This window comes from Lawsonibacter sp. JLR.KK007 (genome assembly GCF_036941135.1).
Lineage (GTDB): Bacteria > Bacillota > Clostridia > Oscillospirales > Oscillospiraceae > Lawsonibacter.
In genome coordinates this window covers 959,133-1,415,932 of the sequence record NZ_JAYWSY010000001.1, presented here as the reverse complement: position 1 = coordinate 1,415,932, position 456,800 = coordinate 959,133, and the positions used below count along the sequence as shown (strand labels likewise).

The 456,800-nt window shown below is 55.6% G+C and carries 478 protein-coding genes, 1 tRNA gene, 10 pseudogenes, 1 CRISPR repeat array and 1 riboswitch (1 of these 491 only partly in view); of the genes and pseudogenes, 212 read left to right on the top strand and 277 right to left on the bottom strand.

What is annotated here, in order from left to right; translation table 11 throughout:
* Positions 1-386: 386 nt before the first annotated feature.
* Positions 387-965: a hypothetical protein gene (locus VV088_RS07835; protein ID WP_334600156.1), complete on the top strand. Its 579-nt coding sequence runs from the start codon at positions 387-389 to the stop codon at positions 963-965.
* A gap of 83 nt (positions 966-1,048) precedes the next feature.
* Here VV088_RS07835 and VV088_RS07830 read toward each other — a convergent pair whose 3' ends face one another.
* Both VV088_RS07830 and VV088_RS07825 read right to left on the bottom strand, forming a co-directional pair.
* Complete coding sequence (locus tag VV088_RS07830) at positions 1,049-1,213, bottom strand: hypothetical protein (RefSeq protein WP_334600472.1); 165 nt, start codon at positions 1,211-1,213, stop codon at positions 1,049-1,051.
* Positions 1,214-1,233: 20 nt separating this feature from the next.
* Positions 1,234-1,713 (bottom strand): hypothetical protein, encoded by a 480-nt coding sequence (locus VV088_RS07825; RefSeq protein WP_289424209.1) that lies wholly within the window; start codon positions 1,711-1,713, stop codon positions 1,234-1,236.
* A gap of 195 nt (positions 1,714-1,908) precedes the next feature.
* Here VV088_RS07825 and VV088_RS07820 point away from each other — a divergent pair, with 195 nt between their 5' ends.
* Positions 1,909-2,505 carry a hypothetical protein gene (locus tag VV088_RS07820; protein ID WP_289424210.1) on the top strand — a complete coding sequence of 199 codons (597 nt, stop codon included), beginning with the start codon at positions 1,909-1,911 and terminating at the stop codon, positions 2,503-2,505.
* A gap of 182 nt (positions 2,506-2,687) precedes the next feature.
* Here VV088_RS07820 and VV088_RS07815 read toward each other — a convergent pair whose 3' ends face one another.
* The 11 genes from VV088_RS07815 to VV088_RS07765 all read right to left on the bottom strand — a co-directional run bounded on the left by VV088_RS07815 (position 2,688) and on the right by VV088_RS07765 (position 12,035).
* Positions 2,688-3,044, bottom strand: coding sequence for a hypothetical protein (locus VV088_RS07815; protein WP_289424211.1), 357 nt, complete (start codon positions 3,042-3,044; stop codon positions 2,688-2,690).
* Positions 3,045-3,333: 289 nt separating this feature from the next.
* Positions 3,334-3,780, bottom strand: a complete 447-nt coding sequence (locus VV088_RS07810) for a hypothetical protein (protein WP_289424212.1) — start codon at positions 3,778-3,780, stop codon at positions 3,334-3,336.
* A 13-nt stretch (positions 3,781-3,793) separates the two neighbouring features.
* Positions 3,794-5,107, bottom strand: a complete 1,314-nt coding sequence (locus tag VV088_RS07805; RefSeq protein ID WP_334600155.1) for a hypothetical protein — start codon at positions 5,105-5,107, stop codon at positions 3,794-3,796.
* A gap of 250 nt (positions 5,108-5,357) precedes the next feature.
* Positions 5,358-6,977 carry a recombinase family protein gene (locus VV088_RS07800; protein ID WP_103242498.1) on the bottom strand — a complete coding sequence of 540 codons (1,620 nt, stop codon included), beginning with the start codon at positions 6,975-6,977 and terminating at the stop codon, positions 5,358-5,360.
* Between the two features lie 133 nt (positions 6,978-7,110).
* On the bottom strand, positions 7,111-7,308 hold the full coding sequence (locus VV088_RS07795; protein ID WP_016227620.1) for a transposon-encoded TnpW family protein: 198 nt from the start codon (positions 7,306-7,308) through the stop codon (positions 7,111-7,113).
* A complete protein-coding gene (locus VV088_RS07790; RefSeq protein WP_016227619.1) occupies positions 7,305-8,156 on the bottom strand; it encodes an ATP-binding protein in 852 nt (283 codons plus the stop codon). The genes VV088_RS07795 and VV088_RS07790 overlap by 4 nt, the downstream gene beginning before the upstream one ends.
* A gap of 63 nt (positions 8,157-8,219) precedes the next feature.
* Positions 8,220-8,984 (bottom strand): phage replisome organizer N-terminal domain-containing protein, encoded by a 765-nt coding sequence (locus tag VV088_RS07785; protein ID WP_289696120.1) that lies wholly within the window; start codon positions 8,982-8,984, stop codon positions 8,220-8,222.
* A gap of 114 nt (positions 8,985-9,098) precedes the next feature.
* The gene (locus tag VV088_RS07780; protein ID WP_016227617.1) at positions 9,099-9,485 is read right to left on the bottom strand and encodes a cysteine-rich VLP domain-containing protein; all 387 of its coding nucleotides are present in this window, start codon (positions 9,483-9,485) and stop codon (positions 9,099-9,101) included.
* Between the two features lie 4 nt (positions 9,486-9,489).
* Complete coding sequence (locus VV088_RS07775) at positions 9,490-10,053, bottom strand: DUF5720 family protein (RefSeq protein ID WP_334600154.1); 564 nt, start codon at positions 10,051-10,053, stop codon at positions 9,490-9,492.
* A complete protein-coding gene (locus VV088_RS07770) occupies positions 10,037-11,668 on the bottom strand; it encodes a relaxase/mobilization nuclease domain-containing protein (protein WP_103242757.1) in 1,632 nt (543 codons plus the stop codon). The genes VV088_RS07775 and VV088_RS07770 overlap by 17 nt, the downstream gene beginning before the upstream one ends.
* Entirely contained in the window at positions 11,640-12,035 is a 396-nt protein-coding gene (locus VV088_RS07765; RefSeq protein WP_334346494.1) for a plasmid mobilization protein, read from the bottom strand. Before VV088_RS07765 ends, VV088_RS07770 begins: the two co-directional genes overlap by 29 nt.
* A gap of 419 nt (positions 12,036-12,454) precedes the next feature.
* Between VV088_RS07765 and istA (VV088_RS07760) the strand changes: the two genes are divergently transcribed.
* From istA (VV088_RS07760) to VV088_RS07750, 3 genes are read left to right on the top strand one after another with little or no spacing between them, the layout of a single operon-like run.
* Complete coding sequence (gene istA, locus VV088_RS07760; protein WP_161845261.1) at positions 12,455-14,005, top strand: IS21 family transposase; 1,551 nt, start codon at positions 12,455-12,457, stop codon at positions 14,003-14,005.
* On the top strand, positions 14,005-14,790 hold the full coding sequence (locus VV088_RS07755; protein ID WP_334598923.1) for an ATP-binding protein: 786 nt from the start codon (positions 14,005-14,007) through the stop codon (positions 14,788-14,790). Before istA (VV088_RS07760) ends, VV088_RS07755 begins: the two co-directional genes overlap by 1 nt.
* Positions 14,783-14,983 (top strand): hypothetical protein, encoded by a 201-nt coding sequence (locus VV088_RS07750; RefSeq protein ID WP_334598924.1) that lies wholly within the window; start codon positions 14,783-14,785, stop codon positions 14,981-14,983. Before VV088_RS07755 ends, VV088_RS07750 begins: the two co-directional genes overlap by 8 nt.
* A 334-nt stretch (positions 14,984-15,317) precedes the next feature.
* Here VV088_RS07750 and VV088_RS07745 read toward each other — a convergent pair whose 3' ends face one another.
* The 36 genes from VV088_RS07745 to VV088_RS07570 form a co-directional block, all read right to left on the bottom strand.
* Positions 15,318-15,542 carry a helix-turn-helix domain-containing protein gene (locus VV088_RS07745; protein ID WP_302129212.1) on the bottom strand — a complete coding sequence of 75 codons (225 nt, stop codon included), beginning with the start codon at positions 15,540-15,542 and terminating at the stop codon, positions 15,318-15,320.
* Positions 15,514-15,972 (bottom strand): RNA polymerase sigma factor, encoded by a 459-nt coding sequence (locus VV088_RS07740; protein ID WP_103242755.1) that lies wholly within the window; start codon positions 15,970-15,972, stop codon positions 15,514-15,516. Before VV088_RS07740 ends, VV088_RS07745 begins: the two co-directional genes overlap by 29 nt.
* Before the next feature lie 63 nt (positions 15,973-16,035).
* Positions 16,036-16,593 carry a DUF1700 domain-containing protein gene (locus VV088_RS07735; RefSeq protein WP_016227611.1) on the bottom strand — a complete coding sequence of 186 codons (558 nt, stop codon included), beginning with the start codon at positions 16,591-16,593 and terminating at the stop codon, positions 16,036-16,038.
* 4 nt (positions 16,594-16,597) lie between these two features.
* Positions 16,598-16,930, bottom strand: coding sequence for a PadR family transcriptional regulator (locus tag VV088_RS07730; RefSeq protein ID WP_016227610.1), 333 nt, complete (start codon positions 16,928-16,930; stop codon positions 16,598-16,600).
* A gap of 348 nt (positions 16,931-17,278) precedes the next feature.
* The gene (locus VV088_RS07725) at positions 17,279-18,334 is read right to left on the bottom strand and encodes a hypothetical protein (RefSeq protein WP_334600153.1); all 1,056 of its coding nucleotides are present in this window, start codon (positions 18,332-18,334) and stop codon (positions 17,279-17,281) included.
* Positions 18,335-18,363: 29 nt separating this feature from the next.
* The gene (locus VV088_RS07720; RefSeq protein WP_334600152.1) at positions 18,364-19,002 is read right to left on the bottom strand and encodes a hypothetical protein; all 639 of its coding nucleotides are present in this window, start codon (positions 19,000-19,002) and stop codon (positions 18,364-18,366) included.
* On the bottom strand, positions 18,995-21,565 hold the full coding sequence (locus VV088_RS07715) for a PAAR-like protein (protein ID WP_289424215.1): 2,571 nt from the start codon (positions 21,563-21,565) through the stop codon (positions 18,995-18,997). Before VV088_RS07715 ends, VV088_RS07720 begins: the two co-directional genes overlap by 8 nt.
* On the bottom strand, positions 21,562-22,185 hold the full coding sequence (locus VV088_RS07710) for a hypothetical protein (RefSeq protein ID WP_289424216.1): 624 nt from the start codon (positions 22,183-22,185) through the stop codon (positions 21,562-21,564). Before VV088_RS07710 ends, VV088_RS07715 begins: the two co-directional genes overlap by 4 nt.
* A 55-nt stretch (positions 22,186-22,240) precedes the next feature.
* Complete coding sequence (locus VV088_RS07705) at positions 22,241-22,777, bottom strand: hypothetical protein (protein WP_334600151.1); 537 nt, start codon at positions 22,775-22,777, stop codon at positions 22,241-22,243.
* Positions 22,778-22,779: 2 nt separating this feature from the next.
* Positions 22,780-23,376 (bottom strand): hypothetical protein, encoded by a 597-nt coding sequence (locus VV088_RS07700; protein ID WP_289424219.1) that lies wholly within the window; start codon positions 23,374-23,376, stop codon positions 22,780-22,782.
* A 13-nt stretch (positions 23,377-23,389) separates the two neighbouring features.
* Positions 23,390-24,793 (bottom strand): contractile injection system protein, VgrG/Pvc8 family, encoded by a 1,404-nt coding sequence (locus VV088_RS07695; RefSeq protein WP_289424221.1) that lies wholly within the window; start codon positions 24,791-24,793, stop codon positions 23,390-23,392.
* On the bottom strand, positions 24,790-25,377 hold the full coding sequence (locus VV088_RS07690) for a hypothetical protein (RefSeq protein WP_289424222.1): 588 nt from the start codon (positions 25,375-25,377) through the stop codon (positions 24,790-24,792). Before VV088_RS07690 ends, VV088_RS07695 begins: the two co-directional genes overlap by 4 nt.
* Positions 25,378-25,523: 146 nt before the next feature.
* The gene (locus VV088_RS07685) at positions 25,524-26,522 is read right to left on the bottom strand and encodes a hypothetical protein (protein WP_289424223.1); all 999 of its coding nucleotides are present in this window, start codon (positions 26,520-26,522) and stop codon (positions 25,524-25,526) included.
* 113 nt (positions 26,523-26,635) lie between these two features.
* Positions 26,636-34,243: an RHS repeat-associated core domain-containing protein gene (locus tag VV088_RS07680; protein ID WP_289424224.1), complete on the bottom strand. Its 7,608-nt coding sequence runs from the start codon at positions 34,241-34,243 to the stop codon at positions 26,636-26,638.
* The gene (locus tag VV088_RS07675; protein ID WP_289424226.1) at positions 34,236-34,991 is read right to left on the bottom strand and encodes a hypothetical protein; all 756 of its coding nucleotides are present in this window, start codon (positions 34,989-34,991) and stop codon (positions 34,236-34,238) included. Before VV088_RS07675 ends, VV088_RS07680 begins: the two co-directional genes overlap by 8 nt.
* Positions 34,992-35,019: 28 nt before the next feature.
* A complete protein-coding gene (locus VV088_RS07670) occupies positions 35,020-35,346 on the bottom strand; it encodes a hypothetical protein (RefSeq protein ID WP_289424227.1) in 327 nt (108 codons plus the stop codon).
* 56 nt (positions 35,347-35,402) lie between these two features.
* Positions 35,403-35,939 (bottom strand): hypothetical protein, encoded by a 537-nt coding sequence (locus tag VV088_RS07665; protein WP_289424228.1) that lies wholly within the window; start codon positions 35,937-35,939, stop codon positions 35,403-35,405.
* A 3-nt stretch (positions 35,940-35,942) separates the two neighbouring features.
* Positions 35,943-37,013, bottom strand: coding sequence for a pentapeptide repeat-containing protein (locus VV088_RS07660; protein ID WP_334600148.1), 1,071 nt, complete (start codon positions 37,011-37,013; stop codon positions 35,943-35,945).
* A gap of 31 nt (positions 37,014-37,044) precedes the next feature.
* The gene (locus tag VV088_RS07655) at positions 37,045-38,202 is read right to left on the bottom strand and encodes a hypothetical protein (protein WP_334600147.1); all 1,158 of its coding nucleotides are present in this window, start codon (positions 38,200-38,202) and stop codon (positions 37,045-37,047) included.
* Positions 38,203-38,207: 5 nt separating this feature from the next.
* On the bottom strand, positions 38,208-38,435 hold the full coding sequence (locus VV088_RS07650) for a hypothetical protein (protein WP_334600146.1): 228 nt from the start codon (positions 38,433-38,435) through the stop codon (positions 38,208-38,210).
* Complete coding sequence (locus VV088_RS07645; protein WP_289424232.1) at positions 38,432-39,058, bottom strand: hypothetical protein; 627 nt, start codon at positions 39,056-39,058, stop codon at positions 38,432-38,434. Before VV088_RS07645 ends, VV088_RS07650 begins: the two co-directional genes overlap by 4 nt.
* Position 39,059: 1 nt before the next feature.
* Positions 39,060-40,340, bottom strand: coding sequence for a PAAR-like protein (locus VV088_RS07640; protein WP_289424233.1), 1,281 nt, complete (start codon positions 40,338-40,340; stop codon positions 39,060-39,062).
* An 11-nt stretch (positions 40,341-40,351) separates the two neighbouring features.
* Complete coding sequence (locus VV088_RS07635) at positions 40,352-41,134, bottom strand: hypothetical protein (protein ID WP_289424234.1); 783 nt, start codon at positions 41,132-41,134, stop codon at positions 40,352-40,354.
* A gap of 21 nt (positions 41,135-41,155) precedes the next feature.
* Positions 41,156-43,774, bottom strand: coding sequence for a hypothetical protein (locus VV088_RS07630; RefSeq protein ID WP_289424235.1), 2,619 nt, complete (start codon positions 43,772-43,774; stop codon positions 41,156-41,158).
* A gap of 20 nt (positions 43,775-43,794) precedes the next feature.
* Positions 43,795-44,487 carry a hypothetical protein gene (locus tag VV088_RS07625; RefSeq protein WP_289424236.1) on the bottom strand — a complete coding sequence of 231 codons (693 nt, stop codon included), beginning with the start codon at positions 44,485-44,487 and terminating at the stop codon, positions 43,795-43,797.
* 10 nt (positions 44,488-44,497) lie between these two features.
* The gene (locus tag VV088_RS07620; protein WP_289424237.1) at positions 44,498-45,799 is read right to left on the bottom strand and encodes a hypothetical protein; all 1,302 of its coding nucleotides are present in this window, start codon (positions 45,797-45,799) and stop codon (positions 44,498-44,500) included.
* Positions 45,800-45,958: 159 nt separating this feature from the next.
* Positions 45,959-47,848 (bottom strand): hypothetical protein, encoded by a 1,890-nt coding sequence (locus VV088_RS07615; protein WP_334600144.1) that lies wholly within the window; start codon positions 47,846-47,848, stop codon positions 45,959-45,961.
* A complete protein-coding gene (locus tag VV088_RS07610) occupies positions 47,845-48,684 on the bottom strand; it encodes a PP2C family protein-serine/threonine phosphatase (protein ID WP_289424240.1) in 840 nt (279 codons plus the stop codon). The genes VV088_RS07615 and VV088_RS07610 overlap by 4 nt, the downstream gene beginning before the upstream one ends.
* A gap of 25 nt (positions 48,685-48,709) precedes the next feature.
* Complete coding sequence (locus tag VV088_RS07605) at positions 48,710-49,222, bottom strand: FHA domain-containing protein (RefSeq protein ID WP_120396145.1); 513 nt, start codon at positions 49,220-49,222, stop codon at positions 48,710-48,712.
* 32 nt (positions 49,223-49,254) lie between these two features.
* Entirely contained in the window at positions 49,255-49,806 is a 552-nt protein-coding gene (locus VV088_RS07600; protein ID WP_289424241.1) for an FHA domain-containing protein, read from the bottom strand.
* A complete protein-coding gene (locus tag VV088_RS07595; RefSeq protein ID WP_334600143.1) occupies positions 49,806-50,381 on the bottom strand; it encodes a hypothetical protein in 576 nt (191 codons plus the stop codon). Before VV088_RS07595 ends, VV088_RS07600 begins: the two co-directional genes overlap by 1 nt.
* A gap of 69 nt (positions 50,382-50,450) precedes the next feature.
* Positions 50,451-50,891, bottom strand: coding sequence for a J domain-containing protein (locus VV088_RS22735; protein ID WP_289424243.1), 441 nt, complete (start codon positions 50,889-50,891; stop codon positions 50,451-50,453).
* A 183-nt stretch (positions 50,892-51,074) separates the two neighbouring features.
* Positions 51,075-51,503: a hypothetical protein gene (locus VV088_RS07585; protein ID WP_289424244.1), complete on the bottom strand. Its 429-nt coding sequence runs from the start codon at positions 51,501-51,503 to the stop codon at positions 51,075-51,077.
* A 20-nt stretch (positions 51,504-51,523) separates the two neighbouring features.
* Complete coding sequence (locus tag VV088_RS07580; protein ID WP_289424245.1) at positions 51,524-51,952, bottom strand: hypothetical protein; 429 nt, start codon at positions 51,950-51,952, stop codon at positions 51,524-51,526.
* Positions 51,953-51,974: 22 nt separating this feature from the next.
* Positions 51,975-54,158 carry a hypothetical protein gene (locus tag VV088_RS07575; RefSeq protein WP_289424247.1) on the bottom strand — a complete coding sequence of 728 codons (2,184 nt, stop codon included), beginning with the start codon at positions 54,156-54,158 and terminating at the stop codon, positions 51,975-51,977.
* A gap of 51 nt (positions 54,159-54,209) precedes the next feature.
* Entirely contained in the window at positions 54,210-56,075 is a 1,866-nt protein-coding gene (locus tag VV088_RS07570; RefSeq protein ID WP_334600142.1) for a vWA domain-containing protein, read from the bottom strand.
* Between the two features lie 268 nt (positions 56,076-56,343).
* Here VV088_RS07570 and VV088_RS07565 point away from each other — a divergent pair, with 268 nt between their 5' ends.
* The 42 genes from VV088_RS07565 to VV088_RS07360 all read left to right on the top strand — a co-directional run bounded on the left by VV088_RS07565 (position 56,344) and on the right by VV088_RS07360 (position 86,211).
* Complete coding sequence (locus VV088_RS07565) at positions 56,344-57,639, top strand: ISL3 family transposase (RefSeq protein ID WP_334600141.1); 1,296 nt, start codon at positions 56,344-56,346, stop codon at positions 57,637-57,639.
* A gap of 1,243 nt (positions 57,640-58,882) precedes the next feature.
* On the top strand, positions 58,883-59,215 hold the full coding sequence (locus VV088_RS07560) for a hypothetical protein (protein WP_334600140.1): 333 nt from the start codon (positions 58,883-58,885) through the stop codon (positions 59,213-59,215).
* On the top strand, positions 59,167-59,409 hold the full coding sequence (locus VV088_RS07555; RefSeq protein WP_334600139.1) for a hypothetical protein: 243 nt from the start codon (positions 59,167-59,169) through the stop codon (positions 59,407-59,409). The genes VV088_RS07560 and VV088_RS07555 overlap by 49 nt, the downstream gene beginning before the upstream one ends.
* 236 nt (positions 59,410-59,645) lie before the next feature.
* Positions 59,646-59,921, top strand: coding sequence for a hypothetical protein (locus VV088_RS07550; RefSeq protein WP_289424250.1), 276 nt, complete (start codon positions 59,646-59,648; stop codon positions 59,919-59,921).
* Positions 59,922-59,930: 9 nt separating this feature from the next.
* The gene (locus tag VV088_RS07545) at positions 59,931-60,332 is read left to right on the top strand and encodes a putative toxin-antitoxin system toxin component, PIN family (protein ID WP_289424252.1); all 402 of its coding nucleotides are present in this window, start codon (positions 59,931-59,933) and stop codon (positions 60,330-60,332) included.
* A gap of 226 nt (positions 60,333-60,558) precedes the next feature.
* Positions 60,559-61,326, top strand: a complete 768-nt coding sequence (locus VV088_RS07540) for a hypothetical protein (RefSeq protein ID WP_289424254.1) — start codon at positions 60,559-60,561, stop codon at positions 61,324-61,326.
* Positions 61,327-61,339: 13 nt separating this feature from the next.
* Positions 61,340-61,687 (top strand): hypothetical protein, encoded by a 348-nt coding sequence (locus VV088_RS07535; protein WP_289424903.1) that lies wholly within the window; start codon positions 61,340-61,342, stop codon positions 61,685-61,687.
* Positions 61,688-61,699: 12 nt separating this feature from the next.
* The gene (locus VV088_RS07530; RefSeq protein WP_289424904.1) at positions 61,700-62,242 is read left to right on the top strand and encodes a hypothetical protein; all 543 of its coding nucleotides are present in this window, start codon (positions 61,700-61,702) and stop codon (positions 62,240-62,242) included.
* A gap of 13 nt (positions 62,243-62,255) precedes the next feature.
* A complete protein-coding gene (locus VV088_RS07525) occupies positions 62,256-62,510 on the top strand; it encodes a hypothetical protein (RefSeq protein WP_289424906.1) in 255 nt (84 codons plus the stop codon).
* Positions 62,511-62,578: 68 nt separating this feature from the next.
* Positions 62,579-63,529 carry a hypothetical protein gene (locus VV088_RS07520; protein WP_289424907.1) on the top strand — a complete coding sequence of 317 codons (951 nt, stop codon included), beginning with the start codon at positions 62,579-62,581 and terminating at the stop codon, positions 63,527-63,529.
* Positions 63,522-63,746: a hypothetical protein gene (locus VV088_RS07515; RefSeq protein ID WP_289424908.1), complete on the top strand. Its 225-nt coding sequence runs from the start codon at positions 63,522-63,524 to the stop codon at positions 63,744-63,746. Before VV088_RS07520 ends, VV088_RS07515 begins: the two co-directional genes overlap by 8 nt.
* Positions 63,743-64,939 (top strand): hypothetical protein, encoded by a 1,197-nt coding sequence (locus VV088_RS07510; RefSeq protein WP_334600138.1) that lies wholly within the window; start codon positions 63,743-63,745, stop codon positions 64,937-64,939. The genes VV088_RS07515 and VV088_RS07510 overlap by 4 nt, the downstream gene beginning before the upstream one ends.
* 133 nt (positions 64,940-65,072) lie before the next feature.
* Positions 65,073-66,038, top strand: a complete 966-nt coding sequence (locus VV088_RS07505; protein WP_334600137.1) for a hypothetical protein — start codon at positions 65,073-65,075, stop codon at positions 66,036-66,038.
* Positions 66,039-66,175: 137 nt separating this feature from the next.
* Positions 66,176-67,016 (top strand): IS5 family transposase gene (locus VV088_RS07500; RefSeq protein WP_334600136.1). Its coding sequence is split into 2 segments (ribosomal slippage): positions 66,176-66,586 and positions 66,588-67,016, totalling 840 coding nucleotides; the frame shifts between segments, so codons are not numbered across the junction.
* A gap of 161 nt (positions 67,017-67,177) precedes the next feature.
* Positions 67,178-67,588, top strand: coding sequence for a hypothetical protein (locus VV088_RS07495; protein ID WP_334600135.1), 411 nt, complete (start codon positions 67,178-67,180; stop codon positions 67,586-67,588).
* Positions 67,589-67,909: 321 nt separating this feature from the next.
* Positions 67,910-68,053: a hypothetical protein gene (locus tag VV088_RS07490; RefSeq protein WP_334600134.1), complete on the top strand. Its 144-nt coding sequence runs from the start codon at positions 67,910-67,912 to the stop codon at positions 68,051-68,053.
* Between the two features lie 120 nt (positions 68,054-68,173).
* Positions 68,174-69,340, top strand: a complete 1,167-nt coding sequence (locus VV088_RS07485; RefSeq protein ID WP_334600133.1) for a cysteine desulfurase family protein — start codon at positions 68,174-68,176, stop codon at positions 69,338-69,340.
* 751 nt (positions 69,341-70,091) lie between these two features.
* Complete coding sequence (locus tag VV088_RS07480; protein ID WP_334600131.1) at positions 70,092-70,847, top strand: hypothetical protein; 756 nt, start codon at positions 70,092-70,094, stop codon at positions 70,845-70,847.
* A gap of 15 nt (positions 70,848-70,862) precedes the next feature.
* The gene (locus tag VV088_RS07475; RefSeq protein WP_334600130.1) at positions 70,863-71,945 is read left to right on the top strand and encodes a DUF932 domain-containing protein; all 1,083 of its coding nucleotides are present in this window, start codon (positions 70,863-70,865) and stop codon (positions 71,943-71,945) included.
* 37 nt (positions 71,946-71,982) lie between these two features.
* A complete protein-coding gene (locus VV088_RS07470; RefSeq protein ID WP_334600129.1) occupies positions 71,983-72,819 on the top strand; it encodes a hypothetical protein in 837 nt (278 codons plus the stop codon).
* 1 nt (position 72,820) lies between these two features.
* A complete protein-coding gene (locus VV088_RS07465; RefSeq protein ID WP_334600128.1) occupies positions 72,821-73,330 on the top strand; it encodes an RNA polymerase sigma factor in 510 nt (169 codons plus the stop codon).
* Positions 73,331-73,346: 16 nt separating this feature from the next.
* Positions 73,347-73,577, top strand: a complete 231-nt coding sequence (locus tag VV088_RS07460) for a hypothetical protein (RefSeq protein ID WP_334600127.1) — start codon at positions 73,347-73,349, stop codon at positions 73,575-73,577.
* 74 nt (positions 73,578-73,651) lie between these two features.
* Positions 73,652-74,320 (top strand): YkgJ family cysteine cluster protein, encoded by a 669-nt coding sequence (locus tag VV088_RS07455; RefSeq protein WP_334600126.1) that lies wholly within the window; start codon positions 73,652-73,654, stop codon positions 74,318-74,320.
* Positions 74,321-74,323: 3 nt separating this feature from the next.
* Positions 74,324-74,506, top strand: a complete 183-nt coding sequence (locus tag VV088_RS07450; RefSeq protein ID WP_334600125.1) for a hypothetical protein — start codon at positions 74,324-74,326, stop codon at positions 74,504-74,506.
* Between the two features lie 17 nt (positions 74,507-74,523).
* Positions 74,524-74,937, top strand: coding sequence for a hypothetical protein (locus VV088_RS07445; RefSeq protein WP_334600124.1), 414 nt, complete (start codon positions 74,524-74,526; stop codon positions 74,935-74,937).
* Positions 74,937-75,494: a hypothetical protein gene (locus tag VV088_RS07440; RefSeq protein ID WP_334600123.1), complete on the top strand. Its 558-nt coding sequence runs from the start codon at positions 74,937-74,939 to the stop codon at positions 75,492-75,494. Before VV088_RS07445 ends, VV088_RS07440 begins: the two co-directional genes overlap by 1 nt.
* Positions 75,495-75,534: 40 nt before the next feature.
* Complete coding sequence (locus VV088_RS07435) at positions 75,535-76,008, top strand: hypothetical protein (RefSeq protein WP_334600122.1); 474 nt, start codon at positions 75,535-75,537, stop codon at positions 76,006-76,008.
* A 39-nt stretch (positions 76,009-76,047) separates the two neighbouring features.
* Positions 76,048-76,623, top strand: coding sequence for a hypothetical protein (locus VV088_RS07430; protein WP_334600121.1), 576 nt, complete (start codon positions 76,048-76,050; stop codon positions 76,621-76,623).
* On the top strand, positions 76,620-76,898 hold the full coding sequence (locus VV088_RS07425; RefSeq protein WP_334600120.1) for a hypothetical protein: 279 nt from the start codon (positions 76,620-76,622) through the stop codon (positions 76,896-76,898). Before VV088_RS07430 ends, VV088_RS07425 begins: the two co-directional genes overlap by 4 nt.
* An 84-nt stretch (positions 76,899-76,982) precedes the next feature.
* The gene (locus VV088_RS07420) at positions 76,983-77,297 is read left to right on the top strand and encodes a hypothetical protein (protein WP_334600119.1); all 315 of its coding nucleotides are present in this window, start codon (positions 76,983-76,985) and stop codon (positions 77,295-77,297) included.
* Between the two features lie 49 nt (positions 77,298-77,346).
* Positions 77,347-77,748 carry a hypothetical protein gene (locus VV088_RS07415; RefSeq protein ID WP_334600118.1) on the top strand — a complete coding sequence of 134 codons (402 nt, stop codon included), beginning with the start codon at positions 77,347-77,349 and terminating at the stop codon, positions 77,746-77,748.
* 147 nt (positions 77,749-77,895) lie between these two features.
* Positions 77,896-78,729, top strand: coding sequence for an XF1762 family protein (locus VV088_RS07410; RefSeq protein WP_334600117.1), 834 nt, complete (start codon positions 77,896-77,898; stop codon positions 78,727-78,729).
* An 89-nt stretch (positions 78,730-78,818) separates the two neighbouring features.
* The gene (locus VV088_RS07405; RefSeq protein WP_334600116.1) at positions 78,819-79,574 is read left to right on the top strand and encodes a hypothetical protein; all 756 of its coding nucleotides are present in this window, start codon (positions 78,819-78,821) and stop codon (positions 79,572-79,574) included.
* Between the two features lie 54 nt (positions 79,575-79,628).
* Positions 79,629-79,835, top strand: coding sequence for a hypothetical protein (locus tag VV088_RS07400; protein WP_334600114.1), 207 nt, complete (start codon positions 79,629-79,631; stop codon positions 79,833-79,835).
* 1 nt (position 79,836) lies between these two features.
* A complete protein-coding gene (locus VV088_RS07395) occupies positions 79,837-80,067 on the top strand; it encodes a hypothetical protein (protein ID WP_334600113.1) in 231 nt (76 codons plus the stop codon).
* A 27-nt stretch (positions 80,068-80,094) separates the two neighbouring features.
* Entirely contained in the window at positions 80,095-80,439 is a 345-nt protein-coding gene (locus tag VV088_RS07390; protein WP_334600112.1) for a hypothetical protein, read from the top strand.
* Positions 80,436-80,927 (top strand): hypothetical protein, encoded by a 492-nt coding sequence (locus tag VV088_RS07385; protein ID WP_334600111.1) that lies wholly within the window; start codon positions 80,436-80,438, stop codon positions 80,925-80,927. The genes VV088_RS07390 and VV088_RS07385 overlap by 4 nt, the downstream gene beginning before the upstream one ends.
* A 2-nt stretch (positions 80,928-80,929) precedes the next feature.
* Positions 80,930-81,367, top strand: coding sequence for a hypothetical protein (locus tag VV088_RS07380; RefSeq protein ID WP_334600110.1), 438 nt, complete (start codon positions 80,930-80,932; stop codon positions 81,365-81,367).
* Positions 81,368-81,393: 26 nt separating this feature from the next.
* Positions 81,394-81,720 carry a DUF3848 domain-containing protein gene (locus tag VV088_RS07375; RefSeq protein ID WP_442913120.1) on the top strand — a complete coding sequence of 109 codons (327 nt, stop codon included), beginning with the start codon at positions 81,394-81,396 and terminating at the stop codon, positions 81,718-81,720.
* A 106-nt stretch (positions 81,721-81,826) separates the two neighbouring features.
* Positions 81,827-82,720, top strand: coding sequence for a hypothetical protein (locus VV088_RS07370; RefSeq protein WP_334600109.1), 894 nt, complete (start codon positions 81,827-81,829; stop codon positions 82,718-82,720).
* 60 nt (positions 82,721-82,780) lie between these two features.
* Positions 82,781-85,774: an N-6 DNA methylase gene (locus VV088_RS07365; RefSeq protein ID WP_334600108.1), complete on the top strand. Its 2,994-nt coding sequence runs from the start codon at positions 82,781-82,783 to the stop codon at positions 85,772-85,774.
* Between the two features lie 104 nt (positions 85,775-85,878).
* A complete protein-coding gene (locus VV088_RS07360) occupies positions 85,879-86,211 on the top strand; it encodes a hypothetical protein (protein ID WP_334600107.1) in 333 nt (110 codons plus the stop codon).
* Positions 86,212-86,278: 67 nt separating this feature from the next.
* Here VV088_RS07360 and VV088_RS07355 read toward each other — a convergent pair whose 3' ends face one another.
* The 31 genes from VV088_RS07355 to VV088_RS07205 form a co-directional block, all read right to left on the bottom strand.
* Entirely contained in the window at positions 86,279-86,644 is a 366-nt protein-coding gene (locus tag VV088_RS07355) for a hypothetical protein (protein WP_334600106.1), read from the bottom strand.
* Positions 86,645-86,649: 5 nt separating this feature from the next.
* A complete protein-coding gene (locus VV088_RS07350; protein WP_334600105.1) occupies positions 86,650-87,564 on the bottom strand; it encodes a ParM/StbA family protein in 915 nt (304 codons plus the stop codon).
* A gap of 130 nt (positions 87,565-87,694) precedes the next feature.
* Entirely contained in the window at positions 87,695-88,096 is a 402-nt protein-coding gene (locus tag VV088_RS07345) for a putative toxin-antitoxin system toxin component, PIN family (protein WP_334600104.1), read from the bottom strand.
* Positions 88,093-88,365 (bottom strand): AbrB/MazE/SpoVT family DNA-binding domain-containing protein, encoded by a 273-nt coding sequence (locus VV088_RS07340; protein ID WP_334600103.1) that lies wholly within the window; start codon positions 88,363-88,365, stop codon positions 88,093-88,095. The genes VV088_RS07345 and VV088_RS07340 overlap by 4 nt, the downstream gene beginning before the upstream one ends.
* A 169-nt stretch (positions 88,366-88,534) precedes the next feature.
* Positions 88,535-89,083 carry a hypothetical protein gene (locus tag VV088_RS07335; protein WP_334600102.1) on the bottom strand — a complete coding sequence of 183 codons (549 nt, stop codon included), beginning with the start codon at positions 89,081-89,083 and terminating at the stop codon, positions 88,535-88,537.
* 14 nt (positions 89,084-89,097) lie between these two features.
* Positions 89,098-89,727 carry a hypothetical protein gene (locus VV088_RS07330; RefSeq protein WP_334600100.1) on the bottom strand — a complete coding sequence of 210 codons (630 nt, stop codon included), beginning with the start codon at positions 89,725-89,727 and terminating at the stop codon, positions 89,098-89,100.
* Between the two features lie 14 nt (positions 89,728-89,741).
* A complete protein-coding gene (locus VV088_RS07325) occupies positions 89,742-90,362 on the bottom strand; it encodes a hypothetical protein (RefSeq protein WP_334600099.1) in 621 nt (206 codons plus the stop codon).
* A complete protein-coding gene (locus tag VV088_RS07320) occupies positions 90,359-90,763 on the bottom strand; it encodes a hypothetical protein (RefSeq protein ID WP_334600098.1) in 405 nt (134 codons plus the stop codon). Before VV088_RS07320 ends, VV088_RS07325 begins: the two co-directional genes overlap by 4 nt.
* The gene (locus tag VV088_RS07315) at positions 90,760-91,635 is read right to left on the bottom strand and encodes a DUF4240 domain-containing protein (protein WP_334600097.1); all 876 of its coding nucleotides are present in this window, start codon (positions 91,633-91,635) and stop codon (positions 90,760-90,762) included. Before VV088_RS07315 ends, VV088_RS07320 begins: the two co-directional genes overlap by 4 nt.
* A 68-nt stretch (positions 91,636-91,703) precedes the next feature.
* Positions 91,704-92,069: a resolvase gene (locus tag VV088_RS07310; RefSeq protein ID WP_334600094.1), complete on the bottom strand. Its 366-nt coding sequence runs from the start codon at positions 92,067-92,069 to the stop codon at positions 91,704-91,706.
* Positions 92,070-92,072: 3 nt separating this feature from the next.
* Complete coding sequence (locus tag VV088_RS07305) at positions 92,073-92,627, bottom strand: DUF4240 domain-containing protein (protein ID WP_334600093.1); 555 nt, start codon at positions 92,625-92,627, stop codon at positions 92,073-92,075.
* A 13-nt stretch (positions 92,628-92,640) separates the two neighbouring features.
* A complete protein-coding gene (locus VV088_RS07300; RefSeq protein ID WP_334600092.1) occupies positions 92,641-92,874 on the bottom strand; it encodes a hypothetical protein in 234 nt (77 codons plus the stop codon).
* 12 nt (positions 92,875-92,886) lie between these two features.
* Positions 92,887-93,546 (bottom strand): hypothetical protein, encoded by a 660-nt coding sequence (locus VV088_RS07295; RefSeq protein ID WP_334600091.1) that lies wholly within the window; start codon positions 93,544-93,546, stop codon positions 92,887-92,889.
* A 69-nt stretch (positions 93,547-93,615) separates the two neighbouring features.
* On the bottom strand, positions 93,616-94,716 hold the full coding sequence (locus tag VV088_RS07290) for a hypothetical protein (RefSeq protein ID WP_334600090.1): 1,101 nt from the start codon (positions 94,714-94,716) through the stop codon (positions 93,616-93,618).
* Positions 94,717-94,734: 18 nt separating this feature from the next.
* Entirely contained in the window at positions 94,735-95,037 is a 303-nt protein-coding gene (locus tag VV088_RS07285; RefSeq protein WP_334600089.1) for a hypothetical protein, read from the bottom strand.
* Positions 95,038-95,096: 59 nt separating this feature from the next.
* Positions 95,097-97,094, bottom strand: a complete 1,998-nt coding sequence (gene ligA, locus VV088_RS07280) for an NAD-dependent DNA ligase LigA (RefSeq protein WP_334600088.1) — start codon at positions 97,092-97,094, stop codon at positions 95,097-95,099.
* The gene (locus VV088_RS07275) at positions 97,094-97,414 is read right to left on the bottom strand and encodes a hypothetical protein (RefSeq protein WP_334600087.1); all 321 of its coding nucleotides are present in this window, start codon (positions 97,412-97,414) and stop codon (positions 97,094-97,096) included. Before VV088_RS07275 ends, ligA (VV088_RS07280) begins: the two co-directional genes overlap by 1 nt.
* A gap of 3 nt (positions 97,415-97,417) precedes the next feature.
* On the bottom strand, positions 97,418-97,621 hold the full coding sequence (locus VV088_RS07270) for a hypothetical protein (RefSeq protein ID WP_334600086.1): 204 nt from the start codon (positions 97,619-97,621) through the stop codon (positions 97,418-97,420).
* Between the two features lie 68 nt (positions 97,622-97,689).
* Positions 97,690-97,941 (bottom strand): hypothetical protein, encoded by a 252-nt coding sequence (locus VV088_RS07265; RefSeq protein ID WP_334600085.1) that lies wholly within the window; start codon positions 97,939-97,941, stop codon positions 97,690-97,692.
* A gap of 120 nt (positions 97,942-98,061) precedes the next feature.
* Positions 98,062-98,409 carry a hypothetical protein gene (locus tag VV088_RS07260; protein ID WP_334600084.1) on the bottom strand — a complete coding sequence of 116 codons (348 nt, stop codon included), beginning with the start codon at positions 98,407-98,409 and terminating at the stop codon, positions 98,062-98,064.
* Between the two features lie 71 nt (positions 98,410-98,480).
* Positions 98,481-100,658 carry a PcfJ domain-containing protein gene (locus tag VV088_RS07255; RefSeq protein ID WP_334600471.1) on the bottom strand — a complete coding sequence of 726 codons (2,178 nt, stop codon included), beginning with the start codon at positions 100,656-100,658 and terminating at the stop codon, positions 98,481-98,483.
* Between the two features lie 2 nt (positions 100,659-100,660).
* Entirely contained in the window at positions 100,661-101,203 is a 543-nt protein-coding gene (locus VV088_RS07250; RefSeq protein WP_334600083.1) for a DUF7666 domain-containing protein, read from the bottom strand.
* Entirely contained in the window at positions 101,200-102,039 is an 840-nt protein-coding gene (locus tag VV088_RS07245) for a PcfK-like family protein (protein WP_334600082.1), read from the bottom strand. Before VV088_RS07245 ends, VV088_RS07250 begins: the two co-directional genes overlap by 4 nt.
* A 27-nt stretch (positions 102,040-102,066) precedes the next feature.
* Positions 102,067-102,276, bottom strand: a complete 210-nt coding sequence (locus VV088_RS07240) for a hypothetical protein (RefSeq protein ID WP_334600081.1) — start codon at positions 102,274-102,276, stop codon at positions 102,067-102,069.
* 39 nt (positions 102,277-102,315) lie between these two features.
* Positions 102,316-102,525: a hypothetical protein gene (locus VV088_RS07235; RefSeq protein ID WP_334600080.1), complete on the bottom strand. Its 210-nt coding sequence runs from the start codon at positions 102,523-102,525 to the stop codon at positions 102,316-102,318.
* An 18-nt stretch (positions 102,526-102,543) separates the two neighbouring features.
* Positions 102,544-104,208, bottom strand: coding sequence for a YodL domain-containing protein (locus VV088_RS07230; RefSeq protein ID WP_334600079.1), 1,665 nt, complete (start codon positions 104,206-104,208; stop codon positions 102,544-102,546).
* Between the two features lie 69 nt (positions 104,209-104,277).
* A complete protein-coding gene (locus VV088_RS07225) occupies positions 104,278-105,396 on the bottom strand; it encodes a hypothetical protein (RefSeq protein ID WP_334600078.1) in 1,119 nt (372 codons plus the stop codon).
* Positions 105,397-105,508: 112 nt separating this feature from the next.
* Positions 105,509-107,782 (bottom strand): SF1B family DNA helicase RecD2, encoded by a 2,274-nt coding sequence (gene recD2 / locus VV088_RS07220; RefSeq protein WP_334600077.1) that lies wholly within the window; start codon positions 107,780-107,782, stop codon positions 105,509-105,511.
* Between the two features lie 14 nt (positions 107,783-107,796).
* The gene (locus tag VV088_RS07215; protein ID WP_334600076.1) at positions 107,797-108,837 is read right to left on the bottom strand and encodes a YqaJ viral recombinase family nuclease; all 1,041 of its coding nucleotides are present in this window, start codon (positions 108,835-108,837) and stop codon (positions 107,797-107,799) included.
* Entirely contained in the window at positions 108,776-108,979 is a 204-nt protein-coding gene (locus VV088_RS07210; protein ID WP_334600075.1) for a hypothetical protein, read from the bottom strand. The genes VV088_RS07215 and VV088_RS07210 overlap by 62 nt, the downstream gene beginning before the upstream one ends.
* 484 nt (positions 108,980-109,463) lie before the next feature.
* Positions 109,464-109,802 (bottom strand): helix-turn-helix domain-containing protein, encoded by a 339-nt coding sequence (locus VV088_RS07205; protein ID WP_334600074.1) that lies wholly within the window; start codon positions 109,800-109,802, stop codon positions 109,464-109,466.
* 148 nt (positions 109,803-109,950) lie between these two features.
* On the opposite strand from VV088_RS07205, the gene VV088_RS07200 reads away from it, so the two are divergent.
* From VV088_RS07200 to VV088_RS07095, 21 genes and pseudogenes are all read left to right on the top strand, one after another.
* Positions 109,951-110,292, top strand: coding sequence for a hypothetical protein (locus VV088_RS07200; RefSeq protein WP_334600073.1), 342 nt, complete (start codon positions 109,951-109,953; stop codon positions 110,290-110,292).
* A gap of 234 nt (positions 110,293-110,526) precedes the next feature.
* A complete protein-coding gene (locus tag VV088_RS07195) occupies positions 110,527-111,450 on the top strand; it encodes a DUF6017 domain-containing protein (RefSeq protein WP_334599527.1) in 924 nt (307 codons plus the stop codon).
* 14 nt (positions 111,451-111,464) lie between these two features.
* Complete coding sequence (locus VV088_RS07190) at positions 111,465-111,677, top strand: DUF5348 domain-containing protein (RefSeq protein ID WP_160238785.1); 213 nt, start codon at positions 111,465-111,467, stop codon at positions 111,675-111,677.
* 113 nt (positions 111,678-111,790) lie between these two features.
* Positions 111,791-112,273, top strand: a complete 483-nt coding sequence (locus VV088_RS07185; RefSeq protein ID WP_066537568.1) for a PcfB family protein — start codon at positions 111,791-111,793, stop codon at positions 112,271-112,273.
* The gene (locus tag VV088_RS07180; RefSeq protein ID WP_334599528.1) at positions 112,270-114,117 is read left to right on the top strand and encodes a VirD4-like conjugal transfer protein, CD1115 family; all 1,848 of its coding nucleotides are present in this window, start codon (positions 112,270-112,272) and stop codon (positions 114,115-114,117) included. The genes VV088_RS07185 and VV088_RS07180 overlap by 4 nt, the downstream gene beginning before the upstream one ends.
* Positions 114,110-114,385, top strand: coding sequence for a hypothetical protein (locus VV088_RS07175; protein ID WP_160234883.1), 276 nt, complete (start codon positions 114,110-114,112; stop codon positions 114,383-114,385). The genes VV088_RS07180 and VV088_RS07175 overlap by 8 nt, the downstream gene beginning before the upstream one ends.
* A gap of 213 nt (positions 114,386-114,598) precedes the next feature.
* Positions 114,599-114,814 carry a Maff2 family mobile element protein gene (locus VV088_RS07170; protein ID WP_005928550.1) on the top strand — a complete coding sequence of 72 codons (216 nt, stop codon included), beginning with the start codon at positions 114,599-114,601 and terminating at the stop codon, positions 114,812-114,814.
* A gap of 18 nt (positions 114,815-114,832) precedes the next feature.
* Positions 114,833-115,702 (top strand): VirB6/TrbL-like conjugal transfer protein, CD1112 family, encoded by an 870-nt coding sequence (locus VV088_RS07165; RefSeq protein WP_160234885.1) that lies wholly within the window; start codon positions 114,833-114,835, stop codon positions 115,700-115,702.
* Between the two features lie 21 nt (positions 115,703-115,723).
* Positions 115,724-116,119 (top strand): PrgI family protein, encoded by a 396-nt coding sequence (locus tag VV088_RS07160; RefSeq protein ID WP_334599529.1) that lies wholly within the window; start codon positions 115,724-115,726, stop codon positions 116,117-116,119.
* Positions 116,076-118,484 (top strand): VirB4-like conjugal transfer ATPase, CD1110 family, encoded by a 2,409-nt coding sequence (locus tag VV088_RS07155; RefSeq protein WP_442913106.1) that lies wholly within the window; start codon positions 116,076-116,078, stop codon positions 118,482-118,484. The genes VV088_RS07160 and VV088_RS07155 overlap by 44 nt, the downstream gene beginning before the upstream one ends.
* A complete protein-coding gene (locus VV088_RS07150) occupies positions 118,481-119,431 on the top strand; it encodes a DNA-methyltransferase (RefSeq protein WP_334599530.1) in 951 nt (316 codons plus the stop codon). The genes VV088_RS07155 and VV088_RS07150 overlap by 4 nt, the downstream gene beginning before the upstream one ends.
* Before the next feature lie 35 nt (positions 119,432-119,466).
* Positions 119,467-121,518, top strand: coding sequence for a C40 family peptidase (locus VV088_RS07145; protein ID WP_334599531.1), 2,052 nt, complete (start codon positions 119,467-119,469; stop codon positions 121,516-121,518).
* A 15-nt stretch (positions 121,519-121,533) separates the two neighbouring features.
* On the top strand, positions 121,534-121,989 hold the full coding sequence (locus tag VV088_RS07140; RefSeq protein ID WP_334599532.1) for an XF1762 family protein: 456 nt from the start codon (positions 121,534-121,536) through the stop codon (positions 121,987-121,989).
* Positions 121,990-122,712, top strand: coding sequence for a phosphoadenosine phosphosulfate reductase domain-containing protein (locus tag VV088_RS07135; RefSeq protein ID WP_334600461.1), 723 nt, complete (start codon positions 121,990-121,992; stop codon positions 122,710-122,712).
* A gap of 7 nt (positions 122,713-122,719) precedes the next feature.
* Complete coding sequence (locus VV088_RS07130; RefSeq protein ID WP_334599533.1) at positions 122,720-122,974, top strand: DUF4315 family protein; 255 nt, start codon at positions 122,720-122,722, stop codon at positions 122,972-122,974.
* Positions 122,964-123,653, top strand: a complete 690-nt coding sequence (locus VV088_RS07125) for a DUF4366 domain-containing protein (protein WP_334599534.1) — start codon at positions 122,964-122,966, stop codon at positions 123,651-123,653. The genes VV088_RS07130 and VV088_RS07125 overlap by 11 nt, the downstream gene beginning before the upstream one ends.
* The gene (locus tag VV088_RS07120) at positions 123,650-125,764 is read left to right on the top strand and encodes a DNA topoisomerase 3 (RefSeq protein ID WP_334599535.1); all 2,115 of its coding nucleotides are present in this window, start codon (positions 123,650-123,652) and stop codon (positions 125,762-125,764) included. The genes VV088_RS07125 and VV088_RS07120 overlap by 4 nt, the downstream gene beginning before the upstream one ends.
* A gap of 122 nt (positions 125,765-125,886) precedes the next feature.
* Positions 125,887-130,926: pseudogene (locus VV088_RS22730) on the top strand (YodL domain-containing protein); the annotation flags it as partial.
* Between the two features lie 3 nt (positions 130,927-130,929).
* Positions 130,930-131,874 (top strand): hypothetical protein, encoded by a 945-nt coding sequence (locus VV088_RS07105; protein ID WP_334600072.1) that lies wholly within the window; start codon positions 130,930-130,932, stop codon positions 131,872-131,874.
* A gap of 2 nt (positions 131,875-131,876) precedes the next feature.
* Positions 131,877-132,083, top strand: a complete 207-nt coding sequence (locus VV088_RS07100) for a transposon-transfer assisting family protein (protein ID WP_334599538.1) — start codon at positions 131,877-131,879, stop codon at positions 132,081-132,083.
* Positions 132,080-132,445 carry a cysteine-rich VLP domain-containing protein gene (locus tag VV088_RS07095; protein ID WP_334599539.1) on the top strand — a complete coding sequence of 122 codons (366 nt, stop codon included), beginning with the start codon at positions 132,080-132,082 and terminating at the stop codon, positions 132,443-132,445. The genes VV088_RS07100 and VV088_RS07095 overlap by 4 nt, the downstream gene beginning before the upstream one ends.
* A gap of 173 nt (positions 132,446-132,618) precedes the next feature.
* Here the strand turns inward: VV088_RS07095 and VV088_RS07090 are convergent, their stop codons facing one another.
* The 7 genes and pseudogenes from VV088_RS07090 to VV088_RS07060 all read right to left on the bottom strand — a co-directional run.
* A complete protein-coding gene (locus VV088_RS07090; protein WP_334599540.1) occupies positions 132,619-133,032 on the bottom strand; it encodes a GNAT family N-acetyltransferase in 414 nt (137 codons plus the stop codon).
* A gap of 128 nt (positions 133,033-133,160) precedes the next feature.
* Positions 133,161-133,394 (bottom strand): helix-turn-helix domain-containing protein, encoded by a 234-nt coding sequence (locus VV088_RS07085; protein WP_334599541.1) that lies wholly within the window; start codon positions 133,392-133,394, stop codon positions 133,161-133,163.
* Between the two features lie 74 nt (positions 133,395-133,468).
* Positions 133,469-134,410: pseudogene (locus VV088_RS07080) on the bottom strand (relaxase/mobilization nuclease domain-containing protein); the annotation flags it as partial.
* Between the two features lie 76 nt (positions 134,411-134,486).
* A pseudogene (gene istB / locus VV088_RS07075) lies at positions 134,487-135,340 on the bottom strand (IS21-like element helper ATPase IstB).
* Positions 135,333-135,992: a Mu transposase domain-containing protein gene (locus tag VV088_RS07070; RefSeq protein WP_334600071.1), complete on the bottom strand. Its 660-nt coding sequence runs from the start codon at positions 135,990-135,992 to the stop codon at positions 135,333-135,335. Before VV088_RS07070 ends, istB (VV088_RS07075) begins: the two are co-directional and overlap by 8 nt.
* Before the next feature lies 1 nt (position 135,993).
* Positions 135,994-136,458: a hypothetical protein gene (locus tag VV088_RS07065; protein ID WP_334600070.1), complete on the bottom strand. Its 465-nt coding sequence runs from the start codon at positions 136,456-136,458 to the stop codon at positions 135,994-135,996.
* A 280-nt stretch (positions 136,459-136,738) separates the two neighbouring features.
* Positions 136,739-137,084, bottom strand: a pseudogene (locus VV088_RS07060) (helix-turn-helix domain-containing protein); the annotation flags it as partial.
* Between the two features lie 456 nt (positions 137,085-137,540).
* On the opposite strand from VV088_RS07060, the gene VV088_RS07055 reads away from it, so the two are divergent.
* Together VV088_RS07055 and VV088_RS07050 are read left to right on the top strand one after the other, a co-directional pair.
* On the top strand, positions 137,541-137,963 hold the full coding sequence (locus VV088_RS07055; protein WP_334600069.1) for a hypothetical protein: 423 nt from the start codon (positions 137,541-137,543) through the stop codon (positions 137,961-137,963).
* A gap of 84 nt (positions 137,964-138,047) precedes the next feature.
* On the top strand, positions 138,048-139,694 hold the full coding sequence (locus VV088_RS07050) for an RNA-binding domain-containing protein (RefSeq protein WP_334600068.1): 1,647 nt from the start codon (positions 138,048-138,050) through the stop codon (positions 139,692-139,694).
* A gap of 243 nt (positions 139,695-139,937) precedes the next feature.
* Here the strand turns inward: VV088_RS07050 and VV088_RS07045 are convergent, their stop codons facing one another.
* From VV088_RS07045 to VV088_RS07000, 10 genes and pseudogenes are all read right to left on the bottom strand, one after another.
* On the bottom strand, positions 139,938-141,551 hold the full coding sequence (locus VV088_RS07045; protein ID WP_334600067.1) for a recombinase family protein: 1,614 nt from the start codon (positions 141,549-141,551) through the stop codon (positions 139,938-139,940).
* Positions 141,552-141,646: 95 nt separating this feature from the next.
* Positions 141,647-141,838, bottom strand: coding sequence for a hypothetical protein (locus VV088_RS07040; RefSeq protein ID WP_334600066.1), 192 nt, complete (start codon positions 141,836-141,838; stop codon positions 141,647-141,649).
* A gap of 116 nt (positions 141,839-141,954) precedes the next feature.
* The gene (locus VV088_RS07035; protein WP_334600065.1) at positions 141,955-142,770 is read right to left on the bottom strand and encodes a rolling circle replication-associated protein; all 816 of its coding nucleotides are present in this window, start codon (positions 142,768-142,770) and stop codon (positions 141,955-141,957) included.
* 84 nt (positions 142,771-142,854) lie between these two features.
* Positions 142,855-144,351, bottom strand: a complete 1,497-nt coding sequence (locus VV088_RS07030; protein WP_334600064.1) for a hypothetical protein — start codon at positions 144,349-144,351, stop codon at positions 142,855-142,857.
* Between the two features lie 128 nt (positions 144,352-144,479).
* A pseudogene (istB, locus tag VV088_RS07025) lies at positions 144,480-145,333 on the bottom strand (IS21-like element helper ATPase IstB).
* Positions 145,326-145,961 (bottom strand): Mu transposase domain-containing protein, encoded by a 636-nt coding sequence (locus VV088_RS22725; RefSeq protein ID WP_442913119.1) that lies wholly within the window; start codon positions 145,959-145,961, stop codon positions 145,326-145,328. The pseudogene istB (VV088_RS07025) and the gene VV088_RS22725 overlap by 8 nt, the downstream one beginning before the upstream one ends.
* Positions 145,962-145,993: 32 nt before the next feature.
* Complete coding sequence (istA, locus tag VV088_RS07015; RefSeq protein ID WP_334598916.1) at positions 145,994-146,605, bottom strand: IS21 family transposase; 612 nt, start codon at positions 146,603-146,605, stop codon at positions 145,994-145,996.
* Between the two features lie 124 nt (positions 146,606-146,729).
* Positions 146,730-147,146 (bottom strand): annotated as a pseudogene (locus VV088_RS07010) (relaxase/mobilization nuclease domain-containing protein); the annotation flags it as partial.
* Positions 147,107-147,436, bottom strand: a complete 330-nt coding sequence (locus VV088_RS07005) for a MobC family plasmid mobilization relaxosome protein (protein WP_160234915.1) — start codon at positions 147,434-147,436, stop codon at positions 147,107-147,109. The pseudogene VV088_RS07010 and the gene VV088_RS07005, both read right to left, overlap by 40 nt.
* A gap of 233 nt (positions 147,437-147,669) precedes the next feature.
* On the bottom strand, positions 147,670-148,023 hold the full coding sequence (locus VV088_RS07000) for a helix-turn-helix transcriptional regulator (protein WP_326210262.1): 354 nt from the start codon (positions 148,021-148,023) through the stop codon (positions 147,670-147,672).
* Between the two features lie 381 nt (positions 148,024-148,404).
* On the opposite strand from VV088_RS07000, the gene VV088_RS06990 reads away from it, so the two are divergent.
* The 28 genes from VV088_RS06990 (at position 148,405) to gltA (ending at position 183,268) form a co-directional block, all read left to right on the top strand.
* A complete protein-coding gene (locus VV088_RS06990) occupies positions 148,405-149,076 on the top strand; it encodes a response regulator transcription factor (RefSeq protein ID WP_334599544.1) in 672 nt (223 codons plus the stop codon).
* Positions 149,060-150,463: a sensor histidine kinase gene (locus VV088_RS06985; RefSeq protein ID WP_334599545.1), complete on the top strand. Its 1,404-nt coding sequence runs from the start codon at positions 149,060-149,062 to the stop codon at positions 150,461-150,463. The genes VV088_RS06990 and VV088_RS06985 overlap by 17 nt, the downstream gene beginning before the upstream one ends.
* Positions 150,464-150,612: 149 nt before the next feature.
* Positions 150,613-151,956, top strand: a complete 1,344-nt coding sequence (locus VV088_RS06980) for an LptM family lipoprotein (RefSeq protein ID WP_334599546.1) — start codon at positions 150,613-150,615, stop codon at positions 151,954-151,956.
* Positions 151,957-152,453: 497 nt separating this feature from the next.
* On the top strand, positions 152,454-152,897 hold the full coding sequence (locus VV088_RS06975; RefSeq protein WP_160238217.1) for an RNA polymerase sigma factor: 444 nt from the start codon (positions 152,454-152,456) through the stop codon (positions 152,895-152,897).
* The gene (locus VV088_RS06970) at positions 152,878-153,129 is read left to right on the top strand and encodes a helix-turn-helix domain-containing protein (protein WP_160238216.1); all 252 of its coding nucleotides are present in this window, start codon (positions 152,878-152,880) and stop codon (positions 153,127-153,129) included. The genes VV088_RS06975 and VV088_RS06970 overlap by 20 nt, the downstream gene beginning before the upstream one ends.
* 417 nt (positions 153,130-153,546) lie before the next feature.
* Positions 153,547-153,750, top strand: coding sequence for an excisionase (locus VV088_RS06965; protein WP_334599547.1), 204 nt, complete (start codon positions 153,547-153,549; stop codon positions 153,748-153,750).
* 89 nt (positions 153,751-153,839) lie between these two features.
* Complete coding sequence (locus VV088_RS06960; RefSeq protein ID WP_334599549.1) at positions 153,840-155,033, top strand: tyrosine-type recombinase/integrase; 1,194 nt, start codon at positions 153,840-153,842, stop codon at positions 155,031-155,033.
* A 164-nt stretch (positions 155,034-155,197) separates the two neighbouring features.
* A complete protein-coding gene (locus tag VV088_RS06955) occupies positions 155,198-155,503 on the top strand; it encodes an SLOG family protein (RefSeq protein WP_334600063.1) in 306 nt (101 codons plus the stop codon).
* A gap of 158 nt (positions 155,504-155,661) precedes the next feature.
* Positions 155,662-158,484 (top strand): exodeoxyribonuclease III, encoded by a 2,823-nt coding sequence (locus VV088_RS06950; protein WP_334600062.1) that lies wholly within the window; start codon positions 155,662-155,664, stop codon positions 158,482-158,484.
* 101 nt (positions 158,485-158,585) lie between these two features.
* Positions 158,586-159,443, top strand: a complete 858-nt coding sequence (locus tag VV088_RS06945; protein WP_334600061.1) for a tyrosine-type recombinase/integrase — start codon at positions 158,586-158,588, stop codon at positions 159,441-159,443.
* 1,035 nt (positions 159,444-160,478) lie between these two features.
* Positions 160,479-161,513, top strand: a complete 1,035-nt coding sequence (locus tag VV088_RS06940) for a ParB N-terminal domain-containing protein (RefSeq protein WP_334600060.1) — start codon at positions 160,479-160,481, stop codon at positions 161,511-161,513.
* 122 nt (positions 161,514-161,635) lie between these two features.
* Positions 161,636-163,075, top strand: a complete 1,440-nt coding sequence (locus VV088_RS06935; protein ID WP_334600059.1) for an IS5 family transposase — start codon at positions 161,636-161,638, stop codon at positions 163,073-163,075.
* Between the two features lie 215 nt (positions 163,076-163,290).
* The gene (locus tag VV088_RS06930; RefSeq protein ID WP_334600058.1) at positions 163,291-163,557 is read left to right on the top strand and encodes a DUF6870 family protein; all 267 of its coding nucleotides are present in this window, start codon (positions 163,291-163,293) and stop codon (positions 163,555-163,557) included.
* A gap of 117 nt (positions 163,558-163,674) precedes the next feature.
* On the top strand, positions 163,675-165,318 hold the full coding sequence (locus tag VV088_RS06925; RefSeq protein ID WP_334600057.1) for a recombinase family protein: 1,644 nt from the start codon (positions 163,675-163,677) through the stop codon (positions 165,316-165,318).
* 1 nt (position 165,319) lies between these two features.
* Positions 165,320-167,026, top strand: coding sequence for a recombinase family protein (locus VV088_RS06920; RefSeq protein WP_334600056.1), 1,707 nt, complete (start codon positions 165,320-165,322; stop codon positions 167,024-167,026).
* Positions 167,023-168,678, top strand: a complete 1,656-nt coding sequence (locus VV088_RS06915) for a recombinase family protein (RefSeq protein ID WP_304954560.1) — start codon at positions 167,023-167,025, stop codon at positions 168,676-168,678. Before VV088_RS06920 ends, VV088_RS06915 begins: the two co-directional genes overlap by 4 nt.
* Positions 168,632-169,006 carry a recombinase family protein gene (locus VV088_RS06910; RefSeq protein WP_304954559.1) on the top strand — a complete coding sequence of 125 codons (375 nt, stop codon included), beginning with the start codon at positions 168,632-168,634 and terminating at the stop codon, positions 169,004-169,006. Before VV088_RS06915 ends, VV088_RS06910 begins: the two co-directional genes overlap by 47 nt.
* 398 nt (positions 169,007-169,404) lie before the next feature.
* On the top strand, positions 169,405-169,839 hold the full coding sequence (locus tag VV088_RS06905; RefSeq protein WP_334600055.1) for a hypothetical protein: 435 nt from the start codon (positions 169,405-169,407) through the stop codon (positions 169,837-169,839).
* Between the two features lie 20 nt (positions 169,840-169,859).
* The gene (locus tag VV088_RS06900; RefSeq protein WP_334600054.1) at positions 169,860-171,443 is read left to right on the top strand and encodes a recombinase family protein; all 1,584 of its coding nucleotides are present in this window, start codon (positions 169,860-169,862) and stop codon (positions 171,441-171,443) included.
* A gap of 101 nt (positions 171,444-171,544) precedes the next feature.
* On the top strand, positions 171,545-171,685 hold the full coding sequence (locus VV088_RS06895) for a hypothetical protein (RefSeq protein WP_325214214.1): 141 nt from the start codon (positions 171,545-171,547) through the stop codon (positions 171,683-171,685).
* A 39-nt stretch (positions 171,686-171,724) separates the two neighbouring features.
* Positions 171,725-173,302 carry a recombinase family protein gene (locus tag VV088_RS06890; RefSeq protein ID WP_334600053.1) on the top strand — a complete coding sequence of 526 codons (1,578 nt, stop codon included), beginning with the start codon at positions 171,725-171,727 and terminating at the stop codon, positions 173,300-173,302.
* A gap of 337 nt (positions 173,303-173,639) precedes the next feature.
* Complete coding sequence (locus VV088_RS06885) at positions 173,640-174,713, top strand: TAXI family TRAP transporter solute-binding subunit (RefSeq protein WP_334600050.1); 1,074 nt, start codon at positions 173,640-173,642, stop codon at positions 174,711-174,713.
* 187 nt (positions 174,714-174,900) lie between these two features.
* Entirely contained in the window at positions 174,901-176,913 is a 2,013-nt protein-coding gene (locus VV088_RS06880) for a TRAP transporter permease (protein ID WP_334600048.1), read from the top strand.
* Positions 176,914-177,097: 184 nt separating this feature from the next.
* Positions 177,098-177,955 (top strand): glucose-1-phosphate thymidylyltransferase RfbA, encoded by an 858-nt coding sequence (rfbA, locus tag VV088_RS06875; RefSeq protein ID WP_334600045.1) that lies wholly within the window; start codon positions 177,098-177,100, stop codon positions 177,953-177,955.
* 10 nt (positions 177,956-177,965) lie between these two features.
* Positions 177,966-178,967: an asparaginase gene (locus VV088_RS06870; protein WP_334600044.1), complete on the top strand. Its 1,002-nt coding sequence runs from the start codon at positions 177,966-177,968 to the stop codon at positions 178,965-178,967.
* A 17-nt stretch (positions 178,968-178,984) separates the two neighbouring features.
* Positions 178,985-180,967, top strand: coding sequence for a bifunctional metallophosphatase/5'-nucleotidase (locus tag VV088_RS06865; RefSeq protein ID WP_334600043.1), 1,983 nt, complete (start codon positions 178,985-178,987; stop codon positions 180,965-180,967).
* 68 nt (positions 180,968-181,035) lie between these two features.
* Positions 181,036-181,884: a sulfide/dihydroorotate dehydrogenase-like FAD/NAD-binding protein gene (locus tag VV088_RS06860; protein ID WP_334600042.1), complete on the top strand. Its 849-nt coding sequence runs from the start codon at positions 181,036-181,038 to the stop codon at positions 181,882-181,884.
* Positions 181,877-183,268, top strand: a complete 1,392-nt coding sequence (gene gltA / locus VV088_RS06855; RefSeq protein WP_334600040.1) for an NADPH-dependent glutamate synthase — start codon at positions 181,877-181,879, stop codon at positions 183,266-183,268. Before VV088_RS06860 ends, gltA begins: the two co-directional genes overlap by 8 nt.
* Positions 183,269-183,306: 38 nt before the next feature.
* Here gltA and VV088_RS06850 read toward each other — a convergent pair whose 3' ends face one another.
* The 4 genes from VV088_RS06850 to VV088_RS06835 all read right to left on the bottom strand — a co-directional run bounded on the left by VV088_RS06850 (position 183,307) and on the right by VV088_RS06835 (position 186,826).
* A complete protein-coding gene (locus VV088_RS06850; protein WP_334600039.1) occupies positions 183,307-183,969 on the bottom strand; it encodes a hypothetical protein in 663 nt (220 codons plus the stop codon).
* A gap of 89 nt (positions 183,970-184,058) precedes the next feature.
* Positions 184,059-185,867 carry an Rqc2 family fibronectin-binding protein gene (locus tag VV088_RS06845; RefSeq protein ID WP_334600038.1) on the bottom strand — a complete coding sequence of 603 codons (1,809 nt, stop codon included), beginning with the start codon at positions 185,865-185,867 and terminating at the stop codon, positions 184,059-184,061.
* Between the two features lie 20 nt (positions 185,868-185,887).
* Complete coding sequence (locus VV088_RS06840) at positions 185,888-186,421, bottom strand: SMI1/KNR4 family protein (RefSeq protein WP_334600037.1); 534 nt, start codon at positions 186,419-186,421, stop codon at positions 185,888-185,890.
* Between the two features lie 3 nt (positions 186,422-186,424).
* Positions 186,425-186,826, bottom strand: a complete 402-nt coding sequence (locus tag VV088_RS06835; protein WP_334600036.1) for a Mini-ribonuclease 3 — start codon at positions 186,824-186,826, stop codon at positions 186,425-186,427.
* Positions 186,827-186,981: 155 nt separating this feature from the next.
* Here VV088_RS06835 and VV088_RS06830 point away from each other — a divergent pair, with 155 nt between their 5' ends.
* From VV088_RS06830 to VV088_RS06820, 3 genes are all read left to right on the top strand, one after another.
* Positions 186,982-189,294, top strand: coding sequence for a DNA internalization-related competence protein ComEC/Rec2 (locus tag VV088_RS06830; protein WP_334600035.1), 2,313 nt, complete (start codon positions 186,982-186,984; stop codon positions 189,292-189,294).
* Between the two features lies 1 nt (position 189,295).
* Positions 189,296-190,342: a DNA polymerase III subunit delta gene (gene holA / locus VV088_RS06825; RefSeq protein ID WP_334600034.1), complete on the top strand. Its 1,047-nt coding sequence runs from the start codon at positions 189,296-189,298 to the stop codon at positions 190,340-190,342.
* A 70-nt stretch (positions 190,343-190,412) separates the two neighbouring features.
* Entirely contained in the window at positions 190,413-191,003 is a 591-nt protein-coding gene (locus VV088_RS06820; RefSeq protein WP_334600033.1) for a toprim domain-containing protein, read from the top strand.
* Between the two features lie 44 nt (positions 191,004-191,047).
* Here the strand turns inward: VV088_RS06820 and VV088_RS06815 are convergent, their stop codons facing one another.
* The 3 genes from VV088_RS06815 to VV088_RS06805 are packed head-to-tail and all read right to left on the bottom strand — an operon-like array spanning position 191,048 to position 192,641.
* Positions 191,048-192,214: a DUF2812 domain-containing protein gene (locus tag VV088_RS06815; protein WP_334600032.1), complete on the bottom strand. Its 1,167-nt coding sequence runs from the start codon at positions 192,212-192,214 to the stop codon at positions 191,048-191,050.
* Positions 192,211-192,333, bottom strand: coding sequence for a hypothetical protein (locus VV088_RS06810; RefSeq protein WP_334600031.1), 123 nt, complete (start codon positions 192,331-192,333; stop codon positions 192,211-192,213). Before VV088_RS06810 ends, VV088_RS06815 begins: the two co-directional genes overlap by 4 nt.
* Entirely contained in the window at positions 192,330-192,641 is a 312-nt protein-coding gene (locus VV088_RS06805; RefSeq protein ID WP_334600030.1) for a PadR family transcriptional regulator, read from the bottom strand. The genes VV088_RS06810 and VV088_RS06805 overlap by 4 nt, the downstream gene beginning before the upstream one ends.
* 175 nt (positions 192,642-192,816) lie before the next feature.
* Between VV088_RS06805 and VV088_RS06800 the strand changes: the two genes are divergently transcribed.
* Complete coding sequence (locus tag VV088_RS06800) at positions 192,817-193,692, top strand: sigma-E processing peptidase SpoIIGA (RefSeq protein ID WP_334600029.1); 876 nt, start codon at positions 192,817-192,819, stop codon at positions 193,690-193,692.
* Position 193,693: 1 nt separating this feature from the next.
* The gene (gene sigE, locus VV088_RS06795; protein WP_334600028.1) at positions 193,694-194,416 is read left to right on the top strand and encodes an RNA polymerase sporulation sigma factor SigE; all 723 of its coding nucleotides are present in this window, start codon (positions 193,694-193,696) and stop codon (positions 194,414-194,416) included.
* 37 nt (positions 194,417-194,453) lie between these two features.
* Here sigE and VV088_RS06790 read toward each other — a convergent pair whose 3' ends face one another.
* Positions 194,454-194,609: a hypothetical protein gene (locus VV088_RS06790; RefSeq protein WP_334600027.1), complete on the bottom strand. Its 156-nt coding sequence runs from the start codon at positions 194,607-194,609 to the stop codon at positions 194,454-194,456.
* 149 nt (positions 194,610-194,758) lie between these two features.
* On the opposite strand from VV088_RS06790, the gene VV088_RS06785 reads away from it, so the two are divergent.
* The 11 genes from VV088_RS06785 to VV088_RS06735 all read left to right on the top strand — a co-directional run bounded on the left by VV088_RS06785 (position 194,759) and on the right by VV088_RS06735 (position 202,463).
* Positions 194,759-194,986 carry a helix-turn-helix transcriptional regulator gene (locus VV088_RS06785; RefSeq protein WP_334600025.1) on the top strand — a complete coding sequence of 76 codons (228 nt, stop codon included), beginning with the start codon at positions 194,759-194,761 and terminating at the stop codon, positions 194,984-194,986.
* 114 nt (positions 194,987-195,100) lie between these two features.
* Positions 195,101-195,232: a hypothetical protein gene (locus tag VV088_RS06780; RefSeq protein WP_334600023.1), complete on the top strand. Its 132-nt coding sequence runs from the start codon at positions 195,101-195,103 to the stop codon at positions 195,230-195,232.
* Between the two features lie 10 nt (positions 195,233-195,242).
* Entirely contained in the window at positions 195,243-195,896 is a 654-nt protein-coding gene (locus tag VV088_RS06775) for a redox-sensing transcriptional repressor Rex (RefSeq protein ID WP_334600022.1), read from the top strand.
* Complete coding sequence (locus tag VV088_RS06770) at positions 195,893-196,978, top strand: S-layer homology domain-containing protein (protein ID WP_334600021.1); 1,086 nt, start codon at positions 195,893-195,895, stop codon at positions 196,976-196,978. Before VV088_RS06775 ends, VV088_RS06770 begins: the two co-directional genes overlap by 4 nt.
* Positions 196,979-197,072: 94 nt before the next feature.
* Positions 197,073-197,216, top strand: a complete 144-nt coding sequence (locus VV088_RS06765; RefSeq protein ID WP_334600020.1) for a hypothetical protein — start codon at positions 197,073-197,075, stop codon at positions 197,214-197,216.
* 325 nt (positions 197,217-197,541) lie between these two features.
* Entirely contained in the window at positions 197,542-198,849 is a 1,308-nt protein-coding gene (rsxC, locus tag VV088_RS06760; RefSeq protein ID WP_334600019.1) for an electron transport complex subunit RsxC, read from the top strand.
* The gene (locus tag VV088_RS06755; protein ID WP_334600018.1) at positions 198,849-199,796 is read left to right on the top strand and encodes an RnfABCDGE type electron transport complex subunit D; all 948 of its coding nucleotides are present in this window, start codon (positions 198,849-198,851) and stop codon (positions 199,794-199,796) included. The genes rsxC and VV088_RS06755 overlap by 1 nt, the downstream gene beginning before the upstream one ends.
* The gene (locus VV088_RS06750) at positions 199,793-200,335 is read left to right on the top strand and encodes an RnfABCDGE type electron transport complex subunit G (RefSeq protein ID WP_334600017.1); all 543 of its coding nucleotides are present in this window, start codon (positions 199,793-199,795) and stop codon (positions 200,333-200,335) included. The genes VV088_RS06755 and VV088_RS06750 overlap by 4 nt, the downstream gene beginning before the upstream one ends.
* 17 nt (positions 200,336-200,352) lie before the next feature.
* Positions 200,353-201,030 (top strand): electron transport complex subunit E, encoded by a 678-nt coding sequence (locus VV088_RS06745; protein ID WP_334600016.1) that lies wholly within the window; start codon positions 200,353-200,355, stop codon positions 201,028-201,030.
* A complete protein-coding gene (locus tag VV088_RS06740) occupies positions 201,030-201,644 on the top strand; it encodes an electron transport complex protein RnfA (RefSeq protein WP_334600015.1) in 615 nt (204 codons plus the stop codon). Before VV088_RS06745 ends, VV088_RS06740 begins: the two co-directional genes overlap by 1 nt.
* An 18-nt stretch (positions 201,645-201,662) precedes the next feature.
* Positions 201,663-202,463, top strand: coding sequence for an RnfABCDGE type electron transport complex subunit B (locus VV088_RS06735; protein ID WP_334600014.1), 801 nt, complete (start codon positions 201,663-201,665; stop codon positions 202,461-202,463).
* A 46-nt stretch (positions 202,464-202,509) separates the two neighbouring features.
* Here the strand turns inward: VV088_RS06735 and VV088_RS06730 are convergent, their stop codons facing one another.
* On the bottom strand, positions 202,510-202,728 hold the full coding sequence (locus tag VV088_RS06730; RefSeq protein ID WP_334600013.1) for a helix-turn-helix domain-containing protein: 219 nt from the start codon (positions 202,726-202,728) through the stop codon (positions 202,510-202,512).
* A 79-nt stretch (positions 202,729-202,807) separates the two neighbouring features.
* Between VV088_RS06730 and VV088_RS06725 the strand changes: the two genes are divergently transcribed.
* Positions 202,808-202,990 carry a hypothetical protein gene (locus VV088_RS06725; protein WP_334600011.1) on the top strand — a complete coding sequence of 61 codons (183 nt, stop codon included), beginning with the start codon at positions 202,808-202,810 and terminating at the stop codon, positions 202,988-202,990.
* Here VV088_RS06725 and VV088_RS06720 read toward each other — a convergent pair.
* Positions 202,987-204,192: an FtsW/RodA/SpoVE family cell cycle protein gene (locus VV088_RS06720; protein ID WP_334600010.1), complete on the bottom strand. Its 1,206-nt coding sequence runs from the start codon at positions 204,190-204,192 to the stop codon at positions 202,987-202,989. The genes VV088_RS06725 and VV088_RS06720 overlap by 4 nt on opposite strands.
* Before the next feature lie 150 nt (positions 204,193-204,342).
* Between VV088_RS06720 and tsaE the strand changes: the two genes are divergently transcribed.
* The 5 genes from tsaE to VV088_RS06695 all read left to right on the top strand — a co-directional run bounded on the left by tsaE (position 204,343) and on the right by VV088_RS06695 (position 208,112).
* Positions 204,343-204,768, top strand: a complete 426-nt coding sequence (gene tsaE, locus VV088_RS06715; protein ID WP_334600009.1) for a tRNA (adenosine(37)-N6)-threonylcarbamoyltransferase complex ATPase subunit type 1 TsaE — start codon at positions 204,343-204,345, stop codon at positions 204,766-204,768.
* On the top strand, positions 204,765-205,502 hold the full coding sequence (gene tsaB / locus VV088_RS06710; protein WP_334600008.1) for a tRNA (adenosine(37)-N6)-threonylcarbamoyltransferase complex dimerization subunit type 1 TsaB: 738 nt from the start codon (positions 204,765-204,767) through the stop codon (positions 205,500-205,502). Before tsaE ends, tsaB begins: the two co-directional genes overlap by 4 nt.
* Positions 205,495-206,130, top strand: coding sequence for a uracil phosphoribosyltransferase (upp, locus tag VV088_RS06705; protein WP_334600007.1), 636 nt, complete (start codon positions 205,495-205,497; stop codon positions 206,128-206,130). The genes tsaB and upp overlap by 8 nt, the downstream gene beginning before the upstream one ends.
* Before the next feature lie 498 nt (positions 206,131-206,628).
* Positions 206,629-207,750, top strand: coding sequence for an ATP-binding cassette domain-containing protein (locus VV088_RS06700; RefSeq protein WP_334600006.1), 1,122 nt, complete (start codon positions 206,629-206,631; stop codon positions 207,748-207,750).
* Positions 207,693-208,112 carry an ATP-binding cassette domain-containing protein gene (locus tag VV088_RS06695; RefSeq protein WP_334600004.1) on the top strand — a complete coding sequence of 140 codons (420 nt, stop codon included), beginning with the start codon at positions 207,693-207,695 and terminating at the stop codon, positions 208,110-208,112. Before VV088_RS06700 ends, VV088_RS06695 begins: the two co-directional genes overlap by 58 nt.
* A 38-nt stretch (positions 208,113-208,150) precedes the next feature.
* On the opposite strand, the gene VV088_RS06690 is transcribed toward VV088_RS06695, so the two are convergent.
* Genes VV088_RS06690 through VV088_RS06675 form a run of 4 tightly spaced genes read right to left on the bottom strand, consistent with a single transcriptional unit; the run spans position 208,151 to position 211,116 of the window.
* A complete protein-coding gene (locus VV088_RS06690) occupies positions 208,151-208,627 on the bottom strand; it encodes a YbaK/EbsC family protein (protein ID WP_334600003.1) in 477 nt (158 codons plus the stop codon).
* A gap of 3 nt (positions 208,628-208,630) precedes the next feature.
* Positions 208,631-209,023, bottom strand: a complete 393-nt coding sequence (locus VV088_RS06685) for a thioesterase family protein (protein WP_334600002.1) — start codon at positions 209,021-209,023, stop codon at positions 208,631-208,633.
* Between the two features lie 60 nt (positions 209,024-209,083).
* The gene (locus VV088_RS06680) at positions 209,084-210,361 is read right to left on the bottom strand and encodes a LysM peptidoglycan-binding domain-containing protein (protein WP_334600001.1); all 1,278 of its coding nucleotides are present in this window, start codon (positions 210,359-210,361) and stop codon (positions 209,084-209,086) included.
* A gap of 14 nt (positions 210,362-210,375) precedes the next feature.
* Entirely contained in the window at positions 210,376-211,116 is a 741-nt protein-coding gene (locus tag VV088_RS06675) for an SH3 domain-containing protein (RefSeq protein WP_334600000.1), read from the bottom strand.
* Positions 211,117-211,232: 116 nt separating this feature from the next.
* Here VV088_RS06675 and VV088_RS06670 point away from each other — a divergent pair, with 116 nt between their 5' ends.
* The 23 genes from VV088_RS06670 (at position 211,233) to VV088_RS06560 (ending at position 235,387) form a co-directional block, all read left to right on the top strand.
* Positions 211,233-212,207, top strand: coding sequence for a DUF4349 domain-containing protein (locus VV088_RS06670; RefSeq protein WP_334599999.1), 975 nt, complete (start codon positions 211,233-211,235; stop codon positions 212,205-212,207).
* Positions 212,188-212,631 (top strand): hypothetical protein, encoded by a 444-nt coding sequence (locus VV088_RS06665; RefSeq protein WP_334599998.1) that lies wholly within the window; start codon positions 212,188-212,190, stop codon positions 212,629-212,631. The genes VV088_RS06670 and VV088_RS06665 overlap by 20 nt, the downstream gene beginning before the upstream one ends.
* 319 nt (positions 212,632-212,950) lie before the next feature.
* Positions 212,951-213,709: a MerR family transcriptional regulator gene (locus VV088_RS06660; RefSeq protein ID WP_334599997.1), complete on the top strand. Its 759-nt coding sequence runs from the start codon at positions 212,951-212,953 to the stop codon at positions 213,707-213,709.
* Between the two features lie 200 nt (positions 213,710-213,909).
* Positions 213,910-214,740 (top strand): F0F1 ATP synthase subunit A, encoded by an 831-nt coding sequence (locus VV088_RS06655; RefSeq protein WP_334599996.1) that lies wholly within the window; start codon positions 213,910-213,912, stop codon positions 214,738-214,740.
* Between the two features lie 18 nt (positions 214,741-214,758).
* Entirely contained in the window at positions 214,759-215,118 is a 360-nt protein-coding gene (locus VV088_RS06650) for an ATP synthase F0 subunit C (RefSeq protein ID WP_334599995.1), read from the top strand.
* A 14-nt stretch (positions 215,119-215,132) separates the two neighbouring features.
* On the top strand, positions 215,133-215,615 hold the full coding sequence (locus VV088_RS06645) for an ATP synthase F0 subunit B (RefSeq protein ID WP_334599994.1): 483 nt from the start codon (positions 215,133-215,135) through the stop codon (positions 215,613-215,615).
* Entirely contained in the window at positions 215,605-217,365 is a 1,761-nt protein-coding gene (gene atpA / locus VV088_RS06640) for a F0F1 ATP synthase subunit alpha (protein ID WP_334599993.1), read from the top strand. Before VV088_RS06645 ends, atpA begins: the two co-directional genes overlap by 11 nt.
* Position 217,366: 1 nt before the next feature.
* Entirely contained in the window at positions 217,367-218,257 is an 891-nt protein-coding gene (gene atpG / locus VV088_RS06635; protein WP_334599992.1) for an ATP synthase F1 subunit gamma, read from the top strand.
* A 7-nt stretch (positions 218,258-218,264) separates the two neighbouring features.
* Positions 218,265-219,668, top strand: a complete 1,404-nt coding sequence (gene atpD / locus VV088_RS06630) for a F0F1 ATP synthase subunit beta (RefSeq protein WP_334599991.1) — start codon at positions 218,265-218,267, stop codon at positions 219,666-219,668.
* A complete protein-coding gene (gene atpC / locus VV088_RS06625) occupies positions 219,668-220,081 on the top strand; it encodes an ATP synthase F1 subunit epsilon (RefSeq protein WP_334599990.1) in 414 nt (137 codons plus the stop codon). The genes atpD and atpC overlap by 1 nt, the downstream gene beginning before the upstream one ends.
* A 15-nt stretch (positions 220,082-220,096) precedes the next feature.
* Positions 220,097-220,924: a DUF2971 domain-containing protein gene (locus tag VV088_RS06620; RefSeq protein WP_334599989.1), complete on the top strand. Its 828-nt coding sequence runs from the start codon at positions 220,097-220,099 to the stop codon at positions 220,922-220,924.
* A 110-nt stretch (positions 220,925-221,034) separates the two neighbouring features.
* Entirely contained in the window at positions 221,035-222,384 is a 1,350-nt protein-coding gene (gene rpoN / locus VV088_RS06615) for an RNA polymerase factor sigma-54 (RefSeq protein WP_334599988.1), read from the top strand.
* A gap of 17 nt (positions 222,385-222,401) precedes the next feature.
* Positions 222,402-223,505, top strand: coding sequence for an ROK family transcriptional regulator (locus tag VV088_RS06610; RefSeq protein ID WP_334599987.1), 1,104 nt, complete (start codon positions 222,402-222,404; stop codon positions 223,503-223,505).
* Between the two features lie 210 nt (positions 223,506-223,715).
* Complete coding sequence (locus VV088_RS06605) at positions 223,716-224,399, top strand: response regulator transcription factor (RefSeq protein ID WP_334599986.1); 684 nt, start codon at positions 223,716-223,718, stop codon at positions 224,397-224,399.
* A gap of 68 nt (positions 224,400-224,467) precedes the next feature.
* Positions 224,468-225,427 (top strand): sensor histidine kinase, encoded by a 960-nt coding sequence (locus VV088_RS06600; protein WP_442913137.1) that lies wholly within the window; start codon positions 224,468-224,470, stop codon positions 225,425-225,427.
* Between the two features lie 36 nt (positions 225,428-225,463).
* On the top strand, positions 225,464-225,973 hold the full coding sequence (locus VV088_RS06595; RefSeq protein WP_334599984.1) for a GNAT family N-acetyltransferase: 510 nt from the start codon (positions 225,464-225,466) through the stop codon (positions 225,971-225,973).
* A gap of 72 nt (positions 225,974-226,045) precedes the next feature.
* Positions 226,046-226,750, top strand: coding sequence for a hypothetical protein (locus VV088_RS06590; RefSeq protein ID WP_334599983.1), 705 nt, complete (start codon positions 226,046-226,048; stop codon positions 226,748-226,750).
* Positions 226,751-226,827: 77 nt separating this feature from the next.
* Positions 226,828-227,514, top strand: coding sequence for an ABC transporter ATP-binding protein (locus VV088_RS06585; RefSeq protein ID WP_334599982.1), 687 nt, complete (start codon positions 226,828-226,830; stop codon positions 227,512-227,514).
* Positions 227,507-230,077, top strand: a complete 2,571-nt coding sequence (locus VV088_RS06580; RefSeq protein ID WP_334599981.1) for an ABC transporter permease — start codon at positions 227,507-227,509, stop codon at positions 230,075-230,077. Before VV088_RS06585 ends, VV088_RS06580 begins: the two co-directional genes overlap by 8 nt.
* Positions 230,078-230,130: 53 nt before the next feature.
* The gene (locus tag VV088_RS06575) at positions 230,131-230,976 is read left to right on the top strand and encodes a hypothetical protein (protein WP_334599980.1); all 846 of its coding nucleotides are present in this window, start codon (positions 230,131-230,133) and stop codon (positions 230,974-230,976) included.
* Between the two features lie 930 nt (positions 230,977-231,906).
* Entirely contained in the window at positions 231,907-232,527 is a 621-nt protein-coding gene (locus VV088_RS06570) for a TetR/AcrR family transcriptional regulator (RefSeq protein WP_334599979.1), read from the top strand.
* 235 nt (positions 232,528-232,762) lie between these two features.
* A complete protein-coding gene (locus VV088_RS06565) occupies positions 232,763-233,248 on the top strand; it encodes a hypothetical protein (protein ID WP_334599978.1) in 486 nt (161 codons plus the stop codon).
* 381 nt (positions 233,249-233,629) lie between these two features.
* Positions 233,630-235,387: a hypothetical protein gene (locus VV088_RS06560; protein ID WP_334599977.1), complete on the top strand. Its 1,758-nt coding sequence runs from the start codon at positions 233,630-233,632 to the stop codon at positions 235,385-235,387.
* A gap of 169 nt (positions 235,388-235,556) precedes the next feature.
* Here VV088_RS06560 and yaaA read toward each other — a convergent pair whose 3' ends face one another.
* Positions 235,557-236,321, bottom strand: a complete 765-nt coding sequence (gene yaaA / locus VV088_RS06555; protein WP_334599975.1) for a peroxide stress protein YaaA — start codon at positions 236,319-236,321, stop codon at positions 235,557-235,559.
* Positions 236,322-236,696: 375 nt separating this feature from the next.
* Between yaaA and VV088_RS06550 the strand changes: the two genes are divergently transcribed.
* Positions 236,697-239,306, top strand: coding sequence for an InlB B-repeat-containing protein (locus VV088_RS06550; RefSeq protein ID WP_334599974.1), 2,610 nt, complete (start codon positions 236,697-236,699; stop codon positions 239,304-239,306).
* A 63-nt stretch (positions 239,307-239,369) separates the two neighbouring features.
* The gene (locus VV088_RS06545; RefSeq protein ID WP_334599973.1) at positions 239,370-241,304 is read left to right on the top strand and encodes an S-layer homology domain-containing protein; all 1,935 of its coding nucleotides are present in this window, start codon (positions 239,370-239,372) and stop codon (positions 241,302-241,304) included.
* A 328-nt stretch (positions 241,305-241,632) separates the two neighbouring features.
* Here VV088_RS06545 and rpsI read toward each other — a convergent pair whose 3' ends face one another.
* Both rpsI and rplM read right to left on the bottom strand, forming a co-directional pair.
* Positions 241,633-242,037 carry a 30S ribosomal protein S9 gene (gene rpsI, locus VV088_RS06540; protein ID WP_334599972.1) on the bottom strand — a complete coding sequence of 135 codons (405 nt, stop codon included), beginning with the start codon at positions 242,035-242,037 and terminating at the stop codon, positions 241,633-241,635.
* A gap of 14 nt (positions 242,038-242,051) precedes the next feature.
* Positions 242,052-242,483 carry a 50S ribosomal protein L13 gene (rplM, locus tag VV088_RS06535; RefSeq protein ID WP_334599971.1) on the bottom strand — a complete coding sequence of 144 codons (432 nt, stop codon included), beginning with the start codon at positions 242,481-242,483 and terminating at the stop codon, positions 242,052-242,054.
* Positions 242,484-242,760: 277 nt separating this feature from the next.
* Here rplM and VV088_RS06530 point away from each other — a divergent pair, with 277 nt between their 5' ends.
* Positions 242,761-243,525: a tRNA 2-thiocytidine biosynthesis TtcA family protein gene (locus tag VV088_RS06530; protein ID WP_334599970.1), complete on the top strand. Its 765-nt coding sequence runs from the start codon at positions 242,761-242,763 to the stop codon at positions 243,523-243,525.
* A gap of 3 nt (positions 243,526-243,528) precedes the next feature.
* Positions 243,529-244,581, top strand: coding sequence for a ComEC/Rec2 family competence protein (locus VV088_RS06525; protein ID WP_334599969.1), 1,053 nt, complete (start codon positions 243,529-243,531; stop codon positions 244,579-244,581).
* Between the two features lie 36 nt (positions 244,582-244,617).
* Here VV088_RS06525 and VV088_RS06520 read toward each other — a convergent pair whose 3' ends face one another.
* The 17 genes from VV088_RS06520 to VV088_RS06440 form a co-directional block, all read right to left on the bottom strand.
* Positions 244,618-245,844, bottom strand: coding sequence for an AGE family epimerase/isomerase (locus tag VV088_RS06520; protein ID WP_334599968.1), 1,227 nt, complete (start codon positions 245,842-245,844; stop codon positions 244,618-244,620).
* A gap of 35 nt (positions 245,845-245,879) precedes the next feature.
* Positions 245,880-247,502, bottom strand: coding sequence for a M15 family metallopeptidase (locus VV088_RS06515; RefSeq protein ID WP_334599967.1), 1,623 nt, complete (start codon positions 247,500-247,502; stop codon positions 245,880-245,882).
* A gap of 13 nt (positions 247,503-247,515) precedes the next feature.
* Entirely contained in the window at positions 247,516-248,151 is a 636-nt protein-coding gene (locus tag VV088_RS06510) for a hypothetical protein (protein WP_334599966.1), read from the bottom strand.
* Between the two features lie 23 nt (positions 248,152-248,174).
* Positions 248,175-249,554 carry an alginate O-acetyltransferase AlgX-related protein gene (locus tag VV088_RS06505; RefSeq protein ID WP_334599965.1) on the bottom strand — a complete coding sequence of 460 codons (1,380 nt, stop codon included), beginning with the start codon at positions 249,552-249,554 and terminating at the stop codon, positions 248,175-248,177.
* A gap of 11 nt (positions 249,555-249,565) precedes the next feature.
* Entirely contained in the window at positions 249,566-250,969 is a 1,404-nt protein-coding gene (locus VV088_RS06500) for an MBOAT family O-acyltransferase (protein WP_334599964.1), read from the bottom strand.
* A 36-nt stretch (positions 250,970-251,005) separates the two neighbouring features.
* Entirely contained in the window at positions 251,006-252,628 is a 1,623-nt protein-coding gene (locus VV088_RS06495) for an S-layer homology domain-containing protein (protein WP_334599963.1), read from the bottom strand.
* Positions 252,629-252,801: 173 nt separating this feature from the next.
* Positions 252,802-253,254, bottom strand: a complete 453-nt coding sequence (locus tag VV088_RS06490) for a hypothetical protein (RefSeq protein ID WP_334599962.1) — start codon at positions 253,252-253,254, stop codon at positions 252,802-252,804.
* 39 nt (positions 253,255-253,293) lie between these two features.
* A complete protein-coding gene (locus tag VV088_RS06485; protein ID WP_334599961.1) occupies positions 253,294-254,907 on the bottom strand; it encodes a recombinase family protein in 1,614 nt (537 codons plus the stop codon).
* A gap of 126 nt (positions 254,908-255,033) precedes the next feature.
* Entirely contained in the window at positions 255,034-255,273 is a 240-nt protein-coding gene (locus VV088_RS06480) for a hypothetical protein (RefSeq protein ID WP_334600483.1), read from the bottom strand.
* A 64-nt stretch (positions 255,274-255,337) separates the two neighbouring features.
* Entirely contained in the window at positions 255,338-255,808 is a 471-nt protein-coding gene (locus VV088_RS06475; RefSeq protein WP_334599960.1) for a hypothetical protein, read from the bottom strand.
* Between the two features lie 23 nt (positions 255,809-255,831).
* A complete protein-coding gene (locus tag VV088_RS06470) occupies positions 255,832-256,692 on the bottom strand; it encodes a hypothetical protein (protein WP_334599959.1) in 861 nt (286 codons plus the stop codon).
* A 610-nt stretch (positions 256,693-257,302) separates the two neighbouring features.
* Positions 257,303-257,893: a hypothetical protein gene (locus VV088_RS06465; protein WP_334599958.1), complete on the bottom strand. Its 591-nt coding sequence runs from the start codon at positions 257,891-257,893 to the stop codon at positions 257,303-257,305.
* A 68-nt stretch (positions 257,894-257,961) separates the two neighbouring features.
* On the bottom strand, positions 257,962-258,318 hold the full coding sequence (locus VV088_RS06460) for a hypothetical protein (RefSeq protein ID WP_334599957.1): 357 nt from the start codon (positions 258,316-258,318) through the stop codon (positions 257,962-257,964).
* A 206-nt stretch (positions 258,319-258,524) separates the two neighbouring features.
* Positions 258,525-259,844, bottom strand: a complete 1,320-nt coding sequence (locus tag VV088_RS06455; RefSeq protein WP_334599956.1) for a hypothetical protein — start codon at positions 259,842-259,844, stop codon at positions 258,525-258,527.
* A gap of 368 nt (positions 259,845-260,212) precedes the next feature.
* Positions 260,213-260,542 (bottom strand): hypothetical protein, encoded by a 330-nt coding sequence (locus VV088_RS06450; RefSeq protein ID WP_334599955.1) that lies wholly within the window; start codon positions 260,540-260,542, stop codon positions 260,213-260,215.
* 46 nt (positions 260,543-260,588) lie between these two features.
* The gene (locus VV088_RS06445; RefSeq protein ID WP_334599954.1) at positions 260,589-261,341 is read right to left on the bottom strand and encodes an SH3 domain-containing protein; all 753 of its coding nucleotides are present in this window, start codon (positions 261,339-261,341) and stop codon (positions 260,589-260,591) included.
* Between the two features lie 712 nt (positions 261,342-262,053).
* Entirely contained in the window at positions 262,054-262,191 is a 138-nt protein-coding gene (locus VV088_RS06440) for a helix-turn-helix domain-containing protein (protein WP_334599953.1), read from the bottom strand.
* Between the two features lie 131 nt (positions 262,192-262,322).
* Here VV088_RS06440 and VV088_RS06435 point away from each other — a divergent pair, with 131 nt between their 5' ends.
* The 10 genes from VV088_RS06435 to sigG all read left to right on the top strand — a co-directional run bounded on the left by VV088_RS06435 (position 262,323) and on the right by sigG (position 271,894).
* Positions 262,323-263,015, top strand: coding sequence for a ClpP family protease (locus VV088_RS06435; protein WP_334599952.1), 693 nt, complete (start codon positions 262,323-262,325; stop codon positions 263,013-263,015).
* 147 nt (positions 263,016-263,162) lie between these two features.
* Positions 263,163-264,020 carry an undecaprenyl-diphosphate phosphatase gene (locus VV088_RS06430; protein ID WP_334599951.1) on the top strand — a complete coding sequence of 286 codons (858 nt, stop codon included), beginning with the start codon at positions 263,163-263,165 and terminating at the stop codon, positions 264,018-264,020.
* 36 nt (positions 264,021-264,056) lie between these two features.
* Positions 264,057-266,888, top strand: a complete 2,832-nt coding sequence (locus tag VV088_RS06425) for an FtsK/SpoIIIE family DNA translocase (protein ID WP_334599950.1) — start codon at positions 264,057-264,059, stop codon at positions 266,886-266,888.
* Entirely contained in the window at positions 266,888-267,391 is a 504-nt protein-coding gene (locus VV088_RS06420; RefSeq protein WP_442913136.1) for a DUF6985 domain-containing protein, read from the top strand. Before VV088_RS06425 ends, VV088_RS06420 begins: the two co-directional genes overlap by 1 nt.
* 29 nt (positions 267,392-267,420) lie before the next feature.
* Positions 267,421-268,617: an MFS transporter gene (locus VV088_RS06415; RefSeq protein WP_334599948.1), complete on the top strand. Its 1,197-nt coding sequence runs from the start codon at positions 267,421-267,423 to the stop codon at positions 268,615-268,617.
* Positions 268,618-268,743: 126 nt separating this feature from the next.
* A complete protein-coding gene (locus VV088_RS06410; protein ID WP_334599947.1) occupies positions 268,744-268,995 on the top strand; it encodes an IreB family regulatory phosphoprotein in 252 nt (83 codons plus the stop codon).
* A 214-nt stretch (positions 268,996-269,209) separates the two neighbouring features.
* Positions 269,210-269,653: a DUF523 domain-containing protein gene (locus VV088_RS06405; protein ID WP_334599946.1), complete on the top strand. Its 444-nt coding sequence runs from the start codon at positions 269,210-269,212 to the stop codon at positions 269,651-269,653.
* Positions 269,643-270,491 (top strand): AraC family transcriptional regulator, encoded by an 849-nt coding sequence (locus tag VV088_RS06400; protein WP_334599945.1) that lies wholly within the window; start codon positions 269,643-269,645, stop codon positions 270,489-270,491. Before VV088_RS06405 ends, VV088_RS06400 begins: the two co-directional genes overlap by 11 nt.
* Positions 270,492-270,530: 39 nt before the next feature.
* Positions 270,531-270,995, top strand: a complete 465-nt coding sequence (locus VV088_RS06395) for a VOC family protein (RefSeq protein WP_334599944.1) — start codon at positions 270,531-270,533, stop codon at positions 270,993-270,995.
* Positions 270,996-271,123: 128 nt separating this feature from the next.
* Positions 271,124-271,894, top strand: coding sequence for an RNA polymerase sporulation sigma factor SigG (sigG, locus tag VV088_RS06390; RefSeq protein WP_334599943.1), 771 nt, complete (start codon positions 271,124-271,126; stop codon positions 271,892-271,894).
* Between the two features lie 2 nt (positions 271,895-271,896).
* On the opposite strand, the gene VV088_RS06385 is transcribed toward sigG, so the two are convergent.
* The 5 genes from VV088_RS06385 to dinB form a co-directional block, all read right to left on the bottom strand.
* Positions 271,897-272,649, bottom strand: coding sequence for a TatD family hydrolase (locus VV088_RS06385; RefSeq protein ID WP_334599942.1), 753 nt, complete (start codon positions 272,647-272,649; stop codon positions 271,897-271,899).
* Positions 272,646-273,233: an energy-coupled thiamine transporter ThiT gene (locus VV088_RS06380; RefSeq protein WP_334599941.1), complete on the bottom strand. Its 588-nt coding sequence runs from the start codon at positions 273,231-273,233 to the stop codon at positions 272,646-272,648. Before VV088_RS06380 ends, VV088_RS06385 begins: the two co-directional genes overlap by 4 nt.
* Positions 273,234-273,327: 94 nt before the next feature.
* A riboswitch (TPP riboswitch) is annotated at positions 273,328-273,438 on the bottom strand.
* Positions 273,439-273,518: 80 nt separating this feature from the next.
* Positions 273,519-274,250, bottom strand: coding sequence for a ZIP family metal transporter (locus VV088_RS06375; RefSeq protein ID WP_334600469.1), 732 nt, complete (start codon positions 274,248-274,250; stop codon positions 273,519-273,521).
* Between the two features lie 113 nt (positions 274,251-274,363).
* Positions 274,364-275,392 carry an inorganic phosphate transporter gene (locus tag VV088_RS06370; RefSeq protein ID WP_334599939.1) on the bottom strand — a complete coding sequence of 343 codons (1,029 nt, stop codon included), beginning with the start codon at positions 275,390-275,392 and terminating at the stop codon, positions 274,364-274,366.
* A 140-nt stretch (positions 275,393-275,532) separates the two neighbouring features.
* A complete protein-coding gene (gene dinB, locus VV088_RS06365; RefSeq protein ID WP_334599938.1) occupies positions 275,533-276,768 on the bottom strand; it encodes a DNA polymerase IV in 1,236 nt (411 codons plus the stop codon).
* Positions 276,769-276,890: 122 nt separating this feature from the next.
* On the opposite strand from dinB, the gene VV088_RS06360 reads away from it, so the two are divergent.
* Entirely contained in the window at positions 276,891-277,775 is an 885-nt protein-coding gene (locus VV088_RS06360) for an SPL family radical SAM protein (RefSeq protein ID WP_334599937.1), read from the top strand.
* Between the two features lie 276 nt (positions 277,776-278,051).
* Here the strand turns inward: VV088_RS06360 and VV088_RS06355 are convergent, their stop codons facing one another.
* Both VV088_RS06355 and VV088_RS06350 read right to left on the bottom strand, forming a co-directional pair.
* The gene (locus VV088_RS06355; protein WP_334599936.1) at positions 278,052-278,483 is read right to left on the bottom strand and encodes an AraC family transcriptional regulator; all 432 of its coding nucleotides are present in this window, start codon (positions 278,481-278,483) and stop codon (positions 278,052-278,054) included.
* A gap of 132 nt (positions 278,484-278,615) precedes the next feature.
* Positions 278,616-279,857 (bottom strand): 6-phosphofructokinase, encoded by a 1,242-nt coding sequence (locus VV088_RS06350; RefSeq protein ID WP_334599935.1) that lies wholly within the window; start codon positions 279,855-279,857, stop codon positions 278,616-278,618.
* A 244-nt stretch (positions 279,858-280,101) separates the two neighbouring features.
* Here VV088_RS06350 and VV088_RS06345 point away from each other — a divergent pair, with 244 nt between their 5' ends.
* The 4 genes from VV088_RS06345 (at position 280,102) to VV088_RS06330 (ending at position 283,261) form a co-directional block, all read left to right on the top strand.
* A complete protein-coding gene (locus VV088_RS06345) occupies positions 280,102-280,503 on the top strand; it encodes a hypothetical protein (RefSeq protein ID WP_334599934.1) in 402 nt (133 codons plus the stop codon).
* A gap of 171 nt (positions 280,504-280,674) precedes the next feature.
* Entirely contained in the window at positions 280,675-281,643 is a 969-nt protein-coding gene (gene fba / locus VV088_RS06340; protein WP_334599933.1) for a class II fructose-1,6-bisphosphate aldolase, read from the top strand.
* 239 nt (positions 281,644-281,882) lie between these two features.
* Positions 281,883-282,881: a tyrosine recombinase XerC gene (locus VV088_RS06335; RefSeq protein WP_334600468.1), complete on the top strand. Its 999-nt coding sequence runs from the start codon at positions 281,883-281,885 to the stop codon at positions 282,879-282,881.
* Between the two features lie 26 nt (positions 282,882-282,907).
* On the top strand, positions 282,908-283,261 hold the full coding sequence (locus VV088_RS06330; RefSeq protein ID WP_334599932.1) for an SdpI family protein: 354 nt from the start codon (positions 282,908-282,910) through the stop codon (positions 283,259-283,261).
* 127 nt (positions 283,262-283,388) lie between these two features.
* Here the strand turns inward: VV088_RS06330 and VV088_RS06325 are convergent, their stop codons facing one another.
* From VV088_RS06325 to VV088_RS06230, 20 genes are all read right to left on the bottom strand, one after another.
* Positions 283,389-284,519, bottom strand: a complete 1,131-nt coding sequence (locus VV088_RS06325) for a DUF362 domain-containing protein (RefSeq protein WP_334599931.1) — start codon at positions 284,517-284,519, stop codon at positions 283,389-283,391.
* 72 nt (positions 284,520-284,591) lie between these two features.
* On the bottom strand, positions 284,592-285,533 hold the full coding sequence (locus VV088_RS06320) for a DMT family transporter (RefSeq protein WP_334599930.1): 942 nt from the start codon (positions 285,531-285,533) through the stop codon (positions 284,592-284,594).
* A 20-nt stretch (positions 285,534-285,553) separates the two neighbouring features.
* Positions 285,554-287,527, bottom strand: a complete 1,974-nt coding sequence (gene ligA / locus VV088_RS06315) for an NAD-dependent DNA ligase LigA (protein ID WP_334599929.1) — start codon at positions 287,525-287,527, stop codon at positions 285,554-285,556.
* A complete protein-coding gene (locus VV088_RS06310; protein ID WP_334599928.1) occupies positions 287,520-288,182 on the bottom strand; it encodes a VanZ family protein in 663 nt (220 codons plus the stop codon). Before VV088_RS06310 ends, ligA (VV088_RS06315) begins: the two co-directional genes overlap by 8 nt.
* Positions 288,183-288,198: 16 nt before the next feature.
* Positions 288,199-288,912 carry a sporulation protein YunB gene (yunB, locus tag VV088_RS06305; RefSeq protein ID WP_334599927.1) on the bottom strand — a complete coding sequence of 238 codons (714 nt, stop codon included), beginning with the start codon at positions 288,910-288,912 and terminating at the stop codon, positions 288,199-288,201.
* Positions 288,913-288,987: 75 nt separating this feature from the next.
* Positions 288,988-290,238 (bottom strand): methionine gamma-lyase family protein, encoded by a 1,251-nt coding sequence (locus VV088_RS06300; protein ID WP_334599926.1) that lies wholly within the window; start codon positions 290,236-290,238, stop codon positions 288,988-288,990.
* Between the two features lie 34 nt (positions 290,239-290,272).
* Positions 290,273-291,658: a UDP-N-acetylmuramoyl-L-alanine--D-glutamate ligase gene (gene murD, locus VV088_RS06295; protein ID WP_334599925.1), complete on the bottom strand. Its 1,386-nt coding sequence runs from the start codon at positions 291,656-291,658 to the stop codon at positions 290,273-290,275.
* 127 nt (positions 291,659-291,785) lie between these two features.
* Entirely contained in the window at positions 291,786-292,154 is a 369-nt protein-coding gene (locus VV088_RS06290) for a hypothetical protein (RefSeq protein ID WP_334599924.1), read from the bottom strand.
* A 19-nt stretch (positions 292,155-292,173) separates the two neighbouring features.
* The gene (gene xerD, locus VV088_RS06285) at positions 292,174-293,055 is read right to left on the bottom strand and encodes a site-specific tyrosine recombinase XerD (RefSeq protein ID WP_334599923.1); all 882 of its coding nucleotides are present in this window, start codon (positions 293,053-293,055) and stop codon (positions 292,174-292,176) included.
* Between the two features lie 24 nt (positions 293,056-293,079).
* Positions 293,080-293,694 (bottom strand): stage II sporulation protein M, encoded by a 615-nt coding sequence (locus VV088_RS06280; RefSeq protein WP_334599922.1) that lies wholly within the window; start codon positions 293,692-293,694, stop codon positions 293,080-293,082.
* 290 nt (positions 293,695-293,984) lie between these two features.
* Positions 293,985-295,403 carry a thioether cross-link-forming SCIFF peptide maturase gene (gene scfB, locus VV088_RS06275; protein ID WP_334600467.1) on the bottom strand — a complete coding sequence of 473 codons (1,419 nt, stop codon included), beginning with the start codon at positions 295,401-295,403 and terminating at the stop codon, positions 293,985-293,987.
* 23 nt (positions 295,404-295,426) lie between these two features.
* Positions 295,427-296,014, bottom strand: coding sequence for an SMI1/KNR4 family protein (locus VV088_RS06270; RefSeq protein ID WP_334599921.1), 588 nt, complete (start codon positions 296,012-296,014; stop codon positions 295,427-295,429).
* A 211-nt stretch (positions 296,015-296,225) separates the two neighbouring features.
* The gene (gene scfA / locus VV088_RS06265) at positions 296,226-296,366 is read right to left on the bottom strand and encodes a six-cysteine ranthipeptide SCIFF (RefSeq protein WP_087393998.1); all 141 of its coding nucleotides are present in this window, start codon (positions 296,364-296,366) and stop codon (positions 296,226-296,228) included.
* Between the two features lie 82 nt (positions 296,367-296,448).
* Positions 296,449-296,877 (bottom strand): TIGR04086 family membrane protein, encoded by a 429-nt coding sequence (locus VV088_RS06260; protein WP_334599920.1) that lies wholly within the window; start codon positions 296,875-296,877, stop codon positions 296,449-296,451.
* A gap of 66 nt (positions 296,878-296,943) precedes the next feature.
* Entirely contained in the window at positions 296,944-297,222 is a 279-nt protein-coding gene (gene yajC / locus VV088_RS06255) for a preprotein translocase subunit YajC (protein ID WP_334599919.1), read from the bottom strand.
* Positions 297,223-297,369: 147 nt separating this feature from the next.
* Positions 297,370-298,140 carry an SDR family NAD(P)-dependent oxidoreductase gene (locus tag VV088_RS06250; protein ID WP_334599918.1) on the bottom strand — a complete coding sequence of 257 codons (771 nt, stop codon included), beginning with the start codon at positions 298,138-298,140 and terminating at the stop codon, positions 297,370-297,372.
* A 20-nt stretch (positions 298,141-298,160) separates the two neighbouring features.
* On the bottom strand, positions 298,161-299,300 hold the full coding sequence (gene tgt, locus VV088_RS06245; protein ID WP_334599917.1) for a tRNA guanosine(34) transglycosylase Tgt: 1,140 nt from the start codon (positions 299,298-299,300) through the stop codon (positions 298,161-298,163).
* 13 nt (positions 299,301-299,313) lie between these two features.
* Positions 299,314-299,814, bottom strand: coding sequence for a hypothetical protein (locus tag VV088_RS06240; RefSeq protein ID WP_334599916.1), 501 nt, complete (start codon positions 299,812-299,814; stop codon positions 299,314-299,316).
* A 21-nt stretch (positions 299,815-299,835) separates the two neighbouring features.
* Positions 299,836-300,858 carry a tRNA preQ1(34) S-adenosylmethionine ribosyltransferase-isomerase QueA gene (queA, locus tag VV088_RS06235; protein ID WP_334599915.1) on the bottom strand — a complete coding sequence of 341 codons (1,023 nt, stop codon included), beginning with the start codon at positions 300,856-300,858 and terminating at the stop codon, positions 299,836-299,838.
* A 25-nt stretch (positions 300,859-300,883) separates the two neighbouring features.
* The gene (locus VV088_RS06230; RefSeq protein ID WP_334599914.1) at positions 300,884-302,653 is read right to left on the bottom strand and encodes a SpoIID/LytB domain-containing protein; all 1,770 of its coding nucleotides are present in this window, start codon (positions 302,651-302,653) and stop codon (positions 300,884-300,886) included.
* Positions 302,654-302,906: 253 nt separating this feature from the next.
* Between VV088_RS06230 and asd the strand changes: the two genes are divergently transcribed.
* The 6 genes from asd (at position 302,907) to VV088_RS06200 (ending at position 307,786) form a co-directional block, all read left to right on the top strand.
* Positions 302,907-304,004 carry an aspartate-semialdehyde dehydrogenase gene (asd, locus tag VV088_RS06225; RefSeq protein WP_334599913.1) on the top strand — a complete coding sequence of 366 codons (1,098 nt, stop codon included), beginning with the start codon at positions 302,907-302,909 and terminating at the stop codon, positions 304,002-304,004.
* Positions 304,005-304,022: 18 nt separating this feature from the next.
* The gene (dapA, locus tag VV088_RS06220; protein ID WP_334599912.1) at positions 304,023-304,913 is read left to right on the top strand and encodes a 4-hydroxy-tetrahydrodipicolinate synthase; all 891 of its coding nucleotides are present in this window, start codon (positions 304,023-304,025) and stop codon (positions 304,911-304,913) included.
* A gap of 12 nt (positions 304,914-304,925) precedes the next feature.
* A complete protein-coding gene (dapB, locus tag VV088_RS06215) occupies positions 304,926-305,681 on the top strand; it encodes a 4-hydroxy-tetrahydrodipicolinate reductase (protein ID WP_334599911.1) in 756 nt (251 codons plus the stop codon).
* Between the two features lie 268 nt (positions 305,682-305,949).
* Positions 305,950-306,378, top strand: coding sequence for a hypothetical protein (locus tag VV088_RS06210; protein WP_334599910.1), 429 nt, complete (start codon positions 305,950-305,952; stop codon positions 306,376-306,378).
* Positions 306,379-306,448: 70 nt separating this feature from the next.
* On the top strand, positions 306,449-307,033 hold the full coding sequence (locus VV088_RS06205; protein ID WP_334599909.1) for a helix-turn-helix domain-containing protein: 585 nt from the start codon (positions 306,449-306,451) through the stop codon (positions 307,031-307,033).
* Between the two features lie 12 nt (positions 307,034-307,045).
* Positions 307,046-307,786 (top strand): tRNA threonylcarbamoyladenosine dehydratase, encoded by a 741-nt coding sequence (locus tag VV088_RS06200; protein ID WP_334599908.1) that lies wholly within the window; start codon positions 307,046-307,048, stop codon positions 307,784-307,786.
* A gap of 216 nt (positions 307,787-308,002) precedes the next feature.
* Here the strand turns inward: VV088_RS06200 and radA are convergent, their stop codons facing one another.
* Both radA and VV088_RS06190 read right to left on the bottom strand, forming a co-directional pair.
* Complete coding sequence (radA, locus tag VV088_RS06195; protein ID WP_334599907.1) at positions 308,003-309,373, bottom strand: DNA repair protein RadA; 1,371 nt, start codon at positions 309,371-309,373, stop codon at positions 308,003-308,005.
* A 111-nt stretch (positions 309,374-309,484) separates the two neighbouring features.
* Entirely contained in the window at positions 309,485-310,195 is a 711-nt protein-coding gene (locus VV088_RS06190) for an N-acetylmuramoyl-L-alanine amidase (RefSeq protein WP_334599906.1), read from the bottom strand.
* A gap of 146 nt (positions 310,196-310,341) precedes the next feature.
* Between VV088_RS06190 and VV088_RS06185 the strand changes: the two genes are divergently transcribed.
* On the top strand, positions 310,342-310,839 hold the full coding sequence (locus VV088_RS06185; RefSeq protein ID WP_334599905.1) for a spore coat protein CotJB: 498 nt from the start codon (positions 310,342-310,344) through the stop codon (positions 310,837-310,839).
* A 1-nt stretch (position 310,840) separates the two neighbouring features.
* Positions 310,841-311,371, top strand: a pseudogene (locus VV088_RS06180) (manganese catalase family protein); the annotation flags it as partial.
* 112 nt (positions 311,372-311,483) lie between these two features.
* On the opposite strand, the gene VV088_RS06175 reads toward VV088_RS06180, so the two are convergent.
* The 10 genes from VV088_RS06175 to VV088_RS06135 form a co-directional block, all read right to left on the bottom strand.
* Positions 311,484-311,765, bottom strand: coding sequence for a type II toxin-antitoxin system YafQ family toxin (locus VV088_RS06175; protein WP_334599904.1), 282 nt, complete (start codon positions 311,763-311,765; stop codon positions 311,484-311,486).
* Positions 311,762-312,037, bottom strand: a complete 276-nt coding sequence (locus tag VV088_RS06170; RefSeq protein WP_334599903.1) for a type II toxin-antitoxin system RelB/DinJ family antitoxin — start codon at positions 312,035-312,037, stop codon at positions 311,762-311,764. Before VV088_RS06170 ends, VV088_RS06175 begins: the two co-directional genes overlap by 4 nt.
* A gap of 151 nt (positions 312,038-312,188) precedes the next feature.
* Positions 312,189-312,632 (bottom strand): hypothetical protein, encoded by a 444-nt coding sequence (locus tag VV088_RS06165; RefSeq protein ID WP_334599902.1) that lies wholly within the window; start codon positions 312,630-312,632, stop codon positions 312,189-312,191.
* Between the two features lie 128 nt (positions 312,633-312,760).
* Positions 312,761-312,973 carry a DUF7695 domain-containing protein gene (locus VV088_RS22720; RefSeq protein WP_442913116.1) on the bottom strand — a complete coding sequence of 71 codons (213 nt, stop codon included), beginning with the start codon at positions 312,971-312,973 and terminating at the stop codon, positions 312,761-312,763.
* A 144-nt stretch (positions 312,974-313,117) separates the two neighbouring features.
* Positions 313,118-314,647, bottom strand: a complete 1,530-nt coding sequence (locus tag VV088_RS06160; protein WP_334599901.1) for a recombinase family protein — start codon at positions 314,645-314,647, stop codon at positions 313,118-313,120.
* Between the two features lie 43 nt (positions 314,648-314,690).
* A complete protein-coding gene (locus VV088_RS06155) occupies positions 314,691-314,846 on the bottom strand; it encodes a hypothetical protein (RefSeq protein WP_334599900.1) in 156 nt (51 codons plus the stop codon).
* An 11-nt stretch (positions 314,847-314,857) separates the two neighbouring features.
* Positions 314,858-315,559 carry a hypothetical protein gene (locus tag VV088_RS06150; RefSeq protein ID WP_334599899.1) on the bottom strand — a complete coding sequence of 234 codons (702 nt, stop codon included), beginning with the start codon at positions 315,557-315,559 and terminating at the stop codon, positions 314,858-314,860.
* 53 nt (positions 315,560-315,612) lie between these two features.
* Positions 315,613-316,383: a MobA/MobL family protein gene (locus VV088_RS06145; RefSeq protein ID WP_334599898.1), complete on the bottom strand. Its 771-nt coding sequence runs from the start codon at positions 316,381-316,383 to the stop codon at positions 315,613-315,615.
* 81 nt (positions 316,384-316,464) lie between these two features.
* Positions 316,465-318,375, bottom strand: coding sequence for a type IV secretory system conjugative DNA transfer family protein (locus VV088_RS06140; RefSeq protein ID WP_334599896.1), 1,911 nt, complete (start codon positions 318,373-318,375; stop codon positions 316,465-316,467).
* 69 nt (positions 318,376-318,444) lie between these two features.
* Positions 318,445-319,104, bottom strand: coding sequence for a DUF3102 domain-containing protein (locus VV088_RS06135; RefSeq protein WP_334599895.1), 660 nt, complete (start codon positions 319,102-319,104; stop codon positions 318,445-318,447).
* A gap of 145 nt (positions 319,105-319,249) precedes the next feature.
* Between VV088_RS06135 and VV088_RS06130 the strand changes: the two genes are divergently transcribed.
* Complete coding sequence (locus tag VV088_RS06130) at positions 319,250-320,920, top strand: ATP-binding protein (RefSeq protein WP_334599894.1); 1,671 nt, start codon at positions 319,250-319,252, stop codon at positions 320,918-320,920.
* A gap of 177 nt (positions 320,921-321,097) precedes the next feature.
* On the opposite strand, the gene VV088_RS06125 is transcribed toward VV088_RS06130, so the two are convergent.
* From VV088_RS06125 to VV088_RS06030, 20 genes are all read right to left on the bottom strand, one after another.
* Positions 321,098-323,290, bottom strand: coding sequence for a DUF262 domain-containing protein (locus VV088_RS06125; protein WP_334599893.1), 2,193 nt, complete (start codon positions 323,288-323,290; stop codon positions 321,098-321,100).
* 1 nt (position 323,291) lies between these two features.
* On the bottom strand, positions 323,292-325,007 hold the full coding sequence (locus tag VV088_RS06120; protein ID WP_334599892.1) for a DUF262 domain-containing protein: 1,716 nt from the start codon (positions 325,005-325,007) through the stop codon (positions 323,292-323,294).
* A gap of 414 nt (positions 325,008-325,421) precedes the next feature.
* A complete protein-coding gene (locus tag VV088_RS06115) occupies positions 325,422-325,610 on the bottom strand; it encodes a hypothetical protein (RefSeq protein ID WP_334599891.1) in 189 nt (62 codons plus the stop codon).
* A gap of 14 nt (positions 325,611-325,624) precedes the next feature.
* Positions 325,625-326,086 carry a hypothetical protein gene (locus tag VV088_RS06110; protein ID WP_334599890.1) on the bottom strand — a complete coding sequence of 154 codons (462 nt, stop codon included), beginning with the start codon at positions 326,084-326,086 and terminating at the stop codon, positions 325,625-325,627.
* Positions 326,083-326,442 (bottom strand): hypothetical protein, encoded by a 360-nt coding sequence (locus VV088_RS06105; protein ID WP_334599889.1) that lies wholly within the window; start codon positions 326,440-326,442, stop codon positions 326,083-326,085. Before VV088_RS06105 ends, VV088_RS06110 begins: the two co-directional genes overlap by 4 nt.
* Before the next feature lie 106 nt (positions 326,443-326,548).
* Positions 326,549-328,582: an NAD-dependent DNA ligase LigA gene (gene ligA, locus VV088_RS06100; RefSeq protein ID WP_334599888.1), complete on the bottom strand. Its 2,034-nt coding sequence runs from the start codon at positions 328,580-328,582 to the stop codon at positions 326,549-326,551.
* A gap of 17 nt (positions 328,583-328,599) precedes the next feature.
* A complete protein-coding gene (locus tag VV088_RS06095) occupies positions 328,600-328,812 on the bottom strand; it encodes a hypothetical protein (RefSeq protein WP_334599887.1) in 213 nt (70 codons plus the stop codon).
* Between the two features lie 163 nt (positions 328,813-328,975).
* Positions 328,976-329,359, bottom strand: a complete 384-nt coding sequence (locus tag VV088_RS06090) for a hypothetical protein (RefSeq protein ID WP_334599886.1) — start codon at positions 329,357-329,359, stop codon at positions 328,976-328,978.
* Positions 329,340-329,741, bottom strand: a complete 402-nt coding sequence (locus tag VV088_RS06085) for a DUF3846 domain-containing protein (RefSeq protein WP_334599884.1) — start codon at positions 329,739-329,741, stop codon at positions 329,340-329,342. The genes VV088_RS06090 and VV088_RS06085 overlap by 20 nt, the downstream gene beginning before the upstream one ends.
* A gap of 2 nt (positions 329,742-329,743) precedes the next feature.
* Positions 329,744-330,286 (bottom strand): hypothetical protein, encoded by a 543-nt coding sequence (locus VV088_RS06080; protein ID WP_334599883.1) that lies wholly within the window; start codon positions 330,284-330,286, stop codon positions 329,744-329,746.
* A 78-nt stretch (positions 330,287-330,364) separates the two neighbouring features.
* A complete protein-coding gene (locus tag VV088_RS06075) occupies positions 330,365-331,153 on the bottom strand; it encodes a hypothetical protein (protein ID WP_334599882.1) in 789 nt (262 codons plus the stop codon).
* A 15-nt stretch (positions 331,154-331,168) separates the two neighbouring features.
* Complete coding sequence (locus VV088_RS06070; protein WP_334599881.1) at positions 331,169-332,113, bottom strand: YqaJ viral recombinase family nuclease; 945 nt, start codon at positions 332,111-332,113, stop codon at positions 331,169-331,171.
* A 78-nt stretch (positions 332,114-332,191) separates the two neighbouring features.
* Positions 332,192-333,127, bottom strand: a complete 936-nt coding sequence (locus VV088_RS06065; RefSeq protein ID WP_334599880.1) for a DUF932 domain-containing protein — start codon at positions 333,125-333,127, stop codon at positions 332,192-332,194.
* Positions 333,128-333,213: 86 nt separating this feature from the next.
* A complete protein-coding gene (locus VV088_RS06060; RefSeq protein WP_334599878.1) occupies positions 333,214-333,342 on the bottom strand; it encodes a hypothetical protein in 129 nt (42 codons plus the stop codon).
* Between the two features lie 256 nt (positions 333,343-333,598).
* Positions 333,599-333,790, bottom strand: a complete 192-nt coding sequence (locus tag VV088_RS06055; RefSeq protein WP_334599877.1) for a hypothetical protein — start codon at positions 333,788-333,790, stop codon at positions 333,599-333,601.
* A 489-nt stretch (positions 333,791-334,279) separates the two neighbouring features.
* Positions 334,280-334,480, bottom strand: a complete 201-nt coding sequence (locus VV088_RS06050) for a hypothetical protein (protein ID WP_334598924.1) — start codon at positions 334,478-334,480, stop codon at positions 334,280-334,282.
* Positions 334,473-335,258, bottom strand: coding sequence for an ATP-binding protein (locus VV088_RS06045; RefSeq protein ID WP_334598923.1), 786 nt, complete (start codon positions 335,256-335,258; stop codon positions 334,473-334,475). The genes VV088_RS06050 and VV088_RS06045 overlap by 8 nt, the downstream gene beginning before the upstream one ends.
* The gene (gene istA, locus VV088_RS06040) at positions 335,258-336,808 is read right to left on the bottom strand and encodes an IS21 family transposase (protein WP_161845261.1); all 1,551 of its coding nucleotides are present in this window, start codon (positions 336,806-336,808) and stop codon (positions 335,258-335,260) included. Before istA (VV088_RS06040) ends, VV088_RS06045 begins: the two co-directional genes overlap by 1 nt.
* Positions 336,809-337,134: 326 nt before the next feature.
* On the bottom strand, positions 337,135-339,402 hold the full coding sequence (locus VV088_RS06035; protein ID WP_334599876.1) for a DEAD/DEAH box helicase: 2,268 nt from the start codon (positions 339,400-339,402) through the stop codon (positions 337,135-337,137).
* A gap of 10 nt (positions 339,403-339,412) precedes the next feature.
* Complete coding sequence (locus VV088_RS06030) at positions 339,413-339,790, bottom strand: nucleoside triphosphate pyrophosphohydrolase (protein ID WP_334599875.1); 378 nt, start codon at positions 339,788-339,790, stop codon at positions 339,413-339,415.
* 819 nt (positions 339,791-340,609) lie between these two features.
* Between VV088_RS06030 and VV088_RS06025 the strand changes: the two genes are divergently transcribed.
* The 19 genes and pseudogenes from VV088_RS06025 to VV088_RS05935 all read left to right on the top strand — a co-directional run bounded on the left by VV088_RS06025 (position 340,610) and on the right by VV088_RS05935 (position 353,154).
* On the top strand, positions 340,610-341,785 hold the full coding sequence (locus tag VV088_RS06025; protein WP_334599874.1) for an ATP-binding protein: 1,176 nt from the start codon (positions 340,610-340,612) through the stop codon (positions 341,783-341,785).
* Positions 341,786-341,937: 152 nt separating this feature from the next.
* Positions 341,938-342,189, top strand: coding sequence for a type II toxin-antitoxin system RelB/DinJ family antitoxin (locus VV088_RS06020; protein WP_334599873.1), 252 nt, complete (start codon positions 341,938-341,940; stop codon positions 342,187-342,189).
* Positions 342,186-342,563, top strand: a complete 378-nt coding sequence (locus VV088_RS06015; RefSeq protein WP_334599872.1) for a type II toxin-antitoxin system death-on-curing family toxin — start codon at positions 342,186-342,188, stop codon at positions 342,561-342,563. The genes VV088_RS06020 and VV088_RS06015 overlap by 4 nt, the downstream gene beginning before the upstream one ends.
* Positions 342,564-342,726: 163 nt before the next feature.
* Positions 342,727-344,019: an ATP-binding protein gene (locus tag VV088_RS06010; RefSeq protein ID WP_334599871.1), complete on the top strand. Its 1,293-nt coding sequence runs from the start codon at positions 342,727-342,729 to the stop codon at positions 344,017-344,019.
* Between the two features lie 40 nt (positions 344,020-344,059).
* A pseudogene (locus VV088_RS06005) lies at positions 344,060-344,404 on the top strand (DUF2200 domain-containing protein); the annotation flags it as partial.
* Positions 344,405-344,422: 18 nt separating this feature from the next.
* Positions 344,423-344,831: pseudogene (locus VV088_RS06000) on the top strand (iron chaperone).
* Positions 344,832-345,075: 244 nt separating this feature from the next.
* Entirely contained in the window at positions 345,076-345,714 is a 639-nt protein-coding gene (locus VV088_RS05995; RefSeq protein WP_334599870.1) for a hypothetical protein, read from the top strand.
* Between the two features lies 1 nt (position 345,715).
* Entirely contained in the window at positions 345,716-347,065 is a 1,350-nt protein-coding gene (locus VV088_RS05990; RefSeq protein WP_334599869.1) for an MBL fold metallo-hydrolase, read from the top strand.
* Positions 347,066-347,198: 133 nt separating this feature from the next.
* Positions 347,199-347,627, top strand: coding sequence for a hypothetical protein (locus VV088_RS05985; protein WP_334599868.1), 429 nt, complete (start codon positions 347,199-347,201; stop codon positions 347,625-347,627).
* A complete protein-coding gene (locus VV088_RS05980) occupies positions 347,624-348,139 on the top strand; it encodes an HTH domain-containing protein (RefSeq protein WP_300822720.1) in 516 nt (171 codons plus the stop codon). Before VV088_RS05985 ends, VV088_RS05980 begins: the two co-directional genes overlap by 4 nt.
* A gap of 1 nt (position 348,140) precedes the next feature.
* Positions 348,141-348,578, top strand: a complete 438-nt coding sequence (locus VV088_RS05975; RefSeq protein WP_300770161.1) for a hypothetical protein — start codon at positions 348,141-348,143, stop codon at positions 348,576-348,578.
* A gap of 19 nt (positions 348,579-348,597) precedes the next feature.
* The gene (locus VV088_RS05970; RefSeq protein ID WP_334599867.1) at positions 348,598-348,819 is read left to right on the top strand and encodes a hypothetical protein; all 222 of its coding nucleotides are present in this window, start codon (positions 348,598-348,600) and stop codon (positions 348,817-348,819) included.
* A gap of 59 nt (positions 348,820-348,878) precedes the next feature.
* Positions 348,879-349,223, top strand: coding sequence for a hypothetical protein (locus tag VV088_RS05965; RefSeq protein ID WP_334599866.1), 345 nt, complete (start codon positions 348,879-348,881; stop codon positions 349,221-349,223).
* Entirely contained in the window at positions 349,213-349,440 is a 228-nt protein-coding gene (locus VV088_RS05960; RefSeq protein ID WP_334599865.1) for an ADP-ribosylglycohydrolase family protein, read from the top strand. Before VV088_RS05965 ends, VV088_RS05960 begins: the two co-directional genes overlap by 11 nt.
* 35 nt (positions 349,441-349,475) lie before the next feature.
* Entirely contained in the window at positions 349,476-350,171 is a 696-nt protein-coding gene (locus tag VV088_RS05955) for an ADP-ribosylglycohydrolase family protein (RefSeq protein ID WP_334599864.1), read from the top strand.
* Positions 350,165-350,941, top strand: a complete 777-nt coding sequence (locus VV088_RS05950) for a FliG C-terminal domain-containing protein (protein WP_334599863.1) — start codon at positions 350,165-350,167, stop codon at positions 350,939-350,941. The genes VV088_RS05955 and VV088_RS05950 overlap by 7 nt, the downstream gene beginning before the upstream one ends.
* Positions 350,942-350,963: 22 nt before the next feature.
* Entirely contained in the window at positions 350,964-351,392 is a 429-nt protein-coding gene (locus VV088_RS05945; protein WP_334599862.1) for a hypothetical protein, read from the top strand.
* Between the two features lie 30 nt (positions 351,393-351,422).
* Complete coding sequence (locus VV088_RS05940; RefSeq protein ID WP_334599861.1) at positions 351,423-352,115, top strand: metallophosphoesterase; 693 nt, start codon at positions 351,423-351,425, stop codon at positions 352,113-352,115.
* Positions 352,108-353,154 (top strand): hypothetical protein, encoded by a 1,047-nt coding sequence (locus VV088_RS05935; protein WP_334599860.1) that lies wholly within the window; start codon positions 352,108-352,110, stop codon positions 353,152-353,154. Before VV088_RS05940 ends, VV088_RS05935 begins: the two co-directional genes overlap by 8 nt.
* Before the next feature lie 202 nt (positions 353,155-353,356).
* On the opposite strand, the gene VV088_RS05930 is transcribed toward VV088_RS05935, so the two are convergent.
* Entirely contained in the window at positions 353,357-354,751 is a 1,395-nt protein-coding gene (locus tag VV088_RS05930; RefSeq protein ID WP_334599763.1) for an IS5 family transposase, read from the bottom strand.
* Between the two features lie 436 nt (positions 354,752-355,187).
* Here VV088_RS05930 and VV088_RS05925 point away from each other — a divergent pair, with 436 nt between their 5' ends.
* Both VV088_RS05925 and VV088_RS05920 read left to right on the top strand, forming a co-directional pair.
* A complete protein-coding gene (locus tag VV088_RS05925; protein ID WP_334599859.1) occupies positions 355,188-355,433 on the top strand; it encodes a DUF6718 family protein in 246 nt (81 codons plus the stop codon).
* A gap of 237 nt (positions 355,434-355,670) precedes the next feature.
* Entirely contained in the window at positions 355,671-357,077 is a 1,407-nt protein-coding gene (locus VV088_RS05920; RefSeq protein ID WP_334599857.1) for an IS5 family transposase, read from the top strand.
* Positions 357,078-357,119: 42 nt separating this feature from the next.
* Here VV088_RS05920 and VV088_RS05915 read toward each other — a convergent pair whose 3' ends face one another.
* The 16 genes from VV088_RS05915 to VV088_RS05845 form a co-directional block, all read right to left on the bottom strand.
* On the bottom strand, positions 357,120-358,628 hold the full coding sequence (locus VV088_RS05915; RefSeq protein ID WP_334599856.1) for a recombinase family protein: 1,509 nt from the start codon (positions 358,626-358,628) through the stop codon (positions 357,120-357,122).
* A gap of 597 nt (positions 358,629-359,225) precedes the next feature.
* Positions 359,226-360,620, bottom strand: coding sequence for an IS5 family transposase (locus VV088_RS05910; RefSeq protein ID WP_334599763.1), 1,395 nt, complete (start codon positions 360,618-360,620; stop codon positions 359,226-359,228).
* A 301-nt stretch (positions 360,621-360,921) separates the two neighbouring features.
* Complete coding sequence (locus VV088_RS05905) at positions 360,922-361,800, bottom strand: TraX family protein (protein WP_334599855.1); 879 nt, start codon at positions 361,798-361,800, stop codon at positions 360,922-360,924.
* 23 nt (positions 361,801-361,823) lie between these two features.
* A complete protein-coding gene (locus VV088_RS22715) occupies positions 361,824-362,045 on the bottom strand; it encodes a TraX family protein (protein WP_442913135.1) in 222 nt (73 codons plus the stop codon).
* A gap of 169 nt (positions 362,046-362,214) precedes the next feature.
* A CRISPR array of direct repeats spans positions 362,215-369,641; the repeat unit is 33 nt; unit sequence ATTTCAATCCACGCCCCCCTCGCGGGGGGCGAC.
* Positions 369,642-369,809: 168 nt separating this feature from the next.
* Positions 369,810-370,100 carry a CRISPR-associated endonuclease Cas2 gene (cas2, locus tag VV088_RS05900; protein ID WP_334599854.1) on the bottom strand — a complete coding sequence of 97 codons (291 nt, stop codon included), beginning with the start codon at positions 370,098-370,100 and terminating at the stop codon, positions 369,810-369,812.
* A gap of 4 nt (positions 370,101-370,104) precedes the next feature.
* Positions 370,105-371,136 (bottom strand): type I-C CRISPR-associated endonuclease Cas1c, encoded by a 1,032-nt coding sequence (gene cas1c, locus VV088_RS05895; RefSeq protein ID WP_334599853.1) that lies wholly within the window; start codon positions 371,134-371,136, stop codon positions 370,105-370,107.
* Positions 371,133-371,795, bottom strand: coding sequence for a CRISPR-associated protein Cas4 (gene cas4 / locus VV088_RS05890; RefSeq protein WP_334599852.1), 663 nt, complete (start codon positions 371,793-371,795; stop codon positions 371,133-371,135). Before cas4 ends, cas1c begins: the two co-directional genes overlap by 4 nt.
* Entirely contained in the window at positions 371,792-372,688 is an 897-nt protein-coding gene (gene cas7c / locus VV088_RS05885; protein WP_334599851.1) for a type I-C CRISPR-associated protein Cas7/Csd2, read from the bottom strand. Before cas7c ends, cas4 begins: the two co-directional genes overlap by 4 nt.
* Positions 372,681-374,429: a type I-C CRISPR-associated protein Cas8c/Csd1 gene (gene cas8c, locus VV088_RS05880; protein WP_334599850.1), complete on the bottom strand. Its 1,749-nt coding sequence runs from the start codon at positions 374,427-374,429 to the stop codon at positions 372,681-372,683. The genes cas7c and cas8c overlap by 8 nt, the downstream gene beginning before the upstream one ends.
* Complete coding sequence (cas5c, locus tag VV088_RS05875) at positions 374,426-375,088, bottom strand: type I-C CRISPR-associated protein Cas5c (RefSeq protein WP_334599849.1); 663 nt, start codon at positions 375,086-375,088, stop codon at positions 374,426-374,428. The genes cas8c and cas5c overlap by 4 nt, the downstream gene beginning before the upstream one ends.
* Positions 375,089-375,163: 75 nt before the next feature.
* Positions 375,164-377,296, bottom strand: coding sequence for a CRISPR-associated helicase Cas3' (cas3, locus tag VV088_RS05870; protein ID WP_334599848.1), 2,133 nt, complete (start codon positions 377,294-377,296; stop codon positions 375,164-375,166).
* A gap of 312 nt (positions 377,297-377,608) precedes the next feature.
* Positions 377,609-379,741 (bottom strand): flagellin N-terminal helical domain-containing protein, encoded by a 2,133-nt coding sequence (locus VV088_RS05865; protein WP_334599846.1) that lies wholly within the window; start codon positions 379,739-379,741, stop codon positions 377,609-377,611.
* 367 nt (positions 379,742-380,108) lie between these two features.
* Entirely contained in the window at positions 380,109-380,960 is an 852-nt protein-coding gene (locus VV088_RS05860) for a radical SAM/SPASM domain-containing protein (RefSeq protein WP_334599845.1), read from the bottom strand.
* A 57-nt stretch (positions 380,961-381,017) separates the two neighbouring features.
* A complete protein-coding gene (locus VV088_RS05855) occupies positions 381,018-381,515 on the bottom strand; it encodes an amidase domain-containing protein (RefSeq protein ID WP_334599844.1) in 498 nt (165 codons plus the stop codon).
* Positions 381,516-381,571: 56 nt separating this feature from the next.
* On the bottom strand, positions 381,572-382,354 hold the full coding sequence (locus VV088_RS05850) for a helix-turn-helix domain-containing protein (protein WP_334599843.1): 783 nt from the start codon (positions 382,352-382,354) through the stop codon (positions 381,572-381,574).
* A 141-nt stretch (positions 382,355-382,495) separates the two neighbouring features.
* The gene (locus VV088_RS05845; RefSeq protein ID WP_334599842.1) at positions 382,496-382,987 is read right to left on the bottom strand and encodes an adenylate kinase; all 492 of its coding nucleotides are present in this window, start codon (positions 382,985-382,987) and stop codon (positions 382,496-382,498) included.
* Positions 382,988-383,069: 82 nt separating this feature from the next.
* On the opposite strand from VV088_RS05845, the gene VV088_RS05840 reads away from it, so the two are divergent.
* Together VV088_RS05840 and VV088_RS05835 are read left to right on the top strand one after the other, a co-directional pair.
* Positions 383,070-383,891, top strand: a complete 822-nt coding sequence (locus tag VV088_RS05840) for an AraC family transcriptional regulator (RefSeq protein WP_334599841.1) — start codon at positions 383,070-383,072, stop codon at positions 383,889-383,891.
* 9 nt (positions 383,892-383,900) lie between these two features.
* On the top strand, positions 383,901-384,323 hold the full coding sequence (locus VV088_RS05835; RefSeq protein WP_334599840.1) for a DUF2000 domain-containing protein: 423 nt from the start codon (positions 383,901-383,903) through the stop codon (positions 384,321-384,323).
* Between the two features lie 44 nt (positions 384,324-384,367).
* On the opposite strand, the gene tyrS is transcribed toward VV088_RS05835, so the two are convergent.
* From tyrS to VV088_RS05805, 6 genes are all read right to left on the bottom strand, one after another.
* Positions 384,368-385,591, bottom strand: a complete 1,224-nt coding sequence (gene tyrS, locus VV088_RS05830; RefSeq protein WP_334599839.1) for a tyrosine--tRNA ligase — start codon at positions 385,589-385,591, stop codon at positions 384,368-384,370.
* A gap of 28 nt (positions 385,592-385,619) precedes the next feature.
* Positions 385,620-386,063: a DUF4240 domain-containing protein gene (locus VV088_RS05825; protein ID WP_334599838.1), complete on the bottom strand. Its 444-nt coding sequence runs from the start codon at positions 386,061-386,063 to the stop codon at positions 385,620-385,622.
* Positions 386,060-386,920, bottom strand: coding sequence for a DMT family transporter (locus VV088_RS05820; RefSeq protein WP_334599837.1), 861 nt, complete (start codon positions 386,918-386,920; stop codon positions 386,060-386,062). Before VV088_RS05820 ends, VV088_RS05825 begins: the two co-directional genes overlap by 4 nt.
* A 340-nt stretch (positions 386,921-387,260) precedes the next feature.
* On the bottom strand, positions 387,261-387,905 hold the full coding sequence (locus VV088_RS05815; RefSeq protein WP_334599836.1) for a hypothetical protein: 645 nt from the start codon (positions 387,903-387,905) through the stop codon (positions 387,261-387,263).
* On the bottom strand, positions 387,892-388,422 hold the full coding sequence (locus VV088_RS05810) for a dihydrofolate reductase family protein (RefSeq protein WP_334599835.1): 531 nt from the start codon (positions 388,420-388,422) through the stop codon (positions 387,892-387,894). The genes VV088_RS05815 and VV088_RS05810 overlap by 14 nt, the downstream gene beginning before the upstream one ends.
* 12 nt (positions 388,423-388,434) lie before the next feature.
* Positions 388,435-389,607, bottom strand: coding sequence for an NAD(P)-dependent malic enzyme (locus tag VV088_RS05805; protein ID WP_334599834.1), 1,173 nt, complete (start codon positions 389,605-389,607; stop codon positions 388,435-388,437).
* A 241-nt stretch (positions 389,608-389,848) separates the two neighbouring features.
* Between VV088_RS05805 and VV088_RS05800 the strand changes: the two genes are divergently transcribed.
* Positions 389,849-391,276 (top strand): sodium-dependent transporter, encoded by a 1,428-nt coding sequence (locus VV088_RS05800; RefSeq protein ID WP_334599833.1) that lies wholly within the window; start codon positions 389,849-389,851, stop codon positions 391,274-391,276.
* A gap of 46 nt (positions 391,277-391,322) precedes the next feature.
* Here the strand turns inward: VV088_RS05800 and VV088_RS05795 are convergent, their stop codons facing one another.
* The 16 genes from VV088_RS05795 to VV088_RS05720 all read right to left on the bottom strand — a co-directional run bounded on the left by VV088_RS05795 (position 391,323) and on the right by VV088_RS05720 (position 405,656).
* Positions 391,323-391,823, bottom strand: a complete 501-nt coding sequence (locus VV088_RS05795; RefSeq protein ID WP_334599831.1) for a pyridoxamine 5'-phosphate oxidase family protein — start codon at positions 391,821-391,823, stop codon at positions 391,323-391,325.
* A gap of 30 nt (positions 391,824-391,853) precedes the next feature.
* Positions 391,854-393,539: a DNA repair protein RecN gene (recN, locus tag VV088_RS05790; RefSeq protein WP_334599830.1), complete on the bottom strand. Its 1,686-nt coding sequence runs from the start codon at positions 393,537-393,539 to the stop codon at positions 391,854-391,856.
* A 29-nt stretch (positions 393,540-393,568) separates the two neighbouring features.
* Complete coding sequence (locus tag VV088_RS05785) at positions 393,569-394,021, bottom strand: arginine repressor (protein ID WP_334599829.1); 453 nt, start codon at positions 394,019-394,021, stop codon at positions 393,569-393,571.
* Complete coding sequence (locus tag VV088_RS05780; RefSeq protein WP_334599828.1) at positions 394,018-394,890, bottom strand: NAD(+)/NADH kinase; 873 nt, start codon at positions 394,888-394,890, stop codon at positions 394,018-394,020. Before VV088_RS05780 ends, VV088_RS05785 begins: the two co-directional genes overlap by 4 nt.
* On the bottom strand, positions 394,887-395,699 hold the full coding sequence (locus tag VV088_RS05775; RefSeq protein ID WP_334599827.1) for a TlyA family RNA methyltransferase: 813 nt from the start codon (positions 395,697-395,699) through the stop codon (positions 394,887-394,889). Before VV088_RS05775 ends, VV088_RS05780 begins: the two co-directional genes overlap by 4 nt.
* Entirely contained in the window at positions 395,692-397,548 is a 1,857-nt protein-coding gene (gene dxs / locus VV088_RS05770) for a 1-deoxy-D-xylulose-5-phosphate synthase (RefSeq protein ID WP_334599826.1), read from the bottom strand. The genes VV088_RS05775 and dxs overlap by 8 nt, the downstream gene beginning before the upstream one ends.
* 18 nt (positions 397,549-397,566) lie before the next feature.
* A complete protein-coding gene (locus tag VV088_RS05765; protein ID WP_442913134.1) occupies positions 397,567-398,403 on the bottom strand; it encodes a polyprenyl synthetase family protein in 837 nt (278 codons plus the stop codon).
* Positions 398,404-398,458: 55 nt separating this feature from the next.
* Positions 398,459-398,683 (bottom strand): exodeoxyribonuclease VII small subunit, encoded by a 225-nt coding sequence (gene xseB, locus VV088_RS05760; RefSeq protein ID WP_334599824.1) that lies wholly within the window; start codon positions 398,681-398,683, stop codon positions 398,459-398,461.
* A gap of 14 nt (positions 398,684-398,697) precedes the next feature.
* Positions 398,698-399,963, bottom strand: a complete 1,266-nt coding sequence (gene xseA / locus VV088_RS05755; RefSeq protein WP_334599823.1) for an exodeoxyribonuclease VII large subunit — start codon at positions 399,961-399,963, stop codon at positions 398,698-398,700.
* Positions 399,960-400,892, bottom strand: coding sequence for a DNA-binding protein (locus VV088_RS05750; protein ID WP_334599822.1), 933 nt, complete (start codon positions 400,890-400,892; stop codon positions 399,960-399,962). The genes xseA and VV088_RS05750 overlap by 4 nt, the downstream gene beginning before the upstream one ends.
* Entirely contained in the window at positions 400,892-401,392 is a 501-nt protein-coding gene (gene nusB / locus VV088_RS05745) for a transcription antitermination factor NusB (protein ID WP_334599821.1), read from the bottom strand. The genes VV088_RS05750 and nusB overlap by 1 nt, the downstream gene beginning before the upstream one ends.
* A gap of 233 nt (positions 401,393-401,625) precedes the next feature.
* Positions 401,626-402,639, bottom strand: coding sequence for a cell wall hydrolase (locus VV088_RS05740; RefSeq protein ID WP_334599820.1), 1,014 nt, complete (start codon positions 402,637-402,639; stop codon positions 401,626-401,628).
* Between the two features lie 305 nt (positions 402,640-402,944).
* Positions 402,945-403,832 carry a B12-binding domain-containing radical SAM protein gene (locus VV088_RS05735; protein WP_334599818.1) on the bottom strand — a complete coding sequence of 296 codons (888 nt, stop codon included), beginning with the start codon at positions 403,830-403,832 and terminating at the stop codon, positions 402,945-402,947.
* A 19-nt stretch (positions 403,833-403,851) separates the two neighbouring features.
* Positions 403,852-404,052 (bottom strand): DUF951 domain-containing protein, encoded by a 201-nt coding sequence (locus VV088_RS05730; RefSeq protein ID WP_334599817.1) that lies wholly within the window; start codon positions 404,050-404,052, stop codon positions 403,852-403,854.
* A 46-nt stretch (positions 404,053-404,098) separates the two neighbouring features.
* Positions 404,099-404,341 (bottom strand): hypothetical protein, encoded by a 243-nt coding sequence (locus VV088_RS05725; RefSeq protein ID WP_334599816.1) that lies wholly within the window; start codon positions 404,339-404,341, stop codon positions 404,099-404,101.
* A gap of 121 nt (positions 404,342-404,462) precedes the next feature.
* Positions 404,463-405,656: an acetate/propionate family kinase gene (locus VV088_RS05720; protein WP_334599815.1), complete on the bottom strand. Its 1,194-nt coding sequence runs from the start codon at positions 405,654-405,656 to the stop codon at positions 404,463-404,465.
* 162 nt (positions 405,657-405,818) lie between these two features.
* On the opposite strand from VV088_RS05720, the gene VV088_RS05715 reads away from it, so the two are divergent.
* Positions 405,819-407,039, top strand: coding sequence for a tRNA(Met) cytidine acetate ligase (locus VV088_RS05715; protein ID WP_334599814.1), 1,221 nt, complete (start codon positions 405,819-405,821; stop codon positions 407,037-407,039).
* The gene (locus VV088_RS05710) at positions 407,036-408,139 is read left to right on the top strand and encodes a DUF3810 domain-containing protein (protein ID WP_334599812.1); all 1,104 of its coding nucleotides are present in this window, start codon (positions 407,036-407,038) and stop codon (positions 408,137-408,139) included. Before VV088_RS05715 ends, VV088_RS05710 begins: the two co-directional genes overlap by 4 nt.
* Positions 408,140-408,164: 25 nt before the next feature.
* Here VV088_RS05710 and VV088_RS05705 read toward each other — a convergent pair whose 3' ends face one another.
* Genes VV088_RS05705 through VV088_RS05685 form a run of 5 tightly spaced genes read right to left on the bottom strand, consistent with a single transcriptional unit; the run spans position 408,165 to position 412,514 of the window.
* A complete protein-coding gene (locus tag VV088_RS05705; RefSeq protein ID WP_334599811.1) occupies positions 408,165-408,938 on the bottom strand; it encodes a sulfite exporter TauE/SafE family protein in 774 nt (257 codons plus the stop codon).
* Positions 408,920-410,215, bottom strand: coding sequence for a replication-associated recombination protein A (locus VV088_RS05700; protein WP_334599810.1), 1,296 nt, complete (start codon positions 410,213-410,215; stop codon positions 408,920-408,922). Before VV088_RS05700 ends, VV088_RS05705 begins: the two co-directional genes overlap by 19 nt.
* A gap of 6 nt (positions 410,216-410,221) precedes the next feature.
* Entirely contained in the window at positions 410,222-410,890 is a 669-nt protein-coding gene (locus tag VV088_RS05695; RefSeq protein ID WP_334599809.1) for a YczE/YyaS/YitT family protein, read from the bottom strand.
* Entirely contained in the window at positions 410,887-411,489 is a 603-nt protein-coding gene (locus VV088_RS05690) for a M48 family metallopeptidase (protein ID WP_334599807.1), read from the bottom strand. The genes VV088_RS05695 and VV088_RS05690 overlap by 4 nt, the downstream gene beginning before the upstream one ends.
* On the bottom strand, positions 411,483-412,514 hold the full coding sequence (locus VV088_RS05685) for a DUF2804 domain-containing protein (protein WP_334599806.1): 1,032 nt from the start codon (positions 412,512-412,514) through the stop codon (positions 411,483-411,485). Before VV088_RS05685 ends, VV088_RS05690 begins: the two co-directional genes overlap by 7 nt.
* A gap of 150 nt (positions 412,515-412,664) precedes the next feature.
* Between VV088_RS05685 and VV088_RS05680 the strand changes: the two genes are divergently transcribed.
* Positions 412,665-413,846, top strand: coding sequence for a nucleoside recognition domain-containing protein (locus tag VV088_RS05680; protein WP_334599805.1), 1,182 nt, complete (start codon positions 412,665-412,667; stop codon positions 413,844-413,846).
* A gap of 587 nt (positions 413,847-414,433) precedes the next feature.
* Entirely contained in the window at positions 414,434-414,700 is a 267-nt protein-coding gene (locus tag VV088_RS05675) for a DUF6514 family protein (RefSeq protein ID WP_334599804.1), read from the top strand.
* 26 nt (positions 414,701-414,726) lie between these two features.
* On the opposite strand, the gene VV088_RS05670 is transcribed toward VV088_RS05675, so the two are convergent.
* The 8 genes from VV088_RS05670 to VV088_RS05635 form a co-directional block, all read right to left on the bottom strand.
* Positions 414,727-414,849 carry a sodium pump decarboxylase gamma subunit gene (locus tag VV088_RS05670; RefSeq protein ID WP_334599803.1) on the bottom strand — a complete coding sequence of 41 codons (123 nt, stop codon included), beginning with the start codon at positions 414,847-414,849 and terminating at the stop codon, positions 414,727-414,729.
* A 17-nt stretch (positions 414,850-414,866) separates the two neighbouring features.
* Positions 414,867-416,009 (bottom strand): sodium ion-translocating decarboxylase subunit beta, encoded by a 1,143-nt coding sequence (locus VV088_RS05665; RefSeq protein WP_334599802.1) that lies wholly within the window; start codon positions 416,007-416,009, stop codon positions 414,867-414,869.
* A 237-nt stretch (positions 416,010-416,246) separates the two neighbouring features.
* On the bottom strand, positions 416,247-416,612 hold the full coding sequence (locus VV088_RS05660; protein ID WP_334599801.1) for a thioesterase family protein: 366 nt from the start codon (positions 416,610-416,612) through the stop codon (positions 416,247-416,249).
* Positions 416,613-416,615: 3 nt separating this feature from the next.
* Entirely contained in the window at positions 416,616-416,801 is a 186-nt protein-coding gene (locus VV088_RS05655; RefSeq protein ID WP_334599800.1) for a DUF4177 domain-containing protein, read from the bottom strand.
* 18 nt (positions 416,802-416,819) lie between these two features.
* Positions 416,820-417,485: a TIGR03936 family radical SAM-associated protein gene (locus tag VV088_RS05650; protein ID WP_334599799.1), complete on the bottom strand. Its 666-nt coding sequence runs from the start codon at positions 417,483-417,485 to the stop codon at positions 416,820-416,822.
* Positions 417,478-419,322: a TIGR03960 family B12-binding radical SAM protein gene (locus tag VV088_RS05645; RefSeq protein WP_334599798.1), complete on the bottom strand. Its 1,845-nt coding sequence runs from the start codon at positions 419,320-419,322 to the stop codon at positions 417,478-417,480. Before VV088_RS05645 ends, VV088_RS05650 begins: the two co-directional genes overlap by 8 nt.
* A gap of 34 nt (positions 419,323-419,356) precedes the next feature.
* Entirely contained in the window at positions 419,357-419,971 is a 615-nt protein-coding gene (locus VV088_RS05640) for a peptidase M50 (protein ID WP_334599797.1), read from the bottom strand.
* Positions 419,971-421,005, bottom strand: coding sequence for a M23 family metallopeptidase (locus VV088_RS05635; RefSeq protein ID WP_334599795.1), 1,035 nt, complete (start codon positions 421,003-421,005; stop codon positions 419,971-419,973). The genes VV088_RS05640 and VV088_RS05635 overlap by 1 nt, the downstream gene beginning before the upstream one ends.
* Before the next feature lie 105 nt (positions 421,006-421,110).
* Here VV088_RS05635 and VV088_RS05630 point away from each other — a divergent pair.
* Positions 421,111-421,187: transfer RNA gene (locus VV088_RS05630), tRNA-Pro, on the top strand.
* A gap of 141 nt (positions 421,188-421,328) precedes the next feature.
* On the top strand, positions 421,329-421,556 hold the full coding sequence (locus VV088_RS22710; RefSeq protein ID WP_442913115.1) for a hypothetical protein: 228 nt from the start codon (positions 421,329-421,331) through the stop codon (positions 421,554-421,556).
* Here VV088_RS22710 and VV088_RS05625 read toward each other — a convergent pair.
* The 9 genes from VV088_RS05625 to VV088_RS05585 are packed head-to-tail and all read right to left on the bottom strand — an operon-like array spanning position 421,478 to position 426,278.
* Positions 421,478-422,458 (bottom strand): PhoH family protein, encoded by a 981-nt coding sequence (locus VV088_RS05625; protein ID WP_334599794.1) that lies wholly within the window; start codon positions 422,456-422,458, stop codon positions 421,478-421,480. The genes VV088_RS22710 and VV088_RS05625 overlap by 79 nt on opposite strands.
* Before the next feature lie 16 nt (positions 422,459-422,474).
* The gene (locus VV088_RS05620) at positions 422,475-423,692 is read right to left on the bottom strand and encodes a sporulation protein YqfD (protein WP_334599793.1); all 1,218 of its coding nucleotides are present in this window, start codon (positions 423,690-423,692) and stop codon (positions 422,475-422,477) included.
* A 9-nt stretch (positions 423,693-423,701) separates the two neighbouring features.
* Positions 423,702-423,977: a YabP/YqfC family sporulation protein gene (locus VV088_RS05615; protein ID WP_334599792.1), complete on the bottom strand. Its 276-nt coding sequence runs from the start codon at positions 423,975-423,977 to the stop codon at positions 423,702-423,704.
* Positions 423,978-424,032: 55 nt separating this feature from the next.
* Positions 424,033-424,596 (bottom strand): hypothetical protein, encoded by a 564-nt coding sequence (locus VV088_RS05610; RefSeq protein WP_334599790.1) that lies wholly within the window; start codon positions 424,594-424,596, stop codon positions 424,033-424,035.
* Positions 424,589-424,951, bottom strand: coding sequence for a hypothetical protein (locus tag VV088_RS05605; protein ID WP_334599789.1), 363 nt, complete (start codon positions 424,949-424,951; stop codon positions 424,589-424,591). Before VV088_RS05605 ends, VV088_RS05610 begins: the two co-directional genes overlap by 8 nt.
* A 19-nt stretch (positions 424,952-424,970) precedes the next feature.
* Entirely contained in the window at positions 424,971-425,537 is a 567-nt protein-coding gene (locus VV088_RS05600; protein WP_334599788.1) for a hypothetical protein, read from the bottom strand.
* Positions 425,534-425,671 carry a hypothetical protein gene (locus VV088_RS05595; protein WP_334599787.1) on the bottom strand — a complete coding sequence of 46 codons (138 nt, stop codon included), beginning with the start codon at positions 425,669-425,671 and terminating at the stop codon, positions 425,534-425,536. Before VV088_RS05595 ends, VV088_RS05600 begins: the two co-directional genes overlap by 4 nt.
* Positions 425,668-425,889, bottom strand: a complete 222-nt coding sequence (locus VV088_RS05590; RefSeq protein WP_334599786.1) for a helix-turn-helix domain-containing protein — start codon at positions 425,887-425,889, stop codon at positions 425,668-425,670. Before VV088_RS05590 ends, VV088_RS05595 begins: the two co-directional genes overlap by 4 nt.
* Positions 425,890-425,900: 11 nt before the next feature.
* Positions 425,901-426,278 (bottom strand): DUF2975 domain-containing protein, encoded by a 378-nt coding sequence (locus VV088_RS05585; protein ID WP_334599785.1) that lies wholly within the window; start codon positions 426,276-426,278, stop codon positions 425,901-425,903.
* 374 nt (positions 426,279-426,652) lie between these two features.
* Here VV088_RS05585 and VV088_RS05580 point away from each other — a divergent pair, with 374 nt between their 5' ends.
* A complete protein-coding gene (locus VV088_RS05580; protein ID WP_334599784.1) occupies positions 426,653-426,796 on the top strand; it encodes a hypothetical protein in 144 nt (47 codons plus the stop codon).
* A 22-nt stretch (positions 426,797-426,818) separates the two neighbouring features.
* Here VV088_RS05580 and nth read toward each other — a convergent pair whose 3' ends face one another.
* Positions 426,819-427,463: an endonuclease III gene (gene nth, locus VV088_RS05575; RefSeq protein WP_334599783.1), complete on the bottom strand. Its 645-nt coding sequence runs from the start codon at positions 427,461-427,463 to the stop codon at positions 426,819-426,821.
* 128 nt (positions 427,464-427,591) lie between these two features.
* Here nth and VV088_RS05570 point away from each other — a divergent pair, with 128 nt between their 5' ends.
* Complete coding sequence (locus VV088_RS05570) at positions 427,592-428,422, top strand: putative RNA methyltransferase (protein ID WP_334599782.1); 831 nt, start codon at positions 427,592-427,594, stop codon at positions 428,420-428,422.
* 31 nt (positions 428,423-428,453) lie between these two features.
* Here the strand turns inward: VV088_RS05570 and gltX are convergent, their stop codons facing one another.
* A complete protein-coding gene (gltX, locus tag VV088_RS05565; RefSeq protein ID WP_334599779.1) occupies positions 428,454-429,938 on the bottom strand; it encodes a glutamate--tRNA ligase in 1,485 nt (494 codons plus the stop codon).
* A 177-nt stretch (positions 429,939-430,115) separates the two neighbouring features.
* Here gltX and VV088_RS05560 point away from each other — a divergent pair, with 177 nt between their 5' ends.
* On the top strand, positions 430,116-431,849 hold the full coding sequence (locus VV088_RS05560; protein ID WP_334599778.1) for a CvpA family protein: 1,734 nt from the start codon (positions 430,116-430,118) through the stop codon (positions 431,847-431,849).
* Positions 431,850-431,898: 49 nt separating this feature from the next.
* On the opposite strand, the gene VV088_RS05555 is transcribed toward VV088_RS05560, so the two are convergent.
* Positions 431,899-432,138, bottom strand: a complete 240-nt coding sequence (locus tag VV088_RS05555) for a GIY-YIG nuclease family protein (RefSeq protein WP_334599777.1) — start codon at positions 432,136-432,138, stop codon at positions 431,899-431,901.
* Between the two features lie 175 nt (positions 432,139-432,313).
* On the opposite strand from VV088_RS05555, the gene trpS reads away from it, so the two are divergent.
* From trpS to VV088_RS05535, 4 genes are read left to right on the top strand one after another with little or no spacing between them, the layout of a single operon-like run.
* Entirely contained in the window at positions 432,314-433,312 is a 999-nt protein-coding gene (trpS, locus tag VV088_RS05550) for a tryptophan--tRNA ligase (protein WP_334599776.1), read from the top strand.
* A gap of 26 nt (positions 433,313-433,338) precedes the next feature.
* Positions 433,339-434,487, top strand: coding sequence for an MraY family glycosyltransferase (locus tag VV088_RS05545; RefSeq protein ID WP_334599775.1), 1,149 nt, complete (start codon positions 433,339-433,341; stop codon positions 434,485-434,487).
* The gene (gene wecB / locus VV088_RS05540; RefSeq protein ID WP_334599774.1) at positions 434,484-435,635 is read left to right on the top strand and encodes a non-hydrolyzing UDP-N-acetylglucosamine 2-epimerase; all 1,152 of its coding nucleotides are present in this window, start codon (positions 434,484-434,486) and stop codon (positions 435,633-435,635) included. Before VV088_RS05545 ends, wecB begins: the two co-directional genes overlap by 4 nt.
* Positions 435,636-435,667: 32 nt before the next feature.
* Entirely contained in the window at positions 435,668-436,429 is a 762-nt protein-coding gene (locus VV088_RS05535) for a hypothetical protein (protein WP_334599771.1), read from the top strand.
* On the opposite strand, the gene VV088_RS05530 is transcribed toward VV088_RS05535, so the two are convergent.
* Genes VV088_RS05530 through VV088_RS05520 form a run of 3 tightly spaced genes read right to left on the bottom strand, consistent with a single transcriptional unit; the run spans position 436,386 to position 437,447 of the window.
* Positions 436,386-436,742, bottom strand: a complete 357-nt coding sequence (locus tag VV088_RS05530; RefSeq protein ID WP_334599770.1) for a hypothetical protein — start codon at positions 436,740-436,742, stop codon at positions 436,386-436,388. The two genes, VV088_RS05535 and VV088_RS05530, sit on opposite strands and share 44 nt — an antisense overlap.
* Entirely contained in the window at positions 436,735-437,154 is a 420-nt protein-coding gene (locus VV088_RS05525) for a hypothetical protein (RefSeq protein WP_334599769.1), read from the bottom strand. Before VV088_RS05525 ends, VV088_RS05530 begins: the two co-directional genes overlap by 8 nt.
* Before the next feature lie 53 nt (positions 437,155-437,207).
* Positions 437,208-437,447, bottom strand: coding sequence for a hypothetical protein (locus VV088_RS05520; protein WP_334599768.1), 240 nt, complete (start codon positions 437,445-437,447; stop codon positions 437,208-437,210).
* Between the two features lie 88 nt (positions 437,448-437,535).
* Between VV088_RS05520 and VV088_RS05515 the strand changes: the two genes are divergently transcribed.
* Both VV088_RS05515 and cls read left to right on the top strand, forming a co-directional pair.
* The gene (locus tag VV088_RS05515; RefSeq protein WP_334599767.1) at positions 437,536-437,994 is read left to right on the top strand and encodes a metallophosphoesterase family protein; all 459 of its coding nucleotides are present in this window, start codon (positions 437,536-437,538) and stop codon (positions 437,992-437,994) included.
* 20 nt (positions 437,995-438,014) lie between these two features.
* A complete protein-coding gene (gene cls, locus VV088_RS05510; protein WP_334599766.1) occupies positions 438,015-439,541 on the top strand; it encodes a cardiolipin synthase in 1,527 nt (508 codons plus the stop codon).
* Between the two features lie 101 nt (positions 439,542-439,642).
* On the opposite strand, the gene VV088_RS05505 is transcribed toward cls, so the two are convergent.
* The 3 genes from VV088_RS05505 to VV088_RS05495 all read right to left on the bottom strand — a co-directional run bounded on the left by VV088_RS05505 (position 439,643) and on the right by VV088_RS05495 (position 442,297).
* On the bottom strand, positions 439,643-440,329 hold the full coding sequence (locus VV088_RS05505; RefSeq protein ID WP_334599765.1) for a hypothetical protein: 687 nt from the start codon (positions 440,327-440,329) through the stop codon (positions 439,643-439,645).
* Between the two features lie 229 nt (positions 440,330-440,558).
* Complete coding sequence (locus VV088_RS05500; RefSeq protein ID WP_334599764.1) at positions 440,559-440,843, bottom strand: hypothetical protein; 285 nt, start codon at positions 440,841-440,843, stop codon at positions 440,559-440,561.
* Between the two features lie 59 nt (positions 440,844-440,902).
* Positions 440,903-442,297, bottom strand: coding sequence for an IS5 family transposase (locus VV088_RS05495; protein WP_334599763.1), 1,395 nt, complete (start codon positions 442,295-442,297; stop codon positions 440,903-440,905).
* Positions 442,298-442,697: 400 nt separating this feature from the next.
* Between VV088_RS05495 and VV088_RS05490 the strand changes: the two are divergent.
* Positions 442,698-443,457, top strand: a pseudogene (locus VV088_RS05490) (IS5 family transposase).
* Between the two features lie 401 nt (positions 443,458-443,858).
* Here VV088_RS05490 and VV088_RS05485 read toward each other — a convergent pair.
* The 17 genes from VV088_RS05485 to VV088_RS05405 all read right to left on the bottom strand — a co-directional run bounded on the left by VV088_RS05485 (position 443,859) and on the right by VV088_RS05405 (position 455,485).
* Positions 443,859-444,616 (bottom strand): IS5 family transposase gene (locus VV088_RS05485; protein ID WP_334599762.1). Its coding sequence is split into 2 segments (ribosomal slippage): positions 443,859-444,298 and positions 444,298-444,616, totalling 759 coding nucleotides; the frame shifts between segments, so codons are not numbered across the junction.
* Between the two features lie 7 nt (positions 444,617-444,623).
* The gene (locus tag VV088_RS05480; RefSeq protein ID WP_334599761.1) at positions 444,624-444,902 is read right to left on the bottom strand and encodes a hypothetical protein; all 279 of its coding nucleotides are present in this window, start codon (positions 444,900-444,902) and stop codon (positions 444,624-444,626) included.
* 161 nt (positions 444,903-445,063) lie between these two features.
* Complete coding sequence (locus VV088_RS05475) at positions 445,064-445,870, bottom strand: C39 family peptidase (protein WP_334599760.1); 807 nt, start codon at positions 445,868-445,870, stop codon at positions 445,064-445,066.
* Entirely contained in the window at positions 445,863-446,072 is a 210-nt protein-coding gene (locus VV088_RS05470; protein WP_334599758.1) for a hypothetical protein, read from the bottom strand. Before VV088_RS05470 ends, VV088_RS05475 begins: the two co-directional genes overlap by 8 nt.
* 16 nt (positions 446,073-446,088) lie before the next feature.
* Positions 446,089-446,334: a hypothetical protein gene (locus VV088_RS05465; protein ID WP_334599757.1), complete on the bottom strand. Its 246-nt coding sequence runs from the start codon at positions 446,332-446,334 to the stop codon at positions 446,089-446,091.
* A gap of 14 nt (positions 446,335-446,348) precedes the next feature.
* Complete coding sequence (locus tag VV088_RS05460) at positions 446,349-447,890, bottom strand: BspA family leucine-rich repeat surface protein (RefSeq protein WP_334599756.1); 1,542 nt, start codon at positions 447,888-447,890, stop codon at positions 446,349-446,351.
* Positions 447,890-448,267 carry a hypothetical protein gene (locus VV088_RS05455; protein ID WP_334599755.1) on the bottom strand — a complete coding sequence of 126 codons (378 nt, stop codon included), beginning with the start codon at positions 448,265-448,267 and terminating at the stop codon, positions 447,890-447,892. The genes VV088_RS05460 and VV088_RS05455 overlap by 1 nt, the downstream gene beginning before the upstream one ends.
* 24 nt (positions 448,268-448,291) lie before the next feature.
* Positions 448,292-448,822 (bottom strand): hypothetical protein, encoded by a 531-nt coding sequence (locus VV088_RS05450; RefSeq protein ID WP_334599754.1) that lies wholly within the window; start codon positions 448,820-448,822, stop codon positions 448,292-448,294.
* 13 nt (positions 448,823-448,835) lie between these two features.
* Positions 448,836-449,000, bottom strand: a complete 165-nt coding sequence (locus VV088_RS05445; RefSeq protein WP_334599753.1) for a hypothetical protein — start codon at positions 448,998-449,000, stop codon at positions 448,836-448,838.
* A gap of 12 nt (positions 449,001-449,012) precedes the next feature.
* Positions 449,013-451,256 (bottom strand): hypothetical protein, encoded by a 2,244-nt coding sequence (locus tag VV088_RS05440; protein ID WP_334599752.1) that lies wholly within the window; start codon positions 451,254-451,256, stop codon positions 449,013-449,015.
* Complete coding sequence (locus VV088_RS05435; RefSeq protein ID WP_334599751.1) at positions 451,253-451,657, bottom strand: hypothetical protein; 405 nt, start codon at positions 451,655-451,657, stop codon at positions 451,253-451,255. Before VV088_RS05435 ends, VV088_RS05440 begins: the two co-directional genes overlap by 4 nt.
* A 14-nt stretch (positions 451,658-451,671) precedes the next feature.
* Positions 451,672-453,324 (bottom strand): hypothetical protein, encoded by a 1,653-nt coding sequence (locus tag VV088_RS05430; RefSeq protein WP_334599750.1) that lies wholly within the window; start codon positions 453,322-453,324, stop codon positions 451,672-451,674.
* Between the two features lie 107 nt (positions 453,325-453,431).
* Positions 453,432-453,863 (bottom strand): hypothetical protein, encoded by a 432-nt coding sequence (locus tag VV088_RS05425; RefSeq protein ID WP_334599749.1) that lies wholly within the window; start codon positions 453,861-453,863, stop codon positions 453,432-453,434.
* A gap of 3 nt (positions 453,864-453,866) precedes the next feature.
* Entirely contained in the window at positions 453,867-454,436 is a 570-nt protein-coding gene (locus VV088_RS05420) for a major tail protein (RefSeq protein ID WP_334599748.1), read from the bottom strand.
* 2 nt (positions 454,437-454,438) lie between these two features.
* Entirely contained in the window at positions 454,439-454,750 is a 312-nt protein-coding gene (locus tag VV088_RS05415) for a hypothetical protein (RefSeq protein WP_334599747.1), read from the bottom strand.
* Entirely contained in the window at positions 454,747-455,151 is a 405-nt protein-coding gene (locus VV088_RS05410; RefSeq protein WP_334599746.1) for an HK97 gp10 family phage protein, read from the bottom strand. Before VV088_RS05410 ends, VV088_RS05415 begins: the two co-directional genes overlap by 4 nt.
* Entirely contained in the window at positions 455,135-455,485 is a 351-nt protein-coding gene (locus VV088_RS05405) for a hypothetical protein (protein WP_334599745.1), read from the bottom strand. The genes VV088_RS05410 and VV088_RS05405 overlap by 17 nt, the downstream gene beginning before the upstream one ends.
* 233 nt (positions 455,486-455,718) lie before the next feature.
* Between VV088_RS05405 and istA (VV088_RS05400) the strand changes: the two genes are divergently transcribed.
* Positions 455,719-456,800: the 5' portion of an IS21 family transposase gene (gene istA, locus VV088_RS05400; protein ID WP_334599537.1), read on the top strand. Its footprint extends 142 nt past the window's final position; only the first 1,082 of its 1,224 coding nucleotides appear in the window; it begins with the start codon at positions 455,719-455,721; the stop codon falls past the right edge of the window.

Below are 456,800 nucleotides of genomic sequence, written 5' to 3'. Positions count from 1 at the left end.
CCTATGGCTTAATATTTTACCTGCCATAGCGTAAAAAATACATCGGTCATGGATGGAATTTCTTATCCATAGCATATATAATGAGAGTGCCCAGTAGAATTTCCTGCGATACATTGCCTTAACCCGCCATCCTGGTTGTCCAGCCAAGTTTATGCCTGTCGGGCTTGACATGATTGGTGTCAATCACTGTCATTACAAAAGCAATGTGCTTGGGATTTGCTGTGCCCACATTGAGAAAAGGACTGCCGCATCTACTCACATAGATACGGCAGTCCTATCAGGCAACTAACAATTTTATGAAGAAAGGTTTATGGTGTGTAATGGTACAGCAAATAAAACGGCTAAGGTTTTGGCTCTGCAAGTCCTGCTCCAAGCTGAGCATATTTTTGATAAAGCATTCACCTCAGTATAGGAAGAAAATCGACGCACAGATCGCCGCATTCGATAGCATGGAAGTATCGGAGGATCTCCGGCAACTGGCAGTGGAAGCGGTGGATGAGTATGAGGAGCATATGAACTCCGAACCAGTTTTGGTCCCGCAAGAAACGATCCTCTTTACCAGTGGATGCCACAGCCGCCGCTGCAACTTTTTGACTGCCAGGCGCTATCGCGCATATATCCGCAAGACCTGCATCTGGGCAAGGGAACAGGGCATCACCACCTTCATCGCCGACTATACTACCCCTTTTGGGCTGTTGGCCTTTGAAATACTCCTTGAACTTCGCAGCGCCGGTGCAAACTTCACGCTATACGCTGTCAGCAGCAGGCATATTGGCCGGAGACGGAGTTACCGCCTGGTTAAGGAGACCGACCTGGAGCTTGCCTGGAACTTGGCCAAGTGCGACTATCGCTATCAATGCCTCTACTCAGTTGATACCTTGTATAATATCTATTCAAACTCAGGTACACACTGCACTGAAGATGGCATCCGGCAGAAACGGCAGATGCCCAGGCCCTGCACCTGACAGAACCTGGACACCTGCGCCGTCCAGAATATAGCGAGCAGTAGCAACCCTGCGGCCCACCTCAATAGGGCGGCCAACACGCCTTATTGATGGAGATTATTATAAAATTCCCGCAGCTCCCTTATGTCATTTGTCCGATTGGAGATAGGGAGGGCATTCCACACGACATCACAGTATGGTTTCGGGTTGGAGTCCTTCAGACGCGGGTCAATGATAGATATGATCCCGGTATCCGTAAAATTACGGATTAGCCTGCCTACACCTTGTTTTAATTTCGCAAGAGACTTATTGCCGTAAGCAGCTCCATAGCGGTATCGCTATTCCGAAAGAAAAACCGGTCGGCATATTTCATGTCCTGAACCGACTCGATGATCTGCTGCTGTACCTGTTCCCCAAGCAGCCGGTAAAAGGCCCTGACCGCTGCTTCCGCCGGGCCCAAGCTTCTTTGCACATACTGCCGGTCCGTAGCGGAGACCTCTCTGACTGCGGATCGGATCGTGTTCATAATCACGCACTGGCTGAGATAGACCGTGGTTGCGTTGCGAACCTTGTTCTCCAAATTGTGTGCCTCATCTACAACAACGAGATCCACCCGCTCCGAGAGCAACCCGCGTTGCATCCGACTCATCTTCTGCAGGTGCGAAGTCAAGAAGTCCTGGTTGCACAGGATGATGCCGTCTATATACTGGAGCCGGTCACGGATATGGTAGTAGAGGCATTTGTCCGGGCAGGAAGCGCAAGCGTGCATACTAAACCGCGAGACATTGATTTTCTCCCAGATTTTCTGAGGGATCGAAAACCCGAAGTTTTTCCGCTCCTGGGCGCCAGACTTCAGGCCTGACTCTATCTCTTCGCACAGCGGGACCGCAGGATCCGCTATGTACTGGCTGGCCCGCTTGCCGCAGACATAGTGCGTCTGTCCCTTGGCTAGGATAACCTCAACGTGTGTTTTGACACGGTGATTGATGCGAACGGAAACGGGAAGATCCTGATGACCTACTCCATAGAGGGCGTGGAAAAACTGCTCCCAAACTCAGACCTGAGCGGTGAGCTGCAGTTAAAAACCGCCGTGGTCTCCACACTGAATCGGTTCATCGTAGGCAACGACACCAACGCCTATGAGTGGCACACGGAAAACGACACCCTGGTTCGGAAATACAACTGTGTCTACCACAACTGCACCGCATTCTTTACCAATACAGCAAAGGACCTGGCCATCCTCGTCCACCGCCATAAGGGAGTCTCCGTCTTCCGGGGATCGCCAGCCAAACTGTACGCACAATTCTGTTTCCATGACCCTGAGTACCTGATTGACTTGGTTGGCTATGATGACACCCACAATACCCTAACCCTTGGCTTTGCCCGACCCGGTGAGACGATTGCGAATATGTGTTTCCATGAGGATGGCAGCCGGCTTCTGATCACGACCCAGTATGAGTGCTATGAATGTGAGCTGGAGAGCGGGGCGCTGGCAACTGTGGTAAAGGCAGGCTCAAATGAGCGTTTGGCCGCCGGCCACTACAGGGGAGAGGAGGTATAGGTTGCTGTCGTGGAACACTCCGGGCAGGAGCAACCTTCGGTGAAACCGCACTGCACTTACTACCGGTGCGGTGCCGATGGGGCATATCTTCGCTCCTGGTACTACTTGATGCCAGAGCTGGATGAAACGCTGTTCCGCTACTTTGCTTCCTCTATGCCACCGGTGACTTCGGTTTTGGCGGCTCAAACGATGAAGAGGGCTTCCAGCAATACTGGTTGACCAAGGGCTTCTTCCTGGAACGGCTTCCAGAGCTGAAGCGGTTTTTCCGGCCGAAGTGCTATACCTGGCATGGGAACCGGAGGCTGAAGTTGGAGAAGGAGTTCCAACCCTTGGACGAAATCTTCGCCTGACACAAGGCAGCCATAACCAATCGGTACAGCGTGGACGACAGCGGGTTCAGCCATATGTATCTGGCGGATGATATGTCGGAGGCGATCATCACAGACAACAGGCAGCACCTGCTTTATCAGAGACCATTGAAGGGGTTTACATACCAGCAGATGAAAAATGCTTTCCAGAACTCTTTTGCTGGTGTGCATCAGGATACTTATTGGGATTTTTCAATTCCATGGTGCGATGGGACTTTGATTGGGTGTTTTGAATCCTATAACCTAAAGTATGTTGTTACAACGGATAATAAGCTACTGGGTGCGGTTGAATACAGGCCTGGCACCTCAATATTGAGATGCCAATTCAATGCTATTTGTATCAACTACAACAGCAACTACACCCATTGCAGCTCTAATGAAAACTGAAATAAGCAATCACCGATGGTAAAAATAATACAACTATTGGTTTTTCAGTTATGCAAGATTTTTCAATGGTCAACTACCTGGTATAATAATTGAAGAACCTATTTCTGGACATATCATCTTTTACCGCATTATTCAACCATTGAAAAAAATCAACATCTTTTTCTTGCGACCATACATCATAATCGACTAAGGTTGTAATTGAATAAACTTCATCGATTCGCACTTCATTATTTGTAATAAATAAAAATTCCCCAGTTTTATCATTCAATTTGTGGTGTTCCATTGAAAAGGCAATTTGCTTCAAATAAAATCTTTCGGCATTCTTAAAAAAAACTGGCCCATGATTTGATGAGCATACCCCAAAAATATCATGATTAACGTCAGCAAAGAAACCAATATCAGTTCTTACTTCCGCTGGAAGAGGTATACTATATTTTCTTATTTGATATTCCCCTGTTTCCAAGTTGTATAGACACAACAGGGAAACATCATCCATATTTCTGATATACTTTATTTCCACAATACCCCTCCCGCTAAAGTCCCAATTTGTTAATTAGCCAATCACGAAAGCCACTCAATAACTTATCCACATTTGGGTTTGGGTGTTTGGCCGACTCAATTATTTTTGAATAATCACCAAAGTACTTATCCACAAAGAATTCAAACGAGCCTCCTAAAGGATCGCCATACCGTTTTATATTAACTTCATATATGTATTCTCTTAACAACTCAGGAGTTAAATCTTTATATTCTATTCCAAGATTCCGTCTCGCTTCGTACATGAGCCTAGCTATCTCCTCATCTCCAAGGCCTTGACATCTCAATTGGTTCTCGTAACTGCTAAGATTTTGGACAGCGGTTTCATACTCTTGCCGTAATGGATTAGATTTTATGGACTCTCCCATACTAGCTATATAGTCATCTACTTCCTCCACGCTTTGTGGAAGATTATTTGCTGATTGTGCAGTTGATTCGCCTCTTATAGCTTGAGCCGCCTGCGCAGCTAAAAGCGCATCTTGTGATGTATTATATAAGTTAACCATCTCTTGAGATGGGAAAGCAGTTTTTAATAACCACCGATTGGCTGCAATTCCTAACCCACCACCTATAAGTCCATCTGCCAATACCCTTGTTGGATTAAAAGCATACCACAGCCGGTCAAACGTACCCATATGCTCCATTGCATTTGAAGTTGCAACACGCATGGTTGTACCCGACAGCATTCCAAATTTGACAAACGTGCCCATTGTTGCAACACCATGTGGCATAATGTAAGCACCAGTTGCACCAATAGCAGCCCCAGCAGTAGCACCAACTAAAATTTGGCCGACCGCAGCTTGCCAACCTCTAACTTCACCGTCCTGATAATCCTCAATGGCAATCGTAGCTGTAACTGCAAGAGCCCCCATGGCAGCACCGGCAAGAGCTGCTGCAACAAGGCCTCCTGTCGCAATAGATGCAAATATGCACACAGCTGCGACTGCAACTCCTATCGCAATATTGAGAAGCCAACCTCCAAGATTAAACGAAGTGGGCTCGTCATCAAAGGGAGGATACGTGCAAAATTCTGTTCCGCATAAAATACCCTGTTCGCCCAAAGCGTCAAATTGGTATTCCATGAACATGACGGTGTCCCCGCCGCCGGTGGGGGGATTCCCGCCTCCTGTTCCCTTGGGCACAATCAAGGCAATCCTGGCCGATGCTTGGATTGGCGAACGGCTTGTTCCCAACTGCTGTGGTGTGTTCAAGGTTACTCTGGGAGCTGTAACCTCGACTTGGAGTTTGGCGACTATTTGGATTGCCCGTGTACTTTCCAGGGACATACATTTTATATCATCAAACTTCATTTGTAAAGTCTCGCCCGGAATTCCACCAGAAAAGGTCATACTTTGCGGAAAGAGAAGCATCCTTTTCCCGTGCTCTGTTGTAAAAGCACGCATTTGAGGGTCAGTCATATCGCCGCAGATGTTTCCGTTCGTTCGCGGACTAGTGATTGCTACAGCTTCACCAGTGTTTGCTCATGTGAGATAAAGAAGTAAAAGAAGTGTAAAAAATTTTGCCGTTCCCTGTCCGGCTGACTGCCGGACGGGTCGGGCTTTAGTCGGGCAATTCTACCTTGCCGACAAAAGAGTAATAGATTTCGATTTCCTGTCTGCGGAGCTTCCCCCGCCGTTTCCCGTCAAGGGCTTCCGATTCGTGGATTACGATTTTCTCCACAAACTCCCGCAACAGGGTAGGGGTGAGTTCCTCAAAGCTGGTATACTTGCGGACTACTTTCATAAACTTTTCAGCGTTTGCCGTGGCTTCCAGCGTCTTGGAAAGCTCGCTCTGCAAGGCGGCGGCTTTCTCTTTCAGTTCCTTTTGCTCGGCTTCATAGTCTGCCGAAAGCTCCATGAAACGCTCGTCCGATATGCGCCCCGCCACGCTGTCCTCATACAGCCGCTTGAAGATAGCGGAGAGTTCCGCAATCCGCTTTTCTGCCGCTTCCAGCTCTTTCTTCTTGGCGGCGTTCCGGCGTTTGCTCCCGTCCTCGGTCTGGTCGGTCAACAGCTTCATAAACCGGGCTTCATGCTTGGCGGCGTAGCTGGTGACTTTCCGTAAATTCTCGGTCACTCCGGCAGTCAAGAGGTCGGTGCGGATAAAGTGCGCCGTACAGTCTGCCGTGCGCTTCTTGTAGCTGCCGCATATGTAGCAGTCCTGTTTCCGTTTATCCGTCTGATACCTCTGCTGGTACATGACGCTGCCGCAATCCGCACAAAACAGTATGCCAGAGAACAAGCCCACTTCATCATAGCGGTTAGGGCGTTTGCGCTGCTTGCGTAGCTCCTGCACACGCTCCCATGTGTCCTTATCGATTATCTGCTCGTGGTGGTTCTCGAAGATTGCCTGTTTGTCCTCGCTGTTGTAGATAATCTTGCTGCACTTGTAGGATTGGGTGGTGGTTTTGAAGTTCACAAGGCAGCCCGTGTATTCCCGGTTTTCAAGGATATGCACCACGGTGTTCGCCGCCCACTTGCACTCGTAGCCGGGGTGGTAGCGGCGGGTTCTCCCTGTCCGGCGGTATTCCAGCGTTCCCGGCGTGGGGATTTCCTGTTCCGTAAGCATACGGGCTATCTTGGTCGGTCCGTTCCCGGCAAGGCAAAGGCTGTAAATCTGCTTCACCACGGGGGCGGCTTCTTCGTCAATGATGAAATTTTCGTCCTCGTCCATGAGGTAGCCATACACGGGCTTGCTTGTGACAGGCTTCCCACTCATGCCTTTTGAGCGTTTTACCGCCCGGATTTTCTTGCTCGTATCCCTCACCAGCCATTCGTTAAAAATATTTCGCAAAGGCGCAAAATCATTTTCGCCCTGTGCGCTGTCAACGCCGTCATTGATTGCAATGAAACGGACGTTTTTCTGTGGGAAAATCATTTCCGTGTACATTCCCACTTGTAAGTAGTTTCGCCCTAACCTTGACATATCCTTTACGATAACCGTTCCCACAAGCCCCGCTTCAATGTCGGCAAGCATGGACTGGAAGCCGGGTCTTTGGAAATTTGCCCCGGAGAATCCGTCGTCCGTGTACCATTTCAGATTGCCGAAGCCGTTCTGTTTTGCGTAGTTTTCAAGGATTCGCTTCTGGTTGCTAATGGAATTGCTCTCGCCTTGCAGCTCGTCCTCATGGGATAACCTCGGATAAAGGGCGGTGATTTTTTGGGTGGTCTGTCTTAACATGGTTTCCTCCGTTTCCGACAGCCAGCCCACTATTCCGTATGTCTATTATACCATAGGGCGGGGCTGGCTGTACAGTCCTTTTTGTTACTTTATGGCACATAATGTCGGATAAATTTCAGCAAGGAATGTCACTTCACATGGCATGGGCGGCAGTTCCCCCGGCTGCGCTTTCCGCTTCCAGCACTTTCATCATCTTGTCGGCGGCGGTGGCGGTGGTGTCCTGTTTGAAATAGCCGGAAACCACAAGGACGGTATTCCCCCGGCGTACCTCGGTCACGCAATCCGGGCGGCGGGCGGTAGTGGCGGCGTTTCTGTTGGGGGTGTCGGTCATAGGCTCTCCTTTCTGTTCAGCAGCATTTTAAGGCGTTCCATTTTCGCCTGTGCTTTGGCTTTTCTGAAATTCTCCCCGGTAATGCGGACGGGGGTACACATTTCCGTAAGGCGGTCATATATCCGGGCGTGGGCGGTGTCCTCCGGGTTCTGCAATTCTTCCAGCGTCAAATTCGTTGTGACAATCAGCGGCTTTTGGCTGCGGTATCGGCTGTCAATCACGTTATAGACTTGCTCTAAACCGTATTCCGTGCCACGCTCCATGCCGAAATCGTCAAGGATAAGCAGGTGGAAGCTGCAAAGGCGGGAGATATATTCGTTCCTGTCCTTGTAGCTGGCGGCAAGGTCATTGAGGATAAGGGCAAAATTTGTCATGCAGACAGGCACTTCCAGTTTCATAAGGGCATTGGCGATACACCCGGCAAAAAAGCTCTTGCCCGTGCCGACATTCCCCCATAACAGCAGCCCGTGGTTCTCCGCTTTCATATGCCCCCATTGCTCCACATATTCACGGGCAAATTCCATTTGCGGGCATTTCCCGTTGTCATTGTCAAAATTCCATTCCCGCATAGCCGGGTCGGTGAAGCCTTTCCGTTTCAGCCGTTCAACCGTGTCAAAATGTCTGCGTATATCCTCGGCGGCTTGCTGTTCGTCAAGGATTTTCCGCTTGCAGTCACACGCCCGTGGGTGTCGGTCACGTCCGAAAAGGGTCTTGCCCTCCGGAAAGTAGGCTTCTTTGGGCTGGCGGCATTTCCCGCAGTATAAAAGCCCGTCCTCGCCTATGTAGTCCTCCGGCTCTGTTTCCTGTGCCGTGGCAAGCCGGAAAATAGCGTTATCATAATCACACATAAAATCGTTCCTCCTTGTTCATGGTCTTTTACGCCCTGTTTACGGGGCGTTGTGTCTATGCGGTCAAAGGCTCTCGCCCTCTTTGTAGGAATAATCGGGGATTCCCTTTTTCGGCTTCCCCTTTGCCCTGTCATCAGCCGCCCAACGCCGGATAGTGGCGGCATGGTTCTTGTATTTCTTCCCGCTGGAAGCGATATAGCCGGATAGGCGGTCTATGTAATACTCCCATTTGCCGGGAAGTTCCTCTTGCAGCTCCGCAAGCTCTTTTTCTGACAGGAATACATTTTCATATCTGCCAAAAGGGGCGGGGGCTGTCTGTCCTGTTTTTATCTCTCCCTCTCTCTTTATCTCTAACTCTATATCTATCTCTTTCTCTATCTCTATCTCTGGTGGACAAATGTCCGCCACATATGGTGGACGTTTGTCCGCCACGGCTTCCGGCAAGGCTTTCTGTTCCTGCAAAGCCCGCCTTGCCCGGCGTTTGCGCTCCCCCTCGGTAGAGGACTGACCGATTAAAAGCTCAATGTTGCTCATGTATAAAGCCCCGTTCTGCAACGGTTCTACAAGCCCCAGTTTCATAAAAATCTGCAAAGCCCTCTCCACTGTGCCGACTTGCTGGCGGGTGATTGTGGCTATCATCTGTGCGGTGTAGGGGATATTTTCGGCAAGCTGGAGCTTTCCCCCGTTTTTCAGTGATTTTAGGTACAGCTTCAAGAGAATGTTTGAGTAGAGCATACCGTCCTGCATACTTTCCAGCAGCACGATAGCGTCCTCGTCAAAATAGCTCTCTTTCAGCTTTAGGTAATAATATTTGCGGTTGTCTGCCATTCGTTCCTCCTTTGGTCTGTTCTGTGGCTTCTGTTACGCAATTAAAGCGGCTTTTGTGGGGGTAAAGGATAAATGTACCGCCTACCCGTTGAGGGCGGTCAAAAAAGCCTTGATTTACGGGGGTTTGGAATATCCTAAAGCGTGACATTTATCCCTCTGTTTCCGCTTGCGCTGTGTGGCTCTGATTCTTTTCATGCGTCCGGCGCAATCCGGGCAGTATTTCCCCCGGTTGGACTTAGGGAGAAAATACCCGCCGCACTCGGTACAGCGTTTCCTGTCTGCCCGGTGGAGCAGGGCGGCTTCCAGTTTCCCGTCCAGCGGCAGCACGGCGGCAATGAACCAGCGGCACAAGAGGGAATAGCTGATACTCTGTACACATACGCAAGGCTCGCCGTTATCCAGCAAGATACAGTTGCCGTTATCGTAGTTGCAGCACTCATGCACAAGCCGACACGCCGCCCGGTACTGGCGGTAGTCCATGTATGGTGTTTTTGCGCCCATGCCTTTAACGCTCCCTTTCCGGCTTCCTGTCCGGGTACAGCCTCCCGGCGGCTACGGCGGCATGGCTCTTTATCTTGATTTCTCCCCGCCCCTCGCTGGCTCTTGCGTTCTTATAGCCCTCATCAGAGAGGAAATAGCGGTGGCGTTCCCCCGGAAATCCCACGGGGCTGTCGCTGGTCTTTACGTCAAGGACAATCATGTGGCGGGTTTCGGGGAGAAAACGCTCCATGCCCGTCAAGTCATGCCCCTGCATTATCGGCTGTTTCGTCTGTGCCTTTGCTTCCGCAAGCCGCCGCCGGATAGAGTTTTCATGCCCCGCAAGGAAACGGGCTTTGTTGTCGGCTATGAACTGGCTGCACTCCGGCTCTGGTATCTTTTGCAGCTTTTCTATTGCGTTCTCCATGATTACCCTTGTCAAAAGGTCTTTAATCACGGGTACGGTTTCTTTCATGCCGCCTATGGTTTCCGCTTTGGTGGGTGCGGCGTACTGGTAAATCATTTCAAGCTCGCTGTTCGTAAATCTCATTGTGCTACCTCCTGTGGCTGTTTTATTATCGCTCCTGTTCATGCTTTTTCTGCTGGCTCGGTGCGCCCCTCAAAATCTGCTCGATATTTCCCTTGATTGTCTGTAATTCCTTTGTTTTTTCCCGCTTCTCCCGGTACTCGTTGTAAAGCGTGTTCTTCTCCCGTGTAAGCTGCTCAATCTCCGCTTGTAATGTCTTGGACGCTGGCAGCTTGGAGATTCCCTGTGCCTTGAAATACCGGGCGGCAGATTCAGAAATGATAAACTCGCTTTCATGCTGCTCACGGTAGGCTCTCCGGGCTTTCTCCGTTTTCTGCGCTTTAAGTCCGTCACGGGCTGGCTTGGTCTTGATGTACGCTAATAGCTGTTTCTGCAAGTCTTTTTTCTCCCGTAAAGTGCTTTCCACGGTTTTCAGTTCGGCGTGGACGCTGTTCAGTCCCGCACTGGCGGCGGTAAGGGCGGCTTCCAGTTCTTCCGGGGAAGAAAAGCCGGATTCCTCGTATACGCTCATGGTCGCCGCCATTTGCTTCAGATTGTGCAAAGTCGCCCACTTCTCGTAGCCTTTCCCCTTGCCCTCGGCTCTCTTGGCGGCTATGTCTACCATGCGCTGTACTCCGTCATTCTTCGGGGCATTTATAGCGGCTTTATTGCGCTGTAAGCGGTCTTTTATGCTGCGGGGGTATTCCTCTTTGGGTGCGGGTGTTTCGGCGGCTCTGGCGGCGTTCTGCGTGTTTATGGTGAGTGCTTCCAGTATGGCGGCACGGTCAAAATCATCACCTAATTTCCGGGCGGTGATTGGCTTTGTCCTGTCCGGGGTGAGATAGCTCAATCTTCCCCGGCTTTCCTTGACGGTCACGCCTTGCTGTAACAGTTTCCCGGAAAAGTCCTCAAAGGAAACGGCAGAGGACAGGGCGGTGCGGATTGTTTGTCGTAACTTCTCCTTGTCGGTTTCAAACTTGGTCTGTCTGGGCGGCTCTCCTGTGGCGGCAAGGGAAGCGTTCTCTTTATCCAGTGCGGCTTGTCCTTTCCGTTTCGCCCAATACTCACGCTCGGTGACACGGTTCTTGCTCCCATGCAATAAATCAATCTGATAGAGGTTTTCCCGGTGGCACATCTCCATGACTTCCGCTTTGAAATACTCCATAGCTGCGTCCGTACAGCGGTGCTTGCAGCCCTCCCTTGTGTCCGCTGGTCTTTCCATGTAGGGCAGTAGCGGCACTTCCGCAATCCGCAAAGAATTGATTACGATATGCACATGGATGTTGCCGCTGTGGTTATGCCCGTCCGGGTGGGTGCATACAAGGGCTTGGTGTCCGGGGAAATGCTCTTTACAGAACTGCTCGCCCAACTGTTGCGCCCGGTCTACGGATAGCCCATTGTCGGCAGCGTCACGGGGGTCAAAGCTGATGATATAGTGGTGGCTCTTTACGTCCTCCCGCTTTTGGTTCTTGCCGTATTTCAGATTGGAGCGCATACACGCTATGGCGAAATCTTCCCCGCCGCAATTCAGAGAGGAAATGCGGTAATCATCACGGAGAACAAGCCGCCCGTTTTCGTCCAGTGTAGGCTTCATGGTAAACTCGTCATGCTCAAAAGTTAGGTACTGCTCGGCAGCTCCATAGTCGGCATTTTTAGAGCTGATATGTTTGAACGTTGCCAACGGCTTCACCTACTTTCTGCAAGACTTCAAACTTCAAGGCGGCAAGTTCCGCTGTGGCGGCTCGCACTTCTTGGGAGAGGGCGTTATAAGGTGCGCCGTACTCGTTTAGACAGCGGGCTATCTGGTTCAAGTTGCCGCTGATTTTTCCGTATTCGGCTGTTAGCTTCCCAACGGCAGAAAGCAATTCATCATTGACCGTGGAAACGGTGATAACCGGGCGTATGCTTGACTTAATGAGGGCTTGCCGGATAAACTCGGCTTGGCTCATTTTGCAGAGGGTGACACGCTCGGAAAACTCGGCGTATTCTTCCTCGGTCAAGCGTGTCTTGATTACCCGGCGGCGGTGGGGCGTGTTGTATTTTTTCATGGCTGTAAACCTCCTTTCGTGGGTGGATTTTTTCAAGCGGCGCAAGCCGCAAAAAGGCGGGCTTGGGGTGGCAACCCCAACAAGATTCCCGCAGGACAAAATTGAGCGATTAGCGAAATTTGGTACTGTGGTAGAATCTTGCTCTTAAAAAGTGGCGGCTTCCTCTGTGTGGGCTTCCGTCAATACCTTTAGTGCCGCAAGCGGGAATTTCGCCAAAGCTGCGGCGATATTTCTCCCCCTACTACCTACAACACCATGTAAAGCAAAAATGATGCATACACCGGACCAGCAGCTCCATCTGCACGGAATTTTAGCCCCACCCTGCCGGAAGGGAGCCCCACTCCACGAAAGTAAAGAAAGGGACCTGTATAATTGGCGTAGCACAGGAAACTGTGACTATATCAATTGGAGGTCCCACCATGCCAAACTATCTGGAGATCTTGAGACTGGATAGCCTCAACCACAGCCAACGAACAATCGAATCAACGGTACATTGTTCGCGGCACACCGTCCGCAGCGTTCTGCAAGCAGCAAAGGAGAAGCAAATCGCGTGGCCGCTGGATGATGACATCACCAACGCAGAGCTGGAGGAGATTCTGTTCCCTGGTAAGTATAAGAGCGGGTGCCGGTATGTGGAGCCGGACTATCCGTACATTCACCGGGAGCTGGCGAAGCCTGGGGTGACCATGGCGCTTTTGTGGGAGGAATACTGCCGGAAGTGCCATGAGGCTGGGGAAACGCCGTACATGAGCACGCAGTTTGGGGACAAGTACCGGAGGTGGGCGCGGGTGACGAAGGCCACCATGCGCATCCAGCACAAGCCGGGAGACGCCATGCAGGTGGACTGGGCGGGCGATACCCTTCCGGTATATGATCTGGTAACCGGTAAACAGAGCCCGGCGTACTTGTTCATGGCCGTGCTGCCGTGCAGCTGCTACACCTATGCGGAGGTCTGTGAGGACATGAAGACAGAGAACTGGCTGTCCTGCCACGTCCATGCCTTCCAGTATTTTGGCGGTGTGACACGGCTGCTGATTCCGGACAACTGCAAGACAGCCACTACGGCTAACACCCGATACGAGACTGTGCTCAACCGCAGCTACCAGGAGCTGGCCGAATACTACGGCACGGCAATCGTTCCGGCTCGCGTCCGCAAGCCCCAGGACAAGAGCGCAGCGGAAGCATCTGTGCGTTTTGCCCAGACATGGATCATTGCGGCGCTGCGTGAGCGGAAGTTCTTCTCCATCCGCGAGATGAACGAGGCCATAGCGGAAAAGCTGGAGGAACTGAACAACCGCCCGTTCCAGCGGATGGCGGGCACACGCCGCAGCGCCTGGCTGGAGGAAGAGAAACCGTACATGCTGCCATTGCCTGCTGTGCCCTTTGAAGCGGCTGTCTGGTCCGTTGCCAAGGTCCCCAACGATTATCTGGTATCTGACGGCAGGAACAAGTACTCTGTGCCGTACAACCTGATTGGCGAAAAAGTGGATATTCGTGTGACAAAGACTGCGGTGGAGGTATTCTACCATGGCAGTCGTGTCGCCAGCCACCGCCGCTTGCAGACGATCCAGCGCGAGCCGCTGGTAAAGCTGGAGCATATGCCGCTGGCGCACCAGAAGTATCTGACATATAACGCCGGCGATTTCAGCCGCTGGGCCATGTCTGTGGGACCCATGACGGAGAAGGTGATCCAACACTTCCTGACCTCCGGGACAGCCCCGGAGCAGGGCTACAAAGCCTGTGCCAGCCTGACAAAGCTGGGAGAGCGCTATGGCAGAGAGCGTCTGGAAAACGCCTGTGGGCGGATCCTTGCGTACAGCGCAGCGCCCTCTGTCCGCAACATTAGCAGCCTCTTGAAAAACGGCCAGGACCGGCCCGCGAAAGCAGCCCCGCAGGACAAGCCCAACGATTCCAACCGCTTCGGCATTACACGCGGAGCCTCCTATTTCCGGAAGGGAGGCGAGGGCTGATGGTACTCCAGGCAACCATTGACATGCTGGTTGGAATGAAGATGACCGCCATGGCGGCGGAGCTGTCCAGCCAATTACAGGACTCCTCATTCAATGAACTCGGCTTTGAGGACCGGCTGGGGCTGCTGGTGACTGCCGAGTGGAACCGCCGCCAGACCAACACGGTGAAGCGGCTCATTCACAACGCCCACTTCGCCGCCCCGTTCGCTGCGGTGGAAGAGATTTCGTACTACGAGGACAGAAAGCTGGACAAGGCTCAGATGCTGCGCTTCTCCACCTGCAAATTTGTGGACGAGGGCCACCACATCATCCTCAAAGGCGCTTCCGGCAACGGCAAGACATACATTGCCTGCGCCTTGGGCAACGCCGCCTGCCGCCGGTTCAAGAAGGTCCGCTATGTCCGTATGCCGGAGCTCCTCGACGAGCTGAGCATTGCCCGCAGCGGCGGCGAATTGAAGAAGTGTCTGGCCTCCTACAAGAAGGTGGATCTACTCATTCTGGACGAGTGGCTCATCCGGCCGCTCTCCCCCCAGGAGTCCTATGACCTGCTGGAAATCGTGGAGGCCCGCTGCCAGCGCTCCATGATTTTCTGCACCCAGTACCAGTCTGAGGGCTGGTATACACGCATTGATCCCAATCCTGACTCCGGCAGCCCCGTTTCCGAGGCAATCATGGACCGCATCATCCACAACGCCTATGAGGTCCTGGTTGAAGGCCGCGTCTCCATGCGGGAACGTAATGGCCTGAAGTCTTCCCGCGCCAAAGGCGCTGAGCAGGATGCCTGACTGCCCCTTCAATCCCTCCGATTCCCCCTGTGACCTTGAATTGGATTTGATGATCCTGCGTGAAGCGGAACGGGAATCCTTGGAAATCTTCTATGCCATGCGGGAGGAATTACACTTTTACCTGAATCGCACTCAATTACTGGAGACTGTTTTGACTGCCAACGGTATCCCCATCCCCGACTGCGATCACTGATCCCTGGCTCTGCCCGCCGCCTCGGCTGGCAGGGCCTTTCCTCTAAAACTGCTCGTGGAATAGTGGGGCTCCTTTCCGGCAGGGTGGGGCTAATACTCCGTGCAGACGGGGCTCTCGGTCCGGTATATGCAAATGACGGAGATTTACGGAAATTTTCCTCTATTCCTTACAAAACCGCACAAGCCGGAATAGGCGGGAATTTTGAGAAATTTCTTTTTATCCCCCTTTGCACGGCATAATACTGGCGATTTCTGAAAATGCCAAAAATGGGCGCAAAAAAACAGGAAACCTTTTTTGATTTCCTGTCTTGGTGTGCCGTTTTATGTAGCGGCGGTTATTCAGTTTTTCGGTATGTCTGTTCATCAAAACGGAACTTGAACAGGGCAGCGACAAGCCGCTGTTTTATGTTGTCCTCGGTATCCCTGTCGATATGCCCGTTTTCAATGGCAGCGATTCGGATACGCTTGCTGTAATGCCTTAAAACCTCGTCCACGGCTTCCGGCTCGCCGCTGGTCGCCCGGACAATCGTTTCATAGGGCAAAAGGTTCGGATTCCCCATGTGAAAGCACCTCCATTTTCCTTTGCAGGAGTTTTAACGTCCTGCGGATTTGATACCCGGTCGTACTCCGGCAGCGTCCGTACATTTCCCCGATTTCCTGTTGTGTGTAATCTCCGAAAAAGTAAAAGAATATGATTTCCCGGTTTCTCTCCGGCAGAGATAACAGGGCGGCGGCAAGCTCCCCATTGGTGAGGATAATTGTCTGACCGCATATCGTTATGGGGTATTCTTCATAAGGTGCTTCAAAATATTTGTCTGTTGTGCCTAAAGGGTAAAATTTTTCTTCTGTGAGGTATTCAAGGGATATTTCTTTTTGCCGCCGTCTGCTCCTGTCACGCCATGCGTTGAGTGCCGCAAAGCGTATAACGGTCTTGCAAAAACCGTTGAACGTATACATGATATGTTCCCTATATGCTTCTGTGCAAGGCATAAATAATTCCCCCTTTCTCCCACATGGGGCGTTGCATGGTTTATAGTTGCTATTCAATATTGCTTAGATTTCCAAATGCTGTTTAGCTTTGCTGACACCTTTGATATAATAGACTAACAGTTTCCAGCACCCACGCCCAATAAGATACAGAACTACTCCCATGACAATACTGATGATAAAGACAGCTACCGGATTTTCAATCCCGGAAATACCGATATAGTTGGCATAGGGAATACCTAAATTCAGTAGTGAATCAATCAATTTGACAGAACCCATAATAGGAGTAGCTATTGCACAAATGATGAACACAGGGCTGCAAATCGCAAGAACTGGAATTACAATCAAGCCGGAAAGACTTGCAATACTATAATAGGCGCAAATAGCAAGGACTCTATTCCAACTAAAAGAATTGCTTTTTGCAATCAAATCCCCCAGATACGCTTTTGCCAACTCTTTGGGATTGCCCAGCCGTTCAGTAATTTGTTCTGCGGTTTTTCCATCGCCTTGCAATTCAAGGATTTCACTTTTGATTTCTTTCACAATATCAACACGTTCGGATATTGGCAAAGGTTTCAGATACTTTTCAATTTTTTCAAGATAGTCATTTAAAATTTTTTCCATAGTCTTATTCTCCTTTAATTTCATTGATTGCATTTAACAAGTTATTCCATTCTTGAGACATAGCAGAAATATATTCAAGCCCTTTGTCTGTAATGGAATAATATTTTCTCGGCGGCAAACCCTCGGCACTTTCCTGCCATGAGGACGAAACATATTCTTCTTTCATTAGCCGTCTGAGTAGCGGATAAATTGTATTCTCTTTTGCAGCTAAAATAGGATATTTTTCTAATGTGCTGATAATTTCATATCCATAAGATGGTCGCTGCCTTATCATTAACAGAATACAAAAATCAAGTGTCCCACGTTTGATTTGGGATTTCCAATCATCAATATTCATATACTGTACCTCCTTGCTATATATCGTACCACACAGTATATCTAATGTCAATGGTATATCTGAAAAAAATTAAGATTATACATGTTATAAGTAATGCGTAGGATTTCGCCGACGTAGGCACTGTGGGAATGTGCATAACTTGCTGTCTTATGGAGTTGTGGGAAAGTCTGTTTGCAGAATGTGGGAAAGCTGCACTTTAGCTTTTCCATGTTCTGTGAACGGACTTTTCCATGACGGAATAGCAAGTTATACACATTTCCACGGTGCTTATCTTTTGGTCTTTGGTTTCTTTGGTTCGGAATAGTGTGGTGCTGGCTGTCTATCTCTTGTTTTCGGTTACTTGCTTCTTTACCGTACATGAGCATTATGGCTAGGTATGTAGAGTGTTGCCCTTGTACCCCGCTTGGGCATACAATACATAATGTTCCCACTCTCTGGAATCCAGGAAAAAGGATAAGTTCCTGCGTTCCGCCCCTCATCAATATCCAGCTTCAAGCACACAATTTCATGATCTGTTTCAACAACTGTTCCAGGCAAACTCAGCCCAATAAGTTTCTTGTTTTTAATCTCATGCTGGCTAAACCAACCAGCATGACCCATTTTGTAAGAATAGAGTAATTCTCCATCTTGAAGAACTGCGTCTTGCTCGCATATGACCATAGATTGTTCCCTAAACTCCGCCTGTGCCCCCAATTGCACAAATTGATAGCTTGGAACCAAATAGCAAAAGAAGTCCGGTTTGTATACTCCTGCCAGTGAACTGCCCAACTCATAAAAGCGTTCGTCCATAATTAATGCGTATTCATCAGCAGCTAGTTCTTTTGAGGATTTGGAGATTTGTCCAAAACTGAATCTTGGAAACGGCGTAGTGGTGTCGGGAATCAACTGCGTCCCGAGCATACTGGCAAGACGCTTGATAAACGCCCAGTCGGTTTCTTCGTATTGAATCAGAGGTTTTCCTATAGTCTGATCTGCAATATCAGAAAAGTCAGCAGACGCATTTGGTGTATCACACAAAATCTCCTCTACTACTTGTCGGTATGTCATATCCACATTTTGAAAGGACCTGCTTTTCAATGTGATATCAAGTTCTGCTGTTGCACCGATAATCTTTCCTTTAGCAAGGAATACTTCTCCCCTACGCATAACTTGGAACTTATCTGCCGTCCCTCTGAATGTTGGTTTTCGCTCCCTTGCCGTTGGCTCATGCAATGTAAATAAACAAAAATCTTGACCCTCAAAATCTTGGAGACAGTCTGTAGCTGCAGAATCAGCATTTATGTACCCTTGCAAGTACATCACTCCATGTTGATTTGCACGCATTCTGAAAGACAGGTCCAAAATGTGAGTAAACTTTACTGGACCACATACCTGCATTTTTTCATGTGTTATTGCCACTGCCATATTCTCATGTCACCTCACTACGGATAAGGTTACTCTGGTCTTATGTACTGAATCCAGAGAATCACACCCTTGCCTTGATTTGTCAGAAATCCGCTCCTAAAAATTTGTGATATGCTGAACTGCCCTTGGAAGCCATCCCATGGATCGAATAGTTTTAACTTCGATGATGACATTGGGTACAGAACAACAGAATGAAATGTTCCATCTTGTCGCTGATAGTTACCTATAAACGGGGTTCCTGATCGTATTGCCTCATCAATTAAGGACGGCGAACTGTCCAGTAATCCCTGTTCGTCCCAATAATGCCCTATGGTTACTATTTCAGGGGATATACTGCTCGGGTTTCCCGTTATTATGTAGCGTAGCGCCCGGGCCTTGCCCTCATCATCTTCTGGCAAATTACCACTGGGATTTCGATAGGTATCTTTAGCGTGCTCAACAATATCTAATTGCATAGCATCTACTGTAAGCATCCCTTTGCATAATCCGCAGATTTGAGGCCGCAACCCTTGGCAATCCTTTCGAATCGTGTTCGCATGTTCAATATTTATACCAGCATGGATTGGAAGGCGATTCCGATGACAGTATTCTACGCCAACAATTTTTGCTGCAGTCGCCCAACACCAATTTATATGGTTTTGGACGTTGTGCAAGGGTTCTCTATCCATTTTCCTCTATCATACTCTTATCAGATACAATTTTCTTTACAACTGCAGGTTTACCAGGTTCCTCCGCTGGAATAGTAACAGAGTAATCAAAGCCATCTCGTTCCAACAAAATGGGTGATTCACAGCTTTCACCAGGGATATATACTCTCGTGCCGCACTCAGCAATTGCACCCAGAATTTCTGCCTGGCATCTAATACTTGGATCCAATGTCCCTTTCTCACTTTCACATGCGTAGTAATCCATCATGTTTGTCAGAATTTCGTTGGGAACTGCATATACATTGTCATCTTGCTGGCTGTCTCCAGAATCTGGGGCTATTGGCACAGTATAGCAAAGATTAATAAATTTTTGAAGGTCATCTATGGTGTGCATCTGACCAAACACATAGTTCAGTGCGTCATATTTGTCCGGATTCATACTCTTAGAATCACTAGCTAAAAGCTGTTCTATATTATGCCAGTCAAACTTCACGATTTTGCCATCCAGGCTAGTAGGGGCCAGTGCATCAATAATGTAGCCAGCGTTTTCACTCAATTGTTTCCCATTTAAAATCTTTGGCGTTTCCTGGATGGACTCACCATGAGGATCGCCCTCACCACCGACTTCCTGCATTGCGCTGTCCTGGGTATCCTGTAGATTATGCTCTTGTGCATATGCCAACTCTGCTGCATCGCTTATGTAATCCTGTCCCGAGTTGTATGGCTCAATCAATCCGCCATACCGACATACCAAAAAAGACAACGTTGTGACTGCACTATAGCCTTTTGGCAATTCCTCCCCGCTAGTAACAAGATCTCGGTCATGATGATCCAGATCACCATTGTCAACAATTCGAGTTTTGGGGTAAGTGTCTTTCCACAAACCAACAATTTCGGGCTGACATCTCCACCCACTCTCAAAACCACCAGGGGATTCTCCACAAGGGCATCCATTCTGATCCCTGGGACGGTCCTTGGTATAAGCAACTCTTTCCACAATAGGAGGTATTGGTGCTTTGCATACACCAAAAAAAGGTATGTTGTCTTTTTCTGGGCCAAACCCTGCTACACAATTTGCTTCATGAACGACAGGGTGAGTTGTAATATACACCCCATGACATTTCAGAAGGTTTAATCTGCGTGCATGGGTTCCATGCCTACAGCGGAGCAATGCTCCGCGCACCAAATACTCCATCTTTCCGTTTTCTGTATGCTCTTGCAGATAGTTTGCAATTTCTTCCTCCGTTTCAAAATCATGTTCCTTCAAAAATTGTTCTGCTGCATTTTCGTCTGGCTCACCTTTAACCAAATAATTTATCAAATAATCCTGATTCAGATAAATGGCCGCAGCACCAATACCGGTACTGGCAAGGCCGCCAATAAGTGCAAGCTTAGTGCTTGTCGGTATTGGCAACTTTACCAGTGACCGAAGTCCAAGAGTAAATTGCTCAATATAGGGATCAAGTGCTTTGGTTTGGTCTTCGGCGATGTCCCAGCCGGCCTGTCCGTCTACCGGCTCCTCCCCAGAAAGGGATTCTTGTAGTTTCTGCATGATAAGGAAGGCAACAGCCTCCCGCAACTCTGTATCCTCAATACTCAAGAGATCTTGTGATATGCGGCTAACAGTTTTGGATATAGGGCCAGGGGTGCCACGGTTTGCAAGATTGCCGTTATTCAGCATAGCTATGCTATAGTGATTAAGTTTAGCACTAAAACCAGCCCCAATTTCAGGGGTTTGCAAGAAAAGCGTTTGGTTAGGTAATGTAAGTCTGAAACCCAGTCCGTTCACATAATCGTTGTCCGCATTAATTCCTAAAATTTTACCGCGCCCTATACCATCCTTGTCTATGCGGTATAAATCGTCCAAAGTTTCTTTTGGAAAACTCTGTCCATCTAGGCTATATGTATTTTGGAAAAGATTGGGGAAAACCATGGTAGCTAACTGTATTAGATTGCCACCCTTTGAATGACCGCTCCCCATCCATGAGTGATCAGCGCTGTTTTCATCGTATATCTGCTTTGTATACCGTAAAGCGGCACATTGCATTGGAGATAAGTGCAAAATCGTGCCATCTGGTGCTTCGTACTCTTCCAAATAATCCGCATCTAAAACACCAGTGATTCCTTTCGCATTGTCAATCCAACTGCCACTAGGTGTACCACGAAAGCATATACTGTCCTGCCGTGTTTTTTCATTTTCAAAGGTACAGGCAACCATTCCATTTGGAGGAAAAATCTCCCTATTGGGATCATCAGACTGCCAACTGAGATGTCCAATTGTAGCTTTCCCAATTTCAGGGTGAGCATCAATAACATCCACCAGTTCTTTGATGTAATTTTGATATTCGCTAATCCTTTTTTCATAATCCTCAATGGATTCCCAAGTCTGGGTGGATTCATCGTATTCTCGTAGTGCTCCACTGTGAATTGCAGCCACAGTTTTATTAACGACGTTTTGTAGGGTGTCGTTTTCTTTTATTCCTGTAGATTGATCGGTCAAGGGAAGATATAGGGCTGACTGATATGTTACCTGCTCCAAAACTAGCATTTCATCTGACGCTTTTACACCTGGGATTAAATTCACTGCTTATTCACCCCTTCTCCTTCTGTCCAAATCTTTCCATAGTTCCCATAGTAACTAGGACCCATCTTATAATCTCCATGATATAAGATTTCTACTCTGTACTTGTACTTATCTGGAATACCATATCTCCAGTCTCGGGATACATCGGCATAGTGTTCCACTTCCACAAACATGAGATCAACATGAATCTTATATTTAAGCTTAACTATGGCATCTATCAACGCATCTGCAAGAGATTGGTAGTTTTCCGTATAGGGAACCCAAATAGCATACTTAACAAGATCAAACTCATAGGTGAAAAAAGTTTCTATTTCTGCATCCATGCCCAAAATTGAGGGATTACCATCAGCCACATAAACTTTACATTCCCCCAAAACTGGTTCTGCAATTTTCTGCATAAACAACTCCAGCTCATCCCGCCGTAACCGAATTGCAAAATTGTCTGCACCAGCATTACAGGCTAACTGCCAATCTTTATATTCAGAGTCTGTGCAGGTGACTGTCCCATATATATCCATTTCAAACATATCTCCATATCTTTCCAGCATACGATCCAGACGCGGCTTGTATTTGTTGTACTGGGCATCTTCCAGTCTCTGCCATAGCGGTTTTTGATTCACTTGACATCCTCCCATCGTAAATAGTAGTAACATTGCGAGTAGCAAATATAAAACGCTATCTCTCTTCATGAACCGTTTTCACCTCATTTAAGCTAAGGCCCTTTGCCCCTCGCCGCAAAAAACTCTCAACAATGTCCAGTCGCGCAACTGTGTATAAATTTCTGACCTCTGCAAGGTAGAAAATACTACGGTCATCAACTTTTCTTCTACTTATGATCCCCTCCAAAATTGTACTACGATCCCTTGTAAGTTTGCTGGCCGGATCCAAGCAATCCACATATTCTAAAATGGGCAGGTAATAGGTACATGTTTCGGCATACTTATGGCCCAATAGCACGATTTCTTTAAAGATTGTCTTGGGTTCATACATCCGAATCACATCCCTAAGGGCCTCTGTAACCATAAAAAAGGGGAATGACAGGACATCTGGAAACACTGTATGAGAGTTCTCCTTGATAAAAAACAACTGACGCTTTTCAATGTTATGAGATTTTCCAAGGCAAATATTTCTCCTATCAATTCTTTTAAACCAATCGATTATTTCAGGCGCAGTATCAAATTGAGGATCTGTCTTTAACAAGAAATATTTCACCTTTATGCACCCCTTTCCCATGTGTCTATCACGGCAAAGCGATCCATAAGACCACCAAAAATAAACTGTGTTTCCTGTATTAAATCTAGCTGTGCCAAGCCCCCATTGATTGCGGCTGTTTTCAAATTTTCAGCAAAAAACATGCCCGTTATACTATAATAGAAAGCATATATATATATCCTCCAAATGGTATCTAATTCAAAGGGACGAAGTCGGACATATTCCTTTCTTAGCTGATTCCATAGATTTGTTTTGTCATCTTCTGCAGGAGCAAATATCCACTTTGGACTCCAATATATGCAGCATTCAATGGGATCAAGGAAACTCAGGCTGTCCATAAGTGAAATTTTAAAATCAAAACTTCCAGTAATCGCACTGCTAAGCAAAAAGTTTGCCGCGACATATTGTATCGGTTGTTTGCCTTGTGTTTCTTGTTGTATTTTTGCTTGATTTATCATACAAGATATCTGCTGTGTGAGATCTGATAATATTTCTTCTTTGTGGTCACTATAATATGCAAAAATCTTGAAGTAGTTTTCCTGCATTCTGTCACGCAATACTTGACCCGCAGCTTTGTTAATTTCATCTTGCCGATTCATCCGCGCCCTCCAATCAATCCAGATGGACCTGAGCCCCCTTGAAAAATAGCTTATTCTGCATATCCATCTCGGTTCCTCCCTGCCGGAATGTTAACCGTTCTGGTGCTGTGACATTCAGAGTGGAGGTTGTGCTGGTAATATCTACCGAAGCCTCAGATTGGATTACAATGGCCTTATCGCTGACGATCTTAATTCCTTCCTGATCAGACAGTTCTATTGACATTCCCTTATTATTCGTCATAAGGAGCGTTCCCGGAGTAAACAAAATCTCCTTGCGCTGCTTATTCATAATAGACTTGAAATCAGGATTACTCCTCTCAGGTCCAGACAGAAGCGGCAGGTGAACTGCGCTGGCCACATAGACTTGCTCGTCGTGCTCGTTGGGTGCATACAGGCGGATAGAGTCTCCTACCTCGGGCATACAATACCAGCCAGTCCCGTCCGGTGTAGAGTACACCGTGGCATAGGGTAGCCACCGCACCCCGGCCTCTTCATTTTCATCCTTGTCGATTGACACCTGCACCACAGCCTTCTGCGTTGCGGTAATTTTCCCGGAAAGGGAGTTCCCGATCATCTCCAGGTTATACTGTTTGGGAACCTGCAGCCCGGCCTTGGGAGCCAGCGTATAGGTATGGTACAGTTCCGCCCCTTCAAGCTCTGTATCAATTGCGCTGATATAGAGTGGCTGATTATTGAAGCTGATACACTCGCCCAGAACATACACCTCGCGGGACTTATAGCGGTAATAGGTCATATCCATTTCGGACTGGCCCTCAACGCCATTGCGCTGGTTATAGAGATAGGTTCCGACATTCTTTGAGATGGCGTATGTTTTGCTCTCGATCCGCACCCGGGGAGCATGGTCATGCAGGCCAAAATCATAGAAGGGCCGCCCCGACAGGTTGTTCGCAACAAGCACAGCATTGAAGCGGCTGGCCATGCGCTTGGCAAAGGCCCAGTCCGTCTCATTGTACTGCAGGATCACGCCGGGGATCTTTTCATCCTTCCCCACGTTCATTGTTACAGAGGCACCCTGGTACCGCTTGTTCAGGACATTGATAACCTGGCTATAAGTAAGCGGCGGGGCCTGGAAGGACCGGATGTGGGGATTCAGATCCATCAAATAGCTGCCAGACCGAACGGTGGCGCTCAACAGCCGCAGCTGGTTCTCCACCTTGATGCTCATTTCCGTAAGCACGCCAGCAAAGATCAACAGCTGCTCGCCGTTCTCGCCCGTGATGGAGACCTGAATGATGGGGTTCTCCTGCTGGGCAATCGCAATACAGTTTTGCTCCTGCTCCTGGTCGATATGGCCGGAAAAAGAGATATACCCATGTTCGTTGACCTGCTGATGTCCCTTGACGGAGAGAATGTCCAACAGTTGGCATGGATTGACATGAATCAGATTGTCTCTCATACTTGCTCCTCCTCCTTTGTTTCAATCGACAGGATTGCCTGCCGGGCCGCTTCTTTCCATTCGTTCATATCGTTGTATTTGCAGTTGAAGGTGCCATGGATCAACTGCTTGTCCTTCCAAGGCAGGACATACATCATGTAATAGACCTGCTCGTCAATCGCAAAGCCTTTATAATCAAACCAGCAGACGGGTATCTGGCTGGCAGTTTGTTCGTCTTTCATGTCATAGAAGGTATTTGCCGGGTTCATGCGCTGGATGACGGCCTTGAGCTGGGAGGCGAGGGAGCGCAGCTGCTCAGGCCGCACCTGCTGGGGCACGATGCTGAAGGTAAAATTTACGCTGGTATCCAGACTGGTCTTGATGATCTGCGGCCGGTTCTCCGACTGGTACTTCACCCGCACCATAGACTGCGGCATGGTCACAAAGGTGGTAGGCAGCATGATCGAGAGGTCCATTGGCTCCAGCAGTACCCGTTCAAATTCCAACAGCTCGTCACGGATATAGAATCCCGTTTCCAAGCTCTGATACTTTTCTTTTTTCTGCTGACGCTTGAGCTCCAAGATTTGTTCATCTAAGTAGTCCATAAACGAACCTCCCGTAAATATTTCTTGTTCATTAAAGGCAGGGCAGGCCCCATCGCCGGGGACTGCCCTTTGTATGCAGCTACCATTAGCGATTCCCCAAATAGGTCATACATATATCACAGGGAAATATTTTAATGAGCCATGCTTCAATCAATAAACAGAACTCTGAATGAGCCCTTTTTCAACTTTACTTGTTGTAAAATTGAGTCCACAATTTGTTTAGCGTAGCAAACATTTTGACACAGAACGCTAACCAAGACTTCTGGACCATAAGACTGAATATAATTTATGCGGATTGCTAAGTTGGATGGTACATGAACCCCAACATAACGTGAAAAGGAATAGTTTATGCTGGTAATATCATCTTTAGCATCAAACAAATTGAATTCTTTATTTCCACTGAACCAGCACTCTTCAATCGAAAATTGTGTCTCTATCTCTGACAAGAAATTTACTAATGGGGCGTGTCCAGGAGCTAACCATTCTTTAGGACATTCTGCACGAAACCGTATTGAATAAGAACCTTCAGTCTCACACGGAAGAAAATCCATACTGTCTACGCCATATCCCAAAACTGTACTATGATTGTCTACATAATCTTCCACAAAAATATATGCACAATAAAACAGCAGTTTTGTAAATGTGTCGTGTGAGAAATAGAAACGATTGCCATGGGTTTCAACAATTTGATCGGGGGGAGTTCCTTCGGAAGAAAACCCCCATCCAACTCCAGTCAACATGGTGTAATAAAAATACCAGAACGGTGGTGCGACGGGTGAACTGTTTAAAATATGTTCTATATGCACTCGCATTTTAACATCATCAATCTTATGCTTTGCACCGCGGGCCATGTTGTACCCTTTAAAATAATTCCAATATTCTAAATCACAATCCATAACATGTGAGACTAAACCGCCATCTTCTTCCCCCATTCTTTCCAAATAAGCCTTATAAGAAGACGGGATCGCCTGTCCAAATTTGCTTATAACAATTTGTTCTAGTTGCTGAATATCTTTTGGGGGAGCAGGTTTTATTTTCAACTTCCCCATCGGTTCAAACAATGAAATATATCGATTAATATTGCTAAACAGCTCTCTCTCTGAATTTGGTGGATGTACAAATAGCGATGGAAAATCGTATTGCATGAGATTAAGTCACATCCTTTTTATTATACGATTAATAGTAAGTAAATAAATGCAAAGACAAACTGGCAACTAAGCTAGAAAAGAAAGAGGTGGGATTGTGCTAGATCATCTGTCTATGATTCCGTTGCGTATTCGTAATAGTTTGTTACATTATGTTGACATTGAGTACAAGGCTCCATTTGGGCATATACATAGATCAATCTAGGATCTCTAAATTCGTCAGTTGAATGTGGTATTTCCCCCTTTTCATTAGGACCCCCTCTCCAAACCGTATCGCCACCAGTAATTGCATACTTATTGGAATGTGCAGTCTCCATCGCTTTTGGTTCCGCGCATCGATTTAGTTGAAGAGCTGCTCCTGGACAGTTATCCAACCGATTTAAAGGCATACCTATGCCAGAAACAGCATATTCTTTGGAATAGTTAACACCTTGTGCGTGCCGTTCATTATTTAGGCGAATCAATTCTTTATGTAATACATATGCTACATTTGTGTTTTCCGCATATGCTTCCAGATGTTCTGTTGAAAATCCGACAGAAACAGAGCCGTCTGAATGTGTCAATACAGTCACAGCACCATACATTTTGGGTTCAATTTTGCCGTAATATTCTAGGCGGTTCATAACTGCAGCAACATATTGTGCTTCCATCTGCGCATTGAGTGTGCGATCTGGGAATTGACTTCCATCTTTCCAAACACTTCCACGCCTGTTTTCTTCCACTATGGCGTTAGCTGCTGTTCGAATTTCATCTTTGTGATTTTTCTTTGCAAGTTTTTTTGCTTTTTTTTCGGAATAGCCTTTGTCTATGTATTGTTGAGTTAGTATGTAAACATATTTTTCATAAGCATCTTTATAACATTTGCTCTTTCTAAATCCGCTAGGATCTTCATAAAAAACCGGATTATTTGCGCAATATACATACAGATTTAACCCATCACCCCGATAGGTATCCTCCTGTGTAAACTTCGCAATAACCGGGTTATAGAACCTAGCCCGCAGATAATACTGCTGTGTAACAGGGTCCCACTGCTGTCCTGTGAACTTGAACCGATTGGAAACGGCCTCCTCCTGGGCCGTGATGTTCCCCCATGCGTCATACTCATAGCGGTTCTGTACCGCACCGGCTTCATCGACAATATGGGTGGTTGACCCCATCTCATCGGAAACATAGTGGTAGTACGTCCGGGCGCTGTCGGCACTGGAGCTGGCCGCAATCAGCTCCGTGCCCCGAATCAGGCGGTTCAGGCTGCTGGTATCCTCTTCGGTCACGACCTCCCGGTTCTGGTTGAAGATAAACTGCACCAGATTGCCGTTCTCCTCCATCTCATACCGCAGCCCCTCGGCATCGTAGCGGTTAAGCTGGATATGGCCGTCAAAGGTCTCCACCTTCTCTGTGCGGTTGAAGGCGTCGTAGCTGTACCGGGCCTTGTCGTCCGCCAGCAGGTTGCCGGCGTGGTCATACTGGAACATGGTGGTGACGCCGCCCTTGGTGAAGGCGGTCAGCCGGTTCCGGGGGTCGTACTGGTACAGTTCCTCCACGCCGCTGGCGATCCTGCGTGTGCGGTTGCCCGCCTTGTCGTAGAACAGCTCCTCGGTGTAGGAGGGATACTCCACCTTTTTCAGTTGGTTCAGCGGGTCATAGTGATAGAGGGTATCACCTCCAAGCTGACGCTTCAGCGTCCGGTTGCCGTTGCCGTCATAGAGATACTGGTTCTCCGCCAGCAGCTCTCCGCCGGACTGGACAAGCAGGCCGGTGAGATTTTTGTCCAGGTCGTACTGGAACTGCCGTTGGATCGGACCGTGGGACTCCGCACGGATGGTGCCATCGGCGTTGTACTCATACGCCGCCAGCCTGTGCCCATCATCCCAAACTTCGGTCAGCAAATCAAGGGGAGAATAGACGAACTCCGTCACTTTCCCTGCCACGTCGGTCTGGCGGATCTTGTTCCCATTGCCGTCATAGGCCAGAGCCAGCAGCGTCCGGCCGCTGGCGGACTTGCGGATCATCCGGTCCAGTGCGTCATACTCATAGGCGTACCGCATTCCGGCGGAGATGGCGCACTTCAATAAGCCCTCCGGGGTGTATTCGTAAAAATCACCCAGAGCGCCGTCTTTTACTTTTTTGAACAGGGGAGCGCCATAGAGGTTGTAGCCAAACTCCACGGTCACGCCGTTGCGGTCGGTCTTACGCACCAGGCGGCCCTCGGCGTCATAGCCGTACAGCTCCCGCTCGCCGGTGGGGTCCTGGATAGCGGTAAGCTTGCCTGCCCGGCCATACTCATACAGCGTGGTGTGACCCTCGCCGTCGGTGGAGCTGACCATGTTCCCGGCGCAGTCATAGGAGTAGAACTCAGTGGAGCCATCGGCCTTGGCGATGCCGATGATACGGCCCCAGCTGTCCAGACGGTAGGTGGTGCGGTTCTGGTTGCCGTCCACCACGCCCACAATGTTGCCCCGTGCGTCGTACTCCAGCTCCTGGGCAGCGCCGCCGCGGGTCTGTATCTTGACCCGGTCGCCCGCCAGATCGTAGCAGAACTCCGCGCCGCTCTGAAGCCCGTCCAGATGCTGGAGCAGGCGGCCGTCCGCGTCGTAGGTGTTGGTCTGCAGCACATGGCCATCCGGGCCGACCACCGTCAGCACCTGGCCCCTGTGGTTATAGGTGTACTGGTAGCCCGCGCCGTCATCGGCCTGGGCATTGTACTGGTTGGGCCGTACCACCTTGGAGAGCCGCCCGTTGCCGTCGTAGAAGCTGCGGGTTACGCTGCCGTCTTTCTCAATGCGGCGGATCTCACGGTTGAGCAGGTCGTACTCGATCACCGTCCGCCGTCCCAAGCTGTCGGTGATGCCCACAAGGTTCCCCGCCTTGTCATAGGAGAACAGGGTGCGGTTGTGGATTCCGCTGGCCTTCTCACGATGGGTTTCGGCAATGAGGCGGTCTACTGCGTCATACTCGCGCAGAATCTCGCCGCCGGTGGCAGTCTGGATACGGGTGATGTTGCCGCTCTTATCATAGCTGTATGTGGTGGTGGCAAAGCCCTGGCCGCCGTCAGGGCGGTCAATGGAGCTGGACTGCTCCACCATACGGCCCGCGGCGTCATACTTCCAGAGGAAGATCTGATACAGCCCATCGCTCAGGCGGCGTTTTTCCTTTGTCCGCTGGTTGATGCTGTTGTAACCGTATTCCACCGCCGCACCGGTAGAGTCGCTGACCTGCACCAGACGGCTGTTTTCATCATAGGCAAAGAAGATACTGAGGACAGGGCCGGCTGCGCTCTCTACAGTCTGGCCATCCTGATAGCGCCGCTCCTCAATCACATTGCCGGCCTTGTCGTGGCGGTACTCGGTCAGCCGATAGCGGATGGAGCCGTCCGAACCCTTATCAACCGGTTCCCGCTTCTCCATCAGCCAGCCAGCAGAGTTATAGCGATACAGTGTGCCAATGCGCGTTTCATCTCTGTCCCCAGACAGATAGCCTGCGGCATCGATCAGCTTGACGATATCGCCGCGCAGGTTGTAGACATACCGCTTTTCTACCACGCCATTGGGCGCGGTGATCTGAACGAGGCGGTTGACCTCGTCATATTCATAGGCATACCCGGGGCCGTCATCCGCCGCAGGGTCATAGTCTGTAGGCTGGACCTTCTTGACGATATTGCCGTTGGCATCGTAGAAAATGCGCTCCACACCGCCATCCGGGTAACGGATGCGGATACGGCGGTCTTCCGCGTCGTAGTCATAGACAATGCCCTCACCATCCCTGGTGATCGGGTCATAGGTATTGGGATTGATCTCCTTGTGGATATTACCGTAGAGATCGCGGGGAGTAGCCAGCACGCTGCCCACAGCGTCCACAGTGGCCACCAGCTTGTCCATGGCGTCATAGTGGTAGTGCGTACCCATCTGGTCGTCTGCGGCGTGGTCGTATTGGTTGGGCCGCAGGAAGCGGATCAGGTTGCCCAGCCGGTCAAACTCCCAGGAGGTATGGTGGCCCATGGGGTCTATCATCAGGCACATGAAGTCCAGGTTGTTGTAGCTGTACCGGCGCTCTCCAAACTCATTGCGGACAGACATGCAGCGGCCAGCACGGTCATAGCTGTACTGGATCTTGCGTCCATCGGAGAGCGTTACAACCGCCGGATCGGGAGACATCCCCTCATAGCTGTACCGCAGAGTATTTCCGTTCGGGTCAATAATCTCAGATATACGCCCGTGCGTATCATAGAGGAACTGATATATACTGTACTGGTTTCCGCCCAGAACGACCCGCATCTCAGTGCGGTTGCCATACTTATCATAGCTGTAGCTGGTATCCCGACCGCTGTTATCCCACTGCCGGATCAGATTCCCGTTTTCATCGTAGGCGTAGTTGACCACCAAGCCATTGGGCAGACGCTCTTCCAAGAGCTGGCTGTCCTCATCATAGACACGATGAAGCTCCCCACCGTTTCGGTCCCGCTCCCAAATGACGTTTTGATTTTTGTCAAAGCGCACATCTTCAGAAGTTCCGTCGGGGTATACAGTCCGCTCCACCAGACCGTCCTTATTGTAGTGGAAGAAAGTGCGGTCATCCTTGCCAACCGTCTGGAAAATAGTTGTCCGGTTGCTGTCATCGTAGAGCACAACAAACTCTTCGCCGGTGGCCAGAAACTGGCGTGTCACGCGGCCCGAGAAGTCATACTCATTGCGGACATACTGGTGCCCATTCTGGTCAATGACCGATGTGAGCCAGCCCTCCGGTGTATAGGCGTAATGGATCGTGCCCTCGTCCGCAAGGCGGGTGCTGGTCAGCAGTTCACCGTCATAAGTATAGCAGATCTTTCGCCCGATCACGTCTGTGATGGACGCGAGCTTGCCCTGTTCATAGGCAAACTCCAGCACCTGGCCGCTGGAAAATTCCATGCGCTGCAGGGTGTTGCCCAAGTAGCGGAGCCACACCCGGTTATTGTTGCGGTCGGTAATCATGAGGAGGTTTCCAGCAGTATCATACTGGTACTGCTTTCTCTCCTTCACCATATGCAGGCAGAACCCGGCGTCCGTCTCTTTCAACTGATAGGTTCCGTTTCCTGTCTTGTTGTTGTGCCAGCGGCCATCCTCAGTACGGTCAAAGTGCTCCAGGTGCATATCCGGTAAAACCACCGTTGCCGTCTCGCCATTGACCCACACCCGTGTTTCGATACTCAAAAACCATCTGGAGCCAAGAATGCCGCCTTTGTTTTCATAGCAGGACTCATAGACACGTACTAGCTGGAAGTCTTCACCGATATCCTTTACAATGAAATCGGTATTCCTGATCCGCTGGCTGCCGGTCACCATGTCAATGGGGTCGCCGCAGGAACTCTGCTTTTCTTGAGGCACTTCAGGAGCATCGGTATCAGGGGGCTGCGGCTTTTTTGCACCTGTACCATCGCCGTCGCCATCATCAGTGGGCCGGTTCTCGGGGCCGTCGGGGGCATCCCCTGATTTGGGTTTAAGGGCGTCCGCCGCCTTCATCGCAGGACCAATATACCCCTTCATATTGTTGAGCATATTGTAAGTAGCATCCCACTTTTCCTGGCCAGAGGCGTTGCTGAACACAACAGAGAAGAACGTCCCTATCGAGTACAGTGCATCCTGTGCGCCCACAACGAGCTGGATATTATCAATGAAGTCGGATATCTTACCGAACCATTCCAGCGCCACAAGGATCTTTTTGAATTTCTGAGTCTTTCCCAGAACCTTCCCAGCAAAACCAAGAGCGGAACCGCCCGGAATGCAGCCCAGCAGATTAGCGGCAGCGCCGGCATAATCGCCGCGGCAGAAGGAGATGGCGGCGTTCGCCGCACTGGCCACGACATTGAGCGGAGCACATAGACTGCCGACAATACCGACAATATCCAATGCCAATTGGACACCATCCAACAGGTTATCCAGAAAAGTATTGGTATTCTCCTGCAGCAAATCATATGTACGGCCACGGAAAAAGCCCAATTGGTGAAATTCCGTACATTGAGCGAAAATATTGGCATTGTCAATCATCAGGTAGCATTCCTGCACCTGAAGCATACAGCAGTTCAGGCCAAAGATAGCAACTTCTTGTGTTTCAACATCTTTAAATTCAATGTCATTTTCGTCCTTGTCACCTTCACCACCACCACTGGGGGCAGGTGGTGCAAACCAAGACAGGAACGTGTTCACTGGAGAAGCAATTTCATTAAAAACTGCTCCGCCGACAGCTCCAATAGCCTCAATGCCAGCCTCCACCACAGAGGGATCGCTGGGTGCGCCGCCATGAGCGGCATGATAATTTGAGCCTGCAGTCTCAGCACTTAGGAAGTTATTCGCCTGCACGCCTTGCTCCTGAAGAATCTCCTGGGTCTTTTGCGGATTGTCGGCATCCTGAACCAGTCCTTGGATATAAATGCTCTTATCCGCCTTGAAATAGACATCCTTTGTCGCAGCGATCTCAATGCCTTCTTCGTCAGACAGGACGACTCTAAGCTGCATACCGCCCTTGCCGTCCATCTCACTCCGGCAGCCAGTGATATCCAGTTCAGCGCCTTTGAACTTGATCATCCGATTCTTGGAGGTCAACACCTTCTCTTCTGGGCGCAGGAAGTCGTCCCGGGTAATGTCAACGTGCTTACTGCCAAGGCAGACGAAGGTCCCATCATTTTCAAAGTAGCAAAAAACCGTGTCTCCAATATCCGGCATAACATATACGCAGTCACTCAGGTAACTGGCATATGGGATCCACCGAGTTCCGCCGCTGCTATCTTTATCAACGTCAAACTGCACCTTAACATAGCTGCCGGAAACATCCAGCACCTTGCCGCTGATCACATTGCTGCTATGTAATGCGGGAGTACGCCCTTGGGCAACATCTGTATTGCCAACAGGAGCCTCGTCCTCAGTAGGCGCCTGGGCCGGGACCGGCAATGCACCGGTCATCCCTGTATAGGTGACATTGTTGTATACCGTTCCAAACGCCGAAGTGATCGCGCTTTTGACTATAATAAAAGTGCGGCCATTTTTCTGGACACAGTGACCAACACCCAAGGACAAATTAGCCACTGGGCCGCCACGCCGCTCCATTTCAAACGCCATCAACTGCGGATTCGTTGTCTGCTGATGAAGCCGCAGCGCAGAAATATCTTTTTCGATAACATCATCCGGGATATCGCTGGAGCTGTCCATTGAGAAGGGGACAACCCCTACACTGATTTGGAAACCGCTCGTCTTTGCGTTGACAAACAGGCTCAGCCCAAACTGGTTCGCAATCCGTCGCGCGAATGCCCAGTCCGTCTCATTCTGCTGATAGATCATCTGGGAAACAGGCGGGTCCTGCTCAAACGTCAGCAACGCACCATACGGGCTTAGAACCGGCGTCAGAATATCCTTCAGTGTTTTGCCAGGATCCTGGAATGTACGGCACTTCGGCTCGATGTCCGCCAGGTAGGACTGTGTCTGTGCTGTTACCAGCAACTCGGCATACTGTGTAAATTGCTCCAACTTGAAATTGGTACAAATACCGCAGAAAACCTTCTTGCCCTCAAAGTCCAGAACCTCAATCGGCGACTGCTCCAATTTGCTGAAATCAGAGGGCTGTGAGCCGTCCAGCACCAAACGAAGCATCAACTGCCCATGCTCATTCACCAGCTCCGCAGTAGAGATGCTTTTTATGATATGGTATGAAAATGATGCCTGAACTAACAGATGGCCCAAATCAAGTACATCACTCATAACGCCGTACCTCCAAGAGTTTTGCTAGTCTGCGCTTAACTATCTTTTCTATGGCCAGGAAGGTAATTACAACTACAAAGGTGATAATCAGCCGCACCACCAAGTCAACCATCCATGAGGCCTTACCATAACGGTACATATCCAAAACATAGACAGGGTTTACATCATAGTCTTCGGACATCTGGTTCAGCATTCGCCGCTCTTCGGTCGTGGAGTATCGGATATAGCCGGTTGGATAATCAATTTCCCCGTTCAGCAGATTCTGATAAAGCAGGTAGTCGTCAAAATACACGCAGATATAGGAGCCATCCTCCAGCTCCAGAAGGTGGTAACTATTATAAAACGCACCAGTCAAAAACCAGCGGCTGACCGTATGGAACATATTGAGCGGGTATGAGAACACACAGTATTCCGGGACGTTTACGGTCTTCTTTATACCATGTCCACGGGTGTAATGCGTTCCTTCCTGTTTGAGATCCCTCAAACGTACCAATGGGCAAGGGATAATTTCACGACCTACTACCGTCGTGGGTTCCTGTTTCCAAAAAAGCTGCTCAACATCGTCTTGCTCCTGTAGCTGAGAAACGTCGCTGGTGGGTTTTTGCCCCTGTTCGGCGCCTGTCCCCACCCCAATATCATAGAGCCACCCGGTTGGAAAAGAACCCATGATAATCCAAAGGCAGGCAATCAAGCCAATCAGTGTCTGCGGATGAAAGCGCAGTGTGGACTGCTTATCTTTCCAGTTCATCGTAGGTGCTCCTTTACGTTGAAAAGTATTACTTAAAGCAGGGAACACCCAGCTGCGAAAGCCACCGCTGCAATTTCTTGGCGGGGAACCCGGTAAGTGTATACTGCTCACCGGCACGGCTGTGGATGGTCACCGCGGTAATGAACAATATCCGGCTGACAGAAAATCCTTTGACTTCAGGTAAAGCAACATCCATAAGGACTGTGCCAGACATGGACATATGGAAACATATTCTTCTATTTGTTACATAGATAGTACCCTGATACATCCGCGAAGAGAGCCCCCACTTCTGTTTAAGGGACATGGGGCCACTACCCACCAAAGTTTCATTTGATGCCAGTTGAAATCGTGCCATTGCGATTCTCCTTTACCGCATCCAGATCAAGGGAACCCATCGCTCCAATCAGTCAGTCATACCAGGTTGACTGGCACCAGGTCATATCCGGTCGTAACCCGCCGCAGCATACTTTCCGCGACAGGCAGAGAAACCAGTATCACATTTTCAACAGGCCCTGCAACCTGAAATATCTGGTGTGCTTGAACAGATCTGAGCCGAACGACCAGATTTTCAAGCATTCCATTGGAATAAAAGGTGGTTTCTTGATCCATGCAATCTACCGATTTGAGCATTGGACTCCAATATAATGGAGAAACATCTATCTCGGGGTCGTTTGCAAATACCTGGACGCTTTTAAACTTCATCTGCGATTCGTATAAGCCCCAAAGGCGCTTCATCTTATTTTCAATCAGGAGCGTTGGTTGGAAAAGCACATCGCAGATTTCCATCTGCGGAGAGTACTCGAAATATGCAACCTGATGTTTGGGAATTTTCTTAGGATCGATAACCATCCCCGTTGTTACAGGCCCCTCCACAGCAAAATGAAATATCTTAATTGGGTTGCTCAAAGATGCGTCCGGCTTCAGCCAAAAATATTCAAAAGACTTCATCGCTCACCCCTCCTCCGAGCTGATTTGATTTTGAAGGGTTGGGCAGAGTACACTGTTGTCTGCGGATAGTTCAATGAACTGACATGAACCAATTTGGGTACTGCCAAGATTTGAATCGTTAAACTGGACGCGCTCAAGCAGGCAATTTGTGAAGGTAGTTTGCCCACACGACACGCAATCCTTTTTTTCACGGCTCTGTCCAAGGTCAGACCATACGCAGCTGAATCTAACGTCCGTAAATCGCGTTGCGTAAAACTCAGCTCCCATTATGCTCAGGTCCGATAAGGTGCAGTTTTCAAATGTGCAATCAACGAAAAGCGCATCACAGAGCGCACATTGTTCAAAGACAACATTCCGAAATGTGCAATGATAGAATTTGCTATCTGTTAGAAACAGCTCCGTAAAGGTTTGCTCTGCAAAGGTGCAGTCTTTGAATTTGGAAAACCGTGCATCTGTTCCGTTTTCCAAGTAGGCCAAGTCGAGTTCTGGCCGTTCACCCAGCAACGGGAGTTGACGTTCCATATACTCACCCGCAGAAACAAAGAAAAATATTTGTTTCCGCACAGCAGCCCACTCCTCAGACTGCGGAAGCTGACGCAAATGCGCCTTCATCACCATGCAATAGGTAATCAAAATATTTTGCGCCGCTTCAAGCGCCTTTGCCCTGATTTCTGGAGGGCGGATATAAGTATTTAGCGCCAATTCACCGCACTTGCGTTCGAGCGCATCAATGAAGTCGGCCCAACCATAAAAAAGCCAGGGGGCGGGAATTTTTTCGCTCAGAACAGGATCAGAACCAAAAGGAATGTCTTCGTATGCCTCGATCAATATAGCAGGCTTACCCTGCAGCAGAGAGGTCCACAGTACTGAGAATGTCAGAATACATATTTGGCAATCCATCCGTTCCTGCATTTTGGCAAGTGCTGCCAAGAAGCTTTTCCCGTGGGCCAGCAGCAGCTTTTCCGCCCGTTCATAGTCTTTGCCGTATTGCTCAGTCACAGTTTGCGTCCACTCAGTGAACAACGGCACAAAGCATTGTTCTTGGAACTTCTGTGTGGCTTTTTCTCGCTCCATTCAGCTGCGCACCTTTCCTGCTTTTCTATTGCTATGTCAAAATAACATTGGGCGAGGTCATCGTAATTCCCTCGTTGCGAATATCCACATAGGAAGCCTGGGTTCCCAATAGGATATGGTTCTCTGCCACTATATTCACCGTATCGCCGGCCTGTATATTGACATTACAGGCCGAGGTAATGGTGATATTCTTATCCGAAATAATCTCGATCCCTGTTGCGTCCATGAGGTTGATGAAGAGTTTTGCCTCTTTGCCGATAATCATCAGCCCATCCTCAGTTAAAAGGATCTTTTTCCCATTAGGGCCGCTCCAGATCTTGTCCGTAACTCTTTCGCCGGGATTGACCTGGATGGAGCAGGCTGCAAACGCCTCCCCCTCGTTGCCAGACGGGAAGAACACCCGCACCTCGTCACCAGCAGCCGGCATACTGTACCACCCGCTGCCATCCTGCGATGAGTAGGAGGTTGAGTAGGGGAACCACCAGTCGCCGCCGCCATCATACGAAGCGTCAATGGAGTTGAAAAAGACCTGCACCTTGTCCATCTCCACATTCTGCACGATTCCAGTCATGATTTTGCCGGCCGCCTGCGCGTTGGCTATGGGCGCAGCCGCGAAACTGGTCTTGCGACCGACTGTGTATTTGCATACCAGAGTTCCATCCTCCAGATAGGCCTGCACACCGCGTACATAAAGCGTGCTGCCATTGAGAGATATGGCATCTCCCATATAGGCATAGTCAAAGGATGTTACGACATCACCGCCAAAGTCGGAAGACATTGCTCCGCCGCCTGCCACAGCGGAAAAGCGGCTGTATTCGCTGACTTCCTTACCGGTATCGTACTCCACCGCCGTGATCGTTCTTGATTTGCTGGCGGGCGGCGGGCCCACATAGATAAACGGCTTTTTTGCGGTAATACTGGCGCAGGCGGGCGATTTCAGCGCCGACGCCATGCGGATGGTGAATTGCCAGTCTGTTTCATTGCACTGGATGATAAAGGCGCCCGTCTGCTTATCTGTAGCGGTTACTGTGATCGTGCCTCGTCCGCCAATCATTTTGCTCAAGACCTGTCCGTAGGTCATGGTTGTACGCTGATAGGTCTTATTTGCGGGCGCAACATCCAGGGAAACACTGGTGGTTTTCGCCTCAATGGTGACGAAAGCATAATCGTTTTGCCGTTCATGAACCAAGTTCGTTACCAGGCCATAGAACAGCTGCGACGGCTGCCCTCGGCGGAGGTAGTAATATCAATGGCGAATGTCTCATCGACCCTCTGCGTAAATTCCATTGCGTCAGCATAGGGAATCAAGCCTGTCATTTTGGCTGTGCCGTGCTGATTGGGGAAATGGGTGATTTCCAGACTTAACAGCTTGGAGTAGGGAACCCCTACGATTTTTATCGTGTCATATGTAATTGCACTCATTCTGACGCTCCTTCTTCAACAGGGGAAAAAGAACCGACGATTTCCTCTGCTATTGGTAACAACCGCTCCTTATATTTTCGGTCGAACATAACGGTTCCAATCAAGAGCCGTCCCTCCAGAATGGTGTAGAAGATATATGAATAGCTAACACCCTGTAAAGCGTTCGCTATTACCTCCATTACACCGATGTTGCCATTCTCACGCTGCTTAATATCGCTTTTGATCACACGGGCTTTCGGGCCCATGCGTTCCATAAGTTGCTTTGCAAACGGGAGCAGTTCCGGGATGCCCTCAACGGACATCTCATGGGCCGTCCAATTGAATGCCACAATGAAATAAGAATAGCTATTCCCATACAATTCCTGGGGCGGATTGCCGGAGGGAAACATGATCTTAATTTCCGCTTCCGGGCGTAGTTCAAAATCCACGGGCATACGAATCACAGCATGTCCGTCAAGGACTTTTAAATCGTCAAACTTGGTGGGGATACGGAAAATCTCGACATGATCGTCGTATATCGACTGCTTCTTTTCCTCCTCCACGGTTTTTGCTGAGTGTCGGGCCTTCTCCACACTTTCGGCTTTTTTTTGAGCCTTCAGAATTTCTTCATCGTAGTGTTCCATTTTAACCCTCCAACTGCTGCGGCATGACTGCGAGTGCGAACTGAGACATTGGTTCCTGGCTACCGTTGAGCCCAACAGCATCATAGTTCATCATGGATTGATTTAGCGACATACCTATAACACTGCTGTTCTGAACTGCAGGGGCCGTTTCACCTGGCATCAAATATTGTACGCTGCATCCCTGTTTCACAAGGAAATCCGAAATGCCTGGAGAGAATACACCATTGGGCGACTGGACCGCGCCATATTCTTCCATTCCAAAAATGATATCCGCAAAGGATGGAGCGGTTTGTGGAGAAACAGCCTTCATCGCATTATATGCAGCGACCGCACCACCTGCGGACAGGTTTGCAGGCTGCTGGAACATCTGAAATGCACCCAACTGGGACATATCTGTGATAAAGCCCTGCTCATTTAACGCATCCGGCGGCATTGAAGCGGTCTGGTTCTGCACAAATTCCTCTGCCCTCTGGGCGGCTGTCATTTGCAATGGCGCCATGGGGGCATCCGTCAGACCAAGGGCAGGCATAACGCGGCTTGCTGTGATAGCCGAGTATGTAGACATTGTCGCCATGGCCAGCATATTCACAGCTGCAGCAGGCGTTTGGGTAGTAGCCGCAGGACCTTCGCCACTGCTTGAGACCGTACCAGAACTATCGGTAGCCTCTGATGGAGGAACCGCAGCGTTAATTTTCGCCATTGCTGCTGTCAATGCCTCCTGTGCCCGGTTGTCTACCACATTTTTGTCTTCCTCTGTCTCAGCCGGAGCTTCCCCCTCTGAGGCTTGTGCCCCATCAGGAGTACCTTCTTCCTCCATGATGGTAATTGTGCCGCCATTTCTGCAGGATAGGAAACTGTCCTTTGTGAGTACAGGCGCACCATCCAAAATGTGCTCTTCATCGCAGTTTTGCCAAACCTGGGGAGTATCTGGTTCACATTTGCAGCTGATCAGGCCAATATCCGCCAAAATATCCCCCATACCCTTGCCTGTTACAGCAGTTACGACCATAGCCAGGGGATTTCCGCCAAGCAGGAAAGACATAACACCCTTTTGCAGTTGGATTTTAGGATTCGTGCCTGATTTACAGTTTCCAAACCCAATTACAGTGTCCGTTGTATGGTCATTCGCATTAAGAAGCGGCTGCTGTTCTGGACCAACGATAACGCCATGATCCACTACGATATTCAGATAATTGCCTTTTGGCGCGGTGCCGCAATCGCACATTGCCTTCATTCCACGGGTAATATATATTGGCCCATGAGAAGTTCCTTCTTCAGGCATACCAGCACCTCCTACTCTACGATAATGGTCCTGCGCCCAGACCTGCGGTTCCTTTGCGGTGCATTTCCACCTTCCTTCAACTGCTCCAGCCGGGTCAACAGGCCCTGATACAGTTCCTGATTACCGGTGGTTTCATCATCCATGCAGTCACAGCGTTTTAAATAGCTTTGGACTACCTTTGCAGGCAGCGCATACTGCTGTGCCAGCCAGTTTATGCAGACGGCCGCATCCAATGCCGGAACATCGGCAATTCCCAGCACTTCTTCCGCATAGGCTTTTGTGATGGCAGGAGATAGCCCGTTGCTCTCCAGGGCAGCATAGGTACTGTGAATGATATTGAGGGTGTCGTACAGGGTATCCCTGTCCCGGAAATCGGTATAGGTACACCGCAAATAGGCTCCAGGCTGCAAGCGGAACCGGCAAAGCTCAAATTCACCGGAGCCCAGAGCGCCCTGATCCGCAAGCTTCAGGGAAAATCGCCTTACAATGCAGTTGCTGTTGCCCTCATTGCTGCCGATATACAGTTTCAGATATTTGATCTCATCTGTGGGCAGGTATTTTACCGAAAGCGGCTCGTGTATCCCATAGAGGACGCCTTCATAGCTGATTACGCCAGGCCCCATCATGATGGTATCCGAGGTCGTGCTCAGCTCGCAGCCCGACAGAATCCCGTTTCCATAGCCTCTGAACAAAAGGCCCGGGAAGTCGAAGCTCTGTTGTTCGAGAGCAACCAGATATTCATTTCTCAATATCGCACCAGAGGAGAATTTAGGACGTCTATGATATGTACTCATGTCTGTTACCGCCTACTCAATTCATTTTGTCCCATCAAAGAAGTTGGTCACCCAGCCCTCCGTCTCAAAGCGGAAGAACTGGTCGGGGCCAAGCCGCAGCTGGCCATGCTCACGGAGCACCGGCACCACGGTAAAGCCCCACCGGCTCTCGTCCGCCAGCACGAAGAATTTGAGCTCCCGGTCCACGATGTCGTCCAGGTCATCCTGCCGGATTTGCCGGTTGTACTTGGCGACAATGTCTTCCGGCTGTTGGTTGGTAAATTTCTGCGGATCGCAGGAGCAGTTGTAGACATACCGCTGCCGCCCCTCCAGGTCCTTCAGGTAGAGCTTCAGAGTCAGATCCGCCATGTTGCGGGAGATGAAGCCCCGGATATTCTCCCGGTCCAGGCTGTGGATCAGCGTCTTTTCCTCGTTGGTATGGGTAAAGGCCGTGACCACATAGGGGAATGCCGCCTGGTCATGAGTGATTTGCACATCCGCATAGCCAAATTTGCAGTCCTTGAGGTACTTGATGGCGCCGTTCAGACAAATCAGCTTCAACTCGTGCAGCTGGTTGCCCGCGCCTTTCCGGCGGGAGGACTCAATGATCTTCCCAGGGATAAACTCCTTTAGGGCCTCGCGGAAAATGTCAATCCGGCAGGATTGGCCAGTAAGCCGAAGGATGGCATAGTCCTGGAGTTCGTCCTTTTCATAGGGGCCCTCAATAAACTGCCGGACAATGCCGTAGATGTCCGCACGCAGCAGAAGATTCAGCTCATAGCTGTTGATATAGGCTGTAGGGATATCCTTCAGTGTCTGAATCTGCCCATCCTGCCGGTAGGAGAGCTTCCAGCGGTCCACCAGAAGGCATTCCGTCACATTTTCTTTGAGCGGTACGCTGGAAACCGCCATGCGCAGAATATTGGTTCGGCTGTAGAAGGCCTTCTTAACCCGCTCCGCAATCTCAAACAGGAAATAGAAATTGTTCTTGACGGCGTAGTAGTCCACCCGGCTGCTGTGCTCATAGTCCCGGAACCGGGTGGGCAGAATCTGCTCTGCCTGCGCGTAAGCGTTGTCCAGGCCGGCGTAGACCGCGTCCACACCATCCTGATCCACATTCCGAAACACATCCACATCGAAGGAGCGAATCAGGTCTGCCGGGTCGGGCAGGTCATCACCGCCCAGCTGGCGGGCCAGCGTGAGCTTGAGCAGCTGCATCACCCGATAGGTCAGGTTGTTGCCGCCAAAGTCGGTATTACCGTTCTCATATGCGGTGGCAATGTCTATCTTATAGGCCACCCGGCGGTCAGTAATACGGAAACGGCAGGAGGACAGGTCGGTGGTGCCGCCGCCGCAGTCGATGATAAGCGCCTGGTAGAGCTGGCCGTCCTTATACCGTTTGCTCTCAATCATCTCGGAGATGGTGTTGTAGAGGACCGCCACGCCTTCGTCCAGCATGTTGTCGCTCTCCAACTGGTAATCGGGCAGGATCTCTTGGAACAGTTGGATGAAGAGCGGCTTTTGCTTCACCGGGGCGGAGATATGCAGGCTGCTGAAATTGCACTTAAACCGCTGCCTGGCGCAGCCAATCACATATTCCAGATACGCTTTGATGATGTCCTTGCGGGGGGTGAATACCCGGTGTCCTTGGCGGTCCACCAGTTCCTCAACCCGGTCCGCGTCTCCCACCCAGCGCTTGAGGTCATAGAATACGCAGAAGCCCTCGTCAATGTAGCTCAGGTGGAACAGCCGGTTGGCCTCATGGCCGAACGCATAGCGGATCTCCCCACTGTCAATGCCGATGACCGCCGCCACCGTGGGGAGGATCAGCGTCTCGGCATCGTTATGCTCCACATCCAGATACGGCACATAGTTGATCTGGTCCCGCTTTAGAATCTGGGTAATGGGGTCGCCGTTCAGCCCCTCAAAATAGGTGTTGTCCAGGTAAATGCCCGCAGTGGTATTGGAGGAGCCGAAGTCGATGGCCAGCGGCATCCGGCTTTCCAGCAGGGGCCGCACCTCAAAATTGAGGACGGGAACCGCATGGAAACGCAGATGCTCCGGCACAATGGCGGAATCCTCCATATAAAGCCGGTAGAGGAGGTCGGACTGCGTCCTGTCCATGCAGTAGAGGGTATAGTTCCTGACCTTGGACTCCTTACAGTCCAGCCCCGCCGCCTTGGTGATAAATAGGCTGTCGGGATCGCTGCCGTAGGCCCGGAGGTTGAAGATGGCGCACAGCTCGCCGCCGCTGACCAGCAGGGCGTTGGTATCCGCCAGCTCTGGGAGATAGCCGATGGTGAAGTGGTCGAAATACTCAATGGAGATCCCGTTGTAGGCGGTGATCTTAGCGCAGCCCCGGAGGGAGTTGGTCTGGTGCAGATTCAGGCGTGCGGAAGAGAGGAGTTCCTCCAGCCGCTCCCAGCCGCCGTCTATCGGTTTTGTGATGAACAGCCGGTCCTCCCGGCCGCGGAACCGCATGATCTGCCGGATCAGCACATCCTGGTCCAGCGGGGCGTGGATGCCGTTGATCAGCCGCTCCTGGCGGCAGATCTCCCGGAGCTGGTAGGTGGTCATCAGCTCCAGTTCTTCCCGGCTGTAGTAGTGCAGGGTCTCTTTCGGGATTGCGCCGCGGTTGAGCGTATAGCTGTACCGGCTCAAATGGATCGCCGCCTTTCCTGCTAGTAGATTTCGATATCATCGGTGTGCATAGTGGCTTCAACGCCAATCACGCCGAAGTGGTGTTCCCAGAATACGCGCAGCCTGTGGTTGATAGGGAGAAATAATTCCTCAATCAGCTGCGTGTGGTGCTCCAGCCGTTCGTCCTTTTTGTCCGCGATAAAGAGAAGCAGCTGCTTTGGTTCGTAACGCTCCTGGTAAAGCAGCGCGTCCGGGAACAGCAAAACCGCCGCTTTGCGGAACAGCAGCAGAGAGGAGCCAGTCTGCAGCTGTGTCAGGGCCAGGGAGGACAGCCGCTCCCGTTTATCCAAATCAACGGCCTGGAGGTGGGCGGCGATGGATGGGCCGAACCCGCCGCTCTCCATTTCCCGCATCAGGCAGCGCACATAGAAAGCGCGTTTCGTCAGCCCATGGTGGAGGTCCACCTGAACAAGGAAGTGTGAAACCGCATCGAAAAAGTACTCCTGGAATAGGGGAGACTCCGTAAGATCCTCCCGCAGCAGGTCATGAAACATCGCGTCAAACCGGTACAGGGGATTGTACTCGATCTCCGGCCCCTCGGCCCGGGTTTCGTTCAGAATGGGGAATGCCTGCTCATACCAGGGGCTGCGGTCCTTTGCCGGTCGGAAAAAGAGCTCCGATTCATCTGTGCCATGCCGTTTGGCGTTTAGTACAATGTCCCAAGTGAAGTTCATAAGCTCCCCCCTATACCAGCTTTCCCTGACAAATATACTCGGGGAATAGGCTCTGCACCTGCGAAACCAGGAAACTCATGATGTCCATGGTGAGGAAATGGTCCGGCTGCTGGGACGAGAAGGTGAGGGTCATGGCCATACCCGCCTTTTCGGTTCGCAGCTCGTCTAAAATAAAGTCGTCCATGGGGTAGGTCTGGCTATATACATCGGTGGAAGGCTCCAGCTCGATGTTTTGGAACACAACATACTCTTCATAACTGTACGCGGCCAGAATGCGGGAGATCTCCGCTTTGGTCTTGATCCCGCGCCGGTAGCGGTCGGACAGGTTCCCGGCGAAACTCTCCCGGCTGAGGTTGGACAGGACCGGATAGGAGGTGCGGGACTGCTTGCTGGGACGGTCCACCCGGTAGAGCATCCACTGATGGGGATTTTCCTCCGGGCAGGTGATGAACAGGTCACCCTCCAGGCGCCGGACGTTGGTGATTTCCACATCGGTGTTGGCCACCAGGTATTGGCGGTCCTGCATCAGCCGGTGGGCAAAGATGCGGTGGTCGTAATTCGTCCGGTCCATGCAGGGCTCCGGGTAGGTGCTGGTCTTTTCAGAGACCGGCGCCAGGTTCCAAAGAGGGAAGCAGTCATACCGGACATGGGAGGAATACCCTTCAAAATCCACCCGGATCTCCTGTATGGTCTCCTTTGGATCAATATCCTCCACCGCAATCAGCTCCACCCGGAAAAATTTATGGAGATAGGCGGCGCACACGGTAGACCAGGGCAGGTAATTGGATGTGAAGATGTGATACAGATGCTCAACCTGTTTCATATAGGCCGTATCCATCTGGACCTTACACTTCGCCCGGTACTGTCCGTGCTCGGTAAAGACTGTGCCATGATAAATGTGGCCCGGGACCGCAAACTCCTGGATGGTATGATAATCGGTTTCAAGGAACACAGAGTAGAGCGGATAGGACTGGTTGGTACGCAGGCTCTCCTGCAGTTCTTCAACGGAGTGGACGGGTTTTTCTGTATCCGAGGGGATAATGGGATGCAGGAAGGGGTCTGTGGCGTCGTAGTGCGCCCGGTCCGCCAAGCCGATATAGACGGCGTAATCGCTTTGCACAGACTGGAGTTCGCCGAACACCCGCGATTCCAGCGCCGTGTATTCCTCCGTTGTGTAGTGGTACAGCTCTATCAGCATCTTTTCCACTACATCCTTAAACAGCTTCCGTTCATGCAGGTCTGGGATCTCCAAGGCGCGCTTTGCCAGATATTCCTCCATATCCAGGCCTGCTTCAAATACACTTTCAGCCATAAACCCTCCAAGAAGTCTCATATCATGGAACAGCGGCCTCCCACAGAAGCCCTTATCAGCACTGAGACGGCCGCTTTCCCGGCAAGCGGCAGCCGAATTTTACGTTTGGCAGCGGACGGATCATCCCTGCCCCAGAACGCTGTTTGGGATGGACTGCTCTCAGCCCACAGATTCTGGAGGAGGAGATTGGGACAGCTCCTGCCCATCCTGCGCCGCGTTCTTTGCGGCCTCCTCCTGTTCCAGACGCTCCTGCTCAAGACGCGCCTGCTCTTCCGCAGCCTTCCGGGCGGCCTCCTCCTCAGCGCTGATACCCATTTCCACCAGCTCCATCTTGCGGGAGACCTCAGCGACCTTATCATCGTTCTGCATACTGGAATAGACATCCTTGGCCAGCAGATAATACTTTTTGGCCTGGACATAGTTCTTTTCCTCATAGGCGGCTTCCGCCAGGGCCATGTATTCGGCCGCCTCGTCAGCCAGCGCCTGCTGGGCGGCCAGCTTTTCCTCCGTCGCAGCGATCTTGATCAGCAGGGCGGCCACTTGCACTTCGTCCTCCAACTCCGTGTACTTTTGGAGGGCGGTGGTGTAGTAGGTGAGGGCGGAGGTATAATCCCCCTTGGCGAAGGCGGTATCGCCTTCAGACAGTACCCCGGCTGCGGCAGACTGCGCCTCGGAAGTCTGCTGCGCCGCCGCCGCGTTATCCGCCTGCTCCTGCTTCATGGACTCATACAGACGCTCCAAGGCGGCGATAGCGCTGTCCCGGCCTTCGGTGAAATAGATACTCCCGGCCAGGAGCTGGGCGGCGGAATACTGCTCCTCTGCCTTGTCATACTGGAGGTTCGTCACCAGCGTGTCGCCAAGGGCGATCAGGTCATATACCGTGATATACTGGCCCGTCTGCTCCAGGCGGTCCTGAATATAGTCCAGACCGAGGTTGTCGGCGTAACGGGAGCGGTTTTGGGCGTTGAGATAGTTGCGCTGCGCATCCCGGTACTCCCCATCATTGAGGTCGGTATCGCCGGCGATAACACTCTCAATTAGCTTCATGTAGTTGGAAGCGTCATCTTGAATCTCTTTGTTTTTCAGCTTGTTAGCGAGATCCAGCGCGTTCTGGCACTCGGTTTTGGCCCGGGGATAGTTGTCGGCTTGAATATACTCTATCGCGTCATAGAAGCTCTGCTCCATAGCCGCGATATCCTTTTTTCGGTTATTGTGCATGACCAGCAGCACAACGGTCAGGATCACCAGCACCAGGAGAATGGGGATGGCGATCATCAGAATCTTGCGGATCTTCCGTTTCCGGTTCGGGTCAATAAAAACCTTGTTGAAGAAGATGGTGGCGAAGGTGTATTTCTCCAGGCCCTCCGGTTGGCGGGACAGGAGCATTTCCTCCACCGAGTCCACAATCGGCTGGGGCTCGTCCGAGGCCTCCGCAAATACGTCCTTCAGCTCGCCCTCATCTACGTTTTCCCAGATGCCTCTGGTATAGAGGGCAACAGCGTCGGCGTTGGCCAGCTTGAATTTTTTGGATATGTAGGGGGAGAACCCCTTTTCCTGGCCCAAGTAGCAGAAAAGGTTATGACGCTCCTCGTGTTGGGCCAGCTTATCCTGCTCCAGTTTCTCCTCCCGGACCATATCCATGCTCAGGGAGCTGTCCTGGCTCTGCATCCGCAGGAAGCCGTCCCGGTAGAGCCGGAACCGGGTGTTACCCGCCTGTCCATAACGCAGCTTCACATAGTTTGTAACCAGTACTGTTACGGAGGCCTTCAGCTTCATCTTGCTGCGGGCCGTGAGCAGGGCGCGGTTGGCGGTCCGCAGGTACCGGCGCACAGCCCGTTTGCTCATGGACGGGGATTCCATAAACGCCGAAACAACGGTATCCACTGCCAGTTTGGCGCTGATGGCGTCCACATCGTCGTCAATGCCGTCCGCAATGACATAGCAGGCGAACTTATCAAGTTCTACAAAACCGAAGAAATCGGTGTTCTTGATTTTCCGGCTGGCCTCTGATGTAAAGGCGGTCAGAAATTCTGAGTTTTGCTTTCTCATCGCCCGCCTCCGTTCCAGCGTACCAGAATCACGCTGGCGTTGTCCTTGTGTTCGGCCGCCGTGGTGTTGACCCGTTCGGTGATCTCAAAGGCCATCCGCTGGCAGTCCTGCCCATGGGCGAGGATGTCTTCAATATCCCGCCAGGGGAGGAGGTCATATACGCCGTCGCTCATCAGTACAACGATATCGCCCCTGCGCAGGGCCACCGGCCGGTCGATGAATTCTACATCCTTAAAACCGTCCTGTCCCACATAGTTGTACAAGCGGTGGGTCTCCAGCAGAACCAGGGCGTCCTCACGGGAGAGTCGGCCGATGCGGAACTTTTCCTCCGCCAGTACGTCCAGCGTGTGGCCGGCGGACATGGGAACCAGGTCACCGTTGCGGTAGACGCAGACTTTCACATTCCCAACCACCGCATAGTACAGCCAGCCGTCCCGGACCATGGCCGCGCCTACACTGGCGGAGCCCCGGCGCTCGTTGTCCAAGATCCGCAGAATCGCACGGTTGGCGGCAGCAAAGGCCTTGCGGAAGTAGTACTGCGGATTATCGAAAGCGTTATAGTCCTTGAACAGGTCCAGGAATGTTTCCACAGCCGCCCGGCTGGCGATCCGGCCGCCATATTCCTTCCCCATACCGTCGGCCAGGACGGTCAGCAGCCCGGAGTTGGTGTAGAGCGTACCTACCTGGTCCTCCTGCACCTCGCGGCTTCCAATCGTCATGGAGGAGCCGACATCCGGCCCGCCGGATATCCGGGGCGCTTTCAGAACGATGAACCGGATCAGCAGCAGGATCACCGCTAATCCGCCCAGGCCCCATAAAATTGTTTCAGGAGTCACGCGGTTCGCCCCCTTTTATTTGGTGTCACTCGGTCTTTTGTCCCCACATGAAATGATCGCCGCAGAAGGGAACAAACAGAAACTTGGATTTGCCCAGTTCAATTTCGTCATAGGGATTGAGCGGCGTGGGGGCATAGAGCGCGTTGCCGTTGAGATAGACGATGCCGTTGGCATCCCCCGGCAACAGGACGGTTTCACGCTTTTTCGGGTCAAATACGATGACCGCATGGTTCCGGCGGGAAATCTCATTGTCACCCAAAATCTGGATGTCCATATCATCAGCCCGGCCCACGAAGTTTTTGCCCTGGACGACCTGGTAATCTTTGCCCTGGCGGGGGCCGTCGATGCAGACGATCCAACCGCATACCGGCTTCACATCCTCGCGGAACAGATCCTCCTCGATCTCAACCTCCGTGCGCTGGGTCTCTTTTTTCTCTTTGGTCGCAGTTTCGATGTTGCAGTAGGGGCATACCGTCCCATGCCGCCGCTTGCTGAACATATGTCCGTTCTGGCAACGGATCAGATTGGATTCAGACATAACTCTATCTCCCTTTACTTTATTTTTTGTTGTCACCGAATCAGCAGCCGTGCCAGCCCAATATAGATAATATCGCCGGCATCCAGCTTGCAGGGCTGGTCAGGAGCCAATTTATATTTTCGGCCGTCCTTACTGGACTGGACGCTTATACCGTTTTTGGAGGCCAGATCCTCCACATACCAGGAGCCGCCGGTGTAGTTCAGCACCGCGTGCTCCACATCTACCATACTGGCATAGGTGGAGGAGGCGAGGTTGATATCCACCTGGTTTTCCCTCACATCCCTGCCGATCACCATGCTGACCTTTCCATACAGGGGCCAGGTGGCCAGCGTCTGACCTTCCTCATTCAGCAGCTGGACTTCGGTAACTTTGGCGGCGGGGGGCATATCAAGGATCGGGGCCCCGGCCTGCAGCGGATGCCAATGTCTCTCCCGGACCGCTAAAATCAGGAATATGAGTATCATGGCGCAGCCCAGGGCAACGAGCCACCAGCGGATGTCACCTTCCAGATAGAAGTAGCTGACCAGGGCGATTGCTCCGCCAGTCAAGATCAGGAGCAGATCGACAAATCTTCTGTTCTTCATTACACAGCCCCTTTTCCAGCTTTTGATTCATGCCTTGCTTTAAAAAAGGTATCCAAAATTATAAATAGGAGCATCGCTTCTTTGAATGGGATGATATAAAATCTTAGAGTAAACTCTGTGTCTATTTTTGTCAGCAAGCTGCTTGCAATCCCCCAATTTTCGGCCCATTCCCAGACCACGAACAGGCCATATGCGAGCGCATAAGCCCCATACTGCAGTTGTTTTGGGTCTCGGAAAACACTGAATACAACAATATAGAAGATGAAGGGGATAGCTTGTAAGGCAAATTCTACATTCTTGATTTCATCAATGTGGAATGTCCATACGAACTTTTCCAGCAATACGACTGTTAGATATAGGGTTAAGAGATAGCTTATACCATATAGGACAAACGAGGCCATCTTGGGGTCAAATAAGTCTTTCTTCTTCAAGATGGAGTAGATGTACGAGATGCCTGGCAACATCGCTAGGCTTACAGCAATGGCGGCAATAGGGGAGATGATCAGAGCGAAACCGTCTGATACGAAGGGGCTGATGACCCATATAAGCAGCAACCATAACGCCTCAAAAAGCACGAAGATACTCCTGCGATGTATGTATATGCTGCTCAGAAATCCTTTGAATGTGTTTTTCACCATCATCTCTTACTTAAACCCCATAAATTTCTCAAACATATCGGACATGTCCAGCGGGTTCTTTTTCTGGCTCTGACCGGACACTTTGGATTCGTCAGTGATCTCACCGGTCTGAGGATCGAACCCAAAGAAACTGGCAAAGCCGCCGGCCATCTGAGAGAAATCTATCGGCCCTCCGGTCGGCGCCCGCGGGGCGGTCCGTGCAGCCCCTGGGCGTTTAGCGGACTGCTCCCTCTGGGTCGGCTGCTGGGCCGCATCGTAGGATTTCCGCTTATCCGGGTCGCTCAGAGTTTCGTAGGCCTCATTAACATCCTTGAACTTGGCCTCTGCCTGCGGATCGTCTGGGTGCAGATCCGGGTGCAGCTGCTTGGCCAGCTTTCGGTACGCTTTTTTTATCTCGGCATCTGTAGCGGTAGGCGCCACGCCCAGTCGCTTATATAATTCATTCATTCCATTTCCCTCCCATTACATGGCCCTCGCGCAAAGACCGCTGAACCGGCAGCGGCCCTTGCGCGGCGGTCATAAAAACAGGTGTTCTTTCAAAAAAGGGCGCGCCCAACTAAGAGTCGGACGCGCCCCCTGCTTTACGCGAATTGCCGCGTCGCACTATGCTTGATTGGATGTACGCTTCGCTTACGCGGCGGGATAGCCGCCCTCGATGGCGATGTTGGCCAGCTTGTCCTTCTTCTGCTTCACATTCAGGTGGAAGGTGCCCACGCCCTCAGTGTTGCCGAAGTGCTCGGTGTAGTTGACCACAAAGGCGTTGGGGAAGGTGTACTTCCGCTCCACGATGCCGGCCTGGATGATCTCCACCGTCACCTTGCGGTAGCAGTTGGAAGTCTCGGCGGGGACCATGGACCACAGGCCCATCTGGCGGGTGGAATCCTCGGGATCGCCGTCCACGGCGGTCAGGATCTTGCCGGAAATGTCCAGGGTGCAGCCAACGTCCTTGGTGCGGGCGTTGGAGTCCAGAGGAATGTCCGTCTTGTAGATGACCTTTTCAACGCACTCCTTGGCAACTTCGAAGCTGCCCTGGCCTTCGATTGTAACTCTCAAAGACATCGTTCATTCGCTCCTTTCGTTTATTCGCCGCCGAACCCGCCCTCGATGGCGGTATCCGTCGTCTTATCCTTCTTCTGTTTCACATGCAGATAGAACTCGCCCACGCCGGTCTTGTCATCCAGGACCTCGGAGTACTCCATGACGAAGGCGTTGGGCAGGGTGATCTGCCGAACCACCTGGGAGGCGGAGATCACATCCACCTTCACCTTCCGGTAGCTGTCCGCAGACTCGCTGGGCACCACGCTCCACTTGGCCATGTTGAGCGTAGCGTCCTGCTCTTCGCCGCCCAGGGAGAAGAGCATTTTGCCCCAGATCTTCAGCGAAGCGCCGTTGTCGGTAGCACGAGCGTTGGAGTCCTCGGGGATCTCGCTGCGGAACTCCACGTTCTTAATGCACCGTTCACTGAGTTTGACGGGGCCGGATCCATCAATTTCCAGTCTGAATCCCATGGTTACATTACCTCCTGATCATTTATGATTTTTTAGAAGAAAGGCGGTTGATCAAGACTTCCAGATTGCGTGCGTTACCATCGAAATAGATGGCCAGATCGCACATGCCGGTGGATTCATCAATCGAATAGCCAAGGTCGTCGCCTTCATCTAACACAGCATTGATGCAGTCCTGCTTGGCCACCCACTGGCTCTTCTGGCTGGCGGGATTGTTCGAGAAGAACATCTTGATCCGGTCCTCCTTGAAGTCCCCGGTAGCGTGGCGCAGGATGCGCATGATATAGGTCGTCACCTGCGTCTTGTAAGCGGGCTCATAGGTGGCGCGCTCAGGATCATAGAGCAGGTTGCGGGCCTTGTAGATGGTAATATCTGTGATGTTTTTGCCTTCCAGGGCAGCGCTCTCCGACGCAAAGACCCAGCCGAAGTTCCGGCGGTTGATCTGGTCCTTGATCGTGTTGGTAAAGCCGGTGATCTCCTTGGGCATGGTGGTGCGGGTCCACAGGGCGTGATCCCCGGACTCCACATCATAGCGCACACCGGGCAGCTCGGAGTCATACTTCTTGCGCCGGTAATGGTCATGCAGATAATCGGGGCACTGGCAGGCGGCCCGGAAGCCGGCGGCAACGTAGGATGCGCCGATGTAGACGCCCTCGATCCAGAGCCGCATGATGTCCTCCTTGGCGTCGGAGAGCTGGGCCACATTGTCGTCGTTGATGGTCATCAGCTTATCCAAGGTCACCCCAGACTTGTTCTTGGGAATGACCGTGAAGTTGGGGATACAGGGGATGGCGTACTCGCTGTAGGGACGCCCCACCAGCGGCTCACAGCGGTCAATGTACTTCTGGATGCCTTCGGCCGCCACATTGTCAAAGGTGGTGTCGTCCCGTCCCTCAAAGGAGAAGAAGGTTTCCACCTGGTAATCCTTGAGCACATCCAGCAGGGTGGCCAGGGTCTCCATGCTGTTCACTTCATCATTCTGCTTGTGGATGTTGCCGGCAAACCGCTCTCGGCGCAGCTTGGCGCCCTCCTTGGGATTGATGGACACATTGGGGAAGATGGCGTACCAAACGGTGTCGGAGAAGTTGTTTTTCCCGTTGGTGCTGTTCAGGTAGGCGTGGAGGGTGGGAAGATTGGTGCTCTTCGCCAGCATCTCCGGGCGGATATTGGCCACCAGCAGGGTGGGGACCATGCCCTTCACCCGGCACTTGTACTGGTCGAAGAACATCTTCACGCCCAGCATCTTCTCCACCAGGGGCTTGACCACCTTGATGAAGCCGTCCTTGGCCTCCTTATAGAACTGGAGGTAGGAGTTGTAGTTGGCAACCTCCCGCTCTACATCGATCTGGGTCTGGATGGTGGAGGGCAGCGGGCAGAAGGTGCGTACCACCAGATCCTTCACGTAGTCGGTGGGGCACTCGTTGACCTGCTGATAGTCCTCTGCCAGAGCTTCGATCAGGCCGGTGTTGATATGGTCGTCGATGGTGGCCAGGGCGGTGGTCTCCTGCTTGGGGGCCTCCAGAACCTTCAGCTCGCCGTTGTCGCCCATGGTCAGCATACCCAGCGCGATCTGGTTAGGATTGATTCCCTGATCGCCGGCCCCCAGGAGCAGTCGGGTCTTGATATCCTCAATGGCCAGGGGCAGCATAGCCAGGACGTTGTTGTAGTTGTCGCTGGCGGACTCGAACAGGACGTTCAGCTTGTCGCCCACATCCAGACGGGCGGGGTCGCCCTCCTCCAGGGCTGCGTACTTCCCGTAGTTGTACCGGATCTCCTTACGGACCTGCCGGATATCCTCCATCACCTTCTTGGGAGAGATCATGTCCAGCAGATGTTCGAACCCGAAATCAACATTGAGAACGCCCTGAGACTTCTTGGCCTCCATGAGGGAGAACAGCATCTTCAGGAAGTCGTTCTGCTGGTTCAGCGGGATCTCGGTGAGCATATTCTCCGGGATGCTCTCCGGCTTCTTGAGGGTGTAGCGGACCGTCTGTGTGTTGGCGTCGTAGAAGCTGTAGATGCAGGGGGCGAATTTCTCCTGGAACTCCTCATAGCTCCGGCACAGCAGGGCCTCATTGATCTCCTTGATTTTGTCGTCGCTGAGGCTGTCAACGCCTCTCACATCGCCAATCATGGTGAGCAGGTCCAGCTTTTCCGGGTTGAACTCTTCCAGAAGAAGGGTGCGGTTGGTCTGGCTGATGATCTTCAAGTAATCACATCCCTTTGTTTAATAATTATGTAGACCATAGCAGGCAGAGCATCACTGAGGTTCCGCCGCCAGAAGTCTCATGTCACTGGGCTTTACATCCCGGTATTGGAGCGCAATTTCACTGCGTTCATCCTCGAACGTAATATCCACCTTTGAATTGAGGCTGATCTCATAACTGTGACCCTTCATCAGGATCTCACGGTTCTGCATCAGTGTGCAGTCGGACTCATTGGTCAGCAGCAGGCAATGGCCCGCTGCGGGCTGGAAGAAAATCTTATCCGCGCCTTCAAAGGGCTCGTCCACCTCGCAGCTTTCCAAAATTTCCTGCAGCGAAAGCTTTTTGCCGCCGGGAATACGGAACAGATTATAGGTAAGGGGCGGGAAGTCGTGGCCGGAAAGTGTGTTGGTAATGTAGATGTTCAGACGCCCCACATACCCATATCGGCTTGTTTCCTCTGTTCGGGCCGTTGGTGCAGTCGCTGCGCCGCCTGCTGCTGTTGTCGCCGGCGGCTGAGGCACCACCTTTGCCCGTTTTCTGCGGGACGCAAGCCAGATAATCAGCATTGAAATCAGCGCCAGCAGGATCAGAGATCCAACGATTATCTGGGGGCGGTAATCCTCCAGAGGCGGCTTCGGCAGTGCGGCTGGGCCTTCCAATTCCATGGAAATGGGCTGCTCCAGAATCAAATTTGTGTCCAGCCTTGTGAAATCAAACTGGATAGAGGCTTTCACACCCGCCGGAACAGTGCGCTGGAAGGTGACAGCCCCATCCTTCAGATAGCAGGGAGTCACGTCTCCGTCCACCATTACCGGAATCAGCATACCTTGGAAAACAGGATCTGTCAGCATCTGCCTGTCCGAGTCGCCCGCATCATAGAACGCGGCGGTAATATCCGCCATCCGGTCAGGATATTCCGCCTCCGGCTCCGTCGGATTGGAGTCGGTATAGGAAACCTGAAGCTGTGTGACCAGTACATACTCTGAGATAACGTCAACCTTTATCTGTCCCCCGGCCCGGCCCTGGAATGTGATATGTACTGCGGTATCCGTCGGATGATCCAGTTCCAGCAGCGTGTACCGAGACCCGCTGTACTGCCAGCCATTCACCGCGCTGAAATCCGCCTTCAGATTTTGAATAGGATTTTCACTGGTCAGAAGAACGCGGGTTCTGCTGGTATTGATCGAGGGAATGTTGACGGTGATATCCTCTGTGCCGCCGTCCGTATCCACAATGGCGGCCCTGGTCTTCTTAACGCCCAGCTGCTCTTGCAGGATGGAGTCAATCACGGCCTGAATATCCGCAGACTGGGGTGCGTGGTAATTGACGCCGTTGGTCTGTGCGGAAGCGGAAAAGATCGTATTGTCTTCGTCTGCCATATCTGCGCCCAAGCCAATCACATGGATACGGACGCCCTGTGTACGGGCGGCTTCCACGGCGGCCTGAAACTGGCGGGAGGATTCCGCTGTGGCGTCATCACTGTTCATGATGATCTCGCCGTCCGACAGGATCACCACGGTCTTTTCACTGGCGCTCACCGTATCCAGCAGCTCCATGGCTGTTGTCAGGCCCGCCCCGGCGTTGGTATAGCCGATATAGGTTACGGTGTCAACCGCATCCATAACCGGCTCCCGATCCCCGCTGTCCTGCATCCCAACGCTGGAAACAACGCTGGTGTTATATGCGGCAAAGCCGACATAGTAATTGGACGGCAGACTGTATATCAGCTGGGCAATGCTGTCCTTAGCCAGCCGTTCCCGGTCGTTGGTGTTCATGCTGTTGCTTGCGTCCAGCAGGAACACAACAGCCTTTGATGTACCCGGAGGCAGATTGGCGGCAGCGGCCTGCGTTGGTATGCAGGCCAGCAGCATGAACCAGGCTAAGATGAAAGAATATAGACGTGAACGTTTCCTTTTCACTGCGATATCCTCCCTGGGGCTGTTCAGATAGTTTGCCCGGTCACAAGACCCGGCGAGATTGTTGACAGTTCAGCGCTCCCTCACAATGTCCTCTATAAGTAATAACGTGGGAGGCCGTCGATTTTGGACACTTGGTTTTGGAGAAAATAAAAATTTTGGCTCATCGGTAGAATGAGTGGGTGGTAAAAACTGAACAAGCCCTTGGCAACACAGAGGAAACGACTATGATTAAGTTGCGAAACAAAAATCATGGAAGAAGGCCCCCCAAGTGCGAGCCAAGAAGCTTGTTCAGACCATCATCGGAAGCGCCGGTTTTGTCCTGGAGGACATCACCGTCAATCCCGAGATGAACGAAATAAATATCGCCGTGCGGCCAACTGAGCACGAGCAGTGCCGGTGCGGAATCTGTCATCGCAAGGCGGCGCGGTACGACAAGGGGCGCGGACGTCGGCGTTGGCGCGCCCTGGACATAGGCGGAAGCAAAGTATATATTGAGGCATACGAGCCGCGGGTACGCTGCCGGAAACATGGCGTGGTGACAGCATCGGTTCCCTGGGCACGGCACAACAGCCGTTTCACCAAAAGTTTTGAGGAAACCTGTGCATGGCTGAGCGTACACGCATCCCGTAGCACGGTCTCGGAATATCTGCGGGTGGAATGGCACACAGTGGGCGGCATCTGCCATCGGGTATATCAAGAGCTGGAAACAGCCAATCCCTCTCGCTTTGACAGCTTGGAAAATATCGGCATTGACGAAACCAGCTACAAGAAAGGGCACAAGTATATGACCGTAGTCATCAACCACGACACAGCCAGCGTGGTCTGGTGTGCAAAGGGATACGGGAAAGAAGTTCTCTCCCAATTCTTTGAACGGCTGACACCGGAGCAGCGGGCCTCTATCCGTTGTGCCTCAGCGGATGGGGCCAAATGGATCGCATCCTGTGTCGAGGAATACTGCCCCCATGCACAGCGGTGCGTAGACCCGTTTCATGTGGTTTCCTGGGCCACAGACGCCCTAGATCAGGTGCGTCGGGAAGCCAGGTCTGAGGCTCGCCAGCAGGCCAAAACTCTGCCCAAGCGCAAGCCCGGTCGTCCGGCCAAGGGCGAGGCTGCTCCTGAAAAGAACCAGGCAAAATCAGTGAAGAATCTACGCTATGTCCTGCTCAAAAACCCGGAGCATCTCTCTGAAAATCAGCAAGCACAGCTGCAATTCCTGACCAGGGCCAATCCTAAGCTCTACCGTGCCTACCTGCTCAAAGAGAATCTTCGTCTGGCTCTCAAGGCCGGGCCTGATGAGATCGCCGCTGCGCTCACCAAGTGGATGGCCTGGGCCCAGCGGTGCAGGATCCTCGTGTTCCGCGAGCTGCGCAAGAAAATCAAACGCCACTTTGACGCCATTGTTGCTGCCGCCAGATTCAGGCTTTCTAATGCCCGCTCCGAGGCCATCAACAACAAAATCAAACTCATCATCCGTACCGCTTTTGGCTTTCGCAACGTGGATAATCTTCTCGCTATGGTTATGCTCTCCTGCTCCAATCTTCATCCCACTCTCCCTAACCGCTGACCCGACCACTCTTTCTACCGAAGCCTCAAAATTTTTTGCAATTTTTTCTCGATTGGTGTCGCTTTATATGCTCTCGCATATTTTCACTAATGCCATGGCATATGAAAAAGTTCGTTTTTCAATCCCTTTAGAGGTGACCAAACAGTCTAGGACAATTACGAAAGGAATATGATAAAAGAAAGATAGCCTGGGATCAGAGTGGTCGCAAGGGATATGAGGTTGAATCCTGGAATCAACATCTTCTCTTTAAGCGCAAGAGCAGCGCATATTTTATTTCCCGGCAGATATTAAGGTCATCGTCAACGACCAACTATTTAGCGGCAGTTTCAAAAATCTGTGGAGAGGGCCGCTTGCACCGGTAGGGATATGTGTTGAATTTTTTATGCAAGAAAGCCGTAATATGTAGTAATTATCGAAAAATAATACGCATGTCTTCCAAAAACCGACTTGACTAATACAACAACCCATGCTATACTATTTATCGTTAATTGATTGTTTGTGCGTTCTTCGCTGAAAGCGCGGAGCCGGTTTCCTATGAAACCGGGAACGAGAGGCACTCGTATTGCACACGTTGTTAGGATTGTACGCAAGTACCGATTGGATGGGCTGCGCTGTTTAAGGAGCAGTCTGCCTATCGGTACTTTTTGTTATATATGATTTTTAGCCCATTGGGCAGAGAGGATGATGCTTTTGAGCGGACAACGGCCCTTTGCGTATGGGGCACAACGAAAGACCTGGCCGGAAAAAGGTTTCCGGCAAAATGAAGAGGCTTGATACCCCATAATCCAGAAACGGGAGTGGGTATCATGCCTCTTTTTTGTTTCCAGCAAAAATATATAAAATTGACGGGAGGCTGAGCATGGTATATTGGCTTGAAACGTGCGTATCCCAAAACAGAGGAGTATCTTCCCGAATCATCTGGAAACGCTGTGCCGCCTGTGGCAGTCCAAAACTGCTGGAGCGTGTACGCGCAGGCCAGCAGCACCCGGAACACTGGCGGGTATCTTCAAAGAGTGCCTGCGCCGCTTGGCCACTCCCTATGCGGAAAGCGGGGTGATGAAATACCGGAGCATGAGATCAGGCCGTCCGATATGCACTGCAGTGGATGCGGCCTCTATTTGGGATTGGGAGTCTGTGTGCTCCCTCCTGGATGCTGTGTCCTGGCAGACCCAGACGGTTTTGAGGCTGTTCCCAGCAGTTGGGACAGCATAGAGCAGATAATCGGAATGGAAGGAGAAACACCATGACTGACGCTGAGATCGCCCGTCCGCTGGAGCTGGAACTGCAAACGCTGTTTGGAGAGGACTCCTATCAGCTGGAGCAGAGACCCTGCACCGGCAAATATCGCGGGCACACAGACTACACACTGGTATTTGGCAGCGGACGGAGGCTGTATATCGGGCTGGACCAGCGCAACTATCTCAACAGCCTGTGGGACCAGCTGCGGGCCATCCGCCATTTCCGGGCGCACCAGACAGAGAACACCCGGCGGATCAACGCCGTGCTGTCCGCCCATGACACGCCCTTTTGCCGCGCAGAGGTGAGATCGTCCCCTATGACGGCGCCTCCAACCTGACGCTCTATGCGGTGGTGATACTTCATGCCAGCTGTGGTGTGCGTTTTGTGTACCGCACCAGCAATATGCACGGTTTCCTTGTGGGTTATGACGGACCATGCTTTGACTTTGAGAAATGTATGGCCCATCTGCTCCAGGACGCCTGTGGGAAGATGGCTTATATCAGTGTTCTGCCTATGCAGGACGCCGCTTAGATGGAAGAAATATAGATTGGAGGGAAACCTTTGGCGGCCATGTTCTTGGTGTTTATCCTATCGACCGGAGAAACGACGAAAGCTGCTATGATTTCAGCTACGAGGAGCAGTGGCCGGTGTTCGGACGCTGAAACAGCAGGCACGGGCAACGTTTTCAAGAATTGTCAGCGGTTTTGCAACACAATTCGTTGACAATCGTGTTACAGTTGGTGTATACTGTTTGTGGAGGTGATCGTATGGACTTTTATACGGTACGAGATATGCGGACAACACCCAAATCTCTTTGGGACAGCCTGACAGCAGACGGGGAAGTAGTCATTACAAACAATGGCAAGCCCACAACGCTGATGCTGGATATTTCTGACGGCAGTCTGGAGGAAACACTGAAGGCTGTCCGGCAGGCAAAGGCGATGATTGCGTTCAATACCATGCGGGAACGTGCGGCTGTGAACGGATTTATGACGGACGCTGAAATTGAGGCCGAGATTGCCGCCGCCCGTTCCGGGGAATAGGGGCCTGCTATGCTGGTTGTGATCGACACAAACATTCTGGTCTCAGCCCTGTGGTCGAGAAGCGGCGCACCCGCCAGAGCGGTAGGGCTGGTTCTCAGCGGGCATCTGATCCCATGCTATGACCACCGGATCATGCTAGAATACCGGCAGGTACTCCAGCGTCCCAAATTCCGGTTTCGTCCCAGCGAAATCAATGCGCTGCTGGATTGGTTCAAGCAGACAGGCCGCTCTGTAATCCCTGCCCCGGTGGACATTTCTTTTGTGGACGAAGCCGATCGAAAGTTTTATGAGGTCGCAAAATACTGCGGCGCTGTTTTGATCACAGGGAATTTGAAGCATTTTCCCAACGATGATGCGGTCATGTCTGTTTCCGATTTTTTGGAACGGAACCACTGGGCCGTAATAGAATGACAGTTCCCGCAACCCTGCGGGACAAATGAACGAAGGAACCGACAGACTATGTGATGAAGTCTGCCGGTTCCTTTATTTTAATGAAAGAGGTGTTGGACGGCACATTGTTGCATGAGAGAAAGCCAAAAGTCATGCTCATCTGGAAGCGGATGGGTATGACTTCCCTTCCACAGCAGAAAGCAATAAAAAATGACTGGATACAACCAGAGAAAAGGAAGTATGCAATATGAACATGATGTCAAACGATATTCGCTATACGCAGCAGACTGAGGCTCTGAATGAGATTGCCGGTAAGTTCGGGGTTGTTACCTGCCGGCCGGATCGCTCCGGCAGCAGGAACACAGTGCTGTTCTACACCGAGGAAGATGTTGAACACAACCACTTGGTGGACCAGCAGCCGACCAGATACAGATGGAAAGAGGCGGATGACATCCGGCGGCGCGATGGCACTCAAATCCCGGCGGAGTGTATCTATCGGGACTGTTTTTGGAGCTTTGAAAACAGTGATACGGACGACCGGTTCAATCTGGACTACGCCAACAAAGGAAAGCTGGATTTGCGCTGCCCAGACTGGAAGGAACGGCTGGAGGGCCATATCGGCGTAGCCCTTTTGAGAAAACGCCAATTCCAGTATGTGCGAATGAGCGGCGGATGGGGTGCGTTGAGAGAGGCTGATGAGCAGTACAACAGCTTTAACCGGTCGATTATTGCCTACATGAAAAAAGCCCATGGACATCTGTACCTTGGAAACGTCAACTACTATGATGAGCAAAGGGAACAGATCCTTGCAGGAAGAGGGAGTGTGTATGAGGAGTACACAGGCCAGGAAATTTATGACTTTTCCTACACGTTTGCTGTCCCTACGAAGGACGCCTCTCTGGAGGAGATGATTCGTAGCTGGAACAAAGGCACATTGCCTCTGAGTACAAAGCAGGTTGATCAGATAACGCACCGGATTGACGAAATCGGCGGCGAAAACTTTATTTGGTTTTAAGGGATAAACAGAGATGGAAAAGAAAACGATCACCCACAGAGGCCATACGTTCGAGCAGGTAGACCACATTCCGCAAGGATACACCATCTGGAATATCGGCAAGAACATGATTGGCGGATACTTGCCGTTATGCAGGCTGGCTCACTTCCAGCCGTTTCCCGGCGCAAGAAGAATCGAAGTGGATACGCTGAAAGCCATCAAATGCGATGGGGCACAGGTTATCCTCGCGGCGATTGGCTGGGGCCCGGAGACGGTGGAAGAAATGGAACGGTACATTGAAAAATACTCTAGAACCGGAAAACACGCTATGGAAGTCGAGCGCATGAAAAAGGCCCTGCCGCTTATGCGCAAAATTATGTGAGAGGAGTTCAGTATGACGGAACAGAAGATTAAGCAGGACGGACATATCCATCTGGCCGATGGACGCTCCGCAACGCTGACCGCCGTTCAATTTCCAGACGGCGCATGTCAGGTAACGCTTTTGACGAACGACATCAAAAGGGAAAGGATCGCTTTCTGCCGCTGCTCCAGCGTTGATGACGCGCTTTATTTCTTTGATGCCATCAAGGAAGAGTACCATATTCCTGAACTGACCGGGAAATATCAAAAGCTGGCAGACGATTTGAAAGCCGCTCTTGCCTATGGACTGAACCACAAAGGGACGGATGACGGCGGAACCAGCAATTTAGACGTGCCCACGATCAGCCTACCTGGATGGGATCAGGCTTTGGTGATGGCGGCGGCTAAATTAGCGGGCCTTAGATTCTTCGAGTGGGAGTTTGGCTCCAGCAAAGCCTATGTCTTTTCTGTACCCGGCGTTGGTCAGGGCTACACCCGGACTTATGCCGCCGAGGCAATGAGCCATTACTTGAAGGAACAGGGCTATGCTGCCGGAATGTATTATCAGATGGATTGATGGAGGTATGACGATGGACCGGACAACCGAACTACAATACATATTTTCGTTTATTGACGAAAGCGGTTTTGATGCCGAAATCGCCTGCATCCAGCTCCGCAGCCTGTGGACGGCATACTGCCTGCACCACAACTTTGATGCGGACACTGGCAGCTACGACAACGATTTAATGAAGCTTTGGGCACATGTGGCCGTTTCCGAGGGCGATACCGCCTATTGGAGTGACTATGACAGCTTTGGCAGCTTTATGTGTGCCAATCTCGTGTAGGAGACACCAGGATGATGAAAAAATATTTTTCCGTCTGCTATAATTTTACTGTATGAGGAGTGTGTACGATGATTTTTGAGCGATTTGACAAACTGGCCCGCACCGACCGCGTGCTTCTACTCACGGCGCTGGAGCTGCTGTGGCAGAATGGTCGTGGGATGATCCAGTCCGAGGATGTATCCAGGCTGACCGCATCCTGTGTGTCCAGCCTGGGTACATTTTACACCGGGGAAAAGCTCCATGAGGCCGTGACGGTCTGCAAGGAACTGGCCTGCTTGGAAACAGCGGAACTGATCCGCTGCATCCGGGGCACCAGCACGGAGACGAAAGACCCAGACGTAGATGAAGAAGGAATCTGCCCCATCTGTGGCGGCGAACTGGAGTACGGGGACGATGAACCCTTGGACGATGGGGGCGTCTATGATTGGACGTGTCCCAGCTGCAGAGCCATCGGAAAAGAGGGCTACAGCAAGGTGTTCGACCGGCACTACGATGTGCGGGACGGGGACGGCAATCCGTATCCATCCCAGTCAAGCAGCGCAGAGAAGCTTATGGAGCCTGCGCCTGCCCCCTGCGCGGAAAAACCATCGGTGGCAGGCCAAAAGAGCGTCAATGCGTTGCCACCGGAGGATGTGGAGCGGCTGAGTGTCTATTTCCCCAAGGAGGACTGGGAAGCCCTTTTCTGGGGCTTTACCTGCTTTTCCCGTCAGAACTACGCTGCGGTTGTCCCCATAGAGGGCGTAAATGAGATTCTGCTGAGTCTCCAGTGTACGGAGGGCGGCACCCTGGGCGAGCTGGCTGTCCGCTGGTATATGCTCGGCGATAAGCCAGCTCTCCGGCTGGAGGTGTTCGATGAAGCGTGGCCTATTACTCAGACGCCCACCTTTGTGGCGTTTATGGAGGAACTGACCCAAATGAGCCGGCACCACGCCCCTACCCCGAATGAAGTGTCCGCGCTGCTGATCGCCCACGGCTTTACGGATCAGTCAGACCGGCCCCTGGGAGCGAACAATGGCTGAGTATTCTGATCGCGCCAGGCTGCGCTGGTATCCAGACATCTGCTGCCCCGCCTGTGGCGGAGAGGTGAACTCCTGGGACAAGCGGTGCAGCCGGGCCCTGGCCTACAAAGCGATTGTCTGCGAGGCGTGCATCGCAAAAGAATATGGGATCAATGTGGAGGAGTTGAGAGACACCATGAAGAACCATTTCGGACTGATTCCGTGTCCTGGAATATGAAAGAACTCAATGAGCTGACCCGTCGGCTGTTGGCGGAGGGCTGGAGCCCGGAAGATACGCCGCCCGGAACACACCCATACAAAGATTATTACGGTGGATGGACCTATACCGGTGACGCGATCCGCGCCATGGTATGGGAAACGCCCTGCGGACTGCTGGCGGGAGGCAGCCATTTTCTGAATGGGTATATGTCTTACAACGGCATTGACTGGAGGCCGGAAAACGGGAATCCGGTAATTACCTGTCCTGTTTTTCCCTCTGAACCCTGCCCGCTCCGCGATCCCTGTTTGAACCGCGAGCGTTACGATCTGCATTCTGATGATGTTATCTATCAGTGCTCCTGCCATCAGACCGACCGCCCATATACCTATGCGGGCAGTGTCGATGAAGCGCATGATCGGGTTTGGAAAGAGGCCGACGAACTCTGGGAGGTGTTCAAGGCTCAACACAAGGGGCGGGTATGCCGCCATCAGAGCCACTATGGTCGGACAACCAAAACCTGGCAGGCTTTCTACGATCCAACGGATTGCGCCCGCATGGGCTGTACCTACTGTGATGTGCTGGCAAAGGAAACAGACCAGCACAAAGGAAATGTGTTCTATGACATACGCAAATCCTGGACCTTGAAGGGCGAGGGCCTTTTCCCCGACCAGCCAAGGACAGTCATAGAAAAGGGCATCAAGCTGCTGAAGCGAAAGGCGTCTATGACCATCTGCGAGGCCATTGTCAAATATGGCCGACACACCATTGAGGATCGTGTCCGGTTGAACCATCACCATGAACTGTTTTTCGATAAGACGCTGAAAATTGAGGTAATCAATCTCCGTGCCGCCAAGGTCAATACCAGGGACATCAAGCAGGATCTTCAGGATATCGCCAATGGCATAGAAGTAATCCATACAATAGACAGCGAGAAGGCAGCCAAGGAGCAAAAACGGGCAAGACGGAAAGCGGCCAAGGAGCAGCGGATTCGGAAGGTGGAAAAAATGATCCTCACCCAGGGTTGGGAGGAACTGGACGATATTTGGAAACACCGGGCAACAAAGCTGTTGGATGAAGATAGGATCAGCGAGCTGATTCAAGCCTATGCTGCCGGACCACAGGCGTCTGCTCAGCCGCCTGTGGCGCAGATTTCTATTTTTGCGGAAGACGCTGTGCCCTCAACGCCAGAAAAGGAAACGCACGCCGCATGACATAGGTGTCATCGACTTCGACACCGCCGGTGGCTATGACTACGATGTGTGGGAAGAGACTTCCCGAAAATAATTTTGACGAAGGAGGACGGCTGCTCATGCGGCTGTCCTCCGTACTGTTAAGGAGGACAACATGGAAAACAGCAAATTGATGACCCCGCTCTTTTATGATGGGATGTTCAACCGCGACGGCCGCAGGATGCGGGCAGTGCTGGAACGGGAAATTTCCGATGGCACACAGACTTACCGGCTGTGGCGTTCCGCCGGAGCACCGGACCTGGACTACCCCCGCGCCGAGAATGACAAGTACATCCTCCATGTGGAGGTCAACGGCTATCTTGCACCCCTCGACATGACAGATTTTGCCCTGACCGACATCTGCGGACTGGAGCCTGCCGCAAAAGCTCTATACGGCGGAAAAGAAAAACGCGAAGAGTGGTTCGACCGTCTGCGGAAATCCGGCGGCTATGATGCGGTCAGCGCGGCGATAGCGGAGGAACAAAACGAAATTGAGCGGTACGGCAGCGACCCCGCCCGTCAGACGGAGTACATTCAGAACGTACTTAATGGACATATCAGCACTTATCAAAAGGCAAAGGAGAACGGTGGCCAGTCATTCCCCGATTTCATTGGGGCGCTGGCGCTCAATGACCTTGCCAAATGTGTGGAGCTGTCTGCGGCATATCGGGCCAAACGGCAGGCGGAGAATGAAGCCCGCCGGACCCGCGCCGCGGAGGAAGAAAAGGCGTACTGCGTGGAACAAAACCAACTGGCGGAGCAGGAGGTCTCGTCGGCCCTTCAAGTTATCCGGGACGGCGGTATTCTGCAAAACACCACCGTCAAATTTTATGACAGCAAATACAGTGTCAGAAACTATTCCATTGTCAACTACCTGATGCGTCAGTACCGCATTGACGTCCCGCTCCGCACCCAGGGCTGGATCAATGACAGACTGTCCAGCGTAACCATCCAGGATGGAAGGTGTGTGAGTCTGCAATTCTTTCGCTCCAGAAACGGCCGGGGTTCGCAGAAATTTTTCGAGTGTATGGACGCTCTGATCCGGGCTGCTGCGGTATCCGCGCCGGAACAGGCGGCATGAGGAGGAGAGATTATGAGAATTGCGGTTTATTATCCTGGCCGATGCCAGAACTGTGGGAAATCGGTGCCATTAGAAGAGACTAAGAGCCTATCCCGAAATTAGGAGATGTGTGGTATACTGAGTCTGGGTGATAGAAAATGAGGAAAGTATACAAATCGTGGACGATATCTGATGAGTTGTGGGAAGCAGTGAAAGACGAAATACCGCCCAGGAGACGAGATCCGGAGAAAGTCTACCAACACAAGCCGGGGCAGGGCCGACCGCCTCTTCCAGCCCGAAGCGTGCTGGAGGGAATCTTCTACGTTCTACGCACAGGATGTCAGTGGAAAGCGGTTCCAAAGGAGTATGGGAGCGGAAGTACAATCCATCGGAGATTTCAGGAATGGCAAAGAGCCGGATTCTTTGAGCGGATCTGGGCCAAGGGATTGGAGCGGTACGATGAACTGGAAGGAATCGGCTGGGAATGGCAGAGTGTGGACGGCTGTATGGTCAAAGCGCCGTTGGCGCAGGAGTCTGTAGGGAAGAATCCCACAGACCGAGGAAAAAATGGGCACAAAACGCTCGGTTCTCACCGATGAGAAGGGACTTCCCTTAGCTGTGATCCTCTCCGGAGCAAACACACATGACGTAAAACTGTTGGCGGATACGCTGGACGGCGTGATCATTTCACGCCCGGAACCCAATGAAGAGGCTCCTCAAAATCTCTGCCTGGACGCCGGCTATACAGGCCACCAGGACGAAGTGGATGCAAGAGGATATATTGCCCGAATTCGCCCCAGGGGTGAGGAGAAAAAAGAACGGGAGAGAAATCCGCATTTTCGGGCCCGCCGCTGGGTTGTTGAAGCCCTTCATTCCTTCCTCAACCGTTTCCGTAAGCTACTGGTTCGCTTTGAGAAAAAGGCCGTTAACTACCTTGCTCTCATCCACTTTGCCTGCGCTGTTATTGTTTGGCGCAGACTACTTCCCGTTCATCTTTAATTTCGGGATAAGCTCTAAGTACGGAGAAGAAACCATTTTTGATGGCTATCGTATTTTCCACGTCTGTCCGTATTGCGGGCATGAGATTAACAACAAGGTGGGGCCCGTGGATGACAACGGAAACCCCATCCCTTTGAAACAGTAAAGGAGACTGACGCAATATGAACGAGTACATCTATCTTCGAGCGTGGTGCCGGTTACTTGGGTCGTTCTTCAACTTTATCGAAGGTAAGGGCAAAACGGAAGACCTCCAGGCGACAGGGTACCTCGTAGATGTGTACGCCCCCCATGGCCGGAATCGCCGCAGAGCTGTCGTGCTCCAGGCCGGTCGCCGGGCAGAAAGCACCGCCGCTGAGCAGGCCACTGCCGAAAGAAAAAACTGTGTTGCTTTTCAGGTAGATACCAGTACCGTCAAGGACAGCCAGATTGTGGACGGCTTTTTTGTCCGGGGCCAAAGGGCAATCGATCTTAATTGGCCGCTGCTGTCCGAGTTGGAAAACATGGAGGCCGCTAAAACCTATATCCGGGGGTATCCGCACCAATCCAGTCTGTCAACCGGTTTACGGTCCTGACGGGTACGGGATGGCGGTGTAGGCAAAATCTCCCGCTCCGGCGGTACCGGGGTGGAGCTGATATAAAAAGAAATAGAGGTATCTAAAATGGTTAAATGGTTTGTATATTTCTTTGGGCGTCATGGTGAGAAACGTTGCCATTGCTTTGAAGATGGTGAACAACAAGCGAGGCACTTTGCATCCCTGGTTGGCGGGGAGATTGTCCTTGAGATTGACGGACATATCGTCTTTAAGAGTGGGAATTAAAACCGAAAGCCCCCGCCACCCTGTGGGGGCGGGGGCGAATAAAGAAAGGGTATCACAATGAAAGAGCCTTGTTTAGTGTTCTGGTATAAAGACCGGGAGCTACTGGCCTACAGCATCCGGGAGACATTCCCCAGTGAGCAGGAGGCCACTGGGGAGCTGCTGGCCGCTGAAAGCAACATCCCGCCAGAGGCTATCCGGTGGACAGTTGAAAATCGGTAGCAAATCGGTAGCAAAGTGGGTGTCAGGTTTCTTTTTGTTTGGAATCTTGCCAGTATTCCCTCATTGTGATATCCACCGATGAAACGCTGGCAAGAAATACACAAGTGGAATGGAGGCATTATGAACGTCTATGCAGATAACGCCGCAACCACAAAAATGTGCGCGGCGGCAATCAAGGAAATGCTGCCCTATATGATGGAGACCTACGGAAATCCCTCCAGCCTGCACTCGGAGGGGCAGAAAGCTGCCATGGCCTTGCAGGATGCAAGAGAGCGGATCGCTGCAAGGCTGGGCTGCCAGCCTGATGAAATCATCTTTACCTCCGGCGGCAGTGAGGCGGATAATCAAGCCGTCCTCAGTGCCGCAAAGTTTGGAATGGAGCATGGGAAAAAGCATATCATCACCACTGCCTTTGAACACCACGCCGTACTTCATACGGTGGAAGCCCTGCGAGCGGATGGCTTTGAAGTGACGTTTCTGAATGTTCACAGCGATGGGTTGGTTGTGCCGGAAGAAGTAAAAGCAGCAATCCGACCAGACACCTGCCTTGTAACCGTTATGTACGCCAACAACGAAATTGGTACCATCCAGCCCATTTTCCCAATCGGACAGATTTGCCGGGAGGCCGGCGTACTGCTTCACACGGACGCAGTACAGGCAGTAGGGCATCTTCCCATTGATGTCAAACTGGAAAACATTGATATGCTGTCTCTGTCGGCCCATAAATTTCACGGTCCCAAGGGTATCGGGGCTCTTTATGTCAGGAGAGGAATACCGCTCCACCCCTTGATTCACGGCGGCGCACAGGAACGTGGGAAACGGGCCGGCACGGAAAATGTCTCAGCCATTATGGGCATGGCGGCGGCGTTGGAAGAAGCCTGCGACAGTATGAACAGAACATCCGTTTATCTTACAGAGCTGCGGGAACGGCTGATTGACGGTCTTTCTCCAATTCCCTCTTCCATGCTGAACGGCTCTCCGCTCTACCGTTTACCCAACAATGTGAATTTCAGCTTTGCGGGAATTGAAGGGGAGTCCCTTGTCCTGTTGTTGGATAAATTGGGCATCTGTGCCTCAACAGGTTCCGCCTGTAATTCCAGTTCTATGATGCCAAGCCATGTCCTTTTGGCGCTGGGGCGTCCGCCCGAACTCGCGTATGGCTCTCTGCGGCTTACCTTGTGTGCAGAGAACACACAGGCTGAAATCGACTATTTGATTCACGCGGTCAGCGAAGCCGTTGCAGAGCTGCGGCATAAACTAGCTGGCAGTACCCAAATACACCTTTAATTGTGGAGGTAGATTCTATGGCGTCTTATGAAAATGCAAAGCGGCTTATCTGGTACGATGGGGTTCCCTGCCCGGTCTGTGGAGCGGAACGAACAGTTGGGAGAAGCGAATCTCCCGCGCCCTGAGTTACAAGGCTACCAGAGAAAGCGCAGTTAAGCATATATGATGTAGCTTGACTTGTAAAGTTGATTTTGCTTTACAATCCCTATACCCACTTTTGTTATCAAAAAGAGCGTGCCGCAGATTTCACTTCTGCGGTACACTCTTTTTAGCAGAGCAAAAAACATTTTAGCATGGCTCTGCTCTAAATGTCGAATTATAGGAGAACATATCGAAACATTTTCGTTGACAAACGCCGGCTTTTGAAGTAAACTGACCATGTAATTGATTGTTTGTGCGTTCTCCGCTGAAAGCGCGGAGCCGGTTTCCTGTGGAGCCGGGAACGAGAGGCACTCGTATTGCACACGTTGTTAGGATTGTACGCAAGTACCGATTGGATGGACTGCGCTGTTTAGGGAGCAGTCTGCCTATCGGTACTTTTTATTATATATAATTTTAGCCCAGTGGGCGGAGAGGATGATGCTTTTGAGCAGACAGCGGCCCTTTACGTATGGGCCACAACGAAAGACCTGCCGGAAAAAGATTCCGGCGAAATGAAGAGGCTTGATACCCCATAATCCAGTGACGGAGTGGGTATCAGGCCTCTTTTTTGCGTTTTCAGAGAAAAAATCAAAAAAAGGTGGCTACAGAAATGAAGAAGAACACTCCCCTTTGGGGCAGCATCTCCATCCTGATTGGCGTGGTGATCGTCATCCTGGCCCTCACCCGCGGCACTCTCTGCACTGTGCTGCTGACCGCCGTGTTTGTCGCATGGGGCCTCTGGATTATTCTGACGCAGGTGCTCCCCAACCGGCGCGCCGCACGGGCTATCCAGCAGATACAGCCAAACGCTTACCCTGACCAGGCGCTCATGCAGACGCTGCTCCGCCACGTCAACTACCGCATCTCCGGCTGCTTGAAATCGGCCTACCCGGACGCACAGTGGGAGTGGGTCATGCGAGACCCCGCCGGCTTTGTAGCGCAGGGCGGCACCGGGCGTATCCGCGTCAGCGGTATCCCGGAGTACGACTACGCGGATGTGACATTGGATCGGAACGGCAAGCTGTCCTGTTCCCTCGTCAAGGTGGCCCCTATCGGCGGCAGTAGCGGCGAGAAGCCCGGCGCCCCGGCACAGGACACACTGGACCCTCGTATCTGGTATGAAACGCAGGGCCGCGAGGTGCTGGAGCGGCTGGTAGCCGACCTGGAATCCCGGGGCCACCACAGCCTGACGCTGAAGGAGGATGGGACGATCTGCACACAGTCCACGGACGGCGGCACAGAGACCTCGCAGGGAGCTTTCACCAGCTTCCCCGAGCGTGTCTACTGGCCGGGTCTGGTAAAGGTATTGGAGCAGAACGGCCTTGCCGCCACCACCCAAGACAATGGCATCATCGTTGCCTGGTAAAAAAGGAGGACAAATGTGAAAGCAGGACGAACCATTCAGGAGATGGCGCGGGAGATCCTGCGTCAGAGCGAGGCCAAGCAGGACTACTCGGTGAACACCGCCAACATCCTCATGGAGGCTGGCGGCGGGGCTCCGATGCTGCGGCTTCTGGACAACACGGGTATCGACCGGGTCGAGCCGCTGGACATCCAGCAGACGGCCCACCGGCAGCTCGGCACCTATCTGGGCATCCCCCAGAAATACTATGACAAGATGCTCACGGAGAATGTGGGACTGCTGGCGGATAACGTCAACAGTTGGCTGAGCCGCGCTTCCGAGTACCGTCTGCTCCGTACCATCGACGGGCGGGCTAGGGCGTTTCTCAGCGACCGCTACCGCCGCATCGACAACCTGGACATCGCCAACATCACCCTCCCCATCATCGAGGAGATGCCGGGTGCTTACTATGAGAGCTGTGAGTTGACTGAGGACTATATGTATATCAAGGTAGTCAATCCCCGGCTCACCGCTGAGGTGACTCCCGGCGACATTGTGCAGGCCGGCGTGGTGATCTCCAACAGCGAGACCGGGTTGGGCGCTGTGAGCATCCAGCCGCTGGTTTTCCGACTGGTGTGCAAGAACGGCATGGTGGTCAACGAGGCCAGGACGCGTCGGACCCATATCGGCCGCGTCAACACCACAGATAAGAACTTCTTCCTCTACTCCAAAGAGACGCTGGCTGCCGACGATCAGGCTTTTGTCCTGAAGATTCGGGACACAGTGCGGGCGGCGGTGGATGAGGCACGCTTTGCCCAGGTGCTGGGGAAGATGCGGGAGAGCACCCATCTGCGGCTGAACACCGCCGACATCCCCGGTGTGGTCAAGCTGGCGAGTTCCAGTTTCGGCATTACGGAGGCGGAGAGCGGCGGCGTACTCCAGCGTCTGATTGAGGACGCCGACTACACCGTCTACGGTTTGGCGAACGCCGTCACCCGGTACAGCCAGGACGTAGAGAACTATGACCGCGCCTCTCAGCTGGAGAGCATCGGCTACACGGTCATGACCATGAACCCGGAGATTTTCCGACGTATCAACCAGGTTAGCAGTATGGCCGCCTGACGGCCCTGCAAAATATTTTTATAGGAGGAATTTCTACATGAGCAACCAGAATAACACGACTTTGGCGGAGCGCACCCCTTTCCTGCTGCCTGATATGGTGGCTGGCGACGGTTTCTCTCAGGAGGAGTTGGCGGAGGATATGGACGGCCTGAATCTGGGCTTCCAGCGGGTCAAGATCCCCGGCAGCGGGATGCTGGTCTTCGAGATGCCCGGCGACAACCCGGACAACCCGGAGTATGTGCAGACCCTGGAGGGGGTCATCCTCCACAGCCACAACGCCAACGTCTACTGGCCCGAGGGGAGCGAGTACGATGACAACACCCCGCCCCAGTGCCAGTCGGACGACGGTAAGCTGGGCGTTGGCTGCCCCGGCGGCCTGTGCGCCAGCTGCGGGTACAACATCTTCGGCTCCGGCCCCAACGGAAAAGGCAAGGCCTGCAAGAATATGCGGGTTCTGTATCTGCTGCAGAGCGGTGGGTTCATGCCCATCCAGCTGTCCCTGCCCCCCACGAGCATTAAGCCCTACACGAACTTTTTGAACTCGGCCTTTTTGGCCCGGCGCCGCGGCCTGTGCGGCAGTGTGGTTCGGATCAGCCTGAAAAAGGAAAACAACGGCAAAGATGACTACAGCGTCGCCCGGTTTGAGCGGCTCTATGACTTCACCGGCGAGGAGCTGGCCCGGGTGAAAGCCTGTGCGGAGAGCTTCAAAGAGCAGCTGAAGCTGATCCAGGAGCAGCGGGCCGCCGCGCGGGAGACCAACGCCGGCAGTGAGGTCGAGATGGGCCGTCCCGCCCGTGTCATGCCTGACAATGAGGGGCACTTCTCCGTGGGCGCCACCATCGTGAGCGGCGAGTACGGGGGACTGCCGGACTGATTTGTCCGAGAGCGGATCACCGGCGCTGACAGAGGATCAGCGCCGGTTCGCGGCGGAAAACCACAATCTGATCTACCGTTACCTGTATGAGCAGGGCCGTGCTGTGGATGACTACTATGACATCGCCGCCCTCGGCTTTCTCTCCGCCGTCAGGCGGTATATGACAAAGCCAGAACTGCGGCGGTACGCTTTCTCTACCATAGCGTGGCGCTCCATGAAGCAGAGCATCGCGTCTTTCCACCGTGCGGAGACACGGAGAGAGGCGGCGGAGCGGCGTTACAAGGAAACTGTCCAGGTGACTGCACCAGACCCGATGTCGGAGTTGGAGGCCAGACTGATTCTTCATGATCTGGTCTCCACCGCCAGCCGGCCGCAGTATGAGATGATGACCTTGCGGTCGCAGGGCTACTCCATTGCGGAGACTGCCCGCTCACTGGGAATCGAACCCAGGCGGGTGCGCAGTCTACTGCGGGAATTGTACCGTGTGTATCTGAAACTATACATGAATTGAAATGGAGGTTTTGAACGTGAACGACAAGAAAACCACCACCTTGAGCGGTGTTTTGATGTACCCTTTGGAGGTCGGAAGCTGCGCCCTGATACTGAATCAGGGGCGTGTCCTGCGCACCTCCTGTGTGGTGGCGATCCATCGGAAAAAGCGCGATGAGATCCGCTTTGAGACCATGAACACCAACTACCGGCTGCTGCTGGACCCTTTCCCGCAGGCGGCTGAGGAGATGCTGTGCATGGCCGCCTGAGCAGATCAGGGCATGAGAGGCGCACTGCGGGTTTTAACCTGCGGTGCGCCCCTTGCGTTTCATAGGAGATGCCAATGAATGAAAACATGAAAATCAAACCTGTAAAAGGCAAAGAGCGCATTCCCTTTCACTGTCAGCTCTGTGGGGCTTGCTGCCGCCAGGTGGAGGACAGCATCATGCTGGAGCCGATGGACATCTACCTCCTTTCCCGTTTCCTGCGGGATAGAGGTGAGCCTATTGAGGGCCCGGAGGATCTGCTGGCCCAATATACCCACCCTGATGTACTGGCGGAGCGCCTGCCTATCTTCCTATTGAACACGGAGGGGCCGGAGAATGCCTGTGTATTTCTGAAGGATGGCCGGTGCAGCGTCTATGAGGCCCGGCCACGGGTCTGCCGTATGTATCCCTTTACGGTGGCGCCGGGAGAACGGGGCCGGGACTTCCTGTACTGTCTCTGCACAGAACGGTCCCACCACTTCATGGGAGGCACGGTATTCGTAAAGGATTGGTTCTATGAGAACTTTCCTTTAGAGGCCCGTAGCTTCCTGAAGGAGGATTTTGAGGCGCTCCCTATCCTGGGCAAAAACGCGGTGTCTATGGGGGAGCGGCGGCTCAAGGGCCTGATGTTTCAGTTCCTCTTTTACCGTTACTACAACTATGACCTGGACAAGCCATTTTTGCCACAGTTCCACGCCAACACCAAGGAACTCAAGCGGCTGACGGCTGTGCCGGAAGGAGGCTGACCAATGTACTACGCATTGGAGCGCCGCACACGGAAAGGCCGGTTTCTTCGGTACGGTGTCTGCGGAAACCGACATTTGCTGGAGCGTATCCGCAGCGGCCAGAAGTCCCCAGGAGAATGGCGGGTGATCTGTCTCGGCTGTGCCGGTGCGGAGGGTCCATCCACAACGCAAAAAAAGGCCGGATAATAGGAAAGGATGATTTGATGGATTTTTACGAGACCAGAATGGGACAGGAGTTCTATACGAATACGGTTCCAAGGATCACCAAGGCGTTGGAGGATATTGCAAAGTCTCTCAATGCGCCGGCTCCTGTGATTCAGTTGCCCCAGGACATCCCCAAGGACTTTCTGACTGACCTGTACCTCGGTAACTACGACCCCAGCGATGAACCGGAACCGGAGGAAATTGCGGACTGCACTGCCGAGATCATCGCAAACGAGGCCGCGCTCCACAAGGCCGTTTCTCCGGACATTTGGAGCCTGATTGACCGCACGTCCACCTTGCTCCATAAAAAGGGGGATATCTTGCAGGCGCAGGCGTTCGCCGCCGGGTTCCGCTGTGCCATGACCATGCTTGTGGTAGGGCTTGCAAAGCCTGGCAGCGGCGAGGCAGCGTGATGCTGGAGGGAAGAATCCGCCGGTTCCGATGCGCCGAATGCCCGGATTATCTGCTGTGTACGGAAACTGCCCCCCAGCCAGTCAAGGGCCTGACCCTGCGTTTCGGGTGCAGATACTGCATGGGCGGCAAACGGCCTCGGGAGATGAAAAAGCGTGACCCGAAGGTATATCCACCGTCCTGGTGTCCCAAACGGAAAGAGCCCGCAGAACTGCGGCTCTACGCCTATAAGGATACCAACACCTGGTATTACCGGGAGCTGATGAAGCGGCAGGGCCTTGAAATTACTCCCAGCGGCCCGGAATATGCCTTAAAACATGAGGGACACATCAATATGACTGCCGCAGAATTTCAGCGTGAGGCGAAAGGACGGCTATTATCGGATATTCTCGGCTTTTTGCCTATGACCGGTGAGGTTATCGAGATCAATGACGGCCTGAAAGCATGGTTTTTTCTTGTGAAGAAACGGGGCGTTACGCTGTTGTTCCGGTTTGATCGTGACGCCGCCCTGCGAAATCAGTACGAGGATAGCTTGAAAACCAGTTCAAAAGATGCCTGAACGTTATCGCCAGGCAAAACAACACAGAAAGGCGATTATCATGGAAAAGGAAAACAACTATACCTGTGCGTATTGCCAGCGGCCGTTCCCCATCTGGGATATGCGCCCCATCAATCGCAGTATTGAGGGGAAAAAGTTCCGTGTCTGCGATACCTGCGCGGACGCCGCCCAAGACAGCAGCAAGATTGTCCAGTGTGACGCCTGCGGTGAGTATTTTACCTCGGATGTGCTCCACGATGAGGAGATTTGCGGCCACACTTTTACCGCCTGCCCCAACTGCGGCAAGGATATGGTGGACTGCATGACGCGGGAGGAGTTCGAGAAGGAACACCAGCCCTGCCGCTATGCTGTGATCGTGCGGAGCGTTGACGGCAGCCAGCGGGGATATACCGTGTCTGTGGATGGCAACGCCGGCATCGGTGCCGCATTCAAGAAGCTGGCCGATAAGGTGAAGCTGAATTGTGCGGCGTCTGTCACCATTGCCGAAATCCTTATGGATGAGGATGAATTTTGATGCGGAGCAAACCGCGATTTAAGAAAGAGGGTGCTTATTGTGGACGGGAGATTTGAAACCTTTCTCACCGCCAAGAACGACCTTATCGACAATGCAGCTTATCAGCTGGCCTGTGCGATTGCCGCAAAGGAGGCCGATCCGGGTGAAAAGGCTCTTGAATGGGATATGTCCTACATCGGCGAGATCATTGACGCGGCCGAGCAGATTCTGAAAGGACATGGACTGCGCCATTGCTACCCCTTTTATGAGGGAGGCGACAGAACGCCGTGTTACCGCGGCAAGGACTGCGCGGCTGCGGACTGTCCCCTCAAAAGCAACTTTGATATCTCTACCGCACAGCGGGGACAGGAGATCACTGCGGAGCAGTATGAGAGCTATCTGAGTGTTCTCCCACCTATCAGTTTGAACGGCGGACAGGACTGCTGGGCCGGTTTCCAACTGGGTGAACCCTACTGTCATGAGCGGGATACCCGTACAGGACAGTTTCGGCCCACCTATGCCACCTTTACCAACCGTGGAAACCGGTGTTTTTATCAGGGGATCAACTTTGCCGGAGAGGTGGACAGCCGCCCATATATGGAGAACTATCCCAAAGCTGGGGAGGTGTTGGAATGAGGCTTGTCAACCTCTGCCGCCACAAAACCGCCGGCTGGGATGGGTTCATTTTCGTGGATGACAACGGCGCGGTTCAGATTACCAACGGCGTTTATACCTGGTCTCCAACGCCGCAGCGAATGGAGGCTCTGGAAATGGTGGCTGCAGTCGATACGCAGCGTATCCTTGCGTACATGGCCGACCGCCCCGAACTGGAACCTGTTGCCGCTTTGCTGCAAAGGGAACTTCCCGATTCCCGACAGGATGTGGAGTACCTCAGCATGATTGTACTTTGACTGCTGCCGGGGGACCGCCAGCGATATGACAAGCAGAGGGTGGCCGTCGCGTCCATCCTCTGCCTATCTTTGGGAGGAATGATAATGAGCAAGATTGTCGTATGTCGCCCTGTGGGCGGCATCACCATCAACAGCGAAATGGAATTTGTGCTGGACAACGAGGGCGGAGTCTGCGTCTTTGACAACATGGAATACGCCAAAAAGGTTCTATGGGACGCTGGTTGCACGAATGAAGAGATGGAACACATGAAGTTTCTGGAAAGCTGTGGAACCTGCGTGCGCTGCAAGAGTCCGCTGTTTCCCAGCCTGCTCCCGGGCTACAAATATCAGTGTTTCACCTGTGATGAAGATTTCTGTCAATTTGAGCAAGAAGGCAATTCCATCAAAAGTGATGAATGATGTGAGTAGTCTTTGATTGGCAATTTACCGAAACGAAGGAGGAAACCTTTTGGAGATCATACAAGTTGAGCACTGCAATTTCGAGAGTGATGCGATCACTTTTTGGGTAGATATTTCCGGTGTACCTCAGTCAATACAAGAGGAAGCGCAGCAGATAGACGGAAACAACTTCGATCCGGATTGTTTTGGCATCTGTGTGACCTATGTTCTTGAGGAAAGAAGATTTTACGTGGTTGTTGATACAGAGCTGTCTGTGAAACATCCAGGCAATATCTATTATGCTGGCATAGATGGAGAGAAATATTGGTTTGCCGCTGAACTGCCTGAGTCATTTGTAAAACAGCTATTTTTGGCGTGTACGGAAGCAACTGCCAACGAGAGCTACAATATAAAACCTACAAAACAGGATGCGGAGCAAAGTGTAGCGCAAATGCTGGCGGAAATGGGATAGGCAAAAATGTAAAGGCCAACAGCATTCAATGTAAAACCTGTGTGAACAGGGATTCAGAGTGGTGTAAGGGATACGGATATAACTTTCCTGGCCTGAATCAGTTTGACTTTTACCAGAAAATTCAATAAAGGAAGGTGAGAGACCAGAATGGATAGCCATATGTTTCTGGCGCAAATAGACAGGTGCTCCTATCGCTGTTCCGCAATTTTGGACGATACTGCCTTTGAGCACCTGATGGATATGATGCAGTGGAGGATGCCCTATCGTCTGCGTGCCTTTCATTGCAGCCATCCCAAATGGGCGACGGAAAACCCGGTGCTGAAAGCGGCCCCTGAACTGCCGGTTAGCATTGACAGTATCTTAGCCTCCCAGCCGCCCCGAGCTATGCGCCTGAAGGATAAGCGGAGACAGCAGACCCTTCCGGTACGACACAAATGTGGGGATTATGTACTTACAGACACCGAGGACGGCTACGGCCGGCTCTATCGGGTAGACGGGACTTCCTTCACCCTGATTGCCAAGCTGGAGGCGGAACCGATCACGCTGAAAGAGGCCAGCACCTACATTGACCGACACCACCGGCACAACGCGGGGCCGAGTATTCACAAGTTTTCCGTCTGCCTGCGTGCAGCCGGGGAACCGGAGCCGGTGGGCGTGGCCGTGGCGAGCATACCGAAGGCGCGGCATCAGATGGACGGCGAGACCCTGGAGATCAATCGCTGCTGTACCGACCCGCGTTACGCCGATGTGTGCAGCAATCTCTACGCCCGGGCCATCCGCATTGGGCGTGAGATGGGATATCGCCGCTTTCTGACCTACACCCTGCCGGATGAAAGCGGGAGCAGCCTGCGGGCTGTTGGCTTTCAGCCGGACGGTGTTGTGAAAGGTTCAGACAGCGGGTGGGATTCCCCATCCAGGCCAAGAGGCACGGAGCGGTATCCGGCGGGCAATAAGCTGCGCTGGGTACTGTACGCGCCATGAAGATCCTGTCTTTCGGGGCGGGGATGCAGTCCACGGCGCTGGCCCTGATGTCTTGTGAGAACTCTTTATCCCTGAAGAAAGGTCAACCCATGCCGCATCCAGATGTCCCCATTTATGACCTGGTGATCTTCTGCGATTTGGGTATGGAGCCGTCATGGGTGATGGATCAGGTGATGTTCACGCAAGATGCCTGTGAGCAGGTTAAGATTTCCTTCAAAATTCTTGACTCCCCGCTCCATGAGGACTTCATGCGGAATTTTGGAGAACGGCGCACAGTCAGTATTCCATGGTGGACACTGCGAGGTGACGGGCACAAGGCCAAAATGCCTCGAAACTGCACCATCGATTATAAGATCGAGGTGATTGCAAAGTATGTGCGCTGGGAAGTCCTTGGCTATCGAAAAGGCCAGCGTCTCCGGCCGGAGGACCGCAAAGCCCATGAGATGCACATGGGCTTCAGCTACGAGGAGCAAAAACGATGCAAGGAGAGCACTAACCCGATGTTTGTCAATCATTACCCTCTGGTGGAAATGAAACTGGTTCGGGCGGACAACTACGCCTATATACGGGATGTATGGGGTCTGGAGACAAGGGCTTCGGCCTGCACCTTTTGCCCGTTTCATCGGAACTATTTCTTCCGCTATCTGCGGGAGAACCTGCCCGAGGAGTATGCGCAGCTGGTCATGGTCGATGAATTGCTGCGGGATAAGACACCAAAGCCACCAATGGATTCAGACCTGTTTATTTCCCGAAGCCGGAAGCGGATCAAGGATCTGACGCCTGCGGACTGTGATGATGCCGAGTGTTTTGTCTACCGGGAGCAGAAAATCTGGAATGGATTTTAACTGTGTCCTGCTGACAGTGAGAAATCAAAAACTTACAGAATAGGAGAGCTCAAAATGCTGTTGACCAATGAAGATAAGTTGGAGGCCAGTATAGCGATGTGCCAGGGTGATACGTTCAGACGCGGCAACGTAATTTTATTCCCGCTTGACAGCGAATACTGCGTACAGAAGACCATTGGACCGGTGAGCGACAAGAACCGGGTCATCACCCGGAGTTGGGCCGAGGCACTTAACACCTTTGAGATGTTTGCTGAGGTGTGATATGGAGAGACATTTATGGATGCGCTTGGGTGTAGGTCTCCGCATTACTGAAGCCGAGGAGACTGTTATCTTTGCCAACGATGGCATGGCCGAGGAGTTGCTCCGGAAGATTATCGCGGAGGGCCGGTTTATGCCGGACGGCGACACTTACATTCCCGAGACGACTGTCGAGGAGTACAACCGGGAGCATGGTACGGCGTACGAAACCGGCGATATCGAATTTAACCTGTAGAACAGTGTTGTGGAAGGGTGAACTTACATGGAATACACAGATTTTGATGGAAAGTACCTGAAAATCAGGAAGGCTATCCATGAGGCTGGGTTTGATGATTTCTGCCAGGCCGGAAGCATCAGCCGGTTCCACAAAATGAACATCGTTGCAGAGAGTGCGGCGCTGGGCAAACGGTTCTGGTTTTGTGTAGATGGTGGGTATGGCGTGAAGGATACATACCACATTTCCATCCGTGATCTTTCCGCAAATCAGCAGGATCAGCGGGATGAGTGTGTGAACTGCGCGACCCAGGAGGAAATGGTTGCACGAATCTATGAGATCCGTAATCAGATTTTGGCCGCCAAAGCGAAAAAAACAGGAGGACAAGCATGAACAGTGATATCAAAATCGAGGCGCTCAACCATCTCAATGCTTTGCATCAGGCGGATCGTATCGACAACGGCGACTACTCCACCATCTATGACGGACTCACCGAAATTGAAACGCTGCGTGACCGTGATGAGGCGCTGGAGGAGCTGTGGAGCCAGTTGGCAGATGTTACGATGGATCCAGAGACCGAGCGGCTTTTGGAGCCGTTCATGGGCTGGGGCGTGGGCGTCAGCCGGGATGAGATCTGGCATTGGTTTGACCGCCGGCACAGCAAGGGCATCGGTCATCTGCTGTACTCTGACGGTATCGACCGGACGGAGGGGGTAGCCAAACTCGTCTATCTGAAGCAGCTCTGCATTGAGTGCGAATCCCGTACCTGCCAATTCAATCGTGGTGGTGAATGCCGGTTCGCCATGGTGCATGAGCGCAAGCCCCGTATCACAGATGACGATGGGTGCATCGACTATGACTATCAGGAAGGAGAGTGCTGACTATGAGCTATATCTCATGGCACAACTATGGCTACGGGATCTGTACGGATGACATAACCGAGCGAAGTATTGAACGGCTGAAGAATTTGTTGGCGCTGGCACCGGAGTTTAACGCCCAGATGCAAAAATGGCTGGCAGATTCAGAAATTGAGGACCCTGTCTGGGACGATTATATGGGCTTCGATCAGGACTGCTGTATGGAACTTGCTGCGCTGTTGAAAGAAGTGATCCTGGAAGTGGAAGGCCTCGATCTGCTGGCCTGCGATAGTGAGGATGGCGACAAGTATCTGATCTATGAGCCGTCCTATCCGTGGAAGCTTTCAGAGGTTGAGCGCAGCTTGACTGAGGAGCGGCTTCAGGAAATGTTCAAGCGATATATTGGGGTTCTTACTGATAAGCCCATTGACATCACATATCAGGAAGTCGAAAATGGCGGCTGATTTTAGCTGAAAAAGGAGCGATAAGTATGGACGCTGAGAAACAAAATAATGCGCTGTATGAAAAGATGTCTGCTGAACAGCGCATCTATCGGGAGTGGCTGCTATCCCTGCCGGCGCAAGAAATTCTGGATCATGCCTACGAATATACCATCCGGGAAGACATTCTGATTGCTATGGAAGAGGACATTCTTTCCGAGGAAGAGGTGCAGGCGCTTTTGCAGTCCCCCTGCCCTCTGGCTGATGTGTATAAGGACTGGCAGAAACGGGACAACTGCGGCCACATGGACACCATCAGGGATGTGATCGAGTGCTGTGCGGACTATGCACTTCAGAGCGGAGACGGTAGGTTGTGAGCGAATTCAAATCCGTCTTAATATAGCAATACCACAATGAACCGTGCTGTTCAGGGAATCAGTTGAGAATACTGATTCCCTGAACAGCTATTTTTAGGAGGACATTATGGATTTATTGGAAAAATTCGCGGCGGTGGAGGTCAAGGCCGATAATCGTATTTCAGAAAAGGATAAATTTTATTGCGAGCAGCATCAGGCTGCCTATAAAGCGGCCGTCAGTATGTTCAAAGAACTGATATTTGTTTGGGCGGATATGCAGAAACAGCAGGATGAACTGCTGGGAGATAAGCAGGGCACTTTTTATCACAATTATCTGGTTGCGAGGGATGGTCTCTCTATTTCGGAGGACGCAATCAAAAAACACATTGAGGCGCTCCACAGTGACTTCATCGGAACGGTTGTCCACTACTTCAATGCAACCTACCATGTGACGGTCAGTGTCTCGGACGTGAAAGAAGCCCTTCTGCCGAAAGAGCCGGATCGCTGGCGGGACAGCAAGGAAGCCATGAGGGAATATCATAAGCAGATGCAGAGTTTGTCTGTGCGGTATTCGGATATTGTCGATCAGATCATCCTCCGGCTGGATGGCCGGAGCTTTGCCGAGCAGGCATTTCAGGAACTGTACGAAAAGTGCCACAACGCAGCCTGGAACACCTATAAGCAAGAGCCGGAATTTGAACGCAAAAAGGACACCATTCGTTTTTCCGGGTATTTCTGCAAGCATGAGTGTTGGATGCGCGATCAATGGACCGTTCAGGACAGTATGAAGAATATCCTGTGTGGCCTCGCCCATTATGAGACTGGCGTCCATAATTTGTTCCCGCTGGGTTTTTCCGATTTGATCGGCTATCGAGATTCGGAAAGCGATTTGGTGGAGTTTACCACCTGTGAGAAAGTCAAGCATTTGAAGATGTTCAAAAATGGACGGGTGGATTTGAAGTTTACCAGTGAGCGGTACGCCGAGGAATTTATCGAAAAATACCTTGGGACAGTATGCTGACGGAGGCACAATATGAAATATCAATATCAGGAAAAAGCGTTTAGCCGAGAGCAACGGAAAATGCTGAATGAGAAAGTCTTGTACCTGATTGACAGCGGCACAGCTCAAGAGTCCGGTATTACTGGCGAGGATATCTACAGCGCCTATACCGGCGATGGCGGGCTGCACGGATTAGAGCGGAGCGGCTATGATGATTACCACAGCTATAGTGAGGCGAAAAAGGAGATCGAGAACGGTCAGTTCTTTACTCCGTCGAAACTCTGCCAGCTGGTGGCCGCCGCACTGAGTCCGTCAAACTACGATCTGGTAGCCGATCTCACCTGTGGTAAGGGCAGCTTTTTCAACTTCTTCCCGGCGGAATCCAATCTGTACGGCTGTGAGCTTGACCCCAAGGCATACAAAGTGGCGCGATTCCTGTTCCCTGCGGCGAACCTGACCTTGGGGGATATCCGCACTTACCAGCCGGAACTGCGCTTTGACTATGTGGTCGGCAATCCTCCGTTTCACCTGCGCTGGCGGATAGAGAACGGAGAGGAACTGCTGTCTCAGATGTTCTACTGTATCAAGGCCGCTGAATTGCTGAAACCGTTGGGTATCCTGGCTCTAATCACGCCAAAATCCTTTCTGGCCGATGCCTTTATGGACAAGAAGATGATCCATGATATGGAAGCGCGGTTCAGTTTTTGGGGACAGGTAAATTTGCCGGAGGACGCCTTTTCCTACCTCGGCGTGGAGAAATTTGCAACCAAGCTCCAGTTCTGGCAGAAGAAGAGTATAGCGGATGGATGGACGGCCAAGCACTATGAAACAGAGACAATAAGAATACTGGAATCCGACTTCGCTGTGGAGCGGGAGGCGCAGTGGATTTACCAACATATCCTGATGCTTCCCAAAGCCGATTTAGAGAAAAACAAGTCCCATGTACTGCTGGAGCTGGCGAAGGAGCACGACACCTCTAAAAATTTTACGTATGAAACGCAGAAACTGCTGTATCAGATCAAGGCCCATCCCGCTGTCCGGGACAAATACATGAAGTGCTGCGAGTATATTCACCGTTTTTATACCCAGGTACAACCAAAGGATATGTCCTATGAGAAGTGGCTCCAAACCAGGCTCACAGAGGCAAAGGTGCTGGCCTACTTGCGGTTAGCCCTGCGGAAACAGAACAAACCTCCTGAGCGCGATGTCATTACTCTGGTAAAGCAGGAGGGAAACCTTGTTTATAAGGGCTACAGCGCCAAGGTGCGGCGGCAGATGACAGAGACCATGCGCAAGCCAGTACCGATTTATCAGGCGGTGATCGACAACAGGCCGGAGGACTACCCACCATTTTCCAAACTGCTGCAAAGGAAACGCAAGGAGTATGATGTCCAAAATCAGCCTTTTGCCGAGATGGACGAGGACGCGGAAATCGGCGCATGGCTGAAAAATTTCAACCTGTGGGATGCGGAGAATGAGGAGATTATCCAACTCAACGATATCCAGCAGCACGACATCAATCTCATGCTGCAAAAGCGGTACGGGATGCTCCAGTGGGAGCAGGGCAGTGGAAAGACACTGGCCGGGATCGCCATAGGGATGTACCGTATGGAGCGGCAGCACATTCATTCAACCTGGGTAGTATCCACAGCTATTTCTATCCGAAATAACTGGGATGTCGTTTTGAAGAACTATGGCCTCAGCTATGTGTTTGTGGAGCGGTTGGCCGATTTGGAGCGCATCCAGCCCGGCGACTTTGTGCTGCTGACACTCAACAAGCTGGGTCAGATCCAACGGCACATCAAACGGTGGATCAAACGGCACAATCAAAAGGTCTGCCTGGTGCTGGACGAGAGCGACGAGATATCCAATCCTGATACGGTACGGGCAAAATCTGCGTTGGGCTGCTTTCGGCGCTGTCGGACTAAGCTGCTCACCACCGGCACCAGCACCCGCAACAACATTTCGGAGTTTGCCCCGCAGATGGAGCTGCTCTATAATAACTCCATTAACATGATCTCGTGGTGCGAGCGGCTTTACCACTACGATAAGGAATCCGATGCGTTGGAGTCCAAACCAAATGACTATTATGGAGAACCCATTCCCGCATATAAGAGGGGGTATAGGCTATTCTCCGCCAGCCATCTGCCGGAAAAGACCACAGTGTTTGGGATTGGCGAGCGGACACAGGACATCTTCAATTCTGATGTGCTCAGCGATATCCTGGGGAAAACGGTCATCACTCGTACATTCGAGGAGGTAACCGGGAAAGAGATCCGGCGCATCCATCAGGTTCCCGTAGAGTTCGCCCCGGAGGAGCGGGAGGTCTACGGGAAAGTCATGAGGGAGTTTCACGCTGTTCAAAGGAACTACTTTGCCTCTACTGGAAACCATCGTAAGGATGCCATGCTCCGCCTGATGCAGCAGATCACCTTGCTGCTCCGGGTCAGTGCCGCCCCCAATTCTCTGAGCGAGTACACGGGTGATACGCCGGTAAAGATCCTGACCGCTGTAGAAATGGCCGCCCAATGGCCGAACGAGATCGTGGCGATTGGTGTCCGTCACAAAGTCGTGCTGGATCGCTACGCTGAAGCCTTTCGGGAACTGTTGCCGGACAGGCCGCTGTTTATTGTTACCGGTGCAACCGTCTCTTTCGCAAAGCGCCGCACGCTCCGTAAAACGCTCAGGGACAGCGGAAATGGCATACTGCTTTGCACACAGCAGAGCTTACCCAGCAGCGTCAATTTCGAGTATGTCAACCGCATTATCATCCCGGAACTGCACTACAACAACGCCGCAATGAGCCAATTTTATATGCGCTTTATTCGTTACAACTCCACGGCATACAAGGATATTTATTTCCTTACCTACGCTGGCAGTCTGGAATCTAATCTCATGCAGATGGTGCTGGTCAAGGAGAAACTGAACCTGTTTATGAAGGGGCAAGATACTGACTTGGACGAAATCTACGAGAAGTTCGGAATCAATTATGACTTGCTGTCTCTGTTGATGCGCCGGGAGTTAGACGAAGACGGCCATTTCCAGATTCGCTGGGGTGAACAGAAAATTGCGTGATAACGGCGACAGGTATTGATACTGTATTTTATGGCTAAAATACTTGTAATTTAGTGCCTAGTATGCTATCATTCAGTCATACTTTATATGGGGAGGCCAAGAAAATGGCTGAAAACGAGACCAGACGTGTCCGCCGCACTCCACAGCAACTGGCTGAGGCTGTCGATGAGCAAATCAGCAAACAGGAGGCTGTGATTGCCGGCTATGAGGAGAAGAAACAAACCGTCATAGCGGAGTACGACCAGAAGATCGAGGCAGTTCGCTCCAAGATCAAGAAGCTGGAGGAAAAGAAAAAAGCCATCCTTGCTCCCAAACCTGCTCGTAAGCCCCGCATGACAAAGAAGCAGAAGCTGGAGGCCATTTTGAAGCAGGCACAGAAGTCCGGGAAAACCCCGGAGGAGATTGCAGAGGCTCTGGGCATTTCTCTTGGTGAATAACTCTGTCTGCCCTATATCAAATTTACGCAAAACCCCGGGTCATGGCTGTCGCCGTGACCCGGGGTTTTCATTTCTGCCGGAATGCCGCCAGTGTATTGGACATCGCGGCAAAGGCGCTATCTGCTGCGGAGGCGTCCCACTCGTTCGGAACCTGTCCCGGTTCTGGTGGCGAATCTTCTGGTATACGCTGCGTTGCACCGGGCTGTTGACTGCTATCCCGTAGTACCTCCTGCACCACCCGTTTCAGGGTTTCCATATCAATACCGGCTGAAACGGCACTGCCTGGACTTTGCGTGTAGAGCATGACTGCGCTGGTGAGGAATTGTGCTTTCCGGCGGCCCTGCCGGTACAACTCCTCGGCCACTTGCCGCTGCTGGGGATCCTCCATGTTGAACTGGACCGTGAAACGGCCTGGCTGCTTTCTCTCCCCCATAGTCATCACCCGCTGTGTTTGGACAGCTTATAGAGCAGCTCGTAGCCCCTGGCGTTGGCCCGGATATCATCCACAAATAGGGGGCGAGCCACCTTGCCGGAGGCTTCGATCTGCTTGCGTAGGAGAATAGAGCCTCCGCCGGCAAACACCACCGGCCAAGCCCGCAGCTCCAACTGCCGCTCCCGCATGGCACTGAGCAGGTCCGCCACAAACTCCTTTGCCATTTGACGCACCAGCGGAGCCACAGAATCCAATCCGTGAGAGGGCCGCTCCAGCAAAATCGCGTCAATGGCCTCCTCGGACAGCAGAAGATCCTGCTCGGCCCGGACCTTGGCAATGATCTTGTTGTAGAGCATGATGACCCCGTTCTCCATGGAGTCGCAGACGGACAGGTCGCCTTCGCCGTTTTTGATCCGCAAATAGTCGGCCGTCATGCCGCCGATATCCAGAATGAGCGCCATGGGGATGGATGTAAGCGCCGGCATGATCGTCACCGCCGCCGCGTAGGACTGCGGGAAGCAGGCCACATCATCAATGCAGATGGCATAGGGCTTGTCCTGGTAAGTAAAGCTGATAGCGCCCCGACCAGTGAAGAATCGGGTAAATGATTCATACTGCGCTCCGTAGTGTGCCGGGGGCAGCCCTACCGCCAGTTGGATGTGCGTGAAGTCGGAAGTGTATGCGCCCAGAGCCTCGATCTCCTTGGCGATACCGAACAGGGTCAGGACAAAGAAACGGGGGTCCTCCGACTTGTCCCGGTGATAGGGAATGCGCTGATCTGAGAGCTGATAGTATTTTCCCCGGTATTTCAGCACGTCCTTACCGAAAGGCTGCACCTCGCTCTCTGTCAGCCCGGAGATGAAGGGCTCGAAATGGATCCCTTTCACCAGCCGGTTGCCATTGTCAATTGCGATTAACATGAGTTGTACTCCTCCTTTTTTGCTTATATCACTTTATACGGAAATAGTACGATTTCTTCAACAGAGAAAACAAAAAAATTCCTCCAGGCATTGCCCGGAGGAATCCGCTGCTATCATCTTTTCCCTGTGGTCACTGTAAATACCGCTCGCAAAATTCTTTTGCTGTGATAATCTCAATATTCTCATATCGCCCCAAAACAAGCAAATCCGCATCGCCGCTGACGATATAGAGTGCCTTGGCATCATTGGCGCAGGAAATGAATTTGTCATCATCCGGATCTCGACTGACATGGATATCTGAATGTGGCTCTATCAGCTGCAACTTTTCCATAAACGGAAAAAGGATCTCCTTCCTAATTCGTCCTTGCCCACGCTGCAACATCCTTTCTGTAATCTCCATATACTCGTCTACGATTTCAGTGGTTGCGGAGGCCAAGACCTTTCCTTCTACAACAGCACGGAGGATGCTTTGCGGGTATCCGCCAAAGAATGTGCCTGAAATCACTACATTTGTGTCAATGACAATCTTCATGCCTGTCCACGCTTCTCTTTCCTGTAGCTTTTGATAATGTCGTTGACATCCTCCTCTTTATATCCGACAGAGGCCGCCCAACTCTGGGCCTCCTTTAACATAGCATCAAACTCATCGACCGTCGGCAGTTTCAATGTCTTCAGCATGATCGTGTCACCGTGGGCGTAGGCCACGAGCCGATCCCCTGTGTTGATGGATAATTGGCGGCGCATTTCTACTGGGAGCGATATTTGCCCTTTGGTGGAAACCGTTAAAACCTGTGCATCCATAAAAAGACCCTCCTGTAAGATTTTCTTACCACTATTATATGTGAAAAACCTCTTTCCGTCAATAATAATTTGAGTCAATAGAAACCGGGGCGCCGCAGAAAAATCTGCAACGCCCCGGTTATTCTTGCGATAAATTTTGATTCAGCCCTGGCGGTCAGCGATGGCGTCCCTACTGGTAAATCTGGTACAGGGAATCGTTGCACATGACCCATTCCACGCCCTTGCAACGAAACTGGATGAAGTGCCAGTCTGTCGCATCATAGTAGGGCGTACCGATGATCTCAACGAGGGCGGTCTCAAATCCCCACTCGCGGTTGATGATCTGCTGCGCCCGCTCCATGTCGATTGCCTCACCACAGTTGTTGACCACCCAGCGGTTCCGTCCGACTTCACAGGCGATGACCGCCTCCGGGTGGCGGAAACACCACTTGAAGCGCGCATACTGATAGAGGTCCCCCGCTTTCAGAGCGCCCTGCTCCACCAATTCACAGAGTCGGTTGTAGAGCTGCTTGCCCAAATCGGACGCATTCCCCGGCTCCAACTCCAAAAGAAACTCTTCCTCGGTGAGAACTTCGCCAGCAGAGGCTTTTTTCATCCTCGCATAGGCGGCCTTGACCTCTGCCTCGGTTTCAAATTCCCAGCCACGGTCGCAGAGAAACTTTTTGTACTTTTCGTCCGTGGTGCTGTGGAACAGGGTATTCAATTTATCTTGATCCATATATAACCTCCTGATTATTGTCCTGTCCGTTCCTCATAGAAGCACTCGAATAGACGGTAGAAGTATGTATTGCACTCATACTCATACGCCCCGTCAAGGTGCTGCTGCCATGTGAGGCCGGTCAGCTCCTCAAACTTCCTGATGGCGCTTTCTTCGCGCCGGAACACCATACATTCGTCCTGGATGCCGTTGTACTCGCCTGTGATTACATAGACCAGATGATCCTCCAATGCCGGAAGCGGCTTAACCTCCCGTGTCTCAAACTGCTCATAGGAACCGAAGACGCACTCATCACCGTCATGCCACTCGTAATTGGGGCAGTAGGCCAGCGCATAGTCAATATCGAACTGCATATCGGTTGGGCGAGGATAACCGGGACACTCGCCGGCGCAACACCAGTCTCTTGTTTTTCTATCCTCGGTCAGCGGCGTCCCCGGCGGGGCTACCACGCACAAATGCAGAATGACGTCTCCGTAGACTTTGTAGAGCACATCTTCCACAGCCTCGATGAGCCCTGCATCGTGGCACAGATTCGTTCCGAACCGTTTGTCCAGCTCGTCAAGCCGAAAGCACCAGTTTCCCTCGCTGGTCTCCTTCACGCCGGTCTCCATCATGTATTTGGCAATTCCTTTGACGTCAACCATCTTATCAACCTCCATCAAGTATGCGTGGCGTAGTATGCTTTTTCCATGTTACTCCGGTTGTGCAGGATCAGTCCGCCGGCAATTCCAGGCGCACCGTATCGAATCTCCCGGAAGAAAAAGCTGTATGGGTCGAAATCCGGATAGAACCCAACCTCGTCCACATCCGGCCAGTGGAAGTTATCCCGGAGGAAACGGATCAGCTTTCTGCGTACCTTGACATTTTCAAGACACCTGCGAAGGCCGGCAGTGTCATAGAATACCAGTCTTGGGAGCCTGTTCTCCATGATGGAAAGCGCGGCCCACTTGGTGGGGCCACCCTCTTGGGTGCTGGCGTGGACAAAGGTCATCAGCTCATCATAGCGGATGGTCACATCCTCTTTGTAACCTGTGACCTCGTTTTTGCCGCCGCTGCGGAGCCAGGTAAACTCCATGCGGAGCGTCCCGGCAGGGATATTCCTTGACAGAGCAACAAAACCGTGGATATCCTGGGCAATCACGATTCCTTCGCGCTCCAGCTTTTCCAACTCGCTCCGGCAGACCAAAAACTCCCAGGGAGACTTCTTCTTGCGGCTGACGGTGCGAAAACTGATGCAATGCTCACCGGCAGATGCTTTGATAAGCGTTCTCTCGCTCAATGAATTTCCTCCTCTCTCCGAATCTCAGCCACGCTGGAAATGGGATCACCGGCAGTGCTGGTATTGAGGTGCTCCCTGTCAAACGCAGCCTGACACTCATCGTAATAGATAGCATTTGCAAGGTCATCTTCCATGATGTAACCAAGGAGCTGCCAGTTGATCTCATCCAACTCGCTGATAATGCGGTCCAGCGCAGCCCCAAACCTGTCCAGTCCGGTGTCCGTGAAGAAAAAGGCCGGAAGACTGGGGCCTTCCAATGTCTGAGCAGGAAGTAAATCAAATTCATGATAGATATCATCGGTAGTGGACTTTGGGAGACCGGTATCCTCTAATCCCTGCAAAAAACCGACTCCTTGGGGCTGACCGTCAAAGGCCAGCTCAAAGCGATAAAACTTGCTCATAGATCATCCTCCAGTAACTGCTGATCGCAGTATTCATCCACCTCGTCCATAGTTGGGCAAAACAGCGGCTTGGCCTCAGCCTCGCCTGTCTGGATGGGGATCAGCGTCTTTTTTATCTCCTCCAGCAGCTCCTGATCGGGGCAGCGGTTAATAAAGCCGCCAACTGTATCCAGGATCATCTGATCCAGGCTGTCGGTCACGACCATCCTGCTGGCCTTCGGCCGGCTGCCCAGAAAGTATGCGATGTTCTCCGGAGTATTATAAAACATGTATTCGGCATATTGATTGCCCATATAGACATATCCAATCGCCATGTTTTCTGATTCCAGAAGCTCTTTGATGGTTTGGGGCTCCTGTACCTTATCGTTCAAAGAGCCAATAATCTGGCCCGGTGGGACCTCCGCCCAAATGGCCTCTACAGTCTCTGGGGCCAGCGTATGGGTCTCCAGCTCGTCATACAGCTTGCTCAGTCCAAGAGCGCGGACCTTTTGTTTTGCGTCATAGGCGGACGACGCTGTATAGCCAAACAACTCGAAATTGGGCTTTTCCCCGTTGAGAGGAACCTTAGTAAGCGAAGCCGGATCCCGCAGAGCGTTCATGTAAACCTCTTTCCCGCGGGAGATGAGCCAGTAGCGGAAGTCTATAAAGCCGTCGTCAGTATCGTGGGCGCCAATCCATGAACTGGCGCGCCACAGGTTATCCCGGTAGGCCGCGCGGGTATATTCCCGTATGATCAGATGCCAGTCCATAATATCCGGCGTTGGATATTGGCCCAATACTTCCGTTATGCGCCGAAGGCGTGTTTCCTGATCTGCGGCGGGGGATGCCTGATTTACACTGTCAATGATCTGCCAGAATTGCTCTTTATTCATAAAAAATCCCCTTTCTATTTGTGAACACAACAGATACTGCGATCTGCCGCTAAAGTCCAGAGAGTGTCTTATATCATTACCAGTCCAATCTCCGCTTCGGGAGATGAGGTGCCCTGATTGCAATACTGCTCCATTTCATCAAGGGTGGGGCAGAAAAAGGATTCAGCCTCAGCCTCGCCTGTCTGGATGGGGGTTAGTGCCTTTTTTATCTCTGTCAACAATTCCTGGTCCGGGCATTGGTCAATGAAGTTTCCAACCGTATCCAGGATCAGCCGATCCAGAGCATCAGTCACGACCATTTTGGTGGCCATCGGTCGGCTGCCCAGGAAGTACGCGATGTTCTTCGGGGTATTATGGAACACATACTGCGCACACTGATCCCCCTTGTAAACATAGCCGCAGGCCAGATTGTTCGTTTGCAGCAGTTCAGCCATCGTCTACGGCTCCTTGACATCGCTTGCACCTGGATTTAGCCGTCTCTGCCAACTCTGGGCAAAGACGGAGCAGGGGGGTATCTCTTGACGGATGGCTTCTACAGTCTGGGGTGCCAATGTGTGGTCCGCCATTGCCTTGAACAGATTTCCTGACATCATTGGATCTGTATGAAACAGCTTTGCGTCATAGGCGTTGTAAGCGGTGAAGCGGAACTGCTTGAAGTTGGGGCTCTCACCGTTGAGAGGGATCGCAAACATGGTGGCTGGGTCTCGCAGGGCGTCCATGTACGCCTCTTTCCCTCGGGAGACAAGCCAGCAGGCAAAATCAATGAAACCTTCGCCGGTATAGTCCGCTCCCAGCACTTGGCCGGCAGACCAGACCTCGGGCCGGTAGGCTGCGTTGCAATATTCCTCCAGCATCATCTGCCAGTCCACAATGTCGTCCAGCGAGTAGTTAAGAAGTTTTTCTATTATTATGTTCATGTGAGACTCCCGATCATGGTCGGGATATGCCACGATAACGGTGTCAATACTCTCCCAGAATTGATCCTTATTCATAATTTTTCTCCTTTCATTCCACGATTGCTTCTCCAATGCTGGAAATGGAATCTTCCAGACTGCTGACCGCATCAGAGAGGTTCTCACTCGCTTCCTCAGAACGCTCATACCGTTCTGTACCTTGAAGATTTTCCGGCATATTCTCCCGGCTTTCGTCCTCATCCTCCTGAATCTCTTCGACGCTGGATTTCAGTTCTTCCAACTGCTCCATAATGTCCGACAGCGCTTTTCTGCGTTCTTTGTTCATCACACACCTCCTTCAGCCAACTAGGCGGGAGAGATAGTCCTTGTCCACAAGGGAAATCTGTTTCTCCCGCAGCTCCTTTTCCTGCGCAGTACGGATACCAATCCCGCTTCTCGTCTTGGCGGTAATCAGCCGACCGTCCTCAATCATGGCCTCCACCAGCTGGCCGACATACAGATTGGCCTTGTTCCGATGCCCCTCTTTATCACATAAGCGGTGTACGCTGAACCGCTGGGCGATACCTAGTGCGACTTCGCCTACTTTGTAAAGATTCCGGCGTTTGGTGCGGTAGGCATCTAGGATAGCGGCGGTGATCTCGTCTTTTTTAGATTCCAGCAGGATCCAGTAGTCCTCATCGCTCAAATCCAGGTATGTCTCGTAGAAATCCACGCCACGGCAGCGGAACGTTTTTGCCTGTGCCAGCATCGCTTCGATTTTCGGCACATTCTCCACTGCCACCACGCCGCTGAAATTCATGGGGTGCAGATACAGATCCTGCTGGTCCAATGTTACGACATCGCAGCCGCCATTGTAGCCCAGCCGCAAAGCCCAGCCGGCGTTCTGAAATAGCCGCTGGGTTTCATCCCGAAAGGCGACTTTGGCGTCATCATCCGGCCAGGCCGTATCATATTGGTAGCGGCTATCAATGCGGAAATATACGTTTCGATATTCCATACTCTTATCCTCCATCAAAAATTTGATTGCGGTTTCTCCTTACACAGGCACGGGTCTAGGTTGCTTTACTCATGCCGCATCCGCCTTTTTGGGCTTTATCGGACACACAAGCGCATAGTCACTCCGTCCCTCTGCATCTATGATCAAAGGGGCGATACAACTGCTGACTTTTACCCGCACACGCTCCTCACCTTCAAACTGCCTAATGGCATCTATCATATGGTGGAGATTGAACAGGATCGGTGTCTTGCTCTCACCCTCCAGCGCCACAGCAGTGCGGCACTTTTGGATGCTGTCTGCCATGGACATTTCTCCATTGATAAAGTCCACGTAGGGGAGCTTGATTTTTGCTACACACTCTTTCATGTAGCGCAATTCCGCCAGAAAAGCTTTCGGCTGAACATAAAACTCCTCCGTGATTTGGCTGGGGACAGCACTTTGCATATGAAAGGGCTCTTTCCCAACCAACGGGCAGATGATAGACACTTGGCCGTCCGCAACACAGAGATTCCTCTTTCCAAAACGGAACGATACCAGTCTGTCTCCAAACAGTTTCAGATACCGCACAGATTCAAACGGGGACAGGAATGCCCTGGGAAATACCAGCGTTTCATCCGTGTCACAGGCGGCGCGAGCACCATCCAGCGCATAGACTTGGGTTCCGTTGAACTGAATACAGGCTTGAATGGGGTAAGTATCTGTCCAGCTGGCTTTCTTGTCTACTGCGTAGCACACACGCGACACCCGTTTCAAAAGAATACCAGCGTTGGTGGTGAAGACATCCTCATCCGCAGTCTGCGGCGCAGGCGGGTAATCGTCGCCTGGATAAGCATCGTATTCCACCGCTCGGTATCCGCAAGTCAGCGTGATGCGCGGGGATTCTTTTTTCGCACCGCCGAGTTCCCGCAGTTCCACCACCAAGTTCCCATCAAAGAAACGGCTGACTTTTACCACATCGCGGGTTTTGGTAAATGCGAAAGAGAACACATCGCCCTGAGCGGGGAGTTCTACGCTCACCCAGGTAATCAGGTCCGTTGCTGTGCAGATACAGCGGTCCCCCTCAAAACGAACACAAATCTGCTCAATGATAGGGACAGCGGATTTCCGCAGCACCTTGCTAACTTTGTCCAGTGCCGCCGAAAATGCTTTTGCGTCAACAGTACTTTTCATGTGGTCATTTCCTCCAATTTATTTTCCGGCCGACTTTTGCTGTAAATCAGGCCGACAGCTTTTGGGAGTTTTATTTTCTGTCAGTTTCCGTCCGCAATTAGGACAATACTGGGGCTGATACCACCCAATCAAACGCCATCCCGATTTTTCATCCCATTTTTCAAACAGTAATTCTGTAGGCCTGCCAGCGCCAGAGCGAAAAAGTATCCGATATCCTTTGCCGGATTCTCCAATACCCACATAGGATAAATCGTTGTCGCTATCCAATTCTGGGGCAGTGTGCGCATTGGCACAAAACCGGCACGCTGTAGTTTTTTCCATGACGTACCTCCTGCAATATGCGCTGGGGAGAGGACAGATGTCCTCTCCCCAACAATTTCTTATGCTACTCCGGCCATGCGGTAAAATTCGGCGGGAGACAGGACGGTGATGCCCAGTTTGCGGGCCTTGTCCAGCTTGCTCCCGGCGTTCTCGCCGCAGACCAGATAGTTGGTCTTTCCGCTCACTGAGCTGCCGGCGTGGCCCCCCAGGGATTCGATCAACGAGTTGATTCCCTCCCGAGTGTAGGGCTCCACCTTGCCGGTCACCACAATGGTCTGCCCGATGAAAGGATTGTCCGCCGGCTGGGTGGTCTCCGTAGCCGCAGGTTCTTGAATGTTCACCAGCGTCCGAAGTTCCTCCCAGATGTACCAGTTCTCCTCGCTGCGGAACCACTGATAGATGTTGCTGTGCAGCGTCTCTCCGAAGTCCGGGAGCTGGGTGAAGTCATAGCCGCCCATGAGGGCCGCCTCAAACTCCTCCAGACTGCTGTGGAACTGCTTGGCGAGGGCGCGGCTGGCGGTGTTGCCAATCATAGGGATATCCATGGCGATGAGATATCGTTCAAAGGTGGTGTCCCGGCTACGCTGGATAGCGTCCCACAGGTTCTGCCAGGACTTTTCTCCAAAGCCCTCCATCTTCACGAGCTCGGATCGGTGTTGATCCAGCCGGTAGAGGTCCATGTAGCTATGGAGCCATCCTCGGCCAATCAGCTTTTCCAACGTCCCCTCGGACAGTCCCTCGATGTTCATGGCTTTCTGGCCGGCGAAGTGGACAAACTGCCGCAGCCTCCGGGTCTCACAGGCAGGGTTGTCACAAAACAGCGTCTTGGTTCCATCATTTACATGGACACGGGTAGGCTCTCCGCAGCAGGGGCATTGAGCGGGGATAACGGCGTTCATATCGAATGTTCCCCGGTTCAGATTCTCCTCCACTTGGGGGATAATCATGTTCCGCTTGCTCACCAGCACCCGATTCCCGGGCATCAGCTCCAGTTTCTCAATGAAGGAGAGGTTATGGAGGCTGGCCCGTGCTACCTGGCACCCATCGATCTCCACCGGGTCAAACACCGCGACCGGGGCGATCTCCCCGGTGCGGGTAGGTGTCCATTCGATGGATTGCAGATTCGTTTCATACAGGTCATCCGCGAACTTGAAGGCGATGCCATCCTTATAGTGGTGGCCTGTGCGCCCGCAGGACTCCGCATAAGCGATGTCATTGTAGCGCATGACGATACCGTCGATGGGAACATCGCACGTCTCCGCATACTTCCGCAGGGCTTGCACCGCACCGTCCACCTCCTCCTGGCTCAACACAGATTTGCTGACCAAGAACTTGCAGGATTGGAAGCCAATCGTCCGAAGATAAGACAGCTTTTGCGACCGGAACGTGAACTCGTCCAGGCCCTCCACTACGTTAAAGGGCATAAAGGTGATTTTGCGGTCCTTGCAGATAGCGCAGTCCAACAGCCGGATAGACCCGGCGGCCAGATTACGGCTGTTCTTCGGTTTCTCCTCACCCTCTGGCCAGGAGCCCAGAAGTGCTTGAAAGTCACTGGGGCGGATGAACGCCTCACCAGCCACCACCAGCCGCCCTTTATAGGGGATCAGGTCGGGGATGCCGGTGATGCCATGCACATTGTGGGAGATAACCTCCCCCTCGCTGCCATCGCCGCGGGTGGCTGCCTCCATCAGCATACCGCCCTCGTAGGTCAGCTTGACCGTCAGGCCGTCCAGCTTCAGCATCATCAGAATCTGCTGATCCTTTTGAAACGCTGTCAGTTCCTCCACCGATTTCGTTTTATCCAGCGAAAGCAGCGGGATATTGTGGGTGGTCTTCATCAGCGAACTAACCGCCGGGTAACCCACCGTCTGCGTGGGCGAATTGGTCATGCGGATGCCGGTGGACTGCTCCAGTTTTTGTAGTATGTCAAAGAGCCTGTCATACACCTCATCGTCCACCGTGGGAGCGTTCAGATTGTAGTATTCGTGCCGGTATTGATTGAGCAGGGCCGTCAGCGTTGCCACTTTCTCAACCGGTTTTTGATTGTTCTGATCCATTACGCTGCCTCCTCCAAAATACGGAAAGAAATGGCGACATTCTCTGCGGTATGTGCCTCGTGGGTAAAATACTGGGTACACAGACCGTCCCGGAACTCCCAAGAGCCGGCCTTTTCCCATGTGAGAATAGCGCCCCGCCCGTCATTCCCTTTGCTGATCGCGTGGTCAGGCTGGCCGTCCACAACGCTGTAAAGGCCCTGAGTATTCGCCAATGTGACCCGGCGAATCTCGCCGATGCACTCAATCCGGCAGTGGTCGATGATTTCAAACCTCACGCCGGCTTTGATTGCCTTCTTCAACTGGCTCAAATTTTGGATCATGGTTCAGGAGCTCCTTTCCGAAGCATACTTGCCGAAATTCAGTTCGCGGATGATGCTGTTGATCTCCGCATCGTTGTCCCAGGCGGTGGAGAGTGCGGCCTCTTCGGTGGCTGTGTTCACATAGACTGCCACCCGTCCATTGTGGATTGTCATTAACGTCTCTGGGCGCTGGGCGCAGACCATTGCCAAGTTGCCAAGCTGTTTCATAAGCATTTCCTCCAAGTCATTATTTTCGCAGGCAGGGCATAGAGACCCCCCATGCCCTGCCGTTTGCCCTACTGTGCGAAACGGAATGCGGGTTTATCCCTGCGTTCCTTACAGTGTTTCAGCCATTCACGTACCCGCTCCGAAGCGTACTTCTGTCCGCAGGTCAGTTTCCCATCTGAGAAAACAATTCCGTCGTTGGACTGAATCATATAGATCCAAAAGGTTGCCCCGCCGCGTGCGGGATGGAATTCGATTCTGCTGGGCTGATCATCCTGCGGAAAGTACATCGCCAGGTTATCACCCCGGTAATCCCGCTGCATCTGCCCAAATATCCACTCCTCAATGTCGCTGAGGGATGCAAAGGTCTTCTAGTGCTGCTTGCGGAAAAAGTCGTTCCAGTATTCCTCGTAATCAATCCAATACATACCCGCTTGCCTCCATTACGCCGCAATACGGCATTCCCAGTTGGGATCGTCCTCCGCCAGCGATTCCATGGAAATCACAGCCCCGCGCAGGTGATAGGGCGCGTCCCGGAAGCCGTACTTGGCCTGGGGACTGCTGCAATTCAACAGTTCATACTTCAACTGGGTGAAGATGTGGAACTTCAGATCGCTGCACTTGGCAGGGTCATAGCGGTCAATTGCCCGGATGAGCCGCACGGCCAGGGACTGATAGACGTCATCCCGGTCCAAATGCGCACCAACCACCAGGGTCTCATTCTGCCAGATCACGCTGTCGATACACCAAAGGTATTCCTCTACAAGAGCATTGCGCTGCGCTACTGTCATTTTGAACAGTCCTTTCTTTTTATAATGGGGCGGGGTGAGCCGCAGCCCACCCCGCCGGTTCATATTTCGGCTTACGCCGCTTCCATCAAATCTGCGGTGAGAACGTCCACCAGCAGCTTTCCGGCCAGGTCTCCCGTATGGATGATGACCTGATCCTTCCGCATTTGGATAAACTCCCGCTCCCGCATTTCCTTGCTGGCCTTTGCCAGCATACGATCCTCCTCGTTGAGCCGCTTGGCGACAGTTTTCTGCCAAGTCAAAAGGAATTTCCGGGCCTTGTCAATGTCCTTGTTTTGACGATCATAGAACGTCCGAAGCTGTCTGACTGTGCCGTTGGGTTCCACCTCCATGGTGTAGTAGGGCTTGTCAGGTTTGGACGCCTTTCGGAGAAACAGAAGATAGCTCTCCCGCTGCTCCATGCGATCCCAATAACGCTCTGCATTGGAGATACAGTGGCAAAGCGCATCCCCCTCAGCGAGAACATCCTCGATGCAGGAGGGGGCTACGATCACATAGTCCTCTCCAACGTACTCGAACTTTTTCTTGACCGACTGCATGATCTCCTCCACATGGGGAAATTTCAGTAGCAGCCGGCCGGCGCGAAGGGACATATCTTTCCCGGAACCCCGGCGGGCCAGCTCGTCATGACGCTTTTTCAGCTTGCGGACACGGTAAATAATTGCGTCATTGATATCCATGCCGAACCGCGCCGCCATAGAGAGGTAGTCCTCCCAAGTGGTCAGGATTTCTTTGCTGGTCATGTCGTTTTCCGACATCTGAAGCCGAATGTAATTGCGGATCTGAACAGGTTTCATCTTGCCCTGGATAAACCGCAGATCGTTTGCCTCAATCTTCTCGGCACAAAACCACGCAGCAACATCATCCGGGATATTTGCGTTGGCGGCCTGCTCAAAAAGGAGCCAATCCAGAAAACGGAGACCGCCGTTTTGCGCACGCAGGCGTTTCAGCTTTTCCTGATTGATGCCCAGGATACCGGTAAGGCTGGTGGCAGCAGAGCCGCCAAAGCGTTCCTTGAACGTGTAGTAGTTATTGGTACACTCTCTGGCAAGCCGGGGAAGCTTTGCTTTGGAGATCTTCTCCAACAGAGGGACTTCACGGAGAACAACAAGATAGTGCTCCGGGTCTGCGGGCACTCGCCGGATCAACTCAGGAAGGCCCGTGCGGGCCAATTCATGCTTGGCGAGGCTGGGGATCGTCCTGCCATAGACTCTTCCAATCTCGCTCCCGCCATAACCGTAGTGGGCATAGTAACTGGGCGAACAAATGCAGCTGGAAATCCAACGAAAGGCTTTGTGCTTGTAGTCGCCCCAGTAATAGGCCCGGAGCGGCAAAGCCGCCTTGTCACAGATGACCCGCCGGATTTCATGAATGCTAAGCGATGGCGTTTGATACGATTCCTTTCTGTAAAACCGTTCTGCGGTGAATTCGCGAATCACAAAACCGTCTTTACAACGCTGCAAGAGATAAACATACGATCTGCCCGTCCAGAGCCGGCCAAACTTGCCAATAGATTTATAAGTGACCTTGTGGCGGCAGCAGGGACAGCGGCCCGGCTTGTTGTAGTGAGGGTGTTTGATAGGAACCTCTTTATCGCAGTAGGTGCAGTAGCCGGAGTGGACACCCTTCTTATCATACTGATAAAAGATGTAGTTCTGCGGGATACCCACTTTGCTGACCCAATGTTCCCAATCCTTTGGGAGGGGGGGAACCTGGGCAAGATCCACGTCCCACGGATCGGTCTGCTTCCTGTGCCGCGCCAGCAGCTCCTGGTCACGAACATCCCTTTGATAGGACAGGATATCCGTGATACTACCTTCCTTTGTGCCAAGGTAACTCTGGACGGTTTTCATGTCAGCCGGGGACATCCAGCTTTCCCATGCCTCATACGAGGGGACGGGCCAGTCCAGCCGGTCCAGCTTGGCCGTCAGCCACCTTTTCCCAACAGGGTCGTAGGTGAGGAATCTGGAGGCGCTTTTGTCGATATACAATTCGTAGACCGGCATACGCCCACCCAACCGCATCGCCTCCGGGGAGAAAAGGGCAACCTTCAGGATACTGTTTTCCACCGCGCACCGGGCAAACAGCCGGTATTGCCGCCGCACTCTCTCATAAGAATAAGTGTCTGTGCAGCGAATCACCTCTGCTTTGGGAGTATCGGCCGCCGCCAGTTGCAGCATTTTGGGCGTGGCCTTCAGTAGACGCATTTGCAGCAGTTCTTTTTTGACCATGCTCACGCTACCCTCCTTTGTTTCAAATCAACGCCATACCAGACATCCGGCAGTACATTTTTGCCATCTACCTCTGTCAGTGCAATTTGAAGGATTTTTGTTCCGTCCGGGGACTCTTTGGCAAAAGCAAGAATATCGCCCAAAGTCCCCTTCGCAATCGGGTTGACCCCGCGCACAACAGCAAAGCCCTGGCTCGCCTCCGCGTATTCCTTTCGGACGTGTCCGTTCCATGTCCTGCCTGGATGGTCTACCATGTAGGCCAGAGCGTGGAGAAACAGATCCGACCGGCTCAGTTCCCGGATGATGGTGAGTTCCGTGCAAGAAATCTTGGAATCATGGCTGTCCTCGTCCACATCCCCGCCGGCCTCAACCAGACAGTACACGGAATTTTCCATGTCACTGTAATAGGTCAGGCAGTCCAACGGATTTTCTGCGCAGTGGAAGCCATTGTGTGTGCAGTTGGCCTCGTCTGTTACGTTCAGTCCCATGCGGAACTGATAGTCCCGGCAAGTCAGGCCCTTTTCAAATCCTTTGTAGGCGATCATGACGCTGCCTCCAAAAGGCTGAATTGGCCGTCATCCTCTTTGGGCTTGGGCTTTGCCGGCTTCTTTTCCGCCTTTTTCTTCTCTTTGGACTTGCTCTTGGAGGTCCCGCCGCCGTAGTAAGGCTTCGGGACAAACTTCTCATCGTCTCTGTGGTCCTCTTCGGCATCCGGGTCGCGGAAGTAGTCCTCGGCCCACTGATAGACGATATCATCGGGAACATCGCCCCCATAGACACCGTTGACGCCCTGTTGGGGCGCCTCATCGTTGAGTTTCATCTCCTCCTGAAGATACTCCCTGGCCTTGCGGTTGATATACCAGAAGCAGTGGATCATGCTCTTGGCGGGGTGCATGGTCAGCCGGGCGAAGGCTGGGTCCTCCACACACCTGGTCTGGATATACTCAGCCACGCACAGTTTCATATTGCGCCGGGTCAGCTTTTCCGTGTCTGTTCCGACCCGCTGCATGGAAGCCGCCATCACCTCGTCATCGCTCATGGCCTGCACCTTGGCAAGCTGCTCCTGTTCGGCGGCCTTTTTCGCCGCCTGCTTGGCGTCAAACTCAGCTTTCCGCTTGGCCTCGGCCTCTTCGTGGGCCTTTTTCTTGGCGTCCTCGTCCTCCTTGGCTTTCGTGCTGTCCGCATCAGAGACGGCAGGCGCCGCGTCAGCGGAGACAGGGGCCTCAGCAGGAGCGGGAGCCGGTGCAGCCGCTTCCGGCACTCCGCATACGGAGGGGTCAAAAACGGTGGGGCCATCGCCGTCCGCAAAGCCGGGCAGCGCAAAGCCCTCCTGGGGTTCGGAATACTGGCGTTCCATGTCGAGCTGGGAATATGCACCCATTGTCGTTTCCTCCTCATTCATATTGAATTAAAAATCATTGTCAGTTTTTCGCCGGATAACAACCCTTGCGGGAATGGCTGAGCCATTCTGTCCCTGGTGCGCCGACAGGTCATACTCGACTTTCAGGGCGATATAGGTCATTCCGTTGATAATCATGTGGTCATCTGCTCTGGGTAAAAAGGGCAGCGTGGTATGATGTACCTCACGACCCTTTAACGCAAAAGTGACATAAAACATTTTTCTTTTCTCCATTGTTCAAATTGATCACTCATTGCCTCACCAGGTGTCCCGGCAAGGGACGAATTCGATCTCCGCCTTAACTGGGTCACAGGGTTCTCCGTCAAAGGCGTTTCTGTACTTGGTGCAGATATTCGGCTGGCGGTACTCTACCGGATCAACGTCAACATAGAGATTGCCTCTGGCATCCTGATACACCGGCCTGCTCCAGCTGTCGCGTCCGATAAATGTAAGCACTAACTTCTCCATAGTCTTTTTCCTTTCTCTTTATCCGCCGTGCTTTGCCAGCATGGGCGAAAAGCGTACGGGGGCAAAGCCAACGTGGTCGCAGTAAAAGTATCTGCGGCCAGTTTCATCGTACAGTTCGATCACATCTGACATGGACACGCTGCGCCCATGATAGCCCTGCGGCAAGGTGTCATTGAAACAGCTATAGACGCGCTCCAGAACCTCCGCGTCCGTCTGCTCCACAGGGGCCATAAAGTACCCATCGTAGATCAGGCGGTATTCGGAGGCCGGCGGCTGGTCATAGCCGGCGGCGTGCAGTTTCTCAATGCCCTGAAAGGCAAAGGGGAGTATCCGGTCGTTCCGCAGCTCCAGCTGATAGATACGGAAATGCCGCTCCTTGCGCTGGCTGTTCAGCAGATGCTCAAAGGAAATGCTGACATCCTGCTGCAAATAGACCTCGTACTCATGCTCCGTCAGACCCAGATATTCCCGCAGACTGACGCCATCCTCCTGGATGCCGTGCCACTGCTCTACACAGGTGTCCATGTACTCCATGCCGCACAGGCCGGAGAGGTACATCTCTTTGAAGTTCACTTGTTTCACTTCTTTCTTTGTCATTTTTTTGCGCCGCTGTGCCAGCAGCCAATCGTCCATCCCTTTGTAGTTGGGATTCCAGATAAGCCTCCGGCACGCAATGCCATGCTCTTTCGCCATCCGGCAAATTTTCATCGCGCCGTTATGGACCGCCGCATTATGGAACTTGTCCATATCGTCCGCCTCCACGATCTCCTGAACGCCGTTTTGCTTTAAGAGGTAAAACAGGTTGTTCAGAGGGGCCACGTTATTCGCCCCGATGGTGGCAACGAACGTCCGGCCTGTCAGCGCGTGGCAGATATCCGCCTTCAGAGCGCCCTCGGTCACGTAGACCGCATGAGCGCACGGGTCGCCTACAAAGTGGACAGGACTTCCCGAGCCGGTCCCCATTTGCTTGCCGGAAGAGGTCAGCGGGAGATACTTCGCTCCCACTTTTTCCGGTGGGTCATCCTTATCCTTGATAGGCGTATCCAGACGAATCTGCAAGCCGTGGATCAGGCCGTCAATCTCCCGAAGGGGGATGATGATGCCCGATGTACGCTGGTAGAACTTGACCGTCCACTTCCCATAGTCATTGATGTAAAAACCGGGTATGCCCTGTACGGTATAGCCCCACTGTATCAGCTGTTGCGTCAACGCGCGGCACATCCGGGGCGGCGGCGTGCTCTTGAAACCATAGCCCTTGATCTGTTCATCCGTCAGTCCCCGTACCGTGCGCAGATGCTCCCTGTGGGCGCTGTTTAGCGTCAGCATGGACAGCAGCGCGGAGAATGTCCGGTGAATTTCATCCGCGCTTGCTTTTTCGGCCTGGGATACCTCCTGCACGGTGGCTGGCGCAGTCTGCCCGGCGGTTTGATACGCCGGCGCAAAGCCGCTGTCCAGCAGCGTGTCGCAGATTTCCCGGTATGCCGTAGAGTTGTCCACACTGAAAACCTTACCGTAGAGGGCCAGCATACCGCCATGCTCTCCGCAATGATGGCAGCGCCACACATTTTCCGATGGGAGGATACTCAGCCTGCCCCGGCGGTCACCGCACAAAGGGCAGTCCGCATAGACCCGGCCGCCCCCGCTCCGCCTGATATTCAGGCGGAGCAGGGAAACGATATCCATGATGGTAAACGGGAAATCCGATGAACGGATGGGGATTCACTCCTTTCTCACAGGTCGGGAGGCCGCTGCTTATCCGGCCTTTTCCTGTTCCAGTTCCCGGAACAAAAGGGTGGCGGCAGCCTTGATGGTGTTACGGAACTCACAGAAGGGGGAGGTAAAGAACTTCAGGCTGCCCCTTCTCCGCTCCAGCACCTGCCCCAAGGTCCAGCCCTTGCAGATGCCATCCTCCACAACCACCGCCATGGCCTCGTCTACGGTCATACACTGGCAGATCTCCTCCACGGACATATCATCCGTGTAACTGGGGGTATTCTGGACGGGAGCAGGAGCGGGGACAGCCGCATTCTCCTGAGCAGCTTTTTGCGCCGCAAAATCCAGAACTACCGTTACACCCTTTTCCTGGGCAGCGGAAGGCTCCGGGGTTTCAGTGGAGGGAGTTTCGTTCGGCTGGGGTACGGGTTCAGCTACTGCTGCCGAGGATTCCGCCTGTACCGTCTCACCAACGACTGCTGGTTCCGCCTGGGCATTCACTTCCACCGTGGTCTCCGTCTGAGTTGACGTCTGGGCAGGCTGCACATTGGGCACCGGCGCCTCCGTGGGCTGAACGGTTCCGGAAGGCTGGACCTCCTGAACAGGGGACTGCGTTTCCGCTGCTTGCTTTGCGGGTTTAGACGCAGAGGCTGCCGCAGGCTGTACTGTCCGAGGGGACGGAGCAGGGCTCGGTTTCTCCGCCGGAGCGGGAGCCGTCTTCGTCACGCTCGTTTTGGACATCAGCGTGGGGGCGGCGTCCCCGCTGTTCGGGGCCACATCGCACAACTGGATGCCAAAGCCGGCATTGTCCAGCGCGATGCTGAGCGCCTCATCCTGGGCGCTGCGGATATAGCGCCGGTCCTCCTGCACCGTCTTGGTGGAGGTGAAGCTGCTGGCGGGGGTGGTATCCTCCCGCTGGAAGAACACCTGCGCCTCGAAGATCGCCATCTGGTCGGTAATCCGCAGCGGGTTCAGCAGCAGCCGGCCGTTGGGGCAGGCCAGGCGGAACCACAGCCGCTTGTAGGGCAGGTCCAGCTTCATCACCGGCTCCCCCTTGTCATTGACGCTCCGTTTCAGGTGTTTCAGAGGATCAAAGCCGGGAACCTGATGCAGGGACCCGGCAGCAGGGACAGTGCGGATGATTGCGTTGTCGTTCATGTGGATTGCTCCTTTCAAAAAGTTTCAAATAACGGCACAAAACCGCTAAATGGCAACAAAAAAGACGCCAGCACACAATAGTGCTCGCATCTCTCGATTTGACGCTCTCGCGTCAGCTTGCCTTTTTCAGTGGCACACGCTTCGGAGCCTGGCTGGTCAGGGCCTGATGGTACAGGCGTATACGTTCCGCCAAAAGGGTGTTGCGTTTGCCTTTCCGCGTCTTGGCGACAGCCATATACAGAGCCTTTTTCTGCCCTACCAGCAGTACCCGGTGCTTGGCACGGGTCACGGCGGTATAGAGCAGATTTCGAGACAATAAAACTTTATGAGCCGCCAGCATGGGGATAATGACGGTATCGCATTCAGAGCCCTGGGATTTGTGGATCGTCATGGCGTAGGCCAAATCCAGCTCGTCCACATTTTCCAGTGGGTAGTCGGCATAGCGCCCGTCATAATTGACGGTAACCGTGCCGTGCTGGATTCCGATAACAAACCCGGTCTCGCCGTTAAATACTCCGGTCGAGAGCTGCTTGCCCCCGCTGTCATGCAGTACGATGTCGTAATTATTTTTGATCTGCATGACCCGATCCCGCAGACGGAACACTTTTCCGCCCCGCGTGACCTCCGGTTTTTCCGGTTTTGATGGGTTGATTGCCTCCTGAATGGCATTGTTCAGATTGACGGCGGATGCCTCACCCTCCGAACGGTAGGGAGAGAGGATCTGCACCTGGCTCATGCCGACCTTGGCCGCCTCCTTTTTGTAGAGGCTGCGGACCAGTTCTGCAGTTGATTCTTGGTCATCTGCCCGGATAAAGGCAAAATCCAGACCATAATTCAATTCGCCGTTTCCTTCGTTGATCGATCTGGCGTTATAGGCAATCAGACTGCCCTTGGCCTGCCGGAAAATCTCATCCAGTACGGTAACAGGCACAAGGCCGCTGTCGATCAGCTCCAGGAATACACCGCCCGCGCCTACACTCTCCAACTGGTCGGCGTCGCCTACCAGCAGAACCTTGGTGCCAGGGCCTATCCGGGAAAAGAGCTGATGCGCCAGCCACATATCCATCATAGAACACTCGTCCACAATGAGCAGGTCAGCCTTTAGCGGCTCCCTTTTCCGTCCTCCGCTGTCCTCGCCATGAATACGCAGCAAGCTGTGGATGGTCTGGGCGTTGTCGATGCCGGTGGTCTCCGCCATACGGCGACTGGCCTTTCCTGTAGGTGCGGCTAGGGCAATGATGCTATTGGGGTACAGGAGACGGTACGCTTCCACCACCGCTTTCAGGATGGTGCTTTTGCCTGTGCCGGGTCCTCCGGTAATAATGGAGAGATTGTGGCGGAAAGTCATCTCTACACCCTCCGTCTGCCGTTTGGACAAGCTGATCCCCAGCTTGCCTTTGACCTGCTCCATGACCGGGGTCAGATTGACAGGTGCGGGAATTTCCAGAGCCATTTGCGCAATTTTCAGCGCCGTTTCGCACTCCTGCTTATACACATGAGGCAGATAAATGTTGCCCTTGTTGGATACCACCACGTTGGTCTGGATCATAGTCTCCAGTTCCCGCTCCGCCTCAGCCTGCTTCAGACGTTCCTCCGGCAGAGGGATGCCGTCATTGAGCAGCTGTAAGGTGGAGCGAAGTAAGGACCCTATCTCCATATACAGGTGGCCACCCTCGCTGCGCGATTTCTCCAGCGCATAGAAAAGAGCGCCCTGCACCCGCATGGGATCATGGGGATTGCCGCCGGACTTCTGCACGATGGCGTCTACCCGTTTGAACCCAAAGCCGGGAACCTGGCACAGGCAGAAGAAACTTTCCCGCAGAAGCGACACGCCAGCCGCGCCAAAGTGCTGGTAAATTGCCATAGCCGTCTTGGGCGTAACTTTGAACGGCGCCAAAATGGTCATCAGCTCCCGCATAGTCTTGCTCTCGGCATAGCCGGTCTTGATCTCCTCCAGCCGCTCCTCGGTAATACCCCTGATTTCCAGCAGCTTTTCCGGGTGCTGCTCGATGACGTTTAGGGAATCCACGCCAAACCGCTGAACGATAGCGTCCGCCGTCTTTTCCCCGATGCCCTTCAAAAGGCCGGAGGCGAGGTAGCCGCGGATACCCTCCAGAGTGGGCGGGACGATTTCACGCCAGTGCTCCACTTGAAGCTGGAGACCATATTTCCCCTTGACCCAGCTGCCTTCCAGCTCCATCTTCACCGCATCCGTCCGGGGCAGGTCATACCCTACGGCGGTAAAGCGGGTCAGATGGTCGTGATAGTGATAGGGTTTTCTGGCCTCCTGTGGGATCATAATGTCAGCCGTTTTCAGCTGTAAAACAGCGTACCGGCTGGCCTCGTTGTAAAAGAGCGTTCTGTCAAACGCCGCTACGATGCTCACGGTATCTTCCTCCTTTACGCAGCCTCCGGTTTGGCCCGTTTGATGCTGAAACGCCGGCTCTCGGAGACCGTGATGTACTCTGCGTAGATGTCAGGATGCACCTCTTTCAGTCGTTCCAGGCCATTCTTGTCGATGGTGGCCCGGTGGGATGGATTCCATGTGACGGTGTATCCGCCGTTCTCGCAGACGGCGGTGCAACTCACGCCCATGTCCGCAACGATGAGGGCCTTCAGGCGTTGCATCTCGGCCTCTACCGTTTTCACATCGGTATCCCGCAGACGCTTTTCTTCTTGAAGCTCCAGATAACGGGCAACCCGCGCTTCCTGGGTCTTTGAGAAAACAACAGCTGGCGCGTCCTTAGTTGCGGGGCCAAGGGAACGGCGCAGGCTCTCCAGGATAAGGTCTCCGTCCTCTGTATAAGGGGGAGGGATTCGGGCCAGCACGTTTTCGTGCCAGAAGTCCCGCTCCAAGGCAATCAGTTCCGCCTCATAGGCCATATCCCGGTCAATGTGGCGGACAATGGCCTCGTCCTCGTTGTTGCCGTACAGACAGCAGTAGTAGACCCGATCCAGATTCATGACCGACATATAGTGACGGCCTTGGGATTCGTAGTACACAGGCACGATCTCGCCGCCGTTGTACCACCATTTGTCCTTGGCGTTGTAGTTGGTGGTCTTGATCTCCACGATGGCGGTGGTACCGTCCGGCAGATCCACCAGGTAGTCCAGGTCAGCCAGCATCCAGGGGTAGAGCGGGTGTTGGAACATACACTTTCGCTGGTACACCTTCAGGCCGGTCTTTGCCTCGAAGATACGGGCCACCAGGGGCTCCAGCAGAGTTCCGACCTCCAGGGCGACCCAGTTTGCCTGATCGTCCGTTGTGACGATGCCCAGTTTGTCGTAGTAGAGGTCCCGCGCTGTCCGGAAGGGCGAAATGCCCAGGACTGCCGCGGCGTCACTGCCGCCCAGCCCCTTTTTCCGCAGCTCCAGCCAATCAGGCCGCGCGAGCTGTTCCGTATCCGCCAAAATCAGCGGTTCGTACTGCTGCCTCGTCACACAGGGTATCCTCCTCTCCGGGCATCATACCTTTGATCTGAGCCTTCCACATCTGCCGGTACTTGCCTCTGGTGGGGCCGGTACGGGGCTTGGGGCGCTTCTTGTGCTTCCACTTCTTGGTCATGTTGTGTGCTCCTTCCATAAAATAATATTCCTCAAAGCCTTTTGGCATTTGGGCATAAAAAAAGAACAGGCATGACAGTCCTGCGGCACAGTAACCGCATCCGCCCTCCCGATGGAGAGCCTCTGTCATTCCCGCTCAACGGCGTTGGGGCAGACTGCCCCCTATAAACCTCCGGCTGTCGTCCGCCTATCCGCGTAACAACCCTGCCGACACAACGTACAATCCTGACAACGTGTGCAATACGGGTGCCTCCCGTTCCCGAACCTCTGGGATTCGGCCTCGCGCTTTCAGCGAGGAACGCACAAACAATCAATTACTCCTTTACCATATCACAAAGCATGGTCGCTGTCAACAAAAAATAACTGCATATTCTGTCTATTTTTGTCGAATGTCTTGCTTTGTTTACACTATACAGCTTGCATTTCAGGTAAGATATACAACCATATAACGGTAGAAAAAGGTGAATACCATGTATTTTGTGCATGGTATTCACCTTTTTCGTTTATATCGGGTCATCTTCTTCAAAAACAGACAGAAAATCGGCAACAATTTTTGAGAGTGCTTCTCGTTGCTTGGGGGTCAGGGTATTCAACTTTTCTTGTTCGCCCATGGTCGCAAGAGCTGGAGATTCTCCTCGAAGAAGATAATCGGTAGAAATGGAGAGGCTATTACATATCTTCACGATGTTTTCAGGTCTCATAGCTTTATGTCCGTTTTCTGCAGCAGAAATCATTTTAATGGAAAGTCCTGTCATATCTGACAAATCCCCTTGTGTAAAGCCTTTCTCTGTGCGTGCTTTCGAAAGCCGCCGTCCAATCTGAACAAGGACCTCGTTTTTCATTTTGTGGTTCTCCATAATGGAATCGTCTCCCCTCATGGGGGCATGATATACCATATGAGGGGAATTTATAATCCCTCATAGTGGCTATTATTCCCCTATGGTGGTATAATAGGCGTGATTATTTTCAAAACGGAAAAAGGAGGCTGTTATGACAATAAGAGATAAGACTTGTTGCTTTACAGGCCATAGGGATATTCCGCAGGCTCAGATCCCCGTCCTGACAAAAAAAGTGACGGCCACTATCCAGATGCTGGCCGCGCAGGGGATCATCTACTATGGTGCGGGTGGGGCTCTCGGCTTTGATACAATATCGGCAACGGCAGTTCTTATTTATAACAACCTTGATTATCTCTGCAAAGCCTTGAAAAACAGGCACTTTCGCGGATATGGGCAACCGAATTTACTACCGATTTACTACTTTTGGGGAAAGAGCCTTGATATGCGCAGCACCGCGAGAGCCAGCCGCCCGGACGGGGCAGCACACAGATAACCCCCTACAATGACAATTTCATATACCGACCATGACGGCGTTTCTTCACTCCCCACGCGGGGAGAAAAGGGACGCCGCTTTTTTATGCCCTTTGTTACGCAGTAGGGGCATAAGGAGCCTTGCGCCATGCGGCTTTTCGGGCGCGGTTTTGGCGGGGCAGGGTGTTTATACCTTACCCCTCAAAATCGCGCTTCTACTGCGTAACAAAATCTACCGCAAAGGAGTATCGGAGCTATGGCAGTTTTCCGCGTGGAGCGCAACCGTGGCTACACCGTCATGTCAAACCACCATCTGCGCAATAAAGAGCTGTCCCTAAAGGCAAAGGGGCTGCTGTCACAAATGCTTTCACTCCCCGAAGATTGGGACTATACCCTTGCTGGCCTGTCCCTTATCAACCGGGAGAAAATCGACGCTATCCGTGAAGCGGTGCGGGAGTTGGAACGCGCCGGGTATATCGTGCGGTCAAGGGAGCGTGACGCGAAAGGCCGCTTGCGGGGCGCGGAGTATGTGATCTACGAACAGCCGCAGCCGCCTACATCAGATTTACCTACGTTGGAAAATCCAACATTGGATAATCCAACGCAGGAAAAACCTACATTGGATAAACCTACGTTGGAAAATCCAACGCAATTAAATAAAGATATATCAAGAACTGACTTACCAAAAAAAGAACAATCAATTACGGATTTACCAAGTACCGATTCCATTCCTATCCTTTCCCCTGACCCCTCACCTTACGGGGACGCTGCGGCAGAGCCGCCGGAACGGAAGCGAAAGGAAGCGGTAACACAGAGCGCGGTTGAGCTTTATCGGGAGATCATTAAGGAGAATATCGAGTACGAACATCTCCTGCGCTACTCCAAGATTGACCCGGTGGAATTGGACGGCATTGTGGAACTGCTGGTGGAAACCGTCTGCACGGCCCGCAAAACTATCCGGGTGGCCGGGGACGACTACCCCGCCGAGCTGGTAAAGTCCAAGCTGCTGAAACTCAATAGCAGTCACATTGAGTTTGTCATGGACTGTATGCGGGAGAACACTACGAAAATCCGCAATATCAAAAAATATCTGCTGGCGGTGCTGTTCAATGCCCCCAGCACAATGGGAAGCTACTACACCGCCCTTGTCGCCCATGATATGGCGACGGGACAAATCTGAAAGGAGCGTACAACATGAAACAGGGAGCCTTGATTTTCGACGAGCGAACCGACCGCTACGATATTCGCTTTGGGCTGGGGGACTACTATGGCGGGCTGCATTGCGGCGACGCGCTGGAAGTGTTCACAGGCCGCAAGTGGAAGCCCACCCGCATTGAGTACGGCGCAAACTGGTATCTTGTCGGAATCCGCGCCGAGGATTTGAGCGGTCTGCGGGTACGGATTTGACGAGCTGTACCCCACAGGGCACAGAACATCAAAAAATCTGAACATTTTGACTGACATCGGGGAACGTGGCAGATAAATCCTGCCCCATTCCCACCTAAAAGCGAGGTGGTTATTTGCAAGATGAAGTCAACGAAAAAGTAGTGGCCCTGTCCATCAAGGGGGCGAAGCTCACCGCCGAAATGCTGCAAAAGGCCATGAAAGAGGTACTTTCACAAGTAAAAAAAGAGGTTGATAAACAGGCAATCCCCCACGGAAAACAGACCTTGCGCCAGCTTATGAAGCAGAACGCGGGCGTTTCCAATATCGAGATCACCGACGGCAATATCAAAGCCTTTGAGAGTACGGCGAAAAAGTACGGCATTGATTACGCGCTGAAAAAGGACGCCACGGAAACCCCGCCCCGCTACCTTGTGTTTTTCAAAGGGCGGGACGCCGACGTGCTGACCGCCGCTTTTAAGGAGTTTTCCGCAAGGAAGCTGACACAGGAGCAAAGGCCGTCTATCCGTAAGGTGCTGGCAGCGTTCCGGGACAAGGCAAAGCAGCTCAACACCAACCGTCAAAAGGTGAAAAACAAGGTGCAGGAGGAATCCCTATGAAGCCGGAAATCAAGAAGCAGCTTATCCTAAACGCCCCCTATCTTCTCTTTGTCTACCTCTTTGACAAGCTGGGCGAAGCGGTGCGCCTTGCCCCCGGTGCGGACGCAAGCCAAAAGCTGCTGCACATGGGCGAGGGCTTTACCGCCGCCTTTTCCAGCGCAGCCCCCAGCTTCCACCCGACAGACCTTTTAATCGGGATTGCGGGTGCGCTCCTTATCCGGCTTGCCGTCTATGTAAAAGGCAAGAACGCGAAGAAGTACAGGAAAGGCATGGAGTACGGTTCGGCGCGTTGGGGCGGGCCAAAAGACATAGCCCCTTATGTCGATTCCGTATTTGAGAACAATATCCCCTTAACCCAGACAGAACGGCTCACCATGAACAGCCGCCCGAAGCAGCCGAAGTACGCGAGGAATAAAAATATCCTTGTGATCGGCGGGAGCGGCAGCGGCAAGACCCGCTTTTTCGTCAAGCCGTCGCTTATGCAAATGCACAGCAGCTATGTTGTCACAGACCCGAAAGGCACAGTCTTAATCGAATGTGGAAAGCTGCTTGCCCGTGGTGCGCCGAAGCTGGGAAAAGACGGAAAACCCATTATGCGGAACGGGAAGCCCGTTTATGAGCCGTACCGTATCAAGGTACTGAATACGATTAACTTCAAAAAATCTATGAAGTACAATCCCTTTGCGTATCTGCGGAGTGAAAAAGATATTTTGAAGCTGGTAAATACCATAATCGCCAACACCAAAGGCGACGGCGAGAAATCTACCGAGGATTTTTGGGTGAAGTCAGAGCGGCTTTTTTACTGCGCCCTGATTGGCTATATCCACTACGAAGCCCCGGAGGACGAAAAGAACTTTACCACGCTGCTTGAAATGATTAACGCCAGCGAAGCCCGCGAGGACGACCCGGAGTTTCAAAGCCCCGTTGACCTGATGTTTGAACGGCTGGAAGAAAAAGACCCGGAGCATTTTGCCGTCCGGCAGTACAAGAAGTTTCTGCTTTCCGCTGGCAAGACCCGAAGCTCTATCCTCATTTCCTGCGGTGCGCGGCTGGCCCCCTTTGACATTCGGGAGCTACGCGAGCTGATGGAGAGCGACGAAATGGAGCTGGACACGCTGGGGGATAGGAAAACCGCCCTTTTCGTCATTATCAGCGACACGGACGACACTTTTAACTTTGTCGTATCTATCCTCTACACACAGCTTTTCAATCTCCTGTGCGACAAGGCCGATGATGTGTACGGCGGACGGCTTCCCGTTCATGTGCGCTGCTTGCTTGACGAGTTTGCGAACATCGGGCAGATTCCGAAGTTTGAAAAGCTCATTGCCACTATCCGAAGCCGGGAAATCTCCGCGTCGATTATCCTGCAAAGCCAGTCGCAGCTAAAGGCCATTTACAAGGACAACGCCGATACCATAGTCGGTAACTGCGACACCACCCTTTTCTTGGGTGGCAAGGAGAAATCCACGCTAAAGGAAATCTCGGAAATACTCGGCAAGGAAACGATTGACAGCTTCAACACGTCCGAAACGCGGGGACGGGAGCTGTCCCACGGGCTGAACTATCAAAAGCTGGGGAAAGAGCTTATGACACAGGACGAAATCGCTGTCATGGACGGCGGCAAGTGCATTTTACAGGTGCGCGGGGTGCGCCCGTTCTTCTCGGATAAGTTTGATATAACGAAGCACCCGCAGTATAGGCACCTGTCCGACGCTGACCCGAAAAACGCCTTTGACATGGAGAAGCACCTAAGACGACGCCCCGCCATCGTCAAGCCCGATGAAGTGTTTGACTACTACGAGATCGACGCCGACGAATTACAGGAGGACACAGGCCATGAATAAGCGTATCAGTAAGAAGCAGCAAAACCGGGAAATGGCAAGGACGGTCAACGGGCTTGTCCTCTGCTATCAGGAAATGGTTTCGGAGCGTGAAAAACGCTGCAAGGAGCTTTCCGCAAAGTACGGAGTGCGTGTTGAGCTGGACAAGGACAATCCGCTTGGTATGCCGCTGATTCTCCCCCTGACGGAAGCCCAGCGGCAGGCTGAAATGCGGCGGTTTATCGCCGCTTGCGAAAGGCTCTATGAACAACAGCAGGCGCAGCGCGGTTAAATCCGTCTGCGCCTTTCCCATATCCGGCAGATTTTGAGGAGGTGGTAACACAATCAGAAACGTAAACATCGGCTACATGATACGTGCCCCCACCGGGCGCGGTTTTCCATACCCACGCAGCCGCCGGAAGCAATGGCGGCTTTTTTGGCGGCAAGACCGCCCTTTGCCCCCTTTGTGGGGCAGCCGCGAATCGCGGCAGGAAAGGAGTTTTCTATGGCATTTTTCAATTCTGCGGTTGGTGTTCTTCAGACCCTTGTTATCGCGCTGGGCGCGGGCCTCGGCATTTGGGGCGTTATCAATCTGCTTGAGGGCTACGGCAACGACAATCCCGGTGCCAAAAGCCAGGGCATGAAGCAGCTCATGGCGGGCGGCGGTGTCGCCCTGATCGGTGGCACCCTCGTACCCCTGCTGTCCGGCCTGTTCGGTTAAGCGGCAGGGTAAGAACCTATGCAGAGCATACTTGACGCGATTAACGAATGGATAAAGGAAATCCTGATAGGAGCCATCAACGGTAATCTGTCAACTATGTTCGGGGACGTAAACGAAAAAGTCGGCACAATCGCCGCAGAGGTAGGGCAGACCCCGCAAGGGTGGAACGCTGGCATATTCTCCATGATACGGACGCTATCGGAGAGTGTCATAGTCCCCATTGCGGGGCTTGTCATTACCTATGTCCTGTGCTACGAGCTAATCAGCATGGTAACGGAAAAGAACAATATGCACGACATTGATACGTTCATGTTCTTCAAGTGGATTTTCAAGGCGTGGGTGGCGGTGTATCTCGTCACCCACACCTTTGATATTACTATGGCTGTGTTCGATATGGCGCAGCACGTCGTTTCCGGCGCGGCGGGCGTGATTGGCGGCAACACAAATATAGACGTGGACGCCGCCCTATCGTCCATGCAGGCCGGGCTTGACGCTATGGAAATCCCCGAACTCTTATTGCTTGTCATGGAAACAAGCCTTGTCAGCCTGTGCATGAAAATCATGTCGGTGCTGATAACGGTTATCCTGTACGGCAGAATGATAGAAATATACCTGTATTGCTCGGTTGCGCCTATTCCATTCGCAACAATGACAAACCGGGAGTGGGGGCAGATTGGAAACAACTACCTCAAATCCCTTATCGCCCTCGGATTTCAGGGCTTCCTGATTATGATATGCGTCGGCGTTTACGCGGTTTTGGTAAACAGCATGATAATAGCGGACAATTTGCACAGCGCGATTTTCTCCCTTGCAGCCTACACCGTTATCCTCTGCTTCTCCCTGTTCAAGTCCGGCGCGTTGGCAAAATCCATCTTTAGTGCCCATTAGGGCGGGAAAGGAGGTTATCGCTTGGCGTATGTACCCGTACCCAAAGACCTGACGAAAGTAAAAACGAAAGTCGCACTCAGCCTGACGAAGCGGCAGATCGTTTGCTTTGCGGCAGCCCTCGCTATGGGATTGCCGCTTTTCTTTTTGCTCAAAGGAAGCACCGGGACGACCGTTGCGGCGGCGTTGATGTGCGCCGTCATGCTCCCCTGTTTCCTCTTTGCCATGTACGAAAAACACGGGCAGCCCCTTGAAACGGTAATCCGAAACATTGCGGAAACAAAGTTTATCCGTCCAAAGGAGCGGCCCTATCAGACCGAAAACCTGTACGCTGTCTTGGAAAAGCAGCGGAAACTTGAAAAGGAGGTATCAGCGATTGCCAAAGGCACAAAACACAGCAGCCGCCCCCGCAGGGGCTAAAAGGAAGCTGACCCGCGCAGAGAAGAAAGAGATTGCAGCCGTTATCCAGAGGGCAAAGGGCGACGGCAAGCCCCATACCGCCCAGCAGACTATCCCCTATATCCAGATGTACCCGGACGGTATCTGCCATGTTTCGGACAAGCGGTATTCAAAGAGTATCGCGTTTGAGGATATAAACTACCAGCTTGCGCAGGCCGACGACAAGACCGCCATTTTTGAAAACTGGTGCGATTTCCTCAACTACTTTGACGCTTCCGTATCGGTACAGCTCTCTTTCATCAATCAGGGGGCGCAGCAGGAAAAGGCGCAGCAGACTATCGACATTCCCCCGCAGGCCGACGCTTTCAATTCTATCCGCAGCGAGTACGCCGATATGCTGAAAAATCAGCTTGAAAAGGGCAACAACGGCCTTGTGAAGCAGAAGTATATCACGTTCTCCATTGAAACGGATAACCTTGCGGCGGCAAAGGCGCGGCTTTCCCGTATTGAAACCGATGTGCTGAACAATTTTAAGGTGCTGGGCGTGACCGCCCGCCCGCAGACAGGCTATGAACGCTTGCAGACCCTACACGGCGTTTTCCACCCGGAGGGCGAACCGTTCCGCTTCTCGTGGGATTGGCTGGCCCCGTCCGGGCTTTCCACAAAGGACTTTATCGCCCCGTCCTCGTTCCGCTTTGGCGAGGGACGCTATTTCCGCATGGGGCGCAAGCTGGGGGCGGTGAGCTTCCTTGAAATCCTTGCGCCGGAACTGAATGACCGTATGCTTGCGGACATTCTCGACCTTGAAACGGGTGTGATCGTCAATCTGCATATCCGCAGTATCGACCAGATCGAAGCCATCAAGACCATCAAGCGCAAGATCACCGACCTTGACAAAATGAAGATTGAGGAACAGAAAAAAGCTGTCCGAAGCGGCTACGACATGGACATTATTCCGTCCGACCTTGCCACGTTCGGCAGCGAAGCGAAAAATCTCTTGCAGGATTTACAGAGCAGGAATGAAAGAATGTTTTTGCTCACGTTCCTTGTGGTGAATATGGCGGACACAAAGCGGAAGCTGAACAATGACGTGTTCGCGGCGGCGGGTATCGCGCAGAAATACAACTGTGCGCTGACCCGCCTTGACTATATGCAGGAAGCGGGGCTTGTGTCCTCTATCCCCCTTGGGGAGAACCTTATCCCCATTCAAAGAGGACTTACCACCAGCAGCACCGCTATCTTTATCCCCTTTATCACGCAAGAGCTGTTCCAGACAGGGGCAAGCCTGTACTACGGGCTAAACGCCCTGTCTAACAACATGATTTTGTGTGACCGCAAGCAACTTAAAAACCCCAACGGGTTAATCCTCGGAACCCCCGGAAGCGGCAAATCCTTTGCGGCAAAGCGGGAAATGGCAAACGCTTTCCTAATTACAGACGACGACATAATCATCTGCGACCCCGAAGCGGAGTATTACCCCCTTGTGCAGCGGCTTCACGGACAGGTGGTGCGCATTTCCCCCACCAGCAGCCAGTATGTGAACCCGATGGATATAAACCTCAATTACAGCGAGGACGACAACCCCCTTGCGCTGAAATCCGACTTCATTCTTTCCCTGTGTGAGCTGGTGGTAGGCGGCAAGGAGGGCTTGCAGCCTGTGGAAAAGACCGTCATTGACCGGGCTGTGCGCAACGTCTACCGCCCGTTCCTTGCAGACCCCGACCCGGAGAAAATGCCGATTCTGGGCGACCTGTACGACGAGCTTTTGAAGCAGCCGGAGCCGGAAGCGGCGCGTATCGCGGCGGCGTTGGAGCTGTATGTTTCCGGGAGCTTGAACGTCTTTAACCACCGTACCAACGTGGAGCTTTCCAACCGCCTTGTCTGCTTTGATATTAAACAGTTAGGCAAACAGCTTAAAAAGCTGGGTATGCTCATTGTCCAAGACCAGGTATGGAACCGCGTCACCGTCAACCGCGCCGAACAGAAGTCCACCCGCTACTACATGGACGAGTTTCATTTGCTGCTGAAAGAGGAACAGACCGCCGCTTACAGTGTTGAAATCTGGAAGCGTTTTCGCAAATGGGGCGGGATTCCCACCGCCATTACGCAGAACGTGAAAGACCTTTTGAGCAGCCGGGAAGTGGAAAATATCTTTGAGAACAGCGATTTTGTCCTCATGCTCAATCAGGCGGCGGGCGACAGGGCTATCCTTGCAAAGCAGCTCAATATCTCCCCCCAGCAGATGAAGTACGTTACCCACACCGAAGCGGGCGAGGGGCTTTTGTTCTACGGCAACGTCATTCTCCCCTTTGTAGACCGCTTCCCGAAAGATACGGAGCTGTACCGGGTAATGACGACGAAGCCGGAGGAAGTGAGCGGCGCATGACAGCGGACACCATCATCAACCGGGACGCGCTGTGCGCCCTGCGGGAGCTTCCCGCCGAAAGCGTCCATTGCGCGGTAACGTCGCCGCCCTACTACGCCCTGCGGGACTATGGGCTTGACGCGCAGATCGGGCGGGAGGACACGCCGGAGCAGTACATAGAACGGCTGACGGCGGTTTTCCATGAGCTAAAGCGCGTCCTGCGTCCTGACGGCACTTTCTGGCTGAATATCTCGGACACCTACTGCGGCACAGGCAGCAAAGGCGGCTACACCGACCCCAAATATCCCAAAGGCCGCAACGGACAGGGCTTTTCCCTTGCCCGGACAGCGGCAGGCTGCAAGCACAAGGACATGATCGGGATTCCTTGGCTTCTGGCGTTCTCCTTACGCGCTGACGGCTGGTATCTGCGCAGCGATATTATCTGGCAGAAAGAAAACCCCATGCCGGAGAGCGTGAAAGACCGCCCCACCCGCTGCTATGAACACGTCTTTCTGCTTACGAAGTCAAAGCAGTATTACTATGACGCCGCCGCAGTTGCGGAGCCGACCGCCCCCAAAACGGCGGCAAGGTACAAATCCAGCCGCAGCGCAAGCAGCAAATATGCCGCAGAGGTACCGGGACAGGGCAAGGTGCAGGGCTTGAACAAGGCAAGGAGCGGCGGCTACTACGACCCCGCCCTTATCCCCACCATGCGCAACAGGCGGGACGTGTGGCTGATAAACACCGTCCCGTATAGGGGCGGGCATTTCGCCGCGTTCCCGCCGAAGCTGGCGGAAACCTGTATCTTGGCAGGCTGTCCCAAAGGCGGCGTTGTCCTTGACCCCTTTTTCGGCAGCGGCACGACGGGGCTTGCGGCAAAGACCCTTGACCGCCATTATATCGGCATTGAGCTGAACAGCGAATACTGCGCCCTTGCAAGGGCGCGAATTGGAGGTGAAGCACCATAAAACAGTATAAACCCCGCGATAAGATCACGCAGAAAATGACCCGCGACGGGGCTATCGAAGTCAACGAAACCCAGCAGACAGCCCAGCGTATCAGCCAGCGGGAGCAGGACGCGGATTTTCAGAAAACGCCGGAGCAGCAGGCCTCACAGGACGCGGCGGCGCAACTTGACCCCACAGCCACCGACGCTGCCCCGCTGCCCCGTCTGCCTGTTACCCCCGCAAAGGAGGACGCCGCCACCGCCGAGCGCGTCATGGAGCATATCGGCGGCGCACAGACCCGGAAAGCGTCTAAAAAGGCGGTGCGGAAAGCCCAGCGGGAGGGCGCGGCGGGGGCGAGATCGTCACGTCTGCAATTCACCGAGGAAGAACGGGCGACGCCGGAGCTTGGCAAGTATATTGAGAAATCCGACAGAGCCGCCGACCGTCTGGACGCTGCAAGGGCGGCTATCCCCAAAGAAAAGAAGCTGGTGCGGGAGCGTACCTTTGACGAAGCCACAGGCAAGGGCAAGACCCGCCTGCGCTTTGAGGAACACGACAGGCCCCCCGGCTTTAAGGACAAGCACAGCCCTCTTTCCCGCCCCGCACAGGAGGCGGGTATTTTCGTCCACAACAAGGTACATTCCGTTGAAAAGGACAATTCCGGCGTGGAGGGTGCGCACAAATCCGAGGAAGCAGCGGAAAAGGGCTTGAAATACGGGGCGCGGAAAGTCAGGGAGGGCTACCGCAGCCACAAGCTCAAACCCTACCGGGCGGCGGCGAAAGCGGAACGGGCGGCAGAAAAGGCCAACGTCAACTACCTGTACCAAAAGGCATTGCAGGATAACCCGCAGATCGCCGCGTCCAACCCCGCTTCCCGCTTTATGCAGAAGCAGCGTATCAAGCGGCAGTATGCAAAGGCCATGAAAAAGGGCGGCGCGGCTGCGGCGGCAAAGGCAGCGGAGAACACCCGCAAGGCAGCGAAAAAGACCGCAGAGGAAACGAAAAAAACCGTTTCCTTTGTGGCGCGGCACCCGGTAGGCGTGATAATCGCCGTCGCCGCGCTTCTGCTGTCTGTGATGATTTTCTCCGGCCTGTCGTCCTGTTCCTCTATTTTCTCCGGCACCATAAACGGGGTGCTGGGTACGTCCTATACGTCGGAGGACAGCGACCTTGTGGCGGTGGAAAACAGTTATGCCGGAAAGGAAGCTGCGCTGCAAAGCCAGATAGACAACATCGAAAGCACCTATCCGGGCTATGACGAATACCGCTATGACCTTGACGACATTTTCCACAATCCCCACGAGCTGGCTTCCTACCTGACCGCCCTTTTGCAGAGCTATACCCTCGCAAGCGCACAGGCAGAATTGCAGCGCGTCTTTGATAAGCAATACACCCTGACTGTGACGCCCACCGTCGAAGTGCGCTACCGCACAGAAACCCGGACGGACAGCGAGGGCAACAGCTATACCGTCCAAGTACCCTATAACTACTATATCCTCAATGTGTCCCTGACGAACACGCCCATATCGTCGCTGGCCCCCAGCCTTTTAACGCCGGAGCAGCTTGATATGTTCCGGGTGTATCTGGAAACAAGCGGCAACAAGCCCCTTATCTTTGGCGGCGGTTCTGCGAACAGTACCCCGTCCGAGGATTTGAGCGGCGTTCATTTCATCAATGGGACGCGCCCCGGCAATACGGCTGTGGTGGACATTGCAAAGTCACAGGTGGGGAACGTGGGCGGCTATCCCTATTGGAGCTGGTACGGCTTTAATGGGCGTGTCGAGTGGTGCGCCTGTTTCGTTTCGTGGTGCTACAATCAGATGGGCTTATCCGAACCGCGCTTTGCTGGCTGCACGTCCGGCGGTATGGCGTGGTTTACCTCTCATGGACAATGGGGCGACAGGAACTATACCAACATTGCCCCCGGCGACGCGATTTTCTTTGACTGGGACAACTCCGGCGACGCCGACCATGTAGGCATTGTGATCGGCACCGACGGGGAGCGCGTCTACACCGTCGAGGGCAATTCCGGCGACGCCTGTAAAATCAAGAGCTATCCGCTGGGAAGCAGCGTCATTCGCGGCTACGGTCTGATGAATTGGGATTGACGGGAGGGACAGCCAATGCTTACCCTGACCCCCGTTTCCCTTGCGGAAGCCAACGCCTTTGTCGCCCAGCACCACCGCCACCATAAGCCCGTTACCGGGCATAAGTTTTCCATCGGCTGCACCGCAGACGGGCGGCTTGTGGGCGTTGCCATCGTGGGGCGGCCCGTCAGCCGCTATCTGGACAACGGCCTGACGCTGGAAGTCAACCGCCTTTGTACGGACGGCACGAAAAACGCTTGCAGTATGCTCTATGCCGCAGCGTGGCGGGCGGCGCGGGCTATGGGCTACGAGAAGATCATCACCTACACGCTGGACACCGAGAGCGGCGCAAGTCTACGCGCTGCCGGGTGGACGTGCGCGGGGCTGGCTGGCGGCAAGCGTTGGACAGGAAGCCGACGCCCAGCCGCCGACCTGTACCCCGCGCAAATGAAATACCGATATGAAAAAACATCAAAAATGGAGGTGCGATAAATCAATATAGTTTCCTTTGGGGGCGGCACGAATAGTGCCGCCTTACTTGTTGGCCTTTACAATCACCATATCCCCGTTGACCTTATCACCTTTGCGGACACAGGCGCGGAGCAGCCCCACACCTATCAATTCGTTGTGACGATGAATGAGTGGCTTGCCGCCCACGGTATGCCGCAGATTACCGTTGTGGAGAATGTAGACCGCTACGGCAACCGCCTGACCCTTGAAATGGAGTGCTTGCGTTCCCATACGTTGCCCTCTATCGCCTATGGCTATAAGCGGTGTTCCCAAAAGCACAAGATTGGGCCGCAGGAGAAGTTTTGCAACAACTATGCCCCATGCCGGGAGGTATGGGCGCGGGGCGAAAGGGTAAACCGCTATATCGGCTATGACGCTGGCGAAGTGAAGCGGTATGAACATTCCCGCGAGTACAACGAAGCCGATAAGAAATATCACAACATCTATCCCCTGATTGAACAATGGGGGTGGAGCCGGAGCGATTGCGTCCGGGAAATCTGGGCGGCGGGCTTGCCGCAGCCGGGAAAATCCTCTTGCTTTTTCTGCACCAGCATGAAGCGGCAGGAGGTTGAAGCCTTGAAAGAGCAGTACCCCGCGCTGTACCAGCGGGCGATTGCCATTGAAGAAAACGCCATGCCCCACCTTATCAAAGTGAAAGGCTTGGGGCGCAGCTACGCTTGGAAAGAGCGTTACGGAAAGGAGTAATGACAGTATGGCAAACAAAATTGACCGCATTGACAAGGAGATCGAAAAGACCCGCGAGAAGATCACCGAGTATCAAAACAGGCTGAAAGGGCTGGAAGCGCAGAAAACCGAAGCGGAAAATCTGCAAATCGTCCAGGTCGTGCGCTCTATGCGCCTGACCCCGCAGGAGCTTACGGCTATGCTTTCCGGGGGCGGTATTCCTGGCATTGCCGCCGCCCCCGCAGACTATGACGGACAGGAGGAAAAAGAGAATGAGGAATAAGAAAATCGTGCGCAGCTTCCTTGTGCTGCTGGCCCTCGTTATGTGCTTTGGCAGCGTTTCCGTCACCGCCTACGCACAGGGCGACGACACCCCCACCGACGACAGCAACGTAAAGGTGGAAACACCCGACCCGCAGCCCTTGACCCCGGAGGGCAACATGACCCTTGTGGACGACATTAGCGGCGACGCCGCCGGGGATAAGCAGTTTATCGTGGTGCAGAGCAAGGGCGGCAACTATTTTTACATCGTCATTGACAACGCCGCCGACGGAAATAACACCGTCCATTTTCTGAATCAGGTGGACGAAGCCGACCTTTTGGCTATTATCGACGAGGACGGCGGCAGCGCGACGCCCGCCCCCGCCGTTTGTAGCTGTACCGACAAATGCGAAGCCGGAAAGGTGAATACGGCTTGCCCCGTATGTGCTACGAACATGACCACTTGCAGCGGCAAGGCAGCGGAGCCGGAGGAACCCACCGAGCAGCCGAAAGAGAAAAGCGGCATGGGCGGGCTTGTCCTGTTCCTTGTTGTCGCCCTGATCGGCGGCGGTGGTGCGCTCTACTACTTCAAGTTTATGAAGCCGAAGCAGGCCGTCAAAGGCAGCACAGACCTTGACGATTTCGACTTTGACGAGTACGACGAGGACGAGCCGGAGGAACAGGAGGGCGAGGAAGAATGAGCTATGCGTTAGTCATTGCGGAGAAGCCCAGCGTCGGGGCGGCGATTGCCGCCGCCCTTGGCGTTTCCGGCAAAAAGGACGGATATATCGAGGGCGGGGGCTACCTCATTTCATGGTGCGTCGGGCATTTGGTGGAGCTTGCGGAAGCCGCCGCCTACGGGGAACAGTACAGGAAGTGGCAGCTTGACAGCTTGCCGATTCTGCCGCAGGAATGGCAGTACACCGTTTCCCCGGACAAGGGAAAGCAATTCAAGACCCTTAAAGAGCTTATGCACCGCGCCGACGTGACCGAGGTTGTCAATGCCTGTGACGCTGGGCGCGAGGGTGAATTGATTTTTCGCTTTGTCTACGATATGGCGGGCTGCAAGAAGCCCATGCGCCGCCTTTGGATTTCCTCAATGGAAACGGCGGCAATCCGGCAAGGCTTTGACAATCTGAAAGACGGGAGCGAGTACGAAGCCCTCTACGCTTCCGCGCTGTGCCGCGCAAAGGCCGACTGGCTTATCGGTATCAACGCCACCCGGCTTTTCTCCTGCCTGTATGGAAAGACCTTGAACGTGGGGCGCGTCCAGACCCCGACGCTGAAAATGCTGGTTGACCGGGACGCGGCTATTTCCCATTTCCAGAAAGAGAAATACTACCATGTGCGCCTTGGCCTTTCCGGCGCGGAAGCGGCAAGCGCGAAGATCCCCGACGCCGCCGAAGCGGAAGCACTTAAAACGGCTTGCGAAGCGTCGCGGGCCGTTTGTACTTCCGTTCTGCGGGAGAAGAAAACCGCAGCCCCGCCGAAGCTCTTTGACCTGACTTCCTTACAGCGGGAAGCCAACCGCATTTTCGGCTACACCGCGAAGCAGACCCTTGACCTGGCGCAAGCCCTGTATGAAAAGAAGCTGCTGACTTATCCGAGGACGGACAGCACCTATCTAACCGACGACATGGGGGAAACGGCGGCAAGCACCGCCGCTATGCTGTGCGGCAAGCTGGCCTTTATGGAGGGCGCGGAGTTTTCCCCCGATGTTTCCCGCATCCTTGACAGCAGACAGGTTTCCGACCACCACGCCATTATCCCCACGATGGAGCTTGCAAAGGCCGACCTTGCCGCGCTGCCCGAAAGCGAAAGGAATATCCTGACCCTTGCCGGGGCGCGGCTGCTGTTCGCCGCCGCCGAGCCGCACACCTACGAAGTGGTTACGGCGGTTTTCCAATGCGCCGGCGGCGAGTTTACGGCAAAGGGAAAGACGGTGCTTTGCATGGGCTGGAAAGAGCTTGAACGCCGCTATCGGGCGACGCTGAAAAAGAAGCCTGATACCGACGGCGAGGAAAACGCCCTTGCGCTGGACGCGCCGCCCTTTGCCGAGGGGCAGAGCTTTGACCGCCCCGCCGTTAAGGTGACGGCCCACGACACCACGCCCCCGAAGCAGCACACGGAAGCAAGCCTTTTATCCGCTATGGAACGGGCCGGGAACGAGGACACTGACCCGGATGCGGAACGGCGCGGGCTTGGCACTCCCGCCACACGCGCCGCCGTCATTGAAAAGCTGGTGAAATCCGGCTTTGTGGAGCGCAAGGGCAAGCAGCTTATCCCCACAGGGGACGGCAACGGCCTTGTGGCTGTTCTCCCCGACGTGCTGACCTCTCCCCAGCTTACCGCTGAATGGGAAAACACCCTGACGCAGATCGCAAAGGGCAAGGCCGACGCGGACGGCTTCATGCGCGGCATTGAAGCTATGGCGCGGGAGCTGGTGCAGGCCCACCCGAATATCTCCGACGCGGATAAGGCGCGTTTCAAGGAGGACAAGCCCGTTATCGGCAAATGCCCCCGCTGCGGCGGCAGCGTCTACGAGGGCAGGAAGAACTACTATTGCGGGAACCGGGATTGCGCTTTTACCATGTGGAAAAATGACCGCTTTTTCGAGGAACGCAAAACCGCCTTTACCCCGAAAATCGCCGCCGCGCTGCTGAAAGACGGCAAGGCGAAAGTGAAAAAGCTGTACTCCCCGAAAACGGGTAAAACCTACGACGGGCTGGTGCTTTTAGCCGACACTGGCGGGAAGTACGTCAACTACCGGGCTACGGTTTCGAGGGACAGAGAACTTACGCAGCAAGCATAGGAAGCGGGTACCCACTTCCGTAAAATCCCCGCCTTGCGCTACGGTGCAGGACGGGGATTTTGCTTGTTGGGATAGTCCCAAACCCTTATGCGGAAAGGAGGAACGCTATGGCGAGTTTACGGGACGCCGTAAAGGTTTATCAGGACGAATTGCGGGCGGGCATTGCGTGGATAGCGTTCTGGCGGGAGGGGCGTTCATGGAGCAGCGACTATCTCTATCTTGAAATGGACGACACCCTTACGCCGGAGGACAGGAGCCGCTTGCAGGAAATCCAGCAGACCGACCCCGCCGCCGTTGTTTTGAACGGCTATTACTGCGGCTACTTGGGCGAGGACATGAACCTTACCGAGCTGACCGCCGGAGTGCGCCGCCACTATGAGAACGGCTATAACAATATCGCTGACTTTATCGAAGCCCACGACAACGCATTATCGCCGGAGCAGATCGAGGAAGCGAGGGAAGCCGCCCACGCCGCAGGACTTCCGTTTTCGGAAAAGCCCTACCGGGAGGGGGACTTTGACCCCTATGTATTTGACGGCAGCATGAGCGCGGAGGATTACGAGCTTATGCACCGCATGATGAGCGAAGAAAGGAGCGAACGATTGAGCGAAATTTTTTCTATCTTAATTGACAACCGCAGCCGCTTTGAAGCGGGAGAATTAAGTAGCGCGTGGCTCTCCATGCCAGCGACGGTGGAGCAGCTTCACGCGGCTATGCAGAGCGTCGGTATCACCGCCGACAATCCGCAGGATTTTTTCATCAACGGGTATTCTTACCCCATAGATAAGCCCCTTGCGCTACCCTATGACATGGTACGCGCCGCCGGGATTGACGAGCTGAATTTCCTTGCGGCGCGTCTGGAAGCCCTTACCCCCGCTGACCTTGACGCGCTGAACGCCGCAGCCCAGCGGAAAAAGGGCTTTGAGAACATCGGGCAGATCATCGACTACACCTATAACCCTGACTTTTTCGTGCATATCCCCGGAGTACAGACGGTGCGGGATTTGGGTGACTACTACTTGAACAAATCCGGCATGGTGGATATGCCCGAAGAATGGAAAAAGGGCATTGACCTTGCGGCCTTTGGGCGCAATGCCGCCGAGCAGGAGCGCGGCAGCTTCACCCCCTATGGCTATATCGTGGAAAGCGGCGACAAATGGGAGCGTCACTACGAGGGACGGGACGTGCCGGAGGAATACCGCATTATGAGCTATCCCCAGCCCCCGGCGCGTCCTGACCCGGAGAAAGCGGACTTTGACGCTATCAGCACAGGGCAGGCCGCGACGCTGACCGCCGAACCCCCGCAGCCGCGCCCCGTCGTCCCTATCGTCCTGACTTCCGAGAAGCCCACCGAGAAGATAAAGGAGATTACCGACCGTCTGGAACAGGGCATTGCGGAGCTGTTCGACAGTGAACGCTATAAGGACTATCTGCGCGTTATGTCGAAGTTCCATAATTACAGCTTTCGGAATACGCTCTTGATTGCCATGCAAGCCCCCGACGCTTCCCTTGTGGCGGGCTTCAATACATGGAAGAACACCCACGGGCGCAATGTCAAGCGGGGTGAAAAGGGCATTAAAATCTTTGCGCCGTCCCCCTACAAGGTCAAGCGGGAAGTGGAGAAGTTAGACCCGCAGATGCGGAAACCCATCATCGGCAAGGACGGGAAGCCCGTCACCGAGGAACAGGAAATCACCGTCCCCGCCTACAAGGTGGTATCTGTCTTTGATGTTTCGCAGACCGAGGGGCGGGAGCTGCCCGACATTGCGGTGGACGAGCTGACGGGGGACGTTGACCGCTACAATGATTTTTTCGCCGCGCTGGAACAGACCTCACCCGTCCCCGTTGGCTTTGAAAACATCGAGGGCAAATCTCACGGCTATTACCATCTGGAAGAAAAACGGATTGCCATTCAAGAGGGCATGAGCGAATTACAGACCCTTAAAACCGCTATCCATGAGATCGCTCACGCAAAGCTGCATGACATTGACTTGAACGCCCCGAAAGAGGATTTAGCGGACAGGCCAGACCGCCGCACAAGGGAGGTACAGGCCGAAAGCGTGGCGTACACCGTCTGCCAGCACTACGGGCTTGATACGTCGGACTATTCCTTTGGCTACGTCGCCGGGTGGAGCAGCGGGCGGGAGCTTGCGGAGCTGAAAGCGTCCCTTGAAACAATCCGCACCACCGCCGCCGAGATCATAGACAGCATTGACGGACACTTTGCGGAGCTGCAACAGGCGCGGGAGCAGGCCGCCCAGCAGGAGCAGCCGCAGCCCGGTTTTGAGCAATGGAGTGAGCCAGCCACCCCGGACAATTTGCCGGATAATCCGGGGGAGCCGTCCGACGATGTAGCCGCGTATTTGCCGGAGCAGGACAAACCGCCGCAGGAAGCGGCCCCCGACCTTGCCGCCGAGCCTACCGTTACGATTATTTGGAGCGAGAGCGCGGGGCTGCGGGAGGGAGAAACCATGCCCCTTTCCCGCGCAAACGCCCTTTTTGCTTCCCTTGACGAAGCGGAGCTTGCAAGCCCCGGCTATGACAAGACGAAGTTTGCCATTGATTGCGTCTTTGACGGCGAAGCCGACCACTACGAGGGGCGGCAGGATTTGGGCGACGGCGACGGGAGCCTGATAGACCATATCGAAAAATACCACGCCCACTATGAGAACAACGCGGATTGGGAAAACCACTTGCTGCACACCGAGGGCAAGGAAGCCTTGGAAGCGGACAAGGAACAGCGGGCTATGCTGCTGCATGAGTTTGTCCCCTATCTGAAACTCCATTGCGCCCTTTCCGAGATGGAGCAGGCCGCTACCGCCGCAATGCAAAGCGGCGATAGCCTGACCCCGCCCGAAACGGCCTATCACACCGCCGTACAAGCCTATGTTGCCGAGTGCCGGGGGAAGCTCAACAGCGGCGACTATGAATTGCCGCCCGCGCCACGGCTTGCCGACTTTGACCCGGAGCTTCAGGCGTACAAGGAACACGTCAGGGAGGAAATCGCGCAGGAAGCCGCCGCCGCAGGAATGACCGTCGAGGAATACGCCGCCAAAGGCTACGAGCCTTACCCCGCCGCCGAGGGACAGCCGCAGGAGCCGGAAACCCCTGTCTTTGATAAACTGCCCCCTGAACAGCAGCAGGAGCTTTCCAGCGAGGTAAAGGCCACGCTACAAATGCTGATCGACGCGGACATACAGACCGCCGGAGAGGTTACGGCTGAAACGCTGGAAACGATTGCTACACAGGGCTACGCTTACCGGGACGGAAATCTTGTGAAACAGGACGCCCCTGCCGCCGAAGCCCCCACGCCGGAGCAGGCCGCAGCGAAGCCGGAAGCGTCCGTTACCTATTATCCCATTAACGAAGCCGCCGCCCGACGCGCAAAGGAAATGAATAGCTTTGATAGCTACAAACCGGGCAGCGCGACGGCAGCTTACCGCAGTTACATTGACGAAGCCATACAGATCGCGGAGCGTCAAAAAGCGCGGGTAGACCCGATGTACCATGAGAAAATAGACAGTCTGCTTGATACCTATGCCCGGAAGCTGGCGGCAAACTTAAATGCCAGCTATGCCATTGAAGCCCGCGTACCCTCTATTCTGATTACTGGCGGTTCTAATTTCCCGGTTAGGCAGAAAGAAAAGCAGAACGCGGCGCGGGATAGGAATATGGAGGAATGGCGGGATATTCAAGGCTTACTTGATAAAATCCGCAGTACGGGTATGGGCGGTATCAGCGCGGACGACCCGCAGGCTGTCCCCAAACTGGAAAGCAAACTGGTGGGCTTGGAAAAGTTGCAGGAGAAAATGAAAGCGGTAAACGCCTATTTCCGCAAGCACAAGACACTTGACGGCTGCCCCGGCCTTTCGCCGGAACAGGGGCAAAAACTGGTGGCTGGCATGGCTTCCTATGACCGCGTACCCTACCCCTCGTGGGCTTTATCCAACAACAGCGCAGAAATACGCCGCTTGAAAACCCGCATTGCTTCCCTCACACAGCAAAAGACAATCGGCTTTGTAGGCTGGGAGTTTGACGGCGGCAAGGTGGAAGCGAATACCGACGCTAACCGTCTGCAAATCTTCTTTGACGGCAAGCCCGACGAAGCAACAAGGGAAGAACTGAAACACAACGGCTTCCGCTGGTCGCCCAAAGAGGGGGCATGGCAGCGGCAGCTTACCACAAACGCCTACTACGCAGCGGATTATGTGAAAGCCATTGCGCCCATTACTGGCGAGAAGCCCACCGAGTTACAGCGGGCGCATATCCGGGCGCAGAAGCAACAGGCGGTACAGACCCCGCAGGAGCAGCCCGCCGCCGAAGCCCCCGCGCCGGAGCAGGCCCAGCCGCAAACGCAGGACACCTTTTCCATCTACCAGCTAAAGCGCGGGGACGAAACGCGGGATTTCCGTTTTGAGCCTTACGACCGCTTGCAGGCGGCGGGGCTTGCCGTTGACCCGGCGAATTATGACCTGATCTATACCGCGCCCCTTGCGCCGGATATGTCGCTGGACGATATTTTCACCTGCTTCAACATCGACCACCCCGCAGACTTTAAGGGACACAGCCTTTCCGTTTCCGACGTGGTAGTGCTTCATCAGGCCGGACAGGACACCGCCCACTATGTTGACAGTATCGGCTATCAGCAGGTGCCGGAGTTTTTGCGGGAGCAGCAGGAGCTTACCCCCGACGCCCGTATGACGGGGGAGCAAATCAGGACGCCCCGGGGCAGCTTCCATGTTACCGATATGACCCGCGAACAGATGGAAGCCGCCGGATATGGCTTTCACCACCAATCGGAGGACGGAAAGTATTTCATCATGGGGAATGGCACACGGGCGTTTGCCGTTGCCGCCACGCAGCCGGAAAGCCCCATAAAGCACATTGAGGACGCCGTAGAGCAGAACGACAACAGCTTTGACGGTATCATCAACAATACCCCGCCCCCGCCCACCGTTGACGAGTTGGAAGCAAAGGTACAGGCTGGGGAACAGATTTCCTTGCTTGACCTTGCCGACGCAATCAAGGCCGATTCGGAGCGCGGCGGCAGGATGCCGGAAAAGAAGCCCTCTATCCGGGCGCAGCTCAAAGCCGATAAGGAACGGGCGGCGCAGAAAAAGACGGCGGCAAAAACGAAGTCGCAGGACTTGGAAAGGAGTTGACCCATGCAAAGGTTTGATAATGTGGACGTGTTCGCGTCCCTCAATGCCCTTATGCGGCAAAATACAGGCTTTTACCAAAGCGATTTGGAGATTGACAAGGAGGTTATCGCAAAGGCGGCGGCAAGCCCTGACGCAGCGGACAAAACGCTTCTCTGGCTCTCCCGCCCGTCGGGGACGTATTGCTTTAGGGAGCGCGACGTTTTCCTAAAGGACACAGGGCCGCACAATACCTGGCGTTTCCACAAGGAGCAGACCCGCGACAGGATTCTGGCCTATGCCATTGAGCTTACAGGCGTGGAGGACGGGAAAATCCGGGGCAATCTGTATGAGCTGGACTATGCGCAGCACTACCAGCGCGTCAAGGAGCAGGCGGTTCCCGCCGACATGGTGCGCCTGACCTATGCCTACGGGGACAGGGAGCAGCCCGCAAGGGAGTTTTTCGACGCTTCCCCCGACCCGCGCCTTGGAAAGTATCTGCGCTATGAAACGCTGCCGAACGACCCCGCAGCACTCCGCGAAGTGCTGCAAGCGGAGAAGCACAGCCGGGACGCCCTGACGCCGGGGGACTTCAAAGCCCACGTCGCCGCGCTGCACGATGGTTTGATTGAGCATGAAGCGCGGCGCATTGTGGAGCGCATGAAAGGGCTGGACAGGCTGAACAGCCCCAACAAGACGCATTTCATGGTGGAGATCGCCCCGGCGTTTATGCAGCTTGCGTCTACAAAGGACACCGACCGTCTTTTCTCCATGCTGCCTTATAAGACCCTTTCCTTTTCCAAAATTGAGGGCAGACATGGGACGTATGCGCTGATCGGCAAGGACGAGAACCGGGACAGGGAAATCCGTAAGCCCCGCCCCTCTATCCGGGCGCAGCTTGCCGCAGACAAGAAAACAGCCGCCCCGAAAAAGGCGGCGGCGAAATCGAAGAAACACGAAATGGAGGTATGAACATGATTCGATTGACCGTTGAGGAAGAAAACCTTTTGAGCATTTACAATACAGGCAACAAGCGGGAGCTGTTCGAGCGCGTCAACGCCGCCCTGCCGTTCATGGACGGGGATATGCAAGAGCTGGCGGTACGCGCCTTGCAGAAGATCGACGCCCTGACCGAAGCGGAGTTTGCGGGGCTTGCCGTTTTCGCCGCAAACGACGAATGAACGGGCTGAAACGGCTGACGCCGCAGCAAAGCCGGAAAGTCAACGCCCTTGTGAAAAAATCCTGCTGTAACTACGACAACGGGAATTGCCTGTTGTTGGACGACGGGGAAACGTGCGTCTGTCCGCAGCTTATTTCCTATTCGCTGCTGTGCAAGTGGTTTCGTGCCGCCGTCCTGCCGGACGATAGGGAGCTGCAAGCCGAGCTGTACCAGCGGGAGGACTTGCGCCGCTGTACCGTATGCGGCGCGGCCTTTGCTTCCAGCTCCAACAGCGTGAAATACTGCCCCGATTGCCGGAAGCGTATCACCCGGAAGCAAGCCGCCGAGCGCATGAGGAAACGACGCTCCCATGTTACGCGGTAGGGGCAAAATAAGCCCCATTTTATGCGGCTTTCCGGGCGTGTTTTTTAGGAAGCAAGGGAATTACATTCAAGCCCTCTAAAATGGGCTTCTACTGCGTAACAGGCACATAAGAGCTGCACCCACATATAAGGCGGGGCGCGGTGGCCATACTTGGCTGCCGCGCCCCGCCTTTGTTATTTCTCGTTCGGGTTGTACGATAATTCTTTAAGGGCAACGACAGAGTTACCTATAATATAGCCTTGCTCTGCATAATATTTGCATAGCCCTTTTTCAAAATATGCTATTGAACAAGTGCATTTTGATTCTTTTTCAAATGTTTCAAGAAGGCGTTTTCCTATTTTTTGACCACGATAATTAGTGTCAACATATAGGTATTGCGGAAGTAGCGTTTTATTGGGTAAGACAAAGCCGTATATAAACCCTACTATCATTCCATCTATAAATGCCCCGTATGTATAGCTAATTCCGTCAAATCCGGCTTTTATGGCTGCGGCAACACTTAAAAACATTGAAGTCATAATTTCATCATCAGGTGCCAGTTCCATAATCAGCAAGTAATCATCTGGTGTTAAAATCCTAATATCCATTTTGAAAGCTCCTTTTCTTTTTTCACAAGAGAGCTACGCCCTCTTGTGGCACTTGTGGAAAAGATACACCCGCTTCGCGTCTGTATCTTTTCCACAAGTCGGCATTTCCATTGATGGCAAAGCTGCGTCTACTTGCCCTCAATGGGGAATTGCGGGATTGCTTCAAGCAATTTTAGGATAAGCTGCTGCCGCATATCTTCATCGACAACGACTTTCATGCTCCCATCCGACTGACGCTCCTTTACCGTCGCAAGGCGGTTAATTTCGTCGTCGTAACAGGCAAGCACCTTTTCCAATGCCCACGCTTCCCCAGCAACGGCGGCACGTATCGTTTCAATATCTGGCGTGTTCTGCATTCCCATGCCAAAGCCCCCGTATGTATTGATAGCCCTATTATACCACGCCTTTCCCGTACTTTCTACTGGCAAAAGGGATATTATTCACGCTCTGTCTGCCGCTCCTTTTCCGGCTGGCGTTCCCGCTGCAAAATGCTGTCTATGTTCTGCCGGATAACATCGTACTCCCTGACCTGTTTTTTCAGCTTGCCATAGTCGGCGTAAAGGGCTTCTTTCTGGACTTGCAGCTTTTCATACTCCGCTTGGAGGGCGGCGACACTGGGGAGCTTCCTGCCGATCTGCGCGGCCTGTAACGCCCTTGCCGCCGCTTCATGGAGGATAATGCCGCGCTCGTGGTCTGCCTTAAACTGCCCCTTGTCCTTTGCCCTGCGGTATGCGTCGTAGAGGGGCTTTGTCTTTTGATAGGTGGTAACATTCTTGATAAGCACCGCCATATCTGCAAGCCGCCTTTCCACGTCCTTTAGGCTGGCTGCGGCCTGTTCGCTGGCGGCTGTCACTTCATCTATCCGGCTGACTAAATCCGCGTACTGTTCTATCCTGTGTTCCGTCAGGAAGTTCATCGTCTTTGCGGCCTGTTTCAGATTATGGATTTTCGCCCACTGTTCATAGCCCCGGCTCTGCTGCGCCTTGATACTGTTCTCAATGTCGATAAGCAGGCTGACGCCGCCCTGCTGCTGCTTGGGGGCTTTGGCGGCGCGGGTGCGCTTTCCGGCTATCCGTTCCCTGATAGCTTCCTCTGTGTAGTCCGTGCCGAGGGTTTTAAGGCGGGTGAAACGCTCCTGCCCCGGTGCGCGGCACGACACATATTTTCCCGGCTTTATCTCATAGCCCGCCGCCTGTAACCGCTGCAACAATTCTTCAAAACTGGACACTTGGGGGATAAGCGCGTCAACAGCGGTTTTCAGCTTGCCTTTCCAGCTCGTTCCCGTTTTCTCCGCTTGGTACTCCGCGTAGCTCTTTCCCTTGCTGCCCTTGCCGGGGACGACGACGGACAGGCCGTTTTCCCGGCACAGCTTATCGCTGTCAACGCCGATATGAAATTGTAAGAAAACGCCGAAGAAATTTTGTTGTTTTTCGGCGGAGGGGGGGGTAACAAAACTAAGCGTTTCCTTGTTCAAAAAGAGTGTTCACGATTTGCTGTTTCTGGCGCATAAATTCCTTGCGCTCCTTCAGGCGGTAAGATTCGCCCTTGATGTTAATGACGGTGCAGTGATGCAGGACACGGTCCAGGATGGCGGAGGCGATGGTGACGTCGGCAAAGACCTCGTTCCACTGGGAGAAGGTCTTGTTGGAGGTAAAGACGGTGGACGTCTTCTCATATCGCCTGGCAATCAACTGGAAGAACAGGTTTGCGCCCTGGATGTCCATGGGGAGGTAGCCGATCTCGTCGATGATAAGCATCCTGTACTTGGCGAGAACCTTGAGCTTGTCCGGCAGATGGTTCTCAAAGTGGGCCTTCTTGAGCTGCTCAATAAGCTGATGGCAGTTGATGTAGTAGGTAGAAAAGCGATGCTGTGCCGCCACAAGGCCCAGGGCGGAGGCCAGATGGGTCTTGCCCACGCCGGGCGGGCCAAGGAAGACCACATTCTCCCCGTTTTCCAGGAAGCGCATGGTGGCCAGTTCGTCGATCTGGCGCTTGTCGATGGAGGGCTGGAAAGAGAAATCGAAGTCGTCCAAGGTCTTCTTGATGGGGAAGCCGGACATCTCCCCGCAAGGGGGACGCGATAGCTCTAAGCGGCAAAGCCGCTAAGAGCTATCCAGTGGATCTGCTTCTCATAGGCCCGTCTCCGCTTGGATTTGGCTTCTTCTGAGAAAATGTGATCCAAAACCTCCACAATGTTGAGCTTGTCCGCCACCGCCCGTTCCAGGTAATTGTCCAGAATCTCCAGGGTGTTTTTCATCTTAAGGGCTTCCAGGTTTTCCCTCAGCCTGTCCATAGTAAATTCAGTCATACAGCACCTCGTCATATCTGGATAAATCCGATGGTTTCAAGGGAAAATCTATTACTTTGCCCTGTTCCAGCAGAACATTTTCCGCATCCATCGTCTGCTTCAACGTAAGCCTTCGGTAATGCTGAGGATTGACAACCATGTCCTTCCTTTGGTACGATACTCGGTGCAGAGCGATCTGCTTCCCCTCGTAATACGCAGCCAGCATACTGTCGAGGGCCACGACTGCCACATCTTTGCCGACATACTCCGCTGGCACGGAGTACTGATTGCCGGCGTAGGAGATGAGGCAGTCTTTTTGTACTCGCCTCAGGTTGATTTTGTCGATAATGTACTCGCGGGAGAGAGGGCTCAGTCCTTCTTTTTTCAACCGCTCAAAGGGAATTTCGTTGGTGGTGGCGTGTACTTTCCCGTTCACCTTGTTGCACCAGGCCAGGGCCTGTCCGTTCAAGTCCGCCAGACTGTTGTACTTGATCCCCACCATAAAATTATCTCTGACAAACTGCACCGTCCGCTCTACTTTCCCCTTCGTCTGACCCCGATATGGCCGGCACAGAATGGGCTTGAATCCATAGAATCCCGCGAAGTCCTCAAACTGCCGGTTCATCGTGGAATCCTCCTGCTTCAGCAGCCGCTTGATGACTACCTGCTTCATGTTATCGTACAGAATCTCCTCCGGGTATCCTCCAAAGTACCGAAATGCGTTTTGATGGCACCGTATCAACGTGTACCAGGTGATCCTCGAAGAATCCCCAGTCCATCTGCCCCTGCTTCCCGGGCATCGTCTCAAACCGTACCGTCGCTTTCTCATTCAAGTCCATTTTCCGGCTGCTCACATACGCCTTGACAATACTGTAACCTCCGTTGAATCCCATCTCCCGCAGCTTCTCCAGGATCCGCAGCGCTGAATACGGCGCCTCTTCCAGCCACTCGTCCACGATCTGCTTGTACGAGTCCATCTTTGTTGGCTTGGGTTCGCTCAATGTGTACTCCGGCTTCTGCGGCGATTCCGCGTACCGCTTTGCTGTTCGCGGGTCCATGTGGTACTTCCGGCCCAGCTCCACATAGCTCAGCCCTTTTTGTCTGTCGCTTCGGATTTCCATCCACTGTGCTCCTTTCATTTCCTGACTCCCTTTCCGGGCTCTTTTTCGCCCTGATTGGGAGTCTATCTTTTTTCCCTCCTCTCCGCCACAAAACTACATTTTTTCCTCGGCGTTTTCTTTCATTTTATCATTGGCGCTGACACTTCCGTTCCGTTCCTTTCCGGCGGCGAAGCCGCAACAGCCCTAGCGGGAGGGGGCGAAAGGGAGGGAAGGGAATGGGTAATTGATGGGTCAGTAATAGCTTGGTCTTTAGTTACTCTATCTTTATTTATTTGCGTTGGATTTTCCGACGGCGGTTTTTCCGTTGTCGGGTTTTCCGACGACGGTTTATCCAACGACGGCGGCAAAGAAATGGGCTGTTCGTGGATGATGTACTCGTTGCTGCTGAACTTGCCGCCCTCGTCCGTGGTCTGGTGGCGCTCGATGTACCCGGCCCGCTCCAATTCGTTGACGGCGGAACGAATAGCGTCCTTGCTCTCCCGGTTGATATAGCACAGGCCGGTCAAGGTATAATCCCAATCTTCCGGGAGTGACAAAATCTGCGACAGCAGGCCCTTGGCTTTCAGGGACAGGGACTTGTCCCGCAGGTGATGGTTCGACATCACCGTGTAGCCCTTACTCTTTTCCACGCGGAATACTGGCATGGCTTTCCGCTCCTTTCGGTGTCTGGACATAAAAAAGCGGCGTTCCATCTCCCCGGCAGGGAATATGAACGCCGCTCATGCGCCGATATTCGATTTTTTAGTACATATCATGCTTGTCCGCCGCTCGAAAACCTTGATTTTCCTATACTTTCAGAAGTTACGTTATCTAACCTCAGCTTTTATTGATCCTGCATTACAGGAAAACCCGAAATTGAGAGATTGCAGGAGTGATATATACTCCATAGGTGCAATCTGGTATTGGTTGCTTTGCGGGAGAGCGCCCCATGGAAGCGACATGAGGTCATATTTATCCAATGCCGCTCCGAACTTGTCAGATAGACAGATAGGTATTGTGATGAAGTGCCTGGCGGGGAATTTGGATGACCGGTATAGGAATTGTGGAGAGTTGTTGGAAATAATTGGTTAATGAAAGATGTTTAGAAAGGAAATTGCAATATGTATCAATATTCTATGATAGGAAACCACTTTCAAACTCATATGCGTACAAAGTTTGATCTTGACGTCACTTCGGCATCAGCAAATATGTCAAATGTCAGGGGCAGAGAAAACTTGGTATATGAATACATAAGAGATATAGCATCTCTTTTCCAGCCGGTACGTTACGGTCTGCAGGATAATCCAATGGGGCTTTATTCTGACTATGAATCTTTTAAAAAGCATTTTGTAAGGTATTGGAGAAATGCATTAGATATTTCCAGAGCAGATTCGGATAAGATTAGTGAGATGTTTGATGATGAATTAACCACACAGGAAAGTTGTAAAAACCGGAGCATTACAGCGGTGTTTTTTGAAAATGGTAAAGCGCTTACAATAGAGGATTGTCTATATGCGATATATGAAGTGTTGAAAATCGCATAAGTTATTCACACAAACTTGCACGCGTGTGAAATTTTGTTGACATACTTACACCGTTGTGCTAATGTTGTACAAAGGGGTGATAAGATGGAGCGTATAATTCCTGAACATGAAACAATAGAGATAGAATTTAAGAGTGATGTCAAGAAACTGTCAGACTCGGATTTGATTGATGCTATTGTTGCGTTTGCGAATACCCACGGCGGAGATTTATATCTGGGTGTAGAGGACGACGGTACCGTTACGGGACTGCACGAACAGCACCAGGATGCAACACAGCTTTCAGCCTTTATTGCCAACCGGACAGTCCCACCCATTTCGGTTCGAATAGAGTATCTTCATGGGGAGCGTCCGGCGCTGGTGATCCATGTGCCAAGGAGCCGCAGCATTGTGGCTTCTTCTGCGGGGAAGATTCAACGCCGGCGACTGAAAGCGGACGGCACGCCGGAAAATGTTCCGATGTACCCCCATGAGATTAATTCAAGACTGAGCGCGCTTTCTCTGCTTGACTTTTCGGCGCAGCCTGTTCCAGGAGCCCAATACCAGGATTTAGACTCGCTGGAACGGGAACGGCTTCGCAAGATCATCCTTGCGTATCATGGAGAAAAAGTCCTGCTGGAACTGCCGGATGACGAGCTGGACAAGGCGCTGAGACTTGTGACAATAAGCGGCGAACGATATGTTCCCACTTACGCAGGCTTGCTTTTACTTGGGAAGCAGGAAAAGCTGAGGGAACTGATGCCGACGGCGGAGAGCGCTTTTTTGATGCGCCGTGGAACGCAGGTAACGGTAAACGAGACTTTTTTCTTACCATTGTTGGCGGCAATTGAGAAAGTATTTGATTTCATTGATGCCAGAAACCCCGTACAGGAAATGGAATCGGGGCTGTTTCGGATCTCTGTTCCTGCGTATGACCAGCGGGCTGTGCGGGAAGCAGTCGTAAATGCTTTTTCCCATCGGGATTATACACAGCTTGGAAGAGTACTAGTGCAGCTGGACGAGGACGGCCTCACAGTGAGTAATCCTGGTGGATTTATAGAAGGCGTGACGGTTCAAAATATTTTGAGCGCGGAACCGTATGGTCGCAATCCTGTGCTTGCAGACGCATTGAAACGTATTGGTCTTGCGGAACGATCCGGGCGGGGAGTGGATCGGATCTATGAGGGCTCCCTACGCTATGGACGGGATGTTCCAGACTATTCAGAGACGACTTCAAATGTGGTCAGACTCTTTATTCCCAGCGGGGCTCCGGATGAGCGGTTGATTTCTCTCATCACAGAGGAGCAGAGACGTACAGGGGAACCGATGCCGTTGAACGCATTGTTCGTGTTGAACGTTTTGAAGCGGGGACGGCGGGTGTCGCTGGCGGAGATTGTTCAAAATATCAATATTCCAGAGACGAAAATACGCGGCACGCTGGAACGCCTGATAGAGGCGGGCATAATTGAAGCAGTCGGAAGTGGGAAGGGCCGCGTATATATCTTAGACGCGAAAGCATATCGAAACCCGGCACAGTACGTGCGGCAAAGAGGGATTGATCAGCTTAGATATCGGGAATTAGTTATCAGCTTGGCGAAGAAACAACAAAGTATTACGAGGAGGGATGTAATAGAATTACTGCGTGTCACGCCGCCACAGGCATACCGTATATTGAATAAGCTGGTCCAGGATGGCATCCTGGAGCGGAAAGGTACTACCAGTGCGGCTGTATATCGTCTGACTGTGGGAGAATAGCTTTTCTGCGCATGGACAGACAGAGGAGATTCACTTTACAGAAACCCATACAAAACCCATACGGGCATTGAAAAAGCTCATACACAAGCAAAATGTAGGGAGCATGAAGCTACAACAAAGAATCACCGGAAACCATTGCAGTACAACGGTTTCCGGTGCTAAAACAAAACAGGAGACAACAAGAGAAAACAACCTGGGAAGAATTGGTAAGGATGAGGTCCCGGAGACATACAGTTAATGATATTAGTCAATCTTGCCGACGAAGCGGTAAAAAATCTCAATTTCCTGGGTGCGCTTGCCGTCTGCGTCCTTGGTGGCCTCGTGGACAACGACCTTTTCAATCAAGGTATTGAGCATTTCGGCGGTCAATTCGGTGGGGCTGGAAAACTGCTTGATTAAATCAATCCACCTGTTTATGCCGTCCTCCTGCTCCTTGGTGCTGGCAAGCTGGGCCGTCAATGCTTCAATCCTCGTTTCAAGCTCGCCCTGCTCCTGCTGGTATTTCTGAGACAGCATAGAGAAATTGCGTTCCGTGATTTTCTCGTTCAGCCGGTCCTCGTAAATCTTAGCTAACAGGTTGTCAAGCTCGGTCAACCGCTTTTCTGCCCGTCTCTTTTCTTGTGCGGCCCGCTTGCTTGTGGCGGCTTGCTCCGTCATGGTGGACTTGGAAAGCCGCTCTATTATGGCCTGCTCGTCCTGATGGACGGCGTTTATCCAGTATTGCAGACGGGAGAGAACAAAACTGTAAAGCACATCATACCGGACATAGTGCATAGAGCATTGACTAAGGCCCTGCCCGTTTTTAACACAGTGATAGTAACCATAGGGGACCTTGTTCTGCTTGTTTTCACAGTATCCCATTGTCCACCCACAATCAGCGCATTTGACTAACCCGGCGAAAATCTGCGTTGTGCCGTTCTTCCTCTGTCTGCGGCGGCTGGCTATGTTCTCCTGTACCTGGTCAAAGTCGGCCTTGCTGATTATAGCCTCGTGGGTATCTTCCACGGTCCACCATTCATCCTTAGGCCTGTTTACCCGTTTCTTGCTCTTGAAGGATACCGTACCTTGTTTGTTGTGGACGCTATGGCCGATATACGTTTCATCCCGCAGGATTTTCCGCACTTGGGAAATGGTCCATTCATACCGTCTGCTTTCCGGCTGGCCCTCGTAGATATGGGCGAAGGTGCCGTATCGCTGGAAGTTCAGCCATCCGGGAGTTGGTATCTGCTCGGCGGCAAGTATGTGGGTGATCCTGGCGGCTCCCGCCCCATGGATGGCCAGAGCAAAGATTTTCTCTACTATCCACTTTGTCCCATCGTCCACCAGTAAATGCCCGGTCTGCTCCGGGTCTTTCTGATAGCCCAGCGGGGCGTATGCTCCATAGTGCGCCCCGTTTTCGTGACGTGTACGAAATGCCTTGGTGACCTTGCGGCTGATGTCTCGTGCATACCATTCATTTATCACATTCAAAAATGGGGTAAATTCGGTTGATTGCTGGTTGTTGCTGTCTACTCCGCTGTCAACGGCGATAAAGCGGACACCTAACTCAGGGAAACGCATTTCCGTATACATTCCCATTTCAAGATAATTCCGACCAAATCGGGAGAGGTCTTTTACCACCACGCAATTTATACGCCCCGCTTCAATATCGCCTATCATGCGCTGAAAATTCGGACGGTTGAAATTTGTACCGGAATACCCATCGTCGATATATTCATCTACAACGAATAAGCTATTTTGTTCTGCGTACCGGCGTAACATCATGCGTTGCGTGGCTATGCTGTTGCTTTCCCCGGCTCCTTCATCGTCTCGGCTCAAGCGGAGATACAAAGCTGTGTTGTAAATGGGCTGTTTCATTATAAAAATCCTCCTTTGAGGAAACAGCCCCCACACTTACGATACACTTTCTAACAAGAATAGTATACCATAAATGTGAGGGAATTTCAATCTTTTTATGATGTTTTCGCTACTTTTTCCTTGATTTTATCGGCTATCAAATCTGTTATGAGGTCCTCTATCCGTTTCCCATTGACGGGAAAATGTTCTGTTATTTTTATTCGGTTTTTCCCGATGATGTAATATTGTTCTCCGGTTGTAGCTGTTACCAGTTCCCCCATCGTGCTCTGGGGGACCCCTCTGCTCATGTGCTGACCCCCTTCCTATGCTATTTTATTTCCGGTTTTCAAAGGTGCGGCCCTGCGGGGCCGTTATTTTGTAGGGGATCGCCCCCCTGTTACCCTCTGCGATCTTTCAGCTTGTCCTACCCATCCACAAAGTACGCTATCGCCTCGTCAAAGCTCTGTAACATCTTTATCTTCACATATTCGTTGCTGTAATCTTCGTCTAACGCTTTTGTTAACTGACCTGTATAAATCAGCTCTGTCCGTTTTAATCCTTGTGAGCAGTAATATAGATGGTCGTTCAGTCCTATCCTTGTTTTCACTATATCCTTCGTGATGTACTTCGTTATATATTTTGATACACTCTCTAGGTGTCTTATTTCCGATATTGTTATATATCCAAATGTTTTTTCGTAGGCTTCCCACGTATATATTTTATTTCCACGTTTTAGTTCTATCAGTATTTTTATTGGCAATTTCTCTTGCTCTGTAAATTTTCTCAAATGTTCTTTTGGTATTTTCATCATTAGGCCGTGTATATGCCAGCTTCCGTCTTGATGGTTTTCTGGTATCAACAAATATTTTATATCCGTTTTGTGTATCCGATTATAATTTTTTATCCATGTTGATAGCCTCTTTTTATAACTTTTCAAGTCTTTTCGGTCGTGATATTCTGGATTGAGTGTTAGAGTAACAAACCACTCCCAATCGTTACATAACGCCAATTCAAATATTACTGCTCTCGTTCGGGATAAACTGGCCGACAATTTCTCTTCATTTTCCGCTGTGTTCTTTTTTCCTGTCTTGTACTTATCCCCGTCACCTTCGATTGCCTCATACCCTGCCCGGCGTATTTGCTTATGAAGCGTAATTTTATAATAGTCCTCACGGTATTTTTTCAGCGTCGCTATGTCCCTTTGGTAAACCTCGCTCCCGCTGACGTGCAATCCATTCATAGGCATCACCCCTTTCAGGTATCCAAATATGTTAATTAGTCAAGTATACCGGCGGGGCCTCTGGCCCCGCCGGGGGCTGGGCGGCTACCGCTCCGCTTCGCCGCCCGCCCCAGCTTCTGCATAATACTCTTTCAAATAACGGCCCAACTCCTTGTAGATCGGGAAATTCATCTGGGGAAATCGTACAAAACTTACTTCGTCATGCTTCCCATCTGTACTGGAAAACCATGCATCTCCGGGCTGGTATGCCTTGTCTGGTAAGTTCTCCAGTTTCTCAGCACTCCATAATAGCCGGGCCTCCGGCATTGTTGGGCGAAACAGGATTTTTGTTGACATGGCTGACCGGAGCATAGCGGGCAAGCCTCCTTCCTCTACTGACGCTTCCGCTATGCTGATTATCACATAACAGCCAGCAGAGGCGCCCATCGTCACTATGCGTTTTAAGAGTGCGTCAAATGTTGCTATGCAATATTCCGGGTCCTCCTTCTCCGCCCGTTTTGGAAATAAGGTTCTTAGTGATACAAACTCGTCTAAAAATAAGAAACTTGGGTGCATTACGGCTTCCCACCAGTGGACCGCATTGCCGTCTACCTCCGATAAACCGTTGAGCACGTCCTGCCGCTTGGTTATGCTGCCAGCAAACCGCTTGATCGCCGCTAATATCGCTCGGCCTCCTCCATCTTCATCCACAGTGACCGTGTACGGCAATCGGCTTAACTCCGCCCGCTTCGGGTCTACTATTAGGCACTCCGACCAGTATTGGTCCGGGCCGTATGGAACCACTTGCAATAATTGGGAAATTATTCCGGTTGTCTTGCCGCTCCGGGTTTTGCCGGCACAGATCATAGACCCTGATGTAGTCAAATCAATGGTAGTGCGTTTATCAATAAGCAGTCTCGTTATGGGCGAAGAAAGCATTTTCTCCTCGGATGAAAATACAAGCCTATGATCCATCGTCATATCCTCAATGATAAAATCAATATATTTTTTTGCCAGATTTTCCCTTGTCCTTGTCACAGCATAATCTTTGACATCACCCACCAGAGCGGAAGATATAACAGGAGCAAGCCCCCTAATCTGCTCTGGCGTAAATCCTTCTGTTGTGACCTTTAACGCAAAGTGTTCTTGCTCTAGACCGCACTTCGTACAACGGATTGTTGGAAGGTATTGACCTTCCTTTAAGTGCAAGGGATTACCACGGGCCGGGTCAAGAAGCGCACGATTTACCAGCAAACTGATATAAAGCTCCAGGGGGAGCTTTATGGAAAAAATTTCGCTGATTAGTAAAACCATGCCGCTCCCCCTAGACTTCAAGATTGGAAACTTGCGGAACCCGGAAATAATCAATTTCCACAACTCCTTGCTTAGTGCTCTTTTCCTCTTTTTGTGGGTTGACTTGGTTTTTGCCTGTGCCTTTTCTCTTTGACATGCGTCAAGGACTACCCATAGACAGAGAAACGCAAAAAAGATTTTGTCGAAATGGAGACGCAAAAAGTGAGTAAGTGCTACAAGACCCTTGAGGATAAAAACGATTGCCAGACCGAAAATTAAAAGTGGAATTACACGGCCAGTAGTGGCCACGATAGGTTTCCTATCCTCCCATAGTCTCCCAAACTTATTTTGGCTGTATAGCCTGTCAACGCCGATATGAAATTGTAAGAAAACGCCGAAGAAATTTTGTCATTTTTCGGCGGTGGTGGGTAACAAAATCAGCAGCTGCCTTGCTCAAAAAGAGTGTTCACGATTTGCTGCTTCTGGCGCATAAATTCCTTGCGTTCTTTCAGGCGGTAAGACTCGCCCTTGATGTTGATAACGGTGCAGTGATGCAGGACACGGTCCAGGATGGCGGAGGCGATGGTGACGTCGGCAAAGACCTCGTTCCACTGGGAGAAAGTCTTGTTGGAGGTAAAAACGGTGGATGTTTTCTCATACCGTCTGGCAATGAGCTGGAAGAACAGGTTTGCACCTTGGATATCCATAGGGAGATAGCCGATTTCGTCGATGATGAGCATCCTGTACTTGGCGAGAACCTTGAGCTTGTCCGGCAGACGGTTCTCAAAATGAGCCTTTTTCAGTTGCTCAATGAGCTGGTGGCAGTTGATGTAGTAGGTGGAGAAACGGTGCTGTGCTGCCACCAGGCCCAGAGCGGAGGCCAGATGGGTCTTGCCCACGCCGGGCGGGCCAAGGAAGACCACATTCTCCCCGTTTTCCAGGAAGCGCATGGTGGCCAGTTCGTCGATCTGGCGCTTGTCGATGGAGGGTTGGAAAGAGAAGTCGAAGTCGTCCAGGGTCTTCTTAATGGGGAAGCCGGACATCTCCCCGCAAGGGGGACGCGATAGCTCTAAGCGGCAAAGCCGCTAAGAGCTATCCAGTGGATCTGCTTCTCATAGGCCCGTCTCCGCTTGGATTTGGCTTCTTCTGAGAAAATGTGATCCAAAACCTCCACAATGTTGAGCTTGTCCGCCACGGCCCGTTCCAGGTAATTGTCCAGAATCTCCAGGGTGTTTTTCATCTTAAGGCTTTCCAGGTTTTCCCTCAGCCTGTCCATAGTAAATTCACTCATACAGCACCTCGTCATATCTGGATAAATCGGAGGGCTTCAAGGGGAAATCTATTACTTTGCCCTGTTCCAGCAGAACATTTTCCGCATCTATTGTCTGTTTCAGCGTAAGCCCTCTATAATGCTGAGGATTGACAACCATGTCCTTCCTTTGGTACGATATTCGGTGCAGCGCGATCTGCTTCCCCTCGTAATACGCAGCCAGCATACTGTCGAGGGCTACGACTGCCACATCTTTGCCGATGTACTCCGCTGGCACGGAGTACTGATTGCCGGCGTACGAGATGAGGCAGTCTTTTTGTACTCGCCTCAGGTTGATTTTGTCGATAATGTACTCGCGGGTAAGAGGACTCAGTCTCTCTTTTTTCAACCTCTCAAAGAGGATTTCGTTGGTGGTGGCGTGGACTTTCCCGTTCACCTTATTGCACCAGGCCAGGGCCTGCCCGTTCAAGTCCGCCAGACTGTTGTACTGGATCCCCACCATAAAATTATCTCTGACAAACTGCACCGTCCGCTCTACTTTCCCCTTCGTCTGACCCCGGTAGGGGCGGCACAGGATGGGCTTGAATCCATAGAAGCCCGCGAAGTCCTCAAACTGCCGGTTTAGCGTGGAGTCCTCCTGCTTCAGCAATCGCTTGATGACCACCTGCTTTTGGATGGCTCTTAGCGGCTTTGCCGCTTAGAGCCATCGCATCCCCCTTGCGGGGACATGTTATCGTACAGAATCTCCTCCGGGTAGCCTCCGAAATACCGAAACGCGTTCTGATGGCACCGTATCAACGTATTTGTGCTCATATCTGTGACAAATTCGATGTACCGCATCCTTGAGTACCCCAGAATCATGAGAAAGCAGTACAGCTTCTTCCACTTTCCGTCCTCGTATACCAGGTGATCCTCGAAGAATCCCCAGTCCATCTGCCCTTGCTTTCCTGGCATCGTCTCAAACCGCACCGTCGCCTTCTCATTCAAGTCCATCTTCCGGCTGCTCACATACGCCTTGACAATACTGTAACCTCCGTCAAACCCCATCTCCCGCAGCTTCTCCAGGATCCGCAGCGCTGAATACGGCGCCTCTTCCAGCCACTCGTCCACGATCTGCTTGTACGGGTCCATCTTTGTGGGCTTGGGTTCGCTCAATGTGTACTCCGGCTTCTGCGGCGATTCCGCGTACCGCTTTGCTGTTCGCGGGTCCATGTGGTACTTCCGGCCCAGCTCCACATAGCTCAGCCCTTTTTGTCTGTCGCTTCGGATTTCCATCCACTGTGCTCCTTTCATTTCCTGACTCCCTTTCCGGGCTCTTTTTCGCCCTGATTGGGAGTCTATCTTTTTTCCCTCCTCTCCGCCACAAAACTACATTTTTTCCTCGGCGTTTTCTTTCATTTTATCATTGGCGCTGACAATCGCTCATGTTCCGTATGCCGTAGTACGTCCGCTTGTTGGAAACGTACTTGCGGTGGTCTACGAAATTGACGGCGCAGAAAATAATGTGGTTATGGACGTGGCCTTTATCAATGTGCGTCGTCAAAACATATTCATGCTGGCCTTTGGTAACAGCGTCGGCAAGCTGCCGCCCGATCTCATGGGCGGTCTGCGCGTCCGTTTCCCCCGGTTCAAAGGACTGTATCAGGTGAAAGGCTAAATTGTTGCCCTTTTGGATTGCTTGCGACAGGGTAAAGCCAAACTCTATGTCTGCCGTTTCATAGGAGCAGCCGAAAGAGGACACCAGCATTTTCCCGTCCGTCTTGTCCGGGTTTTCGATGTAGTCAAGGGCCTTGCTTAGAGTGCTTTTAATAGGCTTAATCTTTGTAACCGCCATATTTCATCTAACGCCCCCTTTAGCTCGTCTATGTCCTCTTGGTACACGCTGCCCGTACTGTTCACCCGCCGCGCAATCTGATTGATATTCACACCGATTTTCTGTATCTCCGCTGTCATGGCCTTTATGTCGCTGTGGTCTACTTGCACGATATAGCCGTCTATGGCGATCTTCCGCAGATACGCCGCCATGTTCTTTGTCGGTATGAGCTTCATTTTTTCCAGAATCAAATCCCGTTCCGCTTCCGTCACGCGAAACTTGACTTGCACCGTCCTTTTCCGTCCGTCCATGCGCCGCCGCTCCTTTCCGTTTAGAGGGTTTGGGACACTTCCCAACAAGCAATTTTCAACCGACGCGCCGCAGCGCGGGAGGGCGAAAATACGGAAGTGGGTACCCGCTTCCTATGCTTGCTACGAAACTTCTTCCCTAATCCCTACTACAACGAAAAGTCCCTATCTGCCAAAACAGCGCAAAAGAAAAGACGCTGCGGCCTGTAATGGCTGCAACGCTTCTCAAAGCCTGTTCAGTTTTCCTTTTCGACTTCCAAAATCTCTTTTGCCGCTGCTATCAGTATTCGCAATCCCTGTTCGCTCATATTATCCAGCAGCGCGTCGAGCTGCCGACGCTGTGTGCCTTTCTCTGCGGACTGCTCCGGGAAAAAGAGCTGGTCTACGGACACCCCGTAACGGGTGACAAGCTCATAAAAGACTTGCAGGCTGGGATGCTGCCCCTTATTTTCAACATTCACAAGGTAGCGCGGGGACAGGAACATTTCGTCGCTGGCTTTCTTGCGGCTGTCCCCATGTGCCTTTCGCGCTTCCTTGATGGCCTGTCCAGCAGGCTTGAAATCAAACTTTGGTACTGGTCTTTTTGCCATGTTAATTCACCCTATTACATTTTACTGTTCCCTTTCTTGCTTGGATATGTCTACACAGTTCTCTTAGATGGTTAGAATAATTCATAATTTTAGTCTTGCGATTATTCGGCGCTCCGCATATAATTATACTGATAGACTGAAAAGAAAGGGCGGGCGAATGATGGAATATATGTCTTGTGCTGAAGCTGCGGGCAAATGGGGCATTTCAGAAAGGCGGGTACAAAAGCTGTGCGAGGAAAATCGCATACCGGGCGTGGCAAAGTTTAGCTTTGTGTGGTTGATACCAAAGGACGCAGAAAAGCCAGCAGATAAGCGAAAAAAAAGCAAATCTACACAATAGATTCAAATTAGGCTGCTACAATCACCATAAGGAGGTGCGCTATGAGCAAAATCTTAATTGTGGAGGACGATTTATCCATACAGGCATTACTACACGACTTCATAGAGGAAGCAGGCCACAGCGTCGCATTAGCGTCTGATGGGGTGGAAGCACTTGCAAAGTATTCTGAACAATCCTTTGACCTGATACTGCTTGACATTATGCTGCCCAAAATTGACGGTTACGGTGTTTGTGAGGTTATCCGGCAAAAGTCAGATGTGCCTATTATCATGCTTACGGCATTGGACGGAGAAGAAAACCAAATTAAAGGTTTGGATATGCAGGCGGACGACTATATTACAAAGCCTTTTTCAATGCCTATATTGCTGCGGAAAATCGCCGCTGTCCTGCGTCGCTCCGCAAAACAGTCTGGCGAACCGCAGACGATCACTTACAAAGACCTCACCTTGGATTTAGAGGGGTATCGGGTAAATACCCAGCAGGAAAACATCGACCTCACACCCCGCGAGTTTGAAATCCTGCGGGAGCTGATAATGCACCAAGGCAGGATTTTGACGCGGCAAAACCTTTTGCAAACACTTTGGAAGTATGAGTTTTTCGGAGAAGAACGGATTATTGACACGCATATCAAAAACTTACGAAAAAAACTCGGTGCCGCAGACTACATAGAAACGATTAGAGGGGTGGGATATAGAATTGATAAGGAAAATTAGAAGCAAGCTGTCGGTCAAGGTGTTTTTTATCACTCTGCTACTTGTGGCTGCTTGTTGCAGCGTAACTTACTTATGTATCGCCCGTTTTGCTCCCTATGTGTACTCTCACGAATTAGCCGAAGCAGAGGAATTAGCGGAATTATTTGCTACGGAGCTGTCCAATATTCCGCAAGATGAAGTACCGTTTTTTCTTCCAAACTACGATGATATGCTTGCAGACCGATTTGACGGCGAATTTATCATTCGGATTTTCAACAGCTCTGGCGAAGAAGTGACTTTACCACATCTTGATACCATTACAGGCAGAAAGGTTGAAGATTTTAAGAGCGGTGATCTATCCAAGCCATACGCTGTTTCTTTACTCGATGGAGGAGAGGAATATAGCCTGTTGATTGCTAAAAACGCAGGCAAAGAAAGTCAAGTAGTAGAAGCACTCCAAAAGTCACTTCCCATACTGGGAATTGTTGTCTTGGTGGTATCGGTAATCGCTGCCTTTTTCTATTCATGGTATATGACAGCGCCAATCAAGAAAGTAAGTAGGCTATCAAAGCAAATGGCCGATATGGATTTTAGCGGCCTATGCAGCACGACCCGTACTGATGAAATAGGCGTTCTGTCGATCAGTCTGAATACACTTTCCCAAAAGCTCGGCGCTGCGCTCTCGGATTTGCAGGAAGCCAACCAAAAACTGCAAGCGGATATTGATATGGAGCGGCAGCTTGAACGCCAGCGGGTAGAGTTTTTTTCGGCGGCTTCCCACGAACTAAAAACACCTATTACTATTATCAAAGGCCAGCTACAAGGTATGCTTTATCAGGTGGGACGCTATAAGGACAGGGAAACCTATCTTGCACAATCTCTGGAAGTAACGGATAACTTGGAGAAAATGGTACAGGAGCTTTTGACAATATCCCGTCTGGACACACCGGGGTATGCGTTCAATCCCTCGCCCATTCATTTTGACAAACTAATCCAAGACCGTCTGATAGCAAATGAAGATTTGTTTATGCAGCGGGAATTAACGGTTGAAAAAGATATATCCCCGGAGGTCTGCATTTCAGGCGATTTGCAGCTTCTTCAAAAAGTGGTGGACAACCTTTTGGGGAACGCCGCCGCATATTCCCCAGCGGGGGAACGAATAATGGTTAATGTATGGCAGGCCGATGAAAAAGCGCATTTGACGATTGAGAATACAGGGGTACATATCCCTGACGAGGATATTCCAAAATTGTTTGAGGCGTTTTATCGTGTAGATCAGTCAAGAAACCGACAGACAGGCGGCACGGGTTTGGGCCTATATATTGTCAAGACAATCCTTGATCTTCATGGAGCGGCAATCAAAATCGAAAACACAGCACAGGGCGTAAAGGTATCAGTACAATTTTAGAAATATCAGACCTCAACGGGCGGTGAGCGAAAGGCTTGCCGCCCTTTTCCATCTCCACATAAAAAACATATTCAATACAAACTCAATTCAAGCTGGGTCGGTATGATAAAGCTGTACCCGGAAAGGGTAACAGAAAGGAGCATTTATCAATGAAAAAATACCTATCACTCGTTCTCGCTGCTCTGCTGATCGTGGGTGTGCTGGCAGGCTGTGGAGAACAGGGAAACACCCAGGCCCCTGACAATTCCAGCGCACCCATTCGCGCACAGGCAACGCTCCCGGCTGACGGTTCCTTTACCAGCGAGGAATACGAAAAGTTGCTGGCACTCCGATTTGACGGTTACGAGGAAATGACCGTAGCCGAGTTTCGGGACAGGGTTGGCGCTACAACAGACACAAAGGAATATACCTCTCTCTTTGAACGGCTTTCCCAAAGCGTCGCGCTCCAAGACATGAAAGATACCGATGAAGCCGCCGCGTTCCTTTTCTACACATTGATGCCGCTTACCGATGAAAACTGGCAGACAAAGGCTTTTAATGGTGCTGCCATAACGGAAGCCGATACCAGCGCAATTTTGGAATACGGTTATACGCTCACGATTGCAGATGAAAATACTCTCACGATCCGCGAGTATAACGCCGCGCAAAAGGGAATTACCGATGGGCTCCAAGCCTTTTTGAGCGGCAAAGCTGCCGCCGAGCTGCAAGACGAGGCCGCAATGCAAACGGCAATCGGGAATGAGATTGCAACGCTTACGAAATCGTGGGGGAGCGAAAAACTGGAAATTACGATTGAGTATGTTTTTCGCTGCGAAAATCCGCCGGATGGGACCCCGAACGACAACGACACACCAGCCCCCAATACGGAAACCCGACAATCCGAATATGGTACAAAAGAGGACTACCAATCCCTGCTGGCTTTGAAAACGCCAGACTATGCCAGCATGAGCGTTGCAGATTTCAACGCAAAGTTGCTGGCATGGGCTAACGAGGATTTTAGCCGAATGGAACGGATTGACGCTGATATGCTATGTAATGATTTTCAAGTGAGTTTCAGCGAAGAAGAACTTGCGTTTATTCGACTGACAGTATTTCTGTCTGGAACTGAAAATGGTGAGTTTGTGCAAAGCAATTACACAGGCGACCCTATGGTAGCCCCGGCCTATCAAGAGAGCTTGCCGCAGAAAGTGGATAAGTCCAACGAAAAAGCCCCTATGTGGTGCGACTTTGGCTATCGCTTCTTGTACCACATAGCAAATCAGGAAACGCTGACGGTTGGAGAGCGAGATCGTTGTATCGGCGGCATGATTACCGCCGTAGAGAAGTTTTGGAATGACACAACGCTTGATGATCTGCTCACTATGACGAAAGATGATGTGATTTCCTGCCTTAATTCTTTGGCTGCTGAATACAGCACCGACGACATTGTGATTACCATAAGCGCAGAGCACGTCCATTTCGACCATACGGAGGAACGGCCCGAACTGCCATAACAAGAAAACACCAATCATCTATCTAACAAATATGAAGTTATCTGCCGCACGACGGCAAAAGAAAAAAAGCCGTCGTACAGCAGCCATATCCGCATACCCAAACGCGGCGGCTTTGAGAAATCAAAGCCGCCGTTTTTACCTTGTCGGAATACAAAGTATAACGTCACCCCATCAAACCTACGGCGGCTAAAGGAGGTAGCCGCCATGAAGCGCAACATATATCGCTGGGGTACAATGTTCTTTGACTTATCAAAAAAAGCCCGGCCACCGCCAGGGGACAGCACACCCCAAAGGGTGAACTGTCAGACTACATCTATGCTGCGCACAATTCCTTTGCCCTCGTCTGCATTTTGCGGACGAGGGCATTTTTGTGTTTTCCCGAAAAGATTTTGAGAAATCCGGCCTTTGTTTCCGGCGTATTCAAAACGCTTGGTGTTGAGGGCTTACGAAAGGGGAAGTCATCACCCGCTTTCGCGGTTGCGAAAGGAGGTGAAACCATGAACGAGCCTATTCGTACCCAATGGCAAATCCGTTGCGCCTTTAACGGCTTTTGCAAGCGGACGTTGAAAAACGAAGCCATCAACGCCCACAGGGACACGAAGCGTCAGCAGCTCCGCGAGGTTAGTTTTTCTGACTTGTCCCCGCAAGAGGAAAAACAGCTTTACACCTATGATACCTACTTTGCAGATGATGAAGCTGAAAAGTCCTTTTGCGTGGCGGGAAAGGAGATTACCGCGAAGCTGCTTGCCGAAGCCCTGCGCAGCTTGCCGGAAGAAAAGCGGGACGCCGTATTGCTCTACTACTTCTTTGACATGAGCGACGTGGAGATCGGAAAGCTCCGCGACGTTCCGAGAAGCACAGTCCAGTATCGGCGGACAAGCTCTTTTGAACTGTTAAAACGCTATTTGGAGGAACGCGCCTATGACACAAGCGACTGGTAACACCGAACAGGACGAGCGCGGCTTGTTGCCTTACCCGGTAATCATAGCCGCAACAAAGGGCGACCCGGAAGCTATGGAGATCGTCGTACATCATTACGACAGCTACATAGCGTCCCTGTCTATGCGGAAGCTCCGCGACGAGCGCGGTAACAGCTACTACGGCATAGACGAGGACATACGCGACCGCTTGAGGTCAAAGCTCATGCGGGCTGTCCTGTCATTCAAGGCCTGATTTGAAAAGCAGCGTCCCCCTTTCCGCTGCTCCCAGCTCTGGCCTTGCTGCTGCACCTTGAAAAAGAAAGCGGCGCAAGATAACGGCGGCGCAGCATAGGGCAAATCGGATACGTTCCTTTTGCGCCGAGCCACGCGGCGGGTGCGCCATGACGCTTTTCCCTATGGGAAAAAGCCGAGCGACCAACACCGACGCCGGAAAACAGGCATAGCAGCTTGTAGGCCGCGACGCGCAAAATACATAATGATACTCCTGTATAGCCACAGTCCGAGCGTTAAAAGCGTCGCAGGCAATGGGTACAGCTCCGGCAGACCGTCGGAGGGGTGAAACTCCCGTGAGGTTGCCGCTAACAGCCGTCCGATGATAGCCCCTTTTTTTCGATTCCAACCTTTTAACAGTTTTGAAAGGGGATTATCTATGTGCAATAACGATGTTCCCATTTGGGAAAAGTACACGCTTACCATTGAAGAAGCGTCAAAATATTTTCGTATCGGGGAAAACAAGCTGCGCAAGCTGGCAGAGGAAAACCCCGCTTCTGGCTGGGTGATTATGAACGGCAACCGTATTCAGATCAAGCGGAAGCAGTTTGAAAAAATCATCGACACGCTGGACGTGATTTAAGAAAAAGAACGTGCAAAAGAGCCTTGAATATGCTATAATAAGTGTAGCATATCAAGGCTCTTTCCGTCTTTGGAAAGGAGCAGCGCATTATGTCAGAGAAAAGACGGGACAGCAAAAACCGTATTTTGCGTTCAGGAGAGAGCCAGAGGAAAGACGGGCGATATGCTTACAAATACGTTGATACCTTTGGAAAACCGCAATTCGTCTACGCATGGAAGTTAGTGCCTACGGACAAGACCCCAGCCGGAAAACGGGAGGACATATCCCTACGGGAAAAGGAAAAGGAAATCCAGAAAGACCTTGACGACGGGATAGACCCTATCGGCAAAAAAATGACGGTCTGCCAGCTCTATGCGAAGCAGAACCGCCACCGGGGAAATGTGCGGCACAACACCGTAAAGAGCCAGGAACGGCTGATGAAGCTATTGGAGAGCGACCCGCTGGGCGCGTGTTCGATTGAGAGCGTAAAAATGTCCGACGCGAAAGAATGGGCTTTACGCATGAGAGATCGGGGCATAGCTTACCGAACTATCAGCAATGACAAGCGTTCTCTGAAAGCAGCCTTTTATACGGCGATACAGGACGATTGCATACGCAAGAATCCGTTTGACTTCCAGCTTAACACCGTTCTGGAAGATACGACGGTGCCAAAGGTACCTCTCACGCCAGCGCAGGAAGAAAGCCTACTGGCCTTTGTGGAGAGCGATAGCGTCTATGAGAAATACTATGACGAGATCGTGATACTGCTGGGGACGGGGCTGCGGATTTCCGAGCTTTGCGGGCTGACCGACGCCGACCTTGACTTTGAGGACAGGACAATCAATGTAGACCACCAGCTTCTTAGGAGCAAGGAAACGGGCTACTACATCGAGAAGCCTAAAACGGGAAGCGGTGTCCGGCAAATCCCCATGAGCGAGAAAGTCTATGAAGCATTGAAGCGTGTGCTTGCCAATCGCAAAGGAGCAAAGGATATAGTCGTGGACGGTTACAGCGGTTTCCTATTCCTTAACCGGGACGGCAATCCGAAAACGGCACCGAACTACGACACCATGTTCCGGCTTCTTGTGAAGAAGTACAACAAGTGCCATGAAGAAGCCTTGCCAAAGGTAATGACGCCGCACACGCTCCGGCACACGTTCTGCACCGACTTAGCCAATGCGGGCATGAACCCCAAAGCGTTGCAGTACATCATGGGACACTCCAACATTACCATGACGCTGAACTATTACGCACACGCAACCTACGCTTCCGCAAGGGCTGAAATGGAACGGCTGGCAGCATAGGCAGGACGAGGTTTTACTACTTTCGTACTACCTTTGAGAGCAAAAACCTAAAAACTTTTGAGAGTATATGTGAGCTTCCCCCGACAGCAAAAATGCCGCGAACCCTTGAAAAATCAAGACTTAGCGGCATTTAAGAACTTATAAAGAGATAGTCAAAAATCCCTTTGGATTTTAAACTGCAACATACGATTTCCCAAATCAAATTGATTCTTGTTCTGCCCTGCCTTTCACAGGCGCAGCGATGGAGTAAAAGAGATCAGGAAGTTTATGAGTCAATCAAGGCACAAGCCAATAAAGTGGTCTATACATCTCAGGACTATACCCGGGACTGTATGTTCAGGCGAAACCGCCATCTAGTAGATCACAGCGGAACGTGTATCTGCTATTTGTCAAAGCCGCAGGGCGGGACAGCCTACACTGTGGATTATGCCAAAAAGAAGGGACTTAAAATCACCAACCTCGCGGATTAATACGGCACCGTAAGAAACACTCTTATAGAAAGTCCTCTTTATAGATCTGTGCCTTTGCCACATAAATTCGCATGATTTTGAGACGATACCTATGTGTGATATAATTCAGGTGAATGCTATGACCAGCATAGCAATAATCGCTTTACGGAGGTGTCAGGATGAAGATTATTTCCTGGAATGTCAACGGACTGCGAGCCTGCATAAAAAACAATGCCGTTCGATTCTTTGAAAAGGCGGATGCTGATGTGTATTGCCTTCAGGAAACGAAGGGCATGGCCGACTTCGAGCTTTCTGGTTATTATTCTTTTTGGAATCCAGCCAAACGGCCGGGTTACTCTGGCACGCTCACTCTGTCAAAAGTTGCTCCCTGTTCAGTGCGATATGGTTTTGGAAATGAGAGATTCGATGATGAAGGGCGGCTGATAACGGTTGAATATCCTGGCTTTTATTTGGTCAATGCCTATTTTCCCAACTCACAGCACCGTTTTGACAGGCAAGAATATCGAATGGAGTGGGATGCCGAACTGCTGGTTTTTCTCCAGCAGCTGACAAAGCCTGTTATTCTCTGCGGTGATATGAACGTTGCCAGGGACTATATCGATATTTATCCGGAGAATTTGCGGAATGAAGAAAACCCTCCGGGCTTTTGTTCTGCGGAACGCGAAGGACTTGAAACATTGTTGAATGCCGGATTTGTTGATGTATTTCGTCAATGGTATCCGAAAAGAACAGGAGCTTATACATGGTGGTCTAACCGATTGAACAAAAGGCTTGAAAATCGTGGGTGGCGGTTGGACTACTTTTTAATCTCGAAAAGTATACTCAGCGATGTATGCGGCATTCGGCACTTGACAGATGTGCTTGGCTCCGATCACTGTCCGATTGAATTGACCATCCAAGCCCGTGCTCCACAACGGATAACCTCACAGGATGAGTTGGCGAGAGAATGGAGGGAGATGGACTGGGACCGTGCAGAACGGGAACTGCTTAGATACCAGCAGAGCATTTCCCGGCTGGCATACGTTCGGAATATGGCGGAGGTCACAGAGGTCCAGAAAGTGCTTGTTCGCTCCCGGTGGGCTAAAGCTCTGGCTGTACGTCATGTGATTAAGACAGACTCAGAACCAGGCATTGACGGTGTTAAGTGGACAACAGATGCTGAAAAAATGGAGGCTGTTCTTTCACTAACGTCAAAAGGATATCACGCGCGGCCATATCGCAAAATCATTATAAAGGCTGATGAAAAAGAGCGAGGAATCAACATTCCTGTCTGCTATGACAAAGCTATGCAGGTTCTTTATGCTTACTCCATAGACCCTGCGTCTGAGTCTCTGGCAGATCGGCAATCCTATGCTTTTCGGCAAGGCCGTTCAATTTTTGATGCACACTGTTACATACAGCGCAATTTCAGTGGCGAGAGAGCACCGCGCTTTGCTGTCCGGGCAGATGTACGGAAGTGCTATGACACAATCTCACACAACTGGCTTATAAGAAATATCCCTATTGATAAAAAAGTGCTGGAAGAAACACTTGGAGCGGGTTCAATATATGGGAGTGAGTTGTTCCCTCCCTTAGAGTATGGAATTTCCCAGGGAGCATCTCTATCCCCAATTTTGGGCAATATGACGCTGGACGGTCTTCAAGCTGCTGTATTTGACAGGCTCTACGGAGACAGCCGCATAGATTATGGCGATGGCAGTATGGTAAGGTTCGCTGACGACATCATATTCAGTGCAAGGAGCCGGGAATCTGCCGAGATTATTATGGAGGCCATACAAGAGTTTCTTGCAGTTCGTGGTCTTGAGTTGAACTGGAGCAAAAGCTATATTGTTGATATGGAGGAAGGGTTTGAATTTCTTTCCCGCTGGTATCAGCGTAAGTTCCACGGTTCTTTATTGGTGTGTGAGCCATCAGAGAGAGCAGTTGACAATTTCCAAGCGCGGCTACAACGCTATATTGCCAACTTTAAGGGGTCACAAGTCAAGCTCATAGACGGATTAAATCGCAAACTGGCTGGATGGGGGAATTATCATAGAATTACTGATGCAAGAGAAACGTTTCGCACGATTGATAGCAGCGTGCAAACTTTCCTGCTGGAAAAGGTGCGAAATCTCTACCCAGCTCGTCAAATGGGCCATCTGGTTAATAAGTATTGGGTAGTGGATTGTCAGCATCGCCATGTATTTGCCCTTCCGGATGCGCCCAGCCATTCTGTCTTATTCCTCGCCGATATGAATATTGCTGAGCATATCCCTATAAAGACTGGCTACCAGCCATACTTGGATATAGCCTACTATGAACAGCTAAAGCGACGGCGTGACAATCAGAAGGTGAGCGGACCAGAGCGGAAAGGAATTTGGACACGGCAGGACGGCCGGTGTTTTTACTGTGAGCATCGTATGCTTACAGATCAGGACGTTACACTTGTTGAGGTAAATCCCAAAGCACCGAGCAGAGTATTGAGGTATGCCTATGTCCATGTGGGCTGTGCAGGGTTTGCTCAAGACGAAGCAGAAGAGGAACCGGTTCCGATCCTCGAAAAATTGGAACACGTATCAGAGCTTATTTCTGTTTTGGAACAGCCATACGACGATTTGCGAGATTTTTTCAGACTTTCAACAAAGAACATTATAGTTTTGAAATTCAAAGAAATCGAAAAGATGCTTGGGGAAGAACTGCCTTTGGAGGCTGACGGTGAAGCGTTCTGGACAGACAAGGCGTTGATGACCGAAAGTAGCAATTCTTTATCCGCAGATGACGTTTCTTCGCAAAGTCGGCCAATTTCTGATTGTTGGGAATTCCAGGGATACACTATTCAACATCTTGATCTCGAAAAGAAAAAAATCGTCTTTCGCAGGAAGCAAGAAAACATATCCGGCCTGATAGTTCCTAAATATCTTGTAGAACGTCCTTTGCCAGATGCCGCAATCAGAGAGGCCAATGAGTTTTTCAAAAGGCTAAAGAAAAAATACGGCCTTTGATAGAGGCTCTCCTAATATTTTTTGAACAACATTGAATAGCCCCTCTTATACTCGATACAATAAGCGTTGAACGCATTTTGAATATAAGGGGGACTATTTATATGTACCAAACAAAGGAAGGTCGCAGTTTGACCGCAGAAGCGATCAATGATTATTCTGTTGCTTTACAAGAGGACGAAAAAAGCGTTAGAACCATCCAAAAGTATATCCATGACCTCAATATGGCAGCGGAATATTTTGAGGGAGCTGAATTGACAAAGGCCACTCTGATTGAGTGGAAGAATATGCTGGTAGAGAGGTATGCAGCAGCGACAGTCAACACTGTCTTGGCCGCAATCAACGGGTTCTTGAAGTTTATGGGGTGGAACGACCTGACGATAAAGCCACTGAAAATCCAGCAGTCATTGTTTAGCGTTGAAGAACAGGAACTGACATACGTTGAGTATAAGCAACTGGTTCATGCAGCTGAGAATGCGTGTAACAGACGGCTTTCTTTAGTGATCCAAACAATATGCGCAACTGGTATTCGGGTATCAGAATTGCAATTCATCACTGTTGAGGCCGTGCGAACGGGGCGTACCGAGATTGCTAATAAGGGGAAACGGCGTACTATTTTTTTGCCCGAAAAGCTTAGACGAATTCTGAACAAGTATATTAAAGAAATTGGCATCAAGAATGGGGTGGTGTTTACCACGCGGACAGGAAAGCCTCTGGATCGCTCTAACATCTGGCGCGAAATGAAAGCATTGTGTGAACGTGCAGGGGTTGATCCCCGCAAGGTTTTCCCCCACAACCTTCGGCACTTGTTTGCCAGAACGTATTATAGCATTGAGAAGGATCTGTCCCGTTTGGCTGATATTCTGGGGCACTCAAATATCAATACCACTCGTATTTATACGATGGAAAGTGGTGCTGTCCATGCCTGCCAAATTGAACGGTTGGGGCTAACTATCACATAATTCTTGTTCTGTTGTAACAAGCATCAGCACAGCGGACAATTTTTCCTTTATTATAGCATTGTTTTTTGCAAATTGTGATGAATTTTGGAAAAGGGTATAACAAATCGAGCGAGATAGCTTGTAAATTTTTATCTCGCCATGTTTATTGCGCTATTTAGACTCTATCCGATATATTTTTCTTTTTTCATTTGCAGTATGTAGCGTTCACCTTGCGTAGATTACAACAGAACAAGAATTATGTTGTAGAGCGATGTCAGCAGGCGATATTTATCACCATACAGGAAGGATGCTGTCGCTATGTTGTCAATCAAACGGATATACAGCAAAAGAAGAACCAGCAAAAGGCCACTGCCCGCATAAAAGGCAGTGGCCTCTTCATTGTTTCGACAAAATATGTTTAATCATTCGCTTATACCCTATATCCAGACACGTTTTTATTGCTGCCGGTCGGCACAGGCACATCTGTCAGATGCGCCTGTGCGGGGTGGTAGTGATTACCTACATACTCCGCTGCACCTTGAAAAACAGGGGCTATGATCCCTTATCGTCAGTATGTGAGTCTGGTTCTGTTATGGTATGGCTACAGACGCGAAGACTGCCTGCGGAGTGGGTGTAAGGCGCAAGCCTATTCCCATCCGTAAAAACGATTGTATCAAAGGTACGAGCGGGACCCTTAGCTGTTAAAACGCAAGGCAAAGCGGGAACATACAGAACGTGCGCGAAACCTTATCAATGGGATAAGGTGGGGAAGAACTGTGGGATTGGCATGGGCAGCCTCGTCAACTGCCAAATCACCATCCGTCGGTTCGTGCCGGGTGCCGTCGGCGGCTCACAATATACTCCTGTGCCGGGGCCGGAAGCAAGCGGGCGATCCCGTCGTCTGTGAATACGGCACATATCCTTATAACAACATTATTGATTATGGTATGGCGTGGGTGGCGGTTACTGGAATTGGTTCAAACTAGCAAGTTGAACACAGCAAGGTCCAGTAGTGCCACCCACCTATTCCTATATCAAAAAGAGGAGGTGCGCTGAATGCGTATCCCAATCAACCAAATTAGGGTAAACCCTGGCCGTCGGAAAGCGTTGCCGGAACACATAGAAGAACTTGCAAAAAGCATAGCGGAAATAGGGCTTTTGAACCCTATCACTGTTGACCATGACTTCAACCTGATTGCGGGACTGCATCGTCTGGAAGCCGTGAGGATTCTTGGTTGGTCAGAGATTGAATGTATGGTCAGCAGTTTGGAAGGTTTGCAGGCAGAATTAGCCGAGATTGATGAAAATTTTGTCCGGCGTGGGCTGTCCACGGTGGAGTTTGGAGAACTGCTGCTGCGTCGGAAGGAAATCTATGAGGCGTTGCACCCTGAAACCAAATATAGAATTTCACAAGTAGTTGCCATGAACCGCATCATCGGTAATAACGTGGGCGAAAATTTGTCGTCTACGTCAAAGCCTTTTACTGAAGATACAGCGGATAAGTTGGGCGTAGTCCGTCGAACAGTCGAACGGCAAATTCAAACGGCCAAAAATTTAACACCAGAGGCGAAAGAAATTCTTCGTCATATCGATGTGTCGCGGGAGAATGCTCTGAAAATCTCACGCTTCACGCCTGAGCAACAACGAGAGGCCGCCTGTCTGTTGGCATCTGGAGAAATCAAATCCGCAAATGATTATCTCTTATTAAAAAACGCAACACCAGCAGGCAGTTCACAGCAAGGCAAGGAAAATGTGCCTATAACAAAGGATAGCTCCATGTCAGCGCAGCAAGAACAGACCTCTCCTGCATCCCAAAAGCCGAAATTAGAGGATACGCCCATGACTAATGAGCGGACCAACGTGCTGAAAGCGTGTAAGTCACCTCACCAAGAAAAAGGTGACTGTGCAGAAAAAGCAGAAGATAAGCCAGATGGCTTGGACAAAATTAAGAATAATACCAGGGAACAGGAAATGTCTTCGTCCCAGCCACCGTATTCTCTTGGTGGTGTGAAATATGCAGCATCTATATTTTTTTGTGTGGTATTTTTTGTCATATGCTGCATTGGTTTTTTAATTGTGCCGCTATATTAGGGCCTGCTTCGTAACCTCAAACCGCTTGAAAGACAAGCAATATGGGTTGAAATATGGTAGAATAGGTGCAAGGGAATTGGGGAAAGGCAAGGAAAAAGCTTGCAGTTATGGGGGCGGAGCGGATGTATAAAGACAACAGCCAGATGCGGATTGAGGACTTTGTGTTCCCGTATGGGAAACTGGACCCGGAAAACGATTGGGTAAAACTGGCGGCGCTGGTTCCGTGGGAAGTGGCGGAGGAACGGTATGCAGCCCGCTTCGTGAACAATGGACACCCGGCGCATCCGGCACGGATGGCATTGGGGGCGCTGCTGATCCAGCGGCGGCTGAAATGCAGCGACCAGTGGCTGGTGAAACATGTCGGAGAAAACCCGTATCTGCAATATTTCATCGGCATGAAGGAGTACGGGCCGTGTCCATTCGGGGCGTCCACGCTGGTGGCGTTTCGGAAACGGTTCAGCGGGGAGGACCTGGCAGCAATTCTGGAGGCATCTGTACCAAAAGCGGAGATTGGGAAACAGGATAACTCGGATGACGGGAACGATCCGCCTAACAGCGGGACACTGATTCTGGACGCCACATGCTGCCCCGCAGACATCGCCTATCCTCAGGACATTGATTTACTCAACCAAGCGCGGGAGAAAGCGGAGAAAACGGTGGACGAGCTGTGTAAAGCGGCAGGACAGAAGAAGCCCCGGATGTACCGCCAGTGCGCCCGGAAGGACTACCTGCGTCTGTCCAAAAGCAAGAAGCGCAGTGGGAAAGCGATCCGTTCAGGGATACGCAAACAGCTGCAATACATCCGCCGGGATATGGGTTATATCGCTCAATTGGTTCAAACTGGCGCAAAATTGTCTTCAAAGCAGGCAGACCGTTTGAATATCGTCACTACTGTCTACGAGCAGCAGCGCCTCATGTTTGAATCCAGGACCCACAGTATTCCCCAGCGCATCGTCAGTCTGGCCCAGCCCTGGGTCCGGCCCATCGTGCGGGGAAAAGCCCACGCCAACACCGAGTTTGGCTCAAAACTGCATATCAGCCTGGTGAATGGCTATGCCAGGATCGAACGGCTGGACTTCGAGCCCTTCAACGAATCGGAAGGTCTCTGGCGGGCGGTAGCCCGGTATCGGGAACGCTATGGCTGTTATCCGGAACGCATTCTGGCGGATAAAATCTACCGCAGCCGCCAGACATTGGCCTTTTGCAAAGAGCATGGCATCCGGTTGTCCGGTCCGGCCCTGGGAAAGCCGCCAAAAACTCCCGGCCTGTCCCGCCTAGCGAAGAAATTGGAATATCAGGACAACTGCGACCGCAATACTGTGGAGGGTGTTTTCGGGACGGTCAAGACCGTTTACGGCCTGGACCGCGTCATGGCACACCTACAGGAAACCGCTGTCTGTATGATTGGCGTTGCCCTGCTGCTCTCGAACCTTTCCAGGTCGCTGAGGGTCTCTCTCGCTCTGCTTTGTCTCTTATTTCTGCTTTATTGTTTGCCGAAGTTGCGGAGCAGGCCCTATATTACAATAGAGAACAACAATTCCACTACACCCCCGACCAAGTAGAGTCTTATACTGTCGGTGATTTTGACCAGATGCAAATTCGGAAGATTTACCAGCTTAGTTCCACAGATGATCCGGCCTATATTTCCACAAGGGATTTTGAATTAAACGGTTGGAGCTATCATATGGTGGAAATGGACAAGGAAGAGCAAGACGGCCAGATTACCTATACAGTAATTTTTAACGGAACGAAAATTCGATGATAGGAGGTGCATTGAATGGAGCAGTCTTTGCCCACGGAGCGGGATCTTGAGGCCATGCGGACTGTGGATGTTCATAAGGTTGATCCAGAAACCCTGCATGATATTAGGGATGTGCAGATAAAAACAGAACTTCCCAAGCAAGAGAGGATGCTGGACTTTCTTCGGCAGATTGGAAACCCTTACTGTTACCGGCACGGAAAGTATATCGTAAAAATCAGCTTTTCGGAAACAGATGTTACACTGGAAGACCGGCTGCTTAGCTACATACGGTCTAAATGCTGAAAATTTTTCTGGACAAACGGGGGACGGGCTGATATAATAGAAACACATAGGTGAATTGAATCAGTACCTCCCGCTTGTCCAAGGGCTTACTGTGCCTTTAGACAGGGAGGTTTTCTTATGCCTGAAAACACAATGAAAGTATGGAATACCTACGGGTATGTCCGGCTCTCCCGCGAGGACGGTGATAAAGAGGAGAGCAACAGCGTCAGGGGTCAGAAAGAGTTAATCCGTGACTATCTGCGCCGCGCCCCGGATCTCCGGGAATGCGGAATGAAAGTGGATGACGGTTATACCGGCTCGAATTTCGAGCGGCCCGCGTTCCAGGAGATGATGGCAGACATTAAGGCGGGAAAGATTAACTGCATCGTCGTTAAAGATTTATCCCGTTTTGGCCGTGACCATTTGGAAGCAGGAACGTACATTGAGAAAATTTTTCCCGTCCTCGGTGTGCGGTTTATTGCTATCAATGACCACTACGACAGTCTGCATCGCAATCCAGAGTCGGATGAACTGATTGTTCCTTTCAAAAACCTCGTGAATGAGGCATACTGCCGGGATATTTCCATCAAGACACGTAGCCATTTGGATATCAAACGCCGGAATGGGGATTTTATCGGAGCTTTCCCTATGTATGGATATAGGAAGGACCCGGAAGACCACAACCGCCTGCTGATTGACGAAGAAGCTGCCAGTGTGGTACAGGATATTTTTCAGTGGAAACTGGATGGAATTAGCACACAGGATATTGCCGATAGGCTGAACGCCGCCGGTGTTCCAACGCCGATGGATTACAAAACCTCTCAGGGTATGCGTTACCAGACGAAATTTCGTAAAAAAGCAGACTCCGCCTGGTGTGCCAAGACAATCCTGCGGATATTAAAAAATCCTATTTACATCGGGACACTGGAGCAGGGGCGTGTGACGACCCCAACTTATCGGGTCAAACGTCAGGTCAACCGTCCACGGTCAGAGTGGGCTATCGTGGAGAATAACCATGACGCAATTATTGAGCGCAACGACTTTGAAACTATCCAAAGAGTGCTGGCTCTGGATACACGTACCAGCGTTGGTGGAGCGGCGGTTGAGTTTTTCTCCGGCCTCTTGTTCTGTGGGGAGTGCGGTGCCTCTATGGTACGAAAAACCGTGTCATCGGGAAAGAAAAAATATGTGTACTATATCTGCTCTGCCCATAAACAGGACAAGACCTGCTGCTCAGCCCATCGCCTGCGGGACATTACCCTGAACGAGATCGTGCTGGATTCTTTGAAACAGCAAATCAGTAACGTAATTGACTTGTCTGACCTGCTGAAGATGACCGATACGGCGCAGCTCCGACAGGCTGGTATGCAACGGCTACAAAAGCGGCTCGACCAGAAACGCAAGGAAATTGATCGAGCCCAGTTACTTTTGCAGTCTCTTTATGAGAATCTGGCTGATGGCATCATTGATCGAGACGATTACAAGGACTTGAAAGCGAAGTACACCCGCCGCCGGCAAGAGGCCGAGAATCAGGCGGATGGCATCCGAGAGGAAATGCGTCAAGAACTGGCCGGTTCTTCTGAGAACCGCGAATGGATGAAACAGTTTCGTAAGTACCAGAATGTTACAGAACTGGACAGGGCCGTCGTTGTGACATTGATTGAGCGCATTATGCTGTGCAAAGATCATACCGTTGAAATCGTATTCCGCTGGCAGAACGAGTACCATTGGCTGGTTGACTTGGCTACCCGTCAGGCACATTCCGAACAGGAGGTGGGCTGACGTGGCACGGACGAAACGCAAGGTCAACTATGTGCAGCCTGCAATAGAAGAACCCTCCGCTTCTGCGGCCCGGGTCTATCGGACTGGCGGCTATATCCGCCTTTCCGTGGAAGACAGCGGCAAGCCGGGAGCAGATACAATCTACGCACAGAGAGACCTTGTTTTGAAGTACATTGAAAGCCAGTCGGATATGACCTACTGCGGTATGTACTGCGATAACGGACGGACTGGTACAAATTTTGAAAGGCCGGAATTTGAACGGTTGATGCTTGATATTCGGGAGGGCCGGATTGACTGTGTGGTTGTCAAGGATTTATCCCGATTCGGGAGAAACTATTTAGAAACCGGCAACTATCTGGAACGGATTTTCCCCTTTTTGAATGTAAGATTTGTCGCAGTCAACGATGGTTTTGACACTCTGACCGCTGAACGGAATGCCGATGGCTATATTGTACCGCTGAAAAATATCATCAACGGTGCTTACAGCCGGGACATCTCCAGAAAGTCCAGCTCAGCTTTGGCAACGAAACAGCGTAAAGGGGAGTTCATTGGGTCCTGGGCACCATACGGATACCAGAAGTCCGCCGCAGACAATCATAAGCTGGAATTAAACGCAGAAACCGCCCCTATCGTCCGGATGATTTTCCAATGGCGGGCATCCGGCGTCAGCTATCTGCAAATCGCTCGCAAGCTAAATGAGATGGGGATACCATCCCCATCTCGATACCACTACATGAGAGGGGAGGTTAAGGCAGAACGCTATGCCAATTCAGTTTGGCACGTTCCTATCATTAAGATAATCCTTCAAAGTGAGACCTATCTTGGACATATGGTGCAGGGGCGTACCTACAACAGCCTTCCCGAAGGGAAAAAGCTGTGTAAGCGTCCAAAGTCCGAGTGGGTCATTGTCCCCAATACGCACGAACCGCTTATTGATGAAGAAACCTTCCGCATTGTTCAAGAGATGGCTGAGCAATGCCGTGCTACTCACCAGGAGCGAATTGGTCGCTTTGATAATCTGGGACATATTCCCCACATCCTCCGGGGACTGGTTTTTTGTGCGGACTGCAAAAAACCGATGATCCGTTACAAGAACGTGTCAGAACGGTGTGGGCATCGGTACTACTCCTACATCTGTCTGACGCATTCGGAAAACCCGGCCTCATGCCCCAAAAAGTACCTCAGAGAAACAACTCTGCTGGAAATTCTGTGGGACACTTTACAGCGAGAGATTGCGTTAGCTGGGAATTTGAAGATGGCAACGGAAAAGTATAGCTGTTCCTCCAAAGCGGTTGACCATGAAGATGCGGTCAAACGGGAAATTACTGACGCGAACAGTGCGCTGGAGCGGGCTAAAATGCTCTACGAAAGCCTCTACCAAAACTATGTAGATCACCTGATGTCGGAAGAAGAGTATATGGAACTTCGGTGCCGTTATAAACGGGATATAGAAAACGCAAAAGTCCGCTTGGCTGCCGCCGAACAGCAAAAGCAAAATGAACGGAAGAAAGCCGCAGAAAATCCATGGCTGATTACCTGTGAACGGTATGCGTGTGAGCTGGAGCTGACGAAGGAAATGGCCCATGCACTGATCGAGCGGATAGAGATTGATAGGGACAGCCACGTTTTTATTACACTGCGTTTCCGGGATGAATATGGTGCTTTGCTTCGTCTTTTGAAGGAAGATGGAGAGGCGGTGCTGGAATGAGCATTTATGTGATTGCGGAATATCTGCGGCTGTCCTCTGAGGACGTGGATTTGAAGAACACTCAAAAAACAGAATCCAACAGCATATCAAACCAGCGGGATCTCCTGAATGCACATCTTAAAAAAATCCCGGAGTTTGCGGATGCGGAGGTGGTAGAGTTTTGCGATGACGGCTGGAGCGGAAAAAACTTTGAGCGTCCGGCTGTCCAAGATATGCTTGCCCAAGTACGGCAGGGTAAAATTCAATGCGTGATTGTCAAAGATTTATCTCGTTTGGGGAGAGACTATCTGACCGTTGAGAACTATATCTCCCGTATTTTCCCTTTTCTCGGGGTGCGCTTTATCTCGGTCAATGACGGTATCGACAGCATACGGCCTATGGACGTGGACAATCTGGATACTTCTTTCCGGGCATTGCTGTACGACCTCTATAGCCGGGATTTATCTCGCAAGGTGCGGAGCGCGCAGCGACAGCGGGCGCAGAGAGGCGATTTTGTGTCTCGTTATGCACCGTATGGGTATGTCAAAGATCCGCAGAATAAAAACCACCTGCTCATTGACCCTCCTGCTGCTGAAGTTGTGCACCGCATCTTCCTGATGGTAGGGGATGGACACTCCGCAAGGCAGACAGCGAAAGCACTGAATCGGGATTGCGTGTTGACGCCCATGCTTTATAAAATTGCCGCAGGTTGTACGCAAAAGTCATGGAATAACGTGCAGGCAGAAAACTCCTGGACAGACGCTGCTATTATCCGAGTTGTTCGAGATGAACGATATTTGGGTAAAGTCATTTTTGGGAAACGCTATTATGATATCATAGGTCAAAAACACAGCGTTAAGGTCAGCAAAAAGGACTGGATCATCACGGAACACACCCATGAGGCCATTGTCACGCAAGAAGAATTTGATCGGGCGCAGGCCGCTCTGAAAGAGTATGTGGAGCGGAACGTCTCTTCTGCCTACCGGCCTTTGCGAAAAAAAGTTCGGTGTGGTATCTGTGGCCTTGCCATGATGCGGGTAGAAACAAAGAACCCTTACTTTTTTTGCCGCGCTTCAAAGTGGACGGATGCAAGTCCCTGTGCAGAGGTACAAATATCAGAGCATGATCTTTGGGAAATTATTCTGAATGGCATCCATCTGCGGGCGGCTCTTGCGGTCGATGCTTCGTTGGTTTGGGATGCACAGCATCACCAGGATAAAAGAGATCCCCATGCTATCCTCAAACAGATAAGTAATCTCCGGGATGCACTTGACCAGCAAAAGCATCTGACAGACCAAATTTATGAGTCGTTTGCTTTGGGAGAGATTGACAAGACAAAGTATATCTCTCAAAGGGCCAGTATCAAAGAAGTCATCAATGGTTTGTCCGATAAGATTGCTTTATTGAAAGCAGAGTTAGAATCCAGCAGTGATGGAGTTCGGTTGCAGAACCCCTTTGTAGATGCTTTTAAGAAGTACACTGCCGTTCAGGAACTCACGGATGAAGTTGTTGCAGATGTCTTGACTGTGATTCACATTTTCCCGGATCATAGAGTAGAAATTGAGTGGAACTATCAGGATGAGCTACAGGCACTTATTACTGCTGGGTATTTAGGAGGTGATTGGAATGGAGCAGAAAAGAGCGTGGATTTATTGCAGAGTTGCGTACCCTGATGCCCATGCACTGGCAGTTCAGCAGACCACTTTAGAGGATTATGCTGAACAGCATGGCTTTGAGATTGTGGGAACTACCGCTGAACAGGCCAGTGGGTTTGACTTTTTCCGTAGGGGGCTGTCCGAAGTTTCCAACGCAGTAGCTACTGGTAAAGTTGATGTTCTGCTGATGGCAGACCTCTCCCGCCTTGGGCGAGATGTTGTAAAGGGAGACGCTTATCTGCGCTGGCTCGAAGATCAATTTGTGGAAGTGATTTGTGCTGATGGTACAGTCGCACAGACCACGACAGAGATACTGTACCAACTAATGAGAGCAAGCAGAGAATGAGATAACTCCTCATTATTAGGATGTAGACAGTTGGCGCGCTCAAAACACTGTATATCTCCTTCGACATTACTCCATGTAAAAGCTCCCCAATTCTTGCTTATTCACAAAATGTTTACAAAAAACTATGGGTCCATGCTTGACAGGAGCGAATGAGAAGTATATAGGTGATGGTCAAATAAAGTATCTGGCCATTTAAGCTTTGCCAGAAAATCAAAGAGTTAGCACTAAATCAATAAAATCGAGATGGAAACCAAGTAGACAAGGGAGAAAAAACATCAACATATTATATCTGGTGGCAATTCTGCTGTATTTTCCCCATTTTTGTACTCGTATCTGCTTTGTGCAATATTTATTTTTCAACCAGTACCCAACCAAAAATTTTACAAAGGAGAATACCCATGAATAAAGAAAACAGCTTAAAGAATTTGGTAACTGATCATTATGATGACTTGATTTTTTCACTCAACGCTTGTGGAATTGATTTTCACACTGCAAATTGGAACGCCGAAATCATTAACCAGAACGCATACAAAAGTGCGGGAATCTTGATTGAGGTGGCATCACGGTACATGAAATACGGCGACGATTTTTTACAAACTATCATAGCGGGTTGCCGCAGAGAATCCACAATGATGGACACGATGGAGATGATCTGTGCGGTTTTTGAACATATCAACGCAATGCCGCCGTTGGGGATCATTCAACACATCCTTCACCCGGAATTGCTGAAAATCTATTGTGCAGACTTGGTGAAGTGGCTGAAAAAATATTTGAGAAATGCGTCGGACTGTATTTCCCTGCATCCAGGCTTTATGGTAAAATCCTTAAAATAGAGAACGATGGGAGAATACAAATGAAACGCTGGAAGGCTGCCGCTTATTTGAGAACATCCAGAGGTGTTCAAGAGGACCCAAGCAATACGATCCACACTCAACTGTCAATTATTATGGATCATATCAGCCGGTTTGAAAACATTGAATTGTGCTCCGTCAAGGTCGACAACGGCCGGACTGGTTTGAATTTTAACCGTCCGGCCTACCAAGAGATGATGCAGGAGATCGAAGCTAGCAAGATAAACTGCGTTATCGTAAAAGACCTGTCCCGATTCAGCCGAAATTATTTGGATGCTGGCGATATGCTGTTCCGGGAATTCACTGAAAAGAATGTGCGGTTTATTGCCATCCAGGATGATATTGACATGCTGTATCTGCGCCAAAACCAGCAGGACTTTTTTATCCCGGTCCGCACCCTGATCAATCAGGCCTACAGCATGGATTTGTCAAAGAAGATTTCCAGCCAGCTCAAGGTCAAACGGGAACGGGGAGAATATATGGGTAGCAATCCGGTGTATGGGTATAAACGGAACCCGCTGAACCGGTATCAACTTATTGTGGATGAACCTGCGGCGGCGGTCATCTGGGACATTTTTCAGTGGAGACTGGAGGGTATGAGTGCCGACCGAATTGCGGGCAGGCTCAACCAATTAGGGATTCTGAGCCCTGCGGAGCACAAGCGAAAATCTGGGTCAAATTGCACATATGCATTTCAGAAGAAGGATATTCCGCTCTGGTCTGCCGGGCCTGTGATACGGATATTGAAAAACCGCGTCTATACAGGCACATTGGAGCAGGGAAAAACAAAATCAAATCCATTTTGCCACAAATTTTCAAAACAACTTCCAGAAGGTGAGTGGGCCGTCAAAGCAAAAGCCCATGAGGCGATCATATCAGAGGAGTGTTTCCGTGCGGTAGAACGCCTCCTCAAAACGGACAGCAGAATTTCACCGCGTGCAAAAAGGACCTATTTGCTCTCCGGACTTGTCCGATGTGCGGCTTGTCACAATGCGCTGACCAGGCAGCCGGTGGGGAAATATACCTATTACCGCTGCTCTCTGGAGAAGGACGGGACTGGAAGCTGTGCTGGCTGTCGTATGCCGGCTGAGAAATTGGAAGCAGCCGTACAGCAGAAGGTTCAAGAACATATCGAACAGGTCGTATCGTTATGTAACATGATCACTACCAATGACTTGGGGGACAAGCTCCACCGGCAGATCCTACAGTTGCAGACTCAAATTGAAGAAGTTGACCGGGCGGCGGAAAGACAGCAATTTTTGATTGCAAGTCTGGAGCCGAATATAGCGGACGGCATCATTACATCGGAAGAGGCGGATAAACTGTGCAGCAGTTTTCAGGACGAACTGGACATATTGGGACAGCAGAAACAGAAAATTCGGGAGGAGATCCAAAGAATTGAGGACAGAACGATCCTTGAATGTGAGTGGGCGAAACAATTTACGCCTTATGCGGGCCAGACGGAGTTCTCGCGAAAAGATGTGGCAATGTTGGTAGAGTCGATTTTTCTGCACAAGGACAAGCGGATCGAGCTCCATTTTGTCCATGACCACGAATTTGAATATATCCGGCAAATGCTGGAGTGATTTGAGAAAAGCGATGGGCTGAGTGCTCATCGCTTTTGTTTTGCGCAAGCGGAGATTACTGCCCGCATATAGTTTACCAATCTGAATCAGGAGGTGTTCCATTGAAGACGCAGGAAATCATGTTGACGTGCCGCTATGCCGAGGAAGAAATCAGTATTGCTCAAATCATTCAAAAGTCCTTTGAAATTTTTCTCAAAAAAGAGTTGAGAATTGTTGAAAAACACCTGTGTGTTACCGTATAACAAGTATGATGAATGGCCGCTTATCTCAGGAGGCATAACATGTACTTAGAGATAAGCAATCCCATGGACTACCATGCGGCATTGTACATCAGATTATCAAAGGAGGATGAGAGCGAAGGCCCATCCGAGAGCGTCAACAACCAGCAGTCTCTGCTCAATGAGTTTGTCCAGCAACACCGCCTCAGCGTCTACGATACCTACATCGACGACGGCTGGAGCGGGACCAACTTCGACCGCCCGAATTTCCAGCGCATGATCGCCGACATTGAGGCCCGGAAAGTCAATATGGTCATTACAAAGGATCTGAGCCGCCTGGGCCGCGACTACATCCTCACTGGCCACTACATGGAGCGGTACTTCCCGGAGCACCGGGTGCGTTACATCTCCCTGCTGGATGGCATCGACACCGGAGTGGATTCCACCGCCAACGACATCACGCCCTTCCGTGCCATCATGAACGATATGTACGCCAAGGACATCTCCAAAAAGATTTCCAGCGTCAAACACGACAAGCAGCGCAAGGGCCTGTTCATCGGTGGCAAACCGGTCTACGGCTACAAGATGCACCCCACCGAGAAGAACAAAATTGTTATCGACGAGGATGCGGCTCCCATGGTTCAGCGAATTTTCGGTATGGCCCTGGAGGGAATCAGCTGCCGCCAGATCGCCACCCAACTCAACGCGGAGGGCCTCCCCACCCCGGCCACCTATGCAGGATTGCCTGTGCCAAACTCCGGTCCTTACACTGGCCTGTGGAGCAGTGAGCGCATCTCCGATATGCTGCAAAATGAGACCTACATTGGCAGCATGGTCCAGGGCCGCACCCGGAAGATCAACTACAAGTCCAAGAAGTGCATCAAGCAGGACCGCCGGGACTGGGTAGTGGTGGAGGGCACCCACGAGCCTATCATTGACCGGGAGACCTTCGACAAGGTACGGGCCCTGGTCAACAGCCGCAGACATACCCGCAGCCGGACTTATGATTTTCTGCTGAAGGGTCTGATCTTCTGCCACGAGTGTGGCTACCCGCTGGCGGTGCTCAACCGCAAGAATGCGGCAGGGGAGGATAAGCTGTATTTCGTCTGCCGAACCTACCAGCGTTTCACCAAGGCGGGCGTCTGTACCAGCCACACGATCAAAGAGCAGACGGTGACCCAGGCAGTAATCAAGAAGGTACAGGAGGTTTGCCGGGACTATTTGCGTGCTGACCAACTGCTGCCCGCGGCCAAGCGGGAAGTAGCAAAGGCTCTGGCAGAGGCGGACAATGAGAAGGAGATCAACTCCCTCAAGGCCAAAATTGACAGCCTGACCATCCATCTGGACAAGGTTTACATGGATAAGCTCGGCGGCATCCTGGACGAAGCCGACTTCCAACGCATCTACACCAAGGTCAAGGCTGACCGCGCCGCCCTGGAGCAACGCCTCAGCCAGCTGGACCGTCCAGACTACTCTCCAGCGGAGCAGGTGGACTTGGCAAAAAAACTGGTGGAACGGTTCCTGGAAACCGCATCCACCAATCGGGAGCTGCTGGTCAGCCTGATCGAACGGGTGGAGCTGACCGCCGCCAAGCAAATCATCATCAAGTTCCGCTTCCGTCAGTTGGAGGCGAATTCTTAGGGGCATTCGCTTACAATAAGTGGGGCGCGATGTATCCCGCATTGAGAAAAAGGCGCTGGAAAAGCTGCAGGCAGGGATGGAGGGCTGGTCCCCTTAAGCCGGCTGGGGGAGACATAAATGATATAAAGATACTGATAAGATTTCGGAGAAAACGCGCCCAAACAGGGGAGCGGGGAGGCGGAGCAAAAAAATAGCTTGCTTTCCGGACCAAGATGTAATATAATAACCCTGCAAATTGTTTTTCAGTTTGCGTCTATTCTGGCAAAAGCCCAATTGGGCTTTTTGCTCTTCCTCCGTGGAAGAGCAATGCCAAGTTTGAAAAATGGAGGAACGAAACATGAGAAAGAAAATTGCCATTGCCCTGTCTCTTGCTATGATGATGAGCATGGCCCTGACTGCTTGCGGCGGCGGCAGCGGAGCTGGCAGCAGCAAGCCTGCTTCCAGCACTCCCGCTTCCAGCACTCCCGCTGGCAGCAATCCTTCCGCATCCGGCAGCCAGCCGGCCAGCGGCCTGGCTCCCAAGGACGGCGGCACGAACCTGACCTTCACCACCGGCGGCGAGACCGGCACCTACTACGGCTTCGGCAACGTCATCGGCGGCAAGGTGGGCGACCTGACCAGCACCACCATCAACACCATCTCCTCCGGCGGCTCTCAGGCCAACATCGAGAACATGGACATGAATGACGCTCAGCTGGGCTTCGTGCAGTCCGACGTTATGGCCTATGCCTACAACGGCGAGCGCACCTTCGCGGAGACCGGCGCGGTGACCAACTTCTCCACCGTGGCCAACCTGTACATGGAGCAGGTCCAGATCGTGACCGTCGACCCCAGCATCAAGACTGTGGACGACCTGAAGGGCAAGCGCGTCTCCATCGGCGCTCCCGGTTCCGGCGTGTTCTACAACGCGGTTGACGTTCTGGGCATCTATGGCCTGGACGTGGAGAAGGACATCACCCCCACCTACCAGAACTTCAACGATTCTGCCGAGGCCCTGAAGGACGCTCAGATTGACGCCGCCTTCGTGGTTGCCGGCGCTCCCACCGTTGCGGTCACCGACCTGGCCTCCGCCCGTGAGATTTCCCTGGTCAGCCTGGATCAGGAGCACATTGACGCCCTGATCGCCTCCTCCCCCTACTACAGCGCGAACACCATCTCCGCCGAGACCTACAACCTGGCTGAGGACACCACCACCGTGGCTGTGGGCGCTGTTGTCATTGCCCGCAATGACGTGAGCGAGGCTGACGTGTACAACTTCCTGTACGGCACCTTCGAGGACATCGCCAATCTGTCCCACGGCAAGGCTGCTGAGTTGGACCTGGACTTTGCCGCTTCCGTCACCGCCGTTCCCTATCATCCCGGCGCTGTGGCCTACTTCGCTGACAAGGGCATCACCGTCCCCGGCAAGTAATTTGGAGCGTAGCCGTTCAAACAACCCCTTAGCGTGAGCCAGGCGGCTGCGGCGGGCTGGTCCCGCCGCAGCCGCTTTCTCTGTCCCCAGGGCGCTGCGAGGCGGATCTATCTCTATTCCAAGCAGTGGCGGTATATCTGCTCCGCAGCCTGCGCGGGGAGAACCCAAAAGGAGAAAGGAGAATTCTATGGACCCGAAAGACAAGAATCTGAACACAGAGCCTCTTGCGGCGGACCTTGACGTCGGCACCGCGGCCGATGTTGAGGAGATCATGAAAAAGTACGACAAGGAATCCAATACGCGGATCTGGGAAGGGAAGTGGGGACTTTTTGTCAAAGTTCTCGGCATTGCCTTTTCGGTGTACTGCATCATCTCCACCCTGACCGGCAAGCCCACCCTGACAGAGCAGAAGCTGAACATTTTTATCGGCCTGATCCTGATCATGGGTTATCTGCACTATCCCATCAAAAAGGGAGTCACCCGGGCCAACTACATCCCCTGGTATGACTGGATCATCATGATTGTTGGCGTCACCCCCTTCTTTTATTTTGCTGCCAACGCGAAGTCCATCATTAAGCTGGCCACCCGCGTGACCCAGGACAACAAGATGGTGATCCTGGCCATCATCGGTGTGCTGGCGCTGATGGAGCTGTGCCGCCGCAGTGTAGGCGTGCCCATTCTGTGTGTGCTGGGCGTCCTGCTGGTGTACACCTTCGTCAACGTCCGCTTCCAGAAGGTGATCTACGACCTCTTCTACACCACCAGCGGCGTGATGGGCACCCCTGTCAACACCTGCCAGAAGTACATCGTTGTGTTCATCATCTTCGGCGCCTTCCTGGAGCGCACCGGCATCTCCAACTTCTTCATCAACCTGGCCAACTGCATTGCCGGCTCCTCCGCCGGCGGCCCGGCCAAGGTGGCCGTGATTTCCTCCGCCCTGTGCGGCATGGTGTCCGGTTCCTCCGTGGGCAACACGGTGACCACCGGCTCCGTTACCATCCCCATGATGAAGCGGACCGGCTACAAGGGCGAGTTCGCCGGCGCAGTGGAGGCGGCTGCCTCCACCGGCGGACAGATCATGCCCCCCATTATGGGCGCCGCCGCCTTCCTGATGTCGGAGTACATGGGCATCCCCTACCGTGAGGTGGCCCTGAAGGCCATCCTGCCCGCCGTGCTCTACTTCACGGGCATCTACATCGCCGTCCATTTGGAGGCCAAGAAGCTGGGCCTGAAGGGGATTCCTCGTGAGGAGCTGCCCAAGCTGAGCAAGCTGCTGCCCAAGGTCTATCTGCTGCTGCCCCTGGTGGTGCTGGTGGTCCTAGTTTCCACCCAGGCCCGCACCATGCAGAACTCTGCGGCCATTGCCATTGGGGTGACCATCGTGGTAGGCATCATCAACAACGTGGTCAACAAGGCCGCCGGGATTGACGATCCCGCTGAGAAATTCACCGTCGGCAAGTTTTTCGACGCCCTGGAGGGCGGCGGCAAGAGCACCGTCACCGTGGCTGTGGCCTGCGCCATGGCCGGTCTGGTGGCCGGCTGCATCACCACCACCGGTCTGGCCTCCAAGCTGATCACCGCCATCGTAAAGATTTCCGGCGGCATGCCCATCATCGCCCTGTTCCTCACCATGATCTGCTGCATCATCCTGGGCATGGGCGTTCCCACCACCGCCAACTTCTGCATCATGGCCTCCACCTGCGCCCCCATCCTGATGGATAAGCGCATCGGCATTGTGCCGGTGGCCGCCTACTTCTTCGTGTTCTACTTCGGCATCGTGGCCGACATCACCCCGCCTGTGGCCCTGGCCGCCTACGCAGGCTCCGCCATTGCCAAGGCGCCCCCCATGAAGACGGCCTTCAACGCCACCCGGCTGGCCATCGCCGCCTTTGTGGTGCCCTATATCTTCGCCTTCAGCCCGGTGATGCTCTTTGAGTTCGAACAGGGGACTACGATGGCGGTCATGATCGTGGAGTCCGTCCTCATCGTGCTCACCTCGCTCATCGGCCTGTTCGGCATCGCCGCGGCCCTGAACGGATTCCTGTACTGGCCCATCAACCCGCTGTTCCGTATTTTGATGGTGGCGGGCGGTCTGTGCATGATGATCCCCGATCACATCAGCGACGTAGTCGGCCTGGTAGTGGTAGGCGGCGTGGTGATCTTCCAGCGCATGGGCGCGAAGAAGAATGCCGCGGCCTGAGCCGGAGACCAGAACGGAAATTTGACCAACTTAAACAACCGGCGGGGTGAAAAGCTCCCGCCGGTTGTGATACTTTTGCACAGCTTTTGCTTGTAAAGAGAAAAATCCTATGATAAAATAACAGAATACCATGGAATCGGACTGCTCCCCTCAGAGGGCGGGCAGTCGGGAACGGGAGGCTGACATGAAAGGTATCGTCCTGGCGGCGGGGAAGGGGACCCGTCTGTATCCCATGACCAAGCCGGTGTGCAAACCCCTGCTGCCGGTGTATGATAAGCCGCTGATTTATTACCCCATCGCCATCCTGATGCAGGCTGGCATCTCTGAGATCCTGATCATCGTCCCGCCAGGGGAGACTCCCACCTTCCAGGCTCTGCTGGGGGACGGCAGCCAGTATGGCCTGCAGGTCCAGTACGCCGAGCAGCCGGTGGCCCGGGGCATCGCGGACGCTCTGCTCATTGGCGAGAAGTTCGTGGGTAACGACCGGGTGTGTCTGGTGCTTGGGGACAACATTTTCTACGCCCCCACCCTGGCTGTCACCCTGAAACGAGCCGCCGCTTACGACCGGGGCGCCACCGTCTTCGGCTACTGGGTGGAGGACCCCCGTCCCTTTGGCGTGGTGGAGTTCGATAAGGACGGAAAAGCCATCTCCATCGAGGAGAAGCCCCGCTATCCCAAGTCCAACTACATTATTCCCGGCCTGTACTTCTATGACCATCAGGTCATGGAAATTGCCCACCACCTGAAGCCCTCTGCCCGGGGGGAGCTGGAGATCACCGACGTCAACCTGGAATATATGCGCCGGGGGGAGCTCCAGGTCATGCCGCTGGAGAAGAACTTCACCTGGCTGGATGCCGGCACCGCCGACAGCCTGCTGGAGGCGGGGGAGTCCATCAAGCATATCCAGTACACCACCGGCCGGTATGTGGGCTGTCTGGAGGAGCTGGCCCTCTACGAGGGCTGGATCACCGAGGAGCAGGTCCACGCCATCGGGGACGAGCTGTCCATGACCCTATATGGGAAATATTTGCAGTGCCTGTAAAGGAGCAGACATGAAACGAATTTTGATGCTGGCCACCGGAGGCACCATTGCCTCCATGGAGAGCGGCCATGGGCTCAGTCCCGCCATCACCTCGGAAGAAATTTTGAGCCACGTCCCCTCCGTAGGGGAGCTGTGCCAGGTGGAGGCAGTTCAGCTGATGAACCTGGACAGCACCAACGTAGGTCCGGAGCACTGGCTGAACATTGCAAACGCTGTCCGGGAGCGGTATGACAGCTATGACGGCTTTGTCATTACCCATGGCACCGACACTATGGCATACACCGCTGCCGCCCTGTCCTACCTGATCCAGGATTCCCCCAAACCCATTGTCATTACCGGGTCCCAGAAGTCCATCGCCCTGGACGATACCGACGCCCGGCGGAACCTGTATGACAGCTTTCGCTATGCGGTGGACCGAGATTCCCACGACGTGAGCCTGGTCTTTGACGGCCGGGTGATCCTGGGCACCCGGGCCCGGAAGGAGCGGAGCAAGAGCTTTAACGCCTTTTCCAGTGTGGATTACCCCGAGCGGGCGGTCATCCGGGACGGCAAGCTGATCCGCTATCTGGCTCCCCGTCCTTACGCCTATGGGGCGGAGCCGGTCTTCTATGACCGGCTGGAGGATCGGGTCCTGCTGCTCACCCTGATCCCCGGTATGGGGGCGGAGGCCCTGGGCCTGCTGAAGGACCGCTATCAGGCGGTGATCCTTCAGTCCTTCGGGGTGGGCGGACTGCCCGGCGGGGAGAACGGTCCGCTGGCCCAGGCCATGGAGGAGTGGCTGTTGGCGGGGAAGACCATTGTCATGATGACCCAGGTGCCCTATGAGGGCAGTGATATGTCCGTGTATCAGGTAGGCCAGCAGGTAAAGGAACGCTTCCAGCTGATGGAGGCGTACAACATGACCCTGGAAGCCGCCGCCACCAAGCTGATGTGGGTGCTGGGCCAGACCGGCGACCCCAGAGAGATCCGGGAGCTGTTTTACCGCCCCGTTCAGTTTGACGTGATTCAGTAATCGGAGGAGGTGTTTCCGTGAAGCGCCGCGTTTCCGCCTGTCTGCTGGCGGTTTTGCTGCTGTGTTCCCTTCTGCCCGCGCTGGCGGCATCCCCTGAGCGCCACAGCACTACGGTGCTCTTTACCCACGACCTCCACTCCCACTTTCTGCCCCAGTCCGACGGGCAGGGGAACGAATCGGGGGGCTACGCCCGCCTGAAAACCGCCCTGGACCGGGAGCGCCGGGCCCATCCCGACGCTTTGACCGTAGACGGCGGCGACTTCTCCATTGGCTCGCTGATCCAGACCCTGTACACCACCCAGGGGGCGGAGCTGCGCACCATGGGCGCCATGGGCTATGACGCCGCCGCCGTTGGCAACCACGAGTTTGACCACACCGGGACCGGCTTTGCCGATATGCTCAACGCCGTGGTGGAAAGCGGCGATCCGGCTCCCGCCCTCCTTATGGCCAACTACAAGCCAGCCGCCAGCAATCCGGACCAGCTGGACATCCTGCGCTCCATGGCGGCCTACGGGGTTCAGGACTACATGCTCCTGGAGCGGGGCGGAGTCACCTACGGCCTGTTCGGCCTGATGGGGGTGGACTCCGACGCCTGCGCGCCCTCCTCCGGCTTTGAGCTGGGGGATATGGTGTCCGAAGCACAACGGTGCGTGGACGCTCTGAAGGCGGAGGGAGCTCAGTTTATCATCTGCCTGTCCCACTCGGGGACCAACGAGAAGAAAAAGCTTTCCGAGGACGAGCAGCTGGCCGAAAAGGTGAGCGGCATCGACCTGATTATCTCCGGCCACACCCACACCACCCTGGCCCAGCCCATCCTGGCGGGGGACACCTATATCGTCTCCGCCGGGCCCTACTGCGAAAATCTGGGCTCCATCACCATCGAATGGACCGAGGGCGGGGGCAAGACCCTGTCCGACTACCACTTGACGCCCATCGACCAGACCCTGCCCAGCGACCAGACAATCACTACCATGGTGGAGCGTTGGAAGGGACTGGTAGGGGGGACCTACTTGGCCCCCTACGGCCTGACCTATGACGAGGTGCTCACTGTGTCTGGCTTTGACCTGCTCACGCCGGAGTCCGGGGTGCAGAAGGGCAATCCTCTGGGCGAGCTGGTGGCCGATGCCTTTCTCTGGGCGGTCAACAACCTGGAGGCGGACGCCCCGGATGTGCCCACCGTCGCCATCACCGCCGACGGGGTGCTCCGCGCCTCGCTGTATCCGGGGGAGATCACCACCGCTATGGCGTTCGATGTGCTGTCCATGGGGGTGGGGAGCGACGGGACCTCCGGTTTCCCGCTGGTGGCCTGCTACCTGACGGGCGCGGAGCTGAAGGCCGCCGCCGAGGTGGACGCCTCCGTTACCCCCCTCATGCCCGCCGCCCAGCTGTATATAGCGGGGATGGAGTACTCCTTCAACACCCACAGGATGTTTTTCAACCGGGTGACAGACATCCGGCTTGTGCAGGAGAACAGGAGGACAGAGCCTGCTCCAATTTTAGGGGATAGTTCCCAGCATGAGAGTTCCGGCTACCAGTATATGGTGACCCAAACCGACCGGACCTACAGCGAGCTTGAGGACGGCCAGCTCTACCGGGTGGTGACCGGGATGTACTCCGCCCAGATGCTGGGGACGGTAAAGAGCAAGTCCCTGGGCCTGCTGTCTCTGGAACCCAAACTGGCGGACGGCACCCCGGTCACCGACTTTGAAGCCTGCATCCTCCGGGATGAGAACGGCAGCGAGATCAAGGAGTGGTACGCCCTGGCCGCCTACCTCAAGAGCTTCGGGGAGGATGGTCTCCCCTTGCGCTACACCGCTCCGGACGGGCGGAAGGACGTCAGCCGCAGCTGGAACCCGGTGGAGCTGATCAAGGCCCCCAACTGGATCACCATTGTGACTTTGATCGTGCTGGCGGCGGCGGCCGTTCTGGCCTATTTCCTCATCCGGGCCCTGCGCTACGCCCACCGGCGGCGGCGCTATGGAAAAAAGAAGACCTTGTGATCTGAGCGGCACGTGCCGCTGGCAATATTGCGATGAAAAAAGGAACCACACTGACAGGAGGAGAGACAGTGAAAAAGTATGAAATCGCGAAGAAGAAGACGCTGACGCCTGAGATCAGCCAGATCTCGGTGTATGCGCCGCTGGTAGCTGCCAAGGCCAAGGCGGGCCAGTTCATCATTCTGCGGGTGGACGAGGAGGGTGAGCGGATCCCCCTCACCATCTCCAGCGCGGAGGACGGCCTGGTGACAGTGATTTTCCAAAAGATCGGCGGCACCACCCTGGCTCTGGACCGGTTGAACGAGGGCGACTGCCTCCAGGACTTCGTGGGCCCCTTGGGACTGCCCACCGAGGTGGAGGACCTGGGGCGGGTGGCCGTTCTGGGCGGCGGCCTGGGCTGTGCCATTGCTCTGCCCGTGGCCCGCGCCCTGCATCAGGCCGGCAACCAGGTAGACCTGATCGGCGGCTTCAAGACCAAGGACATCGTCATTCTGGAGGAGGAGATGAGCCAGGCGTGCACCGACCTGCACATCTGCACCGACGACGGTACCTACGGCTACCACGGCTTTGTCACCGGCAAGCTGGAGAAGCTGATCGAGAGCGGGGTCAAGTTTGATCATGTGTTTGCCATCGGCCCGCTGATGATGATGAAGTTCGCCTGCAAGCTGACGGAGAAGTATAACATCCCCACCACCGTGAGCATGAACCCCATCATGATCGACGGCACGGGCATGTGCGGCTGCTGCCGCCTCACCGTGGACGGCGAGGTGAAGTTCGCCTGCGTGGACGGCCCCGACTTTGACGGCCACAAGGTGGACTTTGACGAGGTCATCGCCCGCAACGCGACCTATTTGGAACAGGAGATCAAGGCGAGGGACAATCATATCTGCCGCCTGGGAGGAGGTGCCATGAATGGCTAATATGCAAAATGTGAGGACCCTGATGGGGGACCAGGACCCGGCCAATCGTGTCAAGAATTTTAAGGAGGTGGCCCTGGGCTACTCCACCGGCGCGGCCATGAACGAGGCCGACCGCTGCCTAAACTGCAAGAACAGGCCCTGCGTCAGCGGGTGCCCGGTGGGCATCCCCATCCCTGACTTCCTGCGCAAGGTGGCGGACGGCGACATCGCCGGAGCCTATGAGATCCTCTCCGCCGCCAACGCCCTGCCTGCCATCTCGGGCCGCGTCTGTCCCCAGGAGACCCAGTGCGAGGGCATGTGCGTCCGGGGCATCAAAGGCGAGCCCATCGCCATCGGCCGCATCGAGCGGTTCGTGGCCGACTGGGCCGCCTTCCGGGGCATCATCAACAATGTGGAGCCTGTCCCCAGCAACGGCCACAAGGTGGCGGTGATCGGCTCCGGCCCCGCCGGCCTGACCTGCGCCGGCGAGCTGGCCCGCATGGGCTATGAGGTCACCATCTTTGAGGCTTTCCACGTGGCGGGCGGCGTGCTGAGCTACGGCATCCCCGAGTTCCGTCTGCCCAAGTCGGTGGTCAAGCGTGAGGTGGAGAAGCTGGAGAAAATGGGGGTGAAGATTGAGCTGAACATGGTCATCGGCAAGGTGCTCACCATCACCGAGCTCTTTGAGCAGGAGGGCTTTGAGGCGGTCTTCATCGGCTCTGGCGCGGGCCTGCCCATGTTCATGAAGATCCCCGGCGAGTCCCTGATCGGCGTGTACTCTGCCAACGAGTATCTGACCCGCATCAACCTGATGAAGGCATACAAGGAGGACTCCGCCACCCCCGTGCTGCACAATAAGAAGGTGGCGGTCGTGGGCGGCGGCAACGTGGCCATGGATGCCGCCCGCTGCGCCAAGCGCCTGGGCGCGGACGTCCACATCGTCTACCGCCGCTCCGAGGCGGAGCTTCCCGCCCGTGTGGAGGAGGTTCACCACGCCAAGCAGGAGGGTATCGTCTTCGATCTGCTCACCAATCCCGTGTCCATCGAAGGGGACGAGAAGGGCCAGGTCCAGTCCATCACCTGCGTGAAGATGGAGCTGGGCGAACCGGACGCCTCTGGCCGCCGCCGTCCGGTGGTCATCCCGGACAGCGAGTTCAAGATGGAGGTGGACGCGGTCATCATGTCTCTGGGCACCCAGCCCAACCCCATGAGCTACGAGGGCACCCCCGGCCTGGAGAAAAACAAGAAGGGCTGCGTGGCTGCCGACGAGAACGGCTGCACCTCCTGCCCGGCCATCTTCGCCGGCGGTGACGCTGCCACCGGCGCCGCCACCGTCATCCTGGCCATGGGCGCAGGCAAGTCCGCCGCCAAGTCCATCGATGAGTATATTAAGAGCAAGCAGTAACGGAAAAAGGACCTCTCCCGAGGGGAGAGGTCCTTTTGTTACCCATTTTGTTCCTTGGCCTGTCCGGCCAGCTGGCGGATCGTGTTGTCAGCTTCCTGTTTGGCGATTTTGGAGGTCTCCTCAACCGTGGGGATGGAGATATCCTTTAAGGCGAAGGGGTCATTGAGCCGCAGGCCGGTGCCAGTGAGCATGGCCCGTACCTGGGTGTATGTCCACTGCCGCTGGTCTGCCGGTATGCTGGCGTCAAAGAAGTCCGACCAGGAGCACTGATACTTGGCGGCGATGAAGTTCAACTGCTGAGGGAGGGAGGAACCTAGAGGGTTGTTCAGCGCCTCCTGATAGGGGGCGGCGTAGTAGTCCTGGATGGCGTTCTCGGCGGTGTCCCGGAACTGGACGGCCTGGGTGGTGTAGGAGTCGAAATAGGCTTTACACCAGATCTGTCCGTCCGGGTCCACTGAGGCGTTCCAGTTGATCTCCAGCCGCTGTTCCTCCAGCTGTTCTTGAGCCATGGACATGATGTCCTCTTTGGTCATGTCCAGCAGGGCGGCTTTCTCTGCCTGGGCGGACACCTGACGGCCCTCCTGAGATAGTTCCAGCTGGTCCTGGGACTGGCCTGCGGCGGTGTGCTCCTGGGACGGGGCAGAGCGGGCGTTCCGGATCAGGGCGAGCTGGCCGGTGTTGTAGATGGGTGTGACGTTCATGGCGGTTTTCTCCTTTGCGAAAGCTGGTATACTGAAGTATCGGCAAAATTGAGATAAAATTAAGCGGCGAGATCCGCCGCTTAACGTATTTATTTGACCCTCAGCCGCTTGGCCAGTTCCCCGTCGGGGGTGACCTGAGCGGTCTCGTAGGTGGTGTAGACTACCATCCCGGGCCGGGCGCCCCCCGGCTTCTTTACATAACGCACCGGAGTATAGTCTACCGGGACCTTGCCGCTGTCCCGGGCCTGGGAGAACCAGGCGGCCAGACAGGCGGCCTCGTTCAGGCTCTGGAGGTCGGGCTGGCCGCCCTTGGTCCACAAAATGACGTGGGAGCCGTGGATTTTCTGGGTGTGGAACCAGATATCCCCCTTGCCCGCCAGCTTGCAGGTGAGCAGATCGTTCTGGCTGTTGTTCTTGCCTACGGAGATGCGCAGGCCGTTGGTTGACATAAACTCCATAGGCTTGGAGGTCACCCGCCGTCCCCGGTCCTTGGCCTTGGCGGGGCGGCGGAGGTAGCCGGTGTCGGCCAGCTCCTGACGGATCTCGGCCAGGTCCCGCTCCCCCTCGGCCAGAGAGATGTTTTCCAGCACGCTGTTGAGATAGTCCAGCTCGCCGCGGCCCTTCTCCAGCTGGATGGTGAGCATCTCCTCCGCCTTTTTGGCCCGGTTGTAGTCCTTGTAATATCTGGCGGCGTTCTGCTGGGGGGTGAGGAGGGGGTCCAGCTTGATTTCGATCTCCCCGCCCTCTGGATCGTAGAAGTCCGCTGTCCGGAGGCGGGCCATGCCCTTCTCCATCTGGTAAAAATTGCTGGTGAGGATGTCCCCCAGCTGGCGCAGCCGGTCCCGGTCCCTGGTGGCGGCCAGCTCCTTCTCCTGGTTGGCGATCTTCCGCCTGACCCGGTCACGGGCATTGGTGACCAATTTGATCAGGTCCTGGCCCTTCTGCCTCACCCGGTCCTGGCGCTCCCGCTGCTCGAAGAAGGCGTCCAGCAGGGGGGAGAAGGCGGGCCATTTCTCCACCTGGGCAGCGTCCTCGTACTGGCCTGCTGGGAGGAAGGTGAAATCCCGGGGGCGGCCGTCCATGGAGATCATGGTGGGAGTGAAGCGCCCCGCCTTGACCGTCTCCCTCAGTTGTTCCAGCTGGTCCAGCAGCCTGTTCCGGCCCTCCGGACCCAGGAGGTTCAGCCGCACGTCGGCGGCCCCGCCCGCCCGGTGGGCCAGCTCCCGGCAGATCAGCGGGGACAGTCCCCCGAAGGTGTCCAGCAGCCAGCGGTCAGCCTGGGCCTCCTCTGGGGCGGCGGCCAGCAGTTCCTCCAGCCGCGCCCGGTCCGCAGTGAGGGGATCTTCCTTGTCCACGCCGGGAGGGAGACGGTAGAACATCCCCGGCTGGAGCACCCGGTACTGCACGCCGGAGGGCTGTCCCTCCCGCTGGAGGAGCAGCTTGTCCGCGCCATCCAGCCCCACGTGGCGGATGCAGTCCAGGATGCGGCCGTCGCCGTCCAGCAGGATCAGGTTGGTCTTGTGGCTGATGGCCTCCAGCACCAGCCGGCGCTCCACCCGGTCGCCCAGCTCGTTGAGCGCCTCAAAGCGGAGGGCGGCCACCCGCTCCAGGGGAGTCTGGACGATCTCCAGCAGCCGGGCCCCGGACATGTGCTTGCGCAGCAGCATACAGAACATGGGGGGCTTCTCCGGATTCTCCAGGGGCAGGGTGGTAAGATGGAGCCTGGGGTGGGCCGGGTTGGCGGACAGCAGCAGCCGCACGTTCCCCGCCGCCGGGGAGCGCAGGGCCAGAATCACCTCGTCCCGCCCAGGCTGGTAGATTTTGTCCACCCGAGCCCCGGACAAGGCGGTATTCAGTTCGTTGATTACGCCGGACAGGCACAGCGCGTCTAAAGGCATGGGAAATCACGCTCCAATGTTCAATAGGGGAATTCCGCAAAATAGTCCACATCGTCCCCGTCGGTGAGCCAGCGTTCGAACCAGCCTAAAAAGTTCTGGCGCTGGCAGCAGGGCTGGACGCCCAGTTCACAAAAATGCCAGACCTCGCCCCGGCAGGGGCCGGTGATGACCAGCTCAAAGGTTTGACCATCGCCGATATCGATCAGTTCCAGCGTCCCGCTGGTAAAGGGGTTGCCGAAGGGCGGCTCCTCGCCCTCCTCCAGGTTGTCCCAATCCACCCAATACTCCTGATAGCGGAAGGGTTCCCTGTAGTTTTCCACCTCCCGCTTTGCTCCGAGGGGCAGAACGTCGTAGCCGTCGAACATGTCACAGCCGTCGCCCACCTCCAGCAGGAAACGGCGGTAGCCCTCGGGAAGCACAATCCCGTGCTTCTGCTCAAAGGCGCGGATTTCTTCCTCAGACAGGACAGGCCCCATTTGGATGTTCTGTTCCTTGATTGCCGTTTTGATTCGTTCCAAAACGGCGTCGTATTCTTCCGGTTTGTAGATTGGCATGGTTTATTCCTCCATCATAGCGGCAAATAATTCGTTCAGCCGTTCCGTCCGCCCCTGGAGGTAGAGCCAGCCGAACAGGGCCTCCAGGCCGGTGGCGGTCTGATACTGGACCCGGCTGGCGGCCTTGGGGATGGAGTGGGGGGCGGTGTTGCGGCCCCGGCGGAAGACGTCTCCCTCTTCCTCTGAGAGGAGGGGCTGAATTTTTTCAAACCGCTCCGCCTGGGCGGGGGCGGCCACATATTGGACGGTAGCCTTGTGCAGGTCTTTGGCCTTGGCCCGGCCGTGGAGCACCAGCCAGGAGCGGACCATCAGCTCATACACGCCGTCCCCCAGGTGGGCCAGCCCCAGGGTGGACAGAGACAGCAGGCCGTCCCGATCCAGATTCAGATGAAAATAGTCGGTCATAGCAGGGCGCTCCTTTTTGGAAAGTGGGATGATTTTATCATACTTTGCCAAGGATGGCAAGGGGGACTCCTTTCGGCGGACGGAGGGAGTTCGCCCTTGCAATTTTCCTGCAAACATGATACCCTTTAGAAAACACTGGGAGAGGGGGGAGGACTGTGCGCATACTGGCCGCCTTTGCCTTCTCCTTTGCCGCCGCTATTTTCCTCACCATCTACGGCGGCCTGGACGCCCTTCTGCTGCCGCTGGGCGGGGCGCTGGTTGTCATAACATTGCTGCTGGGGCTGCTGGTCCGGCGGAAGAGCCGGGCCCGGACCCGGACGATGCTCATTCTGTCCGGCCTGGCGGCGGGCTTCCTGTGGACGGCGCTGTACATGGCGGTGTTCTTCCAGCCCGCCCAACAGCTGGACGACCGCACCGTCCGCCTCACCGCCGCGGTGACCGACTGGCCCCAGGAGGGGACCTACGGCGGCTATACCGTCCTGGTCCGGGCGGACACGGAGCAATGGGCGAAGGTGTCCGCCATCCTCTATGTGGACGAGCAGGGGGCGGACCTGCGTCCCGGCGACCGAGTGGAGACCATCGCCCACTGTACCCTGGGGGACCGCACCTTTGCCGGGGAGGCCATTACCTACTACACCGCCAAGGGCATTTTCCTCCGGGCCACGGCCTATGGCCGGCTGGAGGTGGAGCGTCCGGACCACATCGCGCCCCAGTATTTCGCCGCCTGGGCGGCCAGGGCGCTGAAGGAGGGCATCGACGCCGCCTTCCCGGAGGACGTTGCCGGCTTTGTCAAGGCCCTGGTGACGGGCAACCGGGACAGCCTCACCGACGAGTTCACCACCTCCCTGGAGCGGGCGGGGCTGAGCCACACGGTGGCGGTGTCCGGGATGCACCTGGCCTTTCTGGCCGGACTGCTCACCACCCTGCTGGGGCGGGGCAGACGGAGCGCCGCCGTCCTCACCATCTTCTGGGTGGTGCTGTTCTGCGGCATCGCGGGCAATACCCCTTCGGTGCTCCGGGCGGCGGTGATGATCCTGCTGCTCCAGTTCGCGCCCCTGCTGGACCGGGAACGGGACGGTCCCACCGCCCTGGCGCTGGCTCTGCTTCTGCTGCTTTGGACCAACCCCTTTTCCGCCGCCCACATCGGGCTTCAGCTGTCCTTCACGGCGGTGGCTGGCATCCTGCTGGTGTCCGACCGGGTGCAGGACTGGCTGCTGCGGAAGCTCCACATGGACGGCCTCCGGAAGCCCAAGGGCTGGGGAGAGCGGCTGCTGCGGACAGCCCCGTATTTTGTGGTGTCCTGCCTGTCCGCCACGCTGGGAGCCTCGGTGCTCACCATACCGCTGGTGGCCCTCCATTTCAACATGGTTTCCCTCATCGCCCCTCTGTCCAACCTGCTCACCCTGTGGGCCATCGGCTTTCTGTTCCTGGGGGGACTGGGGGTGGGGACGCTGGCTGTCTTCCTGCCCGGTCCGGCGGCGGCGCTGGCCCTCCCCTTTGTCTGGCTGGCCCGCTACCTCCAATGGGTGGTAGACTGGCTGTCCAAGCCCGCCTTGGCGGCCCTGCCGCTGGAATCGGTGTATTACCGGGCCTGGCTGGTGCTGGTTTACGCCCTGCTGCTGGTGTTTGTCCGCACGAAGGGACGGCGTCCGGTGTGGATGCCCCTGGCCGCCGGATTGGCGGCGCTGGTGCTGGCGGTGGCCCTCACCCGGGCCTCCTTCTACACCGGAGGGCTGGCAGTGGCCGTGCTGGACGTGGGTCAGGGCCAGAGCGTGCTGGTTCGGACGGGGAACTTTTTCACCCTGGTGGACTGCGGCGGGGACAGCCGGGACGACCCCGGCGACGTGGCTGCCGGCTACCTCCAGTCCCTGGGCCGCAATCAGATCGACCTGCTGGTGGTGTCCCACTACCACTCCGATCACGCCAACGGCATCCCTCAGCTGCTGAACCGGGTCCGGGTGGGGGAGATCGCCCTGCCCGACGTGGAGGAGGACGCCCCGCTCCGGGCGGCCATTCTGTCTGCGGCGGCGGAGAAGGGCATCCCGGTGCGGCTGGTCCGGGAGGACACCCGCTTCGCACTGGCGGAGGACCGGACGGTGTCGGTGTTCGCCCCCGTGACGGAGGCGGGGACCACCAACGAGCTGGGGCTGACGGTGCTGGCTGCCGTTGGACAGACCGAGGTCCTCATCACCGGCGACATGGAGCAGGAGGGGGAGCTGCGTCTGGTGGAGAGCATCCCCTTGCCGGAGGTGGAGATCCTGGTGGCGGGCCACCACGGCTCAGAAACCTCCACCACCCCTGAGTTGCTGGAGACGGTCCAGCCCCGGCTGGCCCTCATCTCTGTGGGACAGAACAATTCCTATGGCCACCCCTCTTATGACACCCTGGTCCGCCTGGATGAGGCGGGGGCCGCCATTTACCGCACCGATCTGTACGGCACCATAGAAGTGCAGTGGAAGGAGAACTGATATGCCGCCAAAACGAAGCAAAGACAAGGAAAAGCCGGATATATCCGGCTTTCTCAAGCTGAAGAAGGAGCTGTCCGCCGGGAAGCCGGGGCAGCTGTACATTTTCCACGGGGAGGAGACCTACCTGCGGGAGTACTACCTGGACCGCCTGCGGGAGGCCGTCCTCACCGGGGGGCTGGGGGAGTTCAACCGCCATGAGATCAACGCCCGGGAGATGAGCCCCCACGCCCTGGAGGAGGCGGTGGACTGCCTGCCCATGATGGCGGAGCGGACCCTGGTCCAGGTCACCGACTTCGACCTGTTCAAGGCGGCGGACAAGGAGGCCTATATCCGCATCCTGTCCAGTCTGCCAGAATACTGCTGTCTGGTGTTCCTCTACGACGTCATCGACTACAAGCCAGACGCCCGCACCAAGCTGGCGGCGGCCCTGAAGGAGCACGGCACGGCGGTGAACTTCGCCCGGCAGGAGACGTCGGAGCTGGTGAACTGGATCCGCCGCCACTTCCGGTCCATGGGCAAGGATATCGAGCCCCGCCTGTGCCAGGAGCTCATTGAGCTGTGCGGCGACCTGATGCAGAACCTGAAGCAGGAGATCGAGAAAATCGGCGCCTACGCCAGAGGACCCGCCATCACCCTGGCGGACATCCAGGCGGTGGCGACCCCTCAGCTCAGCGCCGTGGTCTTCCGCATCGCTGACGCCATCGGGGAGAAGCGGTTTGACGAGGCCGCCGGGGTGCTGGGGGACCTGTACCGGATGCAGGTGAAGCCCGGGGAGATCATCGGGGCCTTTGGCGGCCAGATGCGGCAGATCTACTCCGCCCGGCTGGCCCTGCAGCAGGGGCGGGACGCCAACTACGTGGCCCGCCTGTGGGGGATGCGGTACCCGGCCAACCGGCTGATGAACAGCGCCCGGCGGTTTTCCCTGTCCTGGTGCCGCCGGGCGGTGATCCGCTGCGCCCAGACCCACGCGGCCATGCGTTCGGACAGCGGCCAGACCCCGGAGGAGCTGATGACCACCCTGCTGCTGGAGCTGACCAACACGGCGTAGGGAGGTGGACCGCCTTGATTGAGGCGCTGATGACAGCGTTTGAGACGGCAGAGAAGGGAGGGAAGGACCCATGCTGTGCATTCGGGAGGCCATCGTGGTGGAGGGCCGTTACGACAAAAACACCCTGTCCCAGGTGGTGGACACGCTGATTCTGGAGACAGGGGGCTTTCAGCTCTTCCAGGACCCGGAGCGGATGGCCCTGCTGGACCGGGCCGCCCGGCGGCGGGGGCTGGTAGTGCTCACCGACTCCGACGGGGCGGGGTTCGTCATCCGGAACCGGATCAAGGGGGCCATCCCGGCCCAATTTTTGAAGCACGCCTACATCCCCGACATCTACGGTAAGGAGCGCCGCAAGCGCCGGCCGGGGAAGGAGGGCAAGCTTGGGGTGGAGGGGATGCCGCCCCAGGTGCTGGAGCAGGTCCTCCGCCGGGCGGGGGCCACCTTCCTGGAGGAGGAGGCTCAGGCAGCCCTCTCCGGTCCGCCGCTGACCAAGGGGGACCTGTTCGCCGCCGGACTGGCCGGGGGACCGGGGAGCGGAGAAAAGCGGCAGGCCCTGCTGAAGCGGCTGGAGCTGCCCGAGCACATGTCCGCCAACGCCCTGCTGGCCGTCCTTAACGGCTGCTACAGCCGGGAGGAGGCGGAGGCATTTATCAGCGGCTAGAGGAGCGCAAAAAGGACCCTTTGCGAAGGGAGGCTTTTTTTGCGCTAACGGACCATATCCACGATCTCGTCCAGACAGCCGGTGAGGTCGCCGCTGCCCCTATACCGCACCACCACGACCTTATCCTCCAATGCGGCGGCAGCGGTGTGGTAGACGCCGTTCTCGCTGTCGGCCACAGACAGCCAGTCCGCCCCCGCGTCGGGGTAGTCCCGGATGGTCCAGGCCACGGCACTCTTATCCAGCCAGGGGAACTGGCCGTCCAGCTTCATGGAATCGGTGAGGAGGTCCTTTGCCGCTGGGACGGCCAGAAAGGACAACCAGCCGGGGAAGTCGGACCAGGATACCTCCAGATAGAGCATCCGTTCGTCTATAGCTTCGAAATCCCAGGACTGCCGCTGATTCCAGCACAAGAGGGAGCCTCGCCAGCTGCCCGAATCCGTCCCCAGAGTGATCCCCGTTTCCTGATCGGTTACATACAGCGGAGGGAATTCAGTCACAGGTCCGGGGAGGCTCATGCTGCGTCCGATGGTGTTCAGGAAGCACAGGAGGAACAGCAGAAGGGCGACATAGGCGGCCCCCGCCCAGGAGAAGAACTGCCGGCTGGGGAACCAGAGCCGGAAGCGTTTGGGTGGAGCGCCCTCAAGCTCCCGGATGACGGCGGCCAGCTCCCGGACCCGGGAGTATTGGACCGCAAGATTCAGGAGCGGGCGGAGAAAAAGGAACAGCAGAACCTCCCAGACAATGATGTTGGAGGACAGCAGCTTGGTCAGTGGTGTTCCGCCCCAGAACAGGGCGGTGGTGCAGATGGTCAGGCAGGCCAGCACAATGAGAGCCATCTGAACGCACTCCTTCCGGGCCTTCCGGTACAGCTTGTTCCACTGCTCCAGCCGGATATCCGGATCAGTGTGGGGTTCCGGGGCGCGGGGGTCGGCGGAGGAGAAGATGAGCATCTCGTGATTGACAGTACCTACATGCCGCCAGCTGCACTCCTGAAACAGGTCCACCATGCCGTCGGGGAAGTCCGCTGCCAGAGAGAAGGCGTAGGGCTCCAGCCGGTAGCGGACCTGTTTTGCTTCCCCTTTTTCAAAGGTACACACCAGAGGGCGGTACTTTTTCAGGAAAAGCCCCCTGGCGGCCATATGTTCCAGCCATTGTTCCAGTCCCCGTACGTCATACATGGACACGGGGGTCAGTTTCCAAACGTGGTTCATAGCATTACCTCCTTGTCAAATGCCTCCAGAAACAGCCCCTGAAGAACCATCTCGTCCAGCCACTCTTGGACGCCCTGGATGTCCAGCAGGGAACAAGGGATCGCTTTTTTTACCATCATCGCAATTCCTCCTCTCCGTCCGTCACGCAGGTGCGCAGGCGGTCCAATTCCTCCTGAAAAGCGTCCCGGCCCTTATCTGTGATCTGATAGGTCCGCTTGCGGCCGTCCACCGAGATTTCGGCAATCAGCCCCTCGTCCTGGAATTTGGCCAGCAGGGTATACAGCGTCCCCGGCCCCAGCTTCACCCGGCCCGTGGTTTTGCGGGCGACAAATTCGGTGATCTCGGTGCCGCACATCTCCCGGCTCAGGAAGGACATAAGCACATAGTACATGGGTTCGGTGAGCGGTCCCTTTTCCCGTCCCGCCATCGACGGACCTCCTCTCTCTTGTCGTGTTATAATATCGTCTAACGATATTATAACACGAGATAACCGCCCGGTCAAGAGGAGCCTGACAAAATCCGCCCGAAACCCCTATCAAAATTCTGACCGCTTTTTTCCGGCCAAGCCCCTATAATAGGACGTGCTGAAGGGGGGAGAGACTGTGACGGTCATCTATGTGGATACGCTGTTTCTCCTCAACGCCCTGGTGGACTATCTGCTCCTTTTGGCCGCCGCCCGTCTGGCGGGGGAGCCTCTGCGCCGGGTGCGCTTCGCCCTGGGAGCCATCCTGGGGGGCGGGTACGCGGTAGCCATTTTCCTGCCGGGACTGGGCTTTCTGGCCCATCCTCTGTGCCGCCTGGCCTCCGCCGCCCTGATGCTGCTGGTATCCTATGGGGGGAGCCGCCGCCTGCTGCGCCAGGGAATTTTGTTTGTAGCCCTGACCTGCGCCTTTGGGGGAGGAGTGGTGGCCATTGGTCTGCTGGGGGGGACAGGACTGTCTCTGGGCGGCGGGGTGTTTTACTCCGCGCTGGATCTGAAGGTGGTGCTGCTGTCGGCGGCGGTGTGCTACGGGGTGCTTACCCTGGTGTTTCAGCGTCTGGCGCGGCACAGTGCGGCGGACGGGGAGCTGGTCAACATAACGCTGCGTCTGGGGGAGCGGTCCGTGGCCCTCACCGCCTTGGTGGACACCGGGAACACCCTTACCGACCCGGTGTCCGGCCGTCCGGCAATCGTGGCGGAGGGGGAGCGGGTGGGGCCGCTGTTCCCCCGGGAGCACCGCCCCGGCCCCGCCGACCTGCGGGACCCCGCCGCTGCCCTGACCCGCCTGGGGACGGGGGCGTGGCGGTCCCGATTCCGCCTGCTGCCTTACCGCAGCGTGGGGGTGGACAGGGGGCTGCTGCTGGCCCTTCGGGTGGACGGGCTGGAGTGGAAGGGGCAGCCGCGGGGACCGGCGCTGGTGGCCCTTTCCCCCACGCCGGTGTCCGACGGGGGCGGCTATCAGGCGCTGGCCGGACCAATGGATGAAAGAGGTGTTTGAGATGAAAACAGTTTACATAAAGCTGAAGGAAGGGCTGACGGCCCTCCTCACCCGGCTGGGACTGCTCCTGCCCGGAAAGGTCATGTACATCGGTGGGAGCGATACCCTGCCGGTCCCGCTGAAGCGGGAGGAGGAGGCCGCCCTTATCGCCCGCCTGAAGGAGGGGGACGCCGAGGCCCGGAACCAGCTCATTGAGCATAACCTGCGGCTGGTGGCCTACATCGCCCGGCGGTTTGAGAACACCGGCATCAACATTGAGGACCTGATCTCCATCGGCACCATCGGGCTGATCAAGGCGGTGGGCACCTACCAGCCGGAGAAGGCCATCAAGCTGGCCACCTACGCCAGCCGGTGTATTGAGAACGAGATTTTGATGTACCTGCGAAAAACCGCCAACCAGAAGACGGAGCTGTCCTTCGACGAGCCGCTGAACACCGACTGGGACGGCAACGAGCTGCTGCTGTCCGACATCCTGGGTACCGACGAGGACCTGGTGGTCCAGCCCCTGGAGGCCGACGTGGACCGGCAGCTCCTCCGTCAGGCCATGGAGCGGCTGGACAACCGGGAGCGGCACATCATTACCCTCCGCTTCGGCCTGGACGGACGGCGGGAGTGCACCCAGAAGGAGGTTGCCGATCAGTTGGGCATCTCCCAGTCCTATATCTCCCGGCTGGAGAAGCGGATCATCGCCCGGCTGAAAAAGGAGATCGTGAAGATGATGTGAAAAGGGGCCCCCTCGGCGAGGGGGCCCGGTGTGAGTCTTACAGCCTTCGGCACAGGAGTTCAAATGTGCTCCCGTCTGTGGTGTTGACGGTGAACAGGCCACGCCTGTCATCCGTCACAATGTCAGCGATGTTCAGGCCATCACTGTCATTCAGCAGATCGAAAAGCTTATCTTTAAAATAATTGAGATCCATTTCCGTCACCTCCTTCTCTGTCTGTGTTGGTGTCAGTAACGTGTGGAGATAATAGCACACAGAATGACCTTTGTCAACGTCGTTACGACGTTTTCGGCATGTTTAACTAAGGCCCATTCACCTCTAAACTATTGGTGAGGTGATCATGAATGAAAGAAGAGTATCGCGAGCAGTATCGGAAGTTCGGTTTGAATGTGGTTTACTATAGAAAAAGTCTGCGGGCAACTCAACTTCAGCTTGCAGAAATGCTGGATATCGAAAGGAGCCACATCAGCGCCATCGAGCTGGGGAATGTGGGGGTGTCCATGGACCTGATCTTCAAAATGTGCGAGGTGTTCAAGATCAAGCCCAAGGATCTGTTCGATTTCCGGGACTAAGGCGTGGGACCTTCCGGTCCTGTTTTTCCCTGTGGATTTGGATTGACCGTCAAAGGGCTGGATGCTATAATATATGCAGGAAGCTGTGCCCATGTCAGGAAAGGAGCGGATCAGATGAACAGCAATTTAGCCTATCAGGAGGAAGCGTGGGAGGAGCTGACCGGCGGCGAGATCGTGGCCATGCCTCCCCGGTCCATGTTTAACCATAATCGGGCAGCCGTTCGAATTGCCCGTCTTTTGCCCTGACGTGTGCCGGATGAAACGAAACGCAAAGGTATCTACCGCGGTGATCCGCCGCCTGCCCCGGTATTACCGGCAGCTGTCTGAGCTGCAGGAGGCGGGGGTGGTGCGCATCTCCTCCAGCGCTCTGGGCAAGTCCATAGGGCTGACCGCCTCCCAGATTCGCCAGGACCTGTGCTGCTTTGGCGGCTTTGGCCAGCAGGGCTACGGCTACAAGGTGGACGGCCTGAAGGAGGAGATCGGGGAGATTTTGGGCATCAGCCGGGGCCACACCCTGATTGTGCTGGGCACGGGCAACCTGGGCCGAGCCATCATCCGGAACTTCCGCTTCTCGGCCAACGGCTTCCGCCTGCTGGCCGCGTTCGACACCGATCCGGCGGTGGTGGGCACAGAGGTGGCCGGGGTGCCCGTCCGCCACGCCGATGGACTGGAGGACTTCCTGGCCGCCCACCGGGTGGACGTGGGGCTGCTGACGGTGCCCATCGCCGCCGCCCAGCGGATGGGGGACCGGCTGATGGAGGCCGGCGTGAAGGGCATCTGGAATTTTACCAACTATGAGCTCACCTGCACCAGACAGGACGTGGTGGTGGAGTCGGTCCATTTTTCCGACAGCCTACTCACCCTGAGCTACCTGATCTCCCAGCGGGAGGATATGGAGGAACACCAATGAAACAGTACCTGCGCCCTCTTGGGCTTGTTCTGACCTTGCTGCTGCTGGCGGCGGGCGCCTATGCCGCCACCTCCGGGGACAGCCTTGTGTCCCTGAGCTACCTGCGGGACACCTTTTCCGCCAAAGGCGTTCAGGCCGGGGAGGAGGCGGGGAACCGCCTTTTGCAGAAGACCTATGACGAGGCCAAGGCCAAGCTGGACGCCGCCTTCCGGGGGAGCGGAGGGGCCGCCTCCGGAAGCTCCAGTGAGACCCTCCAGCGCCGGGAGTGGCCGGACGGCCAGATCATTACCCTGTCCACCGGGAGCGTCTTTGTTCTGCTGGATGGCTCCGCCAATGTGGTCCACACCGGCGCGGTGGTGGACGTCACCACCGGGGTGGAGGCTGCCTCCGGCTCGTCACTGATCCAGAACCACCGCTACATCGTGGGGGAGAGCACCGATGCGGCGGTGACCATCCGCTCGGGTCAGGCGGCCATCGGCCTGCAGGGGGGCTATACCCTGTCGGCTGGGAAGACGGAGCACACTCCCTTCTACGACGTGACCCAGAGCGACTGGTTCTACGCCCCTGTGGGCTACGCCTATGAGAAGGGGCTGTTTTCCGGCATGGACGCCAACCACTTTGCCCCCAACGAGTCGATGAACCGGGCCATGCTCATGTCGGTGCTTCACCGGCTGGCCGGGTCCCCCGCCCTGGTGACCCAGCTGGCCTTCCAGGACGTGGCGGGAAACAGCTGGTACGCCCAGGCGGTGCTGTGGGGGGCCTCCCAGGGGATCACCTCGGGGACGGGAAATGGCAATTTCAGCCCCGACGGCCTGGTCACCCGGGAGCAGGCCGTGGCCATGATGTATAACTATGCCACCCAGTACATGCACCTCGCTCCAGGGGCGGGGGCCGACCTGTCCCGCTACGCCGACCTGAGCCGGCTGAGCAGCTGGGCCCGGCCCGCCATGGCCTGGGCGGTGGAGAAGGGGATTGTCAGCGGAGTGGCCAACGGCTCCACCCTGACCCTGGACCCCCAGCGCAGCGCTACCCGGGCGGAGATGGCCACCATGCTCCGGGCCTTCTGCGAAAATATTTTGTAAGGCTCCGCACCCATCGCCTCCCCGGACCATATGATGGTATCGAGAGCGGCAGACAGCCCTCTTAATACTTTCATAAAATCAGGAGGTACTCATTATGGGGTGCTGCAATAACAGCTGGGGCGGCAGTAGCTGCCTGTGGATCATCCTTCTCATCATCATCCTGTTCAGCTGCGGCGGCTGGGGCAATAACGGCTGCTGCAACAACAATGGCTGCTGCAACAACGGCTGCGGCTGCTGAGAGGTCCGGTCCGGGGCGCGGGGGGATGTTCCCTCCGCGCCTGTTTTATACTCCGGTTTTGAACTATACTCTTCGGAAGGGAAAAATTTTGCCGAAAAATGGGACAAGGCTCCAGGAAAAAAACTTGCAATCCTGTCAAGACTGGTGTATCATTAAGCATACGTAGCAAGACCGGCGGTTTCAGCAAAAACAGAGGAAGGGACCGGCGGGTTTTGTCGTGTGTCCGGCTTGGTCGGACACGGCAGCCGCAGCCCGGCACTGGAGAGGGCAACGCAGAAGCGGGCGGCGGTATCCCAGCAAGTTATTAGGGAGGTCGAAAACTTACATGAGCAAATTTCTCAAACGATCTGCGCAGGGCGCGCAGGTCCCGCACGAAAAGCGGACTTCCAATCAGGAGACCGTGAAGATGCCTCTGCCCTCTAAGATCGTCCTGTCCATGGGACAGCACATCGGCGCCCCCGCCGCACCCCAGGTGGCCAAGGGCGACCAGGTCTTTGTGGGCTCTGTGGTGGGCAAGGCGGGCGGCTTTGTCTCCTCTGACATCCACTCCGGCGTGTCCGGCACAGTGGACGGCATCATCACCATCACCGCCCCCAACGGCGCGCCGCAGACCGCTGTGGTCATCATCCCAGACGGCAAGCAGACGGTGGACCCGGCCATCGCGCCCCCTGCTGTCACCGATCTCAAGTCCTTCCAGGATGCCGTCCGGGCCAGCGGCCTGGTGGGTCTGGGCGGCGCGGGCTTCCCCGCGGCGGTGAAGCTGGCCCCCAAGAATCTGGACGAGATCGACACCCTCCTCATCAACGGCGCCGAGTGCGAGCCCTACATCACCTCGGACAACCGCTGCTTCCTGGAGGACACCCAGTACATCCTGGACGGCATCCAGGCGGTGATGAAGTATTTGGAGATTCCCAAGTGCGTCATCGGCATCGAGGGCAACAAGCCCGAGGCCATCGCCAAGATGAAGTCCGCAGCCACTGCCGGCATCGAGGTAAAGGAGCTGCCCTGCCGTTACCCCCAGGGTGCGGAAAAAGTTCTCATCGAGAACTGCACCGGCCGGGAGGTCCCCTTCCCCGGCCTGCCCTCTGATGTGGGCGTGATTGTGATGAACGTCACCTCGGTGGCCTTTGTGGGCAAGTACCTGGCGACAGGCATGCCCCTGACCACCAAGCGCCTCACCGTGGACGGCGACGTGATCAAGGAACCCAAGAACGTGGAGGTCATCATCGGCACTCCCGTGCAGGAGCTGATGGACTTCTGCGGCGGCTTCACCGAGGAGCCGGGCAAGGTGCTCTACGGCGGTCCCATGATGGGCAACTGCATTGCCAACCTGGACCAGCCCATTTTGAAGAACAACAACGCGGTGCTGGCCTTCTCCAAGAAAATGGCCCAGATCCCCAAGGCTACCAACTGCATCCACTGCGGCCGGTGTACCAACGCCTGCCCTCTGGGCCTGTCCGCCAAGGAGATCGTTCAGGCCTACAATGACGGCAACGTGGAGCTGCTCATTGAGCTCAACGCCGACCTGTGTATGAGCTGCGGCACCTGCTCCTTCGTCTGCCCGGCCAAGCGGCCTCTGGCTCCCTCCATCGCCCTGGCCAAGATTATGATGAAGAATGGAGGTAAGAAGTAATGGACAATAAGCTGATTGTCACTGCCGCGCCCCATATTACCGGCGCGGACAGCACCCAGAAGATCATGGGCCGGGTGTGCCTGGCTCTGTGTCCGGCTCTGGTCGCCTCCGTGATCATCTTCGGGGTGAACGCCCTGATCCTCACTGCGGTCACAGTGGCCGCCTGCGTCTTCTTCGAGTGGGGCTACTGCAAGCTGATGGGCCGTGAGGTCCCCGTTGCCGACCTGTCTGCCGTGGTCACCGGCATGCTGCTGGCCTTCAATATGCCCGCCTCCATGCCCTGGTGGATGGCCATTGTGGGCGCGTTCATCGCCATCGTCATCATCAAGCAGCTCTTCGGCGGTCTGGGCTTCAACTTCGCCAACCCCGCTATCGTGGGCCGCATCGCCTTGGCGGTGGGCTTTGCCAGCCGCATGGCCAACTACCCCAAGCCGGAAAACGGCATCGACGCCCTGGCCTCCGCCACTCCGCTGGCGGTGGAGAAGGGGGTGCTGGGCGCCGGTGAGTACGTCACCCTGCTGCTGGGCAACCACGGCGGCGTGCTGGGCGAGACCTGCGCCATCGCCATCCTGGTGGGTGGCATCTACCTGATTGCCACCAAGGTGATCAGCCCCATGATCCCGGTCACCTATCTGGCCACCGTGGCCGTGCTGTCCCTGATCGGCGGCTATGACCCCATTGTGCAGCTGCTCTCCGGCGGCCTGATGCTGGGCGCCTTCTTTATGGCCACCGACTATGTCACCTCTCCCACCACCGATAAGGGCAAGCTGATCGCCGGTATCTTTATGGGGGTTGTGACCTGCGCCATCCGGTTCTTCGGCACCATGAGCGAGGGTGTGTCCTTCGCCATCCTGCTGATGAATCTGGTGACCCCCTATATCGACGCGCTGACCCGGCAGGATAAGCTGGGTATCGCCAAGAAGAAGAAGGAGGCGGCAGCGAAATGAGTAATTGGAATAAGGTATTTAAGCCTATCGTGGTGCTGTGCGTCATCTGCGTCGTCATTACCGGGGCGCTGGCCGCAACCAACTCTGTCACCGCCCCTATCATCGCGGAGGCCACCCGCCTGGCCCAGGAGCAGGCCCGTGCCGAGCTTCTCCCGGAGGCGGACAGCTTTGAGAAGGTGGAGAACGTTGCCGTGGAAAACGTCTCCGACGTCTACGCCGCCACCAATGGCGCCGGCTATGTCATCACCAGCACCGCCAAGGGCTACGGCGGTACCATGACCGTTATGGTCGCGTATACTCCTGATGGCACCATCAAGCAAATCAAAGTGACAGAGCAGGGCGAAACCCAGGGCATCGGCAGCAAGGTAGCCGGTACCGCCTCCTATTGGGAGCGTTATCAGGGCCAGCCTGCTGCTGAGCTGAAAATCAACAAAGACGGCGGCACCATTGACGCTGAGAGCGGCGCGACAATTTCCAGCCGTGCGCTGGCCAAAGCGGTCAGCTCCGCCAATGAGGCGTATAACGCTGTGAATTCTTGAAAGGCAGGTGAGTCAAGATGAGTGAAAACAGTAAAATAAAAATTCTTACCAACGGCATTCTGAACGAGAACCCGGTCCTGCGGCTTGTCCTGGGCACCTGTCCCACCCTGGCCGTCACCACCATGGCTTCTAACGGCATCGGCATGGGGCTGGCCGCCACCTTTGTGCTGCTGTGCTCCAACATTGTAATTTCCGCCCTGCGGAACATCATCCCCAACCAGGTCCGTATCCCCTGCTACATCACCGTGATCGCCGGCTTTGTGTCGGTGGTGCAGATGGTGGTCAAGGCCTATGTCCCCGACCTGGACAAGGCCCTGGGCGTGTACCTGCCTCTGATCGTGGTGAACTGCATCATCCTGGGCCGCGCTGAGATGTTCGCCTCCAAGAACAACATCCTGAACTCCGCCCTGGACGGTATCGGCATGGGCATTGGCTTCACCATCACCCTGACCATTATGGGCTCCATCCGTGAGATCATCGGTTCCGGCACCTGGATGGCCGGCCTGGGCGGACTGATCCCCTCCCTGGGGGCCGACTTCGCCATCCGGGTCATCCCCGAGGGTGTGGACACCTTCTCCCTGATGACCAGCGCCCCCGGCGGCTTCTTCGTCTTCGGTATCCTGATGGCCGGGGCCACCTGGCTGACCAGCCGTCCTAAGAAGGAAGCTCCCGCTGTGGAAGGAGGTAATGCGTAATGGTAAAACTGGCCGCGATCTTCTTTACCATGATTCTGGTGGACAACTACGTCCTGGCCAAATTCCTGGGTATCTGTCCCTTCTTGGGCGTGTCCAAAAAGCTGGACAGCGCCGTGGGCATGTCCCTGGCCGTTACCTTCGTCATGGTTATGGCCACCGCCGCCACCTGGCCCATCTACAAGCTGATCCTGGTGCCCGAGGGCGCTGAAAATACTGCCCGGGATATGGGCTACCTCCAGACGATTGTGTTCATCCTGATTATTGCCATCCTGGTCCAGCTGCTGGAGAACTTCCTCAAAAAGTTTATTCCCGCTCTGTACAAGGCCCTGGGCGTGTACCTGCCCCTGATCACCACCAACTGCACCATCCTGGGCGTGACCATCCTGAATCTGGACAACGGCTACAACTTCCTGGAGTCCATCGTCTGCGCCGCCGGCGCGGGCATCGGCTTCCTGGTGGCCATGGTGCTGTTCTCCGGCGTGCGCCGCCGGGTGGAGCAGGCCGTCACCCCCAAGTGCTTCGAGGGCCTGCCCATCACCTTGGTGGCCGCCGCCGTTACCTCCCTGTCCTTCATGGGCTTCGGCGGTATCGTGGACGCCATCTTCAAAGTCTGACAGGGGGGAGAGTAAGTTATGAATCCGATTTTACTGGCAATTATTGTCGTCACCGTCATCGGCCTGATCGGCGCGGTGATCCTGGTGGCCGCCTCCATCTTCATGTATGTCCCTGTGGATGAGCGGGTGGAGCAGATCACCGCCGTGCTGGCGGGAGCCAACTGCGGCGCCTGTGGCTGTGCAGGCTGCGCAGACTACGCAAAGAGCATCGTGGAGGACGGCAACGCCGTCAACAAGTGTACCCCCGGCGGCGCGGCCTGCGCCGCTAAGGTGGCCGCCATCATGGGCGTGGAGGCGGGCGCTTCCGTCCCCATGAAGGCCGTGGTGGCCTGCTCCGGCACCTGCGGGAAGACGGGCAAGAAGTACGAGTTCCAGGGCATCCAGAGCTGCCAGGCCGTCAAGGGCTTCTACGGCGGCGACGGTATGTGCAAGTTCGGCTGCCTGGGCTACGGCGACTGTACCCGGGCCTGCGCCTTTGACGCCATCCACATCGTGGACGGCATCGCCAAGGTGGACCGGGAAAAATGTACCGGCTGCGGCGCCTGTGCCGCAGCCTGCCCCAACGCCGTCATCTCCATCGTGCCCGAGCACAAGCGCAAGCCCGTGGTGCTCTGCCAGAACAAGGACAAGGGCGCGGACACCCGGAAGGCCTGCACCGCAGGGTGTATCGGTTGCATGAAGTGCGCCAAGGCCTGTCCCAAGGAGGCCATCACCGTGGAGAACTTCCTGGCCAAGATCGACCAGGACAAGTGCGTCGGCTGTCAGCTGTGCGTGAAAGAGTGCCCCATGGGGGTCATCCACGTCCCCGCCAACGAGTGAGCCTGTACATGAAAAAGCCCCGCCAGCAGGCGGGGCTTTTTTGTGCTTATCTGTTAACCTCCCGCTTATCCGTGCGGCCGGTGAGGTAGTCGAGGGAGACATCGAAGATGTCGGCAATCTTGATTAAGTTTGCATAATTCGGAGTGTTGCCATCCGCTTCGAAACGCTGATAGTTCCGCAGGGTGACCGATAACTGTTCCGCAACCTGTGTTTGTGTTAGTTTGTGTTCTTTTCGGAGAAGTTTTAGCCGTTCATTGAAAATCATTCTCTCGCCCCTATTGACATGTAGACTCTTGTCGTATATAATTGCGTCAAAGTAATTCATATTATAGGAGGTAAATACTATGCGACCCGAGATCCCTTTTATTGTACAAGTCCTGTATCCCTATTTTGTCACAGAGCCGAACCCTGCCTTTTGGCCGGACGATTTGAAAGATGATCCTGTTCAGGGTCATGCGCTGTGGGCGTTTTACCAGGGCTTGCGGCTGGGCGTGCAGCTCACCGATGCCTGTCTGGAGAAGATTTAAACCTTACTCCGATCCCTGAGCCAACTGGGCATAGGCCGGGCCTTGACGCTGGACACCAGTCCCATAGCGGCGAACAGGGTGATGATGGACGACCCTCCGGAGCTGACGAAGGGGAGGGTGAGGCCCATAACGGGCAGGACGTACAGGCACATGCCCACGTTGAAGGTGATCTGGCTGAGGAGCATCCCCGCCATCCCCATACACACATAGGCGGAGAAGGGGGAGCTGGCGTGGCGGCCGACCCAGATGCACCGCAGGACGATGGCGGACAGCAGTAGCAGCAGGGCCATACAGCCCACCATGCCCAGTTCCTCACCGCAGACGGCAAAAATCAGGTCGCTGTCCCGGACGGGGAGGGCGGAGCTGTTGGAGGCGTGGGTCTGGATGCCCTTCAGGTAGCCCTGTCCGAACAGCTTGCCCGAGCCGATGGCCAGGATAGCCCTGGTCTGCTGGAAGCCGTAGTTGCTGGGGTCCAGGTCGTGGTCAAAGACCACCCGGAAACGCATGATGCGGTAATCGGTCCAAAAGCGGGTCTCAGGCAGAAAGAACAGCCAGAAAATCACCGCCGCCAGCACCGCTCCGCCCCCCACCAGTACGAACCACCGCAGCTTCACTCCAGCAGTCCAGGCCATGAAGGCAAAGATCATGATATAGACGCAGCAGGTTCCCATGTCTCCGCAGATAGCCGCGATGAGGCCCAACGTGAACACGGTGAAGCCGCCGATCTGCATCACCGAGGGGATGGAGCTGATGCTGTAGCCCCGGTCCTGGATTGTGATGATCAGCAGGGCCAGAATCAGGATAAAAGGGATTTTAACGATCTCGTTGGGCTGAATCATCATCGGAAAATGGGGGATCTGAATCCAGTTCCGGTTGCCGTAGCGTTCCACTCCCCAGGGGGTGAGGATCATGAGCAGCAGGAAGATGCTGCCGAGGAGCATCAGCTTCCACCGTTTTTCGGTGAACAGCTGAAAGTCCACAAAGGTGAGCAGCACGTAGGCGATGACCCCCAGGCCGATGGCGATGGCCTGGACGATTACCGACCGGTTGAGAAGCTGGCCCGGCGCATTCTGGTACTGGGTAGCGGAGAAAATGAGGGCCAAGCCAAAGGTACTGGCAGCCAGACACAGCCCCAGCAGAATGATGTCGCCTTTTTTCCAAAATTCCTTGATAGGGGAGAAGAGCAGGGACAGAAAGGACATGGCCTCACCTCCGCTTCCGATGATCAGCCTCCCTCTCAGAGGGAGGCAAAATTGACCTCTATATTTTATCACATTTTGGTGGAAACGCAAACCCCAACTGTGTTATAATGTTTAAGAACGTGAAAATTTTCTGTGAACGGGGGAGCGGCAGTGAGATACGTCACCAACAGCGAGGAAGAGACCGAGGCTCTGGGAGCCCGGCTGGCCGCAGTGCTGACGCCGGGGACGGTGGTGGCCTTTACCGGCGACCTGGGGGCGGGGAAGACCGCCTTCACCCGTGGCCTGGCCCGCGGGCTGGGGGTGACGGACCGGGTGACCAGTCCCACCTTCACCATCGTCAACGAGTACGAGGGGGGCCGCCTGCCCCTGTTCCACTTCGATATGTACCGCCTGGCCTCCTCCGAGGAGCTGTTCGACATTGGCTGGGAGGACTACCTTCAGCGGGGCGGTGTGTGCGCCGTGGAGTGGAGCGAGAACGTGTCCGATGCCCTGGAGGAGGACGCCCTGTCGGTGGAGATCAGCCGGGGAGAGCAGGACGGCCAGCGGGTGATCGTCATAGAGGGGGTGGAGCTGTGAACATTTTAGCCTTGGAGTCGTCGGCAACGGCCTGCTCCGCCGCCCTTTACCGGGACGGGACGCTGACGGCCCAGTCCTTCCAGTGCAGCGGCCTGACCCACAGCCGAACCCTCCTGCCTATGGTCCACGACATGCTGGACAACTGCGGCCAGCCCCTGGAAGCGGTGGACGTGATCGCCGTAGCTGCCGGGCCGGGTTCCTTCACCGGGCTGCGCATCGGGGTGGCGGCCGCCAAGGGTCTGGCCTGGGCGGCGGAAAAGCCCTGTGCCCCCTGCTCCACACTGGAATCCATGGCCTGGCCCCTGGCCCATATGGAGGACAGGCTCATCGTCTGCGCCATGGACGCCCGGCGCAAGCAGGTGTATAACGCCCTGTTCCTGGCCCGGGGGGATCATCTGGAGCGGCTCAGTCCCGACCGGGCCATCTCCCTGGAGGAGCTGGGAGAGGAGCTGAAAAAATTCCAATTTTTGAAAATAGCCGTTGGCGACGGGGCTCAGCTGTGTTATAATACCCTAAATGAGCAAATTCCCATGACCCTGGCCCCGGTCCATCTGCGGATGCAGAGCGCCTGGGGGGTCGCCCGGGCCGCAGAGGAGCTGGTGAAGACCGGCGGCCTGGTGTCCGGAGCGGAGCTGGCTCCCGTCTATCACCGCTTGTCCCAGGCGGAGCGGGAGCGGCTGGAGCGCGAGCAGAACACAAAATTTACAAGAGAAGGGGATCAGAAACATGTATAACGAAAAGGTACACATCCTGGACCACCCGCTGCTGCAGCACAAGCTGACCATCCTCCGGGACGAGAACACCGGCGTGAAGGAGTTCCGGGAGATCGTGTCGGAGATCGCTGCCCTGGAGTGCTACGAAGCCACCCGGGATCTGCCCCTGGCGGATATCGAGGTAAAAACCCCCATCACCACCGGCGCCTTCAAGACACTGGCGGGCAAGAAGCTGGCGGTTGTTCCGATCCTCCGGGCGGGTCTGGGCATGGTGGACGGCATCATCAAAATGATCCCCTCCGCCAAGGTGGGCCACATCGGCCTGTACCGGGACCCGGAGACCCATCGCCCGGTGGAGTATTACTGCAAGATGCCCGCCGATATCGCAGAGCGGGACGTGATCGTCCTGGACCCCATGCTGGCCACCGGCGGCTCCGCCTCCGCCGCCATCACCTTCATCAAGGGCTACGGCTGCAAGCACATCAAGCTGATGAACGTCCTGGCCGCCCCCGAGGGCATCGCGTGCATCCAGAAGGACCACCCCGATGTGGACATCTACGTGGCGGGTGTGGACGAGAAGCTGAACGAGCACGCCTATATCGTCCCCGGCCTGGGCGATGCGGGCGACCGTATCTTTGGCACCAAATAAACCAATGCGTCCCGGCCCTCAGGGAATGGGCCGGGACACTTGACAAAGCCCGCTTGGTTTGCCGTAACCAAACTGAGCGGGCGGTCAACCGGGTCCTATGCGGTTGGCGGTCAGTCTTTCAACAAGTTTACAGCTTGAGACAATGCCGTGTCCTTTGCAGCGCTGGGGGCAGCCACGCAAGGGAAGGGGCGGTGAACGTCCTGCGGGATATCATCCGGCGGACGTAGGTTGTGCGGGGGCTTGACAACGGGAGGGCCCCTTGCTATAATGTGTGCAAGAAACAGATGGGAGGCGGGAAGATGCGCAAGACCACTTGCTGATTCTGTGACAGAAACGTTGTTCAGAGCCGCTGTGACGGCTCCGTTCTGTCATGGGTCCGCGAGAGGAAACGCGCAGCCTTCCCCTTCCGGCTCATCCTGGGTGCAGTGCGCCCTTCTGCCGCCGCGAGAGGAAGGACCCTCTTGCGGCTTTTTCGCGCGCATGACAGGAGGGCTGAAGATGTCTCAAATTACCATACAAAACCTGCATTTCACCTACGACGGGGACCACACCCCTGTGTTTGAAGGACTGGACCTCCAGCTGGATACCAACTGGAAGCTGGGCCTGGTGGGCCGCAATGGCCGGGGGAAGACCACCCTTCTCCGTCTGCTGGCGGGGGAGCTGGAGGGTCAGGGGACCGTCTCCCTCCGGCAGCCCTGCATCCGCTGGCCCCGTCCGGTGGCCGATCCCTCCCGAAGGACGCTGGATATCCTGCTGGAGGGCGTTCCGCCGGAGGAGGAGTGGCGGCTGAGCTGGGAGCTGTCCAAGCTTGGGCTGGGGGAGACGGCCCTGGACCGGCCTTTCGCCACCCTCAGCGGCGGGGAGCAGACCCGTGCTCTGCTGGCGGTCCTCTTCCTGGACGAGGGGGCTTACCCCATGATCGACGAGCCCACCAACCATCTGGACGGTCCCGGCCGGGCGCTGGTGGCGGACTATCTGCGGGGACTGGATCGGGGCTTTTTGCTGGTGTCCCACGACCGGGCCTTTCTGGACGGCTGTGTGGACCACATCCTGGCCCTGAACCCCACCGGCCCGGAGCTGGTGCGGGGAACATTTTCCAGCTGGTTTCGGGACAAAGAGGACCGGGACCGGGGGGAGGCCGCCCGGAACGAGAAGCTGAAGAGGGAGATCCGGCGTCTGGAGCGGGCCGCCGCCGACCGGAGGCAGAAGGCGGACGCAGTGGAGCGGGCTAAAACCGGCATCTCCAAAGATGGAATTGTCAAACATGGGCTGCGGCCCTACCTGGGGGAGAAGTCCAGAAAGGGCCAGCAGCAGCGGAAGAATATTGAGCGCAGGGCGGACCGGGCTGTCCAGGAGAAGTCCGGCCTGCTGAAGGACATCGAGCGGTCGGACAGTCTGAAGCTGACCCCCCTGACCTACCACAGCGCCCGTTTGCTGGAGGGGAGGGATTTGGCTGTCACCTACCCGGGAATGGCTGGCAAGCCGGTCTGCTTTACACTGGATCAGGGGACCGCCTCTGTCTGGACGGAGGCAACGGTTCCGGCAAGAGCAGCCTTCTGCGTATGCTTCTGGGGGAGGAGGTCCCCCACATCGGGACCCTGTGGCAGGCGTCGGGGCTGAGCATCTCCTACGTGCCTCAGAGGGCAGACTACCTGCGGGGGGACCTGACCGCCTGGGCGGAGGGACAGGGGGTCGACCGGACGCAATTCCTCACCGTCCTGCGCAAGCTGGATTTTTCCAGGGAGCTCTTTTCCCGGGACATGGGGGAGTACAGCGCCGGACAGCAGAAAAAGGTGCTGATCGCGGCCAGCCTGTGCCAGAGCGCCCACCTGTATGTCTGGGATGAGCCGCTGAACTATATCGACCTGTTCTCCCGGATGCAGATTGAGGAGCTGCTGCTGGAGTACCGGCCCACCCTCCTCTTTGTGGAGCACGACCGGGTTTTTCGGGAAAATATCGCCACCGGGGGCGTGGAGCTGTAAAAGACGGGCTTCTCCATTTCTGGAGAAGCCCGTGAACCTTATGTCTCCTGCCAGCCCTTGCACACGTCCACCCAGCCCAGGGAGTGGGAATACTCCGCCAGCTCGTCACAGGTGAGCTGGATGGCGGAATTCCCGCTCCCGGCGGCGGGGAAGACGGTGTCGAACCGCTGGAGGGACACGTCCAGATAGGTGCGTACCCCCTCCGGGTTGGCGAAGGGGCACACCCCGCCGACTGCGTGGCCGGTGAAGGCGGACACCTGCTCCGGGGTGAGCATTTTGGCCTTGGTGTGAAACAGCGACTTGTACTTGCTGTTGTCGATCTTGGCGTCTCCGGCGGCCACAACGAGGACGCAGCCCTCTTCCACCAGAAAGGACAGGGTCTTGGCAATGCGGGCGGGGATCACCCCCACCGCCTGGGCGGCCAGCTCCACCGTAGCGCTGGAGACGGGGAACTCCAAAATGTCCCCCTCCCGGCCCAGAGGACGGAAGTAGTCCCGAACTGTTTCGATAGACATCCCTCAGCCCTCCCGTTTTTGGGCGGCCTTAGCCAGGAAGCGGTCGTTGGTGATGATAAACCGCTCGTGGGTCCCCTGGCCGATGAGGCCCTTTTCGTCGTAGGCGGCCACCTTGAGGACGATGCGCTTGCCGTCCACCTGGGTGACTTCGCTCTCCGCCCACACTTTCATGCCCACGGGGGTGGCGCTGTCGTGGCTGACGTTCAGCTTGGTGCCCACGGTGCCCTGGCCCTCCTCCAGGTGTGGGGCGATGGATTTCCAGGAAGCCTCTTCCATCAGGGCGCACAGGAAGGGGGTGCCAAACACGGGCAGCGCCCCAGAGCAGGCCGCTTGAGCGGTGTTGGAATTGTTGACAATGGTCTCGGCGCGGCCCTTTAAACCGGTGGTAACAGACATAGGGATGTCCTCCTTTTGTAAAATTGGCGGACTTATTATAGCACGGGAAACTGGAAAAAGCTACATCCCGCTGCGGATCTGTGCCATGGAATTTAAGACCACCCAGTTCTGGGGGAAGGGCCGGTCCAGGTTCCAGTAGCCCACCCCGTACAGGCCGTACTCCAGCGCCAGGTTCAGCTTGGCCTGGATGGACCGGGCGTCCTCAAACCAGACCTCGTGCTCTGCCCCCTGTTCATCCACATACCGGAGCCAGGGGGCCTGAGCCGTCTCGTCGTAGCGGATGGCGGCGTGGCGGTTCCAGGCCAGCCGGACGGCCTCCACATTGTTGACCGAGACGGCCCGGTTCCCCTCCCGGAAGGGCAGAGGCCAGTTGTAGCCGTAGTTGGGGATGCCAAGGTAGAGCTGCTCGGGAGAAAACTCGGTAAGGGCGTACTCCACCACCTTCCGCACCTGGGGCAGGGGGGCCACCGCCATAGGCGGGCCGCTGAGGTAGCCCCAGTCGTAGGTCATCAGCAGGGCGAAGTCCACCGCCTGGGCGATCAGATGGTAGTCGATGCCCTCATACAGCCGGCCGGGCTGATTGGCGGAGGTCTTGGCGGCCAGGGCGGCGCTCAGGGGCAGCCTGCGGGAGCGGAGCACCTGGCGGAGCTGAGCGAGGAACCTGGCGTAGGCCCTGGCGTCCTCCGCCGGGACGTATTCGAAGTCCACGTCGATTCCCTGATAGCCCCGGCGGTCGACGGCCTCCATCAGCTCCGCGATGAGGGACTGCTGTTGGATCTCGCTGGACAGCAGCTGGTGGACCAGCTCGCTGGAAAACTGCTCCTGGGCGTCCAGGTTGGCCAGGCAGAGGAGGGGAGCGGTGCGGCTTTGGAGGGCGGCGCTGACCAGTGCCTCGTCCTGGAGGGGGATCAGGCGGCTCCCTTCAAAGCGGTAGGAGAAGGGGGTGAGCTGGGACAGATAGGGGAGTATAGACCGGAGCAGGTCCCGTTGGATGTAGGGGTAGGCGTAGCCGTTTACGGCGAGACAGCCGCTGGGCCGGACGTCGTACCGCACGACGATGCTTTGACCGGGGAAGAGCAGGTCCCGGCCCTGGAGGGCGGGGTTGTTCCGCAGCAGCTGGGCCACGGTGGTGTTGTGCATCTGGGCGATGGAATACAGCGAGTCTCCAGTCCGGACCGTGTGGGTCAGCGCGGGGTACTGGACCACGATGGTCTGTCCCACAACCAGCTGGGCGGGCTGTTCCAGCTGGTTGTCCTGGATCAGCCGCTCCATGGGGACGCCGTACTGCTGGGCCAGCCGGTACATGGTGTCGCCGGGCTGAACGACATGGATGTCCACGAAAAAGCCTCCTTTCAGGTCACCGTCACAAACTCGGCGCTGACATAGCCGATGGTTCCATTGTAGTTTACCAGATGCCAGCCGTTGGCGGTGTTGAGGATGGTGATGGGGGCCCCGTCGGGGGCCTGGGCGAGGACGGCGGCGGATGTGTTGGGCCGGGCCCGGACGTTCAGACTGCCCCACTCCACATCTACCACCCCGGCGCGGCGGTGTTCCGTCTCGAAGAAGGGGATGCCGAAATACTCGGTCAGGGCCAGCACGATGACCCGGGCGGCGCTGTCCAGGTTGGCTTTGATCCAGTTGGCATCCTCCACATTGTCGTGGAAGGCCAGCTCGATGAGGACGGAGGGGGCGGTGACCTGAGCGATCTCCCCCAAAGTGGTGGTGGCCTCGGTGCGCACCAGATTGGGATCGGGGTAGATGGTCTTCAGGCCATCTGCGATGAGTTCTGCCGCCCGCTGGCCGTTGGCGCTGCCAGGGTAGTAGAAGACGATGGACCCTCTGGCCCTGCCCGCCATGTCCCCGGCGGCGGCGTTGGAGTGGAGGGCCAGATGGAGGTCGTAGCTCCCGGCGTTGGAGGCGGTGATGGACGATCCGGCGGTCATATCCGGGGTATTCCGGCTGTACCGGATGCCGGAGGCGTCCAGCATGGGGACCATCTTGTCGGCCAGGAGGTTCATCCACTCCTCCTCGGTTCCGCCGTTGACGTATGGGTTCCAGTCCTGAGTACTGGGAGATAAATAAATTATGGGCATGGCGATGCACCTCCAAAAATTTACCCATCCTATGAATTTTTTTTGAAAAGTGTGAAACCTTTCCCAGCGGTCTGCGTCTATAGGGGTAGAAGCCGCAACGAAAGGGAGGATTTTTTATGAAACAGAAGCTGTTTGTCCTGTGTATGTCGGCGGCCCTGCTGCTGGCGGGATGCGGAGGCGGCGCGATGGCCGGCAGCACGGCTGCGTCCAGCGCCCCCAGCACCCCCGGCGCGCCCTCGGGGGAGTTCCAGGAGAGCTGGGGCGGCGAAAACTATTGGGACATGGGCGGGGCCGATTTCGCGCCCGCAGAGCCGGACATACCTCTGGGAGAGGCTGAGAGCGGTTCCGTTTACCAAAACACCCGGGCCAAGCTGATCCGCCGGGCGGAGCTGTCCATCCAGACGGAGCAGTTTGACCAGAGCGAGGCCGCCCTGAACCAGCTGGTGGACAGCTGCGGCGGCTACTTTGAGACGTCCAGCCGTTACGGCGGCAGCTGGCGGGACGTCAACGCCAACCGCAATGGGGAGTACACGGTCCGGGTGCCGGCGGAGAAATACAGCCAATTTGTAACCAGCGCCGGGGATCTGGGCTATGTGACCAGCATAAACGAGACCAGCGAGGACGTAGGCGAGGCGTACTACGACACCGAGGCCCGGCTGAAAACCCAGCGCACCAAGCAGGAGCGCCTGCTGGCTCTGCTGGAGCGGGCGGAGACCATGGAGGATATCATCGCCCTGGAGAACGCTCTCAGCGATGTGGAGTACCAGATCGAGCAGTATTCCTCCACCCTGAACCGGTACGACGCCCTCATCGGCTTTGCCACCTTCAACATCTACCTCAACGAGGTGAACCGAGTCACCCAGGAGGTGGGTGAGACCGCCTCCCTGGGCGCGCGGATGGCGGCGGGCTTCCAGGCCAGCTTCCGGGGCCTGGGTCAGGGCTTCCAGAACTTCCTGATCTGGGCGTCCTACAACATTTTCCTGCTGGTGATCCTGGCTGCGGCGGCGGTTGTGGCCGTGATCGTTGGCAAGCGGGAGCTGGACAAGCGGAACGGAAAGGGGGATAAAAAGGGTGAACAGGAGCATCCATAAACGGGCCGGGATCGGGCTGGCCGCCGCCGCGCTGGCGCTCCTGCTGCTTGTAAACGGCTGCAGCGGGCTGTCCCGCTCCCCGCACAGCGGCCCGCCCTCCGAGGACATTGCCTGCCTGACCGAACAGCATCAGTATCCAGAGGGAACCAGAAGTATTACCATTCAGGTCGTGGAGCAGGGAGACTTTCGGGGGGAACTCGACAAGCCCTATTTGGAGGTGGAGCGGTCCGGCCAGTGGTATGTGCTCCCCAAGCAGCCTTCCGAGAACGAGCCGGCCAATCTGCTCTTTGTGTCTGGACGGACGGAGTGGGAGATCGGTCTGGCGGCTTACGATTTGGGCCCCGGCCAATACCGGGCGGTATTCGACTATTGGGGCGGTGACGGCTATTTTGCCTTCCCCTTTGAGATTGTGGAGGCGGAATAAAACCGCTCTGTCACACTTGACAGAGCGACGGAGTTGGGTATAATAAAAATAAAAGGGCGCTGTTACTGACGGTTAGCCCATACAGCTAGTCCAAACAAAATGTTGACCGCTTGGGTACCGGCCGAGCGGTCAACATGTGTTTATGGCAGACCGGTAAAAGAGGATTGCTCTATGCAGCAGCGCGTTCTTCTGTCCCGCCTGACTGGCGGGTATTTTTGATGATACAGCCGCGTGTCTAAGATGGTCAAATTTTTTTGAAAAGATCCCTTGACTCTGCCGCAGCGTCAACTGTTACTATGATGTTCGGGAGGTGACCGGAATGGAATACACCATTCAAGCACTGTCGCGCCTGTCGGGGGTGACCACCCGCGCCCTGCGCTGGTACGACAAGATCGGTCTGCTGACGCCCTCCGGCCGGACAGAGGGCAACTACCGCCTCTACGGCCCGGCGGAGGTGGACCGGCTCCAGGACATCCTGTACTACCGGGCCCTCGGGGTGGAGCTGGCCCAGGTGAAACGAATCCTGGACGATCCCTCCTACAACCGCCTGGCCGTCCTGCGAAGCCATCTGGCCGCCCTGGAGGCGGAGCGGGAGCGGGTTCAGGGACTTATCAACTCTGTAAAGGAAACTATCTTGACACAGGAAAGGGATGAAATTATGATTGACGAAAAGAAATTTGAGGCATTCAAGCGGGGCGCACTGGAGGAGTACAGGAAGACCTATGAGGCCGAGAGCCGGGAACAGTACGGCGATGTTGAGGTGGACGCAATGCTTACCTGGCTCCAGGGCGTGACTCAGGAGCAGTACGCCGAGTGGGAAAGCCTGGGCAGGGAAATTTTGGAGAAGCTGTCTGCGGCTGTAACCGCCGGGACCGACCCGGCAGGAGAGGTGGGGAAAGAGCTCGCCGCTCTCCACCAACGCTGGCTCACCGTCACTGGGAACCAGTATGACGTGCAGCGCCACCGGGGCCTGGCGGAGCTGTATGTACAGGATGAACGCTTTACAGCCTACTACGACCGGGAGGTCCCCGGCTGCGCCCGCTTCCTCCGGGACGCGGTGCTCCACTGGATCGCCTGAGCACTGACCCCTCTGCCGCCCCTGCGGGACCGCCGCAGGGGCGGCAGTATGTTTACCATGTTAAGAAAGCGTATAAATGCTTTTTTTGGCGATTTGCAGAAAAGGAGCTCCCTTGACTTTGGGAAGAGAGTTGCTATAATATAGGAGGTACCGAGGCGTCCGCTGGGACGCCGCTCAGTTCTAATAAGAGAAGGGATGTTATGAAGCAACACAAGAAAGCTCTGGCGCTGTTTGGCGGCGTGGCTCTGGTCCTGCTGCTGGGGGCGCTGCTGGCCGGATCGCCCGGCCGGTCAGAGAGCGTGCAGGAGACGATGCGTGACGCCGTCCTGCATGACGTCAATCAGATCAGCCTTTTCGGACTGAAGGCGGTAAATCCGGGCTTGATCTCCTCGTTTTTGGTCACAGCGGTCCTGCTGCTGGCTGCGGTCGTGATCCGGGCCTTCGTCATTCCCCGGTTCCAATACCGTCCGGGCAGGCTCCAGCTGGCGCTGGAGGAGGCGGTTGGCCTCTTTGACGGCATGGCCAGGGGGGACAGCCCGCACCGCTTCAAGTTCCTGGGGGCCTACATCTTTGCCGCCGGCGCCTATATCTTCGTGGGCACGCTGTTCGAGCTGCTGGGCCTTCAAGCCATGACGGTCCATGGACAGCCCATCACCCTGCCCGCCCCGCTGTCCGACGTCAACGCCGCCATCGCCATGGGGACCCTGTCCTATCTGGTGATCCTGTCCGGCGGCGTGGCCCAAAACGGGATCAAGGGGGTCGGCAAGACTCTGAAGGAGTTCTCCCTGCCCATCTCCATGAGCTTCCGTCTCTTTGGCGCTCTGCTCAGCGGCCTGCTGGTGACAGAGCTGGTCTACTACTACATCAGCCTGAGCTTTGTCCTGCCGGTTCTGGTAGGGGTGCTGTTCACCCTGCTCCACGCTCTGGTCCAGACCTACGTGCTCACCATGCTGGTTTCCATGTACTACGGCGAGGTATCCGAGCCCAGCGGACACAAAGAAAACGAAGGCGCGCACGCCGCGCAGACATAAATTGAGGGGGTTTTTATAATGAAGCATCTGTTGAAACGCATCCTGATCCTTGGCGGGGTTCTGGTCCTGAGCCTGGCCCTGATGGCGCCCGCCCTGGCTGCGGCGCCCGCCGGAGACGAGACGTCCGCCGCAGAGACTCAGGTGGTGGACAACACCACCGGCCTGAAGGCCATCGCCGTCGCTCTGGCCATCGGCATCGCCGCCGGCGGCGGCGGCATCGGCATGGGTCTGGCCGCGGCCAAGTCGGCGGAGGGCATCTCCCGCCAGCCTGCGGCGGAGGGCAAGATCCGCACCATGATGATGCTGGGTCTGGTCTTTATTGAAACGGCCATCATCTACGCATTGCTGGTGGTTATTCTCATTATCTTCGTATTGTAAGGCAGGTGGGAACGATGCCGCTGAATATTGATTGGCAGCAGATCTTGCTGCATTGGATGAATCTGGCCATCCTGACCGGCGGGCTGTACATCCTGCTCTACAAGCCGGTGAAGGGGTTTATCGCCAAGCGGGAGGAGCACTACCGCCAGCTGGATGAGCAGGCGGCCCAGAAGCTGGCCGAGGCGGAGCGGGTCCACGCAGAGTATCAGGCCAAGCTGGACGGGGCGGATGAAGAGATCCATCAGGCCCGGGCCAAGGCCCAGCAGGCCATTCAGCAGTCCACCGAGGACCAGCTGGCCCAGGCGAAGGAGCAGGCCCGGCAGATCGTGGCCCACGCCCAGACCGAGGCGGAGCAGAGTCGGGAGCGGGTGCTGCGGGAGTCCCAGCGGGAGCTGCGGAAGCTGGCGGCTCAGGCCACCAAGAAGCTGGCATTCCAGGCTGATCCCTTCGACCAGTTCTTAGACCTGGCGGAGGAGGGAGAAGAGTATGAGGAGTGACAGAAGCCGTCTGACGGCGGAGCTGCGCAGCGCCCAGGAGCCCACCGCAGACCAAAAGCGCCGCTTTACCGAATTCCTCGCCAAAAAGTATAAGCGCAAGGTCCCTCTGCACTGGGAACAGGACGACTCCCTGCGCTCCGGCTTTCGCCTTCAGGTGGGTTCCGATGTATACGACTGGAGTCTGAAGGGCCGGGTGCGCCAGTTTACCGACTACCTGCGGACCCTCCAGCCGGGCCAGGACGACTTGGTCCCCCTGATGCGCCAGGCCGTGGAGGACTGGTCCCTGGCCTTGGTGCCGGAGGAGATCGGCCACGTGCTGACGGTGGACAGCGAGATCGCCACCGTAGACGGCCTGGAGCACGCCCAGTATGGCGAGATCCTGTTGTTTACCGGCGGAATCCGGGGGATGGTCCAGGACCTGCGCCGGGGCGAGGTGAGCTGCGTCATCTTTGGCGACGCGGAGGAGATCAGCGCGGGCAGCATTGTCCGCCGTACCAAGAAGACCGCCGGTATGCCGGTAGGCGAGGAGTTCCTGGGCCGGGTGGTGGACGCTCTTGGCGTCCCCATCGATGGCAAGGGACGCATCCAGGCGGAGGGCCGCCGCCCCATTGAGGCGCCCGCCCCCGGCATTCTGGAGCGCCAGCCCGTCAACACCCCTATGGAGACCGGCCTGCTGGCCATCGACTCCATGTTCCCCATCGGCCGGGGCCAGCGTGAGCTGATCATTGGCGACCGCCAGACCGGCAAGACCGCCATCGCTTTGGACACCATTCTGAACCAGAAGGGGAAGGACGTGGTGTGCATCTATGTGGCCATCGGCCAGAAGACCAGCTCCATTGCCCAGATGGTGGAGAATCTGTCCCGCCGGGGAGCCATGGACTATACCACCGTCATCAGCGCCCCGGCCGGGGCGTCGGCGGCCATGCAGTATATCGCCCCCTACGCCGGCTGCGCCCTGGGGGAGCACTTCATGTACCATGGCCGGGATGTGCTCATCATTTACGACGACCTGTCCAAGCACGCCGTGGCCTACCGGGCCCTGTCCCTGCTGATGGGCCGGTCCCCGGGCCGCGAGGCCTTCCCCGGCGATGTGTTTTACCTCCACTCCCGCCTGCTGGAGCGGGCCGCCCACCTCAGCGACGAGCTGGGGGGCGGCAGCATGACCGCCCTGCCCATTGCCGAGACTCAGGCGGGGGACGTGTCCGCCTATATCCCTACCAACATCATCTCCATCACCGACGGACAGATCTTTTTGGAGAGCGACCTGTTCTTCTCCGGCCAGCGGCCCGCCGTCAACGTGGGCCTGTCCGTCTCCCGTGTGGGCGGCGACGCCCAGACCAAGGCCATGAAAAAGGCGGCGGGCACCCTGCGCCTGGATCTGGCCCAGTACCGGGAGATGGAGGTCTTCACCCAGTTCTCCAGTGACCTGGACGAGGCCACCAAGCGCCAGCTGGCCTATGGCCAGGGCCTGATGCGGCTGCTGCGCCAGCCCCAGTATGCGCCTCTGGCCCAGCACCAGCAGGTAATCCTGCTGGTCAGCGCCCTGGGCCATATGATGCAGGACATTCCTCTGGATGACATCGACCAGTTTGAGAACGGTCTGCTGGCCTTTCTGGAGGAGGGGGTCCCCGACCTGTGCCGGAGGATCGACATGAGCGGCCAGCTGTCCCAGGAGGACCGGGAGGAGATCCTGAACCAGGCCAGGGAGTTCCTGGAGGACTGGAAGTCCAACGGAAAGCGCGGTGGCTGAGGTGGCAGGGACAAAAGAGATCAAGACCCGCATCCAGAGCGTCCAGGAGACGAAAAAGATCACCAGCGCCATGTACCTGATCGCCTCCACCAAGCTGCGGAAGGCCAGGCTGGAGCTGGAGCATACCCGTCCCTACTTCAGGGCGCTCCGCCGGGAGATCAAGCGGATCTTCCGCACCGCCAATGAGATCGACAGCCACTATTTCTACCCCAGCGACGACGACACCCCCCGGGAGGGGACCTACGGCTGTCTGGTCATCACCGCCGACAAGGGGCTGGCGGGCTCCTATAACCAGAACGCTATCCGCCGGGCCCAGGAGCTGCTGGAGCAGCACCCGGACACCAAGCTCTTTGTGGTGGGGGAGTACGGGCGGCGGTTTTTCTCCCAGCGGAACATCCCCATTGAGCGCAGCTTCCTCTATACCGCTCAGAACCCCACCATGGCCCGGGCCCGGGAGATCGGCGCCCAGCTGGTGGACGGCTTTGACCGGGGGGAGCTGAAGGAAATTTACATCATCTACACCGACATGGCCAGCGCCATGTCCTTCGAGGCCCGGTCCGTCCGGCTGCTGCCCTTCCACCGCACCTACTTCGGCGCTCCGGCCGGGGAGCAGGCGGTGACCGAGCCCTTTGAGTTTTTCCCCAGTGTGCGCCCGGTGCTGGACAATCTGATCCCCAGCTATGTGTCCGGCTACATTTACAGCGCCCTGATCGACAGCTTCTGCTGCGAGCAGAACGCCCGCATGACGGCCATGGACAGCGCCAACCAGAATGCGGAGGAGCTGCTGGGGGAGCTTTCGCTGAAATATAACCGGGTGCGTCAGTCGGCCATTACCCAGGAGATTACCGAAATTTCCGCCGGGGCCAGGGCCCAGCGCCAGAGGAAGGAGTGACAGGGGTTTGGAACGTGGAATTATTGTGCAGATCTCCGGCCCTGTTGTAGACGTGGAGATTACCGAGGGCGAGCTGCCCAAGCTCCGGGAGGAACTCACGGTTGAGATCGATGGGACCGTGCGGGTGATGGAGGTGGCCCAGCATGTGGGCCGGGGCGTGGTACGCTGCGTCATGCTCTCCCCCAGCGAAGGGCTGGCCCGGGGCCTGGCGGTGGATGTCCCTGGCCGCACCATTGAGGTGCCCGTAGGCCAGGCCACCCTGGGACGGATGTTCAACGTGCTGGGCCAGCCCATCGACGGCGAGGGTCCGGTGCCCGAGGGCACCCCCACCAAGCCCATCTACCGCAAGCCCCCCTCCTTTGAGGAGCAGAGTCCGGCGGTGGAGATTCTGGAGACGGGCATCAAGGTCATCGACCTGCTGGAGCCCTACCCCCGCGGGGGCAAGATCGGCCTGTTCGGCGGCGCCGGCGTGGGCAAGACGGTGCTGATTCAGGAGCTGATCCACAACGTGGCCATGGAGCACGGCGGCTACTCCATCTTTACCGGCGTGGGCGAACGTTCCCGTGAGGGCAACGACCTGTGGCGGGAGATGCGGGAGAGCGGCGTGTCCGACAAGACCGCCCTGGTCTTTGGACAGATGAACGAGTCCCCTGGCGTGCGTATGCGGGTGGCTCTGTCGGGACTGACCATGGCGGAGCACTTCCGGGACGCGGAGCACAAGGACGTGCTGCTGTTTATCGACAACATCTTCCGCTTTGTTCAGGCGGGCAGTGAGGTATCCACCCTGCTGGGGCGGATGCCCTCCGCCGTGGGCTACCAGCCCACCCTGGCCAACGAGATGGGGGAGCTGCAGGAGCGCATCGCTTCCACCAAGGCGGGTTCTGTCACGTCGGTGCAGGCAGTGTACGTCCCCGCCGACGACCTGACCGACCCGGCCACCGCCACCACCTTTGCCCATCTGGACGCCACCACCGTGCTCAGCCGCCGGATCTCTGAGCAGGGCATCTATCCGGCGGTGGACCCCCTGGGTTCCTCCTCCCGCATTCTGGAGGCGGACATCGTGGGGGAGAAGCACTACCGCGTGGCCCGGACGGTGCAGGAAATTTTGCAGAAATACCGGGAGCTTCAGGACATCATCGCCATCCTGGGCATGGACGAGCTCAGCGAGGAGGACCGGAAGACCGTGGCCCGGGCCCGGCGCATCCAGCGTTTCCTGGCTCAGCCCACCCACGTGGCGGAAAAGTTCACCGGACTGCCCGGCGTGTACGTTTCCCTGCGGGACACCCTGGAGAGCTTCGAGGCCATCATCTCTGGCGAGCTGGACCAGTACCCCGAGGCGGCCTTTTACAATGTGGGCACCTGGCGGGACGTGCCTGTCAAGGCGAAGAAGCTGGAAGCGGGTGAGGTCTGATGGAGACCTTTCAGGTACACATCTTGGCCGCGGACAAGACCTTTTATGAGGGCCCCTGCGTCAGTCTGACGGTTCCCACCAGCGACGGGGAGTTCAGTATCCTGGCCCACCACAGCAATATGATCGCCGCCATCCAGCCCGGCACCCTGCTCTATCAGGCGCCGGGGGAGGAGTCCTGCCGGGCCGCTGTCTCGCCGGGGATGGTGAAGGTGGAGCAGAATGACGTGCTGGTGCTGGTGGACTCGGTGGAGCGCCCGGAGGAGATCGACGCGGTGCGGGCCCAGAGGGAGATCGACGAGGCCAAGGAGATCCTGCTCCAGAAGCGGAGCCGCCAGGAGCACCGGATCGCGGAGGCATCCATGGCCCGGGCGCTGAACCGCCTGCGGGTGAAGAATATGGGCATCGGACGATAGCAGAAGGGAGGCCCTATGGACCACCAGGGCAGAAGCATCCTCTACCACTACACCGACTTTCAGGCTGTGGACGGGATCCTGCGTCAGGCCCAGCTGCGGGTCAACAATGTCCTCCGCATGAACGATTCGGCGGAGATGCGCCACTTTATGAACGGGCTGTGCACCGCCGTGACCCAGCGGCTGGAGGACGGCGGCGACAAGGTGTGCGCGTGGCAGGTGCAGCAGCTGTTCCGGGAGGAATTGGAAAAGGAGTACTCCGCCTTTGCGGCCTGCTTCTCCTTCCACCGGGACGACGCCGCCCAGTGGGAGCGGTATGGCAACCGGGGCCGGGGAGTGTGCATCGCCTTCCGGCGGGAGTACCTGGAGCGGATGGCCGTCGGGGCGCTGTCCCTGCAGATGGTGTTCTACCAGAGCGACATGGCCGGCCACCCCATGGTGGAGACCTTTTACCGTTTGGTGCGGGAGGGCGCGGACCTGGCCGGGGAGGAGATCCGCCGGGCCATGCACGACGCCTGGGCCTGCTCTGTATCCTTTAAGCATCCCTCCTTCCGTTCCGAGTATGAGATGCGTCTGGTGGTCTCCCCCTTCGGGAAGGAGGACCTGGACGTTCAGCCCTGCTACCACGTGTCCAAGGAGCGGATCAAAAAGTATTACCCGCTGGACCTGAACAGCATGTGCGAAAAAGCCGGGATCGGGCTGGAGGATCTGGTCACGGAGCTGATCATCGGCCCGGACTCCACCCAGTCGGCGGTCATTTTCCAGGACTACCTGCGGGACCACGGTCTGAACCGGCTGGCGGAGCGGGTGTCTCTGTCGGACTGCCCGCTGCGGGTGTCTATCTGATCCTGTCTCGGAACACCGGCGGGCCCCTGACGGTCCGCCGGTTCTTGTTCTTGACTTTTTTTCCATTCCGCCATAAACTAGTGTCAGAGAAAATGAGGGAGGCGGAACCGATGGAGCTGCAGCAGACACAGACGCAGCGATTGAGCCAGCGGCAGCTGTACAGCGTGGAGCTGCTGCGGCTGAGCACCCTGGAGCTGGAGGCTTATGTCCGGGAGCTGGCCCAGGAGAACCCCCTGGTGGAGCTGGACGAGACCCCCGGCCCGCCGCCGCAGGCGGAGGACCGGGACGATATCCTGAGCCGCCTGCGCTGGCTGGAGGACAATGACCGGCAGAATTGGTTCTACCAGCAGTTCACCGATGAGGAGCTGGACCCGCTGGCCCGGGTCGGCACCAGCGGGGGGCTGGAAGAGACGCTGGCCGGCTTCCTGTGCCGGCAGCTGGACCGGCTCAAGCTGGAGGAGGGGAGCGCCCGTCTGGTGCGCTATCTGATCTACAGCCTGGACGACGACGGCTACCTGCGCACCCCCCTGGAGGAGCTGGCCAGCCATGGAGGCGTCCCCCTGTCCAGGCTGGAGGAGGCGCTGGCCCTGCTGAAAACCATGGAACCGGCGGGGGTCGGGGCGGCGGAGCTGTCCGAGTGCCTGGCCCTGCAGCTGGAGCGGATCGGGGAGACGGGCCCCGCCCTGACCATCGTCAGGGAGCACCTGGAGTCCCTGGCCAGACGCCATGACCGGGCGCTGGCCGCCAAACTTGGCATTCCCTCCGCCCAGGTGGAGGAGGCCCGCCGGACCATCCGGGAGCTGGACCCCCGCCCTGGCGCGGTGTTCCAGCGGACCGAGCAGGTGTGCTATATCCAGCCCGATCTGGTGGTGGAGGAGAAGGAGGGCCGGTTAACGGTCCGGTCCGCCCGGGGGGAGCGCCCGCCCTTCCGGATGAACCGCTACTACCGAAAAATGCTGGAGACGACCGACGTCAAGGAGGCCCGGGAGTACCTCCAGGAAAAGCTGCGTCAGGCGGAGAACGTGCTGTGGGCGGCGGAGCAGCGGGGGAGTACCCTGCTGCGGTGCGCTCAGATCGTCGTGGAGCGGCAGAGCGAATTTTTCCACTCCGGCCCCGAGGCCCTGCGCCCCCTGCGGATGGGGGAGGTGGCCCAGGAGCTGGGCCTCCACGAATCCACGGTGAGCCGTGCGGTACGGGAAAAGTATCTTCAGTGTCCCCAGGGCCTCTATCCGCTGAGCTGGTTCTTCAGCCGCTCCGCCGGGGCGGGGGAGAGCCTGAGCGGCACGGCGGCCCGAAAGCTGCTGGTGCGGCTTATCGACGGGGAAGATAAGGACAGGCCGCTGTCGGATCAGCAGCTGTCCGAGCGTATGGCCCGGGAGGGTTGTCCCATCTCCCGGCGGACGGTGACCAAATACCGGGAGGAGCTGGGGCTTCCCAGCGCCTCGGGACGAAAGAGCTGAAAAAAGAGGCGAGCGTTGTGGAGCGGACGATGAATACGGCCATCCAGCGGCAGACGGACCGCCGGAAGGTTTACCGGTATATTTACGACCACCCTCAGCCGGTGACGGCCTGGGAAATTGGAGAGGAGCTGTCCTTGGAAGCGCCGGTCGTGTCCAGCAGTCTGGCCGGACTGCTGGAGGAGGGGATGGTCACCCGGTTGGAGGATGAGACCTACGTTTTGGACCCTCTGGCGCGGGTGGCGGCCGGCCTGTGCATGCTGGATGACCGTGTGCAGCTGCTGGCCATCGACTTGCGCGGGGAGGAGCTGGGCAGCCGGGAGCTGTCCATGCCCTTTTCCCACACCCCCGCCTACTATGAGACGACGGCCCAGTGCCTGGAGGAGTTTTTGGACGACTGCGGCCTGGACCGGGAGCGCCTGCTGGGGGTGGGCATCGCCATGCCGGCCATTATGGACCAGGCGGAGGGCCGGCTGGTGATTTCTCCCACGCTGGAACTGCAGGACATCCCTCTGGAGGAGATATACTGCCATTTCTCCCGCTATCCCGTCTTTATTGAAAACACCCCCAACGCCAGCGGCTACGCGGAGCGCTGGGCAGGAGGAGTAAGGACCAATGCGGTTTATCTCTCCCTGGACCGGGGGGTGGGCGGCGCCATCCTGCTGGGGAACGAACACTATATGGGGGACCATGGCCGGGGCGGCGAATTCGGCCACGTTTGCCTGGTCCCCAATGGACGGCCCTGTCACTGCGGCCGGCGGGGCTGTGTGGAGGCGTACTGCTCCACCTCCCGGCTCAGCGACGACCTGGGGCTGACCCTGGAGGAATTTTTTGACCGCCTCCAAAAGGGAGACGAGCAGGCTGCCGCCGTTTGGGAGGAGTACCAGGGCTATCTGGTGGACGCCTTGGTGGACCTGCGCACCTGCTTTGACTGTGACATCATCCTGGGCGGCGCCCTGTCTCCCTACCTGGAGGGACTGCTTCCGGAGCTGCGCTGGGAGGTGGGGGAGAAGACCCTCTTCAACGGGGAGGACTTTTTCCTGTATCTGGACCACTTCGGCTCCCGCAGTGCCTGTACCGGCACGGCCCTGCGGTTTATCGACGATTTTCTCCTGACCTATTGAAAAAGCCCCCTGCAGTGTGGTGTTGATAAGAACATTTCTTTATCAAACGCTGTACCGCATGATGTGAAAACGTTATTATGCAAGGGATGGCCTACATCTTCACAGTCCAGCAGGAGCCAGTACAGGAGCGCCGGGTGCCGGTCTCCTGCCCTGGCTTTTTTGCGTCTATCTGTACGCTGTTCGAAGCCCCTTTTGAAAGGAAGTGAAGCCATGAGGCTTTTAGTCGTTGAAGATGACCGTCTGTTGAACCATACACTTTACTACAATCTTTCGGCGGCGGGCTACACTGTGGACGCCGCTATGTCAAAATCAGCGGCGGTCAATTTCTGCGAAGCACAGGACTATGATTTGATTGTGCTGGATGTCAACTTGCCGGATGGCAGCGGGTTTGACTTCTGCATGGAGATTAAAGAGCGCCGTCCAGATACCGCCGTGATTTTCCTGACCGCAAACGATATGGAGAGCGACCAGCTGCGTGGCTTTGAGTTGGGAGCAGACGATTATGTGACGAAGCCGTTCCCGATCAGTGTATTCCGAAAAAAAGTATCAGCTCTGCTGGGCCGCATCCAGAAGCAGACAGGCGGCGATTGCTACACAGACGGCACACTATTCATCAATTTCTCAGAATTGACCGCCACACTCGCAGGGGAGCCGGTTGTCTTCACGCCGTTGGAATACCGCTTGCTAAAGGTGCTGGTTAGAAATCCGCAAATCGTTCTAACCCGGCAGGCGCTTTTTGAAAAGCTATGGGATGCAGATGAAAACTTTGTGGACGAACACGCGTTGACCGTTGCGATCAGCCGCATCCGGGGCAAAATCGAAGGAGACGGCCTGCAATATATCAAGACCGTCTATGGCATGGGCTATATGTGGATTGGGGGGATAAAAAAGTGAGTGGGGACCAACTTTCCATCAACCGCGCCTGTGCGGTAGGGGCAGCCATTTTAGCTTTGCTCTCCATTATGACCATTACAGCGGCTTTCCTCTTTACCAGAAATCCGGCAATCGTATGGCTGGGCCTGCTGTTTGTCCTGCTGATGTTCACCTGCGCGGCCCTTTTCGTAGCTTTTCTGCGGCGGAAACTGGTGCTGTTTTCGGACAGGCTGTGCGAAACAATCGACAATATGCTGAACGGGGCGTCAGCCCCGCCGCAAGTCTATGAAGAAGAAAACCTGTTTTACAAGATCAATCACCGGCTTGTCCGTCTATATGAAGTGATGAGGGAAAATCGGGAGAGCGCAGCAAAGGAGCGGGCCGATTTGCAGGGATTGATTTCCGATATTTCCCATCAGGTGAAAACACCCATTTCAAATCTCCAGATGGTAAACGCCACCTTACTGGAACAACCTATGACAGCAGAAAAACGTCAGGAATTTTTACAGGCATCCAGCGGCCAGCTTGAAAAGCTGGACTTTCTCATGCAGGCCATGATAAAGACCTCTCGGCTGGAAACCGGCGTGATTTCGCTGGACAAAAAGACGCAGCCGATCTACGATACCCTGGCGGCGGCGCTGGGCGGTATTCTGCTGAACGCCGAAAAGAAAGCGATTCAGGTCAGCGTAGATTGCCCATCTGATATACTGCTGGCCCATGATAAGAAATGGACCAGTGAAGCCCTGTTCAATATTTTGGATAACGCTGTCAAGTACACGCCAGCGGGCGGCACTATTCGGGTGTCCGTCCAAAGCTGGGAGCTGTATGTAAACATTGACGTTACGGACAGCGGCAAGGGCATAGCGGAGAGCAGACAGGGGATGATCTTCAAACGATTCTACCGGGAAGAAGAAGTACACGACGTTGAGGGCATCGGTATAGGGCTGTATCTTGCCCGTGAGATCATTTCCATGCAGGGCGGATATATCAAGGTGACTTCGGCATTGGGCGGCGGCTCCACATTTTCTGTATTTCTTCCTCGTGGATAATCATTTGTAGTTCAATCAAGATTGGGGGCTTTGAGCATGATCGAAACGGAGAGTCTTATTTTGGATAAAGCAAAGTGTTCGGACTGGATAGAAATGTACCGCAATGTCTGGTCACAGCCGGAAAGCGCACGGTATATGGAGTGGACGATTACCACAAGCGAAGAAGCCGCCAAAATAAGAATCGCGAAGACCATCGCGTTTCAGAAGGAGCATGACACTTATTTGGTTTATGAAAAAACATGCGGTAAGGCGATTGGATTTGCGGGTGTAGAGAAAATCGAGCCTTTCATATATCAGGAGGCCGGAATATGTTTGGGGCCGAACTATGTGGGGAAAGGATTTGGCAGGCAGATTCTTCAAGGTCTGATTCAATATTGCAGAGAACAATTTGGCGCAAAAGAGTTTATCTATTCAGCGAGAGATGAAAACACAGCTTCCAACCGATTAGCAAAGTCATTCGGCTTTTCATTGATTTCTTCAGCAGCTAAAACAGACAGCAAAGACGGCCATCAATACAATCTTTTGCGATATAGTTTGAAACTATAAGTTTGGGTGGCTATTTTGCTTCAAAAACCTTATTTGCTTTCAAGTGTGGCCATTAAAAAGGAGGATACCAAAATGTCAGAATTACACAGCATTCCACTCATTTACAAAGCAGGCGCATACAGCCTTGCCAGTTTCAGCAGGGACATTGACGATGACGACGCAGTTTCCTTTGACTATGACGGGCAGTATCAAATGCTCACCTATGACATTCCTGTCGGGAAGGACTGGCGTGGGATGACGCTGTACAATGTGCCGGAGGACGATCTCATTCGGACACTCCGTGCCGTCTATGGTAAAGATGGAGCACTCCAGAACATCACCGCCATATTGGGCGGCCATGAGACGCTTTTGTACATCCGCTATGAAAATGAGGAACACGCCAGACAGGAAATCCGGAGATTTGCTATCCAGAATGCAGATGCCATTATTGAACAGATTCGACAATGCACAGATGTTGTGGCAAGGCTTTTCATTGAGTATTATTGTGATTCCGATAACATGGATTACCACGCCGTGATTGGCACAGCGGATCAAATGGAAGCGATAAGGCAGAAATACCGTGACGAGGATTCCTGCGACTGTGCCGGCAACTATCCGTCTGAAAACATCGAAGGTGATAACAGGATGCTGATTACAATGGTGCGCTGTGCTCCAGGTCATCCAGGCGAGAATTTCCGATATGCAGAGGAGATCATGTCAAAATATATTGAGGAACACGCATTATCAGCGATAAACAGGACGGCGGATTTCAAATATATCTGTGCGGAATATGATTAAGAAAAAATGCGGTCTGTGACATTTCTGTGAGAATTGGCTGTTATGATAGCGGTATCACAGAAAGGATGGTGCAGCCCATGAGCATTTTGCAGACAAGTGACCTCAAAAAATACTACGGCACAGAGCCAAATATCACAAAGGCGCTGGACGGTGTGACCCTCTCCATTGAGCAGGGGGAATTTGCCGCCATCGTCGGAACCTCCGGCAGCGGCAAGTCTACTCTGCTGAACATGATGGGCGGTCTGGATGTACCCACCTCCGGCAGCGTTCAGATCAAAGGAAAAGAGCTGGCCGAGCTGAACGACGAGCAGCTTACCATCTTCCGCCGGCGCAACATCGGCTTTATCTTCCAGAACTACAACCTTGTCCCTGTCCTGAATGTCTATGAAAACATCGTCCTGCCCGTAGAGCTGGACGGGGATACGGTGGACAAAACATTCATGGACGAAGTCGTGCGCCTGCTGGCCCTGGAGGACAAGCTGAGCAATATGCCCAACAATCTGTCCGGGGGACAGCAGCAGCGTGTCGCCATCGCCCGCGCCCTCATTTCCAAGCCCGCTATCGTCCTGGCTGACGAACCCACCGGCAACCTGGACAGCCGGACCAGCGGCGATGTGCTGGGCCTGTTGAAAGCGACCAGCAGCAAATTCCATCAGACCCTGGTGATGATCACCCACAACAACGAGATCGCCCAGCTTGCCGACCGCATTATCCGCATAGAGGACGGAAGGATTTTTGAGCAAGGGGGCGCTGGCGATGAATGACATTTTATTCGGCAACAACAACGGAGCGGTGATCAAAAAGCTGTCAGGCCGCTACTTCAAGGCCAGCAAAAGCAGGAATATCATTGCGATTATCGCAATCGTTCTGACAACCATACTCTTTACCACGATTTTTACCCTTGGGTCTGGCCTGATGGACACTGTTCACGATCAGAACATCCGCAAGGCTGGCGGCGACGGGCAGGCGGTCTTAAATTATATCAGCGATGAAGTTTACAACGATATAGCGGGAAGTCCCCTGATTGACCGTATCGCCTATACCAAAGCGGTGTCCTACCGGCTGAAAAATCCGGGCTTGGAGCGTTGGCGGTCTGACCTGTGGTATATGGACGACACCGCTTTGGAATTTGCCCGCTACACCCCCACAACAGGCCGCCGGCCCGAAGGGGTAAACGAGATCATCGCGGACACAAAGACGCTGGACGCCCTGGGCGTACCGGCGCGGATCGGGGAAACCGTTTCTCTGACCTATGAAGTAAAGGGAAAGTTATATACCACCGATTTTACCCTCTGCGGCTTTTGGGAAACGGACAGCTTGAGCAACATCGGGAGGCTGGTCGTGTCGAAAGCCTTTGTGGACGCCCATTCGGACATTTTGACCTATACATATCCCGTGGACAATGATTATTCCGGCGTTGTCTCCGCCTATGTGATGTTCAGAGGGAACGGCGACATAGAAGCCCGGCTCCACCAGCTTCTTTCCGAAACCGGCTATACCTGTGACACGATGGGCGGCAGCAAGGAGGACAGCAATTATGTGATTGCCCGTGTCAGTCCGGCCTATCAGAGCGGCGCATTAACGGACAATCCTGCCATGCTGATTTCCGGCCTTGTTGGCGTCGCGTTGATTGTCGTAACAGGGTATTTGATTATCTACAACATTTTCCAGATTTCCGTTATTCAGGATATTCAGTCCTACGGACAGCTAAAAACGCTGGGTACAACAAAGCGGCAGATTAAGCGTCTAATCAACCGGCAGGCGCTTCGGCTGTCCTTGGTTGGGATTCCCATCGGCCTGCTGGCAGGTTTCTTCATTGGTCGGGCCTTGGTGCCCTTCCTGATGAACGGAACAAGTTATACCGCGGACGCCGGTGTTAAAGTAACAATAAATCCTCTGATTTTCATTGGTTCCGCCGCTTTCGCCCTTTTTACCGTCTTTGTCAGCGTCCGCAAGCCCGCAAAGATCGCCGGTACGGTTTCTGCAATCGAGGCCATCCGCTATACGGAGAATGATACAGCGGCGTTTGGAACGCGCAGGGCCAAGGACAAAAAATCAACCCACGGCGCGAAGCTCCACTTCATGGCGCTGGCGAACCTGGGCCGCAACCGCAAGCGTACTGTGCTGGTGATCGTGTCCATGACATTGAGCTTGGTATTGTTCAACACAGTATTCACCCTGTCTGGCGGCTTTGATATTGACAAGTATATTGCAAAATTTATGGATACGGACTTTGTGATTTCCAACGCAGAGTTTTTCCAATACCAGGTTGAAAAAAGCGAACATGATCTGTCCGATACCTTCATTGAGGCCGTCAGACAAAACAGCAGTTTTGAGGACGGCGGCAGGCTCTATTCCTCCTGGATGCTGGAAGAACCGTTTTCCACGGAACACAACGCTTTTTTCAGCTATAACAAAGACCTGAACGGAAATCCTTTTGTAAGACTGTATGGCGCGGACGATTTTCTGTTGAATGGCATGGAAGTCATAGAGGGAACCATCGACCTGGAAAAGCTGAAAACGGGAGAGTATATTCTTCTGAGCGTGGATTGTAACGATGATGGAACGGTCATAGAGAACCCCAATATCAGCGTGGGGGATACAGTACGGCTCAACCATCTGAAAGCTGAGGAACTTTCCACCACCATTACTGACAGCTATGATTTTATCATCATGGCAAAAGTCCGGGCCAACGAGAACACGGCCACCACCCGCAACACAGGCGAAGCTCGCTTCTATCTCCCGACAGAAATCTTCCTGCCGCTGTGTAAGAACCCCCATCTGGTCAATTTCACCTTTGACGTAAAAGAGGGAACAGAAGCAGAAATGGCAGAGTTTTTGAACAGCTATATCGACAGTGTGGAGCCAAGTATGGACTTTGAATCCAAGGCGACCTATACCAGCTCCTTTGACGATCTCACTTCCCTTATCATCACTATCGGCGGGGCACTGAGTATCATCATCGGAATTATCGGCATCGCAAACTTTGTCAACTCCGTCCTGACAAGCGTTATCACCCGCAAAAAAGAATTTGCCATGCTGCAAAGCATTGGCATGACCGGGCAGCAGTTAAAGCGTATGCTCTCCTTTGAAGGACTGTATTATGCGGTTGGGACGATGCTTGCGTCTGCTGTTTTTGGAATGCTGTTTTCCGTCGTGGTGGTGAGGGGGATTTCCAGTGGAATTTGGTTCTTCACCTATCAATTTGTCATGTGGCCTATGCTGGTGATTTACCCGTTTCTGATCCTCCTGACCGTGGCAATACCGGCGCTGCTGTACCGCCAGATTGCCCGGGCCAGCATTATTGAGCGGCTGCGTCAGGGATAAAAAAGCCAGTTGCTCTGGAAATCGAATCGTTCAACAAAAGGAGAGAATGTAACATGAGAAAACGATTGACCTGGGCGGCGTTATTGGCCGCGCTGCTGATCCTTGCCGGCTGCGCAGGGAAGGAACCGCCGGAACCCAAGTGGGAAGACCCCCTGTACCGCACGGTGGTTTATAACAGCGGAGAAGATGAAAGCGATGCAAAGTATTTGGAAATCGCGCAGCGCAGCCAAAAACTGCTGGCTCTGCTGGAGGAAAAAGCAGGGGCGTTTGTCATGGACGCATACAATTATCAGACTATGGATGATGAGGGCACGCCCCTATATGCCATGAACAATCCTGAAGTTCCCATTGAGATTGCTCCCGCAGGGATGTCTATACAGGTGAGCCGGGGATATTTCAAATGGAATCCCATCGAAACAGCGGATGGTTCGGAGCTGGAAAAACAGATCGTGTTGGATGACTTGACGCTGAATCTGCTTGTACCGGAGCAGTACCGCGACATGGAGCAGGAAATATTAGCCGCTTGGAGGGAGTATTTCTATTTTGAAAAGGTGGAAGCCGAGAACGATTACAATGAATTAGCTGGCAGAACAGAACGGCTGGACATCGCAGAAAATCAACTGACTGTGAACATTATATATGTGAAAGATGGTCAGAGGTACTTTACTTATCGGAGTGATTGTGCATCTGCTGACGGAAGTTGGATCACTGATCCTCTGGTACAGATTTATACTGGGAATATTCACTGCAACTATGCTCACAGCTTTCTGACGCAGTGGACATATCTCCCTTCGGAAGCAGGTTCGCCAGAAAAGGCTTACGAGGAAATAGCTCCCTATATTTTGGAGTGTGGCGCGCAGGAGAGCTTGAAAGAACTGCGCCCTTTGCGGAATCAGTAAGGTAATATAGGGGGTACTCCGCAACCCCGTTCAAAAGGAAGTTGAGGGCAAAAGCTTGGAAAAGAGCCAAAAACAGGCTTTATAGCCTTATCGAAACAAGGAAATATGGGGAAAGCATGGTCCATTCCTGCCCGCATATAGAGGTGACAATTTGTCAAGTGCAAGGGTTTTGAGATACTTTCTGCAAAAAACCTTGCACTTTAAACTCCCATTTTTGCCTCCTAACCCTTGCAGGGCAATGGCTTTGAGGTTGCGGAGTACCCCCTAAGTAGGGGGTACTCCGCAACCCCGTTCAAAAGGAAGTTGAGGGCAAAAGCGTGGAAAAGAGCCAAAAACAGGTTTTATAGCCTTATCGAAACAAGGAAATATGGGGAAAGCATGGTCCATTCCTGCCCGCATATAGAGGTGACTATAAGTCAAGTGCAAGGGTTTTGATATACTTTCTGCAAAAAACCTTGCACTTTAAACTCCCATTTTTGCCTCCTAACCCTTGCAGGGCAATGGCTTTGAGGTTGCGGAGTACCCCCTAAGTACGGCTTTGATGAAACACCAGAGCAGGTGGCAAAACATATTACCGAGTATTTGATAGAATAACACGACGCCGCTGTAATTGAGCAGCGGGTAAGAGCCAATTGGGGCTGTGAGCATGGTTAGCGCTATGCTTGCAGCCTCTTTTTGACTATATGTACCTGGAAGTTTCACCAAATGTGGTGTAAAGTCCAGGGCTTTAGCCGCGGGAGTGTCAATTTTTGAGAGGAGTTTATGAGGTAAAATCGGTGCAAGGGAATTCAGAAACATTGCGGAAAAAGCTGGGGCTTAAGGGGGGAATATCGATCTTATAGCAGTTCACTCTTGCATAATCTCTTTTCGTGTGCTAAAATAAGGTTAAAATAATAAATTTGTCTTTATTCTGCGTAAGGGGGCGACAAGGTGCCAAAAGTGGCGTATTCTGAGGAAGATAAAGAGCGCATCAGACATGCGCTCATTACAGTTGGGCTGGAACTGATAGCAAGACAAGGCATGCAGCATACCACGGTGGAACAAATATATAAAAGAGTTGGCATTTCGAGGACATTCTTCTATACGTTTTTCTCAACGAAAGAAGATTTGGTCGTTGAAACGCTGTATCTGCAGCAGCCGAAAATCATTGAGTATGTGCAAAAGCTTATGGCCAGCCCCGCTCTAAGCTGGCGTGACGCAGTAAAGCAATTTCTGTATGCCTGCTGCCATGGGGAGAACAACGGAATTGCCATTTTAACGATTGAAGAGCAACAGCTTCTGTTCAAAAGCCTCTCAAAGGAAAGCTATCAGGTGTTCCGCAAGAAACAGCTTCACCTTTTTGGAGAGATTTTAGAAAACTTTGGGATAAAGGCAGATCCGGCAAAGATCAATCTATTTACGAATTTAAGCCTGACGGCAATGGTGATACGCAGGGCTATTCCGGATACCCTCCCTTTCTTTGTTCCCGAAGCGGCGGAGGAGACGATGGAATTTCAGCTTAATGCAATTGTGGACGCCCTGGAGAAATTAAAGGAGGCACCGGCACTCTGAAAAACAGAAATAAGCGAGTCCGTCCGAATATGCGTTTCGGCGTTATATTCAGGCGGACATTGCTTCACTCAAAATAAAAACAAATTTGAAAATTTGAATTTATTTTTAAGAAATACAGCCAACTCCGCAGGAGAACGCACAATGAATCTGTTTGTTGCTTTGGGAGCATGTTGCACCTGAAGTGATATATAGCTCTGTTATGGAGTCAATATTAAAAATCAGGGAGGAAAAGATTATGGGATTTTTTAGCAAGCTGTTTCAGGGCCCCAAAATTGACATGGAAAAGAGCGCTGCAAACGCGAATAAAATGCGCCTGTTGTTTAACCAGGTCGTAGAGAACGGGGACGATTACAGGCTGCTCTTCGGATATACCGAGGATGTGAGCCGGTTCAACTATGGGTTTGTTCATGGCAGCAAAACGAAAATCGGGAATTTGATTGTCGGCTGGAATGAGAGCAGCCAAACGATTGTGGTTGTGCCTACCGTTCCTGATCTTTCTGGCTGCGGTGATCCGGCCTATTATCGCCGTTCTGAAATTTTGAAAGCCTACCGGAATCGATATCCTACGGACGCCTTTATCATTTACCCGGACAAAAAAGGGTATATCGGCATCAATGCCTATGACTGGCTGGAAGATGAAACGTTGTATGTTTATGTGTCCCAGGAGGATGAGCTGGCCGCTTTTACCGACTTCTTTATGAATCGGTTCGCAATAAAGTGAGGCAGGGATGCCTTGGGGAAACGTTGGAGCGTTTCTGTTGTTCCTGGCGGCTGTGTTTATATTTGGAAATCTATGGTTTCGTTTCATAGAAGCAATCCTGAGCCGGATCAAACAGATATTTACACGTCACAAAAAACCTCTTTTCTTGCTTAATTTGGCCCTGGGGTATATAATGACGGTCAGTGAGTGCGTTTCCTGTGAAAGGAGTCAAGATACCGATGGAAGAAACCCTTGCGGCCCTGCACCGGTTTTTGCAGACCCGCCCTGGCTTTGAGGCGGTGCTGGTCGCCCCCACCATGTCCATGGGCCGCCAGCTTCTGGCTGCCAGTGCCGCCCGCTGCCTGTCTGCGCTTCGTCAAGGGCTACGGGCAGGAAAACGAGGTGCTGTTTCCGTTTTACGACCTGCTGGAGCGTCAGATCCCCTTTGGGCAGGCGGCCATCCTCTGCACCAAGCCGAAGGATCTGCTCCTGCTCCAGGAACAGGCAGCTCGCCTGGGCGTCCCTTTGACCTTGGAGGGCGGCGTTCCCCTGGAGAAGGGGACGCTGCTGCCGCTGCTCCGGGCGCTGGCGTTGTGGTACGGCAGCGGCTGTCCGGTGGAGGGCCTGCCCGGCCTGATGGCGGGCGGGCTGGTCGTGCCTCACGGGGCGGCGTTTTTGAAGTATTTGCGGGACAAGCATGTAGGAGGCCAGCTCTCCCGCTATTTGAGCTGTCTGGAGCGGACCCAACGTGACAGCCTGGCGGAACAGCTTTTGGAAAGGTGCGGCGACTGGATCGCGTTTTGCGGGACGATCCAAGCGCTGTTTGATGAGGACACCAGGGTGGAGGAGGGGTTGGCTCTTCTGCGGCCCTTTCTGCAGGAGTGGTATGTGAAGCGGCTGCCCCAGGCTCGGGCGCCGGAGTGTGCCGCACTTCTCTCCGCGTTGGAAAACATGGCGGGGAATGCCCCAGGCGGGAGTTTTTTCGCGCTGCTTCCGGAGCTGCTGGATGCCGCCGGTCGAACCCCCTGGCAGTCCGCCGCCCCCCGGGACGGTGCGGTTCATGCCGCGCCCCTGTCCAAAGGCGCATTCCTGGACCGGCCCTATACCTATGTCCTGGGCCTGGGACGGGACGCCCTCACCGCTTCGGGCCGGGGGTCCCCTCTGCTGCGGGACGAGGAACGCGCGGCCCTGGGGGTCCCAAGCTCCAATTCCGGGGCAGAGCTGCCGGTGTATTACCTTGGCACCGTCCTGGCCGCTGCCAAGGGGGAGGTCACCCTCTCCTACAGCTGCTTCGATACGGAGAAAATACTTGCCATGCATCCCTCGCCCGTCTACAAAAAGCTGCGGGAGACAGCCGGCCCTGTCCTCTTCGGCTACCACCGGCCGGTGTCGCTCACCGGGGCGGATCGCTGGCTGAAGGGGCATGGAAGGACCGCCCCGACCATCCCGACCGTGGAGAAGACGGAAATGCCGGAGGACTTTGTCTTCTCCGCCTCCTCCCTGGAGTTGGCGATGAAATGTCCCCGGCAGTTCTACTTCCAATACATGCTCAAGGTCCCCCAGGTGGAAAAGACCGGCCTTTCCAAGCGCAGCTGGCTGCCCAACGGCAGGGATTTGGCGATCCTGGACTATAAGACTGGGAGGATCGGGACGTTCTTCCGGGAGTCCGACAGCAAGCTGCAATACTATCTCTACACTAAGGCCGCGGAACAGCTGGGGTTTGGGCAGCTGGAACAGGCAATTTCCTTCTGGTTCGACGAACATTCCCCCCTCCGCCGCCTGACCGGGGCGGGGACCTGTTACTGCGAGCTGCCCTTCCACCTGGTGCTGTCCCGGGAGGACGAGAACTGGCAATTTCTCCGGGACCGGCTGGACTGCCGGGAAGATTTTGCAGGGAGCATCAGCGTCTCCGGTATCCTGGATCTGGCCATTCTCACAGAGGAGGGCTGGTACATTGTAGACTATAAGACTGACCAGCTCCGGCCCGGAGAGGGTGACGAAGCCTACCGCCGCCGCCTTGCCGGGGAGTATGAGGCCCAATTGAACGCCTGCACTCGGATTCTCTCTAAGCTGTCCGGAAAGGCGGTCCTGGATGCCCGTCTGTGCGCCATCCCTTTGTGGGGCCAGTGGGTCTCCCTTTCATTCGCTTCACCAGGATAAAAAAATCCCGCCGCAATCTGCGAAATGCAGTTGCGGCGGGTCTGTTGTCTGATTGGCTCCGGGATGTGCGTCAATGCCCTTTGCGGTGCGCTTCTCTTTGCTTGACCGGAGAGGCATGCCCAGCTCGCATCGTCCTGACCAGCTTCCGCGCAGATCCGAGCAGAAGCTGTTAAGAGGTCCGCCTTTGGGAGTCTGCTTTGAGGAATACCTTATGCTTCTCGGTTGACAGGGAAGGCTGGAACTGGTAATCCAGCCGGTCGAAGGTCTGAATATCGGCGGCATCGGTGATATTGTGTTCCGCCAGCCAGCGCACCATCTCGCCCCGAGCCATCTTGCACTGGGTACCCTTTTCGATGACCTTGCCATCCTTTTGTTCCCCAAAGACGCAGGTGATGAACCGGACAGCCTTCGGCAAATGCGGCTCCACCGCCTTGCTGTACTCCTTGGAGGCTAGATTCAGCACCAGGTCTGATTCCGAGGCCAGCTGCCGGGCCAGACAGTCCCCCCAGAACTGATACAGGTCCAGGCAGCCGTTTACCGGCAGCTTGGCCTGCATCTCCAGCCGGTAGGGGGTCACGCCGTCGAAGGGCCGCAGCAGACCGTAGAAGCCGGAGAGGATGCGCAGATGCTCTCGGAGGTAGTTCAGGTGGGCCGCCGCCATCACACCGGGGGCCATGTAGCGGTACTGGATGCCCTCGTAGGCCATGACCGCCGGGGTGAGATTGCGGCGCAGATCCATCTGCTCCAGACGCTCCACGTTCAGCCTGGCGATGGCATCGCTGCACCTCCAGAGGGCCTGCAGCTCCTTGGGGGACATGCCCTGAAGGACAGCATTCAGCCGTTCCGTCTGCTCCAGAAACTGAGGCAGGCCGTCCACGGCAAAGCTGTCTGTATCGGTTACCATTTTCTTCGCCGGGGCGATGATGATGCGCATGAGCAGGCCCTCCTGATGTTCTGACTGGCGCCGGTAGTATCTTAACATACCACATACCGTCAAAAAACGCAAATCCTCTTAGTAGATGCTGGGGTGGTTTTCCGGCAGGGGACTGGGAGGCCGTCCGATTTTACGATTTTGAGTTCGGGTGTGTTACGAAATACAGGTTGCAAAAACGAACTGGCACGTGTATAATAATATGGAGTTTATGCAGATTATGATTTGTCATCTGGTTCATCATCGAAAGAATCATTTCGTCAAAATGAAGAAGTTCTGCATCGAACTCCGGCAGCTGAGAGGTCAGCACTTTTTTTCGCCGCAAGCCGTCGGAAGTCAGCAAGGAACAGCACATGAATACTGTAAGGGGAGATACATATGAAGTGTCTAAAAAAGCCTGTCAGCTTGCTTTTAGTCCTTGTTTTTTTGTTGGGCCTGCTGCCGGGGACGGCCCTGGCGGTCAGTTCTACCACAGTGTATTTCGATGCCACAGGCGGGACGGTAGACCCTGCCAGCAAAGAGACGACGGATAGTACTTACGGCACGCTGCCCACGCCCACCCGGTACGGGTATGTCTTCGCCGGGTGGTATGATGCGGAGAAGGATGGAAATCAAGTCTCCTCATCCACGGAGGTCCCTACCGAAGAGTTTGTCACTCTGTACGCCTACTGGACCCCGGTGCAGTGTACCGTGAGTTTTGACACCGCTGGAGGTACAGTTGCAACTTCCAGCGTGCTGGCCACCTACGGGTCCGTCTACAGTATTTTGCCTGTGCCTGTACGGGAGGGGTACTCCTTCGCCGGCTGGTATACCTCCGCCGGCGGAAACGTACAGGTTACAGAGGGCACCCTGTGCCAGTGGCCGTTCGACCACACTCTCTACGCCCGCTGGGTAGAAAACGCTGATGAAAAGGGCCGTGTATCCGAGCTGACCTACCGCTTTGACAACAGCGCCCAGGGCTTCGGCTACGACCAGGACTACACCATCCCCCTGGAACGTTACCAGGCGGTCTTTGGGGCCACCCCTCTGGCCCATACCCTCTACACGATGCAGGGCAGCTGGAGCGGGAACTGCTTTGGCATGTCTACCACCAGCGGCCTGGTCTTCCAGCACAGCAACGGTATTACCCCCTCTGATTTTAACCCCCGTGCCGCACGTTTGTCTGACCTGGGACTGACTGATAAGGACAGCGGCCTGGACATGACAGTACAGGAGTTCGTGGAGACCATGCAGATCAGCCAGCTGTCCGGGAAATTTAACGATGCCCGAGTGCACTACATGAACAATTTAGACGGTATCTGCCAGGCCGTGGAGCAGTTTGCCGGCAGCGGGAATTTTGCCCCCGTCATCCTGATCTACGGCCAGGACCGCAGCGGCGGCCCCGGCGGACATGCGGTGGTGGGCTATAAGCTGGTGGAAAAGAGCGCCACTGAGAGCTGGCTGATGATCTACGACTGCAACTACCCTGGGAACGAGCAGCGCCATATCACCTTGACGAAGGACATCGATGGGGCGTACACCGGCTGGGAGTATGAGCTTGTTGGACTGACGGCCAGCTCTGGTCAGGAGCTTCCGCCGCTGGTGTGGGGCAGCGGTCAGCCGAACAGCTCCATTACCTGCGTCACATACGCTGATTATAATCGGGTGTGGAGCGAGCGGGGGACCGCTGAGAATTCTCTATACAGCGAAGAAGATGTTGCGATGATGTGGATCAACACCTATAACGCTGAAATCCGGGATGAGCACAACGAGGTGATCGCGGTGGTGCGCAACGGCTGGCTGTCTACCAACCGCCCGGATAAAATCCAGCAGATCATCACGGTGGGCATGACTCTGACCGGTGCGACGGCAGAAGCCGGCGCTTCACAGATGCAGCAGGACACTTATTTAACTCTGCCTGTGGGATTTTACACCATCACCAACACTGACTCCGCCGCTCGAAACCTCGCCGTTGAAATTTTTACTGCTACTGCGGACACAATCGATGCGGCCGCGTCGATCGACGAGATCTACGACTATGACTTTATCGACGCGACAAGCACCGGGGGCAGAATCTCTCTGTATCTTCAAACGGAGCCAGAAAACCGCGCCGCCTACGTGGCCGCCTACGGCGCTGGCGCAGAATATTCGTTCTATATTGTGACCCCGTGGGATTTTGGGCGGGCACAGCAGGTTACGGAGCTTAGCGGTACTTGCGCGGGGCAGAAGGCCGCCTTGGCCCGGGTGGCTGGCCGGACGTTTTTCAGCGAGATCAATGAGGATCAGGAGGCAAGCGCGCAGCCTGATATCGACACCTACCGTGTCGTGATGGACAGCGTTTCAGGCTTTGAGGACTGGCCTCTTGAGACTTTGCGTCCTTTGGAAGAGTTTCTCCGCCTTCTCCCACCCGGCACAATAGCGGATTATTCCTTCCCGTCCCACCCCTTTGAGGATATGCCGCTGAATACCCCGCTGCTCAACTGGGCCTACCAGATCGGGATTGCCAGCGGCACCGGGGATGGGAAGTTTTCTCCGGCACGCATATGCACCCATACCGAGGCGATCACCTTTTTGTGGCGTGCTGCGGGTTGTCCCCAGGCCAAGAGGACCGCAGAGATCCCCGGCGTTCAGGCGGGCGATTACTTCTACCCCGCCGCGCAGTGGGCTTTGAATTTGGGACTCATCGACCGTGACAGCTTCCAGGCTGGCGCCCCTTTCACCTCGATGCATTGGTTCGATCTCTGCTGGAGCATCATGGGCCGTCCGGAACCCTCCAGGATATACACAGTTCCGGGAGTACCCTCTGACTCCCCCTATATCAAGGCTATCTCCTGGTTCCATGAGTTCGTTGGCATCTCCTTGGATGATCTAGCCGATTACCCAATGACCCGGTTGGACTGTCTGCTTTCCGTATACAGTGTGTATTGGGGTATGCATTATAATGATTTGTACGCGGGAGATCATGACGATGATCGCTTTCTTAATCTAATCTGGCAGACCTTTTCTTAATATGCGGCGTCCATTTGTAATATTTTGGTCTTTGACTAAAACAAATAAAAAGGAGAGATTCATATGAAAAACCTGCGTAAGACACTGGCCCTCCTGTTGGCTATAGTACTGCTGGCAGGTGCGTTGCCCCTCACCGTTCTAGCCGCCAGCTTTACAGATGTGCCGAACGATGTGTACTACGCCGAGCCGGTGCGCTGGTCGGTCGAGAAGGGCATTGTCTATGGGACCAGCTCCAGCACCTTCTCCCCGAATGCGAAGTGTACCATTGAACAGATCATCACGTTCCTTTGGCGGGCCGCCGGTTCTCCGGAGCCATCCTCTGACGAGCTTCCCTACCCCGATGTGAAGGCGGACGACTACTTCTGCAAGGCGGCCCAGTGGGCGAAGGAGAAGCAAATCATCCGCTGGGACAAGCTCTATACCGGCTACACCTGTACCCGAGCGTTTGCGGTACGATTCATCTGGCGGGCCTTTGGCTCCCCGCAGCCTAAGGCGGCCTGCCCCTTCGAAGATATGGCGGACCATGGGGATCGGGACGCTGCCACCTGGGCGATGGAGCAAGGGATCACCAGCGGCACCTCTCCCACCGTCTTCTCTCCGGATGAATCCTGTACCCGGGGGCAGATCGCGTCTTTCCTCTACCGGGCCTACGTCGGCGCGGCCCCTTCCACCCCTCCCGCTTCCCCGACGGCCAAGACCCCTGACGACCCCTTCAGTTTCAATAATTCCTCTAAAAATTTTGGAAGCACTTACGCAATCAGCAATGATTCCCTCAATTTCCTGTTGAGCAATGAGCCCGCCTACTCCGCCCAGTGGATCCGGGACAAGATGGCCAAAACATGGGGCGGCTCCTGTTTCGGTATGTCCGCCGTCTACGTGTTGTATAGAAATGGGGCGGTAACACCGGTCCGCTACCAGAGCGGCGCATCCAAGCTGCTCGATCTCAATCCTCCCCGGTCTAATGGGAGCGTCAACGACCTGGTCAACTTCTATCATCTCTCCCAGATGACCGCGGAGGTCAACAGCCTGCGAGCTAAGTCGTCCGATTATAAGGATTCCGCACTGGAGGAACAGAATCTGCGTACCCTGATTCAACGCCTGGATGAAAATAAAGGTCCTCTGCTGATGGGCGTCAAGCTCCTGAAATCTGATACCGAGTTGGGCGGCGGGCACGCCATTGTGGCTATTGGCTACACAAAAGACAGCGCCGGAAATTACGTGGTTCAGATCTGGGACCCCAACCGGCCCGCGCAGTTCAATAGTTTGACGATTTCCCCGGACTATAAGAGCCACTCTTTTGCCGAAAAAATGTGCGGTTACGACAAGGTATTCATTTCCTATGCCCTGCCCACCGACATGTTTAACCTGAAGGACTTTGAACGCCATGTATCCTCTGCCGCCAATCCTGTCTACTGCTCCAGCGTAACAGTGGGCAGCTCCGACTTCCGGGTGGCCTGCTCCGACGGCACGTTCGCAGAGTATAGAGGCGGAACGCAGACAGGCGGCACCCTGAATCTGGTAGATATCACCCCCGAATGTATGGCTGAGGATGTCGAGTTCAGCGGCGAGAAAGTCTATGCCTTCACCGCCCCTGCGGACAGCTCCATCACGGTAACCTCCTCTGGTATGGATGAGATAACGGTTTGTCACAGCGGGCTCTATGCGAAAGCGGAGGCCGGCAGCCTGAGCTCCATGACCGTTTCCATGGCCAAGGTCAGCGTCAATTGCGCCTCCTCCGTCGACCAGACCGTCACCATTGCCTCCGATATCCTGGGCGACGCCTGGAACGCTTTGAGCGTCACCGGTACGGACACGTCCTTCTCCCTGGATATTTCCGCCGGGATGGTGAACATCTCCGGAGCGAACCAGACCGGGATGACCGTCTCGGGCAGCAACGCCTTCACCGGCAACACCTGCCAGTCCGTTGAAATTGCCCCAGGCACTAACGCCTCCATCGGCATTGGTTCCGCTGGACTGACCAGCTATCCGGTGAACTGAGTAGACGTTTGTTAAAGCAAAATCGCCGCAAATGAAGTTCATTGTTTGGCTTCTCGTGGTACTGCAGCCACCATTCAACACCCAACAGCAGCCCCAAAAGCCAACCAATCGAACGTGATCGCTTTATCCATGTTCTGATAATCCGAACACCGTCCTCAAAACGGGGGCGGGTTCGGATTTTTAATCTAAAAGGGCCGGTTAGCCCATATTTACCCAAAAAAACAGGGCCAAACAAGGCCAAAATCAGACAAAGGCTTCAGAAAATTTCAAAAGAAAAGCCCCGGAAAATCGAATTTTCCGGGGCTTTTGAGCGTTTTCGGATATAAAATCAGCGCTTGGAGAACTGAGGCGCGCGGCGGGCGGCTTTGAGGCCGTACTTCTTGCGCTCCTTCATACGAGGGTCGCGGGTGAGGAAACCGGCGGCTTTCAGGGCAGGGCGGTACTCCTCGTTGACCAGCAGCAGAGCGCGGGCGATCCCGTGACGAATCGCGCCGGCCTGACCGGTGACGCCGCCGCCAGAGACGGTGGCCACGATGTCCACCTTGTTCATCAGCTCGGTGGTGACCAGGGGCTGGCGGACGATGAGCTTCAGGGTCTCCAGACCGAAGTAATCATCAATGTCACGACCGTTGATGGTGATGGCGCCGGTGCCGTTCTCGAACAGATGGACGCGGGCCACGGAGGACTTCCGGCGGCCGGTGCCATAAAAATAAGGCTTCTTGCTCTTATACATACTCTAAATCCTCCTTACTCGGCGTCCCAGAGCTCGGGCTTCTGGGCGGCGTGGTTGTGCTCGCCGCCGCGGTAGATGTGCAGGCGAGTCAGGGCATCCCGGGACAGGCTGTTCTTGGGCATCATGCCCTTGACGGCCAGCTTCATTGCCAGCTCGGGCTTGGTCTGCATCAGGGTGCGGTACTTGGTCTCCTTCAGGCCGCCCACCCAGCCGGAGTGGGTGCGGTAGTACTTCTGGTCCAGCTTCTTGCCGGTGAGCACCGCCTTCTCGGCATTGATGATGATGACGCAGTCGCCGCAGTCGGCGTTGGGAGTAAACTCGGGCTTGCGCTTGCCCCGCAGCAGGTCGGCGGCGATGACAGCGGTCTTGCCCATGGGCTTGCCGGCGGCGTCGACAACGTACCACTTCCGCTGGGTGCTGCCCATTTTAGCCATGAACGTGGACATAGGTGAAACCTCCAATTTCTTTCCATTTATGTGAAAAATGCTTTTTTCCAAGCATTTTGCCCCGAACAGTGTACAAATGGAGCGTTTTGTATTATAGTACGGAGACCGCCAGGTGTCAACGGATTTTTGGAAAAATTTTTGAAAAAACTTCAATATCTCTGGATATCTCTTGTTTTCTCGAAAATACTCCTGATATCTCTCGTTTGATTTTTGTTTTTGGCTTGCGGAAAAGCGGCGTTTTATGGTAAAATGACTTATCCAAAGGGAGGTTTGCACGATGAATAAGATCCTTTCCCTCACCCGCCGGTGTGTGGAGGACTACAATATGATCCAGTCCGGCGACCGGATCGCAGTGGGGGTGTCTGGAGGGAAGGATTCCCTGATACTGCTGATGGCCTTGGCCAAGCTGCGGGCGTTTTACCCGGTCCCCTTTACTGTAGAGGCCATAACCGTGGACCTTGGCACGTCCAACTTCGCCCAGGGGAACGATTTCCGGCCGGTGGCTCAGTTGTGCCAGGAACTGGACGTACCCTACACCGTACTCCCCACCCAGATACGCTGGGTCATTTTTAACAGCCGGGAGGAGAAGAATCCCTGTTCCTTGTGTTCCAAAATGCGCCGGGGTGCTCTTCATGAGGCACTTCAAGAGCGGGGAATTGCAAAAATCGCCCTGGGCCACCACTACGACGACGCCGTAGAAACCTTTTTTATGTCCTTGATCTTTGAGGGGCGGCTGTCCTGCTTCCAGCCGGTCACCTATCTGGACCGGACGGGGATCACCCAGATTCGCCCCCTGCTCTACTGCGGGGAGAGCCTGATCCGCCACACAGCCCAGCGGCTGGAGCTGCCTGTGGTCCACAGCACCTGTCCGGTTGACGGCAGCACCAAGCGCCAGGAGATCAAGGAGCTGATCTATGAACTCCAGGGCCGGTACCCTGGTCTGAAGGCCCGGACCTTTGGCGCCATGCAGCGGCTGCCTCTGCCTGAGTGGGGCCCTGTGGAGCACCGGCGCCGTCCGCTGCCCGAGGAATTGGAGGAGTAAGAGATGAGAAAACGATTAACAGGCGCACTGCTCGCTATCCTGCTGTTGTGCGCGCTTGCCGGCTGCGATCAGCTTACCGGAGAGCGCACTGTGGCTTCTCCCACGGAGGGAAGCCGCTTTCAGGTCCACTTTATTGACGTAGGCCAGGCGGACTCCGCTCTGGTGATCTGCGACGGCCATTACATGCTCATTGACGGCGGCAACGCTGAGGATTCCGATTTGATATATGCCTACCTGGAGCGCCATGGGGCGGACCACTTGGACTACATGGTTGCGACCCACGCCCATGAGGACCACATCGGCGGTCTGTCCGGCGCGTTGAATTATGCCGCCGTGGACGTGGCTTACTGTCCGGTAACAGAATACAGCACCAAGGTGTTTCAGAACATGGTGAAGTATTTGGGTGAACAGGGAAAATCCCTTACAGTGCCTGAGCCGGGCGAACAATTTTCTCTAGGCTCTGCTCAGGTGGAGATTTTGGGGCCAGTGAAGGAGTACAGCGACACCAACAATACCTCCATCGTCCTGCGTATCGATTATGGGGAAACCTCCTTTCTCTTTACCGGAGATATGGAGACGGCGGCTGAAACGGATCTGATCGATTCTGGAGCCGATTTGAGGGCTACCGTCTTGAAAGCGGGGCATCACGGCAGCGATACCTCCAGCAGCTACCAGTTCCTGCGGGAGGTTATGCCGCAGTATACCGTCATTTCGGTGGGGGAGGGCAACAGCTATGGTCACCCCTCAGAGGAGGTGCTCAGCCGGTTCCGTGACGCGGGAACGGAGGTCTACCGCACCGATATGCAGGGCCACGTGATTGCCGAGAGCGACGGTAAAACCGTCACCTTCCGCACAGAGAAGGAGGCGGACACCGCGACAAATCCGACAGGCAATTCCGCTTTACAGACATACATTGGCAACACGAACTCGAAAAAATTCCATTTGCCTGACTGTACCTCGGTCAAGAGCATCCAGGATGCGAACCGGGTGGACTTCGAGATCCGGCTGGATGCTGTTTTGGCGGGTTATGAACCCTGCGGGCGGTGCAAGCCATAAATACAACGATCCCCCGGCACAGGCCGGGGGATTTGTTTACCCATTCGCTACCGCTGCGGCGATGGAGAGCTTTGGGGAGAGATAGGGGATCAAGGTGGCTTGAAAGGCGTGATACAGGTCCGATTTGCCTGGCCAGACAGTCCCGATCACCTGGTTGTTCCGGTCTAACTGGTGGAACCAGGATCCGTTTTTGTGGTCCAGCACCTGGCCGTCCAGGTAGGCCATGAACTGAGCATAGTCCTCAGCGTATCGTTTGCTGCCAGTGACTCGGTACAGAATGGCGGAGGTATTGATGGCCTCGGCCATGGTCCAGTGCATCCGGTCGTGGACCACCGGCTGGCCCGTCCAGTCTGTGGTGTAGACCAGTCCCGGCGCGCCATCGGCGTTCCAGGCGTCCCTTATTGCTGTGCCATATAGATGCTCCGCCGCCTCCAGATAGGGGGCGGTTTTTTCGGGATCAGAGTGGGTGGACAGCGCCCACTGAACGATGAGCCGGGCCCATTCGATGCCATGTCCGGGGGTCGCGCCGTAGGGCTTGAAGGGATCGTCCGGACGGTCCCGGTTCTGCTCCAGCTGCGGGACCCAGCCGCTGGAAAAATGCTCCGGGATGCGCCAGCTGTTGTGTTTGGCCCAGCCGGTCACCCGGTCGATGATGCGGCCTGCGCGGATGCGGTATGGTTCTGCTCCAAGGGCGTCAGCGACGGCCAAAAACGCCTCCACAGAGTGCATATTGGCGTTAAGGCCCCGGTAGGGGTCCAGAATGGTGAATTCTGTGTTCCAGGTGTCCCGAGCGAGTCCCTCCGCCTCATCCCAGAAGCGCAGGTCATAGAGGGCCAGCGCCTCGTTCAGCAGCTCTTCCGCGCCGTCCCGGCCGGCCAGCAGGGCGGAGGAGGCGGCCAGGATCACAAATGCATGGGCATAGCACTGCTTGGCGGGCATAATGGAGCCATCCAGATTGCGCCCGGCGTACCAGCCGCCGTGTGTACGGTCATGGAGCTCGCCCTGCAGTCCCTTCAGCGCCGCATCGGCCAGCGCGCCGTATTCGGAGCCGCCCAGCATGTGTCCGATGCTGTAAACATGGGCCATGCGGCTGGTAATCCAGGTTTCCCGGCCCTTTTCCGGCCAGGGAGTGCCGTCGTCGCCCAAATAGTAGGCCCCGCCGCCGGGAGAGGGAAATTTTCTCCCAAAGGACAGAAGGTTTTGCCGTATGTTTTCCAAAAAGGTCCGGTTTTCTTCCGTGTCCAACAAATAGTTCGGTTCCATAAGAAATCCTCCCTGATCAAAGTGAAGGAATGGCGTCATGGCGCTGTGCTTAAACATGTGCTGATCTTGTATCCACCGACGCTCAGGTTGTCCAGCACCGAGGTGCGGGTTTTCAAATCGTTAAAGTGCCACCACTCGGAGGCCAGCGGGGTGAGGCCCGCATCTGTGCAGTACCGCTGGAGGGCCAGAGCGGGGGAACAGTTGGCCATGGTGTCCGTCATGGTCGCGGACTTCCAAGCGGTAGGGGAGTGGCTGGCGACCGGAGCGGTGTAGGTGGCGGCGGCCTTGCTCAGCTCATGGATGGGGGTGGGCATGGTGTACTCCTCATACTCCCGTACCCGGAGCACCTGGTGTCCGCCAATGGTCTGGATTTCGGCCCGGTTGATCCTGGCCAGTGTCACATCCATGGCAAACCCCCGCTGATGGTTGGAGTACCCTCCGGCAATAAACCAGGAAATGTTCCAGGGGGCGCTGGCCACAGCATCCTTTATATTGGAGTCGTTCCGGCTGAGAGCTGTGAGGGCTTTATACACCGTGGTCTGGACCTCGTGAGGGCGGTAACCCTCATAGAGCACCAGGGTGTTTCCCTGAGCCAGAGCGGCCTGCTGGGCCTGACAGATGTGCTTGGACATGGTGTAGAGCACCGGCATCATGAACTCGTTGCGTTCCAGGCGGTAGTTGTAGCTGCCCCTGGGGTAGAAGGACTGGCCGGTGACATTGGGGATTTTCCTGCCAAGAGTTCTGAACTGGGAATCATAGGAATTTGTGGCATTATACACCATGGAGGGGATCACATCGGGCAGATTGATGAGGCAGTACCGGTTCTCAATCCAGCCGGTTCCGTCCCTGCACTCCACCAACCACCAGCTGCCCTCCTCGTCCTCCTCCAGAACGGTGAAGGCGGTCCCAGGGTCCAGCACCGCTAAGGCTCCTTCAAAGGGGTCCTCCTCTGGCTCGGACTCTACCTCGGGGAGGGGCTCCTCACCGGGGGCGTAGATAATCTCATCGTCAGGGGTGTAGATGATCTCATCGCCGGTGGGATCTGTGGCGGGCTGAGAGGAGTCGGCTCCGTCCTGTGCGAGGTCGGGCAAAAGGGGAGAGACTGGAGCTGCTTCCTGCTCGCTGAAGGCGGAGGGGTCCTCTTCCGGATTGGAAGCGCCATCGGGCAGAGAGGGATCGTCCCCCTGGGAGGAACCGTCCGGTTGAGAAGGGGCGTCAGGCTGGGTGGTGTCCTCTGTTCCTGGATCAGAGTCCGTTCCAGTTTGATTTTCGGGCTCAGTAGGAGCTTCCGGCTCCGGTTCGGTCTCCGGCTTCGGTTCCGGGATGCTCTCCCAGAGGGGCAGCTGGACGGAGGCGTACCCCGTCGCGCCCCGGACGGGCAGCTCCAGAGCCCCCTTAGCTACCTTGGGATAGTCAATGTCCAGGGCATAGCCAGGGTCAAATTCCAGGACCGGCTCGCGCTCCGGCTCTGCGGCGGGCTGTTCGCTGGAATCCGCTGATCCGCTGCCGCTGAAATCGGGCCCCAAATATGCGGAAGGCGGGGAGGATGACGTTTCGTTCCGTTTGGGATCAGACTGGGAAGCCGGTCCGCTTTGACAGGCGGCCAGCGTGCCGAGCAGCAGTGCCGCCAGTAGCAGGATGGACAGTTTTTCTCGCATTGGGTTCCCCCTTTTACAGCACATCCTGAACGGTCTCCGTTCCGTTGACACGGTAGGTGTAGACGGTGAAGCCATCATAGAACAGCTCACCGTCCTCACCATCCCCCAGGCAGCTTGGGGCGTAATCACTGCCCTTGGGCTGTCCAATGGCGGCGATCAGGCTGGATACGCTTTTTCCGATGTAGGCAGCGGCTGTCTCCCTGGTGGCCGCGGGTTTGGCCTCCGGCTCCTCCAGCTGTTCCGGCTCGGCGGGGGAGTCATCCACTGCGGTCGAGAGGCTGCCGGCGTCCCCGGAGGGGTCCGGCTCCTGTGTCTTAGGTTCAGACTTGGGCTTTGAAACCGAAGAATCGCCTGTTTGCGGGGGATTGGTGGGCAATACTATCACCGCAGGGGCTTCGGGAATCTGACTGCTGTCCGCCTCGCCCTGGGAAGAGATGTCTGGGCTGTCGACGGGGTCCTCCTTTGCGTGCTCCGAGGTGTCTGGCAGGGCCGGCAGAGGGACCATTGCACTCTGGTCCGGCTCCGAGACTGCGCTCCGGGAGGAGGATTCCGAGGAGCTGGCTCCCCCCGAAGCGGGGGAAGCGCCGCCGCAGGCGGTGAGCGCCATCGCACCTGCCAGGAGCCAGGGGAGGATATGTGTTTTGTTCATGTTGACCGGTCCTTTCCAATGTGTTACAAATTTCCAAGCGGCAGGGCACACAGCACGCCCTGCTGCAGGCAAAGCACAGACATGTTTTCCCGGGAAATGCTTTGGGGAACATAGAGTGTAAAAGGAATCCCCTTGTCCCATCCGCTCCCCGCTGGGCTGGCCTCATAGAGGGCCGTCCCCAGCTGAACATAGATGGGGGAATTTGTGTCCGCGTCCGAGATCCAGCCCTCCAGACGGACGAAGCCCTCCAGTGGATAAGAATCGGAGACCGCGCACTGTGCCCCGCCCTGCCCCTGGGGCGGACTGCCGGTGAGCAGACGCTTCGGAGCAGGAAGCATAGGGGCGTAGGCCGTCAAATAGGCCAGATTGCGCTCCACCAGCTCAATGACCACCGTGTCCGCTCCCGTCTGCTCCAGCAGATTCAACTGCCAGGGCATAGACCGGGAGAACAGCGCCTGAGAAAATTCCTCCGCCATAAAAGGGTAGAGCGCGTTTCCAAAGGAGTCCCGGAACATGAGCAGTGAGCCGGTCTTAGAAGGATTTTCGGTCTCAATACGCTGGTCGTCAGGGCCTCGGGGCTGACGAATATGTGTAAAGGCAAATTCCCTGTCATAGACTGCGTCCCAGTCCAGTTCGGTTCCAGTGGGGTAGACCATCTCGTACAGGTCCCCCAGGTGACTGTCCGTCACCACCTGGGCGTGGGAGAGCCAGAACGGCTTGAAGTGTTTGCCCAGGGTCTGAAGCAGGGTCTGCTGGGCCAGTGCCGCACCCAGGGTGTTCCAGTGGGAGTCCTGCCGGTAGTACAAAAACACGGATTGCCCCTGAAGGGACTCACGCAGGTCGGCATAGGGCACAGCCTCCGCCTCCAGCAGAGGGACCAGGCGGTCCAAGTCACTGCTGGAGGAGAGCGGCGTCCCCACATAGGGGAGGTATTCGGGATAGATGGTGGCTTTGTTGGGGGCTGCGGTGAACAGAAGCTCCGCGCCCTGGTTCTGGACGTACTCCCGGACCAGAGCCAACGTGTGGGCCCCAGCCCACAGCCGCCGGTCTGAGAGGGGAGCGGTGCGCAGATGGCCGTCCACCGTTTCAGCGTAAAACAGCCAGCCGTCCCGGCCCAGCACCACGTCCTCCTCGGCGGACACCTGGAAGACCTTTGCATTCAGGACAGCGTCCGCCGTGATCAGCTCCTGCCGGAAGGCGAAGTGGTCCGCAATATAGTCGGCAGTGTCCTGGAGGACTTCCCGGTTGAAGGAGCCGTCCTCGTTGACCAGCGCGGGGGGAGGGGACAGCTGCTGGTTGGCGGCAGCGGATTGTTCCGGAACTGCCAGCATGCCAACCGAGGGAACCATGCAGACGGTGAGGAAAGCCCCCATAGCCAATCTGGCCTTTGTTTTTGCTTCCATCCTATCACCGCCTAAAATTGGAAGTAGATAAAGGGGTTGAAGGTCGCTTTGGACAGATTCAGCACACACAGGGCAAAGATCCCGGCGTAGATCAGGATCTGTCCGCCCTGGGTCAGGGCGGGACCGGCCACCTCCGAGATCCGCCTGGCCGCCCGCTGAGGCAGGCCGAAGGCCAGCAGGATGGCCGCAATCAACACACATACGGTCCGGAGGTCCAGCAGGGCGATCAGCGTCAGGGTGTTGGCGGGGAGAGGGGCAAAGCCGGCAAACATTTGTTGGAACATGATCCAAGCTGCCTCAAGGCTGTCCGCCCGGAAGAGGGTGAAGCCCAGCAGGACCACCAGCATCGTGTAAATATGCCCTAAAAAGCTGTCCCGCAGGCGTTTTGGGATCACACCCAGATCCTCCAGCGTGGAAAACAGTCCATGCCACAATCCCCACAGCACAAAGGTCCAGTTGGCCCCATGCCAGAGGCCGGTGGTGAAGAAGACCATGAACTTGTTCCGTCCGGTCCGAAATGCTCCCATGCGGCTGCCGCCCAGCGGGATATAGAGGTAGTCCCGGAACCAGGAACTGAGGGAGATGTGCCACCGCCGCCAGAATTCCTTGATGGATGCTGCAGTATAGGGCAGGGAAAAATTCTCCCGGAAGGTGAAGCCAAACATGGCGCCCAGCCCGATGGCCATATCGCTGTAGCCGCTGAAGTCGAAGTAGATCTGCAGGGTGTAGCACACTGCGCCCAGCCAGGCCAGCCGGGCGTCCAGCTGAACGGCGGTGAGGGCAAAGACCGCGTCCGCCACCTGTCCCGCTGTGTTGGCCAGCAGGAGTTTTTTGCCCAGACCTGTGATGAAGCGTCTCAGGCCGAAGAGGGTTTGCTCCGGCGTGAGGCTCCGCCCGTCGATCTGACGGGAGACGTCATGATATTTGATGATGGGACCGGCGATGAGCTGGGGAAAGAAGGAGATGTACAAAATCAGCTTGCCCAGGCTGCGGGTGCCCGCACCGGGGTCTCGATAGACGTCGATGACGTAGCTCATCCCCTGAAAGGTGTAGAAGGAGATGCCGATGGGCAGTGTGATGCCCAGCAGAGGCAGCTCCAGCCCGGCCAGACTGTTGACGGTCCGGAGGAAAAAGTCCAGGTACTTGAACGAGCACAGGGCCAGCAGATTGCAGACTACCGCTCCGGCTATTGCCAGCTTCCGGCCCCGGCCGGACATGAGCCACAGGCCGAAGAGGTAATTTCCCAAAACGCTGGCCAGCAGCAGAAGGGTATACTCCAGCTGGCCGAAGGCGTAGAAGACCACGCTGGCCAGCGCCAGCCAGACGTTGCGGCTGCGGATTCCGGGCAGCAGCTGGTAGATCAGATAGACTGCGGGCAGGAAGACGAACAGGAAAATCGGGGAACTGAATACCATCGTGTCACTCCTAACTGTTTATGATATGGTATTCGTTCAGGGAACGCCCCCGCTCAGCTTTGTGTAAGTGTGGCCGGTATTCTGCGGAAAAACTTTAAAGAGATTGTGGCTCTTATAGCCGTAATCGTGGACATAGCGCCACTCCAGCTGGGGGTCGAACAGATAGACTGTTCCGTCCAGCTTGATTTCTACCCAGCCGTGGGCAGAGGCGTTTTTGCCCAGACCACCGATCACCGTGTATGCGGGCTGGCCGATTTCCCGGGCCAGCAGGCAGAACAGGGAGGCGAAGCTGTAGCAGTTGCCCTTTCCCATGGACAGGAAGCTGGCGGCATACTCCGGCTCCCAGCCGGTGGTTCCGGCTTCCAATAGCGGCCGCTTTAGATAGGAAAAATTGTCCCGGCAGTAGTTGTAGAGAGCACGAAGCTGCTGGTCCCGGGTCATGGAGCTGTTGGTGTATTGGTCTGCCAGGGCGTTGAGCCGGTCGTCCAGGGCGGAGTCGCCGGTGGTGTACCGGCCCTCGGCGTCGAAGGAGAAGCACTCGTAGGTCTCAGAGCGCAGGAACCGGCCGTTGGAGACGCAGTACAGCCGCCCGTTCAGACGATAGCAGCCGTCCGCCAGGGGGACGGGCTCCGATTGAACCTCCCGCCACAGCTCGCCGCTTCCGGAGGGGATGTGGCTGTGGGTGGTGACGGCCTCCATGACCGCGCCGTAGGCCCAGTGGGTGGTGGGGACGTCGGGGAAGTAGCGCAGGTCAGACGCATATATGGCGGTGGAGTCGGGGGAGCGGCCCAGCAGGCGGTTGAACACCACGGCGGTCTCGGCCCGCTGCAGGCTGGCGTCGGGGTTGAAGTTCCCGCTGGTGTCGCCGCTGAACAGGCCGTAGCCGCCGGCTGCGGAAATTGCGGCATAGGCGGGGTGGCTGGCGGGAACGTCCGGGAAGGATCGGGTATGGACGTTGGCGGGGATCAGAAGCGCCAGCGCCTGAGCAGCTTCTGCGCGGGTGACAGGCTGCAGGGGGCGGAAGAAGCCGTCGCTGTAACCGGGCAGGATGCCCAGCCCTGCCATAGCGCTGACCGCCGGAGCGTACCAGCTGTCGGAGGGCACGTCGGAAAAGCCGGGGCTCTGACTGGGACGCTCCACCACAATATTATAGAGCAGCTGGGCCATCTCTCCACGGGACAGCGCCTGAGAGGGGTGGAACAGGCCGTCGTCCGCGCCGCTCATGTACCGGGTGTGGGAGCCGGTGCGGATGGTAAAGGCGGCGGTCTTCTGCTGAGAGGTTGGGGACGGCTGACCAGAGGAGGTATCCGGAGGTGTTTGGGTGAATACCGCATAGAGGTCGATGCTGCGAGTCAGGTAGATGGCTTCACCGGGCAGATACTGCGGCGCGGAGGCGGAAATATCCTCGGACCAGCCCGCAAAATACCAGCCCTGGACTCCTATAGGGCTGGACAGCTTGGTCTGCGGCAGGATCACTTGGCCGCCCTGCCCGATGGCTATGGGGTCAGGGGCCGCGCTGGCAGAGCCGCTGTTATGAAAATGGACCGTAATTTGAGCCGCGATGGACAGATCCGGCGCCAGCGCCAGGACAGGCAGCACGCAGCACAAAAGGACCGCCATCAGCAGCGTGGTGGTCAAACGTCGTATTTTTTTCTTCATGACGATTCTCCCTCTCTGAGATAAGCTCTCTGGCTGTGGGGCGAAACACACACAGATCCGCCCAGCAGTTGTAGTAAGAATACCACATTATCCCAGGATATGCAATCTTTTTCGTAGTTTTTCGTAAAAAAACAAAAAATCAGGGTCCGCTGCCGGCAGACCCTGGAGAAATTTTATTTCAGCTTTTTCTCAAGCCGCCACACCTTGACGGCCAGAACGATGCAGACAGCCAGCAGAATGAGGAGGATTCCAACCATCCAAAACAGACTCGTACTGCTGGGGGCAGAAGCGGTTATGATTGCGGTGGGACCGTCCGCGCCGCCAATGACCCCCAGATCCCCGGATGGAGTGGCGCCAAACAGGAAATCTGCACTGGTCAGTACCACACAGGCGAAGGTCAAAAAGGGCCATCCGATCAGCAGGCAGAGTCCACAGATGGCCGTCAAAAACCACCGGAACAGCCGCAGATACCGCCGGGCGGTTGTCCGCTCCGACTGCCCGATGGCCTGGGACACGACTGCGCCCGCCTCGGCCATGGTCAGTGTTTCGCTCTCCTGCCGCCTGCCCTGCATCAGCTCCACCAGGGATACCCCAAGGGCCTGCGCCAGCGGTTCCAGCAGCTTCACGTCGGGAAATCCCTTGCCGGAGTAACATAGTTAAAGACATCAATCAATTTTGCCGACAAAGCGGTAAAAGATTTCGATTTCCTGGGTTCGGTTGCCGCCTGCATCCTTAGTGGCTTCATGAACAAGGATTTTTTCAATCAAGGTATTAAGTAGTTCGGCGGTCAACTCCGTGGGGCTGGAAAACTGCTTGATTAACTCCACCCACTTGTTTACGCTGTCCTCTTGCTCCTTGGTGCTGGCAAGCTGGGCCGTCAACGCTTCTATCTTGGTTTCAAGTTCGCCTTGTTCCTGCTGGTATTTCTGGGACAGCATAGAGAAATTGCGCTCGTTGATTTTCTCGTTTAGTCTGTCCTCGTAAATCTTGGCTAACAGGTTATCAAGTTCATTGAGCCGCTTTTCTGCCCGTTTCTTTTCCTGCGTGGCCCGTTTCATGGCGGCGGCTTGCTCCGTGATAGTGGACTTGGACAGCCTATCTAGTATGGCTTGCTCGTCCTGCTGTACGGCTTCAATCCAGTATTGCAGACGGGAGAGAACGAAGTTATACAACACATCATAGCGGATATAGTGCATGGAGCATTGACGAAGCCCTTGCCCGTTCTTGCTACAATGATAGTAACCATACGGTTTTTTATTCTGCTTGTTCATCCCGTAGGCCAGCGACCACCCGCAATCAGCACACTTTACAAGCCCGGCGAATATCTGCGTTGTGCCGTTCTTTTGTTTCCTGCGGCGGCTGGCTATCTGCGTTTGCACCCGGTCAAAATCTTCCTTGCTTATAATGGCTTCATGGGTGCCCTCTACCTTCCACCATTCACTTTTTGGCTTGCGGATTTTCTTCTTGCTCTTAAATGACACATTGGTCTGCTTGTTGTGTACGCTGTTCCCGATATAGTTTTCATCCTGCAAGATTTTCTTTACCTGGGCTATCGTCCACTCGTAACGTTTGCCCTCGGGCTGGCCCTCGTAGACGTGGGCAAATGTGCCGTATCTCTGGAAGTTCAACCATGACGGGGTGGGTATTTGCTCCGCCGCTAATATGTGCGTTATCTTGGCGGCTCCTGCCCCATGAACAGCTAGAGCAAAGATTTTTTCAATAATCCACTTGGTATCATCGTCTATTACCAGATGCCCGACTTGCTCCGGGTCTTTCCGATAGCCTAACGGGGCATAGGCTCCATAGTGGGCTCCGTTCTCGTGGCGGGTCCGCATCGCCTTTGTTACCTTGCGGGAAATATCCCGGGCGTACCATTCATTTATGACGTTCAAAAACGGGGTAAACTCGGTAGATTGCTGGTTGTTGCTGTCCACTCCACTATCAACGGCGATAAAGCGAACGCCCAACTCAGGGAATCGCATTTCTGTATACATTCCCATTTCAAGGTAATTACGGCCAAACCGGGAAAGGTCTTTTACCACCACGCAATTTATCCGCTTGGCTTCTATATCGTCTATCATACGCTGAAAATTCGGGCGGTTGAAATTCGTGCCGCTATAGCCATCGTCTATATATTCATCGACCACAAACAGGTGATTTTGTTCAGCATAGCGGCGCAACATCATGCGTTGAGTGGCAATAGAATTGCTTTCCCCGGTTCCTTCATCATCTCGGGACAAACGAAGATACAAAGCGGTGTTATATATGGGCTGTTTCATGATAAATTATCCTCCTTCCAGAAACAGCCCCCGCACTTGTGATACGCTTTCTAACAAAGCTATTATATCACAAATACAGGGGCTTTTCAATCTTTTTGTGCTGTTTACACCGCTTTTCCTTTGATTTTATGTATAATTAAATCCGTTATTAGTTCCTCTATCGGTTTCCCATCGCCGGGAAAATGCTCTGTAATTTTGATTCGATTCTTGCCCATGACAAAATACTGTGTTCCGTTCTCTGTTGTTATAGTCTTTTGCTCCTGCATATAACCTCCATCCGCTGGCGGAGGTTACGCCCGTTTGGGCTTCTTGTGCTGAATGGGTTTCTTTGTGGCGTTTTGCCAGCTTTAATTTTTTCTTTTTCAAAGGTGTGCCCTGCGGGGCACTCGTGGGATTTATGGGGGGCCCCTCTCTGGAGCCCCCACTTCTATTATCCCAGCATATTACTGTAAATTGCGTCTAAGTGCATATACAATGCCTCAAACGTGGCGGGGTCTTTTACTGTTGCCGTTGCCGCTGTGACTATCTCCAACAGTATCGCCGGGGCCGGGTCCTTCTTTCGATATACCAGCTTTTTCGCCGCCGTTACCATTCCCATGGCGCAATTTTTCTGTGCCCCGTATGGTGTCTTTTTCTTCCTTAACCCCTTTCCCTCTCGCAAAAAGCTACTATAAAATGTTGATGCTGGCAACCCTTCCAGTGCGCTTGCTATCTCCTCCGCATACCTGCCGATGTACTCGCCACACATTATACCTTCTTCATCCAATAGCCTCCCATCCTCAATATACCCACTTGGCAACATCTTTTCAGCCGGGGCCTTGCTGGCGGCGGCGCTGGCGGGGGTCTGTTCCTCCACAGGTTCCACGCTGGCTGTGGTCTGCTTTACCTTCTGCTCATTCATTTTTTACTTCCTCCATCTTTTATTTAATTTAGTGTCAATGTTTCCTGCTCCGCTTCTTCTGCCGCTTTCACCCACTCTGGAAGGTCTGGCTTTTTTTGCGGCGGCTGGTCCGGGTCTGTGGGGGCGGCCTGAGCCTTGTTATTTTTATAGCTGTTCAATTGAGATATAATTTGATGATATTCTTTAGAACCTACCTTGATATATTGAACATACTCGTTTAAAAGTTTTTTGATTTTTTCCCGGGTCTTTCTGCCTAGTTGGTTAATCGTGCCGCAACCTTGCAGAATAGCATTTAAGATAAACCGCTCAGTCTCCGTCGTTTTAATCCGTTCATCTAAACCTATCTGCAAATTGTCCAGATAGTAGACGGTTGGGAAATTCGTCTGCTCATAGGGTGTTGACGGGTCCAGCGTCATTTCCAGCCGCGTCAAGGGATAACACAAACCAGCCTCAACCGTTTTATTATACAGCTTGACCCGTCCCACAGTGGAGGACTTCGCCCCTAGATATTGGGTCCATTCCTGCCCGTGGCGGCGCTCTATGTATGCCCGGTTGTCCTTGACCAAGAACACGTCTTGACGCTGTACCGGAATATCGACCGCTAAGTCAAACCGCCTCACAGTCCGGTGCATTGGCCGGGTGTTACTGACGAGATAATCCAAAAGCAACTGGAAAACCTCATGCTCCGCCACTTTGTTTGGGTTGAAGTCCAGCCGAACACGTCCCCATTCGGGTTTGCGGCCATTAAGAACAGCACCCAGCCAAAAGCTGTTGCCATCCTGAAAGCGGATTGTGAACTGTTCTCTGAAACTGCCCGGACGGAAACTGTTCCAGTGATTTACCTCTACGGCATGGCTAATGGGTAGCTTGTCCAGCAGAAGCATAAGCTGGTCCCTTGCTGGTGGTACTGATATGTAGAGGTCCATCACCATGTTATCTATTGACAATGTTAAATTGTCTTTAGTCATGATTGAATTATGATACTTTAGAAATTGAATCACCCCTTGTTCTATAGTACATGAAGTAGCTCCTACTAGATAGGGGAGCTACTTGTGGAGGTCAAGCCATACGACGGTGCCGCCGCTCCGCTCGGCGTTTCGCTCCGCTTCTCGCTCTCGCTTCCGCTGGCGATCCCCGTCGGCGGCGGTCTGTAGACCGCCGCTCAACGGGGGTTATGGCTTGCTTTATGGAGGCATAAAACAAGACCCCTGTTTGGGGGCCTTGTTCTATGCGGTGTGGCTGATGGACACATAAAGGAATGTTTTGCAACCACAGGGGCACACATACGCTTGGACGTTGTACGCCTCAAAACGTACTGCGCCGGGGAGGGCATTGTGGTGCGTTACATATTGCACCAATTTTTCCAACGTCTCAGCCGGGTCTATGCCCCCGGTTTGGGCCACTTTGGTATAAACATGGTGCGGCCCATAACTTTGAACCTCCATTGTGTCCTCGCTGTCGTTGGGGGGTATCCCCAACGACAGCAGAAACCCCTCAAGGATGTTGGCGGCGACTTGTTTCAATCTCTTTGTCACTCAATATCCCCCCTGAATTCCATTTCGTAATGTACATAGGTTTTGCTGAATTTCTCCTATGGTGAAAGGTGCTATAGAAAAAAAATACCTGTCCCTGTGCTAAGTTCCCATGGGCTACAATTTGCAAATTGCGATACCCTAGCTGAGTCGTATAGTTTCCGAGAGATTGGTTCAATACAGACACCATTCTACTCGTATCTGTGGTTGAGTACAAAATCTCCATCCCGATTTTTCCGGCAATGGTTCGGGAAAAAACGTATGTGAACATAACACCTCGTTGGGGGTCATATGTAACACGCTTTCCAAATGGAGGTAGGTGTGATGGCAGTTTCGTTGGTTGTTCTAAATTACAGCGGTGATAACAACCTGAAACACAAGCCACCATAGCATGACCCAAAGAATAGTAATCAGGACTATTCTCTAAGAGATCTATATCTTGCGCTGTTAGTTCAAATGTATTGGTTGTTGCTACCGGGGATTTTTCCCGGCGAAAAAATATACACGCTAATACGAATAAAACTACTAAACTTAGAAATTCCGTTAAACCCATAGTTACCTCCTTTTTATCGGCCGGGCCTTGGGGGCTGGTAGGCCCCCAAAAGCCGTTTTTGTTAATCTTTACTCAATTACAAGGTCAATAGTATCGGCTGTGACAATATGAACACTGTCCGCCTTGGCAGATACATCAACTCTACCGTTCATGGTGTAGATTCGAGCGGTGAACCCCTCAAAGTCCACATAAACGGGTGCCTCCGCCTTTTCAAGAACAGCGGACAAAGTGTCCACGGGGTTTGCCACGGTGACAGTAAGTGTGTCATAGGCGTTCTTCTCAAGAACCGTTGCCACCTTGAGGCCAACAACCTTATCTGTACGCTTTCCGTCCTTGTACTCGTAGGCGGGACGGACATCCGTTAGAATCATCCCTCCGCCGTTCGTCAGGTTCTCCTTGTTCAGCCTGATGTTCTTAATGTTCACTTTCTATGTTCCTCCTGTTTAATATAATTGTCTGGCAGGGCGCCTCTGTCAGACAAGGACATTCAAGCTTGTTGCTCTCCTGTCCTCACTTATAAGTAAGGTTGAACGACAGTTTTTTTAACCATTTTCCAAAATTTTTTAAAAAATTTTTTATGAAAAAAAGGAGGCCCGAAAGCCTCCTTGATTCTCTGATTATTTGCCGTCTATTATATTACACTTCGTACAATGTTCCTGATTTTCTCCACCCGTTTTGATACTGCCGCACTAGACATACCCAATTCTTTTGCAGTTTCTTTTTGACTAACTTCCGCTATTTTATCGTCAAGTATTTTTTTGCTTCTTTCATCTAGCCGCTTTTTGGCACGCTCAATACAATCCAACATGACCAATTCATCCTCAACTAAAAGGCCGTGTTTCGTTTTATCTTCAATCTCAAGCACAAGACCTTCTTCACTGGTATCTGCTTCAAGGGAAACGTTTTGTGAAGCCTTTTGCTGTTTTTTGTATGAACTTTCCATCTTATTTTGGGCTGGTCTGCGGAGCAATAGCCGCAAGGAAGGATAACCTAGTGATGTTGTTTCATAAAATCTCTTTTTTATCTTCAGAAGTTCCGCACAACGTCTCTCACAGTCAGCGTCCAAATCTTCCAGCAGTTCTTTCGGTAACTTTTCTTCCGCTTCTTTATCCTTATCTTTCTTCTTGCCTAAACGCTTATCTATGGTTTCGTTCCACTCTTTTTCTGCACGTTTTATAAAATTATCCACCATCTTATCGAATAGTAATTGACAGCGTTGAGCATAATCCTCCTTTGACATATTCCTGTCGAAATTCTTTTGCAAATACTCTGCGAATCGGTCAATATCACTGCACCATTCCAAAAAGTTAACCCAAACTGTATTAACGTAATCCTCAAAGTTTTCCCCATACATGGTTGTAAAGCCTTTTCTAAACGAAAATTGGGAATAGTCTTCATCCAGCCTATACGTACTGTGCAATCTGGCGGCATTATTAACACTTCGCTCAACTAAAGCCCTTTGCTCAGCTTCATCCTGTCCCGCCCACTCTAAGTAAATACGAAGAAATGCGGCGTATGCTTCGGGCGGCGCTTGTTTTTTCTTCTCTTTCTCCGTACTCGTTAGCCTTGATTTTTTGCTTTTTACCCAGTCTCTTGTAAAGTCATTTGCCGGCTTATTAAAGTCTGCTTGATATTCTTCAAATAATGCTATTTGTCCGTCCCGGTCCATATCTGCGGGCGCTCCGCATAAACGAGCAAATTCAGCGTATATGTCACGCGGTTCCTCCGACGAGGTGTCGTCCGTTTCCTCCGCACCCCTTAGCCTTAATCTTTTTCTTTTTATCCAGCGCCTTCTAAAATCGTCTTCCAGCATATCGAAGTATACTTGATATTCTTCAAATAACGCTATTTGTCCGTCCCGGTCCATATCTGCGGGCGCTCCGCATAAACGAGCAAATTCAGCGTATAAGTCAAGCGATTCCTCCGGCGAGATGTTTTTCTCTTTCTCCATGTTCTCTGTGTCAACGGTTGATTTTCCGCCGACTTGCCTCCTTTTATGTTTTGTTGGTCTCGCTTCTCTATAATACCACACTTTTACTGCATTAGCTATAACAATTCATAATTTTCTACTTTTTTGTTCATTCCATTTACCTCCATGTAATAACTTATTTGGTGTTTGAATGTTTAATTGACGCTGTTTTTCCCATCTCCACTTTATAAAATTTTATCTTCTTTAATAGTAAGTAATAAAATAGGATTTTGATATTATTATTGGGTGCTGTATTTACTTCGTAATTGACTTTTTAATCATATAATAAAATACAAGGTGCACCCTACCTGAATTAGGAGAGTGCACCTTGTATTTTTATATGTATGTAATTATTGTCCTAGTGCGTTTAGTAAGGCTTGCTTTTCTTCTTCTGTCCATTCATGATCTTCTCCTTCTGTGGTCAGACCATGATCTTTAAATGCTTGTTCCATATCTTTTAAGAATTGCTCATAATCTCCAGCTGAATTGATTATCTCTTCTCCATTTGCATCTACTCCAACTTCCCCTGGTGCTAAATCACTACCCCAGTTGTTATCTGAATCGTTGTCCCTTTTACCTACCGTGTTGATAATGCTTGAAAACCAATTCCAGAGATTTCCAGTTCGTCGAAATGCACAGGACTGGTTGGGATGCTGATGGATTGGAGCATTTTGAATCATAAAGCCAGTCAGATAAACCTGACTGGCTTTACTGGATGTAGTATCTTTAACCCTGAACTCTTACAGATGGATCTGTAACATTACCATTTTCATCAATGGTAGCTCCTTCAGGAAGCCCTTCATAGAATCCATTTCCAGTACCTTGGTGCTGTTCTCCCCACTGTTTAAGTCCTGCTAAACCCTGGCCCGCTGCTTCGTTGTCTGCTTTGTTTTTATCTTCTTGTGATTGACCACCACTAGGCTGTGGTTGCTGTTGACTATCGCTTTGAGTTGGCTGTTGTGTTTGTTGCTGACCACCACCGCTCGTCTGCTGTTGCTGAACTACGGGCTTTGTTGTAGAAAGGTACTGATTTGAAATATATGCGGTGGTGCCGTCACTTAATTGGATGCGGCTCCAGCCTTCTGCTTCAGTGCCTGCTATTGCTGTGCCTGTACGGGTTGTGCTATCACCTTTGTTTAGGCTACCTAGCTTTTCGCTGTCTGCTGTATAGCTGGCCCGGATGTTGACGGTGCCTGTAGCGTATACGGTTTCGTTACAATCGGTGAATAACTGCACCTGCTCCACTTGGGATTCTGTTTCTTCCGGGAGCTGGGTGTCCTCGGTTTCAACGGGGGCCGCTGGGGTCTGCTCGGGTTCAGGCTCCGGGGTTGTGTCCTTGATTGGTTCAGGGGTTGCGATTGGCTCCGGGGCTGATGTGCTGGGGGCGGGGTCTGTGGGTTGTTCTGCCTTGGGTTGGCCGCAAGATGTCAACGATAACGCAAGGGCCAGCGCAAGGGCATATATGAGGGCTTTTTTCATCGTGTGTTCTCCTTCCACATTATTTTTCGTTCTGTCTCAACGGTCCGGCCCTTGGGGGTGGGTTCTTCCCGTCCCCCGTGGGCTTTGCTCGGGACCGCCGAGACAACAAAAGCGGCGCAGGGTTTGCAATTTATCCCTACACCGCCGAAAGCTAAACACACATTCCCATTTTTCACGCTTGAATAAACCGTGATTATTTGATAAAATGGGGACGGCGCAGAAATCTGCTGTGTGGGAGGTACTGGCTCCTGCATAGGGACGTGGGGTGTTCCAGCACTTCACGTCCTGCCTTTATTTGCTTTTGCTGTCTCTTGCTTCATTATAGCCGATAGTGGAAAATTGTGCAAGGGCTTTTTGATGTTGTTGTTGACAAAGTGGCGTGGTGAGTGTGTCGGCGGCTGGGTGGCCCGCCACGGCTGGCGGCTGGGTGGTTGTCGGCGGCTGGACGCAAGGCGGGGTCAAATGTTGGTTCCGCTCCATGCAATCCCCCGCCGATAGGTTGCGGGATGCTGAAAGCTGGACCCCGTGGGGATTGCGTCGCTCTGATGCGACCCGCTGACGCTCTCGCATTTCCTTGCGGGGCGTGGTGCGGTTATCGGAAACACAAAAAAACAGGGGGCCGGGTTCGACTCCCTGTTTCTTGCGTTCTGGCTATGTTCTCCGGGCTGGTGTTAGAAAGTGCCGTGTGGGGGCTGTCCCGGTTTCAGTATCTTTAAGTAAGGGAATCCCCGGTTTCCCATTTGGACACCGCTTTGTCGGTGACGTTCAGCCGGTCGGCCAGTTCCTTCTGGGTGAGTTCCTGCTCCTTTCGCAGCTGGGCCACAAAGGCCCCGAATTGTATGTTGTCCATATGACACGCTCCTTTCTGTCCGTTATTGTAAGGCCCGTTGGAGAAAAAGGCAACCTACGAAAAGTAGAGCGGCAATTTGAGTGTAAAAGCCTCCTGTTTGGCAAAGACTAAGCCAAAAGGAGGGAACATCCATGGACGAAAACCAGGACCAGCTGCCCCAGGAGGGGGATGTCCAGCCGATCATTGACCTGGGCTCCTCGCTGATCCGCACGGAGCGCGGGACCATCTATGTTTTGACCATTGTAGGGCAGATCGAGGGCCATCAGCTGCTGCCCCCCACCAGCAAGAGCACCAAGTATGAGCACGTCCTGCCCCTGCTGGCCATGATCGAGGAGAGCGAGCAGATCGACGGCCTGCTCATCCTGCTGAACAACGGCGGGGGAGATGTGGAGGCTGGGCTGGCAATCTCGGAGGTGATTGCCTCCATGTCCAAGCCTACCGTCTCCCTGGTGTTGGGCGGAAGCCACTCCATCGGGGTGCCGCTGGCGGTATCGGCCAAGCGGTCCTTCATCGCGCCCTCGGCGGCCATGACCATCCACCCGGTCCGGCTCAACGGCCTGGTGATCGGCGTGCCTCAAACGTTTTATTACTTTGAACGCATCCAGGAGCGCATTCTGCAGTTTGTGACGGCCAACAGCGGTATCAAGCGGGAAGCTTTTACAAAGCTGATGCTCCAGACCGGAGAGCTGGCCGCTGACGTGGGCAGCGTCATATACGGGGAGGAAGCGGTGGAGCTGGGACTCATCGACCGGATCGGTGGGCTGTCCGACGCGCTGTGCAGCCTCCACGAGATGATCGAAGCAAGAGGGGCGGAACAGGACTGAACCGGCGGGGAATCTCCCCCTCCGGTTCAGCCCTTCCTGGCCGCAGCAGATCTGTGATAAAAACACTGGAATTTTCCCCCGCCTTGTGCTAATATAATATTCAGTGACTTTATGGGCTTTTGCCCATTTTTTGGGGGGTACATTATTTTGACCTATTTCATGTCCGTCATCTTGGGCTTTGTCCAGGGCGTAGCTGAATTTCTGCCCATCTCCAGCTCGGGACACCTGACACTGTTCCAACACTTTTTCGGCATGCCGGAGCCGGACCAGCTCTTTAACGTCCTGCTCCATTTTGCCACACTGCTGGCGGTGTGCGTAGTCTACTGGCGTGACATCTGGGAGATGATCGTGGAGTTTTTCTGCTTCATCGGCGACCTGTTTTCCCACCGGTCCTACCGGGGCAACCCGCCTGAGGCCCGGCGGATGGTGCTGCTGATCATTGTGGGCACCCTGCCCCTGTTTCTGGTGCTCCCCATCAAGGACCGGGTGGAAGCCTTTGGAACCAATCCCTTTTTTGTCTGCGGCGCCCTGCTGGTCACCGGCTGCATCCTGTTCCTGTCCGATCAGATGGGATCGGGGCGCAAGACCGCGCGAAACGCCACTCTGCTGGATGTGCTGCTGGTCGGCGCGGCCCAGGGGGTGGCCACCATTCCGGGGCTGTCCCGGTCAGGCTGTACCATCTCTGCGGGCATGGTCCGGGGCTTTGACCGGAGATTTGCGGTGCGGTATTCCTTCCTGATGTCTCTGCCAGCCGTCTTGGGCGCCACTCTGCTGGAGGTGCTGGACGTGATGGAGTTGGAGGGGGGCGTTCCTCCGGAAAATATCCCCAAATATCTGGTGGGTATGATTGTGGCTGCTGTGGTGGGCTATTTCTCCATCCAGTTGGTGAAGCTGCTGGCCAGCCGGGGCCGGTTTGGGGCATTCGCCTTCTACTGCTGGGGCGCGGGTGCGCTGTTCATCCTGCTGACCGTTATGGGATGGACCTTCGTACCAGTGGCAGCATAAGGCCTGAGTTTACCATCCGAAAGGAACGATTTACATATGGCAACACAAAAGAAAACAGGGGGGAGCCGCTCCGCGTCCAGCGGAGGGAGGAGCGGCTCCTCCAGCGGGAGCCGGGCCAAAAGCGGCTCCAAGAGCCGTCAGGCGTCTGCGCAGAAGCCTGTCCGCCGGGAGGTAGGGGCGGTGGTCTGCCTTCTGCTGGCCATTTTCTCCGCCCTGGGCTATTTTAATATGGAGGCCATTTTTATCAGCTGGTTCTGCTCTCTGCTCAAGGGCCTGCTGGGCTACGGCTTTCTGCTCACCCCTCCGGCCCTGTTGCTGGGGGCTTACATCCTGGGCTTCCACCGGGGACGCCCGGTTCAGCTGCGGCTGACCTGCGCCCTGGTCCTGCCGCTGATCTTCTCCTGTATGCTCCACGCCATCCTGATCGAGCCTATGGAGTGGAACGGAGATCTGTGGGGAAGCCTGCTGGACAGCGGAAAGGCGCTGCAGTCTGGAGGAGTCCTGGGCGGTCTTCTGGCTCAGGTATGCGTCTCTCTGTTTACCGCTCTTGGAGCCACCATCGTCTTCGTGATCGTTGGGGTGTTTGTGGGACTGGCCGCCTTTGACCGCTCCATCGTGGATGTGGCCGACTGGGTCTTCAACCGCCCGGAGTACGAGCCGGAGCCCGAACCGGTCCGCCGGAGCCGGGCCCAGAGCCGCGGGAGCCAGGAGCGGTATGAGGAGCCGGTCTCCTCCCGCAGGACCGCCCGCGCCGCCATTGACATCCCAATGGAGGACGGCCCTCGGGTGGACAGAGAGACGCCTCTGCCCAAGAAAAAGGGATTTTTCAACCGAAGCCCCCGGGTGCCTACGCCGGACCAGATTCTTCGTCCCAGGGAGGAGCCTCCGGTGGAGGCGGAGGAAGAGGAGATGGTGCTGCCCCAGGAGGAGCCAGCATCCAAAATCATGGAGGTGGAGTTCCCCGCCATCTCCAAACCGGAGCCTATTACGCCGCCCTCCCACATGGCTCCGGTGGAGCCCATTGCCTCGGAGCCGGTGCGGCCTGTGAGTCCGGTGATGGAGGAGCCGTCTGCCGCTCCGGCGTCTCCGGTCCGGCCTGTGCCGCCTGCTGTGACGCCTCCCCCTGCGGCCCCTGTCCTGGAGCGTCCCCATACCGCGGCCCCTGCGGCGGAGCCCGCGCTGGCGAAGGTGACGGCTCAGGAGGCTGCCAGCGAGGCTGCTCAGCTGGGAGCGGAGATCCAGCAGGCCATGAACCAGGAGACGCTGCCCTACCAATATCCGCCTCTGTCCCTCCTGAAGGAGAGCGCAGGGGACATTGGCGGCGAGGCCCTCAGCGAGCTGAACGCCAACCGCCAGCGGCTGGGGGATACGATCCACTCCTTCGGCATCAACGCCAACATTATCAACGTGGTCCGGGGCCCCTCGGTGACCAGGTATGAGCTGTCTATGGAGCAGGGAGTCAAGCTGACCAAGCTGACCAACCTGGCCGATGACATCGCCCTGGCCTTGGGGGCTGCCGGTGTACGCATCGCTCCCATTCCCGACAAAATTTCAGTGGTTGGCATCGAAGTGCCCAACAAGGTGGTCTCTCCGGTGAGTATCCGGTCCGTGATCGGCTCTTCCGCCTTTGCCGCCAGCCGGTCCAACACCTCCTTTGCTGTGGGCAAGGATATCAGCGGTCAGGCCATCATTGGCGACATCGGCAAGCTGCCCCATCTGCTCATCGCCGGTACCACCGGCTCCGGCAAATCGGTGTGTACCAACACCATCATTACCTCTCTGCTCTACAAATCTACCCCGGAGGAGGTCCGGCTGATTATGGTGGACCCCAAAATGGTGGAGTTGGGCATCTATAACGGCATCCCTCACCTGCTGATTCCCGTGGTCACCGACCCCAAAAAGGCGGCGGGCGCCCTTCAGTGGGCCGTCACCGAGATGATGAAGCGGTACCGCACCTTCTCAGAGGTCGGAGTGCGCAAGCTGGAGGAGTACAACGCCTACACGGAGCGCACCGAAGGCGTGGACAAAATGCCCTCCATCGTGGTCATCATCGACGAGCTGGCCGACCTGATGCTGGTCGCTGCCAAGGAGGTGGAGGAGTCGATCTGCCGGGTGGCCCAGATGGGCCGTGCCGCCGGCATGCACCTGGTCATTGCCACCCAGCGGCCCTCCGCCGATGTGATCACCGGCCTGATGAAGGCCAACATTCCCTCAAGAATTGCTTTTGCCGTGGCGTCCGCCATGGAATCCCGCATTATCTTGGACACCCAGGGTGCGGAAAAGCTGGTGGGCCGGGGCGACATGCTGTTTGCTCCGCTTGGCGTGGGCAAGCCGACCCGGGTTCAGGGCTGCTTTATCTCCGACCCGGAGGTGGCCGCTGTGGTAAACTTTGTCAAGCAGAACAGCGGCGCCGCTCAGTATGACGACTCCGTCATGCAGGAGATCGAGCACAACGCCGCAGAGAAGGAGAAGGGCTCCAAGGGGGTGGGAGGCTCCGTCCCGGAGGATGTGGACAGCGAGTACGACGAGCTCATCGATGCTGCCGCCGAGGTGGTGGTGGAGACCGGGCAGGCGTCTGTCTCCATGCTCCAGCGCCGGCTGAAGCTGGGCTACGCCCGGGCCGCCCGGCTGGTGGACCAGTTGGAGGAGAAGGGCATTGTAGGTCCCTTTGAGGGCAGCAAGCCCCGGCAGCTGCTGATCACCAAGGAGCAGTGGCAGGAGATGAAGTACCGCCAAGGCATCACCACCCCAGGTGACTCCTTTGCGCCCGCCGCTCCCGCTTCGGAACCCGTCCCTGCCCCGGCGGAGGATGCGCCCCCCTTCGATGTGGACGACGCTCTGGACCGGGCGGAGGAGGATACGCTGTGATGATCGATCAAGTGTTTGGAGAACTGGACTTTGACGGTTTTTACTGGAATGGTCATATAAATCTGGACTTTTTCGGGGAGGAGAGACAGCTGAACCTGATAGTCGATTCCAGTTTCGGAGAGCAGACAGAGGTTTCGGAGTTGCAGCATGCAGCTTATCATTCTTTCCTGGAAAAATGGCCGGGCCTGCAGGAGGCTGTGATGCAGGAAGTCATCCGTTACTACAACGAGGAGGAGCGCTTCGCTTACGGCCCCGACGACCCGGAGGAGTTCGCCGCCTGGTGGCCCGAGATCGAGACGGTGGAGGAGATGCGCAAATGGGTAACCCTGGAGATGGTGGCGCTCCCGTCGGACGGCATTATGCGGAACGTTTACGATGGAAAGCGCTGTCTCTACCTGCTGTTCAGCCGAGACTGGGCCGAGGACCCGAATAATAACGGAGTGGGTATTCAGCTTTTAGACGAGGAGATCGCCGGGATCGGATATCAGAGCATCGCGTTTTAGGGAACCATAAAGGAGAGAGCGTACAAAACATGACCGAACAGAAGCGACAGTGGGCCGTAAAAATGTTCTTGGCGGTGCTGGCCCTCACCGCTCTGGCCAACGGCCTGGGCAACAACATCTTTTCCAACTATTTTAACGAGGCTTTTCATATTAATTCCGTCCAACGGGGGTTTATTGAGATTCCGCGGGAGAGCCCCGGCATCCTGTGCATGGTGCTGGTAGCCGCGCTGGGTCTGCTGGGCAACCTTTGGATGTCTGTGGCGGCTCAGATCCTGGTCCTGACCGGCTTTATCGTCCTGGGCTGGTTTTCCCCAGAATACGGGACGATGCTGCTATTTCTGTTCATCCATTCGCTGGGTATGCACCTGTTTATGCCCCTCAACGATGCAATTTCCATGGATCTGGCGGAGAAGGGCCGGGTAGGGACCACTCTGGGAGCCTTCAAGGGGGTCAACACCCTGTTCAATATGGTGGCGGCGGTGATGGTCTTCTTTGGCTTCCGGACCGGCTTTTTCCGCTTTGAGACCCGGATGATCCTGCCCTTTGCCCTTGGAGCCGCCGCCACCGCCGGAGCCATACTTCTGCTGGCGGCAATGGCGGTCTCCCTTCCGCAAAAGGATACGGTCAAAAACCATAAGCTGCTGTTCCGCAAGCGGTACATGCCCTACTATATGGTGACACTGGCCTATGGCTGTCAGAAGCGCATCAAAATTGTGTTTGCGCCCTGGGTCATCATCAATCTGTTGGGGCAGGGGGCGGATACGGTGGCTCTGCTCACCATTGTCGTCCATTTTGCGGGGACGCTGGTTGCGCCGGTCATTGGCAACATGCTGGACAAGCTGGGCGTAAGGAGGATGCTGCTGGTGGAGGCGGCCTATATCGCGGTCACCTTCTCGTTAATGGGACTGCTGGCCGGGATGCTGGCCAACGGTTCCTTCCATCTGGGGGACTGGCAGACCTGGCTGGTTTTTGGAGCCTACGTGCTGTGCGTCCTGTTTGAGCAGTTCAACATGGTCCATTCCTACATGATGCGTTCCATCGCTCTAGACCCCAGCGAGGTCACCCGGACCCTCTCTGTAGGCTTGAGCGTGGACCACATTATGGCCATTATTGCGTCCCCTGTGATGGGTTTGATCTGGAACGCCTGGGGAGTACAGTACGTGTTTATCCTGGCGATGGCGTCGGCGCTGTTTCAGCTGGCGGCCGCCGCAATGACGGAGCGCTAGAAATATTTCATTTATATTAAATTTTTGCAAATCTCTTTACATTGACAAGGTTTTGGAGTACACTATGTGAAAAGCGGCCCTTTTGCCTGCAGCAGAAGGGAAACTGTCCATATGGGAGGTGCTACTATGGAGGATATGGACTTTACCCGTAAATTCAGCTTGGGCGATCAGCGGGACCTGGAGATCAAGGCGATTTTGACCACGGTCTATCAGGCTCTGCAGGAGAAGGGATACAACCCCATCAATCAGATTGTGGGCTATATCCTGTCCGAGGATCCCACCTATATCACCAACCATAACAATGCCCGGGCTTTGATCCGCAAGGTGGATCGGGATGAACTGCTCCAGACTGTGGTTCGGTACTACCTAAACAACTGAGTTTCATGTGCCTATAAGCGGTCCGCTCAGCAGCGGGCCGTTTTTTTGCGGAAGGAGGTTATGAAGGATTTTTACAGAGCACATCCCCAGTTTTCTCAATGCGGCTTGAATTATCTGTGAAGGAAAAAACCTTGCCAGCTGCTGCTATTCTGAAGTCCGCCAGACAGGAGCAGGGGATTTCCCTGAAGCTGAACAAAAACGAAGGAGAACTAGCATGAACATTTTAGTCAGCCATTGCTTTTTAGGCGAGCCCTGCCGGTACGACGGGGCCAGCCGTCTGGACCGGCAGATCATTGAGCTGCACCGGGCGGGACACAACTTGATCCCGGTCTGTCCCGAGGTGCTGGGAGGGCTGTCGGTCCCTCGAACGCCCGCCGAGATCCAGCCGGACGGCCGGGTCCTGACGGAGGATGGGGTGGACGTCACCGCTGCCTACCAGGCCGGGGCGGAGCGGGCGCTGGCCATCGCCAGGGAGAACGGCTGTACGGTGGCCATTTTGAAGTCCAGGTCTCCCTCCTGCGGCTGCGGGGAGGTCTATGACGGCACCTTCACCCACACCGTCAAGCCAGGCTGGGGAGTGACCGCCAGACTGCTGGAGGAGGCCGGTTTTGAAGTCATGGACGAGGAACACCTGCAGGCCAGCCTGTATGATCTCTGAGAAGGCCGCCGCGTGGGGGTGGGCCTTTCAAAACCGCGGAAACCATCTGGCTGCTCAGACGTCTACACACCTGTATCTCTGGCCCTCTGACCCACTGCGGCCCTTTGTGGCCCACTACACCTTCTGCCTGGGAAGCGGCTTTGCCTCTGCAGCGCAGGAGTTTTCTCCGCTGACCATCCTGCCCGACGCCAGCGGCTGTCTGACCTTTACGCTGAGGGGAGACGGGCTGGACGGGGTGCTCTACGGCCCCTCCAGCCGGGCGGTGCAGGTACAGAACGACCTGGGCGTGTGTCCGCTGCGTTTTTTTGTGGAGTTTCGTCCCGGCGGACTGTCCGCCTTTTCCAGGATACCGTTGTGGGAGCTGGAGGACCAGATCCTTCCTCTGGCCGATGGGGAACAGGGTTTGGATCAGCTGGTGCGGGACTGCTGGCGCGCCGCAGAGGATCTGGACGGATTTGTGGAGGCGGTGGATGAAGGGCTCTGCGCCCGGCTGAGGAGCGGCCACTCGTTTACCGGCCTGCTGGCCCGGTTTTTGGATGGGCGGCAGAGTCCGGAGGCACTGGCGGCTGAGACCGGGTACAGCTCCCGGCATTTGACCCGGCTGTTTCGGGAGCGGTGCGGGCTTTCTCCCAAACGCTTGCAGCGGATTGTACGAATCAACACGGCCGCCATGCTGATGCAGCGGTCGGCCGGTCTTTCCCTGACCCGCCTGGCCCAGGAACTGGACTACTTTGATCAAGCCCATTTTATCCACGATTTTCGCGCGGTCTGCGGTGTGACGCCGGGCGCCTACCAGGCCAGGTTGTCCGATTTTTACAATGAACCGCTGAAATTTTAGCGTATCCTGTTGCCATCTGAATGATGGAGGTATCGGATCATGAAATATTGCTCTGCTCTGTACGCGGTGCGGTCCATTGAGGCGGCCAAGGCTTTTTATCAGCAGGTTTTGGGCCAGAACATCGTCCTGGATCACGGAACCAACGTGACCTTTGAGGGGGGCTTTGCCCTTCAGGAGGGGTTTGCCGGGCTGGTGGGCTTCCCAGAGGACAACGTCCGGTGGAAGCCCTGGAACGGGGAGCTGTACTTTGAGACGGAGGACCTGGTTGCCGACGCAGCCCGGATCAGGGAGTCCGGTGTGGAGCTGGTCCACGATGTGAAGGAGTATCCCTGGGGACAGCGGGTGTTTCGGTTCTTCGACCCAGACGGCAACCTCATCGAGCTGGGAGAGTCCATGCGTTCGGTGGGGCTGCGGTATCTGGCCCAGGGTATGAGCGACGAGGAGGTGGCTCAGCGGACCCAGCACCCTGTTGAGCTGGTGCGCCTCTGGAAGAGCGGCCAGTGACAAAAGCCAAAAAATCCATCGAAAACGGTCCAACGATAAAAAATTTCGAACCGCCCAAAACCGTATGAAAGACCTCCCGCCGGAGATACTGGAATTACCAGTAATCCGGGCGGGAGGTTTTTTCAGTCATGCAGCATAAAGTAGAGATCTGCGGGGTGAACACCGCCAAGCTTAAGGTGTTGAAAAGCGACGAGACACGGGAGCTTCTTCTCAGGACCAAGGAGGGGGACATGCAGGCCAGGGAGGAACTCATCGCCGGCAACCTGCGGCTGGTGCTGTCGGTCATCCAGCGGTTTGCCAACCGGGGAGAGAACGCCGATGATCTGTTTCAGGTGGGGTGCATCGGCCTGATCAAGGCCATCGATAACTTCAACACCGATTTGGATGTGAAATTTTCCACCTACGGCGTGCCTATGATCGTGGGGGAGATCCGCCGCTATCTGCGGGACAACAGCACGATGCGGGTATCGCGGTCCATGCGGGACACGGCCTACAAGGTCCTCCAGGCCAAGGAGGCCTACATGGCTCAGCACCAGAGGGAGCCTACCGTGGACGAGATCGCAAACATCCTGGAGGTAAAGCGGGAGGACGTGGTCTTTGCCCTGGACGCGATCCTGGAGCCGGTGTCCCTCTATGAGCCAGTGTACTCCGACAGCGGGGACACAATCTGCGTCATGGATCAGGTGAAGGACAACAAAAACAACGACGAGATGTGGGTGGAGCGCATCGCCCTGAAGGAGGCGGTGGACCATCTGACCGAACGGGAGCGGAAAATCCTCTCAATGCGCTTTTTTCAGGGCAAAACTCAGATGGAGGTATCCGCTGAGATCGGCATCTCGCAGGCTCAGGTGTCCCGCCTGGAGAAAAACGCCCTGCGGCAGATCCGAAAGGAGATGTGACCTTACCGCTGCAGCCGGAAAAAGCTCCGGGCGTTGGCGTCCAGGCGCGCTTCGATTTCCTGCTCAGTGCGTCCAAAGCGGGCGGACAGCCAGCGGATGCTGTCCGCCGCCCACAAGGGGTTAGGGGAACCCTTCCGCTGGATGCGCAGGGGCTCCGGGCTGTCGGTCTCCAGCAGAAGCTGGTTCGGGAAGGCCAGGTCCGCCAGACGCTGGTCCCGTTCCAGGACTGTGACCTCGGGAGTGACGGATATGAAATAGCCCTCCGCCAGGATCTCTTTGGTGACCGCCTCCGGAGCTTTGAGCCAGTGAAACACCGCCCGGCGGACGCCTTTGCTTCGCAACCGTTCCAGACAGGGGGCGGCCGCTCCATGGACCGAGTGGAGGATGACCGGCAGATCCCACCGGACGGCCCGATCCAGAAACAAGTCCAGGATGGCAAAGGACTGCTGCGGAATAGGGGAGCCGGAAGGCAAGGTATACCAGGGCAGGCCCACCTCGCCCACAGCGAAGATGCGGTCATGGTTCTGGTCGATCCAGCCGGCCATCTCCTCCGCCTGCTTCCACGCGGGGCCATGCTCCGGGTGGATTCCGGCGGCAGGGAAGATGCGTCCGGGCCATTCTTCCGCAAAAGCCAGCAGCCGCTGGAGGGAGTCCATCCCCATGGCGGGGGCCACGATCATATCCAGTCCCTGGGAGAACCAGCCGTCCAGGTCCGGTTCGGGCAGCTGGTCCAGGTGACAGTGCGTGTCGATCATAGCCCCTGCTTGTCCTTCAGGGGAAGGAAGCGGGCCAGCGGCTTCTCCAGCAGCAGGCAGACGGCAAAGCAGCCCACCGTGCTGGGCAGCATATAGGAGCCGTTGTAGACCACCGAGAAGGTGAAGGGGCTGCTGAACACGATGCCGAACAGCTCAGTGGGGATGAGGATGCGGTAGATGGTCAGGCCAGAGATGAAGTGGATGAGAAACCGGCCAAAACAGCCCACCAGACAGCCGATGGGCAGACCGTGCTTCCGTCCGCGCATAACACCCGCCAGACCTACGAACATATAGGCCGCAGAGTAGTCCAGCAGGAAGGACCAGATATTGATGGCAAAGCCCTCCGCCCAAAAGAATTTCAGAGTCCCAAAGGCGGCGCCGGCCAAAAGACCTCCGCCCAGCCCCCAGCGGACGGCAAACAGGATGATAGGCACCATGCAGAAGTTGATAGAGCCGGCCTGGAGGAACTGGATTTTGAAGTAGCTGAGGATCAGCGCAAGGGCGACCATCATCGCTCCCTCGCACAGGAGCAGGACGTTCTGCCGTGTGGTGGGCTTCATAGCTGTGTCTACGGTGATTTTCATATGAACTTCCTCCTAAAATGTGTGGTGGGAAGTGCCCGCGGGAACGAAAAAAATCGTATGCCCGCAAGCGTGGGCATACGATCAAAAATTGGCAGTCCGCTGCAAATCGCATTCCTACGCCGGCATTACCCGGATCAGGTTCGAGGGACCAGACGGCAATACGTCACATCTCAGCCGGCATGCGCCAGCGCCCCTTGGATTGTGGAGCCAGTATATCAAAAGATGTTCGGCCTGTCAACCATTTTCTTTTCTCAGGGCTTCTTCCTCTGGCGGAAGCCCCTTCCGCTATCCCAGCGCCACGTCCAGGATCATCATAATAAGAAACCCTGCCATCACGCCGAGAGTTCCGGAATGCCCTCCCTGGGACAGATTGGCCTCGGGGATCAGCTCCTCCACCACTACATAGAGCATAGCTCCGGCGGCGAAGGACAGCAGCCAGGGGAGGACCAGCTGAACCGTCCCGGCCACCAGTACGGTGAGCAGGGCGAATACCGGCTCCACCAGTCCGGAGGTGGCTCCGATGCAAAATGCCTTGCCCTTGCCCATGCCCTCCTGGTACAGAGGCAGGGCGATGGCCGCGCCCTCGGGGAAATTCTGAATGCCGATCCCAATGGCCAGGGCTGTGGAGGCGGTGAGAAGGGCTGCGTCGCCGCTCTGAGCGGCCAGGGCGAAGGAGACGCCCACCGCCATGCCCTCCGGGATATTGTGGAGGGTGACCGCCAGCACCAGCAGCGCCGTGCGGCTGGGAGACGCTCCCCGGTGGAAGGACTCCGGTCCAAAGTGGGGCAGGAGATAGTCCATCAGCAGAAGAAAGCCAATGCCCAGGATGGAGCCTCCTGCGGCGGGGAGCCATCCCACCATACCAAGCTCCTCAGCCTTTTCGATGGCGGGGATCAGCAGCGACCACATGCTGGCTGCAATCATCACCCCGGCCGCAAACCCCAGCATGACCCGGTGGAGCGTCATGGAATTTTTTTTGCGGAACAAAAAGACCACAGCGGCCCCGGCGGCGGTCATCAGAGCGGTGAAGCCAGTGCCTCCGGCGGCCCAAGTAAGTGCCTGTAACACGATGTAAGAACCCTTTCTGGAAGATTCGCAGACAACGCCTGTACGGCTGCTTCCAGATTAGGCTATGCAGCAAGAAAGAGTTTTGCCATCCAGTATCCGATGGCCATACAGCCGGGAAAGGTGAGTAGCCAAGCCAGCAGAATTTTTTTCGCGACGCGCCAGTCGGGGCGGACGTGTCCGGCGGAACCGGCCCCAAGCAGGGCGGAGGTACGGGTATGGGTGGTGGAGACGGGCAGTCCAAGGAGGGTGGCCCCCAGGAGGCAGGCAATGTTGCCCAGGTCGGCAGACAGGCCCTCGCAGGGACCCAGGGTGACCATGTCCCGGCCTACGGTTTCAATGATCCTGCGGCCCCCCATGAGGGTGCCCAGCGCCATGAACAGAGCGCACAGCGCCATCAGCCACAGAGGGATCAGAAAGCCGTCTTCGTCCGCCCGCCCCTGGGCCAGGGCTGTGCCCAGAAGGAAGACGCCAATGAATTTCTGGCCATCCTGAGCGCCGTGGAGAAATGAGGTCAGAGCCGCTCCAGGCAGCTGCGTCAGAAGGGATGTACGGTCTGAAAGCTTTACAGTCTTCAGGCGATTGTAGGCCGCTCTGCCCGCCAGAAATCCAGCGGCGGTGGACAGGATCAATCCCAGCCCGATCCTCGCCCAGCAGTCCCACCGGATGCAAGTAAAAGAGCCTTCCAGCGCCGCTGCCGCACCGGAGATCCCGGCCACCAGAGCGTGACTCTCGCTGGTAGGGATGCCGAAACACCAGGCCAGTCCCGCCCAGAGGACGATTGCTGTCATAGCGGCGCACAGAGCGGTGAGCGCCGCCTTGCTTCCGCCGCCGAAGGAGGCGATGGAGTAGACCGTCTCCGCTACGGAGGCGTTCACCGATGTGACGCACAGCACCCCGAAAAAGTTGCATACCGCCGCCAGCAGTACGGCGGCCCGAAAGGGGAGCGCTCCGGTCACAACCGCTCCGGCGATGGCATTAGGCGCGTCTGTCCAGCCGTTGACAAGAAGGACGGCTAAGATCAGCATAACGGTTTCAAACAGAGAAAAATTCCCACTTAACTGACCTAAAAAATCCAAAAAAGACAGGGGCATGGACAACACCTCCATACCCCAGATTATGCGGCTGGATTCCTACTTCATGCTTTCTTTTTGAACAGCAACGAAAGCACCATGCCCGCAAGGATTGGCGGCGTTGAGAAAATGAAATTTTTTTACAAAAAAGGAAGCCGTCATCACATTCCTCCACCCGGCGGCGGGGCGTGACGCTCCTGCTTGGGGTCGCGGGGCGCGGATGCGGGAGCAATAGCTCCGGCGCCGTACTTAGCCCGGATCACGTCCATGGCTTCCTCTAACCGCTCTAGACGCTGGCGCTTTTTGTCCCGGTCAGCGGAGAAGAGGTCCAGTTGGGTACCGGCCGCCTCGGCAGGGAGCAAATAAATGGCGGTCACAGTAAGCGCCCGGACCGGGTTAGCCATATTCCAGCAGCAATCCGCCAGTTCCATGGCGGACTGTGTCAGTTCCCGGGCCAGATCGGTAGGCGGGTCCAGCCGCATCTGGCGGCTGATGTCACGGAATTCGGGGCTTCGAATGGCAAGGGATATTCCTTGACACATCATGCCGTGCTTGCGAAGGCGGACAGCTACCTGGTCGGCCAGCTGGGAGACGCCCGCCTTAACCTCGTCCCGGCCTTGCAGATTTTTGGGAAAGGTATAGCCGTTGCCTATCGACTTGGGAGGGGTATACTGTCCGGCAGGGGCAACGGGGGAGTGGTCCGCTCCGCTGGCAAAGTCGTGGAGCTGAGCGCCGTTTTTGCCTAAAAGGGAGAACAGCTGCTCCCGGTCGAAGGTAGCCAGATCACCGATGGTATGGATGCCAAATTTTTGAAAGGTCTGAGCGGCTGCCCGGCCCACGTAGAGCAGATCGGTGACTGGCAGGGGCCAGACCATGCTTTGGAACGTTTCCCGGGTGATAACGGTGGTGGCGTCCGGCTTTTTGTAGTCGCTGCCCAGCTTGGCAAACACCTTGTTGAAGGATACCCCTACTGAGATGGTCAGTCCGAAGCGGCTGCGGACCTCGTCCCGGAGGTGGTCGGCCAGAGCTTTGGCGTCCCCGCCAAAAAGATGGAGGGTGCCGGTGACATCCAGCCAGCTCTCGTCAATACCGAAGGGTTCCACCAGGTCGGTGTAGTCATGGTAAAGCGAATTCACTTTACGGGAAAGTTCCCGATACAGCCCGTGATGGGCGGGGAGAAGGACCAGGTCGGGACACTTTCGTTTGGCCTGCCAGATGGTCTCTGCCGTCTTCACCTGAAAGGCTTTGGCGGGCTCGTTTTTCGCCAGAATAATGCCGTGGCGGCTGGCCGGGTCGCCGCATACCGCCACCGGTTTGTGGCGCAGCTCCGGGTGGGACAGCAGCTCTACCGAGGCGTAAAAGCTATTCAGATCGCAGTGAAAAATAACCCGGTCCACCGTCCGCACCTCCTGTTGGCGAGGTTATTATACACCGTCCCATTTGAGAAGTCAAACTTTTGTTCTAATTTTCCTTGACAAATTTTGTGGCGGATGGTAAGATGAGGAAGAGGTGAGGCAGTATGGACTATGTCCCCGCCAAGCATCTGCTCCACCGGAGCAAATCCACGGAGTGGTTCGGCACCGACCACACCATGAACCTGTACCGTGGCTGCTGTCACGGCTGTCTGTACTGCGACAGCCGCAGCTCCTGCTACCAGAATCCGGATTTTGACCGGGTGACGGCCAAGGCAGACGCTCTGCGCATCCTCCGGGACGACCTGGCCCGAAAGGCGAAGCCCGCTTTTATCACCATGGGTTCCATGAGCGACCCTTACAACCCCTTTGAACGGGAGCTTCAGCTTACCCGCCACGCCTTGGAGCTGATCGACGCCTACCAGTGCGGGGTGGCGGCGGCCACCAAAAGCGACCTGATTACGCGGGATATCGACCTGTACCAGCTGATTCAGGAGCACTCTCCTGTGATCTGCAAGCTGACCATCACTACCACGGATGACACTTTGGCCGCCAAGCTGGAACCTCATGCGCCGCCGCCCAGTCAGCGGCTGGAGGCGCTGGAGAAGCTGTCCAGGGCAGGGGTGTTTGCCGGGGTTCTGCTGATGCCGGTACTGCCCTTTGTGGAGGATTCTTCGAAAAATGTCCTCTCTGTGGTGGATCGTGCCGCCCAGGCGGGGGCGCGGTTCGTCTATGCCGCCTTCGGCGTCACCATGCGGGATGGCCAGCGGGATTTTTTCCTCAACGGCCTGGACCGAGCCTTTCCGGGGATGGGGGAGAGGTACCGCAAGCGCTACGGCTCCCGTTACTACTGCTCCAGCCCCAGTGCCAAGGAGCTGTGGGCGCTGTTCTCCGCCCGGTGCCGGGAGCTGGGCCTGCTCTATGAGATGAAACACATCATCTCCGCCGCCACCCGGAGCTATGAGGACCGGCAGCTGAGTTTTTTTGATTGAGGTTTTTGGGAGCGCAAAAAAGCCTCCTTTTGAAAGGAGGTGCCCCAGTGCGCACACTGGGGCGGAGGATTGCATTTTGGCGAAGCCAAAATATGCGAAGCAAACGAGGGGTCGGGGACTTTTGTGGGGCGGAAACTTTGATTACTCCGTATGTTTTGCTTCGCAAAACGCAATCCTCAGTCAGCTTCGCTGACAGCTCCTTTCCAAAGGAGCCATTTGCCGCTGCGGCGGGACGATAAGGAGCTGCTTTCTTCCAGTGCCGGCAGCTGAGCTTTTTTAACGAATGATTGGAACACAAAACTCACATAAATGCTCCGCGATTTTTTGGGAAGAATAGCGTTCAATGATCGGTTTTGTATTGTCTATGGACAAGGTGAGCTGCCCAATATTTTGCCAGAAGGATGATACGCCCTGTTGTGTATGCTGAACTTCAAAGACAGCGTATGTTCCGTCGTCGATGCTGCGGGTGGGCAGGGGAATGACCGCATGCACAGGGATGATCAGGCCGACATCATATCTTAATTGTTCTGCCGGTGTGATAGTCGGGTCATCCAGCGGAATACCTAATATGGTGCTTTTCTCGTGAAGCAGGCCGTGCTGCGCTAAAAAGGCCTTCAAATTCTCCATTAGCTGACGATTTTCGGGTCCGTATGCCCCAGTGCGGCGCATATAAGCTATGGTAATGCTCTGAAATGTCTCGATTTTCAAAATGAATTGCCTCCAAATTATATTTAATTTTCTGGCCAGATAAGTTGATAATACAGGCAATTAAAATGAATTTCAAGCGTTTTTTTAACAAAACAGGCCCGCCCCAATGGGGCGGGCCTTCGCTTGAAAAAATTACTTGGCCAGAACCTTTTTCAGGCGGGCGAAGCGGGGCAGAGCGTTCTCGGTGGGGGCCTTGGCGTCGCCCTGGATGAGGGGCAGGGCGTAGTCGATGAAGGCCTGGGTGACGCCGTTCTGATCGGCGTTGATCCACTCCAGGGGGACCTTCTTCTCGAAGTTGGCCACCTCGGACAGGTTGAACAGCTTGGTCTGGCAGACGTACTTGCCGCCCTCGCGGGAGCACTCGAAGCCCACCATCTTGTCGGTCTCGCCGGCCACGGCGGCCTCCACGGCGGTCTTTCCGGCCAGGAAGGACTCGTCAATGTCGGTGCGGGAGGCAACGTGCGCGCCGCAGCGCTGGAGCAGGGACAGCTCGATGCCACGGACCTTGGCGCCGGTGCGCTCCTTGACCACGTTGGCCAGCAGAGCGGCCAGACCGCCCAGCTGGGCGTGACCGAAGCCGTCGGTAGCGGAGGTCTTGGCCTCGGAGACGAAAGTGCCGTCGGCATAGTGGATGCCCTCGGAGACGGCTACAATACAGTTGCCGTTGGCCTTATAGATGCGGTCCACATCGGCCAGGAACTTATCCATATCGAAATCCACCTCGGGGAGGTAGACCAGGTCGGGGGCGCAGCCCACCACTCCGGCCAGAGCGGCGGCGCCCGCCAGCCAGCCGGCGTGACGGCCCATGATCTCGATGACGGTCACCATGCCGGTGTCATACACCCGGGCGTCCTTGTACACCTCGGCGCAGGAGGTGGCGATATACTTGGCGGCGGAAGCGAAGCCGGGGCAGTGGTCGGTGCCGAACAGGTCGTTGTCGATGGTCTTGGGCACGCCCATGATGCGGCACTCATAGCCCACCTTCTGCATATACTTGGAAATCTTGTTGCAGGTGTCCATGGAGTCGTTGCCGCCGTTGTAGAAGAAGTAGCGCACGTCGTACTTTTTGAAAATCTCAAGGATGCGCTTGTAGTCGGTGTCGTCGGCGTCGGGGTCGGCGATCTTGTAGCGGCAGGAGCCCAGCTCGGAGGAGGGGGTATTGAGCAGCAGCTCCAGCTCCTTGGCGTCCTCCTGGCCCATGTCGTACAGCTTGTCGTTGAGCACGCCCTTGATGCCGTGGGCCGCACCGTAGACGGCGGTGATGTCGGGACAGTCCAGAGCGGTGCGGATGACGCCGTAGGCGCTGGCGTTGATGACGGAAGTGGGGCCGCCGGACTGACCGATAATCAGGGCGCCCTTTAATGTGTTGCTCATGTTGATTACCTCCAAATTCAAAATATCCTTTGTGGAATGGGTAATATTTTTAGCAGGGATATTATAGCAAAAACTTCTCCCTTTGTAAACGGGGAGAATAGCCTACCTTGTCTTGCATTTTAGCGCTGATAATGGTAAAATCAGAGTGGAAACAGGCAATGAAAAAGAAGAACCGCCACTTTCAAGGAATGCTTTCTCGCAAATTGACGAACAGACGCTGGTTTGAAGGGATAAGATAAATGGTATGAAGAAGAAATATATCATCCTCATCATTTCGGTGCTTGCTGTGACCGCAGGAATCACGGGTGTTCATTTGCTGGCCCGGCCCACCGTATTAGGTAATATGAGCAACAAGTATTCAACGCAGATCACGACAACTTCTAGCATCTCCTTTACAGGAGAAGCAGGCAGCAGGATCAAGTTTGTTTGTCAATCGGATGTTATGAGCGGAATTTTGGATATTACACTGTATGATGGGGCTGGCAATGCCGTATATACCTTGGATAACGCAAAAGAGCTGGCGGCCTATTTTACGCTGGAACGTTCTGGCACATATACGCTGGTCGCCAGTTGTGATAATTTTGTCGGAACGTATAAAGTTATTGTGTATTTAGACAAAATAAACTCACCAACAGTTTCCAGCTAATGGAGGAGGACTTCATTTTTTGGAAGCAAAATCCCCTTGGAACGCAGAACGCTGTTCACAAATCCCACAAAACTCCTGCCTGTCCCGCTGGAGTTTTTTTCCGCTGGGCAATTGCAATTTGGAGAAAATGTGGTAAAATAAAAAGGACTTAATTATAAGGAGGTTATTCCCATGCCCCTTGTTACTTCTACTGAAATGTTCAAGAAGGCCTATAACGGCGGTTACGCCATCGGCGCCTTCAACGTCAACAACATGGAGATCGTTCAGGGCATCACCGAGGCCTGTAAAGAGGAGAAAGCCCCTGTGATCCTGCAGGTTTCCAAGGGCGCCCGCGCCTATGCCAACCACACCTATCTGGTGAAACTGGTGGAGTCCGCCGTGATCGAATGCCCCGAAATCCCCATCGTGCTCCATTTGGACCACGGCGACAGCTTTGAGACCTGCAAGTCCTGCATCGACGGCGGCTTTACCTCCGTTATGATCGACCTGTCCTCCAAGTCCTTCGCAGAAAACATCGAGGGCACCAAGAAAGTGGTGGAGTACGCCCACGACCACGGTGTTGTCGTCGAGGCCGAGCTGGGCGCTCTGGCCGGGGTAGAGGACGAGGTCAGCGTCTCTGCTGAGGACTCCCACTACACCCGTCCTGAGGAAGTGGAGGAGTTCGTCTCCAAGACCGGCTGCGACTCTCTGGCCATCGCCATTGGCACCAGCCACGGCGCGTATAAGTTCACCGCCGCTCAGTGCACCCGCAACGAGAAGGGGGAGCTGGTCCCGCCTCCGCTGCGCTTCGACATTCTGGAGGAGGTCACCAAGCGTCTGCCCGGATTCCCCATCGTGCTCCACGGTTCCTCCAGCGTGCCCCAAGAGTATGTAAAAATGGTCAACGCCAACGGCGGCAAGATGCCCGACGCGGTGGGCATCCCCGAGTCTCAGCTGCGTGAGGCCGCCAAGAGCGCCGTGTGTAAGATCAACATCGACTCTGATCTGCGTCTGGCCATGACCGGCACTATCCGGCAGTTCTTCAGCGAGCACCCCGACAAGTTCGATCCCCGCGAGTACCTCAAGCCCGCCCGCGCCAACATCAAGGAGCTGGTTCGCCACAAGCTGGTGGACGTTCTGGGCTGCAACGGCAAGGCTTAAGTCACCTGAGATCCGAAAAGGAGCGCCTCGGCGCTCCTTTTTTTGTGTCGAACCGGCGGGAAACCTTTTTAGCCGCTGTAATGCTTGCCCAATGGAGCAAAGCGTGATAAGATAAACGAAACAAATTCAGAGAGGAGGGATGTCGGAGCCCGGATTCGGTCCATTATTTCAGGTCAACAAAATAAAAATTTTGTTGACCTGGGTGGAGGCTGAGGAAGGTATTTCTGGGCTCTGACCTGATTTTGGACTACCGTACCGAAGCTCCGCCTATCCTGCGGGATTTTCTGGTCTATCACGAGACCATTCAAGGTCATTCCCGTCGGACGGTGGATGAATACTACTTGGATCTGAGAAACTTTTTTCGGTTCCTGAAGCAAAGCAAAGGTCTGGCGGCCAAGGATGTTCCGCTGAACGGCATCTCCATTGATGACGTGGACCTGGCGCTGGTTAAGGACATTTCACTGACCGACATCTATTCCTACATGAGCTACTTGTCTCGGGAACGCGGCCTGAACAACACCTCACGGGCTCGCAAGGTCGCCACGATCCGGTCGTTTTACAAGTACCTTACCAACAAGGCTAAGCTGCTGGACGTCAACCCCGTTCAGGACCTGGACCCGCCTAGGCAAAAGAAAACTCTGCCAAAATATCTGAATTTGGAGGAAAGCCTGGATCTTTTGGACAGTGTAGACGGTAAAAATTCCAGCCGGGACTATTGTATTTTGACCTTATTTCTGAACTGCGGCCTGCGAATCTCGGAGCTGGTTTCCCTGAATAAGACAGATGTTCGAGACGGTCAGCTGCGGGTGCTGGGCAAGGGCAACAAGGAGCGGATGCTGTATCTCAACGATGCCTGTCAGAAAGCTCTGTTGGACTGGCTCACTGAACGGGACGCCCTGACGCTGGCGGATCAGAACGCACTGTTTGTCACCCTTCAGAACCGGCGGCGCATCTCCAAGGCGGCGGTCCACAAGCTGGTAAAAAAACATCTGACCGCCGCAGGGCTGGACAGCACCCAGTATTCCTCCCACAAGCTGCGCCACACGGCGGCGACGCTGATGCTGCAGAACGGCGTGGATGTACGCACCCTTCAGGAGGTACTGGGCCACGATCACTTGAACACGACCCAAATCTACACCCATGTGGACAGCGACAACCTGCGCGCTGCCGCCAAAGCCAATCCGCTGAGCGGTGCGAAGCAGCGGAAAAGGCCCAAAAAAGACGATAAAGACGGCTGATTTTTATTATTAAGTGAGGTTTTTGGATGGATATCTTCTATTTTGCTGTTGTGATGCTGTCTCCGGCCGCTATGCTTGTGGTGGGGCTGTTGTGGAAAATTTCCCCTCCCCCTTACCGATCCAAGGGCTTGGCCTACAGCACAGAGCTGACACAAAAGAACCCGGACGCCTGGGCTATGGCTCACCGGCACTGCGCCAGACTTTGGACCCGCATCGGGATCATCAGCGGAGCGGCCAGCGCGGCGCTCATGATTCTGTTTCAAGAGGACTGCTCCTCCTTTTGGGTGTGGCTGATCGTGGGGCAGATGGTGTTGTTTTGTGTGTCCGTATTCATGATCGACCTGCTGCTGAAGAATACCTTTCACAACGAAGAGAAATAGGAAAAGCGCCTGTCCGTCTGGACAGGCGCTTTCTATAGAGTTCTTCTGTGTTCATCTTTTTCAGAACGGTATGTTACCGTTCATCGGATGAAAGCCTTACTAATAAGAACGCCATTCAAGCAGGAACTTACAATTCGATCAGCTCATAGGTCCTGGAACCCAAGCCAATCTTTTCGGCGTGCTCCAGACAGCTACGCCACTCCGACTCCGGTGTGGAATTGGTGAAGTGATCGTGGTGGTCGTGGAACTTCGGGTCGGCCAGATGTCTGGCCAGCTGGCTGTCCGGCATAGGCTCGGCGGCAAGGCAGGCGTCCACGCAGGCTTGATCCAGGGCCAGAGGGTCGGTGGATACGAACATACCCAGGTTGGGCAGGATGGGCACGTCATTTTCCCCGTGACAGTCACAGTTGGGCGACACATCCACCACTAGAGAGATGTGGAACTGAGGACGGCCGTCTACCACCGCTTTGGTGTACTCCGCCATGCGGCAGTTCAGGGCTGCCTGGGCATTATCATTTGTAAAGTAGATGGCATCAAAATTGCAGGCACCTAAACAGCGGCCGCATCCAACGCAGTTGGCTGCATCCACAGACATTTTCATCATGTGCTCGTCGAACACCAGTCCGCTGTTGGCGCACTCCCGCTGGCAGCGGCGGCAGCCCCGGCAGGCGCTGGCGTTGATCTTGGGCTTGCCGCTGGCGTGCTGCTCCTTCTTCCCCGCCCTGGAGCCGCAGCCCATACCGATATTTTTGATGGCCCCGCCGAAGCCGGTCATCTCGTGGCCCTTGAAGTGCGTCAGGCTGATGAACACGTCGGCGTCCATAATGGCCCGGCCGATTTTGGCCTCGGTCACGTACTCGCCGCCCGCCACCGGGACAGCGACATCATCCGTCCCCTTCAGCCCGTCGCCAATGATGATGGGACAGCCCACCGTCAGCGGAGTAAAGCCGTTCTGCCAGGCGCACTCCAGGTGCTCCAGAGCGTTTTTGCGGCTGCCGGGGTACATGGTGTTGCAGTCGGTGAGGAAGGGCTTGCCGCCCAGCTCCTTGACCACGTCTACTACCGCCCTGGCATAGTTGGGCCGCAGATAGCTGACGTTGCCCAGCTCGCCAAAATGCATCTTGATGGCGACGAATTTGCCGTCCAGGTCCAGCTTCTGGATGCCGGCCCGCAGGATCAGCTTTTTCAGTTTGGTGGGCAGACCGTCACCAAAGGCTTGCGTATGGAAGTCTGTAAAATAAACCGTGGAAGCTTGCATGTATTATCCTCTCCTCCGTTGATTTGCTGTTTACTATACCATATGAAGTATACTTTAAGTCAAGGGGGAATCTTATGTCTTGGCCCGTTTTGCCTCAAGAATGCCCGGGATGATGGAGCACAGAGAACCGGCCACGATCAGGACCACACCGGCGAACATACTCTGGGAGATCTCCTCCCCGTGGACGATCCAGGCCAAAATTGGCGACAGAGCCGGCTTGAAGAAGTAGACCAGCGACACCACACTGGCCGGCTGGTACTCCATAGCCAGGAAATAGGTGCAGAAGCCGATACCCGCCACACCCACCGAAACAAAGAGCACATAGGGCAGATTTTGTGGAGTGTAGCCTGCGAAAACGGGGATGTAGGAAAAGCTGTCCAGTCCGATACCCTGGAACAGCTGAGCCACAGCTGGGACATGGGTAAGCAGGATAAATGCCAGCACGATCAGGCTGCCAAAGAGGAAGCTGAAGCAGGTGACCACCGCGCCGCCGAACTCCGCCACCTTTCGCTTGCCCATCACACCGTAGATGGAGAACAGCAGGGTAGACAGCAGAGCCAGGAACACCCCCGTCATGTTCAGCTTGGCGTCCCAGGGGCTGATGATAACCACCGTACCCAGGATTTCCAGCGCCAGCGCCACAATATGGCGGGGCTTGATCGGCTCTTTCAGGAGAAAGTAGGCCAGAAATGTGACAAAAACCGGGTTGCAGCTGAACATCACCGCCGCCACAGAGGAATTGGTATAGCTCACCGCCATGTGGAGGATGGGCATGCACAGTGCAATGCCCACAAAGCCCAACAGGGCAAAATAGGCCACGCTCCCACGGTCCAGCTGCTTGCTGCGCTTTTTCAGGGTACGCAGGGCGATGGGCAGCAGGAACAGAAAGCCAATGGAAAAGCGGCACAGAGTCAGCTGCACCGAGTTGATCTGTCCAGCCACAAACTTCAGCACGACCTCGAAGGAGGTGAACATGACCACTGCGACAGCAATGTAAAAATATCCTTTTTTCACAGTCCCTCTCCCCTTTTCTCTCAGCGCAGAAGCTCTGAAAATTCCTCCTCGGTCAGAACGGGAATCCCCAGCTCCTGGGCCTTGCGCAGTTTGGAGCCTGCCGCCTCCCCCGCCACCACGTAGGTGGTCTTTTTGGAGACAGAACCTGCCGCTTTGCCGCCCCTGGCCTCGATCATGCCGCTGGCCTCGTCCCGGGTGAATTGCTGCAATGTGCCGGTGAGGACAAAGGTCATGCCGGCGAAACGCTGGTCGCTTCCCTGCTCCGCCGCCGTCATGTTGACGCCGGCCTCCTTCAGCCGCTGGATCAGGTGCTGACTCTGAGGGCTGGCCATCCACTCCAGAATGCTTTGGGCGGTGATTTCGCCGATGTCGTCCACGGCGACCAGTTCCTCCAAGGTTGCGTTCTGCAGCGCGTCCAAGGTGTGGAACCGGGCGGCCAGGATCTTACCCGCCTTCTGACCCACCTGGCGGATGCCGAAGGCGTAAATCAGCCGGGACAGATCCTGTCCCTTGGATCTCTCCAGCGCAGCCATCAGATTTTTTGCGGATTTTTTCCCCATCCGATCCAGCTTGGCGATCTCTTCCTCCTTCAAAAAGTACAGGTCGCCGGGGGTCTTGACGAATTCTGCAGCCACCAGATTTTCAACCACCGCAATGCCCAGGCCGTCGATGTCCATGGCGTCCCGGCTGGCGAAGTGGGCCAGATTGCGCAGGAGCTGAGCGGGACACTCCGCTCCTGTACAGCGGGTGTGAGCCCCCTCCTCGTCCCGTTCGACAGGCGCTCCGCACACCGGGCAGACTTTTGGCAAGACGTAAGGCGTTGTCCCCTCGGGGCGCTTCTCCAGGACCACGGAGAGTACCTCGGGAATGATTTCCCCCGCCTTGCGTACCAGGACCGTATCGCCGATCCGGATATCCTTTTCCCGGATGAAGTCCTGATTGTGGAGGGTGGCGTTGGTGACGCTGGTCCCGGCCAGACGGACCGGTGTCAGGACAGCCTTGGGGGTCAGCACTCCGGTGCGGCCCACCTGGACCACAATGTCCACGACCTGGGCGGGCTTCACCTCCGGAGGGTACTTATAAGCGGCGGCCCAGCGGGGAAATTTGGCAGTAGAGCCTAGTATCTCACGCTGTGACAGGTTATTTACCTTTACAACCGCGCCATCAATGTCAAAGGGAAACGTTTCTCGGGTCTCTCCGATTTCGGTGATCCGTTCCCCGGCCTGAGCCGCCTGGGCACAGCTGTCATGCGGAATCACTTTAAAGCCCTTGTCCTGCAGATATTGCAGCGTCTCCAAATGGGTGGCAAAGGACATGCCCTCCGCAAATTGAACGTTAAATACCGCAATGTCCAGCTTTCGGGTGGCGGCGATTTTCGGATCAAGCTGCCGCAAGGAACCGGCGGCGGCGTTGCGGGGATTTGCAAACAGGGCCTCTCCCCTGCGCTCGCGCTCCTCATTCAGGTCATGGAATACCTTTTTGGGCATATAAACCTCACCCCGGACGATGAGCCGGGCGGGGGCATCCGGGATTTTGAGCGGGATAGAGCGCACAGTGCGCAGATTCTCGGTGACATCCTCCCCTACCTGACCGTCCCCACGGGTGGCTCCCCGAACAAATAAGCCGTTCTCATACTCCAGCGCAACAGACAGGCCGTCCACCTTGGGTTCGACCACATACTCGGCATCCGGGACCACGCCCTTCACCCGTTGGTCGAACGCCTCCAGCTCCTCAAAGTCAAACACATCCTGGAGGGACTCCAGCGGCACCTGATGCGTGACCTGAGTAAACGCCTCCAGCGCCTGTCCCCCCACCCGCTGGGTGGGCGAATCCGGCGTGACCGCCTCCGGATGGGCGGCTTCCAGTTTCTCCAAACGGCGCAGCTTGTGGTCATAGTCGTAGTCGGACATGACGGGCTTGTCCAGAACATAATACTCATAGCCCGCCTGGGTCAGTTCCTGGCGCAGCGCCTGAATTTCGGAATAGTCATCCATAATGATTTCCTCCTCTGGGGCGGCATTGAAAGTTTGCAGTGAAAGTTGGGGCCACGGTCCGCAGCAACCAAAAGATCCAGAAGCCTGCCAGTGCCCCTGTGGTATTCAGGATCACATCGTCGATGTCGGTGCTGCGGCCGATGAAAAACTGGGTGAATTCGATGATGACGGAGGAGCAAAAGCCCGCCAGCAGAGACTTCCACCACTGGGGCCTGCGCCAAAGCAGCGCGGTGAAAAAGCCCACTGGGGTAAAGATGCCGATGTTGGCCAACATCATAAACATGACCCAAGGGCCGCGAAAGGCCCGGAAAATCTCCTGAAAGGGTTCCAGCTGAAGCGTTTGGAGCTGAAGCTGGAGATCCACCGCCGGGATCACGGGCCGGGCGCCCGCCAACACGGCCCGCCAGTGCCAGGCGGTCCAAAAGCAGGCGGGGAATACGGTCAGAGCAGCCAGCCCGGCGGCAAATGTGACGAACAGGAGCAGCCCCCCCTCCCGCCACGGGCCGCTGGACAGCCCCAGCCGGGCCAGCCGCCTGCAGCGCCAGGGCCGAAGCAGGAAAAAGAGGACCAGCGCGGCGCACATGCAGGGCAGCATTTGCAGTGCGTACTCCCAAATATTCCCAAGGTACCACCAAAGGGTCTCAGTCAGGCTCATTGGTATATTTTCCCTTCTACGATTTGAGGACAGCGTCCCCTACCTGTAAATAGGTGTCCGGTACCTGGCCTATGATCACCGTCTCAGCCACACAGAGCCGGGTCTCCACCGTGACCTCCACCCTCCCGCCGGGGAGCAGCAGCGTCATGGGGACCGTTACCTCCATCCAGATACGGTGAAGGGTCTGGTTTACCCCGGCGGAGGTAAACTGACTGTCAAACTCCGCCCGCACCGTTCCTACCGTCATGGCCCGGGCCTTCAGTGCCGGTCCCTTGGCCCACAGGGGTTCCAGGTCAAAGAGACTGCCCAGCGGAACCTGGATGTCGGAGACGTCCACTTCCTCCAACGCGGCCAGGATGGCGGCGGTCAGCTCCGCCCGGAGCAGGTTCATCTGCGCCATATCGGTGGTCAAAGCGGTAATGCTCCCGCCTTCGTCCCGCTGAATGGAAACGAAATCGCTATAGCTGACCTGACGGGCGGCCAAATCAGCGGTGACCGCACGCTCAATCACTGCGGTCATCGTATTTTGCGCCTGGGCCGCGGCAACCTCTGCCACAACCGGACGCAGCTTGGCTTCCAGCAGGGTGATCATCGACGCGGCCACCAACAGAGCCACGGCAAGGGTCACAAACAGTGGATGGGGACCGTCCTCTCTCCACAGGAGCGGCCGGCGCTTTGCCGGACGGCGGATCCGCCGCCTCAATTCCCTCCGCCAAGGCGCCATCGCCATATCCTCACCCCCTATGGTCAGGATATTCGAACGCTGGCTTGACCCATCACTGAAAAATGGTTTACATGGAGGGGATCACAGTCCCCCCAACAACTCCTGCACCGCCAGCAGCACCCCTAGCTTTCCCGACTCGTAGGTCAGTCCCCCCTGGAGATAGACGGTGTAGGGCTCCCGCATGGGGGCGTCGGCGGACAGCTCGATGGACGCGCCCTGAATGAAGGCTCCAGCGGCCATGATCACTTGGCAGTCATACCCCGGCATGTCCCAGGGCTCAGGCGTAACATAGGAATCAACCGGCGCGCCAAACTGGATTCCCTTGCAGAACTTTTTCAGGGCGTCCGGCTCCCGCATATGGATCATCTGGATGATGTCGTGGCGGACCGCTGAGGAGTGAGGCTCGGTCTCATAGCCCAGGAGTTCCATCACCCTGGCGGAAAAGACAGCTGTCTTCAACGCCTGGGCCACTGTGTGAGGAGCCAGAAACAGTCCCTGATAAAGCAGCCGGTTCTGGCCCAGGGTGCAGCCGCACTCCCCGCCGATGCCGGGGACCGTGAGCCGCATGGCGGCGCCCTCCACCAGGTCCCTTCGTCCGGCGATGTAGCCTCCGGTGGGCGCTAAGCCGCCGCCGGGATTCTTGATCAGAGACCCCACCACCAAATCGGCCCCCACATGGGTGGGCTCGGTGGTCTCCACAAACTCGCCGTAGCAGTTGTCCACCAGAACGGCCGCGTTGGGGTTGGCCTCCTTGATGATCCGGCACATTGCCCCGATCTCAGCCACCGAGAGGGACGCACGGGTGGAATAACCTCTGGACCGCTGGATCAGCACCGCCTTCACACGGGGATCGGCGGCGGCTTTGGCGATTTCTTCCAGGTCGGGCTTGTTGTCCAGAAGCTCTACCTGCCGGTACTCCACCCCGTAGTCCTTCAGGGAACCGGGTCCCTTATCCACCGCGCCCACAACGCCCAGCAGGGTGTCGTAAGGTGCGCCGACAGCGGATACCAGCACGTCGCCGCTTTTCAGCGCTCCGAACAGGGCGCAGGCGATGGCGTGGGTGCCGTTGACAAACTGAATCCGCACCAGAGCGGCCTCGGTGCCAAACAGGCTGGCATAGATCTCGTCCAGTTTATCCCGGCCCAGATCGTCGTAGCCGTAGCCGGTGGTGCCGGCAAAATATCCGTCGGCCACCCGATGCTCCTGGAAGGCCGCCAGCACCCGTGCGGTATTCTCCCCTGCAATGGCGTCGATACGGGCAAATTCCCCGGTCAGCTGTTCCTGGGCCTGGATACCCAGCGCTTTGACACGTTCATTGAGCTGTAAATGCATATTACTTGTCAGTCCTGTCTGTTTCAGTGTAGAATCAGAGATCGTTTACCAGCTGCTTAAAGAGTTTGCCCCGTTCCATAAAGTTCTTAAACCGGTCAAAGGCGGCGCAGGCCGGGGACAGCACCACCACATCGCCCTCCTGGGCCGCATCCCGGGCGGTGGTGACGGCGGCGGACAGGTCTTCCGCCTCAATGAGCGTCAGGCCGCTTTCTGCAAAGCCCTCCGCCTCTTCCACCGCCTTGCGGATGGCAGACGCAGTGTCACCGGTGAGGATCAGTACCTTGACATGGCGCACGATCTCCACTCCAAGCTGAGTAAAGGGAACTCCCTTGTCATATCCTCCGGCGATCAGGATCAGCTTCTGCTGAAACGAATCCAGGCAGGCCATCGTTCGGGTGGGGCTGGTCCCGATGGAGTCGTTGTAGTACGTTACGCCGTCCAGCTCCCGCACCAGCTCGATGCGGTGCTCCACTCCGGTAAACCGCTGGGCCACCGCCCGGACGCACTTGTCGGGAACGATGCCGTCCACCGCCGCAATGGCGGCCATATAGTTTTCGATGTTGTGGACTCCAGGGATGTGGATGTCCGCCATTGGCAGGACCTCCCGGCTGCCCATATCGTTGGTCAGCCAGATGGCGCCGTCCCGGACATATACCCCCTCCTCCAGCCGCTGTTTGCGGCTGAAGAGCATAGTCCGTCCCACCGCCGCCTTGGCCAGGGACCGGGTAATGTCGTTGTCATAGTTAAAGATGGCCCGGTCCTGAGGGCTTTGATGACAGAAGATGTTCAGCTTTGCCTCGGTGTACTCCTCCATGGTGTGATGGTAGTCCAGGTGGTTGGGAGACAGATTGGTGAACACCGCCACATTGGGACTGCGGTCCATGCTCATCAGCTGGAAGGAGGACAGTTCCACCACAGCGATGTCGTCGGACGTCATGCCGTCGACGTCGGGCAGGAGCGGACGGCCGATGTTGCCGCCCAGATAGACGTTCAGTCCCGCCTCTTTCAGAAATTCGCTGATGAGGGTGGTGGTGGTGGTCTTCCCGTCGCTGCCCGTCACGCCGATGATCCGGCAGGGACACAAGCGGAAAAACAGTTCCATCTCCGAGGTGAGGACGCTCCCCCCTTCCACCGCCTTCAGCAACTCCGGCGTGTTGGGGCTGAGGCCGGGGGTGCGGAAGATGACGTCAGCCTTGTGGATCTTTTCCAGATAGCCCGGTCCCAGTCTGAGCTTGGCTCCCAGGCTCTCCAGCTCTGAGGCCACCTCCCCTGCCCTCTCCCGGGACGACTTGTCGCAGACGGTGACCTTCAGGCCGGCCCGCAGCAGCGTGCGGATCAGAGGGGTGTTGCTCACCCCCATGCCGATCACGGCGATGGACTGGCCCCGAAGGCTCTCCAAATAGGTGGACATGGTGGACATAGAACGTCCTCCTTCCATTCTTTTCTTCTCTTTTTATATTACCATATTCTGCTGGATAATTCAATCATAACCCCGTCGAAAATGGCCCGCACGGCAATCTGCCGCGCGGGCCGTTATGCTGCTTGGTTCAGGCAAGCTGCAGCTCCCGGATTTCCTGGCTGTGACGCCTCACGGTCAGCTCCAAGATCTTGGTCCGGTCCTTCAGAGGCTCGAACTCCTCCTGGGGAACAAATCGGTCCCACAGCGCCTTCTGGCCCTCTAACAACAGATTCAGGGTCCGCTGCAGGTCGGTGTCGACGTATACCCGGATTCCGTCCACCTTGGTCTCCAGCTGAGTATAGCTGCTCTGCAGTTCCTGCACATCGCCCTTCAGCGTCTGGACGTCCTCCCTCAGCGCCTGAACATCCTCCTTCAGTGCGTGGAGGTCCTGTCTCACGGGCTCCATTGTGGCGGATACGGCCTGGCCGATCGCTTGCAGCAGTTCCTGATCTGTCATGGTGTTCTCTCCTTGTCCGTTACGCCCGGGGGTGGGCCTTTTTGTATACGTCCTTGATTTTCTGATTGATCAGCTTGGAGTAGATCTGCGTGGAGGAAATATCCGCATGCCCCAGCATCTCTTGGATGGAGCGGAGGTCGGCTCCGTTTTCCAGCAGATGGGCGGCAAAGGAGTGGCGCAGGGTGTGGGGCGTAATGTCCTTTTGAATGCCGGCCTTCTCCTGATAGTGCTTGATGAGCTTCCAAAAACCCTGGCGGCTCATCCGTTCGCCGCTCATGTTGACGAAAAGGGCTGTCTCGTCCGGCGCATCCACCAGCTGGGGGCGCACATTGTTTATGTACTCCGCCAAAGCCCGAATAGCAGCTGGATACAGAGGAATGACGCGCTCCTTGCCCTTGCTGAAGCATTTGAGCACTCCGCCGGGCAGATTCAGGTCATCGACGTCCAGCTCGATCAGCTCGCTGACCCGGATGCCGGTGGCATAGAGCAGCTCCAGCATGGCCCGGTCTCGATAGCCCTTCAGGTCGGTGCATTCGGGCTGTTCCAGAAAGAGCTCCACCTCTTTGCTGGTGAGTACCTGGGGCAGCTTGCGCTCGACTTTGGCGGGCGACACTCCCTTGGCCGGATTGCGGATCACATATCCCTTGGTTGCCAGGCAGGAGTAAAAGGATTTGATGGAGGCCACCGACCGGGTGACTGTGGCCGGAGATTTGCCGCGCTTGATCAGGGAGTTGGCATAGTCCTCCACGTCCCGGGTCACCACTTGAGTGAGCTCTACCCCCCGCCCGTCCATAGCTGCGGCAAACTGGTTGACGTCTCGGAGGTAGGAGCTGACGGTATTGGCCGAGGCCCGCTTTTCAGTTTTTAAAAAGTCCTCATAGTCCGACAGCAGCTCCGACACGTTCTCAACTCCCCGCACAAAAGTTTACAGGACCACTCGGGCAATCCCCCGCAGCAGTACCGGGACTACCCAACACTCCAGGAGTCCCGCCGCCAGAGCCAGGCCCACACACAGCCCGGCCCGGCACCAGTAAGCGCCGTTGAGCGGCAGTCCGCCCCTTCCTTCTCCCAGAGCCCTCCGAAGCAGCTGCTGGGCGGAGAGGAAACCGGGCACGCCCGCCATAAACAGAGCGGGCGCCCACAACAGAGCGGGCAGTCCAAACAGAACAAAGGCAGGAAACAGTCCTCGCCCTCCGAAGACCCGGCAGAAGCAGGCCACCGGAAAGGAGAAGAAAAAACCGCGCACCCCAAAGAGGATCGGAAACCCGGCCAGCCCCAAGGCCGTCAGGCCCAGGATCAAGGCAGCCAGCAGGTATTTTACCTGGTCCCACAGCACCGGCCAATGGCTTCGCGGCAGCTCGCCCTGCTGCGCCAGGGTCAGGTAATCTGCCAGGTAGCTGCTCAGCTCCTCCGCGCCGGCTCCGCCGGACAGGGCGGCCAGAAGACAGCCTGCCGCACCGCCGGTCAGGAACGCGGCGGCCAGTACAGCCAGCGCACCGTTCTGTTCCGACAGCAGGTCCCACTTTTTGCTCATTCCCATAAGCGTCACCTCATCAACAGCTTATGAGGAGGGGAGAGGGAATAGACGTGGTATCGGGGGACCGCCTCTCTATTTGGTAAGTCTTACTATAACGCTTCCCGGCCCTTTGCGCAAGGGGGTTTTGCAATTTTCTCCGTTTTCGCCAATTCTTTTAACTTGTTATGTTAATTGCATTATGTAAACCTAGGAACCATAAAGCTGCCGGACCCCAGCAAAAGTGGGGTCCGGCAGTCAAAATCCGGTGTTTTCTTACACGTTCCGAGTCAAAAATCGAGCAAACCCTTGGCGCCTCAGCCTTCGCAATGATTACAGTCTGTATTATTACAATTTGTATTTGCCGCGCAGCTCAGTCCAGAGGCAATGGCATTCAAAGCAATCGCGCACTCCAAACGCTTGCGTTCCATTGCGCAAGCGACCTCATTTGAGCTTATTATGTCGCCATTGACAAGCAGATTTGAGGCGGAACAGCCCCCGCTGCAGTAGAATCTGGCCCAGCACTCCCGGCATGCCGGACGGGTATACACGTTCTGTTGGGCAAATTGACCAGAGATATCCATGTCAAAGGTGCCGTCATGGACGCTGCCCATCCGAAAAGCCTCATTTCCCACAAACTGGTGGCAGGGATAAATGTCCCCGTCAGGGGTGATGGCGACATATTCACAGCCGGCTCCGCATCCCCGGAGCCGTTTGATGACGCAGGGCCCCTGGGCCAGATCCACATTGAAGTGGAAGAAGTTGATGTCCTTCCGGTCCATCAGCGCCTGGGCCAGCTTTTCGTATTCCGCCTCCACCTGGTCCAAGTCTTCCTCCCGAATGGCGAAGGGGTCGTCAGAGGGACCGCTGCAGGGTTCCACCGATACATGGCGGAAGCCCAGGTCTCCCAGGTGCAGGACGTCGCGGGAAAAGTCCAGGTTCTCCCGGGTGAAGGTGCCCCGGACATAGTAGTCCTTGGTACCCCGGCCGGCCACCAGCTGCTGGAATTTTGGGACGATGATTTCGTAGCTCCCCTTTCCGTTTACTGTGGGGCGCATCTGGTCATTCACCTCTCCCCTGCCGTCCAGAGACAGGACGACATTGGACATCTCCCGGTTGATGTAATCGATCGTTTCGCCGTCCAGCAGGATGCCGTTGGTTGTGATCGTAAAGCGGAACACCTTGTCATGCTCCTGTTCCAGGGACCGGGCGTACTCCACCGTCCGCTTCACCGTGTCCATAGCCATCAGCGGCTCGCCGCCGAAGAAGTCAATCTCAATGTTCCGCCGCTTGCCAGATTTGGCCACCACCCAGTCGATGGCTTTTTTGGCGGTGTTGAAGTCCATGGTCATGCGGTGGCCGGTGCCAAAGTCGCCGGTGGAGGCAAAGCAGTATTTGCACCGCAGGTTGCAGTCGTGGGACACATGGAGGCATAGGGCCTTCACCACCGCCGCCTTGGGCAGGGCCATGGCCGCCTCTGGGTCCAGATAGTCGTCAGTGGTGAAGAGCAGCCCGGCCTTCTGGAGCTGGCGCAGCTCCTGCCAGCCCTCCTCCAGCTCGGCCGGGTCGTACTGAGGCAGCTGGTCTGTCAGCGCCTGGGGGACCCTCCCCTCCCCTACCGGCCCTTCGCCCAAACAAGTGAGCAGGTCGTAGGTCAGCTTGTCCAGCACGTGGACCGCGCCGCTGTTCACGTCCGCCGCCAGGTACTGGCCCAGGGCGGTAAAGGTATGTACCATTGTCATGTTCGTTTTCTCCTGTCTTAAATATAGTAGTCCTCAAATTCGATCGTCCCGAATTCGGTCAGCTCAAATTTTTTCTCCGACAAGCGGGAAAAAATCTCGTTGGAAAATTCCTCAAAGGAGCTTGCGATCACCTCCGAATAATCCATACCGGAACACCAGCGGAATATCTGTCCATAGGTCCCGTTTTTTCCTGGATCGCAGTCCAGAATCAAATACTGACTTCCCTCGGATTCGGTAAACGGTATCCAGTGCCTGCGCCAGATATACGGTTTCATCTTGTCCTCGCCGGCCCATTCCACCGGTTCTGTTTCCGTTGCAAAGAGGTCGTTCATCATGTTCCAGGTTTCAATGATGCCGGTAATGGAGAGAAAAGGGTTGTATCCCAGCAAAGGACGTTCAATGTTTCTGCCCCGTGTGTTCTCCTCAGTGTCCTTCTGTCCGTTCATGGTGGAGAGATAATCCTGAAAGGCATGGGGCAGATTGACGCCAATCGTCTTCTCCAACAGAAGCATTTCAGCGGGGTCGGCGGGAGCGTTGATGCTTGTATAAATTTCTGTTGAAATTGATTTGATCTGGTTCAGGATCCTGCTCCACGCTGTGTCCATTGACAGCACCTCTCTTTCAATCGTAGTGGGCTATAGAAGGAACGGCACTGCGCCCCGTCACCCCAGTACAGGGAGCTGTCTGCACAGGTGAAGGTCCAAAAAGGGTCCTGCTTCTGGAGACAGCCGGGAAGGCGTCCAAACAAGCCCTCCTTCCAAGGCAGGACAGCAAAAAGGGCAGGCGCGGCGCGCCTGCCCTTTCATGCCGTTTGCTTTACTTGTTCTCGCACTTCTGGTTGGCGACGGTGCAGGACGTCTTGCAGGCGGACTGGCAAGAGGTCTGGCACTCGCCGCAGCCGCCCTTGGCGGCGCTGGCCTTCAGAGTGGCCCCGTTCAAAGTCTGGATGTGCTTCATTGGTATCTCCTCCTGTTTCATTGCTTACAGCAGATTCTGCCATAGTGACAGCTATTATACCATAGCTCCTAAGAGATTTCAATCATCTTCTGCGCTTTTTCTTGGGTTTTCTTCCGAAAAGCCCGGGAATGGCTCCGCCGCACAGGCAGGCGCACAAGATCCCCGCTCCGCCGTTGGCAATGGAGGTTCCCTGATTGGCAATCAGTCCAGCGGTGAGCAGCAGCAAAAACAGCACCACACCCACGCCCAGGCCCACCAGCAGGGATCGCCGCCCCACCCGGCGGACGGCGTAGGTTCCGCCTGCCAGCGCGCCCACTGCACAGACGGCCAGCACCGCTCCATACATTGCGCCCACCGGCACTGCGCCTGCAGACACCAGCGCCGCGCAGACCAGCAGAGCCAGGATGGTGGTCACCCCAGCCAGCACGCCGCCTTTGAGCACCTCGCACATGGCGTTGAGCCACTCGCTACTGGAACCGATCTCCTCCGGGCGCCGTTCCTTCTTCTTCATAAAAACACCCTCCCCCACGGTTTAGTAAAACCTATGCGGGGAGGGGAAAAGACATACCTGTAACTTTTAGTTGGCAGGCTGATCCGGAGCCACATTCTTGCTGGACACGGCCCACTTGGTAAACTCGACGCGCACCCGGTCGGCACTGGTCTCGATCACGATGGTGTTCTCGTCCACCTTGCAGATGGTGCCCACAATGCCGCCGATGGTGGTAATGACATCGCCCACCTTCAGAGAGTCCCGCAGGTTCTGGGCCTCCTTCTTCCGCTTGTTCTCCGGGCGGATCATGAAGAAGTACAGCATGGCGAACATCAAAACGAGCATTAAAATCACATTAGGGTCCATAAATCTTTCCTCCAAAACTACTGCAAAATCAGACTGTCAACCAAATATTTGACGCAGTAAAAAATATTATAGCGGATATTTCCACAGTTGACAAGCCCTTTTGCCAAATTTCTCAAAAGAACGCAGCGTTTCCCGCCCGGTGTTCCTCTACCCCCTGACCATCCGCTGCGCGATTGAATTAATGACCGGCACAGGCAGCAGCTTGGCGGAGAGCACCAGCAGCTTATTATACAGCCCGGCGGTGACGGTCCGCTTCCCCTTTTGCAGGCTGCGGAAGCCAATGGCGGCCACCGTCTCCGGCCGCATCACAAAGAGCTTGAACAGCAGGGTATTATGGATGTTCGCTTTTTCCGCAAACAGAGTCTGTGTCGCTCCCGGACACAGACAGGTCACAGTAACGCCGGTCCCCTTCAGCTCCTGATAAAGCCCGTTCGAAAAGGAGAGGACATAGGCTTTTGTGGCGGCGTACACCGCATCACAGGGGCACGGCATATAGGACCCCGTAGACCCCACATTCAAAATCCGCCCGTATCCACGCTGGATCATGCCAGGCAGAAGCAGCTTTGTCAGCGCAGTCAGGGCCGAGATATGGACCTGTATCATGGCGAGTTCTTTGGTGAGGTCTGTCTCAGTAAAAAATCCCGCTTCATTGAAGCCGGCGTTGTTGACTAGGATGTCGACTGGCCAATCCAGTTGGCTGAGCCGTTCCAAGATCCGGTCTGCCGCGTTGGCTTCCGACAGGTCACAGGGGATCGCCGCCACCTGCACGTGGTACCGGGATTGCAGCGATTCCTGCTGCTGCCGGAGCGTTTCCTCATTTCTGGATACCAGGATGATGTTGCTTCCATTGGCGGCAAATTGCTCGGCGAATGCCTTTCCAATCCCGCTGGTCGTCCCCGTAATAAGCACTGTGTCCATCTGAGCACCGTCCCCTCTCCCTACGCTTCCTGTGCGGGACGGTCCAGAAGGCCCGAATATTGAGTCCGGAATTGTTCAAAAGTCCCGTTGTCCAGATGCTCCCGGATGCGGGCCATCAGCTCATTATAAAAGTGGAGGTTGTGGAGTACCGCCAGCCGCATGGCCAGCATCTCCCCTGCAATCAGCAGATGACGCAGGTAGGCACGGGAAAAGGAGCGGCAGGCGGGACATTCACAGGTGCTGTCAATGGGCCGGCTGTCCAGCTTGTACTTCTCGTTTTTGATGTTGATGGTCCCCTTCCAGGTGTACAGCTTGCCGTGCCGGGCGTTCCGGGCGGGCATGACGCAGTCGAAGAAGTCGATCCCCCGGGCCACTCCCTCAATGATGTTGGACGGGGTTCCCACCCCCATCAAATACCGCGGCTTGTCCGCCGGCATGTGGGGCTCCACCGCGTCGATGATGTCGTACATCACCTGGGTGGGCTCACCCACCGCCAAGCCGCCGATGGCGTAGCCGTCACAGCTGAGCTTGGCGATCTCGTCCATATGCCATACCCGCAGATCAGTGTAGGTCCCTCCCTGGTTGATGCCAAACAGCTGCTGCTGAGGGTTCACAGTGTCTGACAAGGAGTTTAGCCTGTCGTGCTCTGCAATGCAGCGTTCCAGCCATCGGGCCGTCCGCTCGCAGGACGCCTTTACATACTCGTAGGGGGAGGGATTTTCCACACACTCATCAAAGGCCATGGCGATGTCGCTGCCCAGGTTGGACTGGATGCGCATGGACTCCTCCGGCCCCATGAAGATGCGACGGCCGTCAATGTGGGAGGCGAAGGTCACCCCCTCCTCCTTGATCTTCCGCAAGCCGGACAGGGAAAAGACCTGGAACCCCCCGCTGTCGGTGAGCATGGGGCCGTCCCAGTCCATAAATTTGTGCAGCCCGCCCATCTGACGGACCACCTCGTCTCCAGGCCGCAGATGCAGGTGGTAGGTGTTGGACAGCTCCACCTGACAGCCAATCTCCTTCAAATCGTGGGCGGACACCGCCCCCTTGATGGCCCCCTGGGTGCCCACGTTCATAAACACCGGGGTCTGGACCACCCCGTGAGCACAGGTGAAGACACCCCGCCGGGCGCTTCCCTCTTTTTTCAAAACTTTAAACACGCAAAAACTCCTTTTACCTTGTAATACCTGCTTCCTGCAAAAAGTCAGTTACAAATTGCTCCAGCTTGTCTGTGTGCAGGTCCGGAACCTCGTCTACATGCCAACCCAATTTAAACCGTCCTGAATCACCATAGGGGTAATACTTTCCGTGATAAACATAGTAAGGAAAGTTGATCTTTTTCCTCAAATGCCCCCGGTGAAACAGAAGCTCGCACCCGCTTTCGATAAAGCCCCGCTTGTATTCCTCTATAAAAATATTGTCAACAAAGTCGTCGTCAATTACGGATGGATCGTCCGCAATATGGAGCTCCATCAAAATACGCTCAAATATTTGGTGTGTCCGCTCCCAGTTAAAGCCGCCAGCTGCCTCCAGCAGCGCCGGGCTGCTATAATCAGCTTCAAGCATATCCAGCGCCCATAGGGTTAGATCATCGTCCCATCTATGCTTTAAAATCCCTGTACGGCATTCATCGTAGTATTTTTCCAAAATATGTCCCAAATAATAATATTTCATCGAAAATCTTGAGCCCCCTCCTCACGAAATAAACATCGCATCACCAAAAGAAAAGAAGCGATATTTCTCCCGCACCGCCTCCTCGTAGGCCGCCAGGACATGCTCCCGTCCCGCCAGGGCGGACACCAGCATGATGAGGGTAGATTGCGGCAGATGGAAATTGGTGATGAGGGCATCCAGCACCTTGAATCGATAGCCGGGGTAGATAAAAATGTTGGTCCAACCGGAACGCTCCGTCATGGCGCCGTCCTCTGCCGCAAAGCTTTCGATGGTGCGGCAGGAGGTGGTGCCCACGCAGATGACCCGTCCGCCGTTTTGCTTCGTTTGGTTGATGACGTCCGCCGTTTTCTGGGAAATCATGCAGAATTCGGAGTGCATCTCGTGACCGCTGATGTCCTCCGCCTTGACAGGACGGAAGGTCCCTAGTCCCACATGAAGTGTAACGCAGCAGACCTTTACACCCACTTCCCGCACCTGCTCCAGCAGTTCTGGAGTGAAATGGAGGCCGGCGGTGGGAGCTGCGGCGGAGCCTGCCACCTTTGAGTAGACTGTCTGATAGCGTTCCTGATCCTCCAATTCCGCCTTGATGTAGGGCGGCAGGGGCATTTTTCCAAGCTGCTCCAAGATTTCCAGAAAAATACCCTGGTAATGGAAACGGACGGCCCGTTTTCCGTCCTCCAGCTCCGCCTCGATGGTGGCGGTGAGCTGGCCGTTGCCAAAGATCACCTGGGAACCCGGCTTCAGCTTTCGCCCCGGACGGACCAGACACTCCCACAGGCCGCCGCCCTTATCAACAAGGAGAAGCACTTCACAGGCTCCGCCGGTAGGGCGATGGCCGATGAGCCGGGCGGGCAGAACCCTGGAGTCGTTCAGCACCAGACAGTCCCCTGGCCGCAGAAACTTTGGCAGATCGAAAAAGTGGTGGTGGGCGACAGCCCCGGTGGTCTTGTCCAGGGTGAGCAGACGGGAGGCGTCCCGCCGCTCCAGGGGGGTCTGGGCAATGAGTTCCTCCGGGAGCTGGAAGTCAAAATCAGCTGTTTTCAAAGACATACATCCTCACAAATACTTGTTAATAGTGTGTGACCTGAACGCCAGGGAAATAGAAGGTAATGATCTGGTCGCCGGTGAATCCCCGGCGGGCCATGGCGTTGGCGCCGAATTGGCTCATGCCCACCTGATGGCCCCAGCCGCCGCCGCTGAATACGTAGGTGCTGCCGGAGACGGTCACCGTTCCACCGGAAGGCTGAGGGGCGGCGGTGGTGTTCCCGCTTCCGCTCCCACCCAGTTCGGATATGGAGCCGGTCCCGGAGATTACGTAGGCGGTTCCCCCGACGGAGGACACAGCGCCGCTTCCGGAGATAACATATTTGCCCTCCAGGCTGTCCAGCTTCCCCGCGTCGTTCACAAAAATGTCTTCCCCCGCAGAGGGCTGGCCGGGCTGGGAAACATCCCCCGCCCCCATGCCGTTGACGGTAAAGCGAATAGACCTTACGTCGAACCGGCTGCGGATCTTGTCCACGCCGATGGTACTGCTCTGGCCGTTAGCCCAGCGGACCACCACCCGGAGCACATTGCCCAACTGGGAGTAGGTCAGCTCCAGCTCCTTCACCGAGGTTCCTGTTCCCAGCCCCTTGGACTGGAGCTGTTGGGTCAGCTGGGCGGCGGTGTAGGTCTTAGTCCAGGGGGACATATCGTTGCGGTCGTCCAGATCGGCCTCATAGGGGTCCACCACTCCCCGGAGGTAGGGATACTCGTTGACAGTGTCCGTCCCCCAGATATTCTTGGCGTCCTCACTGGCTCCGCCAAAGCTGGAGACATAGAAGACTTCGGCCAGCTTTCCATTATATTTGACCACCATTCCCGCTGTCTCGGCCACAGCCTGCATACTGACCTGGCTGGGGCCGAAGTCGGTCCGATTGCTGCCCATGCCGTGGTAGACCTGGCAGCTGTCGGAGGGGCAGATGTCGAAGCCGTAGCTGTCGTGCTTGTTCAGGTTCTTCATCACGTAGGTGCGGGCACAGATGGCCTGGGCCTTCAGCGCTTCCAGCGGCCAATCCCGGCCCATCTCATAGCAGACCACGCCGTTGATGTAGTCCTCCAGCGGCAGCACGTTGACCACCGTGAGGTTCCCGCCGTTCCGGCGGTGGTACTGGAAGCCGCCCCGGTACTTGTAGCCGGAGAACCAAGTGCGGGTCTCCCCCGCTCCGGTGACGTCTGGTTGGATGGCCAGCCGGCCAGATTCGCCGCAGTCGTACTGGAACAGGATCTGGCTGGTGCCCGTCTTCACCACACTCATGCCGTAGGAGCTGGTACCGACGATGGTCCCGTCTCCGATTCCAGACATGGCGCGCTCCGCCTCGCTCTTGGAGGTGTAGGCCCCCACCCGGACCTGGTAGGCCCCGTCGATCCAGGCCACGAAGCCGCCGTAGCTCTCAGCCATAGCGGCGGCGTCCGCATAGGCGGAAAAGCTGCCGGGGACCTGAATGTGGTAGCAGCCCACCACTGTATTGCTGATCGTAGTGCTGGAGTAGGACGAGCTGTAGTAGAGGTTCTGGGTCTTGAGCACCGATACCTGAGTGGTACCGGCGCCGGTCCGGGCCAGCTCCACAAAGTTCAGTCCACCGTCGTAGTAGCCGAAGCGGTAGCCCGCGCCGTAGCCGGTGTTGTTCTCCAGATTGGCGGCCTCCAGCTCCCCGGTGGGCACATGTGCGTTGGAGGAGGCCAGTCCCACCCGGATCATCACCTCACCGTTTCGGTTGGTGGTCACCGCCCCGGCCAGGGGGACGGCCAGACATATGGCTAAAACGGCGGCGGCCAGCTGTATCAATTTTTTGCCCATAATGTACTCCGTTTCTCAATGTTCTTTGTATTTTCTTCTATTGACAACCAGTTGGAAGACATGGTAGGATAGTAGCAATATGGAGGGTTGCGGCATGCGTTGAGCAAAATTGCCCTCCCCGACATTATAGTACAAAATCAGCCGCTTGAAAAGCCGCTGATTTATTTTTTTCTCTGCCCGATTCTGGAAGCCGGTTTCATCTATTTTTGTGCCGGGTCATAGAATGATCTGGACTGATATGGAGGTTATGAAAATGGAAAAATATAAGGTAGGCATCATCGGCGCCACTGGTATGGTAGGCCAGCGTTTTGTCACTCTGATGGAACAGCATCCCTGGTTCCAGCTCACCGTTTTGGCTGCCAGCCCCCGTTCTGCGGGAAAAACCTATGAGGAGGCCGTCGCCGGGCGCTGGGCCATGAAGGCTGCTGTTCCCGAGGAGGCCAAGGCTCTGGTGGTCATGGACGCCCAGGCCGATGTGGACAAGATTGCCGGGATGGTGGACTTCGTCTTCTGTGCTGTGGACATGAAGAAGGAGGAGATCAAGGCGCTGGAGGAACGGTACGCCAAGGCCGAGTGTCCGGTGGTGTCCAACAACTCCGCGAACCGCTGGACCAGCGACGTTCCCATGGTGGTGCCCGAGCTCAACGCCGGTCATATCAAAATCATTGACGCCCAGCGTAAACGTCTGGGCGCCAAGCGGGGCTTTATCGCCGTCAAGTCTAACTGTTCTATCCAGAGCTACACCCCCCTGCTCACCCCCCTGATGAACGCGGGGTATGAGGTGGAATCCGTCCTGGCCTGCACCTACCAGGCCATCTCCGGGGCGGGCAAGACCTTCGAGCGCTGGCCTGAGATGGTGGACAATCTGATCCCCTACATCGGCGGCGAGGAGGAAAAGAGCGAGCAGGAGCCGCTGAAGGTCTGGGGCCATATCGAGGGCGATCAGATCGTCAAGGCCGACGGTCCCGCAATCACCACCCAGTGTCTCCGGGTCCCCGTCTCCGATGGCCACACCGCCGCCGTCTTTGTTCGCTTCAAGGAGGGGAAAAAGCCCACCGAGGAGCAGATTAAGGAGATTTGGAAGACCTTCAAGGGCCGGGCCCAGGAGCTGGACCTCCCCTCCGCCCCCAAGCAGTTTATCCACTACTTTGAGGAGGCCGACCGTCCCCAGGCCAAAACCGACCGGGAGCTGGAGGGCGGCATGGCTATCTCCGCCGGACGCCTCCGCCCTGATACCCAGTACGACTACAAGTTCGTGGGCCTGTCCCACAACACCCTCCGTGGCGCCGCCGGCGGCGGGGTCCTGCTGGCCGAGCTGCTGTGTGCCGAGGGCTATATCGATCACAAATAAGGAAAGGAAGCTATATTTATGAGATCTCCTGTCTTTACCGGTTCCTGCCCCGCACTGGTCACTCCCTTTGACCAGCAGGGTACCATCAACTACGACGCCTTCGGCAAGCTGATTGACGACCAAATCGAGGCCGGTGTGGATGCGGTGTGCGTCTGCGGCACCACGGGCGAATCAGCCACGATGACCATCCGGGAACACATCGCCGCGGTGGAGTTCTGCGTCAAGCGGGTGGACCACCGGGTGAAGGTCATCGCCGGCGCGGGGAGCAACGACACCTCCGCCGCTGTCTACCTCTCCCAGCACGCCCAGGACTCTGGCGCGGACGCCCTGCTCCACGTCACCCCCTACTACAACAAGGCCAGCCAGACCGGCCTGATCAAGCACTACGAGTACATCGCTGATCGCACCGAGCTGCCCATCATCCTCTACAATGTGCCCAGCCGCACCGGCGTTTCCTTTACCGCCGACACCTACAAGGTGCTGTCCGCCAACCCCAAGATCAACGGAGTGAAGGAGGCCAGCGGAAACTTCTCTCTGCTGGCCCACACCCGCTACCTCTGCCCTGATGACTTCTACATCTGGTCGGGTAACGACGACCAGGTGGTGCCCATGATGGCCCTGGGAGCCAAGGGCGTCATCTCGGTGGCCTCCAACATCATTCCCGAGGTGATGGTGAAAATGAGCCATCTATGTCTGGAAAACGACTTTGCCGCCGCGTCTCAGCTCCAGATCAAGTATATGGACCTGATTGACGCCCTGTTCTGCGAGGTCAATCCCATCCCCATCAAAGCCGCCATGAATCTGATGGGCATGGAGGCCGGTCCCCTGCGCCTGCCTCTGTGCGACATTTCGGAGAAAAATCTGGCCGTCCTCCGTGCCTCCATGGAGCGTATGGGTCTGCTGAAGTAAGGAGTTTTCCCTATGCTGAAGATAATCATTTCCGGCTGCAACGGCCACATGGGCCGGGTGGTGGCGGAGCTGTGCGAGGCCGACCCCGCTTTGGAGAGCACGGCAGGCTTCGACGTGCTGGGGGCCGCGGACCGGGAGTTCCCCGTGTTCACCTCCCCTGCCCAGTTCACCGGTGAGGCGGACGCAGTGATCGATTTCTCCTCCCCCGCTGCGCTGGACGGACTGCTGGAGTTTGCCAGAGCCCGGAAAATTCCTCTGGTGCTGGCCACCACAGGCTATTCTCCCGAGCAGGTGGCCCAGATTGGCGCCGCCGCCCTGGAGGTCCCCATTTTCCGCTCCGCCAACATGTCCCTGGGCATCAACGTCCTGTTGGAGCTGGTGAAAAAGGCCGCCTCTGTTTTGGGCGAGAGCTGCGACATCGAGATCGTGGAGCGCCACCACCGCCGCAAGGTGGACGCCCCCTCCGGCACCGCCCTGATGATCGCGGACGCGGCAGCTCAGTCCTGCGGACATGAGACGGAGTACGTCTACGAGCGCCACTCGACCCGCCAGCCCCGTGACAAGAAGGAGATCGGCATTTCCGCCGTCCGGGGCGGCACCATCGTGGGCGAGCACGAGATCATCTTCGCCGGTCACGACGAGATCATGGAGATCCGTCACACGGCCCTCTCCCGGGAGATCTTCGCCCAGGGCGCGGTGGAGGCCGCCAAGTTCATCGCCGGGGTGGAAACGCCCGGGCTGTATGACATGAGTTATTTGGTAAAATAAGTGAAAACGCCTCTGTTTATTTAAGCAGAGGCGCTTTTCTCTTGAAAAGGAGCTTGTTATGACAGCCTGTCCATTTTGCGGCGAAGGTCCCATATACAAAGCGATTGTTAAAGAAAACCTGGAAATAATTTATATTTGCGCCGAATGCGATACTGTTTGGAAAAATGCAGGACAGAATATTACAAATTATACCAATTACATGAACAAGCTGGGAAAACCCCCATTATGGGACGAATTGGAGCTGCTTTCTGTCGTATAGGAGGCAAAAATGAAAACCATTCAGGAGCTGGAGCAATATCTGGAGGAAAACTGCTACAACTTTGACAGCATCACTATCGGCCGGCACTACGCCTATGAGGGCTATGTGGTAAAGTCCTGCGCGCTGGGATACTGCCTGTTCTCCTCCGAGCGGGGCCGCGAGACCCTGCTCAAGGCCTTCCCCACCGAGGAGGAGCTGGTGGCTTACACCTTGGCCAAGCTGGACAGGAACCCCTGGTACAAGGCCCACATGGTCGCGTTTACATTGGACCAAAAACAGATCAAAAGGGCCGAATTTAAGCTGAAGCTCATGGGAATCCGGTATAAACGCAACGATATTCCGGGCTACCGATCAGGACAGACCGCATACCGGATTTTTGTCTATGGCCGGGATATTTTGCGCCTGGAGGGATTTAAGCGGCAGTATATGCGGTACTGACAAACTCGACGGAGCGGCGATTGTCTTTTTGGCAAGCATCTGCTATCCTGTTTTCAGGAGGTGAGGACATATGGACCAAGTAAAAACTGGCGGGCTCATCCGGGCTCTGCGTACCCAAAAGGGACTGACCCAGAAGGCGCTGGCCGAGGCCATCGGTGTGGGCGACAAGGCTGTGAGCAAATGGGAGCGGGGCCTGGGGTGTCCGGACGTGTCCCTCCTCCCTGAAATTTCAAGGGTTCTGGGCGTCGGACTGGAAACGCTTCTCTCCGGTTCACTGGACGCCAATGACCAGGAAAGAGGCAATATGAAAAAACTGCGTTTTTATGTCTGCCCCAGCTGTGGCAACCTGATTACTGCCGCTGCGGAAATGGGCGCGTCCTGCTGCAGCAGGACGCTGCTCCCTCTGGAGCCCCAAAAGGCGGAGGGTGCGGACAAGCTTTCGGTGGAGAAACTGGATGACAGCTGGTTCATCTCCTCACCCCACCCTATGAGCAAGGAGCATTTCATCTCCTTTGCGGCCCTGCTCACCGGGGACAGCGTCATGATCCGCCGTCTCTACCCCGAGTGGGATCTGCAAATCCGCATCCCCTGCTTTGGCCACGGCATTTTGCTATGGTACTGCACCCAGCATGGATTATTCCAACAGCTTATATAAGGAGGACAAAGCATGTCCGACCAATTCATCCGCACCCGCCTTCTGGTGGGAGACGAGCCTCTGGAGCGGCTGCGAAGGGCCAAGGTGGCAGTCTTTGGAGTGGGAGGCGTAGGCGGCTATGCCGTTGAGGCTCTAGCGCGGTCAGGCGTAGGCACTTTACATCTATATGACGACGATATCGTGTCGGAAAGCAACCTGAACCGGCAGATTGCCGCCCTCCACTCTACCATTGGCCAATCCAAGGCGGAAGTGATGGCCCGGCGGGTGCTGGACATCAATCCGCATTGTCAGGTGAAGGCGGTCCGCATGTTTTATCTCCCCTCCAACGGGGATCAGGTAGACCTGTCTCAGTACGACTATGTGGCGGACTGCATCGACACCGTAACCGCTAAGCTGGAATTGGTGACAAGGTGTAACGCATTACAGGTAAAGATCGTCAGCGCCATGGGGACCGGAAACAAATTCGATCCCTCCGCGCTGATGGTCACCGACCTCTCTAAAACCCAGGGCTGTCCTCTGGCCCGCACCATGCGCAAGGAGCTGCGCAAGCGGGGAATCAGCCACTTGAAGGTGGTCTGCTCAACCGAATTGCCAACCGCTCCGATGGGTCTGGCGGAACTGGAAGTTCCCCAGCAGTCCGATACCCGTCCAGGCTCCACTGCACGGCGGGATACGCCGGGTTCCACCCCATTTGTCCCCGCCGCAGCTGGTCTGTTGATGGCCTCTGTGATCGTCCGGGAGCTGAGCGAATGATGCAAACCGTGCCAGCCGCTATGGCTGGCACGGTTTGCATATTTGTTCCGTTTTGCACAGATACTACTTCCGTTTGCAGAGGAGGAAATGCTTATGAGCTTGATTGCCTGTACAGACCCCTGCGTCTATCAAAAGGACGGTTACTGCTCCCTGTCCCGAGCCGCTTCCAGCGGAGAGGCAAGTGGGTCTCGCTGTGTCAACTTCGTGCCTGTACAGTCAAAGCAGGGCGGCCATAGCCTCACGAATGTTGGACACCCGAATCAACTCCAGCCCTTCGGGGACGGCTAGTTTTCCCTGGATCCGCTTCGGGATCATGCACTTTGTAAAGCCTAACCGCTTTACCTCTGCCAGCCGCTGCCCCAGGGCACTGGCGGCTCGCAGCTCACCGGTCAGACCCACCTCTCCGATGGCGGCCAAGTCATGAGGAACGGGCTTATCCCGAAAGCTGGAGGCCAAAGCCAGGATGGCCGCCAGGTCAGCGGCTGGCTCCTCCAGATACAGACCGCCAATCACATTGATATAGGCATCGCAGCCTCCGACCATCAGTCCGCCCCGTTTCTCCAGGACCGCCAGCAGCAGCATGGAGCGGTTGTACTCGAAGCCGTTGCTTACCCGCCTGGGATTGCCGAGGCTGGAGGGCACCACCAGCGCCTGAATCTCCGCCAGCACGGGACGGATCCCCTCCATGACGCAGGTGACGCAGGTGCCGGAGGTCCCGGTGGGCCGTCCGGCCAGCATGGCCTCTGAGGGGTTGGGCACCTCGGTGAGGCCGCCGTCCTCCATCTCGAACACGCCGATCTCGTTGGTAGCTCCGAACCGGTTTTTTGCCGCCCGAAGGATGCGGTAGAGCATGTGCCGTTCGCCTTCAAAGTAGAGGACGCAGTCCACCATGTGCTCCAGTACCTTCGGCCCGGCGATGGAACCCTCTTTATTGACGTGGCCAATGACAAAAACGGTGATGCCCTCCCCTTTCGCCAGCTGCATCAGTGTCAAGGTACATTCCTTTACCTGGCTTACACTGCCTGGGGCTGAGGTCACATCCCCGTGGTACAGGGTTTGAATGGAGTCCACGATCAATACATCAGGCTGGAGCTGATGGACTGCGTCCACCAGATTCTCCAAATTGGTTTCCGCCAGCAGATACAGGCCCTCCCCGCAAACCTTCAGGCGCTCTGCCCGCAGCTTAATCTGCCGCTCCGACTCCTCCCCGGATACATACAGCACCGTGGCGAAGCGGCAGAGGCTGTCACAGATCTGCAGCATCAGGGTAGATTTGCCGATGCCAGGCGCGCCGCCCACCAGCACAAGGGAGCCCTTCACCGCACCGCCGCCCAAGACCCGGTCCAGCTCCCCCATCCCGGTGGCAAAGCGCAGCTCGTCGGTGGTTTCCACCTCCTTCATGGGTCTGGGCCGGTTAATGGCCACCCCAGAGGAGGAGCCGCCCTTGATCGGACTGGAACGCTTTGCGGCTTTCTCCGCCGGGCGCTCCTCGATGGTGTTCCAGGCCCGGCAGGCCGGACACTGCCCCTGCCACTTGGGGTACTCGTTGCCACAGGAAGTACAATAAAATAAGGTTTTCGCTTTCATCTTTTTTCCTCTGTTCAAAGCAGTTTTTTGTTGGCTGCATCTACCACGGTTTCCCTCTGTCCTCTTTGGATCACGTTTATTGTACCAGTATTGTTTGGAAATGTAAAGGGTCTACCCCGCCTGATCCGGCATCGTCAGCCAAGCCCCGGCGATGACAGCGGCCAGCTTGCGCTGGTACTCCTCGTCCCGCAGGAGGGCCTCCTCCTCCGGATTGGTGAGAAAGCCGCACTCGATCAGGACTGCGGGACAGGTGACGTGGTTCATAATGTAGACGGTATCCGGGATTTGCTTGACTGCCCGTTCGTTGTCCGGCTGAAGGGCCGCTTTGATGCTGGTTTGGATATGCTCCGCCAGCGGTTGTGAGCCCTCTGTGGGCGCGTAAAATACATGGGTTCCGTGGTATTGGCTGCCAGGATAGGTATTTTGGTGGATGCTCAGGAGGGTGCTGCCCTCCACATCCTCCACTGCGGTCACCCGATTCTTCAGATCGGACCGCTTTTTCTCCCGGAGCGTATCCGCGCTCTCATCGTGCAGGGAAATGTCGGTCTCCCGGAGGAGAATGGGGTCTACACCATACAGCCCCAACACATCCCGGAGCTTGAGCACAATGGCCAGGTTGATCCCGCTCTCCGGCGCGCCGGTGAGGGAGACCGCTCCCCCGTCCTCGCCCCCATGCCCGGCGTCCAGTACGAGCGGCCCTGTCCGCTGGATTGCCGCCGGCTCCATGGCTGGCGCCATTATGCGGTCCAAACGATTCAGAGCCAACACCAGCAGGATCACGGTCCCAAGGAGTGCCCCCGCCAGCAGGATGCCTTTTTTCAATACGACCACCTCCTTCCTATCCTATGGAATGGACAGGGCCGGTATGCGTGTACCCCTTTGACTGCCTGACTCATAGAATGGTTCAAGGGGGACGCTGTGCGCTCCCCGCGCCCGTCCTCCTGATTGAATGAAGGAGGGAATTTCCCTTGTTGATTGAAGCAAACGGCACCCGGCCCGCCGCGAACAGCTCTGCGGCCGCCCAGGCGGCTCAGGCCAGCTGTCCGGACGGGAACGGAACCCTGCCATCCTGTGCGGGACTGTCCGTGCCTTATGTACCATTTCAGCAGAACAATCCCAAAAAATACGCTCAGAGCGAGGCGCTGAGCAACGGCACCCTGTTCCCTGGCCTGAACCTGCCCTTCCATCTGGCGGTGGAGGGCTCCAGCCTGCCCGCTACCCCGCTGGCTGAGCTCCAGGCGCTGGAATTCGTGGTCCTGGAGCTGAACCTCTACCTGGACACCCACAAGGACGATGCCGAGGCGTTCGCCATGTTCAAGCAGTTCTCTGCCATGGAGAAGGCGGCTAAGGCGGCTTACGAGTCCAAATACGGCCCGGTCACGGCGCAGGCTGCCGCCACCGGAGACAGCTTCCAGTGGCTTTCGGACTCCTGGCCCTGGAATTACAGCCAGAATGAGGTGAATTGACATGTTCCATTATGAGAAAAAGCTGCAGTTCCCAGTGAAGATCGCCACTCCCAACCCTAAGCTGGCCGCCTTTATCATCAGCCAGTACGGTGGGCCCGACGGCGAGCTGGGCGCATCCATGCGCTATCTGTCCCAGCGGTACTCCATGCCCTACGCGGAGGCTAAGGGCCTGCTCACCGACATCGGAACCGAGGAGCTGGGCCACATGGAGATGGTGGCGGCGGTGGTCCATCAGCTGACCCGGAACCTCACCGACGACGAGGTCCGCGCCAACCCCGCCTTTGCCCCCTACTTTGTGGACCACACCACCGGCATCTACCCCACCGCCGCCTCCGGCTTCCCCTGGAGCGCCGCGAGCATCCAGTCCACCGGCGACGTCATCGCTGACCTGACCGAGGACCTGGCCGCCGAGCAAAAGGCCCGCCTTACCTACGACAACATCCTGCGCCTGTCGGACGACCCGGATGTGAACAACGTGATCCGCTTCCTGCGGGAACGGGAAGTCGTCCACTTCCAACGCTTCGGCGAAGCAAACCATACTGATTTAAGCAGATTTTATCCCCTGCGGGCGGCGGCCTACAGGGGATATTTGCGTCATAATGCTGTATTCCAAAACGTAGGCATGACTGCAAATCCAGTGACGCCTATTCCCCAAATACATCGCTATGTGTCCCATTGCGAACCAGCGTCAGAACCAGCACATCATCGTCAATGCGATACACCAGCAGCCAGTCCGGGAGGATGTGACACTCCCGATGCCCTGCCCAGTTTCCGGACAAATTGTGATCTTTGTTCTTCTCCGGCAGTTTCTCTCCCCTAGACAACGCACGGATAATATCATCCAGCAAAGAGGTGTCCAGATGACGTTTTGCCGCTAGCTTATAATCCTTTTTGAATTGAGAAGTCCAGACGATTTCCCGCTTCATCGTTTCAACTCCCGCAACGCTTCTTCCACATCACTATAGTGGGGTACAGTAGGATCGTGCGCAATCCTCTCCGCCTCCAGCATAGCCGCAATCGTTTCCTTATTAGGCCGCTCCTGCCGAACCTCAAAGGGCAGGCCACCTACGCGAATGGCTTGACGGAGGAAAATATTGATGGCAGTGGTCAGGGTCATTCCCAGGTCATTAAAAAGCTCCTCGCACTGCTGCTTGACCTCACTGTCCATACGGACGCTGAAATTGGTTGTATCTGCCATAGCAAAGGCTCCTTTCCATTTTCTATGTCTATTATACTCCTATTGCAATGCAAAATCAATCTGATAGCCACATTTTTTAAAAACCACCACCGAAGCTATTTAGCCCCGGCGGTCTGCTCCACATTTTGAAGCACCCTTGGCACCTCTACGCTCAGGCGCAAACAGTGCCCTCTTTATAGCACTCATGGATATATTGCCTCGACTGATAGTAGAAATCCGTGTTGTAATTTGAGATGGCATCGCTGATCCATGAGGTGTAGACCTCCACCAGACGGTCAATGATATGCTCCTCGTCATCGCCGGAAATATCCTCAATCAACCGTTCGTAGACCTCGCCAATCGTCCAGTAGTCGGGTACATCATAACGGCAAGAGGCTACGTTATCGAAAGTGCCTTTCGGGATACTCAGGTTCGTAATAAAGTCATCCGCTGTTTTTGCAATCGGCTCACAGTGAAAAACATCCGCATATCGGTAGATACGCCTGATTGTCTTCTCCCCCATAAAACGAACCAGCTCGGAGCGACTCAGCTTCCGTTCCCGGCCGATGTATTCAATCAGGCTGCAAGTATAAAACAGGTCGCTGTTATTTTTCATCCTGGACTTCACTTCCCTTCACAAATGACAGCGTAGTTAAGGCTCTGGCTGTATGGAAACTGATCTGATCAAAATCAAATCCACCAGCAGCCGCGTCATTCGCTGCCGTCACAGTTCCGAGCAAAAAGTCAGATGTCCTTTTCGGTATCTTCCAGAATACTTAATTCTGTGAAATCGTCCCTAGAATGGGTGAAACCGCGCCTCAAATAATCCAATCCTCCATCAACACTACAACAGCCACATTTACAAGTAACCAAGTCGTGTTTATAAGTGGATTCGATAATATCCCCACACAGGTTACATTGCACAGCGTTCCTGATAATCCTTTGTATCGCTGTCACCTCATCCCATAATTCTTTTGAGTAGGTCTTTGATAGCCATATCTGCCCTCCCCTATTTCGATGTATTGATTTTACCACAAAACGATGAAGTTATCAACAGTCAGCATACAGAAAACCGCCAGGGCGTGTAGCCCCGGCGGTCTGCTATATGTTCCAGAGTACCTTTGTACTGCCGTCCTCTCTGATAACGATCTTATGTATCATAATCATAGCGACAGCCTTTTTACGCTTGTAATCGGCGGTTTTCCAGGACTTCGCCATATTGACAACCACATCGGTTTCGTCCCCCCTGCTCTTTAAATCCTCCATCCGCTCATACAGGGCCAGACGGTCCCGCTTGAGCTGGGTGGCCTTCTGATTCGCCAGCGCCAGAAGATCATCGTTGAACCCGCCTGCCAGCATGGTATCCAGAAGCTGTTTCTCCGACCTCTCAATGGCCTTGATCTTCAGCTTTAGTTCGTTGATCTCCGCCGTGTCGCCCTTTCTGGTAGTGCGGTTCATCTCCTTCAGGTCTGCCAACTTTGCGGAAATACACTCGTAAACCACGTTCTCCAAGTCCTCGGCATAGATCGTCACCTTCGGACCGGTACAGGTTTTCTTGTGCGACCTGCCCGTACAGTTAAAGTACCTCCGTATCTCACCGCTCTTGTTGACCTTCCCCTTGATGGTGGTCATGGTGTGGCCGCACTTCTCGCAGACCACCTTCCCAGCCAGCCAACTGGTGGGGTTGCTTACACTGTTCCCGATCTGCCGGTTTTTCTCCAGTTTTCGCTGGCATTTGAGCCAGATGTCGGAATCCACGATACCGGGATGGGTCAGGAGCACCAGCTTCATATCCGACCAATCGGGCGCATCCGGGTCGTGCTTGGTATGGCCGTAGAGCTGCGCTCCGTATTCCCCTGTAAACAAAGATACGTCCGTAACCATCTGAACGCCATGACGGTCGTAGTAGTCGTACACATCGGAATCGGCCTTGACATAGATGGGATTCTTCAGTAGCGTGGACAGCTTCGCCGTTGTCCAACTGCTGCCGTTCAAGGGCTGCTTTCCCTCTGCCACCAGAATATCCAGAAGCCGCCGCAGGGACACGCTCTCCTGGGCGTAGACCTCGAAAATATACCGCACCTGCTCTACCTCAGCGGGGATGGGACTCAGCTTCTTGGTTTTGACATTGTGGATGACAGTCGGAACCAGCTCAAAACCGTAGGGCTGCCTGCCGCCCATGTAGAACCCCATTTCGCTGCGGTGGGCGTATGCCTGGGTGACGCGGTTGATGATGGACGTGCGCTCAAACTCGGCGAACACCATCAGGAGCTTGACGATCATTTCCCCATAAGGGGAGGATGTGTCAAATGACTCCTGTGAGGACACGAACTCTACCTTGTGTTCCTTAAACTCCTGCAAAATGTTCACAAAATCAGACAGAGAACGGCTGATACGGTCCAGCTTGTAGACAATGACCTTCTTAACTTTTCCCTGCCGCACCAGCTTCATCATCTTCTGGAATCCATCACGGTTGACGTTGCCGCCAGAAAATCCGTTGTCTACGAAAGTTATGATCTTTTCGTCCCGCTCATCGGGCTTGATAACAGACCTACAATACTCAAGCTGGGTCTCGCAGCTGATGCTGTTCTCCCGCTCCACAGATTTGCGGGCATAGAGCACGATTGCCATTTGACACACACCTCCTCCCTATGTTAGAATTTGGGCAGATTCATCAGGCGGGAATCTTCTTCCCCGTCCGTGCCAGGGCTTGAAGCAGTTCCTCAACGATACGCTCTCTGGTTTCTTTGTCCTCTGGCTGCATAATAACGTGCTCAACCGGGTGCGTCCGATTTCTGGTGTCTGTGTACTCCTCTTTTAGGTTGGCCATGTTGTCACCTCCTAGATTGCCCCGCAGAGGGGCGCTGTGTTGGAATCCAGATCCAGCCCTTCCGTGACTAACATATGCGTGAAATCACAGCATATTTCGTGGTTGAGCAGGTTTAAGATCCCTTGCTTGGTGTAGGGAAAGAAACAGCTTATCAGCATCGGCGGCATGATTTTGATGCCCTGCCTTCTGTACTCACGGTCATAGTAGTAACATTGCTGGACAACGCCCTTCCCGTCCTTGTAGTAGTCCAGCTCCACATACACCGATCTGTGGAGTTTGGTTTTGAGCCGCGTCCGCAAGTGCATAGGTAGCCCGTTATAGCTATCACCATCGCCGACCATGATCAGGAAGCGATACTTCCTGTTAGACTTGCTGGTCTTGAAATCCAGGTACTCGTCCAGGGAGAGGGGCGTCTGCCCCGTCTCCACGAACTCCACGCCGTAGAATTTTTTGTCCAGCTCCGCTTCAATAACCGCCATCAGGTCTTCCATTGGAAATTGCAGCGTCCGTAGCTTCTTGGGCTTGGCCTTGTAACGTGCTTCCCCTTCCCTGCCCTGGTTGCGGTCAATGTAGAAGCAGTCCCGGACGGTGCAAATGGAATCGTTGATCTCCAGCGACAGGAACAGAACTCTGCCGTGGCGGGTCTTGATAATCGAACGAAATACGTTTGGATTATCACTGGAAGATTCCAGCCTTAAGATACTTTTTTGCATGGTGATCACCTCCTCGAAGAAAGTATATATCATCCAGCACAAAGCACATACGATCAGCGAGATAGTTCCAATTCGCACTCCCGTTTGATTTCGCGTTGGCGTACACGTTCTTCGTTTCGCGCCTTGATCGCCCGTTTCCGGTCGCCGGCAGGTGTTCGTTCGCCGCGTTGCTCCTTCTGCCAGTCGATGCGACTCAGGTGGATGGTCGGCTCACGGTCACGCTTTCCTTGGACTTCAAGTGCCTCATGGCTGACCTGGATGTCCAATCCGTTCCGCTCGTAGGCTCGATTTTGCACTTCCGCCCACTGCTCCCGCCAAATGGTGATGTACTCTCTCTTATCATGCTCCCGATCCTTCCATTTACTGAAGCCGCCTTCGCCAACTGGCCGGGTGGGAACAATGATATGGACATGAGGGTTGTTCCTTGATGGGTCATCCCGGTTGCGGCCCCTATGGATAGCGGCGACTGCACACAGGCTACAGGACAGGAAATTGTCCTCAATAAATTCATGGACTATTCGGATCAGCTCCCCGGGCGGCAGTTCATTGGGAAGAGAGCCTATAAACTGACGAGCGGTACGAGCATCCCGGCGCACTTCCGCACATTCGATCTCATTGCAGAGATGTTGGAGATTTCGGAACTCTTGCGGTGCATCATTTGGTAGGAAAATCTTCTGCCAAATTACATCGTTGCGGCTGTTGTAATACGTCTTGCCGCTGTAGTTGTCACGCAACGTTTTTCCGCTGATGTAGCCCACTGCGGCAGTGACCGAGCGGCCTTTGCCACGGCTGATGATGGTGGCCTCAAGGTGAAAGTTAGCCATATGAAATCCTCCGTTTAATCTGCCCTCCACCCCTGTGGGGGGGCGAACGTGTAAGTGGACTCCTTACAGGAGCAACAGCGCTCACACGGGCAAGCGCCACTCCCCATCCGGGTCATCTTCTACCATTTGAGCTGCCCGGTCCTGAAGCTCCCTGACCAGATCGTAGTCGGTGGATAGGACGTACAGGAAAGCCTCCAGTGGCTCAAAGCGGCTCTTGTTCTCGGTGTCGGTCCCGGGTTCATACTCTCGAAGCGATGGGAAGTACCGGGTCACCAACTCACCGATGACGTAGTTTCGGCGGCTATCCCTCCTTCTCTGCGCTTCCTGAGTAGCCCGTTCTTCTTGCCTCCGCCGGTTCTCTGCGGCATCGATGCGCTCGTTGGCTTTGACGGTTCTTTCTTCGATGGACATGATCTTCGCTCCTTCATTCTTCTTAAAATTACCATGGTTCACGGGGGCTCGGACAACTTTACAGGGAATCGCCTTGGACGATGTAGTCCCAGATGTAGTGACAGGAATGGCGGTCGCTCGGATCATTTCGGGCCGACTCAACAGCTTGGAGCTCATTTCCTCATCATCTGGTCGATATTTTTTCGCCTGACAGGATCCATACGGAGTCAACAAAAGCACGTCGTCAAGTGTTGCAAGTTCATGGGGCTGAATGACCCAGTCCCGGACCTCGCTGAGTTGCCTGTTGTAGCCGGTGGTGTCCCCAAACTCGTCCTCGTGCTCACTCACACTCCGCTGGATGCTTGTGCGGGTTCCGATCAGCTCACAGAGGTATTTCTGTGTGCCGGCGTCATTGGCCCGCAAGATCGCCTGAAATTGGCAATTATCGAAGATGATCCTTCGGTCATATTCGCCGTAGATTCGATCCAGTTGCGCAATACTTTGGATCATCAGGCAAATATTCACATTCTTGCTCCGCAGTGTTGCCAAGGCGGCGGTGATCATCTCCAGCTTGCCGAACCGGGCAAACTCGTCCATCAGCAGCAGGGTCTGGACATTTTGCGCCCCCTCGGCGCTGTGCATCTCAGGTCTGCGTTCCAGATGCCGAATCAGCTGGGTGTACATCAGGTTGACGGCACCGCTCCACTGTTCAATCTTGTCTGCCGGAATCCGCAGAAAGATGTTGCAATCGTTCAAGTCGTCCCAAGTGAAAACGGTCGCTCCTTCTCTCTGGCCCCGAAACGCATGGCTGATGTAGGGGTCGGTCGCAAACAGCATGATTTTGTTGCGTAGCCCCCGGTCAAAATTCGCCAGAGTTTCTGGCTTCATGGAAGCTGTCTCGCCAAGGAGCATCTTTACACAGACATCGCCGCTTTGCGTTAATGTCTTGCACAAATCAGTTATTGCCGATGATAGAATTGCGCACATGGTTTCGCTGAAGCTCAAGCCGAGTTTGAAATAGAACAAAAGCGCTGCCGTAAGCACACCTTGTTCTGTCTCGGCCCAGAAGGGCTGTTTGTCCTCTGGCGAAACCGGAGCGATGGCAATGGCGAGTTCCTTTACATTGTTAAACAGGTTATCCGCACAATCGTGTTCCAACAGCCAGAACGGATCGTAGCTGGGACCGTCAATCTGCATAGGGTTGAAAATGATGCACGGACGGTCAACGAGTCCACAGTGATACAACTCCGCATAAAAGCCGGACAGCTCGCCTTTGATGTCGGTAGCACAAATCGCACCTTGCCAAGTTCGCAGTGTGGGCTTGGCAATCCCGGCGCTCTTGCCGCTGCCGTTTCCGCCAACTACCATGATGTTCCCCTCTGTGCCCTGGGGAATGCCGACATAACCGCCGCCACTCGGAAAGCCCAAAAAGAACCCAGGGGCATTCCTTATGGAGAGGAGCATTCGGCTGGGAATATCCTTGTCCTCTGGCACCCGTGATTGCCGTAGAAGGGCATAACCCGTCGGTGGAAGATTTACAAGACTCGCATCATAATCGTCATCGCCGATACACTTGTCGTACTTTCTATGTTCCTTTTTCATAGCTGTTCTCCTGATAGGTTAGATTGGGCGGTGAGCCGGCCGTTAGGCCGACTCATCGCTGCCTGATAGTCAACTGTCCTCTACATCATCAGATGAAAGCTGCTGAATAATCTCTTGGCAAAGTTCACAGAGCTCAGTAGCAAAGGTTCCATATCCGGCAGAATTATCTTCGACAAGGCTTGCTAACTTTGACACATCACTCTTGATTCGGTCAAAGCGATTAAGAAAATCGTCCTCTGTCGAGGTATGACTCTCTGCCTGTTGAGACCCTTGATCGGATGATGATTTGTGACCTTTCGATTTCAAATAATTGTGAACAGCCTTTGCCAACTCTGTCTTTGTCATAGATTCAACATTTTTTGCACATTTGCCACCGACATGGTGAAATCTTTGCAGGAAAGTTTCCAAATCATTCCCCGTCAGTCGGCTGAGAATGTACGCCTTGGAAAAGTCCAAATGCGGCACCGGTGCTTCATTTCCATCAATCCACTTAGCGATCCGCATCAAGCGCTGTGCTTTGCAGATTGAAAAATCTGTATTCTCCTTAATCCACGGAATCCATTGTCCGTGCGGCTTGATTCGCTTGACCTCTAAAAGCAGCCGCCCAATCTCCAGATAGGATTGTTCACCTTTTTCTTGACACTGAATAATTTTCTCCTTGATGATACTAAGCTCCTGATCGCTTCCATCAGGCGATGTAGCGGTCGATTTTTCAGCGGTAATGCTCATAATTTTAGCCTCCCTTTTTAAATTTGTTCCCGGGGTCAATATCCATTGTAGCAGGCCATCGGAAAATTCTCAGGGTACAAATCAGGGTACAAAATCGGGTACAAACCCGGGCGCTTTTATTTATTCTGTGAAAGAAGGCAGACTCTTGACTTTAAAGGAATTTATCAAAACAGCTAAGGCTGCAGGAGATATTTCAGGCAGTCTAGACAACATCACGCAAGATCTCTTTTGGAACCTGGGATTACATTTTTCCGACAACACAATTCACGCTGCATTGCATAAAAAGGATAAAGCTCCCCGATATGTGCAAGGCTCGATTAGTGAATCAGGCTTCTTTCGGTATTTTGAGGAGCGAACACTCACAACATGGCCACAGATGCAGCAAGCCTTCGGGGAATTGGATGATCACGATTTTATTGACCGTGACACTAAAGATCGAAATATATTCTACGCAAGTCTTCTGGCCTTGTTTTACGATATTCTAAGGCTTGTTCCTGTTTCATTGTGTGATATTCTCCCACAGGCCCCCGTGGTTTTTGGACGCGAAATTGAAATGACACAGCTGGGCAATATTTTTAAGGAAAACAACTATGCCGTCCTTACAGGCATTGGAGGGATTGGAAAGTCAAGTGTGGCGTTGGCATATGCTCACAGTTTGAAAGAGTCTGATCACTGGACGATACAGCACGTAATTTGCGAAAATACTGATACTGTGCAAACTGCAGTTAATAAGCTTCAGTTCCGTGGTCTATCAGATACACCCGAACATATGAAAGACGCTCCGAAAAAGAATTTTACAAGCAGGATTACATGCTTAACAAATAGCCGACAATCTGTACTCATTATTTTGGATAATTTCAATCGGAAATTCACTTCGGAAGATCGCGACTGTTTTCAAGAGTTAAGTGAATGCGGCAATCATATACGTATTTTGATTACGAGCCGGAGTATGCTGAGCACTGAAAAACGCTATAGCATTAATCTGCCTCCTCTGGATAATACATCTCTGCTGGCGCTCTATGCCTATCACCGGTTTGAAGATACTGCCGGCCACGAAAACTATATTGATCAGCACAAAGAGATCCTGAATAAAATGTTTTCTTTGGTTGGAAGACATACCCTTATGGTTGAGCTCCTGGCAAAATTGCCAGACAGGATTTTTTTGAACGAATACGAAATTTATAATCGCCTGACCAGTGGTCTGAGCATTCCTTTTGAAGGGATCAACGTTAATAAAGATGGCAACACCGTCACTGTTCCTGCAAAAGGTTTGATTGAGATGCTGTTTGATATTTCTGACCTGACAGATTGCGAAAAGTCTGTAATGAGGTATATGTCAATTATGCCAGTCACTGGCATTGATGTCGGACTGTTTGAAAAATTGACAGGCCATTTCCGGAATGAAATACTCAGTCTGAAAAAAGCGAATTGGATCATGCTGGATGAGGAAAGACTGACCATTCGATTGCACCCACTTATTTGTGAAACGGTGCTCAGTTCCGATGACACCGACACTAAGCCATCTGCGGAGAATTGCGCCGAAATTATTGATCGCGTGAAAACAGAACGTGATACTTGTGAGAAAGGATGCCCCATGTGGCACATATACAACAAAATTTTGGCACGTGCTGCAGTGAACATTCATTTTCATACGATAGAATCTTATGGGGTCCTCGATGTTCTTATTGATAAATATAGGTCCCCCATCATTTCCCTGAATCAGGTACTGCGAGAATACATAATTACTGATTCAATCGAACAGAAGGGGGCATCAGATATTCTACCGGATCAAAACGATGCAATGAATGCTACATAGGCCGCAATGCTGGCCACGCAGGTAGCGGGAATCAACGATTTATTGATCCTATTGCAGCGATCACTTTATTGCGGCAACGCAAAAGGGCTTGTTGTCCATTTTCACAGACAACAGGCCCTTTTTCTGTTTAAATAAGTTTACCTCGAAATCTTGCCTGGCTTGAGATGTCTACCGCAATCAAGCCAATGCTTTTACATATGCTTGCAGCTTGATAACCCGATCCTCCAAATCAATTCCATCCTGAGTTTGAGCAATCTTCACAGTATCCAAAATGCTATCGTCCTCAATCTTTTTAAGTACATATGAGGCATTTTCACAGGTAATATAGCAGCCATTGCCATCGTATACAAGCCTCTGCCCCATGGAATCCTTAGAGAGATGGGCATCATCTGCCGCTTTGAGGTATGGCACGTAGGTGTTTGATGACCAATACGTCCTGGTTTGCATCACAGAGAACAGATAGGGTGTCTTTACCATATCATTGTTGCTCATTTTGCCGTAACTGCCCGGACGGAATTCGGGATATTTAATATAATAGTACCTCCATGGGTACTCCTGATTTGCCTCACAGGTTTTCAGGAAGTCCTCTGCAATCTCCTGAAGCTCTTTATCTGTAAAAGTTTGATGCCTGGATAACAGCGAGATCAGGATTTTGTGTGTATTTTCAAAGCCTGTATTCGAGCTTTTATGAAACAGCTCGTCCCAGGCGAACTGCATTCTACTGGAAGCAAACTGATAGTGCGATCTGTTCCGCTCCTTTTGGCTGTAATCTCCAAGAGCGATCAGCGCACAGTCAATGTTGTCCCACTTGCATTGAAAGAGAGATTCAAACCTGTCAGTGAGACTCAGGTGCTCCAAGCCCACAATACCGATTTGGCCTTTGAGCATAGGGTGGTCTTCCAATCGGAACAGAATCTCAGCATCTCCCGGATTTTTGTCCAGATATTCGATTTTTGCTTTTTCTTCCTGGAGCTGATTGGGATTAAAATTGTTTCCCAGCGCATCGTCGATCAATCCAGTCAAAATGATAGCATCAATCTGCGCCAGGATCCCGGGAATTCGGTTCCTGTCGCTTCTGTCACTGATCGCGTCCTCCGAATTCTGGATCAGGTTATTAACAATGCGAAGTCTGCGTCGGAATTCGGACTCGGTGACCTTGTCCTGATTGCGCAGGTAAACAATAATGGCATAGAGCAGGACCACCCGGTTCAGGGGAAACTGTCGAATCCGACCGGTCCTGTTCGCATACGAGTGCAGACAGTCTTCAAAAATATTGATCGAATTTCGAGAGTCCACCAGGATTTTTCCTGCCTCATGCTTCTCGGACATAAAAGAAGTGAGAAAATCCAGTGGGGACCTATAGCCAGGGATCTGACACCAGCAGTCAAAATACTCTTCCAGCAATGCAATGTGATCCGTCGTATCCGGGGCGTCTGCCGAAAAGTTCTGTTTCAGAAGTGCAAAAACGTCACCAATGTAATTTTGTGGAGACTCCCCCCGCTGATAACAGATGATATCGCAGATCAGCCTGAAATACCGCAGAAACTCATCGTCCGTGATCAAATCGTCTGGACCTCCATCTCCGCCGCTGCGATATTGCCAGAGCAGGTCCGTCCAGTCCCGGTCAATCTTGGAAATGATACGTTCTGATAGAGCTTTATCCACCTTTCGGATCTCTCGCTCTAATTCAGCCTTAAAGTGTTCGAACAGCGTGAGCGGCTTTCCTCGGGAATTCATTTTTATGTACAGCTCATCTGTCAGGCCCATATCCTTGATAGGCAGGAAGTAGAAGGTGACTGCTTTGTCTTCAAGCGCCCTCCAGAGATTCTGAACCTCCCTGAAACGCCTGTTGACAGCGTCCAGCATAACAAGCATGGAACTGATCGTGGGGTCCTTTTTCCAGTCTAAGGGGAACCATGCCTGGTTAATGATCTCTTCAGAGATGGGGCCTGTAAAGGAGGGGGTGAAGCGCAGAAGCTCGATGCAGAAATACCGGGCACTGTACCTGGTCTCATAGCTGAAATTACTCAAAAAGCAGCAGGCGGACTCTGGGACATTTTCTTTCTTTGCAGCGTACCAGTAGAGCAGAAACAGTGTTGTCAACCTCTGCTGTCCGTCCAGGGGAGTCATCACCCCGTTTTCATCAATATCTCCGTAGATGAAATCCAGGGTAACTGGTTCTTCTGTCACAGCACAGTACAGCGCGTCCAGGAAGCGCTCTCTGATCCGATTCACGTCTGGGTCAATCCTGCCTTGGGCATAGTCCCGCTGGATCATGGGAATAACGATTCTTTTGACCTGTATTGGTTCCTGGTCCGTTCCAAAGTTCGTGTCGAAAATGTCGATCAGGGAATGAGGTTTTGTTTCCATCTCACGATCCCTCCTTCTCAAGCGGGATGGGCTTCAAATATTCTTTCAGGACTTCGTTGATTGCCTGAACATAGGCAACTCGATCGGCCTGCCCCCAGAAGTGGAGCTGGTTTTCTGCAGACGGTGTGTAGTATTTTAAAAACACCATCTTGGTACAAAAGGGGATGTACTGACCACGCCTGTCCATGCTGATAATCGTATTACGTTTCACATCAAAAGCAGCGTTGCTCAAAGCCGCATTATCCCCGGCGTTCAACAGCGCCAAATTGCCGATGGTGTGGAGATACTCAGTGCTTCCCTCCGCCGAAAGCAGATCGACCACCTTTCTCTGCAGGTCATCGAACTCTGCCCGATCCAATTTCACACGGTTTCTTGCTTCCTCCATGGCCTGAATCAAGTTTGACGCCTGCTCCCCTCCTACAGTCAGGACAGATGGGATATGCAGCCCAAGCCACTCCTTCCACATCTCCTGTGTGCGAAGGCCCTCCGACTGCTGGGCATGAATATGCTCCAGCGTCCAGGCTACTCGACCGCCCTTACCGGCCTTAAATTGATCAAATGGGAACCGCTGGGTCTGTTCATCGAGCTTTCTCACAGATTCTACATTGAACAGCAACAGCAAGGTGCTGATCCGCCTGCGATCATTGGGATCATCGTAGCTGAGCTCTGTGTAATCACCAGATATGGTCACACTCCGCCGGATATAATCGTCCAGCAGCATGTGGAATGCGTCCTTTGTTTTCCCTTGGGATAACTCATAGATGCGAGAGAGGGAAAGGGATCCCGAGGCGATCAAATAGCCGACTTTGTGATACAGGTCATGGTCCTCATACCAGTCCTTCAGGATTAAAAAGGTCTGCTGAATTTTTCTCCAGACATCGTTCAAAGAATTCTCCTGCCTCAGTTCATCAAATCGGAAAAAGGTATAGTATTTGTCCCGGTTGATTTCTCCCTTGCCAGAGATCAGGTCCAGGATAAGATCAATTCGAGTCTGATACTGTCCGCTGGATTGGTTCGTAAGAAAGTACCATAGAGCGCTATGATTCAGCTCCTTCTCCATATTATCCCATTGGAGCGAAATCTCCTCTTGCTTCTCGCGGCCTACATTCTCATTTCCGGCATGACTCAAGAACATGGCCTTCACCAGCTCCGCACTGGTCAGGGGGATCTTACCGATATTCAGGCGGGTAAACAGAGAAATGGGATCCGCTGTTTTGCCGACATCATACCAGATGATTTTTACATGTTCCATGAGGTACTCATAGATATGATCCGCAGCCACTACATCATTTTTTTGCCGTTGAAACCAGGTATCTATCGCCTGATAGGAACGATAGATGTGAAAAAAATCTATATTGGTCTCGGCCAAATCCTTCTCAATATTGCTCAGATACTGAGCGGACTGCTCCCGCGTGGTATAGTCCAGCGAAAAGTTGATTTTGATTCTGGGCTTGTACTCCCTTTTGATGTATTGCAGAAGAATAAACAGCGTTGTCAGTCTCTGCTGGCCATCTATCAGTTCAAAATCTTCTTTGTCATCTCGCCTTACCACGACTGGCTGGAGGCAATAGTTATTTGCCCCGTTAGCGTAAATATCATCCAGAAGCCTGGTCACCTCATCATCTCCCCAGCGGTAGCCACGCTGATAGGATGGGACGATAAACTTTCCTTGAATGTCTCCTACCAATTTTGTGTTCAATATAATTTCCGCATCCATGCTTTGCCCCCCTTGCATGTGGCTGACAATTTATCCGTTCTTTCCACATATAAGCTGAGTATACAACATTTTGGTCAAAAAGGCAATAAAAGGTCTCGATAAAACCAATTTAACGAGAAGATGATCCTCCAACTTGATCAGGTCATTGGTACTCCGTTCCAGCTTAGACGGGACTCGATCATCACGGTGTCACTCTCTGTTGCATAGTCAAGCATCTGTATCCATCCCCCTCATATAAAAGTAAACGTCCCATTAGGGTCTGCCTCAAGTCTGGAACATGCCAAAACCTGAAAACCAACGTCTAATGGGACGCTTTTTCATAATGCCGTTGAGGTATACCTCAATTCCACTCTTTCAGAGTCGTGGCGATCTCACTCAGTCTGGCCCAGGAGATGCGCTTTTCATTTGTACGCATCATGTAGTAGTCTCCTGATCCAATTCAAGGACTTCATAATCGACACCAACGGAGTCCTCAACGTAGCATCCATCAGGAAGCGGGGTATCCGGCCCCAGCGCAATTTCAATCGCATCTACCAGTGAGTTAGCGTCAACGTCACAGTGACCGTACATCTGCCAAACAAGCGGTATTCTGTATGTGTCCATGTTTACCTCCCTATTCAGTTCCAAGGTTCTTCTCTGGAAAGCAGCGATGGACTTGGAAAGCTGCTTTGCGGATGATCTGTCCACTGTTCCTCCGGTTTGAGCCACATATAACGACAGCCAAGGATATGAACCATCCTTACCCGGTCATAGAGACGGCAGAAGTGACGATCCTCTACGATCTGCGCATCGAACCACTCGTTGAGTTCCGCAGCCGTGGCAAAGGTGCGGAGAATCGATGTCCCCGCACCCACCATGTACCGCTGTGTGAAATCCAGAAGCTGCTCCCGGACAAGTTCGTAGTCCGCAGCCTGTTTCTCGGTCAGGGGCTTTTCATATTCAATGTAGCCCCAGCAACCACGGCCAGCCTCCTCGCAATACTGCCGCTCATCAAAATTGACGATTTGCACAACCTTGTTGCCATCCGGTTTTGGGAACGTACCCGGTGCAACGGGACGCTGTGTACTGTAATATTTCATTCCTCCAGATTCACCTCCCAGTACCCAATATAGAGGTATTCCCCATAGCTGCCCTTTGGCGTGGCCTGACACATGAAAGCACCGTCCTCAGACTGGATCATTGTCAGGTCGTTCCATTCGTAGAAGCGACTTTCTCTGGCAAGGCGTCGTAACTCGGGCAGAGCCGTTGTGTTGATCCAGTCAAAGAACACATCCTGATCCCTTTGGCTCCCCTCCAACCGCTCAAAACTCTGGCGGTCATACAGAAGGCACAATGCCTTTCCGGGTAGGCCGCTCTGTCGTTCAAGGATGGCCCTGGCACCCCAATACATTTTCGGGGTGAAGTTCTCCGGGTAATTTCCCCATTCGTGACTCATAGTTTCAATCTCCTTCATGAATAAAATGCTGCCCCGGTAAATTCCGGGACAGCGTGATTTTGGCAGATAGCCTGCTCAGTGATCTCAGTACCATCAATCGGACAACTTATGCGGAGATCATCGAAAGAAACTCCTGCTCAGTCAGGACAGGGATGCCCAGTTCCCGAGCCTTGGTAAGCTTACTGCCGGGCTTCTCCCCGCAGATAACGTAGCTGGTCTTACGGGTCACGGAGCTGCCGGCGGTGGCGCCGAGACTGATAATCTTGCTGTTGATGCCGTCACGGGTGAAGTGCTCCAGCTTGCCAGTAGCGACGATGGTGCAGCCGTAGAAAGGGCTATAGGTTACGTTGTTTTTGTTTTCCATGGTGATACTTTCCTTTCTATCTTCAAATGTAAATTCTCTCTGGAGTGTTCTCCACAGCTCCAGATTGTCGGGAACGCTAAACCATTGATGGATATTTCCACTCAGAGTTGCGCCGAAGTCCGGCAGCGTAGTAAAGTTAAAGCCGCTCGTGGCCGCTTTCTCAAACGCATCCAAGTTGCCGCCAAAGTAGTTGTCCAACGCCCTGCTTGCGGTCCTTCCGATCATGGGAATGTCCATAGCCACCAGATACCGTGCAAAGGTGGTCTTTCTGCTGGCGTTGATGGATTCCTGCAATTTTTCATAGGACTTGACGCCGAAGCCCTCCATGCGTATAATCTGATCGCGGTATCTGTCCAGATGATAGAGGTCGTGGTAGGTAGTCAGGAACCCAGCGGAAATGAATCTGTCCAAGGTTGCTTCTGAGAGGCCGGAGATGTCCATGGCCTTCTTCCCGACGAAGTGAACGAATTTGCGAAGTGTCTGATTGCCGCAGTCAGGATTATCATAGTGGAGTGTTGCCACTTGGCCTCCCTTACCACCAGAACGAGCGTAGATCCTCGTAGGCTTCCCGCAGCAGGGACACCGTTTCGGGATCAGACTGGGGGCATAACGGCCACGGTCAAGGTTTTCCTCAATATGGGGAATTATCATGTTACGCTTGGAAACGAGGATACGACAGCCCGGATGCAGTTCTAAGTCCTTGATAAAGGACAGGTTATGCAAGCTGGCTCTCGACACAGTGCAGCCGTCGATCTCCACAGGATCAAACAGAGCCACGGGTGCGATCTCCCCGGAACGGCCAGGGGTCCACTCAATGGAACGGAAGACTGTCTCTGTCACATCGTCCTCAAACTTGAACGCAATACCATCCTTGTAATGATGCCCTGTCCTCCCCAGCGTCTTGGAGTAGGAAATGCTGTCATAGCGCAGCACAATTCCATCAATAGGCAGCTTTTCAAGGGTTGCGACTGTCTTTAGATGTTGGATTTTGTTCTCCATCTCTGCCGGAGACACGTTCTTTTCTAGCCGTATGAACGGGCAAATCTCAAAGCCGAGAGGTTCCAAATCTTCCAGAAGCCACCCCCGACTATCTACGTTGCTGTCGAGGGTATCCATGCCCTCAATGACGTTGAAAGCATAGAAGTAGATACGACGATCTTTACAGACGGACGGGTCAAGCAGCCGAATAGAGCCAGCGGCCAGATTCCGGGCATTTTTGATGTCTTTGCCCTCGGAGTCCTTCATCTGCTCGAAGTCGTCAGTGTGAATCAGGCCCTCCCCCGTGATCGTGAGCTTCCCTTTGTGGGGGATCTTCAATGGCACGTTGCAGAACGCAGGGATGTTGTGGGTGACCTCCTCGCCGACCTCACCATCCCCACGGGTGGATGCTTGGATCAGTTTGCCATTTTCATAACAGAGCTTGACGGTCAGACCATCCAGCTTCAGCATGAGCAGAGCCGGAGCCACGGTAATCATGGAAACCAGATCATCGGTCTGTTTGGTCTTGTCCAGGCTCAGGAGCGGAATGTTGTGCCGGACCTTCCGCAGCGCACTCACAGGAGCATAGCCTACGGTCTGTGTGGGAGAGTTGCTCAGGATGATCCCCGTTTTCTGCTCCAACGCTGCCAGTTTGTCAAAGAGCTTGTCGTAAACCGCATCGGACACGCTGGGCTTTGTGAGGTTGTAGTATTCGTGACGATAGTGGTTAAGCACTGAAACCAGTTCGGTGACCCGCTCGACACTGGTGCTATCAGGTTTTGTCTGTTGCTTTTGCACTTTTTCACTCTCCTTTTTCAATCAGCGTACTTTCTGGCATCCACAATCCCGTACAGGTCATCGACAAAGTACCTGCTGACGAACGGGTTGAAGATCGCCGTGCATTGGACGCCGTTGTACTCAGCCAGATACAGGTTATCGCCGATCTTGCGGATGATCTCGGCCTCGCCCAACACATTGCGGTCACTTTTCATGTCTTTCAGACTGTGGATGTATGCTTGGACTTTCATTTTCTACCTCCAAAGATGATTAAATGCAGGAGAAATGCTGCGGGAGCGGCAAGTCAGATAACTTTTCGCGAACCGCAGCGTTTCTCCGCAGTGAATCCCTATACTACACATTTGCTGCTGCCGGTTAGCGAAAACTTCTCTGACCGGCCGTTCCCGCATGGAATCATTGATCTTCATTCTTGGTCACCCCGACCAGCCACAAACTGTCCTCGGTGATCAGATGGTGCTCCCAGGTGAGCTTCAGGTGCCGGGAGATCAATTTCTCAGCCAGCACGATCCCGATCCCGTTGACATCTATCTCTCCCTCGTCAGGTAGAGCGTCCTCCCAATCCTCCGGGGTGGCCTGTGTCTCCTGTAGGAGCTGACAGAGCTTTGGGAGAGGCAGTCGGTAGTTGATAAACGTCAGATCCCAGAACGAACTTGCTGCCACGTTAATCCTGCACTGGATACGAACTCCCAGGATCTCCTCGATCTCCTTTGACACGATGCCGCAAACCTTATCCCAACTCAGTCTGACAGCTCGGCTTTCAGATATGTCTTCCATCATTGGCCACCTCCCGATCTGCTTCTATTGGAATACAGACAATGTGTCCATCCATGCCCCAGAACATTTCTGGAGTGTAGAACAGCTTCTGATACTGCTCGATCTGCTCCGGGGTCAGGTCGGTAAAGTGGTCACTATCAGCAGGAGCACCACACAGGAAGAACGTACCGAATACAATGTCGTACATCTGCCCGTTCCTGTCCCGTAGCCCACGGTTCGGCGGAAGATTCATCAGCTTACCCTCGTCATTGCAGACCAAGGCTACAGAATCATCCAGGTAGATAGGCTGAATCAAGCCGCCTACGATCTGCTGCATCGCCTTCAGGGAATCATCGATTTCCCTCACTTCTGGTCTGCGTTCCGGTTCAATTACTAACACACGCATACTCATGCCCTCGCCTCGCTGTTCAAGTGCCGTTCCAGCAGGGTGCAGTAGCCATATACTCGGTCAACAGGCAGCTCCACCCACTCACCGCAAGCGGTCTGATCCCCACGCACAGGCTCCAGGTGAACCTTTCCATCCTCGTAGGATTCATGGACACGGATACAGGTATTGCCGAAGAAGTAGCAGACAGTCCCGTCACCCTGCCCTGTGCTGGTCAGGTTGGGAATAGCTGCCACATCCCGCATCTGCTCCAGGATGTAGCAGTCCTCGACCTTCCAGCCGCCAGGATTCCCTTCCTCGGCCATGTACCAGTCCAGCCGGACCCCCTGATCGGAGGTCTCGTCCAGGCAGTAGGCAAAGATGGAGTTGCTGAACATACGAGGACGGAACCCTTTGTTGTCGCTGTTGAAACGATAGGTACGGCTCAACAACGGATACCGTGTGGCAAAGCTGTCCTCGGTGAAGATGATGTGTGCCGTCAGATCATCCTTGGGAGAAGTAGCTTTCAGTTCACGGAAGATCTGCTTTATCTCGCTATAGTTCATAGACATTCCTCCAAAAGTAAATGACCCGGCATCCCCGCCGTATGGCAGGGACACCGGGCCATCATAGCGTATCCTATCTTAGCTGGCCTGCGCCAGCTCCGGCACCATCTGGGCAGCGTTCACGATCTCCATGAACTGCTGGCCGAACGCTTTCGCCTGAGCTGCCTCCTCCGGGCTGAGAGTGCTGACCGTCTGGAAGTTGAACAGGGCGTAGGGCTTACCCTGCTTGCTGGTGGCCTTCTCCAAAGTGATCTTCGTGACCACGCTGGAGATCGGCGTTAAGGTACTCAGCAGTCGAGTGGAGTATTTCAGAAACCTGGGCTTGCTGGTCACAGGGACACGCACCAGCAGAGGGATGATGCTGTTGGGCCGCAGCAGGAACAGCAGCACCGATTCCTTGCAAGCCTTGGCATTGCTTTCCCCATCCCTGGAACCAAAGTCATTGTAGGGGCAGTGCGCACAGGCTTTCCCATCGTGGGAGATGATGCTGTTCTGGCTCATGCAGACAGGCGGCGTACCCTCCACCGGATCAGGGGTATCCCAATAGGCCCTGGGAGTAGTGTAGTCCAGCACAATGCCCGTCAGCTCCATGGCGGCCTCGTTCCCCGCCAACCCCGGAACCTCAAACACGGTGGAACCGCCGGAGGGCGACTTCACGATGTCGAAGAGATCCAGCGTCAACGGCTGGCTCTTCAAGTTGGCCCGGATGATGTCAAGGGCGTTGTTGGTCAGGGCCAGATAGGTGGAATCCACCGGGGCTATGGCAGTTTCCGGCGCAGAGGTAACGGTGATGTTCTGATTTTCGGCGGACTGCTGCAACTCCTGCATCTTGCCGCTCATACGGCCTTTCAGTTTCGTGTTGTCCATAATGAACCTCCTAAATTAACTCGCCGCCTTGATGGTAAAGCGGCGGTAGGATGACTTGTTGGCATACTTCTTGTAGAGAGTGGGATGCTCGGCCTTCAAGGTCTTGCTGTCAAGCCGCTCCTGGGACACGCTCTTCCAGGTGACAATCCGATCACCAGTAGTCCCAACCTCATTCTCGCCCATCATCTCCTTCAGAAGATTCTCGGCCTTCTGCTTCCGCTCGGTGACGATCTCCAACTGCTCACAGGCTTCATCATACTGGGCCAGCAGATCAGCGGCAGTGTCGGGCAAAGTGATGTGAGACTTGGGGATGCTGTCATGGAAGCGGTCAGCAAGGAACTTGGCAGAGGCAGTGGAGCCATCCAGCGGCGGAACGGTAAGCTCCTCTACATGATGCCAGAAGTTGGATTCCAGCTCAATGAGCATAGAAATCAATTCCTCGTCACGCTCCACGAACTTCCACTTGAAAGTGTTGCCGCCAATCAAAACGGCGATGTAGGTTCCGGCATACCCGGTGACGGCCATGTAGTGCTGCACCTGGAGCATATACTCGTCTGGGATGGTGTCCTCCCACTCGCTGGCCTTATACGCCGAAGCGGTCTTGGCCTCGAAGATGCACTTCCCAACATCCGGGACATCACAGATGCCGTCCAGGTTCGCCAGCATGAAGGGATGTTCCTCGCTCTGGAGCAGCTGCATGGTGTGGATCACCTCGATCCCGGTGCGCTTGGTGAACTCGGCCCGAACGAAGGGTTCCAACTGCGTACCCCAGTAGGCAGCTTCCCCGGCCTCCTGGGGCGGGAGCTGACCCGTCTTATCCAGCCACAGCTCCACAGGGGACTTGTATCGGCTGATCCCACAGACCACGGATGCGTCCGAACCGCCGATACCCTGCTTTCGGTACTCCAACCAGTCAGCATAGGGCATATTCTCGGTAGATACCAATACTTTTGCAGGCATATGATAACCTCACTTTCATTGAAATAGAATAAGGAGCGCACAGCCTGTAGCCATGCGCTCCCTATTTGCCATAGAACATCACGCCGCCGCCAGTGCCATCTTGTACGCCTTGTCGATCATGGGATTGCCCTCGACAGTGCGGAGGAACAGGTTCTCGTTGTAGTTCCTGGTCTTGCGGATGGGATCGGCATGGGTGGCAAAGTCGCTGATGGCATTGACGAAGCGGTAGCCGTTCTTTCCTACGTTGGAGAGATCGGGAGCCTCCCAGTACCGCCGCTTCATGTCCTCCAACAGACGAAGATTGTTCTTGCGCTGCACATCGGGCATATCCAGGGTGACGGGGAAGAACTCATTCATGAAGTCCATGACCGTCTTATCGGTCAGCCTGATCCTGGACAGGGTATCAATGCCACGGCCCAGCTCACCCATGTACTTCTCGGCCAGTCCCAGGGTTTCCTCGGCCTCATGGACACGGAGCATGACGTTCTCGGTGTGCTTGGTAGTCCAGATACGCTTGGCACTGTCCAAAGCCAAGTTGAGGGTGTTCTGGCAGACAACCCGAATGGGGGTCATGGCAACCTTGATACCACTGCTGCCGTCGTGGCTGTTCATCACGACCAGATAGGGCGCGATCTCGTCCCCGGCGATGATGTAGCGGTGAGGCATCCGGGCCAGCATCCAGACCTTGCGCCCTCCCTGTAAGGCCCCGGCAGTCTCGTAGGTCACGCCAGCCCCCAGCAGATCATCGGTGAACTGGAAAGCGTCCTCGTTCTGGACAACCTTGTAGCGGTCACTGACGATACCCAGGGCGGCGCTGTCGGTGCTGCGGGTGTTCACTTTGTACCCTGCGATCAAGGAGCCATCCTCGGAGTAGACGTTCTTCTGAATGACCTCCCAATCCAGACCAGCGTAGATCAGAGCGTCAGCGGAGGTAGGGGCCTCCTGCACCTCAGTACCCAGGCCATGCCAGGGCTTTTCACGGACGTAGAACATGGTTTTAACATTAGCGGGCATAATTGTACCTCCTAGATTTGATTTAGTGGGCTGCACTCAGCCCATGCCGGACAGAGAAATAGAGGGCCTCCCACACGGGAAGCCCTCTATTCCGAGTATGTGTCAGGGTCATCGTTGAACTTCGCGGGTTTCTCCTTTCCATCTGTGCTCTGTGCCGCCGTCAGCAGGACAGAGAGGGCGAGCAGGATTGCTTTGAGAATCTTTTTCTTGGACAATGCAGATCACTCCATTTCTTATTGTGCTACAGGTAGAATATATCGCTAACGCAGGGCATGATGCGATGAAAACAAGGACACCCGACACAGGCACCCTTGCAATTCAATAGTACAGCCTTACCTTTTCTCATGCTCAGAGGTTGAGCCATCTCCTATCGCTTGCTTCTGGAATGTCTCGAATGTCTGGTAGCCGTTCGCTTTGCACCGAGGACAGGGATTGACTACTGTATGTACCAAGCCCAGCTTGTACGGACACTCAGCACAGGGATGCCCAATTAGTTTCTTCACTTTCATCTGTACCGCCTCCTGTGGAGTAGGAATGGGTGCTCTCATCCAATACCTGCTGCATAATGGCATTGATATCCGAAAACTTCCCGCCGCCGTTGATCTTTGCCGCTTGGGAAAGGGCCGTAACCTCCATAACCAGCTTGTGGGTGGAAGCTGCCAAACTTCGGGTAACTCTCTTGAGGTTAGCCAGGGCTCCCTTTGCAGACTATAGTTGATCTACGCTATATGGCACGATCAGCTTACTCCTGCCTTTGGGTGGGATTCCGCTTCGGAAGGCCAGCGCCATACTGTGCCTGTTGATGGTGAGTGCCAGTTCTGTGACTTTTTTCTTCATGATGGGATCTTCCTTTCCAGATTTTGATTGAAAATATCAAATAAGTACAAACAAAAAGGACCTTTGCACCAGTTAAGGCACAGATATCCTTTTATCCTATTTTAAAATATATACTTACGCTTATGGCTCATACGGCTTTGCTCCACAGCAATTTCAAGGGACATTGGATCAACAATCACGACCTTGCATATACCGGACCGAGAGCCCCGTCTGCACGGAGTATTAGCCCCACCCTGCCGGAAAGGAGCCCCACTATTCCACGAGCAGTTTTAGAGGAAAGGCCCTGCCAGCCGAGGCGGCGGGCAGAGCCAGGGATCAGTGATCGCAGTCGGGGATGGGGATACCGTTGGCAGTCAAAACAGTCTCCAGTAATTGAGTGCGATTCAGGTAAAAGTGTAATTCCTCCCGCATGGCATAGAAGATTTCCAAGGATTCCCGTTCCGCTTCACGCAGGATCATCAAATCCAATTCAAGGTCACAGGGGGAATCGGAGGGATTGAAGGGGCAGTCAGGCATCCTGCTCAGCGCCTTTGGCGCGGGAAGACTTCAGGCCATTACGTTCCCGCATGGAGACGCGGCCTTCAACCAGGACCTCATAGGCGTTGTGGATGATGCGGTCCATGATTGCCTCGGAAACGGGGCTGCCGGAGTCAGGATTGGGATCAATGCGTGTATACCAGCCCTCAGACTGGTACTGGGTGCAGAAAATCATGGAGCGCTGGCAGCGGGCCTCCACGATTTCCAGCAGGTCATAGGACTCCTGGGGGGAGAGCGGCCGGATGAGCCACTCGTCCAGAATGAGTAGATCCACCTTCTTGTAGGAGGCCAGACACTTCTTCAATTCGCCGCCGCTGCGGGCAATGCTCAGCTCGTCGAGGAGCTCCGGCATACGGACATAGCGGACCTTCTTGAACCGGCGGCAGGCGGCGTTGCCCAAGGCGCAGGCAATGTATGTCTTGCCGTTGCCGGAAGCGCCTTTGAGGATGATGTGGTGGCCCTCGTCCACAAATTTGCAGGTGGAGAAGCGCAGCATCTGAGCCTTGTCCAGCTTTCTGTCCTCGTAGTACGAAATCTCTTCCACCGCAGCGAACGGGGCGGCGAAGTGGGCGTTGTGAATGAGCCGCTTCACCGTGTTGGTCTGGCGGCGGTTCCACTCGGCAGTCACCAGCAGCCCCAGCCGGTCCTCAAAGCCGAGTTCATTGAATGAGGAGTCCTGTAATTGGCTGGACAGCTCCGCCGCCATGGCGGTCATCTTCATTCCAACCAGCATGTCAATGGTTGCCTGGAGTACCATCAGCCCTCGCCTCCCTTCCGGAAATAGGAGGCTCCGCGTGTAATGCCGAAGCGGTTGGAATCGTTGGGCTTGTCCTGCGGGGCTGCTTTCGCGGGCCGGTCCTGGCCGTTTTTCAAGAGGCTGCTAATGTTGCGGACAGAGGGCGCTGCGCTGTACGCAAGGATCCGCCCACAGGCGTTTTCCAGACGCTCTCTGCCATAGCGCTCTCCCAGCTTTGTCAGGCTGGCACAGGCTTTGTAGCCCTGCTCCGGGGCTGTCCCGGAGGTCAGGAAGTGTTGGATCACCTTCTCCGTCATGGGTCCCACAGACATGGCCCAGCGGCTGAAATCGCCGGCGTTATATGTCAGATACTTCTGGTGCGCCAGCGGCATATGCTCCAGCTTTACCAGCGGCTCGCGCTGGATCGTCTGCAAGCGGCGGTGGCTGGCGACACGACTGCCATGGTAGAATACCTCCACCGCAGTCTTTGTCACACGAATATCCACTTTTTCGCCAATCAGGTTGTACGGCACAGAGTACTTGTTCCTGCCGTCAGATACCAGATAATCGTTGGGGACCTTGGCAACGGACCAGACAGCCGCTTCAAAGGGCACAGCAGGCAATGGCAGCATGTACGGTTTCTCTTCCTCCAGCCAGGCGCTGCGGCGTGTGCCCGCCATCCGCTGGAACGGGCGGTTGTTCAGTTCCTCCAGCTTTTCCGCTATGGCCTCGTTCATCTCGCGGATGGAGAAGAACTTCCGCTCACGCAGCGCCGCAATGATCCATGTCTGGGCAAAACGCACAGATGCTTCCGCTGCGCTCTTGTCCTGGGGCTTGCGGACGCGAGCCGGAACGATTGCCGTGCCGTAGTATTCGGCCAGCTCCTGGTAGCTGCGGTTGAGCACAGTCTCGTATCGGGTGTTAGCCGTAGTGGCTGTCTTGCAGTTGTCCGGAATCAGCAGCCGTGTCACACCGCCAAAATACTGGAAGGCATGGACGTGGCAGGACAGCCAGTTCTCTGTCTTCATGTCCTCACAGACCTCCGCATAGGTGTAGCAGCTGCACGGCAGCACGGCCATGAACAAGTACGCCGGGCTCTGTTTACCGGTTACCAGATCATATACCGGAAGGGTATCGCCCGCCCAGTCCACCTGCATGGCGTCTCCCGGCTTGTGCTGGATGCGCATGGTGGCCTTCGTCACCCGCGCCCACCTCCGGTACTTGTCCCCAAACTGCGTGCTCATGTACGGCGTTTCCCCAGCCTCATGGCACTTCCGGCAGTATTCCTCCCACAAAAGCGCCATGGTCACCCCAGGCTTCGCCAGCTCCCGGTGAATGTACGGATAGTCCGGCTCCACATACCGGCACCCGCTCTTATACTTACCAGGGAACAGAATCTCCTCCAGCTCTGCGTTGGTGATGTCATCATCCAGCGGCCACGCGATTTGCTTCTCCTTTGCTGCTTGCAGAACGCTGCGGACGGTGTGCCGCGAACAATGTACCGTTGATTCGATTGTTCGTTGGCTGTGGTTGAGGCTATCCAGTCTCAAGATCTCCAGATAGTTTGGCATGGTGGGACCTCCAATTGATATAGTCACAGTTTCCTGTGCTACGCCAATTATACAGGTCCCTTTCTTTACTTTCGTGGAGTGGGGCTCCCTTCCGGCAGGGTGGGGCTAAAATTCCGTGCAGATGGAGCTGCTGGTCCGGTGTATGCAGACCTGCAATGGCTACTTTGGCAGAGGTTCATTGGAAAACCGACAAGTTTAACTGTCCGATTTGACAAATATTATATTTTGATACATAGATTTTTGCATGATTTTTCCTGCCATTTTGCTCGCTTGGGCAAAAGAAGGTAAGCAGATTCAAATTATGTATATCAAGCAAGCATATATCCTTACTTGGAGAACCTCTCGTAATATGCATCCAACTTCTCATCACAAATCACTTCGATTTCAACTTTTTCATCTTTGCTCAGCCGCTTCCACACTGACTCATCCACCTGAACAATGCCCAAAGTTTTGGTGTGCCGAAGCATCTGCATATCCTCAAACCGTTTGAAAGGGTTAGCCAGGATATTCCGCTCGGCATCCTTGTCGGTGTAGCCGCCCTTTGCAAAGATGCTGTTTTTCTTCTCTACAGTCAGCCCGGCAGATCGGCGGCTCTCATAGTAGGACCTGAAATAAGAGACGATGTCTTCCAGTTTGATCCGTCCCCGTTCATCGGCATAGAGCAGGATAGCTTTGATCAATACCGGCTTGTAGGAGTAGCTCATATCCATTTGGCGTATCATGTCCATGAACATATCCTTCCGGTTGGAGTCGTCAATCAGCGTCCATCTATACTGCTGAGCGCACTTTGCAAGCGTCTCCTCTTTGAAATATTTGAAGGTGCGGTGCTCGCTCATGGGCACCACCAAATCGGGCACCAGCTTGCCTTCCCGGACATAACGCTCGATGGTTTCGGTCTGCACATCCACTCTGCGGACGAACTCCATCTGAGAAATCATTCCCTCAGCCTCTTCCTGCCAGTTGAAGATATCTACCAGCTCGTAGTCTGTGACACTCACCGGCCAGTCGATCAGCGCCTCCGGCTTTTCCCCCCTGGCGTATAGCTCCGCTTCTGCTGCCTTCTGCACACTGGGGGCCACAGCCAGTTGGGCTGCTCTGTACTCCTTCAGCTTGAACAGACGGTGGAGGGACTGGGGCATATTGTACTGGCTTGCGTTGTCCACAAAGTCAAAGACCATCAGACTCTCTTTCCCCTCATACAGCCGCATTCCTCGGCCAAGCTGCTGGGTATACAGTGTCTTAGACATAGTGGGCCGTGCCATGAACAGCACTTCAATTTCCGGACAATCCCACCCCTCATTGAGCAGGTCGCAGGCACATAAGACCTGAATCTCCCTGTTGACAAACTTGTCCTGGAATTCTTTTCGTTCTGACTGCTTCATGCTGCCGGAGGCTGCCGATGCTTGAATGCCCTGGTCACGGAACATCTCAGCGATCTGCTCGGCGTGCTTTACCGAAGCGCAGAATACTACCGTGCGCTTGCCCCGGACATACTGAAGCCACGTATCCACAATGAGTCGGTTGCGCTCCGGAACATAGATTTTACTTTCCAGATCCCGGATATTATACTGCACACTGTTGAAGCGAACTTTACTCAAATCGATGTTGGTATGAATGCGGATACATCGGATGGGCACCAGCTCTCCGATTTCCACGGCGGTTTGAATATCTAACTTGTGAGCGGTATTTTTGAAAATTTCCAGGATGCTTTGATCATCCATCCGCTCTGGTGTCGCCGTCAGGCCAAGGGTAAAGGCCGGCTTGAAATAGGAGAGTACCTTTTGGTATGTGTCCGCCGCCGCATGATGGGCTTCATCCACAACGAGGTATTCAAAAGCATCATCTTTGAAACTGTCCAGATGGAGCGCCACACTCTGCACGCTGCCGCAGACCACGTGGGCATTGGGCTGTTTCATGCTCTCAATATACCGGCCAACAGTTACACTGGGCCACAGCTTACGGAAGGTTTCGGCAGCCTGGTTGACCAGCTCCTGAGTATGGGCCAGGAAAAGCGTTCTTCCACCACAGCGTTTGGCATCCATCACAGCTGTCACTGTCTTTCCAGTTCCAGTGGCATGGTATAAAAGGGCAATCGTTTCACTGTTAGAGCGCATCTCATCTAATGATTTCAGTGCCGCGACCTGGTGTTCCTTCAACTCCAGATCAGTTCCATCCAAAGCCTTGCCCCGCTGCTGAGGAAGATAGTCCTCTATCTCCTTAAATTGCGGATGACTGCCCAGAAAAATGCGCAGTTCATCTTTAACGGTCTCCGGTTGTATCTGCATCTGCCGCACCGCCCAGCGGTACACATCCCAGCCTAAATAGACCATACTGTTCTGCTTCAGCAGATCATCATAGAACTTTCCGGATGACACCAGCTGTTTATTGTGAGAAGCTTCATCATCAATTTCGATGGCAACCCTGCGCAAGCCGCTCTCCAGCACAAAATCAGCGTAGCGACTGTTCTGATAGATGTCATAGAAATGGTATTGAGAGTAGAGATATCCTGCCTTTTCCGCGCCGAAAGCTTCACTGAATAGCTCAATAAACAGATCTTCCGCAGAACTGCCGGAGGCAGAGTGGTATGCCGTCATCAGGGTCACCTTATCTTTCTCTGACTTCTTTCAAAAGAATCTTCTCATCAAAGCTGCCTCGTCTGGCGGCCTTTTCCTGCCGTACCTGTTCCAGCTGTTCCCAGGTCCAGCCTTTGGCCCGCACCACGGCACGCATGACCTCCAGCAAATCCGCCAGTTCTTCCAGCGATTTGCTCTCCTGATATTCTGTCAGCTCCTCAGCCAGCTTGGAATCCAGCATTTCCAGGTAGCAAGTTTCGGACAGTACCTCTGTGATACAAATTTTTCCATCTGCCCGGATGATTTCAGGGATTCGATCCCGAACAAGTTTTTGATATGTTTGATTTGGCATTTGGGTTTCCCCCATAGATTTTGATTGTTGCGCTGAACACCCGTTCAAGCAACTCATGATATGAGTTGCTTCCATTTTATCACAATGCTCGATACTTCTCAACACATTTCGTCAAATTTACCTACCCAAAACCATTGTAAGCACCAAGAGGGCCACCAGGAAACAAGCATTCTCCGCCGTAAAGTACCGGAAATATGCTCCTTTAGTCTGGCTTTCCTCCCGTGCAACGAGCTTATAGGAGATCAAGCTTGCCATGGATGCGATCAGCGCTCCTAGCCCATCCAAGTTGACGCCGATGATCAGTGTGGACAGATTCCCTGTAAATCCAGAGAGCAGCAACGCAGCCGGAACATTACTGATCACCTGGCTGGCGGCAACGCCGGCCAGGACTTCGTGCCCGGAGACGAGCTGCTATAGACTCTGCGGGTTTCCGATAGGCGTTAGCATACTGACAAGATTGACGGCGACAGTTTGCAAAACCACAACAGGAACCATCAGCTGCCATGCTCTCCCGACCGTGCTCAAAAGTACCTGCGCAACACACTGGAACATGCCGCTCTTTTGTAATCTGGCCATGACGCTCATCAGGCAGAACAGGAATGCCCGTGTCCGAAAGTCCTATAGCCCATATATTCTTTGTCAAGGGCTACAAAAAGCATGGAACAGTAATTCATCGACCAGTGGCTCCATACTTGACTGTATGCGGTGCTGGACTGCCGCTTGGAAGATATTGCGGAGTATGTTCCCGATGACGAATGAAGGAGTGCCGGTTGGCACTCCTTCTGTCTTTATAAGTTGTATCTGATATAATTCAAAAATTCGATTGACTATAAACCACGCCATGTGCTATCCTATACAAGAAAGGAGTTGACATCCATGGTTATTCGAGAGAACTATCTGTCCAAAATCCGCCCCTTCATCGGCAAGGACATCATCAAAGTGCTGACTGGCATCAGGCGCGGCGGTAAAAGCGTTCTGCTGGAGCAGATCCGTGACGAGATCAACAGCCCCAACACCATATTCCTGAACTTTGAGGACTTAGGCAACCAGCGCCTTTGCGAGTACAATGCTCTTCACGACTATGTATGCGAGAAAATTGGCGACAGCAAGGAGCAATTCTACCTGTTTTTTGACGAGATACAGGAAGTGCAGGGCTGGGAGAAGGCGGTCAACTCCCTGCGGGTGAAATTCCATGCGGACATCTACATTACTGGCTCCAACTCCCGGCTGCTGTCCGGCGAGCTGGCGACCTATATTGCTGGGCGGTATATCTCCTTTGCTGTATACCCTTTTTCCTTTACAGAGTTTCAAATTGCTGACCCTGCCCTGACTTTCGACCAATATATCCAATACGGCGGTATGCCCTTCCTGTCCAGCATCAATTTCGAGCCGGAGATCAGCAAAAACTATCTCCAGGACATCTTCAACTCGGTGGTACTGAAGGATATTGTCAAGCGAAATAACATCCGGGACGTTGACCTGCTGGAGCACATCATCGCCTATGCCCTGTCCAATGTAGGCAGGAGCTTTTCAGCCACCAGCATCTCCAAATTCTTCAAAGCAGAAAACCGCACCGTAGCTCCTGAAACGATTCTGAACTATCTGAAAGCCTGTGAGGAAGCCTATCTTCTGTACCGTCTCAAGAACCAGGACATCAACGGCAAGAAGATACTGAAAGTCAATGAGAAATACTATGTGGCCGATCACGGGCTGCGGGAGGCAGTTATCGGTGCAAACCTGCAAAACGTGGAAATCGTTCTGGAAAACATCGTGGGCCTTGAATTGCTCCGCCGGGGATACAAGGTCTGTGTCGGGCGTGTAGGGACAAAGGAGATCGACTTTGTAGGTGAGAAACAGGGTGACAAGCTGTATGTCCAGGTCTGCTATCTGCTCAGTGATGAAGCCACTATCCAACGGGAGTTTGGTTCGCTGCTGGAGGTCAGGGACAACTACCCGAAGCTGGTTCTGTATAAAGAAGGCTCTTTCCGGGGGAATTACGAGGGTATCCCAGCAATCAGGATTGAGGACTGGTTGGCAGGGAAAAACGTGTAAAGCAGGTGTGCTTGGGCGGTCTTTGTGTGGTGCTACCGTAATTCCCCTGCTTACAAACAAAACACTTTGGCTCGTATAAAAAAGATAACGCTGAATTGTGGTTGACTTTGCACATAATATGTACTATAATCGTCGTGCAAGGAGGCGATGATATGGATACCAACATGACATTCCGCATGGATTCCGATGTGAAAGCAGAGATGGTCGCTATCTGTGCCAAGCTGGGAATGACAACGTCCACTGCTTTCAATATTTTTGCCAATGCCTTTGTGCGTGCAAAGGGAATGCCATTCGCTGTAACAATTCAAGAGCCAGATGCTCTTGTGTCTAAGGAGTCAATGCTGGCAGATACCGACCAATTATTGGCTGATTTTGCGTCAGATTATAAGAGGATGGCAGAATGATTTGGATAAAGGTGGAGGACGTTATTCTGATCCACAGCCGAATTATTCAAGTCACTGGTGGGATAGACGGTCTCCGAGATCGCGCCAGTTTGGAAGCTGCTCTTGCCGCGCCGCTTCAATCTTTTGCGGGAGAGGATCTTTTCCCTTCAGATATTGAAAAAATCGCCCGTCTTGGATATGGATTGGCGGCTAACCATGCCTTTATAGATGGAAATATGCGGATCGGCGCCATGCTGACACAACTCCTATTGAAGTGGAACAGCTACCATCTGGAATTGCAAAAGGGTGAGTTGGCGGATATGTTTATCGCTATTGCCGATGGCAGTGCAGATGAGCAGGATTTGTTAGCCTGGATTCGGGCGCATATCAGATGAAATGAGTAAGGTCAGCGCCCATAATCGGGTGCTGACCTTGTTGTTTCCCGCGATCAGAATCGAGGACTGGCTGACGGGGAAAAATGTGTAAAACCCGCATTGTATCTCTCAGAAAAATGTGCTATACTATCCTTGATCCCACACAAGAATGGCTGGTGATGTGATGAAGCGAAACGCCTTAGACGCGCTAATCAAGTGGCAGCATAGCGAAGACCGCAAGCCTATGGTCCTCAAGGGCGCACGTCAGGTTGGAAAGACCTGGCTGATGAAAGAGTTTGGTCAAAGCTGCTATGAGCACTCCGTTTACTTCAACTTTGATGAAGAAAACGAACTGAAATCTATTTTTGAGGTCAACAAGAACCCCCAGCGAATCATAGAATTGCTCTCCCTGATTGCCGGAGAGAAGATTTTACCCGGTGAAACTTTGGTGATTTTTGATGAGATACAGGAGTGTCCCGCCGCCCTCAACGCCCTGAAATACTTCAGGGAAAAGGCCAACGACTACCACATCATTTCAGCGGGCAGTCTCCCGGGGACGCTGCTAGCCCAGCCAAAGTCCTACCCGGTGGGCATGGTGAACCTGCTGGACCTCTCCCCTCTTACCTTTGACGAATATCTGGCGGCTGTGGAGCCTTCACTGTATGAGTTCTACCGCGGCATCCAGAAGGAGCAGCCAATTGAGGAGATTTTCCACCGCCGCTTAATGGAAGCCTGCAATAACTACTTCATTATTGGCGGTATGCCGGAGTGCGTGGCCTCCTGGATAACATACAAAGACCCGGCTAAGGTGGCCCAGATTCAGCGGGAACTGATCGAGATCTATGAGAACGACTTCTCCAAGCACAACGGCAAGGTCAACAGCGGTCGTATCCTGATGGTCTTCCGCAGTATCGTTTCCCAGCTTGCCAAAGCTAATGAGAAGTTCATGTACGGCGCTGTCCGTGAAGGCGGTCGGGCCAGAGACTTCGAGGAGGCAATCGAATGGCTCGTCTCCGCCGGGATGTTGAACAGGGTCTACAATGTCTCCAAGATGGAACATCCTCTTGCCGCCTTTGACAAGCTGGATCAGTTCAAGCTCTTTGTCTTTGACACTGGATTGCTCAAGCAGATGGCGGGGATCGACAACAGCGCAATTCTGTTAAAAAGTGATTATCAGTTCAAAGGCCCCTTGACCGAGAATTTTGTTTTGCAGCAGCTCCGGGGGCAGTTTGAGGTAGAACCCCGCTACTACTCCGACAAAAATGGTGAGATCGATTTTGTGGTGCAGTACGGGACAGAGATCATCCCCATTGAGGCCAAGGGCGGCGAGGATAAATCGGCCCCCTCCTTCAAGCGGTATATTGCCGAACACCAGCCGGAACACGCCCTTCGCTTCTCCAAGCGCGGCTATCGGAAGGACGGGTATATCACCAATCTTCCGCTGTATCTGGCGAGAAAAACAAGGGAGTTGCTTTAAGAGCAAGTATCCGCATCCATGATAAGGAGCATCCAATTATATGAGTAATGAAAAAGTATTCCAAATGGATTTCGGGAAAATCTATGACTCTCTATTGAACAAGGCCACCAGGAAAGGGCGTACTAAATCCGAAGTGGACGAAATTATCTGCTGGCTTACAGGATATGATGCTGAAGCATTGGAAGCAGCCCGCCTATCCCCTGTTTGCTATGGAGACTTCTTCCGCAACGCACCCATGCCCAATCCCAACCGAACGCTGATAAAAGGTGTTGTTTGCGGCATACGGGTTGAGGAGATCGAAGACCCTCTTATGCGAGAAATCCGGTACTTGGATAAGCTGATTGACGAGCTTGCCAAGGGCAAACCTATGGAAAAGATTCTGCGGAGCCAGGAGGAACCCGCCATGTGGGTATGTCCCAAATGCGGCAGGTCATTTCGCAGGAAAGATCAAGACCATTACTGTGGGAAAGCACCAGAGACGATTGAAGAGTACATCCGTAGCCAGCCAGAGGATGTCCAGCCCTATCTGCATCAGGTGAATGGCGCCCATCAAAGGCAGCCTCCCAGAGGCCAAGGAGAAAATCTCCTGGAGTATGCCCACCTACTGGAAGGGCCGCAACCTGATTCAGTTCGCGGCGTTCAAGAAGCACATCGGCCTGTACCCCGGCCCGGAGGCCGTGGAAGCGTTTGCCGACAGATTGACGGACTACAAGACCAGCAAAGGAACCATTCAGATCCCCTACTGCAAGCCGTTACCGCTGGAATTGATTAGGGAGATTGCGGCGTGGTGCGAGCAGAACAACCAGAAATAGGGGCTTGTCCACTCCGTTTTCCCCACATCGCAAAAGATCTGCCTTTCCGATTTGCGCACCCGACAATACGCCTGGTTGAAACCATAAATTATGAAGGGACGGTTGTCATATGTCTGAAACATTGGAAAGTGTCATCCGCGAATGGGTGGTCAAAGACTACTTCACTCCAAACATCAAGGCGGAGGTCATTCTGGACACACTGCTGTCCAAATATATCCATGAGCTTGTGGAGGGGACAACCCTTGTGGCTAAGGAGATGTCGATCCCACGGGGGGACCTCTTTGGGAGCATCGGTACAAAAATCGACTACGTGCTTGCGGGCGACAAGGTTTACCTCATTGAGCTAAAAACTACGGACAGCAGCGACAATGACGAGCAGGCGGGGAAGTATCTTGAAGAATGTCAGAGTCAGGAAAAATCCTTTGGCGATAAGATTGGCCGGCAGTTGCTGTCTATCCTGAATAAAAAGGCTGTTTTTAACCTGAAACTGGGAGGGCATGAGCATTGGACCAATGAAACTCTGCGCACTGCCTTTGACTTGATTCTGCAAAAATACGGAGTTAAGTCCCAAGACGGCCACTGCGCTGAACAGGCTATGGCACTGATTCGAGAAAAAAGATGGACACAATCAAAAAAATACCGTTCCCGGAAATACCTCTATACCCTGGGCAAGCTGGTGGATTATCCGGAGAAACTCTGGGATAAACAAATGGAGGTCATCTATCTGACACCGGATGGACGACGCACCCATGAGGGAATAGAGCCCCGAAGCCTGAAAAAATTCGTTGCGGATTTGCCGAACCGGCATCCGAATGACGAGCTTGCCCAGCTGCTGGCGGACATCATTGCCGCCATCTATTTACCGGAAAAGGCAGGGAAATGATATGGCGGGCCTGACCATCCATCGCGGCACCCACCAGATCGGCGGCTGCTGCACCGAGATCAGCGCCGGAGGACACCGCATCCTCATCGACTTCGGGGCCAACCTGCTGGGGGCGGACGGAGACGCCCAAACGAAGGACCGTGAGATGGTCCAAAAGGTGTTCGGCACCCGCCAGGACGGCGCGGTGCTGTTCACCCACTACCACGGCGACCACTACGGCCTGTTTAAAAAAGTTCCGCCGGGCGTACCCATGTACATCGGCCCCCTGGCCAAGAACATCCTGCGTATCCTGGTCCCCTACATCGACCGGGACGCGCCGGAAAAGGGCAGCGCCATCGTGGAACAGATGAGAACCTACGAGCCGGGAACGTGGATGACACCCGTTCCCGGCATCAGTGTCCGCCCTCTCTATGTGGACCACTCCGCCCTGGACGCCTATATGTTCTGCATCCAGGCGGCGGGCAAGACCATCCTGTTCACCGGGGACTTCCGGGACCACGGCATCGCGGGGCAGGTGGGGCGCATGGAACGGATGGTGCAGAAATATGTGCCTAAGCCGGTGGACCTTCTGGTCACCGAGGGCACCATGCTCAGCCGCACCGGCGAGGTCGGGGACACCCTGGTCAAGTCGGAGGAGGAGCTGGGCCAAAGGGCGGAGGCGCTGTTCCAAACGCACAAATATAACTTTGTGCTGGTGTCCTCCACCAACCTGGACAGCATCATGGAATTTTACCACAACACTCCCAAGGGGATGCACTTCGTCTGCGATCTGTACCAGGCCCGCATCCTCCTCACCGCCATGCGGGATATGCAGGAGGAGCGGGGGTTCAAGGAATACCGGACCTCGAAAACGCACCCCACGATACGGGTGCTGGGCAAAGGGGACAGCCGGTGGGCGGAACTGCGGGAGATCAGGGAGTCCATGAAATACCCTGTGTACTGCAAAGCCATTACAGAGGAAGAGCTGGAGCGGGACGGCTTTGTGGTGCTGGCGCGAAAAAACACCCACCCGGACACCTATATCAGCCCCTTCGACAAGCTACGGGAGAAATTCCTGGACAAGGACGGACAGATCATCTATTCCATGTGGAAGGGATATCTGGAGGAGGAGCACGCCGACAAAGACCTGCTGCGCTTCATCGGCGATCATCCTTACGAAACCCTGCACACCAGCGGCCACGCCTATGTGGAGACCATCGCCAAACTGATCGATACCGTGAATCCCAAGTGGATCCTCCCCATGCACACGGAGAGGGCGGATGAATTTGCCTCCATCCCGGCCTTCACCCTCTGGAAGGATCGGGTGAAGGTCCTGCATGACGGACAGACGCTGGATCTGGATGAACTGTAAGCAAATGCGTGACCGGCCCAGGCCGGTCATGCGCTTCCCGAAAAAGCGTCGGGACGTTTGTCATACTGCGGGGCAGGCGTGTGCTATACTGGCCCCACAACCCGGGCGGATATGAAATGAAAGGGGATACCGTATGGGCATAAAACGACCGACCAACGAGAACATCCACATTGGAAACATCTTTAAGCATTCCAGCTACGATGAGTGCGGTAGCGGCTGCTCCTTCTATCAAGTGGTGGGCCTGCGGGGAAAGACGCTGGTAGAGCTTCGGGGTATCCGGGGTGAGAGCTATGTGGATGAGTCCTGCCAGCTTGGCTATGGGCAGGTCAAGGTGCGTCCTCTGCCAGGGCAGTTTTGGAAGGACGCGGAGGTCATGACTGTCAGGGTTTGCAGCGATGACTCGGACGATGGCAGGCACTGGCTACGCGAGCGGGGTGAGACCAGCCGGGTGTTCGGAACCTACTATTCCCAAGTGCTGGAAGGAGAGATAGGCCAAATGTCCGGCTATGACGGTTTCTACGTCTTGGACAGGATGAAAAAGGAGGGAAAGCTGCCGTCATGATGGAGGAACTGACGAAAACCAGCCGAATCCTCTCCGTCTACCACCTGTTCCTCAACTGCCAGGAGGTCTCCTTCCAGGAGCTGAAGCAGCAGTTTGAAGTCAGCGAAAAGACCTCCCTCCGGGACATCCGCCTGCTGGAGCGGGCGGGGGTCCTGGAGACGCGGTACGACCGAAATGCCAAGGCCTTCTATCCGGTGAGCCTGGAGGTTCGGCCTATGGCGGCGGAGGAAAACCAGACCCGGCGGAAATACCTGGAACGGATCCGGCGGCTGTGCCTTCTCATGATCCGGATGGCGGAGGAGGACGGCTCTGACGGCATGAACAAGCGGGAGCTCTACCGGGAGCTTTTTCCAGACTGCTCCGACCGCACCCGGCAGCGGGATTTTCAGGAGCTGGAGAAGCTGGGCTACCGCGCCTCATACAGCCGGGAGTGGCCGGATGAGCCGGGGCGGTGGTCCTACGAGATCCCCGGCACTTATGGGCTGGAGACGATGCCAAGAATGAGGTGGTAATATGTGGGAAGCTGTTCAGCTGCCCCGAGAGACCGATGCCCCAGAGGAAACGGAACGGCTTATTCAGCAGTTCGCCGAGGAAAAAATGCGGGAGTATGACGGGGCGGTGTTCTTCTGCATTTCCCGTGCGGATAAGGAACGCCGTCTCACCTTCCGGCAGGCGGCTGCCTCGCTGGGCTGCAGCGCCCGCGACGGAAGGGCTACGGCTACCGCTTGGAGGGCGCAGACTTTAGCGGAACGAGCCGGAAGGAACGTCCTGTTTGTAGACCCCGCGATGCAGTCATATCTGGAAGAGTACCTGGATATCTGCCCTGCCGGATCGCGGCATGTGCTGATCTACTGCCATCGCAAGGGAAATGGCCCTTCCCCGCGTATGAGCGCCTTTATGGACTTTTGGGAGGAGCACAGCGTGGATATCTGGGACTTGGGTGAGCAATGAATCTGCGGAGGCTGGAAGCATGACAACAACAAGTGAGCATCTCCCTGTATGCAATATAACTGAGCCCGCAGCGTGGAGCGGCCTTTGGTGGCTGCTGGATGTGGAGACCAGCGGGCTGAACCGGCAGGAGGACGATATCATTGCCCTGCGACTGGCCTGTATGGAGGACTTCAGTATCACGGAGGAGCGGGAGATTTTGATCCGTCCGCGCCAGCGCTCAGTCCCTGGGCGGAGAAACTGACCGGCATCATCAACCAGGCTCTGGAACAGGCGCTCTCCCCTGACGAGGCAGTCAGCCAGTTGGAAGAACTGGACGGCCCCTTTTTGTTCCTTGACAGGGACTTTACCCTGCCGTTTTTGCAAAACGCCTATCTCAGGTGCGGGCGGGAGTTTGCTCTCCCCTGCCTTCTGCTGGATCGTCTCACCGCCATGCTGCTGGGATGTTCACCCAGACAGAGGGCGGATGCCTTTCTGGAGCAGCTTCCGCCGCCTGACGGCCTGGGCGGTATGCCGCCCCACAATACTGATCTGAGGAAACTCTATGAACTGTCCCTGGCTGTATTTCGTGTTTTGGAAGAAACGCACCACATTCAGAACACCGCGCAGCTGAACGATTTCAAGGAGAATAAGGAGCATGATGTTTGAAGCCGCCGTAAAAAACGGGATACTGGGCCTCGTTGTGGGTGACGCCCTGGGCGTGCCGGTGGAGTTCCGTTCACGGGAGGAGCTGGAGTGCGATCCCGTGAACGGGATGCGGGCCTATGGAACCCATCACCAGCCCGCCGGGACCTGGTCGGACGATTCCTCTATGGCGCTGTGCCTGCTGGAAAGCCTGACAAGCGGCGTAGACTACAAAGAATGATGGACCGGTTCCTGCGTTGGGTAAATGAGGGGTACATGACCCCCTACAGGGAAGTCTTTGACATGGGCATCGCCATCCAGCAGGCGCTGGCGAGGTTTGCGCACGGTACTCCCCCACTGGAATGCGGCGGCATTGGAGAACGGGACAACGGCAACGGCTCGTTGATGCGCATTCTGCCAATGGCTCTGTATCTCCACCGCACCATGGGGCCTGATTTCTCACGGATGACCGAGGCCTACCAGATCATCCACAACGCCTCCGCCCTCACCCACGCCCACCCTATCAGTCTGATAGCCTGCGGGCTATACTGCGCCTCCGTCAATGAGCTGCTCTGCGGCAAACCCAGCGTGTGGGACGGGATCAAGGCCGCGAAAGAATTCTACCGCAATCACACGGAGTTTGTTCTCTACTTGGACACCTTCCAGAGGATCGAACCCAATGTCCTCCCCGCTCTGCCCAAGTGCGAGATCAAAAGCAGCGGATACGTGCTCCATACTCTGGAGGCCGCGCTGTGGTGTCTGGAGCGGCACGACAGCTTCCGCGCCTGTCTGCTGGAGGCTGTCAACCTGGGCGAGGACACCGACACCGTAGGCGCTGTAGCCGGAGGACTGGCCGGGCTGAAATATGGAGATATCCCGGAGGATTGGCTCTCTGTCATTGCCCGCCGGGAGGAGATCGAGGGCCTGTGCGGGGCCTTTTCCCAGTCATTCGAGGAGGGACGAACATGCTGATCAAAAATATGGAGTATCTTTCCCAGCGCCTTCGCTGCACTGATGAGGAAAAGGATGCCTGCCTGGAGACGGTTACGGTGCTTCTTCATTTCTGGACAGACGTCCGAAAAAATGGCGTGCTGGCCATTGGAGGCGACCGGGCGAAGCAGAATCCCAACCCTTTTTTCCGCACCTGCCTGCTCGACGCCATCGAATGGATCGACTCGGAGGATGAGCCGCTGCTTGAGGAATTGTTTGCTCAGTACCTGATTGCCGGAGATTACACCGGCGGACTGTTTCTGCAAAATATAGTGATTGCCGAGGGGATCCTGGCATATTTGAAGTTTCTCCATGAGCATGAGGATGGAGGGAGCTTCCAGCAATGGGGCAACCGGCTGTCTGTTGTCGTGGGGGGATATTTCGGCGTGGAATATCGGGAAAAGCTCCGTAAAACCATCCGCCAGGAGATTCGGAAGCGAGAACGTGAGGTCAAAAAGACTTCCCTCCTGCCGGAGTTTGACGCATTGGCAGAGCTCTCCCTTCCGCTGTGCGAAAAGCTGCTTCGGGATACATATGGCGGTCATTATGCTTTTGGAGATCGTACCGTTGCGCTTGCTTTGAAATATGCCAGCAGCGCGGTACAGGATCATGTTTTATCCGTCCTCTCTCCGGAAGAACGGGAGGCATTGGAGATCGAGATGGACGCGTGTGTCCTCGTGAAACAGACAGATGTAGAATGCGCCCAGCGGGAGATTTTGGAAAAAGCTGCAAGCTATCGTCACCTCAGCTAAAAGAAAATGGAGGAACCTGAATATGTCCATTTACAAGAAAGAGGCATCCTTGGAAGAAATGAAGCGGGAGGCCATCCGCCGCATGGAGCTGCTGAAGCTGGACGCCCGGACGATCCGGGATTTCGAGCGGGATGGATCGGTCAGCCTATCCCAGCAGATCGGAGATCAGGTCTTTCTTCATTCATCCGACGATGAAATCTGTGAGCGAGTGAAACGGTTCGAGCAGGAGTACGAGTGCCTGGTCTACCACGTCCTCTGGGCGGATAGTCCTATGGTGGGAGAATGCTGGAGCCTGCTGTTTGTGTCCCCCGCATCCTCAGACTGGAAAGGTGAGCAAAAATACATCAACAGCTCCGGCCTGATCTATGCCTATGTGGAGTCGGAGATGGAGGATGGTGTCAGCGAGATCATGGTGCAGCCCCAGGACGGCGGTCTGATCCGGCTGGGATGAGGAATCTTCCTGACGCAAGGAGGCAACAAGATGTATTATGTGATGTCCGATCTCCACGGCTGCTTTGACAAGTACAAGGAGATGCTGTCCCTCATCGACTTTGCCCCAAGGGACACCCTCTATGTGCTGGGGGACGTGATCGACCGGGGGCCGGACGGCATCAAAATCCTGCAGGACATGATGCTCCGTCCCAACGTGTTTCCTCTCCTGGGCAATCACGAGTTTACCGCCGCCGTGTGCCTCCCCTGGCTGATGGAGGAGGTCACGAACCAGAGCCTGGACGCCCTGGAGGAGACTCAGATCGCCGCCCTAAGCGAGTGGATCGTCAACGGGGGCGGCGTCACTATTCAGAGCCTGAAGGGACTCATCCAGGAGGAACGGGAGGATGTCCTGGAATATCTGCGGGAGATGGAGCTGTTTGCCTGCGTCAAGGCCGGCGGCAGGGATTTTGTGCTGCTGCACTCCGGTTTAGGCCATTTTTCCCCGGACAAGGCGCTGGAGGACTACGAACTGGAGGACTTCCTGTTCGGCCGGCCCGAGCTGGACACGGCCTATTACCCGGACAAAATCCTGGTATTCGGCCACACCCCCACCCGCATTCTGGGCGGCGGGGACAAAATTCTCCGGCGGGAAACCTGGATTGACATCGACTGCGGCTGTTTCTTCGCGGGCGGACGGTTAGGCTGCCTGTGTTTAGACACCATGGAGGAATTTTATGTGTAACGAAAATCAAACCAAACCGGACGTATACGACTGGGTCCTCTCTCCGGAGATCAGGGAGCATATGCGCACCGCCCGCCCCCTCACCGTCGAGGAAAAGGCGGACATCATCGACAGCGGCTGCCGCCCCATCGTGGACAAATATGCCGCTTTAACGGCTTTACTCCGGGAGGCGGATCGCGAGGAGGACAAAGCGATCCTTACAGACCTGCTCAAGCTGTACGACTGGGCCTTTGAGGAGCTGCACAGCCGGCGTCCGGAGCAGGTGTTTATCTTCCAGGAGACGTGGTGGAAGGACGATCCCCTGGACCACGACCCCTGCGGTGTTCAGGGTGTATTCAGAACCTATGAGGAGCTGACGGACTACCTGAAGGAGTACGAGGGGTACTATGAGGATCCTCCTTTGGGGTATCCCGATGGGATAGATTTCAGGGGGTACGTTGAAAAATGGGCCGAGGTGGACGGTAAAATGCAGTCTGTTTTGGGCCTGAACATCTTTTTGGTGGACGGAAAAATCATCATACAGGATTTCGATCCCTGGTATCTGGAGTCTGTCCGGAAAGACGGGTACAAAGAACTGGGCATTCGCTACGAGGCCGAACGCATTCACAGCTACGGCACTGGCCTTACGACCTTCCCGATCCCCTTCCGCTCCGGGGACCTGGTGCAGGTGGAGGTCCCGAGCATGGCGAGACCTCGGTATGGCGTGGTGGCTGTCGTGGAAGCCTTGGGGCGCTACGTCCATATGGCGTATATCGAAAACGATTGTCTGGAGTGCATGGACCTGAGCTACCGGTACTATGACCTCACTTCCGGTTGGCGAGTCATCGACTGGACCCGGCCTGTCCAGCCCTCGGACCTGCCCGAGGGGTACGGCCTGCTGACAGAGCTGAGCGACGCGCTGCACGCACTGGACGAACAAGATATTGCGGCGATCGACTCTCTGTTTTTCGGTGTGTTGGGGGAGGAAGACTCCCGCCACGTCCGAAAGGTTTTCCGGGCGCCGGAGCCGATCCCACTGGCAGAGCTTTTGGATGATTGAGTCCCCATGAACCCCTTGCGCCGCAACGGGTTCTCGCCTCTTACTTAAATTAATAACTTCGGCGACCTCGATACCCAAAATTCGACAAAGTCCAAACCTGTACTGAGATTTTCACCAAATAAAAGGAGAACCGCTTGTTGCGACTCTCCTTTATTTCAGATAAAAATTTGTGTTGGGCGTAAGATATCAGCAAAAAAAGTATTTAGGCTCTGCTCCGCAACGTCAGCAAAACAAACAGCAGAAGCATAAGGCAAAACAGAGCGAGAGCGGCCCTCAGGGATAAGGAAAGGTTTGAGAGCAGCAGTGCAACGCCAATCACACAGACAGCGGTTTCCTGTAGGCGTGCCATGACGCGGTCCAGGCCGTAAGCGGTCTTGACCGTCCCAAAAACACCCTCCACAGCATTGCGGTCGCAGTTGTCCTGATACTCCAGTTTCTTTGCTTGACGGGACAGGCCGGGAGCTTTTGGCGGCTTTCCCAGGGCCGGACCGGACAGACGAATACCAAGCTCTTTGCAAAAAGCCAGTGTCTGGCGGCTGCGGTAGATTTTGTCCGCCAGGATACGTTCCGGGTAACAGCCATAGCGCTCCCGGTACCGAGCCACCGCCCGCCAGAGGTCTTCCGATTCGTTGAAGGGCTCGAAGTCCAGCCGTTCGATCCTGGCATAGCCATCCACCAGACTGATATGCAGTTTTGAGCCAAACTCGGTATTGGCGTGGGCTTTTCCCCGAACGATGGGCCGGACCCAGGGCTGGGCCAGACTGACGATGCGCCGGGGAATGCTGTGGGTCCCGGATTCAAACATGAGGCGCTGCTGCTCGTAGACAGTAGTCATGATATTCAGGCGGTCCGCCTGCTTTGAAGACAATTTTGCACCTTTTTGAACCAATTCAGCTATGTACCTGATATCCCGGCGGATGTATTGCAGCTGTTTGCGTATCGCGGAACGGATTGCGTTCCCACTGCGCTTCTTGCTTTTGGACAGACGGAGATAGTCCTTCCGGGCGCGCTTGCGGTACATCCGGGGCTTCTTCTGTCCTGCCGCTTTACACAGCTCGTCCACCGTTTTCTCCGCTTTCTCCCGCACTTGGTTGAGTAAATCGATGTCCTGAGGATAGGCGATGTCCGCGGGGCAGCATGTGGCGTCCAAAATCAATGTCCCGCTGTTCGGCGGATCGTTCCCGTCATCCGAGTCATCCTGTTTCCCTGTCTCCGCTTTTGGGACAGACGCCTCCAGAATTGCTGCCAGGTCCTCCTCGCTGAACCGTTTCCGGAACGCCACCAGCGTGGACGCCCCGAACGGACACGGCCCGTACTCCTTCATGCCGATGAAATATTGCAGATACGGGTTTTCTCCAATGTGCTTCACCAGCCATTGGTCGCTGCATTTCAGCCGCCGCTGAATCAGCAGCGCCCCTAATGCCATCCGTGCCGGATGGGCCGGGTGACCATTGTTCACGAATCGCGCTGCATACCGCTCCTCCGCTATCTCCCACGGAACCAGCGCCGCCAGTTTCACCCAATCGTTTTCTGGGTCCAGTTTCCCATATGGAAAGATGAAATCTTCCATCCGAAGCTGACTGTTGTCCTTATACATCCACTCCGCCCCCTATAAGTGCACGCTTTTTCCTTGCTTTTTCCCAATTCCCTTGCACCTATTCTACCATATTTCATCCCATATTGCTTGTCTTCTAAGCAGTTTGAGGTTACGAAGCAGGCCCTATTTAAAAGATCCATGATTATCCGGAGAAATATCCAAGCCATTTTCGTGTAGTAGATTTGCGCAGCGGAAAAAAAGTTGATGACGACTACCGGGCAGTCCATTTGTATTATCAAAGAGTAACTTGACCTATCCCATCGAAGTACAGCTTTGGTGCGGAAAAGATTATGCTTTCGATGTATGGAGTCATCAGTATGTCTATAAGTATAAAACTCCGGAAATTGGAAGAACGCTATATCAAGAATATTCTGCTGGAATCATCCGTACAGAACAAGATTTTTTAGCCCGGCTACGCGAATTGGAGGCGATTTGAATGTGTGATAAGAAAATTTACATTGTGGCGAAGATTTTCGATAAGCCCGGCAGTTTGGCATATCTCTGCAAGACGCCCAATGAGGCCAGATGCCTGCCAGGGACTCTGGAGGCTCTGCGGGCTGAAGGGGTCCAGATCGTTATTTTGGACTCGCCGGAAATCTATTCGGAGTATGCGCCATATTCTTATGTGGAAGACATGAAAGCATTTATCGACAAAGTCTGCCAATTAAATCGAGTTGCCTGATAGTACTTCGGTCACATCCAGATTCTTCAAATGAGGGCTTGTCTCCCCTATTTTCCCCACACAGAAAAAGCCACGGAACCCAGCATTTGCAAGGGTTCTGTGGCTCTTACTTAGGGCCTGCTTCGTAACCTCAAACTGCTTAGAAGACAAGCAATATGGGATGAAATATGGTAGAATAGGTGCAAGGGAATTGGGAAAAAGCAAGGAAAAAGCGTGCACTTATAGGGGGCGGAGTGGATGTATAAGGACAACAGTCAGCTTCGGATGGAAGATTTCATCTTTCCATATGGGAAACTGGACCCAGAAAACGATTGGGTGAAACTGGCGGCGCTGGTTCCGTGGGAGATAGCGGAGGAACGGTATGCAGCGCGATTCGTGAACAATGGTCACCCGGCCCATCCGGCACGGATGGCATTAGGGGTGCTGCTGATTCAGCGGCGGCTGAAATGCAGCGACCAATGGCTGGTGAAGCACATTGGAGAAAACCCGTATCTGCAATATTTCATCGGCATGAAGGAGTACGGGCCGTGTCCGTTCGGGGCGTCCACGCTGGTAGCGTTCCGGAAACGGTTCAGCGAGGAGGACCTGGCAGCAATTCTGGAGGCGTCTGTCCCAAAAGCGGCGACAGGGAAACAGGATGACTCGGATGACGGGAACGATCCGCCTAACAGCGGGACACTGATTCTGGACGCCACATGCTGCCCCGCGGACATCGCCTATCCTCAGGACATCGATTTACTCAACCAAGTGCGGGAGAAAGCGGAGAAAACGGTGGACGAGCTGTGTAAAGCGGCAGGACAGAAGAAGCCCCGGATGTACCGCAAGCGCGCCCGGAAGGACTATCTCCGTCTGTCCAAAAGCAAGAAGCGCAGTGGGAACGCAATCCGTTCCGCGATACGCAAACAGCTGCAATACATCCGCCGGGATATCAGGTACATAGCTGAATTGGTTCAAAAAGGTGCAAAATTGTCTTCAAAGCAGGCGGACCGCCTGAATATCATGACTACTGTCTACGAGCAGCAGCGCCTCATGTTTGAATCCGGGACCCACAGCATCCCCCGGCGCATCGTCAGTCTGGCCCAGCCCTGGGTCCGGCCCATCGTTCGGGGAAAAGCCCACGCCAATACCGAGTTTGGCTCAAAACTGCATATCAGTCTGGTGGATGGCTATGCCAGGATCGAACGGCTGGACTTCGAGCCCTTCAACGAATCGGAAGACCTCTGGCGGGCGGTGGCTCGGTACCGGGAGCGCTATGGCTGTTACCCGGAACGTATCCTGGCGGACAAAATCTACCGCAGCCGCCAGACACTGGCTTTTTGCAAAGAGCATGGTATTCGTCTGTCCGGTCCGGCCCTGGGAAAGCCGCCAAAAGCTCCCGGCCTATCCCGTCAAGCAAAGAAACTGGAGTATCAGGACAACTGCGACCGCAATGCTGTGGAGGGCCTTTTCGGGACGGTCAAGACCGCTTACGGCCTGGACCGCGTCATGGCACGCCTACAGGAAACCGCTGTCTGTGTGATTGGCGTTGCACTGCTGCTCTCAAACCTTTCCTTATCCCTGAGGGCCGCTCTCGCTCTGTTTTGCCTTATGCTTCTGCTGTTTGTCTTGCCGAGGTTGCGGAGCAGAGCCTACTTAAATTGCTAACTTCGGCGAACCATTACAAACAGAAGCGAATGGATTTGCGATTTATATTTTCCAGTTTATTTTGATTTTTTCCTGTGAAGCATAAATACTTTCTATCAGACTGTCCACAATGGTTAGCTTGTCGCCCATGGAGATTTCTTCCCAATTATCCAGGTATCCTGTGATTTTCTTCAGACGATATCCTTTTCCCTCTGTGAGCCGTACGATTTCAGCGTACAGCTCCTTTTTTTCAGTATCCAAGACAGTTATACGGTTGTTGATGTACTCCATAACAGCTCCATTCGCCAGCGGAATTTTATCCAGCAACGAACCGATTTCCTGGTCAATCACTTCTATCTGGGTTTTCAGTTTGATTGTCTGCAAGTCACAGCTCTCCTGCTTCTGTTTGGTCAGTGTGTTAAACTCGGCCAGTTTCTTCCTCATTTCCTCAAACACGATTTCATCCACAAGATCCGCATCCAGAGAACCAAAGTTACATCCACCGGTATTGTACTTATTGTTGCAAAGATAATAGCGGTTGTCAGACTTTGTTTTGCAGTGATACACCTTTGCGGAGAGTGCATACCCACAGTGAGCACATTTGACCTTGCCCGCCAGCCATGTTGCTTTGGCCTTGATTGGTTTTGCTACCCTGGTGCTGCTTAAACATTTACTGCGGCATTTGATCCAGATATCGGAGGGAATCAATCCCTCATGGGGAGCCAGCACCAGAGTATGTCCCTGTAAGGATACTGTCTTGCGTTTTCCCTCGTTTCCGGAGTAGAGATAGGCGCCGTTCGTTCCAATAAAGTCCTCTGGCCGGTTTTCGATGATGGTTCCCTGAGCCTTATAAAATTCATAGAGGCGGTAGTCCGCCCGGACATAGACTGGATTGACAACCAAATCACGGATACGGCTGCGGGAAAACGGCTCCCCATTCCGCTTTTTGACCTGCCGCTCATCCAGCCAGCGCACAATGTCACCAAATGAGGTCTGAGGCTGAGCGTACATGGAAAAAATCTGTTCTATGATTGCAGTTTCTTTCGGAACTGGTTCATACATTTTGGTGCGTATTCCATCAATGACGGTTTCTTTTAAGCGAAACCCATATGGCACCTTCCCTCCCATGTAAAAGCCCCGCTTACTGCGAGAACTGTAGGCATCAATAACTCGCTGTTGGATGGTTTCTCGCTCCAGCTGAGCAAAAATCATCACGATCATCAGCATAGCTTTGCCAATGGGCGTACCTGTGTCGAATTTCTCCATGGTGCTGACAAAATCCACTCCATACTTCTGGAACATGTCGATGACGCTGGCAAAGTCCAAGACAGAACGACTAATCCGATCCAGACGATACACAATCACCCGACGGATTTTTCCGGCCGTAATGTCAGCCATCATCTCTTGAAACGCTGGCCGGTCTGTATTCTTTCCGCTGTAACCTTTATCTGTATATACCTTGATATCTTCCCCTATTACTTCCCTCCTGCAAAATTCGACCTGGCTTTCCACAGATATACTGTCCACCCGGTCCACTGATTGCCTTGTATAGATTGCGTCGATAAGGTCCACTCCCCTTCTTCGCAAAAAGAAGCGGAGCTGCTAACCCCTATATTATAAGGGTGCAACTCCGACAACTCAAGACCTAACTGGACACATATTTACAGAAAATATCATAAAGCCGTTCTTCAATAGCTTTTTTAACGGCCTCCCGTTCCTCCCGACGATATACCGGTGTCGCGTTCTCCACCAAGATGGTCCGGCTGTGATAACACCGTTCGTGGGCTTCTGTACAATATGCCGTTGCCATAGGTGCCCACCACCTTCTTTTTGCGATACTCAAACTGTACTTTCATCATCATCTCTTAGCGTTCTGAATCAAAATATTCGTGGCAACTTGTCCACTATTCCAACTCATTGTTCAAATATTTGTTTCATCAAACAGGTATCCCTGAAAAACTGTCCCGTCATGGAGCATAAACCGCTGATCAGGTTAGCATCCGGGCGTTGGGTTGCCAGGATCAAGTGAATGCCGAATACCCGGCCCAATCTGGCTATGGCCGCCAGCCGGCTTTCAAGCAGGAAGAAACCGGCGTTTGACAGTTCCAAACCGCATCGGAGAATGTGAGTACAGAAAAATATGCGTATATTTGTCGCGGCATTGGCCAATTAGGCTCTGCTCCGCAACGTCAGCAAGACAAACAGCAGAAGCATAAGGCAAAACAGAGCGAGAGCGGCCCTCAGGGATAAGGAAAGGTTTGAGAGCAGCAGTGCAACGCCAATCACACAGACAGCGGTTTCCTGTAGGCGTGCCATGACGCGGTCCAGGCCGTAAGCGGTCTTGACCGTCCCAAAAACACCCTCCACAGCATTGCGGTCGCAGTTGTCCTGATACTCCAGTTTCTTTGCTTGACGGGACAGGCCGGGAGCTTTTGGCGGCTTTCCCAGGGCCGGACCGGACAGACGAATACCAAGCTCTTTGCAAAAAGCCAGTGTCTGGCGGCTGCGGTAGATTTTGTCCGCCAGGATACGTTCCGGGTAACAGCCATAGCGCTCCCGGTACCGAGCCACCGCCCGCCAGAGGTCTTCCGATTCGTTGAAGGGCTCGAAGTCCAGCCGTTCGATCCTGGCATAGCCATCCACCAGACTGATATGCAGTTTTGAGCCAAACTCGGTATTGGCGTGGGCTTTTCCCCGAACGATGGGCCGGACCCAGGGCTGGGCCAGACTGACGATGCGCCGGGGAATGCTGTGGGTCCCGGATTCAAACATGAGGCGCTGCTGCTCGTAGACAGTAGTCATGATATTCAGGCGGTCCGCCTGCTTTGAAGACAATTTTGCACCTTTTTGAACCAATTCAGCTATGTACCTGATATCCCGGCGGATGTATTGCAGCTGTTTGCGTATCGCGGAACGGATTGCGTTCCCACTGCGCTTCTTGCTTTTGGACAGACGGAGATAGTCCTTCCGGGCGCGCTTGCGGTACATCCGGGGCTTCTTCTGTCCTGCCGCTTTACACAGCTCGTCCACCGTTTTCTCCGCTTTCTCCCGCACTTGGTTGAGTAAATCGATGTCCTGAGGATAGGCGATGTCCGCGGGGCAGCATGTGGCGTCCAGAATCAGTGTCCCGCTGTTAGGCGGATCGTTCCCGTCATCCGAGTCATCCTGTTTCCCTGTCTCCGCTTTTGGGACAGACGCCTCCAGAATTGCTGCCAGGTCCTCCTCGCTGAACCGTTTCCGGAACGCTACCAGCGTGGACGCCCCGAACGGACACGGCCCGTACTCCTTCATGCCGATGAAATATTGCAGATACGGGTTTTCTCCAATGTGCTTCACCAGCCATTGGTCGCTGCATTTCAGCCGCCGCTGAATCAGCAGCGCCCCTAATGCCATCCGTGCCGGATGGGCCGGGTGACCATTGTTCACGAATCGCGCTGCATACCGCTCCTCCGCTATCTCCCACGGAACCAGCGCCGCCAGTTTCACCCAATCGTTTTCTGGGTCCAGTTTCCCATATGGAAAGATGAAATCTTCCATCCGAAGCTGACTGTTGTCCTTATACATCCACTCCGCCCCCTATAAGTGCACGCTTTTTCCTTGCTTTTTCCCAATTCCCTTGCACCTATTCTACCATATTTCATCCCATATTGCTTGTCTTCTAAGCAGTTTGAGGTTACGAAGCAGGCCCCAATTACCGCTGAAACAGAAAGAGTGCAACTATCTCAATGAGTTGCACTCTCTCAAAATCATAGCGTTCTATGCTATACATATTTTGATTTCTGGAAAAGGGCATAATCCCCCCTTTTCCCCTAAACTTCCTTCGTATCATCATATTTGACTTTGTCGATTTTCGCTTCACAAGATTTTACGGAGTGTTAGTCTGAACATTAAGTTGATTGATTATTACCTTTTCTGATGAAAAATTGCACAATCCAAAATAATAAATTCCGTCATCTGGCGCTGTATATGAAAAGTTAAAATTATCCCCTTTGCATGATATTGAATGATATGCATCACAATATCCATTGCGAATTGGATAAAAACGAACTTTTACCCCTCCATTTTTTTGATAAAAATCGGAGAGATGATCCATATCTATACTAAAGGTACAGATTATCTCATCACCTTGTCGCAACTCCCATCCATTTTCGGATAATGTACTGAATAAAGCAAAACAACCATTAGACATAAAAATATCGGGATAAATAAAATTGAAGCTCTTCTGATCAGTTGCGACAAGCAGCATCGACGTAGTGTCGGAGGACCAAGCGGTATTTTCAAATAATCCGCCATCACGAATGATTTGATTTACCAATTCCGGCGTGTCATTCGATATCTCAACATAATTTCCTGATAGCCCTGCTTCTGGCTTGGCTGCTGCTCTATAATTTTCAGTAGTTATCACTCCAATCCCGACTAAAGGGGTAACAATCAGCAATGACAAGATAAGCAAATGAAGAGGGTAATACACATAAAAAAAGTATTTTAGATGCACTCCTCTTTTTCCATTATACAAATATATCGGCACAAGCGCCAGAATTGAACAGAGTTGAATAATATGAGTGTTTGCTACAGTTAGACCCAGAATGCATATTAGAAACGTGAGCGATTTCAATTTTGGTTGTTCTCTAAATAAGTAGAACGAGCTTATAATGGCAATTCCAAATATATGATAATCAGCTTGTATAAGATACGATATACCTGCTATAAAAGTAGCTTCGAGAAAAAGGAAAATGCAATACAAGCAGGGAAATCGAAAATATTTTTTTACTGTGAAGTGATATCAGCAATTATAAGAAATGATAATCCGCAACACAACGTAAAGAAGATATTCTGATTTCCCCAATAGGGAATTTGACGATAGAATGTCCAATCATATATCGGTTCACTTACCACCGCCATAATGCTCATTCTTAAAAGATATAATTTTTTGGATTTTGTGTGTTTAAAACCTTCCACAAGGAGAAAACAATACAAGGGAAATGCAATTCTGCCAATGCCACGCCTATCATTGTCCAGAAAAAACCTATCAATCAGTCGATATATACTTGTCGTTAAGGGCTATTTTCTGTGGTTTTAATCTAGCTTTCTAGTTTTAATTCACACTCCCCACACGGGGGCGACACGTGGCACACATCTTGGCGGCGGTCCACCACAAGTTTCAATCCACGTTCCCCTCGCGGGGGGCGACAGCGTTTCCACATAGATTTGATTTGCCGTGTTGACATTTCAATCCACGCCCCCCTCGCGGGGGGCGACCCTGACGGCGGGCGGGCGCGTCCCGGTCATCACCGATTTCAATCCACGCCCCCCTCGCGGGGGGCGACCCCGAGAAAACGGGGAAGTTTCTCCAATGATATATATTTCAATCCACGCCCCCCTCGCGGGGGGCGACGCCATCCTCCGGGACGACAGCGAGACCCATGTCTGATTTCAATCCACGCCCCCCTCGCGGGGGGCGACGCCGTTGCCATAGGTGATGCTATACCAGGTTGCGATTTCAATCCACGCCCCCCTCGCGGGGGGCGACGGCGGATGGATTCCGCCGACGTACCCAGAGAGGTATTTCAATCCACGCCCCCCTCGCGGGGGGCGACCGCTTGATCCTGGTCCCGCTGACCTGAGCTGCCGAGATTTCAATCCACGCCCCCCTCGCGGGGGGCGACAGGGATTACCTAGCACTGTCAACGAGCGGTTCCTATTTCAATCCACGCCCCCCTCGCGGGGGGCGACGCTGGATGCTTGGATACATTCCAGGCTTAAGCTTATTTCAATCCACGCCCCCCTCGCGGGGGGCGACGGCAAAGGCAGTCACTGAGACTGATCTCTGCCAATTTCAATCCACGCCCCCCTCGCGGGGGGCGACAGACGACACAAAGCACAACAGAAACAAGCTCGGATATTTCAATCCACGCCCCCCTCGCGGGGGGCGACTTGATGATAGGCCGTTCTCAAACTGTAGTCGATATTTCAATCCACGCCCCCCTCGCGGGGGGCGACTGGTGCAAACGGACTTACAAACAAAATTTTGCGATTTCAATCCACGCCCCCCTCGCGGGGGGCGACGAGCGTGGGAACGGTTGGAACGCCAGTCAATATGATTTCAATCCACGCCCCCCTCGCGGGGGGCGACCGGCATCCAATATCAGCGGAGCGGCTTCGATGATATTTCAATCCACGCCCCCCTCGCGGGGGGCGACTTCGGTTGTTTTTGTCTACCAGTTGCCCGGCTGATTTCAATCCACGCCCCCCTCGCGGGGGGCGACTCCGGATGTACAAACAACACAAATATGCTGGAGCATTTCAATCCACGCCCCCCTCGCGGGGGGCGACAGACCTGGACGTCAACGAGTACGACGCCCTTTTTATTTCAATCCACGCCCCCCTCGCGGGGGGCGACCTGTCTGCTGGGTCTGGGGCTGGGGCTGTACGGAATTTCAATCCACGCCCCCCTCGCGGGGGGCGACTGCGGCATTTTTGCTTTCAAGCGTCCGCAGTTAAATTTCAATCCACGCCCCCCTCGCGGGGGGCGACTGAATTCGACTGGCTAAACTGGGGATGATACCATATTTCAATCCACGCCCCCCTCGCGGGGGGCGACCAGGGGGTCTTGTCGGTGGTATGCTCCTTCTCCTTATTTCAATCCACGCCCCCCTCGCGGGGGGCGACCCCTCACGGCAGCAGTATTTGCATGGAGTTCTAAATTTCAATCCACGCCCCCCTCGCGGGGGGCGACATGTCCCGCCTGTCTATCAGCGGGAGGACTGGCAATTTCAATCCACGCCCCCCTCGCGGGGGGCGACGCTACAGCGGCATATGTGCGGCGGGGAGAAAGAGATTTCAATCCACGCCCCCCTCGCGGGGGGCGACTTTCTCACAAAAAAATGGTGGACAATTATCATCCGATTTCAATCCACGCCCCCCTCGCGGGGGGCGACACGGAGTTGCCAGCACTTTTCCGGGCGAAACACCAGATTTCAATCCACGCCCCCCTCGCGGGGGGCGACTGGGGGAGTTCAAGGACGAATACAACACCCTCTATATTTCAATCCACGCCCCCCTCGCGGGGGGCGACGCTTTGATATCCCTCTCCACCTCGATTACTTTTCCAATTTCAATCCACGCCCCCCTCGCGGGGGGCGACTGGCCATCTCTTGTATCTTTTCGATTGATTTCCATTTCAATCCACGCCCCCCTCGCGGGGGGCGACGCCGTGAGCAAATAGTCGATGTTGTACTCAGGGAATTTCAATCCACGCCCCCCTCGCGGGGGGCGACCGCTACGTTCCCCTGGCCAACAACACCAATCACTGATTTCAATCCACGCCCCCCTCGCGGGGGGCGACGTTGCAGAACACCACCGGCTGGCAGCCGTACAGCTGATTTCAATCCACGCCCCCCTCGCGGGGGGCGACCCGGACTGAGAGGGGATCACGGAGATGGTGTTCTATTTCAATCCACGCCCCCCTCGCGGGGGGCGACTCCAGGGTGCGCACCGTGGCCTCCGACACCTGAAATTTCAATCCACGCCCCCCTCGCGGGGGGCGACGAGGGCATTTTCAAGCTGGTAATACTCCTGGCTGAATTTCAATCCACGCCCCCCTCGCGGGGGGCGACGGACCGCCTTAAAGTCGAAGCCCCCGTTTGAACTATTTCAATCCACGCCCCCCTCGCGGGGGGCGACGCGCCAGAGGCCCGGCTCGGCACTGGCTTCGGTGATTTCAATCCACGCCCCCCTCGCGGGGGGCGACAATTTCTGCTCTGCCTCCTCCGCTACACAATAGCGATTTCAATCCACGCCCCCCTCGCGGGGGGCGACGGTAGATGTAGTCTCCGGGGCACGCCTTATTGGCATTTCAATCCACGCCCCCCTCGCGGGGGGCGACATTTCCTTTTTTTCCGTTGGCGTAACTCGGATATATTTCAATCCACGCCCCCCTCGCGGGGGGCGACCCAGATAGTCCTTCTGCCAAGAGTCGACCCGTACCTTATTTCAATCCACGCCCCCCTCGCGGGGGGCGACGGCGATGTGCCGCAGCTCCACCACCGGCGCATCATAATTTCAATCCACGCCCCCCTCGCGGGGGGCGACCCGGCGATCTCCTCCGCCTGGTGGACGCTGACGGCATTTCAATCCACGCCCCCCTCGCGGGGGGCGACGCCGCTGTTCCTTCGCTGTGGCCCAGCGGCAATTTATTTCAATCCACGCCCCCCTCGCGGGGGGCGACAAGGCTACATAGAGCCCCTTGCCCGGTGTTTTTGTATTTCAATCCACGCCCCCCTCGCGGGGGGCGACCGCCTATGAGTACAACGAAGGTGACAGCCCGATCGAATTTCAATCCACGCCCCCCTCGCGGGGGGCGACAGGGAGAGACCCTCGGCGTGACGATCACCTCGGAATTTCAATCCACGCCCCCCTCGCGGGGGGCGACAGAACTGATCGAGCTCGTTGAGGTAGATATTTGCATTTCAATCCACGCCCCCCTCGCGGGGGGCGACGCTCCGCCGTCGTACTCCTTGGCGACAAAGCCGGAATTTCAATCCACGCCCCCCTCGCGGGGGGCGACGTGCAGCTCCTTCCACTCCGTCCAGACCTCATAATTTCAATCCACGCCCCCCTCGCGGGGGGCGACGTGCCGCCCACCAGCCGAGACAGGCTCAGTAATATTTCAATCCACGCCCCCCTCGCGGGGGGCGACGCCTTTTTGCCGTCCATGTTCAGGCGGTAGAAGTATTTCAATCCACGCCCCCCTCGCGGGGGGCGACCGGCGTGATCCTTGTCCTTTTGAGCGTTGTCCTTCTATTTCAATCCACGCCCCCCTCGCGGGGGGCGACGGCATCCAAGGCTTCTTTTTCCCCGCTAAAGAGATTTCAATCCACGCCCCCCTCGCGGGGGGCGACGGGCCAGCCGTCCGGCCTTGTACCGGTCAACGTTATTTCAATCCACGCCCCCCTCGCGGGGGGCGACTCGGAACCGCCGTCCCCGGCACCGGGAGCAAATGATTTCAATCCACGCCCCCCTCGCGGGGGGCGACGGGTCTGGTGAATGTCCCCGGTGTTGGCATCAATATTTCAATCCACGCCCCCCTCGCGGGGGGCGACATCACGGCAACTTCATTGGTACGGGTGACACGGATTTCAATCCACGCCCCCCTCGCGGGGGGCGACCCGGTTGGGACGGGGCCGGGGAAGGGGTGATCTATTTCAATCCACGCCCCCCTCGCGGGGGGCGACCTTCGTCCATGTCGATCACGTCAACCGGGTTCAGATTTCAATCCACGCCCCCCTCGCGGGGGGCGACTGGCAAGCCGTTCTTCCAAGTCCTTCAGGGCTTATTTCAATCCACGCCCCCCTCGCGGGGGGCGACATTCCATTCTTCACCACGCAAGGGCGGATATTTTTATTTCAATCCACGCCCCCCTCGCGGGGGGCGACCTTGGCCTTGGTCAATTCGGTGTTCACTTCATTATTTCAATCCACGCCCCCCTCGCGGGGGGCGACATCCTTGTTCAGTTCATAGATTTCTTTCCAGCGGATTTCAATCCACGCCCCCCTCGCGGGGGGCGACTGGAAGCCACCAAGCCGGTTCAATACCTGTTCGGATTTCAATCCACGCCCCCCTCGCGGGGGGCGACGCCCTTCTTCAAGATGATAGGATCACGGCGGTTGAATTTCAATCCACGCCCCCCTCGCGGGGGGCGACTCTCAAAATGGGCTTCCAGGTTGATAGCCTGCATATTTCAATCCACGCCCCCCTCGCGGGGGGCGACCAATAACAACACGGAAAGCGCCGTTTCCTATGTGATTTCAATCCACGCCCCCCTCGCGGGGGGCGACTTATACATCAGGCGGGCGCCAAGATTGGAATAGATTTCAATCCACGCCCCCCTCGCGGGGGGCGACGGTGCCGCCCACCAGCCGAGACAGGCTCAGTAATATTTCAATCCACGCCCCCCTCGCGGGGGGCGACGAAGGGCGGCTGACCAAGCGCAAGCTGGCCTATATTTCAATCCACGCCCCCCTCGCGGGGGGCGACACCGGGAAAGGCCGTAGTTGTCCATGGTGTCAATATTTCAATCCACGCCCCCCTCGCGGGGGGCGACTTCTGCTGGCGCAGAACCGTTTTTCCTATTTCGATATTTCAATCCACGCCCCCCTCGCGGGGGGCGACAATGGGATCGGTGGACATACACCCCATGGCGTTATTTCAATCCACGCCCCCCTCGCGGGGGGCGACCGGAAATCTGCTTCCTGATTTCTTCAGGGGAAACATTTCAATCCACGCCCCCCTCGCGGGGGGCGACATGTCCTTCCTGATCCCCTGGACAGCCGGGAACTTATTTCAATCCACGCCCCCCTCGCGGGGGGCGACGCCAACCACGGCGGTTCCAAGGAAGGGTCTGGTATTTCAATCCACGCCCCCCTCGCGGGGGGCGACTGGCTACTAAAAAGGAAGCTGACACCACCGGGCAATTTCAATCCACGCCCCCCTCGCGGGGGGCGACCACCTTGCGTTCGGGCCTGACCAGTCAAAGCTATATTTCAATCCACGCCCCCCTCGCGGGGGGCGACTCCCTCTTTATCACCCAATAAACACAGGCCCTTGATTTCAATCCACGCCCCCCTCGCGGGGGGCGACATGCTGATCCTGACCCGGAACGTCACTGATTTTATTTCAATCCACGCCCCCCTCGCGGGGGGCGACGGTATCATCCCGCAAGTCATAAAGGCCGTTGCTATTTCAATCCACGCCCCCCTCGCGGGGGGCGACCACAGATCATCAAACAGAACCGGAATTTTGTTGTATTTCAATCCACGCCCCCCTCGCGGGGGGCGACGGGAAGCACAAGTGAACCCGGTGAAAACTTTGTTATTTCAATCCACGCCCCCCTCGCGGGGGGCGACATCGTGACAGAGTGGGGAGCAAGCGGCCAAGTGATTTCAATCCACGCCCCCCTCGCGGGGGGCGACGCCGGGGCCTTGATGCCCATTACCCCTTCCAAAGTATTTCAATCCACGCCCCCCTCGCGGGGGGCGACCGGGGATATGTTACGGGGTACATCTATCAGCTATATTTCAATCCACGCCCCCCTCGCGGGGGGCGACAAATTCGCAAGACTGACCGTTTGATCCAGCGGTTATTTCAATCCACGCCCCCCTCGCGGGGGGCGACACCTTGAAATTCTTTCTGGAACAGGTTCAATGTATTTCAATCCACGCCCCCCTCGCGGGGGGCGACTGGTTCCGGTTATTTGCGGGTAAAGCTGGACGGGATATTTCAATCCACGCCCCCCTCGCGGGGGGCGACCCGGTGTGCGGGGGAACGATGTGCGGATCGTGATTATTTCAATCCACGCCCCCCTCGCGGGGGGCGACAGCGCACGACGGTTTGGGCGTACCTGGACGGCAGATTTCAATCCACGCCCCCCTCGCGGGGGGCGACCCGGCATCCCGGAGGAGGAGCTGCCGGGCATCGTATTTCAATCCACGCCCCCCTCGCGGGGGGCGACAGCGCCAAGGCTTTATCAACGGTTTTCGGCTGGATTTCAATCCACGCCCCCCTCGCGGGGGGCGACGAGACTATCAAGCAAACCGGGAGGGCGCTGGGATATTTCAATCCACGCCCCCCTCGCGGGGGGCGACATCCGGCATCCCGGAGGAGGAGCTGCCGGGCATCGTATTTCAATCCACGCCCCCCTCGCGGGGGGCGACTTGTTGACGTTGTTAGCCATTTTTGATATCCTCCTTATTTCAATCCACGCCCCCCTCGCGGGGGGCGACGGGCCGGAGGGAAGCGCCGTGAAATACTGCTGCAATATTTCAATCCACGCCCCCCTCGCGGGGGGCGACCAGAAATGGTGGGGCGAACATCTCAAATGCCAAGGATTTCAATCCACGCCCCCCTCGCGGGGGGCGACAGCCCCACGGCCACGCCATTATTGCCGTTGCTGGAATTTCAATCCACGCCCCCCTCGCGGGGGGCGACGGGTAGTGCCGGGTGCCGTCCTTGGCTGGCTTGCAATTTCAATCCACGCCCCCCTCGCGGGGGGCGACTCTTGACCGATAAGGACCCCGGTGTGATCTGGGCATTTCAATCCACGCCCCCCTCGCGGGGGGCGACGCGGTCCAGGAAAAACTCCTTGACAGCGTGAGTATTTCAATCCACGCCCCCCTCGCGGGGGGCGACTTCATGACCGTTGCCTGATGTTGGGCCTCCGTCATATTTCAATCCACGCCCCCCTCGCGGGGGGCGACCTTAACCCGCGACTTCATACGGCGCTCAACTTTATTTCAATCCACGCCCCCCTCGCGGGGGGCGACAGTTCCTGGACCGGCCTTTGCCAGCGGACTGGGAATTTCAATCCACGCCCCCCTCGCGGGGGGCGACCTTGGCTTTCTCCGCATCCAGCTCTGCGGCATCATTTCAATCCACGCCCCCCTCGCGGGGGGCGACGCGGGGGCAGCGCTTCTTGCTCCTGTCATCTATATTTCAATCCACGCCCCCCTCGCGGGGGGCGACCTGCCTGAAATACTTGCCCTTGCGTTGCTGCTGATTTCAATCCACGCCCCCCTCGCGGGGGGCGACAGCAAAAACCGCCAAATAATATGACTGTTTTTGCAAAAAACAAACGGTTTTCACAAATACTGTCCAGAAGTTATTCCGAACAATGAATTTACTGTGTATTTTCCGAAAAATAACTTAAAAAATTTGGTGCGAAGCTACCGCATTTTTCTGTTTACTTGCCCCTCGCACCTACAGCATCAGGACATCTTCAGGACTGTAAGATGCCTTCGCACCAAAATGCTCGATCTTATTTTCGTAGCGGTTTCCCAAGTAATAAAAGCGAAGGCTGTCTTTCTCGGAATCCATGATTTTACACAGCTTTGCCTGCAATATGCGGCACTGTGCCGTGTCCAGCAGGCACTCAAAGACAGAGTTTTGCACACGCTGGCCATAGTTGACACACTGCTTTGCGATCTGCCGCAGGCGCTTACGGCCGGCAGCATCTTCCGTATTCACATCGTAGGTAATTAAAACCAGCATCCGATCACTTCCATAAAAATGGTGGATAAGCGTCTAGGTCTCCCCGGAGATAACGGGCCAATAGCAGCGCCTGAACATAGGGGATCATCCCCCATGACAGCTTTTCGCCCAGATAGGGGTGGGTCAACCTCTCTTTCTTCTTTTCCTGCCAGCCTTTCAAAAACGCTCTCCGGCCTTCGTCGGTCAGGGACACCGCGCCGCTCTCCATATACAGAAAGTCCGACTCCTTGACCTGGCGATTGTTAATAAGGGTCAGCACGAAGCGGTCTGCCATACAGGGGCGCAGTTCCTCCATCAGATCCAGAGCTAAAGAGGTCCGGCCCGGACGGTCCCGGTGCAGGAATCCCACATAAGAATCCAGCCCCACGCTCTCCAGTGCAGAGGCACAGTCGTGGGCCAAAAGGCTGTAGGCGAAGGACAGCATGGCGTTGACTGCGTCCAGCGGAGGGCGGCGGCTGCGGCCGTGGAAGGAGAACGCTTCTTTATCTCCAAGAATCATTTCGTCGAAGGCTCCAAAGTAGGCGGAGGCGCCAACTCCTTCCAGGCCCCGCAGTTCTTCCAGATCAGTGGTCTCTTTGACCTGAGCCAACAGGCCGTGGATCTGCCGAGAGGCGGCAGACAGCTTTTCGCCATCCACCCGCAGGCCGTGGTCCCGGCGGGTGCGCTCGATACTCCAGCGGGCATTGAACAGCTTTCCGAAAATCATGGTGCGGCTGATCTGACAGCATTGGACTGGATCGTCCGCAGTCCGGTATTGCGTCCGGCGGAGCAGAACGTTTCCGTTCCCCTCCCCACATACCCTTGCCAGGAATTTTCCTCTGGGATTGCAAAACGCAAATCCGATCTGCCGTTCCGCACAGGCGCCCATTAAGGCGGACGAGGCCCCGGAGTAAGAAAATGTGATAATGTTCTGCAAAGTATGCAGAGGATAGCGGGCTGCTATCTGCTTATCCCGGTTGGCCACAACATTTTCTCCATCCAGAGACAAGTAAATGTCCTCCGACAGGATGTATAAGGTGTTGAGCAGATGTTTCATTCCGGCCCCTCCATAGCGGCGGACAGATAATCCGCAACCTTTTTACGGCTCATCAGCTTCGGCAGGCACAAGTCCTTTAATGAGCAGGCGCTACAGGCTTTAGAGGGCTTCACTTTGGGGGTATAGCGCCTTTGGTACAGCTGGTGCATTTCTGTCAGGCTGTCCTGGACCTGTTGACGCAGTTCTAGAGTAAACGGAACCACGGTCCGGCGGCGTGGCTCCCCGTAGTAGAGCGCCCCCTCCGGGACGGTACAGCAGAGCATCTCCTCCAGACACATGGCCTGGGCGCAGAGTTGCAGTTCATCCACATTGTCCTCCTTGGGCTTGCCTCGCTTGTATTCCACGGGATAGGGCTGCCACAACCCCTCCCGGTCTCGCAATGAAATCCCATCCGGGTCCCGGTGAAATTCCACCGCGTCGCACTGGCCGGAAATGCCCAGCTGCGCTGAATGGATCGCCAGTCCTCTGACGGTCAGGCAGTTACCCCGGCTCTCCCGGAACTCCTGGTCGTGAACACGCTCGTGCATAAGATGGCCGTCTACCGTGCGGAAATTCTCCGCCCACTGGTGTTCTATGTGGATCAGCGCCCACTGGCGGCGGCAGAAGGCGAAGTGCTGCAAGCCGGAAAGCAGGAGCCAGTCCTCCTCTGGCCGGTTCATACCATGCGCTGGCAGGTGACGCCGGCCGGCAGTGCGGCCTCGTCCACCGTGACCTGGTAGTCCCCATAGGAACGGGCAGGGGCGGCATGATCCTGGTTCGTCCGCTCCACCTTCACCGATTCAAAGAGTTTCCAGGCTGGCGCGCAGCCCAGTTCGGAGTCGTGCTTGAAAATAATCAGTTCCCGTACCGCCATCTTGCCCCGGGCGGCGGAGCGGTCGTGCTCAAACATATTGAGAATCGCCTGCCACAGCAGCTCCAGATCCTCCTCAGAAAAGCCGGTGGTCTTGCGGGCCAGATTGGCGGAGACATAGCCCTCACAGCGGTAGAGGCCGTAGGGAATGATATACTTGCGGCCCATCTCGGTTCCTTTCTTCTCCGCATCGGCTTCGGTTGTAATGGCCACACGGGTGATGGTTACCTCCTGAGGCATCACCGGCTCCACACTGCGGGCAAAGCCCAGCTGCACCGGTCCCCGGACCTGGCCGCAGTTGAGGGCTGCTTTGACAAAGGTGGTCATCACAGCGCCAAAGGTACGGATGTCATAGAATTGGGCGCACATCCAGTCCCGGACTTTTTCATCCAGATCGGGGTCGGCCTTTTTCTTCTCTTTCACCGTCTTGTCTGTTACATCCAGCTTGGCATAGGCCTCGGCGTCACTGCGGTTGAGGGGCACTCCGTCCTTGATATAAATGCGGTAGCCGTCGGCGTCCTCCTTGACAGTTTCCACATAGTTACGGATCTTCCGCTTCAGGCACACGTCGGTCACCAGCCCCAGGCCAGTCTCCGGGTCCACCCGGGGCATGTTGCCCGCATCAGGGTCGCCGTTGGGGTTTCCGTTCTCTACATCGAAAAGAATCACAAATTCATAGCGGTTTTTGATCGGCTCAGACATGTTCACGTTCCTCCTTTTTTGTATAGCGGACCTGGGTCTGGTGGTAGTATCCTAACTGAAACGCCCCCTGCTGGGGCAGGCTCAGGCGGTCCGGAAAGGTTTCTCCCAGCTTGGCGGTCAAATCAGTTAACTGTTTGCTGTACGAGATATCAAAGCCCTTCTCCAGCTTCCGCAGATGCTTCTGCGCCAGGTTAATCAGCGTCGGAAACACCCGGCTGGGTGTGGCGGAAGCAGAGTTAAAATATTTGTCCTTAATGGTAGTGTTGATGCCCGGATTAGCTGAAGACTGGATGGCTTCCAGTACTGAGAACAGTCGGCCCAAGACGTAAGGGATATGAGTGCTGTCCGGATTCAGGGACACGGTCAAAACCTCCTTCGGTACATCGGGATGTGGATGTTTCAAGTAATACGCTTTCAAAATGGCCGCCCTGCCCCTGGTGATTTCCCGCTCCGCCCGGACACGCAGGGAAACGCCGTTAAGCAGTGTGACGGGATAAGGTGTATCATTCAGAACGGCGCGGAGGGTTTCTCCGGCCATTCCAGGTACAGGGGACTTGTCGCGGGAATTCTGGTTCACAGTCTCGTCCAGCAGCTTCCAGAGGGGGAGGATCTCAAACTTGTCAAAGGCGGGGCGGACAATTTCCAGCCGTTCCTGGTGGGCCTGAATGTTTCGGACGAACTCACCGAACGAATTTTTGAGGAAGAACCGCACCGAAAGCCGGGCGGCATTTGGCGACAGACCCAGGATATAAAATGTAGTATCAGGGTCCAGTTGTGTCTCCTCAAACAGGACCGACCTGCCCTGGCACAGGTCAAGGGCCATTTTTTGCAGGTCAGAGACCGCATAGGTACTGGGAGCGCCAAACAGGCTTGCCATTGAGAAACTCTGGTAGGCCCGCTGGCCGCCCGATGCCCAAAACAAAACCGTGGTATCTCCGAATCGTCCCACATACTCCCGATCTGCCAGCAGGTGGTTCAGCGCGCTGGTATAGGCAAAGGCTGCGTATTTGCTGGTGGGAGCATTGAAGCTCTGCTCCTTTCCATAGGAGCAGAAGGCAGGGGCATTGAACCCGACCAGCGTATTTCCCATCGGCTGCCACAAAGGACCACTACCCTTTACATTTGGATGTATTCTTGCGACAGGTCCTTTTTTTCCTGTGACAAGACACACCATTTCAGGACTGTCCTCAGATGTATTGTAATAGTTCTCCCATGCTGTCCGAATTTTTGGATCTTCTTGAGGATAGTCTCCATCATATCGGAATACAAGGTTGGCTCCTGCTAAAATATCCTGGAGCTTGTCCTCCAAAGCAGGATGCTCCCTGGCCTGTTCCGGGTCCCAGCAGTCAAAGAATGCCAGCACTGCCCTGGCCGCCGGGCTGCCCACATCATCCAGAAGTTGATGGTGAAGTGCTCTGCAGCCTTGAAAGCATCTCAGGCTTTGCTCTGGCTTTCCTTTACTGTCAATTCCCAAAATATATTTGGAGTTATCCCAAAGGAATGCAGGTTTTACAGCCAGTGATGTACGCCCGGTTGGAGATGACGGAAGTTTCCTCACCTGTGGCTTGGGTTTTCCCTTCCCATTCTCTGGTACCTGTCTGATATCAGCCACCTGCTCTAACTCTCCGGTGTCGTTGATGTACAATGCGTAGGAAATATTGGTATCGCTCCAGCCGGGGCGGGCCAGCTTCCCCTGGGCGGCCAGGTCCTCATAGTGCTCCACAAGCGCCTGTAAAATCATCCGATCACCTCCCCGCTGTTTCTGTCCGGAATCTCCAGCACGCCGTCTTGAAGCGCCGCCCGAAAGAAGAGCGGGGTAATATTCTTCGGGTCGGAGTAGTCCAAGTCCCAGAGCATATACCCCAGGTCCCGTACTCCCTTCAGCTCCTCCGGACAGGACGGCGGGGCTTCACACGCTTTAAACTGCGCGGGAAATTCCCGGCAGCCAAAATAGGGCTGGCTGTAAAACTGTCCCCGCTTGATCCTCCGTTTGACAATATCCTGAAACTTTCCGGCGTTGTCGCTGTCCGCAGCCTGGTCCGTGATGTCAAAGTGGGCGTCAATGATATAGCGCACATTCCGTAGCAGCATGGCGGCCCGTTGCTGGATATCCTGAGAGGTGGCAAGATACAACTCTCCCTTCCCCCGCTCCATCACTGTTCGGGCTGACCGGGCGCTGATGGTAGATTTTACCTCGTTGCGCCGCAGGTTGGTAAAGCGGATAGGGGCGCAGACGTGGATGCGGTCAATGACCCAGCGCATTCCGGGGTGCCAGTAGATACTCTCCAACAGCCCCCGGGCGGCGGAGGGTGTCATGATATCGTAGCTGACCCGTTCCGTCTTCATTTCCGGGCGGGTGAAACAGGCATAGTCTCCCCAGACCTCCAATGAAATTGGCATGGCGTTCACTCCTTTCTGTTTTTGTCACTGAATAACACGTTCTGTCCACTGGCAGGGCCATGATCAATGTACAAACTAAATTGCGAGAAATTTCCCTTCGTCCGCTGTCATGGACAGTCCCGTTGTACTGTCGTACAGCGCCAGGTTGGTCAGAACCGCGCTTCCATCCTCCAGCACTTCCAGGTCACCTGCCATGTCCAGAGCCTTGAAGTGCGGCGGATAGACAGATACGCCGTACTGGCCCAGCGCCCGGAACAGCTCCCTGCTGCGTTCGCCGGAACGGAGCCGCCGGACCAGTTCCTCCCCTTCTTCCAGGGGGATATATACGCTTTTGGTTTCGCTGTCAATCAGGTGAAACCGCTCCGCAATCCTCCGGAAGGGCATAAATTCCCGCTCCATAATTGTGAGGATATTCTTTTGGTCCAGAGCTTCCGGGCCTTTCAGGTCCAGCAGTTCCTGGAAATAGCACCGGATGGCCTTCTGGCTGTCCGGTTGGTCATAGCTGCGCAGCGCCTGACGTCCTGCAGCCACGGGCAGTTCAAATAGAGACGGCGGAGGGGTTTCGCTCTGAAATATGGTGACGATGCTCTCCTCGGCAGGACGTTTCCCCTCCCGGTTGCACCGGCCCGCCGCCTGAAGAATGGAATCCAGTCCCGCCTCCTCCCGGAACACTGCGGGAAAGTCCACATCCACTCCAGCCTCGATCAAGGAGGTGGATACCACCCGGCAGGGCAGGCCATCCTTCAGTCGGGTCCGGATCTCCTTCAGCACAGCCTTCCGGTGGGCGGGGTACATCAGGGTGGACAGATGGAAGGCTCCCTCTTTGTCCAGCAGGCCGTAGACCGTCTGTGCGCTTTTACGGCTGTTGACAATGCACAGAGCCTGTTTTTGACCGCCGATCCGCTCCGCCACAGTCTTCCAGGACAGCTTCCCTTCCCTCCGGAATGTGACACGCTGGAATATCTCCTGATGGAACCTCTCTCGAGGACACAACTCGACCGCAGGCCGGTCCGGCAGAAATTCCCGAAATATTCCGTCCAGCGCAGGTTGAGTGGCGGTACACAGCACAGCGGAAGCGCCATAGCCCTTCACCAGCTGGGCAATGGCATAGACGCAGGGACGGAGATAAGGGACAGGCAGCATCTGCGCCTCGTCAAAAATAATGACGCTTTGGGCCAGATTGTGCAGCTTGCGGCACTGGGAGGAGCGGTTGGCAAAGAGAGATTCAAAAAACTGTACCGCCGTGGTCACCACCACTGGCATGTCCCAGTTTTCGGTCGCCCTGGCCAGTCTGGCATTCTCCGGCCTGGCTTCGTCCTCAATATCGTACAAAACACCGGAATGATGCTCCAACACATTCTCATCCCCCAGAATATCCCGAAAAACCTGGGCGTTCTGCTCAATGATGGAGGTATAGGGAATCACATAAATCAACCGGCGCAGTCCATGCGTACGGGCGTGACGCAGCGCAAAGGCCAGCGACGCCACCGTCTTGCCTCCGCCTGTAGGGATGGTCAGGGTAAACAGTCCCGGACTTTGGACCTCCCCCTGTTCCATGCAGCGCTCCAAAATCCTGCACCGTTCCCGGTTCAGATCGCTCTGAGGCGGGAACCAGTTGGAGACATGGGCCTGGAGCTTGTCCTCCAGCATCTCCATCGGGTCTCCCCCGCCCCGCTCCTTCTCTCCTCCCGCCATAAAGGTCTCTGTATCCAAAAAGTCCCCATCCACCAGACAGGAATAGAGCATCCTGGTAAAAAACATCTCCTCCAGCGGACCGGAGAACCTCCGTTTGGGGACGTCGGGCAGCTTGAATTCCTTCTCCCAGGCCCCGTAGGGCTCCAGTTTTCCCAGGGCGGCCCTTCTCATGCGTCCCCAGAAGGTCCCCTCTTCCCAATGATCCCCCTGTCCACCCCCATCGGGCAGGCCGCCGTGGTGCCCCGTTACGGCGAAAGCGGAGCAAATCTGTTCCCGCTTGCAGCATTCCGCCGCGCCGGCAGTGGCGTGATCCACATGCTCTGCGCTCCCCTGAAGCCGGCGCTGGAAGGCCGCAGAATATTTCCCCAGGTCGTGGGTCAGTCCGGCAAGCCGTCCCTGGTCCTCCGCTCTAAAGGCGGCAGCAAATCCAGCACACAACTCCGCCGTTCCATCCAGGTGCTCTAACACGGTCTGCCTGCGTCCATCCTGGGAAATATGGGCAAGATATACCATTTTATTCCACTCCCTTTCCGCTGTTTCTGTATCATTTTACCATTTTTAGAAGCAAATGTAAAGCATTCCTTTGCGGCTGACAGCCGCTCCCCCATTCTACCCTGTCGGTACTGGCGAGTGTCTGCGGCTGTGCAAGGAGAAAATGGACGCCAAAAACGTCTACCTCACCAACCCCGCATTCGACTCCACACCCACCACCCTCCCCGCGCAGGAATCCAGAGCCAGAACAGCCGCCAGAGGCTGAACGCAAAAAGGGACCGGGCAATTTGCCCGGTCCCCTTTTTTGCATATTTGTCAGATGCCCGTAACGGCTTAGCCCAGCAGCTGCAGAACGCCCTGGGGGATCTGGTTGGCCTGGGCCAGCATGGCCTGAGCGGACTGCACCAGAATGTTGTTCTTGGTGTAGGACATCATCTCCTCCGCGATGTCGGTGTCGCGGATGGTGGACTCGGCGTCCTGGATGTTCTCGGTCATGACGGACAGGTTGTTGCTGGTGTGCTCCAGACGGTTCTGGGTCGCGCCCAGAGTGCCGCGGATGCTGGAAACCTGGTTGATCGCGCTCCGGATGGTGTTGATCGCGTCACCGGCGCTCTCCTGGTCGGCAATGCTGAGGCCGGAAACGCCCAGAGCAGCGGCGTGAACGTCGCCAATGTTAACCTTCAGCTGGTTGAAATCCTCGGAGGTGTCGCCAATCTGGAGGGTCAGAGCATTACCAGCCTCCTTGGTAACGGTGGTGGTGGACTGCGCACTGTTGAACGCCTGAATCTGCTTCTCCAAGCCCCGGTCCTTCTCGGTCAAGTTGGCATCACCGGTGTAGGTGGTACGCTCGTTGATGGCGATAATGGTGCCGCGCTCCTCAACCTGGACGTCGAACATTTCGTTGTCCTTGGCGGCTACAGACAGCCGGTCCAAAGCCTTGCGCAGATCATCAGTGAAGGCAAGCTTGTCAGCGGCAGTACCGTTAGCTTTTGCATCGGTCAGGTTGGTCAGATCACGGATGTCAACGACCTTCACATTGTCGGCGTACTCAGTATTGAAGGTGGCATCACTACCGGCAAACACATAGTACTCGTCGCCAATCTTGAAGCCTTTGCCATCGGCAACGTAGTCAGTAGCTTTGTTTATGCCACTGGCAGCCACTGCAGTGTTGGTCTCGTTAAAACGGATATAAGCCTGAGCATAGATGGTACCCTTGGGGGTGGTGCCCTCGTTGACCTCGCAGGAAGAGGTGTTGCCCACCAGTTTGTCGGTATTGGCGTCCTTGAACTTATCGGCCTCAGTGGGGGTAGCGTTACCGCTAGCGGCCTGACCCGCCACAGAGAAGTTGAAGTTGCCCTGGAAGTAGTTCTCGCCCGTCTTATTACCGGCAGCGTCGGTGTTGGCGGCGGCGCAGGCGTCGGTGTAGCCCTTGTCGGTCATTTCGAACTTCAGCTTATCGCCCTCCCGGGTCACGCTATACTCAATTACTGCGGGAGTACCGGCAGTAGCACCATCGCCCTTAAGCATGCCGGTCTTGATATAAACCTTGCCGTCGTTGTCATCAATAACCTTCTGGATAGCCTTAGCGATGTCCTCGGAGGTGATCTTGCCCTCGCCATTGGCCACCACAGAATAGGTCAGCGCACCCGTACCGTCGTCTTTCAGGAACAGGCTCTGCTTGTCGCCAGCGGCAGTGGGCAGCTGGCCGGCTGCGCCCGCCTGGAGGACAAACTGCAGACCTTCAACAGCCGTACCAGAAGCGGCCTCGTAGCCCAGACCGTCCAAGTCAATGGTGAAGGAGGTCTTGCCAGCCTCGGCAGCATCCTTGTGGTAACGAATACTGTCATCACTTTCATAGGGCTTGCCGGTGCTGAGAGCAGAATACTGACCAGTGAGCATAACACCGCCCTTGGTGTTGGAACCGCCGATCTTGTCGGCGCTGTTAGCCTTGGTGGTTTCGGTAGGTGCGATACCATTAACGTTGTTGCCGATCTTCATCCCAGCAAACACGGTCTCGGTGGTAGCTACGCGGCCGTTGGCGTCCAAAGAGCCGTCCAGCAGCTTGATGCCGTTGAAGTTGGCGGAGTCAGCGATACGGTCGATTTCGGAGTTCAGCTGGTCGACCTCCTGCTGGAGGGCGGCACGGTCGGTCTCGTTGTCGTAGGTGCCGTTGGCGGACTGGGTGGCCAGAGTGACCATGCGGTTCAGCATGTCCTGAACCTCCTGCATGGCGCCCTCAGCGGTCTTCACCAGGGAGATGCCGTCCTTGACGTTCTTGGAAGCGGCTTCCAGACCGGAGATCTGGGCGCGCATCTTCTCGGAAATGGCCAGACCGGCGGCGTCGTCACCGGCGCGGTTGATCTTGTAGCCGGAGGACAGCTTCTCCAGGTTCTTGGTGACGGCGGAGGTGTTCAGGTTGTAGTTGCGGTAGGCGTTCATCGCCGCGATGTTGTGTTGAATACGCATTTCAATAACTCCTTTTAATCTTTTTTAGTGTGCTTCGGCATATCCTTTGCACCCGCACATTTGGTGGAGCGCCTTCCGTCATGAGCACGTGGCCAACGATGCACAGGACCTCCAGCGCAGGGACGATATTTCAACCGGCCTAGGACCGGAAGAAACCAATGGAAGCGGCTGTTTTAAAAAGTATAAATAAATAAATGAAACGCGACGTGCCGCCTACAATCTTTTATTCGTCATCAATTCAGGAAAGATAAGGGTTATTTTGAATTTTTTTAAAAAATATTTTTTGAGTCTGATAAGTATACATTTTGAAACATCGTTTTTTGAGGGGCTACAGGCAAAAAAAGAGCCTGGACCGGCTGGTCCAGGCTCAACGGAAGCGTTTTGTAAAGCCGCATCTGCGGCACAGGGGTTCACTGGCGGTTTTTTGGGAGAAGCCGTTGTAAATGGCTCTGGCTCTTGGGGTGTTAAGGATGTCCTCCAGGGGCTGCCGGTAGAGGTTTCCCAGCGAAATATCCCCTTCGTGGTCCAGGCAGCAGGGGACCACGGTGCCGTCCCACAGCACGCCCACCTGATCGCGCAGGCCGTAGCAGAAGCTGGGCCGGTTTTCCTCCGGCGCGGCCAGATCGGGCCACTCGAACCGCTGGCCCCACTCCAGGAAAATGCCCGGAGCCAGCGTGGTCCCCCTCCGTCCAGCCTTCCAGGGCGGAGGGAACGCCTGCTCCAGAGCGGACAGGATCGCGCCGTTCTGCCGGTTCATGCCGGAGGTGTCTGGACCGTCCAGGTTCCACAGCCGCAGGGCGCACCGCTTCCCTCCATCTGCGGCCCTCCGTGCGAACCGGACGCACTGCTCCAGATAGCCATCCAGGCCGTTCCCGCCGCTGCCCTCAAAGGAGTGGAGGGAGACGCTCACCTTCTCCACCGCCGGGCAGGCGCACAGCAGCGGACCCTGTCGGTCCAGCAGAGTGCCGTTGGTGGTGATCATGACCTTGAAGCGGAGCTGTCCGGCCCGATCCAGGATGTCCTCCAGCTGGGGGTGGAGCAGCGGCTCTCCCATCAGGTGGAGGTAGAGATACTCCGTATGGGGCCGCAGACGGCCGGCCAGCCGGGAAAAATCCTCCGGCGGGAGGAACCCCGGCGTCCGGCGAGTCCCCGGACAGAAGCTGCACTGCAGATTGCAGCGGTTGGTGATCTCCAGATAGGCTTTTTTCAGCTGTCTCACCTGCTGGACCTCCTCATTTGCGGGATGCTCTATCCTACCATATAAAAGTGCGGCCGGTCAACGGTACACCCCCAAAATGTGCAGGAACCTCACCTCCTGAATGGGGTATGTAGACAGCGGACGGCAGTCAGCATCCTCCGTGTGGGCGGCGGCCAGGATGTTGTCCAGCGCGGGGGGATCGCCCACGTCCACGATCACCGGGTTGTGGGCGAAGGGACCAGGCGCAAAGCGCAGCTGAGCAAAGTCACCGGGCTGGACCTGCTCCAGCGGGACCTCCCGTCCCACCGGCCCGGGACTCTCCTGCTCTCGGACGAGGAAGTTGTAAAAAAATGGCACCCCCGTCCAGGCCGGCGCACGGCTGTACTGGCTGTTGTAGTACCAGCCAAAGGTAGGGGTGTAGTTCATCACCCCGGAACCGGCATAGAGACACTGGGAAGCGAAGTTGGTGCAGTCGCCTCCCAGCTCATCGAAGTTGTAGTAGTGCGAATTGCGGTAGTAGGCCCAACGGTGGGCGTAGTCCACCGCTGCCTGGCGGTCGTAGGGACGCAGCGTCATAGGAAAAACCTCCTTGTTTCCCCTATGCTATGCGGATGGACAAGGAAAAGTGCTTGTCACCCAATGGCCCACTGGATGACGTTCCGGACCCATCCCCATATGTGAGGGAACTGCGCTTTGACCAGTCCCCAGGCTTCCTCCACTGTATACCCGCTCCCCGGCAGGAGGGAAAACCAGCCGGATGCTTCCTGCGTCCCCACTGCCACATGTCCATAGGCGGAGCCGCCGATGGCAAGCCCGTTGGACCAGGCCCCTCCACCAATAGCCAGGTAGTTGGAAAACGCGCCGCCGCCCATAGCCAGCCACTGGCCAACGGCGCATCCGCCCACCGCAAAGCCGCCAACGGCCAGTCCGCCCAGGGACAACAGCCCCAGGCTGAGGCCCCCAACGGCGAAGAGAAGGCCCAGGCTTATTCCGCCTATGGAGATCAGCCCCAGCGAGCTGCCCCCGATGGCCACCACGCCTACGGCACAGTTTCCGATGGCAACGATCCCCTTGGCCAGCCGGGGGCCAAACCCCAAACGGACGTGAACCAGCGGCAGGCCAAATACCTTTACAGGGCTGATATATTCATAGTATACGCCCACGGACCTCATATCGCCCCTGTTGTGAGGCGCTGAAGAGAAACCAGTCTCCTCCGTCTCCTCCAGGCCCACCAGCTGGTCGATGGATATGTGGAACAGCTTCGCAAGCTCCACCAGCTTTTCCAGCTCCGGAGTGCTCTGGCCCATCTCCCACTTGGACACTGTCTGCCGGGTCACATTGATCTGGCTGCCCAGCTCCTCCTGGGACCAGCCCCTCTGTTTGCGCAGGGTCATTAAATGTTCTGCAAAGCTCATTGCGGAAACCTCCTTTTCTGTTTTCTGCCCTACCATAGCAGTTTTTTTCCCGCAACGTCAACCAAACCGCCATGGAAATCTGTCAACCAAAGTTAACATTGGGCAAAAACGCCCATCAAGTAAACAAAAATTTGTTTTTGTTTACCTGATGGCATCTAAATACCGGCCGGCCTCGTTTCTTGAGCGGAAGATCACGATTTCTTTCCCGTTCTGGTATTGCTCCAGCAGACTGTAAATCTGTGGCAGATTATTTTGAGGGAATTCGATAATCCACTGCCGGAATTCTGGATCAAATTCCTGTTCGACCCAGGGCAGATCTTCTCTGGCCTGACCAATCCGTTTTTTCGCACTGGATAGGCAGACCTCCAGCGGAAGGTCCAGCAGAAATACTGTGTCGCAGACCAGCAAACGCTTCTCAAGGGTGCGCTGGTAGTTGCCGTCCAAAATCCAGCAGTTCTGCTTGAGCAGCCGCTCCAACTGCATGTCAAATTCTTCCCGTGAAACAGTAGTGCGATCCGGCCTGTGCCACAGCATATCCAGATGATACAGCGGAAGCCCGGTCTGATCCCGCAGCCGGCGGGCAAAGGTGCTCTTCCCTGCCCCAGGACATCCAATTACAATCACTTTACGCATCACACAGCTCCTTTTAATTGAAGATATTTTACAAGCCAACCGGAGGCAAAACTGCTATAATAGAGCCATCAAGGAGGCGCCTATGAAAAAAGAACTGCGAACGGTGGTTTACGACGAGGATCTGCACATCGAAGCCTACCGCTTTGAGGGGTTTGTCCGCCCCTTCCCCAACCACTTCCATGAATACTATGTCATCGGGTATCTTGAGTCGGGACAGCGCGCGCTCTCCTGCATGGAGCAGGAATATAGCCTCAGGCCGGGCAATATTCTGCTGTTCAATCCGGGTGACAGCCACGCCTGCGCACAGAGTGACGGCGGTACGCTGGATTATCGGGGGCTTAACCTTTCCAAGGAAGTCCTTCTGGATTGGGTGGAAGCGGCTGATGGAGCACAAGAGCTGCCGGTCTTCTCCCCCCATGTCATCCTCGACACGGAAACTGCCTCCTGTCTGCGCACTCTCCACGAGCTGGTCATGAGTGGCTCCCAGGGGCCTGAAAAGGAGGAGTCCCTGCTGCTTCTGATTTCCCTTCTGATGCAGAAGTACGGACAGTCTCCCTCCCGCCCCCTCTTCCAGCACCAGACGGAGGTGGAAGCGGTCTGTGCCTTCATCCAGGACCGCTATGCCGAGCATATCAGCCTGGACCAGCTCTGCCGCTGCGCCGGACTGAGCCGCTCCACCCTCCTCCGGGCCTTTACCCGGGCGAAGGGCGTCACCCCCTACCGTTATTTGGAAAATGTCCGCATTGGCGAGGCCAAAAAACTGCTGGAGCAGGGCATTTCCCCGGTGGAGGCCGCGCTGCTGGTGGGATTTTCAGACCAGAGCCACTTTACCAACTATTTCGACCGCTTTCTCGGCCTGTCCCCCGGTTCATACCGGGATATTTTTTCAGAAACAAAGAAATGAGGGATCTGCATGGATCGGAACACAGAAAAATGCGTCATGGTCATCGACGAAGCCTTGCCTCTGGGTCTCATCGCCAACACAGCGGTGATCTTGGGGATCACCCTGGGCAAAAGCCTGCCGGAGGTGGTGGGAGCAGATGTCCTGGACCGGAGCGGCCGCGTCCACCTGGGTATCATCGAATTCCCCGTCCCGGTTTTAAAGGGGACCGCTGAAACAATCAAGACGATCCGAAAAAAGCTCTACCAGCCGGAATTCCAGGAGGTAACCGTGGTGGATTTTTCCGATCTGGCCCAAGGCTGTAAGGTCTACAGCGAGTTTTTGGAAAAAATGGAGCAGACCCCGGAAGAGGCGCTGGAATATTTCGGGATCGCCATCTGCGGCCCCAAGAAAACAGTCAATCAGCTTACCGGCAGTATGCCGCTGCTGCGATGAAACAGGGAAATCCCCACCCTTCGGGCGGGGATTTTCCCATGTCGTTACATCTGTACCCGGTGATACACTTTTTTGCCCTTTTTGATCATAAGGCCATCGCCGGACAGGTCGGCAGCGGTGTAGCTGACGGTGGCGGCGGCCACCTTCTCGCCGTTGACCTCCACGCCGCCCTGCTCCACCAGGCGGCGGGCCTCCTTCTTGGAGGGGGCCAGCTTGCACTTGACCATCAGGTCCAGTACGCCGATGGCTCCGTCGGTGAGGTCGGCCTCCGTCAGCTGGGTGGCGGGGACGTTGGACATGTCGCCGCCGCCCACGAACAGGGCCTTGGCGGCCTCCTGGGCTTTGACGGCCTCCTCCTCCCCGTGGACCAGCTTGGTCAGCTCGAAGGCCAAAATTTCCTTGGCAGTGTTCAGTTGGCTGCCCTCCCACTGGTCCATCTCGTCAATCTGCTCCAGGGGCAGGAAGGTGAGCATCCGCAGGCATTTCAGCACGTCGCCGTCCCCCACGTTGCGCCAGTACTGGTAGAACTCGTAGGGGCTGGTCTTGTTGGGGTCCAGCCACACCGCGCCCTTGGCAGTCTTGCCCATCTTCTTACCCTCGGAGTTGAGCAGCAGGGTGATGGTCATGGCGTGGGCGTCCTTGCCCAGCTTGCGGCGGATCAGCTCGGTGCCCCCCAGCATGTTGGACCACTGGTCGTCGCCGCCAAACTGCATATTGCAGCCGTAGTGCTGGAACAGGTAGTAGAAGTCGTAGGACTGCATAATCATGTAGTTGAACTCCAGGAAGGACAGGCCCTTTTCCATCCGCTGCTTGTAGCACTCGGCCCGGAGCATGTTGTTCACCGAGAAGCAGGCCCCTACGTCCCGCAGGACCTCGATATAGTTCAGCTTCATCAGCCAGTCGGCGTTGTTGATCATCATAGCCTTGCCGTCGCCGAACTCGATGAACCGCTCCATCTGTTTCTTGAAGCAGTCGCAGTTGTGGCAGATGGTCTCCTCGGTCATCATGGAGCGCATGTCGGTGCGGCCGGAGGGATCGCCGATCATGCCGGTGCCTCCGCCGATGAGAGCGATGGGCCGGTTGCCCGCCATCTGCAGCCGCTTCATCAGGCACAGGGCCATGAAGTGGCCCACATGGAGGGAATCGGCGGTGGGGTCGAAGCCGATATAGAAGACCGCCTTCCCCTCGTTCACCATCTTGGAAATTTCTTCCTCGTTGGTCACCTGGGCGATAAGCCCACGGGCCTTCAGTTCTTCATAACAGGTCATGTTGTTGTCTCTCCTTTATCATTATAGTTTACTTCCATTGTTCCCGGTTGCTGCCGGTCTCATAGCTCAGGGGAGCGGTATGGGGATAGTCCTCCTCCGGCTTTTTGTGCTTCAGGGCCCAGGCCCGCAGCGGAACGTAGAGGAGCGCTTCAAATTCCATGTTCCATATCTCCTTTGCTCCCCCCTGCTTCGCTTTCTCGTAGTAGCCAGGTCCGTTCACCAGAGCCACACAGCGGGAGTACAAAAAAGAATCATCACTCATAAGTGGCTCCGCTGTTTCACACTGAGCCGCCAGCTTTTGGGTGTCCAGCCCATACAGGAGCTCAGACATGAGATCGTCGAACAGAAAAATCCTGTCGTCTTCCTGCTGCGCCAGATATTGGATGACAGGTCTCAGTACCTGGCCGTCGTCTCCCTCATGGGACCAGTCGCACAGTTCCATGGTATCCCAGAAAAATTGAAATTTGTTCATAGCGCACCCCCTGTCTCTGATGGCTCTGTGTGCCGGGCCAGCATCACATTGTACAGCACCACGCTGCCCACCACCACCATGGCCCCCACCAGAGCGACGGGGCCGATCATCTCATGGTAGAACACCGCCACCAGAATGGGGTTGAGCACCGGCTCGATGCCGGAGACCAGGCTGGCGGTGACAGGCGGGGTGGTTTTCAGGCCCTCCACCATCAGGATATAGGCTATGGCCACCTGAAACACGCCCAGCACCAGCAGAGCGGCGAGGATATGGGCGGAAAACTCCGTCTCGTACCCCAAAAAGGGCAGGCCCACCACCGCGCTGATGACGTCGCCCCAGAAGACGGAGGAGATAGGGTCGCTGTCTGGCATGTCATTCATCATAAATACACCGGCATAGGAAATTCCGGACAGCAAAGCCAGGATATTGCCCAGCATCCCTCCTGCCGACAGACTGTCGATGAAGAACAGCAGCACGCCCCCCAGCACCAAACCGCAGGCTGTCAGGTCCAGTTTTTGGGGCTTTTTCCCAAAAAAGAGGACGGAAAACAGGATCACAAAGATGGGAGCGGTGAACTGGAGCACGATGGCGTTGCCGGCGGTGGTCAGCTTGTTGGCGATGGAGAACAGGATGTTTGTGCCGCAGACAGCCAGCGCCCCCACCAGCACCCACAGGTTCATTTTGGGCCTGTGGTCGGTCAGTTTCAGATACAGTCCGATAACCACCAGAGCAATAGCGGTACGTGCGCCGTTAATGGCCATACCGCTCCAGGGGATCAGTTTGATACAAAGTCCCCCGATGCTGTACAGCACAGCGGCCAGGAACACACACAGCGTCCCTCTTTGACGCGCTGACAAAACAATCACTTCCTTACAAAAAGCCCTCTGCCCGAAGGATCGGACAGAGGGCGTAATAACGCGGTACCACCTCTGGTTCATCCGTCCCTCGCGGGGCGGACCTTGGGGAGCACTTGGCTCCGGCGCGGTAACGGGCGCGGCCCGGCCTGTCCCCTACTGAGCCGCAGGCGGCTGTTCAGGCGGCTGCTCCAAGGGGTATTCACACGGCGCTCCCCTCCCCCGTTCCACCAACCCGGAGGCTCTCTGCGCAGGAGCTTGCTGTGCTACTGGTCCTTTTCTTTGCAGTACCACACACTCTACCACAGTTTTGGGCCTTTGTCAACGGAAAATCCCCACAAGTTCATTGTAAAATCCAAACTTGACCGTCCGGCATGGACATCAGGCTGCCTGGAATACGATCCAGGATCTCCCCTGTCTCCAGCTTCCGCACAACGACCTCGTCGGCCTCGCTTCCATCTGGGCCCTCACGCCAGTCGGCAAAGTACAGCTTATTCCCCCGGCGGAACCAGAAGGATTCTCTCCCGCCGATTGCAAAGGAAACCTGCTCCGGCCATACAATTTGAAAGGTATCCTCGCCTCCCTGCCGGGTCAGCATCAGCGGAGCGGTCTGCAGCATCAGATTGTAGCAGTCCTCCACGGCGGAACGGGGAATTTCCCGCCGCTCCAGCATATGCTCCAGCCCGATATCAAACTGCATGATCATGATCTGTCCGGCGGGAAAATCGACCATCAAAATGGCTACCCTGTCATGATAGCAGATAGGGCGGCCAAAATACTGTCCCTTTTGAGCCACTACCGGCTGGACAACCTTTCCATCCGGGTAGTGGACAAACAGCAGCTTATTCTGGCTCACTGGATGCCCCATCAAAAAGAGCTCCTCCGCTTCATACAGGTCGCCGCTCATATAGTCTGTACCCCAATACCAATGCTGGCTGCCTTTCAGCGGTTCCAAATAGGTGATTCCCTTGGTCTCAATCTGCTTCATCCATTGCTCCATTCCGTCTAAACACCATCTCCGCAAATTGGCCGTACTGCTTGACCTCCACCAGATAGAACCGCTGCAGGGCCTCCTTCTGGGTAAACAGAGGGACGCCCTCCCCCAGCAGTACGGGGGCGACTTGGACGATCAGGTGGTCCACCAGGTCCGCATCCAGCAGCGGGGCCAGGACAGTATTCCCGCCGACGATCCAGATGCGCTTCTCACCCAGCCCCTTCACGAACTCTACCACATCCCCGCCCACCGGGACAAATCCCCTCTGAGACAGGCTGGCAGAATGGGTGAACACATAGTTCTCCGTGGTAGGATAGACATTGACAGCGTCCTCCAGCTTGGCGATCTCATCATAGGTCCGTTTGCCCATAATGGTGATGTCCATCTTCTGGTAGAAGGCATCATAGCCGGTGTCCCCCGCATTGCCGGTCTGGTGGAGCCAGTCCAAGCCGTGGTGTTTGTCGGCCAGATAGCCGTCCAGGGTAATACAGCCGTAGAAAAATACGCTCATGCTCCCTCCAGCTTAAATTCGCGCCACGCCGGACCTTCGGGCTGCCTCAGCTACCGCTTTGGCCACGGCAGGGCCTACTCTGGGATCGAATGCCTGCGGGATGATGTAGTCGTCCCGCAGCTCCTCTGGAGCGATCAGATCCGCCAGGGCGCGGGCGGCGGCCAGCTTCATCTCCTCGTTGATATCGCTGGCCCGGACGTCCAGCGCACCCCGGAACAGCCCCGGGAAGGCCAGCACGTTGTTGATCTGGTTGGGGTAGTCGCTGCGGCCGGTGGAGACGATTCGGGCCCCGCCCGCCTTGGCGTCGTCGGGGAAAATTTCGGGGGTGGGGTTGGCGCAGGCGAAGACGATGGCTTCTTTGTTCATGGTGGACACCATCTCCGGGGTCACCAGATTGGGGGCGGAGACGCCAATAAACACGTCGGCCCCCACCATCATGTCGGCTAAGGTCCCCTGACGTTTCTCCCGGTTGGTCACCCTGGCGATCTCCTGCTGAGCCCAGTTCAGCTGATCGCAGCCCTCATACACCGCGCCGAACTTGTCCACCAGGGTGATGTCCGTAAACCCGGCCAGCAGCAGCAGCTTGGTGATGGAGATGGCGGCGGAACCCGCCCCGGAGAAGACCACCCGGACCTCCTCCTTCTTCTTGCCCACCACCCGCAGGGCGTTGGTCAGCCCGGCCAGGGCAATGATGGCGGTGCCGTGCTGGTCGTCGTGGAAGACGGGGATATCGCACTTCTCCTTCAGCTTCCGCTCGATCTCGAAGCACCGGGGAGCGGCAATGTCCTCCAGGTTGATGCCGCCAAAGGAGCCGGAGATGTTGTACACTGTCTGGACGAACTCATCCACGTCCTTGGTCCTGACGCACAGCGGGAAGGCGTCCACCCCGCCAAAGGTCTTGAACAGCACGCACTTGCCCTCCATCACCGGCATGCCCGCCTCGGGGCCGATGTCCCCCAGCCCCAGAACAGCAGTGCCGTCGGTAATGACGGCCACCAGGTTGTGCCGCCGGGTCAGCTCGTAGCTTTTGGTGATATCCTCCTGAATAGCCAGGCAGGGCTGGGCCACTCCGGGGGTGTAGGCCAGAGACAGAGACTCCCTGTCGTTGGCGGGCACGGTGGCCACCACTTCGATTTTTCCCTTCCACTCGCCGTGCAGCCGCAGGCTTTCCTTTGCGTAATCCATGGGCGTTCTCCCCTTATCGTAAAAATCAGACGGGCGTATAGTTCCCGCCCGATCTATTATACTAAACTCTGGAAAAATCGCAATGGGTCTGGTCCCTTTTTCTTGTCTTTTCCTTTCTTTGGCGGAAATCCAGGTTTTTTGAGCCAATTTTTCCATTTTCAGTTGACGTACCGGTTAGTTTCTGATAGAATGGCGGTTAACTCCCCTTTTTGTGTGTAAAAATGTAATTTAGGAGGAAATTATGGAACAACATCACAGAGGACAATGGGGCAGCAACCTGGGCTTTTTGATGGCCACGGTGGGCGCCGCCGTGGGCCTGGGCAACATCTGGTCCTTTCCCTTCCGCATGGGCAAGAACGGCGGCTTCCCCTTCCTGATCATCTACCTGGTGCTGGCCGTGCTGGTGGGCTTCACCATCATGCTGTGCGAGCTGGCCATCGGCCGAAAGAGCGGCAAGAGCGTACTGACCAGCTACCAGAAGATCGGCGGCAAGGCGGGCGGCTTTGTGGGCTTTCTGGCCCTGCTCTCCCCCTTCCTGATCCTCAGCTTCTACACCGTGCTGGGCGCCTACTGCATCCAGTATGTGGGGCTGAACTTTGCAGAGCTGCTGGGGATTTTCAGCCTGTCCAGCATTTCCGGGGCAGAGTCCTTTGGCACCATGCTCACCAATCAGCCCCTGGCCATTGGCACCACCTTCCTGTTCATCGCCCTGTGCTTCCTTATCATCCGTGGCGGCATCAAGGACGGCATTGAGAAGTTTAACAAGGTGGGCATGCCCGCCCTGTTCATCATGCTGGTCATCGTCATCCTTCGTTCGCTCACCCTCCCTGGCGCCATGGAGGGCCTGAAGTTCATGTTCGCCCCTAACTTTGAGCCCATCAAAACCGACTTCATCGGCGTACTTTCCGCTGCCGGCGGCCAGATGTTCTTCTCCCTCTCCCTGGCTATGGGCATCACCGTCACCTACGGCTCCTACCTGAGCAAGAAGGAGAGCCTGGTGCGCAATTCCATGCTCATCATCGTCTCGGACACGCTGGTCGCCGTCATGGCTGGCATGGCCGTTCTGCCAGCCGCCTTCGCCCTGGGCGGAGGTGAGAGCGCCGCCCTCTCCGGGCCCAAGCTGCTGTTCATCACGCTTCAGGACGTCTTCAACTCCATGGGGCCCTTCGGACCGATTTTCGGCATCCTGTTTTTCTTGTTTGTGGTGTTGGCGGCCATCACCTCCGCCATTGCCCTCACCGAGGTGCTGGTCACCTTCGTCATCGACCTCCGAATCGCCAGAGGCAAGGAGCCAAAGCGGAACACAGTGGTGGCCGTCATCTGCCTGGTGCTCTTCGCGGAAGCCGCAGTCGTGGCCGCAGACGGCTTGGGAGCCAACGGTCTTTGGGTCCCCTTCCAGTCCACCGGACGGGACCTGGGCAGCTGCTGGCTGGAGTTTATGGACTTTATTTCCGAAGGCGTGGCCATGCCGCTGGGCGCACTGATCATGTCGGTCCTGATCGGCTGGGTCGTCGGACCCCAGGCCATTCGGGACGAGGTCAGTCTGGAGGGCCACCAGATGAGCAAAGGTCTATACACCTTTTTCACCATCTGTGTCCGCATCATTGCCCCGGTCGCCATGGCCTTTATCCTGTACGGTCAGGTAAACACCTTCCTCGCTCCTGTCTAACCAAAAATCCGGCCAGCGATGTTTGTTTCATCGCTGGCCGGATCTTTTATGCCTGTTTTGCTTTGACCAGCTCGATGGCCTCCTTACCGGTCACGTGTTCAATGGCCATCTCCAGCACACACAGAGGCGCCCATTCCCGGCGGATGGCCTGCTCCCGGTCGTCCACCGTGCTGTCGGGGGCGTACTTGACCGCAAGCTTTTCCACCGCCGCCCACTTCTCCCCCGTCTCCTCCAGAACGCGAATCCGTCCAAAGGCGATGACGCTGCGGAAATACGTGGTATACTCCTCCGGGATCACCTGATCCTGGTCGATTACACAGAAGGACGCCTTGTCGCTCCGCTGGATGGCGTCCAGCTTGTGGCCGCTTTTGGCGCAGTGGAAATAGATGGTTTCCTGTTCCTGGTCGTACACATAGCTGATCGGGACGGCATAGGGATAGCCGTCATCCCCCGACAGGGCCAGTACGCCGGATGTCCCCCGATTCAGAACCGCTGTGGTCTCCTCCCTGGAGAGCAGCTGTTTTTTTCTGCGCAGGTCTCGAAACATTGCAATGTCCTCCTTCATAAAATGTACCATTTATGTTGCTTTGTATCCCTCCGCCTGCTCCAGCAGCTCGGTGGCGCTCTGTTTCAAAACGTCGGTGACCGCCGCGCCGCCGATGAGCCGGGCCAGCTCCTCTACACGGCCCTCCTGGCCCAGGCGGACTACATTGGTAAAGGTGCGGCCCTTCTTTTCCCCCTTCTCCACCGAGAAGTGGGTATCCGCCATGGCCGCGATCTGGGGCAGATGGGTGACGCACAGCACCTGCTTGCGGCGGGCCACATCCGCCATCTTCTCCGCCACCTTCTGAGCTGCCCGGCCAGATACGCCGGTGTCCACCTCGTCAAAGACCAGACTGCCAATGCCGTCGTCCTCGGCCAGCACGTTTTTCAGGGCCAGCATGATCCGGGCCAGCTCGCCGCCGGAGGCCACCTTCTGAATGGGCTTCAGCGCCTCGCCCAGGTTGGCGGACATGAGGAACTGGATCTGATCCATGCCAGTGTCGTCCATGCCGTCCTGGCCGGGGCAGGGCGCAAAATCGGTGACGAACTGTACCTTGGGCATGTCCAGCTGGCGCAGCTCCTCCTGCACCCGCTTCTGGAGGTTATCCGCCGCCTTCCGGCGGGCCTTGGTCAGGGCCGTTCCCCGCTTGACCGTCTCCTTCCGGGCCTGTTCCAGCTCCTTTTCCAGCCGCTGGATGGTATCGTCGGCCTCCTGGATCTGTTCCAGCTCCTCCTTCGAACGCTCCAGATAGTCCAACATGTCGGTCACGGTGGGACCGTATTTCTTTTTCAGACGGTAGATTACGTCCAGACGGCTCTCCAGCTGGTCCAGCTCCTCAGGGGAGAAATCAAACGCCTCGGAAAAGTCCCGGATTACCTCTGACGCGTCGTCGGCAGCGTAGCGCAGGGCGGTCAGCTTCTCACCAAGCTCCTCCAGCTGCGGACTCAGCCGGGTCACGGAGCGGATGGCGCCCTCCGCCTCGCTGATCAGGTCGCAGGCTCCCTGGCTGTCCTCCCCGCCGGCCAGGGCAAACTGGGCCTCCTGAATGGCCTCCATCAGCTTGCCGGAGCTGCGCAGCAAGGTTTTTCTGGCATCCAGCTCCTCATCCTCGCCCGGCTTCAGCTCGGCGCGCTCCAGCTCCCGGATCTGGAATTCCAGCGTATCCACCCGCCGGGAACGCTCCGCCTCATCCATCTCCAGCTCCGAGATCCGCCGGCGCAGGCTGGCCATGGAGCGATAGGCGGACTGATAGGACTCCAACAGGGAGGCTGTCTTACCAAAGCTGTCCAGGTAGCCCAGGTGACAGTCCGGGTCCAGCAGCTGCTGGCCGTCATGCTGGCCGTGGATGTTCAGTAGCTGCCGCCCCAACTCCCGGAGCTGGGCAACGGTGAGCGGGCGGCCGTTCACCCGGCAGATGTTGCGGCCATCCCCCTGGATCTCCCGCTGGAGCATCAGCTCCTCTCCGTCTGCGGGAAAGCCGTTGTCCTCCAACCACTTCAGAGGCACCTCACCGGTGAAGACCGCGTTGACCAGCGCCGATTTGGCCCCTGTGCGGATCACCTCCCGGCTGGTCCTCTCCCCAAGAACGGCGCTGATGGCATCGATCACGATGGACTTACCGGCGCCCGTCTCGCCGGTGAGCACGTTGAAGCCGCGGTCAAAGCTGATATCCGCCGATTCGATAATGGCGATATTTTCGATATGAAGCAATGAAAGCATCCTTTTCCCTCTCTTTCCGATCCCTTCATTTAGCGCAGAAGCTTGTGCACCTCACTGTTGAACTGCTGAGCAAAGGAGTTGTCCCGCATGATCAGGATGCCGGTGTCATCCCCCGCCAGACTGCCCACCATGCCGTCGATCTCCATAGCGTCCAGCGCGGAGCAGGCGGCGGACGCAAGCCCAGGCATCGTGCGGACCACGACGATATTTTGGGCAACGTCCACCGAGAGCACCCCCTCTTTAAAAATGTTGCGCAGACGGACATCCGATGTGGAGGACGTCTTTCGCTCCGACAGTGCGTAGCGGTAGCCGCCGGAGCCGGTCAGCTCCTTAACCAGGCGGAGCTCCTTGATATCCCGGGAAATAGTGGCCTGCGTTGTTGTAAAGCCCCGGGCCCGCAGCTCTTCCAGCAGCTGTTCCTGGGTGTCGATGTCCTTGGACTGCACAATATTCAGAATCTCGCTCTGCCGTACGTTCTTCATTGGCTCAACCCTCCCAGCTTTTGATTGATGATCTGGTAAAAGCTGCGGTCCGCCAAACGGACCAGTTGGGTGACCCGCTGGGAGCAGCCGATTTCCACCCGGTCCCCTCCCGACAGACGGACCGCTTTGCCGCCGTCCACTGACAAGTATAAATACTTGCGATTCCCTCTGGGAAGCTGGACGGTGACCACTCGCTCCGGGGCCAGCACCATAGCCCGTGCGGCCAGCTGATGGGCGCAGACGGGGGTGACGATAATACTTTTGGAGGTGGGTTCCACAATGGGGCCTCCTGCCGACATGGAGTAGGCGGTGGAACCGGTGGGCGAGGCAATAATAACGCCATCCCCTGTAATGGCAGTCACCTTTACACGGTCTGCCAGCACCTCCATCTCGGCCACCCGAGCCATAGAGCCCTTTGAGATGACCGCGTCATTGAGCGCCACATCCTTGCTGATCAGCCGGTCCCCCCGGAGTACATTCACATCCAGCATCATCCGCTCCTCAATGGTGTACATCCCGTGGGCCAGCGGAGCCAGGAGCGGCAGCTCGCCGCGCTCCAGCTCCGCCATGAACCCGACGCTGCCCATGTTGACACCCAGGATGGGCACCTCGTGAAAGGCGGCGTCCCGGGCGGCGTGAAGGATCGTGCCGTCCCCGCCAAAGCAGATGAGCAGGTCGGCGGTGGCCAGCTCCTTGTCCAGCTGGGACAGCGGCAGCTGCCGGGGCAGATCCAGCCGATCTCCTTTTTTAGGCTGAAAGGGCAGGCACATCACCGTTTTGGCTCCGGCATGCTCCAGCACCCGCTTGGCCTCCAGAGCGGCCCGCAGTCCCTTGTCCCGGTATGGGTTGGAGCTGAGTACGATCTTCATATCCGCTCCTCCTTCCAGGCGTTGTGGGACTGCTCCACCAGTGCCTTCAAATCCCCCTTGTAGGCGGTCCCCTCTCCCGCTTGCAGACAGCCCAGGTACTCGATATTGCCCTCCGGCCCCTTTATGGGGGAAAAGGTGATGTCGTTAACCGAAAATCCCGCCTGAGCGGCGTGCTCCAAAAAATGCTCCAGCACCTCCAAATGGACGGCCGGCTCCCGGACGACCCCTTTTTTGCCCACCTTTTCCTTCCCCGCCTCAAACTGAGGTTTGACCAGACACACCGCCTGCCCGTCCTCCTTCATCAGAGGACGCAGAGCGGGCAGGATCAGGCTAAGTGAGATAAAGGAGACGTCCACGGAAAAAAAATCCAGCGGTTCTGGGATGTGCTCTTTCGTCAAATACCGCGCGTTGGTGCGCTCCATGCACACCACCTGAGGGTGGGTGCGCAGCTTCCAGTCCAGCTGATTGTAGCCCACATCCACCGCGTACACCAGACGCGCCCCGTTCTGGAGCATGCAGTCGGTAAATCCGCCGGTGGACGCGCCGATGTCGGCACAGACCTTGTCCTTCAGGTTGATCGGCCACAGGGAGACAGCCTTTTCCAGCTTCAGTCCGCCCCGGCTCACATAGCGGAGGGGCTTCTTTCCCCGGACCTCAACGGCATCGTCCTCCTCCACAGAGGTCCCCGCCTTCAGCTGCTTTTGACCGTTGACATAGACCTCTCCAGCCATGATCAGGGCCTGTGCCTTTTGACGGCTCTCCGCCAGACCAAGCTCTGTGACCGCCACATCCAGACGCTTTTTAGCCACGGCCCAACACCTCCAACGCTTTTTTCGCCAGCCCCGCCCCGTCCAGAGACAGGTCCCGTTTCAGAAGAGCCGCGGCTCCGTGGGGGACAAAGCCCTCGCCGCAACTGACCAGAACCGTCTTTGCGGGCAGTCCGGCCACCTCCAGACAGGCGGCCAGCCGCTGCCCAACACTGCCTCTGGCCGCCTGCTCCTCCGCCACCAGCAGGACCCCCGTCTTTCGGACCGACAGCTCTACCAGCTCCGGGACAAGGGGTGTCAGTTGATTTAACTTTACGACCTCTGCCTGGACGCCCTGCACCTCCAGCAGCTCGGCGGCCTCCAAAACATCGTTGATCTCAGTCCCATAGCTCACCAGGGTGATGTCGCCTCCCCAGCGCAGGATCGCGGCCGGACCGTCCCCGCTGGTGCCCACATACCGGCCCTCGCCGCCCCTTGGATAGCGTACCGCCACCGGACCGTTCAAGCGGAACAGAGCACGCTCCAGCATGACCTCCAGCTCGGCAAAACTGGCGGGAGCCAGCACCGTCATGTTGGGCACACTGTCCAAATAGGCCGCATCGAACACGCCGTGATGGGTTTCGCCGTCGTCTCCCACCAGCCCGGCGCGGTCCACCCCCAGCACCACGTGGAGGTTGTCGATGGCCGCGTCGTGGAGGAGCATATCGTAGGCCCGCTGCAAAAAGGTGGAGTATACCGCAAAAACAGGGATCACGCCCTGCTTGGCCATCCCTGCAGCCATGGAAGCGGCACAGCCCTCCGCGATGCCCACGTCAAAAAAGCGGTCTGGGAAGGTTTGAGCGAAGCGTTCCAGCCCCGTTCCCCCGGTCATGGCCGCTGTGATGGCGCACACCCGCTTGTCCTGATGCGCCATGCGGACCAGAGTCCGGCCAAACACGGTGGAAAAATTCTCGCCCGGCTCCCGCTTCAGCGCTCCGGTGTGCGGGTCAAAGGGCGCGATGCCATGGAACGCGTCCGGATTTTCCTCTGCGGGCACGAATCCCTTCCCCTTCACCGTCTTGACATGGAGCAGGACCGGCTCCTCCATCTCCTTGGCATACCGCAAAATCCTGGTCAGGAAGGACAGATTGTGGCCGTCCACCGGGCCAAGGTATCGGAAGCCCATATCCTCAAACATGCTGCAGGGCAGCAGAGCCTGCTTCAGCGCCTGCTTGAGCTGGTGCGTCACCCGGTACACCGCCCGGCCTGGAGCGGTTTTCTTCATAATGCGGCGGTAGTGTTTTTTAAAGGTGAGATACTGGGGCTTCAGCCGCTGCTTTGCCAAATGGTCCGCCACTCCTCCTACGTTGGGGGTAATGGACATGCCGTTGTCGTTGAGGATGACCAGCAGCTGCTGGCCGCATTTTCCTGCGTTGGACAGTCCCTCATAGGCCAGCCCGCCTGTGAGAGCGCCGTCGCCAATGAGGGCGATCACCTGGTAATCCTCCCCCAGAACTGCTCTGGCCCGGGCCATCCCCAGCGCCACCGCCACCGAGTTGGAGGCGTGTCCGGCGATAAAGGCGTCGTGGACACTCTCGTTGGGCTTTGGGAAACCGGCGATACCACCGTACTGCCGCAGACCGGACATGTTTTCCCGGCGGCCGGTCAGAATCTTGTGAGGGTAGCACTGGTGGCCCACGTCAAAGACCAGCCGGTCCACCGAGGTGTCAAACACCCGGTGGAGGGCCACCGTCAACTCCACCGCCCCCAGGTTGGAGGCCAGATGCCCTCCCGTCCGGGCGACATCCTCCACCAGCTCCTGGCGCAGCTGGGCGCACAAAGCCTCTCCCTCCTGGTCACTCAGGCGGGAGAGGATGGGGTCGTATTCATGTTTTATGGCGGGTGCAGTCAAAAGCGATTCCTCCTGGACTCAGTTCGTCCGCTGGGCCAGCTGCCGGGCCAGCCAGATATGAAACTCAGGGGCGGCAAAGCCGCTGAGCGCCTCGATCCCCTGCTGGGTCAGCTGCTCGATCCGCATGGCACAGCCGTCCAGACCCAGGGCGGTCACAAACGTACTCTTCCCGTTGACCTGATCCGAGCCAACCGGCTTGCCTAGCTCCTCCTCTGAGCTGGTGACATCCAGCATATCGTCCCGAATCTGAAATGCCTGGCCCAGAGCCTGGGCGTAGGCGCGCACCTGGGCCCGCTGTCCGGCAGTTCCTCCGGCGGCGATGCAGCCCAGCTCCGCAGCGGCGGACAGGAGCGCCCCTGTTTTCAGGCTTTGAAGAAGCTCCAGCTCCTCCCGGCCCAGGGCGCGGCCCTCGCCTGCCATATCCAGCGCCTGTCCCCCCGCCATCCCGGCGGAGCCGGCGGCCTGAGACAGACACCGCACCGCCTCCACGATCCGTTCCGCAGGCAGATCTGTCCGTGTCAGCTGCTCAAAGGCGGCGGTGAGGAGGGCGTCCCCCGCCAGGATGGCAGTGGCCTCCCCGTAGACCACATGGTTGGTCGGGAGTCCCCGGCGCAGGTCATCGTTATCCATGGCGGGCAGGTCGTCGTGGATCAAGGAGTAGGTGTGGACCATCTCTACGGCACAGGCAAAGGGCAGTGCAGCCTCCGGGGCTCCGCCGCACAGGCGGCAGGTCTCCAGGGTGAGGACCGGCCGGATTCGTTTGCCTCCCGCCATCAGAGAATACTCCATCGCCTCCTGCAGACCGGCATACCGGACGTGTCCTGCAAAAACCTGCTTCAGACAGTCTGCTATCATGGCAAGGTCCTGTGCCATCTGCTTTGTAAAGCCTTTTTCCATGTTACCCAACACCTCAGAACGGCGCCCTGTCATCCGCTGGAACGGTGGGCGCTGCGGTAAGCAGTGTCACCTTCTGCTCCGCTTCGTCCAGCTGCCGGGTACACTCCCGCAGCAGCATGGCACCCTCCTCAAACAGCGCCATGGCCTGCCCCAGGGGCGCGTCGCCCTTCTCCAGCAAGGCCACGATATTCTCCAGCCGGACCATGGCATGCTCAAAATCCAGATTTTTCTCGTCCATCAATGTACTCCCTTCTATAATACCCGGCAGTTCACGCTGCCGTCTGTCAGAGTAAGCTTCAGCTTATCCCCGGTCTGGACATCCTTTGTGGAGAGAACGGCCTTTCCGTCCTCTCGCTGGACGACGGAGTAACCCCGGGCCAGCACCTTCAGAGGACTCATCGCATCCAGGGCGGCGGCCTGGGTCCTCATCTGCTCCCGCTTGCGGGAGGTGGTCCGCTCCATCCCGCTGGACAGCCGGGCAGACAGCGTATTCAACCGTTCCCGATTTCCTGAGGCGGCACGCTCCATACTGTGGAGGAGCTTGCTGTGCTGGTGGGTCAGCCGCAGCCGTTTTTCCCGGAAGAAGGAGGCGGGATCTGTCATAGAGCGGCTGTTGGCCAGCCGGTTGATGTTCTGGCGGTAACGGCCCAGGATTCGGAGCAAAGCGCCCTCCAGCCGCTTCTGGTCCTGCAGAAGCGCCCTTCGGACTACTGCCTGGTCGGGCACCGCCTCCTCCGCTGCGTTCGAGGGGGTCCGGGCACGGAAATCAGCGACCGCGTCTGCGATGGTCACATCCGGCTCATGGCCCACAGCGGCCATGATCGGGGTCTCGGTGTTGTAGATGGCCCGGGCCACGACCTCCTCGTTGAAGGCCCACAACTCCTCCACGGAGCCTCCGCCCCGGCCGGTGATCAGCAGATCCGCGATCTGATGCTGGTCCGCCCAGCGGATGGCGGCAGCGATTTCGCCGGGGGCCTCCTTGCCCTGGACTCTGGTCGGAACAATGAGGACCTCCGCCATCGGCCACCGCTTCCCCAGGATCTCAATCATATCGTGCACCGCGTCCCCGGTGGGAGAGGTGATCAGAGCGATCCGCTTGGGTATGGCCGGGATCGGTTTCTTGTGCGCTGGATCGAAGAGTCCCTCCCGGTCCAGCTTTTCCTTCAGCTGCTCAAAGGCCAGAGCAAGCTCTCCGATCCCATCCGGCTGGACCGTATTGCAGCGCAGCTGGTACTGTCCGCTGGGGATATAGACCGACGCCTGACCGGAGGCAATCACCTGCATCCCGTCCCGCAGCTGAAACCGCAGAAACTGGGCCCGGCCCTGAAACATCACACACCGCAGCGAGCCCTCCTCATCCTTCAGCGTAAAATAGTGGTGCCCTTTGTTGGAGACCGTATAGTTGGACACCTCGCCCTGCACCGACAGCTTGGCCATCCTCCGGTCCCGTGCCAGCATGCCGTTCACATATGCCCCCACCTGACTGGGAGTCAAGACTGTATCCGTTTGTCCGCTCATCGCGCACCCTCCTTCTGCGCCGCCCTCCAGGTTAGGATGGCGGCGCCCATGGCGTTGTCGGTGGAGTAACGCGGCTCCGCAAACACCGCTCCGCAGAGTTTGGTCAGTCCGGCCCGAAGCTGACTGTTCGAGGCTACCCCTCCGGAGCAGAGGACCGGCAGGCCGGGATACTGTCTCTGCGCCTCCTGGGTCGCGCGCCACACCACATTGGAAATAGCGTCCAGCGTGAAGCGGGCAATGTTGGCCGGAAGCTCGCCCTCCTCGGCCAGGGCCTTGACCTGGTTCTCCATGCCGGACAGAGAAAAGGTAAGGTCTTTCAGCTTGACACGAGGCTCATAGCAGGCGTTCGCCTGACTGTACAGCCCATCCAGCGCCCTTCCCGCCGGGAACGGAAGGCCCAGAAGCAGGCCGGTGCGGTCAATGAGCTGTCCGGCGGACAGGTCGCTGGTGCCGCCGATGATCTCGGCGGCGACAGAGGTCCCCTCCGGCCTGACCAGCAGCAGCTCTGTGGTCCCGCCGGACAGGTGCCAAGCCAGGAAGGGCGTATCCAGTAAGTCGAGCCGTCCAGCGGACCAGGCGGCAGCGGCCAGGTGTCCCTGCTGATGGGAGTGGCTGTAAAAGGGTACTCCCAATGCGGCGGCGATTCCCCGGCCCTGGGACTCCCCTGCCAGAAAGCAGGGCATATAGGAACCCTCCACCGCTCTGGGACGGGTAGAGGCCCCCACGGCCTGAAGCACAGGGCGCTCCCCCAGCAGCCGCTCCAGAAGCTCCGGCAGGCGCCTTACATGCTGAAACAGAGCCTCGCTCTGACGCAGCCCCAGCTCGCCGGACCGCACCTCCAGCAGCTGGCCGAGATTTTCGCCCGCCTGCCCGTCAAACAGGGCGGCAGAGGTCGTGTAATTGCTGGTATCCAATCCCAGAACAGGCATTATGCTTCCTCCTGCTTGGATGGGTCCGCTGTTTTCTCCGGCTTAGGCGGAGTATCCTCAAATTCCGTCCGGACGAAGGTGCCCAGAATGCCGTTGACAAAGGAGACCACCTCCACCGGCTCATACTTTTTCGCAATCTCCACCGCCTCGTTGATCGCGGCGGCGTTGGGGATGTCCGGCATATAAAGCACCTCGTACATGGCGGTGCGCATAACTGCCGCCGCCATGCGGGGAATCCGGGCAAAGGCCCATCCCACCGAATAACGGCTGATGCAGTCATCCAGCTCCGGCCCATGGGAAAACACGCCCTGGACCAGTTCCCGTATGTAGCGTTCCTGCTTCTCATTGGGGAACTGCTCATACAGCGGCAGCTCTTCTGCCAGCTCCTGAAACCGCTCCCGGTTCAGCTCCGCGTCCAGTACCTCCTGGGCGCTGCGGTCGTCAAAGCCAAGGGAAAAAATAATATGCATGGCGATTTCTCTCGCACTGCTTCTTGTCATAGGTACAGCCTCCTGTTTCTCGGTCCATAAACTTCCTAAAGTATTATATACATGAATATACAAAAAGAAAAGCCCTATTTTGAAATTCTTTTCAGAGGCCGTCATTTCCCGTGCGTCTCCGTCCGATGGTCCACGGCGGAGCGGAAGAGTTCCCGAACAAGTCCGCTGGTTCAGTCGGCGGCGGGCAGTCTGAACGCAAAACAACAGGGACGCTGAAAAGCGTCCCTGTTTGATCATCCGTAGAATTTGTGACCGCCGATGGTGGCGATCAGCTGCTTGTTCCGCGCGGCCCAGCTGTTGGAGCCGGAATCAAAATACAGCGCGCCTCGGGTCTCCTCCACCACGCCGCCGTCCATCACCAGCTTGGCGGCGATGGTACTGGAGGCGGAGGGCTCTGTTGCAGCCAGCACGCCGGAGGCATAGGTGCTGAACTGGTTCTTCTGCGCCAGCACGCTCTCCACCGTGTCCGGGAAAACGGGGTCGGCCACCCGGTTGAGCACAACGTTGCCCACAGCCATTTTGCCCTCCATAGGCTGATTGCCGCTCTCCCGGTGAATCACCCGGGACAGCCAGAACAGATTATCTGGATTATAAAACTCGTCCCCGCTCTGAATCGCACCGTAGCCGCTGGTGATGGTGGTCAAACCGGTCTCAGGGTCGTAGCCGACCTCAGCGTTGAACGCCTTCGCCACCACACGCAGGGGGACGATCACCTGCCCCGCCTGGGTCAGCTGCACCGTATCAGGCACATAGAGGTACCGTCCGTTGGCCTCCACATAGAGCTGTCCCACCTCGGCGGTGAGAGTCAGCTGATCTGTGACCACCCGGGCGGCGGAGCCATCCCAGCTGATCTCGGCCGTGGGGGCCAGCTGGCGGGTCATCACGGACAGTGACACATAGGTAACGCCGTTCTGCAGCTCCTTGTTCAGCTCCAGCGGCGCGGGCCGGCCGTTAATGAGCAGCTTGGAGTCCCCCGTCACCGCGATGGGCGGGACCATGGGGCTGTTGCTGTAGTCGTAGGGATCGTCCGAACTGGGTTCGGAGGCGTCAGCCTCTCCCTCATCCGGGACCTCCAGGTCCGATCCCTCATCGGGAAATTGCGCTTCAGTCTCAAGCTCCGACTCCTGAGAGACGGCGCTCTCCTCCTCTGCCACGAGGGCGGCCGCAGGCTCAGTATCGGCAGCCGCACCCATCAGGAGGAGCATGGCAAAGACGCTGAGCATCATGGAAATCAGCTTTCGCTTCATTGTCTGCACTCCTTTTTTGTTGCGAGTCATGTCAAAATTATGACAACCAGGGCCAAAATTATGACAACCAAAAGCAACCGCTGTTACTTTTGTAACCACATTGTAACCAATCATGAAATGCAAAACAAGGGCAAAACTGACTAGAATTGGTCAGCCTAAATTGTATAAGTTGTTAGAAATTCACAGGAATAGCGGCTCTTTTTCCTTCTTTCGACCACTGTTCCCAAATCTTGACAGAAAGCGTGTATCCATAAAAAAGCCCCCTGCCGGCCATGACAGCCAGCAGAAGGGCGCTCATTTGTCCTTTAAATGCCCCGGTTCAAGGTTTTTCGCAGGCGGATCTTTCCGGCCAGCGCCTGATCAATCATGTCCAGGAACTGTTCCCGGTCCTCGGGCAGGCCGCCCTTCAGCGGCAAATAATTGGAGGCGTGATTGCTGGTAAAGTGGAGGGGGGCCACGTCCAGGTGCTCGATCAGCAGGCGGCACTCCTCCAGCACATGGTCGGCGGAGCAGACTTCAAAGCGGCCGGCCAGCACATCCTCCCCCAGAGGGGTCCCTTTGGCGGGAGCGAAGGTCATAGCGGACAGGTGCCGGGGCTTCATGGCGTTGATCATTTTGGCGGTGGACAGGATATGCTCCTCCCAGTTGCCGCCCTCCCCGTTGGCCCCGGTCATGCCCAGGATTATGGTGACCCACAGGTCGATGCCCGCCTCCACCAGGCGCTGTCCGGCCAGCAGCATCTGTTCGGCGGAGCAGCCCTTGTGAATAAATTGAAGGACCTGATCACTGCCGCTCTCCACCCCCAGATAGGCCCGGGACAGCCCCGCCTCATGAAGGGCTTTCAGCTCCTCCGGCGTTTTGGACAGGGTGCTCTTGGGGCCGGCATAGAGCGTCACCTTCTCCAGCTTGGGAAAGCTCTCATAGAGCTTGCGGAGAATCTGCAGAAGCTCCCCCGTCTTCATGATAATAGCGTCGCCGTCCATAAGAAATACCCGCCGCAGCTCCGGACCGTAGTAGTCCCGGGCCATGTCGATGTCCTCCAGAATCTCAGACACCGGGCGAATACGGAAGCGCTTGGATTTGTACATGCCGCAAAAGGTGCACTGATTATTGGAGCACCCAATGGTGCATTGGAGCAGGTAGCTCTTCCACTCTCCCGGCGGACGGTAGAGCAGATCGCTGTCGTAGCGCATATCGTAAGGCTCCTTTCCTTTACAGATTTTCCACCGGCTGGCTGTCACGGAACACCTTCCGGATGTTTTTTTCCGCCTTGCTGCGGGGCAGCATCACCTCGCGTCCGCAGCCCTGACAGCGCAGCTTGAAATCCATCCCGACCCGGAGGACTAGCCATTCCGGACTGCCGCAGGGGTGGGGCTTCTTCATCTTTAGTATATCGTTGACGTGGATATCCATGCTGGCCTCCTGTCAAATAGTGCTGATTAGAATGGTAATTGGTAATTTATAATTCTAATTCGCTCTTGTTTTCGCTGCCCTCATCAACATGCGTGTTCTTATGAAGTTCAGCCACGATGATTCCAGTACACGTCACAATGACAACACACAGATACATGCAAATACCTAAAATACAGCCAAAGCCATAGCCTCCTAAACCATTAAAAAAGTTCCCTGCCAAATCAGATACAAACATTCCGCCAATAGCAACTGCAAACCCCGCTAAGATATATTTCCAAATATTTTTCATATCCTTCCTCCGTAAATTTTAATTTGTTGCTGTCATTTTTTATTATAGTGTATGGACATGACCGTTGTCAATGACGCAAAAAGGCGGACGCAGCGCGTCCGCCTTTTCGGAGGGATTCTGTTTACTTAGCCAGCGCTGCAGTATCGATGGCGATCATCAGCTCCTCGTTGGTGGGGATCAGCAGGACCTTTGCCTTGGAGTCCGCGGCGGAGATGACCTTCTCCTCTCCCCGGACATCATTGGCGGCGGCGTCCAGCTTCACGCCCATGTACTCCAGACCCTCGCAGACCATGGAGCGGATCGCCTTGTCGTTCTCGCCCACACCGGCGGTGAAGATGACCGCGTCCACCCCGCCCATAGCGGCGGCATAAGCGCCCACGTACTTCTTCACCTCATAGGCAAACTTCTTCTGAGCCAGCGCGGCCTTCTCATCGCCCTTGCCGGCGGCGGACTCCAGGTCACGGAAGTCGGAGCTGACACAGCTCAGGCCCTCCACACCGGACTTCTTGTTCAGGATGTTCAGCATCTCATCGATCCCCATCCCGTACTGATTCATCAGGTACTGGAGGATACCCGCATCAATATCGCCGCAGCGGGTGCCCATCGGCAGTCCGGCCAGAGGGGTGAAGCCCATGGAGGTATCTACACTCTTTCCGCCGTCCACAGCGGTGATGGAGGAACCGTTGCCCAGATGGCAGGAGATGAGCTTCAGCTCCTCGATGGGTTTGCCCAGCATGGCGGCGGCCCGCTGGGTGACATACTTGTGGGAGGTGCCGTGGAAGCCGTAGCGGCGGACCTTGTCCTTCTCATAATACTCATAGGGCAGGGCGTACATATAGGCGGCGGCGGGCATGGTCTGATGGAAGGCGGTATCGAACACGGCCACCATGGGGGTGCCGGGCATCAGAGCCTGACAGGCCCTGATCCCGATGATATTGGCGGGATTGTGGAGAGGAGCCAGAGGGTTGCACTCCTCGATGGCGGCCATCACCTCATCGGTGATCAGAACGGACCGGGCAAACTTCTCGCCGCCGTGGACCACCCGGTGACCGACCGCGTCGATCTCCTTCATAGAGCCGATCACGCCGTTTTTGGCGTCCACCAGGGCGTCCAGCACGGCCTTGATGGCCTCATTGTGGGTGGGCATGGCCACATCGGCCTCTTTGACGGGTTCCTTGCCCTCGGGCTTATAGGTAAACTTGCCGTCGATACCGATGCGCTCGCACAGGCCCTTGGCCAGCACCTGCTGGGTCTCGGGGTTGAGCAGCTGGTACTTCAGCGAAGAGCTGCCGGCGTTGATAACCAAAATATTCATGGGGATCGTCTCCTTCTCAAATCAAATTTGGGTTGCCTCTCACCGAAGAATGTACTAAAATAGAGGCAGCCCGGATGATGCTTCTATTTTAACGCTTTTTCTTCTCGGGGACAACCACTTTTTCACATTTCATCCAAATATTTTTTACCGGGAGGTCCGCCCTTGAAAACGATCGGGATCGTCGCCGAATACAACCCCTTCCATACCGGACACGCCTGGCACATCGCAGAAACCCGCCGGCTCTTTTCGGAGGAGACCGCCATTGTGTCCGTTATGAGCGGCAACTGGGTCCAGCGGGGGGAGTGCGCCATTACGGACAAATGGACCCGGACCGGAATGGCCCTGGCCGGAGGCGTTGACCTGGTGCTGGAGCTGCCTACGGTGTGGGCAGCCGCCTCAGCGGAGGGCTTTGCCAGAGGCGCGATGGCCATTCTGGAGGCCGCCGGAGTGGTGGACATCCTCTCCTTCGGCAGTGAGTGCGGGGAGGTCCAACCGCTGAAAGCACTGGCCCAGTGCCTCAACAGCCCGGAGTTTTCCCAGGCCCTGCGCCAGGAGCTGGGGCCGAAACAATCCTTCGCCCAGCGCCGCCGCGCGGCGGCAGAGCGTCTGCTGGGACCGGAACAGGCCGCCCTCCTGGATACGCCCAACAACAACCTGGGGGTGGAGTACCTCCGCTTCCTGCCCGCCGGAATGGACGCGGTCACCATCCCCCGCCGGGGCGCGGCCCACGATGGGGATGCCGCAGACGGCTTTGTCTCCGCCTCCCTCCTGCGCCGGTGGCTCCGGGCGGGAGAGACAGACCAGGCCGCCCCCTTCCTGTCCCTGCCCTGGACGGGAGAGTCCACAGACCTGAGATGGTGCGAGCGGGCGCTCATCGCCCGGCTGCGCTCCATGACGCTGGAGGAGGCGGAATCCCTCCCGGACAGCGGCGACGGCCTGGCCGCCCGCCTGCTGTACGCCGCCCGGCAGACCGCCGGGCTGGACACACTGTACGCACTGGCCAAGACCAGGACCTACGCCCATGCCCGGGTGCGGCGGCTGGCCCTTTACGCCCTGCTGGGCCTGCGGAACCAGGATATCCCCGCCGCCCCCCCCTACATCCGGGTACTGGGGTTCAACAGACGGGGGCAGGCGCTGCTGAGAGAGATGAACCGCCGGGCCGCCCTCCCCTTCTTCGTCAAGGCCGCCCACATCCACGACAGGACCTTCCGCCGCTTTTCCCAGGATGCGCAGACGCTTTTCGCTCTGGAGGAACGGTTCACCGACCTCTTTACCCTCTGCTTCCCTACGCCCCAGCCGTGCGGGCTGGAGTGGACCGCCGGTCCTGTCATGACACAGCAGGAGACGGCCCTCTGCCGTCCGCCCCGCAAGGAGAACCTATGAAAAAAACACAGGAAACCATCAGCCCGGCCTGGCGTTGGCTGGGCGTCATCACCCTTCCCCTGGCACTGGTGATCCTGTTCCAGTGGCTGAAGGGCAATCAGTCCCTCATGACGAAGTGGGTATTCGGCGTCATGGCCCCCACAGAGCAGTTTTTGGGCCGGCTCTGGGCCGTATTCCCCTTCTCAGTGGCCGAACTGCTGACCGTTCTCTTTCTGACCGGCTGTCTGGTCTGGCTGATCCGGGCGGTGGTGCTGGTGTGGCGGCAGAAAAAACTGCTGCCCCTCCTGCGCCGTCTGGCCGCGCTGGCCGCAGCCTGGCTCTGGCTGTGGGCGGGACTGTGCTGGCTGTGGAACGCCGCCTACTACATCCCCACCTTCTCCCAGCGGGAGGGCCTGGAGACCAGCCCCTGCTCTGTAGAGGAGCTGGCTGCGGTCACCGAATTCTTCGCCCGGCAGGCCGCCGCTCTGGCCCCCCAGATGCCCAGGGACAGCGAGGGGCATTTCGTCAAAGATCTGTCCGGCTGGTTTGAGGGCGCCCCGGCCGTCTATCAAGCGGTCTCGGAGCAGTTCCCTTCCCTGTTCATAAATTCTATAAGGCCAAAACCCTTGCTGTTCTCCAGATTGCAGAGCATTTTAGGCTTTACTGGAGTCTATTTTCCGTTCACCGGCGAGGCAAATGTCAATGTAGACGCCCCCGCCTGTCTGGTGCCTGCCACCATCTCCCATGAGATGGCCCATCAGCGGATGGTATCCTCCGAGCTGGAGGCCAACTTTGTAGGAATCGCCGCCTGCACCACCTGTGATGATGCGGTGTTCCAGTATTCCGGCTGGCTGATGGGACTGATCCAGCTGTGCAATGCGTTATACTCCGTTTCTCCCGACATATGGTACGACATCGCCGGGCGCACCTTTACCCTGGAGCTGGCCATCGACTGGGAGGACAACAACGCCTACTGGAAGGCGCTGGAATCTCCGATGGAAACTGTGGCGGGCGATATGTATGACTCCTTCCTCAAGGGCAACGACCAGGAACTTGGAATCCGCTCCTATGGCGCCTGCGTAGACCTGCTGGTTCACTACTACGGCCCTGAGGCCGCGTAAAAAGCCGCCCATCGGGCGGCTTTTTTCAAGCGAACAGGCCGTAGATCAGCCGAGCCAGCAACAGGACCAGTACAACGAAGAACATGGGGCGGATGACCTTCGCTCCCCCCTTCAGCGCCAGGCTGGAGCCCACATAGTTGCCTGCAATGCCGCAGACGGCAGCGGGGATGCCCACGCTCCATATCACCTTCCCGGCCAGCGCAAAGGTGACCAGCGATGCCAGCAGGCTGGCAGAATTGGCCAGCTTGGTGTTGCCGGACGCAGTCAGCAGGTCAAACCGGCACAGCCCGGTAAAGGCCAGCATCAAAAATGTCCCCGCCCCCGGACCGAAGAAGCCGTCGTAGCAGCCGATTACCAGCCCGATCCCCAGGGACATCGCCATCAGCTGGAGCGTGCCTAACTCTGCGGAGCGGTCCTCCTGTCCAAAATTTCGTTTCATCAGCAGGACAACGGCCATCACCGGAACCACGGCCAGCATCACATAGTACAGCACCTGCTCCGGCATGATCAGGTTGATCTGAACACCGATCCAGGCCCCCACCAGCGCGCCGGCCGCGCCGGCCACAGCGGTGGGAAGGTGGACGTCGCCCCGCTTCAAAAAGCGGCCTGTGGCCAAAAACGTTCCGAAGGCGTTTCCGCATTTGTTGGTTCCGGTCGCCATGTGGGCCGGAAGCCCTGCGATCAAATAGGCCGGCAGGGTGATCAGCCCGCCGCCTCCGGCCACTGCATCGATCAATCCGCCGATAAATACCAGCGGACAGACGATGACCCAAATATGTATCAGTTCTGACCATTCCATGTGTCTCTCTCCTGTTTTCCTTTAATGGACTCCCAATACTGCTTGGCAGCCTGTTCGGTTTTGTTGTCGCCATATTGATAGTAGCGGGTCCCCGCCAGCTCATCCGGCAGATACTGCTGGGCCACCCAGTGGCGGGGGAAGCTGTGTGGATACTTGTAGCCCTGGCTGCGCTCCTGCCCGGCAGAATCCGCGTGGACGTTTTGCAGTTCCCGGGGGATGCTCCCCGTCCGCCCGGCCCGGACGTCGGCCAGAGCGGCGTCGATGGCCATGCAGGCGGAGTTGGACTTGGGCGCGGTGGCCAGGAGGATCACCGCCTCGGCCAGGGGCAGCCTGGCCTCCGGAAGGCCGAGCTGAAGGGCGTTGTCCACACACGCCTTCACAATAGGGACCGCCATGGGGTAGGCCAGTCCGATATCCTCGCTGGCCGAGCACAGAATCCGGCGAATGGCGGTAATCAGATCCCCCGCCTCCAGCAGACGGGCCAGATAGTGGAGGGCGGCATCCGGGTCGGAGCCCCGGAGGGACTTCATCAGGGCGGAGGCGATGTCAAAGTGGGCGTCCCCCTCCCGGTCGTAGCGCATGGCCGACTTCTGGGCGGCGGTCTGCGCGTCCTCCAGAGTGACAAGGAGTTTCCCTTGCTCCTGTCTGGCAGCCGTGAGAAGCAGCTCGATGGCGTTCATAGCCTTGCGCACGTCCCCTCCGCAGGCGGAGGCAATATGCGTCCGAACTCCCTCCTCGCAGACCACCTCTGCGCCCAGCCGCCGTTCCATGATCCCGATGCCCCGGTCGATTGCAGGAAGCACCTCCCGGGCGGTGATCTGCTTGAACTCAAAGACGCTGGCCCGGGACAGCACCGCTCCGAACACCGCAAAAAAGGGGTTCTCCGTGGTGGAGGCGATCAGGGTGATGCGGCCATCCTCCATAAACTCCAGCAGGGACTGCTGCTGCTTCTTGTTAAAATACTGGATCTCGTCCAGGTAGAGCAGTACTCCTTCCGGGGCCAGCAGGGTGCCGATGTCCGCCATGATGTCCTTGATGTCGGAGATGGAGGCGGTGGTGGCGTTGAGCCGGTGGAGCGGACGGTTGGTCCGCTGGGCGATGATGTTGGCCACGGTGGTCTTTCCCGTCCCCGACGGGCCGTAGAAAATCAGATTTGGGACGCTGCCCCCCTCCACAATCCGGCGGAGCAGGCCGTTTTTGCCCAAAATATGGGTTTGCCCCACCACCTCGTCCAGACTGGTGGGCCGGATCTCATCCGCCAGCGGCCGGTATGCCATCGTTCCTCACGCCTTTCCCTGGGCCGCCTGGGCTGAGATCCCGGCGGCGGCCAGCATTTTTTCCTGAAACAAGTGGTTGACCAGGGCGACCGACCGGCCCACGCCGACCATGGCCGCAATGGTGCCTGCGCCGATCCCCACCAGCGGCCGGGCAAAGCAGAAGCCAACCACGATTGTGGTACAGACACAGCCCACATCAAAGATATTTTTGGTAAAGCCCTGCCCCCGTCCGATCCGTTCCGCGACGGCCTGCACGATGCCGTCCCCCGGATTGGGGACCAGCCGCATGTTCACCGTCATAGCGATGCCCAGTCCGGTCAAAAAGATGGCTGCCGCCAGCAAAGCCAGATTGGCGGGCAGACTGTGATCCGCGCTGCGGTAAGGGATCAGCATGTCAAACAGGTTGAGCAGCCAGCTGAAGATCAGGCTGACCACGATCTGGAGCAGGGTAGCAATCCGCTCCCTTTTGTCCCGCAGGATCAGCTGGACCAGCACAAAGAGGACATAGAGCACAAACGTCATATCCCCAAAGTTCAGTGAAAAAATCTGAGATATACTGTAGGCCACCGAGATGATGGGCGAGACCCCCAGCCCCGCCTTGGTGTTCAGTGTGATCCCAAAGGCCAGCACCGCCATGCCCAGGCCGTAGATCAGCCAACGACATGGATGTTTCAAGTCTGTTCGCTTCCTTCCCCGTGGTGCTCCAGCGCCCCGCCGTAGCCCTTCAGCTCCGTTCTCCGCCGCTGCCAGTCGGGCATGAGGGCGTCCATACAGGCATAAAAGCCCGGCCCGTGATCGTGGTGGAGAAAGTGGACCAGCTCATGAAGGGCCACGTAGTCCCGCAGCTCCTCCGGACACCGGGCCAGAGCGGTGTTCAGGGTGATGTACCCCTGAGTCCAGTGGCAGTTGCCCCACTGTGTCTTCAGCGGCCGCAGCTTCAGCAGTGGATAGGACACCCCCAGTGGCTGGACCAGAGGGTAGACCCGGTCCAGCGCCCCCTTCAGCAGCCGGGCGCACTCCTCCCGGGACACGTGAGGCAGAGGGGGCCTCTGCCGGGCCTTCCTCCGTTCAGAGGCTTTCTGGAGCCATCCCCTCTTCTCCCGGACAAAGTCATCCGCCTGGCCCAGGGAACAGCTCAGCGGAACGGAGAGGAACACGGCGCCGCCGTACTCCACCGATAAGATCAGCCGCTTAACGCGCTTGCGGGTCAGCGTGTAGGTAATCGGGCCATCGGGGGTGTCCACCAGCCGCAGCTGAGACATGTGCTTCACCATTTGTTCTCCACTTCCTCCGCGAAGCCCAAAAAATCCTTGACAAAGACCTCCGTGCCGTCGTCCAACAGGGCCAGGCCGGTGAACTTGCCAAAGACCTGGTGCTGCTCCGACTTGAGGACCCCCGCACTGGTATGGGCAGAGCGGTCCATGATGGGGTCGAAGCGCATCTCGAACCGGCCGTCATCGCTGGTAAACTCCCACTGGTCCATGTAGCGGCGCCGGCGCCGGCGCCCCGGGATGCGGAAGCGCACCTTGGACAGCTTGTGGGCCTTTCCGTTGTAAAAGAGCATATTCTCGGTGGCGGCGGCGGTATTTCCAAAGCCGTAGCCCAGGTTGAAGCCGAAGGTCACCCCATCCACCAGTCCGGAGGCGGACGCCCAGTACCAGGTGTTGTGGTAGGTCCACACGCCCCTCCCCCAGTCCAGCACAGCGAAGGTGTCGGAGGGGTCCATCATATACTCCTTTTCCCCCACCGTCACCTTCCCCGAGGCCCGCAGGCAGTTGATCTTCTGGTTGAAGTAGAAGTGGCCCGGCTTGTCAAAGGGGGTGCAGATAACCATGGACTCCTCCGGCTCGCCGGTCAGTTCAATATACGCATCCAGAGGGACCCGGCCGTCGAAGTGTTCCATATGGGCATAGAGCGACCGCTTGTCCTCCTCACGGCGGAAGAGCAGGGAGTAGCCGTGTCCGCCGGAGGCGCTGTCCCCCTCCAGCGAGGAGGAGGGCATGCCAGTATTCCCCATGGGCAGCAGACGCATGGGGCTTTTCGTTACCTGGGTATTGTCCCAGAAATCCAGCAGAGAGATGGAGTCCAGCCCCATATAGCTGTTATCCGCAATGGTCAGCGCCAGAGCAAACTGCCCGTTCATCACCAGATAGTAGTCCCACTCCTTGATGCGCAGGGCATGGCCCTTTACGTCATTCCGGTCATAGACAGGCAGCATCCGCTTTGCGTAGCCCGCCTCCCGCAGGTTCCCGTCCCGGTCCAGCAGCGGGCCCGCTTTGGTGATCTCGTGCTGCTCCATAGCTCTCCGCCCCCTTTCGTTCCCGCTCATTATACTGTAAAATCGCTCATCCTGCAATCGTTTTCTTTGCCATTTTCCAATGGACAGGCAAGGATCTGCCCGCGTCCGCATAAGGTTTTTGAGAAGCGCTTGAGAATGCGAGGTGGAACTATGGGGAAGCTGGTGGGAAAGGCTCAGTACCGGGACATCCTGCTGGGAGCTGGACTGCTCTGGGCCACTCTGGCGCTGGTCCTGTGGCCGGAGCAGTCTATGGAGGCAATGCGGGACGGCCTTCGGCTGTGCGGCAACGTGATCCTCCCCTCCCTGTTCCCCTTTTTTGTGCTGTCCTCCCTGGTGGTCGAGCTTGGGATGTCCCGGTACCTGGGAAAGCTGCTGGAGCCGGTGATGGCCCCCCTCTTCCGGGTGAACGGGAACTGCGCCGCCGCCCTGGCTCTGGGATTTATCGGCGGGTATCCGGTGGGAGCCCGGACGGCCATCCAGATCTATGAGAACGGCCAGTGCACCCGGACTGAGGCGGAGCGGATGCTGGCTTTTTGCAACAACAGCGGCCCCGCCTTTATCCTGGGCGTGGTGGGCGCCGGGGTCTTTGGCAGCGGAACGGCGGGACTGCTCCTCTATCTGGCCCATCTGCTGGCCTCCCTGACGGTTGGGGCGCTGTTCCGCTTCTACAAGCCAAGAGAAGGCCCCCAGACCGTCCGGAGCCGGGGGCCGCAGTTCCAGACGGTTAGTTTCCCCAGAGCCTTTACCAGCTCGGTGACCGGAGCCCTCCAGTCCACCCTGAACATCTGCGCCTTCATTCTGTTTTTCACCGTATTCCTGCGCATCCTGGCCAGTGCAGGGATCTTAGAGGCATTGGGCCGTCTTCTCTCCGTCCTGCTGGCCCCTCTGGGCATGGATCAGACCTGGGCGGAGCGCCTGCTCACCGGGCTGGTGGAGGTGTCCTCCGGGGTATCCTCCCTCACCGACGGCGCTCTGTCCGGCCGGCTGTCCATGGCAGCCTTTATGCTGGGCTGGGCGGGCGTATCGGTCCACTGCCAGGTGCTGGCCTTTTTAGGCGACAGCGGACTGTCCGCAAGCACCTATGTGGCGGGCAAGCTGCTCCACGGCACGATCTCCGCCGTATTGGTCCGCCTGCTGTTCCAGGCGGTCCCCCTGAGCAGCCCCGCTTCCGTCTATCTGGCAGAGCAGACAGAGGCCATCGCGCACCTGGATTTTCAGCGGGCGCTTACCCTCTCCGCCGTCGCCTCCTGGGGGGTATGGCTGTTATTCTTAGCGCTCACCGTCTATGTGGTGCAAAAAAACAGTGGAAAAGAGGGACGGCGTGTAGTATAATGATTCCAACCAGACCAGACGGAAGGAAGTGATTTGCCATCAAGCTGTTTCAGACATCCATTGAGCCCCGCTGCGCCTACTGTGCCCGGGGACGGGGGTTAGATCAGGATCAGGTGATCTGTCCCAAAAAGGGGGTCATGTCCGCTGGTTCCCACTGCAGCTCCTTCCGGTATGATCCGCTGAAGCGGGTGCCGCCCCGCCCGGCCAAGCTGTCTTCCGGACACCTGTCTGAGGAGGACTTCAAGCTCTAGCACCCGACGGATTTACTGTAAAGTTTTTTCCTTTATAGCAAATCCTGTCATAAAATGCGGTGATTGTTTCAGAAAATCCGACCAATTTCAAATTTTCCAAGTTTCAGGTCCGCCCCTCCCTGTAAAGTCGTTGCCTTTACAGGGAGGGGCGTTCCTGCATCAAAAGTTTTCCTGATATTCCGTCCTGGAACGACTCAAATAGTTTTCTGTCGCCCCTCTCTGTGCCGAAGTCCGTCGTTTGAAGCATTTTTCTGCGATATCTTTCTCTTTTCCTATCCATACAAACACTATATAATGTGCCCATCAAGCCTTCCAACGGAAAGGAGACACTATATCATGGAAATGAAGATTGCAACCCGCCAGTGCGCTGATCAGACCGGAAAACAGCGCCGCTTCCACTATTTTCTCACCGTCGACCAGGAAGAGACGGCCCAACTTTTCTGCGAAAACTATGGCGTCCGCATTACCGAGGAGCACGGGGAGGCCGCCTTCATTCCCGGCATCACCACCAGCGCCCGGCGCATTGACGAGCTGATGACCCTTTTGGTAGACAATCGGGTCGGTCCTGCTGGGCTGGCTGACGTGGTAGCCGACTGGCTGTAAAGTTATTTTCTTAACAGGGCCTCTCCTTATTTTTTGCCGCCCAGCTTTTGCATCAGCACGACGAACAGGGCAATCACGCCCAGCACGACGAAGATGCCCAGCATCCCCTGCCCCAGCATCTCCAGGGCCTGGATCAGATTTTCGTTCATAGCAGTTCCCTCCTCTATCACATGTTGGCAAAATACTGCAGCACTACGCCGCCGGCTACGACCGAGGCGATTTGGCCGGACACATTGGCGGCAATCGCGTGCATCAGCAGATGGTTCTGGCTGTCCGCCTCCTGTCCCAGCTTCTCAATGACCCGGGAAGACATGGGGAACGCGGAGATCCCCGCCGCGCCGACCATAGGGTTGATCCTGTTGCCGGGTGTGAAAAGGTTCAGAATCTTGACAAAGAACACGCCTGCCATGGAATCCAGCACAAAGGCCACCAAACCCAGACACATGATCATAAAGGTCTCCCACCGGACAAACTGGTCCGCCTTCATAGAGAAGGAAATGGTGATGCCCAGCAGCAGGGTAATCAGATTGGCCAGGTCGTTCTGGGCGGTGTTGGAGAGGGTGGACAGCACGCCGCACTCTCGGATCAGGTTGCCGAACATCAGGAAGCCCACCAGCGCCACTGAGGCGGGAGCTACCAGACCGGCAATGGCCGTCACAACGATAGGAAACAGGATGCGCATCCGGCGGGTGACCCCCTGGGGCTTGTAGGGCATGCGCATAGCCCTGTCCTCTTTGGTGGTGACCAGCTTGATGGCAAAGGGCTGGATGATGGGTACCAAAGCCATATAGGAGTAGGCCGCCACCGCGATGGCGCCCACGTAATTGGACCGCAGAGTCTGGGACACCAGCAGCGAGGTGGGGCCGTCCGCAGCGCCGATGATGCCGATGGAGGCCGCGTCCTTCAGGTCAAAGCCCAGCACCACGGCGATGATGATGGTGAGGAAAATCCCCGCCTGCGCCGCCGCACCACACAGGAAAAGCTTGGGGTTGGCCAGCAGGGGGCCGAAGTCGATCATAGCGCCGATGCCGATGAACAGCAGCAGGGGCATGGCCTCACTGGCCTCAATGCCCGTCTCAAAGAGCCACTGGATGATGCCAGGGGTTTCCCCGATCCCGGCACTGAACTGGTTGATCACGCCAGACAGGGGCAGATTCACCAAGATTGCGCCGAAGCCCATAGGCATGAGCAGCGCAGGCTCAAAGCCCTTTTCAATGGCCAGGTAGATGAGCAGGCCGCCAATGACATACATGACCAGCTGCTGCCAGGTAATGGACAAGAGGCCCTGCCAGAGGAAGGAAAAATCCATAGTTCTTGCACTCCTTTTTTCTTTAGCCTTTCCAGATTTGAAGCATCTATCAAAAAAGACCTGCGTTCCGAATCATCGGAACGCAGGTCTGGTCATTTCAGGCACAGCCAGAGCGGCCTTACAGACCGCACATGCTTGTTGACTGGTGCCGCGCGCTGGTCAGGACGCGCCGACTACTCCCCTTTGTTGCAGGGGTATGTTACCACAGGCGTCAAATTTTGTCAAGGACAATTTTAATTATCCCTGACTGCGGTCCTTCTGGGGCACCATGATCCGCAGATGGGATCCCTCGCCGCACTTCCCCTTCTCGTCATGGACCTCAAGGTCAAACCACATCTTCCGCCGCTCGATCTCCCGCAGGGTGGCGGTGGCAGTCACCTTCATCCCCACCGGAGTGGGGGCCAGATGGCGGATGTGGGCCTCCGCGCCTACGGTGGTCATGCCCTCCTCCAGATACTCCTGGGCCAGCTCCAGGGCGCAGGCCTCCATCAGAGCCAGCATGTTGGGGGTGGACAGAATCTTCGCCCCCGCCGCACCGATGCGCTTGGCGGTCATGGTGTCGTCTACCGTCCAGGTCAGACTGTGCTGGGTGGGTTTTTCCATTGGTCATACCTCCTTTTCAAAAATCAAGTCCAGTTCTATAATCAGACCTTCTGCACTCTGTTCTACCGGGATATAGCCCACATAGCGCCAGCCGTCTTGTGCCCGCTGGGTAATCACCGCTTCGTGGTCTTCGATCCGCAGGCGAATCAATCCTTGGCTGAACATGCGCTCATATTCATAGGTGTACATAACATATCTCCTCTCGCGTTATCGAAAGGGCCTTCCCTCCCCGTCCAGCACCTCCCGGCGGTGGAAGGTGACAAAATCGGGGGTATATTCCGGATACTCGGCGCAGAAGGCAGCACGGATCAGGTCGGGATTCAGGCCAGGATTTTGGGCGGAGGTTACCAGATCCACCATCATGGCATCGCTCTGGCACTCAATGCGCCAGCTGCGGACGCAGGGGATGATATCCACCTCCGTAAAGCCTGCCTTGGCCTTGTTGGATTTCTTCTTCACCACCAGGCTCTCGTTTCGGAACAGGGCCGCCATAGCGGGCTCCGTCTCCTGAGGACGGCCCTCGGGGTAGTCGAAGGTCATGATATAGTTTACATAACGCAAATCCTTCAGCTTTCGCTCCGCCGGATAGCACTGATGAATGATGATGCCCTCCGGCATGGCGGCGGTGAGCCGGCCGGGGACCTCCTCATAGCTTGTCCCCTCCAGCAGTCCGAATTCCAGGATCTCACACTGACTGGAAAAGCCCACCGACAGCGGCAGAGCAATGGACACAAAGGGGTGGGGATTGAAGCCCTCCGTGTGCTTGATGGGGATTTTTGCCCTGGCAAAAGCCCTCTGGAAGGTGCGCATCAGGTCCAGGTGGGAGATGTAACGGGCCCGCCCCGTTTTGGTGAACAGCAGCCGGTCAGCCACAGCGGCCACCTCCTGTCAGCAACTGATTGGCCCCGCAGCCGGAGCAGCGGGTGCGGCAGTCTGGGGTGGTCGCTGACTGATAGCACAGCTCCCGCTCCCGCCACAGGAACTCAGTACTTACTCCCGTAGACAGCCGGCGCCAGGGGAGGACCTCATCTCGGGACCGCTCCCGGTGGGCATAAAAATCCCCGTCCAGACCGCAAGCGGCTAGGCCGTCCAGCCAGCGTTGGTAGTCGAAATACTCCGTCCAGGAGTCCATCTTCCCCCCGTGGGCCCACACCCACTCCAGCACACCGGCCAAACGCCGGTCCCCTCTGGACAGGATGGCCTCCAGATAGCTGGTCTGTGGGTCGTGCCAGTTGTAGGTGATGGACTTGTCCCGCTTCAGGGCGTCCCGCAGCAGATTCACCCGCCGCTGGTACTCCTCCACGGGAATTTGGGCCTCCCACTGGAACGCGGTGTGGGGCTTGGGCACAAACCAGGAGGTAGACACCGTGATCCGCACCCCCCTGGCCTTGTTGGGAGAAAACTCCCGCCAGGTGAAGTAGACCTTCCGGGCCAGGTCGGCAATGCCCAGCACGTCCTCATCTGTTTCGGTGGGCAGGCCCAGCATGAAGTACAGCTTCACCCCGTTCCAGCCCCCGGCAAAGGCGGTCTTGCAGGACTGGAGCAGGTCCTCCTCCCGCAGATTCTTGTTGATGGCGTCCCGCAGACGCTGAGTACCCGCCTCGGGGGCAAAGGTCAGCCCGCCCCGGCGCACCCGCTGGAGCCGCTCCATCAGCCCCATGGAGAAGGTATCCGCCCGCAGAGAGGGCAGGGACAAGCCAATGTCCCGTGGGGCGCAGTAGTCCAGCAGCTCGTCGCACAGGGGCAGCAAATCGGGGTAGTCGGTGGAGGACAGGGACGACAAAGTCATCTCCTGGTAGCCCGAATCCTCACAGGCGGCCTTTCCGTACTGGGCCAGCAGCTCCGGACTGCGGGAGCGCACCGGCCGGTAGGCATACCCCGCCTGACAGAACCGGCAGCCCCGGATACAGCCCCGGAACAGCTCCAGCATCACCCGGTCATGGACGATCTCGGTGGAGGGGATAATGGTTTTTACCGGGAAATAGGCCCTGTCCATGTCCTGGATAATCCGCTTGGTGACCAGTTCCGGAGCGCCGCTCCCTGCTTTTATGTCAACTGATTCCAGGGTGCCGTCCGGGCGGTAGACCGGCTCATAGAGGGAGGGCACATAGATCCCTTCGATCTTGGCGGCCTCCAGAAGAAGCTCCTCCTTGGACCAGCCCTCGTCCCGGGCCTGACGGTAGAGGTCGATGTACTCCAGGGTGACCTCCTCCCCCTCGCCCAGGATGAACAGGTCCACAAAGGGCGCCAGCGGCTCCGGATTGTAGCAGCAGGTCCCCCCTGCCACAACCAGCGGCGAGAAATCTGTCCGGTCCGCGCTGCGCAGCGCCAGACCCGCCAGGTCCAGCATGTTGAGCACATTGGTATAGGCCATCTCATAGCCCAGCGAAAACCCGATGATGTCGAACTCAGCGATGGGATCGCCGCTCTCCAGGCCGTAGAGAAGCAGTCCCTCACGGCGCAGCTGCTCCTCCATGTCCCCCCAGGGGGCAAAGCATCGCTCACACCAGACGTCGGGCCGCTCATTCATGACCCCATAGAGGATGCGGCAGCCCAGATTGGACATGCCGATCTCATAGGTGTCCGGAAAGCACAGTGCGTAACGGACGTTCACCCGGCTCCGGTCCTTGACCACCGCGTTGTATTCTCCGCCCGTATACCGGGCCGGCTTTTGCACCTTCGGCAGAATGTGTTCCAAGGTACGATTCATTATGCAACCCCCAGATCATAAGTAAAACCAAGGGCTATTGTACCTTTTTCCTGCCTCGCTGGCAAGCTTTATTTCGGGGAAACCCAGAAATATTTTGGCGCAGAAAAACAGCCAGCAGCCAAAAAGCGACCAGCAGCAGGGTGATATTGCCCCGTACCAGCGCCAAAAAGAGGCCCGCTGCCAGAGTTCCGGCGGTGCACAGGCAGTCCAGACAGATCCCCGCCCGATCTGCCGTGCCCGGCCCGGCCAGCAGGGCCAGGGTACAGTACAGTGCCCGCCCGCCGTCCAGCCGTCCCACTGGCAGCAGGTTAAACAGCGCCAGCGCCAGGTTGAGTCCCGCAAAGGTCAGCCCGCCCGCCGTCCCGCAGAAGGCCAGGGCCAGCACCAGATTGGTCCCCGGTCCCGCCAGCGCGGACAGCCCCTCCTGCCAATACCCAAGGGGACGGGCCAGTACCAGTTCCGCACCCACGGCGGTCAGGCGCACTCCCTTAATGTTCCCGCCCAGCAAGCGGATGACCAGAATATGTCCCAGCTCATGGAGAGCGCAGGCCGTCAGCGCGGCCGGAACCAGAAGGGAACGGTCCAGATAGTTCAGCCAGGCCGCCAGCAGAAGAAAGCCGCCGGTCACCTCTACCCTGCCCAGCCGCATCACTGCTCCAAAAAGTCCACGTAGTAGGCGGGATTCAGGTGCATTTTTCCAAATTTCAGCTCCAAATGGAGATGGGGCCCGGTAGCCGAACCGGAGGAGCCGACCTCAGCCACCTTCTCCCCCAACGCCACCGTCTGCCCCTTTGAGACTAAAATCTTGCTGCAATGTGCATAAAAGGATTTGACCCCATTGCCGTGACCGATCTGAAGATACAGTCCATAGGAGTCATCCTTGCCGATATACTCCACCGTTCCCGCCGCAAACGCGCTGATGGGGTCGCCGTTCTGTCCGCCAATGTCCACGCCGCCGTGGAACTGATACACTCCATTGATCGGGTGGTCCCGATAGCCGTATTCCGAATTGAGATGGCCCATCACCGGCGTAACCGTCTCCAGCTCGCCCAGGGACAGCTGGTCCATGGTGTAGTTGTTGGGCAGCGCCTCACCGCTGTAGTCCGATACCCTGATCACAGTCCCCGCCGGAACCGCCAATGCCTCCTCTGGCATGGCCTCCTCCTGGACCTCAAGCGGCTCTGGCGCCTGCAGGGTAACGTTCAGCCCATACTGGGGCAAGTCAGCGTAGTGGACTGTACTGGCCGCCGCATCTGCTCCCTGGCTGAGAAAACGCAGCTCCTCACTGAGCGCGCTCTCCGCTGGCAGCGGAGGTGTAAAGGCCGCCGGCTGGGGCGGCTCCTCCTCACTGGCGCCACCCCCAAACACCTCCACGCAGAAGCTTCCAAAATCAGCCAGCATGGTGTCCCCTCCCGCCAGCGACTCCCCCAATTCCGCCAGCGCCTCCTGAAAGTCCAAGTCTGTCGTGATGAGGGTAAACAGATCCTCCCGCACCTGATTCAGCTTCTGAGGAAACACGCCCTTCCACAGGAAAACCGCCAGAAACAACACCAGACAGACTGTCAGCTGGATCAGCCGGACCCGTTCCTGACTGGCTCCCCGCTGCCGGCTCCGGGCTGACACTGGTCTGTAAGGGTAGACATTCCTTCTGCGGCTCATAACCGGTGTGCTCTGGCTGTACATGGCGGTCCCTCCTCAATCCATTTTTTTCAGTGTATTCTGGAGGGACATGTAATATTCCTCTTGACAGACGGCCAAAAAACAAATATAATAACTAAGCTAGTCAATCCGGGTGTGGCGAAGCTTGGTATCGCGCTTGGTTCGGGTCCAAGAGGCCGTGGGTTCAAATCCCGCCACTCGGACCACCCTCAAAAGTCTTGTATCCCTTGGGATACAAGACTTTTCTTATTTTTTCGGTTCAATAATCAACAGGCCATGAAAGATGGACAGCGTTGGCGATTGGAACAGCTCAATCTCCACAACGCCCACACGGAATCCGAACGGATGTGCCCAGCGGAGCATGGCTTAAGGACACAGTCGCCTTTTCTGCGGCCCGAAAGCTGTTCTTCAGGGCCGCAGAAAACACCTTCGCCCCCGACAGCCCCATGACCCGTGCTATGCTGATGACGGTTCTGGCCCGGTTCGACGGAGCGGATCATCGCTTGTCCTTTTTCGGCGCTCTCCGGTCTTCATCCACCTCATACGCCTTGATGATCTTCTGCACCAGGGCGTGACGGACCACATCGGACTCGTTCAGGCGGAGAATGGCGATGTCCTCCACCCCCTTCAGCACCCGCATCGCCTCCCGCAGGCCGGACACCTTATCAGCAGGCAGGTCGATCTGGGTAATATCGCCGGTGATGACAATCTTGGAGCCGAAGCCCAGCCGGGTAAGAAACATCTTCATCTGCTCCCGGCTGGTATTCTGGGCTTCGTCCAGGATGATGAAGGAATCGTCCAGCGTGCGGCCCCGCATGTAGGCCAGGGGAGCCACCTCAATGTTGCCCCGCTCCAGGTATTTTTGATAGGTCTCCGGACCCAGCATCTCAAACAGGGCGTCATACAACGGGCGCAGATAGGGGTCCACCTTGCTCTGCAGGTCGCCGGGCAGAAAGCCCAGCCGCTCCCCTGCCTCCACCGCCGGGCGGGTGAGGATGATGCGGTTAATCTCCTTGGCCCGGAAGGCGGCTACGGCGGCGGCCACCGCCAGATAGGTCTTGCCCGTTCCGGCGGGGCCGATGCCCAGGGTGACCACGTTGTTCTTAATGGCCTCCACATACTTTTTCTGTCCCAGGGTCTTGGCCTTGATGGGCTTGCCCTTGGCGGTGACGCAGATCACGTCCCCGGCCAGCTGAACGATCTGATCGTCCTTCCCCTCCCGGATCAGCTGGACGATGTAGCGCACATTCTGCTCGTTGATGGCCTCCCCCTTGGAGGCCAGGGTCATCAGGTTCTCAATGGCCTTCACGCCGTACATGACCCCTTCCGGGTCCTCCCCCGCCACCTTGAGCATGGAATCCCGGCTCACCACCGTGACCCCCATCTCCCGCTCAATGATGCGGATGTTCTCGTCGAAGGAGCCGAAGACATTGATGGTCTCCTCCAGGCGCTCTAAGCTGATGGTCTGTTCTGTCATTGGTCAAAAATCTCTCCTAATCAGATTCTAGGGGGTGCTCCCCCGGCCGCTCCTGGCCGATCTCCTCCAGGCACTGGGCTGTGAGGGTGACCTCCAGACAGCCGTCGTTCATCCGGGCGGTGAACTGGGTGGACTCAACCTCCCCGTCCTCGCCGGTGAGGAGGTCCAGCCGCTGGAGAAGCTGCTCCTCCAGCAGGGCCTGGGCGGCGGCCAGATCCACCTCCACCGTCTGGAGCTGGTACTCCCGAAACACCTCCCGGTTCAGAGACAGGGGCAGCGCGTCCCCGCCGGGAAGGGCCGCCTGACGCACTGTGGTTATTTTATCATACATTGGCCAGGAAATGCTAGTAGTTCCGAAAATTTTGACGCGCTGTCCCAAAACATTCAAGGACCAGACGCTTTTTTCGCTCCCGGTATACTCCTTCACTGCGGCCTCCACCGGGATGACGGCGGTGAGGACCCGCCAGGTCCTGGCCCAGATCCGTCCCCGGGCATGGGTCTGGTAGTACCGGGGCGGCAGTTCGCTGTACAGCGGCGGCGGCATGGTGACGGTCCCTGAGATGAGGATATCCCCCCTGGCCACCACATCTCCGTCCTGCACCAGAGCCTCTCCCCACTCCGGCTCAATATGGGTGACTACGCCGTCCGCCTCCGCCACCACGTCGAAGTATCCTGACTCGTCCAGCCGCTCCGGCGTTTGGATGGCCTCCCGGACCACGACCTCCAGCCGGGTGCCGTAGAGGTTGAGGGCTGCCCAGGACAGGCCGTCCACCTGGACCAGCAGTTCCTGGGCCAGCTGCCTGCGGTTCAGGCCGGGACCGTACACCCCAGGCCGAACCCCCAGCTGCCGCAGCTGGCTGAGGATTACAGCGGAGGGGACCTCCTCATTCCCGCTCACCTGGATGGTGAGCACAAAGCGGGACAAAACGCTTACCGCGCACAGGGCGAAGACCAGCCCCACCAAAAAGGCATACCGGGTGCGGAACCGGTTTACAAAATCGGGCAGGCCCTGGCTGGACTCCCGCTCCACCTCGCACCCCGCTCGCCCTGCCAGCTCCAGAAAGCGGCCCAGCGTGTACCGCCGGGTGGTCAGGCGGATGGTGTGCTCGTCCAGCCAGTCCATCGCCCAGAAATCGATGCCCTCCTGGGCGCACAGGTTGATCAAACGCTCGGGAAAGGGACCGGTCAGCCGGACCACCACCATCCCCAGGATCAGATTCATCAGCTTCCTCATACAATCCCCCTACGCCAGCGAGATCTGGGTGATCGTTCCGGTAATGAGCAGCTCGACACCGGTCATGGCCCGCAGCTCCAGCTCCCGGCCCGCAATCTTGATGAGATATATGCCGCCGCTGATGTGAATCTCCTCCCGGCCGTAGGCCAGGATGCCCTTGTGGTTCTCCACCCGCAGCTCGCAGTCCCCCACCAGCTCCAGCTTGGGCAGGCCGGCCAGGGCATCGGCGGGAAGATCCAACACCTCCGCCGTCCGTTCCAAAAATCCAAACCTCCGGGGCTTCATAAAAATCACCTCTCCCCTATTTGTATGACGGGGAGAGGGGAAACTTTCTGCTTTTTCAGCCGGGGCCTTCTTTTATGGGGTAGGGACTCTCCCATATCCGCTCCATCCCTCGGACCAGCGGGCCGTAGTAGGCGTAGTAGCTGTAATGGGAATCCAGAAAGCCGTCGTCCACCTCCACCAGGGGCTGGTCCTGATGTTCAATGACCTTTCCTAAATCATCTCCGAAAAGAGCACAGGCAAATATGAACAAGACCATTGATACCATAAGCACCGCACCGGTCAAAAGAACGACCACGCTCTTTATCACCCACCGCAGGATCAAAGAGACACCAAGCCATTCTCCGCACAAAAAGCCATCCATTACAAGACTGATCCCCACCCAGCTGCTGATTAAGACCGTTCCCAGCAGGACAGCCCACGAGGTGCGCCGCCACGCCAGCCCGAAGAACGACAGCACAAAATTCCCGCCTATCATCAGGACCAACGCCCCCAAAAACACCGCCGCTGTCCTCACCATCCTCTGACGGCGCTTCTCATCACAGCGGAGGAGATAGCCCATACTGATCACACCTAAAATCGGGACACCCGCAAGCATCATCAAACTGATTATTTCACCCATGGGGCCGCTCCTCCACGCTCAAGCTGCCCTCTGTCCCGCCGTCGAAGGTGAGGAACAGCCGCTCTCCCTCTTGGCGGGTGACCCGGCTCTGGCCGATGGTCCTCTGAGCCCGGTCCCGGAGGGTGACCAGCACCTCCCCCTCCTCCAGCTCCAGGCCGTAGGTCTGGCCCGGCTTCAGCAGGGTGCTGCCGTCCGCCGCCTGGACCGTCTCGGTACTGCCGCTGTACTCCAGAACGATGGAGCAGGCATCCCGGCCGCTGTTGTTGACCACTACCAGGTCGGCATGTTCTCCCCCGCAGCAGCCGGACAGCGTCAGGCACAGCAGGGCTCCGATTGACATAATAACAATTTTCATTGCACTTCCTCCAAACGTCTCAGTCCAGCGGCACGGTACAGGTCTCCCACTCCCCCATCCCCGTGTTGTAGTGAACGACGATGCTTTCCTCCGTCCACTGGATTTCATAATAGCCGTCGTGAAAGGGCCAGAGGTCGTGGGCCGCGTAGGTCACGCCGGTCCGGCGGAGCAGACAGGGGCCTGCGGGCAGATAGAACTGCCCCCAGCAGTCGAACAGCCAGCTCTCGTGCCGGACCACCAGCCCCACCTCCCCGTCGGGGTCATAAATCGGGTAATATGTGGGATTGGTATAGAAGTAAAACGAGAAAAACAGGACCGTCAGCAGGAGCAGCCCCTCCGCCGCCAGGACAAAAATCAGAAAAACAACCCGCTCCCAGCCCCTTGTGAAGGCCACAATGGCCCCATCTCCCCAGACCACCAGGGCCAGCAGGAAAACGGAAATCAGGGTCCACGTGATTGTCCCGTCGTCTACCTGGCCGAACACCAGCGTGTACCCCCTGCCGCTGACCACGCACATCAGGAATATACCGACGGCGCACACCGCCAGCAGGGTCCAGATTCCCCGCTGAAACCGCTTCCAACTCATAGCAGCCTCGGTCCTCCCAGGAAAATGATGTGCGCAAAGAGCCACAGGGCAGCCAATACCCCGGCCAGAACCGCCAGCGCCTGAATCGCAAGTTTACATAAGGCTTTCAAAAACGTCCTTCCCTTCTCTCTCATGTCTTCTCCTCCCCGTCGGGCACATACTCCAGAATATCCCCTGGCTGGCAGTCCAGGGCCTTACAGATGGCCTCCAGAGTGGAAAAGCGCACCGCCCGGGCCTTGTTGTTCTTCAAAATGGACAGGTTGGCCATGGTTATGTCAACCTTCTGGGCCAGCTCTCCCAGGGACATCTTCCGTTTGGCCATCATCACGTCCAGGTTTACCATAATCGACACAGGCACACCCCCTAAATGGTCAGGTCCTGGTCCTCCTTCAGCTCCGCCGCCTGATGGAACAGGGCGGACATCACCTGAAAGAGCAGACCGGCCATTAAAAACGCGGGGATAAACAGGGCGTCGTAGGTGAAGAAGGGGGCGGCGCTGTGATCGTGCCACAGCCACCAGAGCAGCCGCAGCAGAGCCACCCCTGAGATGATCCAGCAGCACACCGCCGCCCGGTTCAGCGCCCGGGCGTTCTTGAGCTGGAAGGGGTTCCCTGCCAGAATGGTGTCCAGCACGCTCCTGGCCTGCCATAAAATCAAGGCAGTACACGTCCCGCAGACCCAGAAAAACAGGCTCAGCACACCCACAGGCGCATGTTCCAACAGACTGCGGAATCCGCCCAAACAGACAACTCCAACCAAAAGAAGCCCTCTCTCCTGCAAGGCCCATGCCAACGCCTTCCGCCACTCCGGATCTGCCATTGTGTCCCTGTCAAGGCAAATCACGGCCATTCCAGGTACAAACAGCAGGCAGAGCAAATTCAGCACGAAAACAATCAGCACCATAGTCCTTAAAACGGCAGCCAATCTCTGCACAGCCGTCTTTTCCATGGAAAATTCCCCCTTTCAGTTGGCCCCATCCTAACACAGGAAAAACTGATTGTCAATATATTTTTATTGTTTATCAATAAATTATAAGCATTCCATTTTTGACTCCCTTATGATATAATAGGGATGCAATTACACGGACCAACGTCAATCAGGAAAGGAGAATCCCCATGAATATGCAGGAGATCGCGCGGCTTCTTCTCGGTTTGAGGTCTGATGGGTGGAGTGAAAAAAAAATCAATGATTTTCTGTTGTTCATCGAAACCGGTGAAGATCAGTACAAACCGAAGGGACGGGAAAACGCCGGGGACTGACCCCGGCGTTTTCATGTTGGATTCAGCAATTTTTCGCGAAGTGGTCGCACCAGGGCCGCAGGGTGCAGTCCGCGCACTGGGGTCTCCGGGCGATGCACACCGCCCGGCCGTGGAGGACCATCCGGTGGCAGAAGTCGTTGGACTCTTCCGGGGGCAGGACCGCCCGCAGCTGGGTCTCCACTTTGCCGGGGTCCTTGGTACCGTCGGTGAGGCCCAACAGGCCGGTGATGCGGATGCAGTGGGTGTCCGCCACCACCACGCCGGGGGTGTGGTACACGTCCCCCAAAATCAGGTTGGCGGTCTTCCGCCCCACGCCGGGCAGACGGAGCAAATCCTCCATGGTGTCGGGCACTCTGCCGCCGTAGTCCCGAAGCAGCATCTGGGAGGCCAGGACGATATCCTTGGCCTTGGCCCGGAAAAAGCCGGTGGAGTGGATATACTCCTCCACCTCAGAGATATCCGCCTCGGCCAGCGCCTCCAGGGTGGGGAACCGGGCGTAAAGGGCGGGAGTCACCTTGTTCACCCGCTCGTCGGTGCACTGGGCAGCCAGACGGACGGAAAAGAGCAGTTCGTAGTCCTTCTTATACTCCAGGGAGCAGATGCCCTCGGGATATAGCACCTTCAGCTCCTCCACAATGGCGCGGACCTCCTCCGGCGTCTTGTTCATAACGAATCACCTCTCGGATGTTTTTTCCCATTCTACCACATCCCCGGGGACATTTCGAGGGTTTTTGGCAAAATCCCCTTGTATTTTTTTGTCCTTCCCGCTATGATGAAGGAACGAGGTGACTGTCTATGAAAAGTCTGTTCCGCTGTCCCCTGTGCGGGACCCCTCTGGAGCGGGAGGAAACCCGCTGGCTCTGTCCCAACCGGCACAGCTTCGACCGGGCCGCCGCCGGGTATGTCCATCTGCTCCCCGCCAACAAGAAGCACTCTAAGGACCCCGGCGACGACAAGGCCATGGTGGCTGCCCGCTCCGCCTTTCTGGACAAGGGATACTATGCTCCCCTGCGGGACAGCCTGTGTAAAGCAATTTCACAGCACACTGAAAGGCGGTCCGCTCCTGTCATTCTGGACAGCGGCTGCGGCGAGGGCTACTACACCGCCGGGCTGTTCCAGACGCTGACAGAGGCGAAACGCGAACCTCGGATTGTCGGCGTGGACCTGTCCAAGGCCGCCCTGCGCCGGGCAGCGAAGCGGGTCCCGGAGGCAGAATTCGCCGTGGCGTCGGTGTACCATCTGCCCCTTCCGGACCGGTCCGCAGACGTGCTGGTCAACATCTTTTCCCCGCTGGCGGCGGAGGAGTTCGCCCGGGTGCTCCGCCCCGGCGGGCTGTTCTGCTATGCGGTGCCCTCCGACCGGCATCTGTGGGAGATGAAGCAGGTCCTGTATCGGGAGCCCTACGAAAATCCAATCAAGCAGGAGGACTACAGCGGTTTTGTCTGGCGTGATGTAAAGGAAATACGCTATACAGTTAATTTAGAGGGGGCCAGCGACATCATGGCCCTGTTCCACATGACTCCCTACGCCTGGAAAACTCCCAAGGAGGGTGTCGCCCGGCTGGACCGGCTGGACCGGCTGACTTGTCAAGTCGGCTTTGACCTGCATCTGTACCAGAGGACATAAAACGAGCCGCCAATTGGCGGCTCGTTTCGTCTTACAGCTTGTCCAGTCCCAGCCGCAGGCGGCGGATGGTCTCCTCCCGGCCCAGAATGCGGCAGATCTCCACCGCACCTCCGGGGGTGACGGCCTGACCGGCGGCGGCAATGCGCACCGGCCACATGAGGGTGGCGTTCTTAACCTCCAGCCGCTCCGCCAGAGCTACCAGCCCGTCGTGGACGGCATCCTGGGTCCAGTCGGAAAGGGCCTCCAGCATGGGGATGGCCGCCTCCAGCATGGCCTTGGACACCTCCGGGTTGGTTTTGGACTTCTTGTTGGTAAACAGGTCCGCGCTGTACTCCGGCAGTTCCTGGAAAAAGGCCACCTTCTCCGGGATATCGGTGAGCTTTTCGCACCGGGCCTGGAGCAGGGCGGCGATCTCCTCCACCGGCAGGCGTTCATCCTTTACAGTCTGCCGGATATAGGGCTTGGCCGCCTCCGCAAAGTCCTCCGGGGACATGGCTCGGAGATACAGGGCGTTGAAGTGGGTCAGCTTCTCAATGTCGAAGATGGCGGGGGATTTGGACATACCCGCCAGGTCAAAGGCCCGGGCCAGCTCCTCCAGAGAGAAGACCTCCTGCTCAGCGATGTCCCCCCGTGGAGACCAGCCCAGCAGAGCCACATAGTTGAGGATGGCGCTGGTGAGGAAGCCCTGCTCCTTCAGATCCTCGTAGGAGGGGTCGCCGTGGCGCTTGGACATCTTGTTCTGGGCGTCCCGCATGACGGGGGAACAGTGGACATAAGTGGGTACCTCCCAGCCGAAGCCCTCGTACAGCAGGTTGTACTTGGGAGCGGAGGACAGATACTCGCTGCCCCGGACCACGTGGGTGATGCCCATCAGATGGTCGTCGATGACGTTGGCGAAGTTGTAGGTGGGCATGCCGTCCCGCTTGATGAGCACCTGGTCGTCCAAGGTCTGATTCTCCACGGTGATGTCGCCAAAGATGGCGTCCCGGAAGGTGGTGTCCCCCTCCTGGGGGATTTTCTGGCGGATGACGTAGGGCTCCCCGGCGTCCACTCTGGCCTGAGCCTCCTCCAGGGACAGAGCCCGGCAGGGGTCCTCCGCCCGGTTGAAGTCGCCGGTATCCTCGGCGCTCTCCGCCTTTTCGCAGAAGCAGTAGTAGGCGCAGCCCTTCTCAATGAGCAGGCGGGCGTATTTGCCATAGGTGTCCCGCCGCTCCGACTGGATATAGGGGGCCACCGGACCGCCCACGTCGGGTCCCTCATCGTGGTCCAGATGGCACTCGGCCAGGGTCTTGTAAATCACGTCGGTGGCTCCCTCCACCAGGCGGCCCTGGTCGGTGTCCTCAATGCGCAGGATGAAGGTTCCCCCGGCGTTCCGGGCAATCAGCCAGGTGTACAGCGCCGTGCGCAGGTTGCCCACATGCATGTACCCCGTGGGGGAGGGCGCAAACCGCGTGCGCACCTTGCCCTTGGGGATTTTGGCCTCCATCTCCTCAAAATACTTCATATCAAGTGCCATGTTCTCTCCTCCAGTAAACAGGTTTTCCTTATTATAGTGAATTTTTCCCGGCTTGGCAAGGGTTTTAAATTTTAATCTTCTGTTCATTGCTTTTTTCCGAAAAAGCGTATATGCTATATAGAAAGTGCCGCGGGGGTGGCAAAAGCTGCCTCCACAGCCAGAGAGGAGTATTTTATCTTGAAAGAAAAAAAGAATAGAAAGCCCATGGGACGGGCGGGCAGTCTGCTGGTCAGCCTGCTGATCACGGCGGCGGTGGGCTTTGCGTACTTCTACGTGTCCCTGCCCGCCATCAACCTCCAGTCGGGTGACTTCTACAGCTTCCTGCTTCTGCTGTGTCTCGTGTACACCATCAGCGTCTTTGTGCTGTCCGCCAAACCGCTGAACCAGGGTGAATACTCTGTTGTGCGCACCCCAAGGGAGAAGATCAAGGAGTGGTTCCTGTTCGTCAAGAAGAGCTGTCTGCCCGTGCTGATTCTCTTTGCCGCCATCATTGTGGTGGCCATTGTGGGGCAGATTATCTCCATGCCCGTTTTCCGGGCCTCCGCCTACCGGGAGCTGCTCACCGTTCAGACCGGCGACTTCGCTGCCGACGTGGCCCAAATTTCCTTTGACGAGATCCCCACCCTGGACCGCTCCTCCGCCGAGTTTTTGGGAGACCGGCAGATGGGTACCCTCAGCGACATGGTCAGTCAGTTTGAGTACTCGGGCGACTCCACCCAGATCAACTACCAGGGCCGGCCCGTCCGGGTGGCCCCCATCGCCTACGCAGATCTGATCAAATGGTTCACCAACCGGGGCAATGGCCTGCCCGCCTATGTGGTGGTGGACATGGTCACCCAGCAGGCCACCGTCACCCGGCTCAGCGAGGGGATGAAGTACTCCTTCTCCGAGCCGCTGAACCGGAACATCATGCGCCATCTGCGGTTCAACTACCCCACGATGATGTTCGCCACCCCGGAGTTTGAGATTGACGAGGAGGGCCACCCCTATTGGATTGCCCCCCGGGTGGTCAAGCGCATCGGCCTGTTCGGCGGGGTGGACATCCAGGGGGCCGTGCTGGTAGACGCCGTCACCGGTCAGTGCCAGTACTACGAGGAGGTCCCCAACTGGGTGGACACCCTCTACGTCCCGGAGCTGATTATGCAGCAGTACGACTACTACGGCACCTTGATTCACGGCTTTATCAACTCCATCCTGGGCCAGAAGGATGTGACCCAGACCACCAGCGGCTACAACTACATCGCCATGAACGACGATGTGTATATGTACACCGGCGTCACCTCCGCCAACGCCGACCAGTCCAACCTGGGTTTCCTGCTCACCAACCAGCGCACCAAGGAGACCCACTTCTACACCGCCCCCGGCGCCACCGAGTCCGCCGCCCAGGCCTCGGCCGAGGGCGTGGTCCAGGACCTGAACTACCGGGCCACCTTCCCCCTGCTGCTGAACATCGCCGGGGAGCCCACCTACTTCATCCCCCTGAAGGACGCCGCCAACCTGGTCAAAACCTACGCCATGGTCAACGTGGCCCGGTACGACATTGTGGCCATCGGAGACACCGTCCCGGTCTGTGAGCAAAAGTATATCCAGATGCTTACCGACAAGGGGGTTACTCAGGTGGAACTGCTTCCCCAGACAAAGACCGAAGGCGTCATCGCCGAGATCCGCACCGCCGTCATCGAAGGTAACTCCTATTACTTCATCCGCCTCCAGGGCGAGAAGGTTTTCTACTCCATCTCCGCCGCCCAGAACCGGGAGGTGGTCACGCTGAGCGTGGGCAATCTTGTCATCATTGAGCACGCCGTGGCCGTTGAGGACAGCCATTCCACCATTTTGGATGCTTACACCCTGACCGTCATTCCACCCGTTCCCCCCGCAGAGCAGGCAGAGCCGCCCCGTTCCAGTTCCTGATAACATGCAGCAGGCCCGTCCGGACAACCGGACGGGCCTGGTTTCACCCTCACCGAATCAATTTCTCCTTCTCCGCCCGTTTCAGCCGTTTGATGGCTGCCTCCCGGCGCAGGGCGGCGGATTTGTCGGGGGCCTGCTCCTGATAGACCAGCTCCAGAGGCCCTCTCCCCCGGGTGTACTTGGCCCCCTTTCCGCTGCGGTGGGCGGCGAGACGGCGGGCCACGTCGTCTGAGATACCGGTGTACAGGGTGCCGTCGCCGCAGCGGAGGATGTAGACATACCAGGGCACAGAACATCCCCCCTTTCTCCATAATTCTATCACATTATGTCGGAATTGGAAACAATTCCTTTTTTATCCTGTCAAATTCTCCAAAACAGTTGCCTTTCTCTTCCTTTGGTGGTACAATACAGTGATATTATATGAGCGTCTGCCCCGGCGCTCTCAGATAAAGGAGCCAACGCACATGGACGAAAAGAAAGTAATGCTCTCCGGCATCCAGCCCAGCGGTGACCTGCACCTGGGCAACTACCTGGGCCCTCTGCGCCACTGGCCGGAGATGATCGAGGAATTTGACTGCTACTTCTTCCTGGCCGACCTGCACACCATCACCGTGCGCCAGGACCCAGCCCAGCTGCGCCGCCGGGTGCTGACCCTGCTGGCTCAGTACATCGCCTGCGGCCTGGACCCGGAACGATGCACCCTGTTCATCCAGTCCCACGTCCCCGCCCACGCCCAGCTGGGCTGGGTGCTGGACTGCTACACCATGTTCGGTGAGCTGTCCCGCATGACCCAGTTCAAGGACAAGGCCGCCAAGCATAAAGACAACATCAACGCCGGCCTGTTCACCTACCCCGCCCTGATGGCGGCGGACATCCTTCTCTATCAGCCCGACTTCGTCCCCGTAGGGGAGGACCAGAAGCAGCATGTGGAGATCTGCCGGGACATCGCCGAGCGGTTCAACGGCATTTACGGCGACGTGTTCAAGGTCCCCGCCCCCCACATCCCCAAAGTGGGAGCCCGGATCATGAGCCTCAACGACCCCACCTCCAAGATGAGCAAGTCCAATCTGGAGGGCTGCGTCATCCTCATGGACAAGCCGGAGGACATCATGCGCAAGTTTAAGCGGGCCATTACCGACAGCGACACTGAGCGCTGCGTCCGCTACGCCCCCCAGGAAAAGCCCGGCGTGTCCAACCTGGTGCAGATCTACGCCACCGTCACTGGCAAGAGCTTTGAGGAGATCGAGGCGGAGTTCGACGGCAAGGGATACGGCGCCTTTAAGCCCGCTGTGGGTGAAGCCGTGGCAGAGACCCTGCGCCCCATCCGGGAGGAGACCGAACGGCTCCTGGCGGACAAAGCCTATCTGGAGAACGTCTACAAGACCGGAGCGGAGAAGGCCAGCTATGTGGCCAACAAAACCTTGCGCAAGGTCTATAAAAAGGTGGGCTTTGTCCCCCGTTAACCCCAAGACAAAAGAGGAACACAACTATGATACAGCTTCCCTCCATCGGGCTGGCCATGGCCGCCCTGCTCGCCGCCGCCCTGGTGGCGCTGATCTTTACCCCCATGGTCCGGGCGCTGGCCTTCCGCGTGGGGGCAGTGGACGTCCCCAAGGACACCCGCCGGATGCACGACCACCCCATCCCCCGCATGGGCGGGCTGGCCATTTTCTTCGGCTTTATGCTCAGCGTCCTCATGTTTCTGCCCCTCACCCCCGAGCTGCGGGGCATGCTGCTGGGCAGTGTGATCATTGTCATGCTGGGGATTCTGGACGACATCTTCGCCCTCCCCGCCCTGCCCAAGTTCTTTGTTCAGATCGGCGCCGCTCTCATCGCTGTTCTGGAGGGCAACCGCATCGACTTTCTGTCCAACCCCAACATCTTCAGCTCGGAGCCCTTTTGGGAGCTGGGCTGGCTGGCCGTCCCCATCACGGTGCTTTGGATCGTGGGCATCACCAACGCCGTCAACCTCATCGACGGCCTGGACGGCCTGGCCTGCGGCGTGTCCACCATCAGCTCCATGACCCTGCTGGTGATTGCCCTCGTCATGAAAGAGCCCGACGTGGCCATCCTGATGGGCGCCCTCTCCGGAGCCTGCATCGGGTTCTTGCCCTACAATCTGAACCCTGCGAAAATTTTTATGGGGGACACCGGTTCCACCTTCCTGGGCTTCATTCTGGCGGTGGTGTCCATTCAGGGACTATTTAAGTTCTACGCCATCATCTCCTTCGCCGTCCCCTTCCTCATGCTGGGCCTGCCCATCTTCGACACCTGCTTTGCCATCCTGCGCCGGGTGTCTCACGGCCAGTCCCCTATGGCCCCCGACCGGGGACACATCCACCACCGGCTCATCGACATGGGCTTTACGCAGAAACAGGCGGTGGCGGTGCTCTATATCATCAGCGCCATTCTGGGCCTGTCCGCCGTGGTGCTCACCACCATCGGCGTGGTGCGGGCTATGCTCTTCCTGCTGGCCCTGTGCGCCGCCGGCGCCGTGGCAGGCAAGCTCTATCTGGACCGGACCAGCGGCAGCGAGCCCTCCCCTTCCTCCGGGAGCAGCCGGGTGGCCAAGCCCCGGCAGAGCCACCCCATGGAGAGCGGAAACTACTTCGGTGAGGAGGACCAGTCTGACAAATGAAAACCATTAAGGTAATGACCGTCTTCGGCACCCGGCCCGAGGCCATCAAAATGGCCCCCCTGGCCCTGGAGCTGGCCAGGCGGCCTGAATTTGAGGCCGTCTGCTGCGTCACTGCCCAGCATCGGGAGATGCTGGACTCTGTGCTGGATATTTTTTCCCTGAAGCCCGACTACGACCTGAACGTGATGGAGCCCCGGCAGACCCTGTCCACCATCACATCCAAGTGCCTCACTGGCATGGACGGGGTGCTGGAAACGGCCCGGCCCGACCTGGTGCTGGTCCATGGGGACACCTCCACCACCTTCGCCGGGGCGCTGGCCGCTTTCTATCACAAGATCCCCGTGGGCCACGTGGAGGCCGGCCTGCGCACCTACGACAAGTGGTCCCCCTTCCCCGAGGAGGTCAACCGGAAGCTGGTGGGGGCCATCGCCGACCTCCACTTCTGCCCCACTGCGGCGAACCGGGACAATCTGGCCCTGGAACATATCGCACAGGGGGTCTTCCTGACGGGGAACACCGTGATTGACGCGCTTCAGACAACGGTTCAAACCCAGTTCCGCTTTTCCGAGCCTGTGCTCAACTGCTTAGATTATGTGAATCGGAAGGTGATCCTGGTCACCTGTCACCGGCGGGAGAATTACGGCCAGCCTATGGCGAACATCATGACCGCCCTGCGCCAGGTGGCTGACGCCTTCCCCAATGTGGAGCTGGTCTACCCCGTCCACCTGTCCCCTGTGGTACAGGAGGCGGCCCACAAACATCTGGATCACCATCCCCGCATTCACCTGACCGCCCCTCTGGACGTACGGGAGATGCACAACCTGATGGCCCGGTGCCATCTGGTGATGACCGACTCCGGCGGACTGCAGGAGGAGGCCCCTGCCCTGGGCAAGCCGGTGCTTGTCCTGCGGAAGGAGACGGAGCGCCCTGAGGCGGTGGCTGCCGGGACCGTCCGTCTGGCCGGTGTAGAGCGGGAGCCCATCCTTCAGATGGCCTCCCAGCTGCTGTCCGATCCCGCTGAATATGACAAAATGGCCCACGCCGCCAACCCCTATGGGGACGGACGGGCCTGCCGCCGCATCGCGGACGCCATCGCCTGGCATTTCGGCCTGCGGGAAACTCCGCCGGACCCTTTCGGCCCATTGTGATGTGACCCTTCGGCGGCAAAGGAGGTCGTCTTTTGGAGCAGAAAAACCGGCTTATGATCGTTGCCGCCATTGTAGCTCTTATGGTGGTGGCCATTGTCGCCAGCTTTGGGCGGGTCCTCTTCACCGCCAAAACTCCGGAGGTCATCCTGCCCTCCTCCAGCGCCGGAACGGGGGACCTCTCCGGGACCGGCAGCCAGGAGCAGGACTATCAGCGGGTGGAGGTCACCACTCAAACCGTCACCGGCGTAGTGGCCACCCTGTCCCGCCCCGCCAGCTACTACCGGGAACTGACGGTGGAGACCTTCTGGACCGGGGACTCCTCCGCCGCCCAGGTCCAGGTGTGGGCGGACAACGGCTGGTCCCACAGCATCCAGACGCTCCCCTCCGGCGTGGTGCGCCATGACCTCACCGGCGAGGACACCGTCTACTACTGGTACGACGGTGCACAGCAGTATGAGACTGCTCCCGCCGACCGAAAATCCTCTGATCTGGCCCAGCACATCCCCACCTATGAGACGGTGCTGGAGCTGGAGCCGGACGAGATCACCGACGCCGGCTACGAGCTGCGGGGGGATCTGCCCTGTATCCTGATCGAGGTCCAGCGGTCCGGCTCCGGCCTGCTCCAGCGGTTCTGGGTCAGCGTAAATAACGGCCTGCTTGTCTCCGCTGAGAGCGAACAGGACGGCCAGCTGGTCTACCGCATGACCGCCTACTCCCCGGTCCAGTCCCCCTGTCCGCCCGACGCCTCCTTCACCCTTCCGGATGGGGAGGTTCTTCACTCCGCTGGTATGTAAGCGGTTCGTCCTTGTTGTCCCCCAGTCCCATGAGCAGGGTCAGCCCCAGCGCAATGACCAGCTCCAGATCGTCCCCCTCCACAAACAGATACAGCATAATGAGCAGCAGCAGGATATCTCCGGTATCCACCTTGTCCAGATGGAAACTCTTCAGCAGGCCGGACAGGCTGGACAGCCCCTCCCTTCCGGACAGCAGATCGGGGATGTGAAAGGATGGGCGCGGCCCGGTTCCGGGCGCAGGGCCGCCGGGACGCTTCGGCGGGGGCTCGATCCGGGCATAGGAGGTATTTTCCGGGATGTAGCGGTTATACACGCTCCCCCTCCTTTCCCCCAAGGGCGCCCAGGGCCGCCCGGACCAACTTGGTCATCCGGGCGATCTGCAGCGCCCGGTCCAGCCGGGCCTGCTTCTCCTCCCGCAGGAAGGGGCGCAGGGCGTTGAGCAGGGCGGCGTTCCGGTCCTCGGTGCCCTGGACCTGCCGGATGACGTCCATCCCGATCTGGATCATCCGGGGGTCGATCTGTCCCAGCACGGAGGACAGATCCGGAGCGGTCTCCTCCGCCACAGGCACATAGGGAGCTTCCTCCCCATCTGGCGGCCCTTCCAGCGCAGGAGCCGTCTCCTGGGCCGGCTGGTCCCCGGACAGGGAGCGGGCCAGGGCCATGATCTGGTTCATAGCCGCCTGGTTGCCCAGGATGGAATTCAGTTTGTCCTCAAATTCCGCCACAGCGCGTCCCTCCCTGTTCCGATCCTTCGGACACGGCCGCCCGTGTCCCCGCTTTAGTTCAGCCCCGCCTGCTTGGCCTGACTGTCAATGCGGTCCACCAGCTCGGCCCCCTCCTTGCTGCGCATCAGCTGGTCCATGATGGCCATCAGCTGGGCGGGGTCCCCCGCCGCAGCCGCCTGAGCCGCCTGCTTCACCTGGCCGCTCTGCTGCTGCAGCAGCTCCCTCAGCTTCTGCGCGTCGCTGGACTTGGCCAGCTGGACGATGGCGTCCCGATTTTTCTTCGACAATTCCATTGCTGCTCCCTCCCTGAATGTTTTTCAAACCGCTTGAACCTCGGTTGACTATTTTAGTATATGCGAAGAAAGGCTCAGGTGACACTGCTTGAAAATTTTAGTCTTCTCTGACTCCCACCGCTCTCTGTCCGGTATGTACGCCGCCATCGAACACCACAAGCCCCAACAGGTCATCCACCTGGGGGACATGATCAGCGACGCGGAAGAGGTGGCGAAGCACTACCCCAAGCTGCCCTTTTGCATGGTCCCCGGCAACTGCGACGGCTGGTTCACCACCGTCCCCCTCAAAAAGCAGATCACCCTGGAGGGACGGTCCATCCTCCTCTCCCACGGACACCGCTGGGACGTCAAAAGCGGCTACGACCAGGCCATTGCCGACGCCCGAGCTGTGGGGGTGGACATCCTTCTCTTCGGGCATACCCATATCCCCCTGTGCCAGCAGTTGGAGGACGGCCTGTGGATGATGAATCCCGGCCCCGCCCGGTCCAGCTATGGGATGATCAAGCTCGGGGATGGACCGATCGCCTGCACCCTGCACAAGGTATAGCTGACAGGAGTTGACCCGCCGTGAAAAAAGTGCTCTACATCCTCTTCCACCGCTCGGTTTTCGTCTCTGTGGCCCTGCTGGCCCAGGTCACCGCGCTGCTGGTGATGGTGTTCTCCTTCTCCGCTTACACCGAAATTTTTTACTGGTGCTGCATCACGCTCAGCGTGGCGGCCGCCGTCGCCATCGTGGGCAGCCGAATGGAGCCGGGCTATAAGATTGCCTGGCTCCTGCTGATTTTGCCGTTCCCAATCTTTGGCGGCGCCTTTTACCTGCTGGTGGGAGGCGGCTACGTCCCGAAGCGGACCCTGAAGCGGATGCAGGGCATGCTGGAAAAATCCTTCACGACTCTGAAGGAGGACTTCAAGTCGGAGGATCTGATCCCTCTGGGGGGAGATGCCGCCGGTCAGGCCAGCTACCTGGAGCGCCGGGCCGCCTGCCCCGCCTACACCAACACCGAGACCGAATACTTTCCCCTGGGGGATGCCGCCTTTCCCCGGATGCTGGAGGAGCTGGAAAAGGCGGAAAAGTATATTTTTCTGGAGTATTTCATCATCCAGCCCGGCGTCTTCTGGGACAGCATCCTGGCCATCCTGGAGCGGAAGGCCGCCCTGGGCGTGGAAGTTCGGGTGATGTACGATGACTTTGGCTGCATGTTCACCCTGCCCCGGGACTACAACGAAACGCTCACTCAAAAGGGCATCCAGTGCCGGGTGTTCAACCGGCTGATGCCGGTGATGTCTCTGCGCATGAACAATCGGGACCACCGCAAGCTGCTCATCATCGACGGCAAGGTGGGCTTTACCGGGGGCATCAATCTGGCGGACGAGTATATCAATGTCCGGAAGCGGTTCGGGCACTGGAAGGACAGCGCCATCCTTCTGGAGGGGGACGCCGTCTGGTCCATGACGGTGATGTTCCTCACCATGTGGGACAACATTGCCAACTGGGAGGAGGACTTTGAGCTCTTCCACCCTCCTGCCGCCCCGGTCCGGCCCTGGACCGGGTACGTCCAGCCCTATACCGACACCCCCCTGGACCGGGAGACAGTGGGACAGGCGGTGTATTTGAACATGATTGCCAAGGCCAAAAACTATATCTATATTACCACTCCCTACCTGGTCATCGACGTTGCCACCAATACCGCCCTGTGCAACGCCGCTAAATCCGGAGTGGATGTGCGCATCATCACCCCCCATATTCCTGACAAGCGGTACGTCTTTGAGGTCACCCGGGCCCACTACCCTCCCCTGCTGGAGGCAGGCGTAAAGATTTACGAGTATACCCCCGGCTTCATCCACGCCAAAAACTTTGTGGTGGATGACCGGTTCGCCACCATAGGCACCGTCAACCTGGACTACCGCAGCCTGTTCCTCCACTTTGAGGACGGCGTTTGGCTGTGCGAGGCCCCCTGCATCCGAGACATTCGCAAGGACTTTGAGACCACGCTAAAAGCCTCTCAGCCCTGCTCTCTGCGCCAGTTCAAGCATCTGAACATCCTCCTGCAGCTCTACCGCAGCATCCTGCGGGTCTTTGCACCGCTGATGTAAGCAAGAGGGATGGATGATGGAACAGACCAAGAAGCTTGCCTACGCCGCATGGGGGACTGCGCTGCGCGAAGAGGCCGCCCGAAGGCGGCCTCTTGTCAACCTCAGCGGCAGCAGCAGCCACTGACGCTGCTGGACGCGCTGCTGGTGGTGGTGATGGTGTTGGGCGGGAAGAACTCGTCCACGGGGAACTGGACCTGACGGAACATATCGCAGGGGTCCTTCTGGCAGCCCTCCTCGCCGCAGCTGCAGTCCTTGGTGGGGATGCAGTAGTCGTAAGCGGGGATGAGCAGCTGGGTATCGCGCTCCATGCGGATGATGGAGAACTGGCCCAGGGTAATGAACATCCGGTGCAGGTCGCCGTTGGTCACCAACTCGTCGCCGAAGCAGGCGGCCACCGCCATGGGGACGTCCACACAGCCGCAGTCGCAGGGGCGGCACTCGCAGACATCCACCAGCTTCAGGCTCAGGATCAGCGGATCCACCGCCTCCACCACTGCGGTGGGGAGATTGGACTGAGGCACGCACTGGACCTGGTTCTCGTTGCTGTCGGAGCTGAAGCTCTTGGAGCCGCTCTCGCTGCCGAAGAGCACGGCCCGCTTGCTGAACATAGCCAGGCCGCAGACCTGGACAGGACGGGCGGCGCCCACAAAGGCGTCGGCGGTGATCCGGTAGAAATACCGCACATCCACCGTATAGAAGCCCCGGTTGAAGGTAACCGGCTCCACGTCAATGTACGCATACAGCAGCTCGGCGGAGCTGGCCTTGATGGACTGAGCCCGGTCAATCACCTCCTGGGAGCAGCGGGTGGGGTATACTCTCAGATCCTCGACGCAGTCCTTATCGGAAGATATAACGTCTTAGATAATTATTTTGAATCGCTATTTACAGACTTAGTATCCTCCTGAACCGCACACCTTTACTCTACCCTTAAAGGTAATCCTGTCTGCCTCGTAGTTAGGCTTTTCTATATTTAAGGGAAAAGCGGTTGCTTCCATTCCGAAAGCAACCGCTTTTACTTTAAGTCAACGGGCCATTCAGATCAGCCCATCGCAAAGAAACATTAAACTGTCTATCACCTAAGATTTCATTAATCTGTTCTTGGGAAAGAGGAGGCGGCAACGTTACCTGCTTACTGTTGTGTACCTCTTCTCCATTACGAAATACCCCTTTAAAATACATGTAATTTGTTTTTTCATTTCTTACAATATACCAAGCGTTGCCTGTAGAATCATTAAAAGTTCCATCTACAAAATTTCCACAATACAGCAATCTTACAGAACCGTCCTCAAAGAAGTAGGCCATATACGCATTTCCGCTCTCATCGTTAAAAAATCCGTCAGAAGTATTACCAGCATAATAAGCTAGGCTCTGCTCCGCAACGTCAGCAAAACAAACAGCAGAAGCATAAGGCAAAACAGAGCGAGAGCGGCCCTCAGGGATAAGGAAAGGTTTGAGAGCAGCAGTGCAACGCCAATCACACAGACAGCGGTTTCCTGTAGGCGTGCCATGACGCGGTCCAGGCCGTAAGCGGTCTTGACCGTCCCAAAAACACCCTCCACAGCATTGCGGTCGCAGTTGTCCTGATACTCCAGTTTCTTTGCTTGACGGGACAGGCCGGGAGCTTTTGGCGGCTTTCCCAGGGCCGGACCGGACAGACGAATACCAAGCTCTTTGCAAAAAGCCAGTGTCTGGCGGCTGCGGTAGATTTTGTCCGCCAGGATACGTTCCGGGTAACAGCCATAGCGCTCCCGGTACCGAGCCACCGCCCGCCAGAGGTCTTCCGATTCGTTGAAGGGCTCGAAGTCCAGCCGTTCGATCCTGGCATAGCCATCCACCAGACTGATATGCAGTTTTGAGCCAAACTCGGTATTGGCGTGGGCTTTTCCCCGAACGATGGGCCGGACCCAGGGCTGGGCCAGACTGACGATGCGCCGGGGAATGCTGTGGGTCCCGGATTCAAACATGAGGCGCTGCTGCTCGTAGACAGTAGTCATGATATTCAGGCGGTCCGCCTGCTTTGAAGACAATTTTGCACCTTTTTGAACCAATTCAGCTATGTACCTGATATCCCGGCGGATGTATTGCAGCTGTTTGCGTATCGCGGAACGGATTGCGTTCCCACTGCGCTTCTTGCTTTTGGACAGACGGAGATAGTCCTTCCGGGCGCGCTTGCGGTACATCCGGGGCTTCTTCTGTCCTGCCGCTTTACACAGCTCGTCCACCGTTTTCTCCGCTTTCTCCCGCACTTGGTTGAGTAAATCGATGTCCTGAGGATAGGCGATGTCCGCGGGGCAGCATGTGGCGTCCAGAATCAGTGTCCCGCTGTTAGGCGGATCGTTCCCGTCATCCGAGTCATCCTGTTTCCCTGTCTCCGCTTTTGGGACAGACGCCTCCAGAATTGCTGCCAGGTCCTCCTCGCTGAACCGTTTCCGGAACGCCACCAGCGTGGACGCCCCGAACGGACACGGCCCGTACTCCTTCATGCCGATGAAATATTGCAGATACGGGTTTTCTCCAATGTGCTTCACCAGCCATTGGTCGCTGCATTTCAGCCGCCGCTGAATCAGCAGCGCCCCTAATGCCATCCGTGCCGGATGGGCCGGGTGACCATTGTTCACGAATCGCGCTGCATACCGCTCCTCCGCTATCTCCCACGGAACCAGCGCCGCCAGTTTCACCCAATCGTTTTCTGGGTCCAGTTTCCCATATGGAAAGATGAAATCTTCCATCCGAAGCTGACTGTTGTCCTTATACATCCACTCCGCCCCCTATAAGTGCACGCTTTTTCCTTGCTTTTTCCCAATTCCCTTGCACCTATTCTACCATATTTCATCCCATATTGCTTGTCTTCTAAGCAGTTTGAGGTTACGAAGCAGGCCCTAAGCTATGAGATTATGGCAAAACGATTCTTTAAACTGGTCTGCCGAAAGTACATCTTCAACCGCCACATCATCTATACTAAGGTTTTTGATACAATCACTTTCTTTTATATACAACCAAGTGTCCCCGCTACCAAAGCCATCCTTTCGGATATAATCGGAATAGGCCCACACTTCTTGGCCAGATCTCAGATTATAGAAAAAAACTTGCTTGCAACTAGGGCTTGTTTGAAAAATAAATATTGCACAAATCGATGGTAAGTGCGAAAATAGAGGAATGAAGAGATATGAATTGACAAAAGGACAATGGGAACGAGTGAAAGCAGTGCTTCCGCCCCCAAAGACAGGGAAACGAGGCCGGCCTCGGAAAGAAGACCGAAAAATGCTCAATGGAATGCTATGGATTGCCCGCAGCGGAGCGCAGTGGCGGGAACTGCCGGAGGTGTATGGCCCCTGGCAGTCCGTTTATGCCCGATTTGCCAAATGGCGGGATGATGGTACATTGGAAGCGATATTTCACGCCTTGTCCGAAGATGCGGATATGGAGAATCTGAGTTTGGACTCTACTTGCGTTAAGGTTCACGAAAGCGCCAATGGAGGGGGAAAAAACGGCGAATAAGGCAATTGGGCGAACCAGAGGTGGGTTAAATACAAAGCTGCACACAATTGTGGACGGGCTGGGGAACCCGGTTGAATTTATGCTGTCTGCGGGGAATGACCATGATTCAGTCCATGCCGTTGAACTGCTGGAAAAGGTCACGATCAGAGGTAGTAATGTATTGGCAGATCGTGCTTATGGGGCAAAGAATATTCGAACTTACATTTCAGAACAAGGAGCCTGCTATGTGATCCCGCCGCAGAGCAATGTTTCTGAGCCATGGCCGGTAGATTGGTGGTTATACAAAGAGCGCCATTTGGTTGAATGCTTCTTCCAAAAGCTTAAATGGTTTCGCAGAATTGCCACCAGATATGACAAGTTAGATGCTTCTTTTCTTGCCTTCGTTTACTTGGCTTCTATTGCTATTTTGTTGATTTAGCCTACTCCTTGCTATTTTTCAAACAAGGCCTAATCAAATTTCCGTTGTCATAAACAGCATCTGTAATTAGAACCAACTTGTCCCCTTCATAGGTATTCAGGATACAGTTTCCATCCCAGCGCCCATTTTCATTGATTTGCCCATAAAAGAAAACATCTTGATCTCCGCTTTTGTACGGAAGTAGGACCTTGCAGTCTGATATTTCTTCTGCTGTTACCTTGATATCTGTCCCTTTTCTATAGCCAATCACAGTATCAGCCGCAAGTTGCACAGTGGGAGTCTGACTTGGAACATCACGGTTGTTTAGAAAATTTAGTTTAACCGCTACAGCCGAATCTGTAACAACATCAGTTATCGAAATGTCTGAATCCTTTCCAGCCCCCGCAAGATCTAGGTAGTGTTCACATAAGGGCATCAATAATGAGAGCAAAATAAACAAAAGTTAAAAAGATCAAATCCAATTTGTCATAGCGGGTAAAAATACGACGAAACCGCTTGATACGGCGAAAAAGTCTCTCGACCTGGTTGCGCTGTTTGTACAGTTCTTTATCATAGGCCCAAGGGTCTTTGCGATTGCTTTTTGGCGGAACAATGGGTATATAGCCAAGTTCCACTGCCAAAGCTCTCGTCTCATCCCCTTCGTAGGCCCGATCCATCAAAAGGCAAACCGGATGATCCACCGGACCAAACTGTCGCAAAAGAGCACGGCCTTCAGGACCATCTCCACAGTTTCCGGCAGACAGTGAACAGATTACCCCATCTCGATCAGATGCGGCGACCATATGAAGTTTGGTGTTCCACCCTCCCCTTGTTCTTCCAACGGCTTGCACTCCGTTTTTTTCAATGCCCCCATTCCGTCAGGATGAACCTTGATGCAAGTGGAATCCAAACTGACTACGTTTACTTGGATTTGAATGACTCCCAGCTGCTGCAAACGCAAAAATGCTTGTTCCAAAACCCCCTTTTTCGCCCAGCGGTTGATCCGGACATAGATCACGTGCCAATCTCCGTATTCTTTGGGCAAGCTCCTCCATTTGCACCCATTTTCCATTACGTACAGCGCCGCGTTCAACACATCCAGATTACTGATTTTTGCTGGTTTCCGCTGTTTCGGAAAGCATTCTGCGATTTGTTCGTATTGTTCTTTTTCTATTTCCATTCTTTTATTATAGCATATCCCTATTTGTGTGAACAGACCCTAACCTGATTTCCCAAATACTGTCTTTTATCTCACTTATATTACCCTCAATAGTTTCAACTTTCTTTTCCAAATTTCCAACTTTTTCTGGCAATACAAAGAAATTCGGGAGCGCCAGCCCTATCACGATGGTTGCTATAATTCCAATTGCCGCCCCACACAAACCTATAACCAAACCTATAACCCACCTACTTATCTTTGCAGATGTACTTTGTTCATTCTCAGAGTTATCAGTATTCCAAGTCATAAAACCATAACCTCTTCCTCTTTTCATGGTCCAACTATGCACCAAATACAACGTTTTCAACTCCTCTCTGTGAAAATATTTCCAAAACAGCAGGGCCCGGATGTCGGCGATGAGCCGCTTGGAAAACTCCTGCCGCTCCGGCGCGGCCTGACGCCGCCCCCTCATGCCAGGCCGAAGGTCTGAGCAAAGGCGTACAGCAGCTGGGCCGCCTGCTCTCGGGTGAGCAGGTCCTCCCACATGTAGTTGGGCTGGCCGTCGGAGCCGGGATCGCCCCCGGCGAAGATGCCCCGCTCTGCCACGAACCGCCGGGCCGCCTGGCTCCAGTCGCCGCAGTCGTTGTCCCGCAGCTCCTGGCGGTACTGCTGCATGGCGGTTGCAAACATCTGATTGAACTTCTCCTGATCCATGTCTTCCTCCTGTTCTGCCGCTCCGTTGTAGGCCCTGGCGTCCACCACCCAGTAGTAGGCCGCCTCATTGCGGAACGTGTTGATGTCGCCGTTCACCCGGCTGTCCCTGGTGCTGGCCGGATCGTTGATGCGGATTTTCCCGTCCGCCCACCAGACCACGATGAAGTGGCCCCCGCTGGTCCAGGTCCCCTTTTTCATCAGGGCGATGAGATAGTACCCCTGCTTCAAATACTCCAGGGCCTGGTCGTGGACCTTGCTGGCGGGGTTATGGTAGACGTTGGTCCAGCTGAGCTGCCAACACTTGATCCCAAACGCCTCGAACTGAGGGGCAAAATAGCTGTAGTAGGTGCCCTGCCCCTTGGCCTTGTAGCCGTGGGCCACGCTCCACCGGCAGGCGTCCACCGGAGTAAAGGTCTTGCCGGTCAGCGTCTCGACGAGCATGGCGGCGGCGGTAGGTCCGCACCCGGAGCCGCCGATGGTGGCCGTCTCGCCGGGAACCTGGTAGGGCAGGGCCTTCCACCGGGGGTCAGTCTGAAGGTAGCTGACAGGCCGCTTATTCATTGCGCTTCACGCCCTCCGCATCCACCTTGCCCTCGGTGATGATGTAGGCGATCACCGACGCCGCCGATACCACCGCGCCAGATACTTGGGTCATAGTCCCCTCGTCCAGTCCGAAGACCATGGCCAGCCCGGTGACGATCCCCGCGGCCGCCGCCCACAGCTTCCGGCTACTCAGCTTGCGCTTCCAATCGATTGTTGTCATATGTACGCTCCTCCTGTTATGGTTTGTTGATGTTCTCCAGGTCGCCGATCCGGTGGTTGGCCACCTTGATCTTCTCTTCCTGGAGTTCGGTCCGCTCCTCCAGCTTGTACACCCGGTCGATCACCTGGTTGTGAACCTCTACTTTCCGCTCCAGCTGCTCCAGCCGGTACTGAGTCAGCTTAGAGGACACCAGGATGCCACCAAAGGCTCCCGCCCCGGAACCCGCCAGCCCGATCAGGGCGACTAGGATCGTCTCGCTCATGGCTTGCACCTCCCTTACAGTGTCAGCATCCATTTCTTTCCAGTAGCAATGGCCTTCTCCTCCTCGGTCAGCTCCGGCACGCCGGGGTTGCCGGTGAGGGTCAGCACCTTTGCGCTGGTGATGGACGGAAGGCTCTCCAGCAGGGCAACGATAGCGTCGTGGTTGAGCGAGCCGCCGGAGAGGCTGGTCGCGTAGCCCGCCCAGCCCGACACAGCCGGGTCGAACCGGAGTTCCGAGAGCACACCGCAGTTGGTGAACCCAGACGACGCAGCCGCCCGGTAGCCCTTCAGGCGGGGGACCCGCAAAAGGGAGTAGCAGTTGCTAAACAGGTAGCTCGCGGAGGTCACCTTTGTCATATCCAGCTCCGGCACCGATGTCAAGGACCAGCAGTCGCTGAACAGGTAGGACATACTGGTCGCCTGTGACGTATCCAGCTTCGGAACCGACGTCAAGGACCGGCAACCCCGGAACAGATAGCTCATAGAGGCCGCGTTCCTGGTGTCCAGGTCCGGGACCTTTTGCAGGGCAAAGCAGTTGCTGAACAGATAGCTCAGATCGGTCGCCAGGGACGTATCCAGCGCAGGGACCTCTCGCAGGGAGCTGCAATCCGCAAAGAGCTGGGCCAGTGACGCCGCCCTGGATGTGTCCACCGGCGGGACCGCCGGTATGGAGGTGCAGCTGTTGAACATGCGGTCCACTGTTTCCACCTTCGACATATCCAGGGTGGGAACAGCGAGCAGGGCCGCGCAGTTGGAGAACAGGTACCCCATGTCCACCGCCTTGCTGGTGTCCAGAGCCAGGACGGCGGCCAGAGAGCGGCAGAAGTAAAACATGCTGTTTAAATTCACCGCGCAGTTCTCTCCGTACCAGGCGAAATAGCGGAGATTCGACAGCGCCCGGTTCGCGGTGGCGTGGCCGCAGGACAGCCTCGTCCCCGCCGGAAGGCGGCAGGCAATCTCCACGATATTCCAGTTGGAAAAGCTGGCCGGAGAGCTTTTCCGGCTGTGTACAGACGGCTCCCAGGTAAGCAGCTCCGCCCCGCTCACCTTAATCATGACCTGCCTGCATCCGTCCGAGGTGAGGTCTGTCCAGTCCGCCGCCGACAGCTCCGTCTCATACTTCGCGCCCGAGTCCACCGAAACGGCGCTGCGCTGAACGAACTGCCCGCCCTCCACCGTCCCCAGGGCCACGGTGTACGAACCGGTACAGGTGGCCGTAAAGGCCAGCAGGGAGGACACGCCGTCAGGGATGTGAAACAGCAGGTACATCTCGTTGCCGGCGGGCTCAGGCATGGACAGCCAGTCGGCGGGCCGGGTGGCTTTGTATACCTCCATCGGGTCCAGAGGCTTGCCGGAGAGGCTCCCGCCGGAGGCCGCCTCCCGGATGCCCTCCTGGACAGCCTCCTTCACCACACTGGACAGCTGCTCCGCCGTGACGGCGCTGGCGGCCACCTCCCCGATGGCCTCCGCCGCCGCCGCGGCCACCTGAGCGGAGAGGGTCCGGGACCGCTCCGCCGTCCAGCGCAGATGGGCCAGCTTTACCAGGGCCCCGTCCATCAGAGCGCCTCCCCGCCAAAGACCTCGGCCAGCATCTCCAGCACCTCAGCGTCGGCGGCCACATCCTCCGCCATAACGCAGCCGGACAGATCCACCGTGGTGTCGTCCAGCAGGACGACCTCCCCGCCCACCTTGGCGTAGATATCATAGTGGCCGGTGTTCCCGTTCATGACCAGGTACAGGACGTTGTCCTCCGCCTCCTCCGCGCCGGGGACCGCGTCCGCCTTCTGATAAACGGGCCGCTCCGCCGCCGCCAGCCCGTCCACCCGCTCAGACAGGGCGTTCAGCGCGGCTTTTGTGGCAAAGCCCGCCTCGATCCGCTGAGCCAGACTCTTCAGGGACCTCAGTTTCGTCAGTTTTTCCTCGTTGTAAGCCATCGCTCATTTCCTCCTTTTTCTGCTTCAGATGTGTCCGAATACTTCGTCCAGCATTTCCGCCACCTCTTCCTCCGTGGCCGCGCCATAGGCTCCGCCCTCCGCCGGCACGGCGGCGAGCAGCCGTCTTCCGGCGTACAGCCCCAGCTCTCCGGCGTCGGTGTAGGCCAGGCTGTCTCCCTTGCTGTCCAGGGCTTCCTGCCAGCTCTCGGGCGGCGGGACTGGCTCCGGGGCGTCGCCGGTGATGGCGCCCTCCAGAATCAACCCCAGGTTGGCCCATATGGTGGGCAGGACGGTGCTCTCCCCATACCTGCCGCACACGCCGGCCATAAGGTAGCATCCCGGCTCGGACAGCAACTCGGCGGGCACGGTACACGCCCCGCCAGCCAAGGCAACCGCCTTTTCCCTGCACCCGGCTTGAAAAATCGCCGTTTGCTTCAGCCCGTCCCAGTCCTCCGAAAACTCGAATCGCACAGGATAGACATTGACGCTCCCGCTTGTGACCGGTTCCTTCTCCCGGACGGTCAGCTGGGTTTTGTCCGCATCAAGTACAAACATTGCGCTCACTCCTTTACATCGCCGCCACCTTGTCCAGCAGGGCGTCCATCTCCTCCACGCTGTACTTGCTGGCGGCGTAGCCGGAGGGGCCGATGTCCTCTGCCATCGTCTGCACCGACAGCGCAGCAACCTGTTCCTGGAGCCGGGCCACCTGGGCCTGCAGCTCTTCCATTGTCATCGTACTGCCTCCTCACATGATGATCCGCCGCCCCAGGCGGTCCAGGACCATTTTGCTGTTCTTGTCCACCAGCTGGCCGGCAGGGGATTTTTGGGCCTTGGAATAAAACAGGATGATCATACCGTCACCGCCGGGACTCCCGTAGCCGCCAGGTCCTCCCGTACCAGCTGCGCCTGGGCTCACGCTTGCGTTCGGCACCGTCCCCTCATAGGACGCGTCCACCTCCACGCCCGCCCAGGAGGAGGCTGAGGCTCCGCCGCCGCCATAGCCGCCCCGCCCGCCCAGCGTCAGTCCCCGTTTACGCGGGGTGGCCGGCCTGGGAGGGGTCCGCCCGCTGGCAGCAGAGGCGTAGCAGTCCCGGTTGCTGACGGAGACCGACCCCCTCACTGACGGCGCAGACTGGCTGACACCGGCTGCACCGCCCGGGCCTAACGCATAGCCCGCCTGAGCGCCGCCGCTGCCGTTATCGTTGGTATCCCATGGCGTGCTGTACCAGGCGACGCCGCTCCCGTTCTCCCGGGTGGGGGCTCCGGGCCAGTACCTCCCGTCCTCGTCGTAGGCCCCGGTGGAGGGCTGGTAAGCGAGTACATCAGCGAGTGTGCCAGAATTGTCCGGTATCGTGTATCCGGATCTTGCCCCCGCCCCATCGCCTCCCGGCAGTCCAGACGGACCGGTGGAGGCAAAGATCTCCTGGGTAAAGGGGTCCTGCCAGCCGGCTGCGGAGGGGTAACTGCCGCTGTCAGTGGTCAGACCGTGAAAGGTGGTCGGCGTGCCCTCCGCAGCCTCCGCCGAGTTGGAGGTCGACCCCGCGCTCCCCACCCCGCAGGAATAGGAGAGCGGCACCCCCGGCTCAACGTTCATCGTCCCCTGCAAAATTTTTGAGCCCTTTCCGCCCGGCCCGCCCTGGCCGCCTTTCCCGCCATTTCCCCACAGCCGGAAGGTGCCCCTTGACGTCACCTGTCCCGTAATCCACGAGGTGTGAGAATAGCTGTGGGACCTAGCGGCAGCAGAATCTCCACCCTTGACGCCGGCCCGTCCTCCCTGGGCCCCGGAGAACATGACGTAGGTCACCTCTGTGACGCCCTCCGGAGGAGTCCACTGGCCGGAGCCGGTGAGCACCTCCCGGAAGTCCAGATAGGACACATCCCCCGTCTGGGGCGGCACATAGCCTACCAGCAGCTTCTCCTGGGCCTTCAGGGTGTTGGACAGGGTGATGTCCGCGCTCTCCAGGCAGGCGGCCACGCCGGTTTTGTCAAAGGGGTGGTAAACGGCCAGCCGGTCCCCGGGGGCCTCCCCCTGATAGACCACGGCGGAGTCTACTCGCTCCCGGCAGCGGTAGTAGTCCGCCAGCCGTTCCACCACCGCCTGGGAATTGACCAGCGACACCAGCGTGGCATCCTCCACCGTCTTCACGTTGGGTGTGCTGGCCGCCTGCACGTCCCGGCTGATCTGCCGGGTGTTGTGGATGTAGGTCTTGCCGGTGAGGGTTCCCGCCCCGGCGGACACCCGCGCCCAGTTGGCTCCGCTGGCCTGGATGGCAAAGTCCTGGGCGGACAGGCTGTGCATGGGTTCGTCAAAGGTGATGATGTCCCCCGCCTGGGCCGTCCCCTCGAACAGCTGCTTCTCCTCCGTCCAGGGGATGTACTGGTGTTCGGTGACGATGACCTGGGTGATCTGGGCGCCGTAGTCCACGGCAGCATCGGTGTACAGGTTGTCCTGGGGCACCTGACCGGAGATACCGTCCCACAGGCCCTCAATGCGCAGGACCCCTTCCAGGTCGGTTTTCAGAGCAGCGCCGATGGCAAAGAGCACCTGGGCCAGGTTGTCCCGGGGGGTGGCGACCGGCAGCCAGCCGTAGAGCTTGATCTTTTTCAGGACATTTTTTATCTCAAAGACCACCGTCCCGCAGATGTCGGCTATGACCTCTTCCGCCGTCTGGCCGGTGTAGACTCCCCCCATATGCAGCCCCTCGGTGAGCAATCCCAAGGTGCTGGTGGAGGATATCTCATACAGCTCCGGGGCGATCCGGTTGATAGACTGGACCCGGAACACCATGGGCCGGTCCGGTTTCGGGTAGTACAGCAGCTTGGCGTTGCGCTGGAAATCCAGGATAGACGGATCATCGCACTCCACCACTGGCACAAAGCTGTTGACCTCCAGGGAGGAGGCCAGCAGCGACGCGGCAAGGTAGAGGTTACCCTCCTTGATCTTATCCGCAGGAAACGTCCAGCTCTCGTATACGATGCTGTGGCTCATACCGCACCCTCCCCCGGCAGCCGGACCGGTCTGATCCCCTCAAAGGAGACCTGGAGCCCATTCCACCGGCGCACCCCGGCGATCACTCCGTTGGCCACGTGCCTGGCAGAGGACACCATGGCGTCATAGGTCACGGTGCTCTGTCCGTGGGGCATGGTGATGGAGTGGGAGGGAACCGGGGCGGTTATGGCGTCAAAGAACTGGTCGTAGTCCTGGGGGTAGCGGGGGTCGGGCTCCACGGACAGGGTGTGGTCATAGTAGGTACCCACCAGATCCCGCTCCCGGCGGCCGGAGAGCATGTCCCCGGCGTTGGGACCCTCTACCAGCCGGGCGGACTCCTCCACAGAGGGGTAGACCACCCGCACCCGGTAGGTCTTTCCGTCCATTGTAATTCCGGCCATGCGCTTTCACTCCTTCAGGTCACAAACTGGGGCCCCAGCCGGTTTGTCTCCGCGACGATCTGCGGCTGGAGCATCCGCACCAGCTGGGCGGCGGAGCCGGTGAAGTTGACGGTCACCCGCATATTGCCGGCCTGTCCGCCGATCTCACTCATGACGTTCCGAACGGCCCGCTCAATGGTGGACAGCGGCGATACGACCTCTGGCTCCTGGGGGTTGTCTCCGATCACCGCCATGAAGGGGCTGTTGGGCCGGGTCACCGTGCCCTGGGCCAGATAGGGAAGATTTTCGGCAGTGGCGGTGCGGAGGGAGAAGGGTCCCGCTGCGGCCCGGGAGCCAGAAGGTGTTCCCTCCACCGATAGGCCGGACACCTGCTTGCTGGCGCCGAACAGCTCCTGGAAGAAACCGATCACAGCCTGGATCTTCTGCCCCAGCCAGTCCAATGCTTCTCCCACCCGTTCCACCACCCAGGCCACCCCTTCCAGGGCGACGGCGGCCGCCTCCATCCCGGCGATGATCGCCGGGCCAAAGAGGCCGAAGAACTTGTTTTTCAGGTTGGCCACCGACTCCCCCAGGGCCGCCTGGGTCTCATCCAGCTGCATCTGTATCTCTCTGGTCTGGATCAGCGTGTCGTTGTTCTTGTAAAACGCATCGGCCGCATCCCGATAGGCGGTGCCCAAATTGTTCATAATCAACCGGGCCCGGTCCCCCTCATCGACCGTTCTGGAGAGTGCGTCGTTAAACTCGTCCTCGCTCATGCCGACCCAGTTCAGCGCATCGGCCAGAACGCCGGTGACCTTGCCGGTTTTGGCCGTCTCGTTGGCCGCCTCGATCAGCCCCTCAATGGGCAGGGCATCGCCAAAGGTCCCATACACTCCCGCCGCTATCTCGGTCCACTTGGCGATATCCTCCTCATTGTCGATCAGCTGAGCCAGGAGCTGAGACGCCTCGGTGGCGGTATCGGTATCGCCCAGGATGCTGTAGAAGCCCTGGTACGCCTCCTGAGCCGCCGCCACACTGTACCCGGAAGTTTCGAAGGCCGTGTTGAGCTTCCCCATGGCCGCCCGGTATTCCTCGGTGGCCTCGTCCAGGCTCCACAGCCACTCGATGGCAGCCATCGCGGCCTCCACCAGCTTCTGGCCGATGGCGATGGAAACGCCACCAGCAACACCGGCTAAGCTGTCCAGGCCGCCAGCAGCACCGCCAGAGGCACTCTCAAATTCATCAAGACCACCCGCCGCATCATCTGCCGCGTCGCGCAGACCATTGAGCTGGCTCTTCGCATCTTGGACCGCCGCGTCTATGTCAAAGTCATTTGCCGCCCGAGTGAGCTCCTCCAGATTGTGCTGGGTCTCAATAAGCTCCCGGTTCAGCGCATCATACTGCTCCTGGGACATTTCCCCGTCGGCAAGGGCCCGGTTTGCTTGCTCCGCCGCTGTCTCCAGCGTGCGGAGCCGCTCTCGAGTCCCCTCCACCGCTTCGGTCAAAAGCCGCTGCTTCTGCTCCAGCAGTTCCACATTCCCAGGGTCCAATTTCAGCAGCCGCTCCACATCCTTCAGACTGCTTTGGGTCTGTTTCAGCCGTTTGTCTGTCCCTGCCAGAGCCTTGTCCAGCCGGGTAGTATCGCCGCCGATCTCAAGGGTGATACCTCGAATTCGATTACCTGCCATTATCTCACCTCACAGCATCCGGTCCATATCCTCCTGGGTGGCCAGGGTGGGCCAGTCCAGGGTGTCGTTGGCGGCTTCAGCATACATGTCGTTGAGCATGCCCATAGTCAAAAGCTCGAGGTCCCGGAGGGGGACTCCAAGCCGGACGGCACGGAGGAGCAGGAGAGCTGTTGTAAACTCTCGATCAACTGCTCCGCTTTTTTTTTACTTTCCTCCAGCCCCTCCATGTTCCCGGACCACAGGTCCAGGATCACGGGGAAAATGGCGTAGACCGGCATGATGGAGAATCCGTCCAGCCACTCCTCCGGGGTATCCGGCACTGTGTCCGGCTCTGCGTGCTTGGCCATGATGTAGGCCAGGTTCTCAAAGATGGTCAGGTCCTGGAGAGACAGACCTCCTCTCCCCTCTCTCACTGCCGCCGCCACCTCCCGGAGGTCCCGGAGCAGGTCCCGGTTGAACCTCCGCCGGTACAGCAGCGGCACCGCTGCCGTGGCCTTGAAGCGCACATCCTTGCCATCGATCTTGACAGTTGCCTCCATAGGTCACACCTCCGATTCCACAGGGGGTTCCCAAACGGAATGGAACCAGCTGTTAAACACCGCATCTGTGGTGTTATCCAATGTCCGGGCCCTGGTGCGCCCGTCGGCCAAAGGCGCGGCTGTGAGGCTCATCGCCTCAGTCTGAGGCGTGCGGGGGGCCTGTCCGTCGGCGTTTTCCCCAGGCCGGCTGACATTACAGTTATACAACACCCTCCTGGTCGCCTTCTGGTCTCCGTCGATCTCATACAGGAGAGCAAACGGATTCGGCTGCTGGTTGGCATATTCCACCAACACGTGATCGGTGGGGTCCTCCTGATCACCCAGAACATCCTTCCGGAAATAATCCGGAATCAGTGCCATTGTCAGCGTGCCGGAGTATCCCTCATTGGTAAAAGAGGAGTAGTACAGCACGCCGTCTGCGATAAATTTCTCCTCTGATCCCTGGGCATCCAGTGTGAGAGAGCACGCACCGGGGATATGCTTGGGCTTTGCAAAAGTGGCTGCTCCCTCCTCATCGAAGGTTATCACCGCATAATGCACATTTTTCAGATTAAATTTTACTTTGTTCGCCATTTCTACACCTCAATTTCATACGCAACTTGATAAAACCGCTCTGAATCTATGTATACGGCGGCTTTGTCCCAGTACAGGTCCGCCGCCGTGAGGATGTCTTCCAGGCGGCCCTCCAGTCCCTGGTCCCGCTGCCGGACATAGAGCTCAATGTTTACGTGGAAAAACACCGCATAGGCGATACCATCCGCTGCAAAGTTGTCTGTGTGATCGTCAAAGTACACCCCGTAGGGCATAGCGGGCGGCTTTTCCCAGTGGTGAAAGGTGAAGGGAATGCCCAGCGGGGCAAGCAGCTGCTCCAGCTCCTGATAGGTCATCGCTCCCCCGCCTCCTCAATGGCTCGGGCCGTCAGCTCCGGGAGCAGGCGCTCTGCCTCCTCATAGGCGGGCCGGACGTGGGGGATCCCCTCCACCCGGCCGCCGCCGGCCTTTTGGTGGCCGTTTTCCAGCAGATGGACCAGGGGACCGTCTGTTTTGTTATAAACTGTCACCTGGGCCTGGGTACCAAGCACACCGCTGCGCTCCTTCTTGATCCGCCAACCCTTCTTATAGCGGCCGCCGCCCTTTCCCTTGCGGACGGGGGACTTGGCCTTGACGGTTTTCAAAGCTTTCGTGCCCGTCTCCTCTACTGCCTGGGCAACCGCCTCCTGGATGTCCTCCGCGTAGCCGTCCAGAATTTCAGAAACCGCCAGGGAGAATTCATCAATTTGAATCGACATACTTTCCCTCCCATGCGCTGCCGTCGGTCTCCTCCAGTGTCAGGCGGGTGACCAGGATACCGTCCTCATCGGCGGCGGGTACAACCTGCTGGATGTTGTACCACCGCTCCCCGATCCGGCACAGGTCCCTGGTGGAGATACGATCATCCCGCCAGACCTCAATCAGGCGGCTGACCGTCTTTCCTGCAGCGGCGGCAGAGTAGAACCGGGTCACCCCCACGGTCCGTTCCCCGAAGGGTTGCCGGGTCTTCTCCTTCAACCGGGGAGAGGCAGGAGGCGGTCCCCCTCCCTCCTCCACCTGATAGATCATTGCCATGCCTGCGTCATGGAGCATTGGTATTCCCCCTCGCCTGCTGGCTGACAATCAGGTCCAGCCGCATCCGCCGCAGATACTGGGGCTCCGCCTCGCCGGTGATCCGCTTCCGGTACATCCAGGCGGCGGTTGTCAGCGCCAATGATAAAATGAAAGAAAACGCCGAGGAAAAAATGTAGTTTTGTGGCGGAGGTGAAGGAAAAAAGATAGACTCCCAATCAGGGCGAAAAAGAGCCCGGAAAGGGAGTCAGGAAATGAAAGGAGTACAGTGGATGGATATCCGAAGCGACAGACAAAAAGGGCTGAGCTATGTGGAGCTGGGCCGGAAGTACCACATGGACCCACGAACAGCAAAGCGGTACGCGGAATCGCCGCAGAAGCCGGAGTACACATTGAGCGAACCCAAGCCAACAAAGATGGACCCGTACAAGCAGATCGTGGACGAGTGGCTGGAGGAGGCGCCGTATTCAGCGCTGCGGATCCTGGAGAAGCTGCGGGAGATGGGATTTGACGGGGGCTACAGCATCGTCAAGGCGTATGTGAGCAGCCGGAAGATGGACTTGAATGAGAAAGCAACAGTGCGGTTTGAGACGATGCCGGGGAAGCAGGGGCAGATGGACTGGGGATTCTTCGAGGATCACCTGGTGTACGAGGATGGAAAGTGGAAGAAACTGTACTGCTTTCTCATGATTCTAGGGTATTCGCGGATGCGGTACATCGAGTTTGTAACGGATATGAGCACAAACACACTGATACGGTGCCACCAGAACGCATTCCGGTACTTTGGAGGATACCCAGAGGAGATTCTATATGACAATATGAAGCAGGTAGTGATCAAACGGCTTTTGAAGCAGGAGGACTCCACACTGAACCGGCAGTTTGAGGATTTTGCGGGATTCTACGGATTCAAACCCATTCTGTGCCGGCCCTACCGTGGCCAGACGAAAGGAAAAGTGGAGCGGACGGTGCAGTTTGTGCGGGACAACTTCATGGTCGGAATCAAGTACAACAGCCTGGCAGACCTGAACGGACAGGCCCTGGCCTGGTGCAACAAGGTCAATGGCAAGGTTCACGCCACCACCAACGAGATTCCCTTTGAGCGGCTGAAAAAAGAGGGCCTGAGCCCTCTCTCCCGTGAGTACATCATCGACAAAATCAACCTGAGGCGGGTACAAAAAGACTGCCTCATCTCGTACGCCGGCAATCAGTACTCCGTGCCAGCGGAGTACATCGGCAAAGATGTGGCAGTCGTAGCCCTCGACAGTATGCTGGCAGCCTACTATGAAGGCAAGCAGATCGCTCTGCACCGAATATCGTATCAAAGGAAGGACATGGT

Bases quoted from the DNA above. Each gene is read 5' to 3' on its own strand.
- VV088_RS07825 (WP_289424209.1), bottom strand. From the start codon at position 1,713: ATGCACGCTTGCGCTTCCTGCCCGGACAAATGCCTCTACTACCATATC.
- VV088_RS07815 (WP_289424211.1), bottom strand. From the start codon at position 3,044: ATGCACACCAGCAAAAGAGTTCTGGAAAGCATTTTTCATCTGCTGGTA.
- VV088_RS07805 (WP_334600155.1), bottom strand. From the start codon at position 5,107: ATGAAGTTTGATGATATAAAATGTATGTCCCTGGAAAGTACACGGGCA.
- VV088_RS07800 (WP_103242498.1), bottom strand. From the start codon at position 6,977: ATGTTAAGACAGACCACCCAAAAAATCACCGCCCTTTATCCGAGGTTA.
- VV088_RS07795 (WP_016227620.1), bottom strand. From the start codon at position 7,308: ATGACCGACACCCCCAACAGAAACGCCGCCACTACCGCCCGCCGCCCG.
- VV088_RS07790 (WP_016227619.1), bottom strand. From the start codon at position 8,156: ATGTGTGATTATGATAACGCTATTTTCCGGCTTGCCACGGCACAGGAA.
- VV088_RS07785 (WP_289696120.1), bottom strand. From the start codon at position 8,984: ATGGCAGACAACCGCAAATATTATTACCTAAAGCTGAAAGAGAGCTAT.
- VV088_RS07780 (WP_016227617.1), bottom strand. From the start codon at position 9,485: ATGGGCGCAAAAACACCATACATGGACTACCGCCAGTACCGGGCGGCG.
- VV088_RS07775 (WP_334600154.1), bottom strand. From the start codon at position 10,053: ATGAACAGGAGCGATAATAAAACAGCCACAGGAGGTAGCACAATGAGA.
- VV088_RS07765 (WP_334346494.1), bottom strand. From the start codon at position 12,035: ATGAAAAAATACAACACGCCCCACCGCCGCCGGGTAATCAAGACACGC.
- istA (WP_161845261.1), top strand. From the start codon at position 12,455: ATGCCAAACTATCTGGAGATCTTGAGACTGGATAGCCTCAACCACAGC.
- VV088_RS07755 (WP_334598923.1), top strand. From the start codon at position 14,005: ATGGTACTCCAGGCAACCATTGACATGCTGGTTGGAATGAAGATGACC.
- VV088_RS07750 (WP_334598924.1), top strand. From the start codon at position 14,783: ATGCCTGACTGCCCCTTCAATCCCTCCGATTCCCCCTGTGACCTTGAA.
- VV088_RS07745 (WP_302129212.1), bottom strand. From the start codon at position 15,542: ATGGGGAATCCGAACCTTTTGCCCTATGAAACGATTGTCCGGGCGACC.
- VV088_RS07740 (WP_103242755.1), bottom strand. From the start codon at position 15,972: ATGCCTTGCACAGAAGCATATAGGGAACATATCATGTATACGTTCAAC.
- VV088_RS07735 (WP_016227611.1), bottom strand. From the start codon at position 16,593: ATGGAAAAAATTTTAAATGACTATCTTGAAAAAATTGAAAAGTATCTG.
- VV088_RS07730 (WP_016227610.1), bottom strand. From the start codon at position 16,930: ATGAATATTGATGATTGGAAATCCCAAATCAAACGTGGGACACTTGAT.
- VV088_RS07725 (WP_334600153.1), bottom strand. From the start codon at position 18,334: ATGGCAGTGGCAATAACACATGAAAAAATGCAGGTATGTGGTCCAGTA.
- VV088_RS07720 (WP_334600152.1), bottom strand. From the start codon at position 19,002: ATGGATAGAGAACCCTTGCACAACGTCCAAAACCATATAAATTGGTGT.
- VV088_RS07700 (WP_289424219.1), bottom strand. From the start codon at position 23,376: ATGAATCGGCAAGATGAAATTAACAAAGCTGCGGGTCAAGTATTGCGT.
- VV088_RS07695 (WP_289424221.1), bottom strand. From the start codon at position 24,793: ATGAGAGACAATCTGATTCATGTCAATCCATGCCAACTGTTGGACATT.
- VV088_RS07690 (WP_289424222.1), bottom strand. From the start codon at position 25,377: ATGGACTACTTAGATGAACAAATCTTGGAGCTCAAGCGTCAGCAGAAA.
- VV088_RS07685 (WP_289424223.1), bottom strand. From the start codon at position 26,522: ATGCAATACGATTTTCCATCGCTATTTGTACATCCACCAAATTCAGAG.
- VV088_RS07680 (WP_289424224.1), bottom strand. From the start codon at position 34,243: ATGAGTGATGTACTTGATTTGGGCCATCTGTTAGTTCAGGCATCATTT.
- VV088_RS07675 (WP_289424226.1), bottom strand. From the start codon at position 34,991: ATGAACTGGAAAGATAAGCAGTCCACACTGCGCTTTCATCCGCAGACA.
- VV088_RS07670 (WP_289424227.1), bottom strand. From the start codon at position 35,346: ATGGCACGATTTCAACTGGCATCAAATGAAACTTTGGTGGGTAGTGGC.
- VV088_RS07665 (WP_289424228.1), bottom strand. From the start codon at position 35,939: ATGAAGTCTTTTGAATATTTTTGGCTGAAGCCGGACGCATCTTTGAGC.
- VV088_RS07660 (WP_334600148.1), bottom strand. From the start codon at position 37,013: ATGGAGCGAGAAAAAGCCACACAGAAGTTCCAAGAACAATGCTTTGTG.
- VV088_RS07650 (WP_334600146.1), bottom strand. From the start codon at position 38,435: ATGAGTGCAATTACATATGACACGATAAAAATCGTAGGGGTTCCCTAC.
- VV088_RS07645 (WP_289424232.1), bottom strand. From the start codon at position 39,058: ATGGAACACTACGATGAAGAAATTCTGAAGGCTCAAAAAAAAGCCGAA.
- VV088_RS07640 (WP_289424233.1), bottom strand. From the start codon at position 40,340: ATGCCTGAAGAAGGAACTTCTCATGGGCCAATATATATTACCCGTGGA.
- VV088_RS07635 (WP_289424234.1), bottom strand. From the start codon at position 41,134: ATGAGTACATATCATAGACGTCCTAAATTCTCCTCTGGTGCGATATTG.
- VV088_RS07625 (WP_289424236.1), bottom strand. From the start codon at position 44,487: ATGAACTTCACTTGGGACATTGTACTAAACGCCAAACGGCATGGCACA.
- VV088_RS07620 (WP_289424237.1), bottom strand. From the start codon at position 45,799: ATGGCTGAAAGTGTATTTGAAGCAGGCCTGGATATGGAGGAATATCTG.
- VV088_RS07615 (WP_334600144.1), bottom strand. From the start codon at position 47,848: ATGAGAAAGCAAAACTCAGAATTTCTGACCGCCTTTACATCAGAGGCC.
- VV088_RS07605 (WP_120396145.1), bottom strand. From the start codon at position 49,222: ATGTCTGAATCCAATCTGATCCGTTGCCAGAACGGACATATGTTCAGC.
- VV088_RS07600 (WP_289424241.1), bottom strand. From the start codon at position 49,806: ATGAAGAACAGAAGATTTGTCGATCTGCTCCTGATCTTGACTGGCGGA.
- VV088_RS22735 (WP_289424243.1), bottom strand. From the start codon at position 50,891: ATGAATGAATTATATAAGCGACTGGGCGTGGCGCCTACCGCTACAGAT.
- VV088_RS07585 (WP_289424244.1), bottom strand. From the start codon at position 51,503: ATGTCTTTGAGAGTTACAATCGAAGGCCAGGGCAGCTTCGAAGTTGCC.
- VV088_RS07580 (WP_289424245.1), bottom strand. From the start codon at position 51,952: ATGGGATTCAGACTGGAAATTGATGGATCCGGCCCCGTCAAACTCAGT.
- VV088_RS07560 (WP_334600140.1), top strand. From the start codon at position 58,883: ATGACTGACGCTGAGATCGCCCGTCCGCTGGAGCTGGAACTGCAAACG.
- VV088_RS07550 (WP_289424250.1), top strand. From the start codon at position 59,646: ATGGACTTTTATACGGTACGAGATATGCGGACAACACCCAAATCTCTT.
- VV088_RS07545 (WP_289424252.1), top strand. From the start codon at position 59,931: ATGCTGGTTGTGATCGACACAAACATTCTGGTCTCAGCCCTGTGGTCG.
- VV088_RS07540 (WP_289424254.1), top strand. From the start codon at position 60,559: ATGAACATGATGTCAAACGATATTCGCTATACGCAGCAGACTGAGGCT.
- VV088_RS07535 (WP_289424903.1), top strand. From the start codon at position 61,340: ATGGAAAAGAAAACGATCACCCACAGAGGCCATACGTTCGAGCAGGTA.
- VV088_RS07530 (WP_289424904.1), top strand. From the start codon at position 61,700: ATGACGGAACAGAAGATTAAGCAGGACGGACATATCCATCTGGCCGAT.
- VV088_RS07525 (WP_289424906.1), top strand. From the start codon at position 62,256: ATGGACCGGACAACCGAACTACAATACATATTTTCGTTTATTGACGAA.
- VV088_RS07520 (WP_289424907.1), top strand. From the start codon at position 62,579: ATGATTTTTGAGCGATTTGACAAACTGGCCCGCACCGACCGCGTGCTT.
- VV088_RS07515 (WP_289424908.1), top strand. From the start codon at position 63,522: ATGGCTGAGTATTCTGATCGCGCCAGGCTGCGCTGGTATCCAGACATC.
- VV088_RS07510 (WP_334600138.1), top strand. From the start codon at position 63,743: ATGAAAGAACTCAATGAGCTGACCCGTCGGCTGTTGGCGGAGGGCTGG.
- VV088_RS07505 (WP_334600137.1), top strand. From the start codon at position 65,073: ATGGAAAACAGCAAATTGATGACCCCGCTCTTTTATGATGGGATGTTC.
- VV088_RS07495 (WP_334600135.1), top strand. From the start codon at position 67,178: ATGAACGAGTACATCTATCTTCGAGCGTGGTGCCGGTTACTTGGGTCG.
- VV088_RS07485 (WP_334600133.1), top strand. From the start codon at position 68,174: ATGAACGTCTATGCAGATAACGCCGCAACCACAAAAATGTGCGCGGCG.
- VV088_RS07480 (WP_334600131.1), top strand. From the start codon at position 70,092: ATGAAGAAGAACACTCCCCTTTGGGGCAGCATCTCCATCCTGATTGGC.
- VV088_RS07470 (WP_334600129.1), top strand. From the start codon at position 71,983: ATGAGCAACCAGAATAACACGACTTTGGCGGAGCGCACCCCTTTCCTG.
- VV088_RS07455 (WP_334600126.1), top strand. From the start codon at position 73,652: ATGAATGAAAACATGAAAATCAAACCTGTAAAAGGCAAAGAGCGCATT.
- VV088_RS07450 (WP_334600125.1), top strand. From the start codon at position 74,324: ATGTACTACGCATTGGAGCGCCGCACACGGAAAGGCCGGTTTCTTCGG.
- VV088_RS07445 (WP_334600124.1), top strand. From the start codon at position 74,524: ATGGATTTTTACGAGACCAGAATGGGACAGGAGTTCTATACGAATACG.
- VV088_RS07440 (WP_334600123.1), top strand. From the start codon at position 74,937: ATGCTGGAGGGAAGAATCCGCCGGTTCCGATGCGCCGAATGCCCGGAT.
- VV088_RS07435 (WP_334600122.1), top strand. From the start codon at position 75,535: ATGGAAAAGGAAAACAACTATACCTGTGCGTATTGCCAGCGGCCGTTC.
- VV088_RS07425 (WP_334600120.1), top strand. From the start codon at position 76,620: ATGAGGCTTGTCAACCTCTGCCGCCACAAAACCGCCGGCTGGGATGGG.
- VV088_RS07420 (WP_334600119.1), top strand. From the start codon at position 76,983: ATGAGCAAGATTGTCGTATGTCGCCCTGTGGGCGGCATCACCATCAAC.
- VV088_RS07410 (WP_334600117.1), top strand. From the start codon at position 77,896: ATGGATAGCCATATGTTTCTGGCGCAAATAGACAGGTGCTCCTATCGC.
- VV088_RS07405 (WP_334600116.1), top strand. From the start codon at position 78,819: ATGCCGCATCCAGATGTCCCCATTTATGACCTGGTGATCTTCTGCGAT.
- VV088_RS07400 (WP_334600114.1), top strand. From the start codon at position 79,629: ATGCTGTTGACCAATGAAGATAAGTTGGAGGCCAGTATAGCGATGTGC.
- VV088_RS07395 (WP_334600113.1), top strand. From the start codon at position 79,837: ATGGAGAGACATTTATGGATGCGCTTGGGTGTAGGTCTCCGCATTACT.
- VV088_RS07390 (WP_334600112.1), top strand. From the start codon at position 80,095: ATGGAATACACAGATTTTGATGGAAAGTACCTGAAAATCAGGAAGGCT.
- VV088_RS07385 (WP_334600111.1), top strand. From the start codon at position 80,436: ATGAACAGTGATATCAAAATCGAGGCGCTCAACCATCTCAATGCTTTG.
- VV088_RS07380 (WP_334600110.1), top strand. From the start codon at position 80,930: ATGAGCTATATCTCATGGCACAACTATGGCTACGGGATCTGTACGGAT.
- VV088_RS07375 (WP_442913120.1), top strand. From the start codon at position 81,394: ATGGACGCTGAGAAACAAAATAATGCGCTGTATGAAAAGATGTCTGCT.
- VV088_RS07370 (WP_334600109.1), top strand. From the start codon at position 81,827: ATGGATTTATTGGAAAAATTCGCGGCGGTGGAGGTCAAGGCCGATAAT.
- VV088_RS07365 (WP_334600108.1), top strand. From the start codon at position 82,781: ATGCTGAATGAGAAAGTCTTGTACCTGATTGACAGCGGCACAGCTCAA.
- VV088_RS07360 (WP_334600107.1), top strand. From the start codon at position 85,879: ATGGCTGAAAACGAGACCAGACGTGTCCGCCGCACTCCACAGCAACTG.
- VV088_RS07355 (WP_334600106.1), bottom strand. From the start codon at position 86,644: ATGGGGGAGAGAAAGCAGCCAGGCCGTTTCACGGTCCAGTTCAACATG.
- VV088_RS07350 (WP_334600105.1), bottom strand. From the start codon at position 87,564: ATGTTAATCGCAATTGACAATGGCAACCGGCTGGTGAAAGGGATCCAT.
- VV088_RS07345 (WP_334600104.1), bottom strand. From the start codon at position 88,096: ATGAAGATTGTCATTGACACAAATGTAGTGATTTCAGGCACATTCTTT.
- VV088_RS07340 (WP_334600103.1), bottom strand. From the start codon at position 88,365: ATGGATGCACAGGTTTTAACGGTTTCCACCAAAGGGCAAATATCGCTC.
- VV088_RS07335 (WP_334600102.1), bottom strand. From the start codon at position 89,083: ATGGATCAAGATAAATTGAATACCCTGTTCCACAGCACCACGGACGAA.
- VV088_RS07330 (WP_334600100.1), bottom strand. From the start codon at position 89,727: ATGGTTGACGTCAAAGGAATTGCCAAATACATGATGGAGACCGGCGTG.
- VV088_RS07320 (WP_334600098.1), bottom strand. From the start codon at position 90,763: ATGAGCAAGTTTTATCGCTTTGAGCTGGCCTTTGACGGTCAGCCCCAA.
- VV088_RS07315 (WP_334600097.1), bottom strand. From the start codon at position 91,635: ATGAATAAAGAGCAATTCTGGCAGATCATTGACAGTGTAAATCAGGCA.
- VV088_RS07310 (WP_334600094.1), bottom strand. From the start codon at position 92,069: ATGGCTGAACTGCTGCAAACGAACAATCTGGCCTGCGGCTATGTTTAC.
- VV088_RS07305 (WP_334600093.1), bottom strand. From the start codon at position 92,627: ATGAATAAGGATCAATTCTGGGAGAGTATTGACACCGTTATCGTGGCA.
- VV088_RS07300 (WP_334600092.1), bottom strand. From the start codon at position 92,874: ATGAACAAAGAACGCAGAAAAGCGCTGTCGGACATTATGGAGCAGTTG.
- VV088_RS07295 (WP_334600091.1), bottom strand. From the start codon at position 93,546: ATGGAATATCGAAACGTATATTTCCGCATTGATAGCCGCTACCAATAT.
- VV088_RS07290 (WP_334600090.1), bottom strand. From the start codon at position 94,716: ATGAAAAGTACTGTTGACGCAAAAGCATTTTCGGCGGCACTGGACAAA.
- VV088_RS07285 (WP_334600089.1), bottom strand. From the start codon at position 95,037: ATGGAAAAAACTACAGCGTGCCGGTTTTGTGCCAATGCGCACACTGCC.
- ligA (WP_334600088.1), bottom strand. From the start codon at position 97,094: ATGGATCAGAACAATCAAAAACCGGTTGAGAAAGTGGCAACGCTGACG.
- VV088_RS07275 (WP_334600087.1), bottom strand. From the start codon at position 97,414: ATGATCCAAAATTTGAGCCAGTTGAAGAAGGCAATCAAAGCCGGCGTG.
- VV088_RS07270 (WP_334600086.1), bottom strand. From the start codon at position 97,621: ATGAAACAGCTTGGCAACTTGGCAATGGTCTGCGCCCAGCGCCCAGAG.
- VV088_RS07265 (WP_334600085.1), bottom strand. From the start codon at position 97,941: ATGCAGCGGGATTACCGGGGTGATAACCTGGCGATGTACTTTCCGCAG.
- VV088_RS07260 (WP_334600084.1), bottom strand. From the start codon at position 98,409: ATGACAGTAGCGCAGCGCAATGCTCTTGTAGAGGAATACCTTTGGTGT.
- VV088_RS07255 (WP_334600471.1), bottom strand. From the start codon at position 100,658: ATGGTCAAAAAAGAACTGCTGCAAATGCGTCTACTGAAGGCCACGCCC.
- VV088_RS07250 (WP_334600083.1), bottom strand. From the start codon at position 101,203: ATGATCGCCTACAAAGGATTTGAAAAGGGCCTGACTTGCCGGGACTAT.
- VV088_RS07245 (WP_334600082.1), bottom strand. From the start codon at position 102,039: ATGGGTGCATATTCCCAGCTCGACATGGAACGCCAGTATTCCGAACCC.
- VV088_RS07240 (WP_334600081.1), bottom strand. From the start codon at position 102,276: ATGTTTTATGTCACTTTTGCGTTAAAGGGTCGTGAGGTACATCATACC.
- VV088_RS07235 (WP_334600080.1), bottom strand. From the start codon at position 102,525: ATGGAGAAGTTAGTGCTTACATTTATCGGACGCGACAGCTGGAGCAGG.
- VV088_RS07230 (WP_334600079.1), bottom strand. From the start codon at position 104,208: ATGGATATCGTTTCCCTGCTCCGCCTGAATATCAGGCGGAGCGGGGGC.
- VV088_RS07225 (WP_334600078.1), bottom strand. From the start codon at position 105,396: ATGAACGACAACGCAATCATCCGCACTGTCCCTGCTGCCGGGTCCCTG.
- VV088_RS07210 (WP_334600075.1), bottom strand. From the start codon at position 108,979: ATGGAAGGAGCACACAACATGACCAAGAAGTGGAAGCACAAGAAGCGC.
- VV088_RS07205 (WP_334600074.1), bottom strand. From the start codon at position 109,802: ATGAAAAACGAGGTCCTTGTTCAGATTGGACGGCGGCTTTCGAAAGCA.
- VV088_RS07200 (WP_334600073.1), top strand. From the start codon at position 109,951: ATGACAATAAGAGATAAGACTTGTTGCTTTACAGGCCATAGGGATATT.
- VV088_RS07195 (WP_334599527.1), top strand. From the start codon at position 110,527: ATGGCAGTTTTCCGCGTGGAGCGCAACCGTGGCTACACCGTCATGTCA.
- VV088_RS07190 (WP_160238785.1), top strand. From the start codon at position 111,465: ATGAAACAGGGAGCCTTGATTTTCGACGAGCGAACCGACCGCTACGAT.
- VV088_RS07180 (WP_334599528.1), top strand. From the start codon at position 112,270: ATGAAGCCGGAAATCAAGAAGCAGCTTATCCTAAACGCCCCCTATCTT.
- VV088_RS07175 (WP_160234883.1), top strand. From the start codon at position 114,110: ATGAATAAGCGTATCAGTAAGAAGCAGCAAAACCGGGAAATGGCAAGG.
- VV088_RS07170 (WP_005928550.1), top strand. From the start codon at position 114,599: ATGGCATTTTTCAATTCTGCGGTTGGTGTTCTTCAGACCCTTGTTATC.
- VV088_RS07165 (WP_160234885.1), top strand. From the start codon at position 114,833: ATGCAGAGCATACTTGACGCGATTAACGAATGGATAAAGGAAATCCTG.
- VV088_RS07150 (WP_334599530.1), top strand. From the start codon at position 118,481: ATGACAGCGGACACCATCATCAACCGGGACGCGCTGTGCGCCCTGCGG.
- VV088_RS07145 (WP_334599531.1), top strand. From the start codon at position 119,467: ATGACCCGCGACGGGGCTATCGAAGTCAACGAAACCCAGCAGACAGCC.
- VV088_RS07140 (WP_334599532.1), top strand. From the start codon at position 121,534: ATGCTTACCCTGACCCCCGTTTCCCTTGCGGAAGCCAACGCCTTTGTC.
- VV088_RS07130 (WP_334599533.1), top strand. From the start codon at position 122,720: ATGGCAAACAAAATTGACCGCATTGACAAGGAGATCGAAAAGACCCGC.
- VV088_RS07125 (WP_334599534.1), top strand. From the start codon at position 122,964: ATGAGGAATAAGAAAATCGTGCGCAGCTTCCTTGTGCTGCTGGCCCTC.
- VV088_RS07120 (WP_334599535.1), top strand. From the start codon at position 123,650: ATGAGCTATGCGTTAGTCATTGCGGAGAAGCCCAGCGTCGGGGCGGCG.
- VV088_RS07105 (WP_334600072.1), top strand. From the start codon at position 130,930: ATGCAAAGGTTTGATAATGTGGACGTGTTCGCGTCCCTCAATGCCCTT.
- VV088_RS07100 (WP_334599538.1), top strand. From the start codon at position 131,877: ATGATTCGATTGACCGTTGAGGAAGAAAACCTTTTGAGCATTTACAAT.
- VV088_RS07095 (WP_334599539.1), top strand. From the start codon at position 132,080: ATGAACGGGCTGAAACGGCTGACGCCGCAGCAAAGCCGGAAAGTCAAC.
- VV088_RS07090 (WP_334599540.1), bottom strand. From the start codon at position 133,032: ATGGATATTAGGATTTTAACACCAGATGATTACTTGCTGATTATGGAA.
- VV088_RS07085 (WP_334599541.1), bottom strand. From the start codon at position 133,394: ATGGGAATGCAGAACACGCCAGATATTGAAACGATACGTGCCGCCGTT.
- VV088_RS07070 (WP_334600071.1), bottom strand. From the start codon at position 135,992: ATGAAGCAGGTAGTCATCAAGCGGCTGCTGAAGCAGGAGGATTCCACG.
- VV088_RS07065 (WP_334600070.1), bottom strand. From the start codon at position 136,458: ATGAAAGGAGCACAGTGGATGGAAATCCGAAGCGACAGACAAAAAGGG.
- VV088_RS07055 (WP_334600069.1), top strand. From the start codon at position 137,541: ATGTATCAATATTCTATGATAGGAAACCACTTTCAAACTCATATGCGT.
- VV088_RS07050 (WP_334600068.1), top strand. From the start codon at position 138,048: ATGGAGCGTATAATTCCTGAACATGAAACAATAGAGATAGAATTTAAG.
- VV088_RS07045 (WP_334600067.1), bottom strand. From the start codon at position 141,551: ATGAAACAGCCCATTTACAACACAGCTTTGTATCTCCGCTTGAGCCGA.
- VV088_RS07040 (WP_334600066.1), bottom strand. From the start codon at position 141,838: ATGAGCAGAGGGGTCCCCCAGAGCACGATGGGGGAACTGGTAACAGCT.
- VV088_RS07035 (WP_334600065.1), bottom strand. From the start codon at position 142,770: ATGAATGGATTGCACGTCAGCGGGAGCGAGGTTTACCAAAGGGACATA.
- istA (WP_334598916.1), bottom strand. From the start codon at position 146,605: ATGAAAGGAGCACAGTGGATGGAAATCCGAAGCGACAGACAAAAAGGG.
- VV088_RS07005 (WP_160234915.1), bottom strand. From the start codon at position 147,436: ATGGACGGACGGAAAAGGACGGTGCAAGTCAAGTTTCGCGTGACGGAA.
- VV088_RS07000 (WP_326210262.1), bottom strand. From the start codon at position 148,023: ATGGCAAAAAGACCAGTACCAAAGTTTGATTTCAAGCCTGCTGGACAG.
- VV088_RS06990 (WP_334599544.1), top strand. From the start codon at position 148,405: ATGAGCAAAATCTTAATTGTGGAGGACGATTTATCCATACAGGCATTA.
- VV088_RS06980 (WP_334599546.1), top strand. From the start codon at position 150,613: ATGAAAAAATACCTATCACTCGTTCTCGCTGCTCTGCTGATCGTGGGT.
- VV088_RS06975 (WP_160238217.1), top strand. From the start codon at position 152,454: ATGAACGAGCCTATTCGTACCCAATGGCAAATCCGTTGCGCCTTTAAC.
- VV088_RS06970 (WP_160238216.1), top strand. From the start codon at position 152,878: ATGACACAAGCGACTGGTAACACCGAACAGGACGAGCGCGGCTTGTTG.
- VV088_RS06965 (WP_334599547.1), top strand. From the start codon at position 153,547: ATGTGCAATAACGATGTTCCCATTTGGGAAAAGTACACGCTTACCATT.
- VV088_RS06960 (WP_334599549.1), top strand. From the start codon at position 153,840: ATGTCAGAGAAAAGACGGGACAGCAAAAACCGTATTTTGCGTTCAGGA.
- VV088_RS06950 (WP_334600062.1), top strand. From the start codon at position 155,662: ATGAAGATTATTTCCTGGAATGTCAACGGACTGCGAGCCTGCATAAAA.
- VV088_RS06945 (WP_334600061.1), top strand. From the start codon at position 158,586: ATGTACCAAACAAAGGAAGGTCGCAGTTTGACCGCAGAAGCGATCAAT.
- VV088_RS06940 (WP_334600060.1), top strand. From the start codon at position 160,479: ATGCGTATCCCAATCAACCAAATTAGGGTAAACCCTGGCCGTCGGAAA.
- VV088_RS06935 (WP_334600059.1), top strand. From the start codon at position 161,636: ATGTATAAAGACAACAGCCAGATGCGGATTGAGGACTTTGTGTTCCCG.
- VV088_RS06930 (WP_334600058.1), top strand. From the start codon at position 163,291: ATGGAGCAGTCTTTGCCCACGGAGCGGGATCTTGAGGCCATGCGGACT.
- VV088_RS06925 (WP_334600057.1), top strand. From the start codon at position 163,675: ATGCCTGAAAACACAATGAAAGTATGGAATACCTACGGGTATGTCCGG.
- VV088_RS06915 (WP_304954560.1), top strand. From the start codon at position 167,023: ATGAGCATTTATGTGATTGCGGAATATCTGCGGCTGTCCTCTGAGGAC.
- VV088_RS06910 (WP_304954559.1), top strand. From the start codon at position 168,632: ATGGAGCAGAAAAGAGCGTGGATTTATTGCAGAGTTGCGTACCCTGAT.
- VV088_RS06905 (WP_334600055.1), top strand. From the start codon at position 169,405: ATGAATAAAGAAAACAGCTTAAAGAATTTGGTAACTGATCATTATGAT.
- VV088_RS06900 (WP_334600054.1), top strand. From the start codon at position 169,860: ATGAAACGCTGGAAGGCTGCCGCTTATTTGAGAACATCCAGAGGTGTT.
- VV088_RS06890 (WP_334600053.1), top strand. From the start codon at position 171,725: ATGTACTTAGAGATAAGCAATCCCATGGACTACCATGCGGCATTGTAC.
- VV088_RS06885 (WP_334600050.1), top strand. From the start codon at position 173,640: ATGAGAAAGAAAATTGCCATTGCCCTGTCTCTTGCTATGATGATGAGC.
- VV088_RS06880 (WP_334600048.1), top strand. From the start codon at position 174,901: ATGGACCCGAAAGACAAGAATCTGAACACAGAGCCTCTTGCGGCGGAC.
- rfbA (WP_334600045.1), top strand. From the start codon at position 177,098: ATGAAAGGTATCGTCCTGGCGGCGGGGAAGGGGACCCGTCTGTATCCC.
- VV088_RS06870 (WP_334600044.1), top strand. From the start codon at position 177,966: ATGAAACGAATTTTGATGCTGGCCACCGGAGGCACCATTGCCTCCATG.
- gltA (WP_334600040.1), top strand. From the start codon at position 181,877: ATGGCTAATATGCAAAATGTGAGGACCCTGATGGGGGACCAGGACCCG.
- VV088_RS06850 (WP_334600039.1), bottom strand. From the start codon at position 183,969: ATGAACGTCACACCCATCTACAACACCGGCCAGCTCGCCCTGATCCGG.
- VV088_RS06845 (WP_334600038.1), bottom strand. From the start codon at position 185,867: ATGCCTTTAGACGCGCTGTGCCTGTCCGGCGTAATCAACGAACTGAAT.
- VV088_RS06840 (WP_334600037.1), bottom strand. From the start codon at position 186,421: ATGCCAATCTACAAACCGGAAGAATACGACGCCGTTTTGGAACGAATC.
- VV088_RS06835 (WP_334600036.1), bottom strand. From the start codon at position 186,826: ATGACCGACTATTTTCATCTGAATCTGGATCGGGACGGCCTGCTGTCT.
- holA (WP_334600034.1), top strand. From the start codon at position 189,296: ATGCCGCCAAAACGAAGCAAAGACAAGGAAAAGCCGGATATATCCGGC.
- VV088_RS06820 (WP_334600033.1), top strand. From the start codon at position 190,413: ATGCTGTGCATTCGGGAGGCCATCGTGGTGGAGGGCCGTTACGACAAA.
- VV088_RS06815 (WP_334600032.1), bottom strand. From the start codon at position 192,214: ATGAACCACGTTTGGAAACTGACCCCCGTGTCCATGTATGACGTACGG.
- VV088_RS06810 (WP_334600031.1), bottom strand. From the start codon at position 192,333: ATGATGGTAAAAAAAGCGATCCCTTGTTCCCTGCTGGACATCCAGGGC.
- VV088_RS06805 (WP_334600030.1), bottom strand. From the start codon at position 192,641: ATGGCGGGACGGGAAAAGGGACCGCTCACCGAACCCATGTACTATGTG.
- sigE (WP_334600028.1), top strand. From the start codon at position 193,694: ATGAAAACAGTTTACATAAAGCTGAAGGAAGGGCTGACGGCCCTCCTC.
- VV088_RS06790 (WP_334600027.1), bottom strand. From the start codon at position 194,609: ATGGATCTCAATTATTTTAAAGATAAGCTTTTCGATCTGCTGAATGAC.
- VV088_RS06785 (WP_334600025.1), top strand. From the start codon at position 194,759: ATGAAAGAAGAGTATCGCGAGCAGTATCGGAAGTTCGGTTTGAATGTG.
- VV088_RS06780 (WP_334600023.1), top strand. From the start codon at position 195,101: ATGAACAGCAATTTAGCCTATCAGGAGGAAGCGTGGGAGGAGCTGACC.
- VV088_RS06775 (WP_334600022.1), top strand. From the start codon at position 195,243: ATGAAACGAAACGCAAAGGTATCTACCGCGGTGATCCGCCGCCTGCCC.
- VV088_RS06770 (WP_334600021.1), top strand. From the start codon at position 195,893: ATGAAACAGTACCTGCGCCCTCTTGGGCTTGTTCTGACCTTGCTGCTG.
- VV088_RS06765 (WP_334600020.1), top strand. From the start codon at position 197,073: ATGGGGTGCTGCAATAACAGCTGGGGCGGCAGTAGCTGCCTGTGGATC.
- rsxC (WP_334600019.1), top strand. From the start codon at position 197,542: ATGAGCAAATTTCTCAAACGATCTGCGCAGGGCGCGCAGGTCCCGCAC.
- VV088_RS06755 (WP_334600018.1), top strand. From the start codon at position 198,849: ATGGACAATAAGCTGATTGTCACTGCCGCGCCCCATATTACCGGCGCG.
- VV088_RS06750 (WP_334600017.1), top strand. From the start codon at position 199,793: ATGAGTAATTGGAATAAGGTATTTAAGCCTATCGTGGTGCTGTGCGTC.
- VV088_RS06745 (WP_334600016.1), top strand. From the start codon at position 200,353: ATGAGTGAAAACAGTAAAATAAAAATTCTTACCAACGGCATTCTGAAC.
- VV088_RS06740 (WP_334600015.1), top strand. From the start codon at position 201,030: ATGGTAAAACTGGCCGCGATCTTCTTTACCATGATTCTGGTGGACAAC.
- VV088_RS06735 (WP_334600014.1), top strand. From the start codon at position 201,663: ATGAATCCGATTTTACTGGCAATTATTGTCGTCACCGTCATCGGCCTG.
- VV088_RS06730 (WP_334600013.1), bottom strand. From the start codon at position 202,728: ATGATTTTCAATGAACGGCTAAAACTTCTCCGAAAAGAACACAAACTA.
- VV088_RS06725 (WP_334600011.1), top strand. From the start codon at position 202,808: ATGCGACCCGAGATCCCTTTTATTGTACAAGTCCTGTATCCCTATTTT.
- VV088_RS06720 (WP_334600010.1), bottom strand. From the start codon at position 204,192: ATGTCCTTTCTGTCCCTGCTCTTCTCCCCTATCAAGGAATTTTGGAAA.
- upp (WP_334600007.1), top strand. From the start codon at position 205,495: ATGTATAACGAAAAGGTACACATCCTGGACCACCCGCTGCTGCAGCAC.
- VV088_RS06700 (WP_334600006.1), top strand. From the start codon at position 206,629: ATGTCTCAAATTACCATACAAAACCTGCATTTCACCTACGACGGGGAC.
- VV088_RS06695 (WP_334600004.1), top strand. From the start codon at position 207,693: ATGCTTCTGGGGGAGGAGGTCCCCCACATCGGGACCCTGTGGCAGGCG.
- VV088_RS06690 (WP_334600003.1), bottom strand. From the start codon at position 208,627: ATGTCTATCGAAACAGTTCGGGACTACTTCCGTCCTCTGGGCCGGGAG.
- VV088_RS06685 (WP_334600002.1), bottom strand. From the start codon at position 209,023: ATGTCTGTTACCACCGGTTTAAAGGGCCGCGCCGAGACCATTGTCAAC.
- VV088_RS06675 (WP_334600000.1), bottom strand. From the start codon at position 211,116: ATGCCCATAATTTATTTATCTCCCAGTACTCAGGACTGGAACCCATAC.
- VV088_RS06670 (WP_334599999.1), top strand. From the start codon at position 211,233: ATGAAACAGAAGCTGTTTGTCCTGTGTATGTCGGCGGCCCTGCTGCTG.
- VV088_RS06660 (WP_334599997.1), top strand. From the start codon at position 212,951: ATGGAATACACCATTCAAGCACTGTCGCGCCTGTCGGGGGTGACCACC.
- VV088_RS06655 (WP_334599996.1), top strand. From the start codon at position 213,910: ATGAAGCAACACAAGAAAGCTCTGGCGCTGTTTGGCGGCGTGGCTCTG.
- VV088_RS06650 (WP_334599995.1), top strand. From the start codon at position 214,759: ATGAAGCATCTGTTGAAACGCATCCTGATCCTTGGCGGGGTTCTGGTC.
- VV088_RS06645 (WP_334599994.1), top strand. From the start codon at position 215,133: ATGCCGCTGAATATTGATTGGCAGCAGATCTTGCTGCATTGGATGAAT.
- atpA (WP_334599993.1), top strand. From the start codon at position 215,605: ATGAGGAGTGACAGAAGCCGTCTGACGGCGGAGCTGCGCAGCGCCCAG.
- atpC (WP_334599990.1), top strand. From the start codon at position 219,668: ATGGAGACCTTTCAGGTACACATCTTGGCCGCGGACAAGACCTTTTAT.
- VV088_RS06620 (WP_334599989.1), top strand. From the start codon at position 220,097: ATGGACCACCAGGGCAGAAGCATCCTCTACCACTACACCGACTTTCAG.
- rpoN (WP_334599988.1), top strand. From the start codon at position 221,035: ATGGAGCTGCAGCAGACACAGACGCAGCGATTGAGCCAGCGGCAGCTG.
- VV088_RS06605 (WP_334599986.1), top strand. From the start codon at position 223,716: ATGAGGCTTTTAGTCGTTGAAGATGACCGTCTGTTGAACCATACACTT.
- VV088_RS06600 (WP_442913137.1), top strand. From the start codon at position 224,468: ATGACCATTACAGCGGCTTTCCTCTTTACCAGAAATCCGGCAATCGTA.
- VV088_RS06595 (WP_334599984.1), top strand. From the start codon at position 225,464: ATGATCGAAACGGAGAGTCTTATTTTGGATAAAGCAAAGTGTTCGGAC.
- VV088_RS06590 (WP_334599983.1), top strand. From the start codon at position 226,046: ATGTCAGAATTACACAGCATTCCACTCATTTACAAAGCAGGCGCATAC.
- VV088_RS06585 (WP_334599982.1), top strand. From the start codon at position 226,828: ATGAGCATTTTGCAGACAAGTGACCTCAAAAAATACTACGGCACAGAG.
- VV088_RS06580 (WP_334599981.1), top strand. From the start codon at position 227,507: ATGAATGACATTTTATTCGGCAACAACAACGGAGCGGTGATCAAAAAG.
- VV088_RS06575 (WP_334599980.1), top strand. From the start codon at position 230,131: ATGAGAAAACGATTGACCTGGGCGGCGTTATTGGCCGCGCTGCTGATC.
- VV088_RS06565 (WP_334599978.1), top strand. From the start codon at position 232,763: ATGGGATTTTTTAGCAAGCTGTTTCAGGGCCCCAAAATTGACATGGAA.
- yaaA (WP_334599975.1), bottom strand. From the start codon at position 236,321: ATGCGCATCATCATCGCCCCGGCGAAGAAAATGGTAACCGATACAGAC.
- VV088_RS06550 (WP_334599974.1), top strand. From the start codon at position 236,697: ATGAAGTGTCTAAAAAAGCCTGTCAGCTTGCTTTTAGTCCTTGTTTTT.
- VV088_RS06545 (WP_334599973.1), top strand. From the start codon at position 239,370: ATGAAAAACCTGCGTAAGACACTGGCCCTCCTGTTGGCTATAGTACTG.
- rpsI (WP_334599972.1), bottom strand. From the start codon at position 242,037: ATGTATAAGAGCAAGAAGCCTTATTTTTATGGCACCGGCCGCCGGAAG.
- rplM (WP_334599971.1), bottom strand. From the start codon at position 242,483: ATGTCCACGTTCATGGCTAAAATGGGCAGCACCCAGCGGAAGTGGTAC.
- VV088_RS06530 (WP_334599970.1), top strand. From the start codon at position 242,761: ATGAATAAGATCCTTTCCCTCACCCGCCGGTGTGTGGAGGACTACAAT.
- VV088_RS06525 (WP_334599969.1), top strand. From the start codon at position 243,529: ATGAGAAAACGATTAACAGGCGCACTGCTCGCTATCCTGCTGTTGTGC.
- VV088_RS06520 (WP_334599968.1), bottom strand. From the start codon at position 245,844: ATGGAACCGAACTATTTGTTGGACACGGAAGAAAACCGGACCTTTTTG.
- VV088_RS06515 (WP_334599967.1), bottom strand. From the start codon at position 247,502: ATGCGAGAAAAACTGTCCATCCTGCTACTGGCGGCACTGCTGCTCGGC.
- VV088_RS06510 (WP_334599966.1), bottom strand. From the start codon at position 248,151: ATGAACAAAACACATATCCTCCCCTGGCTCCTGGCAGGTGCGATGGCG.
- VV088_RS06505 (WP_334599965.1), bottom strand. From the start codon at position 249,554: ATGGAAGCAAAAACAAAGGCCAGATTGGCTATGGGGGCTTTCCTCACC.
- VV088_RS06500 (WP_334599964.1), bottom strand. From the start codon at position 250,969: ATGGTATTCAGTTCCCCGATTTTCCTGTTCGTCTTCCTGCCCGCAGTC.
- VV088_RS06495 (WP_334599963.1), bottom strand. From the start codon at position 252,628: ATGAAGAAAAAAATACGACGTTTGACCACCACGCTGCTGATGGCGGTC.
- VV088_RS06485 (WP_334599961.1), bottom strand. From the start codon at position 254,907: ATGAAACAGCCCATATATAACACCGCTTTGTATCTTCGTTTGTCCCGA.
- VV088_RS06475 (WP_334599960.1), bottom strand. From the start codon at position 255,808: ATGAATGAGCAGAAGGTAAAGCAGACCACAGCCAGCGTGGAACCTGTG.
- VV088_RS06470 (WP_334599959.1), bottom strand. From the start codon at position 256,692: ATGCTTCTGCTGGACAAGCTACCCATTAGCCATGCCGTAGAGGTAAAT.
- VV088_RS06465 (WP_334599958.1), bottom strand. From the start codon at position 257,893: ATGGGTTTAACGGAATTTCTAAGTTTAGTAGTTTTATTCGTATTAGCG.
- VV088_RS06455 (WP_334599956.1), bottom strand. From the start codon at position 259,844: ATGGAGAAAGAGAAAAACATCTCGCCGGAGGAATCGCTTGACTTATAC.
- VV088_RS06450 (WP_334599955.1), bottom strand. From the start codon at position 260,542: ATGATTCAAAATGCTCCAATCCATCAGCATCCCAACCAGTCCTGTGCA.
- VV088_RS06445 (WP_334599954.1), bottom strand. From the start codon at position 261,341: ATGAAAAAAGCCCTCATATATGCCCTTGCGCTGGCCCTTGCGTTATCG.
- VV088_RS06440 (WP_334599953.1), bottom strand. From the start codon at position 262,191: ATGGACAACATACAATTCGGGGCCTTTGTGGCCCAGCTGCGAAAGGAG.
- VV088_RS06435 (WP_334599952.1), top strand. From the start codon at position 262,323: ATGGACGAAAACCAGGACCAGCTGCCCCAGGAGGGGGATGTCCAGCCG.
- VV088_RS06425 (WP_334599950.1), top strand. From the start codon at position 264,057: ATGGCAACACAAAAGAAAACAGGGGGGAGCCGCTCCGCGTCCAGCGGA.
- VV088_RS06420 (WP_442913136.1), top strand. From the start codon at position 266,888: ATGATCGATCAAGTGTTTGGAGAACTGGACTTTGACGGTTTTTACTGG.
- VV088_RS06415 (WP_334599948.1), top strand. From the start codon at position 267,421: ATGACCGAACAGAAGCGACAGTGGGCCGTAAAAATGTTCTTGGCGGTG.
- VV088_RS06410 (WP_334599947.1), top strand. From the start codon at position 268,744: ATGGAGGATATGGACTTTACCCGTAAATTCAGCTTGGGCGATCAGCGG.
- VV088_RS06405 (WP_334599946.1), top strand. From the start codon at position 269,210: ATGAACATTTTAGTCAGCCATTGCTTTTTAGGCGAGCCCTGCCGGTAC.
- VV088_RS06400 (WP_334599945.1), top strand. From the start codon at position 269,643: ATGATCTCTGAGAAGGCCGCCGCGTGGGGGTGGGCCTTTCAAAACCGC.
- VV088_RS06395 (WP_334599944.1), top strand. From the start codon at position 270,531: ATGAAATATTGCTCTGCTCTGTACGCGGTGCGGTCCATTGAGGCGGCC.
- sigG (WP_334599943.1), top strand. From the start codon at position 271,124: ATGCAGCATAAAGTAGAGATCTGCGGGGTGAACACCGCCAAGCTTAAG.
- VV088_RS06385 (WP_334599942.1), bottom strand. From the start codon at position 272,649: ATGATCGACACGCACTGTCACCTGGACCAGCTGCCCGAACCGGACCTG.
- VV088_RS06380 (WP_334599941.1), bottom strand. From the start codon at position 273,233: ATGAAAATCACCGTAGACACAGCTATGAAGCCCACCACACGGCAGAAC.
- VV088_RS06375 (WP_334600469.1), bottom strand. From the start codon at position 274,250: ATGACCGCCGCCGGGGCCGCTGTGGTCTTTTTGTTCCGCAAAAAAAAT.
- VV088_RS06370 (WP_334599939.1), bottom strand. From the start codon at position 275,392: ATGCCCCTGTCTTTTTTGGATTTTTTAGGTCAGTTAAGTGGGAATTTT.
- VV088_RS06360 (WP_334599937.1), top strand. From the start codon at position 276,891: ATGGACTATGTCCCCGCCAAGCATCTGCTCCACCGGAGCAAATCCACG.
- VV088_RS06350 (WP_334599935.1), bottom strand. From the start codon at position 279,857: ATGAGCAACACATTAAAGGGCGCCCTGATTATCGGTCAGTCCGGCGGC.
- VV088_RS06345 (WP_334599934.1), top strand. From the start codon at position 280,102: ATGAAGAAGAAATATATCATCCTCATCATTTCGGTGCTTGCTGTGACC.
- fba (WP_334599933.1), top strand. From the start codon at position 280,675: ATGCCCCTTGTTACTTCTACTGAAATGTTCAAGAAGGCCTATAACGGC.
- VV088_RS06330 (WP_334599932.1), top strand. From the start codon at position 282,908: ATGGATATCTTCTATTTTGCTGTTGTGATGCTGTCTCCGGCCGCTATG.
- VV088_RS06325 (WP_334599931.1), bottom strand. From the start codon at position 284,519: ATGCAAGCTTCCACGGTTTATTTTACAGACTTCCATACGCAAGCCTTT.
- ligA (WP_334599929.1), bottom strand. From the start codon at position 287,527: ATGGATGACTATTCCGAAATTCAGGCGCTGCGCCAGGAACTGACCCAG.
- VV088_RS06310 (WP_334599928.1), bottom strand. From the start codon at position 288,182: ATGAGCCTGACTGAGACCCTTTGGTGGTACCTTGGGAATATTTGGGAG.
- yunB (WP_334599927.1), bottom strand. From the start codon at position 288,912: ATGGCGATGGCGCCTTGGCGGAGGGAATTGAGGCGGCGGATCCGCCGT.
- VV088_RS06300 (WP_334599926.1), bottom strand. From the start codon at position 290,238: ATGCATTTACAGCTCAATGAACGTGTCAAAGCGCTGGGTATCCAGGCC.
- murD (WP_334599925.1), bottom strand. From the start codon at position 291,658: ATGTCCACCATGTCCACCTATTTGGAGAGCCTTCGGGGCCAGTCCATC.
- VV088_RS06290 (WP_334599924.1), bottom strand. From the start codon at position 292,154: ATGACAGATCAGGAACTGCTGCAAGCGATCGGCCAGGCCGTATCCGCC.
- VV088_RS06280 (WP_334599922.1), bottom strand. From the start codon at position 293,694: ATGGGAATGAGCAAAAAGTGGGACCTGCTGTCGGAACAGAACGGTGCG.
- scfB (WP_334600467.1), bottom strand. From the start codon at position 295,403: ATGGTACATACCTTTACCGCCCTGGGCCAGTACCTGGCGGCGGACGTG.
- VV088_RS06270 (WP_334599921.1), bottom strand. From the start codon at position 296,014: ATGGACACAGCGTGGAGCAGGATCCTGAACCAGATCAAATCAATTTCA.
- scfA (WP_087393998.1), bottom strand. From the start codon at position 296,366: ATGAAGCACATCCAGACTTTGAACGGGGCCACTCTGAAGGCCAGCGCC.
- VV088_RS06260 (WP_334599920.1), bottom strand. From the start codon at position 296,877: ATGAAGAAGAAGGAACGGCGCCCGGAGGAGATCGGTTCCAGTAGCGAG.
- yajC (WP_334599919.1), bottom strand. From the start codon at position 297,222: ATGGACCCTAATGTGATTTTAATGCTCGTTTTGATGTTCGCCATGCTG.
- VV088_RS06250 (WP_334599918.1), bottom strand. From the start codon at position 298,140: ATGGACACAGTGCTTATTACGGGGACGACCAGCGGGATTGGAAAGGCA.
- VV088_RS06240 (WP_334599916.1), bottom strand. From the start codon at position 299,814: ATGAAATATTATTATTTGGGACATATTTTGGAAAAATACTACGATGAA.
- VV088_RS06230 (WP_334599914.1), bottom strand. From the start codon at position 302,653: ATGGGCAAAAAATTGATACAGCTGGCCGCCGCCGTTTTAGCCATATGT.
- asd (WP_334599913.1), top strand. From the start codon at position 302,907: ATGGAAAAATATAAGGTAGGCATCATCGGCGCCACTGGTATGGTAGGC.
- dapA (WP_334599912.1), top strand. From the start codon at position 304,023: ATGAGATCTCCTGTCTTTACCGGTTCCTGCCCCGCACTGGTCACTCCC.
- dapB (WP_334599911.1), top strand. From the start codon at position 304,926: ATGCTGAAGATAATCATTTCCGGCTGCAACGGCCACATGGGCCGGGTG.
- VV088_RS06210 (WP_334599910.1), top strand. From the start codon at position 305,950: ATGAAAACCATTCAGGAGCTGGAGCAATATCTGGAGGAAAACTGCTAC.
- VV088_RS06205 (WP_334599909.1), top strand. From the start codon at position 306,449: ATGGACCAAGTAAAAACTGGCGGGCTCATCCGGGCTCTGCGTACCCAA.
- VV088_RS06200 (WP_334599908.1), top strand. From the start codon at position 307,046: ATGTCCGACCAATTCATCCGCACCCGCCTTCTGGTGGGAGACGAGCCT.
- radA (WP_334599907.1), bottom strand. From the start codon at position 309,373: ATGAAAGCGAAAACCTTATTTTATTGTACTTCCTGTGGCAACGAGTAC.
- VV088_RS06175 (WP_334599904.1), bottom strand. From the start codon at position 311,765: ATGAAGCGGGAAATCGTCTGGACTTCTCAATTCAAAAAGGATTATAAG.
- VV088_RS06170 (WP_334599903.1), bottom strand. From the start codon at position 312,037: ATGGCAGATACAACCAATTTCAGCGTCCGTATGGACAGTGAGGTCAAG.
- VV088_RS06165 (WP_334599902.1), bottom strand. From the start codon at position 312,632: ATGAAAAATAACAGCGACCTGTTTTATACTTGCAGCCTGATTGAATAC.
- VV088_RS06160 (WP_334599901.1), bottom strand. From the start codon at position 314,647: ATGGCAATCGTGCTCTATGCCCGCAAATCTGTGGAGCGGGAGAACAGC.
- VV088_RS06155 (WP_334599900.1), bottom strand. From the start codon at position 314,846: ATGGCCAACCTAAAAGAGGAGTACACAGACACCAGAAATCGGACGCAC.
- VV088_RS06150 (WP_334599899.1), bottom strand. From the start codon at position 315,559: ATGCAAAAAAGTATCTTAAGGCTGGAATCTTCCAGTGATAATCCAAAC.
- VV088_RS06145 (WP_334599898.1), bottom strand. From the start codon at position 316,383: ATGGCTAACTTTCACCTTGAGGCCACCATCATCAGCCGTGGCAAAGGC.
- VV088_RS06140 (WP_334599896.1), bottom strand. From the start codon at position 318,375: ATGAAAAAGGAACATAGAAAGTACGACAAGTGTATCGGCGATGACGAT.
- VV088_RS06135 (WP_334599895.1), bottom strand. From the start codon at position 319,104: ATGAGCATTACCGCTGAAAAATCGACCGCTACATCGCCTGATGGAAGC.
- VV088_RS06125 (WP_334599893.1), bottom strand. From the start codon at position 323,290: ATGGAAACAAAACCTCATTCCCTGATCGACATTTTCGACACGAACTTT.
- VV088_RS06120 (WP_334599892.1), bottom strand. From the start codon at position 325,007: ATGGATGCGGAAATTATATTGAACACAAAATTGGTAGGAGACATTCAA.
- VV088_RS06115 (WP_334599891.1), bottom strand. From the start codon at position 325,610: ATGGACACATACAGAATACCGCTTGTTTGGCAGATGTACGGTCACTGT.
- VV088_RS06110 (WP_334599890.1), bottom strand. From the start codon at position 326,086: ATGAAATATTACAGTACACAGCGTCCCGTTGCACCGGGTACGTTCCCA.
- VV088_RS06105 (WP_334599889.1), bottom strand. From the start codon at position 326,442: ATGAGTCACGAATGGGGAAATTACCCGGAGAACTTCACCCCGAAAATG.
- VV088_RS06095 (WP_334599887.1), bottom strand. From the start codon at position 328,812: ATGAAAGTCCAAGCATACATCCACAGTCTGAAAGACATGAAAAGTGAC.
- VV088_RS06090 (WP_334599886.1), bottom strand. From the start codon at position 329,359: ATGATGGAAGACATATCTGAAAGCCGAGCTGTCAGACTGAGTTGGGAT.
- VV088_RS06085 (WP_334599884.1), bottom strand. From the start codon at position 329,741: ATGCGTGTGTTAGTAATTGAACCGGAACGCAGACCAGAAGTGAGGGAA.
- VV088_RS06080 (WP_334599883.1), bottom strand. From the start codon at position 330,286: ATGAACTATAGCGAGATAAAGCAGATCTTCCGTGAACTGAAAGCTACT.
- VV088_RS06075 (WP_334599882.1), bottom strand. From the start codon at position 331,153: ATGGACAACACGAAACTGAAAGGCCGTATGAGCGGCAAGATGCAGGAG.
- VV088_RS06070 (WP_334599881.1), bottom strand. From the start codon at position 332,113: ATGCCTGCAAAAGTATTGGTATCTACCGAGAATATGCCCTATGCTGAC.
- VV088_RS06065 (WP_334599880.1), bottom strand. From the start codon at position 333,127: ATGCCCGCTAATGTTAAAACCATGTTCTACGTCCGTGAAAAGCCCTGG.
- VV088_RS06050 (WP_334598924.1), bottom strand. From the start codon at position 334,480: ATGCCTGACTGCCCCTTCAATCCCTCCGATTCCCCCTGTGACCTTGAA.
- VV088_RS06045 (WP_334598923.1), bottom strand. From the start codon at position 335,258: ATGGTACTCCAGGCAACCATTGACATGCTGGTTGGAATGAAGATGACC.
- istA (WP_161845261.1), bottom strand. From the start codon at position 336,808: ATGCCAAACTATCTGGAGATCTTGAGACTGGATAGCCTCAACCACAGC.
- VV088_RS06035 (WP_334599876.1), bottom strand. From the start codon at position 339,402: ATGACGGCATACCACTCTGCCTCCGGCAGTTCTGCGGAAGATCTGTTT.
- VV088_RS06030 (WP_334599875.1), bottom strand. From the start codon at position 339,790: ATGAGTTGCTTGAACGGGTGTTCAGCGCAACAATCAAAATCTATGGGG.
- VV088_RS06025 (WP_334599874.1), top strand. From the start codon at position 340,610: ATGGTTATTCGAGAGAACTATCTGTCCAAAATCCGCCCCTTCATCGGC.
- VV088_RS06020 (WP_334599873.1), top strand. From the start codon at position 341,938: ATGGATACCAACATGACATTCCGCATGGATTCCGATGTGAAAGCAGAG.
- VV088_RS06015 (WP_334599872.1), top strand. From the start codon at position 342,186: ATGATTTGGATAAAGGTGGAGGACGTTATTCTGATCCACAGCCGAATT.
- VV088_RS06010 (WP_334599871.1), top strand. From the start codon at position 342,727: ATGAAGCGAAACGCCTTAGACGCGCTAATCAAGTGGCAGCATAGCGAA.
- VV088_RS05990 (WP_334599869.1), top strand. From the start codon at position 345,716: ATGGCGGGCCTGACCATCCATCGCGGCACCCACCAGATCGGCGGCTGC.
- VV088_RS05985 (WP_334599868.1), top strand. From the start codon at position 347,199: ATGGGCATAAAACGACCGACCAACGAGAACATCCACATTGGAAACATC.
- VV088_RS05980 (WP_300822720.1), top strand. From the start codon at position 347,624: ATGATGGAGGAACTGACGAAAACCAGCCGAATCCTCTCCGTCTACCAC.
- VV088_RS05975 (WP_300770161.1), top strand. From the start codon at position 348,141: ATGTGGGAAGCTGTTCAGCTGCCCCGAGAGACCGATGCCCCAGAGGAA.
- VV088_RS05970 (WP_334599867.1), top strand. From the start codon at position 348,598: ATGACAACAACAAGTGAGCATCTCCCTGTATGCAATATAACTGAGCCC.
- VV088_RS05960 (WP_334599865.1), top strand. From the start codon at position 349,213: ATGATGTTTGAAGCCGCCGTAAAAAACGGGATACTGGGCCTCGTTGTG.
- VV088_RS05955 (WP_334599864.1), top strand. From the start codon at position 349,476: ATGACCCCCTACAGGGAAGTCTTTGACATGGGCATCGCCATCCAGCAG.
- VV088_RS05950 (WP_334599863.1), top strand. From the start codon at position 350,165: ATGCTGATCAAAAATATGGAGTATCTTTCCCAGCGCCTTCGCTGCACT.
- VV088_RS05945 (WP_334599862.1), top strand. From the start codon at position 350,964: ATGTCCATTTACAAGAAAGAGGCATCCTTGGAAGAAATGAAGCGGGAG.
- VV088_RS05940 (WP_334599861.1), top strand. From the start codon at position 351,423: ATGTATTATGTGATGTCCGATCTCCACGGCTGCTTTGACAAGTACAAG.
- VV088_RS05935 (WP_334599860.1), top strand. From the start codon at position 352,108: ATGTGTAACGAAAATCAAACCAAACCGGACGTATACGACTGGGTCCTC.
- VV088_RS05930 (WP_334599763.1), bottom strand. From the start codon at position 354,751: ATGTATAAGGACAACAGTCAGCTTCGGATGGAAGATTTCATCTTTCCA.
- VV088_RS05925 (WP_334599859.1), top strand. From the start codon at position 355,188: ATGTGTGATAAGAAAATTTACATTGTGGCGAAGATTTTCGATAAGCCC.
- VV088_RS05920 (WP_334599857.1), top strand. From the start codon at position 355,671: ATGTATAAGGACAACAGTCAGCTTCGGATGGAAGATTTCATCTTTCCA.
- VV088_RS05910 (WP_334599763.1), bottom strand. From the start codon at position 360,620: ATGTATAAGGACAACAGTCAGCTTCGGATGGAAGATTTCATCTTTCCA.
- cas2 (WP_334599854.1), bottom strand. From the start codon at position 370,100: ATGCTGGTTTTAATTACCTACGATGTGAATACGGAAGATGCTGCCGGC.
- cas1c (WP_334599853.1), bottom strand. From the start codon at position 371,136: ATGAAACATCTGCTCAACACCTTATACATCCTGTCGGAGGACATTTAC.
- cas4 (WP_334599852.1), bottom strand. From the start codon at position 371,795: ATGAACCGGCCAGAGGAGGACTGGCTCCTGCTTTCCGGCTTGCAGCAC.
- cas7c (WP_334599851.1), bottom strand. From the start codon at position 372,688: ATGTCTGAGCCGATCAAAAACCGCTATGAATTTGTGATTCTTTTCGAT.
- cas8c (WP_334599850.1), bottom strand. From the start codon at position 374,429: ATGATTTTACAGGCGCTTGTGGAGCACTATGAGGACCTGGCCGCCCAG.
- cas5c (WP_334599849.1), bottom strand. From the start codon at position 375,088: ATGCCAATTTCATTGGAGGTCTGGGGAGACTATGCCTGTTTCACCCGC.
- cas3 (WP_334599848.1), bottom strand. From the start codon at position 377,296: ATGGTATATCTTGCCCATATTTCCCAGGATGGACGCAGGCAGACCGTG.
- VV088_RS05865 (WP_334599846.1), bottom strand. From the start codon at position 379,741: ATGCGTATTCAACACAACATCGCGGCGATGAACGCCTACCGCAACTAC.
- VV088_RS05855 (WP_334599844.1), bottom strand. From the start codon at position 381,515: ATGACGCTGCGTCCCTACGACCGCCAGGCAGCGGTGGACTACGCCCAC.
- VV088_RS05850 (WP_334599843.1), bottom strand. From the start codon at position 382,354: ATGAGCTTTGCAGAACATTTAATGACCCTGCGCAAACAGAGGGGCTGG.
- VV088_RS05845 (WP_334599842.1), bottom strand. From the start codon at position 382,987: ATGCGTAAAGTGATTGTAATTGGATGTCCTGGGGCAGGGAAGAGCACC.
- VV088_RS05840 (WP_334599841.1), top strand. From the start codon at position 383,070: ATGAAAAAAGAACTGCGAACGGTGGTTTACGACGAGGATCTGCACATC.
- VV088_RS05835 (WP_334599840.1), top strand. From the start codon at position 383,901: ATGGATCGGAACACAGAAAAATGCGTCATGGTCATCGACGAAGCCTTG.
- tyrS (WP_334599839.1), bottom strand. From the start codon at position 385,591: ATGACCTGTTATGAAGAACTGAAGGCCCGTGGGCTTATCGCCCAGGTG.
- VV088_RS05825 (WP_334599838.1), bottom strand. From the start codon at position 386,063: ATGAACAAATTTCAATTTTTCTGGGATACCATGGAACTGTGCGACTGG.
- VV088_RS05815 (WP_334599836.1), bottom strand. From the start codon at position 387,905: ATGAAGCAGATTGAGACCAAGGGAATCACCTATTTGGAACCGCTGAAA.
- VV088_RS05810 (WP_334599835.1), bottom strand. From the start codon at position 388,422: ATGAGCGTATTTTTCTACGGCTGTATTACCCTGGACGGCTATCTGGCC.
- VV088_RS05805 (WP_334599834.1), bottom strand. From the start codon at position 389,607: ATGGATTACGCAAAGGAAAGCCTGCGGCTGCACGGCGAGTGGAAGGGA.
- VV088_RS05800 (WP_334599833.1), top strand. From the start codon at position 389,849: ATGGAACAACATCACAGAGGACAATGGGGCAGCAACCTGGGCTTTTTG.
- VV088_RS05795 (WP_334599831.1), bottom strand. From the start codon at position 391,823: ATGTTTCGAGACCTGCGCAGAAAAAAACAGCTGCTCTCCAGGGAGGAG.
- recN (WP_334599830.1), bottom strand. From the start codon at position 393,539: ATGCTTTCATTGCTTCATATCGAAAATATCGCCATTATCGAATCGGCG.
- VV088_RS05785 (WP_334599829.1), bottom strand. From the start codon at position 394,021: ATGAAGAACGTACGGCAGAGCGAGATTCTGAATATTGTGCAGTCCAAG.
- VV088_RS05780 (WP_334599828.1), bottom strand. From the start codon at position 394,890: ATGAAGATCGTACTCAGCTCCAACCCATACCGGGACAAGGGACTGCGG.
- VV088_RS05765 (WP_442913134.1), bottom strand. From the start codon at position 398,403: ATGATAGCAGACTGTCTGAAGCAGGTTTTTGCAGGACACGTCCGGTAT.
- xseB (WP_334599824.1), bottom strand. From the start codon at position 398,683: ATGGACGAGAAAAATCTGGATTTTGAGCATGCCATGGTCCGGCTGGAG.
- xseA (WP_334599823.1), bottom strand. From the start codon at position 399,963: ATGAGCGGACAAACGGATACAGTCTTGACTCCCAGTCAGGTGGGGGCA.
- VV088_RS05750 (WP_334599822.1), bottom strand. From the start codon at position 400,892: ATGCCTGTTCTGGGATTGGATACCAGCAATTACACGACCTCTGCCGCC.
- nusB (WP_334599821.1), bottom strand. From the start codon at position 401,392: ATGACAAGAAGCAGTGCGAGAGAAATCGCCATGCATATTATTTTTTCC.
- VV088_RS05740 (WP_334599820.1), bottom strand. From the start codon at position 402,639: ATGAAGCGAAAGCTGATTTCCATGATGCTCAGCGTCTTTGCCATGCTC.
- VV088_RS05735 (WP_334599818.1), bottom strand. From the start codon at position 403,832: ATGCGCTACGACAGCGATCTGCTCTACCGTCCGCCGGGAGAGTGGAAG.
- VV088_RS05730 (WP_334599817.1), bottom strand. From the start codon at position 404,052: ATGGATATCCACGTCAACGATATACTAAAGATGAAGAAGCCCCACCCC.
- VV088_RS05725 (WP_334599816.1), bottom strand. From the start codon at position 404,341: ATGAAAAATATTTGGAAATATATCTTAGCGGGGTTTGCAGTTGCTATT.
- VV088_RS05720 (WP_334599815.1), bottom strand. From the start codon at position 405,656: ATGAATATTTTGGTTATCAACGCCGGCAGCTCTTCGCTGAAGTACCAG.
- VV088_RS05710 (WP_334599812.1), top strand. From the start codon at position 407,036: ATGAAAAAAACACAGGAAACCATCAGCCCGGCCTGGCGTTGGCTGGGC.
- VV088_RS05705 (WP_334599811.1), bottom strand. From the start codon at position 408,938: ATGGAATGGTCAGAACTGATACATATTTGGGTCATCGTCTGTCCGCTG.
- VV088_RS05700 (WP_334599810.1), bottom strand. From the start codon at position 410,215: ATGGCATACCGGCCGCTGGCGGATGAGATCCGGCCCACCAGTCTGGAC.
- VV088_RS05690 (WP_334599807.1), bottom strand. From the start codon at position 411,489: ATGGTGAAGCACATGTCTCAGCTGCGGCTGGTGGACACCCCCGATGGC.
- VV088_RS05685 (WP_334599806.1), bottom strand. From the start codon at position 412,514: ATGGAGCAGCACGAGATCACCAAAGCGGGCCCGCTGCTGGACCGGGAC.
- VV088_RS05680 (WP_334599805.1), top strand. From the start codon at position 412,665: ATGGGGAAGCTGGTGGGAAAGGCTCAGTACCGGGACATCCTGCTGGGA.
- VV088_RS05675 (WP_334599804.1), top strand. From the start codon at position 414,434: ATGGAAATGAAGATTGCAACCCGCCAGTGCGCTGATCAGACCGGAAAA.
- VV088_RS05670 (WP_334599803.1), bottom strand. From the start codon at position 414,849: ATGAACGAAAATCTGATCCAGGCCCTGGAGATGCTGGGGCAGGGGATG.
- VV088_RS05665 (WP_334599802.1), bottom strand. From the start codon at position 416,009: ATGGATTTTTCCTTCCTCTGGCAGGGCCTCTTGTCCATTACCTGGCAG.
- VV088_RS05660 (WP_334599801.1), bottom strand. From the start codon at position 416,612: ATGGAAAAACCCACCCAGCACAGTCTGACCTGGACGGTAGACGACACC.
- VV088_RS05655 (WP_334599800.1), bottom strand. From the start codon at position 416,801: ATGTACACCTATGAATATGAGCGCATGTTCAGCCAAGGATTGATTCGC.
- VV088_RS05645 (WP_334599798.1), bottom strand. From the start codon at position 419,322: ATGAATCGTACCTTGGAACACATTCTGCCGAAGGTGCAAAAGCCGGCC.
- VV088_RS05640 (WP_334599797.1), bottom strand. From the start codon at position 419,971: ATGCGGCTGGGCAGGGTAGAGGTGACCGGCGGCTTTCTTCTGCTGGCG.
- VV088_RS05635 (WP_334599795.1), bottom strand. From the start codon at position 421,005: ATGTACAGCCAGAGCACACCGGTTATGAGCCGCAGAAGGAATGTCTAC.
- VV088_RS05625 (WP_334599794.1), bottom strand. From the start codon at position 422,458: ATGACAGAACAGACCATCAGCTTAGAGCGCCTGGAGGAGACCATCAAT.
- VV088_RS05620 (WP_334599793.1), bottom strand. From the start codon at position 423,692: ATGAGGAAGCTGATGAATCTGATCCTGGGGATGGTGGTGGTCCGGCTG.
- VV088_RS05615 (WP_334599792.1), bottom strand. From the start codon at position 423,977: ATGAAGCCCCGGAGGTTTGGATTTTTGGAACGGACGGCGGAGGTGTTG.
- VV088_RS05610 (WP_334599790.1), bottom strand. From the start codon at position 424,596: ATGGGTGAAATAATCAGTTTGATGATGCTTGCGGGTGTCCCGATTTTA.
- VV088_RS05605 (WP_334599789.1), bottom strand. From the start codon at position 424,951: ATGAAAATTGTTATTATGTCAATCGGAGCCCTGCTGTGCCTGACGCTG.
- VV088_RS05600 (WP_334599788.1), bottom strand. From the start codon at position 425,537: ATGAGTTGGAAGCGGTTTCAGCGGGGAATCTGGACCCTGCTGGCGGTG.
- VV088_RS05595 (WP_334599787.1), bottom strand. From the start codon at position 425,671: ATGAGAGAGAAGGGAAGGACGTTTTTGAAAGCCTTATGTAAACTTGCG.
- VV088_RS05580 (WP_334599784.1), top strand. From the start codon at position 426,653: ATGAATATGCAGGAGATCGCGCGGCTTCTTCTCGGTTTGAGGTCTGAT.
- nth (WP_334599783.1), bottom strand. From the start codon at position 427,463: ATGAACAAGACGCCGGAGGAGGTCCGCGCCATTGTGGAGGAGCTGAAG.
- VV088_RS05570 (WP_334599782.1), top strand. From the start codon at position 427,592: ATGAAAAGTCTGTTCCGCTGTCCCCTGTGCGGGACCCCTCTGGAGCGG.
- gltX (WP_334599779.1), bottom strand. From the start codon at position 429,938: ATGGCACTTGATATGAAGTATTTTGAGGAGATGGAGGCCAAAATCCCC.
- trpS (WP_334599776.1), top strand. From the start codon at position 432,314: ATGGACGAAAAGAAAGTAATGCTCTCCGGCATCCAGCCCAGCGGTGAC.
- VV088_RS05545 (WP_334599775.1), top strand. From the start codon at position 433,339: ATGATACAGCTTCCCTCCATCGGGCTGGCCATGGCCGCCCTGCTCGCC.
- wecB (WP_334599774.1), top strand. From the start codon at position 434,484: ATGAAAACCATTAAGGTAATGACCGTCTTCGGCACCCGGCCCGAGGCC.
- VV088_RS05520 (WP_334599768.1), bottom strand. From the start codon at position 437,447: ATGGAATTGTCGAAGAAAAATCGGGACGCCATCGTCCAGCTGGCCAAG.
- VV088_RS05500 (WP_334599764.1), bottom strand. From the start codon at position 440,843: ATGGCCTACTTCTTTGAGGACGGTTCTGTAAGATTGCTGTATTGTGGA.
- VV088_RS05495 (WP_334599763.1), bottom strand. From the start codon at position 442,297: ATGTATAAGGACAACAGTCAGCTTCGGATGGAAGATTTCATCTTTCCA.
- VV088_RS05480 (WP_334599761.1), bottom strand. From the start codon at position 444,902: ATGACTTGGAATACTGATAACTCTGAGAATGAACAAAGTACATCTGCA.
- VV088_RS05475 (WP_334599760.1), bottom strand. From the start codon at position 445,870: ATGAATAAGCGGCCTGTCAGCTACCTTCAGACTGACCCCCGGTGGAAG.
- VV088_RS05470 (WP_334599758.1), bottom strand. From the start codon at position 446,072: ATGACAACAATCGATTGGAAGCGCAAGCTGAGTAGCCGGAAGCTGTGG.
- VV088_RS05465 (WP_334599757.1), bottom strand. From the start codon at position 446,334: ATGAGCGAGACGATCCTAGTCGCCCTGATCGGGCTGGCGGGTTCCGGG.
- VV088_RS05460 (WP_334599756.1), bottom strand. From the start codon at position 447,890: ATGGACGGGGCCCTGGTAAAGCTGGCCCATCTGCGCTGGACGGCGGAG.
- VV088_RS05455 (WP_334599755.1), bottom strand. From the start codon at position 448,267: ATGGCTTACAACGAGGAAAAACTGACGAAACTGAGGTCCCTGAAGAGT.
- VV088_RS05450 (WP_334599754.1), bottom strand. From the start codon at position 448,822: ATGTTTGTACTTGATGCGGACAAAACCCAGCTGACCGTCCGGGAGAAG.
- VV088_RS05445 (WP_334599753.1), bottom strand. From the start codon at position 449,000: ATGACAATGGAAGAGCTGCAGGCCCAGGTGGCCCGGCTCCAGGAACAG.
- VV088_RS05440 (WP_334599752.1), bottom strand. From the start codon at position 451,256: ATGAGCCACAGCATCGTATACGAGAGCTGGACGTTTCCTGCGGATAAG.
- VV088_RS05435 (WP_334599751.1), bottom strand. From the start codon at position 451,657: ATGGCCGGAATTACAATGGACGGAAAGACCTACCGGGTGCGGGTGGTC.
- VV088_RS05430 (WP_334599750.1), bottom strand. From the start codon at position 453,324: ATGGCAGGTAATCGAATTCGAGGTATCACCCTTGAGATCGGCGGCGAT.
- VV088_RS05425 (WP_334599749.1), bottom strand. From the start codon at position 453,863: ATGGAGGCAACTGTCAAGATCGATGGCAAGGATGTGCGCTTCAAGGCC.
- VV088_RS05420 (WP_334599748.1), bottom strand. From the start codon at position 454,436: ATGGCGAACAAAGTAAAATTTAATCTGAAAAATGTGCATTATGCGGTG.
- VV088_RS05415 (WP_334599747.1), bottom strand. From the start codon at position 454,750: ATGACCTATCAGGAGCTGGAGCAGCTGCTTGCCCCGCTGGGCATTCCC.
- VV088_RS05410 (WP_334599746.1), bottom strand. From the start codon at position 455,151: ATGTCGATTCAAATTGATGAATTCTCCCTGGCGGTTTCTGAAATTCTG.
- VV088_RS05405 (WP_334599745.1), bottom strand. From the start codon at position 455,485: ATGCTCCATGACGCAGGCATGGCAATGATCTATCAGGTGGAGGAGGGA.